Source organism: Streptomyces uncialis (assembly GCF_036250755.1).
Lineage (GTDB): Bacteria > Actinomycetota > Actinomycetes > Streptomycetales > Streptomycetaceae > Streptomyces > Streptomyces uncialis.
Genome location: NZ_CP109583.1, coordinates 920,298 through 1,381,670 on the forward strand (window position 1 = coordinate 920,298; position 461,373 = coordinate 1,381,670).

The 461,373-nt window shown below is 72.5% G+C and carries 378 protein-coding genes, 8 pseudogenes and 1 riboswitch (1 of these 387 cut by a window edge); of the genes and pseudogenes, 160 read left to right on the top strand and 226 right to left on the bottom strand.

Translation table 11 applies throughout. From position 1 onward, the window contains the following. Together OG711_RS03470 and OG711_RS03475 are read left to right on the top strand one after the other, a co-directional pair. Positions 1–886: the 3' portion of a hypothetical protein gene (locus tag OG711_RS03470; RefSeq protein WP_329558346.1), read on the top strand. 308 nt of this gene lie to the left of the window's left edge; 886 of the gene's 1,194 nt are visible here — the last part of the coding sequence; its start codon lies beyond the left edge, outside the window; the stop codon is at positions 884–886. A gap of 34 nt (positions 887–920) precedes the next feature. After that, entirely contained in the window at positions 921–2,105 is a 1,185-nt protein-coding gene (locus tag OG711_RS03475; RefSeq protein WP_329558347.1) for a hypothetical protein, read from the top strand. 84 nt (positions 2,106–2,189) lie between these two features. On the opposite strand, the gene OG711_RS03480 is transcribed toward OG711_RS03475, so the two are convergent. Continuing rightward, positions 2,190–2,639 (bottom strand): VOC family protein, encoded by a 450-nt coding sequence (locus OG711_RS03480; RefSeq protein ID WP_329558348.1) that lies wholly within the window; start codon positions 2,637–2,639, stop codon positions 2,190–2,192. Further along, the gene (locus OG711_RS03485; RefSeq protein WP_329558349.1) at positions 2,636–3,265 is read right to left on the bottom strand and encodes an AraC family transcriptional regulator; all 630 of its coding nucleotides are present in this window, start codon (positions 3,263–3,265) and stop codon (positions 2,636–2,638) included. The genes OG711_RS03480 and OG711_RS03485 overlap by 4 nt, the downstream gene beginning before the upstream one ends. Before the next feature lie 531 nt (positions 3,266–3,796). Here OG711_RS03485 and OG711_RS03490 point away from each other — a divergent pair. Both OG711_RS03490 and OG711_RS03495 read left to right on the top strand, forming a co-directional pair. Then, positions 3,797–4,240, top strand: a complete 444-nt coding sequence (locus OG711_RS03490; protein WP_073786297.1) for an SPW repeat protein — start codon at positions 3,797–3,799, stop codon at positions 4,238–4,240. 293 nt (positions 4,241–4,533) lie between these two features. After that, positions 4,534–4,989, top strand: coding sequence for a peroxiredoxin (locus OG711_RS03495; RefSeq protein ID WP_329558350.1), 456 nt, complete (start codon positions 4,534–4,536; stop codon positions 4,987–4,989). 70 nt (positions 4,990–5,059) lie between these two features. Here the strand turns inward: OG711_RS03495 and OG711_RS03500 are convergent, their stop codons facing one another. The 3 genes from OG711_RS03500 to OG711_RS03510 all read right to left on the bottom strand — a co-directional run bounded on the left by OG711_RS03500 (position 5,060) and on the right by OG711_RS03510 (position 7,787). Next, positions 5,060–5,800: a VanZ family protein gene (locus OG711_RS03500; protein ID WP_399503972.1), complete on the bottom strand. Its 741-nt coding sequence runs from the start codon at positions 5,798–5,800 to the stop codon at positions 5,060–5,062. A gap of 164 nt (positions 5,801–5,964) precedes the next feature. Beyond that, on the bottom strand, positions 5,965–6,804 hold the full coding sequence (locus OG711_RS03505) for a response regulator transcription factor (protein WP_329558351.1): 840 nt from the start codon (positions 6,802–6,804) through the stop codon (positions 5,965–5,967). Next, the gene (locus OG711_RS03510) at positions 6,801–7,787 is read right to left on the bottom strand and encodes a sensor histidine kinase (protein WP_329558352.1); all 987 of its coding nucleotides are present in this window, start codon (positions 7,785–7,787) and stop codon (positions 6,801–6,803) included. The genes OG711_RS03505 and OG711_RS03510 overlap by 4 nt, the downstream gene beginning before the upstream one ends. Positions 7,788–8,116: 329 nt before the next feature. Here OG711_RS03510 and OG711_RS03515 point away from each other — a divergent pair, with 329 nt between their 5' ends. Together OG711_RS03515 and OG711_RS03520 are read left to right on the top strand one after the other, a co-directional pair. Next, positions 8,117–8,602: a cation:proton antiporter regulatory subunit gene (locus OG711_RS03515; RefSeq protein WP_073786306.1), complete on the top strand. Its 486-nt coding sequence runs from the start codon at positions 8,117–8,119 to the stop codon at positions 8,600–8,602. Between the two features lie 4 nt (positions 8,603–8,606). After that, positions 8,607–9,896 carry a cation:proton antiporter gene (locus OG711_RS03520; RefSeq protein WP_073786308.1) on the top strand — a complete coding sequence of 430 codons (1,290 nt, stop codon included), beginning with the start codon at positions 8,607–8,609 and terminating at the stop codon, positions 9,894–9,896. A 64-nt stretch (positions 9,897–9,960) separates the two neighbouring features. On the opposite strand, the gene sph is transcribed toward OG711_RS03520, so the two are convergent. Together sph and OG711_RS03530 are read right to left on the bottom strand one after the other, a co-directional pair. Next, positions 9,961–10,950 carry a sphingomyelin phosphodiesterase gene (sph, locus tag OG711_RS03525; protein ID WP_329558353.1) on the bottom strand — a complete coding sequence of 330 codons (990 nt, stop codon included), beginning with the start codon at positions 10,948–10,950 and terminating at the stop codon, positions 9,961–9,963. A gap of 244 nt (positions 10,951–11,194) precedes the next feature. Then, complete coding sequence (locus OG711_RS03530) at positions 11,195–11,590, bottom strand: hypothetical protein (RefSeq protein WP_245876709.1); 396 nt, start codon at positions 11,588–11,590, stop codon at positions 11,195–11,197. A gap of 58 nt (positions 11,591–11,648) precedes the next feature. Here OG711_RS03530 and OG711_RS03535 point away from each other — a divergent pair, with 58 nt between their 5' ends. After that, positions 11,649–12,884, top strand: a complete 1,236-nt coding sequence (locus OG711_RS03535) for a DUF4032 domain-containing protein (RefSeq protein WP_329558354.1) — start codon at positions 11,649–11,651, stop codon at positions 12,882–12,884. 118 nt (positions 12,885–13,002) lie between these two features. On the opposite strand, the gene OG711_RS03540 is transcribed toward OG711_RS03535, so the two are convergent. The 3 genes from OG711_RS03540 to OG711_RS03550 all read right to left on the bottom strand — a co-directional run bounded on the left by OG711_RS03540 (position 13,003) and on the right by OG711_RS03550 (position 15,442). After that, positions 13,003–13,524 carry a DinB family protein gene (locus OG711_RS03540; protein ID WP_266505231.1) on the bottom strand — a complete coding sequence of 174 codons (522 nt, stop codon included), beginning with the start codon at positions 13,522–13,524 and terminating at the stop codon, positions 13,003–13,005. Positions 13,525–13,639: 115 nt separating this feature from the next. Further along, positions 13,640–14,116 carry a DUF5709 domain-containing protein gene (locus tag OG711_RS03545; RefSeq protein ID WP_073786320.1) on the bottom strand — a complete coding sequence of 159 codons (477 nt, stop codon included), beginning with the start codon at positions 14,114–14,116 and terminating at the stop codon, positions 13,640–13,642. 96 nt (positions 14,117–14,212) lie between these two features. Continuing rightward, positions 14,213–15,442: an MFS transporter gene (locus OG711_RS03550; protein WP_266505235.1), complete on the bottom strand. Its 1,230-nt coding sequence runs from the start codon at positions 15,440–15,442 to the stop codon at positions 14,213–14,215. Between the two features lie 84 nt (positions 15,443–15,526). Here OG711_RS03550 and OG711_RS03555 point away from each other — a divergent pair, with 84 nt between their 5' ends. After that, the gene (locus tag OG711_RS03555) at positions 15,527–15,946 is read left to right on the top strand and encodes a MerR family transcriptional regulator (RefSeq protein ID WP_329558355.1); all 420 of its coding nucleotides are present in this window, start codon (positions 15,527–15,529) and stop codon (positions 15,944–15,946) included. Positions 15,947–16,053: 107 nt separating this feature from the next. After that, entirely contained in the window at positions 16,054–17,082 is a 1,029-nt protein-coding gene (locus tag OG711_RS03560; protein WP_329558356.1) for a slipin family protein, read from the top strand. 5 nt (positions 17,083–17,087) lie between these two features. On the opposite strand, the gene OG711_RS03565 is transcribed toward OG711_RS03560, so the two are convergent. Continuing rightward, on the bottom strand, positions 17,088–18,344 hold the full coding sequence (locus OG711_RS03565) for a cytochrome P450 (RefSeq protein ID WP_329558357.1): 1,257 nt from the start codon (positions 18,342–18,344) through the stop codon (positions 17,088–17,090). Between the two features lie 880 nt (positions 18,345–19,224). Further along, the gene (locus OG711_RS03570; protein WP_073786328.1) at positions 19,225–19,638 is read right to left on the bottom strand and encodes an SsgA family sporulation/cell division regulator; all 414 of its coding nucleotides are present in this window, start codon (positions 19,636–19,638) and stop codon (positions 19,225–19,227) included. A 397-nt stretch (positions 19,639–20,035) separates the two neighbouring features. Between OG711_RS03570 and OG711_RS03575 the strand changes: the two genes are divergently transcribed. Then, a complete protein-coding gene (locus OG711_RS03575) occupies positions 20,036–21,484 on the top strand; it encodes a PP2C family protein-serine/threonine phosphatase (protein WP_266505247.1) in 1,449 nt (482 codons plus the stop codon). Between the two features lie 28 nt (positions 21,485–21,512). Here the strand turns inward: OG711_RS03575 and OG711_RS03580 are convergent, their stop codons facing one another. Then, on the bottom strand, positions 21,513–23,012 hold the full coding sequence (locus tag OG711_RS03580; protein ID WP_073786332.1) for a DNA-binding protein NsdB: 1,500 nt from the start codon (positions 23,010–23,012) through the stop codon (positions 21,513–21,515). Positions 23,013–23,255: 243 nt separating this feature from the next. On the opposite strand from OG711_RS03580, the gene OG711_RS03585 reads away from it, so the two are divergent. Together OG711_RS03585 and OG711_RS03590 are read left to right on the top strand one after the other, a co-directional pair. After that, a complete protein-coding gene (locus tag OG711_RS03585) occupies positions 23,256–24,443 on the top strand; it encodes an aminoglycoside phosphotransferase family protein (protein WP_073786334.1) in 1,188 nt (395 codons plus the stop codon). A gap of 254 nt (positions 24,444–24,697) precedes the next feature. After that, positions 24,698–26,623, top strand: a complete 1,926-nt coding sequence (locus OG711_RS03590; protein ID WP_329563594.1) for an N-acetylmuramoyl-L-alanine amidase — start codon at positions 24,698–24,700, stop codon at positions 26,621–26,623. A gap of 73 nt (positions 26,624–26,696) precedes the next feature. On the opposite strand, the gene OG711_RS03595 is transcribed toward OG711_RS03590, so the two are convergent. Further along, positions 26,697–27,197, bottom strand: coding sequence for a hypothetical protein (locus tag OG711_RS03595; protein ID WP_073786336.1), 501 nt, complete (start codon positions 27,195–27,197; stop codon positions 26,697–26,699). A 64-nt stretch (positions 27,198–27,261) separates the two neighbouring features. After that, positions 27,262–27,888, bottom strand: a complete 627-nt coding sequence (locus OG711_RS03600) for a CGNR zinc finger domain-containing protein (RefSeq protein WP_329558358.1) — start codon at positions 27,886–27,888, stop codon at positions 27,262–27,264. Positions 27,889–27,967: 79 nt separating this feature from the next. Between OG711_RS03600 and OG711_RS03605 the strand changes: the two genes are divergently transcribed. After that, a complete protein-coding gene (locus tag OG711_RS03605; RefSeq protein WP_329558359.1) occupies positions 27,968–28,699 on the top strand; it encodes a pyridoxine/pyridoxamine 5'-phosphate oxidase in 732 nt (243 codons plus the stop codon). 38 nt (positions 28,700–28,737) lie between these two features. Next, positions 28,738–29,418: a leucine-rich repeat domain-containing protein gene (locus OG711_RS03610; RefSeq protein WP_329563596.1), complete on the top strand. Its 681-nt coding sequence runs from the start codon at positions 28,738–28,740 to the stop codon at positions 29,416–29,418. Positions 29,419–29,711: 293 nt separating this feature from the next. On the opposite strand, the gene OG711_RS03615 is transcribed toward OG711_RS03610, so the two are convergent. The 5 genes from OG711_RS03615 to OG711_RS03635 form a co-directional block, all read right to left on the bottom strand. Then, positions 29,712–30,617, bottom strand: a complete 906-nt coding sequence (locus tag OG711_RS03615; protein ID WP_329558360.1) for a universal stress protein — start codon at positions 30,615–30,617, stop codon at positions 29,712–29,714. Positions 30,618–31,011: 394 nt separating this feature from the next. Beyond that, the gene (locus tag OG711_RS03620) at positions 31,012–31,254 is read right to left on the bottom strand and encodes a DUF397 domain-containing protein (RefSeq protein WP_073786342.1); all 243 of its coding nucleotides are present in this window, start codon (positions 31,252–31,254) and stop codon (positions 31,012–31,014) included. A gap of 169 nt (positions 31,255–31,423) precedes the next feature. Then, positions 31,424–32,146 carry an alpha/beta fold hydrolase gene (locus OG711_RS03625; protein ID WP_329558361.1) on the bottom strand — a complete coding sequence of 241 codons (723 nt, stop codon included), beginning with the start codon at positions 32,144–32,146 and terminating at the stop codon, positions 31,424–31,426. Between the two features lie 119 nt (positions 32,147–32,265). Then, positions 32,266–33,558, bottom strand: a complete 1,293-nt coding sequence (locus tag OG711_RS03630; RefSeq protein ID WP_399503975.1) for an MFS transporter — start codon at positions 33,556–33,558, stop codon at positions 32,266–32,268. A gap of 343 nt (positions 33,559–33,901) precedes the next feature. Then, positions 33,902–35,503, bottom strand: a complete 1,602-nt coding sequence (locus tag OG711_RS03635) for a fatty acyl-CoA synthetase (RefSeq protein WP_329558362.1) — start codon at positions 35,501–35,503, stop codon at positions 33,902–33,904. Positions 35,504–35,695: 192 nt separating this feature from the next. Between OG711_RS03635 and OG711_RS03640 the strand changes: the two genes are divergently transcribed. Together OG711_RS03640 and OG711_RS03645 are read left to right on the top strand one after the other, a co-directional pair. Beyond that, positions 35,696–36,289, top strand: coding sequence for a MarR family winged helix-turn-helix transcriptional regulator (locus OG711_RS03640; RefSeq protein WP_266505267.1), 594 nt, complete (start codon positions 35,696–35,698; stop codon positions 36,287–36,289). 362 nt (positions 36,290–36,651) lie between these two features. Next, positions 36,652–38,427: a serine hydrolase gene (locus OG711_RS03645; RefSeq protein ID WP_329558363.1), complete on the top strand. Its 1,776-nt coding sequence runs from the start codon at positions 36,652–36,654 to the stop codon at positions 38,425–38,427. A 204-nt stretch (positions 38,428–38,631) separates the two neighbouring features. Here the strand turns inward: OG711_RS03645 and OG711_RS03650 are convergent, their stop codons facing one another. Continuing rightward, positions 38,632–40,194, bottom strand: a complete 1,563-nt coding sequence (locus tag OG711_RS03650; protein WP_329558364.1) for a phytoene desaturase family protein — start codon at positions 40,192–40,194, stop codon at positions 38,632–38,634. Between the two features lie 149 nt (positions 40,195–40,343). Further along, complete coding sequence (locus tag OG711_RS03655) at positions 40,344–42,560, bottom strand: serine/threonine-protein kinase (protein WP_329558365.1); 2,217 nt, start codon at positions 42,558–42,560, stop codon at positions 40,344–40,346. Between the two features lie 315 nt (positions 42,561–42,875). On the opposite strand from OG711_RS03655, the gene OG711_RS03660 reads away from it, so the two are divergent. After that, a complete protein-coding gene (locus OG711_RS03660; RefSeq protein ID WP_329558366.1) occupies positions 42,876–45,620 on the top strand; it encodes a family 78 glycoside hydrolase catalytic domain in 2,745 nt (914 codons plus the stop codon). Between the two features lie 132 nt (positions 45,621–45,752). On the opposite strand, the gene OG711_RS03665 is transcribed toward OG711_RS03660, so the two are convergent. Further along, positions 45,753–46,415, bottom strand: coding sequence for a TetR/AcrR family transcriptional regulator C-terminal domain-containing protein (locus OG711_RS03665; RefSeq protein ID WP_329558367.1), 663 nt, complete (start codon positions 46,413–46,415; stop codon positions 45,753–45,755). 175 nt (positions 46,416–46,590) lie between these two features. On the opposite strand from OG711_RS03665, the gene OG711_RS03670 reads away from it, so the two are divergent. The 5 genes from OG711_RS03670 to entS all read left to right on the top strand — a co-directional run bounded on the left by OG711_RS03670 (position 46,591) and on the right by entS (position 53,400). Further along, positions 46,591–48,432, top strand: coding sequence for an ABC transporter ATP-binding protein (locus tag OG711_RS03670; protein ID WP_329558368.1), 1,842 nt, complete (start codon positions 46,591–46,593; stop codon positions 48,430–48,432). Further along, on the top strand, positions 48,429–50,210 hold the full coding sequence (locus OG711_RS03675; protein ID WP_329558369.1) for an ABC transporter ATP-binding protein: 1,782 nt from the start codon (positions 48,429–48,431) through the stop codon (positions 50,208–50,210). The genes OG711_RS03670 and OG711_RS03675 overlap by 4 nt, the downstream gene beginning before the upstream one ends. Continuing rightward, entirely contained in the window at positions 50,207–51,079 is an 873-nt protein-coding gene (locus OG711_RS03680) for a siderophore-interacting protein (RefSeq protein WP_073786363.1), read from the top strand. Before OG711_RS03675 ends, OG711_RS03680 begins: the two co-directional genes overlap by 4 nt. Positions 51,080–51,172: 93 nt before the next feature. Beyond that, positions 51,173–52,177: an ABC transporter substrate-binding protein gene (locus OG711_RS03685; RefSeq protein ID WP_329558370.1), complete on the top strand. Its 1,005-nt coding sequence runs from the start codon at positions 51,173–51,175 to the stop codon at positions 52,175–52,177. Beyond that, complete coding sequence (gene entS, locus OG711_RS03690; RefSeq protein WP_266505297.1) at positions 52,177–53,400, top strand: enterobactin transporter EntS; 1,224 nt, start codon at positions 52,177–52,179, stop codon at positions 53,398–53,400. Before OG711_RS03685 ends, entS begins: the two co-directional genes overlap by 1 nt. Here the strand turns inward: entS and OG711_RS03695 are convergent. Next, positions 53,374–54,138, bottom strand: coding sequence for a hypothetical protein (locus OG711_RS03695; protein ID WP_073786369.1), 765 nt, complete (start codon positions 54,136–54,138; stop codon positions 53,374–53,376). The two genes, entS and OG711_RS03695, sit on opposite strands and share 27 nt — an antisense overlap. Before the next feature lie 293 nt (positions 54,139–54,431). Next, the gene (locus OG711_RS03700) at positions 54,432–55,727 is read right to left on the bottom strand and encodes an ABC transporter substrate-binding protein (protein ID WP_329558371.1); all 1,296 of its coding nucleotides are present in this window, start codon (positions 55,725–55,727) and stop codon (positions 54,432–54,434) included. A 205-nt stretch (positions 55,728–55,932) separates the two neighbouring features. Here OG711_RS03700 and OG711_RS03705 point away from each other — a divergent pair, with 205 nt between their 5' ends. Genes OG711_RS03705 through OG711_RS03715 form a run of 3 tightly spaced genes read left to right on the top strand, consistent with a single transcriptional unit; the run spans position 55,933 to position 59,541 of the window. Continuing rightward, complete coding sequence (locus tag OG711_RS03705) at positions 55,933–56,442, top strand: PadR family transcriptional regulator (protein ID WP_329558372.1); 510 nt, start codon at positions 55,933–55,935, stop codon at positions 56,440–56,442. After that, a complete protein-coding gene (locus OG711_RS03710) occupies positions 56,439–57,245 on the top strand; it encodes an ABC transporter ATP-binding protein (protein ID WP_329558373.1) in 807 nt (268 codons plus the stop codon). Before OG711_RS03705 ends, OG711_RS03710 begins: the two co-directional genes overlap by 4 nt. Positions 57,246–57,249: 4 nt before the next feature. Then, positions 57,250–59,541, top strand: a complete 2,292-nt coding sequence (locus tag OG711_RS03715) for an FtsX-like permease family protein (RefSeq protein ID WP_329558374.1) — start codon at positions 57,250–57,252, stop codon at positions 59,539–59,541. Between the two features lie 306 nt (positions 59,542–59,847). On the opposite strand, the gene OG711_RS03720 is transcribed toward OG711_RS03715, so the two are convergent. Then, entirely contained in the window at positions 59,848–60,774 is a 927-nt protein-coding gene (locus OG711_RS03720; protein ID WP_329558375.1) for an SDR family NAD(P)-dependent oxidoreductase, read from the bottom strand. 79 nt (positions 60,775–60,853) lie between these two features. On the opposite strand from OG711_RS03720, the gene OG711_RS03725 reads away from it, so the two are divergent. Beyond that, positions 60,854–61,741, top strand: coding sequence for a helix-turn-helix domain-containing protein (locus tag OG711_RS03725; protein WP_329558376.1), 888 nt, complete (start codon positions 60,854–60,856; stop codon positions 61,739–61,741). 226 nt (positions 61,742–61,967) lie between these two features. Here the strand turns inward: OG711_RS03725 and OG711_RS03730 are convergent, their stop codons facing one another. Both OG711_RS03730 and OG711_RS03735 read right to left on the bottom strand, forming a co-directional pair. Then, positions 61,968–63,059 (bottom strand): Gfo/Idh/MocA family protein, encoded by a 1,092-nt coding sequence (locus tag OG711_RS03730; protein WP_329558377.1) that lies wholly within the window; start codon positions 63,057–63,059, stop codon positions 61,968–61,970. A gap of 140 nt (positions 63,060–63,199) precedes the next feature. Continuing rightward, entirely contained in the window at positions 63,200–64,171 is a 972-nt protein-coding gene (locus tag OG711_RS03735) for an aldo/keto reductase (RefSeq protein WP_329558378.1), read from the bottom strand. Between the two features lie 189 nt (positions 64,172–64,360). On the opposite strand from OG711_RS03735, the gene OG711_RS03740 reads away from it, so the two are divergent. After that, positions 64,361–65,005 (top strand): MarR family winged helix-turn-helix transcriptional regulator, encoded by a 645-nt coding sequence (locus tag OG711_RS03740; RefSeq protein ID WP_266505325.1) that lies wholly within the window; start codon positions 64,361–64,363, stop codon positions 65,003–65,005. A gap of 402 nt (positions 65,006–65,407) precedes the next feature. On the opposite strand, the gene OG711_RS03745 is transcribed toward OG711_RS03740, so the two are convergent. Beyond that, the gene (locus OG711_RS03745; RefSeq protein WP_266505328.1) at positions 65,408–65,992 is read right to left on the bottom strand and encodes a rhodanese-like domain-containing protein; all 585 of its coding nucleotides are present in this window, start codon (positions 65,990–65,992) and stop codon (positions 65,408–65,410) included. A 73-nt stretch (positions 65,993–66,065) separates the two neighbouring features. On the opposite strand from OG711_RS03745, the gene OG711_RS03750 reads away from it, so the two are divergent. Then, positions 66,066–66,347, top strand: coding sequence for a metal-sensitive transcriptional regulator (locus tag OG711_RS03750; RefSeq protein WP_073786386.1), 282 nt, complete (start codon positions 66,066–66,068; stop codon positions 66,345–66,347). A gap of 93 nt (positions 66,348–66,440) precedes the next feature. On the opposite strand, the gene OG711_RS03755 is transcribed toward OG711_RS03750, so the two are convergent. From OG711_RS03755 to OG711_RS03765, 3 genes are all read right to left on the bottom strand, one after another. After that, complete coding sequence (locus OG711_RS03755) at positions 66,441–67,181, bottom strand: sulfite exporter TauE/SafE family protein (protein WP_266505332.1); 741 nt, start codon at positions 67,179–67,181, stop codon at positions 66,441–66,443. Positions 67,182–67,371: 190 nt separating this feature from the next. Next, positions 67,372–68,778, bottom strand: a complete 1,407-nt coding sequence (locus OG711_RS03760) for an MBL fold metallo-hydrolase (protein WP_329558379.1) — start codon at positions 68,776–68,778, stop codon at positions 67,372–67,374. A 246-nt stretch (positions 68,779–69,024) separates the two neighbouring features. Next, entirely contained in the window at positions 69,025–70,035 is a 1,011-nt protein-coding gene (locus tag OG711_RS03765; RefSeq protein ID WP_073786391.1) for an alcohol dehydrogenase catalytic domain-containing protein, read from the bottom strand. A 440-nt stretch (positions 70,036–70,475) separates the two neighbouring features. Between OG711_RS03765 and OG711_RS03770 the strand changes: the two genes are divergently transcribed. Next, positions 70,476–70,985 (top strand): DUF4430 domain-containing protein, encoded by a 510-nt coding sequence (locus tag OG711_RS03770; protein WP_073786393.1) that lies wholly within the window; start codon positions 70,476–70,478, stop codon positions 70,983–70,985. Positions 70,986–71,316: 331 nt separating this feature from the next. Here OG711_RS03770 and OG711_RS03775 read toward each other — a convergent pair whose 3' ends face one another. Continuing rightward, complete coding sequence (locus OG711_RS03775; RefSeq protein ID WP_073786395.1) at positions 71,317–71,877, bottom strand: hypothetical protein; 561 nt, start codon at positions 71,875–71,877, stop codon at positions 71,317–71,319. A 120-nt stretch (positions 71,878–71,997) separates the two neighbouring features. Further along, on the bottom strand, positions 71,998–72,483 hold the full coding sequence (locus tag OG711_RS03780) for a hypothetical protein (RefSeq protein WP_329558380.1): 486 nt from the start codon (positions 72,481–72,483) through the stop codon (positions 71,998–72,000). Here OG711_RS03780 and OG711_RS03785 point away from each other — a divergent pair. Beyond that, positions 72,476–73,060: a cupin domain-containing protein gene (locus tag OG711_RS03785; protein WP_329558381.1), complete on the top strand. Its 585-nt coding sequence runs from the start codon at positions 72,476–72,478 to the stop codon at positions 73,058–73,060. The genes OG711_RS03780 and OG711_RS03785 overlap by 8 nt on opposite strands. A 120-nt stretch (positions 73,061–73,180) precedes the next feature. Here OG711_RS03785 and OG711_RS03790 read toward each other — a convergent pair whose 3' ends face one another. Beyond that, the gene (locus tag OG711_RS03790) at positions 73,181–74,614 is read right to left on the bottom strand and encodes a prenyltransferase/squalene oxidase repeat-containing protein (RefSeq protein ID WP_329558382.1); all 1,434 of its coding nucleotides are present in this window, start codon (positions 74,612–74,614) and stop codon (positions 73,181–73,183) included. Positions 74,615–75,267: 653 nt separating this feature from the next. Here OG711_RS03790 and OG711_RS03795 point away from each other — a divergent pair. Then, entirely contained in the window at positions 75,268–78,282 is a 3,015-nt protein-coding gene (locus OG711_RS03795; RefSeq protein WP_405672680.1) for a prenyltransferase/squalene oxidase repeat-containing protein, read from the top strand. Positions 78,283–78,332: 50 nt separating this feature from the next. Further along, positions 78,333–79,478, top strand: a complete 1,146-nt coding sequence (locus OG711_RS03800; protein ID WP_405672683.1) for a hypothetical protein — start codon at positions 78,333–78,335, stop codon at positions 79,476–79,478. 142 nt (positions 79,479–79,620) lie between these two features. Here the strand turns inward: OG711_RS03800 and OG711_RS03805 are convergent, their stop codons facing one another. Then, positions 79,621–80,700: a ferric reductase-like transmembrane domain-containing protein gene (locus tag OG711_RS03805; RefSeq protein WP_329558383.1), complete on the bottom strand. Its 1,080-nt coding sequence runs from the start codon at positions 80,698–80,700 to the stop codon at positions 79,621–79,623. A 280-nt stretch (positions 80,701–80,980) separates the two neighbouring features. On the opposite strand from OG711_RS03805, the gene OG711_RS03810 reads away from it, so the two are divergent. After that, the gene (locus tag OG711_RS03810) at positions 80,981–82,213 is read left to right on the top strand and encodes an SGNH/GDSL hydrolase family protein (protein WP_329558384.1); all 1,233 of its coding nucleotides are present in this window, start codon (positions 80,981–80,983) and stop codon (positions 82,211–82,213) included. A gap of 64 nt (positions 82,214–82,277) precedes the next feature. Here OG711_RS03810 and OG711_RS03815 read toward each other — a convergent pair whose 3' ends face one another. From OG711_RS03815 to OG711_RS03830, 4 genes are all read right to left on the bottom strand, one after another. Further along, a complete protein-coding gene (locus OG711_RS03815; protein WP_073786403.1) occupies positions 82,278–82,898 on the bottom strand; it encodes a response regulator in 621 nt (206 codons plus the stop codon). Then, on the bottom strand, positions 82,895–84,148 hold the full coding sequence (locus OG711_RS03820; protein ID WP_329558385.1) for a sensor histidine kinase: 1,254 nt from the start codon (positions 84,146–84,148) through the stop codon (positions 82,895–82,897). The genes OG711_RS03815 and OG711_RS03820 overlap by 4 nt, the downstream gene beginning before the upstream one ends. A gap of 99 nt (positions 84,149–84,247) precedes the next feature. Further along, positions 84,248–85,012 (bottom strand): ABC transporter permease, encoded by a 765-nt coding sequence (locus tag OG711_RS03825; protein WP_073786405.1) that lies wholly within the window; start codon positions 85,010–85,012, stop codon positions 84,248–84,250. After that, positions 85,012–85,947, bottom strand: coding sequence for an ABC transporter ATP-binding protein (locus OG711_RS03830; RefSeq protein ID WP_073786407.1), 936 nt, complete (start codon positions 85,945–85,947; stop codon positions 85,012–85,014). The genes OG711_RS03825 and OG711_RS03830 overlap by 1 nt, the downstream gene beginning before the upstream one ends. A 639-nt stretch (positions 85,948–86,586) precedes the next feature. Here OG711_RS03830 and OG711_RS03835 point away from each other — a divergent pair. Both OG711_RS03835 and OG711_RS03840 read left to right on the top strand, forming a co-directional pair. Continuing rightward, positions 86,587–87,876: a S28 family serine protease gene (locus tag OG711_RS03835; RefSeq protein WP_329558386.1), complete on the top strand. Its 1,290-nt coding sequence runs from the start codon at positions 86,587–86,589 to the stop codon at positions 87,874–87,876. A gap of 562 nt (positions 87,877–88,438) precedes the next feature. Beyond that, on the top strand, positions 88,439–89,995 hold the full coding sequence (locus tag OG711_RS03840) for an endonuclease/exonuclease/phosphatase family protein (RefSeq protein WP_329558387.1): 1,557 nt from the start codon (positions 88,439–88,441) through the stop codon (positions 89,993–89,995). A 108-nt stretch (positions 89,996–90,103) separates the two neighbouring features. On the opposite strand, the gene OG711_RS03845 is transcribed toward OG711_RS03840, so the two are convergent. After that, positions 90,104–90,829: a ribonuclease H family protein gene (locus OG711_RS03845; protein WP_073786413.1), complete on the bottom strand. Its 726-nt coding sequence runs from the start codon at positions 90,827–90,829 to the stop codon at positions 90,104–90,106. Positions 90,830–91,277: 448 nt separating this feature from the next. Here OG711_RS03845 and OG711_RS03850 point away from each other — a divergent pair, with 448 nt between their 5' ends. The 5 genes from OG711_RS03850 to OG711_RS03870 all read left to right on the top strand — a co-directional run bounded on the left by OG711_RS03850 (position 91,278) and on the right by OG711_RS03870 (position 96,388). Further along, a complete protein-coding gene (locus OG711_RS03850; RefSeq protein WP_329558388.1) occupies positions 91,278–92,084 on the top strand; it encodes an alpha/beta hydrolase in 807 nt (268 codons plus the stop codon). Between the two features lie 452 nt (positions 92,085–92,536). Beyond that, positions 92,537–92,692 (top strand): hypothetical protein, encoded by a 156-nt coding sequence (locus OG711_RS03855; RefSeq protein ID WP_329558389.1) that lies wholly within the window; start codon positions 92,537–92,539, stop codon positions 92,690–92,692. Then, positions 92,689–93,903, top strand: a complete 1,215-nt coding sequence (locus OG711_RS03860) for an energy-coupling factor transporter transmembrane component T (RefSeq protein WP_329558390.1) — start codon at positions 92,689–92,691, stop codon at positions 93,901–93,903. The genes OG711_RS03855 and OG711_RS03860 overlap by 4 nt, the downstream gene beginning before the upstream one ends. Beyond that, positions 93,900–95,549, top strand: coding sequence for an ABC transporter ATP-binding protein (locus OG711_RS03865; protein ID WP_329558391.1), 1,650 nt, complete (start codon positions 93,900–93,902; stop codon positions 95,547–95,549). Before OG711_RS03860 ends, OG711_RS03865 begins: the two co-directional genes overlap by 4 nt. Next, entirely contained in the window at positions 95,546–96,388 is an 843-nt protein-coding gene (locus OG711_RS03870) for an ECF transporter S component (protein ID WP_073786420.1), read from the top strand. Before OG711_RS03865 ends, OG711_RS03870 begins: the two co-directional genes overlap by 4 nt. A 47-nt stretch (positions 96,389–96,435) precedes the next feature. Here OG711_RS03870 and metE read toward each other — a convergent pair whose 3' ends face one another. After that, on the bottom strand, positions 96,436–98,760 hold the full coding sequence (gene metE / locus OG711_RS03875; protein ID WP_073786423.1) for a 5-methyltetrahydropteroyltriglutamate--homocysteine S-methyltransferase: 2,325 nt from the start codon (positions 98,758–98,760) through the stop codon (positions 96,436–96,438). Positions 98,761–98,950: 190 nt separating this feature from the next. Then, a riboswitch (cobalamin riboswitch) is annotated at positions 98,951–99,172 on the bottom strand. 281 nt (positions 99,173–99,453) lie between these two features. Here metE and OG711_RS03880 point away from each other — a divergent pair. Then, positions 99,454–100,578 (top strand): enoyl-CoA hydratase/isomerase family protein, encoded by a 1,125-nt coding sequence (locus OG711_RS03880; protein ID WP_329563604.1) that lies wholly within the window; start codon positions 99,454–99,456, stop codon positions 100,576–100,578. A 118-nt stretch (positions 100,579–100,696) separates the two neighbouring features. On the opposite strand, the gene OG711_RS03885 is transcribed toward OG711_RS03880, so the two are convergent. After that, positions 100,697–101,563: a methyltransferase domain-containing protein gene (locus tag OG711_RS03885; RefSeq protein ID WP_329558392.1), complete on the bottom strand. Its 867-nt coding sequence runs from the start codon at positions 101,561–101,563 to the stop codon at positions 100,697–100,699. A 28-nt stretch (positions 101,564–101,591) separates the two neighbouring features. On the opposite strand from OG711_RS03885, the gene pdxR reads away from it, so the two are divergent. Further along, on the top strand, positions 101,592–103,082 hold the full coding sequence (gene pdxR, locus OG711_RS03890; RefSeq protein WP_266505395.1) for a MocR-like pyridoxine biosynthesis transcription factor PdxR: 1,491 nt from the start codon (positions 101,592–101,594) through the stop codon (positions 103,080–103,082). Positions 103,083–103,440: 358 nt separating this feature from the next. After that, positions 103,441–104,070 carry an isochorismatase family protein gene (locus tag OG711_RS03895; RefSeq protein ID WP_266505396.1) on the top strand — a complete coding sequence of 210 codons (630 nt, stop codon included), beginning with the start codon at positions 103,441–103,443 and terminating at the stop codon, positions 104,068–104,070. 266 nt (positions 104,071–104,336) lie between these two features. On the opposite strand, the gene OG711_RS03900 is transcribed toward OG711_RS03895, so the two are convergent. Genes OG711_RS03900 through OG711_RS03910 form a run of 3 tightly spaced genes read right to left on the bottom strand, consistent with a single transcriptional unit; the run spans position 104,337 to position 108,625 of the window. After that, complete coding sequence (locus tag OG711_RS03900) at positions 104,337–106,073, bottom strand: ABC transporter ATP-binding protein (protein WP_073786428.1); 1,737 nt, start codon at positions 106,071–106,073, stop codon at positions 104,337–104,339. Beyond that, positions 106,066–107,874, bottom strand: coding sequence for an ABC transporter ATP-binding protein (locus OG711_RS03905; protein ID WP_329558393.1), 1,809 nt, complete (start codon positions 107,872–107,874; stop codon positions 106,066–106,068). The genes OG711_RS03900 and OG711_RS03905 overlap by 8 nt, the downstream gene beginning before the upstream one ends. Positions 107,875–107,881: 7 nt before the next feature. Continuing rightward, complete coding sequence (locus OG711_RS03910) at positions 107,882–108,625, bottom strand: siderophore-interacting protein (RefSeq protein ID WP_329558394.1); 744 nt, start codon at positions 108,623–108,625, stop codon at positions 107,882–107,884. Positions 108,626–108,832: 207 nt separating this feature from the next. Here OG711_RS03910 and OG711_RS03915 point away from each other — a divergent pair, with 207 nt between their 5' ends. Continuing rightward, positions 108,833–109,819, top strand: coding sequence for an ABC transporter substrate-binding protein (locus OG711_RS03915; RefSeq protein WP_329558395.1), 987 nt, complete (start codon positions 108,833–108,835; stop codon positions 109,817–109,819). A gap of 183 nt (positions 109,820–110,002) precedes the next feature. On the opposite strand, the gene OG711_RS03920 is transcribed toward OG711_RS03915, so the two are convergent. After that, positions 110,003–111,169, bottom strand: coding sequence for a FecCD family ABC transporter permease (locus OG711_RS03920; protein ID WP_245876715.1), 1,167 nt, complete (start codon positions 111,167–111,169; stop codon positions 110,003–110,005). Beyond that, positions 111,166–112,209, bottom strand: a complete 1,044-nt coding sequence (locus OG711_RS03925; protein ID WP_202536049.1) for a FecCD family ABC transporter permease — start codon at positions 112,207–112,209, stop codon at positions 111,166–111,168. Before OG711_RS03925 ends, OG711_RS03920 begins: the two co-directional genes overlap by 4 nt. 236 nt (positions 112,210–112,445) lie before the next feature. On the opposite strand from OG711_RS03925, the gene OG711_RS03930 reads away from it, so the two are divergent. The 3 genes from OG711_RS03930 (at position 112,446) to OG711_RS03940 (ending at position 115,242) form a co-directional block, all read left to right on the top strand. Further along, on the top strand, positions 112,446–113,858 hold the full coding sequence (locus OG711_RS03930; protein ID WP_329558396.1) for a lysine N(6)-hydroxylase/L-ornithine N(5)-oxygenase family protein: 1,413 nt from the start codon (positions 112,446–112,448) through the stop codon (positions 113,856–113,858). A gap of 187 nt (positions 113,859–114,045) precedes the next feature. Further along, complete coding sequence (locus OG711_RS03935; RefSeq protein ID WP_329558397.1) at positions 114,046–114,864, top strand: DJ-1/PfpI family protein; 819 nt, start codon at positions 114,046–114,048, stop codon at positions 114,862–114,864. 225 nt (positions 114,865–115,089) lie between these two features. Beyond that, a complete protein-coding gene (locus OG711_RS03940; protein ID WP_178390984.1) occupies positions 115,090–115,242 on the top strand; it encodes a hypothetical protein in 153 nt (50 codons plus the stop codon). Positions 115,243–115,363: 121 nt separating this feature from the next. On the opposite strand, the gene OG711_RS03945 is transcribed toward OG711_RS03940, so the two are convergent. From OG711_RS03945 to OG711_RS03960, 4 genes are all read right to left on the bottom strand, one after another. Beyond that, positions 115,364–116,437 (bottom strand): FecCD family ABC transporter permease, encoded by a 1,074-nt coding sequence (locus tag OG711_RS03945; protein ID WP_329558398.1) that lies wholly within the window; start codon positions 116,435–116,437, stop codon positions 115,364–115,366. Next, the gene (locus tag OG711_RS03950; RefSeq protein ID WP_329558399.1) at positions 116,434–117,546 is read right to left on the bottom strand and encodes an iron chelate uptake ABC transporter family permease subunit; all 1,113 of its coding nucleotides are present in this window, start codon (positions 117,544–117,546) and stop codon (positions 116,434–116,436) included. Before OG711_RS03950 ends, OG711_RS03945 begins: the two co-directional genes overlap by 4 nt. Before the next feature lie 52 nt (positions 117,547–117,598). Continuing rightward, positions 117,599–118,618, bottom strand: coding sequence for an ABC transporter substrate-binding protein (locus OG711_RS03955; RefSeq protein ID WP_073786440.1), 1,020 nt, complete (start codon positions 118,616–118,618; stop codon positions 117,599–117,601). Between the two features lie 118 nt (positions 118,619–118,736). Further along, entirely contained in the window at positions 118,737–119,627 is an 891-nt protein-coding gene (locus OG711_RS03960) for an AraC family transcriptional regulator (protein ID WP_329558400.1), read from the bottom strand. Between the two features lie 176 nt (positions 119,628–119,803). Here OG711_RS03960 and OG711_RS03965 point away from each other — a divergent pair, with 176 nt between their 5' ends. Further along, positions 119,804–122,209, top strand: a complete 2,406-nt coding sequence (locus tag OG711_RS03965; RefSeq protein ID WP_329558401.1) for an excinuclease ABC subunit UvrA — start codon at positions 119,804–119,806, stop codon at positions 122,207–122,209. Between the two features lie 160 nt (positions 122,210–122,369). Here the strand turns inward: OG711_RS03965 and OG711_RS03970 are convergent, their stop codons facing one another. Next, on the bottom strand, positions 122,370–122,741 hold the full coding sequence (locus tag OG711_RS03970; protein WP_143201210.1) for a hypothetical protein: 372 nt from the start codon (positions 122,739–122,741) through the stop codon (positions 122,370–122,372). Between the two features lie 493 nt (positions 122,742–123,234). Here OG711_RS03970 and OG711_RS03975 point away from each other — a divergent pair, with 493 nt between their 5' ends. Continuing rightward, positions 123,235–124,218: an alpha/beta fold hydrolase gene (locus tag OG711_RS03975; protein ID WP_405672693.1), complete on the top strand. Its 984-nt coding sequence runs from the start codon at positions 123,235–123,237 to the stop codon at positions 124,216–124,218. Positions 124,219–124,321: 103 nt separating this feature from the next. Beyond that, positions 124,322–125,284 (top strand): D-2-hydroxyacid dehydrogenase family protein, encoded by a 963-nt coding sequence (locus OG711_RS03980; RefSeq protein WP_073786448.1) that lies wholly within the window; start codon positions 124,322–124,324, stop codon positions 125,282–125,284. Between the two features lie 125 nt (positions 125,285–125,409). Here OG711_RS03980 and OG711_RS03985 read toward each other — a convergent pair whose 3' ends face one another. The 16 genes from OG711_RS03985 to OG711_RS04060 all read right to left on the bottom strand — a co-directional run bounded on the left by OG711_RS03985 (position 125,410) and on the right by OG711_RS04060 (position 145,783). Beyond that, positions 125,410–125,826: a hypothetical protein gene (locus OG711_RS03985; RefSeq protein ID WP_329558402.1), complete on the bottom strand. Its 417-nt coding sequence runs from the start codon at positions 125,824–125,826 to the stop codon at positions 125,410–125,412. Positions 125,827–126,035: 209 nt separating this feature from the next. Then, positions 126,036–128,876, bottom strand: a complete 2,841-nt coding sequence (locus tag OG711_RS03990; protein ID WP_329558403.1) for a hypothetical protein — start codon at positions 128,874–128,876, stop codon at positions 126,036–126,038. Continuing rightward, positions 128,873–129,985: an ATP-binding protein gene (locus OG711_RS03995; RefSeq protein ID WP_266505426.1), complete on the bottom strand. Its 1,113-nt coding sequence runs from the start codon at positions 129,983–129,985 to the stop codon at positions 128,873–128,875. Before OG711_RS03995 ends, OG711_RS03990 begins: the two co-directional genes overlap by 4 nt. 15 nt (positions 129,986–130,000) lie before the next feature. Further along, complete coding sequence (locus tag OG711_RS04000; protein WP_329558404.1) at positions 130,001–131,548, bottom strand: VWA domain-containing protein; 1,548 nt, start codon at positions 131,546–131,548, stop codon at positions 130,001–130,003. Then, positions 131,545–132,933, bottom strand: a complete 1,389-nt coding sequence (locus OG711_RS04005) for a hypothetical protein (RefSeq protein WP_266510148.1) — start codon at positions 132,931–132,933, stop codon at positions 131,545–131,547. The genes OG711_RS04000 and OG711_RS04005 overlap by 4 nt, the downstream gene beginning before the upstream one ends. After that, positions 132,933–133,433 carry a hypothetical protein gene (locus tag OG711_RS04010; RefSeq protein ID WP_266505430.1) on the bottom strand — a complete coding sequence of 167 codons (501 nt, stop codon included), beginning with the start codon at positions 133,431–133,433 and terminating at the stop codon, positions 132,933–132,935. The genes OG711_RS04005 and OG711_RS04010 overlap by 1 nt, the downstream gene beginning before the upstream one ends. Before the next feature lie 420 nt (positions 133,434–133,853). Continuing rightward, on the bottom strand, positions 133,854–134,282 hold the full coding sequence (locus OG711_RS04015; protein ID WP_329558405.1) for a hypothetical protein: 429 nt from the start codon (positions 134,280–134,282) through the stop codon (positions 133,854–133,856). 164 nt (positions 134,283–134,446) lie between these two features. Beyond that, a complete protein-coding gene (locus tag OG711_RS04020; protein ID WP_329563612.1) occupies positions 134,447–140,659 on the bottom strand; it encodes a DNRLRE domain-containing protein in 6,213 nt (2,070 codons plus the stop codon). A 421-nt stretch (positions 140,660–141,080) separates the two neighbouring features. Next, entirely contained in the window at positions 141,081–141,452 is a 372-nt protein-coding gene (locus tag OG711_RS04025; protein ID WP_073786469.1) for a cupin domain-containing protein, read from the bottom strand. A gap of 224 nt (positions 141,453–141,676) precedes the next feature. Continuing rightward, positions 141,677–141,850: a CsbD family protein gene (locus OG711_RS04030; RefSeq protein WP_073786472.1), complete on the bottom strand. Its 174-nt coding sequence runs from the start codon at positions 141,848–141,850 to the stop codon at positions 141,677–141,679. A 168-nt stretch (positions 141,851–142,018) separates the two neighbouring features. After that, complete coding sequence (locus OG711_RS04035) at positions 142,019–142,231, bottom strand: DUF5133 domain-containing protein (protein ID WP_073786475.1); 213 nt, start codon at positions 142,229–142,231, stop codon at positions 142,019–142,021. Between the two features lie 239 nt (positions 142,232–142,470). Continuing rightward, positions 142,471–143,493, bottom strand: coding sequence for an iron-containing redox enzyme family protein (locus tag OG711_RS04040; protein ID WP_329558406.1), 1,023 nt, complete (start codon positions 143,491–143,493; stop codon positions 142,471–142,473). Continuing rightward, positions 143,490–143,702, bottom strand: coding sequence for a CDGSH iron-sulfur domain-containing protein (locus OG711_RS04045; RefSeq protein WP_405674755.1), 213 nt, complete (start codon positions 143,700–143,702; stop codon positions 143,490–143,492). Before OG711_RS04045 ends, OG711_RS04040 begins: the two co-directional genes overlap by 4 nt. 142 nt (positions 143,703–143,844) lie before the next feature. Beyond that, a complete protein-coding gene (locus tag OG711_RS04050; RefSeq protein ID WP_266505445.1) occupies positions 143,845–144,519 on the bottom strand; it encodes a HemK2/MTQ2 family protein methyltransferase in 675 nt (224 codons plus the stop codon). A gap of 80 nt (positions 144,520–144,599) precedes the next feature. Next, positions 144,600–144,755: a DUF6131 family protein gene (locus OG711_RS04055; RefSeq protein ID WP_099280811.1), complete on the bottom strand. Its 156-nt coding sequence runs from the start codon at positions 144,753–144,755 to the stop codon at positions 144,600–144,602. Positions 144,756–144,886: 131 nt separating this feature from the next. Further along, positions 144,887–145,783, bottom strand: coding sequence for an RNA polymerase sigma factor SigF (locus OG711_RS04060; protein ID WP_073786481.1), 897 nt, complete (start codon positions 145,781–145,783; stop codon positions 144,887–144,889). A 267-nt stretch (positions 145,784–146,050) separates the two neighbouring features. Between OG711_RS04060 and OG711_RS04065 the strand changes: the two genes are divergently transcribed. Next, on the top strand, positions 146,051–146,272 hold the full coding sequence (locus OG711_RS04065; RefSeq protein ID WP_266505452.1) for a DUF6479 family protein: 222 nt from the start codon (positions 146,051–146,053) through the stop codon (positions 146,270–146,272). A gap of 173 nt (positions 146,273–146,445) precedes the next feature. Here OG711_RS04065 and OG711_RS04070 read toward each other — a convergent pair whose 3' ends face one another. Then, positions 146,446–146,673 (bottom strand): ferredoxin, encoded by a 228-nt coding sequence (locus tag OG711_RS04070; RefSeq protein ID WP_206606907.1) that lies wholly within the window; start codon positions 146,671–146,673, stop codon positions 146,446–146,448. Next, on the bottom strand, positions 146,670–147,860 hold the full coding sequence (locus OG711_RS04075) for a cytochrome P450 (RefSeq protein WP_266505457.1): 1,191 nt from the start codon (positions 147,858–147,860) through the stop codon (positions 146,670–146,672). The genes OG711_RS04070 and OG711_RS04075 overlap by 4 nt, the downstream gene beginning before the upstream one ends. 111 nt (positions 147,861–147,971) lie before the next feature. Here OG711_RS04075 and OG711_RS04080 point away from each other — a divergent pair, with 111 nt between their 5' ends. Beyond that, positions 147,972–148,661: a TetR/AcrR family transcriptional regulator gene (locus OG711_RS04080; RefSeq protein ID WP_329558407.1), complete on the top strand. Its 690-nt coding sequence runs from the start codon at positions 147,972–147,974 to the stop codon at positions 148,659–148,661. Positions 148,662–148,868: 207 nt separating this feature from the next. Here the strand turns inward: OG711_RS04080 and OG711_RS04085 are convergent. The 17 genes and pseudogenes from OG711_RS04085 to OG711_RS04165 all read right to left on the bottom strand — a co-directional run. Further along, a pseudogene (locus OG711_RS04085) lies at positions 148,869–150,101 on the bottom strand (S8 family peptidase); the annotation flags it as partial. Between the two features lie 167 nt (positions 150,102–150,268). After that, on the bottom strand, positions 150,269–150,952 hold the full coding sequence (locus OG711_RS04090) for a response regulator transcription factor (RefSeq protein WP_329558408.1): 684 nt from the start codon (positions 150,950–150,952) through the stop codon (positions 150,269–150,271). Next, positions 150,949–152,187, bottom strand: coding sequence for a sensor histidine kinase (locus OG711_RS04095; RefSeq protein ID WP_329558409.1), 1,239 nt, complete (start codon positions 152,185–152,187; stop codon positions 150,949–150,951). Before OG711_RS04095 ends, OG711_RS04090 begins: the two co-directional genes overlap by 4 nt. Positions 152,188–152,210: 23 nt before the next feature. Next, positions 152,211–152,945 (bottom strand): hypothetical protein, encoded by a 735-nt coding sequence (locus OG711_RS04100; protein WP_329558410.1) that lies wholly within the window; start codon positions 152,943–152,945, stop codon positions 152,211–152,213. 157 nt (positions 152,946–153,102) lie between these two features. Next, complete coding sequence (locus tag OG711_RS04105) at positions 153,103–153,567, bottom strand: hypothetical protein (RefSeq protein WP_073786498.1); 465 nt, start codon at positions 153,565–153,567, stop codon at positions 153,103–153,105. Between the two features lie 35 nt (positions 153,568–153,602). Beyond that, positions 153,603–153,923, bottom strand: a complete 321-nt coding sequence (locus OG711_RS04110; RefSeq protein WP_073787708.1) for a toxin Doc — start codon at positions 153,921–153,923, stop codon at positions 153,603–153,605. Between the two features lie 53 nt (positions 153,924–153,976). Further along, positions 153,977–154,237, bottom strand: a complete 261-nt coding sequence (locus tag OG711_RS04115) for a ribbon-helix-helix protein, CopG family (RefSeq protein ID WP_073787710.1) — start codon at positions 154,235–154,237, stop codon at positions 153,977–153,979. A 113-nt stretch (positions 154,238–154,350) separates the two neighbouring features. After that, positions 154,351–155,259, bottom strand: a complete 909-nt coding sequence (locus OG711_RS04120; RefSeq protein WP_073786500.1) for a class I SAM-dependent methyltransferase — start codon at positions 155,257–155,259, stop codon at positions 154,351–154,353. A 152-nt stretch (positions 155,260–155,411) separates the two neighbouring features. Next, complete coding sequence (locus OG711_RS04125) at positions 155,412–156,506, bottom strand: NAD(P)-dependent alcohol dehydrogenase (protein ID WP_329558411.1); 1,095 nt, start codon at positions 156,504–156,506, stop codon at positions 155,412–155,414. Further along, positions 156,503–157,906, bottom strand: coding sequence for an aldehyde dehydrogenase family protein (locus OG711_RS04130; protein ID WP_329558412.1), 1,404 nt, complete (start codon positions 157,904–157,906; stop codon positions 156,503–156,505). The genes OG711_RS04125 and OG711_RS04130 overlap by 4 nt, the downstream gene beginning before the upstream one ends. Before the next feature lie 8 nt (positions 157,907–157,914). Further along, positions 157,915–158,670: a (5-formylfuran-3-yl)methyl phosphate synthase gene (locus OG711_RS04135; protein WP_266505481.1), complete on the bottom strand. Its 756-nt coding sequence runs from the start codon at positions 158,668–158,670 to the stop codon at positions 157,915–157,917. 338 nt (positions 158,671–159,008) lie between these two features. Beyond that, positions 159,009–159,668, bottom strand: a complete 660-nt coding sequence (locus OG711_RS04140) for an HAD-IA family hydrolase (RefSeq protein ID WP_073787712.1) — start codon at positions 159,666–159,668, stop codon at positions 159,009–159,011. Between the two features lie 301 nt (positions 159,669–159,969). Further along, positions 159,970–160,341, bottom strand: a complete 372-nt coding sequence (locus tag OG711_RS04145; protein WP_143201211.1) for a hypothetical protein — start codon at positions 160,339–160,341, stop codon at positions 159,970–159,972. 265 nt (positions 160,342–160,606) lie between these two features. After that, positions 160,607–161,803, bottom strand: a complete 1,197-nt coding sequence (locus OG711_RS04150) for a hypothetical protein (protein WP_329558413.1) — start codon at positions 161,801–161,803, stop codon at positions 160,607–160,609. Beyond that, complete coding sequence (locus OG711_RS04155; RefSeq protein ID WP_329558414.1) at positions 161,767–162,978, bottom strand: Dabb family protein; 1,212 nt, start codon at positions 162,976–162,978, stop codon at positions 161,767–161,769. The genes OG711_RS04150 and OG711_RS04155 overlap by 37 nt, the downstream gene beginning before the upstream one ends. A 21-nt stretch (positions 162,979–162,999) precedes the next feature. Then, positions 163,000–163,524, bottom strand: a complete 525-nt coding sequence (locus tag OG711_RS04160) for an aromatic-ring-hydroxylating dioxygenase subunit beta (RefSeq protein WP_329558415.1) — start codon at positions 163,522–163,524, stop codon at positions 163,000–163,002. Beyond that, positions 163,521–164,873 carry an aromatic ring-hydroxylating oxygenase subunit alpha gene (locus tag OG711_RS04165; protein WP_178390985.1) on the bottom strand — a complete coding sequence of 451 codons (1,353 nt, stop codon included), beginning with the start codon at positions 164,871–164,873 and terminating at the stop codon, positions 163,521–163,523. The genes OG711_RS04160 and OG711_RS04165 overlap by 4 nt, the downstream gene beginning before the upstream one ends. Before the next feature lie 310 nt (positions 164,874–165,183). Here OG711_RS04165 and fdxA point away from each other — a divergent pair, with 310 nt between their 5' ends. The 3 genes from fdxA to OG711_RS04180 all read left to right on the top strand — a co-directional run bounded on the left by fdxA (position 165,184) and on the right by OG711_RS04180 (position 167,490). Further along, the gene (gene fdxA, locus OG711_RS04170; RefSeq protein WP_073787716.1) at positions 165,184–165,498 is read left to right on the top strand and encodes a ferredoxin; all 315 of its coding nucleotides are present in this window, start codon (positions 165,184–165,186) and stop codon (positions 165,496–165,498) included. Next, a complete protein-coding gene (locus tag OG711_RS04175; RefSeq protein ID WP_329558416.1) occupies positions 165,495–166,493 on the top strand; it encodes an NAD(P)/FAD-dependent oxidoreductase in 999 nt (332 codons plus the stop codon). Before fdxA ends, OG711_RS04175 begins: the two co-directional genes overlap by 4 nt. A gap of 199 nt (positions 166,494–166,692) precedes the next feature. Next, complete coding sequence (locus OG711_RS04180; RefSeq protein WP_073786518.1) at positions 166,693–167,490, top strand: IclR family transcriptional regulator; 798 nt, start codon at positions 166,693–166,695, stop codon at positions 167,488–167,490. 164 nt (positions 167,491–167,654) lie between these two features. On the opposite strand, the gene OG711_RS04185 is transcribed toward OG711_RS04180, so the two are convergent. The 4 genes from OG711_RS04185 to OG711_RS04200 form a co-directional block, all read right to left on the bottom strand. Then, on the bottom strand, positions 167,655–168,011 hold the full coding sequence (locus OG711_RS04185) for a cupin domain-containing protein (RefSeq protein WP_266505500.1): 357 nt from the start codon (positions 168,009–168,011) through the stop codon (positions 167,655–167,657). After that, positions 168,008–168,781 (bottom strand): HpcH/HpaI aldolase family protein, encoded by a 774-nt coding sequence (locus OG711_RS04190; RefSeq protein WP_329558417.1) that lies wholly within the window; start codon positions 168,779–168,781, stop codon positions 168,008–168,010. Before OG711_RS04190 ends, OG711_RS04185 begins: the two co-directional genes overlap by 4 nt. Positions 168,782–168,921: 140 nt before the next feature. Continuing rightward, positions 168,922–170,085, bottom strand: coding sequence for an amidohydrolase family protein (locus OG711_RS04195; RefSeq protein ID WP_329558418.1), 1,164 nt, complete (start codon positions 170,083–170,085; stop codon positions 168,922–168,924). A 27-nt stretch (positions 170,086–170,112) separates the two neighbouring features. Then, a complete protein-coding gene (locus OG711_RS04200) occupies positions 170,113–170,973 on the bottom strand; it encodes a fumarylacetoacetate hydrolase family protein (protein WP_329558419.1) in 861 nt (286 codons plus the stop codon). Positions 170,974–171,531: 558 nt separating this feature from the next. Here OG711_RS04200 and OG711_RS04205 point away from each other — a divergent pair. The 4 genes from OG711_RS04205 (at position 171,532) to OG711_RS04220 (ending at position 175,694) form a co-directional block, all read left to right on the top strand. Continuing rightward, positions 171,532–172,566 (top strand): zinc-binding dehydrogenase, encoded by a 1,035-nt coding sequence (locus tag OG711_RS04205; protein ID WP_329563615.1) that lies wholly within the window; start codon positions 171,532–171,534, stop codon positions 172,564–172,566. Continuing rightward, positions 172,563–173,651, top strand: coding sequence for a class I SAM-dependent methyltransferase (locus OG711_RS04210; RefSeq protein ID WP_329558420.1), 1,089 nt, complete (start codon positions 172,563–172,565; stop codon positions 173,649–173,651). The genes OG711_RS04205 and OG711_RS04210 overlap by 4 nt, the downstream gene beginning before the upstream one ends. Continuing rightward, positions 173,648–175,051, top strand: a complete 1,404-nt coding sequence (locus OG711_RS04215) for an amidohydrolase family protein (protein WP_329558421.1) — start codon at positions 173,648–173,650, stop codon at positions 175,049–175,051. Before OG711_RS04210 ends, OG711_RS04215 begins: the two co-directional genes overlap by 4 nt. A gap of 175 nt (positions 175,052–175,226) precedes the next feature. After that, positions 175,227–175,694: a VOC family protein gene (locus tag OG711_RS04220; RefSeq protein ID WP_079184591.1), complete on the top strand. Its 468-nt coding sequence runs from the start codon at positions 175,227–175,229 to the stop codon at positions 175,692–175,694. A 71-nt stretch (positions 175,695–175,765) separates the two neighbouring features. On the opposite strand, the gene OG711_RS04225 is transcribed toward OG711_RS04220, so the two are convergent. The 5 genes from OG711_RS04225 to OG711_RS04245 form a co-directional block, all read right to left on the bottom strand. Beyond that, positions 175,766–176,680, bottom strand: coding sequence for an ABC transporter permease (locus OG711_RS04225; protein WP_329558422.1), 915 nt, complete (start codon positions 176,678–176,680; stop codon positions 175,766–175,768). Next, positions 176,677–177,855 (bottom strand): ABC transporter permease, encoded by a 1,179-nt coding sequence (locus OG711_RS04230; protein ID WP_329558423.1) that lies wholly within the window; start codon positions 177,853–177,855, stop codon positions 176,677–176,679. Before OG711_RS04230 ends, OG711_RS04225 begins: the two co-directional genes overlap by 4 nt. Next, positions 177,852–179,411 carry an ABC transporter ATP-binding protein gene (locus OG711_RS04235; RefSeq protein ID WP_329558424.1) on the bottom strand — a complete coding sequence of 520 codons (1,560 nt, stop codon included), beginning with the start codon at positions 179,409–179,411 and terminating at the stop codon, positions 177,852–177,854. Before OG711_RS04235 ends, OG711_RS04230 begins: the two co-directional genes overlap by 4 nt. A 29-nt stretch (positions 179,412–179,440) precedes the next feature. After that, entirely contained in the window at positions 179,441–180,529 is a 1,089-nt protein-coding gene (locus tag OG711_RS04240) for a BMP family ABC transporter substrate-binding protein (protein WP_073786538.1), read from the bottom strand. A gap of 1,148 nt (positions 180,530–181,677) precedes the next feature. After that, positions 181,678–183,126, bottom strand: coding sequence for an aldehyde dehydrogenase family protein (locus tag OG711_RS04245; protein ID WP_329558425.1), 1,449 nt, complete (start codon positions 183,124–183,126; stop codon positions 181,678–181,680). 73 nt (positions 183,127–183,199) lie between these two features. Between OG711_RS04245 and OG711_RS04250 the strand changes: the two genes are divergently transcribed. Beyond that, complete coding sequence (locus tag OG711_RS04250; RefSeq protein ID WP_329558426.1) at positions 183,200–184,282, top strand: NAD(P)-dependent alcohol dehydrogenase; 1,083 nt, start codon at positions 183,200–183,202, stop codon at positions 184,280–184,282. A gap of 117 nt (positions 184,283–184,399) precedes the next feature. Next, positions 184,400–186,622, top strand: a complete 2,223-nt coding sequence (locus tag OG711_RS04255; RefSeq protein WP_329558427.1) for a cytochrome P450/oxidoreductase — start codon at positions 184,400–184,402, stop codon at positions 186,620–186,622. 53 nt (positions 186,623–186,675) lie between these two features. Here OG711_RS04255 and OG711_RS04260 read toward each other — a convergent pair whose 3' ends face one another. The 8 genes from OG711_RS04260 to OG711_RS04295 form a co-directional block, all read right to left on the bottom strand. Continuing rightward, a complete protein-coding gene (locus tag OG711_RS04260; protein ID WP_329558428.1) occupies positions 186,676–187,749 on the bottom strand; it encodes a PP2C family protein-serine/threonine phosphatase in 1,074 nt (357 codons plus the stop codon). A 51-nt stretch (positions 187,750–187,800) separates the two neighbouring features. Continuing rightward, entirely contained in the window at positions 187,801–187,977 is a 177-nt protein-coding gene (locus tag OG711_RS04265; RefSeq protein ID WP_329558429.1) for a hypothetical protein, read from the bottom strand. Positions 187,978–188,502: 525 nt separating this feature from the next. Beyond that, the gene (locus OG711_RS04270; protein WP_329558430.1) at positions 188,503–189,264 is read right to left on the bottom strand and encodes an SDR family NAD(P)-dependent oxidoreductase; all 762 of its coding nucleotides are present in this window, start codon (positions 189,262–189,264) and stop codon (positions 188,503–188,505) included. Positions 189,265–189,769: 505 nt separating this feature from the next. Continuing rightward, positions 189,770–190,291 (bottom strand): MarR family winged helix-turn-helix transcriptional regulator, encoded by a 522-nt coding sequence (locus tag OG711_RS04275; RefSeq protein WP_073786563.1) that lies wholly within the window; start codon positions 190,289–190,291, stop codon positions 189,770–189,772. A 251-nt stretch (positions 190,292–190,542) separates the two neighbouring features. Next, positions 190,543–194,841 carry an nSTAND1 domain-containing NTPase gene (locus tag OG711_RS04280; protein ID WP_329558431.1) on the bottom strand — a complete coding sequence of 1,433 codons (4,299 nt, stop codon included), beginning with the start codon at positions 194,839–194,841 and terminating at the stop codon, positions 190,543–190,545. Next, a complete protein-coding gene (locus OG711_RS04285; RefSeq protein WP_329558432.1) occupies positions 194,838–195,164 on the bottom strand; it encodes a CU044_2847 family protein in 327 nt (108 codons plus the stop codon). The genes OG711_RS04280 and OG711_RS04285 overlap by 4 nt, the downstream gene beginning before the upstream one ends. Before the next feature lie 241 nt (positions 195,165–195,405). Continuing rightward, positions 195,406–197,313: a serine/threonine protein kinase gene (locus tag OG711_RS04290; RefSeq protein ID WP_329558433.1), complete on the bottom strand. Its 1,908-nt coding sequence runs from the start codon at positions 197,311–197,313 to the stop codon at positions 195,406–195,408. 316 nt (positions 197,314–197,629) lie between these two features. After that, positions 197,630–197,821, bottom strand: coding sequence for a hypothetical protein (locus tag OG711_RS04295; RefSeq protein ID WP_073786584.1), 192 nt, complete (start codon positions 197,819–197,821; stop codon positions 197,630–197,632). 339 nt (positions 197,822–198,160) lie between these two features. Between OG711_RS04295 and OG711_RS04300 the strand changes: the two genes are divergently transcribed. Then, complete coding sequence (locus OG711_RS04300) at positions 198,161–199,126, top strand: pirin family protein (RefSeq protein ID WP_266505538.1); 966 nt, start codon at positions 198,161–198,163, stop codon at positions 199,124–199,126. A 29-nt stretch (positions 199,127–199,155) separates the two neighbouring features. Here OG711_RS04300 and OG711_RS04305 read toward each other — a convergent pair whose 3' ends face one another. Then, positions 199,156–199,632 carry a hypothetical protein gene (locus OG711_RS04305; RefSeq protein ID WP_329558434.1) on the bottom strand — a complete coding sequence of 159 codons (477 nt, stop codon included), beginning with the start codon at positions 199,630–199,632 and terminating at the stop codon, positions 199,156–199,158. 273 nt (positions 199,633–199,905) lie between these two features. Here OG711_RS04305 and OG711_RS04310 point away from each other — a divergent pair, with 273 nt between their 5' ends. After that, positions 199,906–200,649: an RNA polymerase sigma factor gene (locus tag OG711_RS04310; RefSeq protein ID WP_405672711.1), complete on the top strand. Its 744-nt coding sequence runs from the start codon at positions 199,906–199,908 to the stop codon at positions 200,647–200,649. Between the two features lie 155 nt (positions 200,650–200,804). On the opposite strand, the gene OG711_RS04315 is transcribed toward OG711_RS04310, so the two are convergent. Next, entirely contained in the window at positions 200,805–201,353 is a 549-nt protein-coding gene (locus OG711_RS04315) for an SMI1/KNR4 family protein (protein WP_329558435.1), read from the bottom strand. Further along, positions 201,350–209,992 (bottom strand): DNRLRE domain-containing protein, encoded by an 8,643-nt coding sequence (locus OG711_RS04320; RefSeq protein ID WP_405674759.1) that lies wholly within the window; start codon positions 209,990–209,992, stop codon positions 201,350–201,352. Before OG711_RS04320 ends, OG711_RS04315 begins: the two co-directional genes overlap by 4 nt. A 462-nt stretch (positions 209,993–210,454) precedes the next feature. Between OG711_RS04320 and OG711_RS04325 the strand changes: the two genes are divergently transcribed. From OG711_RS04325 to OG711_RS04345, 5 genes are all read left to right on the top strand, one after another. Then, the gene (locus tag OG711_RS04325; RefSeq protein WP_329558437.1) at positions 210,455–210,946 is read left to right on the top strand and encodes a hypothetical protein; all 492 of its coding nucleotides are present in this window, start codon (positions 210,455–210,457) and stop codon (positions 210,944–210,946) included. A gap of 372 nt (positions 210,947–211,318) precedes the next feature. Continuing rightward, the gene (locus tag OG711_RS04330; RefSeq protein WP_073787725.1) at positions 211,319–211,618 is read left to right on the top strand and encodes a tetratricopeptide repeat protein; all 300 of its coding nucleotides are present in this window, start codon (positions 211,319–211,321) and stop codon (positions 211,616–211,618) included. A 263-nt stretch (positions 211,619–211,881) separates the two neighbouring features. Further along, positions 211,882–213,123 carry an NAD(P)/FAD-dependent oxidoreductase gene (locus tag OG711_RS04335; protein WP_329558438.1) on the top strand — a complete coding sequence of 414 codons (1,242 nt, stop codon included), beginning with the start codon at positions 211,882–211,884 and terminating at the stop codon, positions 213,121–213,123. Positions 213,124–213,221: 98 nt separating this feature from the next. Then, the gene (locus tag OG711_RS04340) at positions 213,222–213,887 is read left to right on the top strand and encodes a mycothiol-dependent nitroreductase Rv2466c family protein (protein WP_329558439.1); all 666 of its coding nucleotides are present in this window, start codon (positions 213,222–213,224) and stop codon (positions 213,885–213,887) included. Positions 213,888–214,230: 343 nt separating this feature from the next. Further along, positions 214,231–214,716, top strand: coding sequence for a hypothetical protein (locus tag OG711_RS04345; protein WP_329558440.1), 486 nt, complete (start codon positions 214,231–214,233; stop codon positions 214,714–214,716). Here the strand turns inward: OG711_RS04345 and OG711_RS04350 are convergent. Together OG711_RS04350 and OG711_RS04355 are read right to left on the bottom strand one after the other, a co-directional pair. Beyond that, positions 214,688–215,206 carry a DUF6630 family protein gene (locus OG711_RS04350; RefSeq protein WP_329558441.1) on the bottom strand — a complete coding sequence of 173 codons (519 nt, stop codon included), beginning with the start codon at positions 215,204–215,206 and terminating at the stop codon, positions 214,688–214,690. The two genes, OG711_RS04345 and OG711_RS04350, sit on opposite strands and share 29 nt — an antisense overlap. Before the next feature lie 324 nt (positions 215,207–215,530). Next, entirely contained in the window at positions 215,531–216,943 is a 1,413-nt protein-coding gene (locus OG711_RS04355) for an aminopeptidase P family protein (RefSeq protein ID WP_329558442.1), read from the bottom strand. 220 nt (positions 216,944–217,163) lie between these two features. Between OG711_RS04355 and OG711_RS04360 the strand changes: the two genes are divergently transcribed. Then, positions 217,164–218,147 (top strand): helix-turn-helix domain-containing protein, encoded by a 984-nt coding sequence (locus tag OG711_RS04360; RefSeq protein WP_178390987.1) that lies wholly within the window; start codon positions 217,164–217,166, stop codon positions 218,145–218,147. A 157-nt stretch (positions 218,148–218,304) separates the two neighbouring features. Here OG711_RS04360 and OG711_RS04365 read toward each other — a convergent pair whose 3' ends face one another. Further along, positions 218,305–218,886, bottom strand: coding sequence for a TetR/AcrR family transcriptional regulator (locus tag OG711_RS04365; protein WP_266505561.1), 582 nt, complete (start codon positions 218,884–218,886; stop codon positions 218,305–218,307). Between the two features lie 405 nt (positions 218,887–219,291). Here OG711_RS04365 and OG711_RS04370 point away from each other — a divergent pair, with 405 nt between their 5' ends. Next, a complete protein-coding gene (locus tag OG711_RS04370; protein WP_329558443.1) occupies positions 219,292–220,455 on the top strand; it encodes an agmatine deiminase family protein in 1,164 nt (387 codons plus the stop codon). Between the two features lie 130 nt (positions 220,456–220,585). On the opposite strand, the gene OG711_RS04375 is transcribed toward OG711_RS04370, so the two are convergent. Both OG711_RS04375 and OG711_RS04380 read right to left on the bottom strand, forming a co-directional pair. Beyond that, positions 220,586–229,453 (bottom strand): type I polyketide synthase, encoded by an 8,868-nt coding sequence (locus OG711_RS04375; protein ID WP_329558444.1) that lies wholly within the window; start codon positions 229,451–229,453, stop codon positions 220,586–220,588. A gap of 266 nt (positions 229,454–229,719) precedes the next feature. After that, positions 229,720–230,265, bottom strand: coding sequence for a MarR family winged helix-turn-helix transcriptional regulator (locus OG711_RS04380; protein WP_329558445.1), 546 nt, complete (start codon positions 230,263–230,265; stop codon positions 229,720–229,722). Positions 230,266–230,384: 119 nt separating this feature from the next. Between OG711_RS04380 and OG711_RS04385 the strand changes: the two genes are divergently transcribed. The 3 genes from OG711_RS04385 to OG711_RS04395 all read left to right on the top strand — a co-directional run bounded on the left by OG711_RS04385 (position 230,385) and on the right by OG711_RS04395 (position 232,712). Further along, the gene (locus tag OG711_RS04385; protein WP_329558446.1) at positions 230,385–231,296 is read left to right on the top strand and encodes an LLM class flavin-dependent oxidoreductase; all 912 of its coding nucleotides are present in this window, start codon (positions 230,385–230,387) and stop codon (positions 231,294–231,296) included. Then, a complete protein-coding gene (locus OG711_RS04390) occupies positions 231,293–231,919 on the top strand; it encodes a YceI family protein (RefSeq protein WP_073786615.1) in 627 nt (208 codons plus the stop codon). Before OG711_RS04385 ends, OG711_RS04390 begins: the two co-directional genes overlap by 4 nt. Positions 231,920–232,010: 91 nt before the next feature. Beyond that, positions 232,011–232,712 carry a hemerythrin domain-containing protein gene (locus OG711_RS04395; protein WP_073786617.1) on the top strand — a complete coding sequence of 234 codons (702 nt, stop codon included), beginning with the start codon at positions 232,011–232,013 and terminating at the stop codon, positions 232,710–232,712. Positions 232,713–232,814: 102 nt separating this feature from the next. Here the strand turns inward: OG711_RS04395 and OG711_RS04400 are convergent, their stop codons facing one another. The 7 genes from OG711_RS04400 to OG711_RS04430 form a co-directional block, all read right to left on the bottom strand. Next, the gene (locus OG711_RS04400) at positions 232,815–233,135 is read right to left on the bottom strand and encodes a hypothetical protein (RefSeq protein WP_329558447.1); all 321 of its coding nucleotides are present in this window, start codon (positions 233,133–233,135) and stop codon (positions 232,815–232,817) included. After that, positions 233,132–233,752 carry an FMN reductase gene (locus tag OG711_RS04405; protein WP_073786621.1) on the bottom strand — a complete coding sequence of 207 codons (621 nt, stop codon included), beginning with the start codon at positions 233,750–233,752 and terminating at the stop codon, positions 233,132–233,134. The genes OG711_RS04400 and OG711_RS04405 overlap by 4 nt, the downstream gene beginning before the upstream one ends. A gap of 15 nt (positions 233,753–233,767) precedes the next feature. Beyond that, the gene (locus OG711_RS04410; protein ID WP_329558448.1) at positions 233,768–234,898 is read right to left on the bottom strand and encodes an LLM class flavin-dependent oxidoreductase; all 1,131 of its coding nucleotides are present in this window, start codon (positions 234,896–234,898) and stop codon (positions 233,768–233,770) included. Between the two features lie 351 nt (positions 234,899–235,249). Next, positions 235,250–236,317 carry a pyrimidine utilization protein A gene (gene rutA / locus OG711_RS04415; RefSeq protein ID WP_266505586.1) on the bottom strand — a complete coding sequence of 356 codons (1,068 nt, stop codon included), beginning with the start codon at positions 236,315–236,317 and terminating at the stop codon, positions 235,250–235,252. A 240-nt stretch (positions 236,318–236,557) separates the two neighbouring features. Next, complete coding sequence (locus tag OG711_RS04420) at positions 236,558–242,929, bottom strand: non-ribosomal peptide synthetase/MFS transporter (RefSeq protein WP_329558449.1); 6,372 nt, start codon at positions 242,927–242,929, stop codon at positions 236,558–236,560. Next, a complete protein-coding gene (locus OG711_RS04425; RefSeq protein ID WP_329558450.1) occupies positions 242,929–246,036 on the bottom strand; it encodes a non-ribosomal peptide synthetase in 3,108 nt (1,035 codons plus the stop codon). Before OG711_RS04425 ends, OG711_RS04420 begins: the two co-directional genes overlap by 1 nt. A gap of 646 nt (positions 246,037–246,682) precedes the next feature. Continuing rightward, positions 246,683–249,976, bottom strand: a complete 3,294-nt coding sequence (locus OG711_RS04430; protein WP_405672718.1) for an AMP-binding protein — start codon at positions 249,974–249,976, stop codon at positions 246,683–246,685. A gap of 558 nt (positions 249,977–250,534) precedes the next feature. Here OG711_RS04430 and OG711_RS04435 point away from each other — a divergent pair. Next, positions 250,535–251,602: a polysaccharide deacetylase family protein gene (locus OG711_RS04435; RefSeq protein ID WP_329558452.1), complete on the top strand. Its 1,068-nt coding sequence runs from the start codon at positions 250,535–250,537 to the stop codon at positions 251,600–251,602. A 63-nt stretch (positions 251,603–251,665) separates the two neighbouring features. Here the strand turns inward: OG711_RS04435 and OG711_RS04440 are convergent, their stop codons facing one another. After that, positions 251,666–252,232, bottom strand: coding sequence for a hypothetical protein (locus OG711_RS04440; RefSeq protein ID WP_329558453.1), 567 nt, complete (start codon positions 252,230–252,232; stop codon positions 251,666–251,668). A 276-nt stretch (positions 252,233–252,508) separates the two neighbouring features. Between OG711_RS04440 and OG711_RS04445 the strand changes: the two genes are divergently transcribed. The 3 genes from OG711_RS04445 to OG711_RS04455 all read left to right on the top strand — a co-directional run bounded on the left by OG711_RS04445 (position 252,509) and on the right by OG711_RS04455 (position 255,967). After that, complete coding sequence (locus tag OG711_RS04445; RefSeq protein ID WP_329558454.1) at positions 252,509–253,282, top strand: hypothetical protein; 774 nt, start codon at positions 252,509–252,511, stop codon at positions 253,280–253,282. Between the two features lie 166 nt (positions 253,283–253,448). Further along, complete coding sequence (locus OG711_RS04450) at positions 253,449–254,069, top strand: TOPRIM nucleotidyl transferase/hydrolase domain-containing protein (protein WP_329558455.1); 621 nt, start codon at positions 253,449–253,451, stop codon at positions 254,067–254,069. A 506-nt stretch (positions 254,070–254,575) separates the two neighbouring features. Next, positions 254,576–255,967 carry a YVTN family beta-propeller repeat protein gene (locus tag OG711_RS04455; RefSeq protein ID WP_329558456.1) on the top strand — a complete coding sequence of 464 codons (1,392 nt, stop codon included), beginning with the start codon at positions 254,576–254,578 and terminating at the stop codon, positions 255,965–255,967. A 137-nt stretch (positions 255,968–256,104) separates the two neighbouring features. Here OG711_RS04455 and OG711_RS04460 read toward each other — a convergent pair whose 3' ends face one another. After that, a complete protein-coding gene (locus tag OG711_RS04460; RefSeq protein WP_329558457.1) occupies positions 256,105–256,644 on the bottom strand; it encodes a TetR family transcriptional regulator in 540 nt (179 codons plus the stop codon). 146 nt (positions 256,645–256,790) lie between these two features. On the opposite strand from OG711_RS04460, the gene OG711_RS04465 reads away from it, so the two are divergent. The 3 genes from OG711_RS04465 (at position 256,791) to OG711_RS04475 (ending at position 259,692) form a co-directional block, all read left to right on the top strand. Beyond that, complete coding sequence (locus OG711_RS04465) at positions 256,791–257,204, top strand: PPOX class F420-dependent oxidoreductase (RefSeq protein WP_266505608.1); 414 nt, start codon at positions 256,791–256,793, stop codon at positions 257,202–257,204. A gap of 28 nt (positions 257,205–257,232) precedes the next feature. Next, positions 257,233–258,078: an SDR family NAD(P)-dependent oxidoreductase gene (locus tag OG711_RS04470; protein ID WP_329558458.1), complete on the top strand. Its 846-nt coding sequence runs from the start codon at positions 257,233–257,235 to the stop codon at positions 258,076–258,078. 291 nt (positions 258,079–258,369) lie between these two features. Beyond that, positions 258,370–259,692 carry a glycoside hydrolase family 18 protein gene (locus OG711_RS04475; RefSeq protein ID WP_329558459.1) on the top strand — a complete coding sequence of 441 codons (1,323 nt, stop codon included), beginning with the start codon at positions 258,370–258,372 and terminating at the stop codon, positions 259,690–259,692. A 330-nt stretch (positions 259,693–260,022) separates the two neighbouring features. Here OG711_RS04475 and OG711_RS04480 read toward each other — a convergent pair whose 3' ends face one another. Further along, positions 260,023–261,447, bottom strand: coding sequence for a dihydrolipoyl dehydrogenase family protein (locus OG711_RS04480; protein WP_329558460.1), 1,425 nt, complete (start codon positions 261,445–261,447; stop codon positions 260,023–260,025). Positions 261,448–261,666: 219 nt separating this feature from the next. On the opposite strand from OG711_RS04480, the gene trxA reads away from it, so the two are divergent. Continuing rightward, on the top strand, positions 261,667–262,062 hold the full coding sequence (gene trxA / locus OG711_RS04485) for a thioredoxin (RefSeq protein WP_073787729.1): 396 nt from the start codon (positions 261,667–261,669) through the stop codon (positions 262,060–262,062). Between the two features lie 231 nt (positions 262,063–262,293). Here trxA and OG711_RS04490 read toward each other — a convergent pair whose 3' ends face one another. Both OG711_RS04490 and OG711_RS04495 read right to left on the bottom strand, forming a co-directional pair. Then, on the bottom strand, positions 262,294–263,730 hold the full coding sequence (locus tag OG711_RS04490; protein ID WP_266505619.1) for an aldehyde dehydrogenase family protein: 1,437 nt from the start codon (positions 263,728–263,730) through the stop codon (positions 262,294–262,296). Positions 263,731–263,883: 153 nt separating this feature from the next. Further along, complete coding sequence (locus OG711_RS04495) at positions 263,884–264,870, bottom strand: LacI family DNA-binding transcriptional regulator (protein ID WP_405672726.1); 987 nt, start codon at positions 264,868–264,870, stop codon at positions 263,884–263,886. A 533-nt stretch (positions 264,871–265,403) separates the two neighbouring features. Between OG711_RS04495 and OG711_RS04500 the strand changes: the two genes are divergently transcribed. The 5 genes from OG711_RS04500 (at position 265,404) to egtD (ending at position 270,521) form a co-directional block, all read left to right on the top strand. Beyond that, positions 265,404–265,853 (top strand): type II toxin-antitoxin system PemK/MazF family toxin, encoded by a 450-nt coding sequence (locus tag OG711_RS04500; RefSeq protein WP_073786651.1) that lies wholly within the window; start codon positions 265,404–265,406, stop codon positions 265,851–265,853. Between the two features lie 324 nt (positions 265,854–266,177). Next, on the top strand, positions 266,178–267,458 hold the full coding sequence (gene egtA / locus OG711_RS04505) for an ergothioneine biosynthesis glutamate--cysteine ligase EgtA (protein ID WP_329558461.1): 1,281 nt from the start codon (positions 266,178–266,180) through the stop codon (positions 267,456–267,458). Further along, positions 267,455–268,807, top strand: a complete 1,353-nt coding sequence (egtB, locus tag OG711_RS04510; protein WP_329558462.1) for an ergothioneine biosynthesis protein EgtB — start codon at positions 267,455–267,457, stop codon at positions 268,805–268,807. Before egtA ends, egtB begins: the two co-directional genes overlap by 4 nt. Further along, entirely contained in the window at positions 268,807–269,562 is a 756-nt protein-coding gene (gene egtC / locus OG711_RS04515) for an ergothioneine biosynthesis protein EgtC (RefSeq protein ID WP_329558463.1), read from the top strand. The genes egtB and egtC overlap by 1 nt, the downstream gene beginning before the upstream one ends. Next, complete coding sequence (egtD, locus tag OG711_RS04520) at positions 269,559–270,521, top strand: L-histidine N(alpha)-methyltransferase (RefSeq protein WP_073786660.1); 963 nt, start codon at positions 269,559–269,561, stop codon at positions 270,519–270,521. The genes egtC and egtD overlap by 4 nt, the downstream gene beginning before the upstream one ends. A 186-nt stretch (positions 270,522–270,707) precedes the next feature. On the opposite strand, the gene OG711_RS04525 is transcribed toward egtD, so the two are convergent. Further along, a complete protein-coding gene (locus OG711_RS04525; protein ID WP_073786662.1) occupies positions 270,708–271,967 on the bottom strand; it encodes an extracellular solute-binding protein in 1,260 nt (419 codons plus the stop codon). Between the two features lie 182 nt (positions 271,968–272,149). On the opposite strand from OG711_RS04525, the gene OG711_RS04530 reads away from it, so the two are divergent. Beyond that, on the top strand, positions 272,150–272,359 hold the full coding sequence (locus tag OG711_RS04530) for a dodecin (protein WP_073786664.1): 210 nt from the start codon (positions 272,150–272,152) through the stop codon (positions 272,357–272,359). A gap of 156 nt (positions 272,360–272,515) precedes the next feature. On the opposite strand, the gene OG711_RS04535 is transcribed toward OG711_RS04530, so the two are convergent. Beyond that, positions 272,516–273,004 (bottom strand): phosphatase domain-containing protein, encoded by a 489-nt coding sequence (locus OG711_RS04535; protein WP_329558464.1) that lies wholly within the window; start codon positions 273,002–273,004, stop codon positions 272,516–272,518. A gap of 120 nt (positions 273,005–273,124) precedes the next feature. Here OG711_RS04535 and OG711_RS04540 point away from each other — a divergent pair, with 120 nt between their 5' ends. Together OG711_RS04540 and OG711_RS04545 are read left to right on the top strand one after the other, a co-directional pair. Next, complete coding sequence (locus OG711_RS04540; protein WP_073786667.1) at positions 273,125–274,138, top strand: LLM class flavin-dependent oxidoreductase; 1,014 nt, start codon at positions 273,125–273,127, stop codon at positions 274,136–274,138. A gap of 55 nt (positions 274,139–274,193) precedes the next feature. Next, on the top strand, positions 274,194–276,554 hold the full coding sequence (locus OG711_RS04545) for an excinuclease ABC subunit UvrA (RefSeq protein WP_329558465.1): 2,361 nt from the start codon (positions 274,194–274,196) through the stop codon (positions 276,552–276,554). A gap of 145 nt (positions 276,555–276,699) precedes the next feature. On the opposite strand, the gene OG711_RS04550 is transcribed toward OG711_RS04545, so the two are convergent. From OG711_RS04550 to OG711_RS04560, 3 genes are read right to left on the bottom strand one after another with little or no spacing between them, the layout of a single operon-like run. Then, the gene (locus tag OG711_RS04550; protein ID WP_073786671.1) at positions 276,700–277,449 is read right to left on the bottom strand and encodes a succinate dehydrogenase/fumarate reductase iron-sulfur subunit; all 750 of its coding nucleotides are present in this window, start codon (positions 277,447–277,449) and stop codon (positions 276,700–276,702) included. Continuing rightward, positions 277,446–279,434: a fumarate reductase/succinate dehydrogenase flavoprotein subunit gene (locus tag OG711_RS04555; RefSeq protein ID WP_329558466.1), complete on the bottom strand. Its 1,989-nt coding sequence runs from the start codon at positions 279,432–279,434 to the stop codon at positions 277,446–277,448. The genes OG711_RS04550 and OG711_RS04555 overlap by 4 nt, the downstream gene beginning before the upstream one ends. Positions 279,435–279,437: 3 nt before the next feature. Further along, the gene (locus OG711_RS04560; RefSeq protein WP_329558467.1) at positions 279,438–280,145 is read right to left on the bottom strand and encodes a succinate dehydrogenase; all 708 of its coding nucleotides are present in this window, start codon (positions 280,143–280,145) and stop codon (positions 279,438–279,440) included. 95 nt (positions 280,146–280,240) lie between these two features. Here OG711_RS04560 and OG711_RS04565 point away from each other — a divergent pair, with 95 nt between their 5' ends. Further along, positions 280,241–281,125 carry a LysR family transcriptional regulator gene (locus OG711_RS04565; protein WP_329558468.1) on the top strand — a complete coding sequence of 295 codons (885 nt, stop codon included), beginning with the start codon at positions 280,241–280,243 and terminating at the stop codon, positions 281,123–281,125. Between the two features lie 209 nt (positions 281,126–281,334). On the opposite strand, the gene OG711_RS04570 is transcribed toward OG711_RS04565, so the two are convergent. The 3 genes from OG711_RS04570 to OG711_RS04580 all read right to left on the bottom strand — a co-directional run bounded on the left by OG711_RS04570 (position 281,335) and on the right by OG711_RS04580 (position 285,628). Continuing rightward, positions 281,335–283,476, bottom strand: a complete 2,142-nt coding sequence (locus OG711_RS04570) for a putative bifunctional diguanylate cyclase/phosphodiesterase (protein ID WP_073786679.1) — start codon at positions 283,474–283,476, stop codon at positions 281,335–281,337. Continuing rightward, complete coding sequence (locus OG711_RS04575) at positions 283,473–284,285, bottom strand: SAM-dependent methyltransferase (protein WP_329558469.1); 813 nt, start codon at positions 284,283–284,285, stop codon at positions 283,473–283,475. Before OG711_RS04575 ends, OG711_RS04570 begins: the two co-directional genes overlap by 4 nt. Positions 284,286–284,662: 377 nt before the next feature. After that, on the bottom strand, positions 284,663–285,628 hold the full coding sequence (locus OG711_RS04580; protein WP_329558470.1) for an SCO0930 family lipoprotein: 966 nt from the start codon (positions 285,626–285,628) through the stop codon (positions 284,663–284,665). Between the two features lie 934 nt (positions 285,629–286,562). Here OG711_RS04580 and OG711_RS04585 point away from each other — a divergent pair. From OG711_RS04585 to OG711_RS04595, 3 genes are all read left to right on the top strand, one after another. Continuing rightward, a complete protein-coding gene (locus tag OG711_RS04585; RefSeq protein WP_266505658.1) occupies positions 286,563–286,712 on the top strand; it encodes a hypothetical protein in 150 nt (49 codons plus the stop codon). Positions 286,713–286,731: 19 nt separating this feature from the next. Continuing rightward, entirely contained in the window at positions 286,732–287,496 is a 765-nt protein-coding gene (locus OG711_RS04590; protein WP_266505661.1) for a bestrophin-like domain, read from the top strand. Positions 287,497–287,719: 223 nt separating this feature from the next. Beyond that, entirely contained in the window at positions 287,720–288,292 is a 573-nt protein-coding gene (locus OG711_RS04595; RefSeq protein WP_329558471.1) for a hypothetical protein, read from the top strand. Positions 288,293–288,409: 117 nt separating this feature from the next. Here OG711_RS04595 and OG711_RS04600 read toward each other — a convergent pair whose 3' ends face one another. Continuing rightward, the gene (locus OG711_RS04600) at positions 288,410–289,006 is read right to left on the bottom strand and encodes a hypothetical protein (RefSeq protein ID WP_073786689.1); all 597 of its coding nucleotides are present in this window, start codon (positions 289,004–289,006) and stop codon (positions 288,410–288,412) included. A 337-nt stretch (positions 289,007–289,343) separates the two neighbouring features. Here OG711_RS04600 and OG711_RS04605 point away from each other — a divergent pair, with 337 nt between their 5' ends. Continuing rightward, positions 289,344–290,009 carry a class F sortase gene (locus OG711_RS04605; protein ID WP_073786692.1) on the top strand — a complete coding sequence of 222 codons (666 nt, stop codon included), beginning with the start codon at positions 289,344–289,346 and terminating at the stop codon, positions 290,007–290,009. A 911-nt stretch (positions 290,010–290,920) separates the two neighbouring features. Here the strand turns inward: OG711_RS04605 and OG711_RS04610 are convergent. Further along, positions 290,921–291,814, bottom strand: a complete 894-nt coding sequence (locus tag OG711_RS04610; RefSeq protein ID WP_329558472.1) for a polysaccharide deacetylase family protein — start codon at positions 291,812–291,814, stop codon at positions 290,921–290,923. Between the two features lie 398 nt (positions 291,815–292,212). Then, on the bottom strand, positions 292,213–293,547 hold the full coding sequence (locus OG711_RS04615) for a CapA family protein (RefSeq protein ID WP_405672735.1): 1,335 nt from the start codon (positions 293,545–293,547) through the stop codon (positions 292,213–292,215). An 873-nt stretch (positions 293,548–294,420) separates the two neighbouring features. Between OG711_RS04615 and OG711_RS04620 the strand changes: the two genes are divergently transcribed. Next, positions 294,421–294,879, top strand: a complete 459-nt coding sequence (locus OG711_RS04620) for a hypothetical protein (RefSeq protein ID WP_073787734.1) — start codon at positions 294,421–294,423, stop codon at positions 294,877–294,879. Between the two features lie 140 nt (positions 294,880–295,019). Then, entirely contained in the window at positions 295,020–295,733 is a 714-nt protein-coding gene (locus tag OG711_RS04625; protein WP_329558474.1) for an anti-sigma factor family protein, read from the top strand. A gap of 44 nt (positions 295,734–295,777) precedes the next feature. On the opposite strand, the gene OG711_RS04630 is transcribed toward OG711_RS04625, so the two are convergent. Both OG711_RS04630 and OG711_RS04635 read right to left on the bottom strand, forming a co-directional pair. Continuing rightward, on the bottom strand, positions 295,778–296,467 hold the full coding sequence (locus OG711_RS04630) for a response regulator (protein WP_099279857.1): 690 nt from the start codon (positions 296,465–296,467) through the stop codon (positions 295,778–295,780). Next, positions 296,464–297,663: a sensor histidine kinase gene (locus OG711_RS04635; protein WP_329558475.1), complete on the bottom strand. Its 1,200-nt coding sequence runs from the start codon at positions 297,661–297,663 to the stop codon at positions 296,464–296,466. The genes OG711_RS04630 and OG711_RS04635 overlap by 4 nt, the downstream gene beginning before the upstream one ends. A 131-nt stretch (positions 297,664–297,794) precedes the next feature. Between OG711_RS04635 and OG711_RS04640 the strand changes: the two genes are divergently transcribed. Both OG711_RS04640 and OG711_RS04645 read left to right on the top strand, forming a co-directional pair. Further along, entirely contained in the window at positions 297,795–298,706 is a 912-nt protein-coding gene (locus tag OG711_RS04640; protein ID WP_329558476.1) for an ABC transporter ATP-binding protein, read from the top strand. Next, a complete protein-coding gene (locus tag OG711_RS04645) occupies positions 298,703–299,581 on the top strand; it encodes an ABC transporter permease (protein ID WP_329558477.1) in 879 nt (292 codons plus the stop codon). Before OG711_RS04640 ends, OG711_RS04645 begins: the two co-directional genes overlap by 4 nt. A 14-nt stretch (positions 299,582–299,595) precedes the next feature. On the opposite strand, the gene OG711_RS04650 is transcribed toward OG711_RS04645, so the two are convergent. After that, the gene (locus OG711_RS04650) at positions 299,596–300,459 is read right to left on the bottom strand and encodes an Fpg/Nei family DNA glycosylase (protein ID WP_266505684.1); all 864 of its coding nucleotides are present in this window, start codon (positions 300,457–300,459) and stop codon (positions 299,596–299,598) included. A 167-nt stretch (positions 300,460–300,626) separates the two neighbouring features. Next, positions 300,627–302,699, bottom strand: coding sequence for a SpoIIE family protein phosphatase (locus OG711_RS04655; protein ID WP_329558478.1), 2,073 nt, complete (start codon positions 302,697–302,699; stop codon positions 300,627–300,629). A gap of 161 nt (positions 302,700–302,860) precedes the next feature. On the opposite strand from OG711_RS04655, the gene OG711_RS04660 reads away from it, so the two are divergent. Then, positions 302,861–304,285: a lipase maturation factor family protein gene (locus tag OG711_RS04660; RefSeq protein ID WP_329558479.1), complete on the top strand. Its 1,425-nt coding sequence runs from the start codon at positions 302,861–302,863 to the stop codon at positions 304,283–304,285. Between the two features lie 99 nt (positions 304,286–304,384). On the opposite strand, the gene OG711_RS04665 is transcribed toward OG711_RS04660, so the two are convergent. The 5 genes from OG711_RS04665 to OG711_RS04685 form a co-directional block, all read right to left on the bottom strand. Further along, positions 304,385–305,638, bottom strand: a complete 1,254-nt coding sequence (locus tag OG711_RS04665) for a glycoside hydrolase 5 family protein (protein ID WP_266505691.1) — start codon at positions 305,636–305,638, stop codon at positions 304,385–304,387. A gap of 205 nt (positions 305,639–305,843) precedes the next feature. Then, on the bottom strand, positions 305,844–306,017 hold the full coding sequence (locus OG711_RS04670; protein WP_178390988.1) for a hypothetical protein: 174 nt from the start codon (positions 306,015–306,017) through the stop codon (positions 305,844–305,846). A gap of 729 nt (positions 306,018–306,746) precedes the next feature. Then, positions 306,747–308,210 (bottom strand): SDR family NAD(P)-dependent oxidoreductase, encoded by a 1,464-nt coding sequence (locus OG711_RS04675; RefSeq protein ID WP_073786712.1) that lies wholly within the window; start codon positions 308,208–308,210, stop codon positions 306,747–306,749. A gap of 192 nt (positions 308,211–308,402) precedes the next feature. Beyond that, a complete protein-coding gene (locus OG711_RS04680; RefSeq protein WP_329558480.1) occupies positions 308,403–309,737 on the bottom strand; it encodes a wax ester/triacylglycerol synthase family O-acyltransferase in 1,335 nt (444 codons plus the stop codon). 283 nt (positions 309,738–310,020) lie between these two features. Continuing rightward, entirely contained in the window at positions 310,021–312,411 is a 2,391-nt protein-coding gene (locus OG711_RS04685; RefSeq protein WP_329558481.1) for a GH92 family glycosyl hydrolase, read from the bottom strand. 698 nt (positions 312,412–313,109) lie between these two features. Here OG711_RS04685 and OG711_RS04690 point away from each other — a divergent pair. Next, a complete protein-coding gene (locus OG711_RS04690) occupies positions 313,110–314,237 on the top strand; it encodes a DMT family transporter (RefSeq protein ID WP_329558482.1) in 1,128 nt (375 codons plus the stop codon). A gap of 73 nt (positions 314,238–314,310) precedes the next feature. Here OG711_RS04690 and OG711_RS04695 read toward each other — a convergent pair whose 3' ends face one another. Together OG711_RS04695 and OG711_RS04700 are read right to left on the bottom strand one after the other, a co-directional pair. Beyond that, positions 314,311–315,702 carry a transglycosylase family protein gene (locus OG711_RS04695; RefSeq protein WP_329558483.1) on the bottom strand — a complete coding sequence of 464 codons (1,392 nt, stop codon included), beginning with the start codon at positions 315,700–315,702 and terminating at the stop codon, positions 314,311–314,313. 154 nt (positions 315,703–315,856) lie between these two features. Further along, a complete protein-coding gene (locus OG711_RS04700; protein ID WP_073786720.1) occupies positions 315,857–316,831 on the bottom strand; it encodes an acetylxylan esterase in 975 nt (324 codons plus the stop codon). A gap of 99 nt (positions 316,832–316,930) precedes the next feature. Here OG711_RS04700 and gndA point away from each other — a divergent pair, with 99 nt between their 5' ends. The 4 genes from gndA to OG711_RS04720 all read left to right on the top strand — a co-directional run bounded on the left by gndA (position 316,931) and on the right by OG711_RS04720 (position 322,619). After that, on the top strand, positions 316,931–318,370 hold the full coding sequence (gene gndA / locus OG711_RS04705; protein ID WP_073786722.1) for an NADP-dependent phosphogluconate dehydrogenase: 1,440 nt from the start codon (positions 316,931–316,933) through the stop codon (positions 318,368–318,370). Positions 318,371–320,076: 1,706 nt separating this feature from the next. After that, positions 320,077–321,222 (top strand): helix-turn-helix domain-containing protein, encoded by a 1,146-nt coding sequence (locus tag OG711_RS04710; protein WP_266505699.1) that lies wholly within the window; start codon positions 320,077–320,079, stop codon positions 321,220–321,222. After that, positions 321,206–321,700, top strand: coding sequence for a hypothetical protein (locus OG711_RS04715; RefSeq protein ID WP_073786726.1), 495 nt, complete (start codon positions 321,206–321,208; stop codon positions 321,698–321,700). Before OG711_RS04710 ends, OG711_RS04715 begins: the two co-directional genes overlap by 17 nt. A 106-nt stretch (positions 321,701–321,806) precedes the next feature. Further along, complete coding sequence (locus OG711_RS04720) at positions 321,807–322,619, top strand: SAM-dependent methyltransferase (RefSeq protein ID WP_073786728.1); 813 nt, start codon at positions 321,807–321,809, stop codon at positions 322,617–322,619. A 68-nt stretch (positions 322,620–322,687) separates the two neighbouring features. Here OG711_RS04720 and OG711_RS04725 read toward each other — a convergent pair whose 3' ends face one another. Next, positions 322,688–323,608 (bottom strand): helix-turn-helix domain-containing protein, encoded by a 921-nt coding sequence (locus OG711_RS04725; RefSeq protein ID WP_073786730.1) that lies wholly within the window; start codon positions 323,606–323,608, stop codon positions 322,688–322,690. Positions 323,609–323,702: 94 nt separating this feature from the next. Beyond that, the gene (locus OG711_RS04730) at positions 323,703–323,933 is read right to left on the bottom strand and encodes a DUF397 domain-containing protein (protein ID WP_073786732.1); all 231 of its coding nucleotides are present in this window, start codon (positions 323,931–323,933) and stop codon (positions 323,703–323,705) included. Between the two features lie 272 nt (positions 323,934–324,205). Here OG711_RS04730 and OG711_RS04735 point away from each other — a divergent pair, with 272 nt between their 5' ends. Then, the gene (locus tag OG711_RS04735) at positions 324,206–324,745 is read left to right on the top strand and encodes an ATP-binding protein (RefSeq protein WP_266505702.1); all 540 of its coding nucleotides are present in this window, start codon (positions 324,206–324,208) and stop codon (positions 324,743–324,745) included. A gap of 233 nt (positions 324,746–324,978) precedes the next feature. Here OG711_RS04735 and OG711_RS04740 read toward each other — a convergent pair whose 3' ends face one another. Then, entirely contained in the window at positions 324,979–325,860 is an 882-nt protein-coding gene (locus OG711_RS04740; RefSeq protein WP_073787738.1) for an RNA polymerase sigma factor SigF, read from the bottom strand. A 258-nt stretch (positions 325,861–326,118) separates the two neighbouring features. Here OG711_RS04740 and OG711_RS04745 point away from each other — a divergent pair, with 258 nt between their 5' ends. From OG711_RS04745 to OG711_RS04760, 4 genes are all read left to right on the top strand, one after another. Continuing rightward, positions 326,119–326,352, top strand: coding sequence for a DUF5133 domain-containing protein (locus OG711_RS04745; RefSeq protein ID WP_245876721.1), 234 nt, complete (start codon positions 326,119–326,121; stop codon positions 326,350–326,352). 66 nt (positions 326,353–326,418) lie between these two features. Next, positions 326,419–326,784, top strand: coding sequence for a hypothetical protein (locus OG711_RS04750; protein WP_073786738.1), 366 nt, complete (start codon positions 326,419–326,421; stop codon positions 326,782–326,784). A 252-nt stretch (positions 326,785–327,036) separates the two neighbouring features. After that, positions 327,037–327,540: an ATP-binding protein gene (locus OG711_RS04755; RefSeq protein ID WP_329558484.1), complete on the top strand. Its 504-nt coding sequence runs from the start codon at positions 327,037–327,039 to the stop codon at positions 327,538–327,540. 286 nt (positions 327,541–327,826) lie between these two features. Next, positions 327,827–328,618: a DUF1206 domain-containing protein gene (locus OG711_RS04760; RefSeq protein WP_245876723.1), complete on the top strand. Its 792-nt coding sequence runs from the start codon at positions 327,827–327,829 to the stop codon at positions 328,616–328,618. Between the two features lie 162 nt (positions 328,619–328,780). Here OG711_RS04760 and OG711_RS04765 read toward each other — a convergent pair whose 3' ends face one another. The 3 genes from OG711_RS04765 to panD form a co-directional block, all read right to left on the bottom strand. Further along, complete coding sequence (locus tag OG711_RS04765) at positions 328,781–329,533, bottom strand: hypothetical protein (RefSeq protein WP_073786753.1); 753 nt, start codon at positions 329,531–329,533, stop codon at positions 328,781–328,783. 366 nt (positions 329,534–329,899) lie between these two features. Continuing rightward, on the bottom strand, positions 329,900–330,244 hold the full coding sequence (locus OG711_RS04770) for a GNAT family N-acetyltransferase (protein WP_073786755.1): 345 nt from the start codon (positions 330,242–330,244) through the stop codon (positions 329,900–329,902). A 124-nt stretch (positions 330,245–330,368) separates the two neighbouring features. Beyond that, positions 330,369–330,797: an aspartate 1-decarboxylase gene (panD, locus tag OG711_RS04775; protein WP_073786757.1), complete on the bottom strand. Its 429-nt coding sequence runs from the start codon at positions 330,795–330,797 to the stop codon at positions 330,369–330,371. Positions 330,798–331,447: 650 nt separating this feature from the next. Here panD and OG711_RS04780 point away from each other — a divergent pair. Beyond that, positions 331,448–331,837: a hypothetical protein gene (locus OG711_RS04780; protein WP_073786759.1), complete on the top strand. Its 390-nt coding sequence runs from the start codon at positions 331,448–331,450 to the stop codon at positions 331,835–331,837. Positions 331,838–332,483: 646 nt separating this feature from the next. Here the strand turns inward: OG711_RS04780 and OG711_RS04790 are convergent. Then, positions 332,484–332,819, bottom strand: a complete 336-nt coding sequence (locus tag OG711_RS04790; RefSeq protein WP_329558485.1) for a helix-turn-helix domain-containing protein — start codon at positions 332,817–332,819, stop codon at positions 332,484–332,486. Between the two features lie 856 nt (positions 332,820–333,675). Between OG711_RS04790 and OG711_RS04795 the strand changes: the two genes are divergently transcribed. Then, the gene (locus OG711_RS04795; protein ID WP_329558486.1) at positions 333,676–333,837 is read left to right on the top strand and encodes a hypothetical protein; all 162 of its coding nucleotides are present in this window, start codon (positions 333,676–333,678) and stop codon (positions 333,835–333,837) included. Here the strand turns inward: OG711_RS04795 and OG711_RS04800 are convergent. The 5 genes and pseudogenes from OG711_RS04800 to OG711_RS04815 all read right to left on the bottom strand — a co-directional run bounded on the left by OG711_RS04800 (position 333,834) and on the right by OG711_RS04815 (position 337,585). Next, a complete protein-coding gene (locus OG711_RS04800) occupies positions 333,834–334,043 on the bottom strand; it encodes a hypothetical protein (protein ID WP_329558487.1) in 210 nt (69 codons plus the stop codon). The two genes, OG711_RS04795 and OG711_RS04800, sit on opposite strands and share 4 nt — an antisense overlap. A gap of 386 nt (positions 334,044–334,429) precedes the next feature. Further along, on the bottom strand, positions 334,430–334,999 hold the full coding sequence (locus OG711_RS04805) for a TIGR03086 family metal-binding protein (protein ID WP_329558488.1): 570 nt from the start codon (positions 334,997–334,999) through the stop codon (positions 334,430–334,432). Between the two features lie 17 nt (positions 335,000–335,016). Next, positions 335,017–335,442 (bottom strand): annotated as a pseudogene (locus tag OG711_RS39015) (DUF5958 family protein); the annotation flags it as partial. 264 nt (positions 335,443–335,706) lie between these two features. After that, the gene (locus tag OG711_RS04810; RefSeq protein WP_329558489.1) at positions 335,707–336,573 is read right to left on the bottom strand and encodes a class I SAM-dependent methyltransferase; all 867 of its coding nucleotides are present in this window, start codon (positions 336,571–336,573) and stop codon (positions 335,707–335,709) included. Between the two features lie 295 nt (positions 336,574–336,868). Beyond that, positions 336,869–337,585 (bottom strand): hypothetical protein, encoded by a 717-nt coding sequence (locus OG711_RS04815; RefSeq protein WP_329558490.1) that lies wholly within the window; start codon positions 337,583–337,585, stop codon positions 336,869–336,871. A 390-nt stretch (positions 337,586–337,975) separates the two neighbouring features. On the opposite strand from OG711_RS04815, the gene OG711_RS04820 reads away from it, so the two are divergent. Continuing rightward, positions 337,976–338,281, top strand: coding sequence for a bifunctional ornithine acetyltransferase/N-acetylglutamate synthase (locus OG711_RS04820; protein ID WP_329558491.1), 306 nt, complete (start codon positions 337,976–337,978; stop codon positions 338,279–338,281). A gap of 122 nt (positions 338,282–338,403) precedes the next feature. Here OG711_RS04820 and OG711_RS04825 read toward each other — a convergent pair whose 3' ends face one another. Continuing rightward, positions 338,404–338,577, bottom strand: a complete 174-nt coding sequence (locus tag OG711_RS04825) for a hypothetical protein (protein WP_245876724.1) — start codon at positions 338,575–338,577, stop codon at positions 338,404–338,406. On the opposite strand from OG711_RS04825, the pseudogene OG711_RS04830 reads away from it, so the two are divergent. After that, positions 338,558–338,797, top strand: a pseudogene (locus OG711_RS04830) (arginase family protein); the annotation flags it as partial. The gene OG711_RS04825 and the pseudogene OG711_RS04830 sit on opposite strands and share 20 nt — an antisense overlap. Here the strand turns inward: OG711_RS04830 and OG711_RS04835 are convergent. From OG711_RS04835 to OG711_RS04860, 6 genes are all read right to left on the bottom strand, one after another. After that, complete coding sequence (locus OG711_RS04835; protein ID WP_329558492.1) at positions 338,732–339,595, bottom strand: peptidase inhibitor family I36 protein; 864 nt, start codon at positions 339,593–339,595, stop codon at positions 338,732–338,734. The pseudogene OG711_RS04830 and the gene OG711_RS04835 sit on opposite strands and share 66 nt — an antisense overlap. A gap of 137 nt (positions 339,596–339,732) precedes the next feature. Next, positions 339,733–340,740 carry a CU044_5270 family protein gene (locus OG711_RS04840; protein ID WP_329558493.1) on the bottom strand — a complete coding sequence of 336 codons (1,008 nt, stop codon included), beginning with the start codon at positions 340,738–340,740 and terminating at the stop codon, positions 339,733–339,735. Next, positions 340,737–341,381 (bottom strand): RNA polymerase sigma factor, encoded by a 645-nt coding sequence (locus tag OG711_RS04845; protein WP_329563621.1) that lies wholly within the window; start codon positions 341,379–341,381, stop codon positions 340,737–340,739. Before OG711_RS04845 ends, OG711_RS04840 begins: the two co-directional genes overlap by 4 nt. A 416-nt stretch (positions 341,382–341,797) precedes the next feature. After that, positions 341,798–342,019: a hypothetical protein gene (locus tag OG711_RS04850; RefSeq protein WP_073786777.1), complete on the bottom strand. Its 222-nt coding sequence runs from the start codon at positions 342,017–342,019 to the stop codon at positions 341,798–341,800. Positions 342,020–342,325: 306 nt separating this feature from the next. Continuing rightward, a complete protein-coding gene (locus OG711_RS04855; protein WP_073786779.1) occupies positions 342,326–342,604 on the bottom strand; it encodes a hypothetical protein in 279 nt (92 codons plus the stop codon). A 397-nt stretch (positions 342,605–343,001) separates the two neighbouring features. Continuing rightward, complete coding sequence (locus OG711_RS04860) at positions 343,002–343,157, bottom strand: hypothetical protein (protein WP_329558494.1); 156 nt, start codon at positions 343,155–343,157, stop codon at positions 343,002–343,004. Between OG711_RS04860 and OG711_RS04865 the strand changes: the two genes are divergently transcribed. Further along, a complete protein-coding gene (locus OG711_RS04865; RefSeq protein WP_329558495.1) occupies positions 343,138–344,139 on the top strand; it encodes a hypothetical protein in 1,002 nt (333 codons plus the stop codon). The genes OG711_RS04860 and OG711_RS04865 overlap by 20 nt on opposite strands. 63 nt (positions 344,140–344,202) lie before the next feature. Here the strand turns inward: OG711_RS04865 and OG711_RS04870 are convergent, their stop codons facing one another. Next, positions 344,203–344,370, bottom strand: coding sequence for a hypothetical protein (locus tag OG711_RS04870; protein ID WP_329558496.1), 168 nt, complete (start codon positions 344,368–344,370; stop codon positions 344,203–344,205). Then, entirely contained in the window at positions 344,367–344,762 is a 396-nt protein-coding gene (locus tag OG711_RS04875) for a hypothetical protein (protein WP_329558497.1), read from the bottom strand. The genes OG711_RS04870 and OG711_RS04875 overlap by 4 nt, the downstream gene beginning before the upstream one ends. A 185-nt stretch (positions 344,763–344,947) precedes the next feature. Between OG711_RS04875 and OG711_RS04880 the strand changes: the two genes are divergently transcribed. Then, a complete protein-coding gene (locus OG711_RS04880; protein ID WP_329558498.1) occupies positions 344,948–345,715 on the top strand; it encodes an SDR family NAD(P)-dependent oxidoreductase in 768 nt (255 codons plus the stop codon). A gap of 26 nt (positions 345,716–345,741) precedes the next feature. Continuing rightward, the gene (locus OG711_RS04885; protein WP_329558499.1) at positions 345,742–346,113 is read left to right on the top strand and encodes a MerR family transcriptional regulator; all 372 of its coding nucleotides are present in this window, start codon (positions 345,742–345,744) and stop codon (positions 346,111–346,113) included. 144 nt (positions 346,114–346,257) lie between these two features. Here OG711_RS04885 and tpg read toward each other — a convergent pair. Further along, positions 346,258–346,603: pseudogene (gene tpg / locus OG711_RS04890) on the bottom strand (telomere-protecting terminal protein Tpg); the annotation flags it as partial. 51 nt (positions 346,604–346,654) lie between these two features. On the opposite strand from tpg, the gene OG711_RS04895 reads away from it, so the two are divergent. From OG711_RS04895 to OG711_RS04905, 3 genes are all read left to right on the top strand, one after another. Next, complete coding sequence (locus tag OG711_RS04895; RefSeq protein WP_329564258.1) at positions 346,655–346,912, top strand: hypothetical protein; 258 nt, start codon at positions 346,655–346,657, stop codon at positions 346,910–346,912. Positions 346,913–346,915: 3 nt separating this feature from the next. Continuing rightward, a complete protein-coding gene (locus tag OG711_RS04900) occupies positions 346,916–347,113 on the top strand; it encodes a hypothetical protein (protein WP_329558500.1) in 198 nt (65 codons plus the stop codon). A gap of 106 nt (positions 347,114–347,219) precedes the next feature. Continuing rightward, positions 347,220–347,360 (top strand): hypothetical protein, encoded by a 141-nt coding sequence (locus OG711_RS04905; RefSeq protein ID WP_329558501.1) that lies wholly within the window; start codon positions 347,220–347,222, stop codon positions 347,358–347,360. A 908-nt stretch (positions 347,361–348,268) separates the two neighbouring features. On the opposite strand, the gene OG711_RS04910 is transcribed toward OG711_RS04905, so the two are convergent. Together OG711_RS04910 and OG711_RS04915 are read right to left on the bottom strand one after the other, a co-directional pair. Next, a complete protein-coding gene (locus OG711_RS04910; protein ID WP_329558502.1) occupies positions 348,269–348,526 on the bottom strand; it encodes a hypothetical protein in 258 nt (85 codons plus the stop codon). Further along, a complete protein-coding gene (locus tag OG711_RS04915; protein ID WP_329558503.1) occupies positions 348,523–348,825 on the bottom strand; it encodes a hypothetical protein in 303 nt (100 codons plus the stop codon). The genes OG711_RS04910 and OG711_RS04915 overlap by 4 nt, the downstream gene beginning before the upstream one ends. Positions 348,826–349,353: 528 nt before the next feature. On the opposite strand from OG711_RS04915, the gene OG711_RS04920 reads away from it, so the two are divergent. Both OG711_RS04920 and OG711_RS04925 read left to right on the top strand, forming a co-directional pair. Next, on the top strand, positions 349,354–353,649 hold the full coding sequence (locus OG711_RS04920) for a hypothetical protein (protein WP_329558504.1): 4,296 nt from the start codon (positions 349,354–349,356) through the stop codon (positions 353,647–353,649). Further along, complete coding sequence (locus tag OG711_RS04925; protein ID WP_329558505.1) at positions 353,586–354,950, top strand: CHAT domain-containing protein; 1,365 nt, start codon at positions 353,586–353,588, stop codon at positions 354,948–354,950. The genes OG711_RS04920 and OG711_RS04925 overlap by 64 nt, the downstream gene beginning before the upstream one ends. A 10-nt stretch (positions 354,951–354,960) precedes the next feature. On the opposite strand, the gene OG711_RS04930 is transcribed toward OG711_RS04925, so the two are convergent. Next, entirely contained in the window at positions 354,961–355,509 is a 549-nt protein-coding gene (locus OG711_RS04930; protein ID WP_329558506.1) for a restriction endonuclease, read from the bottom strand. Positions 355,510–355,799: 290 nt separating this feature from the next. On the opposite strand from OG711_RS04930, the gene OG711_RS04935 reads away from it, so the two are divergent. Next, positions 355,800–356,417 carry an HD domain-containing protein gene (locus OG711_RS04935; RefSeq protein ID WP_329558507.1) on the top strand — a complete coding sequence of 206 codons (618 nt, stop codon included), beginning with the start codon at positions 355,800–355,802 and terminating at the stop codon, positions 356,415–356,417. 143 nt (positions 356,418–356,560) lie between these two features. Here OG711_RS04935 and OG711_RS04940 read toward each other — a convergent pair. Then, positions 356,561–356,653 (bottom strand): annotated as a pseudogene (locus OG711_RS04940) (telomere-protecting terminal protein Tpg); the annotation flags it as partial. Positions 356,654–356,767: 114 nt separating this feature from the next. Between OG711_RS04940 and OG711_RS04945 the strand changes: the two are divergent. Both OG711_RS04945 and OG711_RS04950 read left to right on the top strand, forming a co-directional pair. Beyond that, a complete protein-coding gene (locus OG711_RS04945) occupies positions 356,768–356,896 on the top strand; it encodes a DUF6420 family protein (protein ID WP_329558508.1) in 129 nt (42 codons plus the stop codon). A gap of 375 nt (positions 356,897–357,271) precedes the next feature. Continuing rightward, on the top strand, positions 357,272–357,670 hold the full coding sequence (locus OG711_RS04950) for a hypothetical protein (RefSeq protein ID WP_329558509.1): 399 nt from the start codon (positions 357,272–357,274) through the stop codon (positions 357,668–357,670). Between the two features lie 253 nt (positions 357,671–357,923). Here the strand turns inward: OG711_RS04950 and OG711_RS04955 are convergent, their stop codons facing one another. From OG711_RS04955 to OG711_RS04965, 3 genes are all read right to left on the bottom strand, one after another. After that, positions 357,924–358,181, bottom strand: a complete 258-nt coding sequence (locus tag OG711_RS04955; protein WP_329558510.1) for a DUF5133 domain-containing protein — start codon at positions 358,179–358,181, stop codon at positions 357,924–357,926. A gap of 321 nt (positions 358,182–358,502) precedes the next feature. Beyond that, entirely contained in the window at positions 358,503–359,240 is a 738-nt protein-coding gene (locus OG711_RS04960) for a VOC family protein (RefSeq protein WP_329558511.1), read from the bottom strand. Between the two features lie 260 nt (positions 359,241–359,500). Continuing rightward, positions 359,501–359,887 (bottom strand): nuclear transport factor 2 family protein, encoded by a 387-nt coding sequence (locus tag OG711_RS04965; RefSeq protein WP_329558512.1) that lies wholly within the window; start codon positions 359,885–359,887, stop codon positions 359,501–359,503. A gap of 495 nt (positions 359,888–360,382) precedes the next feature. On the opposite strand from OG711_RS04965, the gene OG711_RS04970 reads away from it, so the two are divergent. Beyond that, on the top strand, positions 360,383–360,619 hold the full coding sequence (locus OG711_RS04970) for a hypothetical protein (protein ID WP_329558513.1): 237 nt from the start codon (positions 360,383–360,385) through the stop codon (positions 360,617–360,619). A 5-nt stretch (positions 360,620–360,624) separates the two neighbouring features. Here the strand turns inward: OG711_RS04970 and OG711_RS04975 are convergent, their stop codons facing one another. After that, positions 360,625–361,503: an alpha/beta fold hydrolase gene (locus OG711_RS04975; protein WP_073786795.1), complete on the bottom strand. Its 879-nt coding sequence runs from the start codon at positions 361,501–361,503 to the stop codon at positions 360,625–360,627. Between the two features lie 137 nt (positions 361,504–361,640). On the opposite strand from OG711_RS04975, the gene OG711_RS04980 reads away from it, so the two are divergent. The 3 genes and pseudogenes from OG711_RS04980 to OG711_RS39025 form a co-directional block, all read left to right on the top strand. Beyond that, on the top strand, positions 361,641–363,578 hold the full coding sequence (locus tag OG711_RS04980; RefSeq protein ID WP_329558514.1) for a BTAD domain-containing putative transcriptional regulator: 1,938 nt from the start codon (positions 361,641–361,643) through the stop codon (positions 363,576–363,578). 42 nt (positions 363,579–363,620) lie between these two features. Beyond that, positions 363,621–363,829: pseudogene (locus OG711_RS39020) on the top strand (GNAT family N-acetyltransferase); the annotation flags it as partial. Positions 363,830–363,896: 67 nt separating this feature from the next. Then, positions 363,897–364,239, top strand: a pseudogene (locus OG711_RS39025) (Tn3 family transposase); the annotation flags it as partial. Between the two features lie 67 nt (positions 364,240–364,306). Here OG711_RS39025 and OG711_RS04990 read toward each other — a convergent pair. Then, a complete protein-coding gene (locus OG711_RS04990; protein WP_329558516.1) occupies positions 364,307–365,065 on the bottom strand; it encodes an SDR family NAD(P)-dependent oxidoreductase in 759 nt (252 codons plus the stop codon). A gap of 147 nt (positions 365,066–365,212) precedes the next feature. Here OG711_RS04990 and OG711_RS04995 point away from each other — a divergent pair, with 147 nt between their 5' ends. Continuing rightward, positions 365,213–365,848 carry a TetR/AcrR family transcriptional regulator gene (locus OG711_RS04995; protein ID WP_329558517.1) on the top strand — a complete coding sequence of 212 codons (636 nt, stop codon included), beginning with the start codon at positions 365,213–365,215 and terminating at the stop codon, positions 365,846–365,848. Here the strand turns inward: OG711_RS04995 and OG711_RS05000 are convergent. Both OG711_RS05000 and OG711_RS39030 read right to left on the bottom strand, forming a co-directional pair. Further along, positions 365,840–366,010, bottom strand: a complete 171-nt coding sequence (locus tag OG711_RS05000) for a hypothetical protein (RefSeq protein WP_329558518.1) — start codon at positions 366,008–366,010, stop codon at positions 365,840–365,842. The two genes, OG711_RS04995 and OG711_RS05000, sit on opposite strands and share 9 nt — an antisense overlap. Before the next feature lie 29 nt (positions 366,011–366,039). Then, a pseudogene (locus OG711_RS39030) lies at positions 366,040–366,231 on the bottom strand (transposase); the annotation flags it as partial. Positions 366,232–366,516: 285 nt separating this feature from the next. On the opposite strand from OG711_RS39030, the gene OG711_RS05005 reads away from it, so the two are divergent. Then, the gene (locus OG711_RS05005; protein WP_329558519.1) at positions 366,517–366,948 is read left to right on the top strand and encodes a GNAT family N-acetyltransferase; all 432 of its coding nucleotides are present in this window, start codon (positions 366,517–366,519) and stop codon (positions 366,946–366,948) included. A 273-nt stretch (positions 366,949–367,221) separates the two neighbouring features. Here the strand turns inward: OG711_RS05005 and OG711_RS05010 are convergent, their stop codons facing one another. From OG711_RS05010 to OG711_RS05020, 3 genes are all read right to left on the bottom strand, one after another. Then, entirely contained in the window at positions 367,222–368,214 is a 993-nt protein-coding gene (locus OG711_RS05010) for an NADP-dependent oxidoreductase (protein WP_329558520.1), read from the bottom strand. 128 nt (positions 368,215–368,342) lie between these two features. Continuing rightward, positions 368,343–368,948 carry an MmyB family transcriptional regulator gene (locus tag OG711_RS05015; RefSeq protein WP_329558521.1) on the bottom strand — a complete coding sequence of 202 codons (606 nt, stop codon included), beginning with the start codon at positions 368,946–368,948 and terminating at the stop codon, positions 368,343–368,345. Beyond that, positions 368,837–369,199, bottom strand: a complete 363-nt coding sequence (locus OG711_RS05020) for a helix-turn-helix domain-containing protein (RefSeq protein WP_329558522.1) — start codon at positions 369,197–369,199, stop codon at positions 368,837–368,839. The genes OG711_RS05015 and OG711_RS05020 overlap by 112 nt, the downstream gene beginning before the upstream one ends. A gap of 191 nt (positions 369,200–369,390) precedes the next feature. Between OG711_RS05020 and OG711_RS05025 the strand changes: the two genes are divergently transcribed. The 3 genes from OG711_RS05025 to OG711_RS05035 all read left to right on the top strand — a co-directional run bounded on the left by OG711_RS05025 (position 369,391) and on the right by OG711_RS05035 (position 371,097). After that, on the top strand, positions 369,391–369,738 hold the full coding sequence (locus tag OG711_RS05025; protein WP_266510160.1) for a VOC family protein: 348 nt from the start codon (positions 369,391–369,393) through the stop codon (positions 369,736–369,738). 59 nt (positions 369,739–369,797) lie between these two features. Beyond that, positions 369,798–370,538 (top strand): class I SAM-dependent DNA methyltransferase, encoded by a 741-nt coding sequence (locus OG711_RS05030; RefSeq protein WP_329558523.1) that lies wholly within the window; start codon positions 369,798–369,800, stop codon positions 370,536–370,538. Between the two features lie 283 nt (positions 370,539–370,821). Further along, positions 370,822–371,097, top strand: a complete 276-nt coding sequence (locus tag OG711_RS05035) for a hypothetical protein (protein ID WP_073786801.1) — start codon at positions 370,822–370,824, stop codon at positions 371,095–371,097. A 211-nt stretch (positions 371,098–371,308) separates the two neighbouring features. Here OG711_RS05035 and OG711_RS05040 read toward each other — a convergent pair whose 3' ends face one another. The 4 genes from OG711_RS05040 to OG711_RS05055 all read right to left on the bottom strand — a co-directional run bounded on the left by OG711_RS05040 (position 371,309) and on the right by OG711_RS05055 (position 374,829). Continuing rightward, on the bottom strand, positions 371,309–372,052 hold the full coding sequence (locus OG711_RS05040) for a class I SAM-dependent methyltransferase (protein WP_329558524.1): 744 nt from the start codon (positions 372,050–372,052) through the stop codon (positions 371,309–371,311). A gap of 242 nt (positions 372,053–372,294) precedes the next feature. Then, positions 372,295–373,098: an ABC transporter permease gene (locus OG711_RS05045; RefSeq protein ID WP_073786805.1), complete on the bottom strand. Its 804-nt coding sequence runs from the start codon at positions 373,096–373,098 to the stop codon at positions 372,295–372,297. A gap of 10 nt (positions 373,099–373,108) precedes the next feature. Beyond that, positions 373,109–373,867, bottom strand: coding sequence for an ABC transporter permease (locus OG711_RS05050; RefSeq protein WP_266505735.1), 759 nt, complete (start codon positions 373,865–373,867; stop codon positions 373,109–373,111). Between the two features lie 2 nt (positions 373,868–373,869). After that, positions 373,870–374,829, bottom strand: a complete 960-nt coding sequence (locus OG711_RS05055; protein WP_237543311.1) for an ABC transporter ATP-binding protein — start codon at positions 374,827–374,829, stop codon at positions 373,870–373,872. A gap of 225 nt (positions 374,830–375,054) precedes the next feature. Between OG711_RS05055 and OG711_RS05060 the strand changes: the two genes are divergently transcribed. After that, the gene (locus OG711_RS05060; RefSeq protein ID WP_073786811.1) at positions 375,055–375,975 is read left to right on the top strand and encodes an isopenicillin N synthase family dioxygenase; all 921 of its coding nucleotides are present in this window, start codon (positions 375,055–375,057) and stop codon (positions 375,973–375,975) included. 252 nt (positions 375,976–376,227) lie between these two features. Here OG711_RS05060 and OG711_RS05065 read toward each other — a convergent pair whose 3' ends face one another. The 3 genes from OG711_RS05065 to OG711_RS05075 all read right to left on the bottom strand — a co-directional run bounded on the left by OG711_RS05065 (position 376,228) and on the right by OG711_RS05075 (position 381,160). Beyond that, positions 376,228–377,220, bottom strand: coding sequence for a fatty acid desaturase family protein (locus OG711_RS05065; protein WP_329558525.1), 993 nt, complete (start codon positions 377,218–377,220; stop codon positions 376,228–376,230). Positions 377,221–378,545: 1,325 nt separating this feature from the next. Next, positions 378,546–380,060, bottom strand: a complete 1,515-nt coding sequence (locus OG711_RS05070) for a class I adenylate-forming enzyme family protein (protein ID WP_329558526.1) — start codon at positions 380,058–380,060, stop codon at positions 378,546–378,548. Continuing rightward, positions 380,057–381,160 carry a sugar phosphate nucleotidyltransferase gene (locus OG711_RS05075; protein ID WP_329558527.1) on the bottom strand — a complete coding sequence of 368 codons (1,104 nt, stop codon included), beginning with the start codon at positions 381,158–381,160 and terminating at the stop codon, positions 380,057–380,059. Before OG711_RS05075 ends, OG711_RS05070 begins: the two co-directional genes overlap by 4 nt. A 207-nt stretch (positions 381,161–381,367) precedes the next feature. Between OG711_RS05075 and OG711_RS05080 the strand changes: the two genes are divergently transcribed. From OG711_RS05080 to OG711_RS05100, 5 genes are all read left to right on the top strand, one after another. Beyond that, positions 381,368–381,739 (top strand): ectoine synthase, encoded by a 372-nt coding sequence (locus OG711_RS05080; protein WP_245876756.1) that lies wholly within the window; start codon positions 381,368–381,370, stop codon positions 381,737–381,739. Between the two features lie 9 nt (positions 381,740–381,748). Beyond that, entirely contained in the window at positions 381,749–383,188 is a 1,440-nt protein-coding gene (locus OG711_RS05085) for a condensation domain-containing protein (RefSeq protein ID WP_329558528.1), read from the top strand. A gap of 103 nt (positions 383,189–383,291) precedes the next feature. Then, positions 383,292–384,770 (top strand): amidase family protein, encoded by a 1,479-nt coding sequence (locus OG711_RS05090; RefSeq protein WP_245876757.1) that lies wholly within the window; start codon positions 383,292–383,294, stop codon positions 384,768–384,770. Further along, complete coding sequence (locus OG711_RS05095; RefSeq protein ID WP_329558529.1) at positions 384,754–386,100, top strand: hypothetical protein; 1,347 nt, start codon at positions 384,754–384,756, stop codon at positions 386,098–386,100. Before OG711_RS05090 ends, OG711_RS05095 begins: the two co-directional genes overlap by 17 nt. Positions 386,101–386,328: 228 nt before the next feature. Beyond that, positions 386,329–386,778 carry an SRPBCC family protein gene (locus OG711_RS05100; protein ID WP_073787753.1) on the top strand — a complete coding sequence of 150 codons (450 nt, stop codon included), beginning with the start codon at positions 386,329–386,331 and terminating at the stop codon, positions 386,776–386,778. Positions 386,779–386,958: 180 nt separating this feature from the next. On the opposite strand, the gene OG711_RS05105 is transcribed toward OG711_RS05100, so the two are convergent. After that, on the bottom strand, positions 386,959–387,462 hold the full coding sequence (locus OG711_RS05105; protein WP_266505755.1) for an STAS domain-containing protein: 504 nt from the start codon (positions 387,460–387,462) through the stop codon (positions 386,959–386,961). 415 nt (positions 387,463–387,877) lie between these two features. On the opposite strand from OG711_RS05105, the gene OG711_RS05110 reads away from it, so the two are divergent. Then, positions 387,878–388,912 carry a GAF and ANTAR domain-containing protein gene (locus OG711_RS05110; RefSeq protein ID WP_329558530.1) on the top strand — a complete coding sequence of 345 codons (1,035 nt, stop codon included), beginning with the start codon at positions 387,878–387,880 and terminating at the stop codon, positions 388,910–388,912. A gap of 47 nt (positions 388,913–388,959) precedes the next feature. Here the strand turns inward: OG711_RS05110 and OG711_RS05115 are convergent, their stop codons facing one another. Beyond that, complete coding sequence (locus tag OG711_RS05115) at positions 388,960–389,229, bottom strand: hypothetical protein (protein WP_266505760.1); 270 nt, start codon at positions 389,227–389,229, stop codon at positions 388,960–388,962. A gap of 474 nt (positions 389,230–389,703) precedes the next feature. On the opposite strand from OG711_RS05115, the gene OG711_RS05120 reads away from it, so the two are divergent. The 6 genes from OG711_RS05120 (at position 389,704) to OG711_RS05145 (ending at position 395,589) form a co-directional block, all read left to right on the top strand. Beyond that, positions 389,704–390,426, top strand: coding sequence for a helix-turn-helix domain-containing protein (locus OG711_RS05120; protein ID WP_329563624.1), 723 nt, complete (start codon positions 389,704–389,706; stop codon positions 390,424–390,426). Positions 390,427–390,670: 244 nt separating this feature from the next. Then, on the top strand, positions 390,671–391,744 hold the full coding sequence (locus tag OG711_RS05125; RefSeq protein ID WP_329558531.1) for an iron-siderophore ABC transporter substrate-binding protein: 1,074 nt from the start codon (positions 390,671–390,673) through the stop codon (positions 391,742–391,744). Beyond that, a complete protein-coding gene (locus tag OG711_RS05130) occupies positions 391,741–392,784 on the top strand; it encodes a FecCD family ABC transporter permease (protein WP_073786833.1) in 1,044 nt (347 codons plus the stop codon). The genes OG711_RS05125 and OG711_RS05130 overlap by 4 nt, the downstream gene beginning before the upstream one ends. Beyond that, entirely contained in the window at positions 392,781–393,836 is a 1,056-nt protein-coding gene (locus OG711_RS05135) for a FecCD family ABC transporter permease (RefSeq protein ID WP_329558532.1), read from the top strand. The genes OG711_RS05130 and OG711_RS05135 overlap by 4 nt, the downstream gene beginning before the upstream one ends. Next, positions 393,833–394,795, top strand: a complete 963-nt coding sequence (locus OG711_RS05140) for an ABC transporter ATP-binding protein (protein WP_079184531.1) — start codon at positions 393,833–393,835, stop codon at positions 394,793–394,795. Before OG711_RS05135 ends, OG711_RS05140 begins: the two co-directional genes overlap by 4 nt. Before the next feature lie 146 nt (positions 394,796–394,941). After that, a complete protein-coding gene (locus OG711_RS05145; RefSeq protein WP_329558533.1) occupies positions 394,942–395,589 on the top strand; it encodes an MSMEG_1061 family FMN-dependent PPOX-type flavoprotein in 648 nt (215 codons plus the stop codon). A gap of 63 nt (positions 395,590–395,652) precedes the next feature. Here the strand turns inward: OG711_RS05145 and OG711_RS05150 are convergent, their stop codons facing one another. From OG711_RS05150 to OG711_RS05165, 4 genes are all read right to left on the bottom strand, one after another. Further along, the gene (locus OG711_RS05150; protein ID WP_329558534.1) at positions 395,653–396,063 is read right to left on the bottom strand and encodes a VOC family protein; all 411 of its coding nucleotides are present in this window, start codon (positions 396,061–396,063) and stop codon (positions 395,653–395,655) included. A gap of 10 nt (positions 396,064–396,073) precedes the next feature. Beyond that, a complete protein-coding gene (locus OG711_RS05155) occupies positions 396,074–396,514 on the bottom strand; it encodes a helix-turn-helix transcriptional regulator (RefSeq protein WP_329558535.1) in 441 nt (146 codons plus the stop codon). Positions 396,515–396,916: 402 nt separating this feature from the next. Further along, positions 396,917–397,765, bottom strand: a complete 849-nt coding sequence (locus tag OG711_RS05160; RefSeq protein ID WP_329558536.1) for an ABC transporter permease — start codon at positions 397,763–397,765, stop codon at positions 396,917–396,919. Continuing rightward, positions 397,762–398,697 (bottom strand): ATP-binding cassette domain-containing protein, encoded by a 936-nt coding sequence (locus tag OG711_RS05165; RefSeq protein ID WP_329558537.1) that lies wholly within the window; start codon positions 398,695–398,697, stop codon positions 397,762–397,764. Before OG711_RS05165 ends, OG711_RS05160 begins: the two co-directional genes overlap by 4 nt. A gap of 402 nt (positions 398,698–399,099) precedes the next feature. On the opposite strand from OG711_RS05165, the gene OG711_RS05170 reads away from it, so the two are divergent. The 4 genes from OG711_RS05170 (at position 399,100) to aac(3) (ending at position 403,148) form a co-directional block, all read left to right on the top strand. Further along, positions 399,100–400,236, top strand: a complete 1,137-nt coding sequence (locus tag OG711_RS05170) for a sensor histidine kinase (protein ID WP_073786844.1) — start codon at positions 399,100–399,102, stop codon at positions 400,234–400,236. Continuing rightward, positions 400,233–400,880 (top strand): response regulator transcription factor, encoded by a 648-nt coding sequence (locus tag OG711_RS05175; protein ID WP_329558538.1) that lies wholly within the window; start codon positions 400,233–400,235, stop codon positions 400,878–400,880. Before OG711_RS05170 ends, OG711_RS05175 begins: the two co-directional genes overlap by 4 nt. Before the next feature lie 316 nt (positions 400,881–401,196). Further along, on the top strand, positions 401,197–402,177 hold the full coding sequence (locus OG711_RS05180; RefSeq protein WP_329558539.1) for an alpha/beta fold hydrolase: 981 nt from the start codon (positions 401,197–401,199) through the stop codon (positions 402,175–402,177). 122 nt (positions 402,178–402,299) lie between these two features. Beyond that, positions 402,300–403,148 carry an aminoglycoside 3-N-acetyltransferase gene (gene aac(3), locus OG711_RS05185; RefSeq protein WP_329558540.1) on the top strand — a complete coding sequence of 283 codons (849 nt, stop codon included), beginning with the start codon at positions 402,300–402,302 and terminating at the stop codon, positions 403,146–403,148. A 126-nt stretch (positions 403,149–403,274) separates the two neighbouring features. Here aac(3) and OG711_RS05190 read toward each other — a convergent pair whose 3' ends face one another. After that, a complete protein-coding gene (locus OG711_RS05190) occupies positions 403,275–403,982 on the bottom strand; it encodes a TetR/AcrR family transcriptional regulator (RefSeq protein WP_329558541.1) in 708 nt (235 codons plus the stop codon). 299 nt (positions 403,983–404,281) lie between these two features. Between OG711_RS05190 and OG711_RS05195 the strand changes: the two genes are divergently transcribed. After that, positions 404,282–405,250 carry a saccharopine dehydrogenase family protein gene (locus tag OG711_RS05195; protein WP_329558542.1) on the top strand — a complete coding sequence of 323 codons (969 nt, stop codon included), beginning with the start codon at positions 404,282–404,284 and terminating at the stop codon, positions 405,248–405,250. Further along, entirely contained in the window at positions 405,247–406,359 is a 1,113-nt protein-coding gene (locus OG711_RS05200; RefSeq protein WP_329558543.1) for a class I SAM-dependent methyltransferase, read from the top strand. Before OG711_RS05195 ends, OG711_RS05200 begins: the two co-directional genes overlap by 4 nt. A 143-nt stretch (positions 406,360–406,502) precedes the next feature. Here OG711_RS05200 and OG711_RS05205 read toward each other — a convergent pair whose 3' ends face one another. The 7 genes from OG711_RS05205 to OG711_RS05235 form a co-directional block, all read right to left on the bottom strand. Beyond that, the gene (locus OG711_RS05205; protein ID WP_329558544.1) at positions 406,503–407,501 is read right to left on the bottom strand and encodes a cytochrome c biogenesis protein CcdA; all 999 of its coding nucleotides are present in this window, start codon (positions 407,499–407,501) and stop codon (positions 406,503–406,505) included. Further along, on the bottom strand, positions 407,498–408,259 hold the full coding sequence (locus tag OG711_RS05210) for a DsbA family protein (protein WP_329563626.1): 762 nt from the start codon (positions 408,257–408,259) through the stop codon (positions 407,498–407,500). The genes OG711_RS05205 and OG711_RS05210 overlap by 4 nt, the downstream gene beginning before the upstream one ends. A gap of 628 nt (positions 408,260–408,887) precedes the next feature. After that, positions 408,888–409,340, bottom strand: a complete 453-nt coding sequence (locus tag OG711_RS05215; RefSeq protein WP_073786856.1) for a hypothetical protein — start codon at positions 409,338–409,340, stop codon at positions 408,888–408,890. A 463-nt stretch (positions 409,341–409,803) separates the two neighbouring features. Further along, positions 409,804–411,732, bottom strand: a complete 1,929-nt coding sequence (locus OG711_RS05220; RefSeq protein ID WP_178391010.1) for an ABC transporter ATP-binding protein — start codon at positions 411,730–411,732, stop codon at positions 409,804–409,806. A 96-nt stretch (positions 411,733–411,828) separates the two neighbouring features. After that, on the bottom strand, positions 411,829–413,202 hold the full coding sequence (locus OG711_RS05225; protein ID WP_329558545.1) for an NAD(P)/FAD-dependent oxidoreductase: 1,374 nt from the start codon (positions 413,200–413,202) through the stop codon (positions 411,829–411,831). Further along, positions 413,199–414,584: an FAD-dependent oxidoreductase gene (locus OG711_RS05230; protein ID WP_329563628.1), complete on the bottom strand. Its 1,386-nt coding sequence runs from the start codon at positions 414,582–414,584 to the stop codon at positions 413,199–413,201. Before OG711_RS05230 ends, OG711_RS05225 begins: the two co-directional genes overlap by 4 nt. A 194-nt stretch (positions 414,585–414,778) precedes the next feature. Beyond that, entirely contained in the window at positions 414,779–416,416 is a 1,638-nt protein-coding gene (locus OG711_RS05235) for an FGGY family carbohydrate kinase (RefSeq protein WP_329558546.1), read from the bottom strand. 259 nt (positions 416,417–416,675) lie between these two features. On the opposite strand from OG711_RS05235, the gene OG711_RS05240 reads away from it, so the two are divergent. Together OG711_RS05240 and OG711_RS05245 are read left to right on the top strand one after the other, a co-directional pair. Continuing rightward, positions 416,676–418,235: an amino acid permease gene (locus OG711_RS05240; RefSeq protein ID WP_405672770.1), complete on the top strand. Its 1,560-nt coding sequence runs from the start codon at positions 416,676–416,678 to the stop codon at positions 418,233–418,235. Positions 418,236–418,574: 339 nt separating this feature from the next. Further along, positions 418,575–419,741 (top strand): Gfo/Idh/MocA family protein, encoded by a 1,167-nt coding sequence (locus tag OG711_RS05245; RefSeq protein ID WP_329558547.1) that lies wholly within the window; start codon positions 418,575–418,577, stop codon positions 419,739–419,741. A gap of 161 nt (positions 419,742–419,902) precedes the next feature. On the opposite strand, the gene OG711_RS05250 is transcribed toward OG711_RS05245, so the two are convergent. The 4 genes from OG711_RS05250 to OG711_RS05265 form a co-directional block, all read right to left on the bottom strand. Then, the gene (locus OG711_RS05250; protein WP_329558548.1) at positions 419,903–420,673 is read right to left on the bottom strand and encodes an SMI1/KNR4 family protein; all 771 of its coding nucleotides are present in this window, start codon (positions 420,671–420,673) and stop codon (positions 419,903–419,905) included. Between the two features lie 54 nt (positions 420,674–420,727). Continuing rightward, complete coding sequence (locus OG711_RS05255) at positions 420,728–421,969, bottom strand: alpha/beta fold hydrolase (protein WP_329558549.1); 1,242 nt, start codon at positions 421,967–421,969, stop codon at positions 420,728–420,730. Positions 421,970–422,338: 369 nt separating this feature from the next. After that, the gene (locus tag OG711_RS05260) at positions 422,339–423,016 is read right to left on the bottom strand and encodes a response regulator transcription factor (RefSeq protein WP_329558550.1); all 678 of its coding nucleotides are present in this window, start codon (positions 423,014–423,016) and stop codon (positions 422,339–422,341) included. Then, positions 422,980–425,865 carry a histidine kinase gene (locus tag OG711_RS05265; RefSeq protein WP_329558551.1) on the bottom strand — a complete coding sequence of 962 codons (2,886 nt, stop codon included), beginning with the start codon at positions 425,863–425,865 and terminating at the stop codon, positions 422,980–422,982. Before OG711_RS05265 ends, OG711_RS05260 begins: the two co-directional genes overlap by 37 nt. Positions 425,866–426,123: 258 nt before the next feature. Here OG711_RS05265 and OG711_RS05270 point away from each other — a divergent pair, with 258 nt between their 5' ends. Continuing rightward, on the top strand, positions 426,124–429,657 hold the full coding sequence (locus OG711_RS05270; RefSeq protein WP_329558552.1) for a protein kinase domain-containing protein: 3,534 nt from the start codon (positions 426,124–426,126) through the stop codon (positions 429,655–429,657). Continuing rightward, positions 429,654–430,904 carry an FHA domain-containing serine/threonine-protein kinase gene (locus tag OG711_RS05275; protein ID WP_329558553.1) on the top strand — a complete coding sequence of 417 codons (1,251 nt, stop codon included), beginning with the start codon at positions 429,654–429,656 and terminating at the stop codon, positions 430,902–430,904. The genes OG711_RS05270 and OG711_RS05275 overlap by 4 nt, the downstream gene beginning before the upstream one ends. Positions 430,905–431,031: 127 nt before the next feature. On the opposite strand, the gene OG711_RS05280 is transcribed toward OG711_RS05275, so the two are convergent. Continuing rightward, positions 431,032–431,730, bottom strand: a complete 699-nt coding sequence (locus OG711_RS05280) for a DUF7019 family protein (protein WP_329558554.1) — start codon at positions 431,728–431,730, stop codon at positions 431,032–431,034. Positions 431,731–431,897: 167 nt separating this feature from the next. Next, entirely contained in the window at positions 431,898–432,377 is a 480-nt protein-coding gene (locus OG711_RS05285; RefSeq protein ID WP_079184537.1) for a MerR family transcriptional regulator, read from the bottom strand. 65 nt (positions 432,378–432,442) lie between these two features. Here OG711_RS05285 and OG711_RS05290 point away from each other — a divergent pair, with 65 nt between their 5' ends. Then, positions 432,443–433,663 (top strand): MFS transporter, encoded by a 1,221-nt coding sequence (locus OG711_RS05290; protein ID WP_329558555.1) that lies wholly within the window; start codon positions 432,443–432,445, stop codon positions 433,661–433,663. A 225-nt stretch (positions 433,664–433,888) separates the two neighbouring features. Here the strand turns inward: OG711_RS05290 and OG711_RS05295 are convergent, their stop codons facing one another. From OG711_RS05295 to OG711_RS05340, 10 genes are all read right to left on the bottom strand, one after another. Beyond that, entirely contained in the window at positions 433,889–434,785 is an 897-nt protein-coding gene (locus OG711_RS05295; protein ID WP_073786888.1) for a fumarylacetoacetate (FAA) hydrolase, read from the bottom strand. Positions 434,786–435,009: 224 nt separating this feature from the next. Further along, the gene (locus tag OG711_RS05300; protein ID WP_329558556.1) at positions 435,010–436,287 is read right to left on the bottom strand and encodes a pyridoxal phosphate-dependent aminotransferase; all 1,278 of its coding nucleotides are present in this window, start codon (positions 436,285–436,287) and stop codon (positions 435,010–435,012) included. A 196-nt stretch (positions 436,288–436,483) separates the two neighbouring features. Next, on the bottom strand, positions 436,484–438,136 hold the full coding sequence (locus OG711_RS05305) for an AMP-binding protein (protein ID WP_329558557.1): 1,653 nt from the start codon (positions 438,134–438,136) through the stop codon (positions 436,484–436,486). After that, entirely contained in the window at positions 438,133–439,269 is a 1,137-nt protein-coding gene (locus OG711_RS05310) for a Glu/Leu/Phe/Val dehydrogenase dimerization domain-containing protein (protein ID WP_266505843.1), read from the bottom strand. The genes OG711_RS05305 and OG711_RS05310 overlap by 4 nt, the downstream gene beginning before the upstream one ends. 143 nt (positions 439,270–439,412) lie before the next feature. Beyond that, positions 439,413–439,976 (bottom strand): type 1 glutamine amidotransferase, encoded by a 564-nt coding sequence (locus tag OG711_RS05315; protein WP_073786892.1) that lies wholly within the window; start codon positions 439,974–439,976, stop codon positions 439,413–439,415. 171 nt (positions 439,977–440,147) lie between these two features. Continuing rightward, positions 440,148–440,936 carry an amino acid kinase family protein gene (locus tag OG711_RS05320; RefSeq protein WP_329558558.1) on the bottom strand — a complete coding sequence of 263 codons (789 nt, stop codon included), beginning with the start codon at positions 440,934–440,936 and terminating at the stop codon, positions 440,148–440,150. Continuing rightward, entirely contained in the window at positions 440,933–442,018 is a 1,086-nt protein-coding gene (gene argC, locus OG711_RS05325) for an N-acetyl-gamma-glutamyl-phosphate reductase (RefSeq protein ID WP_266505850.1), read from the bottom strand. Before argC ends, OG711_RS05320 begins: the two co-directional genes overlap by 4 nt. Then, a complete protein-coding gene (locus OG711_RS05330) occupies positions 442,015–442,863 on the bottom strand; it encodes an ATP-grasp domain-containing protein (RefSeq protein ID WP_073786898.1) in 849 nt (282 codons plus the stop codon). Before OG711_RS05330 ends, argC begins: the two co-directional genes overlap by 4 nt. A gap of 29 nt (positions 442,864–442,892) precedes the next feature. Next, positions 442,893–443,072 (bottom strand): lysine biosynthesis protein LysW, encoded by a 180-nt coding sequence (locus tag OG711_RS05335; protein ID WP_099282498.1) that lies wholly within the window; start codon positions 443,070–443,072, stop codon positions 442,893–442,895. 159 nt (positions 443,073–443,231) lie between these two features. After that, complete coding sequence (locus OG711_RS05340) at positions 443,232–444,395, bottom strand: LeuA family protein (protein ID WP_329558559.1); 1,164 nt, start codon at positions 444,393–444,395, stop codon at positions 443,232–443,234. A gap of 350 nt (positions 444,396–444,745) precedes the next feature. Here OG711_RS05340 and OG711_RS05345 point away from each other — a divergent pair, with 350 nt between their 5' ends. After that, positions 444,746–445,492 (top strand): maleate cis-trans isomerase family protein, encoded by a 747-nt coding sequence (locus OG711_RS05345; RefSeq protein ID WP_073787789.1) that lies wholly within the window; start codon positions 444,746–444,748, stop codon positions 445,490–445,492. 93 nt (positions 445,493–445,585) lie between these two features. Here the strand turns inward: OG711_RS05345 and OG711_RS05350 are convergent, their stop codons facing one another. The 5 genes from OG711_RS05350 to OG711_RS05370 all read right to left on the bottom strand — a co-directional run bounded on the left by OG711_RS05350 (position 445,586) and on the right by OG711_RS05370 (position 451,191). Then, a complete protein-coding gene (locus tag OG711_RS05350; RefSeq protein ID WP_073786901.1) occupies positions 445,586–446,248 on the bottom strand; it encodes a response regulator transcription factor in 663 nt (220 codons plus the stop codon). 73 nt (positions 446,249–446,321) lie between these two features. Then, complete coding sequence (locus OG711_RS05355; protein WP_329558560.1) at positions 446,322–447,521, bottom strand: LLM class flavin-dependent oxidoreductase; 1,200 nt, start codon at positions 447,519–447,521, stop codon at positions 446,322–446,324. Further along, a complete protein-coding gene (locus tag OG711_RS05360; protein ID WP_329558561.1) occupies positions 447,518–448,867 on the bottom strand; it encodes an NtaA/DmoA family FMN-dependent monooxygenase in 1,350 nt (449 codons plus the stop codon). Before OG711_RS05360 ends, OG711_RS05355 begins: the two co-directional genes overlap by 4 nt. 502 nt (positions 448,868–449,369) lie before the next feature. After that, positions 449,370–450,605 (bottom strand): epoxide hydrolase family protein, encoded by a 1,236-nt coding sequence (locus OG711_RS05365; protein ID WP_329558562.1) that lies wholly within the window; start codon positions 450,603–450,605, stop codon positions 449,370–449,372. 262 nt (positions 450,606–450,867) lie between these two features. Then, complete coding sequence (locus tag OG711_RS05370; protein ID WP_329558563.1) at positions 450,868–451,191, bottom strand: DUF3040 domain-containing protein; 324 nt, start codon at positions 451,189–451,191, stop codon at positions 450,868–450,870. 955 nt (positions 451,192–452,146) lie between these two features. On the opposite strand from OG711_RS05370, the gene OG711_RS05375 reads away from it, so the two are divergent. Both OG711_RS05375 and OG711_RS05380 read left to right on the top strand, forming a co-directional pair. Continuing rightward, entirely contained in the window at positions 452,147–455,722 is a 3,576-nt protein-coding gene (locus OG711_RS05375; protein ID WP_329558564.1) for a S8 family serine peptidase, read from the top strand. A 148-nt stretch (positions 455,723–455,870) separates the two neighbouring features. After that, complete coding sequence (locus OG711_RS05380; protein ID WP_329558565.1) at positions 455,871–459,593, top strand: carboxypeptidase regulatory-like domain-containing protein; 3,723 nt, start codon at positions 455,871–455,873, stop codon at positions 459,591–459,593. 110 nt (positions 459,594–459,703) lie between these two features. On the opposite strand, the gene OG711_RS05385 is transcribed toward OG711_RS05380, so the two are convergent. Continuing rightward, the gene (locus tag OG711_RS05385) at positions 459,704–461,233 is read right to left on the bottom strand and encodes a serine/threonine-protein kinase (protein ID WP_329558566.1); all 1,530 of its coding nucleotides are present in this window, start codon (positions 461,231–461,233) and stop codon (positions 459,704–459,706) included. Positions 461,234–461,373: the final 140 nt, after the last annotated feature.

The window sequence follows — 461,373 nt, forward strand, 5'->3', positions numbered from 1 at the left end:
GCTCGGCGAGGCGGGCCACCGTACGGGCACCTCGGAGGGGCCCGAGCGGGGCGAAGGGGAGTGCACGGTCTCGATCGCGTCGAGCGACCGCGACGACCTGCGTTCCGAGATCGAGGTGGTCTACGGTCCTGCCCCCGAGGGCGCCGACGAGCGGTTCGACTGGCTGCTGGAACACCTCGGCGGTACGGCGGTCCCTGTCCCGGACGGGCTGCCCGGTGCGGTCACGGCCGAATCGGGGCTGCTGGTGCTGCCGGAGCGCTGCGACAACGCCGACGGCCGTCCGACGACCGTGTCGCTGACGGCGAAGTCGACGCGGAGCTGGAACAACGGGCGCCGTGCCACCTCCTCCGGGCTCGGCGGGGTGGACCGGGTGGCGCGGCTGCTGGTGGCGGCGGCCGACGCGGCGATGGACCGCGCGGGCTGCGGCGGGCCGCGCCAGGAAGTCCGGTCGCCGGTGCTGAACCTGCCGGAGGACGCGGAGAAGGTGTTCTGGTCGTCCGCCTCGTCGCTGTGCCGGATTCCCGGACTCGCGGTCGACAAGGTGACGGCTGATTCCCTGGGCGACCAGCGGGTCGGTGTGGTCGGCCCGGAGCTCCAGACCTGTGTGGTGACCCGTCGGCACAGCGCGGAGCCGTATCTCTCGGCCGTCATGGTGGCGCGGCCCGGGCTGATGCGGCTGTTCGAGGGGCTGGCGGGCGACGGCGTGCCCGCGCCGGGGTGGCGGGGCACCGGTTCGCTCACGGGGAACCGTCAGGTCGTCCGTACCGAGTGCGGGGACCGGCGGATGGGGTTCCTGATGGCGGGGACGAGCGAGGAACAGGCCGCCGCCTTCGCCAACTCCGCCGCCGACCGGCTGGGTTGTGCCGCGGTGGCGCCGCGCCCCTGACCCCCGTACCGACCCGCCCGACGAGATCCGTCCCGTGTTCCGACTTCCCCTGGGGGACCGCACCATCATGGCCGACGTACCGCGCACCGGGGGTTCCCCGCTCACCCCCGTGACACCGTCCGACGGGCCCCGCCGCCGGTGGCATCCGCGTGGGCTGCTGCGCGGCGCTCCGGGTGCCGCCCTGATCGCGGCGGTCACCGGTGCGCTGCTCGGTGCGGGACTGACCGCGTGGGGCTCGGGATCGGGGCCGTTCGCGCGTTCGGCGGCCGACTGGTGCGGGGGCACCTTCGCGGACGGTGATGTCGAGCGGCTGTTCCGGGGGGTGGGGGATGTCCGGCAGGCCGAACTGCCGCTGTGGGAGGGGCGGCGCAGCCTCGCGGGACCGGCCGGGACCTGTCGGCTCACCACGGAGAACTGGCAGGTCACCGTGCGGGTGCACCGGTTGGACACGGAGTGGACCGGTGAGGGGCGCTGGGCGAACGAGTTCCTGGCCGCGCGGCTGAGCCCGCTGGGCGGCGGCCTGCTGGGGATGGCCTCGGACACCCGGGCCTGGCTGGCCGTGCCGGACGGCTGCGAGGGCAGGCCCGGCGAGGGTGAGGGGCCGACCGTGGTCGACATATCCAGCGGTTCGGCCGGTCCCCGCGACGATGTCGACGTGACGGACCGGGCCGCGCTGGCCCGGTCGGTGGTCCGCGCGGTGAACGGTCTCCTCGCCGGGGAGGACTGCGCGGGCAGGCTCGCGGACCCGGTGAAGGGCCTGCCCGAGCCTCCGGAGCACCAGGCCGAGGCGCCGGACGCGCTGTGCGGTGTGAAGGGGCTGCGGCTGCCCGGGAAGCGGGAGTTCGACGAGAGGCGTCCGCTGATCACCCGGGGCGCGGGCCCGGTCCGCACCTGCGACCGGGGCGAGAGCCCGCGGCGGCCCGGTCTGCGGCTGATGACGGTCACGGACCCACGGCTCGCGCGGGTCTTCGACCGGCTCGTCCGGTCGTCCGGCGCCCCGGTCCGCCATGAGCGCGGGCGTGGGGTGCTGCGTGCCGACCTCGGGGCGTTCCAGGCCGACTGCCCCACCGGTCCTGTGGTGTTCCTGGTGGCGGCGGACGACGGGGACCGGGCCGCGGACATCCGGGCGGTGTTCCCGGGGTACGTGCGCGCCGAGGCGGAGCGGGTCGGGTGCGGGACGGTCAGGGTGACACTGCCGGGTCCGGCGGCGTCGGGGTGACGCCGCCGGGTCCGGCGGTCCGGCCCTTGGTTCCGGTCGAGGGCTCCCGGCCCCGGGCTGGGCCGGGGGCGGGAGCGGGGCGCTTCAGGCGGGTTCCCCGCGGTAGGTACCGAAGGCCCAGGCGTTGCCCTCCGGGTCCTCGACGGTGAACCCCCGGCTGCCGTAGGGGCGGTCCTGGATCTCGCGGGTGATCCTGACGCCCGCGTCCGCGAGCCGCCTGTACAGGGCGTCGACATGGTCGGTGACGACGTACGCGCCGGCCGTGCCGGGCCTGAGGGTCACGGGGCTGTCCGGGCGGTACGACCCGAGCATGACTCCCCCGCCCTCGGGCCAGTCCAGCTGGGCGTGTTCGACGATCTCTCCGTCCTGGTACACGGCCGTGCGGCGGAAGCCGACGGTGCCGACGAGGAAGTCGATCAGCGCGGGCGCGTCGTGGGCCTGGAGGGTGAGCCAGACGCCCGCGTCCTGCCGGGTCCCGGTGGCGGCGCGGACGGCCTCGCTCTTGGTCTCGTGGATGCTCCGGTTGCTGTTCATGCCTCCCACTGTGCTTCGTACCGATGGGCACCGGCTTGGATATTCCGGCACTCCTCGGCGAGCCACGCGGTGGGGCTGACCCCGGTGTACTGATGGAAGTCCCGGACCAAGTGGGAGTGGTCGAAGTAGCCGCATCCGGCGGCCACCCCGGACAGGTCCAGCGGGCCGCCGCCGGCCGCGCGGACCACCGCGGACCGGGCGTGCTGGAAGCGCATCATGCGGGCCGCCTGTTTGGGGCTCAGCCCGGTCTCGGCGCGGAACAGCGTGCCCAGTCGGCGCGGTCCGAGCGCCACATGACGGGACAGGCCCTCCAGGGTGCCGGCGCCCCGGTGCCGGGCGAGCCATGTCCACGCCTCGGCGACCTCGGGCCGCACCGCGCGGTCCGGGTGTGCGTCCGCCGCGCGGCGCCGGAGGTACGCGGCGAGCAGGGCGAACCGCCGTGCCCAGTCGTCGGTCCCGCGCAGCCGGTCGCGTATCTCGGCGGCGCGGGCGCCGAGCACTTCCGCACCGGGGATCACGGACGGGGTGGCCAGGGCCCCGGCGGGCAGGCCCAGCAGGGCGCGGGCGGCGAGCGGATGCAGATCGAGCTGGATGCCCTCCTCGTGCGGGGGCTGCTCCAGATACACGGGTCGCTGGTGCAGTCCGCCGACGACGATGTCGGTGCGGATGGCGTCCGCGGACCGTGCCTGACCGGCGCACCGCCCACGACGGGTCCGTCGAGGGAGAAGAGCAGCGTCAGGGACGGTGACGGCAGCCCCCGGTGCAGCACGGGCGGCAGTCCTCCGGAGCGGTAGCCGACGGCGGACACGACCAGTCCGCCGAGACCGGCGGCGGCGCCGAGGAGAGGTCCGGCCCAGACGTACTCCCGGAACTCGCCCTCCGGCCCGCACTCGGGACGGGGCACGGCGTCCATGCCTCCAGTATGCCGTCCGGGTGCCCGCCCCGGCCCGGCCACGGAGCCGCTCCGGGGCGGTCGTGAGCGGCCGGGCCGGGGTGGCCGGGTCCGGCCGCGGAGGCCGATGGGGGGTGAACGGATTTCCCGGAACTCCCACCTCAGCGCCCTACACATAAAGAAAAAATGAGAGCACTATGGACATAAGCACTGAAAAGCCGCACACCATGCGGTCGGACGAGCGGAACGAAGGAGAGCGAGTCCCATGGCCGACGTCTCACACCACAGGGCGGACATCACGAGCCACCCTGATGCCTCCGAAATGCGGGCCCGGCACGATCGTGTGCTCGGTGGTCGCGATGTGACGCTTGTGGACGGACCACTGTTCCTCGTGGGTCTGTACTGCGCCATCTCCCCCTGGACGGTCCACTTCGCGAGCAGCCAGTCCACCCTCGCGACCCACAACCTGATCATGGGCGTCGCCATAGCGGCGCTGGCCATCGGGTTCGCCGTCATGCCCGCCAGGATGTACGGGCTGAGCTGGGCCATCTGCGCCATGGGTGTCTGGCTGATCGTCGCGCCCTGGATCGTGGGCAGCAGCCCCGACACCGGCGTCGTCATCAACAACATCGTCATCGGCGCGCTGACGCTCCTGCTGGGACTGGTGTGCACGGGAGCGGCGATGAGAACCGGACGAGGCAAGTCGTAACCCCGCCCCCGGCGTCCCGCGCGCCGCGGTGGTGAGAGCAGAGGCGGTACCGGGCGGGAGCGGTACCGCAGCCACGCGGGAGAACGACCGCCGGCCGGTCCAGCGCAGACGCGGACCGGCCGGCGGCATGTGCGGGCCCCGCACATCGGCCCCCCGCACATCCGCCACACGTACTCGGCTACCGTCCTGAGCATCCGCCGGGACATCATCCGGCGGACCGGGCCCCGTGCCCACCGCCCGCCCTGGACCGCTCCAGCCGTCCGGGCCGGTCCGACGAAGGGACTTGGCCGCGCATGAACGTCGGTGACACCGTCGAGGACTTCACCCTCCCCGACGAGACCGGAACCCCCCGCGCCCTCTCCGAACTGCTCGGGGACGGGCCCGTGGTGCTGTTCTTCTACCCGGCCGCGATGACGAGCGGCTGCACGGCCGAGGCATGTCACTTCCGGGACCTGGCCGCCGAGTTCCGGGCGGCGGGCGCCCGGCCGGTGGGGATCAGCGGGGACCCGGTGGAACGCCAGCGGGAGTTCGCGGAACGTCACACCCTCGGCTACCCGCTGCTCGCCGATCCGGACGGCACGGTCCGGACACTGTTCGGTGTGAAGCGGGGGTTCTCGCTGGCGCCCACCAAGCGCGTCACCTTCGTGATCGGCACGGACCGTACCGTGCGGGAGGTGGTCCGCAGCGAGCTGCGGATGAGCGCGCACGCGGACCGGGCGCTGGCGGCGGTACGCGCGTCACGGGCCTGACACCGGGACCTGCCCGGGTCCGGCCCAGCGGCACGCGTCAGCTGCGGTCTCCGGGCGCGGGCGGGCCGTCTCAACGGTCCCGTCGCCGCAGCCGTGCGGCGGCCCGGGCGACGGCGCCGTCCTTCGTCCGCTCCGGCTTGGACAGCCGTGGCCCCGGATGCACGGGACCGTCGGGCACCGGGCGGGTGTCGGTAGCCGAACGGGCGGCTGGCGCCTTACCGATGTCCGGTGCCGAACGGGTGTCGGGTGAGGTGTGGTCGGCAGGGGCCGCGGGGGCCACCGGTACGGTGTCGGGTCCCGTCGCGGGGCGCGTCCCGTCATCGGTGGCGGCGGGTGCCGTGCGGCGGGCCAGCGCGTGATGGTAGCGGCGGGAGACCCGTCGGCCGAGCAGCAGATACGCGAGGAACGCGCCGCTCGTGTTGAGGATGACGTCGTCCACGTCGAAGGCGCGGCCCGGGACGATGGCGCCCTGGACGAGTTCCACCAGGCTCATCACGGCCGCGGTGAGCAGCACCATCCGCAGCATCCGCAGCCGCCGGGGCACCAGCAGCGGAAGCAGCAGGCCGAACGGCGCGCCGAGCAGCAGATTGCCGCCGAGCTGCTTGCAGGCGGCGAGGAAGGTGTAGTCCTCGGCGTACTGCCGCAGCGAGTGGCCGGGCCGCAGATTGGCTCCGGCGATGGATTCCGACGCGGGGGACGGGGTCAGGGTCAGCCGTGCCAGGACGGCGGCGAAGGCGACCAGCCCGAGGAACGCCGCCGTCGCGACCAGTACCCGCAGCAGGACCCGTCCACGGGGGACGGGCGCGGGCACGTCGAGGGAGGGGGGCGGGCTCTTGCGGGGTTCACTGATTGCCGTCACGGGGTCCGTGTGCCCCTGGATGTGGCGAGTACACGGGCGGACACGGAGCACGGGGGCGTGCGAGGGGCGCGTCGGCCCGGTGCGCGCCACGCGCCCCCGGTGTCCGGGAGGCGGGTTCAGGGGTCGATGAGTCCCGCGCGGATCGCGTACCGGGTCAGCTCCAGGCGGTCCTTGAGCCCGAGCTTCTGGAGCAGGTTCGCCCGGTGGCGTTCCACCGTCTTGACGCTGATGACCAGCAGATCCGCGATCTCCTTGGAGGTGTGCCCCTCCGCGACCAGTTTGAGGATCTCCTCCTCGCGGTCGGTGATCGCGCGGACGGGCAGCCGCTCGCCCTGGCGGACGCGGTCCAGATAGCCCCGGACCAGCGCGGGGACCGCGCCGGGATGCACGAACGGCTCGTCGCGCATCGCGGCCCGGCACGCCTCGACCAGATCGCGGTCGACCACCGACTTCATCACATAGCCGCTGGCGCCGACCTTCAGGGCCTCGAAGAAGTACTGCTCGTTGTCGTACATCGTCAGGAAGAGGATGCGCAGCGCGGGGAAGCGCCGGGTGAGTTCCCTGGCGGCCTGGAGGCCGGTCATCCGGGGCATGCCGATGTCGAGGATCGCGAGGTCGACGCCGGTGGCGCGGGCGCGGGCCACGGCCTCGGCGCCGTCACCGGCCTCCGCGACGACCGTGAGGTCGGGTTCGCTGTCGAGGATGAGCCGCACCCCGCGCCGGACCAGGGCGTGGTCGTCGGCGAGGAGGATACGGGTCGGGGCGCGGCCGTGCGCGGCCGGGTGGGGGCCGCCCGGCGCGGGGCGCGCCGGGGGCGGGGACCCGGGGCCCGGTGGCCGCCGGTCGCGGCCCGGTGGACCGGGCGGGGTGTGCGGTGGGCCGCTGCGGGCGGCGGGCGCGGGGTGGGCGGGCCGGGTGCGCGCGTTCGGCGCGGACCGTGTCACCTGGAGGTTCATGAGGTGATGCCCTCCGCCTCGTCGTGGACCCTGAGCAGCACTTCGGTGCCCGTCGCGCCCTGGCGGGGGCCGACGACCAGTTCGGCGCCGATGAGCAGTGCCCGCTCCCGCATGCCCCGGACGCCGGCACCCTCGGCGGCGGAGCCGATGCCCCGGCCGTCGTCGATGACCCGCAGTTCGACGCGGTCGGAGACCCGTCGCAGTTCCAGCGTGACGTGGGAGGCGTGAGCGTGCCGGGCGACATTGGTGAGGGCTTCCTGGGCCACCCGGTACACGACGAGTTCGGTCTCGTGGCCGAGGGAGGGCGGCGCCCCGGGGTCGTCGTCGCCGGGGGCGGGGAAGCCGGTGACGCGGGTGCGTACCCGGACGTCATGGGCGGGGAACTCCGCGGCGAGCGCCCGCAGCGCGCTGACCAGTCCCAGTTCGTCGAGGACACCGGGGCGCAGCCGGCGGGCGATCCGGCGGATCTCGTCCAGGCTGCCCCGGGTGGCATCCTGGGCGAGTGTCACCTCCTCGCGCAGTTCGCCGGGGGTCCGGTCGGCGACCCTCTTGAGCTGGAGGAGGACGGCGGTGAGGGTCTGGCCGACCTCGTCGTGGAGTTCCTGCGCGATGCGCTGCCGTTCGTCCTCCTGCGCGGACAGGACCCGGGCGGTGCTGCTGGCGCGGTCGTGTTCGAGGCGGTCCAGCATGGTGTGGTAGGTGCCGATGAGTTCGGCCATCTCGGCAGGTCCGGTGGCGGCGGGACGGCCGCCGGGGCGCAGCAGGTCGGCGGTGGCCATGGCGCGGCTGAGCCGGCCGAGCGGGGCGAGGCCGATGCGCAGGATGAAGGCGCTGACGGCCAGCATGAGGCCGAGTCCGGCTACTACGGCGAGCGCCTCACCTGGGCGGACGGGGGTGGAGACGGTCACGGGTCCCAGCAGCAGTACGGCGGCCACGACCAGCATGGCGGCGTTCAGCAGGAAGATCCGCCAGAACAGCGACACGCTCCCGATACCCTCTCTCGTACATGGCGGGGCGGTGGTGCCACCGCCGCGGACCCGCGGCGCGGACCTCTCCCCCACCAGTGTCACCCGGCGGACGGGAGACCGTCCATCCGTGCTGACACCCATGTCGGGCGACCGGTGCTGATGGCAGCATGGGGCGGCTCCGCGGAGCACTCACGGTGACCGGGCCGTGTCCGGACGGGCCGTGCGGCGGCGTCCGGACGGCCCGGTCGGTGCGGCCCGGTGACCGGCATGATCGACTTGGTCGGCCCGGTCGGTGACCGGTGTGACACGAGACAGCGACACGACGACACGAGGGGGGACAGGCCATGCCTGCTCCACGGATGCGTACGACGCCCCTGCCCGGGATCGGCGTTCAGTACGACCTGACCACACGGGAACACCGACATCTGTCGGTGGTAGCCCATCGAGACGGCACCCGCACGGTGAACATGTACCACGCGGACGACCCGGACGCCTGCGCGCATTCCATGCATCTGACGGCTCCCGAGACGGCGTCCCTGATCGACGCCCTGACCCCGGAGCACCACAGCCCGAGCGTGCTGCACACCACCGATCTGGGCCTGGTGGCCGAGCGTCTGGAGGTGACGGCGGTCTCGCTGTGGAACGGCCGGGTGCTCGGCGACACGCGCATCCGCACCGACACGGGCGCGTCCGTCGTGGCCGTGCTGCGGCGCTCGGGGGCGGTTCCGTCCCCCACCCCCGACTTCCGGCTGGCCGGCGGGGACACCCTCATCGTCATCGGCACCCGTGAGGGTGTCGAAGCGGCGGCGACCATTCTCGGGCAGGAGTGAGAGCGTGCATTCTGCGGTCCTGTTGATCGAATTCGGTGCGATCATCCTCGCTCTGGGGCTGCTCGGTCGGATAGCCGGCAGACTCCGGTTCTCCCCGATACCCCTCTATCTGCTGGCCGGGCTCGCCTTCGGGCAGGGCGGGCTGCTGCCGCTCGGGGCGAGCGAGGAGTTCGTGGCGACCGGGGCCGAGATCGGTGTGATTCTGCTCCTGCTGATGCTGGGGCTGGAGTACACGGCCAGTGACCTGGTGTCGAATCTGAAGACGCAGTATCCGGCGGGCGCCGTGGACTTCGCGCTGAACGCGCTGCCCGGCGCCGCCGCCGCGCTGCTGCTCGGCTGGGGTCCGGTGGCCGCGGTGGTCCTCGGCGGGGTGACCTGGATCTCCTCGTCCGGGGTGATCGCCAAGGTGCTCGGTGATCTGGGCCGGGTCGGCAACCGTGAGACGCCGGTCGTCCTCAGCATCCTGGTGCTGGAGGACCTGGCGATGGCGGTGTACCTGCCGATCGTCACCGCGCTGGTGGCCGGGGTGTCGCTCGCGGCGGGCAGTGTCACGCTGGCGATCGCGCTCGGGGTCGCCGGTCTGGTGCTGTTCGTGGCCGTCCGGTACGGGCGCATCATCTCCCGGTTCGTCTCCAGCGACGATCCGGAGAAGCTGCTCCTGGTGGTGCTGGGTCTGACGATCCTGGTGGCCGGTATCGCGCAGGAGCTCCAGGTGTCGGCGGCGGTCGGCGCGTTCCTGGTGGGTATCGCCCTGTCCGGGGAGGTCGCGGAGGGCGCGCACACGCTGCTGAGCCCGCTGCGGGACCTGTTCGCGGCGGTGTTCTTCGTCTTCTTCGGTCTGCACACGGACCCGGCGAGCATTCCGCCGGTGCTGCTGCCCGCGCTCGCGCTGGCCGTGGTCACCGCCGGGACGAAGATCGCCACCGGTTACTGGGCGGCGAAACGCGCCGGGATCGGGGTCAAGGGCCGCTGGCGGGCCGGTGGCACGCTCGTGGCGCGCGGCGAGTTCTCCATCGTCATCGCGGGTCTGGCGGTCACCGCCGGGGTCGAGCCGCAGCTCGGCCCGCTGGCCACGGCGTACGTCCTGATCCTTGTGATCGTCGGTCCGCTGACCGCCCGCTGGACCGAGCCGGTCGCGGCCCGGGTCACTGCGTGGCGGCGGGCCCGCCGGGACGGTGACGGCCCCGCCGGCCCCGCTCCCCAGGACGCCGTCGGCGCACGTCCGGAGACGGTGGAGAAGGTTCCCCTGTCGAAGCGGCAGGGGCCGGTGGAACCCTCACCGGTCGTGGACTGACCGCTCCCCCTGGCGCCCGCCCCGGTATCGCACCGGGGCGGGCGTCGTGCTGTGCGGGCTCCGGTCAGCGGGCGTGTCCGAGGACCGGGTAGTGGTCCGACAGATCGGTGTACGTGTACGTGGTGCCCCAGCTGGTGACGGTCCAGGGGGCGGAGCGTTCCGCGACGACCTCGTTGGTCCAGCCCTCGGGGCGGGCGTTGTCCGCGCGGAACAGGACATGGTCGAGGTTCTCGCGGGGGTCGTCGGGGTAGCGCTCCCGGGCGATGGAGTTGTCCCGGGTGTCGAAGGAGTACGGGTGCCCGGTGTGTTCGGCGGGGGCGAGACCGGCGTCGGTGAGCATCGAGGCGTACTCGGCGGAGTGCGAGTCGACGTTGAGGTCCCCGGCGACGACGACCTGTTCGGAGGCGGGGATGTCCTTGGCGTCCAGGAACCTGTCGAGTTCCCTGAACTGGCGGGCGCGGACCTGGGCGGCCTGTCCGGGGGTGCAGCCCGGGTCGGTGGACTGGGCGTGGGTGCCGACCACATGGACGGTGCTGCCGCGGACGTCGAGCGCGGTGTAGACGAAGCCCTTGTTGGAGAACCAGTCGCCGCCGCAGGCGTCCTTGTAGACGTACTGCTCCTTGCGGACGACGGGCCACTTGCTGAGGACGGTCACCCCGCCGTCCTCGGGTGTGGTCGCGGAGTAGGCGCCGCCGGTGGCGTCCCAGCCGCCCTTGCCCCGGCCGAGGACGGGGGTCCGGTGCGGGTACTCGGCGGACGCGGCCCGCTGGAGGGCGCCGGAGGCGGTGTTGTCGAACGCCTCCTGCACCACGACGACGTCGTTGCCCCGGAAGGAGGCGGCCCGGGGCAGGGCGGCGGCCCGGTGGTCCTGGCCCCAGTTGGGGTACAGCCCCCGGCTGAACAGGAACGCGTTGTACGTGGCGATCCGCAGCTCGGGGGCGGTGTCCGGCGCGGGCGCGGCCGTGGCGAGGGGCGCGGCGGCGCCGAGGGTCGCGCCGACGAGGGCGGTGGCGAGAAGGGCGCGGGAGCTGCGGCGGGATGCGGTGCGCGGCACGTGGCTCACCTTTCGGGAGGGGAGGCCCGACCGGCCGGGGCGGCGGTCGGCACCGGGGGGGGTGAAAGGGGGATCGCCGCGCAGTCAAACAGCCGGAGGTTACTTCCGGGTAGCCCTCCGGGCAAGAAAGAGTGGGGAGGTGTTGTGCAGCCGTTCCCCTGTGCTGCTGTTTCCAGGTGCGGCCCGTTCCCGTGTGCTGCTGTTCCCCTGTGTGCGGCCGGGGCGGGGCGGGGGCGGAAGCCGGTCAGTGCGGGGATATCCGGCGGTAGGCCGTGCGGGCGCTGGCCACCCGGGCGACGGCCGTACCGGCGAGCGCGGCGCCGAGGAGCAGGGACATCCGCAGCAGATCCACCGAGCTGTCCCAGGTGAGCACCCCGGCCGGGGGTATCCCGAACGCGTTGAAGAACAGCCAGCACAGCCCCGCGGTACCCGGCGCGGCCGTCACCCGGGCCCGGGCCCCGAGCAGGGCGGCGAGCGCGGACAGCGCGACGAAGTGCCACAGGGGTTCACCGGGGTCACCGAACTGGTTGAGCGCTCCGACCAGCAGGCCCGACCCGAGGAGGGCGCCGGACCACACCAGTGGGGTCGCCGCCGGTTCGGGTACCGCCCTCGCCCCGGCGCTCACCAACCGCCACTCCACGTGTCCGCCCCTCCTCAACGGTTCCCCTCGCGCGAGTATCGGCAAGTAGCTTACGGTCATGGTTCTCCAGATCAGCGCGACCAATCCCGAGCATCCGACGCTCCTGTTCGACCTTCCCTGGGACACCCCCCTCGAACACTGGCCCGAGGAACATCTGGTGTCCCTGCCCCGGGGAATCTCCCGGCATGTGGTGCGTTACGCCCGCGCCGGGGACGAGGTGGTGGCGGTCAAGGAGCTGGCGGCCCGTCCGGCGCTGCGCGAGTACGAGCTGCTGCGGGTGCTGGACCGGGTGGGCATACCCGGCGTCGACCCGCTGGCGGTGGTCACCGGGCGGGCGGACGCGGCGGGTGAGCCGCTGGAGCCGGTGCTCATCACCCGCCATCTGAAGGGTTCGCTCCCGTACCGCTCGATGTTCGAGACGACGATGCGGCCGTCCACGATGGGACGGCTGATGGACGCCCTGGCGGTGCTGCTGGTGCGGCTGCATCTCGCGGGGTTCGCCTGGGGCGACTGCTCGCTGTCGAACACCTTGTTCCGCCGGGACGCGGGGGCCTTCGCGGCATATCTGGTGGACGCCGAGACCGGCGAGATGCACGAGCGGCTGAGCGACGGCCAGCGGACGTACGACATCGATCTGGCCCGGGTGAACATCGCGGGCGAGCTGATGGACCTGGAGGCGTCGGGGGCGCTGCACCCCTCGGTCGATCCGATCGAGTTCGGTACGACGATCTGCGCGCGGTACGGCGAGCTGTGGACCGAGCTGACCCGGCAGTCGGTGTACCCGGTGGACAAGCGGCATTACATCGACCGGCGGATACGGCGGCTCAACGACCTCGGGTTCGATGTCGCCGAGATGCAGATCAGCCAGGGGAACGAGGGCGACACGGTCACCTTCGTGCCGAAGGTCGTCGACGCGGGCCATCATCAGCGCCAGTTGCTGCGGCTGACCGGGCTGGACGCGGAGGAGAACCAGGCGCGGCGGCTGCTGAGCGACCTGGAGAGCTGGATGGCGACCCAGGACGACTACGCGCCGGGCGACCCGCTGGGCGCGCGCCCCGAGGTGCTGGCCCACCGCTGGGTGCGGGAGGTGTTCCGGCCGACGGTCCGGGCGGTGCCGCTGGAGATCCGCAAGCAGCTGGACGCGGCGCAGATCTTCCATGAGCTGCTGGAGCACCGCTGGTTCCTGTGCGATCAGGCCCAGCACGATGTGGGGCTGGAGACGGCGACGGACGACTACGTGGCCAACTGGCGTCCCCCGGCGGCCGAACAGAGCACCGCCGCCCCTGCCGGGTAGGGGCCCGGTCGGGTACGGGTCCCGGTCAGGTACAGGTCCCGGTTGGGCACGGGTCCCGGTTGGGTACGGGTCCCCTGGCCAGGGCCTTCCCCGACCACCCGGCCGGGCGGACAGGTGGTCAGGAGGCGGCGCGCAGCAGGCGGAGCTGACCGATCTCGGTGACGTTCTTCATCAGCTCCGCGTTCACCCAGGCCAGCAGATGGGCGACCTTGTGGTCGGGGCCTGCGTGCCAGAGGGAGGGGGCGGCGGCGTCCAGGTCGCCGTCGGTGAGGGTGTCGAGGTGTGCCGTCCACTCGTCGCGCAGGGAACGCAGCCGGGCGACGGCGGCGGCTCCGTCGCCGGGCCAGGTGACCGTCGTCCGGTCGCGGGGCGCCCGGCCCTGGACGTGGTCGAGCGCGGTGGACCACCACCAGTCGATGTGCCAGGTCAGCCAGCCGATCGTGGGCACGGGGACGGGGTCGGGTTCGGTGTCCGCCCAGTCGGGCACCCAGGTGCCGTCGGCGGTGGGCCGGACGGTCCAGACAAGGGCTGCGGGCTCGGCCAGGAAGTCGGCGGGCTCCAGCCGCTCCAGGTGGTACTCGAAGAGGGACCAGGTCAGGTCGAACTGCCAGCGCAGCAAAGCGTTTCGGGTCACGTTCACCGGCCGACTCAAGCAGACGGGGCGGGTGGCGGGGAAATGGTTTTCGGGAGCGGCCGCATCGCGGTCGCCGCTGCCCGGCCCGCGTACACGGCCCCGCCCCGCGCGGCGGGGTTCGTCACGCGAATCCGCTGCCGCTGTCCGGTTCGACGAGATGGACGGCGGCCTCCTCGGCGGACGCCGCCGCGCCGTCGATGCCGACGTCCTCGGCGACGAGGTCTCCTACCGGGTTCTCGTGCGCCCCTTCGCCGGGGGCGACCAGACGGCCCGCGCGGGTGTCGCCGACCTCGGCGTCCCGTGGTTCGCCGTCGGTGTCCAGCGCGTCCCCGATGCCGTCGCCCTCGGGCTCGGAGACATCGGGGAGTTCCTCCGCGAGGCGTTCGTCGAGGGTCTCGCCGCGCAGTTGCTCGGCGAAGGTGAGTCCCTCGCGGTCCACGGCACGTGGCCGGTCGGGCGGTGAGTACCCCCGGTCGAGGGGGTCGTCCACGTCCTCGGCGACCAGGGTGTCGGACGCGTCCAGCAGCCCCTCGTCGTCCTGCACCTCGGAGCCGTCGGGCTGGTACACGTCGTCGCCCCGGGCGTTGTCGCGGTCCATGTCTTCCATCGTCCTCCCGCGCCCCCGTTCCGCAAACCCGCGCGGGGAAGCCCTTCCGGTTGCCCGGTTCCGGCTCCCCGGCCGCCGCGGGCGGTTCTACCGTCCGGTGAGGCGCCGTCCCACGACCGGCGCCACCAGCAGCGCCACCGCCGCCAGACCGGCCGCCTGCCACGGCAGCGCGCCCGGCCCGGCGCGCTCCAGCAGCAGGGCGCCCGCCGAGGAGCCACCGGCGATGCCCACGTTGTAGACGGTCGCCTGGAGGGCGGTGGCCACCTCGGCGTCCCGGGGGCCGGAGACGGCGACCAGCGCGGTCTGGATCAGGGTCGGAGCCGCGCCGAACGCCGCGCCCCACACCGCGACGCCCGCCACCAGGGCCGCCGGGACCTGCCCGGTGGCCCCCAGGAGCGCGAGGCTTCCGGCGACCGCGCCGAGCGCCCCGACCAGCCCCGGCCGCAGGAACCGGTCGGCGATCAGTCCCGCCGTCCAGACCCCGGCCAGCGTGCCGCACCCGAAGACGAACAGGAGCGGTCCGGCCGCGCCGAACCCGTGGTGCGCGGCGAAGGGGACGAGATACGTGTAGAGGGTCTGATGGCCGAGCAGCAGGAACAGCGTCACGCACAGCACCGCGGGAACACCCGCCGTGGTCGCGACCCGGGACAGCGGCATCCGCTCCGCCTTGCGGGTCCCGGGCAGATCGGGCACCCCGAGCCGGACCCACAGCAGCAGGACGGCGGCGACGGCGGTGAGCCCCGCGAACGCGGCACGCCACCCGACCAGCGAGCCCAGCGCCGTGGCGGCGGGCACTCCGGCGCACAGGGCGACGGTGATCCCGGCGAGGACGACGGCGATGGCACGTCCCCGCAGTCGCGGCGGCGCGAGCCGGGCGCCGTATCCGGCGAGCATCGCCCACATCGTGCCCCCGGCCGCGCCCGCGAGGAGCCGCGCGGCGAAGGTGAGGGGGTAGCTCGCCGAGAGCGCGGTCACGGCGTTGGCCAGCGCGAGGACGGCGAGCGCGGCGAGCAGCACCGTACGGCGGGGCAGCGCCCGCAGGGCGGCGGTGAGCGGGATCGCGGCGAGGAACGAGGCGACGGCGTACCCGGTGACGAGCAGCCCGATACGGCCCTCGGGGACGTCCAGGGACCGGCTCATCGCGGGCAGCAGCCCGGCCGGGAGGAGTTCGGTCAGCACGGCGGTGAAGGCGGCGGTGAAGAGCGCCAGCAGGGGCGGCCAGGGCAGCCGGGGGGTGGCGGGGCCCGCGAGCGGGACGCCGCCGGGGCCGTCCGCCGGTGCGCCGCCGCCGGCCATGGCACGGGGGGAGGTGGTCATGCGACGATGCTCGGACCTTCACATCGATGTGAACGCAAGTGTGACCTGGGTCACATTTCAGGGTCGAGGGTGCCGAGGGGGACGATGCGGATCGGGGAGCTGTCCCGGCGTACGGGCGTCCCGGCGAGGATGCTGCGCTACTACGAGGAGCAGGGGCTGCTGCGGCCCGCACGGGCGGCGAACGGCTACCGGGTCTACGGCCCGGCGGCGGAGCACACCGTGCGCCAGATCCGGGGGCTGCTGGACTCGGGGCTGACGACCGGGATCATCGCGCGGGTCCTGCCCTTCCTCGACCGCCCCGACGGCATCCTGATGCATCCGGACTGCCTCACCCGCGAGACGGCGGACCTGCTGCGCGGCGAGGCCGACCGGCTCCAGCAGCGGATCGACTGCCTGTCGGGCAACCGGGACGCGATCCTGGCCTATCTGACGGCGGTACGCGCCCGCCAGGAACGCGAGCGGCGTCCGGCCGGCCGGCGGTCCCCGCCCGCCGGGGACGGCTGAGGCCGACGACGGGCGCCGGGGGCCGATCCGAGGCGGACGGACCCGCCGCCGGGCCGGTCGCGGGCATACCCTGGAACGCGGGGACGCTCGGACGTCAGGGGGTCCTGATGATCGCGGAACTGGTGGGAGCGGCCGTCGCGTGCGCCGGTGTGGCGGGTGTGTACACGGCCGCCGCCGCGCGGGTCGTCAAGCAGTACGAACGCGGTGTGGTCTTCCGCCTCGGCCGTCTGTACGGCGGGGTCAGGGGCCCCGGGTTCACCATGGTGCTCCCGTTGGTGGACCGGCTGCGCAAGGTGAACATGCAGATCGTGACGATGCCGGTCCCCGGCCAGGAAGGCATCACGCGGGACAATGTGACGGTCCGGGTGGACGCGGTCGTCTACTTCAAGGTGATCGACGCCGCCAACGCGATCATCCAGGTCGAGGACTACCGCTTCGCGGTGTCGCAGATGGCACAGACCTCGTTGCGCTCGATCATCGGCAAGAGCGATCTCGACGATCTGCTGTCCAACCGCGAGAAGCTCAACGAGGGCCTGGAACTGATGATCGACAGCCCCGCGGTCGGCTGGGGCGTGCAGATCGACCGGGTGGAGATCAAGGACGTCTCCCTGCCCGAGACGATGAAACGCTCCATGGCACGCCAGGCCGAGGCCGACCGGGAGCGCCGGGCCCGCGTCATCAACGCGGACGCGGAGCTCCAGGCGTCGAAGAAGCTCTCCGAGGCGGCCAAGGAGATGTCCAAACAGCCGGCCGCCCTGCAACTGCGGCTGCTCCAGACGGTGGTGGCCGTCGCCGCGGAGAAGAACTCCACCCTGGTCCTGCCGTTCCCGGTGGAGCTGCTGCGCTTCCTCGAACGCGCCCAGCGCGACCCCGCCCCGCCACCCGCGGCGCCCTCGCCGCCGACGGCCGCGGTGCCCGTGACCGACGGCGGTCCTGAGGACACGCCCGCGCTGGCGGAGACCCCGCAGCCGCCGGGCATCCCCGGGCCCGAGGCTCCGGACCCCGGGGCGGCGGAGGACCCCGGGCCGACCGGGCTCACCGCCCCCGGCGGGCCGGAGCCGTCCGCGCTGCCCGATCCCGCCACGCCCTCCGACGACGAACCCCCGTCAACCGCCCCGGACGACCCGGGCCGGTGACAGGGTCACCAGGTGACGACGAGGGTCTTCGGGCCCCGGATGAAGCCCTTGCTCTGGAACGGCGTGTCCTGCGGGTCACCGGCCAGCCGCAGCTTCGGATAGCGGGCGAGCAGTGTGGAGATCATGACCTCGGACTCCATCCGGGACAGCATCGCGCCCATGCAGTGGTGCGGTCCGTGCCCGAAGGACAGATGGGCGGTGCCCTGCCGGTCGAAGTCGACCGTGTCGGGGTCCTCGAAGATCTCGGGGTCGCGGTTGGCCGCGAGGTACGAGGCGTAGACGGCCTCACCCGCGCGGATCTGCACCCCGCCGACCTCGACGTCCTCCGTGGCGATCCGGGGCAGGCCCACGCCGTTGCGGTGCGGGATGTGCCGGATCAGCTCGTCCACGGCCTGCGGCAGGATCTCCGGCTCCCGGCGCAGCCGTGCCGTCAGCTCCGGCTGGGTGAGAAGCATGAAGACCATGTTGGCGGTGTTGTAGCGGACCGCGTGGGCGCCGCTGACGAGGATCGCCGTCGCGAGGGAGACCGCCTCGTCCTCGGTGATGTCCCCGGCGTCCAGCGCCTCCGCGAGCGCCCCGGCGAGGTCGTCCGACGGCTGCCCCCGGCGGGAGCGCAGCAGGGAGACGATGAACTCCCGGACATGGGCCTTGGCCTCGTTGCCCGCCTTCGGGGTGGTCATCGACAGGATGATGTCGCCCCAGCCGAGCAGCCCGTCCCGTTCGGCGCGGGGCACCCCGAGCAGATCGCAGACCACGGCCAGCGGCATCGGCGCGTGCAGATGCTCGACCAGGTCGGCGGGGGAACCCTGGGCCTCCATCCGGTCGAGGAAGGTGTCGCACGTCTCCTGGGCGAGGGGCCGCAGCCGTTTCATGGCGTGCCCGGTGAACGCCTTCTGCACGCTCTTGCGCAGTCTGCTGTGGTACGGCGGGTCGGCGTAGTTGAGTCCGGCGGTCGACGCCACCCGGTGACCGGACATCCCCGTGACGGTGGTCTCCGCGAGGGCCGCCCGGCTGAAGCGGGGGTCGGAGGTGACGGTCTTGACGTCCTGGTAGCGGGTGACCAGCCAGGCCTCGTGCCGGTCCCCCGCGAAGGGCAGCGTGATCCGGGCGACCCGTTCGCCGTGCAGGACGTCGTACAGCAGCGGGTCGAAGGTGAGGGCGGGCAGGTCGTCCACGGGCCAGTCCCGTACCGGGTGGTCGGTGGCGGGGCCGTCCGACCCGGCGGGGGCGGCGGTCTGGGGGGTGCTGGGCCGGTACGTCATCGCGGTCGTTCTCCCGGTGCTGGTGCCCGTGCGGGCCCGGCGGGCGGTTCGTCCGCGGCGCGCCTTCGTCCGGGCGGCGCCGTGGCCGCCGGGCCCCTGGTCCTCGCCATGTCTTCCCGGTCCGGCCCCGGTCCGACGCGGGTTGCGGCTGGGGCCGCCTGAACGGAGCAGGGCGCCTTTGCTTGCGCCTTTGGGGTCTGCCCGGGTGGGCGCGCTTGTTCCTGTGCCGTCGCTCGTCGTTTTCGCGCAGTTCCCCGCGGGTCGCCTTCGCTTGCGCTTCTGGGTCTGTCCGACTGGGCGCACTGCGTTCCTGTGCTGTCGTTCGTGGGTTTTGCGCAGTTCCCCGCGGGTCGCCCTTCGCTTGCGCTTTCGAGGTCTGTCCAGGTGGGCGCGGTTGTTCCTGTACCGTCGCTCGTCGTTTTTGCGCAGTTCCCCGCGCCCCTTTGGGGCGCATCCGGTCGGTTGTTCGGGTCGGTGCCGGTCGGGATTCTCCGTCCTCGCTCCAACGCGCTCGGTACGGACGTCCACTGGCCGTACTGATGGCGTCGGAGTCTGCGGGCAGAGATTCCCGCCCACCCCCTCCCGCAGCAGCGCGGGTCCGCGAGGAAGGTGGTTCCGCACACGAAGGACAACGGGAACGAGGCGCCCCCAAAGGGGCGCGGGGAACTGCGCAAAACGAGGACCGGCCCGCACCCGAAGAACGGCCGCAAGGGGGCAGCATCCAGGGGCGCGGGGAACTGCGCGAGCAACCAAGGGCCACCCGCACCCGAACAGGAACCGTAAGAGGCGCGACCTCAGGGGCGCGGGGAACTGCGCATCCAAGAACGACCCGCACGGGGACCAGTGCGCCCGGCACAGGGAACCCGGAGGCGTGACCGGGTCAGGTGGGGCCGAAGAGGGTGGACAGGTCTCGGTCCACCGCTTCGGTGAGGGGTTCCTGGCCCGCCGGGACCAGGGAGTACGTACGCAGGAGGAACCGGCGCAGTACGGGCTCGTCGAACTGGACGAGCGCCATGCCGCCGGCGGAATGCACCTCCAGGACGGTCCGGGCCCGACCGCAGGGCCAGACATGGACGTCACCGCACCCCGCGGGCACCCGCAGCCCGCGTTCCAGCAGCTCGCGACCGAAGACCCAGACGACCTCGGAGCCGTCGGCACCGACCTCCGCCGGGAACACCACCTGGACGGCCAGCGGGTCGTCCACCACGTAGCGCAGGGCGACGGTGATGCCGTGTTCCTGCCGTTCGGGGGTGATGAGCCGGGCCCTGGTCTGCTGTCGGAGGGTCACGGACATGGTCGGACTCCCGTTCTGGTCGTGTGCTCGTCCGTTCGACCCGCTGGGGGTCCTGGTGTTCCGCGCCGCCTCCGCCTGGTCGGGTGATGTACGTCACATCAAGCTTAGGGCTCCGGCATTCCTCGTATAACGCCATGGATATGCCGCAATGCGGACGGAGTGGATTCGCGCAGATGCGCGACGACCCCCCGTCACCAGGCGGGTACGCGGAGTGGGACACTGGCGGGACCCTCACGGCCGGACCTGGAACGGGGTCGTCCGGATCGCCTGAGGCATATGCCGTCCGCAACTCCCGTCCGGTTGTTGCCGAATGCCTTACGGCACCTGCCCCGCTGTGCGACAGTCGTCACGGTCCTTCCGCCAGTCCTGGCCGTACCGTTCCCTCTCGGAGTACGACATGCCGCCCCACGTCTCCGCGGACCGCGCAGCGGACCCGCCGCCACCGCCGCGTGGCCCGGTCGAGTCGCTGATCACGCAGACCCGCCGACTACGGGGGGAGGTCGACGCGGTACGCCGCGAGACCCCCCCGGACGACACCGACGCCCAGGGCCGCTGGCAGCGTGCCCTGTGCGAACTGGCCCTGCACCAGCTGGACGACCTGGACGAGCATCTCGCCCAGCTCCGCGAAGGCCCCCCGGGCAGCGTCCCGCCGCCGCACGTCCCGCGCGGCCCCGTGATCCCGCCGCCCCTGGCCCGCCGCCAGGAACCCCGGCCGGGTTCGCTGCTCAGCCGGGTCGGCAGCGCCGAATGGGACCTCCTCACCGACCAGGCCGTCTGGTCCGGCGAGCTGTACGCGATTCTCGGCCGGGACCCCGCGGGCGGCCCGCTCACCCTGGACGAACTGCCCTCGGTGGTGCATGTCGAGGACCAGCCGCTGCTCACCACGATGGTCACGGGCTGCCTCATCGACGGCAGGCCCATCGACGGCGAGTTCCGGGTGGCCCGCGCGGACGGCAGTCTGCGCACCGTCCATATGATGGGCGAACCCGTCCTCGACGCGGACGGCAGCACCGCCGCGATGTGGGCCGTGCTGCGGGACGTCAGCGAACTGCGCCGCAGTGAACGGGCCGTACGCGACAACCATGAGGCCCTGCACCGCGAACGCCACCGCGAACAGGCCGAGCACCGGGTCGCCGTCGCCCTCCAGGAAGCCGTACTCCCCCCATGGGGCGGGTCGTTGCGCTTCCCGCGGCGCGGTACGGGCGCCCTCGACCTCGCCGCGCGCTATCTGCCCTCCTCGACCAGCGCCCTCATCGGCGGCGACTGGTACGACGCGATGGAACTGCCCGGACCCGAGGTGCTGCTCAGCGTCGGCGACCTCACCGGGCACGGGGTGCCCGTCACCTCCGGGATGGCGCTGCTGCTCGGCGCCCTGCGCGGGATGGCCGTCTCCGGCACCGAACCGGCGCCGATCCTCGGCTGGCTCAACCAGCTCCTCGACGACTCCGTCCAGCCCTCCCTCGGCAGCGCGGTGGCCTGCCGCTACCGGCCCGCCACCCGCACCCTGGTGTGGGCGCAGGCCGGGCACCCCGCCCCGCTGCTGTTCCGCGACGGGACGGGGCACGCGCTGACCCCGCCGGGCGGCGTCCTCCTCGGCGCCACCACCGGAGCCGTCTACGAGCAGGCCGAGGAACGGCTCAGGCCCGGTGACCTGCTGCTGATGTACACCGACGGACTGGTGCCGCGGCGCGCCGGGACCGCCGCCCAGCAGCGTCTCCTGGCGCTGGCACCCCGGTTCGCCGGGGCACGCACCGCCCAGGACTGCGTACGGACGGTCGTCGAGGAACTCGGCGGCAGGGAACGCGAGGACGACGCCTGTGTGCTGGTCGCGAGGGTCGTCGACTGAGCACAAGCGGGCAGCGCCCGCCGGGGGGTCACACCACGGCCGGACCGGCCCCCGGCTGCTTCTCGCGCGGCGGCGGCATCACCATCTTGATGTCCTCGCGCAGCTCCTCGATCCGGGGATAGCCCGTGAACTGGCCGGTGAGCCGGTACATCTCCCGCAGCCGGTCCCAGGTGCGGTGGGAGGAGTTCGCCCCGATCGAGGACAGGGCGAGCCGCGCGTAGACGTCCGCCTGCTCCGGGTCGTCGGCGATGAAGCACGCCGAGGCCAGGGAGATGTGGTCGAAGATCTGCGACCGGTCGTGCCCGTCGCTGCGCAGCTTCAGGGCCTTCTTGGCATGGCGCTGCGCGGTGCGCGCGGCGGCCGGCTCGTGCTCCGCGAGGGTGCGGTAGGCGAGGGCCTGCATACCGTGCAGATCCGCCTCGTCGAACATCTGCATCCAGCTCGGCGGCGGCACATCGCCCTTGTCGGAGACGAACAGGTCCTCCGCGTGCCCGAGGGTGCGGCGCATGGCCTGGCCGCGTCCCATGGACGCCTGCGCCCAGGCCTCGATGGTGTAGAGCATGGCCCGGGTCCGGGGCAGCGTCTCGTCACCGGAGCCGGACTGGGCGAGTGTCATCAGGTCCAGGGCGTCGTCGGGCCGCCCCAGATGGACCATCTGACGGGCCGCCCTGGACAGCGCCTCGCTCGCGCGCGGCCGGTCACCGCCCTCGCGGGCCGCGTGCGCGGCGATGACGAAGTACTTCTGGGCGGTGGGTTCGAGGCCGACGTCGTGGGACATCCAGCCCGCGAGCACGGCGAGGTTGGCGGCGACGCCCCACAGCCGCCGCTGGAGGGGTTCGGGGTGCCGGTAGGTGAGCATCCCGCCCACCTCGTTGAGCTGGCCCACCACGGCCTTGCGCTGGAGTCCGCCGCCGCGCTGCGCGTCCCATTTGCGGAAGACCTCGACCGATGCCTCCAGGCCCTCGATCTCCTGCACCCCGATGGGGGCGGCCTCGTAGCGGTCGTATCCGGCGGGGTCGGCGTGGAGGGGGTCGAGGAGGCGGGGGGCGTCGGCCGCGAGGACCGGATCGGCGTGCAGCCAGTCGTGCATCGCACTGCTGAGTGCGGAGCCGGCGGCGAGCACGGCACCCGCGCCCACCAAGCCGCGTCGGTTGAGCATGAGATCCATTCCCGTGAATTCGGTGAGGACCGCCGCCGTCCGGTCGGGTGCCCAGGACACTCCGTCGGGATGCTCCACGCTCCCGGCGTCGCGCCGCTTGCGCGGGCGCCCGTGCCGGACCAGAGCGAGATCCTCGATGGTCACGACACGGCCGAGCCGCTCGGTGAACAGCGCCGCCAGCACCCTCGGCACCGGATCGCGCGGAATCTCCCCCGCGTCGATCCAACGCCGCACCCGCGAGGTGTCGGTGGCCAGCTGCGGATGGCCCATGGCCGCCGCCTGCCGGTTCACCAGTCTCGCGAGTTCGCCCTTCGACCAGCCGGTCAGGCCGAACAGGTCGCAAAGGCGGGTGTTGGGTGGTCCGCTCACGTCAAGCCCCCAGGTTCTCGGCTGGCCTGACAGTATCTCCGGCCACCCCCGTGGCAGATGCTGAGCGACTATTCGCCAGGGTTCGCCAGGGTGCGCCACATGGTGTGCCACCACGTCGTGGGTGTCAGGTAGGAAAGCGCCACCCCGGCCCGGCGGCCGAAGGAGCACTCCCCAGGGTGCCCGTCGGCCGCCGGCCGGGAGGCGCAGGCAATCCGTCGGCACACGAAGGGATCTGTTTCGCCCATGTACGCAGCGTCGTCCTCCGTGTCCGCTCCCCCCCGGCCCCAGCACAACCCCCTCACCCGCGCAGTCCCGCCGCCCGGCAGGACCCGTGAGGTACCCCCGCAGCCCGGCGCCGGTCCCTATCTGGACCCCACGCGCTCGGCGCTCGGGGGCCGGCCCCGGCGGGTGGCAGGACTCGGCACAGGACCGCTCAGCGGACGACTCGACCTCTCCGGGCCCCAGGGCGCGCAGCTGCGCACGGCCATCGGCTCCGTGCACCGGATCTGCCCGGAGTTCAGCCCGGTGCAGGTGCTGCGGCGCAGCGGCCGTTCCGTGCTGCTCGTCGGTACGACGGGACGCGGCACGGCGGTCGCCAAGTGCCTGCTGGACCAGTCGCCGGCGTGGGCGGAGCGGAGCAGGCACGAAATAGCGGTGTACCGCACGTTCGTCCGGCACCGGCCGCCTGTGCGGGTGCCGAGACTGATCGCGGCGGACCCGGACAACTGCACCCTGGTCATCGAGCGGATGCCCGGCCGCCCGGCGGCCCTGCAACGGCATCCGGTCCAGGCACCGCCCCGGGCGGACATCCGCGCCGCGCTCGGGGCGGTGTGCAGGCTCAACCAGTGGCAGCCGCCGGAGGGTGCCTTCGGCAGGCCGCTGGACTACGGCACCAGGATCAACCGGTACCACGAGCTGGGCCTGCTGACAGATCGTGACCTGGGCGATCTCCAGAAGCTGCTGCACGGGATCGCGCAGGTGGCCCAGAACACCGGGCGGCAGAGCATGCTCCAGTTCTGCCACGGCGACGCGCTCCTGTCGAACATGCTGCTGTCCCCGGCGGGGCCGGTACTGGTGGACTGGGAGCACGCGGGCTGGTACCTGCCGGGCTACGACCTGGCGACGCTGTGGGCGGTCCTCGGTGACGCGCCGATGGCCCGTCGTCAGATCATCGCCCTCGCCCACGCGGCGGGCACGGCGTCCCGGGACGCGTTCCTGGTCAATCTGATGCTGGTGCTGACCCGGGAGATCAGGATGTACGAGACGGCCGTGCAGCGTTCGATGCACGAGGGGCCGCCGCCGATGGCCCAGGGGCACGGCCAACCGGGTGCCCTCCCGTCGGGTGAGGAACAGCGGCTGCTGCTGAGGCGGCTGCACGACGACTGCCAGATGGTCCGCCGGGCCGTCCGCGCGGCCGTCGGCACCCGCTGACCGGCGGGCGCGCCGCCCGCCGGGGCGGTGACCGGCACGAAGGTCCGCGGAGCACCCTCGTCATGGGGGCGTTCCGCGGGCCTTCGGGCGTTCCCGGGCCCGGCGCCGGGAAGTGTGACGGTCCGTCGGCGAGCGGGTACGGGTGATGCGGTCCGCCCCGGCGCCCCCGCGCCCGACCCCGGAGGTACGTCTTGCCAGGTCCGTCCGTCCGCCGCTCCCCCGGCGCCCCGCCCGACCCGTCCCGGGCGGGTGCGCTGCCCCGTGCCGTACGGTCCGCCGTCCCGGCGCTGCTGCTCCTGCCGCTGCTGGGGGCGGCGCCGCCCGGTGCGCGGGCCGCGGACCCGGCAGGGCGGCTCCAGGACGTGTTCACCTCGGCGGCGGCCGAGTACGGGGTGCCGCCGAGCGTGCTGCTCGGGGTGGCGTACCTCCAGTCGCGCTGGGACGGGCACGGCGGGGCGCCGAGCGTGACCGGCGGGTACGGGCCGATGCATCTGACGGACGCCCGGACCGCGCTGGAGCGCTCCGCGCGCCCGCACCACGACGACCCGGCCGGGGACCCGAGGGGCGATCAGGCCCGGCCCGCCGCCGTACGCCCCGGCCCGGCCGACCTCGCGCCCGATCCCCGGCGGCTTCCGGACCGGCTGACGACCCTGCCCCGGGCCGCCGCCCTGACCGGAATGGCCGCCGGAACGCTGCGCGGCGATCCGGCCGCGAACGTCCGGGGCGGGGCCGCGCTGCTCGCGGACGCCCAGCGGCGGCTCGGCCGGCCCGCCGGTGGTGACCCGGCCGACTGGTACGGGGCGGTGGCGCGGTTCTCGGGTGCCACGGACCGGGCGGGGGCCTTCGCCTACGCCGACGAGGTGTTCACGGTGATCCGGCAGGGCGCGGCGCGGACCACCGACAGCGGCCAGCGGGTGACGCTCGCGGCCCGTGCCGTGCCGCGCCCCGAGGCCGGCGCGCGGACGCCGGACCCCTCGCGCGCCGAGTGCCCGCCGGACCTGTCCTGCACCTGGCTCCCCGCCCCGTACCAGGAACTGGGCGACGGCGACTACGGCAACCATGATCTCGCCGACCGGCCGCGCGACCAGCGCGTGGACTTCATCGTCGTCCATGACACGGAGACGACCTGGGACCGGACCCTGAAACTGGTGGCCGACCCCGCGTATGTGTCGTGGCACTACACGATCCGCTCCACGGACGGACAGATCGCCCAGCATGTGCGGACCAAGGACGTGGGCTGGCACGCGGGCAACTGGCACGTGAACGCGCGGTCGGTGGGGATCGAGCACGAGGGATTCCTCGCCGAGCCGGACGCCTGGTACACGGAGGCGATGTACCGGTCGTCCGCGCGGCTGGTGGCGTATCTGGCGCGCGAGTTCCAGGTCCCGCTGGACCGCGCGCACATCATCGGCCACGACAACGTGCCGGGTGCCACGGCCAAGAGCGTGCCCGGGATGCACACCGATCCTGGCCCGTTCTGGGACTGGCGTCACTACTTCGAGCTGCTGGGCGCGCCGTTCGAAGCGGCGCCGGACGCGAGCGGCGCGCTGGTGACGGTACTCCCCGGCTACGACGCCAACCGGCCCGAGTTCCTGGGATGTTCGGAGCCGGGGGTGCCCTGTCCGGCGCACGGTTCGGGCGCGCTGCGGGTGCGCACGGAGCCCCGCGACGACGCGCCGCTCGTCCCGGACGCCGGGCTCCGGCCGGACGGCGGCGCCACGACGGCCGGGGTCAACGACACCGGGGCGCGGCTGTCCACCGGGCAGCGGTACGCGGTGGCGGAGCGGAGCGGGGAGTGGACGGCGGTCTGGTACCTGGGCCGCAAGGGGTGGTTCAGGGATCCGGCGGAGCGAGGGGTGACGGTGCCTTCGCGGGGGGTCGTGGTGACACCGAAGCCGGGGCTCGTGGACGTCCCGGTGTACGGGCGGGCGTATCCGGAGGCCGCGGCGTATCCGTCGGAGGTGCCGGTCCAGCCGTTGTCGCCGCTTCCGTACCGGCTCGGGGCGGGCCAGCGGTATGTGTCGGGCGGCGAGGTGCGGGGCGAGTTCTTCCACGCGCCGTCGTTCGACACCGGGAAGCACCGGGTGGTGCGCGGTACGGAGGGCTACCACCTGATCCAGTTCGGGCACCGGGTGGCGTATGTGCGGACGGCGGACGTGGTGGTGCGGGAGGCCGGCTGACCGGCGGACACCCCCGGGACGACGGGACCCCGCGGGGCCGGCTGCCGCGCGGGGTAGGGGGACGGTCGGTGGATCAGCCCTGCTGGAAGAGTTCCGCGGGCAGGGGCTTCAGAAGGGCGTAGAGGTCGTCGGTGATGGGACGGTCCCAGGCGGCGATGGTGACGAGGACGCCGTCGCTGCGGTCGAACTGGACACAGGAGATCCGGCTCTCGGAGAGCTTGATCCGGCGCACGATGAGGAGGTTGTCGCCCTGCATCACCGGTACGTCCTCGGAGCCCGTGACGGTGACCTCCTCGTCGTTCTCCAGGGCGAGCAGGAGCTGGGCGACCTCGAAGGGGATCTGGCCGTCGGCGACCTCGCGGGCGGGGGAGCCCGTGGGGAGGTTGCCGATGATCATCGCGGGGCCACGCCCGCCGAACAGGTCGTAGCGCAGGAACACACCCTGACAACTGCCGTCGGGGGCCGGCAGGAGTCCGGCGCCGAGGTTGCCGGGCCAGTCGCCCGGGTCCATGGCCAGAACGTCGAAGTCAGGGCCCGCAGGGGTCGCGGCGCCGCGTCGGCGGAGGAAGGACATGCGGCCATGGTACGTCGTGGAGCGGGCCGGAATCCGCCGTGCGGGCGGATGTCCGCGAAGGCGCTCAGCCCGCCGCCCGGTGGCGTTCGTGATGGCGGGCGACCCGGGCCCGGTTGCCGCAGGAGGGCTTGCACCATTCCTGGCGCGGATGGTCCTTGAGGAAGTAGCGGACGCAGCGGGGGGCGTGGCAGGCCCGCAGCCGCGCCAGATCAGGGCCGGTGAGGAAGTCCGCGGCGGCGCTCGCGAGGGTGGCGAGGAGCAGGTCACCGGGTTCGGCGGGGGCGGCGGGTAGGTGCCGCGCGGTGGGCCGGTCGCCCTCGGGCCAGCGCAGCACGGGGACGGTGGGGACCCGGCGCGCGGCGGTGTTCAGCACGGCGAGGGCGTCGGGTACGGGCATGAGGCGATCCGCGTCGGCGGGGCTGGGGGCCGCCGGGCGCACGGCCCGGGCGAGCAGCGCCCGCAGTGCGGCGCGCAGCTCGCGGACCTGTCCGAGAGTGGCCGGATCCGCTGTGCCGCGGTCCGCGCCCGGGACGGGGCCGAAGGCCTCGGCCCGCCGCTGGACCCAGGCGGTGAGGCCCGCGATGTCGCCGAGGTCGTCGGCGACCCCGCCACGGCCGTCGTGACGGATGGTGAGCGCGAGGTCCAGGGCGAGGGGCGGGGCCGCCGGGACGGCGGAGGGCGGGGCTTCCATGTCCGCCATTGTACCGGTGCTAATGATAACTTCCACTGTAACCATTAGCCGGATGGGGCCGATCACGGGAGGGCACCGGATGCGCGGATCACCGGGCACACACACGAGCGGGCACGCGGACACCCGCACGGGCACCGGGCAGGCGTCGCGGGAGGAGAGCGGCGATCTCCGTGAACTGCTGCGCGGGCTGGAGGTGTTCGGCGGGGAGCTGCCCGGGTTCGATCCCGCGGCGGCGCCGGACACCCCGGTGGAGCTGTTCACCGAGTGGCTGCGGCACGCGCTGCGCTCCGGGGTCCGCGAACCGCACGCGATGACCCTGTCGACGGCGGACCACCAGGGCGATCCGGTGGCGCGGACCCTGATCCTCAAGGGCGTGGACCGGGACGGCTGGCGCTTCGCGGCGGACCGCACCAGCCCCAAGGGCCGCCAGCTCGCGGCCCGCCCGTACGCGGCACTCACGTTCTACTGGCCGCCGCTGGCCCGGCAGGTCCGGGTGCGGGGGCCCGTCGTGGCGGAGGACGCCGACCGGAGCGCGGCGGACTTCCTGGCCCGGGGCGCGGGCGCCCGTGCCGAGGCCCTGCTGGGGCGGCAGTCGGAGCCCCTCACGGACCTCGGTGAACGCGACCGCGCGGTGGCCGCGTCCCTGGCCCGGCTGGACCGGGAGCCGGGTCTGGTCCCTTCGGGCTGGACCCTGCACACCGTACGGCCGGAGTCGGTCGAGTTCTGGCAGGGCGACAAGGAGCGGCGGCACACCCGGCTGCGCTACACCCCCGGGGCGGCGGGCTGGCACCGGGAGTTGCTGTGGCCGTGAGGGGCGACGCCCTCGACTACTGGCGGGCCGGGACGGGCATGGTGCCCGACGAGGTGTGGGAACATCCCGGACCGCGTGTGCTGGTACTCGCGGAGAACGGCCTGACCGTCCTACCAGACCGGATCGGCACCCTGCGTGAGCTGCACACCCTCGATCTCGGGCACAACCGCCTCACGACGCTGCCGGACAGCATCGGCGACCTCACCGGTCTCGACCGGTGCCTCTACGTCCACGACAACCGGCTCACCGAGCTGCCCGACTCCCTGGGGCGGCTGCGGCGGCTGACGTATCTGAACGTCGGCGAGAACCGGCTCACCGCACTGCCGGGCAGCCTCGGGGGTCTGCGCGCGCTGGTGGAGCTGCGCGCACAGCACAACGAACTCGCCTCACTCCCGGAGGAGTTGGGCTCGCTCGTCGCACTGCGGGAACTCTGGCTGCGCGGCAACCGCCTCACGGACCTGCCCCGTTCGGCGGGGCTGCTGCGGGAGTTGCGGGAACTGGAGCTGCGGGAGAACGCCTTCACCGCCGTACCCGAGGCGCTGCGCGGACTGCCGTCGCTGCGGCGCCTGGACCTGCGGGGCAACGCGGTGCGGGAACTGCCGGACTGGGTCGCGCAACTGCCCGCGCTGGAGAAGCTCGATCTGCGATGGAACGGTACGGAGGTGGCCCCCGCGCTGTTGCGGCGGCTGACCGGGCGGGGCTGTGTGGTGCTGCGCTGAGCGTTCCGGGACGGGGTGCGATCCGGTCCGGCGCCTGAGCGGGTCCGGCTTCTGATCCTGCCCGGCGCCTCACCCGGTACGGCTTCTGAACCGGTCCGGCGTCTTGCGGGCGCCCGTCGTGCGAGGCGGGTCGCCCGTCCGTGTACGGGGGCCCGGGGTGTCACGTACAGGGGGCCGGGGCGTCACGTGCGGCGGGTCGGCGCGTCACGTGCGGCGGGGCCGGGGCGCGGGGAGCGTGTCCGCCGCGTCCCGGCCCCGCCGGGGGTGCCGGGCCGGGAAGCTCCTATAGATCGTCAGTCGTCCTCGCCGTCCTCCGGGGGGACGACGGCGACGGGGCTCGCCGCGTGCAGCAGCACGGCCTGGGTGACCGAGCCGAGCAGACGCGCGGGCTTCAGCAGCCGTCGGCGGTGCCGCCCCACGACGATCAGTTCGGCGTCCTTCGACGCGCCGACGATGTGTCCGGCCGCGTCCCCCGGGGCCGCGACGACCGCGACCCGTACATCGGGGTGCTCCGCGCGGTAGGGGGCGACGATGTCGCCGATCAGCGCGACGATCTCGTCCTGGGCGGCCTGCTGGTCCGACTCCGAGGGGACGAACCCGCCCACGGCCGTCCAGACGTACTCCGGCCAGGGGAAGGCCGACACCACATCGACGCGGGCGCCCATCCGGTCGGCGGCGTCGAACGCGAAGGCGAGGGTGTGGGCGTCCGGGGCCTCGACGGACGCGCCGACGACCACGCGGGGTCCGGGCTCCACCTCGGACTCGTTGTGGATCTCCCGGCCCTCCTGCGGGACGATCACCACGGGGCAGGCGGCGTCCCGGGCGGCGGCCATGCCGTTGGAGCCGAGCAGCAGGCTGGCGAAACCGCCGCGGCCGCGCGAGCCGAGCACGATGAGCTGCGCCGAGTCACCGAGACCGGGGATCACGGAGCCGGGTGAGCCCTCGTAGTCGAGGTACTCGACGAGCGGCAGTCCGGCGCGGTCGGCCAGCCGGTCGCGCACCTGGCTGAGTACGGGATCGACGGCGGGCGGCTCCTCACCGGACACCAGGACGTCGGTCTGGTTCGACGGGGCGTACTGACGGACATGGACCACCCGCAGGGTGGTGCCGCGACGTTCCGTCTCCGCCAGCGCCCAGTCCAGGGCGCGCAGGCTGCTGTCCGATCCGTCCACGGCGGCGATGACGGGCAGGGTGCTCATGGGTTCCTCGTCTTCCGGCGACTGAGTCATGACGGTTCGGCGGCCCGCGCCGCACGGCCGTCATGATCGACTGTTGCTGCTGTCAGCCTGTCGCACGGGGGGACCCCGGGACAGGGCCGAAGGTCACGTGTCCCGAAGAATCACCGGAACCGTCCCGCATCACCACCCTGGCCGGAGCCGCTGGAGCCGTCGGAGCGGTTGGGCCCGCCCGGCCGTCCCGGCCGTGCCCCGGGCTGACGGCTCCTCAGCCCGGGGCGCGACGGCGACCGGGGACGGGACGGGCGCAGCGCCCCGCGCTCGGGCACGTACACGCGGGCCCGAGCGTTCCCGCTGGCCCGAGCGTCCTCGTGGGCCTGGAGGTGTCCGTACGGGAATCGGAGTGGTCCGTGCGGGATCAGGTCAGGTCGAACTCGCCCTCGCGGGCGTTCAGCACGAAGGCCCCCCACTCGGCCGGGGTGAAGATCAGCGAGGGGCTGCCGGGGCGACGGCTGTTGCGCATCGCGATGAATCCCTCGACGAAGGCGATCTGGACGTCCCCGCGTCCACGGCTGCTCGACCGCCAGTCGGCTTCGCTCAGATCCAGTTCCGGTGTCTCCCCGCCCCTGAGCGGATAGTGCTGGGTGGTGCTGTCGGCCACGTCCGTGCTCCTCCCGGTTCGTCGGGCGGTCAGCCTAGCGAGCGGTCCGGGGCCGGGAACAGATCGCGGGCACGGCGGCGGGGACTGTTTCCGTCCGCGGGCCGTTCGCCTTCCGTTCGCGGGCCGATTCCCGTGCGCGTCGGGCGCGAGGGGGGCGTGCCCTGCGTGGTCAGGACGCGAGGAACGGCTCCACCACGGCGAGGAAGTCACCAGTGCGTTCCCGGTGCACGAGATGCCCCGCGTCGATGGTCACCACCCGGGCGTCCGGGACGAGTCCGGCGAGGACGAGGATCTGGTCCTGCGGGATGAAGCTGGCCGGGCCACCGCCTATGAGCAGGGTGGGCGCGGTGATCCGCGCCATCCCGTCCCACCAGTCCGCGCCCGGCGTGTTGCGCTGCCGGTCGGTGGCCAGGATCATCTCCCAGTCGTACGGCAGCTCCCCCTCGGGCCGTTCGGCGGGTGGGCGCGGCGGGTCCAGCGGGATCGGCGCGGGGACGTCCTCCAGCACCAGGCGGCTTACCCGGCCGGGCTCGCGCTGGGCCAGCAGATACGCCACCGCGCCGCCCAGACTGTGGCCGATCACGACGGTCCGGCCGATCCCGAGCGCGTCGAGGAAGGCGCCCACGTCATCACGCATCGCCTCGTACGTGTACCCGCCGGACCATTCGCTGCGGCCGTGCCCGGGCAGATCGGGGGCGAGGACCCGGTGCCGGACCGCGAGGGCGGTGGCCACCTCGGCCCAGTCGCCGCCGTCGGCGCCCCGGCAGTGCAGCAGCAGGACCGGAGGCGCGGCCGGATCGCCCCAGGCCCGGTAGGCGAACGCAACGCCGCCCGCCCGTACGGTGATCGGTGTGCCGGGCGGCACCGTGTCGTGGATGGTCGCGTCGTGCATGATCCGCAACGTAACCGGGTTGCGCCTGGTCCGGTACCCCTCTCCGCGCTCGGCGCAGCCGTACGGCCGTCCGCGAACAGGGGTTGACGCGTGGGGCCCCCGGGGACCGCGGGCTCCGTTCAGGTCGCGCGGGTGCGGACGGCGAGCAGCGCGGCCACGGCGCAGGGGACGAGCAGCAGCACGAACGCGGCGCGGTAGCCCCCGTGGCCGCTGGAGCCGGCCCCGAGGAAAGCGTTGAACACACCGGAGCCGAGTGCCAGTACCGTCACCTGTCCGAGGTTCTGGCTGGTCTGCATCGAGCTGCTGGCGTAGCCCTGACGGCCGCGTGGGCTGTGGGACAGCGCCAGCACGGTCAGGGACGGGGCGTACATGCCCATGCCGACGGCGGCGACGACCATCGCCGACGCGGCGACCGGATCGGGCGCCCCGGGCAGCGTTCCGACGGCCGCGACGGCTACCGCCACGCCCTGCACCAGGGCCCCGGCGACGACGAGCCGGTGGCGCGGGGCGCGTTCCAGCAGCCGTCCCTGTACCGCCGACGAGGCGGCCCAGGCGAGGGCGGCGCCGGTGAAGGCGAGGCCGATCACCAGGGGCGGCACCTCGCGTTCGGTGACGAGGAACAGCGGGACGAGGGCCTCCAGGGTGAAGAACACCCCCGAGCCCAGACCGCACAGCAGCACCGTGGCGGGGAGACCGCGGACGGCCCGCCAGGTGCCCCGGGGCAGCAGCCGGGGCGCGAACGCCACCAGCAGGGCGAGGCCGCCGACGGTGAACAGCAGATGCCGCGCGTCCCAGCCGGAGACGCCGTACTGACCCAGTGCGGCGCCGATGCTCACGGCGGCGGCGACCAGCAGCGCGGGGCGGGGCGTGCCGTCGGGCGGCGGGGCGGACTTCGCCCGCCAGGACGGGCCGCGCAGCAAAGCCACCACGGCGAGGGCGGGGACGAGGGTGAGCGCGGCGAGTCCGAGGAACACCGCGCGCCAGGACCAGGTCTCCGCCACGAGTCCCGCGAGCGGCGGTCCGACCAGGGAAGGGACGATCCAGCAGGTGCTCATCAGCGCGAGCGCGCGCGGCCGCAGCCGGTCCGGATAGGCCTGGCCGATGGCGGTGTTGGTGGCCACCGCGACCATCCCGGCGGCGAGTCCGTCGAGGAAGCGGCCGGCCGCCAGCTGCCAGATCGAGGTGCTGGCCCCGGACACCAGCAGGGTGACCACCGCCAGTGCCATGCCGAGGGCCAGCGGGCGGTGTGCCCCGGCCCTGTCCGCCCAGTGTCCGCCGAGGACCCCGCCGAGCAGGCTCGCGGCGACGAAACAGCCCGCGACCAGCGGGAAGAGGGACACCCCGTCGAGGTCCCGCGCGGCCGTCGGCAGTGTGGGCACCACCGCGAGGGCGGCGAGTCCGGTCAGGAACATCACCGCCGCGAACAGGGAGGTCGCGGCGGCGTACTCCCGCGAGAACAGCCCTTCGGCGGGGGCGGGCCGGTCCGGCACGGTCCCCCCGGCGGGGGCCTTGCCGGAGGGTTCGGGGGACGCCGTGGAGGAGCCGCCCGTCGAGCGTTTCGGATCATCGGTCACGAGCGGACAAGCTATGCGCGGCACTTGGCGTGTGCCACTGGTTTTCCACCCGGCCGACCTGACCAGCTCTGACCAGCCCCGGCGCGGGTCGGTCGGGTCGGTACGGACGACTCATGACAGCCTCCGGTCGGACCTGTGACGGCCCCGCACCCGCACCCGCACCCGCACCCGCACCCGACGGCTACGCCCCGTAACGGTCGCGCAGTTCCCGCTTGAGGACCTTGCCGCTCGCGTTGCGGGGGAGGGTGTCCGTGAAGACGACGCGCTTGGGGGCCTTGAAGGCGGGCAGGGCGTCCTTGGCGTGGGCGAGCAGTTCGTCCTCGGTGACCTCGGAGCCCGGGTGGCGGACCACGACGGCGGTGACGGCCTCGATCCAGCGCGCGTCGGGGAGCCCGATCACGGCCGCGTCCGCGACGGCCGGGTGCAGATACAGGGCGTCCTCCACCTGGCGGGAGGCGATCAGTACGCCACCGGAGTTGATGACGTCCTTCACCCGGTCCACGACGGTGAGCCGGCCCTCGTCGTCCCGGACGGCGAGGTCGCCCGAGCGGAACCAGCCGTCGCGGAACGCCTCGGCGGTCTCCTCGGGTTTGCCCCAGTACCCCTCGCACAGTTGCGGTGAGCGGTAGACCACCTCGCCGGGGGTGCCGTCGGGGACGTCCCGGCCGTCCTCGTCGACGACCCGGGCCTCGACGAACAGCACGGGCCGTCCGCAGGAGTCCATCCGTCCTTCGTGCTCGTCCGGTCCGAGGACGGTCGCGAGGGGGCCGATCTCGCTCTGGCCGAAGCAGTTGTAGAAGGCAAGGCCGGGGAGCCGGGCCCGGAGCCGTTCCAGCACGGGCACCGGCATGACGGACGCGCCGTAGTACGCCTTGCGCAGTCCGCCGAGGTCGCGGGTGGCGAAGTCTGGGCGGGCGGACAGCGCGACCCAGACCGTGGGCGGGGCGAACAGGCTGTCCGCGTGTCCGCTCTCGACGAGGTCGAGGATCGTGTCGGCGTCCGGCCGGTCGATGAGCCGGTTCTCGGCGCCGACGGCGAGGTAGGGCAGCAGGAACACATGGGTCTGCGCCGAGTGGTAGAGCGGCAGGGCGTGCACCGGCCGGTCGGCGGCGCGCAGGTCCAGGGCGTGGATCGCGCTCATATAGGCGTGGAGCAGGGCCCGGTGGGTCATCATCGCGCCCTTGGGCAGGGCCGTGGTGCCGGAGGTGTAGAGGAGCTGGACGAGATCCTCCGCGGCGGGCCCGGGTCCGGTGAAGGGCTCCGTGGTGGCGAGGGCGGCGAGCAGGGAGTCGTCGCTGTCCCGCAGCGCCAGGGTCCGGGTGCCGTCGGGCAGCCGGTCGGCCAGCGCGGGGTCGGTGAGTACCAGGCCGCTGCCCGACTGTTCGAGGAGGTAGGTGAGGTCGGCGCCGGTCAGCTGGTGGTTGACGGGTACGTGGACGAGTCCGGCGCGGGCCGCGGCGAGGAATCCGATGAGGTAGGCGTCCGAGTTGTGCCCGTAGGCGGCGACCCGGTCCCCCGGCCGCAGTCCGGTGGCGCGCAGGACGGCCGCCGCGCGGGACACGGCGTCGTCCAGCGCCGCGTAGGACCAGGTGCGGTCGCGGTAGTGCAGCGCCGGGCGGTCGGGGGTGCGTCGCGCACTGCGTCGCAGCACTCCGTCGACGGTGCTGTCGCGTCCGCTGTCCGGCGCCGGTGTGTGTACCTGCCCGTGTGCCTGCGCCTGTGCCTGCCCCTGTGCCTGTGCCGTCCGGTCGGCCGTCGGTGTCGCGCGGGTCGCCTCGTCCATGTCCGTGCCCTTTCCGAAGTCCTCTGCGGCGCGCTTCGCCTCCGCTGCCGAGACATACCGTCCGGCCGCGCGGGGAGCGGAGCCCCCGATACGTGTACCTCCCCGCGATACCCGGGCACCAGCCCCGGCGGTCGATCGGTCCATGACTGCCCTGGTGGAATCACCACTCAGCAAGTAACGTACTGCTTCATCATGAATGACGTACATAACTCAGCGCAGTTGGCCACCGACGACGCAGGATTCCTCTACAACCCAGGAGTACGCACCGCGATGACCGCGTTCACCCTCTCCGACGACACCGCGGCGCTGGAGGCCACGGCGGCGGTCCGCACCGCCGCACACGCCATCGAGCGGCTGCGGTCGCAAGGCGCGGGCGGGCGTGGTCTCAGCACCGGGGCGCTCGATGTCCTGGTCCGGCTCTCGAACGCACCCGAGGAGGGCCTGACCGTGGGCGATCTCGCCCAGGCTCTCCAGGTGACCTCCCGCAACATCACCGGGCTGGTCGACACCCTCGAACGCGACACCCTGGCGCGGCGTGTGCCGGACCCCCACGACCGCCGCTCGGTCCGCGTCACCATCACCTCCGGGGGCCGGGACTGGCTGGACGCCTTCCGGCAGCCCACCCGGCGCGCGATGGCCACCGTCTTCCGCGGCTTCAGCCCGGACGACCTCGTACAGCTGCGGCATCTGTGCCTGCGGCTGGCCGACAACCAGCAGCAGGTCGAGCGGTACATGAACGGCACCGCCGGGAGTGCCGGCACGGGCCCTCAGCCGCCGACGGCCTGAGACACCGGGCGGTCCTGGGCAGCCGGGGCCGGGGACCCGCGGTGAACCGCTCCGCCGCGCCCGGCGACGGGAGGCGGCGGGCGGCGGGCGGGGCGCGGCGCGCCGTGAGGCAGGGTTGACACACCTCCGGAGCGGCAACAGCCTTGCCTCGTTGATCGAGATCCCGAAAGGTTCTTTCAGGAGGGTTGATCATGGCCGCCGATCCGGGAAGGCACCCGGCAAGCGATCCCCGCACCACCCGACAGCCGTTGGCCGGTCCCCCACCGGGACCGCCGCACGACCCACCGCACCACCGACCGCACGACCCACCGGGCGGCCCGCCCGGCGACAGCCGCGGGGACCCCCGCGCGGAGGGGAGCGACGTGAGCAGACGCGGCCTCGGGGTCCGGGCCCTCGCCCTGGGCGGGGCACTGGCGCTCGTGCCCTTCGCGGCGGGACCCGCGAGCGCCACCCGCGCCGCCACCGGCCCCGGCCGGGACTCCCGACCCCCGACGCTGCGCCGGGGCACCCCCGAGCGGGCCGGACTCCTCGCCGGTCATCTGCGGCAACTCGTCGCCGACGCCGAACGGTTCCTCGCCCCGTCGCCCCGGCACCCCTGGTACGCGGGGGCCGTCCTGCTCGCCGGGCGCGGCGGCACGGTGGCCCTGCACCAGCCGATCGGGATGGCGGTGCGCTACTCGGCGTACGACGAGAGCACCGACACAGGGGTCGAGTTCCCGCCGGAGGAGCAGATCCCGATGACTCGGGACACCGTCTTCGATCTGGCGTCGGTCTCCAAGCTGTTCACCGCGATCCTCGCCGTGCAGCAGATCGAACGGGGCGCACTGGAACTGGCGTCGCCCGCCGCCGCGTATCTGCCGGAGTTCGCGGCGGCCGGGAAACAGGACATCACGGTACGTCAGCTCCTCACCCATACCTCGGGGCTGCGTTCCTGGCTGCCGCTGCACGCCGAAGCCACCCACGAGGCGCGGCTGCGCCGGCTGTGGAACGAGGCGCCCCTGCACCCGCCGGGCAGCACGTACCTCTACTCGGACCTCAATCTGATCACGCTCCAGCTCATCCTGGAACGGCTCACCGGCCGCACTCTGGACGTCCTGCTGCACGACGAGATCACCGGGCCGCTCGGGCTGCGCCGCACCCGGTTCAACCCGCCCGCGGCGTGGAAGCCCCGGATCGCCGCGACCGAGGACGCCCGCAAGCCGTGGTCCGGTCTTGAGCGGGGACTGGTGTGGGGCGAGGTCCACGACGAGAACGCCTACGCGTTCGGCGGGGTCGCCGGGCACGCGGGGGTCTTCTCCTGCGCGTGGGACCTCGCCGTGCTGGGCCGCACCCTGCTGAACGGCGGGTCGTACGGACGGACCCGGGTGCTGCGGCCGGAGTCGGTGGAACTGATGTTCACCGACTTCAACACCGCGCACCCCGGTGACGAGCACGGGCTCGGCTTCGAGCTCTACCAGCACTGGTACATGGGCGCGATGGCGACGCCCCGGACGGCCGGTCACACCGGGTTCACCGGCACCTCGCTGGTCCTCGACCCGACGACGGACTCGTTCCTGGTGGTCCTCGGCAACTCGGTGCACCCGGTGCGCGGCTGGCGGTCCGGTTCGGCGCCCCGGGCCACCGCCGCGAACCATCTCGCCCGCGCGGTACCGGTACGTCCGCCCCGGGCCGCCGCCGCCTGGTACGGCGGTATGGCGCACGGCACCGACGCCACCCTGACCCTGCCCGCGCTGACGCCCACCGGTGAACGGGCCCTGCTCCGCGGCGACCTGTGGTGGGACACCGAGCCGCGTGCGGACGCCGTCCTCCTGGAGGCGTCCACCGACGACGGTGCCACCTGGAGCCCGGTGCCGTTCCGTACGGAGCGCCCCGGGGCGCCCGCGCGGGAGCATCCGGAGGGCTCCGCGTCCGGCTTCTCCCACCGGGCCTGGCACCGGGTGAGCGCGCCGCTCGGCCCATGGCGCGGAGCGTCGGTGCTGCTGCGCTGGCGCTGTACGACCGACTCGGCCTCGGTGGGGCGGGGGGTGTACGTGACGGGGCTGCGGGTGGACGACGGTCGGCGCCGCCTGTTCGACGAACAACGGCCGCGCGACGCCGCCCGGTTGCTCGTACGGGGCTGGACCCGGTCGGACGACTGAGCGGGGGCGGCCCGTGTCGGCCCGCGCCCACGACCGACCCGCGATGGTCGACCGAAGGGCGCGACGGACGGCCGGATCGGCGCACCGCCGGATCGGCGGCGTGCCGGATCGGCGGCGTGCCGGGGACCGAGGCGGCGGTGGACGCGGGGCGGAAGAGGGGCCGGTCGGACGGGGTGCGGTCGGACGAGGGCCGGCAGGGTGCGGTCAGGCGGGGCGTTCCAGGACCGCCATGGCCGCGTTGTGGCCGGGCACCCCGCTGACCCCTCCCCCACGGACGGCGCCCGCGCCGCACAGCAGGACGGGTTCATGGGCGGTCTCCACCCCCCAGCGGCCGATGCCCTCCCGCGCGTAGGGGAAGGCGAGGTCGCGGTGGAAGATGTTGCCGCCGGGCAGCCGCAGATCGGCCTCCAGGTCGAGCGGGGTCCTCGCCTCGACGCAGGGACGTCCGTCCGCGTCGGTGGCGAGACAGTCCGCGAGCGGTTCCGCGAGATGGGCGTCGAGTTGGGCGAGGGTCGCGGCGAGCACCTCGGCGCGGGTCGCGGTGTTGTCCGCGCGGAACAGCCGCGCGGGGGTGTGCAGTCCGAAGAGGGTGAGGGTCTGGTAGCCGCGGCGGACCAGGTCGGGCGCGAGGATCGTGGGGTCGGTCAGGGAGTGGCAGTAGATCTCCGACGGCGGTGCGGAAGGCACCGAGCCCGCCGCGGCCTCGGCGTACGCGGTCGCCAGCGCGTCGTACCCCTCGGCGACGTGGAACGTCCCGGCGAACGCCTCGCGGGGGTCCACGGTGGTGTCCCGCAGCCGGGGCAGCCGGGTCAGCAGCATGTTCACCTTGAACTGGGCGCCTTCGGCGGGCTCGGGGGGTTCCTCGTCGAGGAGCGCGGCGAGTGCTTCGGGCGACGCGTTGACGAGGACGTGCCGCGCGCCCACCCGTACTGTGTCGTCGCCCGTGCCCGTGCGGAACTCCACCTCGGCGGCGCGGGTGCCGGGGGTGATCCGGGTGACCTCGTGTCCGGTGCGGATCTCCGCCCCGGCGGCGCGGGCCGCGTCCGCGAGGGCGTCGGTCAGGGCGCCCATCCCGCCGACGGGCACGTTCCAGTCGCCGGTGCCGCCGCCGATCACGTGGTAGAGGAAGCACGCGTTCTGCCGCAGTGACGGGTCATGGGCGTCCGCGAACGTCCCGATCAGCGCGTCCGTCAGCACCACCCCGCGCACCAGGTCGTCGTGGAAGCGCTCCTCGACGGCGGCCCCGATCGGTTCCTCGAACAGGGCGCGCCAGGCGGTGTCGTCGTCGATCCGGCGGCGCAGTTGCGCGCGGGTGGGCAGCGGTTCGGTGAGGGTCGGGAAGACGCGCCGCGCGACCCGCCCGGTCAGCGCCTGGAACTCCTCCCACGCCGCGTACTCGCGTCCGCCCCCGGTGAGCCGCTCGAACGAGGCGCGGGTGCGGGCCCGTCCGCCGCCGACGAGCAGCCCGGTGGCCCGGCCGCCGCGTTCGGCGGGGGTGTACGAGGAAACGGACCGCTCCCGGACCGCGAACCGCAGCCCCAGATCGTCGACGATCTTCCGCGGCAGCAGGCTCACCAGGTACGAGTAGCGCGACAGCCGGGCGTCTACCCCCGGGAACGGGCGGGCGGACACGGCCGCGCCGCCGGTGACGGCCAGTCGTTCCAGGACGAGGACGCGGCGCCCCGCGCGGGCGAGATAGGCGGCGGCGGTGAGGCCGTTGTGTCCACCGCCGACGATCACGGCGTCGTACGAGGCAGGAGCGGGCATGGTCCTTCGTAACACGCGTGCGGCCGGGCGGCCAGTGTCCGTGGCCGCCCGGTCGCTGTCGGTCCGGGGGCGGCCGGGTGGTGCGGTGGGCGCCGTCCGGGCCGTGGGGCGGCCGGGTGGTGCGGTGAGGAGCGCCGTGCGGGCCGGGGTCAGGCGGTGGTGCCGTGGCGCAGTGCGGCGACCCGGCGGTAGAGCTCGACGGCCTCCGCGCCCCGTCCGAGCTGTTCGAGGCAGTGGGCCTCGTCGTTGCGGCTGGCGAGGGTGTCGGGGTGGCCGGGTCCGAGGACCTCGTCCCGGGCGGCGGCCACCGCGCGGTACTCGACGAGGGCGTCCTCCCAGCGGCCGAGCCAGCCGAGCCCCACGGCGACCTCCCGGCGGCTGACCAGGGTGTCCGGATGGTGTGCGCCGAGGACGTGTTCCCGGGCCGCGCACACCTCGCGTGCCTCGGTGAGTGCCTCGTCCCAGCGGCCGAGGCGGCCGAGGTTGACGCCGAGGCCGTGCCGGGCCCGCAGGGTCTCGGGGTCGGCGGCGCCCTGGACCCGGGCCCGGTCGGCGGCCAGGGCCCGGTACAGCTCCAGGGCCAGGGCGCTGTGCCCGAGGCGGCCGAGGCTGATCCCCACCTCGTAGCGGGCGGCGAGGGTGTCGGGGTGGTCGGCGCCCAGGGAGCGGGCGCGGGCCTGCGCGACCTCGCGATAGGTGTCCAGCGCCTCCTGCCAGCGGCCGAGCTGGCCGAGCGCGTAGGCGACCTCGTAGCGGGTGACCAGGGTGTCCGGGTGGTCGGCGCCGAGGACCCGGGCGCGTGCGGCGGCGACCTCGCGGGCGATCCGGTGGGAGTCCTCCAGCCGCCCGAGGCGGCTGAGGTTGAAGGCGAGGTTGTGGCGGCAGCGCAGGGTGTCGGGGTGGTCGGCGCCCATGGTGCGTTCCCGGTCGGCGAGGACGGCCGTGTACACCTGATGGGCCTCGAAGTGGCGGCCGAGCTGCCCGAGGACGTACGCGGTCTCCCGCCGGGCGGCGAGCGTGTCGGGATGCCCGGGGCCGAGAACGCGTTCGCGGCCCTCGGCGACCTCGCCGTAGGCACGCAGCGCGTCGGTGGCGCGGCCGGTGCGGCTGAGGGTGAACGCGACCTCGTAGCGGCTGGCGAGGGTGTCGGGGTGGTCGGGACCGAGCGCGTGCTCGCGTTCGGCGGCGACCGCCCGGTGCACCTCACCGGCCTCGGTCCAGCGTCCGAGCCGGCCGAGGCTCAGTCCGGCGTTGTGCCGGGAGACCAGGACGGCGACGGTCTCCGGGGCGGGGGCCGGCCGTTCGGGCGCGAGGACGGGTCCGGTGCGGCGGCTGTCCGCGCGGGGTGTCCACTCCCCCGTCAGTCCGGCGGCCGGATCGGGCACGGTGGCCCGTACGGGGCCGACGGTGGCCTTGCGGCCGGTGGTCATGCCCCGGGTCCAGGACGGCAGCCTGGTCCCGCGCGGGGTGTCCGGACCGCCGTGGGACGCGGCCGGTACGGGCGGGCGGTGGGCCAGGGCGCGGCCCGCGGTGAGTCTGCGGCCCAGTTCGCGGGCGTCGCGGGGGCGTCCGGCGGGTTCCTTCGCGAGGAGGTCCAGGACGATCGTCTCGAAGTAGCCGGGCAGTTCGGCGCGGTGCCGGCGCGGTGGCCGGGGCGGGGTGTCCCGGTGGCCGACGAGGACGGCCCAGGCGTCGTCGAGGTCGAACGGCGGTGCGCCGGTGGCGATCTCGTAGAGGACGCAGCCGAACGAGTACAGGTCGCTGCGCTGGTCGACCTCGGAGCCGCCGATCTGCTCGGGGGACATGTAGTGCGGGGTGCCCATGGCGACGCCGGTACCGGTGAGCCGTGAGGTGAAGCCGACGTCGTGGCCGAAGCGGGCGATGCCGAAGTCGCAGATCTTCACGGTGCCGTCAGCCAGCCGCATGATGTTGGCGGGCTTGAGGTCCCGGTGCACGATGCCCTGTTCATGGGTGTACGCGAGGGCCGACGACACCTGTTCCGCGATGTCGACGACGTCGTCGACGGGCAGCGGACGCTGTTTGTTGTCCTCCAGGAGCTGGCTGAGGTTGCGTCCCTCCAGGAGTTCCATCACGAGGAACAGCACCCCGTCGGACTCACCGAAGTCATGGACGACGGTGACGCCGCGGTGCTGGAGCCCGGCGGCGACCCGCGCCTCACGCCGGAACCGCTCCCTGAGCACCCGTACCAGTGACTCGTCGTGCTGCGGTCCGAGCGGTTTGAGGCACTTCACGGCCACTCCCCGGCCCAGCGACTCGTCCTTGGCCCGCCACACCTCGCCCATGCCGCCCCGCCCGATCACATCGAGCAGCCGGTAGCGGCCCTGGATCAGTCTGGTGTCGGTCATCTCCCGTCGTCGCCCCCGTCGTCACCGCTCAGTGCCCTCCCCGGGCCCGTCCAGTATGGCTACCCCCGCCCCCGGTGTGTACGGGGCGGGACGGCTCCCGGGGCCGAGCCGTGACATGGCGCGGGGGATCCGCCTGGGCGGGGGCCGCGCGGGAGCGGGGACTACCCCGCCCTCGCCCACCCGCAGCCCCCACCCCGGCCGCCCTTGAACGGCCTCGTACCGGTGCGTAGGATCGCTGGGCACCCGGCCGATGAAACGTTTCATCCGACCGTCGGCCGTCTTCCGCCCGCGTTCACCGCACCCCGAGGATCTCCGATGGCCCATGACCGGAACCCCGACGGCGTCCCTCCCGCGCGGGACCCGGACGCACCGGGGCACAGCGCGTCGGACGGGCCGCTGCGGATCGTCCGCACCACCGTCGAGCACACGGAGAACCTGCTCGGTACGGATGTGCGGCGGCCCCGGCTCGGCTGGGAGCTGTCGGCCGAAGGGCAGCGGGGGGCGCGGCAGTCCGCGTACCAGGTGCGGGTGGCCCGTTCCGCCGCCGCGCTCGGGGACGGGCTCCGGACCGTCTGGGACTCCGGGCGGGTCGCGTCGGAACGTACCTTCGGGGTGCCGTACGACGGTCCCGGGCTGGAGGCCCGGACGCGCTACCACTGGCAGGTCAGGGTGTGGGACGGGGCCGGGCGGGTCTCGCGGTGGAGCGCGGTGCGCTGGTGGGAGACCGCGCTGCCGTCCGACGGGTGGCACGGGCACTGGATCGGGGCCGGACCGGCGGGCGGTAGCGGCGACGGGGAGGTGACGGCCCGTCCGGCGCCGCTGCTGCGGCGGGAGTTCACGGTCGGGGCGCCGGTGGCCCGCGCCCGGCTGTACATCAGCGGGCTGGCCTACTACGAGGCGGAGATCAACGGGCGGCGGGTGGGCGAACAGGTCCTCGACCCGGGGTTCACCGACTACGACGCGACGGTCCTCTACGCGGTCCACGACATCACCGGGCTGATCCGTCCGGGCGGCAACGCCATCGGGGTCACCCTCGGGCGGGGCTTCTTCGGGATGACGACACCGAACGTCTGGAACTGGCACCGGCCCCCGTGGCACGGCGAACCCCGACTGCTCGCCCAGCTGGAGATCGACCACCCCGACGGCACCCGGACCCTGGTCGCCACGGACGGGTCCTGGCGGATCACCGAGGGCCCCACGCGTACGGACTGCCTCTACGCGGGCGAGACGTACGACGCGCGGCTCGCGCCCGGCGGATGGTCGCTGCCCGGCTTCGACGACAGCGCGTGGTCGCCCGCCGGGCGGCGCCGCGCCCCCCTGGGGACCGTACGGGCGCAGCCGCACGAGCCGATCGAGGTGACCGGGACCGTGGAGCCCGTGGCCGTACGGGAGACACCCGGAGGGAGTCACGTCGTCGATCTGGGCCGCACCCTCGCGGGCTGGTCCCGGCTCACGGTCCGGGCCCCGGCCGGGACCGTGGTGCGGCTGACGTACGGCGAGAAACTCCACGACGACGGCACGGTGTTCGCGCGGACCGAGCATGTGCCGGGGCGGTTCCAGCGGGACGAGTACGTGTGCGCGGGAACGGGCGGCGACGAGGTGTGGGAGCCGCGCTTCTCGTACAAGGGCTTCCGGTACGTCGAGGTGAGCGGGGTGCCCCCGCTGCGGGGCCGGTGGTCGGTCGTGGGGCGCGAGGTGCGCACCCCGGTCGCGGAGGTGAGCGGGTTCCGCTGCTCGGAGGAGTTCTACGAACAGCTGGACCGGGCGATGCGGCGGACGGTCCGCAGCAATCTGCACGGCATCCCGACCGACACCCCGATGTACGAGAAGAACGGCTGGACCGGCGACGCGCAGCTCGGCGTACCGGTGATGACGTACGCGTTCGGCACGCACCGGCTGCTGGCGAAGTGGCTCGGGGACCTGCGGGACAGTCAGCGTCCCGACGGGCAGCTCCCGGTGATCGTGCCGAGCGGGGGCTGGGGGTACGAGGATCTGGCGCCGTCGCCGGAGTGGACGACGGTGTACCCCTTCCTGGTGCGGGAGATGTACCGGGTGTACGGCGACGAGCGGGCGGTGCGGGAGCACTGGAGGCCGGTGACGCGCTACCTCGACTGGGAGATCGCCCGGCTGCGCGACGGGCTCGCCGTCACCGAACTGGGCGACTATCTCGCGCCCGGGTACGGGGGCAATCCGCCGGAGGACACCCGGCTGACGGCGACGGCCTATCTGTACCGGGCGCTGCTCGCCACCGCCGAACTCGCCGGTCTGGTGGACGATCTGGACGCCCCGGACCAGGACGCGACAGCGGCCCGCTACCGGCGCACCGCCCATGAGCTGCGGGAGGCGTTCAACGCGGCCTTCCTCGGCCCGGCCGGCCACTACCGCACGGACCGTGACCCGGGCTACCGGCAGACCAGCAACTGCGTCCCGCTGGCGTTCGGTCTGGTGCCCCCGCACGCCCGGGAGTCGGTGACCGCGTCGCTGGTCGCGGACATCGCGGCCCGGGGCGGCCATCTCGACACGGGCGCGCTCGGCACCAGCGTCCTGCTGCCGCAGCTCAGCGAGCGGGGGCATCCGGAGGTCGCGCACACCCTCGCGACCCGGCGGACGTACCCGAGTTGGGGGTACTGGTTCGAGCGGGGCGCGGACACCATGTGGGAGATGTGGCAGGCCGATTCACGCTCCCGCGCCCACTACTTCCAGGGGACGGTGGCGCAGTGGCTGTACGAGAACGTGGCCGGGCTGCGCCCCGGGGACGCGGGGTACGGCTCCTTCGTGGTGCGGCCGGACGGGCGCGCGGGGGTGGAGTGGGCCCGGACCTCGATCCGGACGGTACGGGGTGAGGCGGGTGTGGAGTGGTCGGGCGGGTCCGGTGCGGAGCCGTTCCGGATGAGTGTGCGGGTGCCGGTGGGGGCGACGGCGGAGGTGCATGTGCCGATGGGTCCGGGTCCGGGGACGGTGGCCGTGTCGGCGCACCCCGACGCGCGGTGGGTACGGGTGGAACGGGGGTTCCAGGTGTTCCGGGTGCCGCAGGGGCGATGGGCGTTCACGGCGGGGTGATCCCGCCCGCTGAGGGTTCCCCCGGACACCCGCCGCCCGGCACCCGGCACCCGGCCACCGGCCACCGGCCACCAGCCACCAGCCACCGGCCACCGGCCACCGGCACCCGCTTACCCGGTCCCGCCCCCGGCGTCAGGGCCCCGCGTCGGCGCCGGTCCCCAGACGTACCGCCAGCCCGTCGAGCACGACATCCAGCTTGCGCCACAGATGCTCCCGGGGCGCGCTCGCGATGCGTTCGACGGCGCCGCGTACCTCGGGGGTGTACAGGGCGAGGGAGTCGGTGATGGCGGTGGAGCGGCGTTCAGGGGCGGCGGGGTCGCGGAGCCGGAGGGTCTGGGTGGCGCCGTCGTGGATGAGGTCGACGACCGCGTCCACGGCGAGCACCGCCTCGTCGAGGGTGAATCCGAGACCGGTCAGATCGCGGACCAGGCGTTCGAAGCGGAGGGTGGCGGCGCCGACGAGTCCGGTGTGGTGCTCGGGGACGAGCCCGGCGTAGCGGATCAGCAGCTCGAAGCGGGTGGCCGCCTCCGTCTCCAGATAGCGGCGCCAGCCGAGTGCGGGCGAGGGCAGCGGCGCGGCCCGGAAGACGGTCTCCAGCGCGGCGCCGATCAGGTCGTCCAGACTGTCGACATAGCGATAGAGGCTCGCCGGAGCGGCGTTCAGGGCGGTGGCGACAGCCTGCACGGAGACCTGTTCGATGCCGAGTTCGACGGCGGCTCCGATGATCTTCTCCCGGCTGAGGCGGGGTTTGGGGCCGGGTCGGCGGCCGGGGCGCGGGGAGGTCTCGGACGGCACCACGCGAGGGTATCGCCCGCCGGGCGCCCGCGCCGAACCGGCCGTCGCACGTCAGCGCCGTGATCGTCATGTCCCGGGCGGGCGCGGCCCGATGACGGCCGGTACCGGCCGGACACAATTGCGAATTGGCTTCACCATTAAGTAAGGTGCCCCTAACTTCACGAGAGGGGGCGCCGTGCTGCACGCGGTGAGCGGTGCGCTGCGCCGGGCCGGAGCGGTCCGCGGCGGGGCCGGCAAGGAGGCGTTCGCCGAACTGACCGCGCCGGTGGCGGGACGGCTGCGGGCGGCGGTGGCGCTCCAGGGGGTGGCGACCGCCGTCGGGCTGGTGCCGTTCCTCGGGATCTGGGCGATCGCGGAGGCGGCCCTCGACGGCCGGGCGACCCGGCAGCGGATCTGGGCCTGGGTCGCGGTCGTCGTGGCGAGCGCCGTGGTCGCCTGCGCGGTACGGCTGGCGGCGTACGCGATCAGCCACCGGGCGGATCTCGTGGTCGCCGACTCGGTACGGCGGCGGATCGCGGACCATCTGTCGCGGGTGCCGCTCGGCTGGTTCACCTCCGGGGCGGCGAGCCGGGGCCTGGACGCGCTCCACAACGACGTGGGGGATCTGCATCCGGCCATCGCGCACGGCAGGCTCGACGTCGCCGCGTCGGTGGTCGCGCCGGTCGCGGCGTACGGCTGGCTGCTGTGCGCGGACTGGCGGCTCGCGCTGGTGGTGGCCGTCCCCGTCGGCGCGTCGTTCGTCCTGTACGTCCGGGCGCTGTCCGGGGCCGAGGAGCGGATGCGGCTGGTGCCGCTGGGGATGCTCGCGGTGAGCGGCGCGGTCACCGCGCTGGTACGGGATCTGCCCACGCTGCGGGTGCTCGGCGGCCCGGGTGCTCGGCGCCCCGAGGCGGCGGCGCTTCGCGCGGCCGACCGGTTGCGCGACGGGCTGCGGACCGCGGTCGCCGAACAGGAATCGCGCGGGGCGCGGGCGAACGCCCTGATCTCGCCGGTCGTCACCCTGACGCTGGTGCTGGCCGTCGGCACCTGGTTCGTGTCCGCCGGGTGGGCCGCCGCCGTGGATCTGCTGCCGTTCCTGCTGCTCGCCGTGACCGTGTCCGGGGTGCACCGGATCGCGGAGACGGGCAGTTCGCTGCGGCTCGCGTACGCGGCGGCCGGGCGGCTGCGCGCGATCCTCGATCTGCCGACGCTGCCGGAGAGCGGCGCGCCCCGCGAACCGGACGGACACCGGGTGGAACTGACGGGGGTGGGGTTCGCGCACGAGCCGGGCACGCCGGTGCTGGAGGGGGTGGACCTGACGCTGGCGCCGGGGACGATGACCGCCCTGGTCGGTCCGTCCGGCGCGGGCAAGTCGACCCTGGCGGCCCTCGTCGCCCGGTTCCACGACCCGGACACCGGGTCGGTGCGGCTCGGCGGGGTCGATCTGCGGGACCTCGCGGGCCACACCCTGTACCGGCGGGTGGGGTTCGTGCTCCAGGACTCGGTCCTGCTGCGGACCTCGCTGCGGGACAACATCCGGCTCGCCGTGCCGGACGCCGGCGACGCGGCGGTGGCCGCGGCGGCCCGCGCGGCGGGTGTCCATGAGCGGATTCTCGCGCTGCCCCGGGGCTATGACTCGGTGGCCGGTGAGGACGCGCGGCTGTCCGGCGGGGAGCGGCAGCGGGTCGCGATCGCGCGGGCGCTGCTCGCCGACCCGCCGGTGCTGGTGCTCGACGAGCCGACCGCGCATGTGGACCCCGAGTCGGAGGCGGCGATCCAGACGGCGCTGTCCCGGCTGGCGGCCGGGCGTACGGTCCTGGTGGTCGCCCACCGGCTGTCGACGGTGACCCGCGCCGATCAGATCGTCGTCCTGGACCGGGGCCGGATCGTCCAGCGGGGCCGCCACGCGGAGCTCCTCGCGCGCGGTGGGGTGTACCGGGAACTGTGGCGGGCTCTTGAGGGCGATCCGCCGGCCGGGCCGGTCCCCGCGGCCGGCCGTCCCGCGTCCGTCACGGCCACGGGCGGGGTGACCCGGTGATCCGCGACCTGTTCGCCGTCCTCGACGCGCGGTCCGCCCGGGCCAACCGCCGCCAGCTGGCGCGGATCACCGTCCTCGCACTGCTGGAGGGCCTGTCGTACGGGCTCGCGCTGCCGGTCCTCGCGGCGCTGCTGCGCGGCGACACGGCCGGGGCCGGCCGCTGGCTGGCCGTGCTCGCGGGAGTGACCGTCCTGACGATGCTGGCACGCCGGCGTCAGATCACCCGGGGCGCGGCGACCGCGATCGGGACGATTCACGCGCTCCAGCGGCGGCTCGTCTCGCATCTGGCCGTACTGCCCGTCGATTGGTTCACGGCGCGCCGGTCGGCGGCGCTGCCGCAGATCGTCACGGCCGGGGCCATCGGCGCCGGGCGCGGGGTGCCGTACCAGTTCATCTCGCTGGTGGGCGGGGTGGTGACCCCGGCCGTGGTGCTGGGGGTGGCGGCGCTGGTGGACTGGCGGCCCGCCCTGGTGATGCTGCTGACCGCGCCGCTGCTGTACGCGGTGCACCGGCGGACGACGGCGGTGGTGGACCGGGTCGAGGAGCGGACCCACGCGGCGGACGCGGAGGCGTCGGCGCGGGTGGTGGAGTTCGCCGAGGCGCAGGCCACCTTGCGGGCGTCGGGCAGCGAGGGGCTGGGCCGGGCGCTGCTGACCGACGCGCTGGACGCGGCGGGGGCGGCGCGGCGGGCCGATGTGCGGCGGGAGATCACGGCCCGGGTCGGTTTCGGGGTGGCCGTGCATCTCGCGGTCGGCGCGGTGGTCGCGGCGGTGGCGTGGCTGCTGCTGCGTGAGCCGTCGGACAGCGCGCTGCTGGTGGCGCTGCTGGTGCTGGCGGTGCGGTTCGCGGAGCCGGTCTCGGCCCTCGGGGACGTGGCGCGGGACATGCGCTCGGGCCGTAAGCAGGTGGCGCGGATCGGTGAGTTGCTGGCGGCCGGGCCGCTGCCCGTGCCGGACGAGCCGCTCGGGCTGCCGGACGGCGGACTCGATCTGGAGTTCCGGGCCGTCGGTCTCGCCCACGGGGAGCGGAGCGTCCTGGACGGGTTCACCCTGCGGGTCCCGGCGGGGACGACGACGGCGCTGGTGGGGCCGTCGGGCGCGGGCAAGACGACCGCGCTGCGGCTGGCGGCCCGGTTCGCCGACCCGGACACCGGACAGGTCCTCGTCGGCGGCACCGATGTACGCGACCTGGCGCCGGACACGCTGTACGGGGCGCTGTCGGTGGTGCTCCAGGACGTGGCGCTCACCGAGGGCACCGTGCGGGAGAACGTGCTCGCGGGGCGGCCGGACGCCGACGCGGAGCAGTTGGCGCGGGCCGCCGCGCTGGCCGGGGTGGACGAGATGGTGGCGCGGCTGCCGCGCGGCTGGGACACCCCGGTCGGGGACCGGGGCGCGGCGCTGTCGGGCGGTGAGCGGCAGCGGGTGGCGCTGGCGCGGGCCGCGCTGCGTCAGGGGCGGGTGGTGCTCCTCGACGAGGCGACGTCCGCGCTGGACCCGGTCAGCGAACGGATCGTCGCGCGCTGGGTCGCGGGGCTCGCGGGCCGGGCGACGCTGCTGGTGGTCGCCCATCAGCTGCACACCATCGCGTCCGCCGACCAGATCGTCGTCCTCGGTGACGACCCCGCGGGCCGGGTGGTGGAACGCGGTACGCACGACGAACTGCTGGCTCTCGACGGACGGTACGCCCGGATGTGGCGGACCCGGTCCGCGGCCGAGGGCTGGCGGCTGGGCCCTGTGGAACAGCCCGATCCCCTGGAAGAGGAAGGTGCACTGTCATGATCTACGCCGAGCTGCGGGTGACCGCCGTGGCCGATGTCACCCCGGCCATGCGGAGGATCACGCTCAGCGGGGAGGGGCTGGCGGACTTCGTGCCGCTCGCCCCCGACCAGCAGATCAAGCTGTTCTTCGCCCGGGACGGCGGGGTGCCCCGGGTGCCGCCGCCGCCCGCCGACGGGGACGTCGCCACCTGGTACCAGCGGTATCTGGCGATCCCCGAGCCCGAACGGCCATGGATGCGGACCTACTCGGTGCGCCACCACCGGCCGGGGCGGCGGGAGATCGATGTGGACTTCGCGCTGCACGGGCCGGGCGGCGGCGAAGGCCCCGCGTCCCGCTGGGCGTTCACGGCGCGGCCCGGCGCGGTGGTGGGGCTGGTCGGCCCGGCGGCCAGCACCCTGCGCAGAGCGGATGCCCCGGACTGGCGGCTGTTCGCCGGTGACGAGACGGCGCTGCCGGCCATCGGGGCCCTCGTCGAGTCGCTGGAACCGGGCGCGCGGGCGCTGGTGTTCGCGGAGGTCGCGGGGCCCGGTGAGGAGCAGGGCTGGACGAGCGCGGGTCTGGTGGAGACGCACTGGCTGCACCGGGGTCCGGTCGCGCCGGGCCGGTCCACGGCACTGGTGGACGCGTTGCGCGCGGCCCCGTTCCCGTCCGGTGAGGTCTTCGCCTGGGTGGCCGGGGAGGCGTCGGCGGTTCGCGCGGTCCGCCGTCATCTGGTGAACGAGCGGGGCATCGACAAACGTCAGGTCGCCTTCACCGGCTACTGGCGGCTGCGGCTCGCCCAGGACGACGCGCCGACCGCCGAGGACGCGGCCGACCGGACGGAGGCCCTGGCGGATCTCGCCGAGGCCCAGGCCCGGCAGGGCGCCTGACCCGCGTTCCAGGGGCCGGTCCCGGCCCGGCCCGACCCTGTCAGCTCAGTACACGCACCCGCACACGCACACGCAAGAGATCGAGGAACCGCCATGCCCAGACTCCCCCGTACCCTCGTCGCCGCCGCGCTGGCCGCTGTGACGGGGCTGGCCCTGTCCGGCTGCGGGGGTGACGGGGCGCCCACGGTGACGAAGCCGTCGGGGCAGCAGGCCGAGGGCTCCGGCGCGTTCCCGGTGACGGTGACCCACGCGCAGGGGACGGTGACCGTGCCCAGCAAGCCCGAGCGGGTCGTCGTCCTCGGCTTCGCGGACGCCCAGATAGCCGCCGCGCTGGACGCCCCGGTGGTCGGCGCCGCCCGCAACACCTCCTCGCCGGACGGCAACTGGCCGGGGGTGAAGCCCGCGTTCGCGTCGGACATCGTCACGCTGGACTCGCTGAACCCGAATCTGGAGAAGATCGCCGCGCTGGACCCCGATCTGATCCTGATGACGACGGCGCAGCCCGCGTTCGGCAACGCGTACGACAAGCTGTCGGAGTTCGCGCCGGTGATCTCGTACAAGGAGAAGCTCCTGCACGACTCCGGCGACGAGTTGACGACACTGATCGGGGCGGCGCTCGGGAAGAAGGAGAAGGCGGCGGAGCTGATCGCCTCCTCCCGGGCGGCTCTCGCCGGTTTCACGAAGGAGCATCCGGGGCTGAAGGGCAAGGAGTACGCGTTCGGTCAGCAGTACGACGGCACGGTGTACGCGGTGGTGGCGCCCGGCGGGCCCACGGTGGCGTTCTTCGGGGCGCTGGGGATGCGGCTGCCGAAGGAACTCGCGGCGCTGCCCGTCACCCTGGGCGGTTCCACGGCGATCGCGCCGGAGCGGCTGGATCTGCTGGACAGCGCGGATGTCGCCTTCTTCGGGGTGTACGGCGCGAAGGAGCGCGGTGCCTTCGTGAAGCGGCCCCTGGTGTCCGGGCTCGATCTGACGAAGAGCGGGAACCTGAACTTCCTGGAGATCAACGAGGCGGCCATGCTGCTGGGTCCGAACCCCGCGGTCACCGGTGAACTGCTGGCGCGGCTCGGTCCGGCGCTGAAGAAGATCGCGTCCTGATGGGCCGTCTCACCCTGGATCTGACACCGCTGCGCGGACGCGGCTTCCGCGCGGTGTTCGTGGGCCGGACGGTCGCGGTGTTCGGGATCGGTTTCGCGCTGGTGGCGGTGCCGCTCCAGGTGTACGCGCTGACCGGCTCGACCGCGCGGGTCGCGACGGTCACCGTGGCGGTGGGCGCGGCGGCGTTCACGGGCACCCTGCTCGGTGGGGTGCTCGCGGACCGCTTCGACCGGGGCCGGGTCATCGTGGTGGCGCGGGCGTCCGTGGGGGTGGTGTTCGCCGTCCTCGCCGTGAACGCGGCGGCACCGGAGCCGCGGTTATGGGTCATCCATGTGTGCGGGATGGCCGAGGGCATCGCGGACGGGGTGTCGGGGACGGCGCTGATGGCGGCGACACCGAGCCTGGTGCCGAAGGACCGGCTGGCGGCGGCGGGTGCGCTGATGGCGGTGACCGTCGATCTCGGGTCGGTCGCGGCCCCCGCCCTGGGCGGGCTGTTGGTGACGACCACCGGGTTCTGGGGCAACTACGCGGTGTGCGCGGCCCTCGCGGTCGTCACCACGGCCGCCCTCAGCAGGCTGCCGCCGCTGCCGCCACCCGGGGCGGTGCCCGGTGAGACGGCCGCGAGGGCGGTCGTGGCGGGCACCCGGTTCGCCGTCCGGGACCGGATCGTGGGGCCCACGCTGCTGGTCGGGCTCGCCGCGATGGTGCTGTCCGGCTGGCATGTCCTGCTGCCGGAGTACGGGAGTCGGGTGCTCGGTGTCGGCCCCGGCGCCCTGGGTGTGCTGTACGCGGCCCCGGCGGCGGGGGCCTTGCTGACCTCGCTGACCAGCGGCTGGACCGGGCGGGTCCGGCGGCCCGGGGCGGTGGCGATCGGCGCGCTGCTGGTGTCCGGGGCGGGGCTCGCCGTCACGGGGCTCGCGGGCGGGGTGGTCCTCGCGGTCGCCGGTCTGGCGCTGTTCGGGGCGGGCCGGGTCGCCGGTGACGTGCTGCGGTACGCGCTGGTGCAGCGGCACACCCCGGACCGGTTCCGGGGGCGGGTCGCGGCGCTGTGGACGGCGCAGATCACGACGGGGGTCGCGGTCGGCGGGGCGGTGGCGGGCGGGGTGGCCCTGCTGATGTCCCCGGCGGGCGCGTTCCTGGTGTACGGCGCGGTGGGTGTGGTCTGCGCGGTGGCTCTCGCGCTGGGCGCGCCGACGCTACGCGGCGTCGGTCCGGACGCCTGAGCCGAGCGGTGCGGCCGGGTCCTCGAAGCGGGGTCCGCCCAGCCGGTGCAGGGTGAAGGTGTCGGCGCCCCAGCGGACGTTGCGGCGGCACTCCAGGCCCTGGCGGGCGAGGTGCGGGGCGAGCCGCTCGACCCGGGCGCGCAGCGCGCGCAGACTCATCGGGCGGGACGGGTCCCCGAGCAGCCAGCGCAGATCGTGGCAGCAGAGCGGGGAGCGGGCGCCGAGCAGGATCTCCAGCAGCAGCGACTGGCTGCGGTAGGGCCGCAGCGGTTCGCCCCCTCGGCCCCGCGCGGGTCCGGGGGCGCGCCGCAGCCAGCGCAGGTCCGCCTCGATCCGGGCGGCGATCGCGCTCTCCGCGGTGTTCCTGCACAGGACGTTGACCGCTCCGGCGGCGAGCAGCGCGGCGCAGTCGACCCGGCCCGGGGTGGACACGGCGACCGGGGCGAGCAGCCGTAACGCGCGTACGCGGCGGACGAGTTCGGCGGTGGGCTCGGGGCGCGGGGTGTCGAGCAGGGCGAGCACTCCGGGGGCGCGGCGCAGATACTCGTAGCCGCGCTGGTCGCCCCAGCGGCGGACGACGAAGCGCGGCGGGCCCGCGCGGTGCAGTCGCTTGGCCCAGGCGACGCTGGCCTCGATGTCCGGCGAGACGATCACCACGAGCGGGCCCGCGCCGCCGCGCGGGGCCCGGGGCCTGCCGCGGGGCGCTGCCGTGGTGCGGGGCTGCTCGATGGTCAGCATCCGGTCGTCCTCCGTTCGGGCCTCGGGCCCGGCTCCCCACGGTCCGCGGTGAGGAACCGCCTCGGAGCGGCCTACCTACATGTTAGGTACCCGTCGCGGAGCACCGTCAAGCCCGGACGGCTCGACTCCCTTGCGGACGAGCCCGCTTGAAACCCTTCACGCGAGGAAGATCGACGGGCGTCATCGCAGGTCGGCGGCGTACGGCCGCCGGAAGGCGTTCCGAAGGAAGGCTACTTAACATGTAACTAAGTGATCGTCACGAAGGGGACGGCGGGACGCGAGGGGCGGACGGGTCAGCGGCCGAGGATGTCGCCGAGTTCCCGGTCGAGCCGGAGCAGGGCTTCCTCGGGCGGGACCCGCTGGGTCAACGCGCCGTGCGTCACGGCGGCCACGGCCAGACTGACCTGCTCGTAGTGGACGCTGGTGAGCCGCACCCGGGCCGACCGTACGCCGCGCGCCAGTTCCGGCAGATACGGGAAGCGTCGTACCAGCGCGGGGTCGCTGTACAGCGAGGCGCGTACCGGTGGCAGCGCGCCTTCCGTGAGCACCTGCCGCTGCGCCTTCTCACCGAGGAGGTGGGCGAGCAGGTCGGCGGCGGAACGCGGGTGCGGGGAGCGGGCGTTGACGGCGAGGTTGGAGCCGCCGAGGACGCCCGCGCCGGGGCCGTCCCGGCCGGGCAGCGGCACCGCCCCGACCTTGCCGGCGACCGGGGAGCCGGGCGCGGAGGCCAGTGCGTACACATAGGGCCAGTTCCGCAGGAACAACAGCTCACCGGACTGGAACGCCAGCCGTGAGGTCTCCTCCTTGTAGGTCAGGGCCTGTTCGGGTATCCAGCCCTCGCGCAGCCCGTCGGTGAGGAACCGGAGTCCTTCGAGGGCCGCGGGCGAGGCCACCGTGATCTCACCGTCGGGTCCGGTGAGCGAGCCGCCCGCCGACTGGATCGCCTCGGTGACGTTCACCGTCAGCCCCTCGTACGGCAGGAGCTGGCCCGCGTAGCCCTGCATGCCGTACTCGGCGGACAGGGTGGCGGCCTGGTCGGCGAGTTCGTCCCAGGTGCGCGGCGGGCCGAGCCCTTCCCGGGCGAGGATGTCCTTGCGGTAGTAGAGCAGGCCCGCGTTGGTGACATACGGCGCCGCGTACAGGCGGCCCCGGTAGGTGCCGGTGTCCAGGACGGGCGGCAGCAGGGAGTCGAGGGGCAGTGCGGAGCGGTCGAGGGGGGCGATCCAGCCGTGCCCGGCGAACTCCGCGGTCCACGCCACGTCGATGTTCAGGACGTCGAAACGGGTGCTGCCCGCGCGCAGGCTGTCCCGCATCTGGGCGTGGACCTCGTCGGCGGCCTCGGGCAGTTCGACGAGTTCGACCCGCTCGGCGGGGCGTGCCCGGTTCCAGTCGTCGAGGACGCGGTGGAGGTAGCGGGTCAGGTCGCGGCCGGTGACCATGGTCAGCGGGCCCCGCCCGTCGGACGCGGCGCCGACCGGGTCCCGTTCGGCGCCGGACGCGGTCAGCGCGGTCAGCAGCAGCGCCGTGGCCAGGACCGCCCGCCCGGTCAGGCGGAGCCGCCGAACCAGGTCGTCACCGACGCCGCGCATCGCTTCCCGCCCTCCCCCGGCCGCCCGGGAGCGGTCCTCCCCTGACGGTCACGTCCTTCCGAGTGCCGCACCAGGCATCATGTATACCTGCGGAACGGTGCGACACCCATCGGCACGGATCGTTGTCCGACCGTACGTGTCGAGATACGAACCGGCGGTTCGCGGCGGAGCGTCCGCCCTGTTGTCCTAGGAGGGACCCGGCACCGTGCGTCTTCACCTGCTGGCGCTGCTCGCCGGTGGTCCCGCCCACGGTTACGAGCTGAAACAGGCTCTGGAGAAACTCCTGGGCGGGGCGTACCCTCAGCCGAACATCGGGCAGATCTACGTCACACTCGGCAGGCTGGAGCAGGCGGGGCTCATCGAGGGGAAGCATGTGAGCCAGTCGGACCGGCCCGACAAGAAGATCTACGAGATCACGGCGGCCGGCCGGGAAGCGGTCGACGCCTGGTACGAGACGCCCTCGGAGACCCCGCGGGTGCGCGACGACTTCTTCATGAAGCTCGCCCTCGCCCATCTCACCGGTGCGGCCGACCAGATCAACCTCATCAACAAGCAGCGGCGCCACTACCTCACCCTGATGCGGGCCCTGTCCCGGCTGGAGCGCGGGGACGGCGAGCCCACCGGCCGGATCGCCCGGCTCCTGGTCGAGGGGGCGTCACTGCATCTCCAGGCCGATCTCGACTGGCTGGAGCGCTGCCAGGAGGAACTCGAATGAGTGCCGACCCCACCGCCGCGGACGGCCCGGACACCCCGACGGCCCACGAGGGCGGCGGCCCCGACAACGGTCCGCTGCTCTCCGTACGCGGTCTGACGAAGAGCCATCCCGGGGACGGGGGTCCCGTGCACGCCGTGCGGGGCATCGATCTCGACGTGGCGCGCGGGCAGTTCGTGGCGATCACCGGTACCTCGGGGGCGGGCAAGTCGACGCTGCTGCATCTGCTGGGCGGTCTGGAGCGGCCCGACAGCGGCACGATCCGGCTGGCGGGACGGCGCGTCGACGGGCTGAGCGAGGCCCGCTGGGCCGTGCTGCGCCGCCGCAGGCTGGGTATCGTCTTCCAGTTCTTCAACCTGGTGTCCACCCTGACCGTCGCCGACAACGTCGAGATGCCCGCGCTGCTCGCGGGGCGCGGCGCCCGCTCCGGCCGGTCCGATGTACGCGAACTGCTCGTCAGGCTCGGGCTGGACGGCAAACGGGACACCCTGCCGGGCGATCTGTCCGGCGGTGAGCAGCAGCGGGTGGCGCTGGCGCGGGCGCTGGTGAACCGGCCCGACCTGCTGCTGGCCGACGAACCGACGGGCAGCCTCGACAACCGGGGCACACGTGAGGTGGTCAACCTGCTGAGCGAGTTCCACGCGCGGGGCCAGACGATCGTCCTGGTCACCCATGACGCCCGGGTGGCGAGCGCGGCCGAGCGGGTCCTGACGGTCAGCGACGGCCGGATCGTCGACGACATCGACCTGACCGACGGGAACGGGAGCGCGGCGGGCGCCGCCGGACTCGTCGAACTGGCGGAGTGAGCCGGTGCGGGCCATCCTGCGCTGGGCGCTCGCCGATCTGCGGACCCATCGCGGCCAGGCCGCGTCGCTGGCACTGGCGACGGCGGGGGTGACGGCGGCGCTGCTGTTGTCGGCGGCGCTGTTCCAGTTCGCGGCCAGCCCCTGGCAGCGGGTGTTCACGGAGACCCGGGGCAGTCATGTGTGGCTGCGGGTCACCGCAACCGCCGAGACCGGGGGCCTGCGGGAACTGCCGGGCGTGGCAGGTGTGTCGGGCCCGTACGGCACGGCCCCGCTCACCGCGACGAGCGCCACGTCGACTGCGGCCGTGGACCTGCGGGCGGTGCGCCCCGACGGGCCGACGGCCCGGGAGCGGCGGTTCCTCACCGGCCGCTGGCTGTCCGGCGCGGGCGACGAGGTGGTCCTCGACCGCGCGACCGCGCAGGCCCTGTGGGTGGGCCCCGGTGACGAACTTCCCGTCCGCGCCGCCCCTTCCCGGCGGGGCACCCTGAAGGTGGTCGGGGTGCTGGCGACCGCCGAGGCGGGCTACGCGCCCGGTGAGCGTCCGGGCACGGGCTGGGCCGGTGCGGGCACGGTCACCCGGTACGTCACCGGGGACGCCCCGGGCCGGACGGTGGGGCTGCGGCTCGCGAACGCGTCGGACACCGACTTCGTGGTCCAGCAGGCGATCGCGGCCGTGGGTCCCGAGCATGTGGTGCGCGTGTCGACCTGGCGTCAGGCACGGTCGGCGGTCGGCGAGGACGACCGGCTGCTGGGGCGGTTGCTGCGGGTGTTCGGGCTGGGCGCGCTGCTCGCGGCGGCGCTCGCGGTCACCGGCGGGGTGGGCGGCCGGGTCCGGGGCCAGGTACGGGACATCGCGGTGCTCAAGGCGATCGGGATGACCCCGCGCCAGATCGCGGTGATGTTCTTCGCCCAGCACGCGGCCCTCGCGCTCGCCGGGGCGGCGCTCGGAACGCTGGTGGTGCGGACGGCGGGCTCGTACGTGCCCGGGTCGATCGGTGAGGCGGTGCCGCACGGTCTCGCCCTGCCGGAGGCGGTCCCGGTCGCCGCGGCGGTCGCGGGGGCGACGGTGGTGGTCATCGCCGCGGCGACCGCGCTGGCCGCGTGGCGGGCGGCGCGGGTCCCGCCGAGCCCGATGGCCCGGGTGGCCCGGCCCCGGGTGCGGCGGATGTCACGGACGGCCCGGTGCGCGCTGCGCTGGGGGGTGCCCCCGCCGCTGGTGCTGGGCTGGCGGGAGGCGACGCACCGGCGCTCACGGTTCGCCGGGGCGGTGGCCAGGCTCGCGGTGCCGGTGCTGATGGCGACGGTGGCGCTGGCCGCGCTCACCACCCTGGGCGTACTGCGCGGCGGCGACGGCGAGGTGAACCCGGCGGCGCCGCTCACCCTGCGCCAGGACGGCGCGGGACTGGACGCCACGGATCTGGCGCGGGTCGGGGCGGACCCCCGGGTCCGGGCGGTGTACCCGGCGGCGGAGGTCACCGCGCTGATCCCGGGCCAGACCCGGTCGGTCACCCTGCGGGGGCTGGGCTCCCAGGGGCACCCGTACCCGTTCGTGGTGGTGGCGGGCCGCACCCCGGCCGCGCCGAACGAGGCGGTGGCCGGGCAGGGGCTGCTCGACGCGACGGGGGTACGCGTCGGCGAGTGGGTGCGGCTCACCGTGGGCGGCACCCCGCACATCCTGCATGTCGTGGGCCGTTCCATCGAGCCAGAGCACGGCGGGCAGGTCGTCACGACGACGCTGGACACGCTGCGCGCGGGCGGCACGGTGAACGGCCCCCCGGCGTACGCGGTGATGCTGCGCCCCGGCGCCGACCAGGGCGTGACGGCGCGGGCCCTGGCGGAGGCGCTGCCGGACGCCGATGTACGCGGCGCGCCGCCGACGGTCGCCTCGGCGGTGCTGGTGAGCCGGGTGCTGACGGGACTGATCGGGGTCCTCGCGCTGATCGCGGTCGTGGAGCTGGCCGGGTCGGTGAGTTCCGCCGTACGCCAGCACACCCGTGAGCTGCCGGCGCTGCGGGCCATGGGGCTCACCCCCCGGCAGTGGATCGGGGTGGTGGTGACGCACTGCGCGGTGACGGCCGCGGGGGCGGCGGCCGTGGGGATCGCCGCGGGGCTGCTGGTCGCGCGACCGCTGATCGATCTGGAGGCGCACGGGAGCGGGGTGGGGGCCGGGATAGCGCGGTTGCCTCCGGCGTCGTCGTTGGTGGTGACGGCGGTCGGGCTGGTGCTGGTCGCTGTGGCGCTGGCGGTGGTGCCGTCCGCACGCGCGAAACGTGACCTGACGGTCGTCCGGGGGTGAGGCGGCGGCGGGTCGGTCACCGCCGCCTCGGCTCCCCGCCCGCGCCTGAGCCCCGGCTGTCCCGTACGGGGCGTTCCGGCGGCCCTGCGTGCTCGCCGGTGGGCCTACGGGTGCCCGTGCGGGTCGCTCGCGGGGGTGCGGTTCCCCGCACCCCTGGGTCTCCGCCGTTGGACGTACTTGATCCTGTGCGGGTCGCTCGTGGGTGCGCGGTTCCCCGCGCCCCTGGGTTCGTACCGGTGAGCGAACTTGTTCCTGCGCCCGTATCCCGGGGGCGCGCGGTTCCCCACGCCCCTGGGTCCGTACCCCTCAAGTGGTTGTCCGCAGGACCTGTTCCAACCAATCCCAGAGCACGCCTTCGCGGTCGGTGTCATAGGACTCGGCGGATGACGGCGTGACCTTCGTCCGGTGGATGTAGGCACCGGACGCGGCAGGTGTGACTCCGAGGATGGTGTCGGCGAATTTCCTTCCCGCGGGGACCGGGGTGTCCACGAGAGGTGTGACCGCGAGCAGCGGGATGATTTTGCTCATCAGGAAGGGGAAAGCTCCCCCCGCTTCGCGCGCGAGCCCGGTGCCGACCACAAGGCTGGGGTTGTACGAGACGATGTCGACACCTTCGGGCAGTCGTCGGGCCCATTCGTGGACCAGGTGGACGCCGCCGAGTTTGCTCGTCACGTAAGCACGACGGCCGGCCCGGACATTCCCGGAACGGTCGAATGCTCCGGGTCGGGAGATCTCCGGGATCGCCCAACGGGGTGCGGGCATGGTCCCCCCGGTATGCCGCAGATCACCGAAGTGCGCGTCGCTGACCGTGACGACGATGCGTGCCGGCGCCAGGATGTGGGGGTGCAGTCGCCTGAGAAGCTGGTGGGTGGACATCACGTTCACCGCGAAGGTTCTCTCGTATCCGTCGACCGTGGTCTGCAACGCGTCGGAGAGGTGGACACCCGCGTTGAAGACGAGCCCCCGCAACGGAGGCAACTCGCCGGAATCAAGAAGGTCTTCCAACTGCAAACCGGCGGCGTCGACACTCGCCTTGCTCGACAGGTCGATGTCGACGGTCGAGACGTGCGGAGAGATTTTCCGCAGGCCCGGCAGTATCTCGGCGGCAGAGGAGCCCCGGCCGAGAACCACAAGGTGGGTATCGGGGCTGCGTCCGAGGATGTCTCGCGCGGCTTCCAGGCCGATCCCCCGAGTGGCCCCGGTCATGATCAGGGTTCGGTTCGCTGCGTTCACGTGTGGACCTCCTGGTGGGATCGTGCGAGTGCTGGTGTGCGTCGACGTATCGCTCTTCGCCGCCGTCGACGCTGCCGGAGTGCTCGACGACCAGGAAGACTTCGTCGAGCCTGGTATCCGCAGGGCCACGCTCCCGGCCTGGCGCCTGCCACCGGTGAGGGACAATGAAGTCATGGCGGGAGACGAGCGGTCTGGTCTGGGCGAGTACCTGCGCCACCATCGCTCGGAAATGACACCCCGGAACCGACCCGGGGCGTCCCCTCTGTCCCATAGACGTGTGCCGGGCCTGCGCCGCCAGGAGCTCGCCGACATCGCGGGTATCTCGGTCGAGTACTACACCCGTCTCGAACAAGGGCGCGCGTCCCGCCCTTCGCGGGAGATCCTCACCGCGCTGGCGCGGGCCTTTCAGCTCTCGAACGCCGAGCGGGACCATTTGTTCCGACTCGCCGACGAGCGGACTCCGCGGCCGCCCGCACCGGCCGCGGATATCCGACCGGGGCTCCAGCACCTGCTCGACAGCCTGGACGACACGATGCCGGTCACCATTCACGACGGCCGGCTCGACATGCTGGCATTCAATGTCGCCGCGGCGGAACTGTTCGGACCCGTCTTCGACGACGGACCGTACGGCCACAACATCGTCCACCAGGCCTTCACATCGGCGGGACTCCGCGAGGTGCTCGGGAACGAGGGAGCGGAGCAACTGTCCCGGGTGGCCGCCGCCGAACTTCGCAAAGCGCTCGGTCTCTACCCGGAGGACGAGCGTCTTCGTTCTCTGTTCCGCGAACTGTCGGCGAGCGGTACCGAGTTCGGCCGACAGTGGGAGCGGGGAGAGATCGGGACATGGAGGTCCGCGATGAAGCGCGTCAACCATCCGACGAAAGGTCTGCTCGCGTTCGACAGCGAGATGCTGCACGACCCCGAGAACGACCACTGGGTCATGCTCTTCACCCCCCGTCGCGCATGATCTCCCGATCGGGCCGCGGACGCGTCCGCGCCGGTGGCGACAGGGAGACCTGCGGCAAGGTGTCCGACGGTACCCACCAGCGTCGGTCCGACCGGGGAACGGTGATCGTCGCCGCGGGCCCTCCCGAGGACCGGGAGCAGTGATCTTCTCGGTGGCGGTCACGACAGCATGCGGCTGGTGGTCGGCAACGAACCTCAGGGCGCCGCCAAGGCGGGGTGTGACGGCGTCACTGCCGCAGACCTGTGCTGGATGCCTTTTCGATCCGGGCGATCAGACGGCTGTTGTGCACCGCGTGGGCGAATCCCGGGGTGTGGTGGGTTCCCTGTGCGATGTCGCGTGCCAGGCCGGCGTACACCTCGCCCACGTTGATGGACGCACCGGCCCAGACATCGGCGGCGGTCGGTCCGGCACCGCCCGAGACGGGGCGGTCAGGTGCCGCGAAGTCCACGCTTGAGGTGAGGACGAGATCTCCGACCTGAACGCCCGCGGGGTGATCGCCGGTCAGCCTCAGCCAGCCGTCCGAACCGCGGATCTCCAGAACGAAGCGGGCGTCGGGCGCGGGCACTCCTGCCAGGATCTGCACGCCGACCGGTGCGCCCGACGCGGTCCTGGCGATGGCGTCGAGGTGATCCGGTACCTCCCGGACCGACAGCTCCCCGGTGTCCACCAGGTTCACCCGTGGCCAGAGGAGTTCCGTGCGCGCATCGATCTCGGTGATGTCGCCGAGGACCGCCTCGACCACATCCAGCACATGGCCCGCGGCGATGGGCAGGAAACCGGCTCCCGCGGCCGCCTTGTCGAAGTATGCGTACGCGCTCACCGATTCCGGGCCGTTCCCGAACGTCGTCGCGATGACTCGCGCCGACAGCAGCCGCCCGAGCCGTCCCTGTGCGACGATCTGCGCCGCGCGGCGCACAGAGGGGTTGTGCCGGCCCTGGAGGCCGATCGCCGTGTGCAGTGACCCCGCCGCGGCGGCCATCTCCTCCGCCTGCGCGACACTCACACCCAGCGGAGACTCGGCGTACACGGCCTTGTTCGCCGCGAGGGCCGCCAGCACGAGGTCGCGGTGAGCCGGGACCTTGACGGCCACGGTGACGAGATCGACCGACGGGTCGCGGATCAGCTCGAAGGGATCGGCGAACCAGCGCTCGGCGCCGAAGGTCTCGGCCGCGCTTCGAGCGCTTTCCTCGTGCCGTGTGGCCACCGCCGACAACTGGAACGCCGGCTGCGCGGCCAGCGCGGGGATGTGTGACGCCCCCGCCCAACTCGCCCTCGTGTCCGCGCCGATGATGCCCACACGGATGACGTCGCTTCTCATGAGGTGTACTGCTCCATTCGTTGTGCTTCGATCGCGGTACGCCGCTGCGCACCGGCCGTGCCGACTCCCCGTTCGGAGAGCGGGTCGCCTGCGCCCGGCTCCTCCGGGCACTGACGCCCGGTGCCTGGCGTTGGCCCTTCTCAGTGGTCGATGGACGCCATGTCGGGTTCGGCGTGGCGTTCGCCGGACGCGAGCGGCACCTTGTTCAGCCGGGTGATCTGGTCGGCGCTCAGCCCGATTCCGTCGGCGGCGCAGTTCTCCTCCACCCGGTCGGCCCGCGTGGTCCCGGGAATGGGCGCGACGCCCTCGCCCTGTGCGAGCAGCCAGGCGAGGGCGACCTGCGCGGGCGTCGCCCCGGCCTCGTCGGCCACGCCGCGCACCTCGTCGAGGATGCGCAGGTTGCGCGCGAGGTTTCCGCCGGTGAACCGCGGGTTGGTGCGACGCCAGTCGGTGGCGTCCAGGCCGTCCAGGGTGCGGACGCCACCGGCAAGGAATCCGTGCCCCAGCGGCGCGTAGGGAACCAGCCCGATCCCGAGCTCCCGCAAGGTGGGCAGCACCTCGGCCTCCAGGTCGCGCGTCCACAGTGAGTACTCGGACTGCACGGCGGACACGGGATGCACCGCGTGTGCCCGGCGGATCGTCCGCGCGGCGGCCTCCGACAGCCCGATGTGGCGCACCTTGCCCGCGGTCACGAGTTCGCTCAGCGCCCCCACCGTCTCCTCGATGGGTACGTCGGGGTCGACCCGGTGCTGGTAGTACAGGTCGACGCGGTCGGTTCCGAGCCGCCGCAAGGACCCTTCGACGGCGGCGCGGACGCCCGCAGGGGTACTGTCCGGCCCCGGTCGGCCGGTAGGGGAGACGAGGCCGAACTTGGTGGCGATGACGACTTCGTCCCGGCGGCCCTTGACCGCGCGGCCCACCAGTTCCTCGTTGACGTAGGGGCCGTACACCTCGGCGGTGTCCAGGTGCGTGACACCGAGGTCCAGGGCACGCCGAACGGTGCGGATCGACTCGGCGTCGTCCCTGCCGGCTCCCGTGTAGAACGCCGACATCCCCATGGCTCCGAGCCCGATGCGTGAGACCTGAAGTGTTCCCAGTGACGTGATGTGCACGAGGTGATCCCTTCCTGGACCGACGGACGAACCTGCTCCGCGCGTCGGGGTGCTCGCCCGGTCCCGTTGTCGGAACAGGGTCGACCAGCACTCCGGCGGTACGGCCGGACGGCGACGGAGCGAACTTGACGCATCAAGAACTACACGGGAGAACTTGACGTGTCAATAAGTGGGTCTAGGGTGGTCCCCATGACTGGGACTGCGACGGGCAGGGACGATCAGCGTCCTCGGCATCCGTCGGACGGAGCGAAGGGCAACGCCTCCGCGCGAGGCGAAGCGGACACCGGTGAGGGGAAACCCTCCGGCCCGGACCGCGGGACGCCGTGGCTGAACGGCGAGGAGCGGGAGGCATGGCTGGCCAACTCGGCGATCATGATCAGCCTGCCGGCCGCCCTGGACGCGCGGATGCAGCGCGAGTCCGGCATGACCTTCTTCGAGTACATGGTGCTCTCGGTCCTGTCCGAACAGCCCGCTCGCACTTTGCAGATGAGCGATCTGGCCGCACGGACATCGGCGTCGCTGTCGCGGCTGTCGCATGTCGCCGGGCGGCTGGAGAAGCGGGGACTGCTGTCGCGGTCCCGCATCCCCGGCTCAGGCAGACGCACCAGCGCGACGCTGTCCGAGGCCGGATACGCAGAAGTCGTGGAAGCGGCGCCGGGACACGTCGCGGCGGTCCGGGAATACCTGATCGACGGACTCGAACCTCACGAGCTGGCAACACTGCGCCGCATCGGCTCCGCGGTCGACGCCGCCATCAAGCGCCAGATGCCCGATACGGGCCCCACGGCATCGGATCCGGCCGGCACGCCGACGGACCCCGGCCTCCGGTCCTGACGACACCCTGCGCGGCCACGGCGGCGTCTGCGTCTGCCATCAGATGAGAATCACGCTCCTGACGCACAGGTCGGCATAGGGCTCCATCGACAAGGACCTCTGGCCATTCCCGTGCGGGCCACTCGTGGGTGCGCAGCTGCGGTCCGGCGAACGCGGGCACAGGAAGCGGTTCCCCGCCCCAAAGGGCGCGGGGAACCGCGCGACACCACCGAGTACCTGTGCGGGGACAAGCGCGCCCACCCTTGGAACCCCGGGGGCACGGGGAACCGCGCTCCCGGACAACCCGCACGGGACGAGTACACCCACCAGGGCACGAGGAACCGCGCACCCCCGGACGCCCCGCACGGGACGACTGCGCCCACCGACACGGACCAGGAGCGCGAGGAACCCCGCGACGAACCGCTAAGCGGCGTTCTCCGTGCGCGCCCGCAGGGCGGCGAGCGTTGCCTCCAGCGCACCCGCGTCCGAGCGATTGTGCGGCAGCCGGGACAGCACCTGGGCCATCCCGCAGGTGTTCGTGACGGCGGAGAAGACGAGACCGCCCGCGATCCCGGCGGAGATCCACCGGGCCGCGTTCCACCGCTGCCCCGCGACCAGCCCGGTCAGCACCACGGACCCCGCGGTGAACCGCACCTGCCGCTCCATCGCCCAGACCGCACGGCCTCGCGCGGGCGTGTCCAGCGGGTGGCCGAGCCGCGCCCACTCGGTCGTACCCCCGGTCAGGGTGGTGGCCGTCACCCCCTGCTCGGCGAGGGTCCCGCACGCCTGCGCGGAGCGGGTCCCCGAGGCGCACACGACCAGCAGGTCCGTGCGCTCGGCGGCGTCCCGCAGCGCGGGCAGCGCGGTGCGGAGCTCGTCCAGCGGGATGTTCAGCGCGTCCGGGAGGTGCCCGGAGGCGAACTCGCCCGGCGTACGGACGTCGATCACGGTCATCGTGGCGAGCCGCTGGGCGGCCTGCTGGGGGGCGAGGGCGGGAGATGTGGTCACAGGATCGTCCTTACTCTTCAGTGGTCCACGCCTCCGGTAGGATACCCGTAGGGGTATACCGAAGGAGTGTGCTGTGGAACTGGCTTTGGCTGCTGAGGAATTGAAGACCGTGGTCAACCGGCTGCGCCGGGCGCAGGGCCAGATCACGGGCGTGATCAAGATGATCGAGGAGGGCCGGGACTGTGGCGACGTGGTCACCCAGCTCGCCGCCGCGTCACGCGCCCTCGACCGGGCGGGTTTCGCGATCATCGCGACGGGCCTGGAGCACTGTCTGACCAGCGAGGACATGGCCGATCCGGAGGACCGGGACCAGATGCGGGCCCGGCTGGAGAAGCTGTTCCTCTCCCTGGCGTAGCCCTTCCCGGGCGGCACCGCCCGGGGCCGGCCCGGACCCCGACAGGTACCGGCGGGGCACAGGCAGCGCCGGGCGCCGACCGCGGGCGCGTGCTCATCGGACGGCGTCCACGAGCATCAGCACCGCGACGGCGAGCAGCACGCCCGCGAACACCCGCCGGAGCATGGCGTCCGGCATCTTCGCCGCGAGGCGCTTGCCGTCCCAGGCGGCCAGGACCGCGGCGGCCGTGAACGGGGCGACGACCGCCCAGTCGACGCCCGTGCCCGAGCCGCCCCGGACGGCCAGGGACACGACCGAGTTCACCGACACGACGAGCAGTCCCGTGGCGACGGCGGCCCGCAGTTCGAACGCCAGCACACCCACCAGCGCCGGTACGGCGAGGAATCCGCCGCCGACACCGAGCAGCCCGGTCAGCGCACCGAGCCCGGCCCCCGTACCGGCGGCCTTCAGCGGCCGTACGGTGGCGGGCTCCGGGGTGTCCGGACGCAGCATCCGCAGGGCCGCGAGGCCCGCGACCCCGGCGAACGCCGCGGTGAGCAGCGCGCCGGGCAGCCGGTCCGCCAGGCTCGCCGTCGCCGCGGCGGGGAGCACCCCCGCCGCGGCGAAGAGCGCACCGCTCCGCCAGCGGACGGCCCCGGCGCGCGCGTGGGCGTACAGCGCGGTCAGCGAGGTCACGGTGACGATCAGCAGGCTCGCGGTGGTCGCCTCGACGGGTGTGAAGCCGAGCAGGTAGATCAGCGCGGGCACCGCGAGGACTCCCCCGCCACCGCCCAGTGCCCCGAGCGCGAGGCCCACGACGCCTCCGGCGGCGAGGGCGAGTATCAGTTCGCTCATGTCAGGCCACCCGGGGGCGACATCGCTCCCGGCGGTGACCGGGGGCGCGGCAAGGGCAACACATGGTGCACTCCGTACGGGGACTGGGACCGGCCGGGCCCGGTCGCGGGCACAGCAGGAAAAGGGAACCGACTGACGGCAGGGGGGCGTGAGCGGACCGGGGCGGTCGCTCGGCGCCGTGTTCGTACGGCTAGACCCGGGCCCCGGCCGGTCCGGCGACGGTGAGCCCGGCGCGTTCCGCCGCGTCGAAGCCGTCGTCGACGGCGACGACCCGCCGCCCCGCCGCGTCCAGCAGCGACGCGGCGATCGCCGCGCGCATCCCGCCCGCGCAGTGCACCCACACCACCCCGGGCGGCACCTGCGCGATCCGGTCGCGCAGCTCATGGACCGGGATGTGCACCGATCCGGCGACATACCCGGCGGCGCGCTCGGAGTCGCGGCGTACGTCGAGGACGACGATGTCCTCGTCCGTGTTCCCGGAGTCCTCCCCGTCCGCCGCGCGTGCGGCGGCGAGGTCGGCGAAGGTCGCGCGGGGGAAGGCGGCCAGGGTCTCGCCCTCGCGGACCCAGGTCCGGGGGTCGCCGGTGGCCGCCGCGGCGGGCCGGTCGATACCGACCCGGGCCAGCTCCCGCTGCGCCCGGGTGATCTGCTCGGGGGTGCTGCCGAGCAGGGTGACGGGCTTGCCCCAGGGGATCAGCCAGGCGAGGTAGGTGGCGAGCTTGCCCTCCTCCTCGAAGTTCAGCGATCCCGCCAGATGCCCCCGCGCGAAGGCGACCCGGTCCCGCAGATCGACCACCCACTCCCCCGCGGCGAGCCGGGCGGCGAGCTCCCCGGCGTCGGCCGGACGCGGCGGGGTGAGGTCCAAGGGTGCGGGACCGGCCGCGTTCGCGGGTCCCATGTGCGCGTAGTACGCGGGTACGTCGTCGAGTCCGGCGAGCAGTTCGGTGACGAAGCTGTCGACGTCCCGGGTCAGCGCGGCGTTCATCAGACGTTCGGCGCCTATCGTGCTCGCCCCGCCGCCCGCACCGGAACCGGACGAGCAGAAGCTTCCGAAGCCGTGCGTCGGGAGGACCGGCACCTCGTCCGCGAGGGTGTCAGCGAGCCGGTGCGCCGAGGCGTGCTGGGCGCGGGCGAGCTGTTCCGTGAGCCGGGGTTCGACCAGGTCGGGGCGGCCGACCCCGCCTATGAGAAGTGATCCGCCGGTGAACGCGGCGACGCCCCGCCCGTCCTCCTCAAGGATGTACGAGGTGTGATGGGGAGTGTGCCCGGGGGTGGCCAGGGCACGCAGGGCCAGACCCTCGTCCACCTGAACGGTGTCACCGTCGGTGACCGGGGTACGCGCGAAGGAGACGGCCGCGGCGGCCGGGACGAGGTAGTGGGCACCGGTGAGGCGCGCCAGCTCCAGTCCGCCGGTGACGTAGTCGTTGTGGAGGTGGGTCTCGGCGACATGGGTGATCCGGACGCCCCGGCGGGCCGCCGCGGCGATGACCTGGTCGATGTCCCGAGGGGGGTCCACGGCTACCGCCGTGGCGTCGCCCCCGGCCAGGTAGCTGCGGTTTCCCAGACCCTCGAACTCCAGGGTGTCGACGAAGAACACGGCTCCACACTCCTCACACGCATGTACCCCCCGGGGTATTTTCAGCCACCCTAACATCTATACCCTGGGGGGTATGGAGAGGAGTCATCCGTACACCCTGGGTCACCACACCCGGGCACTCCGGAGCGGCCTGGGCGACGCAAGAGGTACGCAGGAGGTCACCGCGGGCCGGAGGGGTCGCCGCAGGCCAGAGGGATCGGCGCATGCCAGTGGGTCGGCGCACGCCGGAGGTGGCCGCGGGGGCCGCTACAGCTCGAAGACCACACGCGCGGCCACCCGCCCCGCCATCACGTCCTCGATGGACTCGTTGACGGACCCCAGCGGACGGGCCTCGTGGATCACCCGTGTCCGTCCCGCCGCGTGCAGGCGGAACACCTCGTCCAGGTCCAGCCGCGTACCCACGATCGAGCCGATGACGGACGTCCCGTCGAGCACCGTCCTGAAGATGGGCACCGCGATCGTGCCGCCCGCGGGCATCGCGACCATCACGAGCTTCCCGCCCCGCCGCAGCCCCGCGTACACCGAGGTGAACGCCGCCTCGTTCACGGCGAGGGCGAGTGCCGCGTGCGCGCCGCCGTGCTCCCGCAGCACGGCCGCCGGATCGTCCTTCGCCGCGTTGACGAGGATGTCCGCGCCGAGCGACGCGGCGAGCGCCAGTTTCTCCTCCGTCACGTCGATCGCCGCGACCGTGGCCCCCGCGATCTTCGCGTACTGCACCGCGAGATGACCGAGCCCGCCGACACCGGACACGGCCACGAGCTGCGCGGGCCGCACCCCCGCGACCTTGAGCGCCTTGTACGTGGTGACCCCCGCGCACGTCAGCGGGGCGGCGTCCAGCGGGGTGACCCCGTCCGGCACCGGCCGGGCGAAGTCGGCCCAGGCCAGCATCCTCTCCGCGTACCCGCCGTCCGTGCCGTAGCCGGTGTTGATCTGCCGCTCGCAGAGGGTCTCCCAGCCTGACAGACAGTGCTCGCACCGCCCGCAGGCCCAGCCGAGCCAGGGCACCGCGACCCGCTCCCCCACCGCGAGGTGGGTCACCCCGTCACCCAGCGCCTCCACCAGACCCACGCCCTCATGGCCCGGGACGAACGGCGGCCGGGGCTTCACCGGCCAGTCGCCGCGCGCCGCGTGGATGTCGGTGTGGCACAGCCCGCACGCCTCGACCCGGATACTGACCTGTCCGGCGCCCGGCTCGGGATCGGGCCGCTCCTCGATCACCAGCGGCTCACGGAACGCGCGGACGACGGCTGCTCTCATGACGGCCTCCCGCCTCCCATGGTGCGCGGCGGACCCCGATCGGGCATCCGGGCCCCTGCCGGGCGGGCCCGCCGAGCGCCCGCCCCACGACCGGGGCGGCCAAGCGCGCGGAACGCCTGACCGGCGGCCCTCCACCCCCGTACGATGCGGTGACCCGGTCCTGACCGGGCGTCACAACTGAATGCGGGGACGACTGGGGGAAGCCGGTGGGATTCCGGCGCTGACCTGCAACCGTGTGCGGCGCGAGGCCGCGAGTCGGAGCACCCGGCGTCCCACGCGCGCCGCTTCTCCCTGTCATGGTCCGCAGTGCGAAGCCCCGGGTGCCGGTCCTCACCGCCCCGCCGCAGTCCCTCCGCACACCCGGACGGGAAACGGCGGGCGGGCGATGCCCGGTGCGGGGCCCGTGCCGCGGGCCCCGTAACCGCCAGGAGGCACCCGCCATGAACCGCACCCTGACCAGGGCCGTCGTCACCACGGCCGCCCTCGGACTCGCGCTCACCAGCGCGCCCGCCGTCGCCGGACCGGGCACGCACCCGAGCACGGCCGTGGCCACGGCCACGAACACCAACGCGCCGATCAAGGTCAAGCTCACGGTGCAGGGCCCGGACGGGCTCCTGTTCAAGGGCAAGGTCAGAACGAAGGGCCACCACGTCACCCCGGCGACCGGTGGCTCCTACAAGTGCGACGGCACCAACGGCGGCGCCCACCCCAGCGCGGTGCCCACCCCGACCGCCGCCCTGGACGACGCGGCCCGCAAGCGGGGCTTCAGCTGGGACGGCACGTGGTACCCGTCGTTCGAGGACTACTTCGTGGAGAGCGTCAAGAACGTCAGCGGCGGCGGTGTCGCGTACTGGAACATCTCCGTCAACGGCGTGCCGACCCCGGTCGGCGGCTGCCAGTTCAAGCTGAACGCGGGCGACCAGGTCGCGTTCACCTGGACCGCCTTCTAGGAATGCCCTGCCGACCCCGTCGGATCGTGCGCGGTGACGTGCCCGTTCGGCGGGTCGGTGGGCCCGTTCGGGGATCGTGGCCTTGATCCCCCGTCGGCGGAGGTGGGCCGAGCATGCGCGGTCCAAGCAGCCCTCGCCGACGCCCACATGGCGGCCGGCCGGGTCCGGGTCTTCCCGGACCCGGCCGTCGGCCGCCGAAGCCGTCCAGCGGTGGGAGGACCGGCCGTGGGCGACGCGGCCGTGCGGGTACCGGTCCCGGGCCCGGCAGACCGCACCCGTGGAGGCCCACGCCGAACTCGGCTCGGTCGGCGGCCCTGTTGAGGCACGGGTCTCACGCGGCGGCGGAGACTCGACGGCGGTAGTAGGCGATCGCGAGGGCGATGGTGATGGGTCCCCATGCGGCGATGGGGGTGACGCACACCGTCGCGAGCGTCTGCCAGGCGGTGTTGGTGTACTCGACGGATTCCGCGATGCCGTACAGGGTGAGATTTCGACCGCCGCCGATCGGGACGGCGGTGAACAGAAGAGTGAGGATCAGCCCGCCGAGGACCGCGGGGGCGACCGCCGCCATCGGCCGGACGCGTCTGCCGCCGATGACCGGTATCCAGGCGGGCGCCACTTCTCCCCAGCCCCGGACCAGCCCGATGGTCAGGATCGCGATCACTTCCGACAACACGCTGAGCCCGAGGACGTACGGGACGCTCACCCAGTAACCCGGCATCCCGGCCTCCTGCATCTGCCCCATGTCGAAGTGCAGGGCGAAGGGCAGCCGCCACAAGCAGCTCGGCAGCAGGAGCAGCGGGAGCGCGTAGGCGAGGCGCGTCGCCCAGCGGGGAACGGGCCGCTCGGTGTCACCGACGGTCGGGGGCCTGTGCAGGATGTTCAGCGTCATGGCTCCACCCTGAAGGAGCGGGGACGACGGGGAATCATCCATGGGAACCGAACCGCTAGCCCTCGCGGGGGAGTAGTACCGAGCAGCCTCCCTCCCGAGAGGTAGCGTTCCGATGCGCGGTCAGCTCCGCTCACCGTTCCCGCGTCCGGGCCGGCCCCGGGCGGAGGAGGGCGCGGTGCCCGTCGGTGCGGCCGGGGGCCCGTAGCGCTCGTAGTAGTCCTGGAGCAGTCCCGATCCCTCCAGCACGGTGTCCGCCCAGGACGGGTCGAGGCCGGCCGGGGCGGGATCGGTCGCGACGGCGCACGCTCCGGTGAGCATCCCGGCGTAGACGAAGTCGGAGTGGAGATTGCTGATGCTGTCCGTCTCATGGAAGTTGACGGGACGGCCGTCGGCCAGCACGGTGACCTCGACGCCTCCGCGGAGGGTGTGCGTACGGGAGCAGGCCGGGAGCGCCGGGCGCGTGGCCGCGTCCTGGAAGGCGAGCGCTTCGAGGGCGGGAAGGTCGAACTCGCAGACGCAGACGCAGCAGAGACGTTCGGGGGATCGTATTCCCTGCTCCCACCGTCGATGATCAGGCCCACGACCGCAGGAGGACACCGTGCTCACGGCACGCTACTGGATCGACGCCCTCGGCCTGGAGGCCCATGTGGAGGGCGGTTACTACCGTCGGACCTTCCAGGCGGACCACCGCCCCACCACCCGTACACCCGACGGTGACCGCTACACCCTGACCTCCATCCACTATCTCCTCACCCATTGGACAGCGATCGGGCACTGGCACCTGAACCGTTCCGACGTCCTCCACTTCCACCAGCACGGCGAACCCGTCACCTACCACCTGCTCCACCCCGACGGCCGTCACAGCACCGTCGTCCTCGGCCAGGACCCCCGGCAAGGACACACCCTCACCCTCGCCGTGCCCGGAGGTGTCTGGAAGGCCGCCCATCTCACCGCCGGGGACCACGCCCTCATCGGCGAAGCCGTCGCACCCGGATTCGACTGGGCCGACATGACCCTCGGCCGGTACGAGGAACTCACGGCCCGCTTTCCCGGCCACAGCGAACTCGTCCACCGCTACTGCCGCCCCGACGGCCACCCGTCCCGTCCCACGAGTTCACCGGGCGCCCCGGCCGCCGGAACCCATGCTCATGAGCAACCCTTGACACCTCCGGCTCCGCCCTGACCGGACGGCGTCGCCGCGGGAGCGCCGGACGCGCGCGTACCGGCGCGGGCCGGGGTCGGCCGTCCGCGCGGTGCCCGGTGTCCCGGACCGCGAGGGCCGGGACACCGGTACAGGTGCGGGTCAGACGCCCCAGCGCAGCGCGATCGTGTCGCCGACCTGGACGACCCGGTCACGGGTCGCGGCGGCGGGCGCTGAACCGTCGACGCTCACCTTCCATGTCGAAGTGCCGCTGTTGGCCTTGCCGTTGACGGCCGTGATGGTGCCCGTCGCCCCGCTCGCCGGGGTGACGGACGTGACACAGCCCGCCGGGGTCGCCGCGCCCGTGGCGGCGGTCAGCACCTCGCCGAGGGTGGTCGTGGTGCCGGTCGGGGTGAACGCCACCGAGCACACCGACAGACCGCCCGCGCCGTCATCGACGGACAGGGCGAGTTCGGTGGCCGTCCCCGGGGTGAACGCGCTCTGCGCGACCCACTGCGGAGCACCCGCGGTCACCGGCACCGGAGGCGCGGCGGTGAAACCGCCGCCTGCGACGGCGCGGAGCGCGTCGATCGACGCGTACGCCGACGGAGTGGTGTTGGCGGGCTGGTACTTGAAGCCGCCGCCGGGGTTGAACTGCTGGGCGATCAGGAAGTCGATCGGGGTGCGGCCGGCCGGGGTGAGGAAGTCACCGGTCTGCGGGTTGATCCCGCAGGCGTTCAGCCCGGAGACGGCCCAGCCGTTGGAGTTGGTGTTGACGCCGTACATCGCGTTGAACGCGCCCGACGTGCTGACCAGTTTGCTCTTCAGGAACGCCTTGGCCTGGACGATGTCCGGGTCGGTCGCGGGCACCCCCGCCGAGCAGAGTGCCGCCATGGAGGCTCCCGTCATATCGATGTCGGACGCCGCGCCGAGCTGCGCGGGGTTGCCCTCGGCCTTGCTGTAGTTCCAGCCGCCGTCGTTGTGCTGGTTGGCGCGGACCCGGGTGACGATCCGGTCCAGCAGCGCCTGCGGCACGCGCTGCGCGCCGGACTGGGTGCGCGCGCCCGCGAGGGAGAGCCCCGCGAAGACGGTGCCGTTGTAGTTGGCGGACGGACCGAAGTACCCGGCCTCGGCGGTCTGCCAGTAGCCGTAGATGTCGGCGATGAGGTTGCGGGACGCGGATATCCGGGCGGGGTCGATGCCCGCGGCGTACGCGTTGAGCGTGCCGCGTTCGTAGTCGGTGACCACGGGGGTCGCGGACGGCCAGCCGGAGGTGGCGAGCAGATCGCGGTACACCTTGCGGGCGTTCTTGGTGGCATCGCCGCCGGGCGTCACATCGACCGCGGCGGTCCCCGCCGCGGCGAACGCGCTGAACGCCCACTCGTTGGACAGCCCGGAACCGGCGTACGAACCGTCCGCGGCCTGAAGGGACTTGAGGTAGGTGACGCCGTTGGTCTTCGAGGTGGCGATCTGCGCGGGGGTCGAGGTCGCCGAGGCGGGCGGCGCGGTGAGCGCGGCGACCGCGCCGAAGGTGGCGAGAGCGGCGGGCACCGTGACGGCGAAACGGGCACGGCGGGAGGTACGGGGTCTGGACATGACCGGCTCCTGGGGGTGGGGGACGCCGGCCCCGCCGCGTCCGGCCGGGTGCGGGCACGCCGGTGGGACGGGTGGCCGCCGTCCCATCGCGTGATACGGCTTCCTGATCGGTGCACCACCGTGCGGGCATTCGGGCTCGGGACGGCCCCCTGCCGTCCCACACCGCTGCGCGTCAGCCCCGGACTCCCACCGGGTTCCCCCACACGGCGGTCCCGGACGCTACCCGAGGCGGCGGGGGCGCGCCAGCGGTCCCGCCATGGAGGCCGCCGCGGGGAAGGGCCGCGGTCCGGGTCACCTTGACGCTCCGTTCGCAGCCGTGTTCCAATCCGGCTGATACACACTCAAGTTCAGGGGAAGCCGGTCGAACTCCGGCGCTGACCCGCAACCGTAGGCCCGTCGCACCGCGCACGGGCGAGCCGGACTGCCTGGACTTGGCTCTACGCAGCGAGAGGCGCCGTCGCGGACTACGGCGTGGTTCGGAACGGCCTCCCCGGCGCACGCCGCCCAGGAGGGGAGCCGCCTGCCACGCACTGCTCCACACGCACGGCACGACCGACGACATGACCGGACGGACACGTCCGGCGACGTGAGGGGCCGTGGTGGGGACCGGAGACAGATCCGAACGGCGGGCGCGGCCGGGGAAGTTGCCCGCGTTGCTGACCGCGCTGCTGCTGGCGGTGGGTACGGGCGTGGCGTTCGTCACGGTGGCGCCCGCCGCCGCCGATCCGGTGGAGGACTGCACGCCGACGCGAGGCGCGGTCGTCGCCGTCGACTTCGCCCCGTTCGGCGGCGGGGTGGTCCGTGGCTGCGACCTGACCCCGACCACGGGCTACGAACTGCTGCGCGAGGGCGGGTTCACCACCACCGGCACCCAGCACGACGGCCCCGGGTTCCTGTGCCGGATCGGGCACAGGTCGTACGCGTCGGGCACCGAGTACCCGACACCGGACCGTGAGGACTGCGTGCTCACCCCGCAGGCCACCGCCTACTGGTCGTACTGGATCGCCTCACCCGGGCAGAGCCGTTGGCGGTACAGCCCGTTGGGTGCCATGAGCCGTACCCCGAAGGACGGTGACGTGGACGCCTGGGTGTTCGGCGGCACCGATGTCGGCGGTTCCACCGGACGGCCCTCGTTCACCCCGGACGAGGTCCGCGCGGGCGGCGGTGTCACCCCCGGCCCCTCGGTGACACCGTCAGCGACACCATCGGCGTCCCCCTCCCCGACCGGGCCGTCCGGGTCGGTCGATCTGGACGCCGCCGCCGAGTGGGTGCGCGGCAGGCTCACCGACGGTGACCACATCGCCGTCGACGGGAGCGACGCGCCGGACCATATGCTCACCACGGAGGCCGCGTTCGCGCTGGCCGCCGCCGACGGCCCGGGCACCGCGCTCGACAAGGTCACCGCGTTCATGGCGGGCCGTACCGACGCCTACGCCTATCCGGGCGGCGCCGGCGAGGCACCGGACACCAACGCGGCGGCACGGCTCGCGCTCCTGGCGTCGGCGACCGGCGGCGACCCCCGTGACATGGGCGGGCACGACCTGGTGGGCGATCTCGCGAAGCACGTCTGCGACAAGGGACCCGACGACGGCGCGGGACCCGAATGCACCGCCGTGGGCGACTTCCGCTCCGCCGGGTACGCCGACGGGCAGGCCCTCGCGGTCCTCGCCCTGCTGCGCGCCGGGCTCGAACCGCCCGCCGCGAGCGTGTCCCGGCTGGCCGCGCTCCAGTGCGAGGACGGCGGCGTGACCAGCGTCCTGATCCGGCCCGGTGAGAACTGCGACGGCGATCCCGGGACGACGGGCCTGGTCGCGCTGGTCCTGGACCGGGCGGGCGGCCACACCGGCACCGTCGACCGGGCGAAGCGGTACCTGCTCGGCGCACAACTGGCGTCCGGCGCGTTCCCCGGGTACACGGGGTCGACGACCGGCACGGCGTGGACCACCGGCTACGCGGCGCAGGCGCTGCGCGCGCTGGGCGAGACCGGTCCGGCCGACGCGGCCGTGGGCTGGCTCGGCACCCAGCAGTTGCCGGACGGCGGCTTCGCCTTCGAGGAGGGCGGTACGGACGCCGCCGTGTACGCCACGTCCCCCGCGGTTCTCGCGGGCGCCGGAACGAGTCTGCTGACCCTCACCCGTGAGGCACCGCAGCCGACCGGCACGCCGACGGGCCCCACACCCCCCACAAGTCCCCCGCCGTCGCCCACCGGACCGTCGTCCCCCACCCCGACCGGCCCCTCACCCACACCTCCGACGAGCCCGCCCCCGTCGCCCACGGGTCCGTCACCCACGGGTCCGACGACGACACCGCCGCCCAGGCCGCCCGGTACGACCCCCGATCTGCGCAAGGGCGTCGCGTATCTCACCGGCCGGGCGAACCTCGTGGGCGGCCGCTACTACGAGTCGGCCGGCGGCGGTGGCCGGGCGGACTTCGGGCTCACCATCGACGGTGCGTACGCCCTGGCCGCGACCGGTCTCGACAACGACGCGCTGCGCGGGGTCGTGGACTTCCTCGACACCGGCGAGGACGTCACCGGGCGCGCGGTGCACGACTGGACCGGGGTCGGCCGCGGCGCTGTGGTGGGCGGCGCGCTCGGCAAGACCGCGCTGCTGGCCGTGGCCGTGGGACGGGACCCGAGGGACTTCGGCGGCCAGGACCTGGTCGCGGCGCTGAAGGACGCGGTGTGCAAGGCACCGAGCACGGCACCGGACCGTTCGTGCGCGGCCAAGGGCGCCTACACCTACGCCCAGTCGGTGTTCTCGCAGTCCCTCGGTGTGATCGCGCAGATCAGGGCCGGGGACGAGGAAGCGGCCCGGGAGCCGCTCGGGTATCTGCGGGGCCTCCAGCGGGACTCGGGCGCCTGGCCGAGCCTGATCCCCGCGACCGGCGACGCGGACGTGGACTCCACCGCGATGGCCGCGATGGCGGTGGACACCGCGGACGGCGGCGACCCGGATCGCGTCGTCTCCAGGGCGCTGGCCTGGATCGCGGACCAGCAGCTCCCGGACGGGGGTTTCCCCGGGGCGGCCGGGAACTCGGTCAACTCGGCGGCGCTCGCCGTACAGGGGCTGTCACTGGCTCCCGCGACCTACGAGGCCGAGATCACCAAGGCTCTCAAGTTCCTGGCGTCGCAGCAGAACCGGGACGGCGGATTCAACGTCGCCAAGGGCGGTCAGCCCGGTTCCGATCTGCGGGCCTCGACGCAGGCGGTCGGCGGGGCGACCGGGACGCCCTTCGGGGAGCTGACCCGGGATCTCACCGACACGTCCCCGCAGCCCACCCGGCCCGGTCCCGGACCCACGTCGTCACCCGGACCGGACCCCTCGCCCTCCACCCCGGGGATCGTCACCCCGGGCGACCCGGGCGGAGCCACCGGCTCCGGCGGAGCGAACGGCGCGAACGGGAACGGCGGTTCAGGCGGTTCGGGGAACGCGGCCGGGTCCACCGGCGCGACGGGCTCCGGCGGCTCCGGCTCCGGTACGGGCGGTGGTTCGGGAACCGACGGCGGCACGGGCGCCCATGGGGCGGCCGGGGACGGCGGGGCGCTCGCGAGCACCGGCGCCCAGGTGGGGCTGTTCGCCCTGCTCGCCACCGGACTCGTCCTCGCGGGATGGCGGACCGTCGTCGTGGCCAGGCGCCGCACGGCGGCGGACGGAGGAACACGATGAACGGCTGGACGACACGGCGTACCGGGCCGGCGGGACCGAGGGCGGCGGGGGTGCCCGCTCCGACCGGGGCCCGCCGGACGGTACGGGCACTGGCCCGGCTGGGGGGCGCGCTGGCCCTGACGGTCACCGCCCATACGGTCGGCGCCGGTCAGGCGACGGCCGCGCCGAAGCCGATCGGCCACTGCACGACCTCCCAAGGGGTCGTCCTCGCCGTCGACTTCAGCGACTGGGGCGGTCCGGTGTACCGCTCGTGCGGGACCACCCCGACCACGGGGTACGAGCTGCTGAACCAGGGCGGCTGGCGGACCACCGGTACGGGTCATGACGGTCCCGCGTTCATCTGCCGGATCGGGTACAGCGGTCACCAGAGCGGCAAGCAGTTCCCGCCGCCCCGGCAGGAGGACTGCGTCCTCACCCCGCCCGCCTCCGCGTACTGGTCGTACTGGCACGCGGACCCCGGGGAGAACACCTGGGAGTACAGCCAGCTCGGCGCGATGAGCTACCGGCCGAAGCCGGGCAGTGTCGATCTGTGGATCTTCGGCGGCACCGACATCGAGGGCACGCGGGGCCGCCCGACGATCTCCCCCGACCAGCTACGCGCCCACAACGTCCGTCCCACGGGCAGCAGTTCGGGCGGCGGCTCGGGAAGCTCCTCCGGCGGCGGTTCGGGAGGCGGTTCCGGTGGCTCGGGCGGCTCCCGTGGCGGTTCCGGCTCCAGCGGCGGTTCGGTGGGGAGTCCGGGCGGCGGCTCCGGTGGGGGCGCGCCCGCGCCGGAGCGGACCGGCGGCGGAACGTCCGGCGCCCGGAACGGCGGACAGCCGACCGCGCGGGACGACGGGCCAGGGCAGCCGCGGCGTACGGACGGTACGGAGCGCGGGCGGGAGGCGCAGCCGCGGCCGTCGCGGACCACGAAGCCGCCGAAGTCCCCCCGGTCGGGGTCCCCGTCGGCCGGCCGTCCGGCGAAGCCGAGCCCTACGGCGAGCCCGACCGTGGGCGGCTCACCATCCGCGACCGGTTCGAGCGGTTCGGCCGGCGCTGTGGCCGCCCCGGCGACCAGCAACGAGGTCGTCGACGCGCCGATCGCCAAGGCCGCCCGGCACGACAACGGATCGGTGCTTCCGGTGGTCGTGACCGTGGTCCTGGTCGTACTGATCGGCGCGGCGGCGATCATCGCGAAACGGCGCCGCGCCGGATAGCGGCGGATGGTGGGCAGCGATACGGTTCGCCGCCCACCGCCATCCCTGAGCACCCGTCCCGGACGGGCTGTCCGTCCGGGTCGGGTGGTCAGCCGTGGTCGGGCGGTCAGCCGTGGTCGGGTGGTCAGTCGTGGTCGGGTGGTCAGTCGTGGTCGGTGTGGCTGGACGTGGTGTCGGCGGGGGGTTCTGCACGGCCTCCGTCGCGGCCGGTGATCAGTACGGCCAGCAGTACGCCGAGGACGGCGACCGCGGCGATCCGTACGGTCAGCCGCAGTGTCCAGACGGTACGGGACCCGGCGGCGCGGGCCGCGGCGAGGCGCTCCGAGCGCCGGGCGGGGCTCAGCATCCGGATCAGGAACAGCGCGGCGATGGGGAGTTGGAGCAGCCAGACGGTGGTGCGGAACCAGCCGTCGTACCAGACGTTGGTGCCGTACAGCAGGGTGTGCCAGACGCTCAGCACATAGATGACGAGGATGCACCGGTGCAGGACGCGCCAGGTCTTCGGGCCGACGCGGTGGCGGACGTAGAAGAGCAGCCCGAGCGGGATCGCGAGATAGAGGGCGGCCTGGCCGACGGGGATGGCCACGGCGCCGGTACCGGAGTCGTAGCCGCCGGGGACGAAGGTCTCCACGAAGGCCGTCCAGGTGCGGCCGTACCAGCTGTCGGTGTCGTGCCGGATCAGCTCGGCGGCGAAGAACAGCGCGTGGGCGGCGATCAGGGCGATCGTGTTGAGGCTGGTGGTGCGGTGCAGCCGTTCGAGACGGGGACCGGTGAGCGGCAGCCATCGGGGCCGGGGTCCGGACATGAGGAGTCCGAGCACGACGGTGCCCCAGGCCCACAGCAGCGCGGACCAGCCGAACGCCTGGCTGACGAAGTACAGCCAGAAGGCGCCCGCGTCGGCCATGAACGGCATGACGGTGAGGGTGGACGAGGTCTTCGCCCTGATCCGGAGGTAGATGACGACGAAGACCACGGCGGTGATGGCGAGGGCGACCAGCCCGTCGTAGAGGCTCGCGCGCAGGTCGGAGCGGAGGGTGATCCGGGGCGGCCCGGTACGGCGCGGGGCGGTTCCCGGACCGCCGGGTCCGCCCGGGGCGGACACGGCGCCCGGGGCGGAGGAGGGCTGGGCGGGCGACGGGACCGTGGGGGGCGGTCCTGTCCGGGTGCCGGGGCCTGGGGTGGGTTCCTGGCCTGGCACGGCGGGGTCGGTGGGGGGCTGCATGGCGGGCGGCTCCGCTGCGTTCGGGTGGGACCCCCGCCGGGGGGCGGGGCATGACCTGAAGGTCGTCGGACGGGGGGCCCGGACGGTTCCCGGCACCCCGAGTGACACGAGTCACACCACTTTGCGTAGCGATGTGTCACCGGTACCGGGAGCCTCTTCCCGGCGGCCCCCTGGGGGCGGAACGGACCATCCGTGGCGGGACGACCCCCTCGCGGGCAGGACAGCCCTCGCGGAGGATCATGGCACCCGGACCATCGACACCCTCGGCAGGGAAGTGACCATGAGCGACCAGCCCGAAGGCATCCCCCACGACCGCGGCGCTGCCGACGGCGTGGCCCGGATCACCGTTCCCCTGGCATCGGAACTCATCCGCGGCGCGCTCGAACTGGAGCGGACCGCCCAAGGAGTGCTGCCGCACCGGCTCCCCGCGCGGGCCCGCGCCCAGTGCTCCGACGGACAGCTGGCGATGGCGGAGGCCCAGCCGTCAGGGGTCCGGCTCGTGTTCCGTACCCGGGCCACCACGGTCGAACTGGACACGCTGCCCACGAAGACGCGCTACGTGGGTGCCCCGCCGCGACCCGACGGTGTGTACGACCTGCTCGTCGACGGGCAGCTGACCGATCAGGGCAGTGCGACCGGGGGCAACGCCTTCATCGTGGACATGCTCAAGGGCACCACCGAGTCCAGGTCCGGACCGGTCGGCACGCTCCGGTTCACGGGCCTGCCCGACCGGGTCAAGGAGGTCGAGATCTGGCTCCCGCACAACGAGGTCACCCAGCTGGTCGCCCTGCGCGCCGACGCTCCCGTCGAGGCGGTGCCGTGGGAGGGCCGCCGGGTCTGGCTGCACCACGGCAGTTCGATCAGCCAGGGGTCCGACGCAGCGAGTCCGTCCACGACCTGGCCGGCGCTGGCCGCGTCGCTCGGTGGCGCGGAGCTGGTCAACCTCGGTCTGGGCGGCGGCGCCCTGCTCGATCCGTTCACCGCCCGCGCCCTGCGGGACACCCCCGCGGATCTGATCAGCGTCAAGATCGGCATCAACCTCGTCAACACCGATCTGATGCGTCTGCGTGCCTTCGTCCCGGCGGTGCACGGTTTCCTCGACACCGTCCGCGAAGGGCATCCGACCGCGCCCCTGCTGGTCGTCTCGCCCCTGCTCTGCCCCATCCACGAGGACACTCCCGGCCCCAGCGTCCCGGACTTCGGCGATCTCGGCGCGGGCAGGCTGCGGTTCCGTGCCGAGGGCGACCCGGCGGAGCGCGCCGAAGGGAAGCTGACGCTCGCCGTCGTCCGGGAGCAGCTCGCCGGTCTGGTGGAGCGGCGGGCCGTCGACGACCCGCATCTGCACTACCTCGACGGCCGCGAGCTCTACGGCACGGCGGACTTCGACGAACTCCCGCTGCCCGACCAGCTCCACCCGGACGCCGCCACGCACCGCCGCGTCGGGGAACGCTTCGCCGCGCTCGCCTTCGGCCCCGGCAAACCCTTCGCCGCCGGACGTACCCGGGCGTCCTGACCCGGGGTGGCCGGTCGCGTCCCCTCCGGATGGCCGCGTGGATCCGGTCCCCCGGCGAAGGGCGTCATGTGAGCAGGCGACGGCGGTAGCCCTCGGCCACCGCCGCGGCTCGATCACGAACGCCGAGTTTGCCGTAGATATGTTGCAGATGGGTCTTGATGCTCGCTTCGCCGATGAACAACGCGGTAGCGGCCTCCCGGTTCGAGTTGCCGTTCGCGACCAGTTGCAGCACCTGCTTCTCCCGATCGGTCAGTGTGCCGGCGCCGGGCCTGCGCACCTGCCCCATGAGGTGCTGCGTCACCGACGGCGCGAGCACCGACTCCCCGCGCGCGGCAGCGCGGACAGCGCGCATCAGTTCGTCCGGCAGGGCATCCTTCAGGAGATATCCGATCGCGCCCGCCTCGATCGCGGGCAGTACGTCGCTCTCGCTGTCGAAGGTGGTCAGGATCAGCACCCGGACGCTCGGGAGCAGGTCGCGCAGGGCCGCGGTCGCGGCGACGCCGTCCATCCTGGGCATCCGCAGGTCCATGAGCACGACATCCGCCGCCAGCAGCTTCGCACGTTCGACGCCCTCGGCGCCGTCCCCGGCCTCACCGACCACCACGATGTCCTCGGCGTCCGCGAAGGTGTCGCGAAGACCGCCCCGCACGATCGGATGGTCGTCGACAACCACGAGTCGGATCATCGGTCGTCCTCCCCCTTCGCTCTCGTGCCCCCGGGGGCGATCGCCGGAACGCGTGCGCTGACGGATGTCCCTTCACCCGGTGCGCTCTGCACCTCGATGTGACCGCCGACCCCTCTGACGCGCTGGCGCATGCTCGTCAGGCCGAAGCCGGTGCCGACCCCTTCCGTGAACCCGCGTCCATCATCCCGCACGTCCAACAGCACCTCGGTGCCCGTGTACGACAGCGTGACACCGACGCGCGAGGCCCCCGCGTGCTTCGCCACGTTGGTCAGCGACTCCTGCGCGACCCGGAAGAGCGACACCTCGATCGCCGGGCTCAGGGGCTCCCGGGTCCCGGTGACCTCCATCCGCGCGCTGATCCCCTGCTCCCGCGACCAGCGCCCGGTCAAGGTGCGCAGCGCGTCGGGGAGGTGCGCCCGCCCGAGTTCCTGGGGAGCGAGCGCCCGCACGGACCGTCTGGCCTCGGTCAGACTGCCGCGCGCGAGCCGAAGGGCACGCGCGACGTGCTCGTCCGTCTCGCCCCGCGTGCTCGCGGAACGCTCCGCCGCCTGGAGCTGGGTGATGATGCCGGCGAGTCCCTGGGCCAGCGTGTCGTGGATCTCGCCGGCCAGTCGCTGCCGTTCGTCCTGCGCACCGGATTCACGGGCCTGGGCGACCAGTTGCGCATGGAGCCCTGCGTTCTCGTGCAGTGCCGCCTCAAGCCGCTCGACGAGTTCCTCCCGCTTGCGCTCCTCGGGTTCGCTGCGCGCCGTCAGCAGGATGCCCACCCCGATCGCCGCGGTCTGCACGGCGACGATCAGGAGGAATTCCGCGAGCGTGTCCGGAGTCGGGTCGGCCCACACGCGCATAGCCGAGCCGTTGAGGGCCACGGAGGTGGCCAGGACTCCGAGCACCCCCAGCGGCCACGGCCTGAGCAGGTACGCGTGGAAGAAGCCCGCGATGGTGAAGACGAGAAAGATGTCGGAGTACGTCATGAGGGTGACGCACAGCGCCAGCAGCCCGAGGAAGAAGATGCCCGCCGGCACGGGCCGGAGCGCCTTTTTCCTGAGGGGCAGCGTATGACCGAACAGCACCCACAGCACCGAGACCGCGACCAGCCCGAGGACGGACGCGCCCCCGGGCCGGAAGCGTTCACCGGAGGCCGGAAGCACCCATGAGAAGTAGACCGCCGTCGAGATCGTCAGCAGCAGCCACGGTGTGATCAGTTGCAGAAGGTCCCAGACCCGTAGCTGCTCCTTCTTCCAGGCCAACCGGGAGCGGTTCGCGCTCCGCGCCTCTTCCGCGACGGCGGATTCGTGCGTCCCGGAACTCGGGCGCTCAGCGGCCCCGGCATCCCGCGTCATCGGCATCTACTCCCAGCGGAAGAACTTGGCGGCGATCGCGCTCGCGGTCACCGCGATACCCGCCATGACGGCGATCTGCAACCAGAAGGGCTGCCCACCGGCGGTGGCGGTGACCTCGCCCGCCTCGGCGGACCACGCCGCGGTGAGGGCCTGGAGGCCGGGCGGTATGAATTCGCCGATCTCGCGCAGCACGTCGGGCATGAGGACACGGGGCAGAAAGGCTCCGCCGAAGAACATCAGCGCGACGAACAGGAGGGTACCGATCTGGTTCGCGGCACTGCTCGTGCGGGCCACGGCAGCGGAGATCATGCCGATCCCGAGAAGTGTCGCATAGCCGACGACGAAGGCGACGGCGAACTCCAGGGGCCGCTCGGGCGGCGCGATGTCCAGCACCGCCCACGCGAAGAAGATCATGAGTGCCGCGGAGACGACCACGGAGGCGAACGCGACGATCATCTGCGCGAGCAGGACACTCCGCGGATGCGCGGGAGTGGTCGACAGCCTGCGCAGGATGCCGCGCTCCCGATACGTCGCGATCACCGCCGGAATGTGCTGCACGGCGATCATCACCATCCCGAACACCAGCGCGGTCGGCGCCCAGATGTCGATGGACCGGAGCCCGCCGGTTTCCGGCGACGGCTCCCTGAGCGCCGGGACGGCACCCAGCCCGAGCAGGAGTCCCGTCGGGAACAGCACACCGAACATGACGGTGGCGGAGTCCCGGAGGAGAAGTTTCGTCTCGATCTTGACCATCTTCGGAAGGGCACGCATCAGTCGACCGTCCTGTCGGAGGGTTCCGGGGTCTGCGGGGCGCGTCCCGTGAAGGCCACGAACGCGTCGTCGAGGTTGCGCTGGTCGACGCGGAGTTCCTCCGCCACGACCTGCGCCCTGGCGAGAGCCCCCGCGACGCTGCTCAGCAGCTGTCCCCTGCCGGTGACCAGCCAGCGGTCGTCGGTGATCTCGACACCGGTCACGTCGGGAAGCCCGGTCAGGACACTCCTGTCCAGCGGTTGACTCACCCGGAACCGGACCTGCTGCTCCGCGCTCGACCGCGCGATCAGCCCCGCGGGCGTATCCACCGCGGCGACCCGGCCACCGTCGATGACGGCGATCCGGTCGCTGAGGCGCTCCGCCTCGTCCATGAAGTGCGTGACGAGGAGGATCGTGACGCCCGTGTCACGGACCTGCTCGACAAGGGTCCAGGTGTCGCGCCTCGCCTGCGGGTCCAGTCCCGTCGTGAGCTCGTCGAGAATCGCGACCTTCGGATTGCCGACCAGGGCGAGCGCGATCGAAAGCCGCTGCTTCTGCCCGCCGGAGAGAGCCTTGTACCGCGTGTCGCGCTTCTCGGTGAGACCAAGGAGCTCCAGGAGCTCACGCCGGTCGGCGGGGTCCCGGTAGAAGGAGCTGTAGAGCTCAAGGGCTTCGGCGACCTTGATCGCGTCCGGGAAGCCGCTCTCCTGCGGTTGCACGCCGAGCCGCTCACGCACCTCCGCCCGGTCCTTGACCGGGTCGAGTCCCAGCACGGAGACCGAGCCCGAGTCGGGCGTCCGCAGCCCGGCGACACACTCGACGGTTGTCGTCTTGCCGGCGCCGTTGGGCCCGATGATGCCGAAGATCTCCCCCTCCTCGACGGTGAAGGAGACATCATCGACGGCGATGTGCCGTCCGTAACGCTTGTGCAGATTTCGCACTTCCAATGCGGTCATACCGCGAAGTTACGGGCGCACCGCGCCCCGCCACATCGACCGTGGCGTCTCAGCTCCGGTTGATTCGCGACTCCACCGTTCGGTGGATGCACAGCACCTGCGGAGCGCCCGAAGCCCTGTCGGGTGGCGCGCTGACTGTTTCCGCGGCACGCGGTCGGCCCAGGAAGACGGAGGGCGCCTCGCCCCTCCCCCGCCTCGCCCCTCCCCCACCGAGCGACCCGTAGGCAACCGCCGCACCCCGTCCGCGAAGAACTCCATTACCGGCGCCGTCCGCTGTTTCTCCCGGGAATCGCCCCTCGGCCCGGCGCCGAACCGGATACCCGCACACACCAGGGACGGGACACCGGTTTGCGGCAAGGCGCGGATACCGGTACGCGGCGGGGCGCGGTCCGCCTTCACCCCTTTCCGGGGAACGTAGCCACATATACGCGCACACTCAACAGCAAGGCACCCGAGTCGGATTCCGTACACCATGGGCGGCGATTCATCGGTGGCCGGATCGGAACCACTCACGGAATTCCATGGGGATTGCCCGACATGGTGATCATGGGCATGTGCAACTACGTTCTCCGGTGAAGACTGCATTCCTCACAAGGAGAGTAAATGCGCCACACAGTCAGATGGTTACTGTCATTGGCGATGCTTTTCGGCATCGTGGGTGTTTCCGGCTCCCCGGCCACCGCACTTCCCGACAATCCCATCCCGGACATCAACGCCCGCCTCGCCGCGCTTCCCGGGGTGGTCTCCTCCCGGGAGATCACCAACAGCGAGCACCCCGACCAACGCGCCTACGAGGTCCGGTTCGAACAGCTCAAGGACCACCAGAACCCCGCGGCCGGCACCTTCCAGCAGCTGGTCGTCATCCACCACAGGGACGACCGGCTGCCGACGCTGCTCACTCCCACGCAGCACGGCCTGTCGACACCCACGGGCATCAACTTCCCCAAGAACGACGTATGGGTGGAGCAGCGTTTCTTCGGCACCTCGCAGCCGAGCCCGAAGGACCTGACGAAGCTGGACGCCCGGCAGGCGGCGACCGATCTGCACCGGGTGACGGTCGCGCTGAAGGGGATCTACGGCCAGAAGTGGCTGTCCTCCGGTATGGGGGTGACCGGCCAGATCGCGACCTATCACCGCCGTTTCTTCCCGGCGGACGTGCAAGGGACGTATGTCCTGGGCGCGCGCAACGACGTACGGAACGACGACGATTCGGCGTACGACGCGTTCTTCGCCCAGGTGGGCACTCCCGAGTGCCGGGCCCGTATCGCGGCCTTCCAGCGCGAGGCCCTGCTCCGCCGGGACGAACTGGTGGAGCTCTACCGTCAGCAGGCCCAGCTGGACGGGCTGACCTTCGAGCTGATCGGCTCGGTGGACCGCGCCTTCGAGCTCTCGATCACGGACTACATGTGGAAGTTCTGGGAGCTCAAGTCCGAGCGGCTGTGCCGGACCGTGCCGCTTCCCTCGGCCACCACGGCCGCTATCTGGTCCGAACTCCGCTGGACCACCACGAGCTATATCCGGAGCGACCAGCATCTGCGCTGGGACGAGCAGAATCTCTATCTGGCCGGAACCCAGACCGGCTGGCCCACGGTCAGCACTCCGCATTTGGACGACCTGCTGCGTTATCCGGGCATCAACAATCCGCGCACCTTCGTCGACCGCGGCATTCCGCTGCCGTTCGACAACGGGGCGATGGCCGACATCGACAGGTGGGTGCGTGAGGAATCCTCCGAGATGATCTACATCTACGGGAAGACCGACCCGGTGAGCGCCGAGGGCTTCCGGGTCGACGGTGGCAGCCGCGACTCGAAGGTCTATGTCGGGACCAAGGGCGGGCTCGCCTTCCTGACCCCGGCGGAGCAGCAGGAGATCACCGCAAAGCTGAAGCGGTGGGCCGGGGTGGCGGACCAGCCGCCCGCGACCGGCTGAGACAGCACCGGACCCCCGCGAGCCCCGCCCCGCGTTTCGGGACCGGAGCCGCGTGAGCCCCGCCCCGCGTTCAGGACCGGTGACCCGCGTGAGCCTGCCCTGCGTCAAGGACCGGACCTCGTGAACCCTGCCCGTACCCGGTCCTGAACGCGTGACCCGCGCCCGCCGCGCGCTTCCAGCCCGGCGGGCGCGGCGCCTTTCCCGCGGCGGCGTCCTGCGGGTTCCCCGCGGCGGCATTCCCGCGGACTCCCCCGGCCCCTTCCCGCACGGTCGGATCAGCGGCCCGGGCCGTGGCGGCATTCCGCCAGCCTCGTCCCGGCATTTCGGACCTGCCGGGCGCCGCACGGGTGAGGGGCGGTACCGATCCGGCCACCCGAGATCACCGTGTCCGCGCTCCGGCCCGAACGACCCTCTTCCCCTGGCGGCGGATCACCCCACGGCCACGCGCTTCACGCCGCCGGGCAGGCCGGCGGTGACGCCTGAAGGGAAGATCAACAACGGTGCCGAGCTGCCATAGAGTGCCCCTGCTCAATGATCACATGTCCATACAGGGAGGGATTGAATGCACCGTTTCCTCAGATCACTCGCGGCTCTTTGCGCCGCGATGGTCGGGTTCCAGATGTTCCTGGCTCCACCGGCGAGCGCCACGGAGGTGTCGGAGGACGCCGCGGCCATCGCGAAGTCGGCCGGGCAGAAGTGGGCCCTGAAGTCGCTGGCGAACGGCATGTATGTGTCGGTGGGCCTCAACGACGCCGGCGCCCAGGAGTGGCGGATGCGGGCCATGACCGGCACAGCGCCCGGCTCATGGGAGCGCTTCACCCTGCACACGAACCACGCGGCCAAGACGGTCGGTTTCCGGTCCGAGATCACCGGATTCTTCGCCACGGCCGAGTTCTCGGACCCCGGCGACCAGAAGGGGAAGCTCCGGGCCAGGGGTGTCCGGCTCGGGCACTGGCAGCAGTTCACCCCCGGTTACACCGCCGAGGCGCCGCCCGCGGGATCGCCCGCCGGGTCGGTCGTCCTGACCCTGCGGGCCAGCGAGAAGGCCGCGGACGACCCGACCGCCACTCCGGAGCAGCGTGCGCTGAAGTACGTCTCCGCCAATGCGGACCCCGGCGGCGACGGTCTGCTGCGGGCCCGCGCCGACTCGGCCGGTTCCTGGGAGAAGTTCGTGCTGGAGCCGGTGGTCGGCGCGATCAGCGCCGATCCGCCGACGGCGGGTGCCGCTCCGGCCTCCGGTCTCGACGTGATGTCCTGGAACATGTGCGCGAACAACAAGAACTGCACGAAGTGGAGCGGCGGCCTCGCCGGTTACGAGGAGCTGAACACCGAGCTGAAGGGCCGGCTGGCGAACTCGGCGAGCGGCCATCTGCCCGACGTCGTCTTTCTCCAGGAGTTCTGCGAGAAGCACGCCAAGCGGGTCGAGCTGATGCTGGAGCAGCCGGTGACCCAGGGCGGGACCGGAGTCCAGTGGGACGTCCGGTTCGCTCCCCTCCATCACCGGACGAACGGCCCGCTGATCCAGAAGCAGTGCCAGATCACCGACACCGGCGGCAATACGGTGGCCGACCGCGGCTCCTACGGGGTCGCGATCGCCGTCCCCGAGGAGAACGTCTGGTACGAGCGGCACGATCTGCCCTCCCCCGACGGGAAGGAACAGCGTACGGCGATCTGCGCGGCCGTCCCGTCCCGCGCCGTCATGGCGTGCAACGCGCACTTCAGTTCCGGTGGGGGCGACAACTCCGACGACCAGTCGGGGGCGGCGCGCACGAAGCAGGCCGCTGCGCTGCTGGGCATCGTCGGGCAGTACGAGCAGAAGGGGTACCGGGTGGTCTTCGGCGGTGACCTCAACTCCGTACCGACGGACTCCATGTCCTCGGACACCCCCAAGGACATCCTCACCCAGACCTATACCCGGTACCGCGAGTGCGACGAGGGGTACTGGGCGGCGCGGCCGTTCGACGGGCGGGCGACGAAGCCGTTCGACACCCGGTCCATCAAGATCGACTACATCTTCGCCCCGGACAGCGCGCCGATCGACGCGTGCATGGTCACTCCGGACGCCGGGAAGTCGGACCACTACCCGATCCACGGCCGGGTGAATCTGCCCGCCACCTGACGGGCCGGGGTTCCCGTACGGCGTGGGCCGCGCGGTACGGGAACCCGGGAACCCCGGTCCTTGGGGCGGGCCACGGCTGAGCCGGGCGCCGCCTTCGAGTCGCCCGGTTCAGCGGTCCCCGGCGCCCTGTTCCGTCGCCGGACAGCCCGGGTGGCCCCAGCCCTTGCCGAGCTTCGTGATCTTGCTTCCGGCCGGGTATCCGGTCCCGCAGGGGCATCGCCCTGCGAACTTGGCCGTGATGGTCGGGGCGCCGCCCGTGGAACCGCTGCCGCGCTTGCGCTGGGCGGGGGCCTTGCGCTTGGCGCGGGGCGGCGCACCGGCCCGTTCCGGTGCGGGGACCGGCAGCTCGTGGTGGCCGAGCGCGGTCCCGGCGGGTTCCTGGGTTCCGGCCGCGTCGCTCGCGGCCTGGTCGGCGATGGCGTTCAGAGGATCGCCGTCCTGCTGGTGCGCGGGGACGTACACGAGTTCCACGTCCCGGCCGCTCAGCAGGGTGTCGATCCGCTCCACGAGCTCACGGTTGGCGACCGGGCCGCCGCCCGAGGTCCGCCAGCCGTTGCGCTTCCAGCCGGGCAGCCACTGGGTGACCGCCTTCATGGCGTACTGGGAGTCCATCCGGACCTCCAGCGGGGTGCCGGGAGGGGTGGCCTCCAGAAGGCGTTCCAGGGCGGTGAGCTCGGCGACGTTGTTCGTGGCGGTACCGAGCGGCCCGGACTCCCAGCGCTGCGGGCGCCCTTGCTCATCGGCGGCCACCCAGGCCCATCCGGCTCTGCCCGGGTTCCCCTTCGACGATCCGTCTGCGGCGGCGATGATGCGGTCGTTCATGGCCCCGATCATGCCAGGTACGGAACGTACGGCGTCCCGGGCGCCGGCCGGGTACGCAGGGTCGCCGCCCGCCCACGCCCGCGCCGGCCTGCGTACCCGCGCGACCCGCCCTGCTGGTACCCACGCCACCCGCCCTCCCGGTGCCCGCACCCGACTCACCGCCGTACCCACGCGAGCCGCTCCGCCGATACCCGTGCCGCACCGCCCGCCCGGCGCCCGCGTGGCAGTGGCGGGGGCCGGGGGCAGCCGGGCGGCACCCGGTGCGGCCGGTCCGGCTCGCCGGGGCGGGCATCATGGACGTCGGACCGGACCCGCCGCTGATCAGCGGCAGCGGGCTACGTGTGCTGGAGGAGCAGATGGCCGACCACCCCGGGTATGCCGGGCCCACCGCCCGTAGCGGCGGTTCCGTACCCCGGTCACCGCGCGGACCCGCCGCTCCGGGACACCGGGGGACGGTCCGATGAGCGCGGCGGCGGAGCCGGACCGTGTGAACCCCGGGGGCGACGGCCCGGCGGACGGCGACGAGGCGAGCGGCGACGTGGATGCCCGTGGCGGGGCGGGTGCGTTGGTGATCCGACGGGCACCGACGGAACCCCGGGCCGCCGTCCTCCTTCTGCACGGCGGCCGGGAGGACGCGCTGGAGCCACCACCCCTGATGAACCTTCCCGCCGTGCGCATGCGGCCGTTCGCTTCGGATCTCGTCCGCGCGACCTCCCAGGAGCGGGTCCTGATCGGCCGGGTGCGCTATCGGCACCGCGGCTGGAACGGCCCCCGCGAGGACGCCGTCCACGACGCGCGGCGCGCGCTGCGGGCGCTGCTGGACGCGGCGGGACCGGTTCCCGTGGTGCTGATGGGTCACTCCATGGGAGCCCGCGCCGCCCTGCGGGTGGCGGGCGACGATCCGCAGGTGCGCGGGGTGGTGGCGCTGGCCCCTTGGTGCCCGCCGGGCGAGGCCGTCGGGCAGCTCCGCGACCGGATGGTGGCCGCCCTGCACGACCCGGCGGACCGGGTGACCCAGGCCGGGCGGACCTGGGAACATCTGACGCGCGCGAGCGCGGCGGGCGCCCGGACCCTGGGTATCCGGATGCCCGGAGGGGGTCACGCGATGCTGCGTGACGCCCGCACCTGGCAGCGGATCGCCACCTCGCTCACCCTGGGAATGCTCGGCCTGGCCCCGCTACCGGACCCCCTGGCACGCCAGGACCACTCGGGCGCAACCTATATGACAGCCAGTCAGGTTCTTGCGGAGACCGACGGCAGGCCCTGACCCTCCCGGCCGGAGACGCGCGGAGGGCCGCTCCGAGGCGGGCCGATGCCTACCGCGTCGCGCCGGGCGGAGCGTGACGTGAGCGGTACCGACCGTCCTCGGCGACCGCCGCACGGCAGCGAGCCGGGTCACCTTGACGCTGTCTTCGTCCGCGTGTTCCAATCCGGCTGATAAGCAGTCAACTTCAGGGAAAGCCGGTCGAAGTCCGGCGCTGACCCGCAACCGTAGGCCCGGCGGCAGCCGGGTGAGCCGGAATGCCTGAGGTGGCAGATTCCAGCGAGAAGCGCCGTCGCGGACTACGGCGTGGTCGACCGGCGTTCCCCTGCGGCACACCCAGGGAGCCGCCCTCCGCCACGTCCTGCCGCTCGGGGAAGCGACGAGGGGCCGGGGTGGAGACGGACAGACGGACACGACGGAAACGGCGGACGGGTCCCGCCGTACGAAGCGCGGCGGTGTCCCCTGCCGACGGTACGACCGCCAGCCCGGTCCGCACCGCCCCCGCCCGTACCACCCGGGTCCGGGACGCCCGGGTCCGTACCGCCCATGTCGGCACCGCCCGTACGGCGCTCGCCACGGCCGGACCCCGCCGCGGCGAGCGGGACCGATGACCTCACCCTCCGGCCCCGCACCCGACGCACGTACCCCCGGTGCCCGAAAGCCCGCCGCTCGTAGGCTCGTTGGGGAACCGGACCCGGGCGGGCGCCGGTTGCCCCGTACCCTGCACCCGGTGGCCTGGTGGATCTGGGCCCTCGCGCTCGCCACCGCCGTCAGCCGCACCAACAATCCGCTGCTGCTGTTCCTCGTACTCGCGGTGCTCGGGTACGTGATCACCGCGCGGCGCACCGAGGCGCCGTGGGCCCGCGGCTTCAAGTACTACCTCTACCTCGCGCTGATCGTCGTCGCGATCAGGGTGGTGTTCCGCGCGGTGTTCGCGACCGGCATCACGCCCGACGACCACTTCCTGTTCTCCCTGCCCCGCATCCCGACCCCCGACTGGTACGCCGGGATCGAGATCGGCGGCCCCGTCTCCCTGGAAGCGCTGCTGTCCGCCGCCACCGACGGACTGCGCATCGCCTGCATGCTGTGCTGCATCGGCGCGGCCAACACCCTCGCCAACCCCAAACGCGCGCTGCGCGTGCTGCCCGGGGCCCTGTACGAACTCGGGGTCGCCGTCACCGTGTCGCTCAGTGTCGCCCCGCAGCTCGTGCAGAGCGTGCAGCGTGTGCACCGGGCCAAACGGTTGCGCGCGGGCCGCGCCAAGGGCCTGGGCGCGCTGCGCGGCATCGTCGTCCCGGTGCTGGAGGACGCGCTGGAACGCTCGCTGCGGCTGGCCGCGGCGATGGATTCCCGCGGCTACGGCCGGGCCGGTACGGCCACCCGGGCGTCCCGGCGGATCACCGGAGGGCTGATGCTGGCGGGTATGTGCGGTCTGTGCGCCGGTGCGTACGGGCTGCTCGACGCGACCGCGCCCCGGGTGCTCGGGCTGCCCGCGATGGCGGCGGGGGCGCTGCTGTGCGTCGCCGGTCTGCGGACGGGCGGGCGGCGGGTCACCCGGACGACCTACCGTCCGGACCCGTGGCGGTTCGCGGAGTGGGCGGTGGCCGGGTGCGGTGTGCTGTCGGCCGTCGTCCTGTTCGGCGGCGCCGGGTTCGACGCCGCCGCGCTGAACCCGTCGATCTATCCGCTGAGCTGGCCCACGCTGCCGCTCGTCCCGGCGGCCGCGATCCTGCTCGCGGGGGCCGCCGGATTCCTGTCGCCGCCGCCGAGGGCACCCGTTCCGCCGTCCGTCCCGTCCCCGCGCAGCGAGGCAGTCACGTGATCACCTTCGACGAGGTCAGTGTCCATTACGAGGACATGGCGGAGCCCGTGCTGCGCGATGTCGGTCTGACGGTGGACGAGGGTGAGCTGTGTCTGGTCGTCGGGCACACCGGGGTCGGCAAGTCGACGCTGCTCGGCGCCGTCAACGGCCTGGTGCCGCACTTCACCGGCGGCACCCTGTACGGGCGGGTCACGGTCGACGGCCGTGACACCGCGGACCATCCGCCGCGTGAACTCGCCGATGTGGTGGGCGTGGTGGGCCAGGACCCGCTGGACGGTTTCGTGACCGACACCGTCGAGGAGGAACTGGCCTACGCGATGGAGCAGTTGGCCGTACCGCCCGCCACCATGCGCAAGCGCGTGGAGGAGACCCTGGATCTGCTGGGGCTGGCCGATCTGCGGCATCGCGCCCTGTACGAGCTCTCGGGCGGCCAGCAGCAGCGCGTCGCCATCGGTTCCGTCCTCACCGCGCATCCCCGTGTCCTCGTCCTGGACGAACCCACCTCGGCGCTGGACCCGTCGGCGGCGGAGGAGGTGCTTTCGGCGGTCACCCGGCTCGTGCATGACCTCGGGGTGACCGTGCTGATCGCGGAGCACCGTCTCGAACGCGTCATCCAGTACGCGGACCGGGTCATCCATCTCCCGGGCGGGGGCCGGGTGGTGGCCGGGCGGCCCGACGAGGTGTTCCGTACGTCGTCCATCGCGCCGCCGATCGTGGAGCTGGGGCGGACCGCCGGGTGGGATCCGCTGCCGCTGTCCATCCGGGACGCCCGCCGCAAGGCCGCTCCGCTGCGGACCCGGCTCGCCGACGCTCCCCCGCCGCCCGCCCGGCCGGGCGTCCCGGCCGTGGGCCCGCCGCTGCTGACGGCGCGCGGTATCACCGTGAGCTACGACCGGGTACCCGCCGTCCGGGAGGTCGGCCTCGAACTCCACGGCGGCCGGGTCACCGCCCTGATGGGCCGCAACGGTTCCGGGAAGTCCTCCCTGCTGTGGGCGCTCCAGGGTTCCGGGCCACGGTCGGGCGGGACGGTACGGGTCACGGCGGCCGACGGCGGGAAGGGGGGCGATCCCCGCGATCTGTCCCCGGCCGACGCGCGCCGGCTGGTGGGGCTGGTTCCGCAGACGCCGACCGATCTGCTGTATCTGGAGAGCGTCGAGCAGGAACTCGCCCAGGCCGACCGGGAGTCCTTCACCCTGGGGAAGGATGTCCACGCGCGGGCCGTCCTCGACCGGCTCGCCCCGGGGATCGACGGCGCCACCCATCCGAGGGATCTGTCCGAGGGGCAGAAGCTGGCCCTGGTCCTGGCGATCCAGCTCACCGCGGCCCCCCGGGTGGTGCTGCTGGACGAGCCGACGCGCGGACTCGACTACCGGGCCAAGACCGAGCTGATCCGTGTCGTCGACGCTCTCGCGGCCGAGGGGCGGGCAGTGGTGATCTCCACGCACGACGTGGAGTTCGTCGCCCGCGCCGCCGACCGGGTCGTGGTGATGGCCGAGGGCGACATCGTGGCGGACGGTCCGACCGCCGATGTCATCGTGGCCTCGCCCGTCTTCGCCCCGCAGGTCGCGAAGATCCTCGCGCCGCTCCCCTATCTCACGGTCGCGCAGGTGGCCGCGGCCCTCCCCGACGACGAGGCGGACTCATGACGCTGCCCGCCCGCACGACGGCGATCCGTATCGGCCCGCGCGCCGCGGTCGTCGTCGCCATGGCGGCCTTCCTCGGGGTGGTCGCCTTCTTCTGGCCGTTCCTCGTCGCCCCCGGCAGGTTCGCCTCGCACTACGCGCCGCCGCTGATCTTCGGGGTGCTGCTCGTCCTCGTGCTGTGCGTGGTGATCTCGGAGATCGCCGAGGGCGGGATCAGTTCCAAGGCCCTCGCCATGCTCGGGGTGCTCTCCGCGGTCAACGCGGCGCTGCGTCCGCTCGGCGCGGGGACCGCGGGCGTCGAGACCGTGTTCTTCGTGCTCGTCCTGGCGGGGCGCGTGTTCGGTCCCGGGTTCGGCTTCACCCTGGGCTGCACCTCGCTGTTCGCGTCGGCCCTGATCACCGGGGGTGTCGGTCCGTGGATGCCATACCAGATGTTCGGCTGCGCGTTCGTGGGGATGCTCGCCGGGTTCCTTCCCCGGGCCACCGGCCGCCGGGAGGTGCTGCTGCTCGCCGGGTACGGTTCGCTGTCCGGCTATCTCTTCGGGTTCCTGCTGAATCTGTCGTTCTGGCCGTTCTCCCTGGACCCGGGCAGCTCGATCGCCTATCTTCCCGGGCTGCCCTTCACCGAGCAGTGGCAGCGTTACATCGCCTTCGACATCGCCACGTCCCTGGGCTGGGACACCGGCCGCGCGGTCACCAACTTCGTGTGCGTCGTCCTCGCGGGACCCGCCGTGCTGACCGTCTTCCGGCGGGCCGCGCGCAAGGCCCGTTTCCAGGCCCCGGTCCGCTTCGCCGCCCGCCACGGCGACGGGGACGCCGGGCCACCGTCCCTGACGAAGTAGCCCCGGAGCGCGGGGGCCGGGTGCCCGGCCCCCCCGCTCCGGTGCGGTCAGGCGTCCCCGGCCGTCAGACCTGAGCGGACCTCACGGGCGGCGGTGACCAGGTTCTCCAGCGAGGCGCGGGTCTCGGGCCAGCCGCGGGTCTTCAGCCCGCAGTCGGGGTTGACCCAGAGCCGTTCGGCCGGGATGGCCTCAAGTCCCTTGCGCAGCAGACCGGCCGCCTCCTCGGCGCTGGGCACGCGCGGGGAGTGGATGTCGTAGACGCCGGGTCCCGCCTCGCGCGGGTAGCCGTGCTCGGCGAGTTCGGTGGCGACCTGCATATGGGAGCGGGCGGCCTCCAGACTGATGACGTCGGCGTCGAGATCGTCGATGGCCTGGACGATGTCGCCGAACTCGGCGTAGCACATATGGGTGTGGATCTGGGTGTCCGGACGTACGCCGCTGGTGGTGAGACGGAACGACTCGGTGGCCCATTCGAGGTAGCCGGCGTGGTCGGCGGCGCGCAGCGGGAGGGTCTCGCGCAGCGCGGGTTCGTCCACCTGGATGACGGAGGTCCCGGCGGCTTCCAGGTCGTCGACCTCGTCGCGCAGGGCGAGGGCGACCTGGCGGGCGGTGTCACCGAGGGGCTGGTCGTCGCGGACGAAGGACCAGGCGAGCATGGTGACCGGCCCGGTGAGCATGCCCTTGACGGGCCGTTCGGTGAGCGACTGGGCGTACGAGGTCCAGCGGACGGTCATCGGCTCGGGGCGGGAGATGTCCCCGGCGAGGACGGGCGGCCGGACGTAGCGGGTGCCGTACGACTGGACCCAGCCGTGCTGGGTGGCCAGGTAGCCGGTGAGCTGTTCGGCGAAGTACTGCACCATGTCGTTGCGTTCGGGTTCGCCGTGGACGAGGACGTCGATGCCCGCCTTCTCCTGGAAGGCGAGGACGTCGCGGATCTCGTCCTTGATGCGCTCCTCGTACCCGGCGGTGTCGATACGCCCGGCGCGCAGATCGGCGCGGGCGGCGCGCAGTTCGTCCGTCTGGGGGAACGATCCGATGGTGGTGGTCGGCAGCAGGGGCAGCCGCAGGTGCGCGCGCTGGGCGACGGTCCGTTCGGCGTAGGGCTGGGAGCGGCGTCCGTCGGCGTCGGTGACGGCGGCGGTACGGGCGCGTACGGCGGGGTCGTGGGTGAGCGCGGACCCGGCGCGGGACGCCAGGTCGGCGCGGTTGGAGGCGAGTTCGGCGGTGATCGCCTCGGTGCCCTGGGCCAGTCCCTTGGCGAGGGTGACGATCTCGGTGGTCTTCTGCTGGGCGAAGGCGAGCCAGCGGGCGATCTGCGGGTCGATGTCGCGTTCGGCGTCGGCGTCGAGCGGGACGTGCAGCAGCGAGCAGGAGGCGGCCACGTCGACCCGGTCGGCGAGGCCGAGCAGGGTGCCGAGGGTGGCGAGCGACTTCTCGTAGTCGTTGATCCAGATGTTGCGGCCGTTGACCACGCCCGCGACCAGTCGCTTGCCGCGCAGTCCGCCGACGGCGGCGAGGTCCTCCAGATTGCCCGCGGCGCGCTCGGTGAAGTCGAGGGCGAGGCCGTCGACGGGTGCCTTCGCCAGGACGGGCAGGGCCTCGCCCAGCCGGTCGAAGTAGGAGGCGACGAGCAGCTTGGGCCGGTCGGTGAGCGCGCCGAGGTCACGGTAGGCGCGGGCGGCGGAGTTCAGTTCGGCGGGGGTGCGGTCCTGGGCGAGGGCGGGTTCGTCGAGCTGTACCCATCCGGCTCCGGCGGCCCGCAGATCGCCGAGGATCTCGGCGTAGACGGGGAGCAGCCGGTCCAGCAGGGTCAGCGGCTCGAAGTCGGCGGGCACCCCGGGGGCGGGCTTGGCCAGCAGGAGGTAGGTGACCGGGCCGACGAGGACCGGCCGGGGGTCGAGACCGAGTGCGAGGGCTTCCTTCAGCTCGGCGACCTGCTTGGCGGGGTCGGCGCCGAAGACGGTGTCGGGGCCGAGTTCGGGGACCAGGTAGTGGTAGTTGGTGTCGAACCACTTGGTCATCTCCAGCGGCGCGACGTCCTGGGTGCCGCGTGCCATGGCGAAGTAGCCGTCGAGCGTGTCGGCGGCGACGGCCGCGCGGTGCCGGGCGGGGACGGCGCCGACCATGACACTGGTGTCCAGCATGTGGTCGTAGTACGAGAAGTCGCCGGTGGGCACCTCGTGGATGCCGGCGTCGGCCAGTCGGCGCCAGTTGGTCCGGCGCAGACCGGCGGCGGTCTCCCGGAGGGCGTCGGCGGTGACGCGGCCCTTCCAGTAGCCCTCGACGGCCTTCTTCAGTTCCCGGTTCGGTCCCTGGCGGGGGTAGCCGTACACGGTGGCCTGTGCTGCCGCGGCTGCGGACTTCGGTGTCACGGAACTCTCCTTCGCGAGATGTCTCCTGAACATCCCGGCGACGGGGCGGGAGCGCGAAGGGGGTGACAGACCGGACGGAACCCGTGCCCGCGCGCGAGGCGCGGCCGTCCGCCGGTATGTGCCGCCCGGACGATTGTCCGGGGTTCCTCCGACCCGCCCACGAGGTCACCGGGATCGCCGCGCACGAGGGGTCGTGCGCGGACAGCGGGCAGGTCTTCGGACTCGCGGGCACGTACGCCGGTCTCCCGGCGGACTCCTACTGGCCGTCGCTTCCCAGACCCGGCCGGGCCCAGTGCGTATGACGGCGGTCGTTCCCGCTCACCGCTGCGGGGCAGTCCCGGATTCCCACCGGGTTCCCTCTTGCGACGCCTCTGTCTGGCGGACAGGGCGAACCAGCTGCACCGGCCAGCCTAGAGGGGTCGCCCCGCTTCGGACAGTGGTGTTCACATACCGGACCGTGACATGAGACACGGAGGGAGCAGGGTTGACGCCGTCCGGCACCGACGGGGCACGCCTTCCCGTGGACGTCCGAGCGGGTACGGGGACCTGGGCGGATACGACGTGTCCGGGCGGGTAGGGCATCGTGGGACCGGTCCGCGCGTCTGCGGGCCCCCGTCAGATCCTGGAAGGAACGGAAGAGATCATGCGCCTCATGTGCCTCGTCGTGGCCGGGTCCCGGACCGGGGCCGTCCGGTGACCGGGGGCGAGGACACCGTCCTGACCCGGGTCGAGGGCCGTTGCGGCATCATCACCCTGAACCGCCCCCGGGCCCTCAACTCCCTCACCCACGCGATGGTCCGCCGGATCGCCGCCGCGCTCGACTCCTGGGAGCACGACCTGGCGGTCCGCACGGTGGTGATCACCGGGGCCGGTGAGCGCGGACTCTGCGCCGGTGGCGACATCCGCGCCATCCACGAGGACGCCCGCGCGGGCGGCACCGCGTCGGCGGCCTTCTGGCGCGACGAGTACCGGCTCAACGCCCGGATCGCCCGCTACCCCAAGCCGTATGTGGCGCTCATGGACGGCATCGTGATGGGCGGCGGGGTCGGTGTCTCGGCGCACGGCGATGTCCGGATCGTCACCGAGCGGTCCCGGGTCGCGATGCCGGAAACGGCGATCGGCTTCGTACCGGATGTCGGAGGGACGTATCTGCTGGCCCGGGCGCCCGACCGGCTCGGTGTCCAACTGGCCCTGACGGGGCAGGCGGTGGGGGCGGCGGACGCCCTACTGTGCGGGCTCGCGGACCACTTCGTCCCGTCCGGCCGGCTGCCGGACCTCCTCGCGGCGCTGACCGGGGCCGAGGTGTCCGAGGTGCTTCCCGGGTTCGCCGGTGAGGCGCCCTCCGGGGAACTGGACGCCTGCCGGGAGTGGTCCGGGCACTGCTACGCGGCGGACACGGTGGAGGAGATCGTGCGGCGGCTGCTCGGCAGCGGCGCACCGGCCGCGAAGGAGGCCGCGGAGGTGATCCTCACCAGGTCGCCCACGGCGCTGAAGGTCACGCTGGCGGCCCTGCGCCGCGTACCGGGGCTCGGGCCGCTGGAGGCGGTGCTGGCACAGGAGTACCGGGTGTCCTGCGCCGCCCTGTCCGCACCCGACCTGCTGGAGGGCATCCGTGCCCAGGTGATCGACAAGGACCGCTCCCCCCGGTGGACCCCGCCCTCTCTCGACCAGGTGACGGACGCCGATGTGGCCCGGCACTTCGCCCCGCTCGGCGACCAGGAACTCGTCCTGGCCCCCGGTCCCGGTCCGGGCCCCACCTCCGTTCCCGGTTCCGGCGCGGGCTCCGGCTCCGGCTCCGGTCGGGAGGCGCACAGCTGAGCGTGACGGCGGCCTACGGCCCGGCCGACGGGTGCTGGACGGGCCGGGCCGGGGTGCCGAGCGGGCGTCAGACCGGCGTGGGTGTCGTGACGGACGGGGATGTCGTGCCGGGCGGACTTCAGATCCGCGAGGGCTTCGGGGGCGACGGGGGCGACGGGTTGACGGCGGTGGCCTTGAAGAACGTGTAGTGGAAGGTCCCTTCGCGGGCGGTCCGGTGCAGATCGGCGATCCCCCGGTCCCAGTCGGCCGACGTGATGAGGGCGGCGGCCAGCGCGTCGCCCCGGACGGCCTCAACCATGGCGGTGAACGTGTCGCGGGTGAAGCCCTCGGCCAGCGCGGGCCGGGTGCGGTCGGCGTAGACGGTGCGCGGGCGGACCTCGACGTCCTCGTACCCGGCGCCGGTCAGCAGGGGGTGCAGTTCCCGGCCGAGCAGCGGGTTCCCACCGGCCGCCGTCTGAAGGCTGATCTGGCACTCGATCGCCGCGCGGGCGTACAGGCTGTCCGGGTGGAAGAAGGCCGATCCGTGGTCACCCTCGATGACGGTCAGGGTGCCTCCGGGTCGCAGCACACTCCGCAGTACGGCCAGCGCCTGCCGGGGAGCGGGCAGATGCTCCAGGACGAAGCAGACGAAGACATGGTCGAACTCCCCGTCGGCGAACGGCAGATCGTACACATCGGCGCGATGCCACTCCATCCGCGCGTCCGGCACGGCGGCCGCGACATGGGCGCGGGCCCGCGCCAGGGACTCCTCGGACCGGTCGGCCGCGACGATGTGCGCGCCGGGACTGGACCTGAGCAGATGGACCGTCTGGGCGCCGACCCCGCAGCCGATCTCCAGTACCCGGCTGCCGGCCGGGTAGGACGTGCCGTCGTGCAGCAACCGCGCCAGGGTGTCCGCCTGGTCGCCCAGTCGGCGGCCCTCGCGCCGGGAGTATCCGTGAACGTAGTCGACTGTCGGGACGGGGCCGGGACGCGCTGTTTCCATGGGTTCACCCTGCTGCCAGCATGGCCCGGTGAACAGATCCAATGACCATGCTTCCGACAGGTCCATAACGGCGGGGTCCGACTTCCTGCATCTGAGCATCGACGAGGCTCCGACGGGCGGGAAGGCGGACTGGCTGACCTCGCAGATCCGGCGCGCGCTGACGGACGGCCGTCTGCCGGTGGGCAGTCGGCTGCCGGCCACCCGGGTCCTGGCCGCCGAACTGGGGGTGTCACGCGGTGTGGTCACCGAGGCGTACCAGCGCCTGATAGAGGACGGACATCTCGCCGGACGGGGGCGGGGCGGCACGATCGCGGTCGGCGCCCCCGCGGCGATCCCGGCGGGTGGACCGGCCACGCCCGCCGGTCCGCCCTCGCCGCGGGACCTGTTCACCGCGGCGCCCGGCCCGGACGTCTTCGATCTGATACGCACCGTCCGCGCGCGGATCGACCTGTCGCCGGGGCTGCCGGACCTCGCGGCGTTCCCACGGGCCGAGTGGCTGCGCGCCGAACGCCGCGTCCTCAACTCCCTCGTGGCGGCCGACCTCGGGTACGGCGACCCGCGCGGAACACCGGCGCTGCGGCTGGCCGTGGCGAACTGGATCGCCCGCAACCGCGGTATCAGGGCCGATCCGGAGGAGATCCTCATCGTCTCCGGCACGGCCCAGACGCTCACCCTGCTCGGGCAGGTGCTGCGTGACGACGGCGTCCCCGCGGTCGCCGTCGAGGACCCCGGTTCACTCGGAGCCCGCCAGCATCTGCGCAACTGCCGGCTGGACACCCCGCCCGTCGCCGTCGACTCCGAGGGCGTCCGCGTCGACGAGCTGCGCGCCATGGGCGCGGCAGCCGTGCTGCTGACACCCGCGCACCAGTTCCCGACCGGTGTGGTCCTGCGCGGCACCCGGCGCGGCGAACTGACGCGCTGGGCCCGGGAGAGCGGCGCGCTGATCATCGAGGACGACTACGACGCCGAGCACCGCTACGACCGGACCCCGGTACCCGCGCTGCGGTCCGTGCTGGCCGAGAACGTCTGCTACGCCGGGAGCGTGTCCAAGCTCCTCGCCCCCGCGCTGCGTATCGGATGGGTCCTCGCCCCGCCGAGGTACCGGGCGGCCCTTGTCGACGCCAAGCGGTTCGCCGACCTCGGCAGCGCCGTCCTCCCCCAGCTGGTGCTGGCCCGGTTCATGGAATCGGGCGAGATGGAGCGCCAGTTGCGCCTGCGCCGCAGACACCATCGCCGCCGCCGGGACGCCATGGTCAAGGCGATCGGCACCCGTCTTCCGGGCGCGACCGTGCACGGCACCGCCGCCGGTCTGTATGTGACGGTCACCTTCGACGCGGGCTTCGCCGACACCGATCTCGCCGCCGCCGCGCTCGCCCGAGGGGTGAAGGCGCAGCCCCTGTCCTGGCACAGTCAGCGTCCGCACCGGCCGGGGCTGGTCCTCGGCTACGCCGCGAGCACGGTCACGGAGATCGAGGAGGGCGTGACGACCTTGGGCGAGGCCCTGCGAAAGCTGCTGTGACCGTGGGCCGAGCACAGGAAGGGGGACGGGGGTACGCAGACGGGTACGCAGCCACGGACGCGCACCCGTACCCGTACCCGTACGCCGACACGGACCGGCCTGACGCGGACACCGGCGGACCCTGCCCGGCGGCCGGCGGCACGCTCCGGAGGGCCGGCCCCTCGACCGCCCATGGCGGGAAGCCGCCTGCTTTGCGGGTCTGCGGGGAAGAGCCGCTGGTCACGCGGCTTCGATCGGCGGGGAATCTCATTCCCCGAGATCGTTGTTTAGGCTAGCCTAAGCTTAGTTCGGACTGGTCGGAGTCGCCGTTCCCGGTCGCTACCGGTCGTCCTGTCGTGCCGTCAGCGAGGAGATTCCCGTGGGTCCGCCTGCCGTCGCGTCCTACCCCATGCCCGCCAGGGCCGAAGTACCTTCCTCGGCGGCGTCGTGGACGATCGATCCCGCGCGTGCCGCGCTGCTCGTCCTCGACATGCAGCGGCATCACCTGGGCCGTTTCCCGACGGACGACGCGCCGACGGAACAACTCGTCGGCAATGTGAGCGCGCTGCGGGAACTGGCCGGGGTGCTCGCGATACCGATCGTGTTCGGCGTGGAGCAGGCCGTCCGGCAGCCCGATCAGCGGGGCGTCCTCGGTGACCTCTGGGGTCCTGGGATCACCGATGCCGCCGACGCGGCACTCATCGACACGCTCACGCCGCGCGCGGGAGAGCATGTCGTCGTCCACACCCGGCCGAACGCCTTTCTCGGCAGCCAACTGGAACGGACCCTGCGGGGTTACGGGCGCGACCAGTTGATCGTGTGCGGGCTCTTCGCCGGGCTCGGTGTGCTGCTCACCTCGGCCGATGCCGTGATGCAGGGCATCCAGCCGTTCGTCGTCGCCGACGCCGTGGCGGATCTGTCCGCCGAGGAGCACACCGGCGCGCTGCGCTGGATGGCCGTGCACAGCGCGGTGGTCACCCGGACCGAGCAACTGCTGCACGCGGGCTGACCTTCACCCGCGAACGGGCTTGAGGCACTGCCTCCCCACAGCCCGGCGTCCTCACAGCCCGGCGTCCCCACAATCCGGCGCTCCGGCGCTCCGCCGCTCCCGGGGAGCTCACGATCTGCCGCTCCGCCGATCAGGCGCACCCACCGCGCGGTGTTTCCCCCCTGACCCGCGTGTCCCACGACTCCCGATGCCGGTGAGAGCCGACGGACCGGGCCCTGCCCGTCAGGCGGGGGCCGATGGACCGGCCCCCGCCCACCGGGCCGCTCTCAGCCCTCCGCCAGGACCATCCCGTCGTCGAGACGGACCACCCGGGGAAGCCGTTCGATCGTCGACTCGCGGTGGGCGATGACGATCAGGGTGCGGTCCGCGCGCAGCGTGTCGACGGCGATCTCCAGCCGCCGGGCGGTGTCCGGGTCGAGATCGGCGGTCGCCTCGTCCAGGACCAGGACGGCCGGGTCGACCAGCGCCGCCCGTACCAGACCGATGAGCTGGAGTTCACCCGCGGACAGCGCCTCGGCGCCGCGGCCGACCCTGGTGCGCAGACCGTCCGGGAGACCCCGTGTCCAGTCCTCCAGGTCCAGCCGGGCCACGGCGGCGGCGATCCGCTTCTCGTCCGGGGTGCCGGGCACCAGACCCAGGTTGTCCAGGAGGGAACCGTCGATCAGGTGCACCCGTTGCGGCACGAGGACGACGCGGCGGCGCAGTTCGGCGGCGGAGAGCTCGCGCAGATCCCTGCCGTCGTAGTGGACGCTGCCCGAGTCGGGGGTGTAGAGCCCGGTGACCAGTTTGGCGAGGGTGGTCTTCCCGGCGCCCGTGGGTCCCGCGAGCCCGAGCCGTTCACCGGGCTCGACCCGCAGCGAGAGGCCGTGCAGCACCTCCCGGCCACTCAGGTACGAATAGCGCACCGCGCGGATGTCCAGCACTCCACGGGCGGCGGTCAGCGGCCCACTCCTCCCGGTGTACGGCCCGCGGGGCGGCACCACCACGGACGGACCCGGTCCGGGGTCTTCGCGGGACGCGGTGGTGGCGAGCAGGTCGAGGAGCCGGGCGAGGCCGACCAGGGTGAGCTTGACCTGGCCGACCAGGTTGGACGCCTGGGCCGCCGAGTCGAAGAGCTGGCGCGTGGCCAGGACGAACACGACGACGGTGCCCACACTCACGCGCCCCTCGGCCACCAGCCGGCCGCCGAGCAGCAGCAGTACCGCGGTCGTCGCCCCCTGCACCACACGGGCGAGGCTGATGAGGGACAACGACCGCTGGCTCCGGCGGGCCGCTCGGTAGCGCCGCTCGCCGTCGCGCAGGAAACGCGTACGCCAGAAGTCGGTGCCGCCGCCGGTCCGGAGCATCTCGTGGGACTGCACCAGCTCGCGGTAGGTGGTGGCGACCCGGCCCGCCGCGGCCGCCTCGGCGGCGAACGCGGGATCGGCGGCCTTCTTGAACAGCCGCAGCACAACGATGATGGCGGGCACGAACACCACCAGCAGGGCCGATGCCAGCAGGGGCGAGTAGCCGAACAGCACGATCGTGGTGAGGAGCAGTTGTCCGGCGACGGTCAGGACATCGGGCAGCTGGGCCCGGACGAAGTTGGCCAGATCGGCGATCTCGGTCGTGGCGCGCCGCAGCAGATCACCCGAGGGCTGGGCCTCCAGGAACCGCAGCGGGGCCCGGGAGAGCCGTTCGACGACGAGGTCCCGCAGTTCGCGGACCACCCGTTCGCCGACGGTGGTGAGCCGGATCTCCGACTGCCGGAAGAGCAGCAGCCGCAGCAGGGCGAGCGCGGTCAGGACCGCCACCGCGGTCATCAGCCCGGCCCGGTCGCCGTCCAGCAGGCGGTCGACGCCCGCGCCGATGACCGCGGGTACGGCCACGGTGGTCGCGGTGGCAGCCACGCTCAGGGCCAGTGCGGCGAGGACGCCGCGGCGCTGGGTACGCAGATGGGGCCAGGCGCGCCGGAGCACGGCGCGCTGGTCGGGGCTCGCGGACAGCCGTGCCTGTTCAGCCACCGGTGGTCACCCGGGCCTCCGTGCCGGTGATCCCGGCCGGGGTGGCGGGCTCCAGCGTGACGACCTGGTCGGCGGCGGCCAGCGGGGCCGGCCGGTGGGTGGCCCACACCACCGCCGTGCCCTCGGCCCAGGCCCGTAGCCGTGCCACGATGATGCGTTCGGTGGCGGTGTCGACGGCCGAGGTGATGTCGTCGAGGAGCAGGACGGCCGGTCGGCGCAGTACCGCGCGGGCGAGGGCGAGGCGTTGGAGCTGTCCCCCGGAAAGGGTGCTGCCGCGCTCCGCGACCTCGGTCCCCAGTCCGTCGGGCAGCGAGTCGAGGTAGCCGTCCAGGGCGGCGACACGGCAGGCGTCGCGCAGTTCGTCGTCGCTGAAGGTGCCGCCCAGCCGCAGATTGTCGGCGAGTGTGCCGCTGATGGTGCCCGAGCGCTGGGGCACGAATCCGATGCGGGTGTGGACATGGAGCGGGTCGGCATCCCTCAGCGGGACACCGCCGAACCGGACCTCCCCGTCGCCGGGGTCGACGAGCCGGGCGAGGACACGCAGCAGAACGGTCTTGCCCGAGGCCATGGGTCCGGTCACGGCTGTCAGGGTGCCGGGTGCGGCCGTCAGGGTGACCGGGGCGAGCGCGGTGCGCCCGCCGACGGTGACGGACACGGACTCCGCTTCCAGCAGACCTTCCACCGGCAGGTCACGGGCGGGCCGCTCAGCCGGCCGCTCGCCGGGCCCGGGCAGGAGCACCTCCTGGAGTCTGCGGGCCGCGGTGACGGCCTGGCTGAGCTGGCTCAGCCGCATGGTCAGCACACCCACCCACAGCACCAGCATGCTCATCCAGCTGGTGAACGCGACGATCCCCCCTACCGACATGTCGCCCCGCAGCACGGCGAGTCCGCCGAGGCCGAGCCCGGCGCCGATCGCCAGGGCGGGCACGAACGGGGAGAGCGCGGCCCAGTCCGCCGAGATCCTGGCGGCGGCGAGCGTGTGCTCGGTGACGTCCCCGCTACGGGCCGCATGGCGCCGTACGAGGGCCGGTTCGCCTCCGATGCCGCGTACGGCGGCGCTCGCGGACAGCAGGTCCTCGACGGCGTCGGCGCGGTCGGCGTGCGCCGTGGAGAGCGCGGTGTTCGCCCGGCCGAAGCGCCGGGGGAACCAGTACGTGTTGATCCACACCAGCGGCGGCACACAGGCGAGACCGACGACGGCGAGCAGCGGGTCGAGGCGGACGATCGCGGCGATCATCACGGCGAATCCCACCGCACCGGTGACGAAGGACGGGACTCCCATCAGCCAGGTGCGGACGAGGTCGACGTCGCGGGTGCCGCGCATCCCCAGATCTCCCTCGCCGAACCGTCCCAGCGAGCGGCTGTCGAGCCGGGCGACCCGGTCGGCGAGGGCGAGTTGGAGGCGGTTGCCCTGGAGGGTGCCGACGAGGGTGGAGAACCAGCCGACCGCCATCTCGGCACCGGCGGCGACGAGTCCGGCGGCCAGGATCAGCAGCGCCCAGTTCCACAGGGCGTCCTCGTCGCCGCCGACGACGCCCCGGTCCACGGCGCGTTCGATGAACCACGGGAGCGCGATGAGCGCCAACTGGTAGAGCAGGCCGCTGAGTACGGCCGAGGTGAGGAGTCCGGCGCCGCTCCGCAGACAGGCGCCGAGCAGTCTCCGTCCGTCCTTGGCCGTGGGGCCGGAGGCGGGGTCGGGGCCAGGACCCGGGTCGGGACCTGAGTCGGGAAGGCCGGACCGGTCGCCGTCGGTCGGGGTGGTGTCGTCCGGGGCGGTGTCGTCCGGGGATGGGGCGGTCATCTGCGGGTCAGACCTCGCTGTCCTGTGTCTCACCCCTGGTCCAGTAGGCGGTCAGATGGGTGTCGGAGCGTTCCATGCCGAGTCCGCGCACGAAGTGGTGGCGCAGGCCGCGGACGACCTCCCGTTCGGCTGCCCCCCATATCCGCCCCCGGCCGACGGGCAGCTTCAGCGCCGAGGCCCGTTCGTGCAGCAGCAGTCCGGGGGTGCGGCCGTCGCGGTGCAGCCACTGGACGCGGGCGTCGGCGCGGGTCGTGAGTTGCTGTTCCTCGGCGGCGTCGGCCACTTCGATGAGCGCCGACACCCGGTGATCCGGCGGGAGTTGTTCCAGCAGGGCGCCGATCGCCGGGAGCGCGGTCTCGTCGCCGAGCAGGACGGTCCAGTCCGCTTCGGGGTCGAGCGTGTAGGCGGGGGTGGGCCCGAACCAGATGGACTCGTCGCCGGGTGCGGCGTGCTCCGCCCAGCCGGAGGCGAGTTGGTCGGCGCCGTGCAGGACGAAGTCCATGTCGACCTCGCCGAGTTCGGGACGGTGGTGGCGGATCGTGTAGCGGCGCAGCCGTGGCCGGGCGGCGGGGAGCAGGCTTCGCGCGGCGTCGATGGTGAACGGCCTCGGGAGGACGACGTCCGGCGCGTAGAAGTAGAGGGCGACGTGCTGGTCGGTGCCGTTGTCCGGGAGGTGCGCCAACTCCTCGCCGGTGAAGGTGATACGGGCCATCCGGGGGGTGACGCGGCGCACCCGACGCACCCGCGTCACATGAAGTCCTCCTGGTCGGCTGTGCGCACCTGGACGGTGCTGGGTCGACGCCCCGCTCATCTCCTGGAGCTCCTCGCTCTTGATCCTCAGGCCAACACGTCAGATCTTGCTCGGAACGAGTACGTTAGGCAAGCCTTACCTATTGCCCTCTCGTTCATGGCGAGGGGGCGGCTTCACGCTGCGCAACCGACGGAGGAGCAAGACATCATGACCCGTTCGCACACCATGACCGTTTCCCTGGGCCGCAGGCGGTTCGTCGGAGGACTCACGGGTGCCGCCACGGCCCTGGCCCTGACCGGTTGCGGTGTGAGCGAATCGTCCGGTGACGACAACTCCGGTGCGGACAAGGGCGCCGAAGGCGGTCTGCGCAGCGTCAAGACCGACAACGGCACGGTGAGACTGCCGCGGAACCCCGAGCGGGTCGTCGTCACCGACAACTACGCGGCCCTGATGCTGCTGGAGCTGGGGCTCGTGCCCGTCGGGGTGCCCGACGGAACCGCCAACCCGACCCTGATGCCGAAGCGGGACCACGAGCGGCTGAAGGATGTGAAGACGATAGGCGCGGTCGGCTCGCCCAACTCGCAGGCCGTCGCGGCGCTGAAGCCCGACATGATCCTCGACCAGTTCTACAAGGACAAGTCCGCGCCGTTGAAGTCCGTCGCCCCCGTGGCCCACTTCGACTGGGCCACCAGCGGGGCGCTGTGGCACGACCAGATCGCCAAGGCCGCGCTGGCGGTCAACCGGGAGGACAAGCTCACGGAGATCAAGAAGCGCTACCAGGACCGGATCGGCGAGGTGAAGGCCGCGTACAGCAAGCAGATCGCGACCTCCACCTGGGCCCCGCTGAGCGGTGGCCAGAGCGGCCAGTTCTTCCTCGGTACGCCGCTCGTCACCGTGATGCGTGATGTGGGGCTCAAGATCGGCGCGGGCATCCCGGCCGACAAGGCCGGTTTCCTGGCCAAGAGTTACGAGGAGATCGATGTGCTCGACGACTGCACGGCGCTGATCTACCCGGTGCAGTTCGACGGCAAGCCCACCCCCACCACCCAGCAGCTGCTGGACAACAAGCTGTGGAAGAAGGTGCCCGCGGTGAAGGCGGGCCGGGCCTTCTCCTCCCAGCACTTCCTCATGGCCAACTACACCTTCGCCATCGGCGCGGTGGACGAGATCGAGGAGATGCTGAGGAAGCTCTGACCGTCACGGTGTGCGGCGCGGCGCCGGTGTCGTTCCCCCGGCCTCGCGCCGCACACCACCCGGCCTCGCGCCGCGCACCCCGCCCCACGCCGCACACCACTCCCCGCACCGCCTCGCCGCACTTCCCCCGCGACGTGCCCCCCGTCACCGACCGGCGACGGGGGGCCTGCGGCGGCCCGTACGTCAAGCACGCCCCGTTCCACGCCGCTTGAAGAGCACCCAGGCGAGGTACACGCCGCCGAGGACCGCCGTGGTGACCCCCACCGGCAGCTGGTTGTTGCGCTGGGACTCGTCCACCAGCCGCAGCGGTCCCAGCAGGTCGCCCACCCACGCCAGCGTGGTGAACAGCTGGGCGGACGCGAGGTGCGCCGCCGAGAGCAGCGCGGCCCCCACGGTCCCGGCGGACAGCACGCTGACCCCGGGGCCGCGGGTGAGCATCGCGGCGATCTGCGGCGCGGCCAGTGCCACGAAGGGGATCGGTCCCGCGCTGGCCACCGCGACCCCGCACAGCCCGATGCCCAGTACGGTCAGCGCGAGCCGCACCCGGTCGACGCGGACGCCCAGACCGCTCGCGAGGTCGTCGCCCAGCTCCAGCATCCGCAGCTGTCTGCCGAGCAGCACGGTGGCCGGGAACAGGACGGCGAGGGCGACGGCCATCATCTGCACCGAGCTCCAGCCGCGGCCGTTCAGGGTGCCGACCAGCCAGATGTGCGCGTTCTGGGCGTTGTCGAGGCTGGAGCGGGTGAGCAGATAGGAGTTGACCGAGCCGAGCATCGCGGTCACCCCCAGCCCGACCAGGACCAGCCGTACCCCGTGCAGTCCGCCCCGGCTGGCCAGCACGAAGACCAGGAACGCGGTCATCAGGCCACCGGCGACCGCGCCCGTGGCGACCGTGGCGGCGCCGCCCCCGAAGGTGACGATCGCGAGGATCGCGCCGGTCGACGCGCCGCTGTTGAAGCCGATCACGTCCGGGCTGGCCAGCGGGTTCCTGGAGATGCTCTGGAAGATCGCGCCGCTGACCCCGAGCGCGGCGCCCACCAAGGCGGCGAGCAGTGCCTGCGGCAGTCTCTCGTGGTTCACGAAGTGCACGGCGAGCCGGTCGCCGGTGCCGTGGAAGAGCGCCTGGGCGACGTCCGGGAGCGGGACCGTGTAGGCGCCCACGCAGAGGCTGACGACCAGCGACAGCAGCGCCAGTACCAGTGCGGCGAGGGACACCACGGCCGTACGCGGGTGCACCCGGAAGGTGACGCGGCCCGACCACAGCCGTACCGGTCGGGTCGTGGAGGTGCGGCGGGGCGTAGCGGTGCTGTCGGAGCTGTCGGTGCCCGGACGGGTTCTGGTCACGGTCACAGTGAGATCTCCTTGCGCCTGCGCACCATCGCGATGAAGACCGGCGCGCCCACCAGCGCGGTGACCGCTCCGACCTCCAGCTCCCCCTCGGGCAGCACGACGCGGCCCAGGATGTCGGAGGTCAGCAGCAGGATCGGGGCGAGCACCATGGAGTAGGGCAGCACCCAGCGCAGATCAGGTCCGGTCAGCCAGCGCGCGACCAGCGGGACGACGAGCCCGACGAAGCCGATGGGACCGGCGGCGGCGGTTGCCGCGCCGCACAGCAGGGTCACCGCGAGCACGGCCGCCATCCTGGTGCGGGCGATCCGCGCGCCCAGGGCCTTGCCCAGGTCCTCCCCCAGCGCGAGGGCGTTGAGCGGGCGGGCCAGCAGCAGCGCGACCACCAGACCTGCCACCACGAACGGCACCAGGTCCCTCATCAGCTCCGGGTCCCGGCCGGCCAGCGAACCGACCATCCAGAACCTCATATGGTCGAAGGTCGCGGCGTTGAACACGGTGAGTCCGCCGATGATCCCGCCCAGGCTCGCGCTCACCGCCGCCCCGGCCAGCGCGAGCCGTACGGGCGTGGGCCCGGCACGGCCGGACGCCCCCAGGAGGTAGACGACGACGGTGGCCAGCGCCGCGCCGAGGAAGGCGAACCACACCAGCGAGGTGAAGGTGGTCAGCCCGACGACGCCGATACCGAAGACCACGGCGGCCGAGGCACCGGCGTTCACCCCGAGCAGTCCGGGGTCGGCGAGCGGGTTGCGGGTCATGGCCTGCATCACCGCACCGGCGACCCCGAGCCCCGCGCCGACCATCAGGCCCACCAGGGTGCGCGGCAGCCTGAGTTCACGTATCACTCCGGTGGTGTACGAGTCGTCGCTGCCCAGGAGCGCGGCCCAGACCTGGGCCGGGGAGGTGTCCTTGGCGCCGATCCAGGTGCTGAGCACGACGAGGAGGACCAGTACGCCGGTGAGCGCGAGCAGCGCGGACCCGCGCAGCACCCAGCGGGCGCCGTCCCGCTTCCCGTTCTGCCGGGGGTCGGGCGGGGCGGCCAGGGGGGAACGTCGGGTCACCGCGGCGGCGCTCCCCGTGTACGGCGTCCCCGGGCCCGGTGGCCGGACATCGCAACCCGCATGATGGCGCTTCCCCGTTCTCACGATCGTGTGGCGGCGGCGACCGGAGTCCGACAGCTGTTTCTTTACAGGCAGTTGGCACGCCGGAGCGCCCCGCCCCATTGCAAAGTAAGGCTAACCTTACCTACGATCGCGTCGGTTAGGGAGGCGATGCTGCGGTGAACCGAATCCGCCGCGAACAGGATTCCGACTGCGACGTGCTGGGGATCGGCTTCGGCCCGTCCAATCTGGCACTGGCCATCGCGATCGAGGAGCACAACGGACTCACCACCGGGAACGACGAGTTAAGGACCGGCTTCCTGGAGAAGCAGCCGGGGTTCGGCTGGCACCGGGGGATGCTCATCGACGACGCGACGATGCAGGTGTCGTTCCTCAAGGACCTGGTCACGATGCGTGACCCCACCAGCCGGTACAGCTTCCTGTGTTTTCTGAAGGAGCGCGACCGGCTGGTCGACTTCCTCAACCAGAAGACGCTGTTCCCGCTGCGGATCGAGTTCCACGACTACTTCGCGTGGATCGCGGAGCGACTGTCGCACCTGGTGGACTACGCGCACGAGGTCGTCGGCGTGGAGCCCGTGTTCGACGGTGACGACGTCCGCTGGTTCGATGTGCTGAGCCGGGTCGGCGGTCCGCGGGGGAAGCTGGTGACCCGCCGGACCCGCAATCTGTGTGTGGCCACCGGTATGACACCCCGGATACCCGCGGGTGCCGAGATCAACGACCGGATATGGCACAACCGGGACCTGCTGCCCGGGGTGGCGGGCTGGAGCGGCCGTCCGCCCGCGCGGGTGGTGGTGCTCGGCGCCGGACAGAGCGCCGCCGAGACGGTCGCCTATCTGCACCGGGAGTTCCCCACCGCGGAGGTCGTCTCGGTGTTCGCCAAGTACGGCTACACACCGGCGGACGACAGTCCGTTCGCCAACCGGGTCTTCGATCCCGAGGCGGTGGACCTCTACTACCGGTCTCCCCCGGAGGTGAAGAACTCGCTGATGGGCTATCACCGGAGCACCAACTACTCGGCGGTGGACATGGACCTGATCGAGTCGCTGTACCGCACGCAGTACCGGGAACGCGTGCAGGGACGGCAGCGGCTGCGGTTCCTCAATGTCTCCAGGCTCCGGGAGGTCACCTCGTACGACGACGGGCTCCGGGTCACCGTCGAGCATCTGCCCACGGGTGAGCGCACGACGCTGGAGGCGGATCTGCTCGTCTACGCCACCGGATACCAGCAGGCGGACCCCGCGGCACTCCTCGGCAAGGTCGGCAAGCTCTGCCTGCGCGACGAGGACAACGAGCTGCGGGTGCGCCGGGACCACCGGGTCGAGACCGTGGACCATGTGTCGGCGGGCATCTATGTGCAGGGCAGCACCGAGCACACGCACGGGATCACCTCGACCCTGCTGTCGCACACGGCCGTCCGGGTGGGCGAGATCCTCGACTCGCTGCTCGCCCACCGGAAGGAAGCCCAGCGGGGGAACGCCCCGCACGAACCCGCCCAGCGGGAGGACGCACACCGGAGGGGCGTTCCCCGCGACGAGGAGGGATCACTGACCGGCACCGCGCCGCACTGACCCGCCGCCCTCGGCAACCGGCCCCCGACGGGAACACCCGCTCGTCGGGGGCCGGTTCCACGCCCCGAACCTTCGTGGGGGAGGACGGCACGGTCGGGAAGGGAACTCGTGGCGGCTGCGGGCCGACTACTGCTGCGTCCGGCGAACGGTGTCCACCGTTCGCCCACACGACGGAGGTGCGGCGGAGTTGACGACGGAACACGAACGGAGCCGGCGCGGGGTGCTGCGCGGCGCGGCGGCAGTCACCCTGGGCACGGGGTTCGCGGCGGGCGCGACGGCGGGAACGGCGGCGGCCGTCGGGGGAACGTCACGGGCCGACGAGCCGGTGAGCGGTGCATCCGCCCGGGAGCGGGGCGGGCGGCGGCTGGATGTGGCGGTGCTGCTGTACGACGGGTTCACCGCCCTGGACGCGGTCGGCCCGTACGAGACGCTGTGCCGGGTGCCCGGTGTGCGGGTGACCATGGTCGCCCGGAGGGCGGGGCCGGTGCGCACCGACACCGGTGAACTCTCGGTCACCGCCGAGAGGTCGCTGCGCGAGATGCCCCGCGCCGATGTGCTGCTGGTACCGGGCGGCGGGGAGCGGGGCACGACCACGACCATGGCCGACGCGGGCACCCTCGACTGGATACGCCGGGTGCACCGGCGCAGCACCTGGACCACCTCGGTCTGCACCGGTGCGCTGATCCTGGGGGCGGCCGGGCTGCTGCGGGGTCTGCCCGCCACCACGCACTGGGCCTCGGGCCCCTATCTGGGGGAGTTCGGGGCCACGTACACCCCGGGACGGTTCGTCGAGGCCGGGAAGATCATCACGGCGGCCGGTGTCTCCGCCGGTGTCGACATGGCGCTGCATCTCGCCGCGCGGCTGTCCGACGAGAAGGTGGCGCAGGCGATGCAACTGGCGCTGGAGTACGACCCGGACCCGCCGTACGACACCGGAAGCCCGGAGAAGGCCGACGCGGAACTCCGGGCGCTGGCGCTGCGGCTGATCGCCGACGCGGCCGTCTGAGTCCGGCGGGCGCGATCCGCCGTCCCCCGGTGCCCGTCCCCGGAGCCGTCTCCCGTGCCCGTCCCTCCTCGCCGCCGGACCGGGGTCGCCCGAACCACCCGGATGTGTGGCTTGCGTCGGGCTGGTGGGAGCGGGCCGTCCGTCCTACTGTCGAGTGCCGCCGGTGGGGCGGTGTCCGACGCCGCCGGCCGTCCGCGCCGGAGCGGCACAGTCCAGGAGGTCCCCATGACCGTCCGTCGTCTCTCGCTCGCCCTCGTCGGCCTGGTGGCCTCCGCCGCTCTCGTCGGGGCCGCGTCGCAGCTCGCGAAGATGGTCGTCCCCGACGACCGTCCGGCCTCCTCCGTGAGCGCCATGAACAAGGCGGAACTCGTCGGCTGAGCCGGACGCTGCCGGGGGCGCGGTCGCCCGGAGGCCCTGGCGGCGCCGGGTCGGACCGCGCACCCGGGGGCACGCGCGGGCACACCGCCCATTCCAGGGCTCCTGGGCCGGACAGCGCGGGTCAGGCGGACCTGCGGGCCTCGCGCACCAGCAGCCAGACGAAGTACAGCCCGCCGATCGAGACGGTGACGATACCGACCGGGAGCTGGACCGGGGCGAAGAGCCGCTGGCCGATCAGATCGGCGAGGACGAGCAGGAACGCCCCGAGCACCGCGGACGGCAGCAGGGCGACCGAGGCGGAGCGGGTGACCCGGCGGGCGATCTGGGGTGCCACGAGGGAGATGAAGGCGATGGGCCCCGCCGACGCCGTCACCAGTGCGGTGAGCGCCACCCCGAGGACGACCGCGGTGAGCCGTACGGCGTTGACGCGAATACCGAGCGCCGACGCCGCGTCGTCGCCGAGTTCGAGCTGCCGCAGGGCCGGACCGGTCGCGAGGGTCAGGGGGACGAGCACGGCGAGGATGCCGAGGACGGGCCAGAGCTGGTCGTAGCCGAGGCTGTTGAGGGAGCCACCGCCCCAGACCGCGGCCAGCATCGCCTCCTCGATGTCCGCCCGCAGCACCAGCCAGGTGTTGAACGCGCCGAGCATGGCGGAGATCGCGATACCGACGATGATCAGCTGGAACGCCCGTGTCCCCTGGCGGTAGGCCAGGACGAAGACCAGGAACGCGGTCGCGATCCCGCCGATCAGCGAACCCGCGGCGACCTGGTAGTAGCCGCCGCCGCTGATCAGCATGACGACGAGCGCGCCGGTGTAGGAGCCGGAGGAGAAGCCGATGATGTCCGGTGAGCCGAGGGGGTTCCTGCTGACCGACTGGAAGATCGCCCCGGCGACGGCGAGGGCCGCGCCGAAGAGCACGGCGAGCAGCACCCTGGGGAGCCGCCACTCGACGACGATCTTCCTGGTGCCGCCCTCACCGCCGCCCGTGAGGGTCCGGAGCACCTCGCCCAGCGGGATGTCATAGGTGCCGTACGCGAGGGAGACCAGTACGGCCACCGCGGTGAGCAGCCCGAAGACCGTACAGCTGACGGCGGTACGGACGTCGAGGCGCAGTGACCAGCGGGGGCCCCGGGAGACCAGGATCGTTCTGCCGAAGTCGACGCGGGTGCGCGGACCCGCGGGTGCGCCGCTCACAGTCCGCTCACCTTCCTGCGGCGTACGAGGAGGATGAGCACGGGGGCTCCGATGAACGCGGTCACGATGCCGACCTGGAGTTCCTGGGGGGTGAGGACGATCCTGCCGACGGTGTCGGAGACGATCAGCAGGATCGGCGCGCAGACGATGGTGTACGGGATGATCCAGCGCTGGTCGGGTCCGACGAACCAGCGGGCGACATGGGGGACCATCAGGCCGACGAAGCCGATGGGTCCGGCCGCGGCGGTGGCGGCCCCGGCCAGCAGGGTCACGGCGACGACGACGGTGACGCGGGTGCGGACGATGCCCGCGCCCAGCGACCGGGCGAGGTCGTCGCCGAGGGCGATGGCGTTCAGGGGGCGCGCGGCGAGGAGTGCCAGCACCAGACCCGCCGCGATGAAGGGCAGCACGGTGTGGAAGACGTCCCAGCCGCGGGCGGCGAGCGATCCGGCCGCCCAGCCGCGCATGGCGTCGTACACCTCCGGGTTCAGCAGGGTGACGGCCGCGGAGATCCCGGCCAGTACCGCGCTGAGCGCCACGCCGACGAGGGTCAGTTGCACCGGTGTCGCACCGGCCCGTCCGGCGGACCCGAGGACGTACACCAGGGTCGTGGTGACGACGGCGCCCGCGAAGGACATGGCGAGGTACTGGCCGGTCGAGGAGAGCCCGAGGAAGGCGACGCCGATGATGACGGCGAATCCGGCGCCCGCGTTGACGCCGAGGATGCCGGGGTCGGCCAGCGGGTTGCGGGTGAGGGCCTGGATGAGGGCGCCGGACACCCCGAGTGCCGCGCCGACGGCCAGCGCGAGGAAGGCGCGCGGGACCCGCAGGTCACGCACGATGAAGGCGTCCTCGGACCCGTCGTAGGTGGTCAGCGCGTGCCAGACGTCCGTGACGGGGATGGACTTGGCGCCGAAGGCGAGGCTCAGTACCAGGCAGCCGCCGAGTACGAGAAGGCAGACGAGCAGTCCGAGGGCGCGGCCCGCGTGGGTGCTCACCAGTCCGGGGCGGTGCCGCCCCCTGTCCCCGCCGCCGCGGCCGGTCGGTCCGGACGGCGGGGCCTTGTCCGGTCCGGGCCGCCCGGCCGCGGCGGCCACTGTGGTGCTCATGTTCCGGGACGCTCCCGCTGCGCTTCGCGGGGTCCGTGTCCGGGTGCGCCGCTCATGACCCGGCCTTCGCGTCGAGCTTCGCGAGGATGCCGTCGAGGTGGCCGAGGCTCTCGGTGCCCCATGCGAAGGAGGAGACCACGGCGGCCGGGGTGTTCTCGACGACGAGACCGTTCTTGACGGCCGGGAGGTTGTTCCACACCTTGTTCCCGGAGAGCTTGGTGACGAAGCCGTCGAGGCCGTAGCCGTGGACGAGGATGTCCGCGTTGGACAGCTTCCCGATCTGTTCGAGCGACAGCCACTGGCTCACGGTGCCGGGCTCGCCCTTGTGCTCGCCCTCGGTGAAGGGGCGGAACTTGGCGCCGACGGCGTCCCAGACGGGGACGTAGAAGTGTCCGGCGGGGTAGGTGCCCCAGGTGGACTGGTCCTGGCCGTGGGCGAAGACGGCGATGGTGTTCTTCTTCAGGACGTCCGCGTACTTGGTCTTGAGCTCGTCGGCGCGCTTCTTGAACACCGCCTGCTGCCGCTTGCCCTCCTCGGCCTTGCCGACGGCCGCGGCGATCATCAGTGTCCGGTCCTCCCAGGCGCCGATGCCCGAGGCGTCGAGCTGGACGACGGGGGCGATGCTCTGGAGCCGTTCCAGTTCGCCCTTCCGGAGGAAGCGGGTCTCGGCGAAGATCATGTCGGGGTCCTGCTTGGCGACGGCCTCGACGTTGAGCTCGTAGTAGGTGCCGACGGTCGCGGTCTTCTTGAGTGCTTCGTGGTAGCGCAGGGGCCGCAGGTTCGGGTCGTCGTCCGCGAACCCCTCGACGACCCCGATCGGCTTGACGCCGAGGTCCACCAGGGCGGCGGGCGAGTAGAAGTCGACGGAGACGATGCGCTCGGGCTTCGCCGGGACCTCGACCTCGCCCGCGATGTCGGTGACCGTGCGGGTCTGGGCGCCCGACGACTTCCCGGATTCCGTTCCGCCCGCCGAGCAGGCGCTCATGATCAGCACGGCGGCGGCGCTCGCCGCGGCCGTGGCGAGAAGCCTGGGTCCCCGCGGTCGGGACGCAGGGGTGGTGCGGCGTGTCATCGGACTCCTTCAGGGGCCCCGTACGGCGGTGGAGAACCGCGCCGTCGGGCTTAGGGCAGGCTTACCTAAGTAAGGTAACCCAGTTCCCATGAGGGTATGGGGACACTCTGTTCCGGTTTCACGACACGGTGGGGCGGGGCACCGCGGATAACGGCGCGGCGTCGTCCAGCCCGCTCACCGACCGGAAGTACGCGGCGGGCGTATGCCCGGTGACCTGGCGGAAGAGGTCGATGAAGGTGCTCGGATTGGCGTATCCCAGCCTGCGGGAGACGGCCACGACCGGGGTGCCCGCCGCGATGTCGATGAGGGCGCGGCGGACCCGGACGAGGATGCGCCACTGGGTGAGGCTGACACCGGTGTCCCGCTGGAACCAGCGCATCAGGGTGCGGCCGCTCAGCCCCAGCTCCCTCGCCCATTCCTCCGTGGTCCGGTCGTCCGCCGGATCGGCGATGATGCGGTCGGCGACCGAGCGCAGCTCCGGGGTCTTCGGCAGCGGGATGTCCAGGGAGGCCGCCTGGACCGGCCGGACGAGGTCCACCCCGACCTGCTGGAGCCGCAGCCGCGCCTCGTCGGGCATCTCCTCCCGCTGGTTGTGGAGCAGGATCTCCCGCAGGAGCCGGCTCATCGGGATACCCGTCACGGTGGGTGAGACCGACGTGGTCAGCCCGGGATTGAGGAAGGTCGCGTACGTGACCGTGCCCGCGCTGGCCTTGACCCGGTGCGGCATCCCGGCGGGCAGCCAGATCCCCAGCGCGGGCGGCACGAGCCAGACGTGTCCGGCGGCCTCGACCGTCACATTGCCCGTACCGGACCACAGGAGCTCGGGCTCGGGGTGGGACACCGTCTCCCACTCCATCGGCTCGGGCGCGCGGAAGGTGCCCGTGGTGAGCAGCCAGGGGTCCTCGACCTGGCGTTCACCGCTCGGGACGTACGCGGTCCACTCGTCGGGCTCCAGGGTGGGCGCGCCCCACAGCCGCACCGCGGACGCCCTTTGTCGCTTTACCGTCATGGCGCGAAACCATACCTGGTTGTGTCGCTCTCCCCCGGTGCCGCCGGACGGACGACGGCAGCCGCCGCGGCCGGGCCCGACAATGGAGCCGGACGTACTGTTCGAGCCGGTCGGACCGAGCCGGGCGACGACGCCGGGGACCGCGCGGACGGTCCCGCCCCACAGAGGGAGACACGATGAGCAAGGCCGGCAGAACGGGTACGGGGCCGACCGCGCCGCACACCGCCGACAGTCATGAGCTGATCCGGGTGCACGGCGCGCGCGAGAACAATCTCAAGGACGTCAGCGTCGAGATCCCCAAGCGCAGGCTGACGGTGTTCACCGGGGTCTCCGGCTCGGGCAAGAGCTCACTGGTGTTCGACACGATCGCGGCGGAGTCGCAGCGGCTGATCAACGAGACCTACAGCGCTTTCGTACAGGGTTTCATGCCGACCCTGGCCCGGCCCGAGGTCGATGTGCTCGAAGGACTGACGACCGCGATCATCGTCGACCAGCAGCGGCTGGGGGCCGACCCCCGCTCCACCGTCGGCACCGCGACCGACGCCAACGCGATGCTGCGCATCCTCTTCAGCCGGCTCGGCCGGCCGCACATCGGCCCGCCCGGCGCGTTCGCCTTCAACGTCCCCTCGGTGCGGGCGAGCGGTGCGATCACGATCGAACGCGGTGCCCGCAGAACCGTGAAGCAGACGTTCACCCGCACCGGCGGTATGTGTCCGCGCTGCGAGGGCCGCGGCACGGTGTCCGACATCGACCTCACCCAGCTCTACGACGACTCCAAGTCGATCGCCGAGGGCGCGTTCACCATCCCCGGCTGGAAGTCGGACAGCTGGTGGACGGTGCGGACCTACGCCGAGTCGGGCTTCCTCGACCCGGACAAGCCGATCCGCGACTACACCGCCAAGGAGATGCGGGACTTCCTCCACCGGGAGCCGACCAAGGTCAAGGTCGAGGGGGTGAACATCACCTTCGAGGGGCTGATCCCCAAGATCCAGAAGTCGTTCCTCGCCAAGGACCGGGAGGCGATGCAGCCGCACATCCGGGAGTTCGTCGACCGGGCGGTCACCTTCACCACCTGCCCCGAGTGCGGCGGCAGCCGGCTCAGCGAGGCGGCCCGGTCGTCGATGGTCAAGGGGATCAGCATCGCCGACGCCTGCGCCATGCAGATCAGCGATCTCGCCGCATGGGTACGCGACCTCGACGAGCCGTCGGTGGCGCCGCTGCTCGACGCCCTGGGACACACCCTCGACTCGTTCGTGGAGATCGGCCTGGGCTATCTCTCGCTGGACCGGTCGTCGGGCACGCTGTCGGGCGGCGAGGCACAGCGCGTCAAGATGATCCGCCACCTCGGCTCCTCCCTCACCGACACCACGTATGTGTTCGACGAGCCGACCATCGGGCTGCATCCCCATGACATCCGGCGGATGAACGAACTGCTGCTGCGGCTGCGGGACAAGGGCAACACGGTCCTCGTCGTGGAGCACAAGCCGGAGACGATCGCGATCGCCGACCATGTCATCGACCTGGGCCCCGGCGCCGGTGCGGGCGGCGGCACCGTCTGCTTCGAGGGCACCGTCGAAGGACTGCGTGCCGCGGGCACCCTCACCGGCCGCCATTTCGACGACCGGGCCGCCCTCAAGGAGACGGTCCGGAAGCCCACCGGGGCACTGGAGATCCGCGGTGCGGCGACGCACAACCTGCGCGATGTCGATGTCGATGTCCCGCTCGGTGTGCTCTGTGTGGTCACCGGGGTCGCCGGTTCCGGGAAGAGTTCGCTCGTGGACGGGTCGCTCGTCAGGAGCGCGGGGGCCGGGCGCGAGGGCGTGGTGTCGATCGACCAGGGCGCGATCCGCGGCTCCAGACGGAGCAACCCGGCCACGTACACGGGGCTGCTGGAGCCGGTCCGCAAGGCGTTCGCGAAGGCCAACGGCGTCAAGCCGGGGCTGTTCAGCTCCAACTCCGAGGGTGCCTGCCCCACCTGCAACGGCGCCGGTGTCGTCTACACGGATCTGGCGATGATGGCCGGGGTGGCCAGCACCTGCGAGGACTGCGAGGGGAAGCGGTTCCAGGCTGCCGTACTGGAGTACCACCTCGGTGGCCTGGACATCAGCGAGGTCCTGGCGATGCCGGTGACACAGGCGGCGGAGTTCTTCGGCACGGGTGAGGCGCGCATCCCGGCCACACAGGCGATCCTGGGGCGGCTGGCGGACGTCGGCCTCGGCTATCTCGGTCTCGGCCAGCCGCTCACCACACTGTCCGGCGGCGAGCGGCAGCGGCTCAAGCTCGCCACCCGGATGGCGGAGAAGGGCGGTGTCTACGTGCTCGACGAGCCGACCACCGGTCTGCATCTCGCCGATGTCGAGCAACTGCTGGGACTGCTCGACCGGCTGGTCGACTCCGGCAAGTCGGTCGTCGTCGTCGAGCACCACCAGGCGGTCATGGCGCACGCCGACTGGATCATCGACCTGGGCCCCGGCGCCGGCCACGACGGCGGCACCGTCGTCTTCGAGGGCACCCCCGCCGACCTCGTCGCCGCCCGCTCCACCGTGACCGGCGAGCACCTCGCGGCCTACGTCGGCATCTGACCGGACCCGCCCGGTCGCGCTCCGCCCGGCACGAACGCGGCGGCGGGGATCCGCGATACGCGAATCCCCGCAGCCAGGGCCGTGCGGCCCGCGCGTGCTACGCGCCGACGGGCTTCAGGGGCCCGTCCGCGCGTCCCGCTCGCCCCGAGGGGCGGGTGGGTCAGGCCTTCTTGGTGTACTTGGTGGTGCAGTGACCGACCTCGGTGCCCTTCACCATGCATCCCCACCACGTCACGGAGGTGCCCTCTTCGAGGTTGCCGGTGGCCCAGCCGGTGCAGTACGGCGAGTTGTGACCCTGGGTGCTGACAGTACGGTTGACGCTGCCGTTGCTGCCGATGTCCATGTAGGTCTTGATGCCCCAGCCGTCGGCCGCGTCGTCGCACGCCCTGATCGCGTCCCCGGGCTTGTTCCCGCTCGGGTCGGCGTTGAAGATGGCCTTGCCCGCGCCGTTGCTGAACCAGACCACCCCTGACGTCACGTCAGCGCTGGCCGGGCTGACGGCGACAGCGGTGAACAACGCCGCTGCGGACACGGCAAGGATGCTTTTGACGGCAATGCGCACTCGGTAACCCTTTCACTGCGTCACTCCGTGTGAGTGAACGTCTGTTCCCAGAGTGTGTACGACACTTGATCGATGCACAACCCAATTATTCCCTTGATCGCGCGACGGCGGTGGGGGGAACGCGCGGCAACACCGCAGGTACGGGGCGTGGGCCGCACCGGTACGACGGAGCGGGGCGGGGGGCGGCGACCCCGGTTCGGCGACCCGGGTCCGTGACTCCAACGGTTCGGGCGCGGGGCCGGGCGACCGGTGGCCGCGGCGAGCGCGCCCCGGACGGCGACCGTCCGTGTCCGCCCGGCGGAAGGACCCGGTCCGTCCGGCCTCCGGGACGGCGCCGCGACCTCATGCCGGTCGCGGGAGTCCCGCTCCCGGAGACCAGCGGGGACAGAAACTCCCCCGGAGCACATCAGGTTAGGCTACCCTCACCAGTCCTTGAGTGGCGTCGGCGGTGAGGGCGGTCGGGATGCGGAAGCGGCTGGGGCGGGGCGGGGAACGCGCGGCGAGGGGAGCGGCACCGGCCGGGCGGGGCCCGGGCGGTCCGGCCGCGACGGCGGGCGGCGGCCCGCACAGCCAGGGGAACGCGGCTGTCGCGACGACCCGCGACGGCAGGAAGCTGTTCCATATGCGCCGCGCGGGCCCGGACGCGGCGGCGACGGCGCCCACGGTGGTGTTCGAGGGGGGCCTTGCCGCGAGCCGTTCGTACTGGGCGCTGGTCCAGTCGGCCGTGGCCGCGCGGGCGACGACGGTGGTCTACGACCGGAGCGGCCTCGGCCGCAGCCCCCGGGACCCGGGCGCCCGGACCCTGGGCAGGATGGCCGGGGACCTGGGCGACCTCCTCGGCCATCTCGGGCCGGGCCCGTTCCTCCTCGTCGGCCACAGCTGGGGCGGGCCGCTGGTGCGCCTCACCGCCGCCGCCGCTCCCGAACGGATCGCGGGCGTCGTCCTGGCGGACCCGACCGACGAATCCTGCGATCTGCTCCTCGAACCCTCCATGCGCCGCCAGGAGAGGATCGGCCAGCTGGTCAGCAGTGGCCTCGCCCACGTCGGACTGCTCGCCCACGCCTATCGCGAGGTCCTCGCCGCGCTGCCGTCCGACGCCGCCGCCGATATGCGCGAGGAGGGCTTCACCGTGCGGGCGATGCGCACGCGCGCGGCGGAACTGGTCTCCGTCGTCGCGGACCTGACCGCCCTGCGCGAGAGCCCTCCGCACCTCGCGGACGTCCCCGTGACGGTCATCTCCGCGGGCAGGACATCGGTGGGCATGAACACCCGGGTCCGTGAACTCGCCACCGCCTCCCATGCCCACCGCGCCGCGCGGTACCCGCGAGGGCGGCACGTCATCGGCCCTCATGCGGACCACATGATGCCGGTGACCGGGCCGGACGTCATCGCCGCCGAGATCCTGCGACTGATCGACGGCGCCGCCGGGGCCGAGGAGTCCGGCTGAACGGGCGGTCACCGCCACCGGGAGGAAGCACGCCGGAGGCGGCGGGTACTGTCTGCGCACATCGGCCCCGCTCGAAGGGCCGGGCTTGTCTGGAGGGCTTGCCATGACGAAGCTGCGCTGTGCGGTGCTGGACGACTACCAGGGCGTCGCCCGCTCCCTGGGAGACTGGCGGAGGATCGCTCCCCAGGTGGACACGGAGTTCCTGGACACCCATCTCGTCTCCCAGGACGACCTGGTGCACGCCCTTGAGGACCGCGAGATCGTCGTCGTCATGCGTGAGCGGACCCCGTTCCCCGCCGGTCTCCTCGCACGGCTGCCCCGGCTCCGGCTGCTGATCACCTCGGGGATGCGCAATGCCGCCATCGATCTGGAGGCGGCCGGACGCCAAGGGGTCACCGTGTGCGGCACGGTCAGCAACTCCGAGCCGCCGGCCGAACTGACCTGGGCGCTGATCCTCGGTCTGGCCCGCCAGGTGGTGCCCGAGAGCACCGCGCTCCGTTCGGGCGGGCCGTGGCAGCACTCCCTGGGAGCCGATCTCCACGGGCGCCGCCTCGGACTGCTGGGGCTGGGCAAGATCGGCCGCAAGGTGGCACGCGTCGGCGCCGCGTTCGGGATGGACGTGATGGCGTGGAGCCCGCACCTCACCCCCGAACGCGCCGCCGAGGGCGGGGCCGTCGCCGCCGCCTCCAAGGAGGAGCTGCTGGAGAGCAGCGACTTCGTGTCGGTTCATCTGGTGCTCGGGGACCGCACCCGGGGACTGATCGGTGAGAAGGAACTGCGCCGGATGCGCGACAGCGCCTATCTGGTCAACACCTCACGTGCGGCGATCGTCGACCAGGCCGCGCTGCTGCGGGCCTTGGAGGAAGGCTGGATCGCGGGGGCGGGCACCGATGTCTTCGAGACGGAACCCCTGCCGCTCGACGACCCGCTGCGCACCGCTCCCCGCCTCCTCGCGCTGCCGCACCTGGGCTATGTGACCCGGAGGAACTACGAGGGGTACTTCGGTCAGGCCGTCGAGGACATCGAGGCGTTCCTGGCGGGCAGCCCGGTACGGGTGCTGGGCTGAACGCACCGGAGCCGGTGCGGGTGTTGGGCGGAACACCGCGCGACCGGTACGGATACCGCGGTGAGCGCGGCAGGTCCGTACGGATACCTGGGTGAGCGCGGCAGTTCGGGGCCGCGCCCGTGCGCTCAGGCCGTGAACTCCTCGGCGGGCAGGTCCACCCCGTCGAACGTGACGAGCAGGGAGGTGTATCCGTGGTGCACCTCCGGGTTGGGGAAACTGGTGAGCTCCCAGGGCGCGTCGACCACGGCGGGGCCGCAGGGCAGGGTGCCCGAGCCGGACGGCAGGGCGAGGGGAATGATCTGGAAGCCGGTGAAGTGGACCGGCACGGTGGTACCGGCCGGCGCGGTACAGGTGTACGTCCCGCCGATGGTGAGCGTGCCGTAACCGAACGGGCTGGTGGCGGGCTGGGCGTTCGCCCACCGCACGTCCAGCGACTTGACGGACTGGGGCAGCGCGGCGGCGCCGGGTGCGCCGATGCCCAGCACGGCCAGAGCGGTGACGGCGAAGGCGGCGACAGCACGGGGTCCGGTGGCCAGTCTCAAGCGAGGCTCCTCGGGTGGGGGCCGCCCGTGACGCGGGCGGCCCGGTGGTCGGGGCTGTCCCTGTGGACCAGGGAATCCAGGTCTATCGGTGCCCGGGGCGGACGGACAGTCGCACGGCACGGCGCGCGGGGGCAGGGCCGTCACACAGCCGGAAGGGGCCCTGGTCAGCGCCCGCCCCGCTGATCACCCGGCCGCCGGCGGCACGCTGATCACCCGCCCGTCAGCAGCATTTCGAGCGCCACGGCCGTGTCCGGGTACCGGCCGACCAGTGCCGCGCCCGGCGGACCGGGGTCAGCCTTCTCCCATGTCCCCTCCCAGCCCAGCAGGTCCGCGAGCGCGTCGCAGGTGTCCGGGTGGGCGGTGAGCAGGACGCAGCCGCGGGCGCCCTCGGCGCGGGGGCCCGGGTCGATGCTGTCCGGCTCCGGTGGCGCCTGCCACGGCGGCACCCAGGCGTCGAGCTCGGTGAGGCGGCCGGGGAAGATCCGTCCGGCCTCACGGATCAGCAGCGGGGCCAGATCGGCGCCGTCCGACCGCAGGGTGGTGATCAGGGTCGGGAGCCAGGGCAGCAGGACCGGGTCCGGCAGGCGGGCGAACGCGTTCGACACCGCTTCGACGACGAAGTCGGCGAGGCCCGGGACGGGCTCCAAGGCGTGCACGAAGCCGCTGAGGTAGCGCGGATAGGCGCTCACCAGCATCGGATTGGCCAGCAGCTCGTCGCACCTCGCCCGGAGATCCGCCCGGTCGAGCTGCCCCAGGTGCGTCCGGGCCGCCCACAGCAGTGCCGTCCTGGCCGGCTCGGCCGGGTGCGACTGGGCCACCGCCAGCTCCAGCTGGGTCCGGTCGCACCCCAGGGACAGCGCCAGGCTCTCCATGCCGAACAGGAAGCCCAGCATCGCCGCCACCTGGCGGACCGTGGCGTCCTCGTCGGTGAACGCCGTCGGCAGCAGGGTGCAGTAGTGCGCGTAACCGGTCTTGGCGAAGGACTCGATCCAGGGCGGCAGCACCGGCTCGGTGGTGCGGTAGTACGCCAGCAGTCCGCGCACCCGGCGCAGCACCTCGGGTGCGCCGTCGACGCTGCGCTCGGCCGACAGGACCTCCAGCGCGCGGGTGCCCAGCTCGTCGGCGAGGCGGCGGCTGCGCAGATACAGCAGGGCGTCCTCGACGGCGCCGAGGACGGTCGCGGTGGTGGCCTGCGGGTCGTACGCGCGTCGGCGCAGCCGCTGTTCCAGGACCTGCTCGATGCTGACGCCCTCGTAGCCGAGTTCGATGAGCGCGCGCTGATGGGTGCCCAGTGCCAGGTCCCAGGACTCCTGGATCGACCGCTCCCCCAGCTTGCGCTCACCCATGATCGGCCGGGCGGCGCCATGGGGCATCAGCGCGCGCAGCATCCACAGGACGTCGGAGCAGCGGGCGAGTTCCGGGCGGCCGGCGATGTCGAGCAGTGCCCGGCGCACCCCGCGCTGCTGGAGCTTCAGGTCCAGCGGTGCGAGCCGGTCGTGGACATCACGGGCCAGGGGCGGCAGCGCGTCGTAGCCGACCTGGCCGGTCCGGTCGCCGCCCATCATGATCTCGACGAGGCGGCGCACATCGCGCCGGCCTGGGACGGTGTCCTTCTCGATGCAGGTGACGGCCGCGTCCTGGAAGTCGTACGGCGTGGGCCTGGCCCGGTCGCGCATCCCGGCCAGCAGGATCGACGTCTCGAACACCGCGATGGCGTCGGCGGTCGAGGCGAGGTAGCCGTTACGGCGGGCGGCCCGCACGATCTCCACCGACCAGCCGAGCAGTTCGGCCTCGTCCAGCGGGTCCAGGACGGGTGAGCGCTGGAGGAAACCCGTCAGCCGGTCGGAGGACTCCGCCGCGGGCCCGGGGGTCCCGGTGGCGGCGGTTTTCCCGGCCTTCGGCTTCCGCGTGCCCGTCTGCCCGGCCAGCCGGTACGGCTCCACCCGGGTGCGCCGGAGGTTCTGCGCCCAGACCGTCGCGGCGATCGACACGGAGCCCGCGGCGAGTCCGAACTGTGCCTCGATCGCCGTGTGGCTGGACGGGATCAGACCGTGCTGCCAGGTGGTGGCGGTGCGGGGGGTGATCTCGAAGGTGTCGGCGCCGTCCACACCGAACTCCGCCACCCGGCTGGCCGCGTGGAAGGCGCCGCAGATGTAGAGGCAGTCCGCGGGGTCCGTGCCGGTGGCGGCCAGGTGCTCGCGCATCCGTGTCCACATATAGCGCTCGCGGTACTCGTCCAGCCGGACCCGGTGCGGGTCGCCGGGTGCGAGGCGCCTGAAGAGGCTGCCGATCAGGAGCATCACCTGGCGGTAGGTGTCGTGGTCGCTGTCCCCGAGGGGCAGTTCGACGTACTGGTGCCACCACTCCGACCAGTGCCGCACCCGGCCGTGGCGCAGCAGATGTTCCTCCAGTTCCGCGAAGCGGGGCCGCAGATCGCCGATCTCCACGCCGACGGCGTCCCCGTGCAGGGCCGCCTCCGGCTCGGCGGGCGGTGCGTCCGGCCCTGCCGGGCTCTCCTCGGGCCCGGTGGACCGGGTCGCTCGCGCGTCCCACTGGAAGACATGGTCGGAGGAACGGTCGACCAGGACCAGCTCGACCCCCGGTGTGTCCAGCGCGTAGGCGATCGCCTGGTATTCGGCGGACGCCTCGGTGATCGGCGCCACCACCGACAGCGGGGACCACTCGGCCGGGAAGCCGTCGGTCTCGGTCGCGAACGCCTGTACCGCCACCGGGAGTCGGCAGTTGCGGAGTTCGGTGAGCAGCGGCGCCATGTCCTCGCACAGCTCCAGGTACACGACCTTCGGCTGTTTCTGGCGCAGTCGGCGTGCCATGGCGGTGGCCGACGCGGGCGAGTGGTGGCAGACGGGGAAGATCTCCAGTGGTTCACGCACCGCGCGGTCGACGTCGTCGACGATGCCCAGCAGGATGCCTTCCAGGGCGTCGGTCCCACCGGCGAACTCTGCGGCGGCTTCCTGGAGCTGGGCGCGCAGCGCGGTGAACGTCTCGTCGTGCGTACCGGTCACGGCCGGGCTGCTCTGCGCGGTGCTCATGACAGGGTGGCGATCGCTTCGCGTCCGCCCGCCAGGAACTCCGGCCATGATCCGCCTTCCTCCTTGCTGCGTGGTTCGACGACGCCGTGCAGGTACTTGTTGAGGATGGCGAGGTCCTCGGGCTCGCGCCGGGCCAGCGACCCGACGAGCGAGGAGGCCAGGGTGTGGGCGGTGAGGGCGCGTTCACCGAAGAAGTTGCTGTGCAGGATCGCGTCCTCAAGGACGCCGATCTGCTCGGCGGTGGACAGCGCGGACTCCAGCTTCTCGTCGTCGCTGCCCGCCGCCGCGGCCGAGGCACGCAGATCGGCGAAGCTCTGGAGCAGTACGTCGAGCAGCGTCGGCGGTACGTCGAGCTCGATCTGGTGGCGGCGCAGCAGTTCCTCGGTGCGGAAGCGGACGATCTCCGTCTCGCTCTTCTTGTTCGTCATGACCGGGATACGGACGAAGTTGAAGCGGCGCTTGAGCGCGGAGGACAGGTCGTTGACCCCGCGGTCACGGCTGTTGGCGGTGGCGATGACCGAGAAGCCGGGCTTGGCGAAGACGATCCCGTCGCTGTTCAGTTCGGGGACCGAGATGTACTTCTCGGAGAGGATCGAGATCAGCGCGTCCTGCACATCGCTCGTGGAGCGGGTGAGCTCCTCGAACCGGCCTATCGCGCCGGTCTCCATCGCGGTCATGATCGGTGAGGGGATCATCGACTCGCGCGACTGGCCCTTGGCGATGACCATGGACACGTTCCAGGAGTACTTGATGTGGTCCTCGGTGGTGCCGGCCGTGCCCTGGACGACCAGGGTGGAGTTGCGGCTGATCGCGGCGGACAGCAGCTCGGCCAGCCAGCTCTTGCCGGTGCCGGGGTCGCCGATGAGCAGCAGACCGCGGTCGGAGGCCAGGGTGACGATGGAGCGCTCGACGAAGCTGCGGTCGCCGAACCACTTCTGCGGGATCTTCCGGTCGAGGCCGTCCGCGCGTTCGGAGCCCAGGACGAACAGCCGGACCATCTTGGGTGACAGGCGCCAGGAGAAGGGCTTGGGCCCGTCGTCGACGGACTCCAGCCAGTCCAGTTCCTCGGCGTACTTGAGTTCGGCGGGGGCGCGCAACAGGTCGGACATGGCGGTGGGGCCTTTCTAGGTGAGGAACGTCTTGAGTTCGTGCACGAGCTTGCCGATATGACCGGAGATCACCGGTGTGCCGAGGTCCTTGAACCGCTCCCGGAACCAGGGGTTGACGCTGCCGCGTCCGGAGCTGGTCACGGAGCCCACGGGGATGAATCTGGCTCCCGAGCGGTGAACGGCGGTCATGCTCTCGAAGAGCGGCTCGGCCTGCCATTCGTAGAAGTCGGATATCCACACGACGGCGGTGTTGCGGGGTTCGGCGATCTTCGGCTGGGCCAGTGCCATGGCGACCGTGCCGTCGGTGCCGCCGCCGAGGTTGGTGCGCAGCAGGGTCTCGAAGGGGTCGTGCGCCCACGGGGTGAGGTCGAGTGCCCGGGTGTCGTACGCGATGAGGTGGACGTCCACCTTCGGGAGCCCGGCGAAGATCGACGCCAGGATGGTGCAGTTCACCATGGAGTCGACCATCGAGCCCGACTGGTCCACGACGACGATCAGCCGCTGGGGAGTCGTCTTGCGCGCGGTGTGCCGGTAGTAGAGGCGGTCGACGTACAGCCGCTCCTCCTCCGGGCTCCAGTTGGTGAGGTTCTTCCAGATCGTGCGGTCGAGATCGAGGTTGCGGTAGACGCGTTTGGGCGGGACGGAGCGGTCCAGGGGGCCCACGGTCGCCTTCTCCACCTGGGTGCGCAGCACGGCGGAGACCTCGTCGACGAATCGGCGGATCAGTGCCTTGGCGTTGGCCAGCGCCACACCGGAGAGGTTGTTCTTGTCCCGGAGCAGCTGTTCGATCAGGGACATGCTGGGGGTGAGGCGTGCGGCGAGTTCCGGGTCGGCGAGCACCTCACGCAGTCGCATGCGCTTGACCAGGTCGCCCTCGATGGCGTCGAGTTCCGGTCCGATCGTGGGAATGAGGCGGCTGAGATCGGGCGTCGCACGCGGGCCACCGGTGCCGGTCGCGGCCACGCCCGCCCCCGCGGCACCCGTACCTGACCCACCCGCCGCGGCACCCGATGCGGCGCGGCCACCGCGCAGTTCGCCGGGGCGGCAGCCGAGCGCGCGTTCCAGCCAGCCCGCGTCGGACTGCCAGCGGGTCAGCTGTCCGGCGGTGACCGCGCCGGAGCCGGAGGCGAAGACATTGAGCAGGACCTTCGACACGAGTGCCGCGCGCCGTACCTCGGCTGCCCGGTCGCGGGTGCCGTCGTCGTCGGGGGCGGGTGCCATCAGGCCGTCGAACTCGGAGCCGAGCTCCGGGTGGCGCTGCACGATCGAGTCCACGGAGACCTGCGGGTCCAGCAGCGCCGACGGCAGACCGATGTCCTCGACGACAGCGAGACCGGCGGATTCCAGCGCGGGCTGTTCCTCGGCGTCGAAGAGGCGGGCGAGCAGCCGCCAGTACAGGACCTGGCGGCGGTTGTCATGGGCGTCGGCGGGGGCGGTTCCGTGGCCCCGCCCGGCCGGTGGTTCGCCCGCCGCGCCATCGGTCGGCCGCTCGGTCGCCTGATCCGTGGTGGAGGTGTCCTCGGTCGTATGGCCGGTCGTGCGGCCGGTCGTGCGCTCGGTCATTTCCGCAGCAGCCTTCCCGCGCGCTCGCGCAGCACGGTCACGGCGTCGGTGGCGGCCTTCTCGGCCCGGGCACCGGCCTTGTCGGTCGTGCCCGCGGCCCAGCCACCGGCGTGGATGACGACGGGCTTCTTCCGTACGATCGTCTCCACGGCCAGAGGCTGGACGCGGAACGCTCCGGCGTCCCAGCGCAGCAGCCCGACGCACGCGCGGGACGCCGCGACGGCCTCGGGGGTGAGGGGTCCGGCGGTCGGCACCCGGTCGATGTCGACCGTGAGCGGCTGCCCGGCGACGGTGAACGTCATCGCGTCCCCGTCGTCCTGGACGGCACATCCCTCCAGGAACACAGGCACGGCGATGCGTGCCGGATGGCGGTCCAGCGGGGCGGTCGCCGCGTCGGTGGCGGCGGGCAGGGCGACGCGGGCCGTGGTCAAGGCGTCGGCGGGTTCCCCCGTACGCGCGTGCTCGTCGCTCCAGATCAGATCGCCCTCGGCGGTGACCGGCATGGCGTCGAGGACCATCGAACGGCCGTCCCGGACGGCCGCGAGCAGCGGCATGTGCGGGCGGAGCAGTTGCCAGAGCCCGGCTCCCACCACGGTGTCGGGCTTCGGCACCGACACACTGGCACGCACCAGCCGGGGCGCGCCGCCGTCCGCGGGTTCGAACACGGCGTGGATCTGTGCCTGCGCGGCGGTCGGGTGTTCCTGGAGGTCGACGCCGAGAGGGAGCAGACGGCCGGTGGCCGTGCCCGTCACAGGCATGTCGGCGGCTCCGGGGAGCGTCAGCAGCATCGCGCGCGACCACAGGTCGGCCCAGCGGCGTGCCGGGACGCGTTCCAGGGCGGCGCCCGGACAGGACGCGGCGAGCTCGGCGGCGAAGCCGTCGAGGAGGGTCGCCAGACGGCGCAGGTCCGGGTCGGGGAGCATCGCGGAGATGATCCGCGCCGACCCGGAGACCAGCTCGTGGTCGATGCCCTGCCAGCCGCGGCCCGCCAGATCGGACAGCCAGGAGCGGGCGGCGGTCTGGAGATTCGCCGCCTGCCGTCCGCCCGCCGCCGGGGTGAACTCCTTGTCGCGCGGCCGTCCGGTCGCCTCCGCGATCCGGGTGATCAGCGCGTCGTGGACGGAACCGAGGAGGGCGGTGCGGGCGGCGGCCAGCGCGACGAGGTGGTCCTCGCCCGCGGCTCCGGCCGAGGCCTTCTGTGCCGCCTCGCCGACCCCGGCGGCGAGCGGGGTCCCCGCGACGGCGCGGGCGAGTCCGGTCAGGCCCTTGGCCTGGGCGGGCCCGGGACGGAGCAGTCCTCCGGCGAGTGCGAGGTCGAAGGCGTCGACGGCCGTCAGCGCTTCGTCGAGCCCGTCGACGGACGCGGTGAGCAGATCGGCGCGCATCACGCCGCCCTGGTCGGCGGGAACCACTGCATCTCCGGCAAGGGCGCCGTGACCGGGGTGAGCTCCAGATAGGCCAGGTGGTGCAGGAAGCGGCTGAAGACGGACGCGGCGGCGGTGCTGTCCCCCTGCGGCGGACGGACCGCGCCCATGGCGGCGGTGATGGCCTGGGCGTCCGGCTCGCCGTCCGCGACATCGGCCTTCAGATAGCGGGCGACCCGCCCGGCACCGTACTGGAGCACCGACTCAGCGATCAGGGACCGGATGTGGTTGCAGAACGATCCCCGCGCGCCGCCGCAGGGCCGGTTGTTGTTGGTGCTGCATGTGAAGGCGTGGGTACCGGCCGCGACCGACGAGACATAGACCCGTCCGGCGTCGGACCCGCTGGACACCACACCCTGCAACCGCCCGTCGGCCAGCTCCACGAACGGGACCTTCGCGAGTTTGCGCGGCCTCGCGGATGCCGTCACCCGGGCCGTGCTGGACCTCTCCCAATAGGACAACGCGCCATCTCCTCTGCGCCAGGGGGGTGCCCACGCCGGACCGGCGGGACACGACTGAACCTAGCGGCGACCACTGACAACGCCGTCCCGCTGCACCCGAAGCCCGCCGTGGGCCGGGTGCCTTGTGACCAGGGCACCGGTGTTGTTCGTCGGGCTGAAGACCCTGTCGTGGTCGAGGAGGGGCGCCGCCGCTGTGGGGACGGTGTCGGGGTCGTTGATTCAGCTCCAGTGCGCGTACACGCCGACCGGCGCGGGGATTCCCGGGCAGGGCCGGTACGGCGGTTGTGGCCACCGTACGAGGGGCCGGCCCGTTCGGGTCCGGCTGTTCGGCCGGGATCACCGCGCGCCGGCCGTCGTCCCACGGCCCCTCCGTGGCCCCCGCGGACGGCCTTCTCGGACGGCGGTCCCGGACGAACGGGCTCAGCCGTCGATCCTCCAGTGCCAGTTGCCGCCCCGGGCCGAGAGCGCGATGCCGTTCTCGCGTACGTGGAGGATGTCGTCCCGCTGCTCCCACTCCATGCGCAGGGTCTCGTCCCGTGGGTCGCCGCCCAGTACCCGCTTCCACAGCGGGCCCTCGGGAGCGCCGGGTGTGCCGAGCGCGAGGGAGGTCACGTCCTCCAGTACCAGGGTGACGGGGCCGAGTTCGCGGTACGGCTCGGTCCCGGACTCCGTGTACGCGCGGGCGAAGGACAGTTCCGCCCGCAGGGTGGCGCCGGTGGGCGACACGGTGAGTCCGAAGCCCTCGGACTCGATGTCCAGCTCACCGGTGCCCGGGACGCGCCAGCCGGTGATCTCCCGCCCGGAGTGTCCGGGCTCGTCGTCGAGGACCGGGGTACAGCCTTGCCACATCGGGGTGTCGACCTTTCGTCGGAACGGAGGAAACGGTGGAGCGGTGGAACGCGGAACGGGGCGTGCGGGCTTGCGGGGCGGTGGGGTTCGGGGCCATGGCGAAGGGTGCGGGTGAGGAAGGGGTGTGCCTTCCTCACCCGCACCCGGGCTCACGTCAGCTCACCTCACAGGGAGCGCCACGCACGGTAGATGTGGCGCAGGCCGGGCCGGTAGGCCCACTTCCCGTACCGCTTGCCGCCCCGGTAGTACTGCACATGGGGGAAGCCCATGTACTTCTTCCGGTACCGGATGCGGCGCCAGCTCGCGCCGGCACCCTTGCCCTTGGGTCGCGCGCCCCACTTATTGTAGTGAGGCTTCTTGCCGCGGACGTCGACCCGGTAGCCCCGCTTGGTCTGGATGCTGTTCTTGACCGAGCGCTTGGCCAGGTACCGCGAGCCGCCCCGGATCGCGAGGCTGCGCAGGATTCCGCCGCCGGAGACCATCGAGACCGCGCCCGCGATCCTGCGGGTCCGCTTGCCCGGGCACCACCTGGAGCAGGCGTAGGCCGCCGCGCCGACCGCGAACCAGGCCCACCGGCCATCGAGGTCGTAGCAGTTGAGGGGCTGCCCGTAGCAGTAGTCGTAGGCGTTGGCGTTGCCCCCGAAGTCCGGGTCGGGGGACATGAAGCGGCCGGTGGCCGGGTTGTACAGCCGCGCGCCCATGAGGGTGAGACCGGTGAGGGTCTCGCTGGAGCGCTGCTTGCCGCCGAGCCAGCCGTAGCGGATCTCGGACTGTCCGCCACGCGGGTTGCCGTACTCGTCGGACTCCACCGCGACGGGTGCCTGGCCCGCGGTCAGCGGGAGTTGCAGGGACACGTCGCCGTGCAGGTTGGTGACCTGGAGGACGACGTCGCCGGTCTTCCCGGTGGTGGCGGCCAGATCGCCGCCCGCCGCGTCCACGTTGCGGGTCAGCGCGCCGGAGCCGTTCTCGGTGATCCAGCGCGGGTTGTCGCCGTCGCCGTCGTAGTGGTTGACCTTGGTGGCCTGGAGCGTCCAGGTGCTGCCGCTGCCGCTCTCCACCTGCCACGAACGGAACCGCAGCGCGGAGTCGAGGCTCCAGGTCTGGCGCTTGCCGTCGGCGGTCTGCCGGTGGACGAGGTCGTTGGCGTAGTAGCCGATCGTGCCGTTGCCCGGCGCCGTGGTGGTCCGGCCGAAGGCGTCGTACGCGTAGCCGGTGTCGACGACGCGGTCGGCGCTGTCGTAGGTGTGGGTGGTGGTGGTGCCTCCCGTGGTCGGGCAGTCGGCGCCCTCGGTGCCGGTGGCCGCCGTCAGCGTGGTGCGGTTGCTGCGGCTGTCGAAGCCGTAGGCGCGCCGGGTGCACACCGTGCTGGCGGTGTCCTCGACGGTGGTGAGACGGCCGGTCGCGTCGTACCGGTACGTCTGGTCGGACCAGCCGCTGTGGCTGGTGTTCTGGGCGTGGATGGACCGGGTGATGGTGTCGGAGTAGACGAGTGTGCTGTCGCTGTCGCGGGTGTAGGTCCGTTCGAGCGCCGCGCCGGAGGTGTCCTCCCGGGTCTTCACGGTGTATCCGCCGGGCAGCTTCTCGCTGGTCACGGAGCCGTCCGCGTCGTACGCGGCCTCGAAGGCGCCGGCCACCGAGTCGGTGATCCGGGTCGGCAGTCCGCGCGGCTCCGCCGTGTGGTCGTAGGTGTAGGTGACCGTGGAGGGCACGCTGTCGGTGATCTTCACCGGCCGGTCGAGCAGGTCGTACTCGGTGGCCGTGGTGCCTCCGTCGGCGTCGGTGTACGCCATCTGGCGGCCGAGCTTGTCGAAGGACTTGGTGATCGTGCCGCCCTCGGGGGAGGACGTGGTGACGATGTCACCGCCCGCCGGGTCGTACGCGGTGGTCACCGCGGGCAGGGCCTGGCCCGAGCCCCCGGTGACAGTGACCGCGGTCTGCCGGCCTGCCGCGTCGAAGGTCATCTGGGTGGTCCGGGTGGTGCTGCCGGACACCTCGGTGACCTTGGACTCCGCGCCCCACCAGCTGTACTCGTTGGTGGTGGTGGGCAGGGTGGCCGGGTTCGAGCCGCCTCCGGTGACCGGACCGGCGGGGCCGGTGGTGCACACCGCGTCGGCCCATTCGGGGCGCCCGGCGCAGGCGCCGGTACCGGTGCCTGACCAGTAGGTGGTGACCCGGGCCGCCGCGGACGTACCGGTGGCTCCGGCCGGGATCTGCTTGGTGACCCGGCCCTGGGCGTCGTACTCGGTCTCGGTGGTGAGTGCCAGTCCGCCCGGGTCCTGGACGGACTTGACGGGCAGGCCGCGCGCCCAGTCCATGACGGTCTGGGTGGCGCGGGTCTCACCCTGCACGGTGGGGTGCTCGCGGACCTGGGCGCCCACCGTCGCCTTGGTGACCTGGTCGCGGACCTTGGCGGTGCCGTCGGTCGGACGGCCCGCGTCGTACTCGTTGACCGTCCAGGTGCGGGCGATCACCGACGAACCGGCCGGGACCAGGGTGCTGGCGCCGGACTTGAGGTCGGCGGTCAGGTCGACCCGCCGCAGCGAGCCGAACTCCTGGAGTTCGCGGATGCCGCTGTCGTCGTAGACGGAGCGGGTGGCGAGCAGGTCGGCCCGTTCGGCGGGGGCCAGCCGGTCGATGCCGAGGTCCGTCTGCACGGCCCGGTCGGCGGCGCCGGTGCCGATGGCGACGGCCCGGTTCGCGGCGGACAGTTCGCGCACGGTGTTGCCGAACGCGTCGTACTCGGTGGTGGTGATGTGGCCGCCGGGCGAGGCGGTGTTGACCTCGCGCCCGGAGACACCCAGGTAGTGCACCTCGCCGCGCCGGTAGTCGGCGGCGCCGAGCGCGGAACCGGAGTGCGAGGCGGGGACGGAGTCCGCGGGGAAGACCGCGGTCGCGTCGGTCGGGGCGTCGGTCTGGCCCCAGTCCCGCACCTGCGCGGCGCTCATCTGGTGCGGGGCGGCGGCGCCGCTGAGCGGCACGTCGTAGACCACGCTGGTGGTGGCGGTGCCCTGCTCCGTGGCGGCCGTGCCGGGCTGGAGCCCGGAGCGGGACGCCTTCAGCAGCATGCCGTCGGCGGCGGTGGCACTGCCCCCGGCCTGCCCGTAGGTGAAGCTCCAGGGGAGCTCACCCGGTTCGGTGTACGAGGTGACCCGGCCCGCGGTGTCGTAGCCGTACTGGGTCTTCAGCAGCGGGGTGATCAGCGGGTTCCATGCCTCCCGGAGCCTGCCCTGGGAGTCGTAGCGGTAGGTCTGGACCACCTTCGACGTGGCGTTCGCCGCGCCGGGCTCGGTGGACCACAGCCGGATCTCCTTCACCTGGCCGTCGATGTCGCCGAGAGCGGTGGCCGTCGCGGTGGTGGCGCTCGCGTATCCGAACTCCAGCGCCCGGCAGCCCTTGGTCGCCGGAGCGGAGGTGCAGGTGGCGGCGGTCACGGCGGAGGTCGGCGCGATCACCCGCGCGGGGCGCGCCAGTTGCTTGCCGCCGACGGTGACCGTCTCGGACACCACGGTCGTCGCCGACTGGGCGAGCCCGTTCAGCAGGGTGCTGGAGACCTGCCAGGTGGTCGCGCCCGTACCGGGCTTGGTGAACTGGGTGACCGTGCCCTCGGTGTCCGCCAGGGTGAACGAGCCGGTGACGCCGCCGGTGAGGGTCAGGTCCTCCGAACCGGGTTCGGCGATCCAGCCGTTACGGGCCGCGTTGGCGGTGAAGTGGACGGCTTCGCCCTCGGCCATGACCACGTCGACCGCGTTGGCGGACACCTCACGGACATGGCTGTACTCGGACTCGGTGAGCTCCGCCGCGGTCCCCGCGACCCACTCCTTGCCGAAGATCGCCGCCTGGCCCTCCTGCTTCACGCCCTGGTCGGGCGTGCGGGAGGACGCGGAACGGGAGATCGACAGGTCGAACGCGGAGGTGTCGGTGGCCGACAGGGTGAAGTCACCGGTCAGCAGGTTCACCGTACCGGGGCCCACCTCCTCGGCGGCGGCACCGGAGGCCGTCCGGTCGACGACGACGGAGAGCGGCTCGCTGCTGCCCGAGGCGCCGCCGGGACCGGTGAAGTCGGCCTTCAGCTGGACCGCGCCGTCGGGGTTGACGGTGTCGGTCGCGTTCCAGACGAGGTTCGCGCTCCTGCCGTTCGTCAGAGCGGCCGGCCAGCCGGTGAGCGCGGTGCCCCCGGCGGTCACGTCACCCGGAGGCAGGGTGCTCCACGGGTCCGCCTCCGAACGGCGCCATGAGAACGACACCTTGTCGTACTTCGAGCCGTCGGCCTCGGCCGCCAGCGGCAGCCGGCGCGCGGTGCGCTCGCCCGGCGCGGGCCGGAGGAAGCCGCCGGGTCCCGCGTGGAAGGTGTGCTCGACGGCCTCGGACTTGTTGTCCGCCTTGTCCGCGGCGCGCACCCGCAGGGTGTGGGTACCGTCCTTCGGCGGGGTGACCTGGAGGGCCTTCGGCGCGCTCGCGCCGCCGGTCGGCACCTTGGTCCACGCCACACCGTCGAGCGACCACTCCAGCCAGTTGTGGTCGGTCCCGGCGGGCGGGGTCACGGTGAACGTCCCCGGCTGACCGCCGCCCTTGACCCACTGCCCGGTCGGGTAGTCGGTGGAGGCGATCGAGCCCGGGGCGGACGGCGCGCCGGTGTCGACGGTGAACGTCTTCCACGGGGACCAGCCCGTGTTGTAGTGCGCGCTGTCGTACGGGTTGGTGCGGAACTTGTACGTCTTGCCGTTCGTGAGGACACCGGCCGGCACGGTCACCGAGGCGACCTGGCCCGAGGGCACGTACGGGGAGACGATGACGTTGCCGACCTGGGTGTCGGTGGCACTGTCGAATATCTGGAAGGTGCCGTTGACCTTGTCACCGTCGGAGTCGACGAAGGTGTCCCGCAGGGTCGGCGTGGTGGTGTTCACCGCGTAGGAGCCGCCGTAGGAGAAGTACGGGGGTCCGGCCTCCTGCTTGGTGCCGGTGCGCGGCCGGTAGTTGTAGGTGACGCGCAGCTTCGGCGGGTTCGCGGCGGCGTTGGCGGAGTTGACCCGCTTCCACTGGGCGGTGGCGGTCTCACTGGTGGCGCGCAGCCCCATGTGACCGCGGGTGGCCTTGGCGGAGGACCACTCCTGGACCAGGGTGCTGACGTCGGCCTTGACCCAGCCGTCCGGCTGGGTGGTGCAGGCCGGGTTGCCGCGGGTCTCGGTGGAGGTGGCGCGCTTGGCCGTCCACGCCGGCTGGGCGGTCCAGCGGGACGATGTCGAGGCCGCGCCGGTGGACCACACCTCCCACGGATGCGCGTTGCAGTCCGTGTTCGCCGAGTGGAAGTTCCACAGGCTCAGTTCGGCGTCGATGATCAGGGCGTCCCGGACCGGGGTGGTGTTCCAGGTGAGGAACGAACGCGCGGTGCGGGGAGTACCGCCCGGGTTGGTGGTGCCGGGGTTGCCGAGATCCAGTTCGGTGTCGGCGGACCAGTCGACGGTCTCGCCCTGCTGGACGTAGGTGTCGAAGACGTTCGACAGGGAGGACGTCGAGGGGTCCACCGTGACCGGGTACTTCGTGTCCGGGTCGGCGAGGAACTCCGCGTCCGGGGTGACCACGAGGTCGACTCCCCCGCGGGTCTTGACGACCTTCATGTCGACCTTGGCCCGGTTGGTGTGCTCCCCGGAACGCTTGTCGACGGTCGCGTCCCACATCAGGGGCGCGGGCATCACGGCCCGCTTCTTGCGGCCCGACGCGGCGTCGGTGAACAGCAGGCTGCCGTCCTTGAGCTGACGGACCTTCAGCCCCTTGGTCCGCAGCGGCAGTGTGTACGAGTACGTGTCGGCCGTGGGGCGTTCACGCAGTTCGACGAACTGCTCGAAGCCCGTACGGGTCGCCTCCACCACCAGGTCGGCCCCCGGCAGCGCGCCGGGGTACGTCGCGCGGGTGCCGTCCAGCGCCGGGGCGGGCAGTCCGCCCTTCCACTGGAGCGCGATCCGCTCGTCGCCCTCACCGATGGTGACGAGGTCGCGGGCCCGGGTGTCGTTGGCCGCGGCCAGCGACCTCGGGACGGCGCCGGTCTTCCCGGCGAGCGCCAGATCGGCCGGGTGCGCCGCGGACCGCACCGATCCGTCGGCCTGCCGTTCCAGTTCGACGTCGACATCGACCCATCGGCCGTCCCGCACGAACCGCACCGGTCCGGACGACATGTCGGTCGTCAGACTGCCGTCCTTGTTGACCCAGGTCGTGGAGGTACCGCTGCGCTCCGACAGCGCCTCGACCCGCTTGCCCGACAACCGGGCCGCCGCCTTCGCGGACGGGATGTCCGCGGCCTGCGTGACCACGGGCACCGGCTCCTTGACGGGCCCTTCGGACCCGTCGGCCGCGAACGCGCCTTCCGTGAGCGCGACGGACATCAGCAGCGCGATGCCGCAGGCCGTCCAACGTGTCCCTCTGCTGTCGACTCTCCATACATGCCCTCGCTCCTCGGGGGAGGGCATGTGATCCACGACTGTCAAAGCACTTCCTGTCTTTCAGGATGCGGATACTGACAGTCGTTGAACATATCCGGACGGTAAACAGACCAAATGCCGAGTTTTCCGATCTTGGTGAGCGTGCAGCCTACATATATGTCAGTGACATATGTCACGTACATGCAAAGATTGGAGCCGAAGTCTCCCATGCCGGGCGACTGGGGCCAGGAAGGGCGCCACCGCCCCCTTGCTCCCTTTTCGCCTATGCCGGCGGGAACGCTCCCCGGCCGCGGCAGCCGGACACGCCGACGCCCCCGGCCCTTCGCCACAGGCCGGGGGCGCGACAGAGCTTCCGGGTGGGTCCCTACGCGGACGGCGGCTTCGCGTAGTCGCCGTATCCGGTCCAGTCCACCGCGACGCAGGGTTCGTCCCCGACCACCCAGGCGTCATGTCCGGGCGCGACCCGGATGAAGTCACCGGGCCCCGCCTCCGCGCTCTCGCCGTCGTCCATGACGATCTTTATACGCCCGCTCACCACGTACCCGGTATGGGCTTCCTGGCAGCTGGCGGTGCCCGCCAGTGGCTTGATGTGCTCCGACCAGCGCCAGCCCGGTTCGAAGACCGCCCGGCCGACCGGTCCGCCGGCCGTTTCGAGGAGGTCCAGCCTGCCCTTGCCGTCCCCGAACGGTCTCGTCTCGTCGGCGGAGTCGAAACTCCGGATCACCAGTCCAGTCATGATCAACCGCCTCCCGGCGGGATTCGGCCCCGAGTCCTCCTCCAGCCTAGTCCGATGCCGGGAGGCAGGCGGCGGAGCCGGGTCGCGGGGGCCGCCGGACATGGAGAAGCCCCCGCGGAACGGGGGCTGTCGGGCTCTCTCCGGCTGTGTCCGGGGCCGCGTCCGGCTGACGGCTACATGCGGTTACGGCCTCGTCCGGCTTCCGGTCTTCCGGCTACGTGCGGCTACGGCTTGAAGACGTCCTTGGCCTTCTCCTTGGCCTCGCGGGCCTGCCCTTCCGTCTCCTTGGCCCCGCCCTTCGCCGCCAGGCGGTCATTGCCCACCGCACGCCCGGCTTCCTTCTGGATCTTGCCCTTGACCTGCTGGCCCTTGGCGCGGGCCTTCTCGTCCTTCGCCATGACTCACCCTTCCACCGCTCGGCCTGCTTCGTCGCTCACCATCCATTAGATGCCCGATGGCGGGGATTGTCCTGCTGAAGACGGGCACGCGAATGTCCGGCGGGGTGTGCGCGTCACGTCCGGCGGGGCGCCGTCGGGACCGATCCCCTCGCGGGCGCGCTCATCGGCTCAGATGAGAGCCGGTTCCTCCTCCAGCTGGCTGCGGGCAGCGGCCATCGCGTCCTCGATGGTGTAGCAGCCGGTCGACATGCACAGCGTGTACTCGGTGTCCAGGAGCTGGCGCCGCACCTGGAGCGGAACGACGTCCCCGGACGCCTTCTCCCGCAGGGAGGCGTGAATGGCCAGCAGGTTCCTCAGTACGGCCGGGTGCGCCTTCAGCATGAAAAGCCTCCACCTCCGGGGGAGCACCGGGGACGGTCCGCTCCCGGTGCGGGCCGCGCCGGGCGGCCACTTGGGCACCGTGTACCCCCGAACAGCCGTTCCACCCCACCTTTCTCGGGTACCGGTCGGATTCTCGACCCGTACCCGAGCGGGAGCGGGGCGGAAGCCACCCCGGCGGCCCGCGCCGGGCGGATCGGCGGGGGCGGGTGGCCGTCCGGCGCCGGTGGGAGGCGGGCGGGTCACAGGGGTGTGCGCAGGGAGGTGCGGCCGTCGCGCCAGGCGGCGAGGAGATGGCCGCCCAGCCGGTTCTCCGTCCATTCGGTGGCGTCGGCGCCGAAGGCGATGTCCTCGTCGAGGAAGGGTTCGGCTTCGAGGAGTCCGCCGACGACCTCCCGCCGGACGATCTGCTCATGGACCGCGTCGGCCTCCACGTGCTCGGCGTAGAAGTGGACGGCCGCGGGGCCCGCGCCGACGCGCTCAAGACCGTGGGCGAGGCGTCGCGAACCGGGCGACGAGGTGGTCTCCACGGCCGCGAAGTGGCCCACCAGCGCTCCGCGCAGCGCACGGTGGAGTCCGAACAGGGACATCAGGTTGACGTTGGTCAGCATGGGGGCGGCGGCGCTGTCGACGTACCGTCCGTACGCGGTGTCCAGTCCGAGGTCCGTCATCAGATCGGCGAACAGCCGGGCGTGGACACGCTCGGCCCGTCCGGCGCCGAACTCGTCGTACTCGACGGCGACCATCGCGGCCTTCGCCCGGCCCGTCAGCCTCGGGATGACCCAGGCATGCGGATCGGCCTCCTTGAGGTGATAGAGGGAGCGCTGGGCCGCGTACTCGCGGAACTGCCACAACTCCCCCCGCTCCTTGAGGAAATGGGACGCCCCTTCGCCGTCGGCCGGTTCGGCGACAAGCTCCGCGAGAGCTTCCTCGGCCTTTCTCGGGGGACCGCAGTCGGCCCGGAGCGCGGACAGGAAGCGGCGTTCCATTCCCGCCCTCAGCCCCAGCAGTCCGGGCTCCCACTCCCACTCCGGATCGACACCGGCGAAGCCCCGGTAGTGCAGTTCGTAGCAGAGGTAGAGGGCCAGTTGCAGATCGTCCCCGTACGGGTCCGCGACCGCGACCGCCTCCGCTGTCCGCCCCGGCAGGGCCGTTCCGACAGGCCGGGTCAACACCTCCAGGACGGCGCGTGAGAGTTCCCCCCGGTTCCGCGGCAGCGCGGGTCCCGCGGCGCGGTCGTGGCCGTCGGACGCGGGGGCGGTCATACGGACCGCCGTTTCGTCCGGCCACGGTGGCTGGTGTCGCACCAGGGGAAGCTCCTGCTGCGGTGGCAGACGCAGAGCGCGACGGTGAAGCGGTCCGACACCACGCTGCTCCCGTCGTCCAGGACCACCTCGACCGGCCCTTCGACGAGCATCGGTCCGTCCTTCGTGAGCGTGACGCGGCGCGGTTGCCGGACGGGGCGGTCCGGCAGCGGTTGTCCGGCGGAGCGGTCCGGAACGGGTTCTTCGGCGGGTCGGGCCGGCAGCGGCTGTTCAGCGGTTCCGTTCGAAACCGGCCGCTCCGCGGCTGCGTTCGAAACCGGCTGTTCGACAGGCCGCTCCGGCACCGGCCGTTCAGCGGGTCCGTTCGGCACGGATGATCACCAGCTCTTCCTTCTCCTCGTCGGCGCCGACGAGCCCCCGGTGCCGCAGCCACGCCAGCCGGGAGCGCAGCACCGGGCCGAACGGCACATGCCAGCGGTCGGTGACGCGCGCTTCGAGCCCCGACCGCTCCAGCCCCGCCAGGGTCGGCGCGACGCCGCACAGCGCGGAGTGCACGAGCAGCAGCACACCGCCGGGGCGCAGTGACGTACCCGCGCCGTGGCAGATCCGGTTGAGCAGCGCGCGTCCGTCGGTGCCCGCGTCCCAGGCCACCGCGGCGCGGTGGCGGCGGACGGCCCCGGGCGCCGGGACGTAGGGCGGATTGCTCACGATGAGGTCGAAGCGGCGGCCGACGACCGGGGCGAACAGGTCGCCGTGGAGGACTTCGAGGGGCAACCGGGCGAGCCGCGCGTTGAGCCGGGCGGTGAGGACGGCCCGGTAGGTGGTGTCCACGGCGGTGACGCGGGCGCCCCGCCGGGCGGCGGCCAGGGCGAGCGCTCCGCCACCGGTTCCGACATCGAGGACGGCGGTGTCCTCCGCGATGTGCTCCCGGTCCAGGGCCCGGGCCAGCAGTTGGGTGTCCTCCTGCGGGGAGTACACCGTCCACGGAGCCAGCACCGGGCCGTCTCCACTGTCGTTCCGCGTCATCGCACCGACCACGTACACCTCACAGAGTCCGCCCCGAGTCCGTCACCCGGACGGAGCTGTCCGGTGGCAGTGCCGTTCGCTCACCAGTAGTGCCGTCGGCCTCCCACCGCGTGCCCCAGGGCTCCCAGGGCCCACAGCACGACGCCGATCCCGACCAGGACGATCCCGATGGTCCACAGAATGCCGATGCCGGCCACCAGGCCGACGATCAGGAGCACGAGCCCTAGAATGATCATGATTTCTCCGGTCGTGGGGCAGCCCCCCTCACTCCAGGGTTGCTCCGTTCACCCGGCCGCACAACACGGCGGGCTCCTCCGAAGCCGGTACCGACGGGCTCCACCCGAACGTGATACGGGCGGGACCCGCCTCAACGCTCGGTGAGCATCCCCTCGCGGAGCCGGCCGAGGGTGCGGGACAGGAGACGGGAGACATGCATCTGGGACAGGTCCAGCTCGTCCCCGATGGCCGCCTGGGTCATCTCCTGGCCGAAACGCATCTCCAGGATGCGCCGGTCGCGGTCCCCCAGCTCCTCCAGCAGCGGACCGAGGGCGTGGAAGTCCTCCACCAGCTCCATCGCCGGGTCGACGTCACCGAGGACATCACCGTACGAACGGCCACCCGCGCCGTGGGCCGGACCGTCCTCCTGGTCGGTGACCGGGAGGTCCAGGGAACCCGCCGTGTAGCCGTTGGAGGCCACCATGCCCTCGACGACCTCTGCCTCGCTCAGCTCCAGCAGCCCGGCCAGCTCACCCACGGTCGGAGCGCGGTCCAGTACCGCGGAGAGTTCGTCACGGGCCTTGGCCAGCTCGGTGCGCAGCTCCTGGAGACGGCGCGGGACATGGACCGCCCAGGAGGAGTCGCGGAAGTACCGCTTGATCTCCCCCACGATGTACGGGACGGCGAACGACGCGAACTCCACCTCGCGGCTCAGGTCGAACCGGTCGATCGCCTTGATCAGACCGACCGTGCCGACCTGGACGATGTCCTCCATCTCCCCGGCGCCGCGGTTGCGGAACCGGCCGGCGGCGAATCGCACCAGGGAGACGTTCATCTCGATCAGCGTGTTGCGGGCGTACTGGTACTCCGGCGTTCCCTCCTCCAGGGTACGGAGGCGGTCGAAGAAGACCTTCGACAGGCCCTTCGCGTCCTTGGGGGCCACCTGGCCCGGGCAGCTGACGTGCGGAAGGCCGCTGTCCGGTGAACGGCCGGTCGTGCGCTGGTGCGTGGTGCTGTCCCGGTACGGGGCGGTTCTGACGGTCGTCATCGCGGCCGAGCTCCCTTCGGGCGGAGATGCGGAGGTGTGATGCTGCGCCTTCCCGGGCCGCGGTCATGCACACCTGACGGAGCCGCTTCCTCCGCCTTTGGCCCGAACACACCGCCCCGGTGGCGCGTAATCCCGGGGCTGCCGTTGCCGGATCGGCACCGCCGCTCTCGTGGGGACCGCCGCTCCCGTGCCGGGTGGGGCGGGAGCTGTCCCGATTTGTTGGAGTGCCGTGGACATGGTTCGCCCCTGCCGAGGTACACGCTCCACATGAGCGAACATGTCCCGTCCTTCTTTGTCCTGGCCGCCGGGGGTTCCGGTTCGCCGCTGCTGATCGTCATCGGCGTCATCATCGTCGGCGCGCTGCTCGCGGCGTTCTGGATCGGCAGTCGGCGCACCGCCCGCAAGCCGAAGCCGCCGCGTGGCCCGCAGCCCCGCTCCGGCTCCTGGGACACCCCTGACTCCCCCACGGAGCCCCCGCACCGCCATTGACCCCCCGGGCCGCCCCCGGCCCCTGCCCCCCTGACTCCTGACCCCGATGGTCGGCCGCGCAGCGCCGGGACCGGCGTCAGGTGGGTGGCGGTCGGCACGGTCACGTGGTCGGCGGCGTCACGGGGGTCGGCGGCACCCGGCAGTCGGTATCGGCGTCGGGGTCGCCGTCGGCGTCAGTCGCGGCTCGGACCGATCACCGTGTTCCGGTCGAGGACCGTGATGGCCCGGGCCGGGCAGACTTCGGCGGCTGCCAGGACCCGGTCGTCCGGCTCGATCCGGTCCTCCCGCACCCGGGCGTGCTCGCCGTCCAGGGTGAACACCTCGGGGGCGATCCCGGCGCACATGCCCGACGCCAGACAGAGCCGCGGATCGACACGGGTGTCCCACTCCCGGCCGGTCACCAGCCGACCGGCATGACGCGCGGGCCGCGCACCAGCATCTCGGACTTCCAGGTCACGTCACCGGCCAGGCGCAGCCCGGGGAAGCGGGCGAGGAGCGCGCCCACGGCCTCCTGGAGCTCCATCCGTGCCAGGGAGGCGCCCAGGCAGTGGTGGACCCCGTGGCCGAATCCGAGGTGCTGGTTGCCCGCGCGGGCGATGTCGAGGACACCGGGGGCCGTGAACCGGAGCGCGTCGCGGTTGGCGGCGCCCGCGGCGACCAGGACCGGGGTGCCGGCCCTGACCAGGGTGCCGCCGACCTCGATGTCCTCGGTGGCGTACCGGGGCGCGGCGGCGCCGCTGCCCAGGGGTACGAAGCGCAGCAGTTCCTCCACGGCGTCCGGGACGAGTTCGGGACGGGCCCGCAGCCGGGCGAGCTGGTCCGGGTGGTCCAGCAGGGTGAGGACGAAGTTGGGGATCTGGGACGCGGTGGTCTCGTGCCCCGCGACCAGAACGGCCACGCACAGATCGATCAGTTCCACCTCGGAGAGCCGGTCGCCGCCGTCCCGCGCCTCGATGAGCGTGGTCATCAGGTCGTCCCGCGGCTCCTGGCGGTGCAGATCGATCAACCCGGCCATGTACGCGCGCAGTTCCTCGCGGTTGGCCTTGAACTCGGCGGCGGTGAGGGAGCTGGTGGAGAGCGCGGCGTCGCTCCAGACCCGGAAGCGCGGACGGTCCTGCGTGGGCACGCCGAGCAGTCGGCAGATCACCGCGACCGGCAGCGGCAACGCGAAGCGGTCCACCAGGTCGGCGGGCGGTCCGGCCGCCTCCAGATCGTCGAGGAGGCTCGCGGTGAGCTCCCGGACCTGGGGCCGGAGCCTCTCGGCCCGGCGGGCGGTGAACGCCCCGGCCACCAGGGAGCGCAGCCGGGTGTGGTCGGGCGGGTCCATGCTGAGGATGCCGCCGTCCGCCCGGCCCTCCGACTGCCGCGGCTCGTCGCGCGCGGCGGCCGCGGCCCGGCTGAAGCGCTGGTCGCCCAGGACGAGCCGGGCGTCGGCGTAGCGGGTGACGAGCCAGGCGGGTTCGCCGTACGGCAGCCGGACGCGTAACAGTCCCGGCTGGTCGCGGACGCGCTCGTACTCCTCGGCGAGCTGGAGTCCGCCGGAGGTGTTGAAGGGGTAGACGAGGGGGGTGAGGTCAGCTGTCGCCACGAGGGGCCTCCCAGTTGTAAGCAGCCGCTTACAACGGTAGGACCGGCCTCCGGAGCGGTCAACGACGCGTTACAGCCGTTATCCTGACGGGCCGTCCGAGAGGAGCCCCGCGTGGAGAAGGCCCCCGGCCCGCCGTCCGGCGAGCGCCGACGGGATGCCGCGGCCACCCGTCTCCGGCTGCTCGAAGCGGCCCGGGACCTGTTCGCCGAGCGGGGGTACGAGGGGGCGACGGTCCGCGACATCGCCGAGCGGGCCGGGGCCAACCAGGCCCTGCTGTTCCGGTACTTCGGGTCGAAACAGGGCCTGCTCACGGAGGTCGTCGCCCGGGGCGGCCTGGAACAACTGCGGGAGACACCGGCCGAGGAGCTCTTCGAGACCTCGCTGCGCTCGCTGCTCACCCGCAGCGCCGACGGAACGGCCGACCGTTCGCTGGAGGTCTATCTCCGCTCCATCGGGCGGGGCGACGAGGCGGCCGGGACACTTCGGGAGCTGGGTGAGGAGTACCAGAAGGCCCTGGCCACGCTCTCCGGTGCCGAGGACGGCGTACTGCGCGCGGATCTGGCCATGGCCTGGCTCCTCGGCATCGGCCTGATGCGGACCGTCGCCGCCCGAGAGCCCCTGGCCGCCGCCGACCCGGACACCGTCTGCCGTCTGGTGCTCACCACGATCGAACACCTCTGGACCGTGCCCACGGACGGGACGGAGCGGGCCGCCGTGCCGGGACAGGGGGCGACCGGTACGGAGCGGGCCGCCGGTACGGATCAGCGAACCGGTACGGATCAGGGGGCACGTACGGATTAGGAGGCACGTACGGATTAGGAGGCACGTACGGGTCAGGGGACGCGTACCTGTTCGGGGGCACGTACGGATTGGGGGCGCGGGAGAACCGGCCGGGGCGTCACCGGCGGCGGGGGCCACGGACGGACGGCCGACCGCCTCGCGGCCACCGTCCGTGACCCCCGCCGGGTCAGGTCGGGTCGGTACGGGTCGGGTCGGTACGGGTCAGGGGCCGATGTACAGCAGCCGGTTCGGGGAGCCGGGGCCCGGGTTGCCCACCCCGCCGGGGGTGGCGGTGGCGATCAGGGTGGCGGCCACCTGTGCCGGTGATGCGCCGGGGCTGTCCGCGAGATGCAGCGCCGCGACGCCCGCGGCGTGGGGAGCCGCCATCGATGTGCCGGAGAGGGTCGCCGTGGCCTGGTCGCCGGTGTTCCAGAGCGAGGTGATCGACACACCCGGGGCGAAGAGGTCCACGGCGCGGCCGTAGTTGGAGGAACCGGCGCGCGCGTCGGTGATGGTCGCCGCGCCGACGGTGATGGCCTCGGCCACCCGGGCGGGGGAGAATCCCGACGCGTCGGCCGCCGAGCCGCCCGCCGCGACGGTGTAGGTGATGCCGGACGCGATGGAGTTGCGCACGGCCGTGTCGAGGGCGCTGTTGGCCCCGCCACCGAGGCTGAGGTTGGCGACGGCGGGCCTGACGGCGTTCGCCGTCACCCAGTCGATACCGGCGATGACCTGAGCGATGGTGCCCGATCCCGCGTCGTTCAGCACCCGTACCCCGACGACCCGCGCCTTCTTGGCGACGCCGTACCGCGTACCGGCGACGATCCCCGCGACATGGGTACCGTGGCCGTTGCCGTCCTGGGCGACGCTGTCGTTGTCGATCGCGTCGTAGCCGTGGGCGGCCCGGCCGCCGAAGTCGCCGTGGGTGGTCCGGACACCGGTGTCGATGACGTACGCGGTCACCCCCTGGCCGGCGCTGTCGGGGTAGGTGTAGCGCTGGTCGAGCGGCAGGGTGCGCTGGTCGATCCGGTCCAGCCCCCAGGACGGCGGGTCGAACTGGGTGGCGGACGCCGTGACCAGGTGGTTCTGCGCGACGGACGCGACGGCCGGGTCGGCGGCGAACTTCTTCGCCCGCGATTCCGGGAGTCGGACAGCGTAGCCGTTCAGCGCGGCACCGTACGTCCTGTCGATCGTCGCGCCGTACGCGGCGGCCAGCCGTCGGCCGGCCTTCGAACCGGCGTCCGCCGCGGACGGATGGAGCGTGACGACATAGCTGCCCTCGATGGCGCCCGGCGCACCGGCGTTCTGGATGACGCCCTGCGCGGAGGTGGCGTTGACGGCGGTACCGGTAGCGGTCGCCGTATCGGCGGTGGCGGGTAACGCGCCGAGCGCGAGTGCCGCGACCACGGCCGTGCAGAGCGACACGGTGATTCCGCGGCGGGGGATGTGGGTCGGTGACATGGGGGTCCTCCTCTACGGGAGTGCACAAACAATCAGGTGCATGCCAAGCGAGCGCTCTGGCGGAAGGCTGTCGGATCAGCCGGAATACCGCAAGTGCCCCCCGCGCCTCCCGGGTGGATCGGGCCGGGCCCGCGGGCCACCCGTCACCGTGACGGTCCGGGTCCTGTTCAGGCACCGGTCCGATGAGCGGCGCTCACGAGCCCTGACTCATAAGCGCTGATCACCAACTGCGCGCGGTCCCGGGCCCGCAGCTTGCTCAGCAGTCGGCCGATGTACGTCTTGACGGTGCCGTTGCTCAGGTGGAGGTACTCGCAGATGTCGGCGTTGGAGAGGCCGCGTGCCACGAGCACCAGGACCTCGCGCTCACGTCCCGTCAGCCCGTCCAGCGAGGTGTCCGGCGCCCGGTGCGTATGCGGGAGCCGGGCGAACTCGGCGATCAGACGTCGGGTCACCGAGGGGGCGAGCAGGGATTCACCGGCGGCGACCGTGCGGATGCCCGCCAGCAGGACCCCGGGCGAGGTGTCCTTGAGGAGGAACCCGGCCGCCCCCGCCCGCAACGCGCCGTACACGTACTCGTCGAGGTCGAAGGTGGTGAGGATGAGGACGCGTGTCCCGGCCGTCCCGGGCGAGTCCACTATCGCCCGTGTCGCCTCGATGCCGTCCGTACCGGGCATCCGGATGTCCATCAGCACCACGTCCGGGCGCAGCAGCCGTGTGTGCTCGACGGCCTCGGCGCCGTCGCTCGCCTCACCCACCGCGGTCAGTCCGGGGGCGGTGTCGACGAGTACCCGGAAGCTGCCGCGGAGCAGTGGCTCGTCGTCGGCGACGAGGACCCGGACCGATTCGCTCATACGGCCTTCTCCTTCCGGCCGGCGACCAGCCCGTGCGCGGGTCCGGGCGGGAGACGGGCCGACACCGCGAATCCGCCGCCGGGCCTCGGTCCGGCGGCCAGCGTGCCCCCGTACATCGTCACGCGTTCACGCATCCCCACGAGTCCGTGACCGCCGCCCGGCTCCGCTCTCCCGGACACCGTCGCCTTCCCCGCTCCGTCGTCCACCACCTCGACACACACATCCCCTCGCGAGCCGACCGTGACCGTCACCCGGCAGCTTGCTCCGTCGCCCGCGTGCTTGACCACATTGGTCAGCGCCTCCTGCACGATCCGGTACACGGCCAGCGCCGTCCCGGCGGGAAGGCCCAGGGCGGTCCGGGTGCGGAGGTCGGTACGGACTCCCGCCTGCTCCGTACGCCGGACGAGGGCGGGCAGGTCGTCCAGCCCGGGAGGGGGAGCCGTCTGCGCCGGGCCGGGCTCCCCGGAGCGCCGGCCGACGGATTCACCGCGCAGCATCCCCAGCGCACGCCGCATCTCGGTGAGCGCCTCCCGGCCGGTCCGCTCGATCGCCCGAATGGCGTCGCGCGTCTCCTCGGGGCGTTCCCCGGCCACATGATCGGCGACCGACGCCTTCACGACGATCACGCTGAGGCTGTGCGAGACGATGTCGTGCAACTCTCTCGCGATACGCAGGCGTTCCCCGGCCAGCGCCTCGTCCGCCAGCCGCCGGACCGTACGGGCCGCCCGGGCTCTGCGTTCCCGCACGACGCGTCCCGCCGACCACGCCGCCCCGACGAGCAGCCAGACGAACAGCGCGGTCGCGACGGCTTCCGGCCAGGGACCGGACGGTGTCACGGCCGCCTCGCCCGTGATCACCACGGCCGCCGCGACCACCAGGGTCACGGCCAGCGCCACCGACGCCCGGCGGACCGGCTCACCGAGCGCCACGGCATAGACGGCCAACGCCGTGGAGACGTACGGGTCGCGGGTGATGTCGAGGAGTGTCGCCGCCGACGACGCGCTCAGGACCACGGCCAGGACGGGCAGGGGCCACAGCCGCCGGACGGCCAGCGGCGCTCCCACCCAGACGGCCACCAGCAGGCCCAGCCACCAGGGGCCGGAGAACCCGGGCAGGCCGTCGGAGCCGTCCTGGTCGGCCAGTGCCGTGTACACAGCTGTGACGACGGCCGCCGCGCACACGTCGAGTGCCAGCAGATGCGGGCCCGTTGTCAGGCGCCGGCGGGCCTTGTCCATCGCATGACGATACCGGTGGCCGCTCATCCGGCACGTCCGAAAAGGAACATCGCGGTACCCGCGGCGCCCACCAGGAGAAGCCGTCCGACGACCGTGGCCGTTCGCGGGACCGGTCCGGCACGCAACACGGCGGCACCCAGCGGGAGCAGCGCGACACACAGTCCCGCCGCGGCGGCGACCGACCAAGAGGTCGTCCCCTTCAGTACTCCCAGCGGCATCACCGACGCCAGGCCCAGAGCCGTCGCGCGCCATGGCCCGAACACCCGGGCGCGGTAAGCGCCGACGGCCAGCAGGACCCAGCCGCCCATGATGGCGGCGTTCAGCGCGCTGAAGACATGGAACGCGCCATAGGTCTCGCTCACCGCCAGCGTGGCCGACGCCGCGCCCCGTACGGCCACCAGTTGGAAGCCGAGGTGTTCCACACCGGTGTGGAACACCCGGGCGAACAGGCCGAGAACCGTCAAGGTGCCGCCCCATACGGCCAGTTCCCGATGTGTGTCACCGATCCTGGCGGCGAGGAGCACCACCCCCGGCCAGAGCAGCACCCACCCCGCGGCGGCAAGCCCGTACGAGGCCGTCATGAGGTCCGGATGGCGTTCGTACGCGCTCAGTTGCGCGGGGAAGAAGAAGTCGAAGCGCAACCGGAGCAGTACCCCGGCGAGCAGCAGCGGGGGGCCGACGACAAGGGAGGCACCACCCACCCAGCGGCCCGGCAGGGCGGGTTGCGAAACGGCGGTGGACGCGGTCGTTGCGGTCATGGGGGAACGATGCCGCCGCCGCGCGTACGGCGTCGTCGGAGCACGGTCCACACTTCCGGGTCGGACGGTGGTCGTACCGGCCCGCTCCGCGACGCCGGGGGCGGAGGTGACCGGGGCCGCCACCACGACAGGGCGGCCGGTTGGGCCCCGGACAGGGTCAGCCGTCGGACATGCCGCTCGCGCGGGCGATGCCCTCCACCGTCTCCTCGTCCTGCTTCCGCTGATGCTGCTGGGTGTCGAGCTTGTCCCGCATCGCGCGCAGTTTCTCCGGGTCGTCGGCGACCTCCGGGGGCACCAGCGACATCGCGTCCTTGACGTGCTCGCCGTCACCGAGACGCGCGACGACACGGTCGGCACGGTCCTCGTGGCCGGGCTCCATCGCGCCGATCAGGCCGAGGAGGTTCAGCAGTTCGTGCTGGACCTCCTCGGTGAACAACTCCTTCTCCTCCGGTTCCAGATCGAGCTGGAACCGGCCGCCACCGGCCTTCACGTACTCACGGATGACCTCCATCAGCAGTCCGAACTGCGCCGGGGGCATCCGGGCCCGGAGCGTCTCCACATAGAGCGCGTACCGTGCCCGGACGAGCGCTGCCGGGTCCTCGGGCACCTCTGCGTCGGCCATGACGGACTCCCTCTCCAGTGGTTCGCGGCAGGCGGTCAGATCCGCCAGGAACGGATACGGTCGGCGGCGCCGTACGCGTCGCTGCGCCCGGCGTCGATGTCGCGGGCGAGGTCGATCAGCGCGCCGTACGGCGCGTCGATGCCCTCACCCGCGGCGTTCATGTACGCGACGACGACGCCCGCGCCGAACAGGGCGTTGCGGGCCGGGAGCGGACGCAGCCGGATGACGCAGTGCATCAGGGCGGCGGCGCGCCACGCGTTGTCGACGACGGCACCGACCTTCGGGGTGTTGACGCGGTGGCGGCCGACCGCCGCCACCAGACAGCTGAAGTCGTGGATGACCGGCGCCTTGGGCATCACTTCCGCCTGGCGCTCCAGCAGCCAGCGGATGTCGACGGAGAACTCCACGGTCAGGCGGCCGGACGCGAGGCGTCCAGCCCGTCGGGATCGTCCGGGTCGTCGTCGGGGAAGGCCGCGTCGAACGCGTCGGCGTTGTCCGCGACGAACGCGCGGAACACCTCGGCGGCACCTTCGAGACGGGGATCGCGCACCGCGTTGGCCGCTGCCTCGGTGATGAGCGCGGTCACCGTGGTGCCCTCGGCCTCTGCGCGCTGCTGGAGCCGCGCGTGGAGTTCCTCGGGCACCCGGATCGTCACTGGTTTCGACGCCATGTCCCGACCGTACAGCAGGGCGTACAGCACGGGTAGGGGCGGCCGGATTCCGCTGGTCACCGCGACGTGCCACCGGTGCCGACAGGAGTCGTGCGGGGCGCGGGGCGGCGGCGTCAGCGGCGGGGCTTGTCCGCGAACACCCAGCGGTTGCCCGCCAGCGCGTCGTTCTCCTCGGGCAGCGGGCCGCGTCCGTGGCGGTGGGTGAACTCGAAGGGGGTGTGGACCGAGGTGGACCAGCCCTTGGCCACCAGGTCACCGGCGGAGTCGGGGCGCGGTTCCCGGGCGAACAGGCTGAGCAGGTCGATGCCGATCTGCTGGGCCGTCGAGGTGTAGAGCGGGCTGTCGCGGTACACGAGCAGGTCCTTTTCGAGCTTGACCTCGAACGCCAGGGCGCTGCCTTGCGCGCTCAACCGGTGCACCGTGTCGATGAGATACGTCTCGGCGGCGGGAGGCAGATAGAAGAGCAGTCCTTCCGCCAGCCAGACGCTCGGTGCGGCGGGGTCGAAGCCCGCGGCGGCCAGTGCCGTGACCCAGTCGGCGCGCAGATCGACGGCGACGGGTACGCGCGTCGCCTTCGGGGTGGCCGACAGTCCGTCGAGCACCTTGTGCTTGAACGCCAGCACCCCTTCCCTGTCGATCTCGTGGACCACACAGCCGGGAGGCCAGTCGAGCCGGAACGCCCGTGCGTCCAACCCGGCGCCGAGCAGGACCACTTGGCGGACGCCTCCGGTGTGCGCCGACCGGAGGAGGAAGTCGTCCAGGACCCTGGTCCGCAGCCCGAAATAGCGTGCGAAGCGCCCCCACAGCGGATTGGCGTCACCGCCCTCGACCGTCCCCGGGTGGACGGGCCACTCGGCGCAGGCGGGTGCGGCGCGCACGAAGTGCTCGGCGAAGACGTCGCGCGCCAGGGCGTCATGGCGGTGGGTCTCGATCGCCCGTGCCGCGGCGACCAGGAGGGCGGTCAGTCCGACGCCGCCTTCCACGCCTTCCACTTCGGTGTTCCGGGACGTTGTGCCGACCACGTGTTCTCCCTTGGGCGAGTTGGGTCATGAACAGCGAGGAGCGCGTAGGGCGCGCACGGCGCGCATCAGGGGTGGATCGGTGGAACGCGGGTGCGGGGTCGTCCGGGAACGCGTGGTGCCTGTGTCGCGGGCGTCTCCCATCGGCTTCTCCCCTACGGCAGCAGGACGGGTTTGACCACGCGGCCCGACTCGCAGTCGCGTTCGGCCTCGTTGATGTCGGCGAGCGGGTAGGTACGGATCAGCTCGTCGAAGGGGAAGCACCCGGCCTGCCACAGCCCGATCAGCCGTGGGATCAGCAGTCCCGGTACCGCGTCCCCCTCGCAGATATGGGAGATCCGCCTGCCCCGGTCCAGCGTGCCCGGTTCGAGCGGCAGCGCGGTGTGCAGCCGTGCCACCAGACCGAGATGACCGGTCGGGCGCAGGGCCCGCAGGGCGTCGTTGATCAGCTGGGCACTGGCCGTGGTGTCCAGCGCGTACCGCGCGCCGCCGTCGGTGAGTCTCCGGATACTGCCGGGCAGGTCGGCCGACGAGGCGTGCAGCGGGATCGCGCCGAACCGCTCGGCGAGGGCGAGCCGTTCGGGGTGCCGGTCGACGGCCACGGTCACCGCTCCGGAGGCGGCGGCAGCCATCACCGCGGCCAGGCCCACGGCTCCCGCGCCGAGGACCGCGACGGTGTCCCCGGGCCCGGCCCCGAAGGAATGGAGGACCGCTCCGGCGCCGGTGAGGAAGCCGCAGCCGAGCGGTCCGAGCAGTTCGACGGGCAGCGCGGGGTCGACCCGGACGGCGTTGCGCGCCGGGACCACCGCGTACTCGGCGAACGACGACTGGCCGAACCACCGGGGCGCCAGTTCGCCTCCGGCCGCGTCGGTGAACCGGGCGGCGTTCTCCGCGCGCCCTCCGAAGAGGTTGAGCGAGGCGAAGGAGTCGCAGTAGGCGGGGGCGGCGTTCAGGCAACTGCGGCAGTGTCCGCAGGAGTCGAAGCTCAGCACGACGTGGTCGCCCACGCCGAGTCCGGTGCGCGGACCGCCCGTCTCCACCACCACCCCGGCCCCTTCATGGCCGAGCACCGCCGGCAGCGGTGAGCGGCCCGCCGAACGCCGGACCGCGAGGTCGGTCCGGCACATCCCGCTGCCCGCGATCCTGACCAGGATCTCGTCGTCGGCGGGGCCCGCGCCGAGAATCACCTCCTCGACGGTGAACGGGCTGTCGGGCGAGCGCAGCACCGCCGCGCCGAACCTCGTCGTCACGCTTCCTCCGGACGGTGCACGACGAACGGTCTGAGGTTGCCGTAGAGCCCCCAGGGCCCGCCCGCGACACCGACACCGCTCTCCTTGACGCCCGCGAAGGGCTGGGCGAGGGACAGTTCGGCGTGGTGGTTGATCCATGCCGTCCCGCACTCCAGCCGGCCGGCCACCGCTTCGGCCAGATCGGTGTCGGTCCCCCATACCGAGCCGCCCAGCCCGAAGCCGGTGCCGTTGGCCGCTTCGACGGCTTCGTCGAGGTTCCCGTACGGCAGTACCGGCAGGACCGGGCCGAACTGCTCCTCCGTCACCACCGGGCTGTCGGGCGGGACATCGGCCAGGATGGTCGGGGCGTGGAAGTAGCCGGGCCGGTCCAGCCGGTGGCCCCCGGCGACGGCGCGGGCTCCGGCCGCCAGGGCCTGGGCGGTACGGCGTTCGACCCGGGCCAGTTGGGGCGCGTTGCTGACCGGGCCCAGCTGGGTGCCGGGGTCGAGCCCGGGTCCGACGACGGTGTCCTTCGCGCGCTGCGCGAGTGCTTCGACGACATCGGAGTAGAGCCGGGCCGGGGCGTAGACGCGCTTGACCGCCATGCAGACCTGCCCGCAGTTGCGGAACGCCGCCCAGAACAGCCGGTCCGCGATCCGCTCCACCTCCACGTCCTCCAGCAGGACGGCCGCGTCATTGCCGCCCAGCTCCAGGGTGACCCGGGCGAGCGAGGCCGCCGCGCCCGCCGCGACGGCCCGCCCGGTGGGAGCGGAGCCGGTGAAGGTCACATGGCGGATGCCCGGATGGGAGGCCAGCCGGGCGCCGAGGGGTTCATGACCGGTGACGACCGTCAGCACGTCCTCGGGGAGGGCGGCGGAGATGACGGAGGCCAGCAGCCGGGTGGCGAGGGGGGTGAAGGGGGAGGGCTTGAGCACCATCGTGTTGCCCGCGGCGAGCGCGGGCGCGAACTTCGCCGACGCGAGCTGGAGCGGGAAGTTCCACGGGACGATCGCGGCGACGGGGCCGAGCGACCGCCAGCGGATCTCGCTGCGTACCGGCCGTCCGTCCGTGAGGGGCTGGGGCCTGGGGTGGAGTCCGGCGAAGTAGCGCAGCCGGGCCGCGGTCCGGTCGATCTCCGCGTTCGACTCGGCCAGGGGTTTGCCCTGTTCGCGGGTGAGCAGCGGAGCGATGTCGGGCCCGGCCGCCTCCACCGCGTCGGCTGCCGCGAGCAGCGCGGTGGAGCGGGCTACGGGGTCGGTCCGCCAGCCGCGCCAGGCCTCCTGCGCCCTGGCGACGACGGCGTCCAGCTCCTCCGGGCGCTGGTCGGGAGCCTCGTCGAAGGGCTCGCCCGTCGCCGGGTCGAGGACGGCGAAACGCCGGCCGGAGGCCTGGGGAGTGCGACGGGGCCGGTGTGCCGCCATACCGGCGGTCAGCCCGCGGCGGTGACGGCGGCCGCGTGCTCCTGGGCGTGCCGGTCCATCTCCGCCCGGAAGGCGGCCACCAGGTGCGGCTGAATCCTTCCGGTGGTGCGGTCGCCGCCCTCGCAGACCGCCCCGCGCACCCCCACGATGTCCGTGCCGATACGGGTCAGCTCGCCGAGGTCCCGCGCCTGCACGCTGCCCGCGAGGGCGGCGAGCAGATCGGCCTCATGGGCCCGCCGGACGAACTCCTCGCAGATGTCCGGCGGAAGGTGGTCGAACAGCCGGGTGCCGTCCTTGACCGCCGTGTCGAGCATGGCCGCGTCGGAGCCGGAGCGCAGCGCGATGTCGGGCAGGGCGAGCGGATTGACGCAGCCGATCCGGTGGGCGTCGGCGTAGCCCGAGGCGACGACGAACGCGTCGGGCCGGTAGTCCTTCACCGCCCGGACGACCCCTCGCATGACCTCGACGCCCTGGTCGGGTGTCGTGCATCCGTAGAGGCCGACCTTGATGTACGTGGCTCCGGAGACCGCCGCGCCGAGCGCCGCCTGTGCCACCGTGCCGGGCTTGAACGGCACGTCCCCCACGGTGGCGGACAGCGGCTTGTCCGCGGGGACCGCGTCACGGATCGCTCGGATGACCCACGGGAAGTTCGCGCCGAGCGAGCCCTCGTCGGGCCTTTTGACATCGACGATGTCGAGGTGCTCCGCCGCCTTCGCGCAGTCGAGGGCCTCTTCGACGCTGTCCGGCGAGATGAGAAGCAACAAGGGGGAATCCTTCCACCGCGTGTCCACCTGGCCGAGGGCAGGTGTGCGGAGTCGCTGGATCACTTGCGGACAGCTCATCATCACCGGGGCCCGTGGCCGTCGGTAGGGCGCGCGGAGCACGAACGGGTAGTGCGATGGCGCTCCGAGTGCGCCGTGCACGCCGGTACGAATCAGCGCCCGCTGGGCACAGGTGAAGGGCCCACGGGTTCCCCTGGAACCTCATGGAACAGCGCCTGCGGCAGTCGATGCACGGTCATGGGCAGCCGCCCCGGACTCACCGTCGCGGTCGGAAGAGCGCGATGCGCGGACAAGCCCCGAGGGCGGCGCGGGATGAGGGCTCACCCCGTCGGGAGGGCCGTGACGCCGAGGAGTGTTTCCAGTTCGGCCACGGCGGCGGACTCGTGCGTCATATGAACGGTGGTGATTCCCAGTTCGGCCGCTGGGGGGAGGTTCACCGCGTGATCGTCCACGAAGACGCATCGCTCGGCGGGCAACCCGAGCCGTTCCAGGGTGAGTTGGTAGATCGCCGGATCAGGCTTGGCCATGCCCACCAGTTCGGACACGACGTGCACGTCGAACAGATCCCAGACGCCGACATGCTCGTACGGATTGAACGGGTCGAGACCGAAGCTGTTGGACAGGAGGGCGAGGCGGTGTCCCGCGGCCCGCGCGGCGTGCGCGAGTGCGATCATCCGGCGGGCCGGTGGCACTTCGGCCCATGCTCGGCCCATCAGGTTCACCGGATCGATGTGTCCACCGAGCAGCGGCGCTGTGCGCTCGTTCCACTCGGCCTGCCCGATCTCCCCGATCTCCAGGGCCGCGTAGAGCCGCCGTCCCATCGGGTGGGCGCCGAGTGCATCGCCCCACGCGCCCGACGCCAGCCCTTCGGACACGCACCACGCGCGCAGAACGGTGCGGGGTCTGGCGGTCAGCACACCGGCGAAGTCGAGAATCAGGCCGCGGGGCTCGCGCCCGCCGACGGTGTTGCTGTGCGACATCAGGTACACGTCCCCTCCGCGGCCGTTCCCAGGTCCGGGGGGACGTTACCGTGCCACGCCATCCGCGTACCGCGCATCGGGGAATCGTCCGAGTTGGGCACCGGAGCCGGGCCGTCGCCCCGTACCGGCGAGAGAATCGGACCGGACGACCCGGCGGCCGAGCATCTGGCCTGGTGCGAGCCAAGTCCGGGGCATGTGCGGGCCGGGTGACGGCCGACCACCTGGCCGGGTCCGGGGAGAGTGCGCGCCGGACGGGTCACCGTGCGGAGCGCCGGTGCTTCGTCGGTGTCTCCGGGAAAGGTCAGGGACAGTTGGGGATTCCGGGGGTCAGCTTTTCGAGCTTGTAGTCGACGATCCATCTGTTCGGCTGACCCGCGAGCTGGTACCAAGTGGTTCCAGCGCCGACGCCCTTGCACGCCAGGCGGACCGTCTCCGTGTTGTAGACCAGGCCCCAGAGCTGGTTGTTCTGGCTCTCGTCCTTCACCTTGCGGACATTCGCGTTGTTCGGGCCCTTGATGACGCCGGTGTAATCCACCCGGGGCTCGGCTTCCTGCTGTGTACCGGTACCGCTGACCTGGCTCTCCGGCTGGATGGCCACGGCGACTCCCGTACCGCCGACCACGATCACCGCGAGGACCGCGAACCCGCCTGCCCTGCTACGAATTCCACGCATGATTCCACCGCTCCCTGTTGTGGGGGATTTCCGCTGGCTCTCCATGACACCGGGATGGACATCCGCCCGACAGAGGGGAACGGCTCCTTTCATTCGTACGGGTCCGTGACAGCGGTGAAAGGGAAGTCCGCTCGGTGGGAAAGCTCCGGCGCACGCCGGGAATCAATAGGAAATTCGGTGAGGGCCGACCGGTCGTGCGTCCGTACGGTGCCCGCGAGGGGCAGGCGGCCCGAACGTCTTCCTCGTGACCACCGGGTGCTCCCGGCTACGTCGGCAGGTCCCTCAACAGCCTTCGGTAGACGCGCGCGTAGGCGGTCAACCGGGTCAGGGACAGTTCATCGCGACGCGGGTCGTCGGCGGCCGGTTGCGCCCGCGGGCCGAGGCGCACGGTCTCGACGCCGAGGGCGCGCAGTACCACTCCGTCGGTCGATCCGGTCCAGCCGGTGACCGGTGGCGGCTGCGCGCCGAACTCGTCGTGCCAGGCCGCGCGGGCGGCCGTCACCACCGGGGCGTCGACCGGTGTGGCCGCGGCCGTCGCCAGCGGCTCGGCCTCGACGTCGACCGCGCAGTTGCGCAGCGCCGACCTCGCGCAGCGCGCCCGCAACCGGTCGGCCAGTTCGGCCGCCAGCGCCTTCGACTCCACCGGATCACCGGCGACGACGTACAGGTCGACGCGGAGTTGCGCAGGCAGCAGGTCCGGCTTGTCCGGCCAGCCGCCGCTGATCGCGCCGACGCCGCAGGCCCGACCGGTCTGTCCGGCCCGCGGGTCGGCGGCCAGGTACGCCGTGCGCCAGCGGGACAGCTCGTCCAGTACGACGCCGGCGGAGGCGACCACTCCGCCGGGCGGCGCGGCCGACTCCGCCGCCATCGCCGCCCCGGAGCGGCCGGTCACCCGGACGGTCAGGTAGAACGCGCCCGGCTCGTGCCACAGCAGCGTGGGCGGGCCGCACTTGGCCACGATCGCGGAGCGCGGCAGCGGGTAGGTTCCGGCGTAGGACTCCAGGCCGGTGATCCCGCCGGCGCGGCGGTGTGTCCCGGAGCCGGCGAGCAGCAGCCGCCCGGCACCCGCCTCGGCGAAGGCGACCAGCGCGGCGGCGGCCGGTGCCCGGGCGACCCCGAGACCGAAGCCGGTGAGCAGGTCGCCGGTGACACGGAGCGGGCCGACCGGCGCGGTGTCGCCGGTGACGAGCCGGATGCCCGCGCCGTCCTCGTCCAGCGAGGTGTCGAGGTGGGAGTAGAGCAGGGGCCCGGCCCCGTGAGTGGCGGCCAGGCTGCCGCCCGCGGGGCCGTGCTCCAGTACCCGCCATTCGATGTGCGGCCACCGGTCCGCGCACCAGCCGCGCAACCGGTGGGCGGCCGTCCGCTCCTCGCCCCGGGGGGCGGGGGTCGTGTCGAGCAGCCGCAGGACGTCGAGCAGCGGTTGTCTCAAAAGCGTCCCCAGTCGTCGGAGGCCGGACGCCATACGTCGATGTTGCGCGGGTCGGCCGGCATCCTGCGGGGGCGGTGCGTCTCGTGCTCCTCGGGGGTGAACACGCGGTGGTCGTCGCAGAGTTCGTAGCGGGGGCCGAAGCGCGTGTCGTGCATGTAGAACGCGATCGACGTCGACGCCGAGTGGTTGACGATGTCGGAGGCGATCGGTGCGCCCTTGTACAGTGCGCGGGCGCGCATCCGCATGACGTGGTCGAGGCTCTTCATCGCGAAGCACAGGTGCGCGACGTAGTGCTCCGTGTTCTTCTGCACGGCGAGGCTGTGGTGGTAGCGGTCCTCGCAGCGCAGGAACGTGGTCGAGCCGACGACATGGTCCGAGGGCAGGAACCTCAGGACGTGCTGGTAGAAGTCCAGGGTCTCCTCGAACTTCGCGGTGGCGATGAAGGGGTGCACCAGGTCGAGCGGCCGTATCTCGATGTGCGGGGGCTCGGCGTACTCCTGGAACTCGGTGAAGAGCTCGACGACGAGGCCGTTGGGGTCCTTCACCGCGAAGCCGTTGTCGCAGAGCGCCCGCTGCCGTTCCTGGAGTTCGAGGACTTCGAGGCCGGCGTCGAGGACGTTCTTGTGCAGCTGCCCAAGGATCTCCTCGCTCGCCACGCTGTAGCCGACGGCGGTCGTCCATCCGTCGGTGCGGGCGGGCGCGTGGATCAGCTCGATCGCGTGGTGCTCGATGTCGGCGCGCAGATAGGCGTACTCGTCGGTGCGCTGCTCCAGTTGGAGTCCGACGTGGTACTGGAGGAAGTCGATGGTCTCCTGCATGTCCGGGACCTCGATCCGGGCGTACTCCATGCCGTACGGGCCGTGCGGGCGGGTGCTCACCGGCGGGTTCCTTCCTTCCAGGAGCGGCGCACGCTCGGTGAACTCGAACGAGGTGATGGCCTGCTGGGCGATGACCGGGCGCCAGCGTGTCCGCACGAAGTGCTCATGGGACTCGCTGCCGAGATAGGCGAGCAGGTCGTCCTGGCCGTCGAAGTCGACGGCCATCGTGTGGGTGAAGGTCCGGTCGCGGGTGCTGATGTTCTCGCCGAGGACGAAGCCGCGCATGGCCGGGTAGCGGTCCGGGAAGGTGCGCAGTTCGTCCAGTACGGACTCGCGGGCCGCCCGGTCGGCGTCGTCGGCGAAGCGGAAGGACAGGGTGTGCCTGATCATCGGGTCACCATCCGTCGTCGGCTAGAGGATGAAGCTGAGCCGGGCGCCCGCCGCCAGCGACTCATGGCCGAGGACGGAGCGGCGCAGACGGAACCGGAGTCCGTCGTCGGTCGGCATCAGCAGATGGTCGTACCACCCGACGTAGGCGTCGAAGTGCCCGTCGCGGGCGCGGTGCACCACGAAGGCGGCCGCCACCCGGAAGGAGTCCGCCGTGTCCTCGGACAGCCGCACGTTGGACACCAGCCGGTGGGTGCGTGAGTGCGGGTTCTCGGCGTGCGCCTTGCGGGACTTGAGTCGCTTGACCCGGGCGCGGAGCAGGTCCCAGTCGTCGTCGACGAACGATCCGGTCTCGTGCGGCGACCAGCCGGGCCGGTGGTCGGTGGTCGGGATCTCGTAGCGGGCGCCGGGCTCGAAGAGCGTCAGCCAGCCGTCGTAGTCCCAGTGGTCGAGGATGTCGGCCTCGGCGTAGAGGAAGTCCTCCACCTCGGGCCGGGTGATGGTGCGGCCCGCGCACCGCACCGTGCCGCTGTTGCTGATCGCGGTCATCGCAGATCCCTCCCCACCAGGAAGGACGCGGGACGTTCGCCGTTGATCTCGGCGCCGCCGTCGAGCCCCACGGCTTCCACCCAGTGGCGCCAGAAGCCCCGCATCGCGCCTTCGTCGATCGACCGGCCCTGGACGCCCTTGACCTCGTCGGCCATACCGCGCGACATATCGCTGAAGTCCAGTTCGGGTCTGCCGTTGCCCGCGGTGGCCTGGATGCCGCGCTGGACCGCTTCGTATGCCTCGATGTCGTCCGGGGTGGCGAGTCCGCCCGGGCCGACGAAGCTGACGACCGTCTTCATCCGCAGGGCGCGGGTCTCCGGGTCCTCGGTGCGCGGGACCAGCTGCCAGGCGCGTACATCGGTCTGGTCGGCCGCCACCGGTTCCAGTTGCCGGATGGACAGGCCCTCTATGTCGAACAGCAGCAGGTTCGGGAAGACGAACAGGATGTGGCTCTCGTCGGCCACATGGTGTGCGCGTTCTTCCCCCAGCCTCTGTGTCATCTCGGCCCGGTGGGCGTCGGTGCGGACGCGTTCGTCCTCGCCGAAGCGCGGTTCCCAGATCATGCTGATCCGTCCGCCGTGCCCGGTCAGGACCAGCAGGCCGTGGCCGTTGCCGAGGTTGTAGGCGTACTGGTCGTCGTCGGTGACGGCGTAGCCGCTCTCCCGCAGATAGCCGACGAACGTGTTGTGCGTGGGTGCGAAGTGGTAGCCGTCCATCGCGTTCTCGACGGCGAGTTTCCAGTTGCCGCGCACGCTGTAGAGCTGGGTTCCGGGCAGTGTGGTCATGCCGCCGGTGTGCTGCTGCTCGATCATCGTCATGTAGTCGGCGGCGTCGCCGAGGTGGTCGAGGAGCGGTGGGACGTCGGGGTCGAAGGAGACGAAGACGAAGCCCTCGTGGATCTCCAGCCGGGCCACACCGCGCAGCCCCATCGAGGCCCGGAACTCGTCGCTCGACTCGTAGGCGCCCGCGTCGGGGATCGCGGCGACCTCACCGTTGTTGCGGAAGGTCCAGGCGTGGTAGAAGCACTGGAAGAGCCGGGTGGAGCCCTCGGTCTCGCGGCACAGCACGGTGCCCCGGTGCGGACACGAGTTGAGGAACGCGTGCACCTCGCCGGCGCTGTCCCGGCAGAAGATGAGCGGCCGGCCGCCGAGGGTGCGGACCTTGAAGTCGTTGGGGTTGGGGATCTCGGTCTCGTGCCCGAGATAGAGCCAGGTGTGCATCCACACCCAGCCGCGTTCCCGGGCGAAGACCTCCGCGCTGCGGTAGGCCTCGCGGTTGACCCGGAAGGTGAGCTGGTCCCAGTCCTCGACGATCATCGGCGCTGGGGCGGTCCGGGGATTGCTTCCCATGGCGAGTTTGCCTCTCACAAGTCCCGACCCGAGTGACGCTACGTGAGACGCCATCTCGTATGTCGAATCAGCGTCTCCCAGCCGATCGGCGGTGTCAAGCATCCGTCCCGAGCGGTTGGCGTCAGCCGTCGGACATCCGCCCCGACCGGCCGGCGCCAGGCGTCGGGCATCCGCCCCCGACCGGCATCCGTCAGGTGTCGGACATCCGTCCCGACCCGTTGACATCAGGGGTGGGCGGAGCCATCATCCTGTATCGCATTGAAATACACCGTCTCGCATTCTGTGCGACCGTGTGAAGGGCAACAAACTCGTGCCGTATGTCATCACTCAGGCCTGCGTTGACGTCATGGACAAGTCGTGCATGGAGGAGTGCCCGGTCGACTGCATCTACGAGGGCGACCGGATGCTCTACATCCAGCCGGACGAATGCGTCGAATGCGGACGCTGCGAACCCGTCTGCCCGCAGATATCGATCTTCCATCACGAGGACCTGCCGGAGGGGAGCCAAGGGGCCGAGCGCGTGAACGCGGAGTTCTTCGCCCTCGGGACCCCGCCGCTCGGATCGCCCGGCGGGGCCCGCAAGGTCGGCCGGGTCGGCCATGACCACCCCGAGGTGGGGACGTGACAGGCCCCGCGACCACGGGCGCCGACGCCGAGGTGTCCGTCGATCTGCTGATCATCGGCGCCGGGCCCACGGGGCTGTACGGCGCGTACTACGCGGGCTTTCGCGGGATGAGCGTCGCGATCGCCGACGCCCTGCCCGAGGTGGGCGGCCAGATCGCCGCGCTGTACCCCGAGAAGCCGATCTTCGACGTGGCCGGATTCCCCGCCGTCCGCGGCCAGGAGCTGGTGGACCGGCTCGCCGAGCAGGCGGGCCGGTGGGACCCCGTCCTCCTGCTCGGCCACGGGGTCACGGAGCTCGACGACACCGGCGGGGGCATCCTCGCCACCACCGACGCCGGTACCCGGATCACCGCGGGCGCGGTGCTCGTCTGCGGCGGGATCGGCAACTTCGTCCCGCGCGAACTCCCGGTGGGCTCCGAGTATCTGGGCCGGGGGCTGCGGTACTTCGTGCCGCGGCTGGGCGAACTCGCGGGGCAGGACGTCGTGGTGGTCGGCGGCGGGGACTCGGCGCTGGACTGGGCGCTGTCGCTGGAGCCGATCGCCTCCTCCGTGACCCTGGTGCACCGGCGCACCCGGTTCCGGGCCCATGAACGCACCGTCGAGCAGGTGCGCGCGTCCTCGGTACGGGTGCTCACGCCCTACGAGGTCCGCAAGGTGTCCGGCGACGGGCCGCTGTCGGAGGTCGTGGTCTCCGGCCCCGACGACGAGCTGATCACCCTGCCCGCCCAGGCCGTGGTGGCCGCGCTCGGCTTCATCGCCGACCTCGGCCCGGTCGAACGGTGGGGGCTCGATCTGCGCCGCCGCCGTATCCTCGTCGACCCCACGATGCGCACCAGCCGGGAGCGGGTGTTCGCGGCCGGCGACATCGCCGACTACGACGGCAGGGTCGGCCTCATCTCGATCGGCTTCGGCGAAGCCGCCCTCGCCGTCAACCACATCGCCAGCATGCTCGACCCGGCACGCTCGATCACCCCGGGACACTCCACCGACGCGTGATCCCCGCACCGGCGACGCGGTGAACGGGGGGGCGCACGATCGACTTCCGGGCGCCCGGCCCCCGTTCACCGCCGTCGTGCGCCGTGGATGAGCCTCCCGACCCTCTCCGCGCACCCCCTTGCCGTCGCGCTATATAAGATAGCGTTTCATTTGACGTCCTTACTGATGTGACTGAGCACGGACAGGAGCGTGGATATCCATGGCCACGAAGGTGCAGCCCGGCACCGGCGAGCAGGACGGTCCCGACAGGACCGCCCCGACCATCCAGACGGTGCAGCGCGCGGCACTGATCCTCGGCTCGTTCACGGTCGGCAAACCGCATATGAGCCTCAACGAGATCACCGCGCGGCTCGGGGCGAGCAAGGCGACCGCGCACCGCTACACGAAGGCACTGCGGGCGGCGAACCTGCTGCGTTACGACGAGCGCACCTCGCTGTACTCCCTCGGCCCCCAGGTGCTCACGCTCGCCGCGGCGGCGCGGGCCGGTCTGCCGATCGTCGCCGCCGCCGAGCCGTACATGGAGGAACTGGTCCGGCGTATCGACGAGACGATCGTGCTGTCGGTCTGGGACGGCGAGTCCGCGACCGTGGTGCGCTCGGTGGACAACACCGACCACATGGTGCGGATCAGCGTCCGGGTCGGCTCCCGTCTGAACCTCACGTCCTCGGCGCAGGGACGCGTCTTCCTCGCGCTGCTGCCCCCGGAGCAGGTCCCGTCGCTGCCGCGCGCGGTCCGCAGGTCGGCCGAGCTGACCGAGGAGCTCGACGCCATCCGGGAGCACGGGCTGTCGGTCAACTCCCCCACGGTCAACGGGGTCCGCACCATCGCGGCGCCGATCTTCGAGGGCGACGAGATCAGCGGGACGCTCGCGATCGTCGGTACGACGGCGACCGTGCCCGACGACGTCAAGTCGCCCATGGCGCAAGCCCTGTTGGAGACCGCGCGCGCGTTGTCGCAGCGGCTGGGCAACTCCGACGGCTCACCGGGCGGTCGCTGACCCGCTCGCGACGGCAACGGCGGTGGGCCCATCGCGGCGGCGGTGGGCCCACCGCCGCGTCCCGGCACCTCGGGGCTGTGCCGGGACGCGGCGATATCGCGTGCACTGGTGGGCCTGGTGGGCCTGGTGGGCCGCCGTGGTGGGCCTGGTGGGCCGTTCGTCGGTCAGGGAAGCAGGTCGGCGCGCGGCGGGACGAAGAAGTCGATGTTCACACAGGGCGCCTCGGTCGGCTCCACGTAGTGCTCGCTGCCGCGCGGTACGAGGAGGAACGATCCCGCGCGCATATCGTGCGCGACACCGTCCACGTAGTAGTTCGCGCGCCCCTCGGCGATATGGACCAGCTGGTCGAAGTCCTCGTGCCGGTGCGGGTTGAGCGTCATACCGACCTCCAGCTCGTGGTGGCAGATCATCACCTCGTCCGTCGTATAGATACGACGGCGGACCCCCGGCCGCACCTGGGTCACCGGCAACTCGTCCCAGTTGACCACGGTGTTGAACGGTGCCGCGCTGTGTGTGCTCACTGACATTCCTCTCCGGCGGCGGCCCGCAGACCGGCCGCCAACAACTGAAGGTCCGAACCGACCATGAGGTAGCCGGCGTCACCGAGACCCAGGCCCGCCGCGGCGCCCCGGCTCGGCGCCCAGCCGCCGAACGCCACCGACGCGGTACGGGCGGCCTCTCCCACCCGGTCCACCGCGGCCCGGAGCACCGCCGGGTCCGCCGGCAGCCCCAGGTCGACCGCGAGGTCGGTGCTGCCGACGAAGCACACGTCGAGCGCGGCGACCAGCTCCGGCAGCGGGTCGGTCCGCGCCGTCTCGATCTGGCCCACGAGCACCGGCGGGTCGTCCCGCTCGCTACGCAGGAACCCGGCGAGTGGCGCCGCGCCGAACCGGGCGGCCCTGTTGGCCAGGCTCACCGACCGGCGGCCGGCCGGAGCGAACCGGGTGGCCGCCACCAGTGCCTCGGTCTGGGCGACACGGGTGAGCATGGAGAGCTGGACGCCGGCCGCCCCGGCCTCCAGGAGCCGGTTGACGGCGGCGGCGTCCACCTCGGGCACGCGGACCAGTGCGGGCAGGCCGCAGAGGTCCGCGTGGCGTACCAGGCCGACGGCGTCCCGCTCGGTGAGGGTGGAGTGTTCGAGGTCGACGACCACGAACGCGAACCCGGCCGCGGCGGCCAGTTCCACCACGTCGGGTGACGCCAGCTTGAGAAACGTACCGACGGCGGGTTTCCCCGCGGTGAGGGCCGCGCGCAGTCGGCGGCGCGACAGATGGACGTCACCGGTGGTCATCCGATCCTCTTCCGGGAGTGCGGGTGTCTGGTCCCGGCCAGGAGTACGGGTGTCAGGTCCCGGCCGGGAGTACGGGTGTCAGGTCCGCCCCCCGGCAGCGCACAGCGTGGGTGTCAGGTCCCCGTCCGGGTGCGTGGGGGTCAGGCCGATCGCAGGCCGCGCCACGGCACGATGTCGATCTCGGCGCCGCCGTGCAGCACCACGGTCGGCTCCAGGCGCGGCGCGCGGATCGCGTTGCCCGCGGCGTCGGGCAGGGTGACCTCCTCGGTCTCGGTGACGACCGTGACATCCGCCCGTCCGCCGACCTCCAGCCGCCCGTATCCCTCGGTGTCGAGCCCGAGCAGCCGCGCCGGGGCGACGGTGGCGCGCCGGACGCACTCCTCCAGCGGAGCGCCGAGCGCGACCAGTTTGGAGATGCTGGTGAGCAGGTCGAACACCGGGCCGTGCCAGTTGCGGGCGCTGGTGTCGGAGCTGAGGACATCGGGCAGGAAGCCGTCGGCGATCGCCCGGCGCGCCACCTCGAAGCTGAGGTTGCTCCGGCCGTGGGCGGAGTCGAAGAGCACACCGCGTTCACGGGCGGCGGTCACGGCGGGCTGCACCCGGTCGCCGTCGAGTATCCCGTGCGGCTTGCCGGTGTAGCAGTGCGCGACGATGTCGCCGGGGCGCAGATAGTCCAGGACGACGGGCAGCGGCTCCGCGGTCTCGCCGATGTGCAGCATCAGCGGGAGACCGGCCTGTTCGGCCAGGGACACGGACTTCTTCAGCAGCGGTTCCCAGTTCTCGCCGACGACGTCCTCGGAGAGACGGATCTTGAAGCCGCGCACGATGTCGGGGTGGGCCTCGGCGGTCGCGAGCGCGTCCTCGGGGACCAGGGTGTCGGGGTTCAGCAGTTCACCGAACCTGAAGTCGATCAGACCGAGTACCGAGACATTGAGGAAGTTGACGATACGCAGCGGGTTCGCCTCGACCACGAGCTTGCGGAAGGCCGGGAACGTCGAGGCGCCGGCCGTTCCGGCGTCCGCCGCGGCGACCACGCCCCGGCGCAGATGGGCTTCCTCGGCGGGGGCGCCGACGGCGGAGACGTACTGGAAGATATGGGTGTGGCCCTCGACGAGGCCCGGCAGCACGGTGGAGCCGGTGACGTCGATCGTGCGGGCCGCGTTCGCCGCCAGACCCTCGCCGATCGCGGTGATGCGGTCACCGGTGACCGCCACGTCGAGCCGGGCGTTCGTGGCCGATGCCGGGTCGATGACGGTGCCGCCGGCCAGGACGAGGTCGTAGGACGGCACGGAGGAGATGGACATCGGTGTGGTCTCCAGGGTGTGGGGCGGTCAGCTGACCGGTTCGGTCAGCCGGTGGTCGTGCGCCAGGGCGTCCGAGGGACGCACGACGCGGGTGACGAGGGGCAGCACACCGTCCACCTCGACCCGTACCTCGTCGCCGTCGGCGAGGAAGCACGCGCGGTCCTGGCCGGTGCCGGCCGGGGTTCCGGTAAGGACGACGTCGCCGGGTTCGAGCGCGGCGAACCATGACAGCCTGCTGAGCAGATCGGGGATCGGGAAGATCATCCCGGCGCTCGTGTCGTCCTGGAGGAGCGTGCCGTTGACCCGGGTCCGTACGCGGATCGCGTCGCGGTCGGGCAGGTCGTCGGGGGTGCGCAGCGACGGGCCGATCGGGGTGAATCCCGGGTAGCTCTTGGCCAGGGCGGGGATTCCCGTGGTGCGCATGACATCGCGGGCCGTCATGTCGTTGGCGGCGGTGACGGCGGCGATCGCGGGCCAGATGTCCGCCTCGGCCGCCTGGTAGAGCCGGCGCCCGACGACGACCGCGATCTCCCCCTCGTAGTCGGGTTCGGTCGCGGCCCCCGGGATCACCACCCGCGCGCCGGGTGCCGGCACGCCTGAGGACGCGGCCAGGTACAGGATCGGCTCCCCGGGCAGCGCCCGGCCGGTCCGGGCCGCCTTGGACGTGTAGTTGAGCCCGACGCCCCATACCGCGCGGGGTCGGCCGAGCGGCGCCATGAGCGTGGCGGTGTCGAGCGGGATACGCCGGCGCACCGTGCGGGACGCCAGGCTCCGTAGCGAGCCCTCCTCTGCGAGGACCGCGCCGACGTGCGGATATGCAGTGTCCAGCAGGGCGACGGCCCCGTCCTCGATCCGGCCCAGGCCGGATTGTGTCGTCACTACATGCATGGCAAGCATCTTTTAATGCGAGACGGCATCATGTCAAGCGATACGCAAAGCCAGGCCGGGGACGCGCGGAACCCCGTCCGCGCAGCAGGCGGACGGGGATTCCGGAGAGTCAACGCGCGTCGTCACGGGCGCAGTCGGCGCGGGAGGGGACAGGGCGGGGCGGTCGGCGGTGGTGGCCCGGCGGTGCACCGGACCCGGTACGGCGTGATCGCCTTCAGCGCCTGTACGGCACCCCCGCCACCGTCGTCCCAGGTGTCACGGTGTGCGCGTCGACGGCCGCGTTCTTCCCGCCGCCCCGGCCCAGTTCGAGGGGATTTGTATTGGCCATTGACAACCGTCGGCGGGCGCCCATAACGTTCGGCCGACCTGATCGGGGGGCAACAAACCGGTCAGGGGGAGCGCCTGCGGCGCTTCGCGGAGACCGTTGCATGCCGACCAGGTGTGCGACGCGCTGGCCGGCGACCGAAGTCCCACAGCCAGCGGAGGGTCTCTCCCATGAAGGTTGTACTCCATCGAACGCACGGCGGCCCGGATGTGCTCCAGGTGGCCGACGTACCCATGCCCGATCCAGGGGCGGACGAGGTGCTCGTCCGCGTCGAAGCCTGTGGGCTCAACCACCTCGACGTCCTGCAAAGACGCGGGCCCTCATTGATCCCCGGATTCACCCTACCGCACGTCAGTGGCATGGACATCGCAGGCACCATCGCGGCGGTCGGCCCGGCGGGCGACGGGCGGCCGGACACCGATCCCGCGAGCAACGGCCACGCGGGCAAGGGCCGGACGGGCGGCGCGAGCCCGCTCGCCGAGGGCGCGCGCGTCGTCGTGAACCCGGCCGTGCCGTGCGGGAACTGCGCGGACTGTGTCGCCGGAGCCGACGGCAGATGCGCGACCGCGGGGGTCATCGGCGCCAACCTGGCCGGTGGCTACGCCGAGTACGTACTCGTCCCGACGGCCAATGTGCACCAGGTGCCGGACGAGGTCGACCTGGTCGACGCGGCCGTCGTGCCGACGATCTGGATGACGGCCTGGCACGCGCTCGTCGAGATCGGCAAGGTCCGCCTCGGTGAGACGGTGCTGATCCACGCGGCCGGCAGCGGTGTCAGCACCGCGCTGATCCAGCTGGCCAAGGCCGCCGGTGCCCGTGTGGTCACCACGGTCGGTTCGGACGCGAAGACCGAGTACGCACGCGGGCTGGGCGCCGATGTGGTGGTCAACTCCACGACCGAGGACGTCGTGGCGGCCGTCCGCGAGGTCACCGGCGGGCGCGGCGCCGACCTGGTGCTCGACCATGTCGGCCCGGCCACCTGGAACACCGGCGTGTACAGCCTCGCGCCGCGCGGGCGGCTGGTGTTCTTCGGCAACACGACCGGCAACCGGGCCGAGTTCGACCTGGTGTACGCCTACCACTTCGGGCTCCAGCTGCTCGGCTCGGACCCGTACGACCGCCGTGAGTTCGCCGCGATGCTCGACGCCTACTGGGCCTCGACGTTCCGCACGCCGATCGACAGCGAGTTCCCGCTGGTCGACGCCGCGGCGGCGCAGGAGCGGATGGAGTCGCGCCGCGCCACCGGCAAGATCGTGCTGCGCCCATGAACACGGCGCCCGCCGCCCCGGTCGGCCCGGCGCCGGTGTGGGACGTGATCAACGGCTTCACCTCCTACTGGGCGTTGTCGGCCGCGCTCGACCTCGGTCTGTTCGACGCCCTGGCGGAGGAGGACACCCGTACCGGACTGGACTCCGCAAGGCTGGCGGACGCGATCGGGGCGGCCGGGCCCGGCCCGGTGACCGTGCTGGCGGAGACCCTGGTCGCGCTCGGACTGCTCGACGCCGACGCGGACCGCTTCCGGCTCACACCCGTGGCCGAGCGCTATCTGGTGTCGGCGTCCCCGGCCTCGATGGCCGCACTCGTGCGGTACTCGCCCGGACCGCCCGCGGCCTGGCCCGGCCTGGCCGGCACCGTGCGCACCGGCGCACCCGATCCGGCTGTGACAGCCGGTCTCACCGAGCTGTACCCGGCGCTCGTCCGCGCGACCGGCCCGACCCAGGCCGGGGTGGCGACAGCCGTCGCCGCCGAGCTGGAGCGCCGCGGATGGTGGCCGGAGCGGCCGACGGTCGTGGACCTCGGCTGCGGCTCGGGAGCATGGCTGACCGCGCTGCTGCGCACCCGGCCGAACGGCACGGTCGTCGCGGTCGACCGGCCGGACGTGCTGCCGATCGCCGAGCGGGCGGCCACCGACGCCGGACTGCGGGAGCGGGTGATCCCCGTCGCGGGTGACTACCTCGACGTCCCGCTTCCGGTCGCCGCGGCCGATGTCGTCGTCCTGGCGCATGTCCTGCGCGCCGAACCGGCCGACCGGGCACGGCGGTTGCTCGCCCGGGCGGTCCGACTGGCCGGTGCGGACGGGGTCGTCGTGGTTGTCGACTACCCCCGTCCCGACCCGGCCGACGCCCGGCGCGACGGCGAGGACCGCGGTGCCGTCTGCGCCGCCGCCCGTCATGAACTGCTGCTGTCACTGACGATGCTGGCCTCGACCGCGGGGCTCGGGGTCACGGACGCGGACCTGCGCGCGTGGGCCGGAGCGGCCGGAGCCGAACTGGTCGACTCGTTCGAGCCGGTGCCGCGCCAGCACGTCAGCCTCATCCGCTCCCGCTCCCGCACTCCGGAGGCCACCTCGTGAATTCCCCGAACGTCACGGCACCCGCCGACACCCTGATCGTCAACACCCTCGTCGTGACGATGGACGACTCGCGCCGTGTGATCAGCGACGGCGCGGTCGCCATCCGGGACGACCTGATCGTGGCCGTCGGCAAGACCGCCGACGTGACCGCCCAGTGGCACAGCGACACCGTCATCGCGGGCGAACGGTTCGTCGTCACCCCGGGACTGATCAATACGCATGTCCACATCACCGGCGAACCGCTCACCCGCGGCTTCGTCCCGGACGACACCCCGTTCCTGGAGAACGTCTTCGAGTGGCTCACCCCGATCCACACCCACTACACCGAGGAGGACGAACACATATCGGCCCAGCTCGCGTCGCTGGAGATGCTCAAGAGCGGGACGACCTCGTTCCTGGAAGCCGGGACGATCCGGTTCATCGACCCGGTGGTCGAGGCCCTCACCGAGATCGGCATCCGCGCCCGTGTCGGACCGTGGGCGTGGGATCTCGTACCCGAGCCAGAGGTGCTGCGGCTGTCGACCAAGCAGGCGATCGCGCGTCTGAACGACACGATGGACCGGTACGCCTCGGTGGCCGACGGCCGTATCCAGGCCTGGCCGATCATCATCGGCCACACCTGTTGCAGCGACGAGCTGTGGCGGGCCGCGAAGGGGCTGTCGGTCGAGTGCGGCACCGGGTTCAGCGCCCATATGTCCCCGGCGGCGATGGACCCCGAAGGGTTCCTCGCGGCGTTCGGGCAACGGCCGATGGTGCACCTGGACGAGATCGGCGTGCTGGGCCCGAACGTGACCCTGACCCACGCCGTCCATGTGGACGACGACGAGGTGGCGGTGCTCGCCAGGACCCGGACGAATGTGTCGCACTGCCCGACCACGGCGCTCAAGGTGTCCTACGGCGTGACACAGATCGGCAAGTTCCCCGAGATGGTGGCCGCCGGAGTGAACGTGGCGATCGGCACCGACGGCAACAACGCCTCGAACTACCACGACCTGATGCGCGCGACGTATCTGGTCGCCGGGCTGTTCAAGGACGCGCGGCGTGACGCCAGGATCTTCCCGGCCGAGGACGCGTTCGCGATGGCGACCCGGGCCGGCGCGCGTGCCTTGCAGGCCGACCACGAGATCGGCTCGGTCGAGACGGGCAAGAAGGCCGACCTGGTCCTGCACGACACCCACCGGCCCGAGTGGCGGCCACTGCACAACGTCGCCAACCAGCTTGTGTGGTCGGCCGACGGACGCGGTGTGCACACCGTGTTCGTCGACGGGCGGCGCGTCGTGGACGACTACCGCTGCACGACGGTCGACGAGGACGACCTGCTGCGCCGCGCCCAGAAGGCCGGTGAGGGAATCGTGGCCCGCTCCGGTCTGCCCGACCGGGCCAAATGGCCCACCGTCTGACCGCACGACCACACGACCACACAGCCGGACGGCCGGTCGGCGCGACAGCCACGCGCCGCGGTCGGGCCGCACGAAGCGCACCACGCACATTCCGCACATTCCGCACATGAAGAAGCGCACCACGCGCGTCACTCACATGAATCCGACGCATGAGATGAACGAGGAGAGCCGAACCATGGCAGAACTGACCGAACCCCGCTGGACCCATGTCGCCCTGCCGGTCAGCGACCTGGACCGATCGATCGAGTTCTACGAGCGCATCACCCCGTTGGTGCTGGTCACCAAGAACGACGACGACAACGGGCGCGGCGCCTGGCTGTCGAACAAGGGCCAGGTCGACTCACCGCTGGTCCTGGTCCTGGCCGAGTTCATTCCCGAGGTCGGGGCGCGCTTCGGTATCGAGCCGGGCAAGAAGGTGACGACGCTGGCGCCGTTCGCGCACATCGGTATCGAGCTGCCCAACCGTGAGGACGTCGACGCGGTCGCGGCCAAGGCGCGTGAGACGGGCAATCTGCGGTGGGAGCCGGTGGAGATGGCCGCCCACATCGGGTACATCTGCGCCGTGAACGACCCCGACGGCAACACCATCGAGTTCTCGCACAACCAGAAGGTGTTCTCGACCATCCAGGAGCTGTGGGGCTGAGCTTCGGGCACAAGGACGCCGGTTCCGCGTGATCGCGGGACCGGCGTCCTCCGTCGTGTGCCCCCGTGCCGTCAGGTCGAACCGCGCAGGAAGGGGCGGCCGAGGGCGGCGGGTTCCCGGTGCTGACCGGCGAACAGCAGCATGGCGAGGAGCGCGAGCAGATACGGGGCCGCGACGAGCAGTTGCGGATTGAGGGTGACGCCGAGCGCGGGGAGCGCCAGGCGCATCGCGTCGGCGAGGCCGAAGACCAGACAGCCGAGCAGGGTACGGCCGAGCCGCCACGCTCCGAAGATCACCGCGGCGATGACGAGGTACCCGCGTCCGGCGGTCATGTTCTGGTTGAACGATCCGACCTCGCCGACCGCGAGATAGGCGCCGCCGAGTCCGGCCAGCGCGCCGCACCAGAGCAGGGCCTGCCGGCGCCGTGCGTTGACCTTGATGCCCGCGACATCGGCGGCCTGCGGGTTCTCCCCCACCGCCCGCAGTTCCAGGCCCCAGCGGCTGCGCTGCACCAGCCACCAGGTGAGCGGCACCAGCAGGATCAGCAGATAGGCGGGCCAGCGTACGGAGAACAGCGGTGCGCCGATGAGCGGGATGTCCCGCAGCAGCGGGATCGACAGCGTCCCGACCTGGTGCGAGGCGAACTGCTTCGTCGTGATCAGGTAGCTCGTCAGTCCGAGCGCCAGCGCGCTGAGCACCAGGCCGACGACGAAGGTGTTGATCTGGGCCCGGTGGGAGAGATTGCCGTGCACGAAGCCGACGACCAGGCCGGTCAGGACGCCGACGGCGAGGCCGGTCGTGGCGCTGCCCGTGGCGCTCGCGGTGGCGACCGAGGTGAACGCGGCGCCGAGCATCATCGCCTCGACGGAGATGTTCATCGCTCCGGCGCGCTGGGCCAGGTACTCGCCACAGGCGGCGAACGCCAGCGGCACGGTCAGCCGGACCCCGCTCGCCAGAATGGTGCTGGTGCTGTCCAGGACACTCACGCGGCCGCCTTCGTCTTGATCGGGACAACGGACAGGGGGGACGGCGTCGGCGGTGCGGCGCCGCGACGCCCGCGGAAGAGACCGACGAGGACGGGCGGCGCGACGAACGCGAGGACGAGCAGCGCCTTGACGATGTCCACGAGGTAGTAGGGCACCCCGGTGGCGGAGAGGAAGTCGCCGCCCGCGCGCAGCACGGCGAACCCGAACGCCACCGGGATCGCGATCAGGGGCCGGTTGCGCGCGACGAGCGCGACGAGCAGGCCGTCCCAGCCGACGTTGTCCGAGAGTCCGGGCTGGAGCCGGTTGGGGCTGACCGGGCTGGCGAGCAGCAGTCCTCCGGCCAGGCCCGCGAAGGCGCCCGACAGTGCCAGGGTGAAGCCGCCGAGCGCGGCCACCCGGACACCGGTGTGCTTGGCCGTCAGCGGGTTGAGTCCGACCATCCGGACCCGGAAGCCCCACCGGCTGCGGGTCAGGACCAGCGCGACACCGACCGCGGCGAGGAGTGCGAGGAACAGTCCCGCGTTGAGCTGGAGCGACGGGTACTGCCCGAAGCCGGAGAGCAGGGCGCCCGCGGGCAGGGGGTTGGACTGCGCGTCGGCGATGCCCGAGGAGCCCTGCGCGCTCTCCTGGAGCCATGGGGTGCTGACGGCGAACGTGACGAGCTGGATGGCGAGGAACGTCATCAGCAGGGTGCTCACCACGACGTTGACGCCGCGGAAGCGGTACATCAGGGCGCTGAGCGCGGCCCAGGCGCCACCGCCGACCGCTGCGGCGGCCATCACCACGACGACGAGCGCCGGTCCGGGCACGGCCAGCCGCAGCCCGACCCAGGCGCCGACCAGGCCGCCGATGAGTACCTGGCCCTCCTGTCCGATGCTGAACGTTCCGGCGGACGCGCAGATGCACGCGCCGACCGCCACCAGCAGCAGCGGGGCGGCGTTGAGCAGCGTCGTCGTCCATCCGGCGGTGTTGGCCAGGCTCCCGGTCCAGATGGCGGACAGCGAGGCGCTCGGGGAGGCGCCGTTCATCGTGAGCAGCAGCGCGGACACCCCGAGGGCGACGGCGACAAGGGCGAGGGTGACGCCCGCCGTCAGCCGGTCGTCGGGCCCCGGGCGGAGCCGGGCGAGGAGGCGCCGGGCGAGGTCGTCCGGTGCCGTCGGTGAGGCGGCCTTCACGCGGCCTCACCGCCCACGAGCATGCCGAGGCGTTCGGGGGTCGCCTCGGAGGCGGGGAGCGCTCCGGTGATCCGCCCCGCGGAGATCACCACGATCCAGCCGGCAAGGGCCATGACTTCCTCCAGTTCGGTGGAGACCAGCAGCACCCCGACGCCTTCCTCGGCGGCCCCGCGCAGTCGGGAGTACATGTCCTCGATGGCACCGACGTCGAGCCCGTGGGTGGGCTGCGCGGCGACCAGGACGCGGGTGCCGCCGGACAGTTCCCGGGCGAGCACGACCCGTTGCTGGTTGCCGCCGGAGAGGCTGCGCACCGGCGCGTCCAGCGAGGGCGTGACGATATGGAACTCGCCCGCGAGGCGCCGGGCGCGGGCGAGCATCGCGCGCCGCCGCAGCAGGAACCGGCCGCTGACCTTGTCCAGCGACTTCATCGTCAGGTTCTCGGCGACGCTCATGTCGAGGACGACGCCGCTGTGGTGCCGGTCCTCCGGCACGATGCCGAGTCCGGCCTTCGACAGCGCGCCGGGCCGGGACAGGTCGACCCGGCTCCCGGCGACCTCGACGGTGCCGCCGGTCGGTACGACCAGCCCGGCGAGGACTTCGCCGAGCGCCGCCTGGCCGTTGCCCTCGACTCCGTAGAGGGCGACGATCTCGCCCGCGCCCACGGTCAGCTCGACCTCGTCGAGAACCCTGACCCCGCCCTGGACGACGGTGAGTCCGGCGAGGCGCAGTACGGGCCGAAGTTCCTCCCGCGGTCCTCCCCCGCCTGTTTCGGCGGCCCGCGGCACCGGCAGCAGGCCGAGGGCCGCGCCTTCCTCGCCCAGCGACACCTCACGGCCCACCATCCGCCGGGCGAGCAGCTGCGGAGTGGTCTCGGCGGTGACCGCCCGGAAGGCGACAGCGCCCTTGCGCAGGACGGTCACCCGGTCCGTCGCCTGGGCGATCTCGGCGAGTTTGTGGCTGATGAGGATGACGGCGCGGCCCTCCTCCCGCACCACGCGGCCGAGCACGTCGAACAGCTCCCGCGACTCGGCCTGGGTCAGTACCGAGGTGGGTTCGTCCAGGATCAGGATCTGGGGGTCGCGCCGCAGACACTTGACCAGCTCGACCCGCTGCCGCTCGCCGGCCGAGAGTCCGTCGACGCGTGCCTCCGGGTCGATCGGCAGTCCGTACCGCGCGGAGACCTCGGCGATACCGGCGCAGACTGCCTGTTTGTTGACCTTGCCGGTGTCGCCGAGCGCCACGTTCTCCCATACGGTCAGCCCGTTGATGAGGCTGAAGTGCTGGTGGACCATGCCGATGCCGCGTTCGGCCGCTTCCTGCGGGCTGTCCAGCGCGATCTCCTCACCGCGCACCAGGACGGTGCCGGTGTCGCGCCGGACGAGCCCGAGCAGGACCTTCATGAGGCTGGACTTGCCGGCCCCGTTCTCGCCCAGGAGTCCATGGATCTCGCCGGCGTCGACCCTGAGGTCCACGGCGTCGCAGGCCGTGACCGGCCCGTAGGACTTGGTGATGCCACGCAGTTCGAGAAGCGGAACCGCTGAGGTCGTCGGTGTCATCGCTGATCTTCCTCGTGGGTGTCGGCACGTCAGCCGAGTCGCTCGACCTCGGCCGCCGCGTCGATCTCCTTGCTGCCGATCTTCTTGATGAACTGGGCCAGCCGCTGGTCCTCGTCGCCCTGGGCGTCGCATATCTTGACGGTGGGATAGGGGTCGACGCCCAGCTGCCATACGCGGGTCGTGCCCATCTTCAGGTTGTTCGCGGCGAACTCCTCCAGCCCGGCGCGGAAGTAGTCGCCGGGGCTGAACAGCACCGAGATGTCGAACTTCGGGCTCGCCGAGGCGCACCGGTCGGTGCCCGGGGTGAGGGTCAGCGCACCGCCGGAGTTCGCCAGCTTCGCCGAGGCGTCGGTCGCGCCGCCGAGGTAGGGGTAGATGACCTTGACGCCCTGGTTGAGCTGCGCCTGGGTGGCTTCCTTGGCCTTCGCGGAGTCGTTGAAGTCGCCGGTGTAGGTGGTCGTCAGGGTGGCCTTCGGGACGATCTCCCGGACTCCGGCGAGGAAGGCGGTGGCGGCGGCGACGCTGTAGTCGGCCTTGATGCCGGTGATGAAGCCCGCCTTGGTGTGTCCGGCCGCCTTCATCCGCAGGCCCGCGGCGTAACCGGCGACGAGCATGGACTGCTCGGGGTCGTCGGTGGACAGCAGGATCTTCGGGGTCTGATCGATGTTGGCCTGCATCGGGACGTACCAGGCGCTCTTCCCGCAAACCGGCTCCTCCGAGGCGGGGATGGCGGTCTTGAGCTCGCTCGCGCCGATGGCGACCAGGTCGACCTTCTGCTGGCACAGCGCGCGTGCCGCGGTGAGCGCGTCGCTCGGCGGTACGCTGCCGCGTTTGACGACCGTCCAGCCCTGCTCCTTGGCGAAGGCGTCCGCCGAGTCGACGAAACTCTGGTAGTAGCCGCGGTCGTTGATGTCGCCGGGGCTGAGGACACCGATGACGACCTTGCCGTCGCCGTTGACATCGGGCTGCTTGAGGCCGGGGGCGCTGCCGCCCTTCGCCGCGGGGGTCGCGCCGGGCGCGGTCGCCGCGTTGTCGGCGCAGCCGGACAGCGCGAGGGCCGTCGTCAGGGCGAGGCCGGCCGCGGCCCCGCGACGCAGGAGCGTGCTGTGTCGGGTCATGTGCGTGGTTCCTTCGCTGGGTGGCACCGCCCTGTCGAGGCGGTCGTGGCGGCGGGGACGGGACGGTGGTCGGTCGACGGGTTCGGTGCTTCGTCGGGCTCGGCGCGGTGGACGCGCTTCCGGCGAAGGCGACGGTGTCGCGCGGTCCGCTCATCGGTTCCGGGACATCCAGCGGGAACACGGCCTCGGGCCGCCGGAATCGGGCTGCGCCATGGCTCGCACCGCGCAGCCTCCCACCCTTGGGTGTCTCGCATTGTGAGGCGATGGAACGTATTGCGAGGTACTCTGACCGTCGCCGCCCAGTGCTGTCAACGCTCCTGCGCCACATCTTCGATTCGCCGGCGCTTCGTCCGTCCGCAGGCGGACGGGCCGGGTGACGGCGGTCGGGGACGGTCGCGGCGGGCCGTGTCCGCCGGGCCGCGCGGCGGCCACCACGACGGGCGGGCGGGACGGTGGTCCGCGTCCGGTTGGCGGGTGCGGAGCGGCGAGCGGATGCCGGTTCGTCGTCCGGCCCGCCCGCGCGAGGGTGGCCGGGGGTTGAGCGCGCGGCCGGGGAGGGGGGTGGGGAGCGGGTACCGGGTCAGTGGTCGGTCGGCGTCGGCTCGTCATCGCCGTACGGGGCCCGTCCGTCATCCCCGCGCGGGTGCCGACTGCCGGTCGTTCAGCGGCGAGCGGGTGCCGGGTCGGTCGGCGTCGGCTCGTCATCGCCGCGCGGCGGGCGGCCGTTCGGCGGCGAGCGGGTGACGGCCGACGGCCCGCGAGCAGGTCGCGGGGCCGGGAACGCCGGATTCGGTTCCGTCGGGTGGGCGGGAGGCCCAGCGACCGCGCCCAGGAGGCATTCGACGGTGGCGTCGGCCGTACGCGCGAATCACCGTACGCGCGAATCACCGGGGCCGCTGGTCAGCGGCACACCGGGCGCTGTCGTCACCGAGCGCTGTCGTCACCGGGAGGTGTGATCGCCATGCGCTGTCGTCACCGGCCGCCGTGGTCACCCCGCGCAAGGGCAACGCCGAGGCGCCGAGGCGCACCAGGGGCGCGCCTCGGCGGACAGGGGGCACCTACCCGTCGGCCCGTGAGGTGTGCGGAGCGCGGCCGGGCGCGCGGCGCCGCAGCGCAACGACTCCGGCCGATGCCGACGGTGTCCGGTCTCAACGGTCCAGCAGTCGGATGGCCACGCCCTTCTCCTGGGTGTACTCGCGCAGTGCCGCGTACCCGCCGCCCCTGCTGAAGCCGCTGTCCTTCTGCATGTTGAAGGGGAAGCCGATCACTCCCGCGTCGTGGAACTGGTTGACCGTCACCTGCCCGGAGCGGACGTCCTTCGCGAGCCGCAGCGCCCGGGAGATGTCGTTGGTCCAGATGCAGGCCAGCAGACCGAAGTCCGTCGCGTTCATCAGCGCGGTCGCCTCGGCGGTGTCGCGGAACGACTGCACGGCGAGGACCGGCCCGAAGACCTCCTCGCGGGCGACGCGCATGTTCGCGTCGACACGGTCGTACACGGTCGGCCGGACGAACCACCCCTCCCCGGTGGGCGCGCCACCGGTGACGAGGCGGGCGCCCTCGCGGGGCGCTTCTTCGAGGAAGCCGCTGACGCGGGCGAACTGCGCGGCGCTGACCAGCGGCCCCATGTCCGGATCGGCGTCCCAGGGCCCGGATTCGATGGCGGCCATGGCGGCGGCGACCCGCTCCACGACCTCGTCGTGCACCGAGGCGTCCACGAGCAGCCGGGCACCGGCGTAGCAGTTCTGGCCCGCGTTCTCCGTGATGGAGGTGACGATCGCGGGGATCGCCGTGTCGAGGTCGGCGTCGGCGAGGAGCACGTTCGGTGACTTGCCGCCGAGTTCCAGTTTCACCGGGACGAGGTTCCGCGCCGCGGCCGTCATGATCGCCCGCCCGGTGGTGGTGGAGCCGACGAAACTGATGTGGTCGACGCCCGGGTGCGAGGTGAGCGCGACGCCCGCCTCGGGGCCGAGGCCCGTCACGACGTTGACCACCCCCGGCGGGAAGCCCGCGCGGTGGGCGAGCGCGGCGAGCGCGAACGGGGCCAGCGGCGCGATCTCGGACGGCTTGAGGACGACCGTGTTGCCCGCGGCGAGCGCGGGCGCGACGTTCGCGGCGGTGAGCACTGCGGGGACGTTCCAGGGGATGATCACCACGCACACGCCGTACGGCTCGGGGACCGTGTAACCCAGGTAGTCGGGACCGCGGGTGGGCAGGGTGACGCCGGTGAGCTTGTCGGCCGCGCCCGCGAAGTAGTCGACGATGCCGTGGGCGATGTACATGTTCGTCCGGCCCCCGGACAGTGGTTTGCCCACGTCCCGTGCCTCGACGGCCGCGAGGGCCTCGACCTCGGTGATGATCAGGTCGGCCCAGCGCCGGATCAGCGCCCCGCGTTCGCTCGGGTTGGTCGCCGCCCAGCCGGGGAAGGCGCGGCGCGCCGCGGCGACCGCGTCGTCGACATCGTCGCCGCCCGCCCGGGCCACCTCGGTGATCACCTGCCGGGTGGCCGGATCGAGGACGTCCAGGGTCCCGCCGTCGCGGGCCGCGACCCACTCGCCGTCGATGAAGTGCTGGGAAGGAGGGAAGTCAACAGCCGCCATGGAGGGAACATTGACCGACCCCGTCACGCATGTCAATATGCAGTCTCGCTTTGTGAGGTACTGAGGAGGCACTGTGCGCGCCACCGCCGCTCTACTGGAGCAGCCCGGAGAGCCGTTCGTCCTGACCGATGTGGACCTGGACGAGCCCCGCCCGGACGAGGTGCTCGTCCGGGTCGCCGCCGTCGGCGTCTGCGGTACCGACCTGGAGTTCGCGGGCTTCTTCCCCACGCCCGCGCTGCTCGGGCACGAAGGGGCGGGCGTCGTCGAGAAGGTCGGCGCGCACGTCACCTCCGTACGGCCGGGCGACCATGTCGCGATGTCCTTCGCGTCCTGCGGCAGCTGCGCGCTGTGCCGCACGGGTGCGCCCGCCTACTGCCGCGGGTTCGACGCGCTGAACTTCTCCGGCCGCCGGCCCGACGGCTCCACCGCGGTGACCCACGGGGGACGGGAGGTCAACGCCCACTTCCTCGGGCAGTCGTCGTTCGCCGACCACGTCGTCGCGCCGGAGCGGGCGGTCGTCAGGATCGACCCGTCGTACGACCTGCTGCGCGCCGGGCCCTTCGGCTGCGGCTTCCAGACCGGGGCCGGCGGTGTGTTCAACGTGCTGCGGCCACGTCCCGGTGCGTCGATCGCGGTCTTCGGGGCGGGGGCCGTCGGTGTGTCCGCCGTCATCGCCGCCTCGCTGAGCGGCTGCACGGTCGTCGCCGCCGTCGATGTGAACCCGGCCAAGCTGGAGGCGGCCCGCGGCTTCGGCGCCACGCACGGCGTCGACTCCTCGGCCGGGGGGACCGCCGAGCAACTGGCCGCCCTGGTCCCGGAGGGGTTCGACTTCGTGATCGACACGACCGGGCGCGAGGACGTCCTGCGCACCGCGGTGGAGGCGCTGGGGCCGCTCGGCCGTGCCGGTGTCATCGGCGTCGGCCCGAGCGAGTCGATGAGCTTCGACTGGCGCAGCATCCTCAACGGGCGCACGGTCACCGGCATCGTCGCCGGGTCCAGTGTGCCGCAGCTGTTCCTGCCGGAGCTGCTGGAGCTCAACGCCGAGGGCCGCTTCCCGGTCGAGAAGATGATCACCTACTTCCCGTTCGAGCAGATCAACGAGGCCGTCGCGGCGGTCCGGTCCGGCTCGGTCGGCAAGGCCGTACTGACCTTCTGAACCGTCTTCCACGAACCGTTGTCAAGCTCGGCGGCCGCGCCTTAGGGTGACCGACACCGCTGAGGCAGCTGACATCCGGTGGCGCGGCCGGACAACACCGCGCACAGTCACGAGCACGTGGAGCGTGCCACCATGTCCGCCGACTTCGACACCGCTTTCGACCATCACTCCGACGAGGCCAACGCCGATCCGGTCGCCTACTACGCGGGCTTCCGCGAGAGCTGCCCGGTGGGCCGCTCGGCCGCCCACGGCGGCTTCCACTACACGACGCGCTACGCCGATGTGGCCCGGATCGCCCGTGACGACGCGACGTTCTCGTCGGCCCGCGGCGACCACGGCGGGCAGGGCGTCGGCATCGTCATCCCCAAGGGACCGGGGCTCGAACAGTTCCCGATCGAGCTCGACCCGCCGCGTTCGACCGAGTACCGGCAACTGATCAACCCGCTGCTGACCCCGGAGGCGGTCGGGCAACTGGTGCCCATGATCGAGCGCCACGCCGCCCGTGTCGTGGACGACTTCATCGAGCTCGGCTCCTGCGACCTCGTCCGTGACCTCACCAATCCGCTGCCGGCCGCGGTCACCCTGGACTGGCTCGGCTTCCCCGAGGAGGACTGGGCGAGGCTCGCCGGACCGGTTCACGACATCTTCGCCGCACCGGCGGGCAGCGAACGCGCCGCGCGCGGGGCCGCGGGGCTGGCCTATATGGACCGGCGCATCCGCGAGCTGATCACCGAACGGCGAGCCGCGCCAAGGGCCGACGCGGTCAGCGCCCTGCTGGCCGGCCGCCGTGCCGACGGCGCCGGGTTCGACGACGACGAACTCGTGTCGGTGATCGGCCTGCTCATCGCGGGCGGCGTCGACACCACCACCTCCCTGACCGGCTCGACGCTCGTCCACCTCGCCCGCCACCCCGAACAGCGCAGGCGGCTGATCGACTCCCCCGATCTGCTGGACGGCGCGACCGAGGAGTTCCTGCGCGCGTTCGCCCCGTCGCAGTCGATGGCGCGCACGGTCACCGGGGATGTCGAGGTCGGCGGCTGCCCGATGCGCGCGGGCGACCGGATGCTGATCCCCTGGGTCGCCGCCAACCATGACCCCGCCGTGTTCCCCGAGCCGGAGCAGATACGGCTCGACCGCGACGCCAGCCGGCACCTCAGCTTCGGGATCGGCTCGCACCGGTGCGCCGGAGCCCACCTCGCACGGGCCATGTTCCGCGCGATGATGACGCAGGTCCTGACCCGGCTGCCCGACTACCGGGTGATCGAGGAAGGGCTGGTCCCCTACCCGACACGCGGCAACCAGTCCGGCTGGGACGCGGTCCCGGCGCTCTTCACACCCGGCCCCCCGGCGACCACGGCGGCGGGCGCGGTCCGTGCGCTGAGCACGGCCACCCCGCTGCGGGTGACCGCGGTGCGCACCGCGGCCGAGGGTGTCGTCGCCGTCGGCCTCGGTCTGCCGGACGGCGGTGAACTCCCCGCGTGGCGGCCCGGCGCGCACATCGAGCTGCGGCTGCCCTCGGGACGGCTGCGCCAGTACTCGCTGTGCGGAGACCCCGCCGACGCCACGACATGGCGTATCGGGGTGCTGCGGGAACCCCTGGGCCGGGGCGGTTCGGCCGAGCTCCACGAACTCGCGCGCCCCGGAGCCGTGTTCGCGGTGCGCGGGCCGCGCAATCACTTCCCGCTCGCGGACGCGCCGTCCTATCTGTTCCTCGCGGGCGGCATCGGCGTCACACCGATCCTCAGCATGGTCCGCGAGGCCGCCCGGCGCGGCACGCCGTTCACCGTCGTGTACGGCGGACGCACCCGCGCGACGATGGCGTTCGCCGACGAGCTCGCCGCCGTCGCGGGCGACGCGCTCACCCTGCTCCCCCAGGACGAGGCCGGGTTGCCGGACCTCCCCCGGCTGCTGGGCGCGCTGGACGCGGACACCGCCGTCCACGCGTGCGGGCCGACGCCGATGCTGGCGGCCGTCGAGCGCGAGTGCGCCCGGCTGGACCGTACCGACCGGCTGCATCTGGAGCGCTTCAGCGCCGGGGACGACCTCGAAGCGGCGTTCGACGCCACGGCGAACCGGACCTTCGAAGTCCGGCTCGCCCGCACCGGGGGCACCCTCACCGTGCCGCCCGACCGACGGCTCATCGAGGTCCTGCGCGATGCCGTGAGCGGCCTGTCCTACGACTGCGAGAAGGGATACTGCGGCGCCTGCGAGACCCGGGTCCTCGCCGGGACACCGGAGCACCGGGATTCCGTGCTCAGCGAGGAGGAACGTCTCGCCGGGCGCACGATGATGATCTGCGTCGGGCGCTGCCGGAGCGACCGGCTCGTCCTTGACCTCTGAGAACGGCCGACGGACGGACCTCCTGACACCGGTCGGCTCCCCCGCGTTCCGGGTCAGGTGAGGGTGATGGCGAGGGTGGCCATGTCGTCGTCGCGGGGGCCGCCGGTCCAGTGGTGGATGTCGTCGGCGAGGGCGTCGAGCGTGGCCGCGGGGGTGTCGGTACCGCTGGCGGGGACGGTGAGCCCGACGGGGTCGTAGAAGGCCCCACCGGGATCGCGGGCCTCGGTCACGCCGTCGGTGACGAAGAGCAGGGTGTCGCCGGACGCGAGGGTGAAGGAGTCCGGGGTGGTGGGCTGGTCGGTGAGGCCGCCCATGCCCAGCGGGAGGCCGGGCGCGGTGGCGGTGAGTTCGGTGGTGCGGCCGTCCCGGATGAGATAGGGGGCGGGGTGACCCCGGTTGAGGATACGGAGGGTATGTCCCCGCTGGTCGATCTCGGCGATGAGGGCGGTGGTGAACTCCTCGTCGCGGTCGCTGTGCGGGTTCTGGGCACGGTCGCGTTCGAGGGACTGCTCCAGCCGGTCCGCGAGGTCCCCGATACCGGGCACATGATGGGCGGCCTCGCGGAACGCGCCGATCAGGGTGGCTGTGGTGGAGACGGCCCCGACCCCTTTGCCGCGGACATCGCCCATGAGGACACGGATGCCGTGCGGGGTGTCCTGAATGGCATAGGCGTCCCCGCCGATCCTGGCCTCGGCGTCGGCCGCCTCGTAACGGGCCGCCACGAGGAGCGACCCGATCCGGGCGGGCGGGGAGGGCAGTACCGCGCCCTGCATGACACCGGCCACGGACCGGGCGGTGGCCAGACGTCTGCCGTGCCGGTCGAGCATACGGTTGACGTCGAGGGCGATGGCCGTGGCGAGTACGACGTTGAGCGCCTCCCCCCAACCGGTCGCGGAGCTCAGCAGTCCCAGATGCCAGTTCGCCAGCAACGTGACGACCAGGGCGAACACCCCGGTCCACGCCGTACCCCGGAAGGTCAGCGTCGCACCGGCCAGCACACACGCGGAGGCGACCAGCGGGACCGACGTGTACTCGGGGGGTGTCGCGGAGTCCGCGGCGGTGGCCGCGACGATCAGGCCCACGGGAAGCCAGCGCACATACGGCCACCGAGCGGTCAGGCGGTCCATGCCACGCCTCCTGGAGGTCCGGGAACCCTGGCCCGGGTCCGTCGAACCCGGTCAGACCGGAGCCGCAAGGGAGACCTCGACGTTTCTGCGGGTGCCCCAGCCGTTGTCCCTGAGCGTGGCGAGGGAGTACAGCCGCACCCGGAGCAGCGCGACCGGCCACCCGGGCGGGACCACGGAGCCGATGACGAGCGCCCCGGAGCCCGTGGCGGTGGGATGGCTGTCGTACACGGGATCCTCCGCGGGCCCTCGGGAAGCAGGACGGTTCGGCTCGGCCGAGCGGGCCACATCTTTACATGATCATCAGCTGTTCAGCTCGTGGTGCCGCCGCTCCCCCGCCGAACTACGCCACCCGGGTGCGGCCATCGGGTCCACCACGCCCATCCGGGGGTCCCCGCGCCGCTGACTGACGCGCCTTCCGATCCGACGGCACTTCAGCCAGGCGGTCGGCTTCCCAGTTGACCGGGGCTCCGCAAGCCGGTCGGGCATCGAGTGCCGTTCCGCTGCGGAACTCGGTGATCATGGCGACCGCCCACAGCGGGAAGCGAAGCACCTTCGATGTGCGCCGGGGCACCTTTGCGGTCTGCGGCCACGACGCCAGGACCAGCACGGTCCACACCTTCGACGCGGGCAAGCCCGCCGACATCTGGTGCACCGTCGCCGTGCCGTGGTCCGCCCGGCCCTCCAGGTGCCGCCGGGGTGACCGGCGGCACCTGACGGGCCGGACCCCACGCGTGTGCGGCCCTGGCCGTGGGGTCACACGGCCAGGTAACCCCCGTCGACGGGGATGGCCGCGCCGGTGACGAACTCGGAGTTGTCGGACAGCAGCCAGGCGACGGCTTCACCGATCTCGTTCGCCTTGGCGAAGCGTCCCAGGGGATGCCGCTGGCGCATGGCGTCGAACTTGCCGGAGAACGTGGGGTCCTCGGAGAGCCGTGCTATCAGCGGGGTCTCCACGATGCCGGGCAGTACGGCGTTGACACGGATGCCGTGCTGACCGTAGTCGGCGGCGGCGGCGCGGGTGAGGCCGATGACACCGTGCTTGGCGGCCACGTACTCGGCGGCGTCGGTCACGGCGATCTGGCCGAGGGACGAGGCCGTGTTGACGATCGAGCCGCGGGTGCCTGACTCCAGCATGGCCGCGATCTCGTACTTGAGGGAGTAGAAGACCCCGGTCAGATCGACGCGGATCGCCCGATCCCACTGCGCGGCGGTGAGCTGGTGGAGCGGGACACCGGCCTGCTCGACACCGGCGTTGTTGAAGGCCCCGTCGAGTCTGCCGTAGCGCTCCAGGGTCTTGGCCACCAGTGCTTCGGCCTCTTCCTCGACGCTGATGTCCGCCCTGATGAACGTGGCTTCCCCACCGGCCTGGCGGATGCCCTTGGCGATCTCCTCGCCCGTCTCGCTGATGTCCGTGACGACGATCTTCGCGCCCCGCCCGGCCAGCAGCCGCGAGGTCTCCGCGCCGATCCCGCTGCCGCCGCCGGTCACGATGACCACTCGGTCGTTGATGTCCATGGTTCTGTGCTCCTGTGCTCGGTGACAGATCGATGAAGAAACGTTTCAGCACTGACGGGCGGACCGCTTCGGACGCTTGCGGACCTGACGGGGATCCGGACGAGGCGGGCGGTCGTCCGAGGGCTGTTGTGCGGCCATGGGCGCTCTGCCGTGACCGCTCCGCCGCTGAGTCCCCATCCCGCCTCCCGCCTCCTTCCCGTTCCCGTTCCCGTACACGCGACAATTCCTGTCCGGGCCGGAAAATTCCCTCCACAGCCATCGCACACACGGTTACCGCAGGTAGCGTGGATCTCGGCCGAGGGACGGCGGTGCGCAGCCGGGCCCGTTCGCCCCGTTCCGCACCCTTTCGGGGCGCGTGACAGGCACGGAGGTCCTTGAGTGGCCGCCGCACATCGGGCGGCGGCGCAGATGCCCGATGTCCGCCCGGTGTCACCACGAAAGCGGCCAGGCCACCGAAATACTTGTCCGATCAATTTGTGCGGGGCACGCTTCCCCGCCGGGCCCGTCAGCGTTCGGCCGCCGCCCACCGGGTGAGCTGCTGCTCCAGTCGTTCCATCACGCACAGGGCCGCGGCCCGCTCCTCAGCGGTGGCATCACCGGCGGTGATCCCTTCGAGCTCGACCCAGACCTGCTCGACCTCCCGCCGCAGGGCGAGGCTGGCGGCGGTCGGCTCCACGATGACCGCGCGCTTGTCGGTGTCCGAGGGGCGGCGGCGGACGAAACCCGCCTGTTCCAGACGCCGGACACTGCGGGTCATGGTGGCGGCGTCGGAATCCAGCAGACGGATCAGGTCGATCTGACGCTGCGGCCCCCGCTCCCAGAGGTGCATCATCACCAGCTCCTGGCCCGGATGCAGTCCGACCCGGCGCAGGAGCTGCCCGGCGATCATGCGGTGCAGCCGCGCCACCCGGAAGATCCCGTGACTGATCGGCGCCGCGTGCGCGAACGCGGGCACCGGCACCATCCCGGCGTCGTCCGTGGTCGGCGCGGGCCCCGGACCCTCGGCAGGAGATGTCGACCGCGTCATGATCGGTGCGCCTTTCTGTACATATTGCTCGAACAGTTAAATACCCCTGTCTCTCCATCCTAGCCCGCCGCCACAGAAGGGAAGAGCTCCCGCCAAGGACACCACTTTCCCTGGCCGGGGTGGGCAGCGAGCATTCAGAGGCTCCCCGGGGACACACGAGAGGGAATCACCTGTCCGGACATGAATTGCGGAATCCTCTCGCCAGCACCTGCGACGACATCACCGGCCCTCACCCCGGCCTCGGCCACGGTTCAGGGGCAGATCCGGCGGTACGCGACTCCGTCGGGGAGGTAGCGGCGCCATTCCCGTTCGGTCAGGGAGCGGCCCGCGATCGCGCAGGCCTCGCCGGTGAGGGTGGCGAGGTCGCCGAAGGCGGCGGTGTCCCACTCCCGCGCGGTCCTGTCGGCGCCGCTGGTGGTGGTGAGGGTCTTCCCGTCCGGGGCGAAGACAGCCGAGCGCGTGGCACCGGTGTGGCCGGTGAGCAGGGCCAGTTGTCTGTGGGTCCGGAGGTCCCACAGGCGTACCGTCCGGTCGTCGCCGGTGGTGGCCAGGGTCCTGCCGTCCGGGCTGACGACGGCCGACCGGACGGCGCCGACGTGCCCGTTGAGGGTGGCGAGGCGGCGCAGTGTACGTACGTCCCACAGTCTCACCGCGGCGTCCCGGCCGATGCTGGCGAGGGTCTTCCCGTCCGGGGTGAAGGCCACCGACTCCGCGGCGTCGGCGTGCCCCTTGACCGTCGCGGTGAGACGGCGGTGCCGGACGTCCCACAGCCACAGCCTGCCGCCCCAGCCGGCCGCTGCCAGGGTCCTGCCGTCCGGGCTGAACACCACGAAGCCGACCATGCCGGTCGGCCCGTCGAGGTCACCGAGGTGCTGGTGGGTCCGCGCGTCCCACAGCCGCACGGACGAGGACTCACGGCCGCCGGTCACGAAGGTCCCGCTGTCCGGGCTGAAGGCCGACCAAGTGACCGCGCTGGGGAAGGACGCCAGTTGCTGATAGGTCCGCAGGCTCCACAGGCGGGTTGTCCTGTCGATGTAGCTGCTGGTGGCGAGGGTGTGGCCGTCCGGGCTGAAGAGGACGCGCTGCACGGGGCTGCGATGGCCGTCGAGGGAGGCGAGACGGCGGCGGGTGCGTACGTCCCACAGCAGGACCGCCGTACCGTCGTCGCCGCTCGCGGCGACGTAGCGGCCGTCCGGGCTGAACCGCACCCAGTTCACCTCGCCGGTGTGCCCGGTCAGACGGCCCAGGGTGCGGCGTGTCCGGGCGTCGCGCAGGTGCACGGTCCCGTCGCCGTCGCCGGTCGCGAGCACCTTCCCGTCCGGGCTGTAGGCCGCCGGGCTTCCCGAACCGCCCGGCCCGGCGAAGGCGGCGCGCGGCCGGCCGGCCCGCATGTCCCAGAGCCGGACGGTGGCGTCCTCCGACCCGCTGGCCAGCACGGTGCCGTCCGGACTGAACGCGAGCGCGTTCACGGGGCCGGTATGGCTGGTCAGCATGACCATGGCCGTGCGTGCCCGCACGTCCCAGAGCCGTACGGAGCGGTCCTGGCCCCCGCTCGCCAGGGTCCGGCCGTCCGGGCTGAAGGCCAGGGCGGACCCGGTGCCGTTGTAGTCGCTGAGCCTCACCGGGGAACGCTGCCCGCGCGGGTCCCACAGAAGCGTCACGCCGTCGCTCGCCCTCGTGGCCAGCGTCTCACCGTCCGGGCTGAACGCCAGCGAGCGGATCTGACCCGTATGGCCCTTCAGCGTGGTGGTGCGACGCTTCTGCCCCACGTCCCAGAGCTGCACCGCGGCCTTGTCGTCGGCGCTGGTGCCAAGTCCGTTGACGATGACGGCGAGCGTCCTGCCGTCGGGGCTGAACGCGAGCGGGGCGGCCCACGAGCCGTCGTCGCCGTGGGCCTGGAGTTCACCGGTCCTACGGTGGGTACGGGCGTCCCAGAGCAGCACCTTGCCCTGCCGGGCGCCGGTGGCGATCGTGTCCCCGTCCGGGCTGAAGACCGCCGGTCTCCCGGCGCCGGTCAGGACAGCGGTCCGCTTGCGTGTGCGGGTGTCCCACAGCTGCGCCTTCCAGCCGTCATGGCTGGTGACGAGTGTCCTGCCGTCCGGGCTGAACGCCGCCGTGTGCACCTGGCTGGTGCGGCCGTCGAGCGAGGCCGACTGCCGCCGTCCCGCGACGTCCCACAGCCGTGCCGTGCCGTCGTTCCCGCTGGACGCGAGGGTCCTGCCGTCCGGGCTGAAGGCGACCGACCGCACCTCTCCCGTGTGGCCCGGGAGCGTGGCCCGCAGAGGTGAGGAGACCGTGGACAGGAGCTGGGCGCGGGTCTCCGGGGTCGGGGAGACGCGCTGGGCGGCCAGGGCCAGCCGGGCCGCCAGGGCAGGATCGGAGCCGGCGTACCGGCGGCTCTGCTCCGTCAGGCTCCGGGTGGCGGCCAGGGCCCGCTGCTCGCTGCCGCTGCGGGCGTTGAACATGGCGAGCCCGGCCGCGACGAGACCGAGGACGGTGAGCACGGCGAAGCCCGCCAGGACCGTACGGCGGCGGCGGACCAGACGCTGCTGGATCTGGTCGCTGGCCTCGACGAACCCGGTCTCCTCGGCGGGGATCTCGGCGCCGCGTACGCCGATCCACCGCCGCGCCCGCGCGATCTGCTCCCCGCCCAGGGCCAGTTCGGGCGGGTGGCCCAGCTCCTGCCAGGCCCGCAGGGACCGGCGCAGACCCTCCTGCCAGCCGCGGAACTCGCGGTTCTCCTCGACCCAGCCCCGCAGCCGCGGCCACTTCTCCACGAGTGCCTGGTGGGCGAGCTCGGCGGTGTCGCGCCCGGTCGGGCGGCGCGTCACCACGACCAGCCGGGTGCTGGCCAGCCGGTGGATCAGCGCCCAGTCGCCCGCGGAGAACTGGGTGCGGGCGGCGACCCGGCGGGTGTCCGGGCCGCGCTCCCCGGCGTCCAGCTCCTCGCCGGGACGTACGAGCTGGATGAAGATCCGTTCCAGCGCCTGCCGCTCGGCGCCGTCCGCCCAGTCCCACAGCCGGTGTTCCGCGTTTCTCGTCAGCGCTCCCTCCACACCGCCGAGCTCCTGGTACGCGGTGGTGGTCAGCAGTCCGCGTTCCTGTCGCTCCCAGAGCAGGCTCAGGGCGTACTCCAGCATCGGCAGCGCGGCCGGACCGGGCGGGGTGTCGCGCAGCAGCAGCTCGACCAGGCCGTCGGCGAACCGGACCCCCGCGTGCCCGTCCAGCGGACGGACGATCGCCTCGCGCAGCTGCGTCCGCATCATCGGCTGCACCACCACGGAGGTGGTGTCCCACGCGGTACGGAGGTGGGGCAGCTGCTCGATCTGCCGCAGGAAGTCGATCCGGGTGACGACCACGGCCTGGGCGGGACGGCTGCCGTCCGTGCGGCGGGCCGTCAGCACTCCGAGCATGGCGTCCAGCCGGCGGGCCGTGCCGGGCGCGTCCGCGAGCAGCGTCTCGAACTGGTCGGCCACCAGCACCAGCCGGGACCGTCCGCCGTGGCGGGCCAGTGTCCGCTCCACGGCGGTTCGGATGCCCTGCTCGTCGGTGAGCTGCCGGGCCAGTGCCGACCAGCGGTCGTGCCAGCCCGCCCGCATGGTGTCCGTGTCCCCCGCCGAGGCCAGGGCCCAGGCCAGCAGTTCCTCGGCGGTGAGGCGCAGCCCGTGGGGCAGTCGGGCGATCACGTACCGCTCGCTGTCGAGGTGTGCGAGCAGACCGGCGCCGACCAGCGAGGACTTGCCGACGCCGGAGGGGCCGAACACCGGCAGGACGGGTACCCGCTGGTGTTCGAGGAGTTCGGTGAGCCGTTGGGTCTCCAGCGTACGGCCGTGGAAGACGGCGCGGTCCTGCTCGGTGAACGGCAGCAGTTCGCGGTAGGGGCTGTCCGCCAGCAGCCTTCCGCGCAGTTGCGGCCACTCACGGGTGAGGGACTCGACGGTGAGCGCGTAGCCGGTCCGGCGTCGCTGGTCCCCCTCCACGGCGACGACGACGCCGATGACTCCGCCGTACTCGTCGTCCCACACCGGCGCCCCGCTGAAGCCGCCCGCCAGCGGGAACGGGGCGTCCTCGTCGCAGGTCAGCTGCCACCAGCCGGTGCCCTCGCGGCCCTCCACGGTGCCGCGGGTCCAGATCCCGGCGTCCTTGCCGCCGCCCCGGCCCGGGAACTTCGGGAAGCCGAACGCCCGCCAGCGGTGCCCGGCCAGGTTCTCCGCCGCCACGATCCGCAGGGGCAGCGCACCCGGCGGGGGCTCGGCGTCCAGCCGCAGGACGGCGACATCACCACTGCTGTCGGCGGCCACGGGAACGCTGAAGTGCACGGAGGCCGTGGCCTCGGGGCGACCGGGCAGCAGCGGGAAGTCGAGGGTGACCGGAAGGGATTCCGGCAGCGGTGCGTCGTCCCGGAGGCCCGCGGTGGAAGCCACGACATGGGCGCAGGTGAGCAGCAGCCGGTCGGGGATCAGGAACGCCACCCCGACCGGGCGGCCGTCGTGCAGCACCCGGGCCGTCCCGCGCTCCCACGCGGATTCCGGCTCGCCCGGGGGCGTCACGCGCCGCTCTCGGGGCGGTCCCACTCCAGCTCCAGCTTGATGTGCGCCTCCCCGGACCCCTTCGCCACGACCAGGCCAGCCTCCGCCGTGAGCCGCAGTCCGAACTCCGCACGGATGTGATCAGGACTGCGCGGCAGGTCCGCCAGCCGTGTCAGCATCGTCGCGGCCACCCGCTGCACCCGGGCCATGCCCGACTCGAACGTCTCGGCGGACGCCCCGAAGAGTTCGTCACCGCGGCTCGCCCGGATCACTCCGGCGCCCTGCTCGGCGGGCAACTCGACGACGAAGACCTCACCGTCTTCGAAAGGGACACTCAGATACACGTGACGACCTCACCATTGCTTCATCAACTCTCCTCGCACATAGGGGAGTTGCGTTTGTACGCCTTCGGAGCCAGTCATGGTAGCCGCGATCCCCGGCCGCGAACCCTTTTCCGGCATTCCCGAGCTATGTGTGACGAATCCATGCGGATCCCGTGAAGGGTGAAGGCGCTTGCCGCAGGAGTGGCGTGAGCGGTCGGAAGCGTCCAGGACCGCGTTCGGCGCGGCCTCACCGGTGGGGTCCTCAGCCCCAGGGGTCGATCTCCTGGAGGCACAGATTGATCGCCTCCTGCTTGTCGTCGCTCGTCCAGCCCAGCGCCACACCGCCGACACAGCCCGGCGCGTCGACCGACAGCACCTTGTACGTCTTGTCCCACGGAACGGGGAAGTCGCAGGGCTCGACGTAGGCGGTGCCCTTGCCGCCGTCCTCGATACGGACGCAGTCGCCCGCCTCGGCCGTGAAAATGTCCTGCGAGTGGACCGTCGAGTAGAGGACGAACCCGGCGATCAGGACGAGGGCGATCCAGCCGAGACACCCCGCCCCGTCGCCGCCGCTCTGCGGGGCCGTGGTCGCGGACGGGGGCGTCGGCTTCGGGGGCGCCGTCGGGCCGGGTTTCGGGGTCGGCTTCGCGTGCGGCCCCGGGGTCGGCTTCGGGCCCTTCGCCGCTCCGGACTTCGCCGGTGCCTTGGTCGCCGCCTTGGCCTGCGGCTTCGGCTTGGCCTTCGCCCTGAGGTCCTTGGGGCCCTTGGAGTTCTTGGGGTCCTTGGCGGCGGACGCGGCGGCCTTCGGCCGTCTCAGCACCGCCACCGGGTCGCCGACCCGTACGGTCCCCCCGGCCACCGGGCCGGTCTCCCGCAGTTCACCCGCCGCCGGGGAGACGACCCGCGCGCGCTGCCGCCCGTCGGTCACGGACAGAAGCGTCTCGCCCGCCGCTACCGTGTCCCCCGGCCGCCTGTGCCAGCGGACCACCGTCACCCGGTCCGCCCGCGCCAGTTCCCCCGGTAACGCGGGCAGCGCCACCGGTACGATCCGGTCCGCGCTCGCCCTCCTCGCGTACAGCGCGCCCATCGCGTCGGCGGCCTCGGCCAGCAGCGCCCCTCGCAACCGCTCGTCCACCGGGTCCGGGTCCACCACGGGTTCGCCCACCGGGACCGGGTCGCGTCCCGGGTCGTCCACCGGAGCCCGGCCCGCACCCGGTCCGTCGACCTCGGCCCGGCCCGCACCCGGCTCGTCCGCCCTGGCCCGGCCCACGACCGGCTCGTCCATGATCCAGGTCGCGGCCAGCGCACCCCGTTCCACGATCATCGTGGCGATCCGATCGGGGTTGCGGCGCGCGGCGGGGGTGTACGACTCCGTCGCCGCCGCGAACCGCTCCAGCAGTTGGGCCGCCGTGGGCCGTTGCGCCGGGTCCTTGAGCAGGCACGGCACCAGCAGGTCTGCGAGCGTGGGCGGGACATCGGTCAGGTCGGGTTCTTCGTGGATGAGGCGGTGCAGGACGGCGAACGTCGTACCGCCGCCGAACGGGGCGCGTCCGGTCACGGCGTGGACCAGCAGGCTCGCCAGGCTGAACACATCGGACTCCGTGCCCGCTTCACCGTCCGTGACCTGTTCCGGCGACATGAACGCGGGGGTGCCGATCACGCCTTGCGCGGTGAGGCGGGTGGCCGCGTCGAGGGCCCGGGCGATCCCGAAGTCGATGATGCGGGGGCCGTCCTCGGCGAAGATGACGTTCCCGGGCTTGAGGTCGCGGTGGACCAGGCCGTGGGAGTGGATCGCGGTGAGCCCCTCGGCGAGTCCGGCGCCGAGCGCGGCCACCGTCCCGACCGGCAACGGCCCATGGGCGTCCACCGCCTCCTGCAACGACGGTCCGGGTACGTACGCCGTCGCCAGCCACGGCGCGTCGGCCGTCGTGTCGGCGTCGACCACCATCGCCGTGTAGAAGCCGCCGACCTGCCGCGCCGCCGCCACCTCGACGGCGAACCGGCGCCGGAACTCCGGGTCCTTCGCGAGATGCGGCCGTACGACCTTGACGGCGACCAGCCGCCCGCCCCGCGAGCGACCCAGATACACATCCCCCATGCCCCCGCCGCCCAGTTGTCCCAGCAGGACGTACGGGCCTATCCGGGAGTCCGACCACAGCGCTTCGGGCATGAGGGCAGTCTGATCGGTAGGGGCGGCCTCGGCACGCCCTTCCGGAAAACGGACCGGGTTCCTGGAACACGGTTTCGGCTTGCCGAACACAGGTCGAGGGACACCCGGACGCGCGTCCGCCGGGGACCATCGCCATCCGTGGGCGGAGCCCGCCGGGCCCGCCGAGCCCGGCAGGTCCACGACCGCCGCTGTCCGCCGGTGGTCCGGGAGCCTCCGCCCCCGGGTCGGCCGGTCACCCGTCCCGTACCAGGGCCCCCGCCCCGGGCCCTGGATCGGTACGGCGCTTACGTCCGCGGCACCGCCCGGCCGCGTTCCGTCAGCCGAACGGGGAGAACGCGCGCTCCTCCCGCGCGGACTGCGAGCGTTGCAGTCCGCTCCAGTCCAGGGCGTCGCGTGCTACGCGCTGGGTGAGCTCAGCCGCCTTGCGGGACTCGGACACGACGTCGCCGCGTTCCTGGATCAATCGCTCGTAGATCGGTGAGTGGCCTGATGTTTCCACGGTGTTCATAGGGATGATCCTCCCCCGTCCACCGGTGGCCTGTGAAGGCGGGCTGGTACGAGGTGCTCCGCCCGTCGTCCCCGGCCGCCCCGGTGGGGCGTGCCGACCCCGTGACCGCACGGCCGCCGGGCAGGCGTTTCCCGCCCGCCGCCTCCCGGTCCGGACGGGCACCCCGGTCGCCGCTCGCATCGCGGGTCGCGGGTCGCGGGTCGCGGGTCGCGGGTCACGGGTCACGGGTCACGGGTCACGGGTCACGGGTCACGGGTCACGGGTCACGGGTCACGGGTCACGGTAAGCCCGGGCCGGGGCAGCGGTCGCGGTTCGACCGGCTCCGCTAGGTTGTCCGACATGAGCAATCTTGACCGCGCACCGGTGCCCGCGCTCTGCGGCGGGCGGGGCTTCGTCGTCGCCGAGCCCGTCCGCGAGCTGCTGAGCCCCCGCCGTGTGAAGCTCGGTGAGTCCACCGAGGTCCGCCGTCTGCTGCCGAACCTGGGCAGGCGCATGGTCGGCGCGTGGGCATTCGTCGATCATTACGGCCCCGACGACATCGCGGACGAGCCGGGTATGCAGGTTCCCCCGCACCCCCACATCGGTCTCCAGACCGTGAGCTGGCTGCACGAGGGCGAGGTGCTGCACCGGGACAGCACCGGCAGCCTCCAGACGATCCGGCCGCGTGAGCTGGGCCTGATGACCTCCGGCCGGGCGATCGCCCACTCGGAGGAGTCCCCGAAGTCGCACGCCCGGTTCCTGCACGGCGCGCAGCTGTGGGTCGCGCTGCCGGACGGCGACCGCCATGTCGAGCCGCACTTCGAGCATCATGCGGTCCTCCCGACCGTCACGGCCCCGGGCCTGACCGCGACCGTGATCCTGGGCGACCTCGACGGCTCCCGCTCCCCGGGCACGGTGTACACCCCGATCGTGGGCGCGGATCTCGCCCTGACCCGGGGCGCCGATGTCCGGCTCCCGCTGGAGCCGGACTTCGAGTACGCCGTCCTGTCGATGTCCGGTGAGGCGAGCGTGGACGGGGTTCCGGTGCTGCCGGGCTCGATGCTGTACCTGGGCTGCGGCCGCACGGAGCTCCCCCTGCGCGCCGGGTCCGACGCGGGCCTGATGCTCCTCGGCGGCGAGCCGTTCGCCGAGGAGCTGGTCATGTGGTGGAACTTCGTCGCACGGACCAACGAGGAGATCGTCCAGGCGCGCTCGGACTGGATGAACGGCGACAGCTTCGGTGAGGTGAAGGGGTACGACGGGGGGCCGCTGGCCGCTCCGGAGCTGCCGCCGGGGCCGCTGAAGAAGCGTGGGCGCGTGCGCTGAACCGGGGTCATGGCCCCGCTCCGGCGCCGTTACGACGCCCGGCGCGGGCTCCCTTCGCCGCCGCCCAGGTACGCGGGGTCGCTCCGGCGGCGGCGCCCGTGGATCTGGAGGTACAGCAGGGCCACGGATTCCTCCGCTCCGTGGTCGAAGCGCTTCAGGATCTTGCCGAGCGGGTTCCAGAGCCGGCCGTCGGGCATCCGGACGCCCAGCGGCTGGCCGAACACCTCGCGCTGGTCGCGGTCCAGTTCGACCCAGACCGCGCCTGCCTTCCGGACCAGGACTTCCCCCGCGTACGCGCCGAACCCGAAGAGCGCCTCCAGCGGGCGGGCTCCCGCCCCTCCCGCACCACCTCTCCGGAGGCCGTCCACCACGAGATCCACGACGCGCAGACTGCCGACCGAGTAGTCGAGGGGTAATCGCGCCCGTGCGTTGACGCGCTCGACGAACTCCGCCACGTAGTGCCGCATCTGGGACGCGGCGGGTACCGGATCGACAGCCGGACGCATCACGACTCACCTTCTCCATCGGGACCGGGCCGGGGAACCGACCCGTAGAACCAAGCGGAAGGAGGCTGCCTGGCGTCACGGCGTGATTGCGCCGCGATTGCGTGATGACCCCGGTGGGGAGGAAGCATCCGGCACATGCGGCACCCCACGTCCCGCCCGTGATGCGGGCCACCGACCCGGCCGGCCTTCAGCCCACGGCACCCGTCGCTCCGCGTGCGACCGGTACGCGGAGCGGCGGCGGGACGGAGGCGCCGCTCGGAGGAGGGGAACCGGATGAGCGCACGGAGCCGCGGGCAGGGCGCCGCCGCGGGCGAGAAGGAACTCGGAAGAGCGATCGTCAGGGCGCAACAGGGGGACGAGCGGGCGTTCGCCGCGGCGTACGCACTCGTACAGCCGTCCCTGCTGAGCTATCTGTACGGACTGGTCGGGTCGGACGCGGAGGACGTGGCCTCCGACGCCTGGCTGGAGATCGCGCGCGATCTGGACCGGTTCAGCGGCCACGGGGCGGGCTTCCGCGCCTGGGCCACCAGCATCGCGCGGAACAGGGCGGTCGACCATCTGCGCCGCCAGCGGAGCAGACCCCGCGCCACGCTGCTGAACGAGGACATGCACGAACGGCCGAACGGTCAGGACACCGCCCGGGAGGCTCTGGAGAGCATCTCCACGCAGCGCGTCCTCTCCTTGATAGCGCTGTTGCCCGGCCGTCAGGCGCAGGCCGTACTGCTCCGTACGGTCATGGGCCTGGACGGGGTGACGGCGGCCCGGATGCTGGGTCGCCGCCCCGGCGCGGTGCGATCGGCCGCGCACCGGGGTCTGACCCGGCTGGGCCGCCGGCTCGACCCGGGCGGCCAGGGGCCGGCCGGGCGCCGCGGCCCGGACCGGGAGCGCCGCGTGGGCGCCGGGCCCTGGGGAGGGGGCTCCACGGCGTGGGCCGCGCGAGGGACGTCCGGTACGGCGGGGCCCGCGGCCTCCGGTGGCGCGGGCCCGGGCGTTCCGGGCGGGGCCAGGAGACCCTGAGCGGGCCCCCGCGCGAGATACGGGGGTGCGTGGCGTTCGAGCGGTGGCATCACCTGGTGCTCCCCGGTGCGCCGCGCACTTCGACAGGAACGGAAGCGGGTGCCCCGGCGCACAAGCGCCGGGGCACCCGCCCTCCTTGGCGTTTCAGCGGACCGTCAGAAGTCCTCGTCCGCGGCACTCACGAACTCGGCCTCGCTCAGTCCCCACAGCGAAGTGTCCCGCAGGGGGCATTCGTCGAAGTCCGCCCGAAGGGTCCGGTGGAGGAACTCCACCATTCCGACGTCATATCGGGACCACTTTCCGGTACCGCGGTCCCAGACCACGACGGGCCACTCGTCCGGATTGTCGGCCGATGCGTCCCAGCACAGGATATCGGCGGCGGAGTCGACTCCCCAGGCGATCAGAAGGGGCTCGGGAGGAACATCGAAGTTCCTGTCGGGCTCCATCCGCCAGGTGAGGCGCGCGGTCTTCGTCTCCGCCGAGAAACCGTCGCCGACCTGCTGCTCGTCCCAGGGCTGCGGTTCCAGGATCTCCAGGAAGTCCTCGACGGCACCGGGGCCGTAAACCTCCATGAACTGCCGGAAATCCGAAGGGAAGGAGGAACTCAGGCCCCATGAAGCGGAGATCAGGTCCCAATTGATTCCCTCGGGGGATTCCCCCTCGGGTGCGGGGAGCAACGAGCGGAGACTCTCCAGATGTGTCACTTCATCCCTCCGACTGGCACGGCATCACCGGTTTCGGGATCATTGTATGTGCCCAGGTTTCTCCCGTTGATGAGTTCATTGGTGACGGTGGCCTGGAACATCAGCCCCGTGACTCCATTGGCGTTCGTTCCTATGGCCTGCATATGGAACGACTCCGCCACGGTCCGACTCCCCTTGTACTGGGGTGTGACCTTGTAGTACACCGTCATGCCCGCCTCCAGGGCCTGCTGCACCTCCCTCTCGTACTGGCGCATGTTCTGGGAGCCCTGGGTCGAGCCGTCCTGCCAGGTGTTGGCGCCGCGTGAGCAGGTGGCGATGTTCTTCAGGTCGGTGCCCGAACCGCTGAGCTTGTCCCCCAGCAGATGGCAGGCGTTGATGTTCGTCCTCATGCTCAGATTGTGGAACGCGGCTGTCCGCCTCGCCCAGTCGTACCCGGGCGGCTTGACCTCCTTGACCTTGGGTGCACTCCCTCGGGACTTGTTGTCCTCCACATATTTCTGGGTCAGGCAGGCTTCCATCCCGGTGGCCCGTCCGCCGTTCGCCTTGTCCGTCTCGCCGAGATTGAGCCAGCCGCCCGAGCCGGCGTCGCAGCCGCCGGGACCACGGGGCGAGAAGGGTTTCGGTGTCACCGCGTCGAAGAGCCGGTCGATCGCGGTGTCCACCGGGTTCTCGTAGCCGAAGACCCAGCTTCCGGCCTCGATCCCCAGACCCACGGGGGTGCGCTTGGTTCCGAACTTGGCTGCCTTGCGGCCCCAGTCCCTCGCGGTGTCCAGGAATTGGTCGAAACCGAAGTCATGGCCGTCGAGTTCGACGAAGGTCGTCGGATTGCCGCCGGTGAAGGCGTAGCGGCTGCCTGTGTAGGGGTCGGACCCCAGGTTCATGTCCGCCAGGGCCCCGTTGTACATGTCCCGGCTGGTGAACCTGTTCAGACCCGGGTTGTAGTCACGGAAGCCCATGTCGTACGTCCCCGTCGAGGCGTCCCAGCGCTTCGCGTTGTACCGGTAGGGGTTGTACGCCTCCTGTGCCGGGTTGGCGGCGTCCGGCCGGTCTATTCCGGTGAAGTCCTGGACGTCGTCGGAACCGTAGGCGGTGTATCCGTAGGTGGCCTTGGAGTTGCCGTTCCCGTCGGTGAGGATCTCCACGTCCGTGTGGCTGTTGTAGCCGTAGTAGCCGTCCTCGGTGGTGCCGTCGGTGTTGTGCTTCACCTGCGACAGCCGTTCACCCCAGGGGCTGTACTGGTAGGACTTGCGGAGCGCTCCCGCGACCTCCTCGTTGAGCACCTCGTCGGCCAGACCGAGGTAGGTGAAGTCGGTGGTCCTGGAGCCTTCCGTCTTCGAGGCCGTGCGGTCGAGCGGGTCGAAGGAGTACGCGGTGGTCTCCATCGTTCCGGCCTGGTTCCGCTTCTGCGACTGGACGACATGGTCGAAGCCGTCGTAGACGCTGCGTTCGACGACCTGGCCGCCCCGGGTGACGGTGCCCTGCCGGCCGAAGGGGTCGTAGGCGTAGACCGAGGTGCTGCCCGCGGAGGTGGCGGAGACGAGCCGGTTGCGGTCGTAGGCGAAGGTCGTGGACGCGCCCTTGACCGTCTGGCTGACGACGTTCGCGTTGTCGTCGTGCACATAGACGTCGGTGCTCGCCGCGTGGCCGGTCCGCGTCGAACGGGTCAGCCGGTCGGCCGGGTCGTAGGTGTAGTCCGTGGTGGATTCCAGGTAGGACGTGTGGGCCTCGGCGTTCATCTTCTTCGCCACGTCCCGCGCCTTGTTGCCGTTGGCGTCGTAGCCGTAGGTGTGCGAGGCGACGAGGGTGCCGTTGGCCTTCTTCTCGGTCTGGCCGCTGACGGAACCGTTGAGGTGGTAGGTGCGGTCGACCGTGTTCTGGTTGGCCTTGGTCTCCTTGAGCTTGAGCCCTCGGGCCGTGTAGGTGTACGAGGACAGCTTCGGCGCGGTGTCCGCGGCGGAGCGGCCCACCGAGACGGTCGACACCAGATCCCGCAGATCGTAGGTGTAGGCGGAGTGCTGGTCGGGATGGCTGACGGTGACGGGGCGGCCGTTGGCGTCGTACGTGTACGCCGTCGACTTCCGCTCCTGGCCCGCGAGCGCCTCGGTCACCTTCGACACCCTGTTCAGGGAGTTGTAGACCACGGTGTAGGCGTCGACCTTGGTGCCGGTCGAGGTGTCGTCGATCGACGTCATGTTGCCGTTGACGTCGTAGGCGTACGCGAAGGAGCGCCTCTCGTCGTCCGTCTCACCCGCGGTGTCGCGGACCAGCTTCACGCCGTCGGCGACGACCGTGCCCGCGCTGTCGCGGAACAGCTGGAGCTTGGCCTGGTTGCCATGGGTCAGCGGGAACGAGCCGAGCGAGACCCAGGTCCCGGCACCCGTGGCCTGGTTCCGGGTGATGTCGGCCGTCGTACCGTCGGTCTTGGTGAAGGTGTACTTCGCGGTCGTGGCCGCCCCGCTGACCGGCGGGTACTTCACATAGGCGGTGTACGTGCCGCTCTTGGGGACGTCGAGGTTCCAGGTGAACGCCTCGGTGCCCGTCCCCGCCGCCTGCGTCTGGTGGTCGTAGCCGTGCTGGCCGGTGGCGGTGGCCTTCGGCCAGGTGCCTGTCGCGGAGGTGCTCTGCGTGTCGGAGTTGTCCACGACGACGACCGCGCTGCCGACCGGCACTCCGTCGTCCGTCTTGGTCCTCAGCTTCCCGTCCGGGAAGAACGACCAGCCCATGGTCCGCGTCGCGGTGCCGTTGGCCGAGGTGATCGTCCGGGCGGTCTGCTGTCCCAGTTCGTTGTAGTCGTACGAGGTGGAGATGGACCAGGGATCGGTGGACTTCTTCGCCCAGCCGTTGTCGTAGTACTCGTGGTCGGTGTCGTTGCGGACCGTCTGCCCCTCCGACGGCGGCAGCGAGGTCCGCTTCACCCGGCCCACGGCGTCGTAGACGGTCTCCGTGTAGATCCGCTGGTTGTGCCGGGGGTCGGCCGGGTCGTACGGCTGGTACTGGCGCACCGGCCGGTTCAGCGCGTCGTAGACGGTTTCCGAGGCGAAGTCGTCCGGCGCGGCGGTGTTCACCCCGCGCGGGCTGATCTTCCTGGTGTTGTTGCCCACCCGGTCGTACTCGAACCTGGTCGTCCGGTAGGTGGTGCCCTCGTAGGGAACGCGGACCTCCGTCCGGGCACCGCGCTCGTCATGGACGGTGTGGGTGGTGTTGTTCTCCTTGTCGGTGGCGGACGTGACCAGGGAGTCCTTGTCGTAGGTCTGCGAGGTGGTGTGCCCCGCGGCGTCCGTCGTCCCGACGACCCGGTGGTTGAGGTCGTAGGCCGTCTTCGTGGTGAAGTCGTCGGGGTCAGGTGTGGCGGTCTTCTTCGGGTCGCGCATCGTGACGAGGTTGCCGACGTTGTCGTAGACGTACGAGACCGTGTCACCGGCGTGGTTGGCGACGCTCGTCAACTGGTCGATGCCGTCGTAGGTGTTGACGGTCCGGTAGTCACCCGGGTCCGTCGTGGTCAGGGCGCCCTTGGGCTCGGTGGTGACGAGCAGATTGCCGACCTTGTCGTAGGTGTACAGGGACCGGCGGATCGGGGCGGTCGGGGTGTCCTGGGGAGCCGCGGCCTCGGTGATCTGGTCGGCGGCGTCGTAGACCGCGGTGGAGACCGCGCCCGTGGGTGAGGTCGAGGTGGTGACGTTGTCGTTCGCGTCGTAGACCGGTGCGGGGGTGGTGATCACCACTCCGCCCTGCTGGTCCTTCGGCGCCCTGTGCACCAGCGGGCGGCCGTAGACGTCATAGGTCTGGGTGGTCCTGATGCCCAGCGCGTCGGTGACCTCCCGGGTGCGGCCCCGCTCGTCGTAGACGAAGTTCCTGGCCTTGTCGAGCGCGTCGGTGACGGTGGCCGGGAGCCCGTGCGGACCGAAGCCGCTGTTGGAGGAGACGTTGCCGTTGGCGTCGGTCACCTTGGTCATCAGACCGTGGGCGTTGTACTCGTACTTCGTGGTGTAGTCGTCCGGTATGGACGGGGTGGCGACGCCCTTGGGGTCGGTGACCGTGGTCAGATTGCCGAAGGAGTCGTAGTCGAACTGCCAGCCGCGGCCCTCCGGTGACGTCTTACGGAAGAGGTCGGCCGAGAAGCCGTCGACCCGCGTCTGGTACTCGTACTTCGACGCGTTCGCCGGATAGGCGCCCGGGGCGCACTCGGCGGCGGAGGGGACACCGGTCCGGTTCTGCTCCGGATCCCGCTTCCACCGCGGATAGCCGGTCTTCTGGTCGTAGCAGTAGGCCGTCCTCGCTCCGTTGGCCTCTTCCAGGAGGACGACGTTGTTGTCGGCGTCCCATGTCGACTTCGTGAGCTGGGACTTGGCGTTGGTGTGCCGGACGCCGCGACCATGACCGTCCGTCAGATAGCTGGAGACGCGCTGCTCGGAGTCGGTGACGGTGGTGTCGGTGCGGGTGGCGTCGGTGGTGTCGACCGCGTAGGTGAAGCCGGTCGTGCCCTGGAGCCGGTCCGTGAGCGTCTTCGTACGCCAGTTGTCCTTGACAGCGGTGCCCGCGCCCGGCACGTGGTAGGCGAGTGCGGTGCCGTTGCCGCGCGGGTCCTCGGCCCTGACCAGTTTGACGTTCCGGTCGCTCTGGGCCGTGTCGTAGGAGAAGGAGAACACCTTGGGCTGGCCGGACCCGTCACCGTCGGTGATCCGGCCGAGCAGCCCCTTGGTGGTGTAGTGGAAGGAGACCTTACGGTCGGCGATGTCCGTCATGGACTTCACATGGTCGTGGATCCGGGGATTGTCGAGATCGGTGCCCGGGACCTTCGCACCCGCGTCGTTGATGTACTCGTAGGCCGCGTCGCCCTTCTCCCAGTAGTCGACGGTGAGTGACTGCCGGTTGGCCGGGTCGGTGACATAGGTGAGGAACTTGATGGTCCGGTTGTTGGAGACCCGCTCCTCGTAGGTGAACTCCTGGGTGTTGCCGTTGTTGTCGACGGTCTCGGTGAGATAGCCGTCGCAGCCGAACCGGAAGCGGGTGCCGTCGGGCCGGGTGAACGTCCACGCGTCGGAGACGGTGTCCTGGTCGGGTGTGCAGGTCACACCGGCCTTCCTGGCCAGCCGGTAGTGAACGCCCGGCGGTGCCTTCCAGGTGCCGTCGGACTGCTTCGTGAAGAGAAGCGTGGTGCCGTCGCCGTCCGTCAGCCGTATCTCGGTGGGGTTGTCGCGCGGATGGAAGTCGAGCGGTGTGCCCAGCCGGACGGGTCCGGCGAGCTGCGCGGACCAGCCGTGCCCCAGGACGGTGTCCGAGGTGTCCTGGGAGTTGTAGGAGAAACGGGCGAAGGTGGTCAGACCCCGGCCCGGGTTCGTGAAGGCGTTGTAGGACCAGACGCTGTTGCCCGCGCCGATATTGTTCATGACCGTCGAGCCGGCGCCGGTGTTCTTCCCGGTGTACGAGTAGAACTTCTCCATACCCAGGTGGTGCGCCTTCAGGTCCTCGACCGCCACGTCCTGCTTGAGCGGCGGGATACCACCCGCGCCCGCCGAGAGCCAGGTACCGTCCGAGACCTTGCGGATGTCCCAGTTGATGTAGTGCTCGGCGCGTTCGTTGCCGGTGGTGGTGATGTCGGGCGAGCGGATGGCCGCGTTGACCGTGGCCGACTTGCCCGGCAGCAGCGCCGGTATCGCGGTTCTCTTCTGGTTGGCGGGCGTGGTGACGTCGCTGCCGTCGGGCAGCTTCCAGGTGTACGAGAGTTCCCGCTCACCGGCGGCCCACGCCGTCGACGTGGTGTTGGTGATGGTGACCGCGCCCGTGTAGTCGGTGTTCGTCGTCATCCGGTGCGGGGTGCCGGGCGCGTAGTAGGTGTTCTCCGCGGTGGCGTCCACATAGATCACCCGCAGCAGCGGGCGCAGTTGGGCGTCGGGCGCGCCCGCGGAGAGGAACATCGAGCGCTCCTGTGCCCCGGCGGCCGTCTCGTTGTTCAGTTTGACCAAGGCGCCCTTGTTGCTGCCCGGGGTCTTCACCCAGTTCTGGGTGAGGCCGGTGGCGTCCCACCAGTGGCGGCCCAGATCGGTTCCGAAGGACGGCACGTGGTCGGCGACGGCGGCCGAGTGGTCACCGCCGGGCGAGGTCCACGCGGTGGTGGCGTTGGCGTTGTTCCAGGTGGCGGTGGTGTCGGTGAACTCCCGGGTGAGACCGTGCAGGTCGTACCGGGCTTTCGCGGTGCCGCCGCGTTCGGTCAGTGTCGACCAGAGGAACATCCGGCTTTCGAGGACGGTCGCCGTGCTCGGGATGGCGGTGGTGGGGAAGTCGACCACGGCGCGGGTCCTGCCGTACGTCCCCGAGTTGTTGCCCACGCTCAGCCACTGCTGGCCGACCGTGCCCTGCTCGATGGTGTTGAGGTTGGTGGTCGGCTTCAGGGACGACAGGGTGGTGTCGGTCTGTCCCGCCTGGATGAGCCGCATGGTGCGGCCCGCCTTGGGGATGGCGACCAGCCGGGTCGGTGAGCCGAGGACCTGGTTGTCCCTGGTTCTGACCGCGATCTGGTAGTAGTACACCTTCCCGATCTCCTCCGGACTGCTGTCCGGGGTGGGTACCGCGGTGGTGTCGGTGTACCTGGTGACCGTCCTTGCGATCGGCGCGATCCGCGTCGCGGAGGACGGGGTGAACACCTGCTGGGTGGAGCGGTGGAGCTGGTACTCGACGATGTCGAGGGACGCGTCACCGCTGGTGTTCGTGTAGGCGGGCCAGGACAGCTCGGGGCCGGTGGAATGGATGACCGTCGGCGAGCGCAGCGAGGTGCCGACCTTGCCGAAGGTGACGGTCAGCCGCGGGATGGTGGAGGTCTCACCACCGTAGTCGTAGTCCGCGGCCTCGTAGGCGGGCCCGCCGAGCGGCGCGGTGGCGCTCTCGTTGACGGCCTTGACGACGAAGCCGTGGTTCGGCGAAGTGCCGTTGACCCACTTCTGCACGGTGTCGGCGACGGCGAAGTTGTGCCAGGAGTTGTACTCTCCGATGTCCTTGCGGATCTGCCCCGGGTTGACGAGCCGTACGGCGTCGGCCATGGTCCGCCGGGAGGCGTCGCCGGTGTCCCCGAGTACGATGGAGCCGGTGCTGCCCTTGGCGAAGCTGATCTGACCGGTGCCGAGCATCCGCCAGCCCGCGGTGCCGGTCGACTGGTCGACCGTGTCGTTCTGCGCGGGTACGGCCGAGTTGATCGTGTAGGGGGCGGCGGTGGCGCCGTCCGCGAGCGGAGTGGTGTACGCCTCGACGCGGTAGTCCGTCGGGTCGTGGACCTGCGGCCGGTAGGTGTAGCTCTCGCCCGTGGCCGCGTTCTTGTTGTACGAGTAGTCGCCGCCGGAGCCGGTACCGGCGACCCTCGGCCACTCACCGACGGCGGCCGTCCCGGGGTCACCGTCGTCCAGCTGCACGGTGGTGGAGGACTGCTCCCCGGCCAGTGCGCTGGTGTTGTTCCAGTTGGCCGTCGCCTCGTCCCAGGCTCCGGTGGCCCGGCGGATCTCGACGTCCACATTGGTGGTGCCGGTGGTGTGGACCTGGTCGTAGTACAGGCCCAGCCGGGCCGCGTCGATCTTGGCGCCGGCCGGTATCGCGGTCAGCGGGAACTTGATGAGGGACCGGGCGATACCGGTGGCGCTGGTCTTGCCCGCCGCCATCTCCCAGGTGCCGTTGAAGTTGGTCGTGGGCTGGTCCGAGCGGACCATCACGTCCTGGGAGACCGACGCGGAGGGCGCGATGGTGATCGTCGGGTCGACGACCACCGGGTACTTCCGCCCGGGCGCGGCGAGCCAGTCCGCGTCCGGGGTGAGGGTGAGCCGCCAGCCCTTGCCGTGGCGGGTGAGCTTCTGCGTGACCTTCGGGCTGAAGGACTTCCCGTACGGGGAGGTGCGGTCCTTCCTGCTGTCGGTCATGAACGCGGGCGGGATCACCAGCACGGGGGTGGCCGGGTTCTCGCCGAACAGCGCGATCGAGCCGTCCGGCCGCTCCTTGGGCCGCAGGGCGCCCGCGTCGAGGGTGAAGACGTACGTCACCGGGTTCACGGGCCGCCGGGCGAGGGTGATGTTCTCCTTCACCCGGCCCGCGCCGACCTGGTACGACACATCGGCGCCGTCGGCCAGGCCCTTGTAGGTGACCGTGTCCCCCTTGGCGGTGGGCTTGACGCCCTTGGCCGCGCCCAGGAGACCGAGGCTGACGGCCTGGCCCTCCGGGGTCTCGAAGCGCAGCAGCCTTCGGGAGTCCGTACCGAACCAGCTACGGCTGGTGTTCGCGGTGTTGGCGAAGGCGAAGTCCTGGCCCTTGACGGCCTTTACCGTGGTGTCGACTGGCTTCCATGCCTTGCCCGACCGATAAGAGACTGGGCTGGCCGATAATTCAGCCTCGACCCGTCCGTCGGAGAGCTGCCAGAACCGGGCCTGAGGCGTACGCCTTTCGGCCAGTTCCCTGATCCGCTTGGCCGGGGGAGCCTTCTTCCCCTTGGCCAGTTTCTCCCGGCTGGGTATCTCCAGCTTTGCGCCTGCCGGAGGTTTGGCGAGCCCGGGGCCTTTCTTGTCCTCATCGCCCGAGAGCCAGCCCTTGACGGTCTCGACGACTCCCTTGTCGTCACCCTTGCCCGTCGGCGACTTCGGTTCGGCGTAGGCGATCTGCGGCAGCATCGTGCCCGCGATCGCTGCCGCGACCAGGCATGACACGTACTTCGCGTACGGAGATCTCACCTCGGTGTCCTTCCGTTCCGGCGCCCCCGAACCCTTCACAGAAAGGCGGAAAGGGCACGCCGAATGTGCTGGAACGGAGTTTTCCGTCCAGCCGGAACCATGTGCCTGCCGGGCTTGAGAGTTCGGGGATGTTTCCCCTCCTGGGCACGGCAGCGAAAGTATCGACCGTACGACTGACACCATGTCAACCCTGCGGACATATAGGGCGGCAGAGAGCCCATGGTGGCGCCAATTGGTCCGCTTTTTCCGGCTGCTTTCACAGCCGCCACGGAATGGTGTATAACCCTGCCGGTCAGCTGTCCGTCCACTCGGAGGAAGGCGGTGCGGGTCATTTCAGCCAGCAAAGAGGGGGAATCGACGGAGCCCGGAGCGGGCTCGGCCGCAGGTGCCGGGCCGAGTACGGTGACCGAGGCGGAGGCCGGTGCGGAGGCCGGGCAGGGCGCGGACCCGGGGCAGGACAAGGCGGCGGGCCGGGGTGCCAGGAGCCGACGGTGGATGTGGGTGACCGCCGGGGCGCTGGCGCTGGTCTGTGCGGGCATCGCGGGACTCGCGGTCCACGAGCCGTCCGGCGGGGGCGGTTCCGGGGAGCGGCGTCCCGCGCGGGCCGTGCCCACGGCGGAAGTGACGTACGTGGTCACCGGGCGGGGCACGGCGGAGATCACCTACCGCCCGGAGGGCGGAACGGACGCGACGACGGTTGTCCGGGAGGCCGCCCTGCCCTGGAGGAAGTCGATCCGGCTCCCCGTCGGCAAGTCACCGACCGTCGCCGTCGTCCTCGGCGGGAGCGGCGGCCGGGCCGCCTGCACGGTCGCGGTACGCGGCGAGCATGTCCAGCGGGCCACCGCGACGGGCAGCTACGGGCGGGCGACGTGCGGCGGGGAGCGTCTGGAGTGAGACGCGGGCAGGACGATCGGGCCTTGGCGCCCGAGGGTGCGGTGAAGCGGCCGGGTGGCGGCCCCCGTGCGGCCGGGGCACCGCCCTTGACCGGATCACTTCGCACCCGGTGTGACCGAGGACCGGATCTCTACGTACCCGGTGTGACCGAGGGGGGTGATCGCGTCATTGTGCCGATCCGGCCGCTCGCGTACCACCGCGCGATCAAGGTCGCGCGAACCCGCCGTCCCGAACGCGGCGCCCTCCTCCCATGAGCCCCGTCACCCACACGGAATATTCACGTGTACCCCCCCGTTGCCGCGATCGAAGGAGGTTCGAGTGAACACGTACTACGAGTTCGGGACGGCCGCGGAGCGCTGGGAGCGCGCGCAGATGTTCTTCGACGCCAAGGAGTACCTGACGGCGGCGCGCATCCTCGACGGTCTGGTGGCCGAGGCGCCGGAGCAGGTCGCCCCGCGGCTGCTGCTGGCCCGTGCGTACTACCACTCGGCCCGGCTCGGCCGCGCCGAGGAGCAGCTGAAGGCCGTGCTGGAGCGGGACCCCGTCGAGAGCTACGCCCGGCTGATGCTCGGCCGCACCCTGGAGCGCCAGGGGCGGGACGCCGAGGCCGCCGGACATCTGCGGATGGCCGCGGCCTTCGCCGGGGACTTCGGCCCGACGGACAACGGATGATCCGTTGACCGGATGATCCGACCGGCTCTGCGGCTGTAGGGCCGTGGGCTCACGGCCGGCGCCGGTCCGTGCCCGGGTGGGTGCGGACCGGCGCCGGCGTGCGGCAGGCGTGCCTCTGCCTGACCCCAGGTGATCACCCAGCGTGGCCACGGATGCGACGCGCCCCGGGTAGCGCGGCCCGGTCCGGCGCTGTACGAGTGGTGGGTACCGTCCCGGCACCCGGTACGGGGGTACCGGGCCGCTCCGGGAGAAAGGCGGCACCCTTGCGTGCGACGCATCGGTCACCCGACGTCCTGGTCGTGGGCGCGGGGCTCGCCGGGCTCGTCTGCGCCCATGACCTGCTCCGGTCCGGTCTCGACGTGTGGGTGGTCGAGGGGTCGGACGGGGTCGGGGGCCGGATGCGTTCCGACCGTCACGAGGGCTTCGTCATCGACCGGGGCTTCCAGGTCCTGAACACCTCGTACCCCCAGATGCGCGCCCGGCTGGCCCTGCGTGACCTGCGCCTTCGGCCCTTCACCCCCGGTGTGCTGGTGCACACGGAACGCGGTCGGCTGCGCTTCGGCGACCCGACCAGGGAACCCCGCCGACTGGCCGGGATGCTGCCGGGGCGGCTCGCACCGGTCCGTGACGTGCTGGCCCTCGGGCTGATGTCGGCCCGTGACATGTTCGGGCCCGTCCGGGCGCTGAAGCACGCCGAGGACCGTACGACCAGGACCGCGCTCGCGGCGGCGGGCTTCTCGGAGCGATTCGTCGAGGAGTTCTTCCGCCCCTTCCTCTCGGGTGTCTTCCTGGAGGACGAGTTGGAGACGTCCAGCCGGTTCTTCCATCTCGTCTGGCGCAGCATGCTGCGCGGCACCCTCTGTCTGCCCGCGCGTGGGATCGGCGCGGTGCCCGCCCGGCTCGACGACGCGCTGCCGACCGGCACCGTCCTGCTGGAGACACCCGTGGAGCGGCTCACCGACAGCGGTGTCCTGCTCGTCTCGGGCCGTGAGATCGCCGCCCGTGCCGTGGTCGTCGCGACGGGCCCGGCGGCGGCCGGCACGCTGCTGCCCGGTCTCGGGGTGCCGCCGTACCGCGTCGTCACCACGTACTTCCATGTGTGCGGTTCCTCGCCGCTCACCGAGCCGACCCTGCTGACGGACTCCCGGCGGCGGTTCCTCAACACCTGCGTGCTCAGCGAGGTCGTTCCCGGGTACGCGCCCGAGGGCCACTGCCTGGTCGAGACGTCGGTGCTCGGCCCCGACATCCCCGGCCGGGAGGCGCTGGTACGCAAGGCTCTCGCGGAGGTGTACGCGACGGACACCGGCGGCTGGGACCTGCTGACCGTGCGGACCGTTCCGCAGGCGCTGCCCGCCATGCCTCCTCCGCAGCCCCTCAGCCGTACGACCCGGCTGGGCGCGGGCCGCTATGTGTGCGGCGACCACCGGGCCACGGGCTCGGTCCAGGGCGCGATGGCCTCCGGGGCGCGAGCGGCCCAGGAGCTGCTGTCCGACCTCGGACGATAGCGGTGCCGTACCGACCAGCCTGACGCACTTCGGTGTGGGGGACCCGGCATCGATACGGCTGCGGGTACGCGTCCCGGACCCCGGCGTACCGTGGGTCCGTGGACACGACCGTACGAGGAGCCGAGCGGACGACCGGGCCGCCGCGGACCGCCGACTTCTGGTTCGACCCCGTCTGCCCCTACACCTGGATCGCCTCGCGGTGGCTGGTGGAGGTGACCCGGGTACGGCCAGTGACCGTGCGCTGGCGGGTGATGAGTCTGTCGGTGCTCAACGAGCACCGGGACGACGACCCCGAGGGCGAGTGGGGGGAGTACATGTGGGCGCCGGTGCGGGTGTGCGCCGCGGTGGAGCGGCGGCTGGGTCCGCGGGCGCTCGGTGAGCTCTTCACCGCGATGGGCACCCGCTTCCACCTCCGGGGCGACTGGGGGGATCTCGTGGGGGCGCTCGACGACGCCGGGTTGCCGAGGGAGTTCGCCGACGCCGCCGGTTCCACGGCGTACGACGGGGTGATCCGCGCGTCGCACGCGCGGGCCGTCGCCCTGTCGGGCCCTGATGTCGGCACCCCGGTGCTCTCGGTCACCGGGGCGGACGGGGAGCGGGTCGGCTTCTTCGGCCCGGTCGTCTCCCCCGCGCCCACCGGGGAGGCGGCGGGACGGCTGTGGGACGGCTTCCTGCTGCTGGCGGACACCCCCGGGTTCCATGAACTCACCCGCGCCGCCACCGCGGAACCCGATGTCGGCCGGGCGGACCCGACCGCGCGCTGAGCGAGGCAAGACGACCGACCGGGGCTGGGGCACCCGGTAGGGCACCCCGTCCGGGCCCGACATCCCGTCCGACGGTGACCCCCGTCCGGCGCTGACGCACCGGCGCATTCCGGAGACCGGAGCGCCCGCCCATGCCGGGTACGCCAGCCAATCGTTTTATATGAGCCATTGGTCCTCTGTTCGATATGCAGGGACTCGTCCGGCATGCTCGACTGTTCCCCGCACATCCTCCGCTTCCCTTTCCACCGGCTTCGTGCTGCTGCGCTGCGGCGGCCGGTTGGTTCTGTCCGCATGCCCAGCCGCGCCCCTGAGCGGGCGCGTCCGAACAGAGACGGGATGACCGATGACGACCACCGACCAAAGCGTGCTGAAGATCTACAGCGACCGGGCCTACGAACACACGACGATGGTGCGCCACCAGGGCACCACCCTGGCCTTCGCCATGGACGACAAGCGCCGCCTCGTCTGCACCGTGCTGGACCTCTCCGCGTACGACGCCGAGCGCGGCGAGCTGGACGCCGCGTACTGGTCCGAGAACCCGGTGGAATTACCGTTCCCGAACGAGATCGTGAAGGTCGGCTACGCCCTGGTGGGGGCGACCGCCATGCCCGTCGTCAAGAAGGGCGGGCGGACCGAGGCGCGGCCCCAGGACGAGCTGGAGCCGGAGGAGACCGACCGCTTCCTCTCCACCACCGCGCGGCTGACCGTCAGTCCCGGACGACCGGAACGAGTGACGCCACCGGGTGTGCGGGGTGCGGCCCTGGCGCCGCACACCCGGTGCGGTGCGGTTCCGGCTCGTCTCACCGGGCGCCGAGGACCTTCGCGGTGAAGCCCGCGCGGGTCGCGAGCGACACCAGCTCCTTGGCCCGCGCCCCGCGCAGGCACACCACCGGATAGCAGTCCGAGTCGATGTCGAGGACGACGAGGGCGGCACCGATCTCGCGGTAGTGCCGACCGCAGGCACGCAGGAACCGGGCCGTCGGCAGAAGCATCTCATCGGCATCGAACAGCACCCAGGGATCGATGGACGGACGGGAGGCGAGCCCTCGCAGCCCGCTCCGGATCTCCTCCGGCGCCTCCTTCCAGTCGAACTCCGCGAGCAGCCGGTGCTCTTCGAGCGCGTCGACGAGCGCTATCCAGGGCAGGGCCGGGAAGGGTGCGTCGATGCCCCGGTCCGCCAACCGCGCCGCGTGCCGGCGGACATACCCCTCGGGGTCGTCGTACGCGTGCAGCACCTGCTCGGCGACGGCCGCAAGGGCGGGCGCCAGAAGCGCCGCGACGGCTGCCAGGGAAGTACGCTCGGCGTCGGTTTCGGGCATGCTGCGGCACTCCTTCGACAGCCGTACGGCTGCGGATCGGCACGGAGGACGGGCGCGCTGTTCGACACCCACGAACACCATGACACGGGGGTCTGACACCGGCCGTCGGGCCGCCCCGCGTCCGCGTCGCCCCGGACTCGGCTTCCAGAGCGCCGACTTCAGCGTCGCCGCCCTCGGTGAGCACACGCGGCGCGAACGCGGGCTCACCGTCCCGGCGGACAGCGGGGGCCGGACCCGTACAGGTCCGGCCCCCGCCATGTGCACCCCGCCATGTGCACCCCGTCAGGCCCTCACCGGCGAGGACCTGGCCGAAGTGCGCAACAGTCAGCCCGCGAAGCGGGCCATCCACGCCTCGACATCGGCCGACGAACGCGGCAGGCCCGCCGACAAGTTCTCGTGGCCGTCCTCGGTGACGACCAGGTCGTCCTCGATCCGGACGCCGATGCCGCGCCACTCCTGCGGCACGGTGAGATCGTCCGGCTGGAAGTACAGGCCGGGCTCGACGGTGAGCACCATGCCCGGCTCCAGGACACCGTCGACGTACTCCTCGTTGCGGGCCTGCGCGCAGTCGTGGACGTCCAGTCCGAGCATATGACCGGTGCCGGCCATGGTGAAGCGGCGCTGGAGGCCCAGTTCGAACGCGCGCTCCGCCGGGCCCTCGATGAAGCCCCACTCGACCAGCCTGGCCGCGAGACTGCGCTGGGACGCCTCGTGGAAGTCGCGGTACGGGGCGCCCGGCTTGACGGCGGCCATGCCGGCCTCCTGGGCCTCGTACACCGCGTCGTAGACCTCGCGCTGGAGGGGGGTGAAGGTCCCGCTGATGGGGAGGGTGCGGGTGACGTCGGCGGTGTAGAGGGTGTGCGTCTCCACGCCCGCGTCCAGCAGGAGCAGGTCCCCTTGGCGCACCGGACCGTCGTTGTCCGTCCAGTGCATGATCGTGGCATGGTCGCCCGCGGCGCAGATCGAGCCGTAGCCGACGGAGTTGCCCTCCAGACGGGCGCGGCGGAAGAAGGTGCCCTCGATCCAGCGCTCGGACGACGCGACCGCCCGGGAGAGCTCACCGATCACATCGGTGAATCCGCGCACGGTGGAGTCCACGGCCTTGCGGAGCTCGCCTATCTCCCAGTCGTCCTTGACGAGACGCAGATCGCTGAGCACCCCTTCCAGCTCTTCGTCGCGGTCCTCGTCGGAGGTGACGGCGGCTTCCAGGGCCGGGGCGAGGCCACGGACGATCCGGGTCGGCGCCCCGGAGGCGGCGGCCAGGTCGGCGGCCGCCGTACGGACATCACGGCAGGGCAGACCGAGGACGGTCCGCGACTCGGCGAGGGAGCGGCGGCGGCCCATCCACAGCTCCGCCGCGGGGCCGGTCCAGAACTCGTCGTCCTCCCGGCTGTCCCGGGGCAGCTGGTAGCAGTAGGCGTCATGGCCGCCGTCCGCACGGGGTTCGAGGACGAGGGCGCCGTCCCGGGCCTGGTCCCCGGTCATGTGCACATAGCCCGAGTACGGGCGGAACGGGTAGGTGTCGTCGTTGGAGCGGACCTTGAGACTCCCCGAGGGAATCACGAGGCGTTCGCCCGGGAAGCGCGCGGAGAGCGCGGCGCGGCGGCGGGCCGCGTGGGGGGCCTGTTCGCCGGGCCGCAGATCGTGCCGCTCGGTGTCCGCCCATCCCGTCCGCATCAGTGCGGACAGTTCCTCGGAGATCTCCGAGTAGAGACCGTTCTTGCGGCCTTTCGCCATGTCGTACGCCTTCCCCTGGGTGGTCCGTCACCGGCGAGGGACATGGGGAGCCGCCCGCACCGGCTGCCTCCCCGTCGCGGCCGCGGCTCGCGCGCCCTCGCTGCCGCCGGTCGTCGGCGGCCCTCGGACGGTATCCCGCGCCGCGCCCGCCCGGTGCCGAACCGCGCCACTGGCACAGATCGGCCACGGGGCGGGCCGGGGGCTGTCGATAATGGGGCCCATGACGAACGCGAAACTCGGCGAGGCCCTTCGGCTGCTGGGGCTGGACCGCACGGCGGCCCGGGTCTATCTGACGCTCCTCGAACTGGCCCCCGCCCCGCTGGACGCGGTCGCGGCGGCGGCCGGGGTGGGCGGTGCGGAGCTCGCCACGGCGTACGGCACGCTGGTCGACGCGGGGCTCGCCAGTGCCGCCGGGAAGGGCGGGGACGTGGTCGCCCCGGTGCCGCCCACCGCCGGTCTGGAGATCCTCGCCCGGCACCGGGCGGCCGAGGTCGAGGAGTCGCGTATCGCCGTCGGGGGCGCGTTCGACTCGTTCCGGCGGCAGCGGCTCGCCGCGTACAACGAGGATCTCGTCGAGGTCGTCACCGGTGACGCCATCGGCCCCAGGATCCGGCAGGCCTGGGCGAGCGCCCGCGAGCAGATCCGGCAGTTCGAGTCGCCGCCGTACTTCCCGCTGTCCGGTTCCACGGACGACGCGCTGGCCACGCTCGCCCGCGGGGTGACACAGCGTGTCGTGTACTCACGGGAGTCGCTGGAGCATCCGGGTCATCTGAGGGAGGTGATCGAGCCGTGTGTGCGGGCCGGCGAGCAGGCCCGGGTGCTGTCGTCGGTGCCGGTCAAACTGGTGATCATCGACGACGCGTACGCACTCGTCTCGTTGTCGATCAAGGAAGCCGACGTGCACAACACCATGCTGGTCGTGCAGCCGTGCGGCCTGCTCTCGGCGCTCATGGCACTGTTCGAGCAGTCCTGGCACAACGCCCTGCCCTTCCAGGGCCGCACCACCCGTCCGGGCGGCCTGCCACCCGCGGACCGACGGCTGCTGTGGCTTCTCGCGGGCGGCGCGGGCGACGACGTCATCGCCCGCGAGATGGGGATCAGCCGCCGCACGCTGTACCGGCGCCTCCAGGTGCTGATGGCCCAGCTGGGCGCCGCGAACCGCTTCCAGATGGCCTTGCAGGCGCAGCGCAGCGGGTGGTTGTGACCGGCGTGTCCGTGGCCCGGACGCGTCTCTCACCGGGCTGTGTCCGTCGGCTGGGCAGACCCTTTCGCCAGGTGTGTTCCTCGCCCGTCCGGGGGCGGTACAGCCACTGCGGCGGCCGGGCGGCCTGACGATCCGCTCTGCCGGGCGCCCGCGCCGGTCAGCCCTGGCCGAGCCCGGCGAGTTCGGCGCCGATGGCGCCGCGCAGCAGTTCCCGCGCGTGCGGGATCGTGATGCCACCGCTGAGCCATCGCATGCTGAGCCCTTCCAGCAGGGCGGTGAGCCGTTCGGCGGCGGCGGCGAGCGACGAGGCCGACGCCGTGGGCCGGGCGTCACCCAGCAGCGCGGCGACCTCCCGCACCCAGACCAGGGTGGCCCTGGCGAGATCGTCGCGCAGCACCTCGTCGAAGACGGCGCTCGCCCGCAGCTCGCCCCAGGCCGAGCTGTTCTCCCGTACCTCCGCGGTGTCCTGGAGTTCGCGCAGGAGAGCGTTCTCCAGCTCCTGGTGGGGGGTGAGCGGCGGATCGTCCGGATCGCGGTCGGTGGTGTAGCGCGCGGCGCGGTCGCTGATGAATTCGAGGGTCTGGCGCAGGACCCCCGTACGGTCCTTGAAGTGGTAGTAGATCAGGGCGGTGGAGACTCCGGCCTCGGCCGCGAGTTCGTCCACACGCAGCCCTCGGACCCCGCGCCGGGCGATCACCCGGGCGGCCGCTTCGAGGATCTGAGTGCTGCGAGCCGCCATGATCCGCAGTTTACCGGGGCGTTCCGGGGCGGATGCGTGCGGCCTGTCGCCGGGTGTGCGGACCGATGGCGGGGCGGATGTGCACCATCCGCCGCCGGGTGTACGGACCGGTGACGGGGCGGATACGCACCGTCCGCCGCCGGATGTACGGACACGGCGACGGGCGACCGGCCGGGCTCGGGAGGGGCTGAACCGGCGCCGGGCTCGCGCGGTCCGCCGCCCGGGCAGGGTTTGACTGAATTTTCAGTCAGTGTCACAGTGGCGACACGTGGCCGTACCACTCATCCGTGGTCCGGCCGTTCACCGGGTCGAGCGCGCACCCTTGTCCCAGGGCCGATGCCGCGCCTCCCGCGCTCGCCAGGGCCGGAACGCGCGCGTTCCGGCCGGTCCCACGATCGGAGTCCCATGCCGAACCCTTCCACCACCCGCCGGACCACCCTCCGCGCGCTCGCCGGGCTCGGCACCTTCGTCTTCGGCGCCGCGGCCTGCGGCCCTGCCGGGGCGCCCGTCCGGTCCAGCGCTCCCGCCGACTCCCCGCGGCAGGCTTCGCCGGGCCGGGAACGCCGCCTCGGCGCCGAGTGGGAGAGCCACACCCGCACGTTCATGTCGTGGCCGGCCCTCTCCTCGGTCTGGGAGGAGGACCTGCCTTATGTGCGCGAGGACATCGCCCGGATCGCCCGGGCTGTCGGCGAGTACGAGGCGGTCGTCATGATGGCCCGGCCCGCCCAGGTGAAGGCCGCGCAGCGGGCCTGCGGCGCACAGGTCGAGGTCGTCCCGCTGGCCGTCGACGACCTCTGGGCGCGCGACACCGTGCCCGTCTTCGTCGAGGAGGACGGCGAGATCGTCGGCGTCGACCTCAACTTCAACGGCTGGGGCGACAAGCAGGAACACCCGAACGACGCGCTGGTCGGCCGCGCCCTGCTGCGGAAGTACCGGATTCCGCGGGTCCAGGCGCCGTTCGTCTCGGAGGGCGGCTCCTTCGAGACCGACGGGGAGGGCACCTTGTTGATCACCGAGAGCTCGATCGTCAACGACAACCGGAACAGAGGCAAGAGCCGGGAGACGATCGAGGCGGAGCTCAAGGAGGTCCTGGGCGTCACGAAGGTGGTCTGGCTGGCGGGCGTGCGCGGGCAGGACATCACCGACGCGCATGTGGACAGCCTCGTGCGCTTCACCGCACCCGGTGTGGTCCTGCTGGACCGGGCGCATCCGAGCACTCCGCGGGACTCCTGGTCGCGCTCCGCCGACCAGGCGAAGTCCGTCCTGTCGAAGGCGGCCGACGCCCGTGGCCAGCGCTTCGAGGTCATCGACCTGCCCCAGCCCGACCTGAACAGGATCACCGGCGAGGGCGACGACTTCCTCGCGACGTACGCCAACTTCTACCTCGCCAACGACGCCGTCCTCATGCCGAGGTTCGGTGACCGCAAGGCCGACGACCGCGCCCGCGGCATCCTCCAGGAGCACTTCCCCGAGCGGGACATCGTGCCGGTCGGGATCGACACGGTCGCCTCGGGCGGCGGCGGAATCCACTGCGCGACCCACGACCAGCCCGGCAAGCCCGCCGCGTGAGCGGGACAACGCGCACCGTGGGGGTGACCGGGTGAACCGGGTGGGCGGGGAGGGCGGGTGACCCGGTGGTCGGTTGGTCGGGGGCGCGGGGCCGGGTTGTCGGGGAGTCGGGTTTGCCAGGGGTCGTGGTTCAGCCGGTGGGGGCTGAGGGGGCGGTGGGGGCTGTCAGGCCGTCGGTCCAGGTGCGGACCGCCTGGGCCGTGGTGGCGGCGTGTTCCTCCACGATCGTGAAGTGGTCGCCCGGGACCTCCGAGGTGTCGCACGGGCCGGGCCAGGCCGCCTGGCCCGCACGGTCGGCGGAGGTGCCGCCGGGGGTGTCCGCCTCGGGTGGCCGGTCGGCGGCGCGGACCAGTAGGACGGGCACGCCCGGCGGTTCGGGACGCCATCCCCGGAGCATCCGCGTGTAGGCGCCGAACGCGACCAGTGCCATGTCGTCCACCGCTGTCTCGAACTCCGGTCCCATGGCCAGGGCCGCGCGGGCGGGCATGGCGAGCAGCCAGGGCTCGGCCTCGCGTTCGGGGGTCACGTGGTAGGTGTCCAGGAGAACCAGTCCGGCGGGCGGTGTGCCGGTGGCCGCGAGCCGCGCGGCTACCGCGTGGGCCGGGCAGCCGCCCATCGACCACCCCACCAGGACGGGGCGGCGCCCGCCCAGCCGTTCGCGCAGGGTGGCCGCGTGCAGGTCCACCAGCGTCGCCCAGTCGCGCGCCGGCGCGTCGCCCGAGGCGACCGCCGGGTGCCGCATCTCCAGTACGTCCCGCTCGTCCTCGAAGTGGCGGGCCAGGGTGGCGTACCAGGGCCTGCCGAGGGCCGGCGAGAAGCCGGGGAAGCACACCAGCGGCGGCCGGTCGGCCTGCCCCTCGGCCAATTGGATCGGGTCCAGGGCATGCGCGGCGGATTCCTCGAGGCCGAAGCCGGGGACCGCCAGCGACGCCGTCACGAGCAGATGCATCGCCGAGACGACGTCACCCGTCGCGCACACCCGGCGGTAGAGGGAGGCGAGGGTCTGGCGGGACCGGGACTTCGCGGTACCCGTCGGCCCGGCGGTACCCCCCGGCCCGGCGGCGGCCTTCTCCCGGTGCGGCGCACGCGTAGGCGCTGCTTCGGGCCCTGCCGTACGCGCTGCCCCGGGTGCTGCCGTAGGCGCTGCCCCGGGTGCTGCCTCGGGTGCTGCCTCGGGTGCTGCCTCGGACAGCCGGGTCAGTAGATGCTCCGTCAGCTGCTCGCAGGTGGGGACCTCGAAGAGGAGGGTGACCGGTAGCTCCAGACCGGTGAACAGGCCCATCCGGTTGCGCAGTTGGACGGCGGCCAGCGAGTCGAGGCCGAGTTCGGTGAGGTCGCGGTCGGCTGGTACGGCGGCCGCGCCGGTGTGCCCGAGCACGTCGGCGACCGTCTCACGGACCAGGTCGAGCAGAGCGGGGGCGCGGTCGGCGACGGGCAACCGTGTCAGCCGTTCTTGCCACGTGCCCGGCGTTTCATGCCATGCGCCCGGTGTCCCGTCCGGCATCCGGTCGGCGCCGGACGGGACCGGCCCTCCCCCGCCCTCACCGGATGCTCGGCCTTCACCAGGCTCCACGGCGGTGGTCGGCGGAAGGCCGGACGGACCGGGCAGCAGGTCCCGCAACAGCAGCGGGAGGGGCCGTCGGGCCCGGGGGACCAGCGGGAGCGGCGCGAGAACGGGCCCGCCAACTGCCAGGGCGGCGTCGAACAGCGCCAGGCCCTCGGCCGCGGTGACGGCCCGGAGCACGCCGTCATCCGTCCGGCCGGTGCGGGCGGCCATCCCCTCGCCGCCCGCCCATGGTCCCCACACCAGCGAGAGCGCGGGCAGCCCCCGGGCCGTCCGGTGCAGCGCGAGGGCGTCGAGGAAGGCGTTCGCGGCGGCGTACCCCGCCTGGCCGGGGTTCCCGAGCAGGCCCGCCGCCGAGGAGAAGAGCACGAACCGTGACAGGGGCAGATCCTCCGTCAGCTCGTGCAGATGCCAGGCCGCGTCCACCTTCGGCCGCAGCACGGCGGCGATCCGCTCGGGTGTCTGGCCCTCCAGCACCCCGTCGTCGAGTGTCCCCGCCGCGTGCACCACGGCGGTCAGGTCGGCGGAGCATCCGGCGATCACCCCGGCCAGCGCGGAGCGGTCGGCGGCGTCGCAGGCGACGATGTCGACCCGGCAGCCGGTCCGCTCGATCCGCTCCCGCAGCAGCCGCGCGCCGGGCGCGTCCGGGCCGCCGCGGCTGGTGAGCACCAGTCGGCGTACCCCGTGACGCTCCGCCAGATGACCGGCCAGCAGGGCGCCGAGCGCCCCCGTCCCACCGGTGACCAGCACCGTACCGTCCGCGTCGAAACCGGCCGCCCGAGCGGGCTCGACGGCCGCCGGGCGGATCAGCCGCGGCACATGCACCCGGCCCGCGCGCACGGCGAGCTGGGGTTCGCCGGTCGCCAGGGCGGCCGGCAGCCGGTGCACCGAATCCGGGTGGCCGTCGAGGTCGACGAGGGTGAGACGGCCGGGGTACTCGGACTGGGCGCTGCGCGCCAGCCCCCAGACCGCGGCGGCGGCCAGGTCGGGGTCCGCGCCGGTGGCACCCCGGGTCACCAGGACCAGGCGTGTTCCCGGGGCCGACGCGGACAGCCGGTCCCGCAGCAGCTCCAGGGCCCGCGCCACCAGCCCGTGCGTGGCGGCGACCGGTCCCCGGGGCGGGCCTAACGGATCGGCCGGACCAGCCTGACCGGGCGAGTCTGCCGGATCTGCCGGACCGGACGGACCGGACGGAGCAGACGGACTGGACGGAGCAGACGGAGCAGACGGACCGGGCGGAGCTGACGGACCGGGCAGTCCCGGCGGGCCTGACGGGCCGTTCAGCGCTGGGCTGGACGGGGTTGACGGACCGGACTGGCCGAGTCGACGGGGCAGGTCGGGCGCGTCTGCCCGGTCCGACTGACCGGGCACGCCTGACGAGACTGCCGGGCCGAGCGGGGCCAGGGAGACGACGACGAGGGCAGGGGCGGACGGTGCCGTCCAAGAACCGGCGGCGGGCGACCAAGGCTCCGGCTCGCCCGGAACGGACACACCGTCGTACGGGGTCCTGCCCCCGACCGACGCGGGACGCCCAGCGCCGGACAGCGTCGCGGCCAGCCCGAGGTCGTCCGGCGCGCCCACCTCCCAGACGGGCGGGGCCGAGCGGGCCGGTTCGGCGGGCGTCCAGTGCGGCCGGTACAGCGGTTCGGGGCGGGGGGTGCCGCCGTCGGGGGCGGGTACCGGGCGGGGGGTGCCGCCGTCGGGGGGTACCGGGCGGGTGGTCAGTTCCGTCACCCGCAGCACCGGCCGCCCCGCCGGGTCGGTGAGGTCCGCCGCGACGGTGTGGTCACCGGTGGGGCGCAGCCGGACCCGCAGGGCGGTGGCCCCGGTGGCGTGACCGCTGACACCCCGCCAGGCGAACGGCAGCCGACCGGTCCCGGCGGGCCGTCCCGGGCTCACGGGGAGCAGCAGCGACGCGTGGAGGGCCGCGTCGAACAGCGCGGGATGAAGGCCGTACCTCTGCGCCTCGGCCACGGCCTCGTCCGGAAGCCGTACGTCGGCCAGCAGGTCGTCGCCCTGGCGCCACATCGCCCGTACGCAGCGGAACGCGGGACCGTACGCGTGACCCTCCGCCGCCAGACGCTCGTAGGCTCCGGTGAGGTCGACGGGCACCGCGTCCGGGGGTGGCCAGGACGCCTCGTCGGCTTGCGCCGGGGCGGGCGGGTCGGCCCGCGGCCCGAGACGGCCGGTGGCGTGGTGGGTCCATGCCCCGAGGGGGTCGCCGTCCGCGGGGCGCGCGTGCAGGTCGACGGTCCGGCGGCCGGACGGGTCCGGTGCGCCGAGCGTCACCCGCGTCTCGACGCGCCCGCCGGAAGCGGGCAGGTACAGCGGGAGCAGCAGCGTCAGCTCCTCAAGTTCCGCCAGATCACAGGCGGCGCCGGTGTGGAGCGCCAGGTCGGCGAGAACGGTGGCGGGGACCAGTACCCGGCCGTGCACGACGTGGTCCCGCAGCCAGGGCTGTCCGGCCTCCGAGAGGTGTCCGGTGCTCAGCAGGCGATCCGTGTCCGGCAGGCTCGTCGTCGCGGAGAGCACCGGGTGGCCCGTGGTGTGCGGGGGCGCGGCCGTGTCGACGGTTCCCGTAGCGGTGGGGGCGGGCTCGGCCAGCCAGTGGCGTTCGCGCTGGAAGGGGTAGGTGGGCAGGGCGATCCGCCGGGCGGGCGGGCCCGGGGACGCCTGCCGGACGGCCTCCCAGTCGACCGGGAGGCCGTGCACATGCAGCCGGGCGAGCGCCGCCAGAAGCGTGCCGGGCTCCGGGGGGCCGGTCCTGGTCGTGGCGGTGAACACCCGGTCCCCCGGTTCCCCGACGGTGCTCAGCGCGGCCGAGGTGAGCTGGGTGCCGGGGCCGACCTCGGCGAAGGCGGTCACCCCCGCCTCGTCCGCGAGGTGGCGTACGGCTTCGGCGAAGCGCACGGTGCCACGGGCGTGGCGGACCCAGTAGTCCGGTGACCGCAGGTCGTCGCCGGTGGCCGGGCGTCCGGTGAGGGTCGGGACGACCGGGATCCGGGGCTCATGGAAGGTGGCACGCGACACGGCCCGGGCGAATTCCGCCAGCACCGGTTCGACCAGCGGGGAGTGGAACGCGTGACTGGTCCGCAGCCGGTCGGTACGGCGTCCGCGGGCCTCGAAGCGCGCCGCCACCGCTGCCACCGCCCGCTCCTGCCCGGAGACGACCACCGACCGGGGGCTGTTCACCGCGGCGATCGCCACCGGCCCGGCGGCGGCCGGGGTCCTCGCGAGTTCCGCCGTCGCCTCCTCCTCCGTGGCCTCCAGGACGACCATGGCGCCACCCGCCGGAAGGCTGCGCATCAACCGGGCTCGCGCGGCGACCAGTTCGACGGCGTCGTCCTCGGTGAGGATTCCGGCGGCGTGCGCCGCGGCCAGCTCACCGACGGAGTGTCCGGCCAGCAGGTCGGGCCGCACGCCCCAGGAGGTGAGCAGCCTGAACAGCGCGACCTCGAACGTGAACAGCCCGGCTTGGGCGACATCGGTCCGGTCGAGGGCGTCGGTGGCGTCGCCGGGTCCGGGCCACAGGCTCTCGCGCAGCGGCCGGTCCCCCGTCATGACGGCGTCGAAGCGGTCGCACAGCGCGTCGAAGGAGTCGGCGAAGACCGGGTAGGCGGTGTGGAGTTCCCGGCCGAGGCCCGGCCGTGCGGCGCCCTGCCCGGTGAAGAGCAGGGCCAGCCGTGGGCGGGAGCGGACCGGTACCGGGTCCGTCGTCCGGGCGGCGAGCCGGTCCAGTCCGTCGAGCAGGCCGGCGCGGTCGTCCGCGGCCACCGCGGCCCGACAGCGGAGCGCGGCGCGTGAGGTCGCGGCGGAGAACACCACGTCCCGCAGGGGCTGTTCGGGCCGCTCCCGGAGGAACGCGGCCGTACGCCGCGCCTGGGCCCGCAGCGCGCCCGCGTCGGCGCCGGACAGCAGGAGCGACGGGTACGGCGGCTGCCACGGGGGTGACGGGTGCGGCGAGTCCGGGGTGCCGTCGGGTTCTCCCGCGTCCCGCTCGGCGGCGAACTCCTCAAGGATCACATGGGCGTTGGTGCCGCCGATGCCGAAGGCCGACACGGCGCCGCGGCGGGGCCGACCGGGGACGGGCCGCCACGGCTGTTCCCGGGTGAGGGGCTTCACCGCGCCCGAGGACCAGTCGACGCCGTGGGAGGGCTCGTCGAGGTGCAGCGTGCGCGGCAGCACTCCGTGCCGCATCGCCAGCACGGTCTTGATGACCCCGGCGACACCGGCCGCGGCCTGGGTGTGCCCGAGGTTCGACTTGAGCGATCCGAGCCACAGGGGCCGGTCGGCCGGGCGGTCGCGTCCGTAGGCGGCGAGGAGCGCGCGGGCCTCCACGGGATCGCCGAGCGGGGTTCCGGTGCCGTGCGCCTCGACGGCGTCGATGTCCGCCGGGGTGAGTCCGGCGGCGGCGAGGGCCTGGCCGATCAGCCGCTCCTGGGCGGGTCCGCTGGGCGCGGTCAGGCCGTTGGACGCGCCGTCCGAGTTGACGGCGGAGCCGCGGAGCACGGCGAGCACCGGATGGTTGTTGCGCCGTGCGTCGGCGAGCCGTTCCAGCAGGACCAGTCCGACACCCTCGCCCCAGGCGGTTCCGTCGGCCGCGGCGGAGAACGGCTTGCAGCGGCCGTCCGGGGAGAGCGCGCGCAGCCTGCTGAACGCGGTGAACGGCACCGGACCGGCCATGACGGTGGCGCCGCCGGCCACGGCGAGGGAGCAGTCCCCCGAGCGCAGCGCCCGCGCCGCCCAGTCCATGGCCACCAGCGACGAGGAGCAGGCCGTGTCGACGGTGACCGCGGGCCCCTCCAGACCGAGGGTGTAGGCGATGCGCCCGGAGGCCACGCTGCCGGCGGAGCCGAGCGCGAGATGGGCCTCCTGCGGGTGGCCCCCTCGGTGCAGCAGACGGCCGCCGTAGTCGCCGTGCATCACCCCGACGAAGACGCCGGTGTCGCTGCCGCGCAGGGTGGTGGGGGCGAGGCCCGCGCGCTCCACGACCTCCCAGGCGGTCTCCAGCAGCAGCCGCTGCTGGGGGTCGGTGGCCAGCGCCTCCCTGGGGGACATACCGAAGAAGGCGGCGTCGAAGTCGGCGGCCCGGCGCAGGAACCCGCCGCGCCGGGTGACGGAGGTGCCCGGCTTGTCGGGGTCGGGGTCGTGGAGGGCGGCCAGGTCCCAGCCCCGGTCGGCGGGGAACGCGGAGGTGGCGTCCGCTCCGTCGGCGAGCAGCCGCCACAGCTCCTCCGGGGTGCGGACGTCGTCCACGGGGCCCGGGAAGCGGCAGGCCATCGCGACGACGGCCACCGGCTCGTCGGCCGCCTGGGTGTCACCGCGGGTGCCGGACCGGGCCGGACGTGCCGCCCGGGGCGGGGCACCGAACAGCGCGTCGTACAGGAAGCCCGCCACCGCGTCGGGTGTCGGACGGTCGAAGACCAGGGTCGCGGGCAGGTCGAGGCCGGTGGCCGACCTCAGCCGGTCGCGCAGCAACACGCCCTGGAGGGAGCCGAGTCCCAGGTCGGCGAAGGTCTGGCCGGGGTCGGGGGCGGTGCCGGTGCCCTCGGCCGACCCGGCCGTGGCGTCGAGGACGAGTCGCAGCAACGCGCGGCGCCGCTCCGGGGCGGGGGACGCGAGCAGCCTGGCGCGCAGTCCGGCCCGGGTCCTCGCACCGTCCCGCGCGAGAGTCCCGGTCAGCCGGGCGGCGAGCACGGTCCGCCGGATCTTGCCGGAGGAGGTGCGGGGCAGGGTGTCGCTCGGCCGGATCTCGTCCGGCACCTTGAACGCGGACAGCCGTTCGCGGCACGCGGCCAGCAGCCCGGCGAGGACGGTGTCCCGCGCGACGGGATCGGGGTCCTGCCCGGCGAGGCTGGTCTCCTGCCCGGCGAAGCTGCTGTCCTGCCCGGGGCGGTCGACGCCCTGCTGGGCGAGGTCGGCGTCCTGCCCGGCGAAGCCGGGGTCCCGCCCAGCGGGGTCGGCGTCGTGCCCGCCGAGGTCGGGGTCCTGTGCCGCGAGGACGACGAACGCCACCGGGACCTCCCCCAGTACGTCGTGGGGGCGGCCGACGACCGCCGCGTCCGCGACTCCGGGGCAGGACAGCAGTACCTGCTCCACCTCCACCGGGTTGATGTTCTGGCCGCCGCGAATGATCAGGTCACCCACCCGGCCGGTGACCCGCAGGCCGCCCTCCGGTGTGCGGTGGCCGAGGTCACCCGTGCGGTACCAGCCGTCCCGCAGGACCCGGGCCGTGTCGTCGGGGCGGTTGTGGTAGCCGGTCATCAGGCCGGGACCACGCACCCAGAGCTCACCCTCGCCGCCGTCCGCGAGGATGTCCGTGGAGACCGGGTGGGCGATCCGGACGTCGATGCCGGGCAGCGGCCGGGGCACGCGGTCCGGGCCGGGTGCACCGGGCCGGGCGAGCGCGATCTTGCCGCTGGTCTCGGTGGCGCCGTAGCCGTCCAGCAGGGGCGCGCCCAGCAACTCCGCCACCGAGGCGCGCAGTTCCGTGGGGCAGGGCGCTCCGGCGGTGACGCACACCCGGAGGCCGCCGGGTACGGGCCCGGTGCGTCGTATCGCGCTCACGAGCAGGTGGTAGGTGGCCGGGACCCCGGCCAGCATCGTGAAGGGCTCGCCGGACGGACAGCTCCGCAGGGTCTCGGCGATGTCAACGCCCCGGTCCAGCAGGCGGGCGCTCGCGCCGGTGGCGACCACCGCGACGACGCACAGCGAATGCGCGTAGGCGTGGTGCGTCGGCAGCGGCCACAGCAGCCGGTCCCGGTCGGACATGCCGAGGAGCGGCGCGTAGCCCGCGGCGGTCGACCACAGCGCCGCCCGCTGACTCGTCACCGCGCCCTTGCGCGCGCCGGTGGTGCCGGAGGTGTAGAGGATCCACGCCGGTTCGTCCAGACCGAGGTCGTCGCGCGGCGGGTCCTGCGCGTCGGTCCCGTCGCTCCCGGCGAGTTCCTCGTACGGCACGGCGCTGTCGGGTCCCCCGGCGGCACCACTGTCGGATGCCCCGGACGGCGGTGCCACCGGGCCGACGACGACGCGCGTCCGCAGCGGGTGCCGCCCGGCCGCCATCCGCGTCAGCCGTTCGAGCAGCGGGGCCTCGGCGACGACCGCCACCGCGCCGCTGTCGGCGAGGACATGGGCCAGTTCGTCGTCGGACGCTCCCGGGTCCAGCGGTACTCCGACGGCGGCGGCCCGCAGGGCCGCCAGCGAGCTCTCCACCATTTCCACCCGGCTGGGCAGACAGAGCAGCACCCGGTCCCCGCGGTGTACGCCCAGCCGGGCCAGATGCCCCGCGAGGCGTGCCGTCCGGAGCTCCAACTGCGCCCAGGTCAGCGAACGTCGTCCGTCACGGAAGGCGGTCCTCCCACCCGTGCGCGCGGCGTGCTCCCGCAGCGCCTCGGCCAAGGGGCGTACCAGTTCCGCGCGAACTTCCGTCATGCGTACCCCTCTTGTGCACCCGGGTCCTCGGACGTCCGACGACTATAGATCAACTACGTGCCGGGGCCATCCGGTTGCCCCGCGCATGGCGTGCCGAGCGGCTTCGGACGGGAGCGCGGCCCGCGCCGGGCTCGGGGTACCGGCCGGGCCGGCCGGGCCTGGACCTCGCGCGTCGCCTGGATGCGGGCCCCGCGCCCGCCGGCGGACCAGGGACCCGGCGGCTCACCAGGGAGCGGCCCGTCGCCGGTGCGGCAGGGCACCCGACCCTACGCACCCTCCGCCCGCCGCCTCCGGCCACCCGCGGTCCACCCACCGCCTCCACCCGCGAGCGGACCGCGACCCCGCGCGCGCCCTACCGTCTCGCGCCCGGCGCCGTCCTCGTCCGCCGCCTCATGGAGCCGTTGCAGGAAGTCCGCCACGGGCCCGGACTCCGCCGGGAGGAGGTGCCGGGCGAAATGGTGCTCGATCCCGGCCAGGTGGACGCGGGACGCCTCCGCGAGGCGTTCCCGGCCCCGCTCGGTGAGGACCGCGTGCACCACCCGCCGGTCGTCGGGGGAAGGCACCCGTTCGACGAGTCCGGCCCGGTCCATCCGCGCCAGCAGGCGGGTCAGCCCCCCGGTGCTGTAGACGACGGACGTGGCGAGATCACTCATCCTCATCCGGCCGCCGGGGGCCTCGGCCAGCCGCAGCAGTACGTCGTACTGGGAGAGCGTGAGGCCGGTGCTCCGGTTCATCTCCCGCTCCATGGCCTGAGTGATCCGCCCATAGGCGAGAACGAGATCGGTCCAGGCATCCAGCGCCTTCTGCTCCATCGGGCCTCCACCGGTCCCTCGTCCCAGGAAATATATCTGCACCGACAATAGTTGCAGCGGAAGACACTTTACGACGCCGGGTCCATGGGACCGGTGCCATTTCCCAGAGGAGAGCGATCATGGGCATCCCCGCCGGTTCCGTCGGTATCAACATCGATCCGTCCGCCGCGGGCTCGGCGGCGGCGCTGCGTCTGGCCCGGCTCGCGGACGACTCCGGGCTGGACTTCGCCGGTGTGCAGGACCACCTCTACCATCCGGAGTTCCTGGACGCCTGGACGCTGGTCACCACCCTCGCCGGGGCGACCAGCCGGCTGACCCTGCTGCCGAACGTCGCCAACACCGTCCTCCGGCTCCCGGCACCGCTGATGAAGGCCGCCAACACGCTCGGCCACCTCAGCGGCGGCCGGGTCGTCCTCGGCGTCGGCGCGGGAGCCTCCGCCCCCGCCATCGCCGCCTACGGCGGTCCCCAGCACACCCCCGGCCAGGCCGTCAGCGCCTTCGAGGAGGCCCTGACCGTCATGCGGGCCATGAGCGACCCCGCCCAGCGGTCCGTCCGCTTCGACGGCGAGCACCACCGCGTCCAGGGCGCCCGCCCCGGGCCGTTCCCTGAGCGGCCCGTGCCGCTGATGGTCGGCGCGTACGGGCCGAGGATGCTGCGGATCACCGGCCGTCTCGGCGACGGCTGGCTCCCCAGCAACGGCTACGCGCCACCGGAGCGCGTCCCCGGCATGCAGCGGATGATCGACGAGGCCGCCGTCGCCGCCGGGCGTGACCCCGGGGCCGTCCAGCGGATCTACAACGTCATGGGCACCATCACCGCCGAGGGCGCACCCGTGTCCGACAGCAAGGGCGTCGTCGGCCCGCCCGGCTTCTGGGTGGACACCCTCCTCCGCTACCGCGAGGAGCTGGGCTTCGACTCCTTCCTCTTCTGGCCCGTCGACGGCGACAGCGAGACACAGGCCGCGCTCTTCGCCGAGCACGTCGCCCCCCGTATCCGTACGGCCACTCCGCGAGGACCTCAGCAGTCATGAACGCCACCCCCGCCGCCACCGCTCCGGCGGAGCGGACCCTCAGCACCCCGCCCCCGGGCACCTGGCACCTCGACCCCCTGCACTCCAGCATCGGCTTCGTCGCCCGCCATCTCGGCTTCGTCCGCGTCCACGGCCGCTTCACCGACGCCGAAGGCACCCTCACCATCACCGACCCCGTCGAGGCGACGACCGCCGAGGTAAGGGTCGCCACCGCCACCATCGACACCGGCGTGCCCGTCCGGGACAACCATCTGCGCTCGCCGGAGTTCCTCGACGCCGACCGGCACCCCCTGATCGGGTTCCGCGGCCACCGGGTCCACCGCACCGGCGACGGCTGGGCCATGGACGGCGACCTCACCGTCGCGGGCGTCACCCGCCCCCTGACCCTCACCGGACAGTTCCTCGGCCAGGACGTCTACCCTTTCACCGGGGGCCGCCGCCTCGGCTTCACCGGCCGCGCCACCGTCGACCGCCGCGACTTCGGCGTCTCGGGACTGCCCCCGCTCCCCGGAGCCCGGATCTTCGTCGGCGCGGGTGTCGACATCGAACTGGACATCAGCATGATCGACCACGACATCCAGCCCTTCAACCAGCAGCTCCTCGGACGCCCCCAGGCTCTCTGAGCAGTGCGGGACGGGCCCGTCACCGTGGGGCGCCGGACACCCCCGCGGCCACGAGGACGCGCCCCCGTCCCATCCCCAGCGGAGGAATCAGATGAGCAGAAGGAAGACCGGCGGCCGCGGGCGCGACCCGTACGCCGGAAGCGGCCGGGCGCGGGGGCAGGCGCCGACGCGCGGCGGCCGGCCGCAGGGACCGGCGCCGACCCCCGCGCCGAAGCAGCGCCACAGCACGAAACGCGCACTCCAGGAGTCCACCCGCCCCACCGCCCCGAAGCCCGCCCGGGACACCGGGACCACCCGCCAGGGCCACGACGAGGCCCGCCGTCTGATCGACGTACACAATCACTACCGGCGGGAGCTCGCACAGGTACGGGACCTGCTGCGCCAGGTCAGGAAGGGCGGCGCCACCATCGACCGGGCCCGCGGCCGGGTCAACGCCCTGGCCCTCGCCACCGCCGACGGCGGCTTCAGCGAGATATGCCGCGCCGCCTGCCGTTCCCTGACCGAGCACCACCGGCTGGAGGACCGCGGCGTCTTCCCCCATCTGCGGCGCAGCCGGCGCGACCTCCAGCCGGTCCTCGACCGGCTGGACGAGGAGCACCGCACCATCCACTCCCTGCTCACGGACGTGGACCGGGCCCTGGTCCACCTCGCCCGCAACCCCGGCGACCACGGCCCCGTCACCAAGGCGATCGACCTGCTCACCGATACCGTCCTGTCCCACTTCGCCTACGAGGAACGTGAGCTCCTCGGCCCTCTCGCCCGCTACGGCTTCGCCCCCGGACGCCGTCGCTGAGCCGTCGGGCAGGGCGAGGGCGCGCCCGCCACGGCTTCGGCCGTCCTGCAAGGCACGGCAAGGCAAGGCGCGGGCACGGGCACAGGCACGGGGGCAGCAGCTTCAGTGCCAGCCGCGGTCGACTCCCGTCGGGTTGTCGCCCTGGACGGGGCCGATGAAGTCCTCCATGATCCCGCGCAGACGTTCCACCCGGGCGCGGTCGAGCATGAAGTCCCGAAAGCCCCTCGGGTCGGTGTTGGGGTACTGGTCGATGGGCTTCCAGCCCGGTACCCGCACATCGCGGCGCGCGGGCCACTGCGCCGACGCCTCCTGGGCCTGCCGCGAGAGGCGGTAGCTCATATAGAGCTTCGCGGCGTCGGGGTGCGGGGCGTCCTTGAGGATCGCCCCGGTCAGGAGGCACCCACCCGGCCGGTTCGGCGTCATGGTGGATCGTGCTGGAGAAGGCGCTCCATGGTGGCCAGGTCCTCGGTGAGGGGGTCTTGCCTCCGGCGGGGCCCGCAGCCCTGGACGAGGCGGGCGTAGTCGGCCGCCGCCCGGTCGACCCGTTCGCCCAGGGCGGCGCCGCTCTCGTGGGAGCCGAAGTCGTCGGTGGCGGCGTAGACGCCCCGGGGCGAGACGATGGCGTGCAGATAGGAGAACATCGGCCGCAGCGCGTGTTCCAGGACCAGGGAGTGCCGCTCCGTGCCGCCGGACGCCCCGATGAGCACGGGCATGTCCGCGAACGTGTCCTCCGGCAGCACGTCGAAGAACGACTTGAACAGCCCGCTGAAGGACGCGTTGAACGCGGGGGTGACCGCGATGACGCCGTCGGCGTCCGCGACCGTGCCGAACGCCTCCTCCAAGGGCGCGGTGGGGAAGCCGCTCAGCATCGCGTCGATGATCGCGCGGCCCAGTGGGCGCAGTTCGACGAACGAGGACTCCACCGTGTCGCCCGCGCGGGTGAGTTCCGCGCGCACGGACGCCTCCAGCCGGTCGGCCAGCAGACGCGTCGAGGAAGGATCCCGCAGCCCGGCGGTGATGATCGCGATCTTGGTGGTCATCCCCTCACGCTCCTCTCAACTCCCCGTGGTCTGCGATGACTGCGGTGACTGCGACGCTGCTTCCGCGTCCCGCGCCCGCAGCAGCGACTGATGCGTGGGGGCGTCCGGGGCGTCGGGGGACCTGCCGACGGCGAACTCCTTGCGCAGTACCGGCACGACCTCGCCGCCCAGGAGATCGAGCTGTTCCAGCACCGTCTTCAGCGGCAGTCCGGCGTGGTCGACGAGAAAGAGCTGGCGCTGGTAGTCCCCCGCGTACTCACGGAAGCCGAGGGTCTTCTCGATCACCTGCTGGGGAGAGCCGACCGTCAGAGGTGTGAGCGAGCTGAACTCCTCCAGCGACGGCCCGTGCCCGTACACCGGCGCGTTGTCGAAGTAGGGACGGAACTCCCGTACCGCGTCCTGGCTGTTGGGCCGGATGAAGACATGTCCGCCCAGTCCGACGATGGCCGCCTCCGGGGTGCCGTGCCCGTGGTGCTCGAAGCGCTGCCGGTAGAGCTCGATCATCGTGCGGGTGTGGGAGGCGGGCCAGAAGATGTGGTTGGCGAAGTACCCGTCCCCGTAGTAGGCGGCCAGTTCGGCGATCTCGGGGCTGCGGATGGAGCCGTGCCACACGAAGGGCGGAATGCCGTCCAGCGGACGGGGGGCCAGGGTGAAGCTCTGCAACGGGGTGCGCAGCTTGCCGTCCCAGTCGACCACCTCCTCACGCCACAGACGGCGCAGCAGCCCGTAGTGCTCGACGGTCAGCGGGAGCGCCTGGCGGATGTCCTGGCCGAACCAGGGGTACACCGGCCCGGTGTTCCCCCTCCCCAGCATCACATCGGTCCGTCCCTCGGCCAGGTGCTGGAGCACGCTGAAGTCCTCGGCTATCTTCACCGGGTCGTTCGTGGTGATCAGCGTGGTGGACGTCGACAGGATGATCCGCTCGGTCACCGCCGCGATATAGCCGAGCAGGGTGGTCGGTGAGGACGGTACGAAGGGCGGGTTGTGGTGCTCGCCGGTGGCGAAGACGTCCAGCCCGACCTCCTCCACCTTCCTCGCGATGGCCACGGTGTCCCGGATGCGCTCCGCCTCGGTCGGCGTACGGCCCGTGGTCGGGTCGGGGGTCACGTCACCCACGGTGAAGATGCCGAACTGCGTACCGGTCATAGCGCTGTCACTCTCCCTGCCTGTGTGACGCACACCCCTGTTCGCGGTTGCCGTCCTTCCCGCTGAACGGGCGGGTGGCGAGATCCTTGACGACCTCCTGGCGGCCTCCGCGGGGCGTCCTCGCTCCCGTACGGTGCGGAGCCGGTGCGGGCCCACCGCGTCCGGCCGGCCACGGCGAGCTACCGCCGCATCCGCCCCACCGGCCTCACCGCACCCCTAGCTATTCCCCCACGGCCGGAAGCCGAACCACTCTCCCGCGAACCAGGTCAAAGATGCACCAATGGGAAAAGGTGGTAGAGGTCTGCCGGAATCCGGTCCAGGGAGCACGGTCCCGGGAGCACGGCCCGGTGCTCAGGAGGTACGGGATCTCATGAGCGGCTGGATACGGGTGCCGAAGTTCTCCATGCCTTCGAGGAAGTCGTCGAAGACCAGGATGACGCCTGTGACGCCGTCGATCCCGCTGATCCGGTCGAGCATCCCCGCGACGGTCGCGAAGGACCCGACGAGCGTTCCCATGTTGAGGTTCACCGCGCCCTCGGGGAGCGCCACGGTCTTCGCGGTCGAGGACGCGTCGGCGTCCTTGTCCGTCGCGGTCTGTTCCGTCAGATAACCGAGCGCGGCGAGGTCGGCGTTGTCGTGGTAGTCCTTCCATTTCGCCCGCGCGGCGTGGTCCGTCTCGTCCGCGATGACCATGAACAGCGCGAGTGCGCCGACGTCACGGCCGGTCGTACGTACTTGTTCGGTGAGTGCGGCGGTGGCGTCGGAGAGTGCGAGCGGAGTGTTGACCCCACTGCCCAGGATGAAGTTCCCGTCGGCGTGCTCGGCGGCGAACCTCATACCCGTACCGCTCTGTCCGGCGGCGAGGATGTCGATGTGTCCGTTCACCGGGCGCGGCGACAGCACACAGTCGTCCATCCGGTAGAACTCGCCCTGGAAGTCACTCGTACCCTCGCCCCACAACTGCCGTAGCACGGTGACGTATTCGGCGGCGCGCCGGTATCGATCGGCGAAGTGCCCGTCCCCGGGCCAGAGATCCATCTGCGCGTACTCGGCGGGCGACCAGCCGGTGACGATGTTGACCCCGGCCCGGCCGGGGGCGATCGCGTCGATGGTCACCGCCATCCGGGCGGCGATCGCCGGGGGCAGGGCGAGGACCGGCGCGGACGCGTACAGCCTGATCCGTTCCGTGACGGCGGCCAGGGCCGCCGTCAGGGTGAACGACTCAAGACAGTGGTCCCAGAACTCCGTCTCGCCACCGAAACCCCTGAGCTTGATCATCGACAGCGCGAAGTCCAGTCCGTACTCCTCGGCACTCCGCACGACGGCCTTGTTCAGTTCGAACGTCGGCATGTACTGCGGAGAGCTTTTCGAGATGAGCCAGCCGTTGTTGCCGATGGGGAGAAAGACCCCGATCTCCATACCGCTCCTCAGTCGCCGGGGCAGGCGATCCCCGCACCGCTTCCCGCCCCCACCGCCGCCCCGCCGGGGCGGCCCTGCCCGGGTACGCCGATCCTGCCCATGGCACGGCGCGGTACACAACGGCACGCGGTCGCGGTCCATCCGCCCGTCCGCCGACGGGTGGCGGCCGGGGTACGGGTACGGGTACGGGGTCGCCCACCGCGCGGCGGACGACCCCGTACCCGTTTCCGCTCCGTCCGGTCAGCCGGTCCGCATGGGGCGGGTCCCGGCGGTGGTGGGAGTACCGGGGGCGGGGCGGTCCGAGGTGAGGGCGGCGAGGCCCACCAGGTCGTCCGCCTGCGCGTCCGGGACCTCTCTGTCGAACCGGGCCAGCACCCGCACCCGCAGCGAGACCGCTCCCAGCAGCAGGATCGCGACCCCGAGGAGGATGTACAGCAGCCCGATCCCCCGCCCGTCGCCCGCACCCAGAACAGCGCCCACGGTATCGGCGAGCGCGCCGTCCGAGGCCATCAGCGGCTCCAGGTACCGGCTGCCGAACGGCGCGATCAGCAGGAAGCCCACCGGCAGGGTGGACCACGCGACAAGCTGGTTGAGCGCCATCACCCGGCCGTGGAACCGCTGCGGCACCTTTACCTGAATGATCGTCAGATAGATGCCGTTGAGTATCGACAGCGACGCCGACATCCCGAACACCCCGGCGCAGACCATCAGCAGCTCGGGCCGCAGCCCGGTCAGGACGGAGAAGAACGCCAGCACCGGCAGCACGAGCAGCATCCCGCGCATCCGGCGGTGGCGCGGCCCGCCCCAGACACCCATCGCCAGGCCGCCGACGATCGCGCCGATCCCGCCCGCGAGGGAGACCGTGGCCACCGTGCCGAGCCCGGAGAAGCCGAGCACCAGCGGCGGGACGAGCTGGAAGAGGACCGGCAGGAAGAGGTTGAGGACGGCGAAGAAGAGCAGCATCGCCCGGAACCCGGGCCTGCGCCAGACCAGCCGGAACCCGGCCGTGATCTCCTGCTTCAGGGTCTCGCGCCGCCGCGCGGCCAGCGTGCGCGGGAACCGGACCGCCAGCAGGATCAGCGCCGCCACCACATAGCTGACCACGTCGATCAGCAGCACACCGCCCAGACCGATACCGGCGAGCAGACCGACCGCCGCGAGCGGGGCGACCACCTGGGCCATACCGCCGGATATCTGTACGACGCCGTTGGCGTGGCCGAGATAGCGCTTCGGCACGAGCTGCGGGATCGCCGACTGGAAGGCGAGCCGCTGGCCGGTGAGGGAGACCGAGAGGATCGCCATCAGCACCCCGACATGCCAGGGCCGCAGGGTCCCGAGCACATGGAGCAGCGCGAGGACCGCCTCGGACGTACCGCAGACCAGGGTCGACACCAGCATCACCCGGCGGCGGTCGACACGGTCGACCAGGCCGCCGAGGAGCGGGGCGGCCAGCAGCCCCGGCACGATACCGAGGACGGCGAAGAGGCCGAACCAGGCGACCGAGTCCGTCGAGAGGTAGATCCACAGCGGCAGGGCGAACTCGGTCAGCGCCGAGCCGGTCTGCGAGATCATCTGGGAGGCGGCGACGGCCACGAACCGACGGGTGTCCCGGCGGGTCGCCGGGGTGGCGGACCGCTCACCGGCGGCCGACGCGTGGTGAACACCGTCCAGCCACCAGGTGGCACGCCCGGGGCGGTGGGCACGGGTGAGGGCGACGACATCGGCGTGTTCCAGGCCGTCGGACTCCGTGTCGCCCGGTCCCGTGCTGTCGTTCTCCGGACTGACGGGTTCCGTGCGGTCGCGCTCTGCGTTGTCGGGTTCCGTGGTCCGTGTGGTGTCCGTGGCTCCGGCGACCCCGGTGGCCTTGGTGGCTACTGGGGCTTTGGTGAACGCGGAGTGCTCCGGTTCGGTGCCGGGCGCGCTCCCCGGGCCGGGCCCCGTGCGCGACGCCGCGACCGCCGGGTGGACCGTGGTGACGATCTCGGCGAGTTCCGTGGCGCGGTGCTTGAGGAAGTAGTGGCCGCCCTCGTCGAGCACGGCGACGGCGGTGGTGGGGCCGACGAAGCCCCACTCCCGGAACCGCTCGCGGTGGAAGTCGGTCCCCGGGTCGGCGGAGCCGATCACCGAGACCACCGGGGACGCCAGCGCGGGCGCGGGCCGGGCGAGTTGCTCGGTGAAGTACGCCTCGGCCGCGCGGGAGTCCTCCCGTACGTTCCGTACGATCGTGGCCAACTGCTCCGGTTCCAGGCCCTCCAGGTCGGCGCCCATGGAGCGGAGCCAGTTCAGGTGGAGCCGTCCGCTGCGTCGCCGGTCCAGCACGGAGAAGCGGGCGAGCAGCCCGAGCAGGCCCTCGGTGGGCCGGGCGAAGGGGAAGATCCCGCCCAGATAGACGGCGGCGGGCTCCCGTCCGGCGGCGGACAGCTGGTGGGCCAGTTCGACGGCGAGTGCGGCGCCCACCCCGCAGTGCCCGTACACGGCGACCGGTCCGGTCACCCCGCTCAGCACCTCCTCGGCGCAGCGGCGGGCCACCTCCTCCAGCGGCAGCGACTCCTCGGACATGCCGAGGTCGTGGCCGGGGACGGCGACAGCGTGCAGGGCGACACCGGGCGGCAGGGCGTCCGCGAGCGGCTGGTAGACGACGGCACTGCCACCGCCGTACGGCAGACAGACCAGGGAGAGCGTGACCCGGTCGACTGATTGACGGGGCGTCAGTTCGTGCAGGAAGCGGCTCGGTCCGCGCTCGGAGTCGGAGCGGTCGGCGAGGGCCGCGAGCGCGGCGACGGTCCGCTCCCGGAAGACGTCCATGAGGGTGATCCGGGCCTCGGGGCCCAGCAGCCCGCGCAGGGCGGCCACCATCCGCATGGCCAGCAGGGAGTGTCCGCCGAGGTCGAAGAAGTCGTCGTGCGCGCCGACGCGTTCCAGTCCGAGCAGAGCGGCCCAGCAACCGGCGACCGCCTCCTCGGTGGGGGTGGCGGGGGCCGTCCAGACGGCGGCCTCGCCGGGGCCGGGCGTGCCGGGCTCGGGCAGCGCCCGGCGGTCGACCTTGCCGTGGGCCTGCCGGGGCAGGTCGGGCAGGACGACGAAGCGGGAGGGGACGAGGTAGTCGGGCAGCTTCTCGGCCAGCAGTCGGCGCAGTTCGGCGACCGGCGGCGGGGCCTCGTCGGCGGTGGGGACGAGGTAGCCGACGAGGACGAGTTCACCGGCGGGGCCCCGGGCGGCGGCGACGGCCTGGGCGACCCCGGGGAGCCGGGCGAGATGAGCCTCCACCTCACCGAGTTCGACCCGGTAGCCACGGATCTTGACCTGGTGGTCGTCGCGGCCGAGGAATTCGATCGTGCCGTCGGAACGGTGGCGGGCGAGGTCCCCGGTGCGGTACATGCGCGGTGCGGCGGCAGCCTGCACGATCTCGGCGTCATCGGCATCCCCGGAGCCTTCGGGTCTGTCCGGTCTCCCAGGTCTCTCCGGTCTCTCCGCTCTCGCGGATCTGTCAGGTCTCCTGGCTTCCTCGGTGACCGGGGCGGTGACCGAAGCCGTGTCCGAAGCCGTGACCGGGGAGGTGGCCGTGCGTGGGGCTTCGGCGAAGGGGTCGGCGCGGAAGCGTTCGGCGGTCAGGTCCGGCAGGCCGAGATAGCCGCGCGCCAGCCGGTCGCCGCCGATCCACAGCTCCCCCGGTACCCCGGCGGGCACCGGCTGCCGACGGGCGTCGAGCAGATAGACCCGTGCGCCCGGCAGCGGGTGCCCGATGGGGGTGGTGGGTCCCGCCGCGGGCAGGTCCGGGTCCACCAGGTGGGTGGTGGCGCCCACGGTGGCCTCGGTCGGTCCGTAGTGGTTGATCACCCGGCAGCCGGTACGGGCTCCCGCCACCGCGAGCCGGCGCGCCCACTCCCAGCCGGACGCCTCGCCGCCGAGGACGAGCAGCCGTCGGGGCAGCAGCTCCGCCGGGTCGTCCACCTCGGCGCACAGCGCGGCCAGATGGGAGGGAGTGAGCTTGACGCAGTCGATGCGCCACTCGGCGAGATGGGCGGCCAGCTCCGGGCCGGGGGTGCGCGGGGGCAGCAGATGCAGGGTGCCGCCGGTGGTGAGCGCGAGATACAGGGTGGTGAGGCCGAAGTCGAAGGCGAGCGACTGGAGCAGGACGTAACGGGCGCCGTCCGCGAGCCCGGCCTCGCCGAAGCGCTGTCTCACTCCGGCGAGGTAGGTGAGCACCTGGCGGTGCTGCACGGCGACGCCCTTGGGGGTGCCGGTGGAGCCCGAGGTGTAGATGACGTACGCGAGGTGGTCGGGTCCCGCGCCGTCGCCGTCGCCGGGCGGGGTGTCGGGGACGGCGGCGAGCCGGTCCGCGAGTCCGTCGAGCAGCAGGACCGGGGCGTCGGACGCGGTCAGCAGGGACCGCCGGAGGGAGGTGGTGACGAGGGCGACCGGCGCGGAGTCGGTCAGCATATGGGCGAGACGTTCGCGGGGCTGCTCGGGGTCGAGCGGTACGTACGCGGCGCCGGACTTCAGCACGGCGAGCAGGCAGACGGCCTGGTCGAGGCCCTGGTCGAGACAGACGCCGACGAGCCGGTCGGGTCCGGCGCCGGTGCCGCGCAGCAGCCGGGCCAGCCGGTTGGCCCGGCGGTCGAGTTCGGCGTAGGTGAGGGTGCGGCCCTCATGGACGAGGGCGATCGCGTCGGGGGTGCGGGCGGCCTGCGCGGTGACGGCGGCGGCGAGGGTCGCGGCGGCCGGGCGGGCGGCGCCGGAGTCGTTCCACTCGTACAGCACCCGGTCGCGTTCGCCGGGGGTGAGGAGGTCGAGGGCGCCGACGGGGGTGTGCGGGTCGGCGGCGGCCCCGGCGAGGACGCGTTGCCAGTGCCCGGCGAGGCGGGCGACGGTGGCGGCGTCCCAGAGGTCGGTGCGGTAGGTGACGAAGGCGTCGAGGCCGTCCTCGGTCTCGGTGCAGTACAGCCCGAGGTCGAGATGGACGCCGGTGCCCTCGAAGGGGAAGGTCCGCCACTGGAGGTCGCGCGGCTGGACGGTCTGGGCACGGTGGTTCTGGAGGGCGAAGGAGACCTGGAAGAGGGGCGGCCGGCCGAGGTCGCGCGGCAGGTTCAGCGCCTCGACCAGCCGCTCGAACGGCGCCTCGCGGTGCTGCTGGGCGCCGAGGGCGGCGGTGCGGACGCGGTCGAGGACGACCGCGAAACCGGGCCCGGCGTCGTCACCGTCGACCGCGTCGTCCCCCGGCCCCGGCTCGGACGTGCCGAGGTCGGCGCGGATCGGCAGCATCGTACTGAACAGACCGATCAGGCCCTCGGTGGCCTCGTCGGGACGGCCCGCGAACGGTGTGCCGACGGCGAAGTCCCGCTGCCCCGACCAGCGGCCGAGCACCACCTGGAAGGCGGCGAGCAGAGTCATGTAGAGGGTGGCGCCCCGGGCCCGGGAGAGCGCGCGGACGGCCTGGTACGTGTCGGCGTCGAGCCGGAAGGCGTGGGTCGCTCCGCCGGGGCCGGGTACGGCGGGGCGCGGCCGGTCGGTGGGCAGGTCCAGCGGCGGGACCCCGGTCATGGCCTCGCACCAGTACCGCAGGTCGGCGGCGGCCCCCGGCAGGCTCTGGCGCTCGCGCTGCCAGTGGGCGAAGTCGCCGTAGCGGATGGGCAGCGGCGGCGGGGAGGGGGTGGCGCCCCGGACCAGTTCCTCGTAGCCGGTGAGGAGTTCGTCCAGGAGCACACCGGCGGACCAGCCGTCACCGACGAGATGGTGCTGGCAGATCACGAGCACGTGGTCGTCGTCGGCGAGGCGCAGCAGCAGGGCCCGCAGCAGGGGCCCGTCCACGAGGTCGAAGGGCAGTGCGACCTCGTCCTCGACGGCGGCGCGGGCGGCGGTCTCGCGTTCCCCGGCCGGGAGTCCGGTGAGGTCGCGGGTACCCCAGGGCACGGTGAAGCCGTCGGCGGGCGTGACACGTACCCGGGGCATGCCGTCCTCGTCGGCGGGGAAGGTGCTGCGCAGCGTGTCGTGGCGGACTGCGATCAGACGCAGCGCCTCGGCGAGGGCTTCGTCCCGGAGCGGGCCGCGCAGCCGTCCGGCGGTGGGCAGGACGTAGGCGGCGGTGCCGGGGGTCAGTTGCTCGACGAACCAGAGACGTTCCTGCGCGAGCGACAGCGGCTGGGGTTCGTCGTCCGGGCGGGCCGGAATGCCGGTGGGCCGGGCGGCCGCGGCGGCGGCGCGTTCGCGCAGTCGCCGGGCGAGCAGGGCACGCTGATCACCGCTGAGCGCCCGCCGGGGCGGACGGTCGGTGGGCGTGGGTGGCGCCACGACGGGGTCGGGCGGCGCGGCGGCGGTGGGGGCGGGGTCCGTGGGGACGGTACGCGCCGGAGCGGTGGCCACCGACGCGGCGGCGCTGGGCATGGCGTCCACCGATGCGGAACGTGTCACCGTGACACCCGTCGGCGCGGGCACGGCCGGCGCCGGGGCGGCCTGCGCGGAGACGGACGGTGCAGGCGCCGCCGGTACGGAGACGGACGGTGCAGGCGCCGCCGGTACGGAGACCGTGAGCGCGGCGGCCGTGGGCGTGAGGGCTTCCGGGGAGCCCAGGGAGTGGGGCGAGCCCGGGGAGTGGGGCGGGTTCAAGGGGTCCATCACGCCTCCTCCGCCAGCAGTTCGAGCACGACAGCGTCGGTCACCGTGGCCACCGTGGTGGACTCCTCGTAGAAGACATGCAGGGGTACGTCGACCCCCAGGCGGTCCCGGATACGGGCCGCGACCTGGGTGATGGTCAGGGAGTGCGCGCCGAGGTCGACGACATCGTCGTGGTGGCCGATGACGGGCAGGTCCAGCACCTCGCACCAGATGGCGGCTATCCCGGCGGCCAGCTCGTCCCATCCGTCGTCCGGGCCCGGGTCGCCGTCCGGGGACACGGTGTCCGGCGCGGACTCCGTTGTGCCCCGGGCCGGTTCGGGCAGGGCCGCGCGGTCCGTCTTGCCGTTGGGGGTGAGCGGGAGGGCCGGGAGCGGGTGGACGACACCGGGGACCATCGCGTCCGGCAGTACCAGGGTGAGGAAGGAGCGCAGTTCGGCGCTGGTCGGTACAGGGGCCTCCGGGCGCCAGACCGGGTACGCGACGAGTATCCGGCCGACCGGGTCGCCGTCGTCGCCCCGGACCGCGACGGCCGCCGCCGCGACGGCGGGATGGTCCTGGAGACGGGCCTCGATCTCGCCGAGTTCGATCCGGTGGCCGCGCAGCTTGATCTGGTCGTCGCGGCGGCCGAGGCAGTCGAGCGCGCCGTCGGGCCGGACCCTCGCGAGGTCGCCGGTGCGGTAGTGGCGGGCGCCGGTGACCGGGTCGGTGACGAAGCGTTCGGCGGTCTGCTCGGGCCGGCCCCGGTAGCCCCGGGCCAGTCCGGCGCCGCCCAGGGCCAGTTCGCCGGTGACCCCGTGCGGTACGGGGTGCCCGGCCGGGCCGACGACGAGGGCGGTGGTACCGGCGATGGGGCGGCCGATGGTGATCCCGTCGGGTACGGGCGGCACCTCGGCGGCGGTGGACCAGATGGTGGTCTCGGTCGGCCCGTACACGTTCCACAGCCGTGCGACACGTGTCCGCAGCCGGCGGGCGAGCGCGAGGGGCAGGGCCTCGCCGCCGCTGAGGGCGATGAGGGCGGGGGCGTCGAGCCCGCCGTCCAGCAGGAGCCGCCAGCCCGACGGGGTGGCCTGCGCGTGGGTGACGCCGTGCCGCCCGACCAGGGCGGCGAGGGCGCGGCCGTCGCGGGTGTCCGTCTCGCGCGCGATCACCACCCGGCCGCCGGTGATCAGCGGCAGCAGCAGTTCGAGGGCGGAGATGTCGAAGGAGAGCGAGGTGACGGCGAGCCAGACGTCGTCGGGACCGGCTGCCAGGGTGTCGCGGAAGGCCAGCAGGAGATGGGCGAGGGCGCCATGGGGAACCTCGACGCCCTTGGGGCGTCCGGTGGAGCCGGAGGTGTAGATGAGGTAGGCGAGGTCGTCGGGGGTGGGGGACGGCAGCGGTGGGCCGTCGGCCCCGCCGGTCACGTCCCCGGTGAAGAGGTCGTCGAGCAGGAGGGTGCTGCCGTGTCCTTCGACCAGGTGGGCGGTGCTCCGCTGGGCGAGTGCGAGGGGAGTACCGGCGTCGGCGAGTACGAGGGCGACGCGCTCCGCCGGGTAGGACGGGTCGACGGGCAGGTACGCGCCCCCGGCGAGGGTGACGGCGAGCACGGCGGCCACCATCTCGGCGGAACGCTCCGCGCAGACGGCGACCACGGTGCCGGGGGTGACCCCGGCGGCGGTGAGCCGCCGGGCGAGGCCGGTAGCGGCGGTGGCCAGTTCCGCGTAGGTCAGGGTCTGTTCGCCGACCGACACGGCGGGGCGTGCGGCGTGCGCGGCGAAGGAGCGGGTGAGCAGCGCGGGCAACGTTGCGCCGGGTGCGTCGGGGGCGGGTTCGGGTCCGCGCAAGGGGGCGCGTTCCGTCTCGTCCAGGATCGGCAGGTCGGCCAGCGGGGTGCCGGGGGCGGCGGCGATCGAGGCGAGCAGTCGGCGCAGATGTGCGCCGACCCGGTCGGCCCGGACGGGGGACGGCAGGTCCGTACGGTGCATGAGCAGGACGCGGAGCCGGTCCGGGCCGTCGAGGAGGTGGAACCGCAGGGCGCCGCGCGCGGTGCCGGGGAAGAGCGTCCAGTCGATGGTGGCGCGTACCCCGGCGAAGGTGACGGGGGCGATCCGGCGGCGGTAGGTGAGGATGACGGGCGCGAGGGCGGAACCGGGCTGTACTCCCCGGACGGCGCGGGGCAGGGGGACGCGGCGGTGCGGGTAGCAGCCGCGCAGCTCGGCGCGGACCGTGTGGGCGAACTCGCTGAAGGGGGTGCCTGGTTCGGGGGTGGTGACCACGGGCAGCTCGTTGGCGTGCATGCCGATCCGGTCGGCGGCGTCGGGGGTGCGGGTGCCGAGGCCGACGGTGACGGCGGGGCGCTCGTTCCCGTACCGCAGCAGGAGGGTGTGCACGGCGGCGAGGAGCAGTTCGAAGAAGGTGACGCCGAGCTTCTCGGCGGTGTCGGCGAGGCCGGTACGGAGCGCCGGGTCGATGTCGAAGTCGACGGCCGCGCCCGGACCGACGCCGACGGCGTCGCCCGCGCCGGTGTCGAGGCCCGGCAGCAGCACCGTGGGACCGGGCAAGGGGCGGTCGGCCCAATAGGCGGACGCCTCGGCGATCGTCCGGGCGTCGGGCTCGGGGAGGTCGGCGGCGTGGGCGAGCGAGCCGTCGGTGGCGGCCGGGGCCGGTGCGCCGCCCGTGCGGTGGGCGTAGCAGGCCGCCAGGTCGGTCAGGAACACATCGGTGGAGGTGCCGTCGAAGGCGATGTGGTGCGCGACGACCAGCAGGGTGGCGTGGGTCGGGCCGGTGCGCAGCAGGGTGAACCGTACGGGGGGTCCGGCCGCGAGGTCGAACGGCTCCGCGCTCGCGGCGGCCAGCTCGCCGGGCAGCCGTTCCGGTGTGGTGTCACGAACGGTCAGCGCGGGCGGCGGACCGGAGGTGAGCAGGGGGACCCCGTCCCGCTCACGGACGGTCAGGGCCAGGGCGGGGTGACGGTCGGCCACATCGGCGCAGGCGGCGGCGAGTGCGGCGGAGTCCAAGGGGCCGTCGAAGCGGACGGCGAAGGGCATGTGGTGGACGGAGCCGAGCGGCGCGATCCGCTCGTTGATCCAGATGCCCTGCTGGGCAGCGCTGGCCGGGGTGCTGGTCACAGGTCTTCCTCGGTCTGTTCGGCGTCGGGACGCGTGGCAGGAGTGGGGCGGGGGGCAAACGGACGGGGCGGGCGTAGCGAGGGGACAGGGGGAATGCGGGTGCGGTGGGGTGGTTCGGGGTGGAGGTGGGTGCGCGCGGAAGCGTGGTCGAACTCCCGCTGCTGCCCGGCACGGGTCGACGCGGAGGCGCGACCGGGCAGAGCGGTGCGGGGACGGGGCGGAGCGGAGGCGCGGGGACGTGTGCCCGGCGTCGGCGCTGACGGCGGGGCGGGGTGCGACAGGGGCGGGCGGCGGCCGTCGGCGAGCGACGGTGCTCGGTGGGCCGGCGCCGGGGCGGGTGACGCGGTCGGGGCGGGGGACGTCGGAGCCGGGGTCGTGGCGGTGGGGGCGGGTGCCGTCGGAGGCAGGTGGTGGTGCCGGAGCAGGTCGGCCGTCGGAGGAGCGACGGTCGGGACGGGTGCCCGCGAGGACGTGTCGACGATCAGGGCGGGCGACGCCCGGAGGGGGACGCCGGTCGAAGCGGGACAGGGGTCAGGACAGGCGATGCCCGGGACAGGACGCCGGTCGAAGCGGGGGACAAGGGTCTGAACAGGCCGATGGTCAGGACAGGGTGGCGGTCAGGACGGGCCGGTGGTCACGGCGGTTGTCAGGAGCCGGCGGCCGTGGTCAGGGCCGCGTGGAAGTCGTCGGCGAGCGCGGTGATGACCGGCTCGTCGAAGGCGAGCGCGTTGTACTGGATCCAGCAGTTCAGCGACCCGTCCGGCTTTTCCACCACGGTCAGTTCGGGGACCCCGAGGTCCCCGCCGGGCAGCGGCCAGGGCACGGTGGTGCCCCGCGGCAGCTCCCACGGTTCGCAGCGCAGGCCGGGCAGATGGGCGTCGGCGGCCCAGCTCTCGTACCGCAGCCAGGCAGGGAACGCCACCACATGCGGTTTGAACTCGGCGTAGGGGTACATCTGGTGGTCGAGCGCGCCGGTGGCGGCCCGTCGGACCCGCTCGGCGAGTTCGGCGAAGCCGGGGCCGCCGGAGCAGTCCACCCGCACCAGCAGGGACTGCACCAGACAGCCGACGGCCTGCTGCGCCTCGGCCCTGGTCCGGCCGGGGACCGGGGTCATGAGCACCAGGTCGGGGCTGTCGGCGCGGGCCGTGAGCAGTCCGCTCCACAGGGCGGCGACGGCCATGAACGGGGTCACACCGAGTGCGCCCGCCCGTTCCCGCAGCCGTCCGGCGGGGCCGGACCCGACGGTGAAGGGGTGCGCGACGGTGTGCACACGGTCGACGGCACGCCGCCCGGGGAAGGGATCGAGCGCGGACGGGGCGCCCGCGAGCGCCGTCGCGAAGTGCCTCCGGCCGCTCCCCCAGCGGTCGTTGGCCCAGCGCACCAGCTCCGGATAGGACAGTCCGGGGTCGGGCAGCCGGGGGGTGCGGCCCCTGCGCAGGGCGTCGTAGGCGAGGCCGAGTTCGCGCAGCAGGACGCCGATCGACCAGCCGTCGGCGACCATATGGTGCACGGCGAGCAGGACGATGTGGTCCTCGGGGCCCCGGGAGACGACGAGCAGCCGGGCCGTCGGGTCGGCCGCCAGGTCGGTGAGGCGGTCCCGTTCGGCGATGAGCAGGGCGTTCACCTCGTCGTCGGTGGCGCCGGGGGCGTCCTTCAGCGTGACGCGGGGGTGGGCCTTCTCGTCCAGCACGGTCCGGACCAGCCCGTGCACGCCGCCGGGCACGGGGACGAACCGTGTCCGCAGGGCGGGGTGGCGTTCCACGAGCGCGGACAGGGCGCGGCCGAGCGCGGGGCGGTCGAGCGGGCCGGTGACACGGAAGAGGGCGGTGACGGCGCCGACATCGCGGCCGTCCTCCTCGGCCATCCAGTCGAGGAAGTTCTCCTGCTGGCTGGTGAGCGGGATCTCGTGGTGCTGGGCCCGCAGGGCGCGCAGATAGGGCGGGAGCTGCGGGTCGGGTGCGCGGTCCACGGGGATGTCCCCGGAAGCGTGGGCGTCCGGGGTGGGTTCCCGGGCCGCCTCCCCGTCCAGCCAGGCGGCCTGGGCCCGCAGGGACGGCCGGCCGAAGACGAGGTCGGCGCCGGTGTCGACGCCGAACCGGTCGGCGACGGCGGTGGCGAGGTGCACGGCGCGGAAGGAGTCGCCGCCGAGGGCGAAGAACTCGTCGGCCGCGTCCCGTACCGGGCGACCCAGCACCTCCTGCCAGATCGCGGCGAGGCGCAGTTCGGTGGTGGTGCCGGGTGGTCGGGCGGCGGCCGGGGCGATGGCGGCGACGGCGCCCACGCCCGCAGGGGCCGCCGCGCCGGTGTCCGTGGCGCCTGCCGCGCTCGTCACACGGTCCCCGTCCGCCGAGTGTTCCCCGTCCGTCGCGAAGAGCGGGCGCAGTCGCCGCTTGACCACCTTGCCGGAGGCGTTGCGCGGCAGGTCGTCGGCGAGCAGAACGCGTACGGGCAGTTCGGCACGGGCGAGCCGGGTGCTGAGGAAGAGCCGGAGTGCGTCGAGGTCCAGACCACTGGCGGCGGGTACCACGACGGCGACCGGTACGGACCCCATGACCGGGTGCGGTACGCCCAGTGCCGCCGCGTCCGCGACGTCCGGGTGCTCGTGCAGCGCGTCCTCGATCCGGAGGGTGGAGACCTTGAGCGCCCCGGACTTGATGACGTCGCTCTCGCGGTCCACCAGGTACAGATAGCCGTCCTCGTCCAGCCGCCCGAGGTCGCCCATCCGTACCCAGCCGTCGCGGAAGACCGTGGCACCGGCGGCCGGGTCACCGGCGTACGAGCGCGGAGGGCCGGGCTGGCGCAGCCAGATCTCGCCCGTCCGGCCGGGCGGTACGGGGGTGCCGTCCGGAGCGAGGACGCGCAGGTCCCCGGGGTCGGTGGGGCGGCCCACCGCACCGGGCGGGGCCTGGCCGACGACGGCGGAGAGCTGCGCGGGAGCCGCTTCGGACGAGGTGTAGACGTTGACGACGGTGGCTTTCGGCAGGGCCTCGGCGAGGGCCCGGGCGACGGGAGCGGGGAGAGCGGCGGCGGAGGAGCTGAGCAGCAGGACGCTGGAGAGGTCGTGCCGGTCGGCCGCACCGGAATTGAGCAGTTCGATCGCCATCGACGGCACGAGGAAGACGGTGCCGACGCGGCGTTCCTCGATGGTCCGGCCGAACTCCTCGGCGTCGAAGCGCGGGAGGACCACGGTGGTGGGTGCGCCGGTGAGGGCGCTGATGAGCATCACCTGACCGGCGTTGGTGCCGATGGGGAAGGAGTGCAGGGCATGGCGCGAGTGGGCGTAGGGCCGGGGGCGGGGGTGGAGCCGCAGGCCCGCCGTGAGGTTGGCGTGGGAGGCGCGTACGCCTTTGGAGTCGCCGGTGGTTCCCGAGGTGCCGACGACCTGCGCGAGGTCGCCGGGGTCGGGACCCGTACGCCTGCGGCCGTGCGGTGAGCCGGAGCCGGTGAGGGCGTCGGGGGCGGGGCCCGTGTCCTCCCGGCGGAGCGGTGAGTCGGCTCCGGCCAGGGTGGCTCCGGCCGCCTCGATCTCGGACAGCGACAGGTCGGCGCCGCCCAGGGCGGCTCCCAGCGGCGGCAGTTCGGCCCCGCGCAGGACCGTCGTGGCACCGCAGATCCCGGCGAGCCGTACGGCCTCCGGTTCGGTGAGGTCGGCGCGGAGCGGCAGCGCCGCCGCCCCGGCGTGGTGGACGGCGAGGTTCGCGACCGCGTAGCCGTCCCATTCCCGGTCGGTGAAGCGCAGGGCGACGAGTTCGCCGGGCCGGACACCCGCGTCCGCCAGCCCCCGGGCGGCCCGGACGGCCCGTTCACGCCAGTTCCCGTAGGTCAGCGAGCCGCCGCCGCGTACCTCGATCGCGACCCGGTCGGGCTGTTTCGCGGCCCGGGCGTCGAGAAGGTCGGGAACGGTCAACGGTGCGGGCTTGGCGTTGATGACGTCCTCCAAGAGCGAACTCCCCGGGAGAATTTGTTCCGGGGATGCGAGGGCACAGGAGATGTTCACGGGCATGGCGCGCGGTTGTTGCCCTTGGATATGGTCTGGACCTTCGGCAGGGCATGCGAACAATAGCGTGCCTGTGTCGTAGTTGTGTCGCAATGATGGAGAGTTCATGGACATCGGTGGGCATCGGGTGCGTTGGCCGAACCTCGCCAGCACCTGAGCACAGCAACAAATCCCCTCGTCAGAGGGGGTGTATCAGCCAACTCCGCAGCAAGCCGGAGCCAGGGATCCTGGATCGCTCCGTCCCACGTCCACCCGCGTCACAGGTCCCCGTCCCACCGGAAAACGGGCTCCCCAACCGGGTTCACCCGCAACGACGTTCCGCGTCCGTCCGCACGTACCGGCAGCTCCGACCCCGCCCGCCGCCGTACCCGCGCCCGTCCATCGGAACGTCCCCCGCCAACCCGCACCACCCGTCGGAACGGACGGGAGCCGAGGCGGACGCGTCCCTCGGTCCCCAGCCCCGTCCTCACCCCACGCCCCCATCCCAAGGAGGAAGAACGCATGCTGTACGCGGGAATCGCCTGGTCAGCCGACGGTTACGACGTGGAGGTCATCGATTCCGACGGGAACCGGGCAACTGCCCCCACCCACTGGGGCGCCGAGCGCACAGCGGAGCTGACCGCCTGGCTCGGAGCGCCCGGCTCGTCGTCCGAACCTCCCCGCGCCGTGGTCGTCGAGAGCACCAACGGCCTCGTGGACGGGCTCTTCACGGCGGCCGGTCTGACGGTCTACCGCGCCGACCCCTGGGTACTTCCCGATCGGCCCGACTTCGGCTCCGTCCCGGCCCTGGCCCTCGCCGAACGGGCCAGGACCGACCTCGCGTCCCTCTCCCCGCTGACGGCGGAGGGCGGCGGCCAGACCGGCCGGGACGACGACTACCACGGCGGCATCCGGCGCAGCGCGGCGATCGAGGAAGAACTCACCAGGGCGGGCCGCTGGTTCCGCCACGGAGCACGCGACCGCCACGAGATCGCCCTGACCTTCGACGACGGCCCCGACCCGGTCCACACCGGTCAGGTGCTCGACATCCTCGCCCGCTACGGCGTGCACGCCACCTTCTTCTGCGTGGGCCTCCATGTGAACGCGCTCCCCGACGAGGTGCGGCGGATCGTGGCCGCGGGGCACAGCCTCGGCAACCACACCTGGTCGCACCCGTTCATGCCGGACCTGAGTCCCCGCCAGTTCCGGCTCCAACTGGAGCGGACCGACGACGCGTTCGACCGCGCGGTGGGCCGGGTGCCGACGGTCTTCCGCCCCCCGTACGGCTCGCGCACCCCGGAGACCCTGGGCGAACTCCTGCCCGGTGGGCCCGCCCTGGCCCTGTGGGACGTCGACTCCTGGGACTGGGCCCGTCCCGGCCCGGAGAAGATCGCCAGTACGGTGCTGGACCACGCCGGTCCGGGCTCCCTGATCCTGATGCACGACGGCGGCGGTGACCGCCGCCAGAGCGTGGCGGCCCTGCCGGCCGTGATCGAGGGGCTGCTGGAGCGGGATCTGCGCTTCGTGGCGGCGGACGCGCTGCTGGCCGGGGCGCGGGCGCGGAGCGCGGTGGCACACCTCGGGGAGTGACACCCGCGGCGACGAAGCCCGCCCGCCGGTCCCCGCCGACCGGCGGCGTGGGGACACCGCCGATCAGGACAGCGAGGCGAGGAGCCCGAGCCCCGGAGCCAGCACACCGGGCTGCCCGAGAGCGCGGAAGTCCGCCTCGACGGCCGCCAGGTCGAGGACTCCGGCGCGCACGGCGTGGTACCGGACGACCGACCAGAGGAAGACGTCGAGGTTGTCGAACTGCGTGCCGGCCTCGATGACTTCCTCCTCGTGGAACCACACCGCGACCCGGCCGCTGGTGAGCACGACGTAGTAGTTGCCTCCCCCGTCGGCGCCGATGGACCACACGTCGCCGTCGGAAAGCTCCGTCCGGTAGTCGGAGCCGAGTATCCGGCAGTCGTTGGCCTCGAAGTCGAAGGCGTACGACCAGCCGTGTATGTCGAGGCGCTGCGGCAGGGTCCCCGCGCGGACCCTGCGGTCGAAGCCGGACAACGCGGTCGCGGCGTCGGGCGGAAGCTTCGCGAGGAACGGTTCGACGGGGCGGGTCGACGCCGGGATACCGACCCGCGCGTCGCCGGGGAACCAGCGCGCCAGCTCGCTGTCCAGATCCCGATCCACGTATCCGGCCAGCCGGTCAACGGTGAGAGGCATGCGGTGAGGCTAGACCGAGGGGTCCTGCGGTGCCAAAAGGGGTCGGGGCGGGGGGCCTTGGCCCTGCGGCAGACCTGCCGCGGATCCCGGCTGGCGCCCGGGGTACGGGAAGCGGTGCCGTGGGACCAGGAGGTCCGAAGCCCGGCACGGATGTCCGCAACGGTGCCCGTGTGAGACGCCTGCGGGCAGTGTCCGTACCGGTCTTGCGCCGATCCGTCCGAGCGGATCCTCGCCGGAACCGACTCGCCTCATGCCCAAGTACACGAAGGAGCAGAGGTGGCGTTCACCATGAGACTCACCCTCGACAACGACTGGACGGTGACGGTGACGGTGACGGGCGATCCTCTGCGGATCAGCCCACGTTTCGACTTCCGGGACTTCCGTGTGCGCGTCGCGCCGTACGCGAACGTCGAGGAACGCGGACAGTTCCTTCTGGACACCTTCGGCAGTCAGCCGTGGTTGTGGGACACGCCGGACGAGCTCCGGTTCGATCAGGCGGGCCGGGAACTGATCGGCGCCGAGTTCCAGATCGCCGGTGAGGCCGCCGATGCCGAGGACTCCGCCCGCGTCCCCCTCACGCCCCTCGTCCGCCCGGGCGGGCTCCGCGCGGACGAGGCCCGGGACTTCCGCCTGGACGTGACCACAGAACTCTGCCGTTCCCCCGGGGATGCCGTGCTCACCGGCCTGCGCGACCTCGATGTTCTCGACGAGCCGCTGGAGGCCCGGATCGGCATCGCACCCGGCTTGGCGCTCCTGGTCCAGCACAACACCGTGGTCGGATGGAGCCTCACCGACCCCGTGCGGTACCTGACCACCGGCTTCGCCGCCCCGGACCCGGCTCCGCCGCTCCCGGTGACCCGAGTCCTGTTCACCACGTGCATGGACCTCGTCACCTCACCGCTGCTCGACCACGTGCGGGACCGCGAACCGGCCGCCCTGACCCGGCTCCGGGCACTCGACCGCGCCCTGCGCGACCAGCGCGAGGACCGGCACCGCGCCGACGCCCTGCTCGGCCTGATCGCCACCTACGTCGAGGACTACGCAACGTGAAGGTGAACCGGCCGGGACGACGGACACACCGGCCTGGCCCGGCTCCGGGGTGTTCATGGGCTTCGCCTGTCGCCCGATGAATCGTCGGAGGCCGGAGTTAACCACCGCTCGGCGTGCCCGAGGAAATTCGCTGTCGCGGTGGCCGGAAAGGGCAGAGGATCGCACCATGACAGACATGGGGGCGTTCCGGGACGCGGTCACCGCGTGGGCGGCCGACGGCGGGGGCGGCGACCGTGCGAGCGAGCTCGGCGCGCGGCTGCCCGTGCGGACGGTCGTCCTGCTGGAGGGCTTGAGCGACGCGGCGGCCGTCAACGCGCTGGCCGCGCGCCGCGGGCGGGATCTGGCGGCCGAAGGAGTCTGCGTCCTGTCGATGGGCGGTGCGACGAACGTCGGGCGCTTCGCCGGTCTCCTCGGGCCGTCCGGCCTCGGCCTTGACCTCACGGGGCTGTGCGACGAGGCGGAACGCCCGTACTACGACCGCGGTCTGGAGCGGGCCGGAGCGGCACAGCGGGAGTTCTTCGTCTGTGCGGCGGATCTGGAGGACGAACTGATCCGCGCGCTGGGTGTGCCACGGGTGGAGGAACTGGTCCGTGAGGAGGGCGACCTGCGCGCTTGGCGGACCTTCCTGCGGCAGCCGGCACAACGGGGTCGCGCCCCGCAGCAGCAGTTGCGGCGCTTCCTCGGCACGAAGAAGGGACGCAAGATCCGCTACGGCCACGTCCTCGTCGAGGGCCTCGGCCCCGACCGCACCCCCGCCCCGCTCGACCGCCTGCTCACCAGCCTCTGACCAGCGGTCGGGCAGCCTCTGACCACAATCGGTCGGCAGTATCCGACCACAACCGGTCGGCGGCCTCTGAACACCGGTCGACGCCGATCGTCCTCCCGGCCTCGCCAAGAGCACCGTCCACCCCGCCGCACGGGCCGGGCGGACCCGACCACCGCGGCTCGCCCACACACATCAGACGGCTGATGGCGCACGGCACCAAGGTCGGTACGGATGTTGACGATTTGGCCCCGGCGCGCGGCATGGCGGTGCCATGCTGAGCGCGCTGACGCGGGGCCTTGCGCCGCATCGGCTGTCGGGCATCATCAGACCGTCGCGGACCCGTCCCAGGGCGCTGATCAGGTCGCGGCCGTGTGGCCCGCGTCCTGGCCGTCGGCCCCACGGTCCGGTCCGTGGCTGTCGGCCGCCCCGCCACGGTTTCCCGAGGGGCCGGCCGGTCCCCGCCGTCGCGGCGCGGACCAGGGAAGGGGAACACCATCCTCATGTCTTCACGCTCCGCGTTACGCCCGGTGCCACGTGTCGGGTCGCGCCGCCGGTCGACCGCGTTGTTGGCCACCGGTGCGCTGCTCTGCTCCGGGTTCGTCGCGGTGGCAGTTCCGGCCGCGACCGCCGCCCCGGCGGTCGCGGGCGCACCGGCGGCGTACATCGCCAACAGCGAGTCGGACAACGTGTCGGTCGTGGACACGGCCACCGATACGGTGACCTCGACCGTAGCCGTCGGTGACAGACCGTCCGGAGTGGCGGTGACCCCCGACGGCGGCAGGGCCTACGTCGCCAACCGCGGCTCCGGTTCGGTGTCGGTGATCGACACCGCCACCGGCGCGGTCACCGCGACCGTCGCCGTCGGCGACGGACCGTTCGGCGTGGCCGCCGCTCCCGACGGCGACAGTGTCTACGTCACCAACTTCCAGTCCGACTCGGTCTCGGTGATCGGCACCGCGACGAACACCGTCACCGCGACCGTGCCCGTCGGAGCGCAGCCGAACAGCGTCGCGGTCGCTCCGGGCGGAGACCGCTTCTACGTCAGCAGCGCCTCCGCGGTCTCGGTGATCGACACCGCCACCCAGACCCTCATCGGCACGGTCCCCGTCTCCAGGCCCAACGGCCTGACGGTGACCCCCGACGGCGCCCGGCTCCACGTCAGCTCGCAGAACGCGGGCGTGGTCACCGTGATCGACACCGCCACCCGCACCGTCACCGGAACCGTCCCCGTCGGGAACAGCCCCTTCGGCGCCGCGGGGTCCCCGGACGGGTCCCGCGTCTATGTGACCAACATCGGTGGCAACAGCACGTCGGTCATCGACACCGTCACCGGCACGGTCGTGGACACCGTCGGTGTCGGCTCCACCCCGATCGGCGTCGCGGTGACCCCTGACGGCGGCGAGGTCTACGTCGCCGACAGCAACAGCGGCACCGCCTCGGTGATCGACACGGCCACCAACACCGTCACCGCCACCGTGCCCGTCGGCAGCGGTCCGTACGCCGTGGCGTTCGCCCCGGCACCCACGTCCTCCTCGGACATCGACGTCGATGTCACCGCGCGGCCGAACCTGGGCATCCTGGTCCCCTATCTCACCTACACCGTGACCGCCCGCGCGCTGGGCCCGGACGCGGTCACCACGGGTACCGTCACCGCCACCCTGCCGCCCGGTGCCACCGCCACCAGCCTGTCCCCCGGCTGCACCACCGCGACCGGCACCGTCACCTGCTCGTACGGCACCATCGCGACGGGAGCCGCGGCGAGCAAGACGTTCCGCGTCCCCCTGCACCTGCTGTCCCTCGGCACCGTGAAGGTCACCGGCACCCGGACCGCCTCCTCACCCACCGACCCCAACCCGGCCAACGACCGCGCCACCGCGACCTGCACCGTCGTCTCCATCCTCCTGGCCACCTGCGCCTGACCGTCCCGGCCCCGGCGGGCAGCCGAAACCCGCTGGGGCACCATCCGGGGAGCATGGCCGGCCGCCATCCCCCGCCCGGGCAGGCAGCGGGACTGCCGACTGCCCGGTCAAGGGGCGACGGTACGGCGCCCGTCCGCTCAGGCGGGGCGGAGGCCCTTGGTCAGTGACTCGACCACCATGTCGGCTCCCTGGGCGTTCGTCAGCTCCGGCATCTCGTGCGCGGCCATGGCGGTGAGCTGGACGAGCAGCGAGCGGGCCCAGCGGTCGGGAAGTCCGGGGCGGATGACACCTTCGCGCACCGCGCGGTCGATGAAGCCGTCGAGCCGCTCCATCAGCCGGCGGAGACGATCGGCCCCCGCCTCGTCCCGCACCTGCCGCACGTCCACCGGCAACCGTCTGCTGACGGCGATGATGCCTTCCGCATAGCGGTGCAGGGCGACCAGCACGGGCGCCTCGGTCAGCCGCGCCTCGGTGACGACCTGCTCGCAGGCATCGAGCTTGGCGGTATGGACCGCGGCCAGGAGCTCCTCGCGCGTGGTGAAGCGGCGGTAGACGGTACGCCGGTCGACCCCCGCCGCCACCGCGATCGCCGCGATGCTCGCGCCGGGGTCGGCCGCCAGCAGGCGCGCGCCGGTCCGGAGGACCGCGTCCAGGTTGCGTTCCGCGTCAGCTCTCATCGTGACCCGGAGTCTACGCGGAACAGCAGATGAGCCATCAACGATCCCAAAACTGTTGCGCATCCTCGATCAAATGTCCCATAGTTGTGGCACTTGATTCATTCGACGTGTCGTTCGCAGCGTCCGCACTCAGTCAGGAGTCACGCGTGAGCCCGGTCCGCCTGTCCGTGAAACTCAAGGAGGCCCTCGATGCCCGGATCTTCGTCACTGTGGCGACCCTGCGGCCCGACGGGAGTCCGCACCAGTCGGTGGTCTGGATCGGGAGGGAGGACGACGAGCTCTTCTTCGTGACCGGTGTCGACAAGCTCAAAGTCCGCCATCTGCGGCACGATCCACGGCTGGGCGTCATGGTGAACCCGCCGGACGAGCCGTACGGATACGCGTCGATCAGCGGCACAGCCCGGCTCGAAGGCCCGGGCAGCGGCGAGCGCATGGACCGACTGGCCGTCAAGTACACGGGCGTGACCTGGGCCGAGCACAACGCGGAATCCCACGCGGCCCTCCCGGAACTGGTGACCGTCCTCATCACTCCCGAGAAGATCGCGGCACGGTTCCTGTGAGCCGGGGGCACGAGCGAGGAGTACCGCGGTGAAGACCTACGTCATCACCGGCGGCACGGACGGCATCGGCGGGGCCATCGCCCGCACCTACCTGGACAGGGGACAGGAGGTGGTGGTGGTCGGACGCGACACGGCGAAGGGCGAGGCATGGCTGGAGACCGCGCGACGACGCGACGCGGCCTCCCGGGCGCACTTCCTCCGCGCCGACCTGAGCCTGCTGTCCGAGACCGGAGCCCTGCTCGACACGCTCCGTGCGTCCTTCACGAAGGTCGATGCCCTGGTGCTGTGCGCCCGGCACTTCCGTACCACCCGCCTGGTCACCGCCGAGGGATTCGAGAACACCTTCGCCCACTTCTATCTGAGCCGATTCGTCCTGAGCCACGGGCTGACCGGCCTCCTCGACTCCGCCGACGCCCCGGTCATCGTCAATGTCGCGGGACCCGGCGGCGAAGGGAAGATCCACTGGAACGACCTCCAGCTCACCCGGGACTACGACGGGCACACAGCCCTCACACAGGGCGGGCGGCTCAACGACCTGCTCGGCGTCTCCTACGCGGACCGCCGGCCAGGGACGAAAGTGCGGTACGTCCTGTTCCACCCGGGAACGGTCAGCACCGGATTCTCCGGGGAGTACACCCCGGACACCCAGGCCCGGATCGCCGACATCCGCCGAACCGCCCAACCGGTGGAGGAAGCCGTGCTCCCGATCATCCGCGTGCTCGACAGCCCACCCGACACCGCACTCAGCGCCTTCGTCCGGGACACCCCCCTCCTCCCCCAAGGCCCCGCATTCTCGGTCGAGCAGGCCCGCCGACTGCGTCTGCGTACCGAGGGGATACTGGCGGACCACGCCACAGCCATGAAGAGCGACTGACACGGCCCACCGTGCGGGCGGCTTGAGCGGCGGTCAGCCCTGCCGGTACGCCTCCAGCAGCAGCCGTGAATGGTCAGCCGGACCTGGTGGGACAGGCACCTCCGTGTGGTGAGGCCGGCGGCATTCCGCAGTACGCGCTGTGCGGCCTGAGTCGCTGACGCTTCATCAATTCCCAAGAGAGCCGGGCCACTTCGCGTGGTCCGGCCTCTTGTGTGCACCCCCTGGCATGGGCTAGATCTCTTCTCGCGATTGGTACAGACCATCTGACCCCACTCAGACAAGGCCACCAGTATGTTCAGACGCATCTCCGCGTTCCTGGCGACGGCTCTGCTCGCCTCGCTCGTCGCGGTCCCCTCGACCGCTCACGCCGATGACGACGACAGCCGCCGGCTGCCCGGCCACCGCGTGGCCTACTTCACCGGGTGGAGCGTCTACAGCGGCTTCTCCGCCAAGAAGGTCCAGGACTCGGGCCAGGCGGCGAAGCTGACCGTGATCAACTACGCCTTCGGCAACATCTCCCCCGAGGGCACCTGCTTCGCGGACAACCTGGCCGACCAGGCCGACGCCTGGGCCGACTACCAGCGCCCGATCGGCGCGGCCGACTCGGTGGACGGCGTCGCCGACACCTGGGACCAGCCGCTGAAAGGCAGCTTCAACCAGCTGCGGAAGCTGAAGGCGAAGAATCCCCACCTGAAGGCCGTCATCTCGATCGGCGGCTGGGGCTGGTCCAAGTACTTCTCGGACGTGGCCGCAACCGACGCCGCGCGCAAGAAGTTCGTGGCCTCCTGCGTCGACCTCTACATCAAGGGCAACCTGCCGCAGCTGGGCTCGCTGGAGGGCGGCCCGGGCAGCGGCGCGGGCGTCTTCGACGGCATCGACCTCGACTGGGAGCACCCGGGCGGCGACGGTCTGCCGGACAACTCGGTGCGTCCCGAGGACGGCCGCAACTTCACTCTGCTGCTGGCCGAGTTCCGGCGGCAGCTGGACGCGCTGGGCGGCGGCGGGCGGGGGCGCCACCTGCTGACGGCGGCCGTCGCCGCCAACACCGACGTGGCGGACCGGCTGGAGCTGCGGAAGGTCGCCCGCCAGGTGGACTACCTGAACCTGATGACCTACACGATGCACGGCTCCTGGGAGCCGCAGGGCCCGACCAACCACCAGGCGAACCTCTACACCGACCCGGCCGACCCCTCCGGCGTCGACCACAGCTACAGCGCGGACCGGGTGGTGCGGCACTACCTGGCCGGCGGCCTGCCGGCCCGCAAGGCGGTGCTCGGGGTGCCGTCCTGGGGCTACGGCTGGACGGGAGTACCCGCCGGGGCGAAGAACGGCCTCTACCAGCCCGCCACCGGCATGTCCCCGCGCGGCGGCGGCCAGCTGCCCTACAAAGCCGTCAAGGACCTGCCGGGCACCGTGCACACCGACCGCGAGCACGGCGCGGCCTGGAAGTACGACGGCACCGAGTTCTGGACGTACGACACCCCGGCCACCGCCGCCCAGAAGGCCCGCTACACCCAGCGGAACGGTCTCGGCGGCGTGATGGTCTGGTCCCTGGACGGGGATGACGCCCAGGGTTCGCTGATCACCGCGCTGGACCGCGGTCTGCGGCACTGACCCGCGGTCGCGACCCGGTGGCGGGCGGGGCGACCCGGCCGCCACCGGACGCGGCGGCCGAATACACAGACTCCCCACGGTCGCGGCGCTGGACGGCGCGCAGCTCCATCTGCGCGCCCCATGCCTCCATGGTGAGGCGGTTCTCGTCACACCAGAACCGCCTCGGAGCACACAAGCAGGGTCCGGTGACATTCCGGTACTCCGCCGCCGACTGCCGGCGATGACGCATTTCACGCAGCGACGCGGTGCGACCGTCACGGACGCCTCGGTCGATCGGTCGCACCCCTGCCGCACCACTCTCACCATCAGGTGTGGCTTCGACGGCGGTTCCTAACCCCGATACGCCTCCAGCAGCCGCAGCCACACCTCGCTGATCGTCGGATACGACGGGACCGCGTGCCAGAGGCGGTCGACCGGGACCTCCGCCGCGACGGCGATCGTGGCCGAGTGGATCAGTTCGCCGACGCCGGGGCCGACGAAGGTGACGCCCAGGACGATCTCGCGGTCGAGGTCGACCACCATGCGGGCGCGGCCGCGGTAGCCGTCGACGTAGAGGGACGCTCCCGCCACCGCCGCGATGTCGTGGTCGACGGCGCGTACGCGGTGGCCGGCGGCCTCCGCTTCGGCGAGGCTCAGGCCGACGGCCGCGGCCTCCGGGTCGGTGAAGACGACCTGGGGCACCGCCGCGTGGTCGGCGGTCGCCGCGTGGGCGCCCCAGCGGTCCGTCTCCAGGAGCGGTACGCCCTGGGCGCGGGCGGTGATCGCCGCCGCCGCGATCCGGGCCTGGTACTTGCCCTGGTGGGTGAGGAGCGCGCGGTGGTTGACGTCCCCGACGGCGTACAGCCAGGGGTGGCCCTCGACCCGCAGACTGTCGTCCACGGACAGCCAGCCACCGGGTTCCAGCCCGACCGTGCCGAGCCCGATGTCCTCGGTGCGCGGTGCCCGTCCGGTGGCGACGAGGATCTCGTCCGCCTCGATCCGTTCGCCGTTGTCGAGTTCGACCGTCACGGTCGGACCGTCGCGGCGCACCGAGGCGACCGAGGTGCCCGTACGGACATCGGCGCCCGCCGCACGCAGCGAGTCCGCGACCAGTTCGCCGACGAAGGGCTCCATCCGGGGCAGCAGCCCGTCGCCGCGGACCAGCAGGGTGACCTGGGAGCCGAGGCCCTGCCAGGCGGTCGCCATCTCGACGCCGACGACACCCCCGCCGACGACCACGAGCCGTCCGGGGGCGTGATCGGCGCTGGTCGCCTCGCGGCTCGTCCAGGGCCGGGCGTCGGCGAGCCCGGGCAGCGGAGGGACGATCGCGCGGCTGCCGGTGCACACCGCGACCGCGTGCCGCGCGGTGAGCGTACGGGTGACCCCGTCGGGGTCCGTCACCGTGACCCGGCGGGGTCCGTCGAGGCGGCCCTGGCCGCGGTAGAGGTCGGCGCCCGTCGAATCCACCCAGGCGACCTGGCCGTCGTCCTTCCAGTGGGACGTCATGTCGTCGCGGTGCGCCAGGACCGCGGCGGTGTCCAGCGGCCCGCCCACGGCGCCGTTCAGGCCCGGGGTGCGGCGGGCGTCCGCACGGGCGATCACCGGCCGCAGCAGTGCCTTGCTGGGCATGCACGCCCAGTACGAGCACTCGCCGCCGACCAGTTCGCTCTCCACCACCGCCGTGCTCAGCCCCGCCGCACGGGTCCGGTCGGCGACGTTCTCCCCCACCGGGCCCGCGCCCAGCACCACCACGTCGTACTCGGTCGTTTCCGTCATGGGGCCAGTCTGGCCTCAGGTGTGGTCCGAAGCCACACGGGTACGCGGCCGATGGGCCGCCCCGGGGACACCGGCCGCCCGGTCACCGCGAGGGACCGGGTGACCGCCCGGAGCGACCATGACATCGGAATACGCCGGGGGCCGTCACCGTTGTGCCGAGCGGTGCCTACGGCCCCGTACCGTCACCCCGGCCCCCGTACCAGGAAGAAGGCAGTGGACATGACCAGCACCATGGAATTGACCAAGGAGAACTTCGACCAGACCGTCTCCGAGAACTCGTTCGTGGTGATCGATTTCTGGGCGGAGTGGTGCGGGCCCTGCCGTCAGTTCGCACCGGTCTACGAGAAGACCGCCGAGGCCAACCCGGACCTGGTGTTCGCCAAGGTCGACACGGAGGCGCAGCCGGAGCTGGCGCAGGCCTTCGAGATCCAGTCGATCCCCACGCTGATGATCGTGCGTGACCAGGTCGCGGTGTTCGCACAGCCCGGCGCGCTGCCGGAGGCGGTGTTCACGGACGTGCTCCGTCAGGCGCGGGAGCTGGACATGGACGAGGTCCGCAAGTCCATCGCGGAGGAGAAGCAGGGCGAGAAGCAGGGCGGGGAGCAGTCGGTCTGATCCACGCGCGTCCACGGCCGGTGTCCGACGGACACCGGCCGTACGCATGCCCTGTCCGGGACCGGGGAGGCGGAGCGGTGCCCGGGCGGCGGATCAGGGGCGGCACCCGGTTCCGCCCGGACGGGTGACACCTGGCCGTGCCCCGCTCCGGAGCGGGCGGCGCCCGTCCGGGGCGCGCCCTCGATCGCACATGATCACCAACCGGTCAGATCACACATGCTCACCCCCCGGTCAGAACGGGTACCCCGGTACCGCACCGCGGACCGTCGTCCAGCGCAGCTCGGTGAAGGCGTCCGCGTTGGCGTCGCCGCCGAACCTGGCCCCGTTCCCCGACGCGCCGGTCCCGCCGAAGGGCGCCACCGCCTCGTCGCCGATCGTCTGGTCGTTGATGTGGGCGACCCCGCTCGGGACCCGTTCGGCGAACGCGAGACCCCGTGCGGTGTCCCGGGTGACCACGCCGAGGGACAGCCCGTACTCGCTCGCGGACGCGAGCGCCGCGGCCTCCTCCCAGCTGCCGAAGGCCCGGACCGGCGCCACCGGACCGAAGACCTCGGCGGCGTACGCGGGGGTGCCGTCGTCCACGCCCGCGAGCACCGTGGGGCGGTAGAACAGGTCCTCGTACGTGCCGCCCGCCACGAGTTTCGCCCCGGCCGCGGTACTGGCCGTGACGAGTTCGTGGACCTTGTCGCGCTGACGCCGGTCGATGAGCGGGCCGAGATGGACCGGCGCGCGGAAGGGGTCCCCCACCGTCAGCGACTCGGCCTTGGCCGCGAGCCGTTCCACATACTCCCCGTACAGGGAGGTGTGCACGAGGTGACGGCCGGTCGTCATGCATATCTGGCCCTGGTGGAAGAACGAGCCCCAGGCCGCCGCGGAGATCACGGCGTCCAGGTCGGCGTCCTCCAGGACCACCAGCGCGGAGTTCCCGCCCAGTTCGAGGTGGGCCCGCTTGAGCAGCCGTCCGGCGCTCTCCCCGACCTCGCGGCCGGCGGCGGTGGACCCGGTGAACGAGATGACGGGGGTGCGGGGATCGGCGACCAGCGCGCGGCCGGTGTCCGGGCCGCCGGGCAGGACGTGCAGCAGGTCGTCGGGGAGTCCGGCGGCGGCGAGGACTGCGGCGAGCGCGAGTCCGCCGCAGACGGCAGTGCGCGCGTCGGGCTTGAGGACGACGGCGTTGCCCAGGGCGAGGGCGGGCGCGACGGAGCGGATGGACAGGATCAGCGGCGCGTTGAACGGCGCGACGACCCCGACCACGCCGACGGGCACCCGGCGGCTGTACGAGAGCCGGTCGCTCCCGGTGGCGAGGACCTGGCCGGTGGGTCGGGAGGCCAGGGCGGCGGCCTCGTAGCACTCCTGCGCGGCGACGCGCAGCTCGAAGTCGGCCATGCCCGGTACGGCGCCGGCCTCCCGGACGAGCCAGTCCCGCAGCTCGTCGGTGTGGGCGGCGAACAGATCGCCCGCGCGGCGCAGGACGGCGGCCCGCCGGGTGTGGGGCGCCGCGGCCCAGCCGGGCTGTGCGGCGAGGGCCCGTGCCGTGGCGCCGGGCACGTCCCCGGGTGCGGCGAGCCGGAGTGTGGCCAGTGGGGCGCCGGTGGCCGGTTCGACGACCTGGTGGTCCGGACCGGTCAGGCGCGGGGACCGGGAGGCGAGCGGGTCGAGCGGGGTCATGTGTGTGTCGCTTCCGTCTCTTCGGTTCGGGGTGGACGCCCCGTCCCGGGTGGCGGGGCGGGGCGCGGGGGCGGCCGGACGGCGTTCGGCCGTCCGGCCGCCTCCGGTCACCGCGTCAGGACGGGGTGGCCACCGGGTGGAACGGGGGCGGGGTCATCCGCTCTCGCGCTCCACCAGTTCCGCGCCGAGCAACTGCCGCGCGGGCGGTTCGGCGCTGGGGTCGCTGACCATCCGGTCGACCAGCTCGGCCAGTTCCTGGCCCGAGGGCAGTTCGACGCGCACCGTGCTGAGCCGGGGCCGCAGCAGCCGTCCCAGCATCAGATCGTCGGCACCCACCATCCCGGTGCCGTCGGGGACGGCGATGCCCTCGTCCTGGAGGGCCCGCATCAGCAGCATCGCGTACTCGTCGTTGTACGCGAAGACGCCGTCCAGTCCGAGGGAGCGCCAGCGTGCGGCGAGCCGCGCCGCCGCGCCCTCGTCGTAGGGGAGCGCCACCTCCACCACCTGGGCAGCGGTTCCCTCCGCACTCTCACGGACACCGTCGGCACGTGGCCGTGAGAAGGCTTCGAGGCCGGGCTCCTGGGGGATGATCACACCGATCCGGCGGCGGCCCCGGGCCAGCAGATGGGCGCCCGCGGCGCGGCCCACCGAGCGCTGGTCCATCAGCAGCGCGTGCGCGCCGTCGACCTGGTAGGGGCCGAAGGTGATGACGGCTCGCGCGCCGGAGCGTTTGAGCAGGGCGACGCCCTGCGGGCCCAGATCGTGGGCGCCGGGGGCGAGGACGGCGACGGGCCGCAGTTCGGCCCAGGCGCGGGCCGCCTCCTCACCGGTCAGTCCGACCCGGCCGTACTGGACGACCGTGTAGTCCAACCGGCTGAGGGACCACTGGAGTTCACTGAGGAAGCGGTTGTAGAGCGGTCCGACGGAGACCGCCGGGGTGGGCATGAGGACCATCCGGCTGTGCCCGGCGCGCAGACTGCGGGCCGCGGCGTGCGGGACGTAGCCGAGTTCCTTGGCGGCTTCATGGACGCGCCGCCGGGTGGGTTCGCTGATCCGCACGGCGTTGGTGTTGTTGAGGACATAGGAGACGGTGGCCCGGGAGACGCCCGCGAGGCGTGCCACATCGGCGCTGGTGGGCACTGCGCGGGTCAGGGGCCGTGGAGACGAACGGGACTGCGGGACGACCTGGTCGGATGAGGACCTGGTGACATTGACGGACCTCGTCGGAGGGGAGTCCTGGCGGGAGGCAAGCGCACGCCGTGGAACGGGCTCCCGTGCGGCGGACTGTTCGGGTACACGCACTAAGGGCTGCTCGGGTATCTGCACCATGACGCTCCGCATCCTTCCATGGGTCCGAGCGATGATTTCGGCCTACCCGGAACCAGCCAACTGCCCCTGCCCCCAAGGCATTCGGTGCATGACACACGCTCCGGTCCGCTCGCCGGGCGAGGGACACCGTCCCGCGCACGAGGACCCCAGCTCACATGCGCGAGGACGCCCGTCGTGCGCACGAGGGCACCGTTCCCGTGTGCGAGGACCCGGCCCGCGCGAGGAGCGCCGTACGCCGCACACCACCGCACCGCCACCCGGCCGGTGCCCCCGAAGCGGCACGCCCGCCCATGAGCCCGGCGCCCGGCGGACCCCGGGCGCCGCCAAGCCCTACCGTGGCCCTCATGACCGCTCATCACGAGGACCCCGCGGCCCCGGGCCGCTCCGGCCCGCACGCCACCGCCGACGCCGCGCCCGACTCCGTGCGCCGGGTCCGTACCGAGTACGCGCCCGACCACGACGGCGACCCGGACCCCGGGGAGATTGTGTGGACCTGGGTGCCGTACGAGGAGAACGACGGACGGGGCAAGGACCGTCCGGTGCTGGTCGTCGCCCGGGAGGCGGGCGGCACCCTGCTGGCCGTACCGCTGTCGAGCAGACGTCATGACCGGGACCGGGAGTGGGTGCCGATCGGCAGCGGGCCGTGGGACCGGGAGGGCCGGGACTCCTGGGCGGGTCTCGACCGGGTGCTGAGGGTCCACGAGGACGGGATGCGCCGTGAGGCGTGCGCGCTGGACCCGACACTTTTCGGCCAGGTGGCCGCACGGCTGCGGGAGCGCTACGGCTGGTCCTGAGCGGCCCGCGGCGCCCGCCGGTGCCCTGACCGGGGCCCGATGGCGTCGGCGCGGGAGTTCCTCCCCGCGGCGGCGCCCGCGGTCGCGCGCTCCCGCGCGCTCACCCATGCTGGTGCTCGGTTCCCGCACCGGGGTCGCGCCCCGGCCGCAGGTTCATGGTGGACGGTCCGTGCACATATGTCCCGGGCACCATTGCCGCGGCCGAGGTGCGCTCTTGTGCGGGCGGCCTTGAGCGTCTTGGGTGGGACGAGTACCGCCGAACCGGGCCATCCCCGGCCCGGTCGGCCCATGGTTCTCCACCCGAGGATCTGGAGGGTCCCCAGCATGACCGAGGGAGACTGTACGCCGTCCGCCGTGCTGGTCGCGGACGCGGATGTCGAGGCGCTGGTGCGCGGCATCTGCTTCAAGACCGGCCCACCCCGCGCGATCGGGGTCGAACTGGAATGGCTGGTCCAACCGGCCGGACGACCGCACGAACCGGTAGCACCCGACCGTCTGGACGCCGCCTACGCGGCACTGCGCGACCTGTCCCTGAGTTCGGCGCTGACCGTCGAACCGGGCGGACAGCTGGAGCTGAGTTCCGCGCCCGCCCGTTCGCTCATGGAATGCGTGACGGCCGTCTCGGCCGACCTGGCCGCCGTCCGCGCGGCACTGGGCCCCCTGGGCCTGGCTCTCGCCGGTATCGGCACGGACCCCTGGCGCAAGCCGACCCGCTGGCTGCGCCATCCCCGCTACGACGCGATGGAGACGTATCTCGACCGGACCGGGCCCGCCGGCCGGGCGATGATGTGCTCGTCCGCCTCGGTGCAGGTGTGTCTGGACGCCGGGTACGAGGAGCCGGGTCCGCTGGGGCTCGGCCGGCGCTGGCGGCTGGCCCATCTGCTGGGTCCGGTGCTGGTGGCCGTCTTCGCGAACTCGCCGCTGGCCGAGGGGCACCCGACGGGCTGGCGTTCCACCCGGCAGGCGATGTGGGCGGGCATCGAACCGGGACGTTCCGCCGCTCCCCCGCTGGACGCGGAGCCCCGTTCCGGCTGGGCGCGGCGGGTGCTGGACGCGCCGGTGATGTGTGTGCGCACCGACGACGGCCCCTGGCTGGTCCCCGACGCGCTGTCGTTCCGGGAGTGGATACGCGGCGGACTGCCGCGCCCGCCGACCCGCGCCGATCTCGACTACCACGTGAGCACACTGTTCCCGCCGGTCCGGCCGCGCGGTCATCTGGAGCTGCGGATGATCGACGCCCAGCCGGGTGACGACGGGTGGATCGTGCCGCTCGCGGTGACGGCCGCCCTGTTCGACGACCCGCAGGCCGCGGAGACGGCGTACCGCTGTGTGAAGTCCCTCGCCGAGCGGACGCGGGGGCTGCCCGCCCCGGGCAACGAGCTGTGGCTGACGGCAGCCCGGCGGGGTCTGGGTGATCCGGAGCTGCACGACGCCGCCCTGGTGTGTTTCGCCGCCGCGTGCGAGGCGCTGCCCCGGCTCGGCGCGTCCCCGGAGGTGATGCGGGCCGCGGCGGAGTACCGCGACCGGCACACGGCCCGGCGGCGCAGTCCGGCCGACGACCTGATCGACGGTTTCACCCAGCACGGGAAGGACCTGCTCGTATGACCGAGTCCGCCGGCCCCGTCGAGGACACCGGGGCGCTGAGGGAACGCGCGCGGGACGCCCTGCTGGCCGCCCGGGACCGCACCGCGCGGCTCACGGACTGCGTCGAGGACGGGGAGCTGACCACGCAGGTGTCACCGCTGATGTCGCCCCTGGTGTGGGATCTCGCGCACATCGGCAACCAGGAGGAGCAGTGGCTGCTGCGGGCGGTGGCCGGTCGGGAGGCGATGCGCCCGGAGATCGACCCGCTGTACGACGCGTTCGAGCATCCCCGCGCGTCCCGGCCGGCGCTGCCGCTGCTGCCCCCGGCCGAGGCCCGTTCGTACGCGGCCGAAGTACGCGGCCGGGCGATGGACGTGCTGGACAGCGCGCCGCTGGCCGGTTCGCCGCTGACGGACGCGGGGTTCGCGTTCGGGATGATCGCGCAGCACGAACAGCAGCATGACGAGACGATGCTGATCACCCATCAGCTGCGCACCGGCCGACCGGTGCTGAGCGCGCCCGGCCCGGAGCCGGTGTCCGGCTTCACCGGTCCGGCCGAGGTGCTGGTGCCGGGCGGGCCGTTCACCATGGGGACGTCGACCGAGCCATGGGCTCTGGACAACGAACGGCCCGCGCATCACCGGCTGGTGCCGTCGTTCTTCCTGGACACGACCCCGGTCACCAACGCGGCGTACCAGGTGTTCCTCGCGGACGGTGGTTACGACGACCCGCGCTGGTGGGACCCGCGCGGCTGGGAGCACATCCGCTCGCGGGCGATCGCGGCTCCGCTGTTCTGGCGCCGGGAGAGCGGTGGCTGGCTGCGCCGCCGGTTCGCGGTGACCGAGCCCGTCCCGCCGGACGAGCCGGTGCTGCACGTCAGCTGGTTCGAGGCCGACGCGTACGCGCGCTGGGCGGGACGGCGGCTGCCGACGGAGACGGAGTGGGAGAAGGCCGCCCGGCTCGACCCGGCGACCGGCCGCTCCCGCCGCTATCCGTGGGGCGACGACGATCCGGCGCCCGGGCACGCCAACCTCGGGCAGCGCCATCTGCGGCCCGCCCCCGCCGGTTCCTATCCGGCCGGACAGTCCCCGCTGGGTGTACGGCAGTTGATCGGGGACGTATGGGAGTGGACGTCGAGCGGGTTCCTGCCGTACCCGGGGTTCACCGCGTTCCCGTACCGGGAGTACTCGGAGGTGTTCTTCGGCGGTGACCACAAGGTGCTGCGCGGCGGCTCGTTCGCGGTGGGTCCGGTGGCGTGCCGGGGCACCTTCCGCAACTGGGACCATCCGATACGGCGGCAGATCTTCTCCGGATTCCGCACCGCCCGCGATGTGACGCCCGCCGACGGTGTGCCCATGGGGGTCGGCTGATGTGCCGTCATGTGGCTTATCTGGGTGAACCGGTGGCGATGGGCGAGATCCTGCTGACCCCGCCGTACGCGCTGTACCGCCAGTCGTGGGCACCGCGCGAGCAGCGGCACGGCACGGTCAACGCGGACGGTTTCGGCGTCGGCTGGTACGCGGACGGCGATCCGGTGCCCGCGCGGTACCGGCGGGCCGGGCCGCTGTGGGGCGATCTGTCGTTCGCGGACCTCGCGCGGGTGGTGCGTTCCGCCGCGCTGCTCGGGGCGGTGCGTGACGCGACGGAGCCGGGCGCCGACGGGGAGGCCGCGGCGGCGCCGTTCGCGTCGGGGCCATGGCTGTTCAGCCACAACGGCGCGGTGAAGGGGTGGCCGCACTCCCTGGCGGGGCTCGCCGCCGGGCTGCCGCCCGCCGAGCTGCTGTCGCTGGAATCGCGCTGCGACTCGGCCCTGGTGTGGGCGCTGCTGCTGCGGCGCCTCACCTTCGGCGACCCGCCCGGCCAGGCCCTCGCCGACACGGTCGCGGAGGTCGCCGCGGCGGCCCCCGGGTCCCGGCTGAACCTGCTCCTCACCAGCGGCGACACGATCGCCGCGACCGCCTGGGGCGACACCCTGTACGTCCGGGCGGTCGCCGGGGGCGGTACGGTCGTCGCCTCCGAGCCGTACGACGACGACCCCCGCTGGCACCAGGTGCCCGATCGCACCCTGCTGACCGTCACCCGCACCGAAGTCCGGTCGACCCCGCTCAAGGAGCCCGTCGCGTGAGCCCGTTCCGCGTCACCCGTACGCTGCCCGAGGACGCCGCAGGCGCCGCGCTGCGCGCCGATGTGCTGGCCGGTCTGACCGGCACCCCGAAGACGCTGCCGCCGAAGTGGTTCTACGACGCGCGGGGCAGTGAGCTGTTCGACGAGATCACCACCCTGCCGGAGTACTACCCGACGCGCGCCGAGCGGGAGATCCTGCTGGAGCGATCGGCGGAGATCGCCGCGGCGACCGGCGCCCGGACCCTGGTCGAACTGGGTTCCGGCTCGTCGGACAAGACCCGTCATCTGCTGGACGAGCTCACGGACCTCGCGGTGTACGTCCCGGTGGACGTCAGCGCGAGCGCCCTGGAACAGGCGGGGGCGGCGCTGCTCGCGGAGCGTCCCGGACTGGACGTGCACGCCCTGATCGCGGACTTCACCCGCCCGGTGGCCCTGCCGCGGACCCCGGGTCCCCGGCTGGTCGCGTTCCTCGGCGGCACCATCGGCAATCTGCTCCCCGGGGAGCGGGCCGCCTTCCTGGCGTCGGTACGGTCCCTGATGTCCCCGGGGGACGCGCTGCTGCTCGGCACCGATCTGGTGAAGGACGAGCGGACGCTGGTGGCGGCCTACGACGACGCGGCGGGGGTGACGGCGGCGTTCGACAAGAACGTGCTGTCCGTCGTCAACCGTGAGCTGGGCGCCGACTTCGACCTGGACCGCTTCGACCATGTGGCGCACTGGGACCGCGAGCGGGAGTGGATCGAGATGCGGCTGCGGGCGCGGACCGCGATGACGGTGAAGGTCCCCGCGCTGGACCTCGCCGTCCACTTCGCGGCCGGTGAGGAGCTGCGGACCGAGGTGTCGGCGAAGTTCCGTGCGGCGGGTGTGCGCGAGGAACTGGCGGCGGCGGGACTGGAACGCACCCACTGGTGGACGGACGGGGGTGACCGGTTCGCGCTGTCGTTGAGCGTGGCGCGCTGAGCCCGGCGCGCAGATACGTGACGCGCGCTGAGCCTGACGCGCGCTGAGCTCTCGGCGGCGTCCGCCCGGGTGGGTGGGCGCCGCCCGCGGACCGCGCCCCCGCCCCGGGACCCCCGGGCGTACCTCGGCGGCCCCCGGAGCCGATGGCCGGGCGCCCTCCGGGGTACCGCGAGGGATCAGGCGGGATCAGGTGAGCGCGCGGGTGATCCGCTCGGACGCCTTGCGTGCCTCGGTCTCCATGTCGCGGCCGTTGAGCACCGCCGACATGTACTCCTTGATCGGGTTGTCGGCCTCGACGTTCGCCCAGTCGGGCGAGTTCGGGGTGGCCCGGCCGCGCGCGGCGCCCTCGGCCATCGCGGCGACACCCGGCTCCCCCGCGACGACCCGGGCGAGGGTGGTCTTGTTGGGCACGTAGTCCATGGTCCGGGCGAGCTCGGTCTGCCATTCCTCGCCCGCGAGGGCCTTGATGACGGCGAGGGCGGAGCGGCGGTCCGGGGTGCTGTCGGGGACGACGAGGACGGAGCCGCCGGTGAAGACGGCGGCGCGGCGGCTCGCCAGCTTGCCCGGTATGGCGAAGTAGCCGAGCTTGTCCACGATCGCGGGGTTGGCCTTCTCGATGGCGCGGGCGGCGCCGGGGACCGCGACGATCTGCGCGATGTTCCCCTTGGCGAACTCGTCCGCCTGCGGCGGGTGCTCCTCGTCGGCGTTCTTCGGACCCTTGCCGAGGGCCTGGAGCTCCGCGTAGAACTCCATCGCGCGCATGGCCTCGGCGGAGTGCAGGGTGCCTTCCCAGCCACCGGAGCGGTCGCTCGCGAGCTCGCCGCCCTCGTCCCAGACGAATCCGGAGAAGGTGTACCAGTCCTGACCGGCGAGGTAGATGCCCTGCTTGTTGTCGCTGTTGAGCGTCTGGGTCATCGACAGCCACTCCGCGCGGGTCCGCGGTGTCTTCTTGAGACCGGCGTCGGCCCAGATCTCCTTGTTGTAGATCACGACACGGTTGGCGGCGTACCAGGGGATGCCGTACTGACGGTTGTTGAACCGCCCCGGCTCGGCGAGACCGGGAACCCAGTCGTCCATCCCGAGGTCGCGGGCCGACTCCAGGGTGAGCTCCATCAGCCCGCCCTGGTCGACGTACTGGGCGACCTGGGTGTTGCCGACCTCGATGACATCGGGGCTGTTGCCGTCGTTCGCGCCGAGGACGTTCATGACCTTCTCGCCGATCCCGACCCATTCCTGGATCTGGATGTCGAGCTCGATGTCGTCGTGCTCCTTGCCGAAGGCGTCGGAGAACTTCTTGATGAACGCGTCGGACGCGCTGTCCTTCATCAGCCACACGGTGACCTTGCGGCGATCCGCGGTCCGGCCCGGCAGCACGCTGCAACCCGCGGCGAGGGCCGCGGTGGATGAGGCCAGGGCCAAGGACAGGACGGTACGTCGGCGGGGCATCGCGTGTGTCGCTTTCTTCCAACATCAGGGGGAACGTGAACCCGATGTGGGGGAAGAGCTTAAAGCTCATACGGGTGCGACCGAAGTTTGGTATGCGTCAAGACGCAGGTCAAGAGGCTGAGCCAGGTCTCTGAGTTTACCGTGAGGAAGGACATCAAAATGAGGCGAAGAGGAGAACTCCCATGTCGGACCACACCTACCGCGTCACCGAGATCGTCGGCACCTCGCACGAGGGCATCGACCAAGCGATCCGCAACGGCGTAGGGCGGGCCTCACAGACCTTGCGCAACCTGGACTGGTTCGAGGTCACACAGGTACGTGGCCAGATCGAGGACGGTCAGGTGGCGCATTACCAGGTGGGACTGAAGGTGGGCTTCCGTATCGAGGAATGACCGGCTCCTCTTCGGTGTGCGCGGCCACCGGGCACTCCCCAGGCCGGAACTCGATGAGGGAAGTCTCACGGAACGCAACCCCCGTGCGGCGGCGGCCCCCGGCGGGCGGGAAGCGCGGCATGCTCCCGGTGGCCGGTGGCCGGTGGCCGGACCCGGTCAGGTGCGTCCCGTCCGCCCCTGCGCGTCACGCAGTGCCGCCGGGGTCACCGCCCAGCCCGCCCGCACCACCCGGATGCCCGCGCGCCGCGCGGCGTCGCACACGAGTTCGTCGTCGTCCACGAACACCCGGATGTCCCGGGTGCGCCTCAGCCGCTCCAGTGCCTCCAGCTTGGTGCGCCGCGCCGGGCGGCGGTCGTCGTTGCGGCGCATCAGCAACCGGCCGTCGGGGAGTCCCTGCGCGGCGAGCCAGTCCACGGTGTCCCGTCTGCACCGCTCGGGACGGCCCGTGAGATACAGCACCTCGCACTCGTCGGCGCTCTCACGGGCCAGTGCCACGCCCTCCGCGAGCGGCGGATCGTCGGGGGCCGCGGCGAAGAAGGCGGACCAGTCCCGGGGACGGCTCTCCAGGAAGTGTGCCCGGTGGGCGGTGTCCGCGAGGGTTCCATCGAGGTCGAAGACGGCCAGAGGCCTGCTGTGTTCCCGCATCCCCCCACCGTAGGGCCCGGCGTCCGGTGGCGCGGCGAGCGCGGGGCGGGGGCCGCGGGACGCGCGGGGACCGGCCGGGCCCGGTGGGAATCATGAGGCCGCCGGTGCGTTGAACAGGGTGTGAGTTCCGTACTGGCGTCCACCCGATTCTCCGTCCTCGACCGCTCGCGCATCCGCGAGGGGGAGGACGCTCCGCAGGCGTTGCGCGACACGGTCGCGTTCGCGCGGGAGGCCGAGCGGCTCGGCTACCACCGCTTCTGGGTGTCCGAGCACCACGGGGTGCCCGGGGTCGCGGGGTCCGCGCCGACCGTGCTCGCCGCGGCCGTCGCCGCCGCGACGGCGACCATCCGGGTGGGGACCGGTGGGGTGATGCTCCCCAACCATCAGCCGCTGGTCGTCGCGGAGCAGTTCGGGGTGCTGGAGTCCCTCTTCCCCGGCCGGATCGACATGGGCCTCGGCCGTTCGGTCGGCTTCACCGACGGGGTGCGCAAGGCACTCGGCCGGGACAAGGACGCGGCCGGGTCGGACGATTTCGCCGGACAGCTCGCCGAGCTCCTCGGCTGGTTCGCGGGCACCTCCCCCACCGGGGTACGGGCCCGGCCGGCCGAGGGGCTGCGGGTGCCGCCGTTCGTCCTCGCCATGGGTGAGGGCGCCGATATCGCCGCCGCCGCGGGACTGCCCCTGGTGATCGGTGATCTGCGGGACGCCGAGCGGATGCTCCGGGGCGTGGAGCGGTACCGGGCCGCGTTCCGTCCGTCGGTGTGGTCGCCCGAGCCGTACGTCGTCATCTCGGGTGCGGTGGCCGTCGCCGCCACGGAGCGCGAGGCGCGGCGGCTGCTGGTCCCGGAGGCGTGGGCGATGGCGTACTCGCGCACCCATGGGAGCTTTCCGCCGCTGGCGCCCGTGGAGCGGATCGAAGCCCGGACGATGACCGCGCGGGAGCGCGGATTCCATGACGCGGCTCTCGCGGGCCGGCTCCACGGGACCCCGGAGCGGGTCGCGGCGGAGCTGGAGTCGCTGGTCGTGCGCAGTGGCGCGCAGGAGGTGCTGGTGACGACGAGCGGCTACGACCGTGTGGCGATGCTGGACTCCTACCGGGAGCTGGCCCGGCTGGCGGGACTGGGCACCGCCTAGCATCGTGGGGCCGACCCCTGTCCTGCCTTGTCCCACCTCGTACGGAGATACCGCGATGTCCCACCCCCACGATCCGTATGTCCGTGTCCGGGGCGCCGGTGAGCACAATCTGCGCGGGGTGGACGTGGACATCCCGCGCGAGGTGCTGGTGGTGTTCACCGGGGTGTCGGGGTCGGGCAAGTCGTCGCTGGCGTTCGGGACGGTCTACGCGGAGGCCCAGCGCCGGTACTTCGAATCGGTCGCGCCGTACGCGCGGCGGCTGATCCATCAGGTCGGGGCGCCGCGGGTCACGGAGATCACGGGGCTGCCGCCGGCCGTCTCGCTCCAGCAGCGGCGTTCCACCCCGACCGCCCGGTCGTCGGTGGGCACGGTGACGACCCTGTCGAACTCGCTGCGGATGCTGCTGTCCCGCGCGGGGACCTATCCGCCGGGTGCCGCCCGGCTCGACTCGGACGCCTTCTCCCCGAACACGGCCGCCGGGGCCTGCCCCGAGTGCCATGGGCTGGGCCGGGTCCACCGCACCACCGAGGAACTGCTCGTCCCGGACGGCTCGCTGTCGATCCGGGAGGGCGCGATCGCCGGCTGGCCGGGCGCCTGGCAGGGCAAGAACCTGCGGGACGTCCTGGACGCGCTCGGCCATGACGTCGACCGTCCGTGGCGGGAGCTGCCCGCGCGGGAGCGGGACTGGATCCTGTTCACGGACGAGCAGCCCGTGGTGACGGTGCATCCGGTACGGGACGCGGACCGTATCCAACGTCCGTACCAGGGGACGTACATGAGTGCCCGGCGCTATGTGCTGAAGACGTTCGCGGACTCCAGGAGCGCCACCCTGCGGGCGAAGGCGGAACGCTTCCTGGAGAGCGCGCCCTGTCCGGTGTGCCGGGGCGGGCGGCTGCGGGCCGAGTCGCTGGCGGTGACGTTCGCGGGGCGTACCGTCGCGGAGCTGGCGGCGCTCGCCCTCACCGAGCTGGCGCCGGTCCTGGCCGCGCACCGCGACGACTCACCGACCGCGCGGGTCCTGACCGATGATCTGCTGGCTCGCATCGCGCCCGTCGTGGAGCTGGGTCTGGGCTATCTGAGCACCGACCGGGCCGCGCCGTCCCTGTCCCCGGGGGAGCTCCAGCGGCTGCGGCTGGCGACGCAGTTGCGGTCGGGTCTGTTCGGGGTGGTGTACGTGCTGGACGAGCCGTCGGCCGGGCTGCATCCCGCGGACACGGAGGCGCTGCTCGGGGTGCTCGACCGGCTGAAGGCGGCGGGGAACTCGGTGTTCGTGGTGGAGCACCATCTGGATGTGGTCCGGCACGCGGACTGGCTGGTGGAGGTGGGTCCGGGCGCGGGCGAGCACGGGGGCCGGGTGCTGCACAGCGGGCCGGTCGCGGAGCTGGCGTCGGTCCCGGACTCGGCGACCGGCCGTTTCCTGTTCGGTGCGGGCGGTTCCGGGACGCGGGAGCGGGGGTCCGTCCTGGTGCCCGGGGCACGGGGGTGGGTCGAGGTCGGTCCGGTCACCCGGCACAATCTGCGCGGGGCGGTGGCGCGGGTGCCGGTGGGGGCGTTCACGGCGGTCACCGGGGTGTCGGGGTCGGGGAAGTCGACGTTCATCGGCGCGATCACCGACGAACTCGGCGGTGTGGGACGGCTCGTGAGTGTCGATCAGAAACCGATCGGCCGTACTCCGCGCTCCAACCTGGCGACGTACACCGGCCTGTTCGACACGGTACGCAAGGTGTTCGCGGGGACGGAGGAGGCGGGCAGGCTCGGTTACGGGGTCGGGCGGTTCTCCTTCAACGTGCCGGGCGGGAGGTGCGAGACCTGCCAGGGCGAGGGGTTCGTCTCGGTGGAGCTGCTGTTCCTGCCGAGTACGTACGCGCCCTGCCCCGACTGCGGCGGCGCCCGCTACAACCCGGGCACCCTCGGGGTGCGGTACCGGGGGCGGAACATCGCCGAGGTGCTGGACCTCACGGTGGAGTCGGCCGCCGCGTTCTTCGCGGACACCCCGCCCGTGCTGCGCAGTCTCACGACGCTGCTCGACGTGGGCCTCGGCTATCTGCGGCTCGGGCAGCCCGCGACGGAGCTGTCGGGGGGCGAGGCGCAGCGCATCAAGCTCGCCTCGGAGCTCCAGCGGGTGCGGCGCGGGCACACCCTGTATCTGCTGGACGAGCCGACGACCGGGTTGCACCCCGCAGATGTGGAGGTGCTGATGCGGCAGTTGCGGTCGCTCGTCGGCGCGGGGCATTCGGTGGTGGTCGTCGAGCACGACATGACGGTGGTGGCGGACGCCGACTGGGTGATCGATCTGGGTCCGGGCGGCGGAGCCGAGGGCGGGCGGATCGTCGCGGCGGGAGCGCCGGGCGAGGTGGCGCGGGCGGCGGGCAGCCGTACCGGCCCGTATCTCGCGCGGGCCCTCGGGGAGCGCTGACGCGCGGCGGGCTCGGCGCGGCGGCGGGTCGACATCCTGCGGCTCGGCGGGTGTTCGGGGTCGAGGCTGACGGGGCCGGGGATGAGCACCACTCCCGGCCCCGTCCGTTCGCGTAGGGGGCGAACGGTCCTCGGGGGGCGAACGCTCAGCGCTTGCCGGACTTGCGGGTGGCGCGCAGCCACTCGCGGTTCATGCTGGTGATCGACACCAGGGGGATGCCCTTGGGGCACGCGGTCGCGCACTCACCGGCCAGGGTGCAGCCGCCGAAGCCCTCCGAGTCCATCTGGGCGACCATGTCGAGGACCCGGGTCTCCCGTTCGGGCGCGCCCTGCGGGAGCACACCGAGATGGTTGACCTTGGCCGAGGTGAACAGCATCGCCGCGCCGTTGGGGCAGGCGGCGACGCACGCGCCGCAGCCGATGCACTCGGCGTGCTCGAAGGCGAAGTCGGCGTCGGGCTTCGGGACGGGGGTCGCGTGGGCCTCGGGCGCGGCGCCGGTGGGGACGCTGATGTAGCCGCCGGCCTGGATGATCCGGTCGAACGCGGAGCGGTCCACGACCAGGTCCTTGACCACGGGGAACGCGGCTGCCCGCCAGGGTTCGATGTCGATGGTGTCGCCGTCCTGGAAGGACCGCATATGGAGCTGGCAGGTGGTGGTCCGCTCGGGTCCGTGGGCGTCGCCGTTGATGACGAGGCTGCACGCGCCGCAGATGCCCTCGCGGCAGTCGTGGTCGAAGGCGACGGGGTCGTCGCCCGCGAGGATGAGTTCCTCGTTGAGGGTGTCGAGCATCTCCAGGAACGACATGTCGGCGGAGATCCCGTCCACCTCGTAGGTGGACATGGCGCCTTCGGCCCCGGTGTTCTTCTGGCGCCAGACGCGCAGGGTGAGCCTCATGCGTAGCTCCGCTGGGTGGGGTGGACGTAGGCGAAGACGAGGTCTTCCTTGTGCAGGGTGGGCGCGGCGCCGGTGGTGGTGAACTCCCAGGCCGCGGCGTACGAGAAGCGTTCGTCGTCGCGTTCGGCCTCGCCGTCGGGGGTCTGGGACTCCTCCCGGAAGTGGCCGCCGCAGGACTCCTCGCGGTGCAGGGCGTCGAGGCACATCAGCTCGGCGAGTTCGAGGTAGTCGACGACGCGGTTGGCCTTCTCCAGCGACTGGTTGAACTCCTCGCCGGTGCCGGGGACCTTGATCCGGCGCCAGAACTCCTCGCGGATCTGCGGGATGCGTTCGAGGGCCTTGCGCAGTCCGGTGGCGTCGCGGGCCATGCCGCAGAACTCCCACATGAGTTCGCCGAGTTCGCGGTGGAAGGAGTCGGGGGTGCGGTCGCCGTCGACGGCGAGGAGCAGGTTCAGCCGGTCCTCGGTCTCCGCGAGCGCCTCCTGGACGGCCGGGTGGTCGGGGGTGAGGCTGTCGGCCGCGCTGTGGGGGTGGCGGGCGAGGTAGTCGTTGATGGTGGACGGCAGGACGAAGTAGCCGTCGGCGAGTCCCTGCATCAGCGCGGAGGCGCCGAGCCGGTTGGCGCCGTGGTCGGAGAAGTTGGCCTCGCCGATCGCGAAGAGTCCGGGGACGGTGGTCTGGAGGTCGTAGTCGACCCAGAGTCCGCCCATCGTGTAGTGGACGGCCGGGTAGATCCGCATGGGTGTCTCGTACGGGTTCTCCGCGGTGATCCGCGCGTACATGTCGAAGAGGTTGCCGTACTTCTCCTCGACCTTGTCGCGGCCCATCCGCTGGATGGCGTCGGCGAAGTCGAGGTAGACGCCCTGGCCGCCGGGGCCGACCCCGCGGCCCTCGTCGCAGACGTTCTTGGCGGCGCGGGAGGCGATGTCGCGGGGGACGAGGTTGCCGAAGGACGGGTAGACGCGCTCCAGGTAGTAGTCGCGCTCGTCCTCGGGGATCTCGGCGGCGGGGCGGGTGTCGCCCTTGGCCTTGGGGACCCAGATACGGCCGTCGTTGCGCAGCGACTCGCTCATCAGGGTGAGCTTGGACTGGTGGTCGCCGGTGCGGGGGATGCAGGTGGGGTGGATCTGGGTGAAGCACGGGTTCGCGAAGTACGCGCCCCGGCGGTGGGCCCGCCAGACGGCCGTGGCGTTGGAGTTCATCGCGTTGGTGGAGAGATAGAAGACATTGCCGTAGCCGCCGGAGGCGAGGACGACGGCGTCGGCGAAGTAGGTGTCGATCCGCCCGGTGACCAGATCGCGGGCGACGATGCCGCGGGCGCGGCCGTCGACGACGATCAGGTCGAGCATCTCGGTGCGGGCGTGCAGTTCGATGTTCCCGGCGGCGATCTGCCGGGACATCGCCTGGTAGGCGCCGATGAGGAGCTGCTGTCCTGTCTGGCCGCGGGCGTAGAAGGTGCGGGAGACCTGGACGCCGCCGAAGGAGCGGGTGTCGAGGAGGCCGCCGTACTCACGGGCGAAGGGCACGCCCTGGGCGACGCACTGGTCGATGATCTCGACGGAGACCTGGGCGAGCCGGTGCACGTTCGACTCGCGGGCGCGGAAGTCGCCGCCCTTGACGGTGTCGTAGAAGAGGCGGTGGATCGAGTCACCGTCGTTGCGGTAGTTCTTGGCGGCGTTGATGCCGCCCTGCGCGGCGATGGAGTGGGCGCGGCGCGGGGAGTCCTGGTAGCAGAACTGGACGACGTGGTAGCCCTGTTCGGCGAGGGTGGCGCCCGCCGAGCCGCCCGCGAGTCCGGTGCCGACGACGATCACGGTGTGTTTGCGCCGGTTGGCGGGGTTGACCAGTTTCGCCTCGAACCTGCGGGTGTCCCAGCGTTCGGCTATGGGGCCCCCGGGCGCCTTGCCGTCGGTGACGGGTTCGCCGGTCGTGTAGGCGGTGTAGTCGGTGGGCGCGGTGGGGTGGGTGTGGTCGTGCGTGGCCATGGTTCAGCTCACCAATCCGGTCATGACACCGACGGGTACGGCGGCGAAGCCCGCGGTCAGCAGCAGCGCGAGGGCGTTCGCGGTGGTCTTCAGGAAGCGGTCCCGGGCCCTGCTGCCCGCGCCGAGGGTCTGCGCGGCGCTCCAGAACCCGTGCCGGACATGCATCCCGAGGGCGAGCACGGCCGCGAGATAGATGACGTTGCCGTACCAGGTGGAGAAGGTGTCCACGACGTTCTGGTACGGGCGGCCCTGCTCGAATCCGCCGGGGTGGGCGTGGCCGGTGGTCAGGTCGAGGATGTGCCAGACGATGAAGAGGAGCAGGATGACCCCGCCCCAGCGCATGGTCCGGGTGGCGTAGCTGGCGCGCGGCTTCTTGTGGACGTACTTGCTGGGCCGGGCCCTGAGGTCGAGGCGGCTGAGCTGGTAGGCGCAGACCGCGTGCGCGACGACGGCGGCGAGCAGCACGATCCGTACGATCCACAGCGCCCACTCGTAGTGCAGGATCGGCTCGCCGAGGGTCCGCAGCCAGTGCGCGTACTCGTTGAAGGAAGTCGTACCGAAGAAGATCTTCAGATTGCCGACCATATGGGCCACCAGATAGCCCAGCATGATCAGACCGCTCACGGCCATCACGGTCTTCTTGCCGACGGTCGAGTCCCAGATCGTGCGCGTCATGGACGGCCGTCGGCCCGTCCGTGTTGCCAGAGCCATGTCACGGAACGTTAAACCCGGGACCCCTGATCGGTCCAAGACATGGAGCAGCTCATTTCGATAGTCATCACCTATCGTCGCTCTACACTGGGCCCATGCAGTTGCAGCAGCTCCACTACTTCGTCACCGTCGCCGAGACCCGGCACTTCACCCGGGCCGCCGAGCTGGCGCATGTCGCCCAGCCCTCGCTGTCCCAGCAGATCCGCGCCCTGGAGCGGGAGCTGGGCGCCGATCTGTTCCAGCGGGCCCGGGGCAACATCACCCTCACCGACGCCGGTGAGGCGCTGCTCCCGCTGGCCCGCCGCATCCTCGCCGACGCCGACACCGCACGTCAGGAGGTGCAGGAGCTGGCGCAGCTGCGGCGGGGCCGGGTCCGGCTGGGCGCCACCCCGAGCCTGTGCACCGGACTGCTGCCCGATGTGCTGCGCGCCTTCCACGACCACTATCCGGGCATCCGGCTCCATATCGAGGAGAGCGGGTCCCATGACCTGGTGCGCGAGCTGGCGCGCGGCGCGCTCGACCTCGCCCTCGTGGTGCTCCCGCTGCCGTCGCCGTCCCCGGCGCTGACCACGGTCGAGGTGCTGCGGGAGGATCTGGTCGTGGTCTCGTCGCCGGACGGCCCGGCCCCCGGGCGGGACGGCACGGTCAGTGTCGCCGAGCTGGCGGGCGAGCCCCTGGTGATGTTCCGGCACGGCTACGACCTGCGGGAACTCACGGTCGCCGCGTGCCGTGCGGAGGGGTTCGAGCCGGACTTCGCGGTCGAGGGCGGTGAGCTGGACGCCGTGCTCGGTTTCGTCCGCGCGGGGCTCGGTATCGCCGTGGTGCCCCGGATGGTCGCGACCCGCGCGGGCCTGGACCTGCGGGTCACCCCGCTGGCCCGGCCGGGGCTGCACCGGGTGATCGCGCTCGCCCACCGCAGCGATGTCGCCCCGCCCCGGGCGGCCCGTGAGCTCCAGCGGATGCTGCTGGGCCGCGTCTGACGAATCCCGCCCGTCCGACGGCTCCCCTGAAGCCCACTGCTCCCGTGAGGCCGAATGCTCCCACCGGTCCGGCGATTCCCGCCGGTCGGCGCGCGGCATCGGACATGGCGCGAAGCGTCGGACACGGCCCGGAGCGTGCGGCGAGCGCGAGCGTGAAGCGGCCCGGCGGGGTGCCGGGCGCGGCCGTCAGCTCGTGGCGTCCTCGGCCGTCAGCTCGTGGCGTCCGCGAGCGCCAGATCGTGGAGCCGGTCCGGCGGTCCCGGCCGGGCATAGTACCAGCCCTGGGCCGTGTCGCAGCCGAGTTCCCGCAGCTGCTCGGCCTGGACGCCCGTCTCGACGCCTTCGACGGTGACCGCCAGATCGAGGCTGTGGGCCAGGGAGACGATGCCCTCGACGATCTTCAGGTCGACGGGGTCCGCCGGGAACTGCTGCATGCCCTGGGTGAAGGAACGGTCGAGCTTGAGGACGCTGACGGGCAGCCGCCGGAGGTTGGCGAGGTTGGAGTAGCCGGTGCCGAAGTCGTCCAGGGCGATGTCGACGCCCATCTCGGCGAGCCGCCGCAGCGGCTTGAGCAGATCGTCGTCGGCGCCGATCAGCGCGGACTCCGTGACCTCCAGGCAGAGGGCGGCCGGCGCGAGCCCGGCGCGCTCCAGGATCTCCACGGTGTCGGACACCAGACCGGGGTGGGTCAGCTGGCACGGGGAGAGATTGACGTTGATCCGCAGCGGGACCGTCGTGTCACCGGCGTTGCGCTCCTGCCACCGGCACGCCTGGCGCACGGACTCCTCCAGCACCCAGCGGCCGAGCGGCACGATGAGCCCGGTGCGTTCGGCGAGCTGGATGAAGCGGTCGGGTCCCAGTACGCCGTGCTGCGGGTGGGACCAGCGGACCAGCGCCTCCGCGCCGCTGACGCTGCCGTCGCCGAGGTGCACCAGCGGCTGGTACTCGATGAAGAACTCGCCGCGCTCCAGGGCGGCGGGCAGTGCGGTGGTCAGCCCGTGGCGGGTGATGGCACGGGCGTCGGCCTCCTCGTCGGCCATCTCGTAACGGTTGCCGCCCGCCGACTTGGCCCGGTACATGGTGATGTCGGCGCTGCGCAGCACCTCGGCGGGGCCGCGTTCCCCGGCGGGCCCCTCCACGATGCCGATGCTGCCGCGTACGGACAGCTCCCGGCCGTCGACGAGGATCGGCGTGGACAGGGCGCCGAGGATACGGCCCGCGAGTTCGTCGACCTCGGCCTGGGTGTCGGGGCCGGTGGTGAGGGCCACGAACTCGTCGCCGCCGAGCCGGGCCACCATCTCGCCGGGCGCGGTGGCGCATGCCTGGAGCCGGTCGGCGACCTCCACCAGCAGCCGGTCACCGGCCGCGTGCCCGAGGCTGTCGTTGATGATCTTGAAGCCGTCGAGGTCGAGATAGCAGAGCCCGAAGCGCTGGCCCTCGCCCGCCGACAGGGCCTTCTCCAGCCGTTCGAAGAAGAGGGTGCGGTTGGGCAGTCCGGTGAGGGCGTCGTGCGTGGCCTCGTAGCGCAACCGGAGGTTGAGCAGCCGGCGCTCGGTGGTGTCCTCCATCAGCGCGAGCTGGTACTGCGGCTGGCCGTCGGCGTCCCGCAGCAGGGAGACGGTGAGATTGGTCCACAGGGCCGTGCCGTCGGGGCGGTGGAACGCCTTCTCCACCCGGTAGTGCTCACGGTCGCCGCGGATCAGCTCGGTGTAGAGCTGCCAGACCTGCGGCGGGTCGTCGGGGTGCGTCCACTCCGTCAGGGGGCGTCCGCGCAGCTGCCGTTCACCGCTGCCGAACATCCGCACCAGCGCGTCGTTGACCTCCAGGACCATGCCGTCCAGGTCCGCGATGCAGATACCTATCGCGGCACCTTCGAACACCGCCCGGAACCGGGCCTCGCTGTCGTGCAGGGCCTCGGCGACCGCGGCGCGGGCGGCGAGCGCGGCCCGCGAGATGGCTTCCTGCTCACTCAGGGTGCGCTCGCGCAGCGCCAGGGCGAAACCGGCCGCCGCCGCGTGCTGGAGCCGCGCGGACCGCGCCTGGAGCTCCTCCTGCGGGCCGTCGCCGCCGCAGTACAGCACCAGGTACGCCTCGACCACGTCCAGGGTGCGGCTGAGCACCTCGGGGTCGGTGCAGTGGGCGTCGACCAGGGCCGCGCCGACCGCCTTGCCCTCGCCCGCGTCGAAGGTGCGGGCCAGCAGCCCGTCCCGCAAACGCCGGGCGAGGGGCAGCAGTTCCCCCTCGAACTCGACGCGGGTGCGCGAGGTGGCCGTCACCGGGTAGATGGTGCGGCTCCAGATGGTGGCGAACCTGCGCGCTCTGTCCTCCGGCCCGTCCGGCTCCGCGCTCACGCCTTGCGTCCCACCCCGACGAACCCACCGAACAATGACGGGTCCGCCTCCTTCGGATCGGTTTCGGGCCGCCACGACGGCAATGGCACGAGCCCCGGTTCCACCATGTCGTATCCCTCGAAGAACCGCGCGATCTCGTCGCGAGAGCGCATGATCAGTGGGTTGCGTGTGTTCTTGTAGACACCGACGGTGCCTTCCGCGCGTTCCGCGGGGATCTGCATCCCTTCGTACGATCCATGAGTGAGGGTCAGCAGGCTGCCGGGAGCGAGTGCGTCCCGCAGCTCCGCGACGGCGGTGTGCGGGGCGTCGGCGTCCTGCACGAAGTGGAGCACGGAGACGAGGAGCAGCGCCACCGGCCGGTCGAGATCGAGCAATCTCCCCACGGCTTCGGAGGCGAGGATCTCACGGGGGCGGCGAAGATCCGCACCGACGACATCCGCCTGCGCGTTATCGGCCAGTACCGCCTGACTGTGCGCGACGGCCACCGGGTCGTGATCCACGTAGACGACCCGGGCCGCGGGATCGGCCCTCTGGGCGATCTCGTGGACATTGCCGAAGGTGGGGATGCCGGAGCCGATGTCGAGGAACTGGGTGACGCCCTCGGCGACGGCCAGTTCGATCGCCCGGCGCATGAAGGCACGATTCGCCTGGGCCACTTTGGGGATGGCGGGAATGAACTGCATGGCCTGCCGGGCCGCTTCCCGGTCGACCTCGAAGTTGTGTGATCCTCCGAGGTAGTAGTCGTAGATGCGGGACACGCTCGGCACCGAGATGTCGATTCCCTGGGGTGCCCAGGAGGGTCGTTCCATCGCAGTCTCCTACGCGTAGTCGGCGGGCCGGTGTTCGAGCTGAGGCTACTGATCAGCCGCCAAAGGAGCGAGTCAAAACGGAAATTGGCGGTCCGTTCTCGGTCACTGCCAGAGGCACGTGCCGATTGATCGTTGTACGAATACAACCGGACACCACCCGAAGGCAAGCGCACGGAAGTGAAGGGATGCGAAACGAACCGGTCCGCTTCCCCCGCGGCGGTGCGGGAGGAAGCGGACCGGCTCGGTCCGTGCGCCCTGTGTCGATGTGGTTCGCCCCTCCCGTACCGGCCGGTACGCCCCGGCCGGCCGGACCTGCCGGCGGCGCCCGGAACGGGCTCCGCCCGTCCTCCGCTTCTGCGCCGCCGGGCCCCGGGCCGTTACAGCTTGACGGGCTTTCCGTCGGGCTTGACCGCGAACCAGGTGCCGCCGACGCCCTGGCCCTTGGTGTCACCGGGGACCTGGTCGGCCGCGAAGGTGTAGAGCGGCCAGCAGTCGATGGTCTGCTGGTCGATGCCGTCGGGGCGGCCGAAGGTGACGTACCCCTTGAGCTTGATCCCCTTGGTCTGCGCCTTGTCCACCGGGGCGACGACCGGCCACTTCTCCAGGCATTCACCGATACAGGCCGTCCGCATCGGCCAGGCCGAGTCCTTGGTGAAGCGGTAGACCGTCATCCCGTCCTTGTCGACGACGATCTCCCCGAGCTTCGGGTCGACCCGGGTCGACAGACCGGGGCGCCCGGCGGCATCCGAACCGCCCCCGGCGGGCGCCGCCTTCTTCCCGTCGGGCGCCGCGGCGAACCATACGCCGCCGACCCCCTGGCCCTTGGCGTCCCCGGCCCGCCCGTCCTTCACGTAGCGGTACATGGGCCAGCCGTCGAGCGTCAGCTGCCTGACGCCGTCGGCGCGGACGACCTCGCCGAGCAGGCCCGCGTCGACACCGGTCGGGGCCGTCGCACCGTCGGCGGGGACGGGCGGCCAGGCGACGGCGCACTCACCGGCGCAGTCGGACCTGGGCGGCTTCGCGGTGTCCTTGTCGAAGCGGTACAGGGTGAGCCCGGCGCTGTCCGTGACGACCCTGCCGAGTTCCTTGCTGTCCCAGACCGCGAGCCTGCCCGCGGCCCTGGCCCGGCCGCTCGCGGCGGCCGCGTCACCGGAGCCGTACCCGTCACCGCCCGCCGCCGTTCCCGCGCCGGGGCTCGCTCCCGCCCCGCCGCCCGCGGGGGCCACCGCGCCGACGTTCTGACCGGTCGCCGCCTGCTCCGGGCTGTCCTGACCGCACGCCGTCGTCAGCGCCAGCAGGACCGCAGCGCACGCTACGAATGAGGCGCTCCGCCAGGTCTTCATTGTCAACTCCCGTGATGTGCTTGGCAGTTGATCGGCACCAGGCGATGCCGCTCATGGCTCTAGTTACGGGCGCGGACCGGCGATGCGTTCAACGGCACGGGAAATCTCCGCGCGCCGGACCGGCGGCCGGACCGGCGCCACCCGCGCCGAGCGCACGCCCGCGCCCCTCCACCGCGCACCCCCACCTCGCACCCCCACCTCGCACTTCCCGTTCCGAACATCCGTCCACATCGGTACTGTTCGAATTTTCGTAAACCTGTCGGCCCCGAAAACCGCCCGTTCGGAGCATTCAGGCCCCGAGTGCGCTTGACGGCGCCACCGCCCGCCCATGATCAGGGGCGTGTACGGATACCGGCGGACCTGGTCCGCCCTGCTGATACGGGTGCTGGCCCCGGTCACCCTGGCGGGCCTGACCGCCGCGCCCGCCGTGGCCCTCGCCCCGTCGGGCGCGCCGACGAGCAGTTGCGCGTACGCGTCGACCGGTGACGGCGGTGGCGCGGTGGCCGTCGCGGGCGGCGACTCCTTCTGCACCCCGAAGCCCACGCCGAAACCGCCCAAGCCGACCCCCACACCCAAGCCGACGCCCACCCCCACGCCCAAGCCGACTCCCACGCCGACCCCCACCCCGAAACCGACGCCGACCCCCACACCCAGTCCCACACCCACGCCGACACCGACACCGACACCGACACCGAGCCCCACTCCTAGCCCCACACCCACGCCGACACCCAGTGCCACGCCGACCCCGACCCCGACCGTGACCCCGGCTCCCCCGCCGCCACCGGCCCCGGAGCCGACACCTCCGGCCCCACGGCCCCCCGTGGCCGCGGCACCGGTGATTCCTCCCCCGGCGCCCGAGCCACCGCCACCACCGGCACCGGCACCGGTTTCCCAGGCACCGAAGCCGAAGCCCCCGCCGAAGCCGAGCCCGTCGGTGCGGCCGTCGCCGAAGAAGGTCACGTACCCCCGGTACCGGCCCACGGTCCGGCGCGCCCAGCCCCGGCAGGGTCCGTCGCTGGTCTCCCTGACCCTGCTCATCACGGCGCCCGCGGTGCTCGCCGCCGCCGCGCTGCGCCCGCGCTGATCACCCGGAGGAACACCCGATGCCGGAATGGCTTGTTCTCACCCTCGCGATGGGTGCCGCGTGCGCCGTCGTACTCGCCGTAACGCTTCTTCAGCACCGCAGGATCGGTGTCGACGACGATCCGAGCGAGACCCCGGACGTGATCGAGTACATCACCATGATGATCGGCGTGGTCTACGCGATCGTCCTGGGACTGGCCATCGCGGGCGTCTGGGAGGCCCGCAACGCGGCTCAGGACCACGTACAGGCCGAAGCGCAGGCGCTGCACGAGATCAGTGAGCGGGTACGCGTCTACCCGCCCGAAGTACGCGACCGCATCCGGGCGGACGTCAACGCGTATGTCGGCCACGTGGTCGACGTCGAGTGGAAGCGGATGGCGGAGTCCGGCGAGCTGACCGACCGGGGCACCGAACTGCTGGCGCGCCTGCGGCACGACGTGGCCGACCACCGTCCGAAGTCGGACTTCGAGGCGCAGGCGTACCAGCCGCTCCAGGACCATGTGACCGCGGCGGACCTGGCCCGCACCGAGCGCGGGAGCTCCGCGGAGCCGACGATGCCCGGCGTGGTGTGGTTCGGGCTGATCATCGGGGCGCTGGTCACGATCGGCATGGTGTTCGCGCTCCAGATCAGAAGGACCCCCCGCGAACTGCTGCTCGCGGGACTGTTCTCGGCGCTGATCGCCTTCCTGCTGTTCCTGGTGTGGGACTTCGACATGCCGTACAGCCGGGGTATCGCGGCGGGCGCCGATCCGTTCCTCAAGCTGTTCCCGGGCGCAGGGGACTGACCGCGTCCGTGCGGCGGCGCGCCGGTCGGGTCCCCCGGACGCGGTACCCGGGTTCCGCCGGCCGCCGCGGCGGGGTCCCCCGTGCGGCCCACACACGTGCCCCATTCGCCCGGCACCGATCGCGGGCCGTCGCGGGCGTACCTAGCGTGGCGCTCATCGAGGCGCATGACCGATGTGTGCGGAAGAGGTCCGCGGCTGCTCCTCGGGACCGGAGGAACTGCCCATGCGCGCGATACGCCTCGCTTCGGCGACCGTGCTGACGCTGACCGCCCTCGCCGCGACGGCCCTCGTGGCGTCCGCCGAGGACCGCGGCTCCGAGGAGGAGCGGGGGTCGGGGCACGGCAGGTTCGAGGTCGACGCCACCCCGTCGACGATCGCGGCGGGCGGACGGATCACGCTCCACGCGGACGGCTGCGACGGCGAGACCAGGGTCTCCTCGGGCGTCTTCGACACCGTGCACATCCGCAAGGGCGACCGGTCGCGGTCGGCCACCGTCGACTGGGACGCCCGGCACGGCGCGGTGTACACGGTGACGTTCACCTGTGAGCGGGAGTCCAGCCGGACCGTGGAGCTGACCATCGCGGGCGGCGGCTCCGGGGGAGACCACGAGCGTGAGCCGGGGCACGACCGCGAGCCCGGCGACGAGCAGGCGCGGCGCGGGGTGCGGGCGGGGCTCGGCGGAACACTGGCCGGCTTCGACATGGAGAAGGTCGGGCTGGGCGCCGCGCTGGTCGCGGGCGCGATCGGTACGGCGTACTACCGGACCCGGCGGCGGACGGGGGACGACGGGGCCTGAGGACCGGTGATCGGCGATGCCGGACCCGCGCACAGCCCTCCGCCCCGGACCGATGGGTCCGGGGTCGGAGGGCTGTTCCGTGCGGTCCGGGGGACGGGACGCGGAGGAGGGGGCGGTTCAGGCGCGGTTCTCGGCGCGGCGGCGCATCCAGAAGAGTCCGCCGCCGATGGCCGCGGCCGCGACGAGTCCGCCGCCGATCGCCATGTCGGTGGTGGTCGCGCCGGTCTCGCTGCTGCCGCCGAGTCCGCCGCGCACCCCGCCGATGATGGTGAAGGCGTGCGGACGGGTGATCCGTCGGCCGTCGCACTCGGCGGTGATCTCGTGCGATCCGGCGGAGGCGAAGCGGTGGACGGTGACGGTCGCCGTCGCGGAGCCCCGCCCACCGCCCCGGTCGTCGCGGCCGAGGCCGCTGAGCCGGGTGCGTTCGAAGGCGGGTGACTCCACGAAGCCGTTCTCGCAGGAGCGGCCGTCGACGGTGATGGTGAGCCTGCCGCCCGAGGCGATCACGCTCGGCATCGCGACGATGTTGCCCGGCTGGTCGCCGTTGCCACCGCCGAAGTTGTTGTTTCCGTTGTTGTTGCCGTTGTTGTTGCCACCACTGTTGTTGCCGTTGTTGTTGTGGTTGTTGTCGTTCCCGGCCGTCGCGGTGGGGGCGACGACCCCTACCGCGGCCACCACGACGGCCGAGACCGCCAGGGCACGAATTCTGCGCATGGGAATCCTCCGCTGGCAGGCGCCCCGGGGTACGGTCCCCGGTCGGTCGGCGAGAGCGCCTGTCGCAACCGACCCTCAGTTGGCGGGCCCGGGGGCGCATGTCGGGGCTCGTCCGTCCTGGTGAGCGACACGCCGGGGGAACGCCCGGCGCGCCGCAATCGCCGCAGGTCACGGACCGTCAGAAATTTCCTGCCCGGGGCGACTCGGATGGCGCACGGCGGTGCGGCCCCGCCACCCGTTCGCGCCCGCTCTGTCGCAGGCCGGGCGCGCGCGGCTTAGTTTGCTCGTAGGCACCGAGGACGTGATCCGCCGGGTCGTGTCGAGAGGGGATGGGCTGATGTCTTCGTCCCAGCCGTTCGAGGCGGAACGGCCCAGGAAGCGCGCGCCGTGGGGCGTGATAGCGCTGGTCCTGCTGACCGGTCTCGCGCTGATACGGAATGGATCGGGTGAGTTCGACACGGGTCCGCCGCAGCCCGCGTCGGCCGCGGCGGCGGACGGCCGGACGCCACGGACCGCCCCGGTGCCGGACAAGGAACTGGCGGCGCTGCCGTTCGCGCGCGCCGAGCGGGTCGCCATCCCGGCGATCCGGGTGGACGCGCCGATGATGCCGGTGCAGCTGGACGCGGAGGGGTGGGTGGACGCGCCACCGGCGGAGGACCCGAACCTGGCGGGCTGGTTCTCCGGCGCGGTCTCGCCCGGTGAGAAGGGCACCGCGGTCGTGGTCGGTCATGTGGACAACCAGCAGGGGCCGGCGGTCTTCTACGGTCTGGGGGCGCTGGAGAAGGGGAACAAGGTCGAGATCCAGCGGGCCGACGGGAAGACCGCGGTGTTCGAGATCTACGGGATCGAGGTCTACCGGAAGCAGGACTTCCCCGGGGAGCAGGTGTACGGCGGTACGGGGTATCCGGAGGTCCGGGTGATCACCTGCGGTGGGGGCTTCTCCAAGCAGAGCGGGTACGACGGGAACGTGGTGGTGTTCGCGCGGATGACCGACATCCGCTGAGGCCTCACGGGGTGCGGGTCGCCTTCGCTTGCGCCCCTGGGTGTCCTGTGCCGGGCGTACTTGTCCCCGCACAGGTCACCCCGCGCCCCTGGGTCAGCCCGGGTGAACGTCACCCCGTCCCGGCACGCACTCGGTGGGTGCGCGGTTCCCCGTCCGGCTGCGGACGGCCCTCGGTTGCTCGCGCAGTTCCCCGCGCCCCTGGATGCTGCCCCTTCGAGCCGTCCGTCCGGTGCGGGCCGGCCCTCGCCTTTTGCGCAGTTCCCCGCGCCCCTGAAGTCGCGCCCCTTGCGCCACCCGTTCGACTGCGGACGGCCCTCGGCTGCTCGCGCAGTTCCCCGCGCCCCTGAGATCGCGCCCCTTGCGCCACCCGTTCGACTGCGGACGGCCCTCGGCTGCTCGCGCAGTTCCCCGCGCCCCTGGATGCTGCCCCTTCAGGCCGTCCGTCCAGTGCGGGTCGGCCCTCGTCTTTTGCGCAGTTCCCCGCGCCCCTTTGGGGTCCTTGGCTGCTACGGGTGCTTCACTGCGGGCGGGGGCGCCCCGATAGGGGCGCGGGGAACTGCGCGAGCAACCACGAGCCACCCGCACACACACGAACACAGCAAGGGCGCCCGAAGGGGCGCGGGGAACTGCGCATCCCACGAACGACCCGCACCCGACGAAGTACGGACAGCGGTACGGACCCAGGGGCGCGAGGAACCGCGCACCCACGGGACACCCGCACGGACGTAAGTACGCCCACCCGGGCAGACCCAAGGGGCGCGAGGAACTGCGCACCCACGGGATACCCGCAGGGACGCAGGTACGCCCAGCCGGGCGGACCCAAGGGGCGCGGGGAACTGCGCACCCGCGAACGACCCGCACCCGACGGAGTACCGCCAGGGCACGGGCACCGGAACGCGAGAACCGCTGGGTCACACCCTTTCGCGTTCCGGGAGTGTCATCGTGTAGCCCTCCGCGAGGAGACCCGGGAGCCACGTCCGCAGCGCCCGGACCGTCTGCGAACGATCGCCCCCCGCGTCATGGGAGAGCACCACCACCCCGGGCCCCGCCCCCTCCCGCACGGCCCGGTTGATCGCGGTCGTACCGGGCGTCTCCCAGTCGACGGTGTCCACCGTCCACGCGAGCGGCTCCATCCCCAACTCCGCGCCGATCTCGAAGACCGCCCGGTTCCACGCCCCGTACGGCGCGCGGAACCACAGCGGCGGCTCGCCGACGGTGCGTTCGATCATGTCGCTCGTGCGCTTCATCTCGGAGCGGATCGCGGCCCGCGACAGCGAGGGCAGCAGGGGATGGCTCCAGGTGTGGTTGCCGATCACATGTCCCTCGTCGGCCATCCTGCGCAGCAGGTGCTTGTTCCAGGGGATCTGCTCCCCGCAGACGAAGAACACCGCGGGCGTGTCGTGCGCGCGCAGCACCCGCAGGATGTCGGGCGTGTACGCGGGGTCGGGTCCGTCGTCGAAGGTGAGGACCATGGTGCGGCGGCCGCAGCTGTCCACCCGCAGGATGGGGGCGCGGCGCACGGCGGGCCGGACGAGGGCACGGGTACGGGGGCGGGCCGGGGTGCCGTGCCCGGTGAGCGGCTGGAGCCGGTACGTGGAGGGCTTCATGGGCGCGATGGCCTGTGGTCCCGGCGCGGGACCACCGGTCGCTCCGGCCGCCGTACCCGTCGCGGCCGTACCGCTCGCGGCCCCGGCGGGCGGCCGGGCCCGGTCGGTTCCGAAGCAGCCCGCGGTGGCGGCGATTCCGAGGACCGCGGCGCCGCGCAACAGCGCCCTGCGGGCGGGGGTCGTCCGATCGTCTTTCATGACTAATCCGTCGCACGGCGGAACCGTTCACCGGTTCACCAACACCGGAGCGGCGCGCGAATGCACCCGATGGGAGCAAGGGGCCCGCGTGGAGGGTGTGCCGACAGGGCGCGTGGCCGTCGCCCGCGCGCCGCCGCGACCGTCCGTGCGGGGGTGCGCAGTCTTTCACGCGTCCGCCGGGCGGCGGAGGGGACGCGCCGGTGCCCACGCGTCGCCCGCCGGTGCGCCGGTGCGCGCCGACGCACCGATCGCGCGCCCTCCGACCACCCCGGACCGTGGGCTTCCGGCCGCGCCCGACCGTGAACTGCCCGCCCCCGGGAATGGGGAGCTCCCGGCGACCCGGGCCGAGGAGTCCCCGCTACCCCCGCCGGGGATCTCCGGTCGCCCGGAAACCGGGGTCAGCGGCCCAGGGTCAGGCCGTCGGCGGCGGCGCCGCGGCTGAGGACGATCTCCTTGATGCGGTCGCGGACATCGGCGGGCCCCGTACCGTCGGCGACCGCGTCGGCGTTCAGGTTCACGACCCGGCCGCTCCCGGTGTCGATCCACTGCGGCAGGAACTCGGCCTTGCTCACCCGCCAGCGCTCACCGGGGCGGGCCGGGGGCGCGAAGGTGAAGCGTCCGATGCTGCTCTCGTTGCCGCGGGCGTCCCAGTCGCCCTCGTGGTTGACCATCCGACCGGCGATCTGGTCGCCCATGCCGTAGACGATCCAGGTGCCGTTGACCTTCTCGTAGGCCTGCGGGACATGGGCGTGCGTACCGATGATCAGATCGATGGCGGGCAGGTCGCCGCTGCGGGCCGCGGTCAGCTGCTCGCCGACGGCCAGTTGGTCCTCGTCCGGCTCGTCCTGCCATTCGGTGCCCCAGTGCAGGGAGGTGACGACCACGTCGGCGCCCGCCTCCCGGGCGGCGCGGGCGTCCTCCAGGATCAGTTCCGGTTCCATCGGGCTGACGGCCCACGGTCTGTCCTCGGGCAGCGGCTTGTTGGTGCCGTAGGTGTAGGAGAGGTGGGCGACCTTGGCACCACCGGCGCGCAGCCAGGCCGGGGTACGGGCCTCGGTCGCGGTGCGGGCGGTGCCGGAGTGCCGTACGCCCGCCTTGTCCAGGGCGTCGAGGGTGCGGTCGATGCCCTCGGGCCCGTCGTCCAGGGAGTGGTTGGTGGCGGTCGAGCAGGAGTCGTAGCCCGTGGCGGCGAGCGCGGCGGCGATCTCGGGCGGTGACCGGAAGTCCGGGTAGCCGGTGTAGTCGCCGTCGGCGCCGTACACCGTCTCCGCGTGGCAGATCGCCAGGTCCGCGCCGGAGATCACCGGGCGGACCCCGGCGAGCATCGGGCGGAAGTCGTAGCCGTCGCCGCCGGAGTCGGACTGCGCGCGGCGGATGATCGAGTCGTGCGGGAGGACGTCCCCGGTGGCGGCGAGGGTGAAGCCGCGGGCGCCGCCGCCCGGCGTGCCCGAGGCGCCCGCGCTGCCCGAGGCGCCCGCACCGGCCGACGTACCCGCGCTGCCGGGGGCGCCCGACTTCCCGGCGGCACCCGACTTCCCGGGGCGGGCGGACCCGTCGGCGGTGGTGTCCGGTCGCCGGTCCCGGTCCGGGCCCTGGCCGGGCGCGGTGTCCCCGCCCGCGCAGGCCGTGGCGGTGGCGCCGAGCAGCAGCACGGCGAGGACAGTGAGCGTCCGTCCGGAGGGGACGGGACGTGGACGCCCGGGACACGGGCATGGAGGTTGGTGCGAGGTCATGGAACCGGCTCCCCGTCGCTGCGCATGTCGCCGAGAGGTCGGGGGAGGCGCGGTACGCGGGTGCGGTGCGCGCCTCCGCACACTCGGCGTTCGTCATATGGTCGGACGGGACGACTCCATAGCGGAACGGTGAGGGCCACAAGCGGCCACGCCGTGGCGGTCACCCGTTAGGCGCGTCCCAGCACCCCCATCCGTCACCGAGCGTTACGGGTGCCACCTCTCCCCCACCCCCGCCCAGGGCCACTCCAGCCACCCCGCAACCGGCGCGCGCGGCCCCTCTCCAGGTGCTCTCCCGGCCTTCCCGGGTCGATTCCGAGCCACTTGTGACACATCTCACGTTTCACGCATCACTCTTTCGGTGCGTGACGATCACCGCACCCACGACCCCCGCATGTGCCCAAGGCGCGACGCAGAGTAGCGGAATTGACCATTCCGTTGCGCCTGATGCGACAGGAGAGCCCAACTGCGGCCCCCGGGACGGCCCTGGGAGCAAGAAAGCGCGTGCACTCCCCCGCATCCGCGGTACCCCACCCCCGCGCACACCCGGTGCGCGGCGGAGCTCTTCCCGATTCACCGTCACATTCCGCCACCGGCGGCCGTAATGTGAGGGCTCGGCCGATCGGACGCCGGGACTCCCCCGCCCCGCGCGTCACCCCTGTGCCCTGCCGTCCCAGGGATGCGCATCCCTGGCAGGTCATATGCGAAAGCACGGAGTCGACTTGAGTGGAGTCGGGCCCGGCAACGTGTCTCACCATGAAGGCCCTTCGCCACGACCGGCGCGGGGTTGCGCGGGGGCGCGTAGGTCCGAGAGAAGGTGGAACGGTGCTGCCCGACAAGACGAACGGCACGAGTGGCGACGAACTCGTGATCCCCATGGCCTGGCTGTACGCGGAGTACATCGCGGACGAGGTGCTCCGCACAGGTGACCTCGTCCCGTCCAGCACGCTCGAATTCCGGGCCGGGCGGCAGACGCTCGCCCTCACCGCCTATCTGTCCGACCTCAACGACGAACTGTCCGGTATCCGGGTCGTCTCGCAGTTCGACGAGTGGCTCTCCCTCACCGCGTACGGCAACCCCTGGCAGGAGTGGGTGCGTGACCGACTCGCGTGCCTCGGCGCCCAGGAGCGCGCCCGGGGCCGCGCCAACCCCGATCTGCGGCTGGCCGAGGCCGCCTGGCGATGGCTGGAGCGGACCGAACTCCTCGCCCCTGACCTGGACACGGGCCTGAACTGGCCCCGCGGCGGATTCCCGGTCGACGAGAACGAACAGGTGTGGACGCCCGCGTGGCAGCTCGGGGTGCCGCTCGGACATCTCGCCATCCATCTGTTCTGATCCGCGTCCGGCGGGCCACCGGCGGACGGCCGGGGCGCCGCCGGTCCCCCTTCTTGTCGTTTTTCCCATGGGTTTGAGCAAAAGCGGAAGAAGTTCCGTACTTCAGGGCGGCACACCGACCCCGTACCCGAGGACCGCCCATGAGCCCGCAAGCGCGGCACCAGGACGTCGCCGCCTACGCTCTCGGCGTCCTGGAACCGGCCGACGCCATCCGCTTCGAGGAACACCTCGACGAGTGCGTGGCGTGCATGGTCCGGCTCGGTGACCTGTCCCGGGTGGTCACGCTCCTGGCGCCGTTCGAAGGGCCCCGGGCCGAGGAACGGCCGCCCCTGGAACGGCCTTCCGGGGAACTCCTCGACCGGCTGCTGACCGAGGTGGGCGCCCGGCAGACCCGACGCCGGACCCTGCGGATGCGGCTGATCGGAGCCGCCGCCGCGCTGGTCCTCGGCGCGCCCCTCGCCGCGTACACGCTCGGCGGCCACGGGCCGGACGCACCGCACCCGCCGGTGGCCGGCGCCCCGGCCGTCCAGAGTCTGCGCGGGACCGATCCGCTCAGCGGGGCCAGGGCCTCCGTACGGCTGACGGACCGCCGCTGGGGCACCGAGGTGGCGCTCAGCCTGGCCCGGGTCCAGGGCCCGCTGGTCTGCGCGCTGATCGCGGTGGGCCGCGACGGCACCCGGCAGACCGTGGCCACCTGGGCGGTACCGGCACCCGGCGGACGTGATGTCCTGGGGGCCGTGGACCGGCGCGAAGCCCCGGTGATCTCGGGCGGCACCGCGCTCCCCCGCGCGGACATCGCCCGGTTCGAGATCCGGACCAGGGACGGACGGCTGCTGATGACGGTGAATCCCTGAGCCCGGTACGGTCAGCTGCTCACCGGCCGCCCGCCGTCCGGGCCTCAGCGGGGCGGTGACACCAGCCCCAGCTCGTACGCCGTGATGACGAGCTGGACCCGGTCGCGGGCCGCGAGCTTGGTGAACAGCCGCCCCACATGCGCCTTGGCGGTGGCCGGGCTGATGACGAGCCGTTCGGCGATCTCCGCGTTGGACAGCCCGCCGCCGACCAGGGTGAGCACCTCCCGCTCCCGGTGGGTGATACCTCCGATCACCGGCCGGGGCGGCACGGGCTCGGGCCGTGCCGCGAACTCCGCGATCAGACGGCCCGTCACCCGGGGCGCGAGCAGGGCGTCGCCCCGGGCCACCACCCGCACGGCGGCCAGGATCTCGTCCAGGTCCATGTCCTTGACCAGGAAGCCGCCGGCGCCCGCGCGCAGCGCCCCGTACACATACGCGTCGTCGTCGAACGTGGTGAGGACGAGGACGCGCGCCCGGCCGGGGCCCGTGGTGATCAGCCGGGTGGCCTCGATCCCGTCCATACCGGGCATCCGGATGTCCATCACGACCACGTCCGGGGCGAGTTCCCGGGTCAGCCGGACCGCTTCCGCGCCGTCGCCCGCCTCCCCGACGACCCGCAGCCCGGGGCTGCCGGACATCAGGACCCGCAGCCCGGCGCGGACCAGCGGCTGGTCGTCGACGAGCAGTACCCCGACCGTGGGATCGCGGTCCCCGGGAGCGGTGGGGCCGGTCATCGCGCGGCCACCGGGACCGGCAGCCGGGCGGCCACCTCGAAGCCGCCGCCGGGGCGGGGCCCCGCGGTGCAGCGGCCACGCAGCAGCGCCGCGCGTTCGCGCATCCCGGTGATGCCGTAGCCATGGCCCGGGGTCCGGCGGCCCCGGCCGTCGTCGGTGACGGTGAGGGACAGCGCGCCGTCCCCGTAGTCGACGACCACCCGGCAGCGGGGCGTCGCGGCATGGCGTATCACGTTGGTGATCGACTCCTGGACGATACGGAACCCGGCCGCCTCCAGATCGGCGGGGAGCGGGCGCCGTTGACCGCGGAACTCGATGTCGACGTGGACGCCCGCGTCCCGCGCGGTGGCGACCAGCCGGCCGAGGTCCGCGAGGGTGGGCGCGGGGTCCAGCGGCGGCGCCTGGGGGTCGGTGTGCCGAAGCGCCCCGAGCATGTGCCGCAGTCCGGCGAGGGTGTCCCTGCTGGTGGTCTCGATGGCGGCGAGCGCGGCCTTCGCCTCGTCCGGATGGCCGGCGATGACCCGGCGGCCCACCCCGGCCTGGATGGCGATGGCGCCGATGCTGTGGGCGACCATGTCGTGCAGTTCGCGGGCGATACGCAGCCGTTCGGCGGTGACGGCGTGGGCCGCCGCCTCGGCCCGTACCGTCTCGGCGTGCTCGCGGCGCTCATGGATCAGATGGGCGGTGGTCCAGGTGGCGGCGAGCCCGAGGACCAGGAACATCACGGAGGAGAGGTGGTTGTCCGCACCGGTGCGGTAGTGGCCGACGAGGGCGACATGGGTGCCGAGCGCGAGCACGGCGGCCGTCGCGGTGCGCGCCGTGCCCCCCTGCCCGGCGGCGATCCGGCCGACGACCGCGTAGGACAGCAGGGCCTGGAGGGTGGCGAGCTGCCAGCCAGGGCCCTCGAACCCGGGCATGAACGGCTGGCGCGCGGCGGCCGAGGCGAAGGTGACGACGGCGGGGAACGAGCCCGCGAGGATCAGCAGCAGGGCGGGCAGCGGCCGTCGGCGCACCAGGGGCAGCGTCAGGACGGCGAGCGCGGCGAACGGCAGGAGCCGTACCCCGGTCGGCTCGCGTTCGTCCATCGCCGTGACGCACAGCAGCACGGGATAGGCGAGGGCCCCGGTCCAGGCCAGGAACTCCGTCGCGGCCGGGGGCAGTCGCCTCGGACCGCGCTCACGCGGCGCGATGTTCATGGGCCGATGATAGGGACGGCGTCCCACCGGGGCATCGGCCCGTGGGCGTACGCCCGGGGGCCACCCCCGGGTCCCGGAGTGCGGCCGGTCGCCCGATGACCGGGCGGGCCGGTGCGCGGGACCGTGGCGGCATGATCGAAGTCGACGATGTCACCAAGCGGTACGGCCGCACGACCGCCGTGCACGGCCTGTCCTTCACCGTGGCCCCCGGCCAGGTCACCGGATTCCTCGGGCCCAACGGCGCCGGGAAGTCCACCACGTTGCGGATGGTCCTCGGGCTGACCTCGCCCACCAGCGGTACCGTCACCGTCGGCGGGCGGCGCTTTCGCGGGCTGCCACGCGGGCTGCGCGAGGTGGGGGCGCTGCTCGACGCGGGCGACGCGCACGGCGGACGGACGGCCCGCGCCCATCTGGCGGCGCTGGCGCGCGGCAACGGACTGCCCCGGCGCCGGGTGGACGAGGTCCTCGCGCGGACGGGTCTCACGTCGGTGGCCGGGCGCCGGGTCGGCGGGTTCTCGCTGGGGATGCGGCAGCGGCTGGGGATCGCCGGGGCGCTGCTCGGTGATCCGCCGGTGCTGCTGTTCGACGAGCCCCTGAACGGCCTCGACCCGGAGGGCATCCGCTGGGTGCGGGGGCTCTTCCGGCGGCTGGCGGACGAGGGCCGTACCGTCCTGGTGTCCAGTCATCTGATGCGGGAGATGGAGCACACCGCGCAGCGGCTGATCGTCATCGGCCGGGGCGAGCTCATCGCCACCGGGACCCTCGCGGAGTTCGCGGCGGCGGACACCACGACGGATGTGTCGGTACGGACCCCGGACCCGGCGGCGCTCGCCACGGCGCTGGGCGGCCCGGGGGTGGAGGTCCGGGTGGAGGACGACGGCTCGTGCGCGGTGACCGGGCTGACGGCCCGGCGGATCGGTGATCTGGCGCTGCTCCACCGGATACCCCTGCACGGGCTGACACCCCGGCGGGCCTCGTTGGAGGAGACGTTCATGGGACTGACCTCCGACAGTGTCGAGTACGGATCGGGGAACGCGCGATGACGTCCCCGAGCGGATCGGCCTCCCCGGCGTACCGGAGCCGGTCGGCGCCCCGGGTCCGGTTCACGGATCTGACGGCCGCCGAGTGGCTGAAGCTGTGGTCGCTGCGTTCGACGTGCTGGGTGCTCGGGGTGTGCGCGGTCGTGGTGACCGGTATCAACGCGAACTCCGCGCGGTCCAACGCGGACCGGCTGGCCGGTCAGGCCGTGTCGCCGCCGTATCCGCCGCCCGGCGGCGTCGACCGGCCGTTCCTGTTCGATCCGCTGGCGACCGCGTTCACGGAACCGGCCTGGCAGATCCTGATGGCGGTCGCGGGGGCGGTCGGGGCCGCGGTGCTCTCCGGTGAGTACGCGACGGGACTTGTCCGGACGACCTTCGCGGCGGTGCCCGACCGGCGGTCCCTGCTGGCCGCGAAGACCCTGGTGGTGACGGTCGCCCTGCTGGGTTTCGGGGCCGTCGTGTCGGGGGCCTCCTTCGGGCTGACGCAAGCGCTGCTGCGGGACCACGGAGGGCTGTCCCTCACCGGTCCCGGGGCGCTGCGGGCGGTGGTGGGTTCGGCGCTGCTCGCCCCGCTGTGCGGGCTGGTCGGGATGGCGACGGCCGCCGTGGTGCGGCACGCGGCGGGCAGCGCGGTGGGGACCGCCGGGCTGCTCCTGCTGGTGCCCGCGCTGTTCCGGGGCGACACCTACCGCTGGGTGGCGGAGATCGGCAACAGCATGCCGTTCAGCGCGTGGGAAGCGCTGGTCCAGAACCCGGAGCGCGACCACGGCGTCGCGAAGTACCCGGTCGGGGTCGCCGAGGCCTGGCTGGTGTACGGGACCTGGTCGGTCGCGGCGGTCGTCGTCGCCGTGGTGGTGACCGACCGCCGGGACGTGTGAGGCAGGGGCCCGGGTCACTTGAGGAAGCGGGACATCCGGCGGTCGGCGAGGGGACGGCCGCCGGTCTGGCAGGTGGGGCAGTACTGGAGCGAGGAGTCGCTGAAGGACACCTCGCGGATGGTGTCACCGCAGACGGGGCACGCCTCGCCGGTACGGCCGTGCACCCGCAGCCCGCTCTTCTTCTCCGCCTTCAGCCGCCCGGCGGCGAGCCCCCGGGAGCGCTCGACGGCTTCGGTGAGCGTCGAGCGGGTCGCCTCGTGGAGGATGTGGATGTCCTCGGCGGTCAGATCGGCGGCCAGCTTGTACGGGGACATCTTCGCGGCGTGCAGGATCTCGTCGCTGTAGGCGTTGCCGATCCCGGCGATCAGACCCTGGTCGCGCAGCGCGCCCTTGATCCGGCGGCGTTCCCCGTCGAGCAGCCGGGTCAGGGCCGCCTCGTCGAAGGAGTCCGCGAGCGGGTCGGGGCCGAGCCGGGCGATACCGGGGACCGTCAAGGGGTCGCCGACGACATGGACGGCGAGCCGTTTCTGGGTGCCCGCCTCGGTGAGGTCGAAGCCCTGGCCGTTCGCCAGCGCGACCCGCAGCGCGAGCGGGCCCTTGCCGGGACGCGGGAGTCCGTCCGGGAGCGGATCCCGCCAGCGGAGCCAGCCGGCACGCGCCAGATGCGTCACCAGCCAGGGGCCGTCGCGGGTGGCCAGGGCGAGGAACTTGCCGTACCGGCCGACGGAGACGACCTCGCGGCCTTCGAGCGCGGTCAGGGGCGGGTCGTACGTCTTCAGGACACTGATCGCCACCGGCAGCACCCGGACGATCTCGTGCCCCACCAGATGCTCGCCGAGGAAGTCCCTCAGCGCCTCCACCTCGGGCAGTTCGGGCATGGCTCCAGCGTCACACGAGGCCGGAGCCGACGCCTCGCGGAGGCCCGGGGACACCGCGTGGGACGGCCGGGGCGCGCGGGACGGGCCAGGAGTCGGACGGGGTGGGCCCGGTGCGGGCGGGTCGGATGCGGGGTGGGCCGGGTGCGGGGCAGGTCGTGCGAGGTGCGTCAGGTACGGGGTGGGACGACGAACTCGCTCCATACGCATTTGCCGCTGCCGCGCGCCTCCACGCCCCACACGTCCGCCAGCTGGTCGACCAGCAGCAGTCCGCGCCCCGAGACCCCGGAGTCCCCCGCGTCGCGGCGGCGGGGCAGCGCGCTGGAGGGGTCCTCGACATCGACCCGCAGACGGCGTTCCGTACCGGCGAGGACGCGCAGGGTGACGACGGCGGGGCCGTCGGTGTGGACGAGCGCGTTGGTGATCATCTCGTCGGCGACGAGTTCGATGTCGTCCGCGCGGTCCCGGGCGCCCCAGGCCGCGACGGCGGAGCGGATCATCCGGCGCGCGTCGCGCAGCGCCCGGGGGTCCCCGGCGGTCACCCGGTGCTGGAGACGGCCGCCGGACTGCGGGGCGCCCACCCCGAGGCGGCGCAGCAGCAGCAGGGCGACGTCGTCGTCGCCGCCGCGTTCGTCGGCCGCCGCGCAGAGCCGGTCCGCGAGGCGCTGGAGGTCGCGGGGGCCGTCCTCGACCAGGGCGGTCAGCGCCAGCAGCCCGTCGTCGAGGTCGGCGCCGGGCTGCTCGACCAGGCCGTCGGTGCACAGCAGCAGGGTCTGGCCGGGGTCGAGCTCGATGGTCGTGACGGGGTAGTCGAGCCGGCCGAACTCGGCGGAGAGCCCGAGCGGCATCCCTCCTTCGACGGGCTGGCGGCGGCAGGTGCCGTCGGTGTGCCGGACCAGCGGGTCGAGGTGTCCGGCGCGGACGAGCTGGACGACACCGGTGGACAGGTCGGCCTCGGCGTAGAGGCAGGTCGCGAAGCGCGCCGTGTCGAGTTCATGGAGGAAGACGGAGGCACGCGCCATCACGGTGGCGGGGGTGTGGCCCTCGGCCGCGTAGGCGCGCAGCACGATCCGGAGCTGACCCATGACGGCGGCGGCGTGGGTGTCATGGCCCTGGACGTCGCCGATCATGGCGCCGACCCGGCCGCCGGGCAGCGGAATCACGTCGTACCAGTCGCCGCCGACGTCCCGGCCGAGGGACGCCGAGCGGTAGCGGACGGCGAGGTCGGCGCCGGGGACGGCCGGGATGGTGCGGGGCAGCATGGCTTTCTGGAGGCCGGTGGCGAGGTCCTTCTCCTGTTCGTAGAACATCGCGCGGCGCAGCCCCTGGGCGATGCTGCTGCCGAGGGCGACGAGGACGTCGCGTTCCTCCTCGGAGAAGCCGTACCGGTCGTGGTAGAGCAGTCCGAGGGCGCCGATCGGCCGGGCCTGCGCGATCAGCGGGAGGTAGGCGGCCGAGGTGATCCGCAGATCGGTGAGGTGCGGCCACAGCACCGGGTACGACTCGGCGAACTCCTCCGGCGACTCGATGAAGCGGGGTGCCAGCGTCCGTACGACCTCGCTCATCGGGTAGGGCTCGTCGATCCGGGTGACCCGGGTGCCCGGTACGAAGCTCCCGGCCGGGCCCTCGGCGACCAGCCGGATACGCCCGGCCTCGACCAGCCCGAGGACGAGGCTCTTCGCCCCGAGATGGGTCAGGCCCCGGGAGTCCTTGAGCACGTCGATGATGTCCTGGACGGTCCGGGCGTGGGCGAGCGACTCGGTGGCGACCTGCACGACGCTGGTCCGGCGGCCGACCGCCTCCGGTCCGGTGGGCCGGGCCCGTACGGCGCGGTCGTTCAGCTCGAAGGTGGCGTCCCGCACGATGCCGACGATGCGCCGGGGCCGCCCGGACGCGTCCCGCCGGACATGGGCCTGGGTGTGCGTCCAGCGCGGGGTGCCGTCCCGGCGGCGTACCCGGAAGTAGCTGCCGTAGTCGGTGCTGCCGCTCTTCATGGCCTCGGCGACCCGCGCGTCCAGCCGCTGGGCGTCGATCCGGGGGACGCGTGAGGCGAGGCTCGCGGGCAGCCCGTCGAACTCGCCGGGTGTGAGGTCGAACAGCTCGTGGGCCGTCCGGTCCAGATGCAGGCGTCCGGTGTCGAGGTCCCAGTCGAAACTGCCCATGCGGTTGAACGACAGGATCGCTTCCGGGTCGGCGGGCCAGTCGTCCGGGAGTGACAGGTCCCCCGCGCCCCGTTCAACCATGGGGCCACCTTGCCACTACTTGTCCGATTGTTCGACTCGTCGGCGGCGGATTTCCGTCCGCCGCTGCCACCAGCGCTGCCGCCGGGACGGGAACGGGGAGCGGACCGGCGTGTCCTGCCACGGGGAGCCCGCCCCGGGTCACCGAACGTCACAATGGGCGGGTGCGGTGGTTCACGGAGCCCGACTACTGGCTCGCCCGGCTGATCTTCCAGCGCACCCTGGCCGCCGTCTATCTGACCGCGTTCCTCGGGGCCGCGCTCCAGTTCCGAGCGCTGCTGGGCGAACACGGCATGCTCCCGGTGCGCCGGTACGTGGCGCGGACCCCGTTCCGTCGGGCGCCGAGCGTCTTCCACCTCCGCTCCGACGACCGGTTCCTCGCCTGCTGGGCCTGGACGGGCTGCGCGGTGTCGGCCGCGCTGCTGGCCGGGGCCGACGCGCTGCTCCCGCTGTGGGCCGGGATGCTGCTGTGGGCGGTGCCCTGGGTGATGTACCTGTCGGTCGTGAACGTCGGGCAGACCTGGTACGGCTTCGGCTGGGAGTCCCTGCTGCTGGAGACCGGGTTCCTCGCGGTGTTCCTCGGCAACGACGAGGTGGCGCCGCCGGTGCTGGTCCTGTTGCTGCTGCGCTGGGTGCTGTTCCGGGTGGAGTTCGGCGCCGGACTGATCAAGATCCGGGGTGACGAGTGCTGGCGGAAGCTGACCTGTCTCGACCATCACCATGAGACCCAGCCGATGCCGGGCCCGCTGAGCCGGTTCTTCCATCACCTCCCGAAGCCGGTGCACCGGGTGGAGGTGGCGGCGAACCACGTCACGCAGCTCGCGCTGCCGCCGCTGCTGTTCACCCCGCAGCCGGTCGCGGGCTGGGCGGCGGCGCTGATGATCGTCACCCAGCTGTGGCTGGTCCTCTCGGGCAACTTCGCCTGGCTGAACTGGCTGACGATCGCGCTCGCCGCCTCCGCCCTGGACCTCTCCGGGCCGGCGGGTCCCCGGGAGTTCCCCCCGGCCCCGGTCTGGTACGAGGCGGTGGTGATCGCCGTGACGGTACTGGTCGCCGTCCTCAGCTACCGCCCGGCCCGCAATCTGCTGTCCCGGCGGCAGGTCATGAACCGTTCCTTCGACCCGCTGCACCTGGTCAACACCTACGGCGCCTTCGGCAGCGTCAGCCGGGTCCGGTACGAGATCGTCGTCGAGGGCACCGCCGAGCGCACCCCCCGGACGGACACGGGATGGCGGGTGTACGAGTTCCCGGGCAAGCCGACGGACGTCCGGCGGCGGCCGGGGCAGTTCGCGCCGTACCATCTGCGGCTCGACTGGATGATGTGGTTCGCGGCCCTCTCCCCCGCGTACGCCCGCCCCTGGTTCGGCGCGTTCGTGGAACGTCTGCTGTCGGGTGACCGCGACACCCTGCGGCTGCTGCGCCACTCCCCCTTCCCACCGGACGCGCCACCCCGGTACGTACGGGCACGGCTGTTCCGCTACCGGTTCACGTCCCGGGCGCACCGGCGCGAGACCGGGGCGTACTGGGAGCGGACCTATGTACGGGACTTCCTGCCGCCGACCCGGCTGGACCCGGACGACGACCGGTGACCCACGACCGGCCGGGCGCACGGCATGCGGCATACGGCCCGGCGCACGGACCAGTGCCCGCGCCCGCGCCCGCTCCGATCCCGGCGTCCCGGTGTCCGCTCAGGTCCCCACGTCCGCCGGGGTGACGACCTCGCGGATGCCGCGTGCCGCGAGATGCGCGGTGTCCCCGGCGCGACCGGCCAGCACCAGGGCGGGCCGCACCCCTTCGGCGCTGAGCCGGGCGAACGCCTCGGACACCGGGCCGCCCGGCGCGCAGACGGAACGCCGGGGCGCGTCCTCCTCGTCGCCCGCGTCGACGGCGAGAGCGATCCCGCGCGGGGCGGGCCGGTGCGGCGCCTCCCGCTGTTCGCGGGCGATCCGGGCGACCTCCTCGCCCGCGGGCTTGACCCGGCGGTCCTCCGTCAGCAGTCCCAGGCTGTACTCCAGCTCGGGGAAGTCGGCGAGCGAACGGGACACGTCGTGCGAGCACCACCAGGTGATCCCCCAGAGGTCCTCGCAGTCCAGCGCGGCGTCGACCGTGGCGCGGGTGAACGCGGCGGCGTGCTCGGCCGGGATCAGCGGCGCGGGCGCGCCGACCTCCTGGAGCCAGACCGGGCGGTGCGGGTCGTCGGCCCAGGCCTTGGACAGCTCCACCAGGTACGCCGCGTGCTGTTCGGTGGCCGTCCCGGTGCGTCCGTGGCGCTGCGCGGTCCCGTTGAACACCCAGGAGTGCACGGCGGTGACCGCGCCGAGCCGGGCGGCCTGGGCCGGGGTGAAGGGCTGGTCGTCCTGGTACCAGGTGGCGTCGTACTCGGCGTGCAGATGGGTCCTGCCGGGCGCGCCCTCCTCGCAGGCGGCGAGCAGCCGCCGCAGCCAGCGTCCGGCCTCGTCGGTGGTGGCCGGGTCGGGGTCGGGGTGGGGCCCGGCGGCGAACTGGTTGATCTCGTTGCCGATGGTCATACCGATGAAGTTGGGCCGGTCGGCGAGCGCGGCGGCGAGGGTCCGCAGATAGTCGGCCTGGCCGGACACGACGTCCGGGTCGGTGAAGAGGTTGCGGCGGTGCCAGGTCCGGGTCCAGGAGGGCACGAAGTCGAAGCTCGACAGATGCCCTTGGAGACCGTCGACATTGACGTCCAGACCGCGCTCGGCCGCCGCGTCCGCGAGCTGGACGAGCTGCTCCACGGCGCGCGGACGGATCAGGGAACGATTCGGCTGGAAATAGGGCCAGATCGGGAAGACCCTGATGTGGTCGAGACCGAGGGCGGCGATGGAGTCGAGATCGGCGCGGACGGCGTCGATCTCGAAGTCCAGCCAGTGGTGGAACCATCCCTGGCTGGGGGTGTAGTTGACGCCGAAACGGACTGCGGAGGGCATAGGGGTCCCGGTGCTCGGATCTCCAGGGGAACGAACTCCTGGACGATCTTTCCCGCGGAGTCCTCCGATGTCCAGGTTCTTCCCGCCCCCGGAGCGGGACCCCGGAAGCCGGGTCCGGAGGGGGGTGCCCCCCCGGACCCACGGCCTCCGCTCCGGCCAGGAACATGGAGCGGACCCCGCCGCACGGGGCGGCGGCGGACCGGTGTCAGTCCACGCTGGGCAGGATGTGCGGCTCGGCGAGGTCGTCCTCGTAACCAGCGAGCCGGATGGGGGCGGACCGCGACCACACCTCCAGGCTGCCGAGGGCTTCGGCCTTGCGACGGGTGGTCCGGTCGCCGGTGTCGACGGGTTGTTCGCTGGTGGTCTTCTCTGGTGTCACCGCGCACTCCTTCTGTGTCGGGTCACCCTCCGGGCGTCCTGGCCCACCGTGTCAGCGGGCGCCTGACGCCCGATCGGGCGTGGATAGAGGCAGTTCGGACGCGGTGGCGCCGGCAACTCGCTGGGAGCGGACCGTGTGAGCGGTTCGCCCCGGGACGGACCATGGGGACGGGTAGGCCCCCTTGGTGCTGTCCGTCCGGTACAGACTAACCATCTGAGCGGGCCAGCGCTCTATAGGGCTGACAAGAAGTGCGACCCTTCACGGTCGCATGGTGTTCATTCGGCCATGATCCGCCGGACGGCGCACCCGCTCGGACCGGCCGGACGGCCCGGACGGGCAACGCCGCACGTCAGCCCGCTCCGTGCGGGGCCCCGGAAGGGCGGGGGGACAGGTGGAGGGACGGCCCGGACGCGGGCCCCCCGCACGGCTGCTCCGTCCGGGTGAGGACGGTCACGGCGGTCACGGCGGCCATGGCGGCGGCCGGGCGGGCGGGGCGGACGGCCAGGGCAAGGGCAAGGGCAAGGGACGGGGGCAGAGGAGGGCGCCCGAGGAGTGAGCTCGGGAAAGGCGGGAAGGGCGGCGCGGCTCAGGGCAGCGAGGCTCCCGCCCGTTCGCCGCTCGCCGGGACCCGTTCACCATTGGCCGGGGTCGTTCACCGCTCGCCGGGGTCCGTTCACCGTTGGCCCGGGACCTGCTCGCCAGGTCCCCTTCACCCCTCGCCGGAGCCGTTCACCACTTGCCGGGCGCGTAGTCCTTCATGAAGACGCCGTACAGGTCCTCGCCCGCCTCACCGCGCACGATCGGGTCGTACACCCGGGCCGCGCCGTCGATGAGGTCCAGCGGGGCGTGGAATCCGGCGTCGGCGAGCCGCATCTTGTCGGGGTGCGGGCGCTCGTCGGTGATCCAGCCCGTGTCGACGGCGGTCATCAGGATGCGGTCCTGGTCGTACATCTCCTGCGCGCTGGTGCGGGTGAGCATGTTGAGCGCGGCCTTGGCCATGTTGGTGTGCGGGTGGCCGGCGCCCTTGTAGCCGCGGTTGAAGACGCCCTCCATCGCGGACACGTTGACGATGTAGGCGCGGCGGGCCCCGGCGGCGACGGCGGCGGTCATGGCCGGGCGCAGTCGGCTGATGAGGATGAACGGGGCGGTCGAGTTGCAGAGCTGCACCTCAAGGAGCTCGACGGGGTCGACCTCGTCGACGGTCTGCACCCAGCTGTTGCTGGCGTGCAGATCGGGTACGAGGCCGCCCGCGTCGATCGCGGTACCGGCGGCGATGCGCTCCAGGGAGGCCGAGCCGGAGACCAGGGCCAGCTCGGTGATGTCCTGGGCGGAGAGTCCTCCGGTGCGGGCGGCGGGCAGCGCGGCGACCGCGCCGGAGCCGAAGGTGCCGATGACCTCGGCGGCGGGCAGTTCACCGGCGGGTACCGGCGCGGACTCGGCGGCGAGCAGTTCGCTGTACGCCTGCGGGGAGCGGCGTACGGTCTGGGCGGCGTTGTTGATGAGGATGTCGAGGGGTCCGGCCGCGCTCACGGAGTCCGCGAGGGCGACGACCTGCGCCGGGTCACGCAGATCGATGCCGACGACCTTCAGCCGGTGCATCCAGTCGGGGCTGTCGGGCATCGCCTTGAAGCGGCGGACGGCGTCGTTGGGGAACCGGGTGGTGATCGTGGTGTGCGCGCCGTCGCGGAGCAGCCGCAGCGCGATGTACATGCCGATCTTGGCGCGTCCGCCGGTGAGCAGGGCCCGCTTGCCGGTGAGGTCGGCCCCGGCGTCGCGCCTGGTCCGGTTGGTGGCGGCGCAGTCCCGGCAGAGCTGGTGGTAGAACGCGTCGACCTCGACGTAGCGCGCCTTGCAGGTGTAGCAGGACCGGGGCCGCTGGAGTATCCCGGCGAGTTCCCCGGCTGCGGTGCCGGAGGGCAGGAGGCCCTGGGTCTCGTCGTCGATGCGCTCGGCGGAGCCGGTGGCGGTCGCCTCGGTGACGGCCTTGTCGTGGGCGGTCTTCGAGGCCCGGCGCTCCTGGCGGCGGCGCTGCTTCACCGTCCGGTAGATCCCGGCGGTGGCGCGCCGCACGGCGATCGCGTCGGGGTGGTCCACCTCCAGCTTGTCGAGCTCTTCGAGCACGCCCAGACAGACGGCGAGACGTTCCGGGTCGATGCCCGGACCGTACGTGGGGATGTCCTCGATCGCCGTCATGCCGTTCCTCGTGCCGCTCGTACCGCCGCTGTCCCCGGGCACGGCCGGTGGGCCGGGTGCCGTGGGTCCTCTGAAAGCGGAACTTTACGGGAGGTACGAGTCCCGGCGCCAAACAGCGCGCTGTCCGGTCGGACACACCCCCGCCGCGGGGTGCGGGAGGCCCCTGCCGGACAGGGTTGCCCGGGTCGCGGGTCAGCCGTCGGTGGCCGCGGCGAGGGCCGCCAGTTCGGTGGTCAGGGCCCGGGCCAGCGCGTCGAGGTCGGGGACGGCGACGGCGTCGGCGACCAGCCCGAAGTGCACCCGCCCCCGGTAGGTGGAGACGGCGACCGCGAGGGACTGGCCGTGGGCGAGGGGGGCGAGCGGGTAGACCTCGGTGAGCGGGCAGCCGCCGAGGCGCAGGCCCAGGCTGGGCAGCGGGACGCTGGTGACGAGGATGTCGAAGAGGAGCCGTGCCGCCTGCGCGACCACGGGTCCGCTGACCCGGTGGCCGAGCGCGGGCACATGGTCCGCGAGCAGGGCGATCGCTCCGGCGCCCCGGTGCGGGCCCGCGTCCTTGTTGCGGTCCATGGCGGCGCGGACGGAGCGCAGCCTGGCCAGCGGGTCGGGTTCGCCGACCGGGAGCCGGACGAGATAGCCGGAGAGCCGGTTGCCCTGGGGGTGGGCGGTGCGGGGGCGGCGCCGGGAGACGGGGATCAGGGCCCTCGGCGCGACCCCTTCGCTGGACTCGCCGCGGCCCTCCAGCCAGCGCCGCAGCGCTCCGGCGACCAGGGCGATCAGGACGTCGTTGACGGTGCCGCCCGCGGACTTGCGGACCCGGTGCACATCGTCCAGATCGAGGACGACGCCCGCGGTGCGGCGGGTGCCGGTGGGGCGGGAGGTGAGGGCGGGGGTGGAGCGCACGTCCCAGGTGGCGCGGGCCACGGCTGCGCCGATGTCGAGGGCCCGGGTGAGGTCGGCGACGGTCCCGAGCAGCCGTCCGGACAGCGGCCGGGGAGCGGCCCGGTCGGGGGCACGCCGCCCGGGCGGCGAGGCGGAGGCCGGGACGGACGGGGGACGGCCCGGGAGTCCGCCGGGGTCCATGATCGCGGCGCCGAGGGTCAGGGCGCGCAGACCGTCCGCGAGGGCGTGATGGAACTTGAACAGCACGGCGAACGAGGTGCCGTCGCCCTCGGCGGGCAGGACGACTGCCTCCCACGGGGGTTTCGCGCGGTCCAGGGGGTGCCCCATGGCGGTGGCGGCCGCCGCGTGGAAGTCGGCCACGGGTTCGGCGAGCCGGACGTGTTCCAGGGGGTCGAAGTCGGCTGCCGGTACCCGGGCGGCGCCGCCGACGGGCACCGTGACGTCCCTGATCCGCATCCGCAGTCCGGGTACGGCGGCGGCCCGGGTGGCGAGCAGTTCGGCGGCGTGCCGGGCGGCTCCGGGCGCGTCGGCGGTGAAGACGCCGAGTGCCGCGAGGTGCATGGGGTGCCCGGCCGACTCCATGTTCCAGAAGGCCAGGTCGAGGGGGGCCAGCGGCTGGGTGCCCATGCTCTGCTCTCGCGTCGGGTGCTTCGGATGCTGCGGGACGGGGTGGGCGGCGGAATCGGCGGCACGGGTCGGTGCCGCGGAAGGGGCGGGTGCGACGGGACGGTGCGGGGGTGCGATGGGTACGCAGTCAATCCCCGGGGGCGGCCATGGTCAAGCACCCCGGTGCTACGCACAGTTAACAACGCGTGAAGTCCCCGTCCCGGCCGCCCCGTCCCGCCCGGCAAGGCATCCGTACCCGGCCGGGCACACCGTCGCGCCGGGTACGGATGCCCTGCCGGCCCGCTCAGGGGCGGTCGGCGGCGGTGTGCAGGGCGGGCATCGCCGCGGCCGGCCGGGTGCCCCAGGCAGAGGGTGCCTCACCGACGGTGAACGCCAGTTCCCGCAGTCCTCGCAGCTCGCCGGAGGTCAGATACGTACGGGGATGGTCGGTGCCGTCGGTGCGCACCCGCTGGATGTAGCGCCGGTCGGACGTGGTGCCGGGTGCCCGGAGGGTGAGGCCGCCGCGTGGGTGGTGGCGGCGGTCGAGGGTGAGGTCGACCCGGTCGAACACCGGTGTGGACAGGCCCCATACGGCGCTGCCCGGCCGGATCGGATACAGCCCCAGCGCGGACAGCACATGCCAGGCCGACATGGTGCCGAGGTCGTCGTTGCCGGTCATCCCCGTGGGCGTGTCGGTGTAGAGGGTGAGGGCGGCGTGCACCACGTCGGTGGTGGCCCAGGGCTTGCCGGTCGACAGATAGGTGTAGGGGGCGATGAGGTCGGGTTCGTTCTGCGGGTTGTACTTGTCCGCGTTGTAGTACTCGTACGGTCCGTCGACCCAGACCTCCCGGGCCGTGCGGGCGGGGTCGGCGAGCAGCCGGTCGTAGGCGAAGAAGGTGTCGAGACGCGCGTTGGTGGCGTCCGGCCCGCCGAGCAGCCCGATCAGGCCCGGCAGGTCCTGGGGGACGAGCCACTGGTACTGCCAGGCGGTGCCCTCGTGGAAGCCCGAACCGCGGGCCGGGTCGGCGGGGCCTGTGAACGCCCCGTCGCCGTCCCGGGGTCGGAAGAAGCCGGTGTCCGGGTCGAACACCGAGCGGTAGTTGCGGGCGCGGGCCGCGTAGCGGCGGGCGTCGGCGTGGTGGCCGAGGTCGCGGGCCATCTCGCCCAGGGCCGCGTCGGCGAGCGCGTACTCCAGGGTGGCGGAGCCCCCGTGGTCGTGGTCGGAGTCGCCGGGCTTGGTGTGCGGGCGGCCTTCCAGATGGGGTACGTACCCGCGTTCCAGATAGGCGGCGTTGGCCTCGCGGCCGACGGCCGGTGAGCCGGGCGGCGGTACCCCGTCGGCGTTGCGGCGCAGCGCGCGGTACGCCCGCTGTTCATGGCCGCGCAGCAGGCCCTGCTGATAGGCGTTGGTGAGGAAGGGGGTGACCGGGTCGCCGGTCATGATGTTCGTCTCGACCGTGCCGTAGCCCCATTTGGGCAGCCAGCCGCCCTCCTCGCCCACGCGCAGCACCGACAGCGCCATGTCCCGTGACTCGCGGGGGGCCAGCAGGGCGAGGAGCTGCGCCTGGGTGCGGTAGGTGTCCCACAGGGACCAGTTCTGGTAGTAGGTGAAGCCCCGGGCGCGGTGCACCCGTCCGTCCCAGCCCCGGTAGCGGCCGTCGGTGTCGCTGCCGGTGTTGGGGGCGAGGAAGGACCGGTACAGCGAGGAGTAGAAGGTCCGGCGCAGGGTCCGGTCGCCGCCGTGGGCGCGGACGTCGTGGAGCCGGTCCTCCCACGCGGCGCGCGCGGCCTGCCGCACCCGGCTGAAGGAACGGCCGCCCTCGGCGCGCAGATTGCGGGCGGCGCCCCGGGCGTCGACGTAGGACAGGGCGGTAGTGGCCTCGACGGTCCGGTCGCCCCGGGTGTCGAAGCGGACCCAGGCGCCGCTCCGGCCGGTGGTCGCGGCGGCGCGGGTGCTCCCGTCGGTGACGGTCGCGCCCTGCCAGGTGCCGTACGCGGTGAAGGGCCGGTCGAAGCGGGTGAGGGTGTGGACGGTGTAGGGCTCGGTGGCCTGGCAGAAGCCGCTGCCGGTGATGCTGGTGCGGATGGTGCGGTCGTCGAGGATCTCGACGGCGCTGGCACGGTTGCGGTGCAGCGCCTGGCCCGCGTTGAGCAGGACGTTGGCACGGTCGGTGGCGGGGAAGGTGTAGCGCTGGACGCCGGTGCGGCGGGACGCGGTGAGTTCGGCGCGTACGCCGTTGCCGAGGCCCACCCGGTAGTAGCCGGGCCCGGCGGCCTCGTCGGTGTGCCGGAAGGGGACGGCGTAGCGGGCGTTGTCGGTGGCCGTGATGTCACCGGTGGTCGGCAGCACGGGCAGGTCACCGCCGATCCGGCAGCCGACACCGGAGAGATGGACGGCGGAGAAGCCGCGGATACGGGTGTCGGCGTGGTCGTAGCCGGTGTTGTGCCCGGTGTCCGGCGAGAGCTGGACCATGCCGAACGGCACGGCGGCGCCGGGGTAGGTGTTGCCTTCGTTGGCGGTGCCGATGAACGGGTTCACCAGATCGGTGAGCCGCTCGGTCCGGGCGGTGGCGTCGTACGGCGCGACCGCGTCGGCGGCGGGGGCGGCGAGCGCGCCGCCGAGCAGGGCCAGTGCCGTGACCGCGCCGGCCGAGCGCGGGTGCGGGCGCCGGGTCCATCGCCGGGTCCATCGCATGGGGAAGTCCTCCGGGAGGGGGGTGACATCGTCGCCGGGCCGCGCCGGACGCGGGTGTGACCGGGCGCGGCGGGGGTGGGCGCGCGCCGGGCCGAGGGGGCGTCGGAAGAGGTGCCCGGCGGGGGCGGAGGCGGGGGGCGGAAGGGGACCGGGCGGGGACGGCATGGTCGGTGCGGCGTGCCGCCCGTGGTGCCCGAGTCGGCCGCGATGTCGGGGAGGCTCATTCTTGGAGCCCCCGGCGGGAGCGTCAAGGAGCCGGGCGGGGCGCCCGCGCCACTCCCCCGTACGGCCGTCATCACCGGTGTCCGGTGATGGAACGGACTCCCTTGTCCGGCGGAGGGGTTGGGCGACCGCCGTACGAGGCAACATCCAGGTACCCGGTACGGGTGCCGCTCCCGGTACGTGGACGGCGGGACGGGCGCCGGGCGGCGCCGGGACGCGTCCGGCGGTGACCGGCCCACCGGTCGGCGGACCGCCGCAGGGCCGACTTCCGGGGTAGCACGCGCGTCCACCCAGGGGACGACTCCCGTAGGTGATCCCTAGGGGGTCTACTCCATCGGTAGTAGGACGGAATGCGTGCTCAGGTACGACGACGTGGCGGCTCAGGAGAGGGATCGTAGGAACATGACATCCGACCCCCCGCGGCGCCTGACGCGCCGCACCCCGCGCACGGCCGGCCGCACCCCCGGGAGATCCGCATGAGCGGCTTCGTGTTCGCGGTGGCGCTCTGCCTCGTCTCCGCGGTGGCGTACGCGGGCGGGGCGATCGTCCAGGAGCGGGTCGCGGTGTCCACCCCGGGACGTACCGCTGTGCCGGTTCGCCGTCCCCTGTGGTGGGGAGCGGTCGGGCTGAACGGCCTGGGCGCGGTCCTGCATGTGCTGGCGCTGGCGTACGGACCGCTGAGTCTGGTGCAGCCGCTCGGCGCGCTGACCATAGTGTTCGCGCTGCCGATGGCCGCGTTCCTGGTGCGCCGGCGGGCGGGTGCCACGGCGTGGCGCGGTGCGTTGATGGCGACGATCGGTCTGGCCGGTCTGCTGTCGCTGACGAGCAGCGCGGGCGAGCAGTCGATGAACGGCGCGGAGCGGCTGGTGCTGGCGCTGGTGACCGCGGGCGCGCTGGTGACGCTGACGGTGGCCGCGCAGGCGGCGCACCGGCATCCGGCGGTGCGCAGTGTGCTGCTGGCGAGCGCGGCGGGTGTCGCGTTCGGCATCGGGTCGGTGTTCACGAAGGCCGTGGCCCTGGACTGGACCGAGCAGTCGGCGACGCTCGACATCCCGAGCCTCGCGGTGATCGCCGCGCTGGCCACGGCGGGCATGTTCCTGTCCCAGTCGGCGTACCGGGGCGCCGGTCTGGCGGCCCCGCTGTCGACGGTGACCGTGGTGAATCCGGTGGTCGCCGCGGCCGTCGGGCTCACGCTGCTCGGGGAGAGCTTCCGGTACGGCTCGGCGGGCACGGTGCTCGCGCTGGGCTGCGGCGTGGTCGCGGCGGGCGGGCTGATCCTGCTGACGACCGAGCGGATCGGGCGTGAGCAGCAGGAGAGCGCGGCGCTCCTCGGCGAGGCCGTGGAGCTGACGGGCGGCACGGCGGCGGCCGGTGAGGACTCCGCTACGGGGACGGACCGTCCGGTGGCCGCCGAGATCGCCGACGGGGCCGGTGGGCCGTCCCTGGCGTTCCCGGTGGACGAGCGGGCCACGATGCCGCATCAGCGCGGCATCCTGGAGCTGCGCCGGGAGCCCGGACGCCGGGGCGCGCACCCGGGGCTGCCGTCCGTGCAGGATCTGGCGCACCCGTGTGCGTTCCGGCCGCGCACCCGGGTCAAGTCGTAGGGCGGGGTACGGGTGAGGGCCGTTGCCCGCCGTGTCGACGGCGGGCAACGGCCCTCACCCGTGTGCCGGTGGGTCAGATGCGGACGCCGCCGCCGCGGAGGTAGGCCAGCGGGTCGATGTCGGAGCCGAAGCCGGGGCCGGTGCGGATCTCGAAGTGGAGGTGCGGTCCCGTGCTGTTGCCGGTGGAGCCTGAGCGGCCGATGCGCTGACCGCTCACCACGCTCTGGCCGGACCGCACGGAGATCGCCGAGAGATGGGCGTACTGGCTGTAACGGCCGTCGCTGTGCCGGATGATCACCTGGTAGCCGTAGGAACCGGCCCAGCCCGCGGAGACGATCTCGCCCCGGGAGACGGACTTCACCGAGGTCCCGGTGGGCACGGGGAAGTCGACGCCGGTGTGGTAGCCCTTCGACCAGTGGGGGCCGGACACCCGGTACGAGGTGCCGGTGGCCCCGGTGACCGGCGCGGAGAACTCCGCCGAGGTACGGGCCTCTCCGCGCGACGCGGCTTCCTGACGCCGTTCGGGTGCCGCCTTCGCCTGACGGCGTTCGGGTGCCGCCTTGGGCTTGGCCTTCGGGGCGACGGCCTTCGGGGCAGCCTTGGGAGCCGCCTTCGGGGCTGTCTTCGCGGGGGCCGATTCCCGACGGGTATCGGGGGCGGCGGAAGGCTTCCTGGTGACCGGTTTGCTGACGGCCGGCCCCCGGTCCGGGGCCGCGCGCTCGGTGGATCTGCGCTCGGGCTTCTCGGCCTGCTTGCGTTCCCGGTCGGCCGCCCGGTCCCGTTCCCGGGGGACGGCCGTACGGGCGGAGGCGTCCAGGGAGAGGCTCTGGCCGGGGATGATGAGGTCGGGGTCGTCCCCTATGGCGGAGCGGTTGCTCTGATAGAGGCGCTGCCAGCCGCCGTCGACCCGGCGTTGGTCGGCGATGCCGGAGAGCGTGTCGCCCCGTACGACGGTGTACATCTCGGACTTGCCCGCGCGGGACTGCGGGGTGGCCTCCGGCTTGACGTCCCGGACGTCGGTGCGCGCGGAACGGTCCGGCGCGGACGGGGCCCGGGCGGCCGTGGGGTTGATCTCGGGGGCGTCGCCGCCCCGGGTGAGGCCCGCTTCCACCGAGCAGGAGGGCCATGCGCCGGGGCCCTGTCCCTTGAGCACCTTCTCGGCGACGGCGATCTGCTGGTCCCTGCTGGCCAGATCGGCGCGCGGGGCGAACGCCCGGCCGCCGTAGGCCTCCCAGGTGGACTGGGTGAACTGGAGCCCGCCGAAGTAGCCGTTGCCGGTGTTGATGGTCCAGTTGTTGCTGGACTCGCAGTCGGCGACCTTGTTCCAGGTGCCCGCGTCCGCGGCTTGCGCGAGGTTCGCGCCGATGAGCGGCATGGCGATTCCGGCGCCGCCGGCTGTCAGGGTCAGTGATGTCCGGTTGATCCGCTTCGGCTGGACCCTGCGGTGTCGGCCACGCACGGCCATGTGTCGCCCCCTTGTTGTCCTTTGGGGAGGGCCCCCAAGGCATCAGGATTGGCAAAACTATGTGCTGCGAACCGGCCAGACAAGAGGGTAACCGGTCGCTTACTCAGCGCGCCGGACGTCGATTTGTACCAGGACGTCCGGCACGCCGCGCCGGTCAGCCGTTCAAGTACTGAGGAAGCCAGCGGAGTTGGACGCCCTTCTGATAAAAGCCCCCGCCCTCATGACCGTTGAAGCGGTAGACCTCCATGGCACGCTCACGGCCGGAGTAGGCGTTGAACGCCGCGAACACCGTGGACGGCGGACACGTCTGGTCCTCCAGGGCCGTCGAGAACAGCGCGGGCGCGCGTCCCCGGGCCGCGAAGTGGACCCCGTCGAAGTAGGACAGCGTCCGGAAGGTCCGGTCCTCATGGCCGCGCCGCGCCTTCAGATAGAAGGCGATCTCACGGTACGGAAGCTTGTCGGTGAGGGTGGCCCCGCGCGGGAAGTCGCACAGGAACGGCACGTCGGAGACGATGGCGACCAGGTCCGGCACCAGTCCGCCCACGGCGAGGGTGATGCCGCCGCCCTGGCTCTCCCCGATCGCGGCGACCCGGCCCGCGTCGATCAGCGGATGGGAGCGGGCGGCCTCGACGGCCCGCACCGCGTCGGTGAAGACCCGCCGGTAGTAGTAGTCGTGCGGGTCCTCGACGCCCCGGGTCATGAAGCCGGGGGCCGAGGGTCCGGAACCGACCGGATCGGCGGTGTCGCCCTGGGCGTCCGCGTTGCTGCCCTGGCCGCGGGTGTCCATCACGAAGTGCGCGTAGCCCGCGGTCGCCCACAGCAGATGCATGTGCGGCAGCCCGCGGCCGTGTCCGTAGCCGATGTATTCGACAACGGCCGGAATCGGCTCGGTCGTTCCCGCCGGGAGGACGAGCCAGCCCTTGACGGGGTGCCCGCCGAAGCCCGCGAACGTCACATCGAAGACGTCCACACCGGCGAGCGGTACGTCCACCGGGACGAATCGGGCGGCTATGTCGTGCCGGCGGGCCTCCGTGAGGGTCTTCGCCCAGAACTCGTCGAAGTCGTCCGGCTCCGGCAGATCGGGACGGTAGGTGCGCAGTTCGTCGAGAGGCAGATCGAAATGAGGCACAGATGATTCCCTTTTCGTACAAGTGTCGGCACTCCACACTACGTGGGAGCGTGATACTGACGATCACTACCTGCACGTCCGATTCCAGGAGCCACAGGCATGACCACCACAGCTCAGATCGGTGTCACGGGCCTCGCCGTGATGGGGCGCAATCTGGCCCGCAACTTCGCCCGCAACGGCTACGCCGTCGCCCTGCACAACCGCACCGCCGCGCGTACCCACGACCTGGTCGCCGAGTTCGGCGAGGAGGGCGTGTTCGTCCCCACCGAGACCGCCAAGGAGTTCGTCGCCGCGCTGGAACGGCCCCGCCGGCTGGTCGTCATGGTGAAGGCCGGGGATCCGACGGACGCGGTGATCCAGGAGTTCGCACCGCTGCTCGAACCCGGGGACATGATCATCGACGGCGGCAACGCGCATTTCGCCGACACCCGGCGCCGTGAGCGGGAACTGCGCGAGCAGGGCATCCACTTCGTCGGCGCCGGGGTGTCGGGCGGCGAGGAGGGCGCGCTGCGCGGGCCGAGCATCATGCCCGGCGGCTCCGAGGAGTCCTACGCGGCGCTCGGCCCGATGCTGGAGAAGATCTCCGCGAAGGCCGAGGACGGGGCGCCCTGTGTCACCCATGTCGGTCCGGACGGCGCCGGACACTTCGTGAAGATGGTGCACAACGGCATCGAGTACGCCGACATGCAGCTCATCGCGGAGGCGTACCACCTGCTGCGGGACGTCGCCGGGTACTCCCCCGCGCAGATCGCCGACATCTTCCGCACCTGGAACACCGGGCGGCTCGACTCGTATCTCATCGAGATCACCGCCGAGGTGCTGTCGCACGTCGACGCCGCGACCGGGAAGCCGTTCGTGGACGTCGTCCAGGACCGCGCCGAGCAGAAGGGCACGGGACGCTGGACCGTGCAGATCGCCCTCGACCTCGGTGTGCCGGTCTCCGGCATCGCGGAGGCGGTGTTCGCCCGCGCCGTCTCGGGCCACGCCGAGCTGCGGGAGGCGTCCCGTGAACTGGCCGGGCCGTCGGCCCGGCCGCTCGACGATGCCGCGGCCGCGGCCTTCGCCGACCAGGTCGAGCAGGCGCTGTACGCGTCGAAGATCGTGTCGTACACCCAGGGCTTCCAGCAGATCGCCGCCGGGAGCGAGGAGTACGGGTGGGACATCGATCTGGGCGCGGTCGCCTCGATCTGGCGCGGCGGGTGCATCATCCGGGCCGCGTTCCTGGACCGTATCCGGGCGGCGTACGACACCCGGCCCGATCTGCCGGGGCTGCTGTCCGACGGGGACTTCGCCCGGGAGATCGGTGAGGCTCAGGACGACTGGCGGGCGGTGCTGGTCCAGGCGACGCGGCAGGGTGTTCCGGCGCCGGGGTTCTCGGCGGCTCTCGCGTACTACGACGCGTTGCGCTCCGCGCGGCTTCCGGCGGCGTTGACGCAGGGGCAGCGGGACTTCTTCGGGGCGCACACGTATCGGCGGGTCGACCGTGAGGGGTCGTTCCACACGCTGTGGGGCGGGGATCGGTCGGAGGTCGAGGCGTAGCCCTTGCCGGGCGGGGGGCGGGCACCCTCCGGGGTGGCGGTGGGGTGCTGGCCCACCACCACCCCTGGTTTCGGGGCGACGTGGGTGTGGTTGCGGTGGGTTTCCGGCTCACCGTCGCCAGGGCTTCGCGCCCCTTTCGGGGCGGGCCCGCCGGGTTGCGATGAGTAATCGGGTCACCGTCGGTCGGATTCGCGCCTCTTTCGGGGCGGCCCGGTTGTGGTTGCGGTGGGTTCCCGGGTCACCGTTGCCGGTCTTTCGCGCAGTTCCCCGCGCCCCTTTGGGGCACCCCTGTGGGGTTGCGGTGCCATTTCGGGTCACCGTTGCCGGTTTTTTGCGCAGTTCCCCGCGCCCCTGTCGGGGCACCCGATTGTGGTCGGGGTGCGTTCTCGGGTCACCGTTGTTGGGCTTTCGCGCAGTTCCCCGCGCCCCTTTGGGGCACCCCCGTGAGGTTGCGGTGGGTTCCCGGGTCACCGTTGCCGGTCTTTCGCGCAGTTCCCCGCGCCCCTTTGGGGCACCCCCGTGGGGTTGCGGTGCCATTTCGGGTCACCGTTGCCGGTTCTTTGCACAGTTCCCCGCGCCCCTGTCGGGGCACCCCCGTGGGGTGCGGTGGATGGTTGGCTCACCGTTGCCGGGCTATTGCTCAGTTTCCCGTGGCGCTGTCGGGGCGCTTCGGTGGGGCGGGGGTGCTTGGGGGTCAGGGGACGGGGTTCGGTTGGGGGATGGGGTCCGGGGGCGGAGGGTTCGGGGTGGGGGGCGCAGGGGGGACCGGGTCGGGGGGCGGGGGGTGTACCGGGTCCAGGGGCGGGGGCTTGGGGTGGTCGGGGAGCGGGAGCGGGCCGGGGGTCGGGCCGGGAGGTACGGGGTCGGGGTACGGGTGGGTCATGGCGGTCTCCGATCGGTGTGAGGGACTGCTTCTCTTGTGGACTTGTCCCCCGCGTACCCGGTGCTCTCGCCCTCACTCACCCCCACGGGTGACACCCGCGCCCCGGCGCTGACCGGCCGGGCGGCACGTCGGGCGTCGTCCCCGTGCGGTGCGCGGGGTGGCGGACCCGGAATTTCATCGGAGGAACTGGGCCCGTTCCGGGCCGCTTCGGTCACACATGATCACGAAGTCGCCGGTTCACGGCGCGAAACAGTCGGGGAACCGTCGGATTCGGGCAGCCCGGAAGCGAACACAGGAATTACGTTCCACTGTGTGCCCGCTTTCCTGGTTCCGGCTCACTCCGATAGCGGAGGCTTCTGAGGCCACGCTAGGGTCACGCCGAAGAATCGGATGATGAATCGGCCCCCGGTCCAGGCTGCCACCTGTACGGACCGGGGGTCCTGCTACTCCGGCGAAAATCCGCGCTATCCGAAAGGACCGCGATGGCTCCCCCGTCGTACCTCCGGAACGCCTCGGCGCCCCGGCCCGGTCGGGACCGTAGCAACGGGCTCCGGCACCGCGCACCGTCACGTGCCTGGCTTGTCACGCGGGACGGGGACCCGACGAGCACCATAGGCCGGGGCTCTCCCGTACCGTCCGGCCGGCGGCTGTGACGGGTCAGCCGGTCCAGCGGCGGCCCCGGGACACCTCCCGGACGCTGCCCGCCGGGACCAGACCCGTGGGTCGGGAGGTGCGCCGGGTGCCGGGGCCGTCGGCGGGGTCCCGCCCGTCCTCCGCCGGATTTCCCGACAGCAAGGGTGATGACGCTGTGCTGAGCCGATCCTTGGACACCGAAGCGTGCCCGGTGTGCGGGGCGCCCTTGCTGCGCGGCACCGGCGCGGGGCGCCGCAGGAGGTATTGCGGGACCGCGTGCCGGAGCAAGGCGCAGCGGCTGCGGCAGGCGGGCGGCCGGGCCCAGGAGCCGGTCGCCCAGGGTCCGCTCGGACGTCAGCTCGCCGGTGAGGTGCAGCGGCTCGGGCAGCAGCTGCTGGACGGTGAGCTGGCCGGGGAGGACCTGGCGACGCTGCTGGACCGGGCGTCGGCCGTGCGCAAGGAGGTGGACCTGTATGTCGCGGCGGCAGTGCAGGACGCCCGGCATCGCGGTGAGAAATGGGAGGAGATCGCGAAGGCCGCGCACATCGCGCCGGACACCGCCCGGACCCGCTGGCGGGAGGACCGGGTCTGCCGGATGCTGGAGCTGCACGCCAACGACAAGGGTGCCGCTCCCGTGCGGCTGCGGCCCGCGGGGCTCGCCGGTGAGCCCGAGGGGGACCCGGCGGGCACCGAGGACGGCGGCGACGGCGGCGACACGGCCGCCCAGGCGCGCCAGTCGCGGTCCACCGCCTCCCTGGGGCGGCTCGCGTCGGCCCTGTCCGCGCTGCACACGGCGAGCGGGCTGAGCATCCGGGAGGTCGCGGACTCGACGCGGCTGTCCCCGTCGTACATCTCGCGCATCCTGTCCGGGGACCGCTATCCGACCTGGGACCTGGTGTGCGCGCTCGCCCTGCTCTTCCATGGGGACCCCGCCGAGCTGCGGGTGCTTTTCGAGGCGGCGCACGGTCTGACCGCTCCGCCGCGGCAGTCGGCCCGGCAGGGGATCGCCCGGCTGCACGCGGCACTCAGGGGGCTGCATCTGGCGGCCCGCTCCCCCGGTCCCCGGGAGATCGCCCGCAGAAGCGGCAACACCGTCAGCGCCTCGATGGCGCAGCACACCCTCGACGGGCTGGACATCCCCGAATGGGAGGTGCTGGCGGCGCTCGTACGGGCCCTCGGCGGTCGTCCGGCGGACATCAAACCGCTGTGGGAGTCGGTGCATTACGTGTTCCTGATGTGCGACGACCCCCGCGAGGGCACGCCGGACGCGCCGACCGCCCGGCTGCCCGCCCAGCGCGGCGCGACGGATGGACCGTCGTATGGCCGAAGCGTCTGACGCCCCCCGGTCGGGACCGGCGCGTCCCGCGTCCGGCGGGGTGAACCGTGAACAGCGCGCGCACGCCACGTCGGTGGCCGCGTACCAGGCGTTCCGGGCGCGGAACCACCGGCCGTACGTGGTGTACGCGTCGATCCGGCTGGGTGCGGACGGGATGGCGGAGTCGGTGGTGGCGGAGGTCTTCACCGATCTGGCGATCTCCTGGCGCGCGGCGCTGGCGAGCGCGGAACCGGCGGCGGTCGCCTGGCAGATCCTCGGCCGTCATGTGGACGACCAGCTCGGTCGCCCCCGGCGGCCGGTGCGGGGGCGGGTCCGGGGTATCGCGGCGGCGCGTGAGGACGCGCTGCTGCTGCGCAACCGGATGCGGCTCAGCTCCGAACGCGCCGCCGAGGTCATGGGGTTGTCGACGGCGGACTTCCAGGTGCTGGTGTCCCGGGAGAGGAGGGCGGGTCCCGTCACGGCGTCGGCTCCGGGGTGAGACCAGTTGGTGAAGGCGGCCACCCGCTGTGACCTCCAGCACTACGATGAGTGGTCCTGGTGCGCGCCGGTCGGGCGCGCGCCCGGTCGTCTCCTGGGGGCGCCTCGTGGAACCGGACCGGCTTCCGTACGGTATCGATGTCAACACACCGAGTGTCGCGCGTATGTACGACAGTCTCCTCGGCGGACGGGACAACTACCCGGCCGACCGGGCCGCTTGTTCGGCGCTGCTGGAGAAGGTGCCCAGCATGCGTGAACTGGCGCTGAACAACCGCCAGTTCCTGCGCCGGGTGGTGCACACGCTCGCGAAGGACTTCGGTGTCCGGCAGTTCATCGACCATGGTTCCGGGCTGCCCACCCAGGACAACGTGCATGAGATCGCCCAGCGCGTCGACGACCGCAGCAGGGTCGTCTACATCGACAACGACCCGATCGTGCGGAACATCGGCGGCGCCATACTGGAGCGCAACGACCGCACCGCCGTCATCCAGGCCGATATGCGGCACACGGAGAACATCTTCACGCATCCCTCGGTGACGGCTCTGATCGACATGAAGGAGCCGGTGGCGGCGCTCTTCGTCTCGGTGCTGCACTGTCTGCCCGACAGCGCCGACCCCGGCGCGCTCATCGCGGATGTGGCGTCCCGGCTCCCGGACGGGAGCTTCATGGTGGTGTGCCAGCTGGTCAGCGACTCACCGGCGATCCGTGACTTCGTCACCGGCTTCATGGACGAACAGACCCAGGGCAACTGGGGCCGGGTCCGGGAGAAGAGCGACGTCGCCGCGTACTGCGCGCCCCTGGACCTGGTCGAGCCCGGACTGGTCGAGGTGTCGCGGTGGCGCCCCGGCGCGGACGACGTACCCCCCCAGCTGACGTTCGAGTGGGAGGAGTACGGCGGCGTGGGGCAGGTCCGCCGCTGATCCGGCACGGGTGAGGCCCGGCCCCGGGGCCGGGTCCCACCGCACGCGGGTCTCACCACACGCGGGTCTCACCACACGTGGGTCGCGGCCTCGTCGAGCAGCGCGCGGGTGTGCTCGTAGGGGCTGGCGAGGCCGCAGAGGTTGTTCATGACGGCCTGGTACCGCTCGGTGTCCGCGGGCTTCTCGTAGTAGGTCGCGCCTTCGAACTGTTCGAGGTAGACCATGTCCGGCAGATGGTCGGCGGCATGGAAGCGCAAGTGCACGACCGGATGTCCCACGACGACCCCGGCCGCCCCGACGGACTGGGAGGCGATCTGGAGTCTGAGCTGGTACGGGAGTTCCTCCAGCAGATTCAGCAGATGCCGGACCTGTCTGCGCATGGTCCCGGGTGAGCCGACCTGACGGGTGAAGACCCCCTCGTCCATCACCGCGAGGAGCACCGGCGGGTCCAGTCGGCGGCGGAACATCTCCAGCCGTTCGACACGGACCTGTACGCGGGTGTCGATCTCCTGCCGGGAGGCGGTGGGATGGACCGAGCGGATCACGATCTCGGCGTACTCCGGCGTCTGGAGCCATCCCGGGACGAGCTGCGGCTCGTACGACAGGATGCGCTGGGCCGCGAGTTCCATCCCGAGCAGCGGCCGTACCCATCGGGGGACGACCTGGCCGTGCTGCTGCCAGGGTTCGGCCCGCCCCGCCTCGTCGGTGAGGCGGGCCGCGCGCTCGTACTCGGCCTGGTCGGTGACCCCGCACGCCCGCATCAACCGCTCGACGTCCAGCGGCCGCAGGACGGACTGACCCGTTTCCATACGGCTCACGGTGGATTCCGAGACGCCTATGCAGTCCGCGACATGTCGCGGGGAGATGCGGGCGTGCTCACGGCAGTTGCGCAGATATCCCGCGACCGCCCGCCGGTGGGCCACCGGGCCCCATTCCGGACGGTGCGGAAAGCCGAGGATCGACGGTGTCCGGCGCGGCTCGAATCCCATACCGGGCTCCCTGGACGGAGATAAGAAGAACGAGAACCCAGTATGACAGCGCCCGTACCGGCGTGTCAGGGAATGGCCATCCCCCTACGTCCCGTTACCGCACGAAATCGAAGTCCCCGTCCTTGACCCCCTGGATGAACGCCGTCATCTCCTCGGCGGTGTAGATCAGCGCCGGCCCCCTCGGGTCACGGGAGTTGCGGACCGCGGCGCCACCGTCCGCGAGGCGCGCCACCTCCACACAGTTCCCGCTGCCCCCGCTGCGACGGCTCTTGCGCCACTCCACACCGCCGAGCTCCCCCGCACCGACTCCGTTCTCGATCCGCATCTATGTCACCGCTTTCGGCTCGTCCGACTCTTCCACGCGTGTCCACCGCGTCCAGCGCCACGGCCGTTCACCCCGTCGATTTCCATTCGACAAGCTGTACGAATTCCGCCGCTCTGCAATTGCACGGCCACGCACTTGCAGGAACGAAAACCGCACGCGATAGTGACGGCCCAATGGGCACAATGGCGCCGAAGCACCGGTTCCACGGCCCGTTCTCGTCGGTGGAACGCGGTGCGCCCGAACGGCGCGGCGCAGGTTGTGGGGAGATGGACATGGCGGTCGGCCATGGCACGGACGCAGGACGGACCCCGGGGGGCGAGTTCACCGCCGGGGGCCGGTTCCGCGGGCGCCCCCCGGGCGCACCGGCCAATCTGGCCGTGCGGTACGGGCTGGGCAGCACACCGTTCGCCGCCCACCTCATCCCGCCCACCACACGCTGCTGTTACGAGGCACGCCGGTTCACCGACCGGACACTCGCCCGCTGGGGGATGCAGCAGGTCCGGGACGACGCGGTGCAGGTGGTGTCCGAGCTGGTCGCCAACGCCGCGCGCCACGGGCAGCGCCGCCGCAGCGACCCCGACGGTACGAAACCGGCCGTGTGGCTGGCGCTCGCCCCCCGCCCCCGGACCCTGCTGTGCGTGGTGAGCGACCCGGGCCCGCGCCGCCCGCGCCTCTTCCCGCCGTCCCCGCTGGCCGAGCGGCACCGGGGCCTGCCCATCGTGGAGGCGCTCAGCGAGGACTGGGGCTGGAGCGTGGACTGCGGTTCGCGGGGCAAGTCGGTGTGGGCACGACTCCCGCTGCCGCGCGACTGAGCGACTCCCGATGGCGCGCGGCCGAGTTACGGGGCATACGGCTTCCGCTGCCCCGCGTAACGAGCACGACCGGCCGCTGCCGCTGCCGCGCGACTGAGCACGACCCCCCGCTGCCGCTGTTCCGCGAAGGGGCGCGGGACGTCCGGCTCCCGCCGGTCCGCGACCGAACACACCGAACCCCACGTGCCGGATGTGCACGTGGGGTTCGGCGATTCGGGTACGCCTCGGGCGGGTCAGGCCACGGACGGATCGAGCAGACCGGCCCGGAACCGCTTGAGCAGTCGGCTGATCAGCCGGGAGACATGCATCTGGGAGATCCCCAGGTGCGCGCCGATCTCGGCCTGGGTGCGCTCCTCGACGAAGCGCATGTGCAGGATCAGCCGGTCGCGGTCGCCGAGTTCGGCGACGAGAGGTGCCAGGGAATGGAAGTCCTCGACGAGTTCCATGCCCGGGTCCTCCTCGCCGATGAAGTCGGCCAGCACGGACTCGCCGTCGCTGCCGCCGTCGGCCGTGAGCGCGGCGTCCAGCGAGGAGGAGTTGTAGCAGTTCGACGCCTTGCGGGCCTCGATGACCTCTTCCTCGGACAGCGACATCAGCTCCGCCAGTTCGGCGGTCGTCGGGGTGCGCTCCAGACGGCTGCGCAGCTCCTCGGTGGCCTTGGCCAGCTCGACCCGCGCCTCCTGGAGCCGCCGGGGGACGTGCACGGCCCAGCTGGTGTCACGGAAGAACCGCTTGATCTCGCCCACGATGTACGGGACGGCGAAGGTGGTGAACTCCGTCTGCCGGGTCAGCTCGAACCGGTCGATGGCCTTGATCAGACCGATCGTGCCGACCTGGACGATGTCCTCCATCGAGTCGCCCCGGCCACGGAAGCGGGATGCCGCGTAACGCACCAGGGAGAGGTTCATCTCGATCAGGGTGGAGCGTACGTACTGGTGCTCGGGGGTGCCTTCCTCCAGGACGGCGAGCCGTTCGAACAGGCCCCGGGACAGTGCCCGTGCCTCACTCGGCCGTACCTTGTGCGGCTGGTCGATCCGGGGCGGGGCGTCCACGAGCTGTGCCGCTCCGGTCCGCTGTGACGTGCCCGTGGTCCGCGCTTCCGTCACGGCTGCCATGCCGTCCACCCCAATCGTCGTCGCTTCACATCGGGTTCGATGATGTTCGGCGCCTTCCCCGGGTCTGACGTCTCACACCTGCCGATCACCAACCAATTTTTTCCGGGGTCGCGGCGGCGGATTTGTCCGGTGGCCCCCGTCCCGGTCGGGGCGGCCCCGGGCAGGTGGCGGGACGAGGTGCGGCAGATGGGGGATCAAGAGGTGTGAGCGCGGTGCGACGGGACAGAAGGAGGATGACCACGAGGAGCCCATACCGTGATGAAGACCACGCCTGAAGTACTGCGCGACCTGCTGGCCCGCTACGCCGCCCTGCGGTTCGCCGTCGCCGAACGGGAACGCCCGGAGCTGCGGCGGGCCCTGGCAGAGGTCACCCGCACCCTGTGCGACGCGACCCGGACGGACGACGCGCGGGCGGCGCTCGCCGCGGCGGACGCGGAGCTCGCCGAGAACTGCTGCGGCGCGGCGGTCACCGCCGCGCGCGGCGCGGCCTGAGCACGTGTTCCGGTCCACCCCACGCGGTATGTCAAGGCCGTACGTCAAGAACGAAGGGAAGTCAGCGTGAGCATCCAGAACATCTGGTCGTACACGCCGCTCAGCGGCCACACCGACGCACTCGACCTGACAGGTTTCACCGTCGAGGCCACCGACGGGACGATCGGTCATGTCGACCGGCAGGCCGACGGCCGGGGCACCCCGCATCTGGTCGTGGACACCGGCGTCTGGAAGTTCGGCAAGAGCGTCCTGGTGCCCGCGGGCATCGTGACCGGGGTCGACGCGGCGGAGCAGCGGGTGACGCTGAGCTGCACCAGGGACGAGGTGAAGTCGGCTCCGCTGTTCCGGACGGACAGCGAGACCCTGGACCCCGCGTACCTCACCGAGGTCGGGGGTTACTATCACGCTCTGCCGACACGGCGTCCCGACTGAACCGAGCTGGACGCCGCCGGCGGTGTGGCGTCCGTCTCGCGCCCCGGCAAGCCGGTCCGCGGCGCACTCCATATGTCACCGGCCCGCACGGCAGGGAGGCGCGACGATGTCCGATCTGGGGGAGGCAACCGTGACCCACAACACGGCTCACGACCCGTTCGCGGTCCGGGGCAAGGGTGATCCCGGTCACAGGAGCGCGCCCAGACTGCGGCAGTCCCCGGCGACCGCGCGACGCGGCGGCGGGACGGACCGATGAGGGCGGCCGACGAGCGCCACCCCGGTACCGGCGGCACCGACGGCGCGAGCGCCCGGGGGACGGACTTCAGGGACACGCTGACGGACGGGACCCCGACCGCTCCCGCTTCCGGCCTCGTCCCGGGGATCACCACCGCGGGCGCCGCCCGCGACCATGTGCTGGCACTGGTCCATGACCAGGGTGGCCCTCCGTCCGGGGCGGACGGGGAACGGATGGTCATCGATCTGCTGCTGGTGACCTCGGAACTGGTCACCAACGCCATTCAGCACGGTGGCGGCATCGCGGGCTTCGAGGCGACCCGTACCCGGGCCGGGATGCTGCTGACCGTCCACGACCGCGACGACAGTGTCCCCGCCGACGGGTACGGCGGCGCCCTCCCCTCGTCGCATCTGGGCGGCGGCTACGGCTGGCCCCTGATAATCCGGCTGGCCCGCGACATCACCATCAGTCGGCGGGCCGGTGGCGGGAAGACGATCACCGCACTGGTCCCGCTGGCCTGAGGGACGGTCCGCCGGGCGCTCGTCCCGCGCCACGAGGTCTTCGAGGTCGTGGCGCGGCCGGGCGCGGCAGGACATGGCGGATAGCAGGGCAGCGCCCTGCGCGGGCGGTGTCCGGCCGGTACACGGCGGCGGCCGAGGGCGCACGCGCGCGTCGCGCGGCCACGAGTCGGCAGATGTCCCCCCGGAGCCCGCAGGTGTCACCCCCCGGAACCGGGGCACCCGGTCGTGGGAGGTCGACATGAACGCAGGCGCGCTCACGCACAAGAGTCGTACCAAGGGACGCCGGATGGCACGGGGACCCGCCATGGAGGGCGCCGCACGGGCCGGGCTCACCGCCCGGGGCGTGATCTATGTGCTGGTCGGGGCGCTGGCGGTGCGGATCGGGCTCGGCGACGGAGGCCCACAGGCGGACCGGGGCGGTGCGCTGGCCGAGGTGGCCGGGGAGCCCTTCGGCGCGGTGGTGCTGTGGGCCCTCGGCGTGGGGCTCGTGGGGATGGCCCTGTGGCGGCTGTCGGAGGCCGTGTTCGGTGCCGCGGGCAAGGACGGGGGCAAGCCGAAGAAGCGGCTCCTCTCCGCGGGCAGATGCCTTTTCTACAGCGTCGTCGCCTGGTCGGTGCTCGCCTTCGCGGCGGGTGCGGGCGGCTCGGGCAGCGGTTCCAGCGACCGGCAGTCGCGGGACCTCACCGCCCGCGCGCTGGAGCTGCCCGCCGGTCAGTGGCTGGTGGGGCTGGCGGGCGCGGGGGTGGTGGGCGCCGGCCTGTGGATAGGCGGCCGGGCCGCGCTGCGCAAGTACCACGAGCATCTGCGGCTCGGTGCGATGTCCCGCCGAGTGCGGCAGGGAGTCGATGTCACGGGGGTCGGCGGCGGTGTCGCGCGCGGTCTGGTGTTCGCGACGGCGGGAGTCTTCGCGGTACGTGCGGCGGTCGCCTACGAACCGGACCGGGCCAAGGGCATGGACGACACCCTGCGCGCCTTCAAGGACACCCCGCTGGGGCCGTCCCTGCTGGTGGCCGTCGCCGTGGGCCTGGTGCTGTTCGGCGTGTTCTCCTTCGCGATGGCCCGCTGGCGGAAGTTCTGAGGGACACGGGTGCGGGCCGGTGTCCGGGGCGGGTCCCCGGACACCGGGTCCCGCCGAGGGGTGCGGGCCGGGGGCCGGGGATCCTCCCCCGGCCCCCGGCCCGCACCCGCTCCGGCCCGCTCCCGGGCACGGATCTCCCGCACCCGTCCCGGTCCGGACGGATCACCGGCCGCTGGGCTTCCCCAGGGCCTTGGGGTCGACCACCTGGTCGGCCGGCGGCTCTTGTGCGTCGACCTTCTCGTTGAAGGCGGAGAAGGTCATCTCGCTCGGCGCCTTTCCGCCTTCCGTGACCGTCTTCAGCAGATAGGGATCGCCCTCCGCGGCGACATGCAAGGTGAACTTCTCCCCGTTCTCCTTCTTCTTCTCCAGCGTCACGGCCTTTTTGCCTTCGACGGTCGTGGTACCCGTCTTCTTCATTCCGGACCGCTCGGATTTATCGCTGTCCATGGCAGCGAGGAAAGCCTGCTTGTCGCACATTCCCTCGGTGCCCTGTTCGTTCGGCGCCGTCTTCACCCAGCGGCCCTTGAGCTTGTCGAGTGCCTGCTCGGCGCCCGGCTGACCCTTCAGCGTATTGCTCCAGAAGGCCCGGTCGCCCTGCACGAACAACTGCTGACCGGTCCGCACGACCTCGGCGTTGGCCCCCTTGCCGGACATCTTGCCCTTGCACCTGTCCCGCTCGTCCACCTGGAAGTCCACCGTGATGGTGGCGCCGTTCTGCTTGGCGGTACCGGCCATCCGCACCGATGAGGCGCCCTGGGTCGCCTTGACCGCCTGGTCGGCGATCTGGTCGGCGCTGTCCCCCGCGAACGGGTCGTCCGACCCCCCGCCCCCGCCTCCGTTCCCGCCACAACCGGCGAGAGCCGTGGCTCCGACACAGACCATCGCGACGAGAACCGCGTTCTTCCTCAGCTTCATGGAATTCCCTCCCTGCGGGCCCGAACAGGTCCGCTTTCCGATTGCTCTCCGGCCGTTCCCGGTACTCCGACTCCCTTACCGGGACGCTCGTGAGAATCCGGGTACCCCCGATCACCCGAAAGGAACTCCCCCTTCACACGTGAACTCCGCCGAGTTGCACGGCCCGTTCGTTCCGCTTACCGCCGTTCACCCATGACTTCCAGCGGTACGCAACATTCCGTTTGCTCCCGGATCTCGTCATGGAAATATCCGGAACGGTGGCCGGGGTGAGCCTTGGAAAAGCGGTACGACCCCCGTTCCCCTGTCACGGAATCCAGGGGAGCGGGGGCCGTACGGCGCGTCCGTCACGGGTGACGCGTCATCCGGTCACCACTGGTCGGGGTGCTCCGCCACATATCGCTTGGCGGCCTGGAGCAGCTCAGGGTCGGCCACCGGGGCCTGTTCCGGGTGCCGGGCGGCCCACTTCACGACGTACGGGCACAGCGGTGCGACCGGGGTGTCCTCACGGGCGGCGACGGCGTAGAACTCGGCGGCGAGCGTGCCCGCGATGCCCTGACCCGCGAACTCGGGCCGCACCACGGTGTGCACGGGGACGAGTGCCCGGCCCGGCTCCGTCAGCACGAAGTACGCGATGTGTCCGGCGACCTCGTCGCCCACACGCGCTTCGAGCCGCCCCGCCGCTCGGTCGTCCCGGATCTCCGTGTCGGCCATCGGTCCTCCATGATCGGTTCGGTGCTCCGGCCACTGTGGTCCGGACCGGAGCGGTCACGTCCGCTGCAACACCGCACCGCCGTCCCGGCTTCCCCGGACGGCGCAGCGGCAACGCGCGGACGGCTCAGCCCTGGGCGCGCGCCACGCTCAGCGGGCTGCGCCGGGTGTCGCTCCCGGGCACGGGCTCGGCGGGGTCGGAACCGAGGGCGACCGCGCGGTTGGCCCCGTCGACATGGACGACCCGCGGCTTCAGGGTCCGGGCCTCGGCGTCGTCGACCTGGGCGTAGCTGATGATGATCACCAGATCCCCTGGGTGCACGAGATGAGCCGCGGCGCCGTTGACCCCGATCACACCGGAGCCGCGCTCCCCCTCGATGACATAGGTCTCCAGCCGTGCGCCATTGGTGATGTCGACGATGTGCACGAGTTCACCGGGCAGCAGATCGGCGGCGTCGAGCAGGTCCGCGTCGATGGTGACGGACCCGACGTAGTGCAGATCGGCCTGGGTGACGGTGGCGCGATGGATCTTCGACTTGAACATGGTACGCAGCACGGGGCACTCCTGGACTAGGCTCCCTGCCTGCGTTTTTGCAGGTCAAGGGCTATTTTCACAGCCTACAGCGAGTCGTATGCCCGAGCAGCTTTCCCCAGGTCTTACAGGACTCATGCTGACTACTTGCTGACCGAGGTCAGGTGACAGTCAGGCACGAAGGCAGTCGACCGGGAGTCGAGCCACGCACCGCCATGGATCAGCCGACCCAAGCCGCTTCCGCCCACCCCAGTAGCCCGCTGCCACGGCCGGAACAAGCATCTGACCACATCTCCCGATATGGCGTATCGAGGCCGTCGGCCTCCCCCGTGCGGACAGGAGTCTGCTGTGGGCGACGCGGTGGAGCAGGTCCCAGCCGCGGTGGCTGACCACGTCGGGTTGCCCGGGTGAGAGGCGGTGCTCCTCGCTGAAGAGGGCGACGGCCTGACTGGTGGCAGGGCCGTAGCGGACGCTGTCCACCCCCCAGCCGGGCAGGTAGCCGGCACGGGTTGCGCCACGTCCAGGACCAGCTCACCGCCCAGCCCCACCGCCCGGTGTGCCGGCGCCCCCACCTGGCCAGTCGTCGTAGCCGGCCCGGCTCCCGCCTCGGATATCGTGTTCCCCTACGGGGTGCCATAACGGATGTGACGCCCCCCACCGGAGGTAGTCAGCGTATGAGTTCAAAGCGCAGCAAGAATCCAGCCCTGCCCGTACTTGCCGACGCGTTCCGACTCGCGTCGGTCAAGGAGGCCGAAGAGTCCACCCGTGACTTGGCCGCGCGGCTGGCCACCACCGAGCTGCGCCGCGTTTCCCACCCGGGCCGGATCACCTGGGAGCCCACCGATCAGGCCGAGCCCGTACCGGTCCCGCCGACTGTGGTCGACGGTGACGGGGACCTGTGGCTGCGGGACCGGGGCACTGGCACCTGGACCATGCCCGAGTTCGACCCGAAGGAGTTCCCGGCCCGCTGTGGCGAGGTTCTGACGTGGAACGAACTTGCCCGCGAGTTCGGCCCGCTTACCGCACTGGCCGACGACCGCCGCATGGGCGGCGGCCGGCGCTGACCGCGCGGCCTCCTGGGATGACCGCGCCCTTGAAGCGCCCGTTACGGGTAGCTGGGACCTCTGGCTCACCGCCGAGCTCGACGATGGCGGCGAGCAGGTGAGCGTGGTGGTCGGTCACGATGTCTCCATGTTGCAGCCGGATACGTCGTCGCTGTCCGTGGGGTCAGGGTGGAAGGAGCGGACGTAGCGGGAGTCCGGTCTCCGGAGTGATGTTGAACACCGTGTACAGGTGCTGCGGGTCAGCGCCGGTGACGGCGGCCTCTTCGGGGATTCGGTCTTCGCGAAGTTTGCCGGGCGTTGACCGGGAGGCCGCGCGGCAGAGGCTAACGCGGCGGCCTTCTTCGCGAACGTGCGGGCAACGATCCAGTTCTCGAACCGCGGGGACATGACGGCAGCGGTCAGGGCCCGGAGGGCCGCCGGGCCTGAGACCTTCTCCCCGGCCGCGACCTGGTCTCGGAGCTTCGCGGCGGTGTCGGCGGGGGCGGTCTCGACGTCGAGGACGGAGTGAATACCCGTCCGGCTGCGGGAGCCGTAGCCGCTGGATGCCGCTCCACCCGTCATGCCCGCGTCGGCGCACGGCCGAAAAGGCAGGCTATCGGTCCCGCGCCGCAGAACTCCCTGGTGAAGCCAGTGGTTCCCATGCGTCTCAGCTCACGGCCGTGGGCGTTCCGGCGGCGCGGCGCTGGTGTTCGGCGTTGATGCGCTGGGCTTCTTCGAGCTGGTCTTCGAGGATGACGATCCGGCAGGCGGCTTCGACGGGGGTGCCGTGGTCGACGAGTTCGCGGGCGCGGGCGGCGATGCGGAGCTGGTAGCGCGAGTAGCGACGGTGTCCGCCGGTGGAGCGGAGGGGGGTGATGAGGCGGGCCTCGCCGACGGCGCGGAGGAAGCCCTGTGTCGTGCCGAGCATTTCGGCGGCCCGGCCCATGGTGTAGGCGGGGTAGTCGTCGTCGTTGAGCCGGTCGAACGAGTCGCCTGCTGTCATGGTGCCTCTCTGTGGAACACGCGTGGAGGGGCCCGGGTGCCATGTGGCACCCGGGCCCCGAAGGAACTGCTACACCATCTGCCGGCCCTGGTACTGCGCCGGCCTTCTGTATCCGCACAACCACCCGGGAGAGGGCGGGCAATGCGGGGATCGCGGTTGCTCGACCGGAGACCACCTCACTATCGATGTCCTGCGGTACCCGGGCTCGTGTTCCGCCCGGGCGATCCTGATGGCGCTCGGCCCCTCCGTTCTTTCCCTCAATGAACAACTGCCTGATACTGCGTACTGCTCTGTACTGCTGGTGATGCGTACTGCGTGTGACCTGATCAAGCGTCACGCTCCGGCAGCCAGCCCCGCTCGCCCGTCCTGCGTCTGCTCTGGCTTGGAACCCCACTGCCGGACCTCCCAGTGCGCGCGCCCGCAGCCGACGCCTTCACCGAGGTACCGCTCACTGACTTCACTGCTGGATACCGCGTACTTCATGCCACTGAACTGCGGTTCTGCTCATTGGCGGCCCCTGATCACCGCGGGCCACCCGGTCCGGCCGTCAGTCCCGTCACCGTCCTGCGTCTGCTCTGGCTCCGGAACTCCACCGCCGCACCGCCCTGCCGTACTGCAACTGCGGGTACTACCTGCACTGCTGACCGGCAGTTCGTCTCTGCCAGGCCCTGTCGATCTCGGCTACAAGAGAAACCATAACCACACCACCACCCAATGTCTACCCCGGCCAACATAGATTTTCGTGAGTTCGAAAGTGAGGCAACCGGACCCCGTCGGGTTGAGCGATGCGGGCCGGGGAACAGGGAGACCGGTAGGCAGGACCGGGCACCCACGAGCCGAAGCCAGGGTGAACCTGATGGAACCCATGTGCGCCGCCGTCACTACCATCCGCTCCACGACCGCCGTCGCCACCGCCCGCCAGAACACCCGCGCCTTCCTCAAGGGACTCGTGGACTGCGGCAGACGCGGCCGAGCGCCGCCCCAGCAGCCCGGGCCGGCGCGGGCGGGCGGATTCTAGAAGGAGATTCCGGCGACGCCGTGGACGAGGCGGCCGAGGACGTCGAGCATCCACTGCCCGAACGGTGTGGGAGCGATCAGGACCCCGAGGACCAGGACGATGAGGACAGTCATCTTCTCGTCGTTGCGGCTTCTCGACTCCGTGCGGCGGCGCGGCCGCAGCACCACGATGACGCCCAGCAGCAGCGCGACATCGACCGACAGCACGCGACCGGTCCCTCCCAAGGCAGACGACAGTGGGCACCGGAGAGCACAGGCGCTCCCCGCTCCCCTTGTGTATCCACCGCGGGAGGACAGAGCGGCCAGGTTGGGAGGGGCCGCAAAACGTCTGCCCTGGCCGGAATGGCGGAGCGCGCGCCCTGTCAGGAGGCGCATGCCTGGTCTGCGCGCGCCCTGCCGGTGCCGGCCGGGGGAGGCATACCGAGGTGCGGGCGGCACGGCGGTGCTGGAAGAAGGGTGTAGCGAGGAGTGACAGCACACCGGTCGGTTCATGGACGACGCTCGCGCGGGGCGGGTGGCTGCCCCTGCCCGGCACGGCCGTCGGCATCCGCGCCGTCCTTGCCTTCAGCGCTGCGGTGAGCTCGACGCGGCGCTCACAGCTGCGGTGGGACGGGCCGGCCGAGGAACGCGGCAAGGCGGTCGATGGCCGGAGCGGTCTCCTCGACGGGTTGCGGCTCGGCGAATCGTCCCGATCGGGACTGGGTGGAAAGCTGGGACCGAGCGAAAGCCAGGGCTCGCTCGGCAACGTCCTCGGGCAGCCGGACAGGGATTCGGGTGGCCTGGGCGAGGTCCCATCCGTGAGCGAGCAGATCGTACAGACGGATCTGCAAGCGCTCGGTGCCCGTGGCGCTCCCCAAGGGCCCACGGTAACTCCGCTCCAGCACCCCAGGGACGGAGAAGGCTGCCAGCAGCGAAGCACTGGAGGACCGGTAGGCGCCGACCGGGTCGTCACCGAGGCAGTCTGCTCCCCGGTCGGGCACCGGGCCGCCCCCGACCATGGCCGCGAACACCAGGTCCATGCGGACCAGGTGGGCCACCACCTCGCGCACGTTCCATTCCGTGCACGGCGTCGGCTCCTTCCACTGCTCGGGGCGGACCCCGGCGAGCAGGTCACCGACAGATGCGCATGCACGGGCGAGATCTTCGACGTAAACGGTGGACATCCGGCGAGACTACGGCGTCAACTGGTGAGCTGCCCAAGGGATTTGCACCGGTGCGAATCAGCTCCGCCGAGACGGGCGACCGCCCGATCACTGAACGGTGCATGAGAGGCCGTTGGCCCGGTGCGGCCGACCGCGCATGTGTTTCGGACGGTCACGACTACTGCTGTCCGTCGGGACGAACGATGCTCCCACTGGGCCGAAGCTGTCGGGGCGGGTGGGATTTCGCGGTTGCGTCGGCAGCGGGACACCAGGGCGTTTTGCCACTGCTGGTCCACCGGTTCGTGCGTGACCAGGAGCGACGGAGTGTGAGTCGGTCGGAGACCAGCGCGTCGGATGCCCTCCAGCGCGTCATCGCCCGCGGCGCGGGCCTGCACGCAGAACTGCCTGAGATCCCGTAGTACCACCGCCTGGTCCTCATCAGCGAGGCTTCCGAACCACTCGAAGCCCCTCCGGCAGGGTCCGAATGCCCTGCGCGAGCTCGTTGAGCGTCACGGAGCGCTCATTCAGCCTGTGCACTCGGACAGTCCTGGAGGGAGAACCGGCCTTCACCATGCGAGTCTTCCAGCCCCGCGCCCTCGACAACGTCGGGCACGGGCCGGCTTGCCCTGGCGCACCGAGTGCCTGGCCTTCCTCGACACCGACCGCGCCGACGGCACAGCGCCCGCTGGGCGGAGGCCCCCGCGCGGGCGGGGACGAGCACGGAAGGGTCAGGTGGCCGGCGCGGGTGCCGGTCCGGCGGGGTCGTGCCACCAGACGAAGACCTCGGTGCCCGGCTGGCGTTCGGAGAACCGGTCCGCCGGGGATGCCTCCTCCAGCAGCCGGCGCAGGTCTGCCTCGAAGTCGTCACAGCACGGGCCGAACAGGTGCGGAGCCGAGAACGACATCGAGAACACCTCCGCGACGACATCGTCACCCGTGCGTTCCAGCGCCTGTCCGCCGGGAACGACGCGGCGCTGCGGGCCGGTGAATCCGGCCCGGGCGAGCACCGCAGCCTCGCCGCCGGGTGTTCCCTGCGGCAGCAGGCCCCGGCCGGCTCGTCGGACCGGTCCGAGGTAGTGCCTGACCAGCTCCTCGATCGCCGCGTAGGGCACCGCCGGATGGGGAAACCCGTCGATGGTTCGGGACTCCGTCTTCACGTCGGAGATGTGCACCAGCGCCCCACCGGGCCGGAGCATGTCCCTGGTGGCTGCCACCACCAGGTCGCGGTCCATCCAGTGGAAGGACTGGGCGAAGGCCGCGACGGTGAAGGTTCCCAGTCCTGCCGGGAGATCCTCGGCCCGGGCCCGGACCCACCGCGCCTTCCCGGTCACGCCGCACTCGGCTGCTGCGCGGGTGGCTTCGGCGATCATCCCGCTGTCCGGGTCCACGCCGACGATCTCGCTGAACAGGTGCGCCAGGCTCAGGGCGAGGGTGCCCGGTCCACACCCCACATCGATGAGGCGTCCCCGCCCGTCGAGTCCCAGAACCTCGGCGAGCACGTCCGTCAGCCCGGGGGCGTAAGGGAGCCTCCCGCGCCGGTAGTAGGTGGCCGTACCCGAGAACAATGTGTCGTCCCATTCCCAGTCGGCAGCCATGCCCACCCACCACCCCTCCACAGAGATCACGTGCCTGTTCGGCAGCCGGACAATTCCACAGCTTGACAGGAGTCGAGAGACCTGCTTCACGGAAGCGGTCTCGCGGCCCGCAGAACCACCTGCAGAGACGATCCTGGGCTCCAAGGGCGAGCGGGGACCATCCGCCACCGAAAACCAGCACGGTGACGGGCAGAGAACCACCCTCACGCGGGCGGGGACGGCTTCTCCCCAGACCCAGGACGCCGTCAGATGCCTCTGAGCTGGGGGGAGCTACCCCCGCGTGGGCGGGGCGACCTCAGTCCGCCAACAGTTGCTGCTTGACTTCGGCGATCTGAGGGCCAGCGTCCGTAGCCGGGATCTTCCACCGGTAGGCCGCGCCGTCACCGTCCACGTACTGGAGCGTGCCGCCCTTCGCCTGTGCCGCGGTCAGGTCGAACACGGTGCTCTGCCACTGGAATGAGCCGGGCTGGATGTCGCCCCCGCCATCGAACCTCTCTGTTTGAACGGTGATCGAGTCTCCGCTGTTCCAGCCGATGGCCTCTCCGTCGGGGGCGACCCATTCCCAGCCCTTGCCAGTGATGGGAGCGGGGACCGCAGCGGCGGCACCCGTGGTCGGCCTGGCCTTGACGGTGATGAATACGAAAGTGCCGTGCTCGGAGGTACCACCACCTCCCTCCTTCATGTAGACGACGCTGGTGGGAGTGATCTCCAGGACACCACCCTCGCCGCCTATGGTCTCCGCCGATCTGCCGAGCGCGAGCGGCTCTCCAAGTGCTGCGCCTGCGCTGGCTGAGCCGTCAGTGGCGACCTCGTCCGAGCAGTGTGTGTTCCATGTCAGCTGGTCGATGTTCTCGGCCGTGCAGTCGACTTCGGTGCCCTTCTTGTCGGCGGCGGGCGGCGAGCTGCTCTGCGGCTTCTCCCCAGCGTTACCGTCCCCGCTGTCCCCGCCGCAGGCGGTGAGTGGCGCGGCGAACAGGAGTGCGGCAGTTGAGACGATGATGCGAGTACGCACGGGATTCCCCCAGATGTGACGATCCCGCCACGGTAGGGCGGGCGTGCAGGAGGTGTGTTCATCGTGATCGACCTGTGACAGGTGCGGCGCGAAGGCTGGAGACCAGGGACGACCTCCAGCTCTTCCTGTCGGAACGGGCCGGCTCGTCGGCCGCGCGGTCGTCACCGAGCGCGGGACAGTCCAGTGGCTGTCGCCCGGCAGCAGTGGACGACGAGTCACATGGGCCGATCTACCCAACAGAGCTACTCCCGCGTAGCGGGGCCGACTCGTTTCCTGACCGCACGGCGAGGTGGAGTGCCTTTGGGGTGGCACTCGACGGACAGCCCACACTCAAGTGCAACTACATGCCTCATAACGCATGATCATGCATTAGCTCAAGACTCTGACCTCTTGGCGTGGCCGACAGGCTTCCGGGCCTGCACAGGGCACGGCGGACTGCGCGAGCACGGCGACGACATCTCAATCGTCACCGTCGACACCGACATCGCGCCGGGCAGCGTCACCGTGAGATTCGGCGACGCCGAGGTGTACCCCGGAGAGCCCGAGGCCGACACCCTCGACAAACTCGTCGGCATCATGCGCCAGGACGAGGTCGACATCGTCATCACACTCGGCGTCGGGGAGGCCGAAGCCACGGTCTACGGCTGCGACCTGTCCGCCGGCTACATCCGCATCAACGCGGACTACACGACATGACCGGGCTCGACCGCAGCAACGGATCCCATACCGTTGTCTTGATTCCTCAGTGGCAAGGGTCGGCTGTACGCAATCCTCAACTGCTGGCTGAGGGTGCGCAACGGCTGAGCGCGCTGCTCTCCTCAGCGCGACGCACCGTCGTCGACATCGACCCCCGCCCCGGACAGGACCAGGACGGCGTACGCCACCTCGATGTGCTGACCCGATGTGCTGACCCGCTCGCTGGAAGCAACCAGGGCCGCACTGGGCCGGAGCGACGACGACACACTGCTCGCTGTGGGCGGCGACTGCGGCATCGAGCTCGCGCCTGTCGCCCGCGCCGTCGCTCGCCACGGCGACAGCCTGGCAGTCGTCTGGTTCGACGCCCACGCGGACCTCAACACCCCCGACACCTCTCCCTCGGGGGGCTTCCACGGAACGGTGCTGCGCACCCTGCTCGGCCAGGGGCCGTCACCACTGTTGCCCAGACCTGAGGAGCGCCTTTCCACCCGGCGGACAGTGCTCGCGGGCGCTCGTGCCCTCGATCCCGCCGAGCTGGACTTCATCGAGTCCGAAGGAATCCGCACCCTGTCCGTTCAGGCTCGTCTGAACGTAGTCGGCCTTGTCGTTCCAGTTGCCGCCGGTGGGATAACCGGCGCTGGAGAACTTGCAGCAGTAGCCGTTGCCGAGAGCCATGTGCAGGTCGGGCAGTGCGGTGCGGCTGTCGTAGACGAGGGCGCCGCCGATCCTGCGATTCACGCATCCGGAGCTGGCTTCATCCCGGAAGTTCCAGTCACCGAGTTTCTTCGTTCCTCCGGCGGACCACTTGAGCATCCGGCCCGAGTAGTTCGAAGGTGCGAACAGGCAGACCTGTCCGTAGACGCAGTCGGCGATCGCGTTGGGTCCAGCCTCGTTCGGCACCGGCGGCTTGGACGCAGCTTTCGAGGCCGGGGAGATCCTGACGACGTGCTGGTTCGCCTCTGCGGCCGTCGTGTAGCAGTAGACCTTCGCGTTTGGGTCCTCGATACATGCCTGGGCTCCCTGCCACCCGTCGGCGAGGTTGATCTCTCTGCCCTCGTAGGTAGCGATAACAGGCTGGCTCTGATCGAGGATTTCTTGGAGCCGAACCTCATCCTCCGGCGTGAGAACCCCGGTCCCGGGGCCGGGCCCTCGGTCGGAGTGCTGGCGGTTGCCGAACCGGCCAGCGCGAAGAGCGCTGTGGCCACAGCCGCGGCGGTCACCGTTGATCGTGAGAAGCGTATGCCCATTGCCATGTGATCCCTGTGCTCGATTAAGGGGGACTCGTGAATCACACAGGATCAACCAGCCTCTCACTATGGGCTATTGGTCAATGAGCCGCAGAATGTCGCACCGGGTACGGTTGCGCGGTGCCGGTACCCCTGCGCGCCGATCTGTCCAGCGCGGGCACGGGCACCAGGACCAGGTGACAACCGGCGTCGCGGACGAGCCGTCTACTGGAGGGTGTGGCCGGCCTTGTCCACGACGCCGGTCTTCATCACGGCGATGGAGGTCACCGTGTCGCCCGCTTCGCCCCAGGCATTGTCCTCCAACAGGACAGTGCGTTCACCGAGCAGGCGCAGCGTGCTCCGGTCGAAGATCCACTCGGTGCGTTCGCCGTCGTGGTTCCTGGCGACGGCGACCCCGGTCCGGCCCGCCGCGTCGACTGCCTCGGGGACGGTGAAGACACCGGGGATGAGGGCGGCGGCGCGGTAGAGCGCGGCGACGGTGTCCGGGGGTGCCGTCGAGCCACGGAGCAGATCGCCGATCGTGACGAACGCCTGCTGGTCGGGGCCGGTGGTGGAACCCGAGCCCGATCCGTGGTTGCGCTCGGCGTCCTCATGGATCATGTCGAGCAGAGCCCGTGAGTCGGTGGGCAGACCGGCCAGGAATTCGAAGGTCGGAGCGTTGAGACTGCCCTCGCCGGGCGATTCGGGGATCAGCGTTTCCTCGCCGCCCCCCTTGCGTTCCAGGGTGCGCCCACTGCCGTCCACCGATGTCCACTGCTCCAGGTCCTGGCTCGTGCGCTCACGGTCCATCCCCCCGTCCTGGTTCTCCGACAGGGCCGTGCTGTGGCCGATGGTCCTGACGTACGTGTACCCCTGGGGCGGCGCCTTCGGAAGTGGCCGTGCGTCGGCCGCGAGTGCGGCCTTCTCCAAGAGCCGCACCGATGCCGCGGACGCCGGCGGCACATCCGGTCGGGACTGCGCACCACTGAGCCCGAACGTCAGAGCGGCCGCCGTCGCACCAGCGGCCGTGAACGTCGCCCACGCGACGGCCATGGGCCGGCCCGGCCGCAGTACCGCGGTGATACCCCTCCGCCCGGAGGGACGGCCGATCTCGTTCAGAAGGTGATGCCGACGCACACGTACCCGCTCCGGATCCAGCTCAGGAAAGGACACCGCGGGCAGTACCTCCGAGGCCTCTTCGATCTCCACCCGCTCCTGCCGCTCCCGATTCATGATGCGTTCCTTCCCCGGAACGGACGTCCTTGCGGTGTCCGGTCGGCTGATGTGCGTTCCTGGCCGGCCCGTGATTCTGGTCGCTGTGGGTTGTCCAGTTCCTCCGTGGTCAGCCGACGCAGTTTCTCCCGTGTCCGGGAGAGCCGGGACCGTACCGTTCCCGTGGGAATGCCCAGTGCCTCCGCGGCGTCGGCATAACCCAGACCGGACCACACGACCAGCGCGAAGACCTCGCGCTCACCGCGCTTCAACCGGTTCAGCGCCCGGGTTGCCGCGGCCAGCCGCTGACTGTCGACCATCTGGCCGACCACCGCTTCCGAGAAGTCGGGCATCGGCTCCGCAGGCGGCAGACGGGCCATCGCAGCCCGGTGCCGCCGAGCGGACCGCGCGGTGTTCCGAAGGACGTTCGTGGCGATACCCAGTAGCCAGGCCCGTATGTTCCGCACGTCCTTGCGCAGCTTGTCGCGCTGCCGCCACGCTTCGAGAAACGTGAGCGACATGACGTCCTCGGCCAGAGCCCGGTCGCCCGTGGTGCGGGCCGCGTGCGCATAGATCACCCGGGAGTGCTCGTCGAAGACCGCAGCGAACGCTGCCTGATCACCGGACCGGATCCGATCCCTCAATTGCGAGTCCACGCCCAGAAGTGTCCGCACACTCAGACCAGTTCCACCATTCGCCGAAGAAATCTGCCCCCGGGCTCCGCGTCCCAGGCAGGGCCGGATGCCTTCCCATGCCGTACCGACGGCATCCGCTGCGGCGCCGATCGCGGTGTCCCTGCTTCCTCCAGCCACCCTCGCAGCAGGGCCGGCCGCCTCATACGCGCGCGCACGACCGGCCCCGCAGCGCGGAAACAACCTCACGAGTTCGACTTCGACGCAGTCGGTGTACACCCGGTACGCGAGGGAGGCGGCGGCCTGCGCCAAGGCGAGCCAGCGGAGCGCTCCGGGGTCGCTGCCCTCGAACTCCTTGCCGACCTGGAGCGGCCGTTGGGCGAGGGGGCCCGCTCGGCCTGGAGGACGGCCTGCCGGCATTGGGCGGTGAGGCCGGCCATGTCGCGCTAGGCCTTAACGCTGTAGACGACGCGGTAGGTCATGCCTCCCGCCCCCGGCGACACCGGGCCGGTGAGAGGTTCGAAGGTGATGGGGTCGTAGTCGGCCCAGACGGTCCCGGGCGGGATGGGGTGGGCGGTGCCGCCCTCGGACTCGGCGGTCGCGGCCTGGATCTCCGGGTGGACGAGGGCCATCCACACCACCCGGTACTCGGTGACCACGTTCAGCACCTCGGCGAACGGCGCGGCCTCCAGCTCCGCTGTGAACGCCGTCAGATGCTGCGGCCACGGGACGAGAGCGGCCTTGAGCGCGGCGATACTCTGCGGCCCTCGTCCTCACCGAGTTGGTGCGGCGAGCGGGTCGGTGTCGGCTCTTCGCCGGTATGCGGACGTGGCTCAGTCATCGAAGGGTTCTTCCCAGCTTGGCGGCGGCAACCCCTCAGTCTCGCTCCTGCGCGGGCCCGCGCTCGGGGTCGTCACCCGGTCGGATGACAAACATGGCGCGCTTCAAGATCTACGGGACCGGGCCGCTCGGCTCTACGGCTCAGGGATGACGGTCAGCCGAAGGTGATCGACGCCGTCGAAGTCCTCTGCCTGGACCTCGACGGCTGAGGTGTCGAAACGAAGGGTGAAGCAGGGGTCCGCGTCGATGAGCTGCTCCACGTGCTCGCGAAGGCCGTGGTCGAGAGGGGGCGAGAACACTGCGTCCCACTCGCCCATGTTTGCGGTGGCCGTCGCTCTGACCGGGATCCGAGCCAGGCAGGTGAACGGGCTGGCCCACCACTCCAGATGCGCCGCCCTCTCGTAACGCTCCATACCCCGAGCGTAGACGCCACTACTCCCCCTCGGGGCTGCTCGTCGTTCCGGGCATGGGGCCGGGTGATCTGCGTGATGCCGAGTGCCCGCGCCCGGCTCGCAGCGGGCGGGGCCTGTAGTAGGGGCGCACACCAGGCGCAGGGTGGTGCCCGGGTGACGGTGCACCGGCCCAAGGTCGGCGAAGGAGGACGACTCCCGCCGCGCGGCGGGAGTGGAGCTGCCGACGGGCTCGATCGCGCCCATATCCGACTGCACGAGCTGGGCCTGGTGAAGATCGTGCACCCGGCCAACGGTGAGCGGGCGGACCTTGTTGTCATCACAGAGGCCAACCGCGCCGCACTCCCGTAGAGAGCGCTCCCCGAGCGGCGTCCGGCTCGCCGTACGGCCGGAACGGCCGTCAACCGGCGGCGCGCAGCATGCCCTCCTGGAGGCGGTTGTCGTGCGCCGAACCGGTGACATTGGCACAACCGGAGCGCAGGTCAGCGCCATGGTGACGGGAGGAGACAGGTTCCGGACGGCGGGACTCCAGCAGAATGACGTTCGAAGCGGTCACGCTCGACATGGCCACCCTCGACTTCCCCACGGCCGCCGACATCGGCACCCTGAGCGGCGCGCCCCTGCGCTCCTGGGTGGACACAGGGATCGACACGGTCGCCGCGAGCGTGGGCAAACCCGCCGAGCGGGTCCGGTCCCGGCTCACCGAGACCACCGGCGCCAAGGACCTCACGGCCGCCGACGAAGAGGATCTCCGCGAATGCCTGCGTGTTCTGCGGGCCTGGGCCAACAACCCCGCCTCCTACATCCCACCGGCCCGGAAGCCGAAGGTCGAGCGGCCCGAGGGTATCGGGCAGCTCCCCGTTCCCCGCGTCATCAAGCAGGCCCACACGGACACGGTCTGCGGGCTGTGCGCCGACCCGGTCAAGACCGGCGACCTCACCGGCCGGATGCGTGACCCCAAGCACAAGCTGTTCACCCCGATGGGCTGGCTGTGCGCCCGCTGCCTGTACGAACGGCGCGAGAACCCGCGCCGCCGCGACGTCGTCCTGCGGATCTTCCACCACCTCTTCGCCAGCAGTGCCGTCGGCCTCAACGCTTATGAGTGCGGCATCCTGCACGCCTGGCTCACCGAAACCGAGGCACCCTCCGCCTCCACCGCCTGGCGGGACGACCCGCTCGACACCACCCTGGTCCGGCTGGAGACCGCTGTCACGGAAGGCAAGGGGGCCACCTGGATCGCGTTCCCCACCGCCCACACGGTCATCGCCGCCCTCACGGCCGCGCCCGGAGGTTCCGCGGCGGAACGCGAACTCCTGCACGCTGTCGCCCAGCACCTGGACGAATGGCATACCAACCCCCGCGGCGTCGACGTCCGCAGGTACGGGACCGGCCCCCGCTGCCGCGCCCAGGTCCTCAAGGCGACGGACCGCCCGACCGTGCTCTCCGAACGCGGAGGACCCTTCGACCTCCACCACACCCCGCCCCCCACCACCGAACAGGAGAGCGGGACGGACGCCAGCGTCGCCGACGATGCCTGACTACAGCACCCCGCCTCCGGCGTCGCCGCTGCTGCGGCCGAACATGGCGAACACCCGATTCAGCTAGTGAAGGTTGTGCGTGAACGCCGCAGTGAGGAAGGCCGCCAGTGCGAACACCGCGAGGGGGATGAACAGCAGCCCCGCCCCTTGCGCGCCGACCGCGGGAGCGAGGACGAGGGACGCCAGCGCGGCGACACCGGCGATCGTGAACACCCGGCGCAGCCCGTTCACGTCCCCTGCCTCCGGGCCGCTGACACGGCCGCGGTCTGCGTCTCCTTCCCCGTCGTCTCCAGTCCGACCTCAATGGTCAGCAAGGCCAGGATGAGGAAGCCCACCACGAGCGAACCCTCGACCGCTGCCATGCGGGCTTGGCCCGCGAGCTTCTGGAATGCCTTCCCTGTGGTGCGGGACGGCCGGGTGCAGGCGGCGCGGATGTCGTCCCACGGCACCGGATCGGTGTGGCCGAGCTCAAGAGCGGCGGCCCGCGCCCTGCCGATGCGCTCCTCCGCCGCCCTCGCATAGTGGGCCAGCAGCCGGTCACGGTATCCGGGGCGCGGCACGGGGGCCGGTGGAACGGGGACGGTCGGCGGGTCCGAGGTGGTGGGCGGCGTGGTCAAGGCCATTGCCCTCTCTCCTGGTTACCGGTGTCACACCCCGGGTGAGGGGATCGGTTGCGCGCCCAGGCGCACAACCTCCAACTGCACGGTGATGCCGGACACCGACCGGACACCAGAACGAGCTGAGGCAGGAGTACAGCAATCGCCCGTCAGGCGCTGCTTGACCTTGCCGCTGGCGGCAGGGTTGAACGATGACCGGCATGAACAGCACCGAACCGCAGACAAGCAGGATCGTCGTCGTCACCGGAGCCGGCACCGGGATCGGCCGGGCCACCGCCCGCGCCTTCGCCGCCGAGGGCGCCCACGTGGTCGCGATCGGGCGGCGAGTCGAGCCGCTCAAGGAGACCGCTGCCGAGAACGACAAGATCACACCGCTGACCGCCGATATCACCGCCGAGGGCGAGCCCTGCCGGATTCTTCAGGACGTACTGGAGACACACGGCCGGCTGGACGTGCTGGTCAACAACGCCGGCATCGTGCGCAGCGGCGCCCTCGGCACGCTGACGCCAGAGATGATCGAAACTCAGCTCGCCACCAATCTCGTCGCCCCCACACTGCTGGCTCAGGCCGCGCTACCGCTCCTGGAGGCGTCACGCGGGGTGATCGTCAATGTCAGTACATCGGTGGGGCAGCGAGCCTGGCCGGGCAGCTCGGTCTATGCGGCGACCAAGACCGCTCTGGAGCTGCTGACCCGCAGTTGGGCGGTCGAGCTGGCACCCCGCGGGATCCGAGTGGTGGCCGTCGCTCCCGGCGCGATCGACACCCCCATCGGCGAGCACCAGGGCCTGACGCCGGAGCGGATGGCCGCGGTGCGGGAGTGGCAGCTGGCGCACACCCCGCTGGCCCGGATCGGCCGCCCCGAGGAGGTGGCCTGGGCGATCACCCAGCTTGCCGCCCCGAATGCGTCGTTCGTCACCGGAGTGGTACTCCCGGTCGACGGCGGAGCGGTCGTGGCGTGATAGGAGTGTCCCGGGAGGTGGGGCGGGTGCGGATCGGTGAGCTGGCCAGGACAACCGGGACGACCGCTCGTGCGCTGCGGCACTACGAGCAGGCCGGGATGATCTCTTCCGAACGGGCCTCCAACGGCTACCGTGTCTACGACGAGCGGGCCGTAGTGCGAGTACGCAACATCCGCCATCTGCTGGCCGCCGGGCTCACCCTGGACGACGTGCGGGTTTTCCTGCCGTGTCTGGATGGCGATGTGGTTGCGGCACCGCCCTCGGACAGGGGCCTGCGGGTCGCGCTGGAACGGCTGGCGATCCTCAACCAACGGATCGCCGCCCAGACCGAGGCCCGCGACCGGCTGGAAACCGCATTGCGACGGGCAACCGGTGGCCGAATCCGCCCAGTAGCCTGACCACCCGCCTCGTCGCACAAGCCGGAGGAACCCGGCTTCGTTACGCGCTCAACGGCCACTCAAAGGGACAACAAGCCTGACGTGGTGGCAACTGCCGTGCCTCGACTCATCCGGCCGGTTCGGTCCTCGCTGTACCTGACCAGGTCAGAGGTCGAATTTCATGTGGTCCATGTCCTTGAGCTCCACCAGGAGTCCGGCCGCGCGGCGCCCGCCGTCCTTGAAATAGCGCTCCTGGAGCGCCTCGGCGGCGATCTGCTGGGAGCGTGCCCTCGCTCGCGCCCTGCTCCTGGGCGGCGAAGAGCCGGCCCGCGTACTCGGGCGGCAGGGCCTGGGTGATGTGCCGGATGCGGGATTCCTCGGTGGTGCCGGGGGCTGCGGTGTAGCCGATGCGGGCCCGGGTCTCGATGATGATGCCGCCGGTGGCGGCGTTCTTCGTCGCCTTCGCCCGCACCTGCGGCTGCCATCGCTTGTTGAGCTCCCCCTTGAGGCGTCCGCAAGTGGAACATGAGCCGGTTACATCGCGTCGGCGAGGAGCCCGCCCGTGTCTGTCCCGTTCCGCATCCGGTGCTGCCTGTGCGCCAGGAACATCCCGCTCGCCGGGGACGCCCATCTGCTGGACGCCGCATGGCAGCGCCGGTACCCGGCGATGATCGGGACGATCGCCTGCGGCCCGTGCGCCACCGGGACACACTGGACCTGCACCCGGCACGGCAGGTTCGTCGACGGTCACATCCCCTCGCCCAACGAGGGCCCGGACACCGACGCGAGCCACATCCTGCGCTCGGGCACCCACCGGTGACTGGTGCTGACCAACCCCTGCTCGGGACTTCTCCAGGGAGGCGAGCCCTACCTGCGGGACGTGGCCGCTCGCCGGGGAACCTCACCCGCGAAAGCGGCGCGGCTGCGCACGCTGCTGGAGGAAGGGGACACGGCCGCCGGCTCCCGCCCGGCCGCCGACGTTCCGTTCCGCGACTGCGGCACCATGGCGGGCGCGGTATGAGCGTGACGGTGTTCCCGAGGACGACGTACACCGTGCGGACCGAGGTGAAGCCGGTGCACGGCTCCCAGCCGTGGTGCCGCTACGACGAGGCGAAGTAGGACACGGAGTGCCCCACGGCGAGGTCGTCCTCAAGGACTGCCGCGACACCCCCGCCGCGCTCGCCCACAGCTGGCTGCTCGCCCACAGCTGGCTGCACGAGGCCCTGCCGGACATCATCCGAGAGCAAGACAAGTGCCCCTGTCATTGACGTCGTTGCGGCCGGTAGAAACGATGTGGGGGTGCTTCCCGCCGCACTCAATGGAGACACCTCGTGACAACCTCAGAGGACCGACACGAGAACATCTATGCCCTGTACTTGGAGCGCTGCGTCTTAGGCAGGCGTATCGCGGAGTTGTCGCAACGCGACGGAGTCGATCTCGGTCCTCTGCAGCAGCGAAGCGCTGAGGTCAACGAGCTGTTGGCGGCCGCCGGTGTTGGACGTACTCAGCTGAGGCGTCTGGGGAGCCGCCGCAGGGCACGCCGAGCAGACGGCCACGAGGACCCACCGCCTGCTGGCGTCAACGTGGACGCAATCCGGTTCTGGGCAAAGAGGGAAGCCAGTCGGCGCCGCACCGCGATCGCGAGCCGCCTTGTTCAGGGCCGAGACGTCATGTACGTCCTCAAGCCCAATCATCACGATGCAGGCTGGGGTCCCGCACCCACGATGGGGTCACCTGGACTCGGGAAACGTCGCTGACCCTTGTAGAGCCTCTCCTCTACGCTGGCTGCGTCGCTGGAGATGTTGCTGCCTGCCATCATCGAGCGCTGCGGACCGTCCGAGCAAGCTGACCCGCTTGTCTCCTGCTACCTGGGAGAACAGCCTGTGACGACGGGCAGACCTATTTGGTCGGGGAGAGTATTGCCGGCTACCAGCATTCTCGCGGGAGCACAGCAGGGCGACTTCCACCGGCCGGCAGGCAGGGCAGGCAAGAGCCATCGGACCTTCCTCACCGGGTACCCCAGCGCCCGGAACCCCGCACCGAGGAAACCGGCCTTCGCGACACTGTCGCCGCGGCCGACCGCCATCAACTCAGCGCCGGTGTGAGCGCCGTCGGTCACGTACGGGATGGCCCGGACCCGCTCGAACAACCGGGGCCCGCTCCCTCACTGCGGTGTTCAGTGGATGATGTCGACGGCCGTGATGACCAGGACGTCGGCGTGGACCCGGTGCAGGACGATGGCGTCGGGGAACGAGACCACTCGTCGGTCCTTGGTCTGGGGGCGTCCCGGGGCCTGCTCCGAGCCGAGCCCGTACGGGGAAGCGGCGAGGCGGCGCATTCCCGCGTCCAAGGCGTCCCGAGAGCCGGGCTTCATCGCCGCTCGCTGCGCGTGGGCGCGGTCCGAGAGCTGGATCCGGAATCCGGCCGGGCTCACGCGGCGTCTTCTCCGGCCGGGTCGTACCCGGGCAGGTCCTCCAGCGGGGTGCAGCCGGAGAAGTCGCCGGCGGCGAGCCGTTCCATCGTTGCGTCGATCTCGGTCCAAGCCCCGGCGGCGAGCGCCCACATGGCGAGGGTCTGGGCGAGCCGGGCGGCGGGGGTGCGTCCGATCTCCGCCTCGAACTCCGCCAGGCGCGCGGGGTCGTCGGCGAGCGCCTGGCGGACGCCGTCGATCGTCGCGGGGATCCGCACCTCCTGGCCGTCGATGAGCGTGGTCCAGGTCGTCTTCTCGTCCACCGTGCTGCACCCCTCCCTCTCCGGCCGCCGACCGTACGCCGCCCGACCCCACGGCGGAACGGGCCCCGGACCGGATTCACCTCTGCGGACGACGCCCGGGGCCGCCCGGCGAGCCCGGGGAATCGTCTCCGCGGACTCCCAGGTTCGGCTACTTTCGGTTCAAGGCGGGTGACCGTACGGCAACGCATGGTCAGAGGACCGAAAGCACCGTGGATGGAGCAACCCCCTTGAGCATCCTGGGGAAGCTGCGGGGCACCGACGCCCCAGCCACCATCCCCGCACCGGCGAAGCCGGTACGGGCGGCCACCTGGCCCCAGCACGGCGTCAGCCGGAGCGACGAGGTGGCGAAGGTAGGCGGGGTCGGGCTGGCACACGAGCATTCCGGTATCACCATGACGCGCTGCACCGGCAAGGACACATCCGCCACGATCTGGTCCCCTTCCGTCAGGTCGGTCTCGTGGTCCGGTGTGATGACGAACTTGAACCAGGCTCGTAGACTGCCGCCGGTCGGGACGGGGGGAGGCGTTCGTGCGGGAGAAGTTGCTCGCGGCCGTGCGGGTGCGGACCGCGCACGCCATCGAGACCGGTCATTCGCGGTGGGTGCTGGCGCCGGAAGCGTTGGAGGAGGCGGGTGCCCTGCTGGCCCGGGTGCTCGGGTCCGACGAGGATCCCGACTTGGAGGTGCTGCGGGCCGTCGGCGAGCTGTACTGGTTGCGGGTTCATGCGCTGCCGGTCGATGAAGGGGACGAGGATCTCCGCATGGCTGCGATCCTCTACCAGCCGGTGTACCAGGCCGACCCGGATGCGGTGCCGGAACAATTACGCAGCCTGTACGCCGAACAGGCCCGTCGTCCCAAGGAGCGCAAGCACACGGGTGGGCGGGTGGATCCGGCCGCCTGTACCGACCAGGGCGCGGAATTGTTCGGCTGGTTCCTACGCAACGGTGACCTGGAGGCGTTGGAGAAGGCTGTTCACCTGTTCCGGACGGCGTTGTCCGCCGTTCCGGAGGACCATCCGATGCACGGGCCGTGCCTGTCGAACATGCATGCCGCGGCGTCCGCGCTGGCCGACGAGACCGGCGACGCGGACGTGCTGCAGGAGGCGGTGAGCGCGGGTCTGGCCCTGCTCCAGGTCATGGACGAACACGATCCCGAGTACCCCGAACACGCCAGCGAGGTCGGGCTTTCGCTACGGTCCCTGTTCGAGCGCACTGGGGTCGTCAGCGTGCTGCGAAAGTCGGTGGGGCTGGCCCGGTCCGCGGTGGCCGCGACCACAGAGGACGGGGCCATCCGAGCCGGTCGCCTGTCCGATCTAGGCGTCGTGCTCCAGATGCTGCACGAGCACGCCGGGGATGCGCGGGCCATCGACGGGGCGATCACCGCCGGGCGGGATGCGGTCGCCACGATGCCGGTCGGCGATCCCGACCGGGCCACCTGCCTGTCCAACCTGGGAAACGGCCTGCGCGTCGCGTTCGAAGCGAGCGGCGACACCGCCATGTTGCGGGAGGCGGTCGCGGTTGGCCGGGCCGCGTTGGAGAGCACGCCGGAGGACGACCCAGGTCGGGCGGGGAGCATGTCGAGCCTTGGCGGCTCGTTGCAGTTGCTGTACGAGCACACCGGGGACTGCGCTGCGCTGGCGGAGGCGGTCGCTGTCGGGCGCGCCGCGTCGGCCTCCCTGCCCGCTGACCACACTGCCCGGCAGGCTGTCCTGGCCAACCTCGGCGTGAGCCTGCGGGAGTTGTTCGAAGCCGCTGGGGACGTGAACCTGCTCCACGAAGCGGTCGTCGCCCACCGCCAGGTCGACGCCGCCACCCCCGACGGGCATCCCAGCCAGGCCGGCCGCCTGACCAACCTCGGGAACACGCTGCGCGCGCTGTACGACCATTCCGGAGATCGGCAGGCATTGGACGATGCCGTTACGGCCGGTCGTCGTGCCGTCGCGGCGATCCCCGAAGGCCATCCCATGCGGGCCGCGAGCCTGTCCAACCTCGGGAGTTCGCTGCTGGCCCGGTTCGACGAGACCGATGATCTGGGAACGCTGGGCGAGGCCGTTGCGGCCAGCCGAAAGGCTCTCGCGGCGATTCCGGTCGATCATCCGTGGCATGCCCGATTCCAGTCCAACCTCGGGATCAGCCTGCACATGCTGTTCAGTCGGACCGGTGATCTCGACAGTTTGCGCGAGGCCATTGCGGCCGGCCGGGCCGCAGTCACCGAGGTGCCTGACGGCCACCCGGAACTGGTCGGCTACGTGACCGATCTGAGTGCCACCCTGCGCACCGCGTTCACCAAATCCGAAGACCAGCAAGCACTTTCGGAGGCGAGGGATGCTTTGGCGGACATCGCGGCCACCGGCGTTGGCGCACGAGATAGTTTACCGGAAGACGATCCGGTCCGTTCGATGATCCGGTCCGATCCCGAGCCGGCCGCGCAGGATCCTGCCGAGGAGACCGGCTCGAAACAGAATCCGGATCCGGAGGTGGAACTCGACGAGCGGCCTGGACAGGGTTCGACGCGGGATTGTCGGATCCGGCAGGTCCGCGGTCGGGTCGACCGGTTCACCACCACTCGTGCGCCGGAAGCCGTGCTCGGCTCCGACGCGATCGGCGAGGTGGTGGACCTGCTCTGCTCGGTGCCCGATCCGGTCGAGGACATCGAGGTCGCGCAGACTGCGGGCTGGCTGTTCTGGTTGCGGTTCGCCGCCCTCGGCACGGTGGACGGCGAACCGGAGCTGATGATCGCGCTGGATCTGCTCGCCCCGCTGTACCCGTCGGGCGCCGGCGCCGTTCCCGAGCTGATCGGCGAACTGTGGGACGACAAACCGCCGGCCGAGCCGGACGGGGCTGCGGTGCTGGCCAAGCTCGGTCGGGCGCAGTTCCGGGAGGCGCAGGAGAACGACGACGGCGCGGTCGCGCTGAACCGGTCCGTCGACCTGCTGCGGCGGGCCGTCGCCGTGGCCGGATCCGACCACCCCGACTACGCCCGATGCCTGACCAACCTGGGCAGCGCGCTGCTGGCCCGGTTCGAACGCGCCGGGGATCCGGCCGACCTATCCGAGTCGATCGAGTTCTGCCGGGCGGCGGTCGGGGCTAGCCGACCCGACGAGTCCGCCCGCGCCACCCACCTGTCCAACCTGGGCAACGCCCTGCTGACGCGGTTCGAGCACCTGGTGAGCGAGGCCGACCTGGAAGCCGCCATCGAGGCCGGCCAGGCCGCGGTCACCGGCTGGCCCGATCACCCCGACCACGCCGCGATGGTGTCCAATCTCGACCTCGCGCTGCGGACCAGGGCCGCGTTTCGCGACCAGGCGGCCGGACTGGATCGGAGGATCGAGGAGGCGCGCACCGGCTTGAGCGCATCCGATGGACCGGACGCGGCCGAACTGAGCGAGCTGCTGCTGGCCCGGTTCGAACGCGCCGGGGATCCGGCGGATCTGGATGAGGCGATCCAGGTGCTCCGGAATACGGTCGCCACGGCGGCCGACGATTCCGGACGGGTCTCGCATCTATCCAGCCTGTGCAACCTGCTGCGAGTCCGGTTCGTCCATTTCGGACATAAATCGGACCTCTCTGACGCGATAGCGCACGGTCGCGCCGCGGCGGCGGCGACCCCGGCCGGGGACCCCGAGTTCGGCGGCCGGCAGGCCAACCTCGCCAACGCGCTCAGCCGGCGCTACAAGAACACCGGCGATCTCGGCGACCTGGAGGAGGCGGCCACGCTCGGCCGAAGCGCGGTGGCCGCCACGCCCGTCGGCGACTTCAACCGCCTCAGTTACCTCACGAGCCTTTGCGACACCCTCCGCACCCTGTCCGAGCGCAGCGACCGGCTCAGGGATCTCGACGAAGCGGTCGAGGCCGGACGGGCCGCGGCCGAAGCCGCACCGCAGCATTCCCCGCACCTCCCTGCGTTCCTCGGCAACCTCGGGGCCGCGCTGCTGGCCCGGTTCCGGCGTACCGGCAGCCAGACCGACCTGGACGAGTCGGTCGATCTGCTGCGGCGGGCGGCGCTCGCCGCACAGGCCGCCAGCCCGGACCGGGCGTTGCTGCTGGCGAACCTAGGCGCCGCCCTGCAGATCCGCTTCGATTCGGTGGGCGGCCCCGAGGACCTGGACGAGGCGATCGACGTCTGCCGGGAGGCCGTGCGCGCCACCCCGCTCGAGAACCCCGGCCGGGCGGCACGCCTGTCCAACCTCGCCGGGGCGTCGCAGGCGCGGTTCGGGATCAGCGGCGAGGCGACGGATCTGGACGAGGCAGTGGAGGCCAGCCTGTCTGCGGTCGAGACGCATCCACCCGGTCACCCGGCCCGGGCACCGGCGTGGTCGAACCACGCCCTCGTGCTGCGCGGGCGGTACAAGCACAGCGGCCGACCGGCGGACCTCGACGCGGCGGTGGCAGCCGCGCGCGCCGCGGTGGCCGAGACACCCGCCGACCACCCGGACCGCCCCGCGTACCTGGCCAACCTCAGTGGAGCGCTGCGCGACCGGCACGCCCAGACCGGTGCCGATGCGGACCTCGACGGTGCGCTCGCGGCGGTGCGGGAAGCGGCGTCGGCCGACGTGGGTCCCCCCCCCGGGTCCGCGCGGCGGCGGCGGCGCTGTGGGGAAGCCTGGCCGCGGAGGCTGGCCGGTGGGCGGAAGCCGTGGCCGGATACCAGGCGACGACAGATCTCCTGGCCCGCACCGTTCCGCGCCAACTCACGCGCCGCGACCAGGAGTTCCTGCTCGAAGGCGCACACGGGATCGGAGCGGAGGCCGCCGCGTGCTGCGTGCGGGCCGGATCGGTCACCCAGGCCGTTGAGCTGTTCGAGCAGGGCCGCGGCCTGCTGCTGAGCCAGGCGCTGGACAGTCGCACCGACCTCACCGCGCTGGCCGAGCGCCACCCGGACCTGGCCGACCGGTTCACCGCGCTGTGCGCGGAGCTCGACTCCCCCGGTCCTGCGGACGATGTCGTGGCGCGACGTGCGACGGCCACCGCGTTCGACCGGCTCGTCGCGGACATCCAGAAGCTGCCCGGGTTCGACCGCTTCCTGCGCCCACCGGCCGTAGCCGACCTCGCGCCGGACGAAGGCCAGGTGGTGATCGTCAGTGTGTCCCGGTACGGCTCCTACGCACTGGTCCTGCCCGCCGACGGCAAGGTCACGGCCGTGCCGCTGCCCACGCTCACGCCCGACGCCGTGCTGGCCGAGGTCGGCGACTTCCTCCAGGCGATCAGGGACACCACCGCCAACTCGGCGCGGACCCGAGCCGCCGCCCAGGATCGGATGACGCGCACGCTCGGCTGGCTGTGGGACACGGTCGCCGGTCCAGTCCTCGACGCCGTGGGTATCACCAGGACGCCGCGCGGCGGCGAGTCCTGGCCCCGACTGTGGTGGTGCCCGTCGGGCCTGCTGTCGTTCCTCCCACTGCACGCAGCGGGCCACCACGACACGGCGTCCGGCGCTGTGCCGCGCACGGTGCTGGACCGGGTGGTGTGCTCCGTCACCCCGACGCTCCGGGCGTTCGCCCATTTCCGGCGCGCAGCGGATTCACCCCCGCCTCGTGCCGGTCGGGCGGTCGTGGTGGCGATGCCGAAGACGCCGGGTGGATACGCAGATCTGTCGGGTGCCGAAGCCGAAACGGCGGTGCTGCGCCAGCACTTCCCCGGCGAGGTCGTCGTGCGCACCGGCACGGCCGCCACCCACGACGCCGTGCTCGACGCGCTGGCCAGGGCCCGGTGGGCACACTTCGCCTGCCACGGGCGAAGCGATCTGGCCGATCCGTCGGCCGGGCGGCTGGTGCTGGCCGACCACCACAACCGGCCGCTCACCGTGATGGACCTGGCCAGGCTCCGGATGGACAACGCCGAACTGGCGTTTCTGTCCGCGTGCTCCACCGCGCGTCCCAGCGGTCGGCTGGCCGACGAAGCGATCCACCTGGCCTCTGCCTTCCAACTCGCGGGCTACCGGCACGTGATCGGCACCCTGTGGCGAATTGGCGACTGGCAGGCGGTGGACATCGCCGACCTGATCTACTCGGCGCTGGCCGACGGCGCGGACGTTGCCGAGGCGGTCCACAGCGCGACCCGCCGAATGCGTGACCGATGGCCGGATGACCCATCGGCGTGGGCGTCGCACATCCACGTCGGCCCGTAGCAGGAGGATGTCAGGCAGGCCGTCCCAACAGGAACGTCGCGACACAACTCGCGTGATCATCGTCGTCGGCGGACAGCACCAGCCCCCGCGAACCCGCCCCACCGCGGTAATGCGCCACGAACGTGGGGCGCGCGGTCGCGGTGTCCCTGGTCGTGAACACGAAGCGGCTCTCCGTGACCGTCACCAACGCAATACCATGCGCCGCCGCGAACTCGACCGCACCACTCTGGTAAGGCGAAGTGGCGACCATTACACCCTTATGCGCGCCGACGCTGTGGATCTTCTGGTGCAGCACCTGAACGAGTTCACGCTTAATCGGATTCCGGTGCCGCTTGGCCTCGACCACCACCAGGAAGGCCATCCCCGCGAACCGGTACCGGACGGTCGCGTCGAATTCGTACGCACCATCGGCGCCAACGATCTTCTCGTGCACGGTGACCACGAGGTCGTCCACCTCCGACTCCGCCGCGCCCAGCAGCTCCCCCGCGACGAATTCCTCGAACTCCCCAGGAGTGATCGCCGAATGCGGGTAACGCAGGGTGCTGTTGTCCTCGGTCACGCGCCGACATTACCAGGCCGTCACATGTCGACTGCCCCAGCGCCGGAGCCCGGGCCTCGAAGCTGCCGACATCGCCAATTCCCCGGCCCTTAGAAGGAGTTGACCGTTAGGGTGCCCGGACTCGGTCCCGGACCGCCCACCGGCCGTGGAGCGGCACCGGGACCGAGCACGTATGGTGCCACCGCCGTTCGGTGGTGGTTGGAGAGGACAGCTGAATAGATCGAGACCGGGAACCGCACTACGACGAGTGAACGATCAGGCGAGCGTTGGGGCGCTGAGGAGTGAACGCCATGCATGACGAATTTCGGACAGTTTTCGACTTCATCTCCTTCTCTGCCCGCCTCAGAGAAGTTGAACGCAACAATAATGCAACGCCCGAACGAAAGGAGAGCGTCGCGGAGCACTCCTGGCACCTGGCACTGATCACCTGGGTTCTGCATCGTGAATTCGAACGGGAACTCGGGCACACGCTCGACCTGGAGAAAATGCTCAAGATGTGCCTGATGCACGATCTTGTAGAGATCGAGGCCGGCGATCCATCGGCATGGAGCACTCAGCACAGCCCGCAGCTCCGGCAGACCAAGGCACTCATCGAGGAAGAGGTCGCCCAGCGCCGGTTCTCACCGCTCCCCGGCGAACTCGGCTCCGAGTTCCTCGGCCTGTGGCACGAACACGAAGCAGGGACGACACCCGAGGCCCGGATCGTACGGGCAGTGGATCGGCTCAACCCCGCTCTCATGCGCTACCTGACCGGCCAGGGATGGCGTGACGTGAATGCAGACGCAGAGGCCCTGGACAACCTCCAACTGCCCCGACTCGAGGTGAGCGGGACTCTCACCGCCATGTACCGGATGGTCAGGGACGACGCGGTGGCACAGGGGCTGCTCACCACCACGAGCGCGGAGTGACAGGCGGCCGGCGCCGCCACTGAGCACGGCATCACGCGGATGAGATCCGACCCCCGGCCACACGAGCCAGCCCCGGACTGTTGACGGTCCGGGGCTCGCGAACTGTTCGGCAAGCGGCGGCTGAGGCAGACCGCTTACTGGAGCGGCACGCCGACCGGCAGCTGCCGGATGCGGCCCTGGTCCGTCGATCCGATCGGCGCGGTCCAGCCCGAGCGGGCGCGGGCGTCGATGACGATGTGCTGATGTCCGGGCGCTCCCGGCACGTTCGATGTCCGGCCCGCCGACGACCACCACGATGACGACCTAGGAGCGCGAACTCACGTAGGCCGAGGACAGGAGTCGAGGACCTGATGACGAGAGAGCGCCGCAGCGCTGCAGGCCCGTATTCCGGGTACGACGGGCTGCCCGCCCTGCACGCGACGGAGGTGGAGCTGCCGCTGATCCACCCGTACGCCCCGGTATCCGCCAGCCAGCCGTAGCGCTACCCCCGCGCAGGCGGGAACGACACTTCTTGACCTGTGGGTTTGTTGCGTGATCATGGATTTTGCTTTACATGCTTCGAGGTGGCACCCCAGCCTGTTGGCATGCGGGCTGGGGTTCACCGCAGCGTATTGCCCTCGCACTTGCACCTGGAGGGCCCCGGCAGCATTTACCCACGTATAGGCCACAGACCGTCCGCCGCTGCTCCAGGGCCTCCGACTCAGCCGTTGGACAACCCCCGCGTGGGCGGGGACGACACTACGTCAGACGAAGTCCGGCCAAGGTCCGGGAGGCTGGTCATCGCGGCTGACATGCAGCTCGTTTGGACCCTCAGCGGGCGGGGATGGGCCGACTGCACCATCTCCGATCATCAGGTGGAAGCCGAGGTCACGGCCTCATACATCTCCACAGCCCCCGAGGACCTACTGACGGCGGTGGCCCGCCTCGTCACCGGTGAAGCAGAGGCACGCGTGCAGTTCGAGGCGGAACCAACCGCGTTCCGCTGGATCCTCTACCGCGAGGGCACCGACGTGTGGATTCGTGTCCTGGAGCTGGCCGACGGCAGCAAGCACGACAACGCTGGCACGGAAATCTGGTCAAGCCAACAAAGCGTCGGCACCGTGGCTCGCGCTGTCGTCCGCTGCTTCGACGAGCTCGCGCGAAAATGCGGCGAGAGCGGATATCGCGGCAAGTGGGGCGAGCACTTTCCCCGCTCCGAACTCGAAGCCCTCAGAGAGGCCTGGCACAAGAGCCGCCGACTGGAGAACACCTGAGCCTCGCCGAACCTGGATGGTTTCGGCGCCGCCTGGCACAGGTTCACCGGAACATGTGCGCTTTACCGAAGGACACGTTGGAGGCGATTGCGACGATCCCGAAGCCAGCAACCGGAATGGGTTGGCAAAGGCACGGACCCCTTGGACTGCTACTGACTCCACTCACGGCATAGGGGACGTTCGGGTGCATGTTGCCGCATGCGCCCACCAGGGCCGTGACCGATTCGACGGTCCCGGCCTGTGCAATTTCCCCTCAGCCGACGCGCGTGGAACCGCCCCCGGGGTGGGCGTCGCGGAGTTGGTGACGGGCGGCCAGGAGCGCGTCGTCGGCATCGCGGGTGCCGGTGGACACACACAGGGTGTAGGCGACGTCGTCCAGCCGCCGCATCACGTCCGGAGTGCGGCATGCCACGGCGGTGCGGGACAGTTCCTCGTACTCGCGGACCAGTCCGGTGAGCGTCTCGCGGTGAGCCATCAGCATGACGTCCTCCTCCGTACGCGACGACAGCATCCCGGCCATGCTGCCGCAGACACCCCCGACAGCACCTCCAGCCACGCCGCACCGCCCCCGCAGGCGAGCGCAAGGGCGGGAGCCGAGGCCTGTGTCCGCCGCACCGCCCGGCGGCGGAGACCCAGCGGCGGCGGCGAGCCGAGCGGCCAGGGACTGCCAGGAGAGTGCTGAGAATCCCCGCACAGCGGGGCCGACGAGGCGAGCACCGGGTAGTTGGCGGCCGTCAGCGGACCATCTCCGCGTAGCGGGGCCGACCGCCTCCAGGCCCTCCACGATGCGGAGGCAGGGGGGACCATCTCCGCGTAGCGGGGCCGACCAACGTCAGCGAGGCGTGAGGAGGCAGAACTCGTTGCCTTCCGGGTCGGCCAGCACCGTCCAGGAGATTGCGGACTGATCGAGATCAGGGTTGGTGGCGCCCAGGGCGCGCAGTCGGGCCGCTTCCGCGGCCAGGTCGTCTCCCGGGTAGGGGCGGACGTCGAGGTGGACGCGGTTCCACACGCTCTTGGTGTCGGGGGTACGGAGGAACTCCAGGTAGGGTCCGACGCCTTCGGCGGAGCGCATGGTCGCCTGGTCGTCGGTGACCTTGTGCAGTCTCCAGTCCATCGCCTCGCCCCAGAAGCGGGCCATCCGTCGTGGGTCGGTGCAGTCGACCACCACCGCGGCGATTGGCCCGGTGTCCTGGTAGATCGGACGGGGCTCCAGGACGCAGAACTCGTTGCCCTCCGGGTCGGCCATGACCGCCCAGGGGACGTCGCCCTGTCCAACGTCGGCGAGTGTCGCGCCGAGATCCTGCAAGCGCGCGACCAGCTGCGCTTGATGGGCGGTCGAGGTGCTGGCCAGATCAAGGTGCACCCGGTTCTTCACTGTTTTGAGTTCCGGGCGGGCGATGATGTCGATGCAGACGGCCGCGGGGTCGGGGTAGGTGAAGCCCACGGGTTCGAGGTTGGTCACGCCGGGTCCCTCGCTGTCGGCACCCCAACCGAGTGCCTCCGCCCAGAACCGGCCGAGCGCGGAGTCGCCCTGGGCCTTCATGTTGACCTGCACGAGTCGAGTTGCCATGCCGCAGATCCTGGAGACCCCGCCAGCCCGGACCGCCGCGAGCAGACATGTGCTCGACCAGGTGCTGACTGTGGTCGCGCTTGCCGAGACTTGCAAGCGGGACGAGTCCTCGTGAACGCAGCCAAGCCCCCACGCCGACGCCACTGACCCGTCGAATGCTGCTCAAGCCTGCGCCGACCGACGCGGATTGATCCTGCACACCATGTGGAGCGGGGCCGGGTGCCCCGGCTCGTTGCGGTCGGCACCCGGGCCCGGTCGGCTCAGCCGAAGACGAGGCGGAAGATCTGGTTGTAGATGAAGAAGCCGCCGGGCTGCCCGGGGATCGGGGCCAGGTTGAACGTCTCGGTGAAGAGCATGGGTTTGTCGAAGGCGTTGTCGATGGCGAGGCTGCCGGTCACGGCGACCAGGACACCGTTGCCCGGTGCCGGCTGCGAGTCCTGCGAGGCGATCTGGTGCTTGACGACCTTCAGTTCAGGCTTCTTGAGCTGCTCGACGATGCTGCTCGCCCCCTGAAGCTGGCTGCCTTCCCAGGTGAGCATCGACTCCGGCCGGTAGAGACTCGCGAGGCCGTCCCTCGCTTCGTAGTTGTCGAAGGTTGTGTAGTAGTGACCAGCGAACGCGCTGGCGATGCTGTTGAAGTCTGACATGATCGGAAAGTATCAGGGTGATCACTCTACGTGCCCTCGTTTCACGCAATCTCGGCCAGTCCCGCCCTCCCCAGCCCGCGTCGCCGTAGGCCATCGCGGCAACAGCCGCGGGCCTCCCCCACCACCCGGTCAAGATCAAGTGACAGAAACCCCGATGGTCGTCAAGATCACTTGTCGACCGGTCGACCGGTCGAGCTCAGAGGACAACTCTGCGTCAGCGCGACAACCGGAGAGGCACCCCGGCCCCGGTCGCTCCCAACTGCCAGGTTCCGGGAAGCGCTTTGAGCAGGCAAAACAGGGGGGACCTCTCAGCTCACCCTGGGAGGAACGGATTACCGCGTCCGGGTCTGCCCCCGCCAGGAGCCCGGCGAACGGCACCTCGTCGTCGCGGACCGGGGCGCCGGTCGCGGCGAGCGCGGCCAGGAGCTCGGCGCGCGCCGTGACGGTCTCCGGCAGGCGGGCGACCGCGGCCTCGCGGGCGGTCGGGTCGGCGTTGTGGCCGGAGCGGTCGGCGAGGGCTTGGGCCAGCCAGCCGTCGACCGCCGTGGCGTGGTGGTCGCCGCGCTGGAGCAGGACGTCGCGGGCGGCCTCCGCCCCGGTGAGCGGCGCCGGGTGCTGCCGGGCAGCGCCCAGGGCCGCAGGCAGGCGGGCGGTTCACCGGCCACCGGGTCGCTGGGCCGTCCGGTGGCCGGGAACGTGGGGCTCGCCCGCCGCCTCCCGTGGCCCGGATGAAGGGCTCAGCGGAGCAGCAGGTCGCGGATCGCTTCGGTGATCTCGTCGGGCGCTTCCTCGGCCATGAAGTGTCCCGCGCCGGTCAGTCGGTGGTCGAGGTCCGGCGCCCACGCGCGCCAGACCGTGGCGGCGTCGTAGCCCAGTCGCGCGCCCCAGTCCTGCTGGACGACCGTCACCGGCATGGCCAGCTGGGAACCTGCGTCCTGGTCCGCCTGGTCGTGTGTGACGTCGATGCCCGCCGAGGCCCGGTAGTCCGCGACGATCGACGGCACGGCCTCGGCGCTCGCCCGCAGGTACGTGGACCTGACCGGTTCCGGCATGGCGGCCGGGTCCCTGGCCCAGGCGTCGAGGAAGGAGCCGAAGAAGGCGTCGGCACTGTTGGCGATCATCGTCTCCGGCAGGCCCGGTGGCTGCGCCATGAGGAACAGGTGGTACCCGACCGCCGCCGGGACACCGTGCAGGACGTTCCACATGTCCAGGGTCGGCACGACGTCGAGGATGCCCAGGTGCGAGAGGACCTCGGGATGGTCCAGTCCCGCCCGGAAGGCGACCAGAGCGCCTCGGTCGTGGCCGACCAGGGCGAAGCGCTCATGGCCGAGCGCCGCCGCCAGGGCGACGACATCGGCGGCCATGGTGCGCTTGGAGTACACCTCAGGGCCGGTGCTCACCGGCTTGTCGCTGGCGCCGTAGCCGCGCAGGTCGGGACAGATCACCGTGTGCTCGCCGGCGAGCCGCTCGGCGACGTGCCGCCACATCAGGTGGGTCTGGGGGAAGCCGTGCAGCAGCACGACCGGGCTGCCATGGCCGCCGACGGCTGCGGCCAGCTCCACTCCGTCGGCGCCAGGCAGACGGACGTGGTCGAAACCGGGGATGGTGAGAGTCATGAAAGGCCCCTTCCTGGGGTCGGTGGACCGGCGAACGCGTTGGTCCGGGGGGTGACGGAATCAGCGTGGGTGACGGCGATCAGCAGCCGATCAGTACGCTGCGACGCCGCCGACCCGCGGCCCGCAAGATGGAGAGCATGCGAATCGACGTACTCGGTGCCGTGCGTGCCCTCCACGACGACGGCACCCCGGTCGACCTGGGCGGACCCCGCCACCGCGAGGTACTCGCCCGGCTTGTCGCCGCCGGGGGACGGATGGTCGCCACCGACACCCTCGTGAACGACCTGTGGACCGAGCCCCCGGTGCGGGCCGTGGGTGCGCTGCGTACGTTCGTCGCCGCGCTGCGCCGTGCCATCGAACCCGGCCGGCCGCCCCGCACCCCGCCGCGCGTGCTCGTCACGGAAGGCTCCGGCTACGCGCTGCGCCTGCCGCGCGACAGCGTGGACGTCCACCGGTTCGAGGACGCCCTGGTCCGCGCCCGGCGTACCCCCGCCGGGCTGACCGGCCTGGACGCGGCCCTCGCGGCCTGGCGCGGCCTTGCCTACGCCGACGTGACCGGTTCCGTGTGGGCTCAGCGCGAGCGAACCCGGCTGGAGGAGCTGAGGCTGGAGGGGGTGGAACTGCGGGCCCGCCTCCTCCTCGACTCCGGTTCAGGAGCCGAATTGGTCGCCGAACTGGGGGCCCACGTCACCGAGCACCCCTGGCGTGAGCCGGCCTGGGGGCTGCTGGCCCGCGCACTGCACCGGGCAGGCCGTCAGGCAGACGCACTGGCCACCCTGCGCCGCGCCCGCGAAATGCTCGCGGACCAACTCGGGCTCGATCCCGGTGCCGACCTCCAGCGTTTGGAGACCGACATTCTCCGCGGAGCTGCGACCCTCCAGCCTTCACACACTGTGTGGACCGCAGGCGTACGACTCGGCCCGCGTACCACCGTCGAACTGGCCCGGACCCTGGCCCTGGCGGGTGGTGACGCCCTCGTCCACTCGCGGCGCGACCGCCTGGCCGCCGTCCAGGCGGCGGAGCGCACCGGAGACACCGCTCTGACCGCCCGCGTCATCGGCGCCTACGACGTGCCCGCCCTCTGGAGCCGGGCCGACGACCCCGAGCAGTCCCGCGCCGTCGTCACGGCGGCCGAGCGTACGCTCACCGCGCTCGGCACCGACGGCCCCGCCGGACTCCGCGCCCGCCTGCTGGCCACCGTCGCGGTCGAGAGCCGCAGCGCCGATCTGCCCGCCACCGAACGCGGACGTGCCGGGCAGGCGGCGCGCGAGGCCGAGGCGCTGGCCCGGGAACTGGGCGATCCCGCCCTGCTGGTGTTCGCCCTCAACGGCGTGTTCCTCCAGTCCTTCACCCGGCCCGGCCTCGCGACGGCACGGGACCTGATCGGCACCGAGATCCTCGACCTGGCCACCCGGCACGAGCTGCCGGCCTTCGTCGTGCTCGGCCGCCTCATCCGCATGCAGTCCGCCTCCGCTCTCGGCGACCTCGACACCGCTTCCGCACACGCCGAGGCCGCCGAGCACCTCGCCGTCAGCACCGAGGCCTCTCTCGTCCCCGTACTCACCAGCTGGTTCCGGGCCCGGGTCACGGCCGCCCGCAGCACCGAACCGGGCGGGCCGACCGCCGCCACAGCCGCGGCGCGGTACCGCGCCGCCGAACACGCCCTCGCCGAGACAGCGGGCATGCCGGGGCTGCACCGCGGCCTGTTCGCCCTCGCCCTCCTGGGCCTACGCCTCCTGCACGACCGTCCCGCGCCCACCGATCCCGCCCTCGACTGGGGCCCGTACCACCCCTGGACGCTCCCCTTGGTGCTGCTCGCCCGCAACCAGGACGAGGAGGCCCGTGCCGCCCTGGCCATGACGCCAGAGCCACCCCTTGATCACATGCAGGAGGCACTCTGGTGCCTGACCGCCCTCGCCGCGGCCCGCCTCGGCGAGCGGCCGGTCGCCGACCGCGCGGCAACAGCCCTGCGCGCCACCCGCACCGAAGACGCGGGCGGCGCGAGCGGCATGCTGACTCTGGGGCCGGTGGCACGGTACCTGGCAGAGGCGGAGGCTTGCACCGACAAGAAATGACCCACGCCGTCCGCGGAACCCGCCCCCAATGCCCGCCCCATGCGGACCGCGACGGTGATCGCTCGGGTGCTCGGCACTCACCGGGCAGCGATTCGGCGCGGCGCTCTACGCGCGGGCTCAACCGGGCACGGGAGCTGGGCGCCGAGATCATCGAGACCGTCGTCCTGTCCTCCCACGAGGACGGCCTGCGGTTCGCATGCGAGCACGGACTCCTCAAGACGGAGCGGTACCTCCTCCCCGGCGACACCGTCGCGTCCGTCATCCCGGCCGCCACCAGGAACACCGCGACCTCAGAAGCCAGGTACGCGGTGTCGAGGGCAGCTCACCGTGCAGGAATCCCGCCCCAAGCTCGCCCGCGACGTGTGCCACGGCAAACGCGGCACCATCCACCAGGCGTACCGCGACGGGATGGCGGACCAGCTCGGCGCGCTCGGCCTGGTCCTCAACGCCATCGTGCTCTGGACCACCCGCTACGTCGACGCCGCCGTCGTCCAGCTCCGCGCCGAGGGCCACGAGCTGCGGGACGAGGACATCGCCCCGGCTCTCCCCGCTCAAGCACCGCAACCTGAACCTGCTCGGCCGCTACAGCTTCACCGTCGGTGTCCCGGCCGTCGGTGTCCTCCGCCCGCTGCGCGACCCGGACGCGACCGAGCTGGATGAAGGACGAGACCGGCGCGAAATGAATCCGGCGCGCCGTTGCCTGTGGCGGGACAGGCTCGCCCGGTCGGTCAGAGGAGGGCGCCGCCGGAGACCTCGATGCGCTGGGCGGTCATCCAGCGCAGGCCCTCGGACGCCAGCATGGCGACGGCGTCGCCGATCTCCCCGGGTTCGCCGACGCGGCCGAGCGCGGTCTGCCCGGCCAGACCCTGGCGCACACCGGCGTCATCCCGCATGGCACCGCCGTTGAAGTCGGTGGCGGTCGGCCCCGGGGCAATGGAGTTGACCCGGATACCTCGGGGGCCGAGTTCTGCGGCCAGAGTGCGGCTCAGAGCCTCGACGGCGGCCTTCGAGGCGGAGTAGACCGAGGTCGCGGGACTGGTGTGGCGAGTCAATGACGAGGAAACGTTGATGACCCGGGCGCCCGGCGCCAGCATCGGCACAAGCGACTGGATGAGGAAGAACGTGCCCCGCACGTTCGTTCCGAACACCGTGTCGAAGTCGTCGGCCGTGACAGCTTCCAGCGGACCGAAGACACCAACCCCCGCGTTGTTGACCACGATATCGAGCCGCGAAGCCCCCCAGCGCCCCAGCAGTGCGCTCACCTCGGAAGTGAAGGCCTCGAAGGAGGAGATGTCGCTGATATCGAGACGCACGACAGCGGCCGTCCCACCCGCAGCGTGCACGTGCTGCGCCGTCTCCTCGGCCCCGGCCACATCACCGCGATGAGTGACCACGACCCGCACCCCGCGCGCCGCCAGCGCGATAGCCGTACTCCGGCCCAGACCACGGTTCGCACCGGTCACCAAAGCGATCCTGTCGGCTGTCATCAGCTGCTCCCTCATCACACGGCACCAGAGAGACATCGGGCACCGCCATCAGATGCGAGTCACTCGACTCGCCTTTTCATTGCAGCGTAGGCACGCCAAAAGAGGCGAGTCAAGTGACTCGCCTCGGATCTGGGGCATACTGCACGCATGGCAGCAGAGCTCTCCGCACATCACCGCCGTCTCGCCCAGCAGAAGCGTGAGGCGATCATCTCCGCGGCCACGGACCTCTTCCTGAACCACGGTTATGACGGCACGTCCCTCGCCCGCATCGCCGAAGGGGCGGCAGTCTCGAAGTCCACCCTGTTCAAGCAGTTCCCCACCAAGGCAGCCCTCTTCGAGGCCATCGTCACCGAGTCCTGGCAGCGTGATGCCACAGACACCGTCGCGCGACCTCAGGCCGGGGACCTGCGTTCCGGCCTGACCTCCATCGGTCACCGCTACGCCGACCTGATCGGCCGGCCCGGTATGACAGCCCTGTTCCGCATCGTCATCGCCGAACTGCCCCGCTTCCCCGAACTGGGGCGGATGCAGTTCCAGTTCGGCAAACTGCCCTACTTCACCTCGGTCCAGTACTACCTGGAGTCGGAGCACGAGGCCGGTAACGCCGACGTTCCCGACGCCGAGAGCGCTGCCAACCAGTTCCTCGGGATGATCGCCAACTACGTCCTGTGGCCCCGCATGCTACTGACCGACTGGAACCCCGCCGCCTCTGACATCCGCTACGCCGTCGAGCAGGCGGTCGAGACCACGCTCGCCCGCTACGCCTCCGGTCGATCAGCCTGATCCAAGGCCGGAATGCGTACGCCGCCGCCCCAGCACCGTCCGGGGCCCTTTTTGGCGGGCCCCGGCGGCATGCTGATGGGCACGGACGATGGTGGAGTCGACCGCGACGACCCAGTCAGGACCACCGTCGGTGTCGGCCTGGGCGAGCAGGGCGGTGAACACGCGCTCCCAAGTGCGTCGGCGGCCCGCTTCCGCAGCCGGATGTGGGCGCCCTTCCACGAGCCGAAGTGCTCGGGCAGGTCCATCCACGGGGTCCCGGTGCGGTACTTGAACGCGATCGCGTCGATCACCTGCCGGATCACGCCAACGGCCGCCCCGCTTCGGAGTCCGGTCCGGCAGCAGCGGCCCGATCCTCGCCCACTGGGCGTCGGCCAACGACACACATCAACCGACGATCAGATGACCTGAAGGCCGCTGCTCAACCGACTTGGCGCTGCCGACGCTCTCGAAGCCGTCGCACACGCCTGGCGTACTGCCCGGCCTGCGACCTCTCGTGGGCAGCGGGCTGGGCGGTGTCCCGGCGGACGCCCTCGGCGCTCACGACGCCCTGGGGAATCTACATCGAGGTTGCCGCCGGCCCCGATGAGGTGGGACGCCATGTCCTGCCGCAGGCCGCGGAGGCGTTGGTGCGTGGGGCCACCGCCTCGGTAACAGCGCCGCAGACGTGGATGAAGACGCCCGCGGGCCCCGAAGAGCTCGATTCCTGGCTTCCCCCGGGGTGGACGCGGGAGGAGGACGGGCATCTGATGGCCGTCGACCTGATGGCCACGCTTCCGGTCGTGCCCCAAGGCTGCACGGCGGCCGTGGAGACCATCGGAGCCGTTACCCATGTGCGGGTCCTGGACCCGGCGGGCGAGCGGATGGCGGCGGGGCAGATGGCGGCCCTCGGGGAAGCCGTGGTCATGGACCGCGTCGTGACGGCGGAGGCCTATCGGCGGCGCGGGCTGGGCGACTTCGTGATGCGCGAACTCGCCGACCGCGCCTTGAGGCAGGGCGCGGTACTCGGAGTGCTCGGCGCGACCGACAACGGGCGTGCGCTGTACGAGACTCTGGGCTGGAAGAAGCACGCGACGCTGGCGGAGTACGTCTACCGGCCTTGAGCTTGTCCTTCGCGGTCCGGGTCGGTTCCGTTCGGTCATGCTCCCGGGGCGCGAATTCATAGGGCGTCGCCGGTCGGGCACCGGTGGGGGCCGTCGACCACAACCCGACACGGAAAAGGGTCACTTGACTTCCAAAGGCGTCAGCGGGGAGCGCGGCGGCGGCCGTTCCCCAGGGGCCCGTTCCGAACATCGCGGCACGACTGCGTCGGGTGCCCCCTGTCGCGCCGTGCGCGTCCGCAGCCCACGCGACAGTTCTGCCACAGGCGGCCACGGTCACCTCACGACGAGTACCAGCTTTCCGGCTGTGCGGCCGGTTTCACCGAGCTCGTGCGCCTTGGCGGCCTCCGCGAGCGGGAACGTCTGAGCGATCGCCGCGCGTAGCCGGCCGGTGCGGACAAGGTCGGCGATCGCGTTCATCCCGGCGTGATCGGCCTCGACGATCATCACCTCCGCCCGCACCCCGAGCCGCCGTGCTTCCTCGGCGAGTTCCGTCTTGGCGTGGAGCTGGAGGGAGACAAGGACCCCGCCTCGTCGGAGGGTCCGCAGGGAGCGGGTGCGGTAGTCGCCGCCGATGGTGTCCAGCACGACATCGACGTCACTGACGGCTTCGGCGAAGTCGGACTCCTGGTAGTCGATCACCTCGTCGGCGCCCAGGTCGCGGAGGAAGTCGTGCTTGCCCGCGCTGGCCGTGCCGATCACAAAGGCTCCCCGCGCCTTGGCGATCTGCACCGCGAGATGGCCCACTCCGCCGGCCGCCGCGTGGATCAGGACACGCTGCCCCGCCCGTATACGGGCGGTGTCGACCAGGGCCTGCCAGGCGGTCAGCGAGGCGAGAGGGAGAGCCGCCGCCTGTACGTGGTCGATCGCGGGAGGCTTGTGGGCAAAGGCCCGCGCGGGCCCCGTCACATACTCGGCGTGGGCGCCCGCACCGTGCGGATGGGGAAGCATCCCGAAGACATCGTCACCGGCCCTGAACAGGGTGACCCCGGTGCCGACCGTCTCGACCACTCCCGAGACATCCCACCCGAGGACGAAGGGTGGGGTGCCGAGGAACGCCCCGCTTGCCCGGTGCTTCCAATCGGTCGGGTTGAGCCCCGCCGCGTGCACCCTGACAAGCAACTCGTTCGGCCCCGGCTCCGGGACGTCCAGCCGTACTTCCTTCAGCACTTCGGGACCGCCGAGGACATCCTGACTGATCGCACACATCGCGCCGCTGATGCCTGTGCCTGTGCCTGTGCCTGTGCCTGTGCCTGTGCCTGTGGTCATGGTCGTCCGGCCCTTCGCCGTGAGGGGGACGGGGCCGTTCCAGGCCGCCGTCGAACACACCGGCGATCCTCGGTCGGGTCCCGCGGGCCCGGGAGTGTCGGGCGAACCTGGGTCTGACACCACCTGTCTCAGTCGGCGGCCGACTGCGACCCGCTCAGCAGCGACGCCAGCCGGGACTCCGTTCCGGTGCCCGGTGCGGGGACGTACAGGAGCAGTCGGTGACCGGGGAGGTCCGGCAGTGGCAAGGTGGTGTACTCGAAGGCCAGTTGACCGGCTCCGGGGTGTTCGATGACCTTGACGCCCTGGGCGGCGCTGCCGATGTCGTGTCCGGCCCAGACGTCCGCGAACTCGGGGCTGACGGAACACAGTTCAGCCGCCATCCGCTCGAACTCCGCATCGTCGGGGTAGCGGGCGGCGTCCGCCCGGAACTGGCCGGCCATCGCCCGCGCCGCGTCCTCCCAACAGGCTTGCGTGGAACGGTGGCGGACGTTGACGAAGAAGCTGACCAGGCAATTGTGGTCGCCGTCGCCGTACCCGAAGACCAGACGGGCGGCACGGTTGACCGCGATCAGGTTCCAGTGCCGGTCGATGACATAGGCGGGGCGCGGCAGCCAGCTGTCGATCACCCGCCGCAGCGCGGGAGGCACCGGCCCGGCCCCCACGGGTGCCTGCGGCGGGTTCTGCCCGGCGAGCAGGTAGAGATGTTCCCGCTCGGCGGGAGTGAGCCGCAGCACGCGTGCGACAGCTCCAGGACCCCTGCCGACACATTGATGGCCCGTCCCTGCTCCAGCCAGGTGTACCAGGACACGCCCACCCCGGCGAGCACGGCGACTTCCTCGCGGCGCAAGCCGGGGCTGCGACGCCCGCCGCCCGAGGGCATGCCGACTTCCTCGGGAGTCAGCCGGGACCGCCGCGAGCGCAGGAACGCGCGAATCTCCGAACTGCGCCGCCGCCGAGCCTCTGCCGGGAGCCGGGAGATTTCCATCCGCACATGGTAGGTGCACCCACCGGGGCCGTTCCGTCGCCACCGCGCGCCTTACGGGCGAGCACGGTCCGGACACCGGCCTTCCCGCATCGAACGAGCTGTGCGTACGGCGAAGTCACGTGCGGCGGCGGACGCGCCGTAGTACTTCTGGGGGAAACAGAGCCGTGTTCGTTCTTGGTCTGGAGTCGTCGATGGCCGTTCGTCGTGTCGTGCCCAACATCCGGTCGGAGGCCGCGCGGGAGAGCAAGGAGTTCTACGGCCTGCTGGGCTTCGAGGAGGTCATGAACCACGGCTGGATCATGACGCTCGCGTCCCCGTCCGCCCCAGCGGCGCAGATCAGCGTCATGACGGACGACAAGACCGCGCCCGTCACGCCGGACATGAGCGTCGAGGTGGACGACGTCGACGCGGCGTACGCGGTCATGCGGGCGAGCGGCGCGGAGATCGTGCATCCCTTGCAGGACGAGGAGTGGGGAGTACGGCGGTTCTTCGTCCGCGACCCCAGCGGACGGGTGGTCAACGTACTGGGCCACCGATGACGGCCGACGCGGATAAATGCTTCGACAGCGCCACTCGGCACACGGCAAAGTAGCCGCCCGTGACCAGCAGCGAACTGTGGAACCGCGCGACCGCCGACCGCTACGACACGGACGAGGCCGAAACCTCCTCGCCTGCCGCTCTTCAACCCGCCCTCGCGTTCCTGGCGGAGCTCGCCGGGGACGGCCGAGCGCTGGAATTCGCGATCGGGACGGGACGCGTGGGCGTTCCCCTCCGGGAACGCGGCGTACCGGTGGTGGGCATCGAACTCTCCGAGCACATGACGGCGGTGCTACGGCGCAAGGTGGACGAGGACACCCTCCCCGTGTTCGTCGGGGACATGGCCACCACCGTCGTCCCGGGTGGGTTCACCCTGGTCTATCTCGTCTACAACACCATCACGAACCTGCTGACACAGGACGAGCAGGTCGAGTGCTTCCGCAACGCCGCGCGCCATCTGGAACCCGGCGGCCGGTTCGTCATCGAGCTGGGTGTACCGCCCCTACGGTCTCTGCCGCCCGGCCAGGTAGCGGTGCCGTTCGACGTGTCCGAGCGGCATCTCGGCTTCGACACCTTCGACCTCGTCGAGCAGATCCTGGTCTCGCACCACTTCACCCGTGAAGGCGAGGACGGCCACTACCGCCGCGACAACTCCCGCCACCGGTACGCCTGGCCGGCGGAGCTGGACCTGATGGCACGTATCGCCGGGCTCGAACCGGAACGCCGTGTCGCGGACTGGGACGGAGCGCCGTTCACCCAGGATTCGGCCAAGCACATCTCCGTATGGCGCAAGCCGGCCTGATCACGGGCCAAGCGCCGCCCGAATTGGTCCGGACCTATCCGGAACCGAACGCACCCGACCTGCCGTCATGACGGCTGTGATGACTAGGGCAAGGCCGGACACCCGAGAAGCACCCCACCCCTTCACCTCACACGCACATTATCGGCCGGATCATCCGCATATCAGCCAATCAAGCATGGAACATGCGCTTCCTGTTGATTCGTTCGGTGCACGGGGACAGTGTTCTTCTCGCCACCAGGGCAGGGACCCCGGCGGCGAGGACGACAACGGAGGGCTCAACCTCATGTCTGTTCGCAAGGTGTTCGCCAGTGTGGCCATCGTGGCGGCCGTGGCCGGTGCCGGACTCATGACCGCTTCGACGGCCCAGGCCGCCCCTCAAACCGCCGCGGCGCAGTCGGCGGTCGGCCCGACGAGCTGGGTGCCCCGAGGCGACTACGCCTCCCGGGGCGAGTGCAACATCGCGGGCGACTGGTTCGTCCGGTGGGGCGGCGCGTCCCACTACACCTGCTCCTTGAACGCGGCCACCCAGCGGTACGACCTGGCCATCTGGCGCCCCTGACATCCCGGAAGCACCGGTCGCGGCCCCTCCGGCACACAGCACCCACGGCCGGACGACGTCAGCCGCCGGGTCGTGCCGCTGCCCGGTGTGCCCTGCCGTGAGGATGGACTGCTGCCGCCATGACGAGGCGACAGCAGTCCGACCGGGTATGCCGTCTCTCGGACGAACTCCCCGCATCGCGCCCACTGTTACGGCGCGGACGCCTTCGGGGTCAGTTGTCGGCGATGATCAGGCGATAGCCGACATCGATGGTGTCGAGCGTGAGCAGCTCGCCGTGCTGTGTGTGCCAGGTGCCTGTCTCCAGGTCGTTCGCGAGGCGGGCCAGACCGGGTGCGACGGTGTCCTCGTCGGCTTGGGTGAGCAGCGAGATTCCCGCGCGTACCCCCGGGTCGAGGTAGGCGTGGGGGCGGCGCCAGTAGGCGGCGGCGAATCCGTCCACGCAGTCGTGCGGGATGAGGACGGGTTCCTGACGCGCTCCGCCGAGCAGGTCGGCCAGTCGGTCGGTCGGGGCGGCGCGGGTGTCCTCGAACGCGGCGGCCTCGGGCAGATAGTCGGAGAGCAGCCAGAACCGCTCCCGGAAGACGCGCTGGTCCCACGTCAGGATGACGACACGGCTACGGGCGACCCGGCGCAGTTCGCTGATCCCGGCGGCCAGGTCGCTCCAGTGGTGGACGGTGAGCAGGGCCATCACGGCGTCGGCGGCGTCGTCCCGCAGCGGCAGGCGTTCCGCTACGGCCTGGACGGCGGGCGCGAGTCCGGGCGGGCGTTGGGCGATCATCACCTGGCTCGGTTCGACCGCGAGCGTGGTGCGTGATGGTTCGTAGGACCCGGCGCCGGCGCCGACGTTGATCACGTCGGTGACGTCCCCGAGCGCGGCGTGGATCTGTGCGGCGATTCGTGGATCGGGCCGACGTGTATGGGCGTACGTCGCACCGAATGAGTCGTAGGTGGCCATGCTCTCAGTATGCGAACCGGACCAGGTCCCGGCACCGCCCGTAGGTGGGGTGACGGGGTTGCGCCAGCGTCCTCCGGGCGGCGAGCCTCACGTACGGAAGCCACCGCGGTGCCGGAGACAAGTGGCCGACGAGCAGGCCGACTTCGTGAGGGCGCGGCACACAGCACGTGCGTCCGCCGGTGGGCGGACGCACGTCCCGTGTCGGTGACCGGTCGGCGTACCCGTGGTGCGCCGCGGCCGGCTCAGTCGTACACGATGGTGTGGATACGACGGGCGGCGAACACCAGACACAGGCCGGTGGCGGCCACCAAGTAGCCCGCGTTCCAGAGCAACTGTGGTGCCAGGTCACCGATGCAGATACGGCGGATCAGTTCGACCGCGTGGTACAGCGGCGTGAGTTCCACCAGGATCTGCGCCGGGACCGGATAGTCCTCGGCGGGCGAGAAGGTGCCGGAGAACAGGAACAGCGCCATCTGGGCCGTGGTGAGGGCGTCGAAGTCGTGCCATCCGCGCATCAGCGTGCTGGCCGCCAGGCCGATCGCCGCGAACGCGACGACTGCCAGGACGGACGCGGGGAAGGCGAGCAGCGCCCAGCCGACCGAGACGGTGTCCAGCAGCACCATCGCGATCAGGAAGAGACCGCAGTACACCGTCCCGCGAATGGCGCTCCACACCACTTCGGCGACGGCGACCTCACGGGGGCGGACGGGCGTGACAAGGACCGCCTCGTAGACCTTGGACTGCCGCAGTTTGGCGAAGAAGGCGAAGGTCGTGGTCGAGAACGCCGCCGTCATCGCCGAGGTGGCGAGCATCGCGGGAGCGACGAAGTCGGGGTAGGAGACCTCGTGGCCCCGGTAGACGATGTCCTTCGAGATCAGACTGCCGACCCCCAGACCGATGGACAGCAGATAGAACAATGGCTCGACCAGGCCGGCCAGGACGAGAAGCCAGGCCGAGGGCCCGGTCTGCATGGCCCGCGCGTTGCGTTTCACCACCGCGGCGGACCGGGTTGCGGAGAAGCGACCGGCGATCGCGTTCGTGAGCATCGCGACTCCCTCAGCTTGCGAGCCGACGGCGGAATGCCACCTCGGCACAGATCCAGCCCGCCACAGCCCAGAGCAGCAGGTATCCGATGTGCCAGGCCACCGGCCAGGCGGGTGATGTCCCCAGCATGGCGCCGCGGGACAGCTCGACGCCGTGCCACAGCGGTGACGCGTAGGCGAGCTGACGGAAGCCCTCGGGGAGTTCACTGACGGGGAAGAAGACGCCGGCGAACAGTGTGGTGGGGATGACGACGAAGCGGGTCAGCAGTTCGAAGTATCCGTCGTTGCGGATGCACGCGGCGAACGCCATGGTCGGTCCCGCGGCGCCCAGCGCGAGCAAGGCGCAGATCAGGGGCACGGTCCACACCCATGGTGAATGCAGCGTGCCGAACATCCACGCGATGGCCAGGAAGGCGACGACGGCCATCGTCACCATGACCAGCACGTACATGAGCCAACCTGCGATCATGTCCCGGATCGACACCCGTGTGCCGCGCATGGTGTGGAAGCCGCCGACCCACTCGAAGTCGGTGTAGACACCGTACGTCGATTCGTTGGCCGCGATCTGGTAGACCGTCGCGGCCAGGATGCCCGGCGCGATCCAGTCCAGGTAGGCGAACCCGTCGACCTCGCCGACGTATCCGCCCACCCCCGCGCCGATGCTCACCAGGAACAGATAGGGCAGGGCGAAGAAGGAGAACACCGACGCTTTCCAGAGCCGGCGGTACAGAAGCATGTGCCGTTCGAGTACGGCGACCGAAGGCTGAACCATCACTACTCCACCAGAGCTCGGCCGGTGAGCCGGAGAAAGACGTCTTCGAGCGTGGACCGGCGCACGAGCACACTCGCCGGCTGGAGACCGCGGCGGTGGACCTCGTTGACCACCGCGTCGCCGTCACGCGCGTAGACCAGGACACGGTCCGCCAGCGGGTCGACGCGGTCGCCGATGCCGTCGAGCTTTCCCGCGTAGGTGTCGGCCGCGTCGTAGCCGAAGCGCAACTCGACCACCTCGGGGCTCGAATGGGTCTCGATCAACGCGCGCGGTGACCCTTCGGCGGCGATCCGGCCGCCGTCCATGATCACGAGGCGGTCGCACAGCTGCTCCGCCTCTTCCATGTAGTGCGTGCTGATCACCAGTGTCGTGCCGCGTTGCTTGAGCCGGAACAGCCGTTCCCACAGCAGGTGCCGGGCCTGGGGGTCCAGCCCGGTCGTGGGCTCGTCCAGCAGGACGATGTCGGGTTCGTTCGCCAGCGACCGTGCGATGGTGAGCCGCCGCTTCATCCCTCCGGAGAGGGACTGCACCCGGTCCCCGGCCCGGTCCTCCAGCCGAGCGAACTCCAGCAGCTCCGCCGCCCTGGCGCGGGCCCGTCCCCGGGACATGCCGAAATACCGCGCGTATGTCGTGATGTTCTCGACGACTGTCAGATCGAGATCGAGATTGTCCGCCTGGGGGCAGATTCCCAGCCGTTCGCGGATACGGGTCTGCTCCCGCGCCGGATCGCGGTCGAGGATTCGCAGTTCGCCGCCGGAGGGCGCGCTGACACAGCTCAGCATCCGCATGGTCGTGGTTTTCCCGGCACCGTTGGGCCCCAGCAGGCCAAAGGTCTCCCCTCCGTGTAAGTCGAATTCAATGCCGTCGACCGCGGTGAAATCGCCGAAGCGTTTCACCAGGTTCCGGGCCCGCACCAGGGTGCGACCAGCCCGGTCATCACCGCCCATGGGTCCGCTATTCATCACGCTGTCCTCCGAAAAATCCCGCACCTGTGCGGCGGGCCTCACCGGCAACCTACAGATTTCAGACCCGAAACAACAGTCCACACCGGCGCAGGGGTTCAGCGGCCCCGGAGCGGGCAGGCCGACAGGCGTTCACCCGGGATTTCAGCGCTGCGTCACGGCGGCGAATTCAACATCGTGACGGCCTACTTGTTCGGCCGGTGAACGGGGTCATACAGTGTGTCCATGCGAATTCCCACCATTGACCTCGAATTATGGGCCGACGGCGGTGCTGAATCCCGCCGCGCGATCGGCGAGACGGTTGACGAGGCCCTGCGTACAGCGGGATTCCTCCTGGTGACGGGCCACGGTATCGGAGCCGGGCCACGAGCGGAGATCCGCGCGGCGGCACGGAAGTTCTTCCACCTCCCGCGGGCGGCCAAGCAGGCGTACGCGGTGCAGGTGGGCGGACGCGGGTGGCTGGGGCCCGAGGCCGAGGCCAACGCGTACGCGGAGGGCGGGGACGGCCCGCCGGACCTCAAGGAGTCGTACTCGTTCGCCTCGAACGATCCGACAGGTGACCCCGCGATCGACGACGAGTGGTTCGGGCCGAACGTGTGGCCCGACGAGGCACCCGGGTTGCAGCCTCTGGTGGAGAAGTACCTCGACCAGATGCGCGAGGTGTCCAACAGGGTGCTGGAAGTGCTCGGGGTGGCGCTGGGCGAAGGGGTGGACCACTTCACGGCCCATACCCAGCGGGCGACCTGGGGCTTCAACATCAACTGGTACCCGGGCGTGGACCGGGTCGGACCCGCGGCGCCGGGGCAGTTCCGGATCGGCCCGCACACGGACTTCGGGACCGTGACCCTGCTGGACCGCCAGCTGGGAGTCGGCGGTCTACAGGTCCACACCGACGAGGGCGGCTGGGAGGACGCGCCCTACGACCCCGACGCGTTGACCATGAACATCGGGGATCTGATGGCCCGCTGGGTGGACAACCGCTGGCGGGCCGGCAGACACCGGGTGCTGCCGCCGCCGGTGGATCTGCCCAGCGAGGAGCTGATGTCGCTGGCCTACTTCTACGACTGCGACATGGGGACGGACGTGCGGGGTGTCGACGCGCACGAATTCCTGCGCGAGCGGCTGAACGCCATCACCGCCGACTAAGGGCTGTCCCCGTAATCCCCGGTGGATCAGCGTGCGGCGTCAGATGCGGTGCATCGCAAGGCGGAGGATCGTCCTCGTACTGGGTGTATTCGGGTGGTCCGACAACGCAGCGAGGTGCCGTAGCTGTCCTCGCGCGCCCGCCGGGGATTACGGGACAGCCCTAAGCGCCCCCGGCAGGCGGATGGAGGTCCGGCCGACCCGTCGGGTCGGCCGGACCTCCGTCCGGACCTGGGCCGGTCCGTACCGCCGGAATCACTTGGCGGCCTTCTCCAGCGGGTAGTAGAAGCTCGTCGCCCGGCCCTCGGTCAGCTCGGGGGCGTCCGCTTTCGCCCGGCCGCTGAGCACATCGGACAGCACGCGGATGTGGAAGCGGATGTAGGAGGTCTCGGTGCAGGCGAGGTGTTCACGCACCCGCTTCGAGATCTCGTGCAGATTCCAGGCGGGAATCCCGGGATAGAGGTGGTGCTCGGCGTGGTAGTTCGTGTTCCAGTTGAGGAAGCCGAACCACTTGCTCCGCGTGTAGACCGAATTGGTGTTGCGCCAGGGGTTGTCGGACCGCTCCGCGTAGTAGTGCTCGGGCATGATGGCGAAATTGTTCACGATCCAGGCGACGGCTGTCGGCATGATGTACAGGGTGAGCATCACCATGGGCCACAAGACCGTCAGGACGGTCATCGAGAGAATCCACACCAGGAGAATCCAGGTGTCACGCTGGATGGCGGAGCGGGCCCGGTCGCTGGTGACGAAGTAGGGATACCGGTGCCACAGCGAGGCCGCCGACATCCGGAGAAACCCCAGGAAGTACTCCAGGTTCAGCATGGCCATGACGTACTGGCCCAGAGTGGTGATGGTGCCGTCGGGTTCCGGGTCCTCGACGGTGTGGGTATTGCGGTGGTGATGCATATGGAACACCCGGTACAAGGCGCTGTTCATACCGAGGAACGTGCCGGCGACCCGTCCGGCGAGCTGATTCCCGCGGAATGTGTTCATGAACGTGCCGTGCGAGGCGCAGTGCAGCACATTGTGCAGCGACGCGACCACGAAGCCGGCCAGCACCCAGCTGAGCCCGGTGGCCCACCAGGTGTCGATGACGAAAGCACCTGTCACGGCGATCGCGTACAGCAGGACGTGCACCGACGCGCGGCGCAGGGCCAGCGCGCTGGAGCGGCGGGTCAGTTCGCGCAGTTCGGCGGAGGAGAAGACATCGTTCCGGTCGGGGTGGACGTTCTCCTGCGAGATCGTCATTCCTGAACCTCCAAGAGGGTCGAGGCAGCGCATGGCGGAGGCCATGGTTCAGGCCGTGTCCTCAGCCAGGAGGACACGAGCGTGGTGACCCGGACGGCGATACCGGCCGGGGCGGGCCCGGTGCGTCATCGGGGCGCCCGGGAGAGGGATCTGGCGCGACTGTCGTCCACGAAGCCCCTTGCCCGGCGGGAGATCGACGGCAAAGGCTTCGTCCATAACGGGTCACCCGTCACTCGTTCCAGTCACGACCAAAAGGGGCCTTGCGGCTGAGACGTCTCAGCATCCGCGTATGCGTCGCTTTCCCGTCCCGGGCCGACCGGACAGATCCGGTTCGCCCGCACTGGAATCGACGCCGCGTATCGCGACACGATCGCGGAATCCGCTCGACGGTCCGCGGGCCTCCCTCACGAAACGCCCATCGGCGCTCCGTTGCGCCGTACCCACCGTCAAATCGTCCTCCGAACACCGCGTCCGCGTTTCGGCCTCACTCGCAAACTACAGATTTCGAAACTGAAACAACACCCCCCATCCGCCTTCGGCCCGCCCGCCGGGCCCCCGGCGCTCGGACCAGCGCCTCTTCCCGGTGAATTCCTGGCGTCGCGCTCCACCAGGGTCCGCTTCCCGGGTCGCACGATCCGGGACGCACGGGCGGCGCGAAGACGGGGCGACCACCGGGCGGCTCGTGGTGAGGGCCGCCGGGCTGGACTGCCTTGGCAAGGCATCGACCAGCGGAAACAAGACAGCCCCCGCAAGGGGGCGACTCCTCCTGGGCCCGACGCCCGGCGCTTCGGTGGTCCTGAGGTCGCGGACTTCGCGCCCGGGGCACGCTCGCACGCGGCGTCGTCGGATGTCGCTCGCGGGCGTTGACACACCTCGCCGTCATGGCGCAGCGGATTCGGCACGCGGAAATTCGTCAACGAATCACTCTCGCGTCACCCGTGAAAAAGACGTCGGGTCGGTGCCGACGCCCAAGCGTGCTACACGAGCCCGGGATTGCGATTCCTCGGTGATCCATCGGGAACGCGTAGATCTCGCCCGAACTCTTTACGTGAGCTCCCGCGCACGCGGCAAGGGTATTGCCCATGGCAGAGATCGGCGACAGGCGGCCGGATGAATGCGGTTCCGCCGGTCATCCGCATGTGGGCGGCCACCGATGATTCCAGACGCTCGATATCCGCTCTCCCCGGCGCGCGCGGTTTCGTATATGGCCCGCGTCGTGAACAACGCCCGTGAGCAACGCCCGTGGGCGGGCGGCCCCGGCCGTTGTCCCGGGTGTCCTCCGGCGGGTCGTCGGCCGGAGGACTGCCGGCCGACGACCGTCGTGGTCAGCCGGTGGCCGTCCCCTTGCCGGCTGTCACGGTCTCCCGGAGCCGGTGCCGGTCGATCTTGCCCATGCCGGTGCGTGGCAGCGCGGTGAGGACGTGCACCCGGTGCGGCACCTCGTAGGGCATCAAGCGGGCCCGGCAGAAGGTGAGGACATCCGCGGCGTCGTTGTCCGGACGGAGCACCAGGGCCGCGTGGACCTCCTCCTCCCCGGTCCGGCTGGGTGCTCCGAACACCAGCACCTCGCTGACGCCGGGATGTTCGGCGACCACGTTCTCGACCCGCCGTGGGCTGACCTTGCGTCCGCCGACGTTCACGAACGCGTCCTTGCGTCCGACGACGAAGACATGACCGTCCTCGTCCACCTCGGTGAGGTCTCCGCAGGCCAGGTAGCCGTCCTCCATCGACGGTGGGCCGCCGCCGTCCTCGTAGCCCTCGAACATCGTCGAGGTGCGCACCAGCAGATGGCCGCGTCCGTGGGCGGCCGTGCGGGAGCAGCCGGTCCGCACCCGCCAGTCGACGCCCGGGGCCATGACCCCCGCGCTGTCCTCCGGCCACGGTTCGTCGCGGTCGTGCCGACAGGCGATCAGGCCGGTCTCCGTGCTGCCGTACACCTGGTGCACGGGGACTCCGAGCCGGGCGGCGGCGGCCTTCGCCGAGTCGCTCGTCAAGGGGCCGCCGGAGGACAGGGCGACCCGTACCTTCCCGCGCGGTCCGGTCCGTGGCAGCACGGGGGTCATCAGCTGATACACCAGCGGTGTGCCCAGGAGTACCGTGCTGCCCGCGTCGAGGGCCTCCAGCACCACACCGGGCCGGAACCGGGTCATGGTCCGCAGTCCGGCGCCGGAGACCAGCGCCGTCGCCAACGCGCCCACCAGGCCGAAGGAATGCGCCAGCGGCACCATGGCCAGCACCGTGTCGGCGGCGGTGATCCGGTGGATGTCCCGGTACAGGGCACCGCCGGTGAGCGTGTTGCCGAGTGTCTGCCGGGTGATGCGGGGTTCTCCCGTGCTGCCGGAGGTGAGCTGGAGAACCGCCGTCGCGGGGTCCTCCCGTCGCACCACGGTGCCCGACGGGGCGGGGACGCTCACCAGCTCGTCGAACGTGCGGTGCGCGATACCGGGAACGGGCGAGATGTCGGACGGGCCGACGAGACCCGCCGGCGGCAGCCGGTGGATGACCGAGCGGGCCTCCATCAGGTGCGAGTTCTCGCGTTCCACGAGCAGGGTGTCGGCCCCGGCGAGGAACAGCCCCAGCATGGTCGCGACGCAGGTCGGCGTGTTGTCCACCAGGACGACCACCGGTCCCGCCGGGCGTTCCCAGGCGGTCGCGTTCGTCGCCGCGGTCAGGGCGGCATCGTGGAGTTCCGCGAAGGTCATGTCCTGCCAGGCGGCGCTGCCCCGGGTGCTGATGGCCACCGCGTCCGGGGCGCGTTCGGCCCCGGCGCGCAGACAGCCGGTCAGGGTGGGGGCCGCGGAGGAACCCCCGGCCGGTCGGGGTGACTCGCCGTCGGTCATCGGCCCGACCGGCTTGCCGCGTGGTGCGACCGGACGACATCGGCCAGGGCGTCCGGGCTGGCGTCGTCGAAGACCGCGAGCAGCAGTTCGGCGTGGAGCCGGTCGGCCGCCACGGCGTCGTCGGGTTCGAAGCGCTCGGTGAGCCGCGCGATCAGCTCGACGGCACGCAGCGAGTCACCGCCGAGGAGGAAGAAGTCGTCCGCGGGGCCCAGGGGCCGGCACTCCAGGACCGTTCCCATGTCCTGGGCGATCTGCGAAGGCAGGTCGTTCGTCGCGGGATCGTCGTTCGTCACAGACCCGTTCGCCTCTCTCGATGTGTCGCTGGGGTACAGGCGGAGCTCCGGTGGCCTCGCCCCTTCGGGACGGTCCTCGGGTGTGCTCCGGTCCGGGGTCCTGGTGTTGCGCAGATACAGGTCCGGGTTCTCCGCGAAGCAGCGTTGCGCCTCTTCGTACCTTTCGGGCGTTCCGATGTCATGCCATCGGTCACTGAAGGAATAGGCGTGGACCCGGCGGCCGCTTTCCATCATCGATCCCACCAGGTCGGGCATGTCGACGACTTTCCCCGGGGTAATCGCTTCGAGTACGGCCGGATCCGCCACATAGATTCCCGCGGAGATATCGAGATGCAGCGTCGGCTTCTCCCATATCCCGGCCACCTGGTCGCCCCGGATGTCGAGAACGCCGAAACCTATCGGCATGGGGCGGCGGAACGACGCGACGGTCAGCACTCCCCCGCTGTCCTTGTGCACCCGGTAGAGCTCGGCGAAGTCGAGCGCGGTCAGGACGTCGCCGTTCATGACCAGCGCCGGCTCGTTGAAGTCCGCGACCTGGGCCAGTGGCGCCGCGGTCCCCAGGGGCCGCGGGTCGGTGCTGTAGTCGATGCGGACGCCGAGCGTCGCCCCGTCGCCGAACTCGGCCCTGATCTGGTCCGCCAAGTGGGAGACACACAAGGTGATATGGCTGAATCCGGCGCCTCGGAGCCTGCGGATGATGACTTCGAGGATGGAGTACCGACTCAGCTGGAGCAGACCTTTGGGCCGGTTTTCGGTGTATGGCCGGAGGCGTGTCCCCTTCCCTCCGGTCAGGATGATCGCTCGCACGAGAGCCTCCCTGTGCCGCCATCGGCATCGCGGCGGGATCAAGCCTCAGAGGCGGGACCCGGTTGGGGGAAGGCTCAAACGGCCGCCCCGGCAGGCCTAGCCAGGTGGCCATGCCCGTAGAGTCCGTGGATTTACTCGTACCGCATTCCATAGACTCGACGCCGACCCTCGCAGAAAATCCAAATCCTGGGCAGGTGAACCTTGCTGGTGCGCTCGGTTGAAGAAGTCGTGGGAAGCGAATGCGACGTGGACTGGGGTAACGGGACGAGCAGACGACTTCTCGTTCAGGCGGATAATTTGGGGTTCAGCCTGACCGAGACATATGTACAGCCCGGCAGCGAGTCGTATCTGCGGTACGACAACCACCAAGAGGTCTGCTATTGCGTGAGCGGCTCCGGTTCCGTGGAGACGGAGGACGGCGTTTTCGAGATAAAGCCCGGAACGCTGTACGCCCCCGGTGTCGGTGAACCGCATGTGCTGCGCTCGCAGCACGGTATGACGCTGATGTGCGTCTTCTCGCCGGCCTTGCACGGATCGGAGACACACCTGCTCACGCCCGGTGTGCATTCGAGTTACTAGGGGACGGCCGTGGCTGAAACGATCCAGTGTGAAGTGGCCTTCACCGGCGGGCGGTTCGCCGCCGGTCCGTCGACATGCGCGCAACGGCATATGTGGAATCTGATCCAGCAGCGGATGCCGGACTCCGCGTTCTACAACCAGATCCACTGGGCCGCTCTGCCGCCCGGCGGCACGCTGTCCGATGTGCGCGAGGTGCTGGGCGAACTGGTCGGCCGCCATGAGTCGTTGCGTACGGTCTACCAGGTCGGCGGGGACGGCGGGCTGCGCCAGCGGGTGATCCGGTCGGGGTCCTTCACGGTCGGGACCGTGAAGGCCGCCGACGAGGCGGATGTGTGGCGTGTCATCGACGCGTGGGGCGAGGACACCCGTCGCGTCGCGTTCGACCACGCCGTGGATCTGCCGTTCCGGGCCGCGATCGTGTGCCGGGACGGCGAACCGGTCCAGGTCGCCCTCTGTGTCTCCCATATGGCGGCGGACCTGATGGGGCTGCGGGTCCTCGAAGCGGAGATCGCACGGCTGTCGGCCGCCCGCGCGGAGGGCCGCGCCGCCGATCCGCCGCCCGAGTTCCGGCAGCCCCTGGAACAGGCGGCGTTCGAGGGCTCCGAGCGGGGCCTGCGTCTGCTGGCACGTGCCGGTCGCTACTGGGACGAACAGCTGGCGGGGATGCCCGCGACGATGTTCCCCGGTGCGGCCGCGGTGCCGGAATCCGCTCTGCCGCCCTTCCACAGCGCTGTCCTGGAGTCACGGGCGGTCGCGCTGGCGCTGCCGGTGCTCGCCGAGCGCTACCGGGCCGGCAGCTCGGCGGTGCTGCTCGCCGTGGTGTCGGTGCTCCTGGGGCGGCACGGCGGTCTTCGGCGGTGCGGGCTGCGGCTCCTCGCGGCCAACCGCACCGAGGGAGTACTGCGCGGCACGGTGGCCAATCTGCATCAGGAGGTGCCCGTGACCGTCGACCTGAGCGGGGAGACCGTCGCCGACGTGGTGCGCTCGGCGCGTGTCGCGGCGATGCGGGCGTACGCCAACGGTCTGTACGACCCCGACCAGGCCGAGCGTGTCGTCCAAGGGCACGAACGCGCACGCGGCGAGCACATCGATCTGTCGTGCTGCTTCAACGACGCACGGGCCGTCCGGGAGGACCGGCCGGGGGCGAGTCCCGCGACACCGGCGGAGATCCGTGCGGCCATGGCCTTGAGCACGATCGAGGACGACGACCTCCACGAGGCGGAGCGCTTCTTCCTGGTGGTCCACGACGACGTGCCCGACCGCGTCCGGCTCGTCCTCGGCGCGCAGCCCCAGGTGCTGTCCCCGGACGACGTACGGGCCTTCCTCCTGGCCGTCGAACGGCTGCTCGTGTCCCTCGTCGCGGACGAGATGTCGCTCGCGGACTGCGCCGCGGTCGCCGGGGCGGCCGTGGCGGACGACACCTGGCGCTCACCTCGTCTCCATGCGTAGCGGGAGCCGGCCGGCTCCCCCTCGGGAGCCGTCGGGGGCGGACCGGCCGGTCCCAGGGCCCGGGGGCGGGGCCCCGACGACAAGAGGTGGTGGCGCGTTGGGCGTGGACGAGGAGCTGTGCTGGTGGCCGGCGGTCAGAGCCGCCAAGGCGATCGCCGCGCGGGAGGTCTCGGCGCGGGAGTACCTTGCGGCGCTCCTCGCCGCGGTCGAACGGCACAACCCCGGGCTGGGGCTGGTCGTGACCCTGAGCGAGCAGGCGATGTCCGACGCGAAGGAGGCGGACGCGGCGACCGCGCGCGGTGATCTGCTGCCGCCCCTGCACGGTGTCCCCATGACGGTCAAGGACTGCTTCGCGACCGCCGGTCTGCGTACCACCGGCGGCGCCGCCGCGTTGTCCGGCCATGTGCCCGTCCGTGACGCCGACGCGGTGGCGGCGCTGCGCCGGGCGGGATGTGTCGTCTTCGGCAAGACGAATCTGCCAGAGTTCTCCGGCGATGTGCAGGCGTACAACGAGCTGTTCGGCACGGCGCGCAACCCATGGGGGACCGGCTTCTCCACGGGAGGTTCCTCAGGGGGGTCGGCGGGGGCGGTCGCCGCCGGGTTCACCCCGGTCGAGCTGGGCTCCGACGTCGCCGGTTCGATCCGTGTTCCCGCGTCGCACTGCGGTGTCTTCGGGCACAAACCGAGTTTCCGTACGGTGCCGACGTACGGGCATGTCCCGCCGCTGCCGTTCGCCCATACGGTCCCCGATCTGACCGTCGTGGGTCCGCTCGCCCGTACCGCGGACGATCTGAGCGCCGTGTTCGACGCCGTCGCGGGGCCCGACTCCCATGACGCGCCCGCCTGGCGGCTCGAACTGCCGCCGGCCCGCCCGGTCAGGAGGGTGGCGGTCTGGTTCGACGACCCGTACTGCCCGGTGGACGCGGAGGTCCGCCGGGTGCTCGAAGACGTGGCGGACCGGTTGGCCGACACGGGTGCCGTGGTGGAGCGGGCCACCCCGAAGGGCATCCGGCTGGACGCGAGCGACCGGGTCTTCCGCGCGCTGCTCGCGCCGGTCGCGTTCGGCCGTTACTCGGTGCGCGACGCCGAGGGGATCGTCCGCGGCGAAGGGGTCCCGGGCGCGGATCTCGGTGCCGAGCACGTCGGGCAGACCCATCGGGCCTGGGCGGACGCCGATGCCGCCCGGGCCAGGATGCAGCTCCGCTGGGGGCGGTTCTTCGAGGAGTACGACGCGATCCTGCTTCCGGTGGCCCCGACCGCGGCGCAGCCGCACGACCACCGTCCCTTCGCCGAACGGGACATCCTGGTGAACGGCGGTCGCCGTCCCTACTGGGACCAGATCGTCTGGGCCGGGCTGACCGGTGTGTGCCATCTGCCCTCGACGGTGGTCCCCGCCGGGCGGACCGGCCGCGGACTGCCGGTCGGTGTGGCGGTCGCCGGGCCGTATCTCGGTGACCGCACCACGCTCGCGCTCGCCAGGACCCTGGAACAGGCGCTGCCGCCCCTCGGCCGGCCCCCGGTCCTCGTACCCCTCTCGCGCAGTACGTCTGGGAAGGCGGAAGAGCATGCCCGAGACCATTGACCTGGTCATCCCGAACATCGTCGAGTTCAATCTGAAACGCCCGCTCCTGGATCTCGACCCGGGGGTGGAACGCGACCTCCTGGAGCACGGTACGAACCTCGCCGACCAGTGCGTCTTCTGGAGCGACGAGAACCGTGTGCTCGTGCTCCCGGCCGGCTACTCGCCGGAGTGGCTCGCCGATGTCCACGCCGGTCTCGGCGGCTCCGTTCCCCCGGTCGTCTCACCGGCGCCGACCACCGGACGGCTGGTCCACGACCTCCTGGAGGACGACCGGGCACTCGCCGCGCTGTACGAGGCGACCAGCGGAGCGCGCGTGGTGCGGTTCGTGTCGTGGGGGGCGGCACCCGAGCTGTACGCGCTGGCCTCGGTGCTCCGCAGCCAGGGGCGGGAAGTCCTGCTGGACATCGCAGAATCCCGGCACTACTGGTCGTGCGAGTACCTGGAATCCAAGCTGAGCTGCACCGATCTCGCCACGCACATCCCGGGGTTCCGGGTGCCGCGGGGTATCTCGGTCGCCAGTTGGGACCAGCTCAAGGGCGCGGTCACGGCGATCGCGGGCGGCGGCGGGCGGGCCGTGGTGAAGAGCATGTACGGCGTCGGCGGCTACGGTTCCGCCCTCGCGCGGAGCGAGGGCGACGGGATGGCCCGCTTCTGGGAGACGATGAGACGCGAACCCTTCTTCGGCACCTTCCCGCTGACCGTGCAGGACTACGTCGAGCACGCGGCCGACTGTCCGGCGGTGGACATCCTCGTCGATGACGACGAGGAGCCGCGGCTGGAGTACAGCATGCTCGGCGTCGACGGACTGCGGTACCGCAGTCTGACCCTCGGCCCCGGTGTCCTCGAACCCGCTCTGGAGAAACGGCTCGCCGAGCTGAGCACCACCGTCCACGCGTTCGTCCGGTCCCTCGGGTACCGGGGCTGGTTCTCGCTCGACTGCCTGCTCGGTGCCGACGGAGAGCTCTACGTCACCGAGATCAACGCCCGCCGTACGGGTGCCATGCACGGGATCGCGCTCGCGGAGCGCTGGGCCGACGACAGCCCGGCCGTCTACAGCCATGACGCCCTGCCCCTGCGGCTCACCGGTATCGCCTCGTACACGGAACACATCCGCCCGGTGTTCGAGGAACTGTGGGCGAAGGGCGTCCGCGCCTATCCGACGACCGTCCGCGCGCTGGCCCGGCACCGGCCTTCGCTGGGCATCATCGTGTGCGCCGAGAGCGCGGCGGAGGCGGAGCGCGTCGGCAGCGAGGCGCACCGGGCCGTCAACGCCGCCATGGCCGAGGCCGGAGCCCCCTTCAGCAGGCCGACCGCGGGCAGCCGCTCGTAGCGGCGGCGACCGGGGCGGCGCGGCTCGTGGTCGTCGCGGCTCGTGGGCTACGGGTCTCGTGGGCTACGGGTCTCGCGTGGTCGAGGGGTCCCGGCCTGACGGCGGTGCCCCAGATCGTCGCGGGACGGGTTCCCTGACCCGGCGGCGTCGGCCGGGGTGTGGGAGGCGATCGGCCGGGTACCCGATCGTCTGTCACACGTTCGGAACGACGACGCAAAGGGAGCGATGATGTCGAAGATCGAGGAATCCGTCGAGGTCGCCGTCCCGGTGAGCACGGCCTACAACCAGTGGACGCAGTTCGAGGAGTTCCCGCGATTCATGGACGCGGTGGAACGGATCGAGCAGCTCACGTCCACGCTGACGCACTGGGTCACCAAGGTGGACGGGGTGAGCCGGGAGTTCGACGCGGAGATCACCGAGCAGCGGCCCGACGAGCGGGTCGCCTGGACCACGGTGGCGGGTGAGATCCGTCAGGCCGGGGTGGTCACCTTCCACCGGCTCGACGACACCCGGACCAAGGTCATGCTCCAGCTCGACCACGATCCGCAGGGCATCACCGACACCGTCGGCGACAAGCTCGGCTTCGTCCGCCGCCAGGCCAAGGGCGATCTGAAGAACTTCAAGGAGTTCATCGAGGCGCGCGGCACCGAGACCGGCGCCTGGCGCGGCACCGCCTGACCGCCTGACCCCGGCGGGGACACCGGTGAACGCCGCGTCCCCGCCCGGTCCTGAGGGCTCGGCCCGCCCCTTCCCCCGGGGGCGCGGCCGGGCCCTCAGGTGTGTGCCGTACGGGCGCGCGCCTCCCGGGGGCCGCCGTCCTGCGCCGTCCTCCGGTCGGCCTGCTCCGGCGGCCGTCCTTCAGTCGGCCTGGACCAGGGCGGCCACGAGGAGCGAACTGAGGATGGTGCCACCGGCGACCGTGAGCATGGACATCCTCAGGACGCGTTCCCAGTAGCCGTGCAGCACCTCGCTCAGCCGGGCCCCGGCCGGGGCCGGGCCCCCGCGGATGCCGCAGTCGCCTCCTCCGGTGGCGGACAGCAGAGGGGAGCCCGTCAGCCGCATGAGCCGGTCGATGAGGGGCTGTCGGGTACCGCAGAGGGAGAAGGGCACGCCGGCCCGGGCCGCCGCTTCGGCCGCGCTCTCCAGGTGCCGCAGCCCGGCGCAGTCCATGAACCGCAGGGCGGTCAGGTCGACCCGGATACCCGCCGGACGGCAGGCCAGGTTGAGCTCGACCACGGTGTCGAACTCCGCACCCGATTCGAGGTCCAGTTCTCCCGACAGACGGATGGTGGCCCATTGCGCGTCCGCCGTCCGCCCCGGGGCGAATGTCGTCCGGTGCGCGAAGACCGGGCGCCGGATCACGCGTCCGCCCGGGTGCGGCGGGGACGGGTGCACAGCGCGGCGCGGGGAGTTCTCATGGGGCCGGCTCCAGGCAGAACAGGGTCACGTTACGGGGGCAGGGTGAAGGGGAGCGCCTGTCGCGGTACGAGGGCTCGTCCGTTCACCGGGCGGACCGTCCGGTCCGGCCCCGCAGGTGTGCCTGCTTTCCGAAGCACGTGTTCCGAATCTGCCCGGGTCCCACCCCGGCAAACCCATCCTCCCGTGGGTGCCCGGCGACCCCGCGGACGCCCTCGCACGCATCTCGGCCCGCTCCGCGCGCGTTTGGGTCGGGACGTTCCGGCCCATGCTTGGGAAACGGGGGATTACCGTGGCAGGCTGCGCACTGGCCTCCGGCCGCGATGAAGAGTTGTCTTGCGTCCCGTGGAGCGACCGAGCTATGCATATGGAAATGCGGGAGAGCCCGCACAATCACCCCGCTGTTCCCGGTGTACCCGGTGTACCCGCAGTTGCCGCTGTTCCCGGTGTTGCCGCTGTTCCCGCGGATGAACAGCGGGATCAGCGGGACGGGACCGTTCAGCCCGCAGAGTCGGACGCCGGGTCACGGAACCGTCTGCTGGCCCGCGACGCGATATCGGCGGCGCAGGACGTCCTGCTGGAGCGTTACCGTCTCGCCTCCGCGCAGACGGCGTTCGACCTGCTGCGGGAGACCTCGCAGCGCCTCAACATCAAGATGCATACCCTCGCCGACGCGGTGGTGCGCGTGCCCGGCCCCGGTCCCGGGGCGGATCTGTGGTTCCCCGGCCGGGGCCGGAGCGCCCCGCCGCCTCTGCCGCTGCTGGGGATCGACCAGGATCGTCCCGTGCGGCTGCCCGAGGTGCTGAAGGCCGCGATGCGGCGGGTCCTGGACGTCACGGAGACGGACATGGGCAATGTCCAGCTGGCGGCCGGGAACGGCGTCCTCAGACTGGAGAGGCACACCGGTCTGGACCGGCAGTTCACCGACTTCTTCGCCTTCGTCGGCAGTCCGAACTCGGCGACGTCCTGCGGGTACGCGGCGGAGCAGCGGCGGCAGGTCACCGTCCGCGATGTGAGCACCGCGGACCTGTTCGACGAGGAATCGCGGCGGGTCATCCTGCGGGCCGGGAGCCGCGCCTGTCACAGCGTCCCGCTGGTCGACCCCCATGGGGTCCCGCTGGGCATGATCTCCTCCCATCACGAGCGTCCGCTGAACGATTTCAGCGCGGCGCGCATCGGTGCCTTGCGGGAGACGGGTACGGCGGTGGGCCGGTGGCTGTCCTGGTACCGGCGCACCACCGTTCTGGACGCGCTGGAGGACCTGCACAGGAGAGCGAGCGGTGCGGCCTCCGCCGGGCCGCCGTCATCGGCGTCCTCCGGGGCCGCCCCGGGACCGGCGGCGGAGGACTCCGCCCGGCGCCGGACGGACGGCCGGACGGACGGCGTGCGGCCGTAGCGTCCGGCGCTGTGCCGCCCGCCGGGCGCGGGCGGCGGTCCGGCGGGTCAGCCCGTCGGTTCGTCGGGAACGGGGTGCTCGGGGTGGACGCGGCCGTCCCGGGGGTCGTCCTCGGGTTCCGGGCCGGTTGCGTCGGTGCCGGGGGGGTCCTCGTCCTGCTCCGGTCCGTCGGGGGCGATGATCGCCAGCGGGTCGTCGTCGTGGTCGCCGTCCGCCTGCTGGTCCTCGGGGTCGCGGGGCAGCGGCACCTTCGGCTTGTCGCCCTCCGCCCGGTCGCTCGGCTCTTCCCGGTCGCTCGTCCGTTCCTGGTCGCTCATGCGTGGGTCACCTTCCTGTGGCCCGGCCGACGGGCACCGCCGTGCCGATATGTACGGCGTCCCGGCCCCTGCGGGCGGGACCGGTCCCGAACGGCCGTTCTCCGTTCCGCCCCGCCTGCCCCGCTCCCCCTCGGCCATGCCTTCCGGTCCGGGTCGTTCCGGGGTGGCGGGTCACGTGACCGGGCCGCGGGCCGCCGTCCGGGCCGCGGGCCGCCGTCCGGGCCGCGGGCCGCCGTCCGGCCGGGGCGGGAGCCGTCCTAGGGTGTGGGGATGCCGCTCCCCCGTCCTGAGGCCACGCCCTGTCCGGCCGCCGACGCGGTCCGCTCGCCGGACCCGGGGGCTCCCGAGCCGCCCGTGGCTCCCGGGCCGCGTGCGGGTGGCGGGCCGCGTGCGGGTGGCGGAGCCGGCGGGGCCGTCCCGGTGGCGGGCCCGGAGACGCGGTCGCTGCCGGTGGTCGCCGCGGGGGCGGTGGTGATGCCGTTCGCCGTCCAGTCGTACGACGAGGTCGTCGCGCACGACACCACCTGGGGCGAGCACTCCCATCCGTTCCACGAGCTGCTGTGGAACGGGCGCGGCGCGTCGACCGCGGTGGTCGGGGCGCGGGTCTGGACGATCACTCCCGCGCTCGGTCTGTGGATGCCGGCGGGCACCCTGCACTCGGGTTCGGCGGTGGCGGGGACCTGGTTCCGGGCGAGCTTCTTCGGGTTCCACACCACACCGTCCATCTCCCCGGCGCCGGTGGCCGTGGAGATCACCCCGCTGCTGCGGCTGCTGCTGGAGCGGCTCGGCGCTCCCGGGCTCTCCGCCGCCTCACGGGCGACCACCGAGGCGATGGTGCTCGACGTGCTCGAACCGTCGCCGCGCGAACTGCTGGTCCAGGCGCCCGCGTCGGCGCTGCTGCGGCCGATCGCCGCGGCGCTGCGGGCAGATCCGGGCGACCGGCGCACCCTCGCGGACTGGGCAACACAGCTGGGGGTGAGCGGCCGGACCATCAGCCGTGCGTTCAACGCGGAGACGGGGACCAGCTTCGCGCGCTGGATCGCCTCGGTCCGGGCTCAGCACGCCGTCGCCCTGCTGAGCCGGGGCTGGGACGTGGAGGCGGTGGCCGAAGAGGTCGGGTACCGGTCGGCGAGCGCCTTCGGGGCGGCGTTCCGGCGGACGACGGGGCTCACCCCTGGCACGTTCCGGGTGCTCTGAGGAGCGTTCCCCGACCACGGGCGGGTGCCTTGCCCCCGTACGCGCGGGCGGGCGTCCCGATCGCTACATCGGCTGTCCAAAAGGGCTGGTTGCGACACCGCGCGGCGTTCTCCTACAGTTCAAAGGCAAGCCTTACCTAAGTGCTTGCGTTCAGTTCGGTGCACACACTCCACGACGGCATCCCGGGACCCAGTACGTGCGAGGACCGGCACCTGGCATCCGGACAGTGGGGGTTCTCACCATCATGCGTTCATACCGTCTGCGGCTGTTCAGCACGGCCGCCGCACTTCTGACCCTCGCGGCCTGCGGCGGTCCCACCGACGCCGGGGGCGACGGCGAGGACGGCGCGGAGAAGGACTCCACTTCGTCCGCCGAGTCGTCCGGGAAGTCCTCCGGCACGTTCCCGCTCACGGTCGAGCACGCGCTGGGCAAGGCCACCCTCAAGGAGAAGCCGAAGCGCGTCGCCACGGTGAACTGGGCCAACCACGAGGTGCCGCTGGCCCTCGGCGTCGTCCCGGTCGGCATGGCCTCGGCGGACTTCGGTGACGACGACGGCGACGGGGTGCTGCCCTGGGTGGAGAAGAAGCTGGACGAGCTGGGCGCCAAGACCCCCGTCCTGTTCGACGAGAACGACGGCATCGACTTCGAAGCCGTCGCGGACACCGACCCGGACGTCATCCTCGCCTCCTATTCCGGTCTGACGAAGCAGGACTACGCCACCCTCAGCGAGATAGCCCCCGTGGTGGCGTACCCGGACGCCCCGTGGGCGACCCCGTGGCGGGAGATCGTGCGGAGCAACAGCAAGGCCATCGGGCTCGCCGACGAGGGCGAGAAGCTGATCGGGGAGCTGGAGGGCGACATCAGCCGGACCGTCGCCAAGTACCCGCAGCTCAAGGGCAAGTCGGCGATGTTCATGACCCATGTCGACCCCGGTGACGTCAGCAAGATCGGCTACTACACCGCGCACGACACCCGGACGCTGTTCTTCGAGGACCTCGGGCTGAGGATCCCCGGCAGCGTCGCCAAGGCGTCGAAGGGCACGGACAAGTTCGCGCTGACGCGCAGCGCCGAGCAGGTCGACGTGTTCGACGACGTCGACATCATCACCGGCTACGGCGACGGCAAGGGCGCGCTGACGAAGACGCTGCGCGAGGACCCGCTGCTGTCGAAGATCCCCGCGGTCGAGCGCGGCTCGATGTATCTGCTGCCCGGCAGCTCGCCGCTGGCGACGGCGGCCAACCCGACGCCGCTGTCGATCTCGTGGGTGCTGGAGGACTACGTGGCCGCGCTCGCCAAGGCCGCGGACAAGGTCAAGTGACGACCGTCCCCGCCCGTCGGACACCGGACGCCGCCGTGGTGCGGCGTCCGGTGCGTGCCCGGCCGCTGTGGCTCCTCGCGGCGGTCGTCGTGCTGGCCGCGCTGATGGTGGCCTCCGTCGCGTTCGGTTCCAGGGCCGTCGGCTGGTCCGACGTCTGGGCCGCGCTCGGCGGTTCGGACACGACCCTGGAGCAGGCCGCCGCCGTCAAGCGGATACCCCGCACGGTGCTCGCCGTGCTGATCGGGGCGGCGCTGGGTCTCGCGGGCGCCGTGATGCAGGGGGTGACACGCAATCCGCTGGCCGATCCGGGCATCCTGGGCGTCAACATGGGCGCGTCGCTCGCCGTGGTCACGGCGGTCGCGTTCTTCGGGCTCTCCTCCCCCGTCGGGTACATCTGGGTCGCGATGGCGGGGGCCGCGCTGTCGGCCGCGTTCGTGTACGGCGTCGGTTCGCTGGGCAGGGGCGGCGCCACCCCCCTGAAACTGGCGCTCTCCGGGGCGGCGACCTCGGCCGCGTTCGCCTCGCTGGTGACCGCCGTGGTGCTGCCGCGCAACGACATCGCCGGGAGCTTCCGGCTCTGGCAGATCGGCGGGGTGGGCGGCGCCTCCTTCGACCGTATCGGGCAGGTGCTGCCGTTCCTCGTGGTGGGGTTCGTGATCTGTCTGGTGTCGGCCAAGGCGCTGAACTCGCTGGCGCTCGGTGAGGAACTCGCGGCGGGCCTCGGCGAGCGGGTCGCCCTGGCCCGGGGCACGGCCGCGCTCGGCGCCGTCGTGCTGTGCGGCGCGGCGACCGCGGTCGCCGGGCCGATCGCCTTCGTCGGTCTCGTCGTCCCGCACGCCTGCCGGCTGCTCGCCGGGGTGGACCACCGGTGGCTGCTGCCCTTCTCCGCGCTGCTGGGCGCGGCACTGCTCACGGCGGCCGATGTGGCCGGGCGGGTGGTCGCCCGGCCCGCCGAGGTCGATGTGGGCATCGTGACGGCGCTGATCGGCGCCCCGTTCTTCATCTGGATCGTCCGCCGGCAGAAAGTGCGTGCTCTGTGAGCGCCGTCGTCCTCCCCCCACCGCAGTCCTCCACCGCGGCCGTGGCACGCGGCCGGGCCCGCCGGGCGGTTCGCCGTCGCACGGTCACCCTGGTGCTGGCCGGGTCCGTGGCGGCCGTGTTCACGGTGACCCTGATGGTCGGGCGGACGTACTACCCGCTCGACGACGTGATCCGGGTGGTGCTCGGTGAGCGGGTGCCGGGGGCGTCGTTCACGGTCGGCCGGCTGCGGCTGCCGCGGGCGGTGCTCGCCGTGGTGGCGGGCCTGAGCTTCGGGCTGGCCGGTGTCACCTTCCAGACCATGCTCCGCAATCCGCTCGCCAGCCCCGATGTCATCGGCATCAGTTCGGGCGCGAGCGCGGCGGCGGCCGTCGCGATCGTCACGCTGTCCCTCGGGGGTTCGCAGGTGTCGGGCCTGGCGATCGCCGCCGCCCTCGCCGTGGCGCTGCTCGTCTACACCCTGGCCTTCAAGGACGGGGTGGTGGGCACCCGGCTGATCCTCATCGGGATCGGTATCGCCGCGATGCTCGACAGCCTGATCGCGTATGTGCTCTCCCAGGCCGCCGAGTGGGATCTCCAGGAGGCGATGCGCTGGCTGACAGGCAGCCTCAACGGCACCACGTGGAACGAGACCGTGCCCGCCGCCGCGGCGCTGGCGGTGCTGGCCCCCGTGCTGCTGTCGCGGGCGCGCGATCTGTCGTCGATGCAGCTCGGGGACGACACCGCCGCCGCCCTCGGGGTCCGCGTCGAACGCACCCGGATCACGGTGATCGTCGCCGCGGTCGGGCTGATCGCGTTCGCCACGGCGGCGGCCGGGCCGATCGCCTTCGTCGCGTTCCTGTCCGGGCCCATCGCGGCGCGGATCACCGGGCCCGGCGGTTCGCCGCTGGTGCCCGCCGCGCTGGTCGGCGCGCTGCTGGTGCTGGTCGCCGATCTCACCGGTCAGTTCGCCTTCGACACCCGCTTCCCGGTCGGCGTCGTCACCGGTGTGCTCGGCGCTCCCTATCTCGTGTACCTGATCATCCGCACCAACCGCGCGGGAGGCTCCCTGTGACCACGACCCACTCCCTGGCGGCCGAGGGGCTCACCCTCGGCTACGGCGACCGCGTCGTCGTGGAGTCCCTGGACCTGCCGGTGCCGCCGGGCGGGATCACGGCGATCGTCGGTGCGAACGCCTGCGGCAAATCGACGCTCCTGCGGTCCATGTCCCGGCTGCTGGCGCCCCGCGCGGGCCGTGTCGTCCTGGACGGGAAGGAGGTGCACCGGCTGCCCGCGAAGGCACTCGCCCGCACGCTCGGGCTGCTGCCCCAGTCGCCGGTCGCGCCGGAGGGGATCACCGTCGGTGACCTCGTCGGCCGGGGACGCCATCCGCATCAGCGGGTGTTCTCGCGCTGGAACGCCGAGGACGACGCGGCCGTGGCGGCGGCGCTGGAGGCGACGGACACCACGGCCCTCGCCGACCGCTCCGTGGACGAACTGTCCGGCGGGCAGCGCCAGCGGGTGTGGATCGCGATGGCGCTCGCCCAGCAGACGGACATCCTGATGCTGGACGAGCCCACCACCTTCCTCGACGCGAGCCACCAGGTCGAGGTGCTGGACCTGCTGACGGATCTGAACCGCGTCCGGGGCACGACCGTCGTGATGGTCCTGCACGACCTCAACCTCGCCGCCCGGTACGCGGACCACATCGTCGCCCTCGCCGGGGGACGGCTGCACGCCGCCGGGACACCGGACGAGGTGCTGACGGAGGAGAACGTCCGCGCGGTGTTCGGTCTGCGCAGCCGCATCATCGAGGACCCGGTCTCCGGCCGGCCCCTGATGCTGCCCATCGGACGGCACGGCGTCAGGCCGGAGGGGCGGGAGGGACCGGTGCCCGCTCGCGCGGAGCGGGAGCGGGCGGTACCCGGTCCTGCCGAGGGCAAGCAGCCGGTACCCGGTCCGGCCGAGGGCGATCAGCCGGTACCCGCACCCGCGCAGGGCCATCGGCCGGTGCCCGCGGACAACTCCGGCTGACGGCTTGACGGCCTGATGGCCTGACGGCTTGACGCGGCGCCGGGGTCCGAGCGCCGCACACCACGGCGCCCCGGTCACGGACACCGGGGCCACCCAGCTCACCCGCGCGGCCCGCGCACCCCTCACACCCACCACCGGGAGTCGACTTGCCCAGCAGGACCGCCGCCATGACCGACGAGCACGACGCGGCCCCGTCCGCCGGGACGGCCGGTGTCCCGGCCGGAGCGGGCGGGACCGCGTGTCCCGTCGGCGCCCCTTCACCGGACGGGAGCGACTGCCGGTCCGGGTTCACCGAGGTGGGCTCGGCCGCGGAGCTGCGGGAGATCCTGGGCGAACCGCATCCGATCGTCATCGACAAGGTGCACACCCGGCTCGACGCGGACGACCTGGATGTCCTGGCCCGCTCCGCGTTCTGCCTGATAGCCACCTCCGACGCACACGGCTCCTGCGATGTCTCCCCGCGCGGCGACGTGCCCGGCTTCACCCATGTCGTGGCCCCCGGGACCCTGGCGCTGCCGGAGCGCCGGGGCAACCGGCGGGGCGACAGCCTCCACAACATCCTCGGCAATCCGCACGCCGGTCTGCTCTACCTCGTGCCCGGGAGCCAGGACGTCCTGCGGATCAACGGCAGGGCCCGGGTCCTGACCGACGCCCCGTTCTTCGACGCGATGGCCTCGCGCGGCCGGCGTCCCGACCTCGCCGTCCTGATCGAGATCGACGAGGTCTACCGGCACTGCGCGGCGTCCCTGAACCGTTCGGGACTGTGGGACACCACGACCTGGGAGAGCGTCTGACGCGGGACGCGCCGCCCGGGCCCGCCGCACCGGGGTCCGGTGCGGCCCGTCGGACCGGGCCCGTTACGCCTTGGCCGCCTGCTGGATGCGCACCATGTTGCCCGAGGGGTCGCGGAACGCGCAGTCGCGCGGGCCCCAGGGCTGGTCGATGGGCTCCTGGAGCACCTCGGCGCCCGATGACCGGACCCGCTCGAAGGCCCCGTCGACATCGTCGGTGCTGAAGACGATGTTCGGCAGGACACCCTTGGTGAGCAGGGCCTGCATGGCGTCGCCGTCGGCCTGGGAACGGCCCGCGTGGGGTTCCGAGAGCACGATCTCCAGATCCGGCTGGGTCGGGCTGCCGAGGGTGACCCAGCGGAATCCGCCGGAGGCGACGTCGTTGCGCGCTTCGAGGCCGAGCGCGTCCCGGTAGAAGGCGAGCGACTCGTCGGGGTCGTTCACGGTGATGTGGCAGTACTGGAGTGCGATGTTCATGCCGACCACGTTAGGCAGCGGTGGCGTCGCCCGCTTCTCGAATCCTGCTCGGCGGATTCTTCGTCGGGCGGGTGCGCAGTTTCGCGACGCAGGCGGGCATCGCCGCCACCGCGCTGTGCTCCTGCCCCCGGTACGCGCTCGGCGGCTGCCCCACCAGCTCGGTGAACCGCGAGCTGAACGAGCCGAGCGAGGTACAGCCGACGGCCATGCACGCGTCGGTCACGCTCATACCGCCGCGCAGCAGCGCCATCGCCCGCTCGATCCGGCGGGTCATCAGATAGCTGTACGGGGTCTCGCCGTACGCCGCCCGGAACCGCCGCGAGAAGTGCGACGGCGACATCAGCGCGTGGCGGGCCATCGTCGGCACGTCGAGCGGCCGCGCGTACTCGCGGTCCATGAGATCCCGGGCACGGCGCAGATAAGCGAGGTCGGCGAGCTCTTCCGGGGTCATGCGAACGACGCTATCACCGGGTCCCCGGGGGCGGCGGTACGACGGGTGAGCGGTGGCCGGGGCCGCGGACGTCGGCGGCTCGCGGGTCGTACGGGGAGGGGGCGCCGGTCGTAGGTGGCGGGGTGCCGGGTCGTACGTGGCGGGGCTACAGGTCGTACGTGGCGGGGCTCGGCGGGGTGTCGTTCCGTGCGGGGCGGACGACGTTTCCGGGCCGCCGCGGGGAGGTGGCGGGCCCTGGAGGGAAAACGCTTGTGCCGACGCCCGCCGAGGGGAGACGAACAGCGGGGGCGAAGGCTACCCTTACCCACGGTCGTCGGTGGTCAGGGGGTATGCCCGACCGGCGGCGGGGGAGGTCCCGGGCCCCGCGGGGGATGCGGGACCCGGGACGGCCCGTACGGCGGATCAGGCGTCGCGGGTGCGCAGTACCCCGTAACCGACCGCGTTGGCGGCCAGGGCCCAGAAGCAGAGCAGCGCGACCGCGCCGGTGGTGCCGTACGCGTCGGACTCGGCGATGCCCATCAGGGTCATACCGGCCGGGCCGGGCAGATAGTCGGCCGTCCGCGCGAGGAACTCCACCGACAGGGTCTGGAGGGTCATGGGCAGGACCAGCAGCACGAGGAAGCCCACGGTGACCGTGCCCGCGACACTGCGCAGTGCCGTGCCGATGCCGATGACGATCACCCCGACCGCGCCGAGGTAACCGCCGACCGCCAGGGTCCGGCCCACGACCGCCCCGGCGGTGACTGGGTCCGCGGCGGCGCCGAGCGAGGCGACGGCCGCGGCCAGCGCGAGCGGGGTGAGGAGCAGACCGGTCACGAACAGCACCGGGAAGAGCACCAGGCTCTTGGACAGCAGCATGCGGTGACGGATCGGCACCCACTGGAGGGTGGTGCGGATGCCGCCGGTCGCGTACTCGGTCGCGATGACCATGGCCGCGAGGGCCAGCACCGCGAACTGCCCCATGAAGACCGCCCCGGTGGCGACATTGTCCAGCGGCGCGGTCGGCAGCGCGGTGCCGCTGTCCGGCGCGGACCGGGCCGAGACACCCGCGATCACCGTGTAGGTGATCAGCAGGGCGGCCGTGGCGGCCAGGCACACCCAGGTGGAGCGCACTCCCCAAAGTTTGGTCCACTCGGCGGCGACGGCTCCCGTCAGCCCGCCGCGGCTCCCGGTCCCGCCGGTACGCCGGCCCGCCTCGCGGGCCTTGCGGGCGTTCGTGGTGGTGGTCGTCGTGTCGTGCTCGGGTGTCATCGGTCAGTCCCGTCCGCGTTCCGGGGGGTGCCGTACTCGACACTGCCGGAGGTCAGTTCCATGTAGGCCTCTTCGAGCGAGGGCTCCTGGAGGCGCAGTTCGTGCAGCCGGGTCCCGCTCCGATGGGCGAGGTCACCTATCTGCCCGGCCGTGGCGCCGTGCACCACGAGCGTGTCGCCGTCGGCGCTCTCCACGGCGAAACCCGCCGTGGTGATCATCGGCACCAGATCCGCCCGGCCCCGCGCGTCGGGGACCCGGACCCGGACGGTGCCCAGCGCGCTGCGTCCGATCAGCTCCGGGACCGGGGTGTCGGCGATCAGCCGTCCCCGGCCGATGACAACGACCTGGTCGGCGGTCTGCTGGAGTTCGCTCATCAGATGGCTGGAGAGGAAAACGGTGCGGCCCTCGTCGGCGAGGGACCGGGAGGTGCGGCGTATCCAGCGCACCCCGTCGGGGTCGAGGCCGTTCACGGGTTCGTCGAAGATCAGCACTCCGGAGTCGCCGAGCAGGGCCCCGGCGACCCCCAGCCGCTGGCCCATCCCGAGGGAGAACAGCCCGACCCGCCGTCCCGCGACGGCCGTCAGTCCGACCGCGTCGAGCACCTCGTCCACCCGTCGCCGGGGGATGCCGTTGCTGCGGGCCATGGCCAGCAGATGGTTGGCGGCGGTCCGTCCCGGGTGCATTGCCTTGGCGTCCAGGAGGGCGCCGACCTCCCGCAGGGGGCGGCGCAGATCCTCGTAGCGGCGTCCCGCGACCAGGGCGCGGCCCGCGGTCGGGCGGTCGAGGCCGAGGATCATCCGCATGGTGGTCGACTTCCCGGCGCCGTTGGGGCCGAGGAAGCCGGTCACCCGGCCGGGGTGGACGTCGAGGGTCAGTTCGTGCACGGCGTGGACCGTGCCGTAGGTCTTGGTGAGTCCGTGCAGGGTGATCATGTCGCCGTCCCGTCGTGGCGCCGGTCCGCCGGGAGCGGGCCGCTCAAAGGCGTTGCCAGGGGCGGGTGTCGATGGCTACGCACCGGTGGTCACCGCCGTCCGTGGGTCGTGCGCGATGGCTGTCGTCCGTGTCATGGCAGCGAGTGTGGAAGGGCGGACCGGGCCGCCGCATCGGCGGGAAGTCCATGGCGGGACCGCACTTGGGCGCGGGCCGGTCTCCTCCTTGCGTGGGGGGTGGGGAGCGACTTCCGGCGGACGACCTGTGCCGCGCGACGCCCTTAGGCTCGGCGGGTGACCAGTCGATCCAGCACCGCCGCCGGCCCCCGACCGGGCACCCCGCTCCGGGGGCGCTCACGGGGGCGGTTCGGCCGCTGCGGCCCTTGGCCGTCGGCGGTGCTACTCATGGGCGGGGCGTTCGTCCCGGCCCAGGGCGGTCCGGTCCTCGGGGCGGGGCCGGGGATGTCCACCCCGTGGGGGCTTGTGCTGGCCGGAGCGGTCGGGGCGGGTTCGGCGCTCTCGGTCCTGGCGCTGCCCAGGCTTCGCTCGGCGCCGGTGACGCCGCTGGTGGTCGTGGGGTGCGCGGGGTGGGTAGTGGCGTCGGTCTGGACGACGCTGTGCGCGGCCTCGTACCTCGTGGCCGCCACGGTGCGGGAGCCTGCGCGCCGGATCGCGTACGTGGCGGGGGCGGTCGTCCTCGTCCTGCTGCCGACGGCGGCCGGGCTCGCGTTCGCGAGGGCGGAGGTCAGCTGGGAGGATCTGCTGCCCGCGCTGGGTGGGGCCGCCCTGTTCGTGGGGCTGCCCTTCGCACTCGGGCTGTGGAACCTGGCCCGCCGGGACGTGGTCGAGGGGCTGCGGGAACGCGCCGCGCAGCTGGAGCGCGAGCAGGCGGCCCGCGCCGCGCGGGCCCGGGTGCGCGAACGCACGCGGATCGCCCGGGACATGCACGACGTGGTCGCCCACCGGGTCTCGCTGATGGTGCTGCACGCCGGGGCGCTGGAGGTCAACGCGAAGGACCGGGCGACGGCGGACGGCGCGGAACTCATCCGGACCACGGGCCGTGAGGCACTGGCCCAGCTCCGGGACGTGCTCGGGGTGCTGCGGAGCTCGGACGGCGAGGAGCCCGCGGTCGGGCCGCCGCCGACGCTGGTGGACCTCGCACGACTCCTCGACGAGTCGAGGGCCGCCGGGATCATGGTCACCCGGCGCGACGAGGGCACCCCGCGGCAGTTGCCCCCGCTGGTCGGGCACGCGGCCTACCGGGTGGTGCGCGAAGCGCTCACCAATGTGCACAAGCACGCCCCAGGGGCCCGTACCGAGGTGCTGGTCCGCTATCACGGGACCGGGCTGGAGATCGCGGTCCGCAACGGCGCCGACAGCGCTGCCGAGCCGCTGCCGGGCAGTGGCATGGGACTCGTCGCGCTGCGCGAGCGTGTCGAGCTGCTGGACGGCGAGTTCACCGCGGGCGCCCGCGCGGACGGCGGATTCGTCGTCCGCGCGCGGATGCCGCTCCCTCCGCCCCGGTCGGAGACACACGGATGATCCGGGTCCTGATAGTCGACGACGAGGCGCTGGTACGCGCCGGGCTGCGCATGATCCTCGGACCGGCCGAGGGGATCGAGGTGGTCGGGGAGGCCGCCGACGGGAGCGGGGCGGTGGCCGCGGTGGCCGGGCACCGCCCGGACGTGGTGCTGATGGACGTACGGATGCCCGGGATGGACGGGCTGACCGCGCTCAAGGAGGTGCGTCGCGCGGCACATCCGCCGCATGTCGTCATGCTGACGACCTTCGACCTCGACGACCATGTGCACACGGCGCTGCGCCACGGCGCCGCCGGGTTCCTCCTCAAGGACACCTCACCGCGTGATCTGGCCGCCGCGATCCGCACCGTCGCCGAGGGCAGCGCGATGCTCGCACCCAGGGTCACCAAACGGCTGATCGACGTGTTCGCCGGGCTGGAGTCCGCCGACGCGGTCCACGCCCGGGAACGGCTGTCGGTGCTGACAGGCCGTGAGGAGGAGGTGGTACGGGCCCTCGCCCGGGGTCTGCCCAACGCCGGGATCGGGCGGGAACTCGCCATGGGGGAGAGCACGGTGAAGGCCCATGTGAGCAGCGCCCTGGCCAAGTTGGGCCTGTCGAACCGGGTACAGGTCGCGCTGCTCGCCCGGGACGCGGGGTGGGGCTGAGCGGACGGCTGCACGGCTGCCACCTGGGGGTGAGGGTTCCGGGAGTGCCCAGTTCCCGCGGTGGGCCCGGAACCGCGCAGGGTTTCTCCCAGCTGGGTCCGGGTGCGGTGGCCGGGGTGTGGGCGGCTGCCGTCGGACGGTCCGGACGGGACGGGCAGGCCTGGCGCGGTCGGGATGCGTCCTTGCGGGTGAGGCGTCGGCTACCGGGGTTGCCGGTTCGGCAACAACTGTCGCGTGGGGGGCGGGGTTCCGCCGATGATCGGGAGAGCGGGCGTCCGGCACGGGCGTCCGGAGGAGCGAGGGTCCTGGAGGATTCATGTCGCGGCAGGCCATGGACGTCACCCACCGGCTGGTCCCGTCGGGGGCGGGGCGGACGCATCTGGTGGAGCAGGGCAGCGGGCCGATGGTGCTGCTGGTGCACGGGTTCCCGGAGTCCTGGTACTCCTGGCGGCATCAGCTGCCGGCGCTGGCGGCGGCAGGTTACCGTGCCGTCGCCATGGACGTCCGGGGCTACGGGCGGTCCTCCCGGCCGGCCGCCACCGACGCGTACCGGATGCGGGAGCTGGTCGCGGACAGCGCGGCGGTGGTGCGCGCGCTGGGCGAGGAGTCCGCGGTGATCGTCGGGCACGACTGGGGGTCGGCCGTCGCGGCGAACTCCGCCCTGCTCAGGCCGGACGTGTTCCGCGCGGTGGGGCTGCTCGGCGTCCCGTACACACCGCGTGGCGGTCCGCGGCCCAGTGAGGTCTTCGCGGGGATGGGCGGGGCGGACGAGTTCTACGTCTCCTACTTCCAGGAGCCAGGCCGCGCCGAGGCCGAGATCGAGCCCGATGTGCGCGGCTGGCTCGCCGGTCTCTACGCGGCGCTGTCCGGCGGCACGATGCCGGGGCCCGGCGCCCCCGACCCGCACTTCGTGCGGCGTGGCGGGACGATGCGCGAGCGGTTCCCCGCCGGGCCGCTGCCCGGCTGGCTCAGCGACGCCGAACTCGACGTCTACGCGGCGGAGTTCGAGCGGACCGGGATGCGCGGGGCCCTCACGCGGTACCGGAACATGGACCGGGACTGGGAGGATCTCGCGGACCTCGACGGCGCCCCGGTCACCCAGCCGTCCCTCTTCATCGGCGGTGGCCTCGACGCCTCCCTGGTGTGGTCGGCCGAGGCGGTCGCGGCGTTCCCCACGACGCTGCCCGGTCTGCTCTCGTCCACCGTCCTCGACGGCTGCGGCCACTGGGTCCAGCAGGAGCGGCCCGCCGAGGTCAACCGGCTGCTCACCGACTGGCTGGCCGCGCTGCCCGGGTGAGCGGGGCCCGGAGGCCGGGTGAGCCACGGGCCGGGGCGCGGGCGGGTTCCGGCCAGGGAGTGCCGCCACCGGGACGAAAACCGCTTGCCGCCGCGGCCGGGACCGGCGATAGGTTCACGATCATGGATGAGACCACCCTGCTCGAAAGGTCCGGCGGTCCGGTCACCCGGCGGCGGATCGCCCAGGACCTGACCGCGCTCGGACTCGGTGCCGGGGACACCGTGATGTTCCATACCAGGATGTCGGCGATCGGCTACGTGGCCGGTGGACCGCCCACCGTGATCAGTGCCCTGCTGGACGTGGTGGGCGCCCGGGGCACCCTGATGGTGACCTGCGGCTGGAACGACGCGCCGCCCTACGACTTCGTGACCTGGCCGCAGGAGTGGCAGGACGCCCTGCGCGCCGGACAGCCCGCCTACGACCCCGTGCTGAGCGAGGCCGACCACAACAACGGCCGGCTGCCGGAGGCGTTGCGCCGCTGGCCGGGGGCCGTCCGCAGCAGGCATCCCGACGCGAGCTTCGCCGCGCTGGGCGCGCGGGCGTCGGAGCTGACGGCCGACCACCCGTGGGACGGCCCGCACGGCCCGGGCAGTCCGCTGGCCCGGCTCGCCGCGCACGGCGGACGGGTGCTCCTGCTGGGCGCGCCCCTGGACACCATGACACTGCTGCACCACTCCGAGGCGCTGGCGAAGGCCCCGGGCAAGCGGTTCGTGGAGTACGAACAGCCGGTGCTGGCCGGCGGCGAGCGTGTGTGGCGCCGCTTCCACGACATCGACTCGGAGGAGGGCGCGTTCGACTACTCCCCCGCGGTTCCCGAGGACGCGGAGCCGTTCGAGGTCATCGCGCGGGACATGCTGGCCGCGGGGATCGGCCGCGAGGGGCGGGTGGGCGCGGCGCGGAGCTTCTTGTTCGAGGCCGCCGAGGTGGTGGACTTCGGGGTCTCGTGGATCGAGGAGAAGCTGAACGGGTAGCCGGGCGCGGGGCGTTCCGCCGGAGGCCACCGCTCCGGGGCCCGGCGTAGGCACCCGGCCCCGTCCCCCGGGTCCGGCTCCAGCTCCGACTCCGGGTCCGTCCTCGGGTCAGGGTCCGTCCTCGGGTCAGGGCAGGAGCTGGCGGGTGAGGAGGTCTGCGGCCCAGTGCTCCCAGCGGTCGGGGGACCAGCCCTGGGTGGTGACCAGCAGCCCGTAGGTCTCCGGGCCGAGGACCGTGAACATGATGTCGGCGGCGGACCGGGCGTCATGGCCGTCGCGCAGCGGGCCGCCGGGCTCGTCGGGCGTACCGGCCTCGGTGGGCTTGCCGGTCTCGGCCGTCTTGGCCGTCTCTGCGGTCAGGGCCGTCTCGGCCGCCTTGGCGGTCAGGGCGTGCGCGAAGTGGAGCTGTACGGTGTGCCGTTGCTCCAGATTGATCCGCCACAGCGCGGCGAGTTCCGGCTCGGCCGTGGCCGCCGTGCGGACCACCTCCAGGACGGGCGCGGCCCGTTCCAGCACCCGGCGGGCCCCGGCGGCCTGCCGGGCGAGCTGAGCGGCCGGGTCGGGTTCGGCGACGACCTCGCGGGCCCAGGGGCGGTCGAGGGTGGCGGCCGGGTCGGCGTCCCCGGCGATCGCGGTGTCGAGCACCTCCCCCAGCAGAGCGCGTTTGGTGCCGAAGGTGAAGTACACGGTCTGCACGCCCACTTCGGCGGCGCGGGCGATGTCCTCGACGGTGGCGCCCGTCCAGCCGCGCTCGACGAAGAGCCGGGCGGCGGCGTCGAGCATGCGCCGCCGGGTGCGGCGGGTCTTCTCCGCGCGGGTGAGCGGTGCGGTCATCGGTGTCTCCCTCGGGCCTGCGGTCACGTCGGCGTGCGCCCGGGGCCGGGCGGGTGGCGCGGGACGGGGCGGGGCCCGGTCGCGGTGCGGTGACCTGGGGTGGGTGGCCCCGGAGCCAGGAGTGGGTGGCCCTGCGGGGCCGGGGTGGGTGGCCCTGGGGGCCGGGATGGATGCCCGGACCCCGCCTTTCGCTGTAGTGACACTACAGTGTGTTTCACTGGAGTATGACTACAGCGAATCCCGGTGGTCCGGCCGGGCGAATTCTGGTTCCCGGCGGCTACGGAGCGGTCGGGGCGACGGTGACCAGCACGCTCCGCGACTGGTTCCCCGGCCGGGTGGTGCCCGGCGGACGGGATGCGGCAAAGGCGGAGCGGCACGGCGGGGTCCGGGTCGACGTGGGCGACCCGGCGGGGTTCGGCGCCGTCCTGGACGAACTCGGCGATGTGACGCTGGTGGTGCTGTGCGTCGAGCCCCCGGACCAGGGCATCGCGCGGGTGTGTCTGGAACGCGGTGCGGGGCTGGTCGACATCGGTGCCACCCGGCGGCTCCTCGACGGTGTCACCGCGCTGCGGGACATCGCGGTCGGCTCGGGCGCGGCGGCCGTCCTCAGTGTGGGGGTCGCGCCGGGGCTGACGAACCTCCTCGCGCGCCGCGCCCACGAGGAGGTCGGCGGGGCGGACCGGATCGACCTCACGGTGCTGCTCGGGTCGGGCGAACGGCACGGCGCCGACGCCGTGCGCTGGACCGTGGACGGGCTCGCCGCGCCGACCGCCGCCCGCCCCCTGCGGATCTACCTGCCCGGCCACGGGACCAGGACCGCGTACCCGTTCCCGTTCTCCGACCAGCACACGCTGGCGCGGACCCTCGGGGTGGCGGAGGTGACCACCCGGCTGTCCCTCGATTCCCGGGCGCTCACCGCGCTGCTGTTCGCCCTGCGCCGCACCGGGGCGCTGCGCGCCGTCCGCCGGGCGGGACCGCGACGGCTGCTCACGGAGGCATTCCGCCGGGTGCGCCTGGGGGGTGACCGGTTCGTGGTGCGCGCCGACGCCCACCGGGGCGGCAGACATGCCGCGTGGGCCGCCACCGGCCGGGAACAGAGCCGGTTCACCGCGCTGATGGCCGCCCACGCGGCCCGGGAGGTGCTCAGCGGCGCCGTTCCCCCGGGCGTCCACCACATCGAGGAACTGCCGGTGTTCGCGAAGCTGCCCGAAGCGCTGACCGGTGCCGGGCTCACCGTCCGGCGGCTGCTGCCCGGGGACATCCGTTGACCGCCGACCCGCGCGGCACGGCCGCGCACCACCGGGACGGCACCGGCCCTCGGACCGGGACCGGGCAAGGTACCGGACCCACGCATCCGCACTGGCGGGACGGCGGCCCGCGCGCGTACACCGACGCGGGCGACGCCTGGGCACACGCGGCGGACGACGTCATGGCGGTGGCCCTCGCGGAGTCGGTCGTACCGGGGGCCGTGGGAACGGGGGCGGCCGGCAGGAGGACCGCTGGTACGGGTACCGCCGGTGCGAGGGCGGCGCGAACAGAGGCCGCCGGTACGGGGACAGCGGATGCCTGCGCAACGGGTACGGGTCGCGGGACAGCCGACGCCGGACCGCCGGGCGCGGGCACCGGGTCGGCGGCCGACGCCTGGGCGCACCGAGCGGGAGCCGGGGTGACGGGGTCGCGGGTCCTCGACGTGGGCACCGGCTCCGGCCCCGCCGCGCTGGCCGCCGCGCGCGCGGGCGCCACCGCTGTCGGGCTGGACCGCGAACCGGGGCTGCTGCGGCTCGCCGGGGACCGGGCCCGGGACACCGGGCTCGGCGGCCGGACCCGCTTCGTGGCGGGGGACGCGACGGCGTTGCCGTTCGCGACGGACAGCTTCGACGTGGTGGTGTCCACCTTCGGGGTGATGTTCGCACCGGACCCGGTCGGCTGCGCCGCCGAACTGGTCCGGGTCTGCCGTCCCGGCGGGCTGGTGGCGGTCGCGTCCTGGACCCCTGACGGTGTGATGGGCCGTATCGCGCCCACCGTCACCCGCCGGCTCCCGGCGCCCCCGTCCGGTCCGGTCCCCACCCGCTGGGGCGACCCCGAGCACGTCCGCCCCTGGTTCGCCCCGCTGTCGGTGACCGTTCGTACCCGGGTGTGCGGTGTCCGGGTCGCCTACCCCTCCGTCGCGGCGGCCGTCCGTGTCTTCGAGAACAAGCCCGGCCCGCTGCGCGCGCACCGGGCCGCCCTGGAGGCGGCGGGCCGGTGGACGGCGGCACGGGCCGCGCTGTCGTCCCTGTTCGCCGAGCACAACACGGCCACCGACGGCCGCCTGGTGTGGGACGTCCCCTACCTGTTGGTTCTCGCGCGGGTGGGCGGTACGGCTCCCCGTGCGTGAACCGTCATGGGGGTCCTGGCCGTCCGGGTCGTCCCGGTCCTGAAGCAGACGGCCAGGACGACCCGGGTCAGGTCCCCTCACGACCCGTCCGGACCCCGGGCCGAGTGGGTCGCCGGACGCCGACCGAGCGCCGACCGGACGCCCTACGGCACCGCCCGTCCGACAGGCTCCGACGACGTGCCGGTCCCCGGCGTACCGGCCGGGCCGGACGCCCCCGCCGGGTCCGGGGCATCCGTCGGAACCGGCACACCCGCGAGGTCCGGGACGCCCGCCGACCCCGGGGCATCCGCCGCGCCCGGGTCGCCGGAACGGGTACGGGAGCCGCCCGCCCCCGGCCGGAGGAACAGCATCAGCGCCGTCACCACGGCCACCGCCGACACCCCGAACAGCAGGGTCCGGTCCGACACCGCGCCACCGATCCGGGAGACCTGGCCCTCCAGCGCGACCTCGGTCCCCGTCCCCAGCAGCGACGGCAGGGCCGACGTCCCGTCGAACAGCAGGAAGAGGGTGCCCAGCGCGATGAAGAACACCCCGCCGGCCAGGGACGTCGAGTGCACGGTGAACGGACCGGCCACCAGGGGCCGACCGCGCAGCCAGCGCTTGCGGCCGAGGTCGAAGCGGTCCCACAGCAGCGCCAGGACGAACAGCGGCAGCGCCATGCCCAGGGCGTACACGGCCAGCAGCAGACCGCCGTGCAGCGGGCTGCCGCCGATCGCCGCGACGGTCAGGATGCCGCCGAGGATCGGGCCCGCGCAGAACCCGGCCAGCCCGTACACCGCGCCCAGGACCACCACCGACAGCGCCGAGCCCGAACGCTGCTCCCCCGCCACCCGCTGGAGCCTGCGGGCGCCGAAGCCGAGCCCGAGGATCTGCGCGGCGCCGAGGGCGATGACCGTCCAGCCGCCGACGGCGACGAGCGTGTCGCGGTGTCCGTAGAACAGTCTGCTCGCGAAGGACCCGGCGACGCCCAGCGGGACGAGCGTCGCGCAGAGCCCCGCGTAGAACAGCGCGGTGCGGACGACGAGCCGGGTGCGGGTGGTGAAGGAGTACGCGAAGAAGGCGGGGAGCAGCAGCGCGCTGCACGGGCTCAGCAGGGCGAGAAGACCGCCGAGGAAGGCGGCCGTGTGCGTGATCCCGTTCATCGCCCGGTCGACTCCCGCTCCGTGGTGGCGCCGGAGGGCGTCGGCCCCGCGGCGGCGCGTGCCGCGTCGAGCGCCTTCTCGACGGCCTGCTCGAAGGACTCGGCGGGCTGGGCGCCCAGTACCGGGATGTCGTTGACCAGGAACGCGGGTGTGCTGGAGACACCGAGGGCGTATCCCTCCTCCTTGTCGCGCTCCACGGCCCGCTTCGCCCCGGGCGAGTCGAGGTCCCTGGCGAAGCGGGCCGCGTCGGGGACGCCCGCCTCCTTCGCCATGGCGATCACCTTGCCCCGGGCGTAGGCGCCCTGGTTGCGGGGGCGTTCCTCGCCGAAGGCCGTGTCGTGGAACTCCCAGAACTTCCCTTGCTGTCCGGCGGCCCAGGTGGCCCGGGCCGCGCGCTCGGACTCCTCGCCGAAGAGCGGGAAGTTGCGCCATTCGATGCGCAGCAGCCCCTTGTCCACGTACCGGCTGATGAGTCCGGGTTCGGTGCCGCGTGCGAACTCGCGGCAGAAGGGGCACTGGAAGTCCGAGTACTCGATCATGACGACCGGCGCGTCGACCCGGCCGATCGCCAGCCGGTCGTCCGCGTCCCGCCGTGCGAGACCGAGGAGTTCGGTGTTCCGCGGGTCCGGTTCCACCGGTTCGACGGACCCGGCGGCGGCCGGGGCGGAGGGCGCGGACCGGGCGCCGCTACGGTCCCGGTCGGACTCCTCACCGCCGAGGCTGAGCGCGAAGGCGGCGGTGCCGAGACCCAGCGCCAGGACGAGGAAGGCCGCGGCCTTGCGCCGCCGGGTCGCGTCCGGGGGTACGGGGAGAGAGGAGCGCGGGGCGGTGCCGGAGGCCGTGTCGGGGGTGGTCTGAGCGGGGGTGGCCTGACCGGGGGTTACCGGGTCGAGGCTTGTCGGCTCGGGGGTGGCCTTGCCGGAGGCCGCCTTGTCGGTGGGCGCGGGGCCGGCCGGGGTGAGCGGGGCGGGCGGAGCCGGGGGGCCGTCGGGGGTGTCGGCCGGGGTGTCGGCGGGGGCGGCCTTGTCCGTGGAATCAGTCTTGTCCTGGGCGGCCGGGGCTGTGGGATCGGTCGGCGTGCCCGTCGGTTCGGGGGACGGGCCGGTCGGGTCAGGGGTCTGGGACGGCATGGGTACCTCTTGGATCGGTGCGTACGGCGTGAGGGGCGCACAGGGTGCGCGAAGGGAACGCGGGCGAGCGGCGCGCCGGACCGTGCGCCGTCGCTCGGGGCGTCCGGGAACGGCGTGCGCCGGGTTCCGCACCGCGCGTGCGGGCGTCAGGACCCTGGGGTACGGCGTGCGGCGACGGGAGCTGACACGGGGTCGGCGGCGGGCGCGCACCGGGGCGGTACTCGGCGGACGGCCGCCGGGCCCGGTCGGTCGCGGCCTACACCCTCAGCACGGAGAGCACCGACAGCGGTATCGGTGGCGCGAGTCCGGAGAAACGGTCGCCGCCGCCCGTACCGAGGTGCGGTACCCGTACCAGGTCCGCCGGAAGGGCCAGGGAGGACGGGAGCGCCGGGGGCGGCAGCGGGACACGGGTCGACGAGGGCGGTTCGGGTACGGACTGCTTGCCGCAGGGGCGGGTGAGGTCGGAGACCGTGCCGGACGCCGTGGCGGGAGCGCCGACGGCGACGGGGCCGGACGGAAGGGCGGTACGGGCCGGGGCCGGTCCGGGGACGAGGCCCGCGGCGCGGGTCGGGGACGCGGTGTCATGGGCCGGGACCGGCATGGTGACCGTGCCGTCGGCGCGGGCGAGGGAGCACAGCCAGGTGGTCAGCAGGAGGAGCAGCGCGAGCACGGCGCCGACCGTGGCCCGCGGAGTCCTCACCCGCTCCATACCGATTCCTCCGCCGCCGTTCGTCCGCGCTTGTCCGCGCCTGTACGTGTACCTGTCCGTGCCGTACGTGTACCTGTTCGTGCCTGTTCATACCGGTCAGGGGGCCTGTCCGTGGGTCGCGCCCGTCCGACGGCCCGTGGCGCGCGTCCTGCCCGCTGTGTTCGCCGCTCGCCCTGCCCCGCGCGTTCACCGGGTCCGACCGGTTCGCGGGCAGCCGTCACGTCGGTTCCTTCGCCCGGTCGCCGTCCGGGTGGACAGCGGGCCGGCCGGGAGGCCACGCCCACGATAGATCATGCTGGTCGGCCCCGTCCGAGGCCGGTACGGGTCGCCGCGAGGTCCCGTACGCGGGGCGGTGCGGGTGGCGCGGCCGGTACCGCCGGGTGAAGTGGCGCACAACGGCGGACGGACCGCCGTCCGGAGGAATCCGGAGGGCGGTCCGTCGGACCGGTGCGGCGGGCAGCCGTCACGTCAGCTCCTTCGTCCGGTCGCCGCCCAGGGTCCGTACGGCGGGCAGCACCCGGTCGTAGGCGCGCTCCTCGCGGCTGTCGGCGAACTGGGTGCGGTAGAGCTGCGCGTAGCGGCCGTCGAGGGCGAGCAGGGTCTCGTGGGTGCCGCGTTCGACGATCCGGCCGTCCTCCACCACGAGGATCTGGTCGGCGCCGCGGACCGTGGACAGCCGGTGGGCGATGACCACGGCGGTGCGGTCGGCGAGGGCCTCGTCGAGGGCCGCCTGGACGGCCGCCTCGGAGGTGTTGTCGAGGTGGGCGGTCGCCTCGTCGAGGATCACCACGCGCTGGCGGGCCAGCAGCAACCGGGCGATGGTCATCCGCTGGCGCTCGCCGCCGGACAGCCGGTAGCCGCGCTCGCCGACGACGGTGTCGAGCTCCTCGGGCAGCGACCGGACCAGCTCGTCGAGACGGGCCCGGCGCAGGGCGTCCCACAGCTCGTCCTCGGTGGCGCCGGGCCGGGCGAGCAGGAGGTTGGCGCGGACAGACTCGTGGAAGAGATGGCCGTCCTGGGTGACCATGCCGACGGTGGCGCGCAGCGACTCGGTGGAGAGGTCCCGTACGTCGGTGCCGCCGACGCGGACCGTTCCGGAGTCGGCGTCGTAGAGGCGGGGCAGCAGGGACGCGACGGTCGACTTGCCGGCGCCGGACGAGCCGACGAGGGCGACGGTCTGGCCGGGTTCGGCGCGGAAGGACATCCCGCGCAGCACCTCTCCGCTGTCGCGGCTGTCCAGGGTGGCGACCTCCTCCAGGGAGGCGAGGGACACCTTGTCGGCGGCGGGGTAGCCGAAGCGCACATCGGTGAACTCGACGGCGACCGGCCCCTCGGGGACCTCATCGGCGTCGGGGCGTTCCTCGATCAGCGGCTTCAGGTCGAGGACCTCGAAGACCCGCTCGAAGCTGACGAGTGCGCTCATCACCTCGACCCGGGCGCCGGCCAGGGCGGTGAGCGGGGCGTACAGCCGGGTGAGCAGCAGGGCGAGGGCGACGACGGCGCCGGGCTCCAGGGTGCCGTTCAGCGCGAACCAGCCGCCGAGTCCGTAGACCAGGGCGAGTGCGAGGGCGGAGACCAGGGTCAGCGCGGTCATGAAGGTGTACTGGGACATCGCGGTCCGCACCCCGATGTCGCGGACCCGCTGGGCGCGGGCGGAGAACTCGGCCGACTCCTGCTCGGGCCGTCCGAAGAGCTTGACGAGGGTGGCGCCGGGGGCCGAGAAGCGCTCGGTCATCCGGGTGGCCATGGCGGCGTTGAGCTGGGTCGCCTCGCGCTGGAGTCCGGCCATCCGGGCGCCCATGCGGCGGGCGGGGAGGACGAACACGGGGAGCAGCAGCAGCGCGAGGAGGGTGATCTGCCACGACAGGGTGATCATCACGGCGAGGGTGAGCACCAGGGTGACGACATGGCCGACGACCCCGGCCAGCGTGCTGCTGAAGGCGCGCTGGGCGCCGATGACGTCGTTGTTGAGGCGGCTGACGAGGGCGCCGGTGCGGGTGCGGGTGAAGAAGGCGACGGGCATCCGCTGGACATGGTCGAAGACGGCCCGCCGCAGATCGAGGATCAGGTTCTCGCCGAGGGTCGAGGACAGCCGCCGCTCCATCAGTCCGAGTCCCGCCTCGGCGACGGCGATCAGGGCGATCAGCAGGGCGAGCCGGACCACGGTGCCCGGCGGCCCGTTCGACACGATCGCGTCGACGACGCGTCCGGCGAGCAGCGGGGTGGCCACGGCGAGGAACGCGGTGACGACGCTGAGCAGGAGGAAGCGGATGATCCGGGTGCGGTGGGGGCGGGCGAAGGTGGCGATACGGCCGAGGGTGGCGCGGTTGAAGGGGCGGCGGTCCTGCGCGTGGAGCAGTCCGTTGAGCTGGCTCCACGCTGTCGTCTCCATGTCCATGCCCTGACGGTAGAACCTCAAGCAATGCTGAGGTCAAGCCCTGGCCCGGAATTCGACGCCAAGTTCCCTCCGTAGGAGAGGGGTCGGCGGTCAGGGAGTGTCCGTTCCCCCGTCCGCGGCGGGGGGTTCGGTCGGGGTCGGGGTCCCGCCGGTCGTGCCGAGCACCGTGATCCGGACCGGTCCGCCGTCCGGGTCGACGTCCCGTACCCAGGCGGCGGACATCCCGACGGTGCGGTTGGGCACCGCGGTCCCCCGCAGCCGCTCGTGGTGCAGTACGCGGCCGTCCTGGGCCACTTGGAGCACCGGCCGGTCGAGGAACCGCGCCGTGCGCAGCACGAACGGCTGCCGTGCCGTGGCGGTGGCGAGGAGGTTCGGGGCGATCCAGCGCAGCGGGGCGTCGACCCGGACGGGCACCGGGGCAGCCCGGTGCGTGCCGGGGACGGCCGCGAGATGGGCGAGGACCGGTACGGCGGCGAGCACGCCCTCCCGGGCCGCGGTCCCGGCGGGTTCGGCGGCGTGCAGCAGGCTTCCCACGGCGAAGACCCCGTCGCGGGTGGTCCGGAAGGACATGTCGACGGCGGGTCCAAGGGTGCCCGGGTCCAGTACGAGGCCGCCGTCGCGGGCGAGTTCGTGTTCGGGGACGAAGTCACCGGTGAAGACGGCGGTGTCGCAGGCGAGGGTGGTGGTGCGGCCGTCGGAGTGCCGCAGCCGGACGCCGGCGAGCCGTCCGTGGCCGACGAGGGCGGTGACGGTGGTACGGGTCAGCAGCGGGACCCCGTACCGCAGCCGGGCGGCCGTGGCGTGCGCCGGGGACGCCTGGTGGCGCTCGTACTCCGTGACCATGGCGACGGGTGCGACGCCGGCGCGGCGCAGGGTGTCCACGGCGTGGTACGAGACCTGTTCGGCGCCCACGACGACGGCCCGCCGTCCCACGTCCTGCCGGTACAGGTACACGGACTGCTGCAACTCGCCGGTGGTGAACACCCCGGCGGGCCGTGTCCCGGGCACGAGCCGGGCGGCGCGCGGCCGTTCACGCGCGCCGGTGGCGAGGACGACGGCCCGCGCGCTCACCTCGGCGGGCCCGTCGGGTCCGGTGGTGGCGAGGGTCAGCGGGCCCGTCCAGCCGAGGGCGGTGACCCCGGTGCGCAGCCGGACTCCGGCGCGTTCGGCGGCGGCGGTCCAGCGCCCGACGTAGGCGGGTCCGTCGACGCTCTCGGCGCCGGTGCCGAAGCCCCGGTGGAAGCAGTGGCGCGGTACACCGCCCGGTTCGCGTTCGCGTTCCAGGATCTCGACCCGGCCCGCGCCGAGCGCGGCGAGACGCGCGGCTGCGGCGAGCCCGGCGGGCCCGGCTCCGACGACGAGGACATCGACGTCACGGTGGGTGCCGCCGGTTCCGCCGGATCTGCCGCTGGGGCTGTCACTGGTGCTGTCGTTCGTGTCGGTGCTGGTGCTGGATGTGTTCATGTGGGGGTTCCTCCCGCCCGCCGGAGCAGGTCGCGGACGGCGGCTCCGCAGTGGGAGCCCTGACATCGGCCGCCGCGGGCCCGGGTGCGGCGGCGCAGACCGTCCGGGGTGACGGGCGGGACGGTGGAGTCGAGCGCGTCCCGGATCTCGCCCAGGGACACCCGTTCGCAGTGGCAGACGAGCGTGCCGTACGCGGGGTCGCGCGCGATCAGGTCGGCCCGGACGCAGGGGCGTTCGGCCGTGCGGCCGAGGTCCGGCACCCGGATCGGCGGCAGCGCGGCGGACGGGCCGGGATCGAGTCCCGCGCCGGTGAGCAGGTCCAGGGTGTGGGCGGCGAGGGCCAGGGAGGCGCTGAGCCCGGTGGAGCGGACACCGCCGAGGGTGACGTACCGCTGGGCGGGGTGGGCGCGGACCCGGTAGTCCTCGTGTCCGGTGGCGGCGCGCAGCCCCGCGTACGCGGCGGTGACCTCCGCGCCGAGGAGCGCGGGCACGATCCGGGCGCCCTGGGCCCGCAGCCCCTCCAGCCCTTCGGCGGTCGTCGCCGTGTCGTCCTTGGCGTCCGGCCCGTCGAGATCCTCGGCGGTGGGGCCGACCAGGACGTTGCCGTGCACGGTCGGGGTGACGAGGACACCCTTGCCGAGGGCGGTGGGCACCGGCAGCAGGATGTGGCGGACGAGATCGCGGGCCGGGGTGTCGAGAACGAGGAGCTGGCCCCGGCGCGGGCGGACCGTGAAGTCCCGGTGACCGAGCAGCAGATCGAACTCGTCGGCGCGCAGCCCGGCGGCGTTCACCAGCCAGCGGGTACGCAGGGTGCCCCGGTCCGTGGTCAGGACATGGTGCCCGGCGGCCCCGGTCACCTGGTCCACCCGGGCCACCCGGCAGTTCAGATGGAGGTCGGTTCCGGCGCGCACGGCCTGGGTGGCGTAGGCGAGGGTGGTGCTCCAGGGGCAGACGACGCTTTCGCCGGGGACGGCGAGGGCTCCCAGCGCGCCGGGCCCCAGACGGGGTTCGCGGGCGCGTACTTCGGCGGCGTCGAGGAGGACGGTGTCGTCGTATCCGTTGCGCCGGGCCTTCGCGGCGAGTGCCGGGAGGGCCGCGAGTTGCTCCTCGTCCCAGGCGACGAGGAGCGCGCCCACCCGTTCGAGGGGGATGCCGCAGTCGGCGGCGTACGCGGCGAGCAGCCGTGATCCGTCCCGTACGAGGCGGGACTCCAGCGAGCCCGGGACGGCGTCGAAACCGGTGTGCAGGATCGCGGTGTTGGCCTTGGAGGTGCCGTCCCCCACGTCGTCGCGGGCGTCGACCAGCGCGGTCCGCAGGGCCGGGTACCGGGCCAGCTCACGGGCGACGGCACTGCCGACGACCCCGGCGCCGACGACCGTGATGTCGTAGACGGCCGCCGGTAGGTCACCGCCGCGGGTGACGGCGCCGTACGTGGCCGACGGTACGGCGGGCGCCGGTACGCCATGTGCTGGGACGGCGTGCCGGTCGGGGGGCGGGACGTGGGCGGACCGGGCGGGCCGGTTCCGCGAGTCCTGTACCGCCGGGACCTGGGCGGAGGTGTGCGCGTGCGGGGCGTTCACCGGTCGGTCCCCGCCGCCCGTTCCGCACCGCCGGTCGGACGTGCCCCGGCCGCGCGCTCTGTATCCGCTGCCGCGTGTGTATCCGCTTCGGCTTCCGTGTCCGCTTCCGTGTCCGCTGCCGTCCGCGCCGGACGGGGCGCCGGGAGCGGGGCGCTTTCCCGTGCGGTGTGTTCCGTCCGGTCCGTACGTTCGAGTTCCGCGGTGACCGCCGCGTGGAAGACGGCGAGCCGTTCGGCCGCCTCGTCCGCGTCGATCCGGGGTTCGTAGACGGTGCGCGGGCGCCAGTGGGGCACGGCCTCGTCGATGGTCAGGCCCGGTTCCTGGCCCAGCCTCGCCACCGCGCCGATGCCGAGCGCGGTGGCATCGGGCAGCGCGGACACCTCGACGGGCAGCTGGAGCAGATCCGCCTGGGTCTGCATCAGCAGCGCGGAGCGGGTGAGGCCGCCGTCGACGCGCAGTACGGTCAACGGCCGTCCGAGGTCCCGGGCGGTGGCGTCGGCGAGGGCGGTGACCTGCGCGGCGAGGCCCTCGCACAGGGCGCGCACCAGATGTCCGGGCCGGGTGCCGAGACCGAGACCGGTGAGGGAACCGCGCGCCTCGCCCCGCCACCAGGGCGCGGCGAGACCGGCGAGGGCGGGGACGAACGTCACCCCGCCGCTGTCTGGGACGGACCCGCCGACCGGATCGAGGTCCGCCGCGCCGGAGACGACCCCGAGGCCGGTGAGCCAGCGGACCGCCGACGCGGCCGTGTACACCTGCCCGTCGAGGCAGTAGCTCGTCTCCCCGGACAGCCGCCAGGCCACACAGCTCACCAGCCCGGAGTCCCCCCGGCGGGGCTGCGGGCCGGTCTGGGCGAGGAGGAACGCGCCGGTGCCGTAGGTGCATTTGGCGGTGCCCGGTTCGGTGACCCGCTGGGCGAGCAGCGCCGCCTGCTGGTCCACCAGGAGTCCGGTGAGCGGGAGTTCGGGGCCGAACGCGGTGGTCGTGCCGACCGGGGTGTCGCAGTCCACGATCTCCGGCAGGTCCTCGCCGTCGAGCCCGAAGATCCCGAGGGCGGTCCCGGACCACGCGACCCGATCCAGATCGAGGAGCTGGGTGCGTCCGGCGGTGGCCGCGTCGGTGACATAGGCGCCGGTGAGCCGGTGCACCAGCCAGACGTCGCTGGTGGTGACGGTGCCCTCGCGGGTGAGGTGGCGGCGCAGCCAGGTCATCTTGGGGGCGGCGAAGTACGGGTCGAGCGGAAGTCCGGTGAGTTGGCGTAACGCTTCCGCGTGCGGGGCGAGTTCGGCGCAGACGGACGCGGCGCGCCGGTCCTGCCACACCAGCGCCGGGGTCAGGGGGCGTCCCGTCGCCCGGTCCCAGGCGAGTACGGTCTCCCCCTGGTTGGCGAGGCCGACGGCGGCCACCGGTTCCCCCGCTTCGGCGAGGGCCTGCCGCCCGGCGCGGACCACGGACCCGTACAACTCGGCGGGGTCCACCTCGACCAGGCCGCCGGGGCCCTCGCGGGGGTGCACGGGGGCGCTGCCGCTGCCGATGACCCCGCGCCGCGGGCACAGGACGAGGGCCTTGGTGCCGGAGGTGCCCTGGTCGACGGCGAGCACGGGCCGGGCGGCGGAACGGGTACCGGCCGTCATGTGTCCTCCTCCGGTGCGCCGTGCGGCGTGTCCGCCGGTGTCCGGCGCCGGGCACTCCGGCGGCGGGTGATCACCGCGCCAGCGTCCAGCACATACCGGCGCCGGTCAAGCCCGCCTCATCGCAGCTCAACGCACCTACGCTGGAGGCGACTTGTCCGAATCACCGGCTCCCCCACGGCCGCCGCACCGCACCGCCCGTCACCGAAGGCGCGGACGCCGCCCGGACGGCGTCCGCCCCCGTACCCCACGGAGGTCCCGCGTGTCCCATGACCGTCGCCCGGTCCCCGCACCCCGGGCGGACCGGAAGGAAGCGCCGCCGCTCGACGAGGAACAACGGCTGCGGGAGCTGGGCTACCGCCCCGAACTCGCCCGCCGGATGGGCGGCTTCGGCAACTTCGCGATCAGCTTCTCCGTGATCTCCGTGCTGTCCGGCTGTATGACCCTGTACGGATTCGGGATGGGCACGGGCGGTCCCGCCGTGATGATCTGGGGGTGGGTGGGCGTCGGGTTCTTCGTGCTGTGCGTGGGGATGGCGCTCGCGGAGGTCACCAGCGCGTATCCCACCTCGGGCGCGCTGTACTTCATGGCCGACAAGCTGGGCGGCAGACGCTGGGGCTGGTACACGGGCTGGCTGAACCTGCTGGGGCTGCTCGGGGCGATCGCGGGCATCGACTACGGCGCCGCCCTGTTCACCGGCGCGTTCCTGAACCTCCGCTTCGGCTTCGAGCCGACCCCCGGTTCCACCATGCTGATCTTCGTCGCGATCCTGCTGCTGCACGCCACCCTGAACCTGTTCGGCGTCCGGCTGGTGAGCGTCCTCAACACGATCAGCGTGTGGTGGCACCTCGCGGGCGTCGCGCTGATCGTCGGCGCGCTGTGGATCGTGCCGGACCAGCACCGGTCGCCGTCGTTCGTGTTCACCGAGTTCGTCAACGACACCGGCTGGGCCAATCCGTTCTATGTGGCGGCGGTCGGGCTGCTGCTCGCCCAGTACACGTTCTCCGGGTACGACGCCTCCGCGCATCTGTCGGAGGAGACCTCCCGCGCCTCGGTCGCGGCGGCGAAGGGGATCGTGCGGGCGATCTGGGTGTCGTGGATCGCCGGGTTCGCGCTGCTCACCGGACTCACCTTCGCCATCCAGGACTACAGCGGCACCCAGGACAGCGCGACGGGTGTGCCGCCCGCGCAGATCTTCCTCGACGCGCTCGGGACCGGCGGGGCGAGCGCGCTGCTCCTGGTGGTGATCGGGGCGCAGTTGTTCTGCGGCAACGCCGAGGTGGCCGCCGCCAGCCGGATGGTGTTCGCGTTCAGCAGGGACAACGCCCTGCCGGGTTCCGCGCTCTGGCGCCGGGTCAGTACCCGTACGCGCACCCCGGTCCCGGCGGTATGGCTGTCGGTGGGGGTCGCGGGTCTCCTCGCGCTGCCGTCGCTGTACTCGGCGACGGCGTACGGCGCGGTGACGGCGATCAACGTCATCGGGATCACCCCGGCGTACGCGATCCCGGTGTATCTGCGACTGCGCGCGGGCGACCGGTTCCGGCGCGGCCCGTGGCACCTGGGGCACTGGAGCCGTCCGGTCGGATGGGTCGCGGTGGGGTGGGTCGCGGTGGTGACGGTGCTGTTCCTGCTGCCGCAGTCGTCACCGGTCACCGTCGGGACGATGAACTACGCGTCGGTGGCGCTGCTGACGGTCCTGCTGCTGGCGACCGTCTGGTGGTACGTGGCACGCGACTCGTACGGGACACCGGAGCCGCCCCCGGCCGACGAGGTGCGGGCGGTACCGCCCGAGGACGCGGTACCCGGTACGGCGGACCGGTAACCGGCTTTCGACCGACAGCTGACCGGTCGGCTGCCACCGGCAGCCGACCGGGCCGCGCGGCGACCTGACCGGCGGGTTCTCAGCGGCGGCCGGATGTGCGAGAGTCCTGGTCGGTCGGGTGCGACGGGTACGAAGGGTGGGACGGCTCCACGGGACCTGCCGGGGGCCGGGGCCGCCCGGACTGCCGGGGGCGCACCACACGAACCGGAACGCGCCACGCAGGCCGCACAGGCCGCACAGGCCGCACAGGCCGCACAGGCCGCACAGGCCGCACAGGCCGCACAGGCCGCACAGGCCGCACAGGCCGCCGAATGATGCCGAACGAAGGGGCGCAGCGCAGTGACAGAGCCGGTGAGCGGGACAGCGGGGCCCACCGGGCCGCGCGACCTCGTCGTGGGGCTGCTCGGCGCGGGCGCCATGGCGCGCGCGCATCTGCCCGCCTGGCTCGCGCTGGGCGCGCGGGTCACCGTACTGTCCGCGAGCGGCCGGGCGGCGGAGCTGGCGCGCCCGTACCGGGACCGGGGTGTCACCGTGGCCCGGGACCTCGGCGAACTGCTCGGCGGCTGCGACGTCGTCGACATCTGCACCCCGACACCGAGCCACCGGGAACTGGCGCTCGCCGCGATCGCGGCGGGCCGTCCGGTGGTGTGCGAGAAGCCACTGGCGCTGACCACCGAGGACGCCGCTCTGGTCGCGCGGACCGCCGAGGCGGCGGGGGTGCCGCTGTTCCCGGCGCATGTCGTGCGGTACTTCCCGGCGTACGCGGCGGCGGCCCGGGCGGTCGCCGCGGGACGGATCGGGACTCCGTCGGCGCTGCGGTTCACCCGGGCCGGGGCGTACCCGGTGTGGGCGCCGTGGTTCGCGGACCCGGCGCTGTCCGGGGGCATCCTGGTCGACCAGATGATCCATGACATGGACTTCGCCCGGCTGCTGGCGGGCGAGGTGGTCCGCGTCCACGCGCGGGTCCGCGTCGGCCGATTCACCGACGGGGACGGCCCGGACCGCCTCGGGCACCCGACGGCGTCCGGCACGGCCCTGCTCACCCACGCCTCGGGAGCGGTGAGCCGTCTGCTGGGGGTATGGGGTCGGCCCGCTCTGCCCTTCCGTACGACGTTCCGGGTGAGCGGTCCGGACGGGGTGCTGGAGCACGATTCGACGGCGGGTGCCGCAGGGGCAGCGAACGCCGTGGGGCGTCCGGGCGGCGCGCGCGCCGGGCGTACGGGCTCCGCGCCCGGGGACGTGACGGCGGCAGGCGCCGCAGGGGCACCGGCGGGCGATCGGGACGTGGAGGCACCGGCGGGCGGTTCCGACGTGGAGGCTCCCGGGGGCGCGTTGCCGGAGAGTCCGTATCTGACGCAGTTGCGGGAGTTCGCGGCGGCCGTCGCGGGTGGTCCGCCGCCCGGGGTGAGCGCGTGGGACGGAGTGGCCGCGGTGCGGATCGCGACGGCCGCGGCGGAGTCGGCGCGGACCGGGAAGCCGGTGGAGCTGTCCGGACCGCTCGGGTAGACGGACCGTCGCGGGTGCCCGGCCGATCCGCCGACCGGGCGCGCGGCCCGGCGAGGGTGTCCCAGGCTCCGGCGTGCGGTGGACGGCGGTCCCGTCGGCTACGCCGGTTCCGACGGCCCCACCAGGTCCGAGAGCTGCGCCAGGCCCGTCCGGCCCCACAGCTACGCCGGGTCCGACAACTCCGACAGCCCCGAAAGCCACGCCACCAGGTCCCCGGTGACCCGTTCACCGGTGGCCGCGACATCGCCGTCGAGCGCTCCGAGGTCCGCGCGGTACACGGATGTCCGGTCCCGTCCGTGGTGCCGGGTGAGATAGCCGTGACCGGCGCCGTCGTCCCCGACGAGGGTCCAGTGCGGGGAGCGGTCCCGGACGCGGTGGGCCGTGTTGCGCGCGGTCAGGAGGTGCGGGCCGTACACGGTGGTGCCGTTGTCGAGGCGGACGCCCGGTACGCTCCGCCAGAGCCGGGCGAGGTCGGGGACGGGACCGTCGCGGAACCCCGACTCCCGTGCGGCGGAGACCGTGAGGAATCCCGCGAAGGTGTCCGCGAACGGCTCCTCGTCGCCCGTCCACGGATCACGCCGCACGATCTGGTACTCCGCGCCGCGCGGCCGGTCCAGCGCGAAGCCGTACCGGTCCCCGCCGCCGTCGGACTCCGCGCAGAACCACAACCGGTCCTGGTCCGCGCGCCGCCACCCGGCGGTGATGTCCTCCACGGTGTCGTCGTGGTGCGGGGGCGGCGCGACATCCGCGAGGACGCCCACCCCGACCCGGCCCGCCCGGTACGTGCCCAGCCACCACCGGTACGAGGCGGGCAGCGGGCCCAGGGTTGCCTCCGCCGCCGCGATCCACTCCCCCGGAACGCCGCCCGGGAGGCCGTCGATCAGCGGCGACGCGTCGATCAGCGCTCGCAGCAGCAGGGGGTCGGGTGTCATCGGGGAAGTGTGGCACGCCCCCGGCGAAGGCCTTCGGCCACGGGTGCGGAGGTCTCAGCCTCGGGTGACGAAGTCCAGGAGCAGCGACCGGTACCGTGCGGGCCGGTCCCTCGGGAGGGCGTGTCCCGCGCCCTCGACGGCCACGAACCGGGTGTCCGGCAGGGTCGTCACGTACTCACGGGCCACCTCCGGCGCCAGATAGTCGCAGTCGCCGCGCAGCACCAGGGCCGGTACGTGCGCGGTGCGGAGCGCGGGCCGGGGGTCGGGGATCTCCTCGAAGTCGGTGGAGGTCAGCTGGTTGGCGTAGAAGCCGAGCGGGTTGTGGTGCGCGGGTGCGGGGGCGGCGCCGGGGCAGGAACCGCCGTCCTTGCCGGTCAGGGCCGTCTCCCGCATCCAGTGGTCGGCCTCGCGGTCACCGACGAGGGCGTGCGCGGCCCGGGGGTTGACGCGCAGCAGCAGGCTCGCCGCCAGGATGCGCGGTTCACCGGCCAGTTCCTCGCGGCGTTCGCGCTGCGCGGGGGTGAGCCGCTTCCAGGGGTCACCCGCCTCGCTGCCGGGCCGGGTGCGGCCCCACAGCGCGCCCGGGGAGGTGAACACGGCACGGGCCACCCGGTTCCCGTGCGCGGCGAGGTACTGGGCGGCCAGCGAGGCGCCCCAGGACTGGCCCACGAGGATCACCCGTTCCGCGCCGATCGCCCGGCGCACCGTTTCGAGGTCGGCGACGTGCCGGGCGACCGTGTAGTCGCGTACGTCGCGGAGCCGGGTGGAGCGTCCGGAGCCGGTCTGGTCGTAGGCGTACACGTCGAACCCGGCCGCCGCGAGGGCCTGTCCGGCGCGGGGAACGCCCTCACCGGGGGTGCCCGGCCCGCCGTGCAGGAAGATCACCGGCGTGGGGCGGGGGGTGCCCGCGGCGCGCTGGTGGACGTACGCGAGCCGGTCCCCGGCCGGGGTCCGCCAGTACTGGACACCCTGCGGGACGGGTCCCGCGTCGGGCGCGGGCATGGGCCGGAACACCGTGACGGACCCGAGGACCGCGACGCACGTGGTGAGCCCGGCCGCGAACAGCGCGGTGGCGCGACGGCGCCGCGTGGTCACCCCGAACAGCGTGAACGCCGCCCGGCCGAGCAGCGATCCGACGGCGAGCGCGGTGGTGAGGGCCGCGCCCGCGAGCAGCGGTATCCACGCGCTGACCAGGGCGAGCGCGAGGAACGCGGCGACAGCGGCGGCGGGGGCCAGCGCGAGGGCGGCGGCCAGCAGGAAGGCGCCGAAGAGCCTGCGGGGAAGGGTGGTTGCCATACGTTCGAGGCTAGGAACGGAACGGCGCGCGACCGTCGGACGAGGGAACGATTCCCCGGGCCCCGGATGTCCGCCCCCGGGGCGGCGGGCCCCCGCCGCGCGGCGGGGGTGGACCTCGCCCATGCGGCACGGGGAAACCGACAGCCACGTGCGACGGCCGAGCGGCACGGGAACCCGATGGCCGCGTGCGACGGCCCAGCGGCACGGGAACCCGACAGCCACGTGCGACGGCCGAGCGGCACCTGGACCCACGCACCCGCGCGCGACCCGCACGCGGACGAGTACGTCCAGGGGTGCCCCAGGGTCGCGAGCAGCGTCAGCCCCCGTACCGGAACCGGTGGGTGGGCCCGCAGGGCAGGGAGCCGCAGGTCAGCGCACTCCCGGGCGGATCAGCCCCGTCTCGTACGCCGCGATCGTCGCCTGGACCCGGTTGGCGACGGACAACTTGCCTAGGATCACGCCGACATGGTCCTTGACGGTGGCGGGGCTGATGCCGAGCTGCCCGGCGATGTCCGCGTTGGACAGTCCACGCGCGAGCTGCCGCAGGACATCCGTCTCACGCGGGGTGAGCCGGCCGAGGAGCGTGGGGTCGGCGGGTTCCGTGGTGGCGGCGAACCGGTCGATGAGGCGGCGGGTGACAGCCGGGTCGAGCAGGGCGGCTCCGCCCGCGATGACCCGGATCGCGTCGGCGACCCGTTCCGGTTCCGCGTCCTTGAGGAGGAACCCGGCGGCGCCCGCGCGCAGCGCCGCGTACACGTATTCGTCCAGGTCGAAGGTGGTGAGGACGAGGACCCGGCTGGCGGGCGCCCGCCGGGTGAGCCGGGCGGTCGCGGCGAGTCCGTCCAGGCCGGGCATCCGGACGTCCATCAGGACGACATCGGGGCGCAGCCGCAGCGTGAGGTCCACCGCGCCGTCACCGTCCGCCGCCTCACCGACGACGGTGAGCCCCGGTTCCGCGTCGAGGACCGCGGCGATCCCGGCGCGCACGACGGCCTGGTCGTCGGCGACGATCACTCGGATCGGGATGGGAACACCTCCGGCAGCCATACCCGGACCGACCCGTCGCCGGCCGCCCAGAGCGTACCGCCCGCGCGGTCGGCGGCCGTTCGCAGTCCGCGCACCGTGCGACGCGGCGGGGCGGGGGCGTGCAGTTCGAGACCGTTGTCGAGACAGCGGAGGGTGAGGGTCGTCCCGCCGGTCATCAGCATCGCGGCACACCGGTAGGCGGCGACCTCGACGGCGACGGGCAGGGGTCGGCGGGGTCCGTGGTGGCGGAGGGTGACCCCGTACCGGACGGCGAGGGCGGCCATCCCGGCGAGCGTGGGCGGCGGGGTGTCGTCGCTCACGGGACGGTCCGCGGCCCCGGGGCCGTACGTGCTCGCGGGACGTTCCGTGCCGCCGGGACGGTTCACGTGGTCGAGGCCGTGCGTGCTGCCGGGGCGGTCCGTGGTCCCTGAACCGCCCGCACACCCGGGGCCGTCCGCGACCCCGGGGCCGTCCGCGACCCTGGGGCGGTCCGTGCTGCCGGGACCTTCCGCGGCCCCGGGGTCGTACCTGTTGCCGGGACGGTCCGCGATCCCGGGGCCGTACGCGCTGCCGAGGCCGTGCACGCATCCGGGGCCGTGCACGCATCCGGGGCCGTCGGGCACTCGGTTCGGTGGCACCGGCGCGGGCCGGGGGACGGGCGACGAGGGGGCGGTGAACGGGGGTGCGAGATGCGGGGACTCGGGGTGCGAGCGCTCGGAGTGCGGGCGTTCGGAGTGCGTGGGCGCAGGACGTGGTGGTGCGGGGCACGAGGGCACCCGCGTCGGCACAGCCGCTGACCCGGACGGACTCGCGGATGACGGCCCGTCCGGCGGCGCGGCAGGCGGCTCGACCGGCTCCCCGAGCGGTGCCGGAAGCCACCCCGTGAACGCCGCTCCCGGTGACCCCCCGGACCTCGGCCCGGACACCGGCTCAGGCAGTCCCCCGGGCGCCGGGCCAGACACCGGCCCGGCCATCCATCCGGCCGCCGCCCCCGACCCCGACCCCGCCCGGAGTTCCACGAGCAGGTCCCGCAGGGCCGTCAGCGCGGCGCGGGCCTCGCTGCGGGCGGCTGCGAGGTCCCCGGCGTCCGCCGCCTCCGCGACCGCGTGGGCGTGCCGCCGGGCGGTGTCCCGCAGCCCGGCGGCGAACCGTTCGCGCTGTGCGCGGACGGCCGCGCCGGTCTCCCGTGCCCGCAGCTCCCGTCGCCGGTCGGCGTCGGCGCGGCGGACCGCGCGGCGCCGGGCCGCCCGGCGGCCTGCGGCCCAGACGAGCAGCGCGGGGACGGCGAGCAGCGCGGACAGCACGGCCCAGGCCGCCACACGGTCACCGCTGACCCCCGTACCGCGGGCGAGGGCGAGGCCGCCGACGGCGGCGACCGCGGTGACGGCCGCGAGGCCGCGTCCCCGGTCCAGCCGCTCCCCCGCCGAGCGGACGAAGGCGAGTTCGACCCACCAGTGGACGAGCAGGACGTCACCGGCGGGCGGTCCGCCCCAGTCGGCGAGGTCGCAGCCGAGCCACAGGAGCAGGGCCAGCAGGACGGCGGCCAGGCCCCGTTCCGGTGCCCTGCGCCGCACGGCGAGCGGTGCGGCGTGCAGCGCCGACAGGGCGACGAAAGCCGACGCGGACGCGGGACCGTCGAAGGAGTCCGGCGCACCGGTGGCGAGGAGGGCGACCCCGAGGGACAGGGCGGTCGCGAGGCCGACGAGGGCCCAGTCGCGGGCGGCGGGGCCGGGCCAGGCGGGCCAGCGGCGGGTGGGCAGCGGGGCGGTGAGCGGGAGTTCGGCGCGTACGGTCCAGCCGGGGCCGGAGGGTCCGGCGGTGAGGGTGCCTCCGGCGGCGCCGACGGCGGACCGCAGGCCCGGGATGCCGAGTCCGCCGCCGAGGCCGGGGGCGGACCGCTCACCGCCGCCGTCCGTGACGGTCACGACGAGGAGGCGGCCGGTGTCCCGTGCCGTGACCGCCACCCGTACCGGGGCGCCGGACGCGTACCGCTGGGCGTTGGTGAGGGCTTCGCGGACCACGCGGTGGGCGGTGTGCGCGGTCGCGGGCGGGGCGGTGTCCAGGGTGCGGGTGTGGTCGGCGCCGTGGCGGGCGGCGAGGGTGTCGATGTCGGCGAGGTTGATCCCGCCGGGGCGGGTGTCGGGCGCGGTGAGCCGGTCGATTTCGGCGACCGTGCCGCGGCCCGCGGCGGCGGCGTGGCGCAGGGCGTCCCGGGTGAGGTCGGGGCGGTCGAGCCGCAGGGCCGCCGCGCAGGACACCACGACGCCGGTCAGCCGGTGGGCGGCGGCGTCGTGCAGTTCGGCGGCGAACCGCTCCCGTTCGGCGAGGACTTCGTACCGTACGGCCGCCCCGGACGCGGCCCGGTGCGCCCGGACGGCTTCCCGGTCGGCGGCGCGGCGGCGCCGGGACCGGCCCGCCGCCCAGAGCACCGCCCCGCATCCGGCGACGACGACCGCCGTCCCGGCGGTGTGCCGCGGCGGGCTTCCCGTCAGCGCGGCGGCGAGGGCGGCTGCCAGTGCCGTGGCGGCCACCCCGGACACGGCGGTCCCGGCGGTGCCGTGGACGGCGAGGGCGTACAGGGCGAGGGCCACGGCGACCGGCGGGCCTACGGTGTCGGCGGGTGCTCCGGCCAAGGCGGCGGCGAGGGCCGCGGCGAGGACGGCCGCGAGCGTCCCGGCGAGGGCGGCGAGCGGCCGGGTGCGGCGGCCGAGGAGGGCCGCGCAGCCGAGCGCGGTGGCCGCCAGGGCGGGCGGGCCCGCCGGGGGGCCGCCGCTGACCGTCACGCACATCTGTACGACGGCGGGCGTCAGCGCGGGAAAGGCCGCCGCTCCGGCCCGCGTCAACCTCTCGCCCACGCACCGCCGCGTCATAGGGCCCTCTCCTCCGGGCTCATACGGCCCCCCTCCCCCGCGTCCGGACGCAGGACCGCCCCGACCTGGTGTTCCGTCGTCCGGCACGGTACCGGTCGGGGCGTACGGGCGCCGTCCGGCCGGGCGCCCCGGTTAACGGGCGCGCGGAACCAGCGCGTGAAGTCCCATGCCACTTACGGCGATCGTGCCGCGTCCGCCCTGGCGACCGTCCCGCGTCCGCTTTGTCAATCGTGCCGCCCGCGTCCAGGATGTGTCGCCATGGCGGTAGGGAACTGGCGGCGCGGTGAGATCGTGCTGGGGCGGTACGAGGTGCTGGACGTCCTCGACAACGGGGGCATGGGGCTGGTGTTCCGGGTCCGGCACCGTGACTGGCAGACGGATCTGGCGCTGAAGGTGCCCCGTCCCGAGCTGCTGAGGGTTCCGGCGGACGGGGACGCGTTCGCCGCCGAGGCCGGCACCTGGGCGGGGCTGGACCCGCATCCGCATGTCGTGAACTGTGTGTACGTGCGGCGGATCGACGGCTCGCCGTGCGTGTTCGCGGAGTGGGTGGACGGCGGGAACCTCGCGGAGCGGGTGCGGGGGCGCCGTCCGCAAGGCGGCGGGGAGACGGCCCGGTTGCTGGATCTGGCGGTGCAGATCGCCTGGGGGATCGCGCACGCGCACCGGGGCGGGGTGGTGCATCAGGACATCAAACCGGCCAATGTGATGGTGACCGGGGACGGGATCGCGAAGGTCTCCGACTTCGGGCTGGCGAACGCGCGGGCGGCGGCGGGCGAGAGCGCTGTCGCGCCGCCCGGGGTGAGCCTGTTCGCCGGGTACGGCGGGATGACGCCCGCGTACTGCTCGCCGGAGCAGGCGGAGGCCCGGGCCGGGGCGCGGCTGGCGATGACGCGGGCGACGGACGTGTGGTCGTGGGCGCTGTGCGTGCTGGAGATGTTCACGGGCGGTCCGCCGTGCCGGCTGGGGCAGAGCGCGCCGGAGGTGTTCGAGGTGCTGGTGGAGGCCGCGTCGCGGGGGTCGGGCGTGGCCGCGATGCCCCGGGCGCTGGTGGACCTGCTGCGCCGGTGTTTCACGCTCGACCCGGCGGCCCGCCCGCACGACCTGGACGGACTCGCGGCCGAGGTCGCCGCGATCCACGCGGACACGGTCGGTGAACCGTACCCGCGGGCCCGTCCGGCCGGGACGCGGCTGCTCGCGGACGGGCTGTCCAACCGGGCGCTGTCGCTGCTGGATCTGGGCCGCGAGGAGGAGGCGGAGCTGATGTGGCGGGAGGCGGCCGGTGTCGACCCGCACCATCCGTCGGCCGTCCACAACTGGGCTCTGTACCGCTGGCGGCGGGGGCGGATCGGCGACACGGAGGTGGTGTCGGCGCTGCGGGCGGCCCGGACGGTGCGGGGCGGCCGGTGGGACGGGGACCCGCTGCTGGGCCTGGCGCAGCTGGAGCGCGGCGCGGACGACGAGGCCCGCGCGCTGCTGGCGGACGCTCCCGGGACGCCCGAGTTCGAGGCCGGGCGGCGGGAGTTGGCGCGTCGGCCGGCGGCCGTGGCGCCGCTGCGGGTGAGCGGCCACCGGGGCGGGGTGTCGGCGCTCGCGGTGGACGGCGCGGGGACGGTGGCGCTGAGCGGTGGTGCCGAGGGCTGCGTCCGGGTGTGGGACCTGCCGGGCGGGCGGTGCCGTCATGAGCTGTCGGGGGCGCGTGGCGGCCGGATCGTGTCGGTCGCGGTGAGCGCGGACGGCCGGTACGGGGTGGTGGCACGCCGGGACGGGCCGGTCGAGTGGTGGGATCTCGCGACGGGGACGCCGCGGTACCGGCTGACGGACCGTCCGGCCCGGTTCACCGCGGTGGCGGTGACCTCCCGGGGGGTGTGCTTCCTCGGTGACGAGCAGGGGCTGGTGGGCCGGTGGGAGCCGGGGGCGGGCCCGGCGGTGCGGGAGCTGGGGCGGCACGGCGGGACCCGTACGGTGGCGGCCGGGACGGCGCCGGACCCGTGCGCGGTCACCCATGTCGCGGCCGGACAGGACGGCGCGGTCGTGGTGTCCGTGGCGGAGCGGGGCGGGCTGACGTCGGTGTACGTGTGGGACACCGCGCTCGGGCGGGTGCGGCACCGGCTGGAGCGGTCGGCGGATTTGCGTTTGACGGGCCTGGACCGGGTGGCGCTGAGCCCGGACGGCGGGTACGCGCTGCTGACCGGGCGTTTCGGGAGCGAGGCCCGGATCTGGGCGGCCCATGACGACCGGGTGCGCGACACGGTGCCGGACTCCATCGACCCGCATGTCGCCGTCGCGTTGAGCGCGGACGGCACGATCGCGGTGTCCGGCGGGACGGGCGGTCACACGGCACGGGTCTGGGAGACCGGGAGCGGGCGCTGTCTTCGGACGTTCGCCCTTCCGTCCGGCGGGAGCACTCCCGGGGGCATGGTGTCGCGCGGCCGGGTGGCCGTCAGCGGCGACGCCTCCACGGCGGTGGTGGCCGATCAGGACGGCGGTCTGTGGGTGCACCGGCTGCCACCGACCGGGTTCCGTGCGGCGTGGAGCTACGCCCGCCCCCGGTCGGCCGCCGATCTCGGTGACACCGCGTCCCAGTTCCGTGAGCTGCTGGACGGTGCCGAGCGGCGGGTGGCGGACGGCCGGACGGCGGACGCGGCACGTCTGCTCCGGACGGCGCGGTCCCTACCGGGCTTCGAACGGCACCCGGAACTGCGCGCCGCGTGGGCCGCGTTGGGCCGGGGCCGGGAGCGGACCGGGGTGCTCGCTGTGCTGCGGCGGTACGACATGCGGGGCGGCACCTGGACGTTCACCCCGCGGGTGACGCTCGCGGTCGAGTCGGACGGCGATGTGATGATCACCGGGGGCGGCGACGGAGCGCTGCGGGTGTGGGAACTCCAGTCCGGCCGGGGCATGTTCGTGTTCCCCGACCGCGCCGGGAAACCGCACACCGTGCTGATCGCCGACGACGAGCCCACCGCCGTCACCGCCGACTGGTCCGGTACGGCGTTCGTCTGGGACCTGGAGGGCGGGGTCCGGCGGGACGCGCTGCTCGGCAAGCACGGCCGGGTGAAGTGCGTCGCGATGTCCGCCGACGGCCGGTACGCACTGGTCGGGGACGAGGGCGGGGCACTGGTCCTGTGGCGGCTGCGGCCGGCCGCGGCGGTGCGGGTGACTGCGGCCCATACGGGGCCGGTGTCCCGGGTCGCCCTGAGCCGGGACGGCCGGTACGCGGTGTCGACCGGCCATCAGGACCGGATCGCGCGGGTGTGGCGGACGGCGACCGGCGAGGAGCTGTTCTCGTTCCCGCTCGGGACGATGCCGGTGGGGCCGCGCGGGATGCGCTTCAGCCCCGACGGCGAACGGCTGTACGTCAACGCCCAGCCCGTGATGACCTGCTGGGAGGTGCCCACCGGCCGCGGGCTGTTCTCGGTCGAGGTGTCGTACCGGGACACCCTGGCGATGAGCGCGGACTGCCGGGTCGGGGTGACGTCCGGGGTCGGCTGTCTGGTGGTGTGGGACGCGGTGCGGGGCCGGACGATCCGTGAACTGCCGGACCCGGCGGTCGCGTTCGACATCAGCCCGGACGGCGGGTACGTGCTGAGCGCCGGGTACGACCACACACCGCGGCTGTGGGACGTGCGTACGGGGCGCTGCGCGCATGTGCTGGACGGCCATCCGAGGCGCATCATGGACGTGCTGTTCACCGCCGACGGACGCAACGCGCTGTCCACCGACGCCCGGCCCGCCATCCGGCTCTGGGAGTTCGACTGGGACCACGACTTCGGTCCGGCGGCCGCCCCATGAGCGTGACGGTCGTCCTCACGGTGCCGGGCCCGCCGCCCGCGGAGTACGTGTACGGGGAGCCGTTCAGCGTGGTGGTGGGCCGCGCCGCGGAGTGCGGCATCCGGATCGGGGCGGGGCACCGCGGTGTGTCGCGGCGGCACTGCCGGATCGAGAACGCGCCCCCGCCGCTGCGGATCTCGGACCTGGGGAGCAGCTTCGGTACGGAGGTGAACGGCGTACGGCTGGACCGGCTCACCGAGCGGCCCCTGGTGGACGGCGACGAGATCCGGGTGGGCGATGTCGTGCTGCGGGTGGGGGTGCGCGCGGCCCCGGCCGCCGCGCCGCCCGCCGCGCCGGAGCACGGCGACGCGCTGCCCGCGGCGCCGCCGGGGTATGAGCTGCTGCGGGAGCTGGGGCGCGGGGCGCAGGGGGTGGTGTATCTGGCCCGGGACCGGTCGAGCGGGGCGCTGGTGGCCCTGAAGCGGGTGCTGGCGTCGGGGGAGGTCGACGGTGCGGCGCGGTTCGCGTTCCGCCGTGAGTTCGGGAGTCTGCGGGCGCTGCGGCATCCGAACATCGTGGCGTTCCGGGGTGGTCACGACCGGGGCAGCGCGTTCTGGTTCGCGTGCGAGTACTGTCCCGGCGGCAGTCTGGTGGATCTGCTCGGCGGACGGGGCGGGCGGCCCCTGTCGGCGGCGCGGGCCGTGCCGCTGACCCTGGGCATGCTCGCCGGACTGCACCACGCGCACCGGGCGGAGGTCCCGGCGCCCCGGCAGGCCGACGGTGCGGTGGTGACGGCCCGGGGGCTGGTGCACCGGGACGTGAAACCGGCCAATGTGCTGCTCGTGGGTGAAGCGGGCGGCCCCGGACCGGTGGTGAAGCTCGCGGACTTCGGGCTGGCGAAGGCGTTCGAGCACGCCGGGCTGTCCGGTCACACCCGGTCGGGGGCGCTCGGCGGCACGCTGCCGTTCACGGCCCGCGCGCAGCTCGTCGACTACAAGTACGCGGGCCCCGAGGTCGATGTGTGGGCGACGGCCGCGTGTCTGTACTGGCTGCTGACCGGGACGACGCCCCGCGACTATCCGCCGGACCGTGATCCGGTGGCGGTGAGCCTGCGGGCTCCGGTGGTGCCGGTACGGGAGCGGGACCGGTCGGTGCCGCCGGGGCTCGCGGAGGTCCTGGACGAGGCGCTGGTGGACACGCCCGCGATCCGGGTCACCACGGCGGCGGGCCTGGCGCGGGCGCTGGTTGCGGCCACGCCGGGGCGGTGACCGGCTCCGGAACTGCGGCTGCCGGTGCGGCCGTTGGGCGCCGGTCCGGGCCGCGTCCGCCGCCCCGCGCCGACCCGGTCCGCGTGTGCCGTTCCGGTCTGCCGAGTGCGGGTCCGGTCTGCCGCTGTCAGTCCGCGAGGGCGACGTACAGCGGGGTGCCGAGCAGGACCGTCCGGTCGCCGTGCAGTTCGGGGTAGGGGCTGGGGCCGCTGAGGAGGCGCTTGGCGAGAAACTCGACGTGCTGGGCGGGGCCGCGCAGCGTGGAGTTGGCCTGGGCGACGGTGGCCAGCGCGTCGGTGTCGGCGGCGGCGAGGGCGTCCTGGGGGCCGGGGGCGGCGGGGCGCAGGACGAAGTCGTCGTCGGCCGGGGTCGCGATGCGGTGCAGGAGCACCGGGAGCAGGGAGGCGCTGAGCCGGTCCGGGGCGGGTGGCGGCGGGGCGCCCGCGTCGGCGGCGGCCCGGGTGGCGGCGCCGAGGACATGGGCGCTGGCGCCGCCGAGGCCGAGGATCGTGCGGCGGGTGCGGCCGCCGAAGTACACCGTGTCGTCGTCGCCGACAAGTCCCCACTGCATCGGCAGCAGGCCCCCGAAGTACTGGCCGGGTTCGTCCACATCGCCGATGTCGCCGTGGTCCTGGAGGAAGCGGACCACCCGTTCGAGGCGGGCGACGCGGTCGGCGGAGGCGGACTCGACGCTGCGTCTGGCGGTGACGACCTTGAGGTCCAGGCCCACCTCGGAGGTCCGCTTGCGGGCCCAGCCCGGGTCGGTCTGCGAGAGCAGCATGTCGACCTTGGCGTCGCTGATGTAGAGGTAGTAGCGGAACGACACGTGGACCTCCCGTGCTGCGGCCCCGGTCGCGGTGCCGTCGGTGCCCCGGCCCCCGTCGCGGTGCCGTCGGCGCGCGGTGATCCTACCGGGCGGTCGGACCCGCCCCCGACGCCGTCGGGACGGGGCGGCGGGAGCGGCGGGCTCCGGCCGTGGAGCAGCCGGCGTGGTCAGCGGGCGGGTGCTCCGTGGGCGAGGGGTTCGCGGACGGGGGTTCCGTGGGCGAGGGGTTCGCGGGCGAGTGCTCCGTCGGCGACGGGTTCGCGGGCGGGCTCGGGCGGGCCGGAACCGTCGTATCCGCGGACCGCGTCGAGGTACTCGGCGATGGCGTCCCGGTTGCGGATCAGACAGGTGACGCGCTCCGTCATCCGGTCCCGCTCGTGCTCCAGGGTGGCGATCATCTCCGCGGTGGCGTCGGGGAAATAGATAGTGCGGGGCTTGTCGAGGCAGGGCAGGATCTGTTTGATGATCCGGGTGGGCAGTCCCGCGTCGAGCAGACCGCGGATCTGGAGGATCCGGTCCACGAAACGTTCGTCGTACTTGCGGTAGCCGTTCGGGGTGCGCTGGGACACGATGAGCCCCTGCTCCTCGTAGTAGCGCAGCAGACGGCGGGGGGTGCCGGTGCGCTCCGACAGCTCTCCGATACGCATGTGATGCACCTCACATCGAGCCGGATTGACCTTCACATATGTGTGAGGGTTTGAGCATACCCATCATGTCGATCCGCGATACAGAGATCCCAGTTGACACCCCGTCACCTGCCAAGGACAAGAAACTCCCCCTGGCGGCGCTGCTCGCGCTGGCCACCGCCGTCTTCATCACCAGCCTCACCGAGACCCTGCCCGCCGGCGTACTGCCCTCCATGAGCGGCGACCTGGGCGTCAGCGAGTCCGCGATGGGCCAGTCGGTGACGATCTACGCGATCGGCACCGCGCTCACCGCCATCCCGCTCACCGCCGCCACCGCCGCCTGGCACCGCAAGCGGCTGCTGCTCACCGCGATGGCCGGGTTCGCCGTCGCCAACACCGTGACGGCCGTGTCGTCCGACTACCCGGTCACCATGGTCGCCCGCTTCCTCGCGGGGGTCGCCGCGGGCCTCGCCTGGGCCCTGCTCGCCGGATACGCCCGCCGGATGGCGCCCGTCCACCTCCAGGGCAAGGCCATCGCCATCGCCATGGCCGGTATCCCCGTCGCCCTGTCGCTGGGCGTGCCCGCCGGGACCTTCATCGGCGGCGCCCTCGGCTGGCGGGTCGCCTTCCTCATCATGACCGGGCTCACCGTCGTCCTCCTCGGCTGGATCGTCGCCGTGGTCCCCGAGTACCCCGGCCAGCGCGCCGGGAGCCGGACGCCCATGCTGCGCGCGCTGCGGGTGCCGGGGGTCGCCCCGGTGCTGTTCGTGACCCTGGTCTTCGTCCTCGCGCACACGATCCTCTACACGTACATCGCCACATTCCTCGACCGGCTCGGGATGGAGGACTCCACCGATGTGGTGCTGCTCGTCTTCGGCGGCGCGTCGCTGCTCAGTATCTGGATCGTCGCGACGCAGATCCACCGGCGGCTGCGCGGACTCACCGTCGCCAGCACCCTGCTCGTCGCCGTCGCCGCGACCCTGCTCGCGCTGCTCTCGGACAGCACCGCGCTGGTGTACGTCGCGGTGACGCTGTGGGGGCTGGGCTGGGGCGGTATCCCCACCCTGCTCCAGACCGCGGTGGGCGACGCGGGCGGCGAACAGGCGGACTCGGCGCAGGCCATGCTCGTCACGCTGTGGAACGTGGCGATGGCCGCGGGCGGCGTCGCGGGCGGTGTCCTGCTCGACCGGGTCGGTTCCGAATCCTTCCCCTGGAGCGTGCTGCTCCTGATGCTGCCGGTGCTCGCGGTGGTGGTGGCCGCGCGGGTGCACGGCTTCCCGGCGAAGCGCCCCGGCGCGACCGTCTGAGCGTGACCGGCCGGGGCCCGGCCCGTTCCCCGTCCCGCAGAGGACAGGGGAACGGCCGGGCCCCGGTCGGCGGTGCGCGGACCCCGGGCGGGACCTCGGTGGCGGCGAGGGACCAGTGCCTGCGGAGTGCGTCCACCGGGACCCGCACGGACACGCCTGGGCAGGGCCCCGGTGTTCGTGACCGGGGCCCTGCCCAGGGGCGGTGCTCGGGTGGGACGGGCCGGGTCAGGGGGTCGCGGGCGGGGTCCCGTACGCGATGGGGTTGCTGAGGACCACGCCGTGGCTCTTGACGTCGATGGTCACCCGGTCGCCGTCCGCGATACGGAATCCGTCGTGGAAGCTGGCCTGGTCGGCGCCGAGCAGGACGTAGTTGACCAGTCCGGGTCGCCGTACCGCGGGGAAGGTGAACAGATGGTCCACCATGTCGCGCACCGGGTGGTACAGGGCGTCCGCGCCGCAGTCGAAGTTCCCCTCCCACGCGACCGCGCCGTCGCGTTCGATGGTGACCCGGCCGGTCACCGTCGCGGGCGGCTCCCCGAGGAACAGCCACGGGGACACCGCGGTGTCGCAGAGCTTGCAGTACGGGTTGTAGCCGGGGTCCTGACGGTGCAGCCCGATGTCGCAGAGGTCGTTGCCGAAGGTGTACCCGGCGTAACGCGGCTCGCCCCGGGCGTCGTTGACGTACACCAGGAGCACCTCGGGCTCCTCGATCAGCGCGACCGGCTCGGCCGGGACGGTGAGCGTCTCGTCCGGCAGCCGCAGCCAGGAACCGAAGCCCTTGAAGAACCACTTGGGCGGCACGAACGGCGCCCCCGCCGGGGCGCTCTCCCCGCCGAACTTGGACTTGTGGGTGCCCATGAACCCGCTGAGCAGGGCGTCGCCGGACACCGTGGGCAGCAGCGGCGGCAGCGGGCGCAGTTGCGGGTCCCCGGGTTCGACGGTGACGGCCCCGCCGGCCGCGCGGATGTCCGCGACGGCCCGCGCGAGGTCACCGCCACCGGCGACGGCCTCCCGCAACTGCCCCTCCCCCACCGGGTACAGGGTCAGCGGCTCACCGGGGCCGGGACGTTCGAAAGCCGCGTGGCGGCGGCCCTGGTACTCGCTCTCGAAGACGACGGACATGGTGCGGGCTCCTCGGAGGGTCGGACGTACGGGCCGGGCGGGACGCCCGACCCGGTGGCGCGCGGGCGGTGAGCGGGGTGGAGGCGGGTGAGCGGGGTGGGGGCCGGGGCACCGGCGGGACAGGGCAGAGCGCTTCAACGGGGCGGAGCGGTTCAGCCGGGCGGGGCGCTTCAACGGGGCGGAGCGGTTCAGCCGGGCGGAGCGCTTCAGCCGGGCGGAGCGGTTCAGCCGGGCGGGGCGGTCACCTGGGTGAGGACCTCCTCGATCCGGTCCAGCGAGGCGCGTACCCAGGGCAGTCGGAGCGGATCGGACACCGTGAGCGCGCGCTCCCGCCGTTCGGCCGTGTCACCGTAGAGACGGCTGGTCGCGACCCTGATCCGCAGGCTCCCGGCGGGTTCCCCGAAGGCGCTGCCCGGCAGGACCCCCACCCCGTACCGGTCGAGCAGCAGCCGGGTCAGGGCGTCACCGTCGCCCACCCCGTGGCGGCGCTCCAGCCGCTCCCGCAGCGGGGCGAAGTCCGGGTACAGGTAGCAGGTCGCCCGGATCGGGGTGAGTTCGGCGCCGGTGGCGGCGAACCGGGCGGCGACCGCGCGGACGACCACCTCGTGCAGGGCCCGGGAGCCGGCGATCCGGGCGGTCACCTGGGGCGGCTCGTCGAAGGCGTACGCTGCCGCCGCCTGGACAGGGGCCGGGGGGCTGGACCAGATCTGGCTGGCGACGGAGACCAGCCGGGTGGTCAGCTCCCGTCCGGCCGGGCTGTCGGGGAGCCGGGCGACCCCCGTGCGCCAGCCGCCGAGCGCGAGGCTCTTGGTGAGGCCGGTGGTGACCACGGTGCGCTCGGGGGCGAGGACCGCCGGGGACACGGCGGGGCGCGCCGCGTCGTACACCAGGTCGCCGTAGATCTCGTCGGAGACGACGATCAGGTCGAGGTCCCGGACCGCCGCGGCGAACCGGCGCAGGGTGTCCGGTCCGGCGACGGTCCCGGTCGGGTTGTCGGGGACCGTGACGACCACGGCCCTCGGGTCGTGTCCGGCGGCGCGGGCCAGGGTGACGGCCTCCCGCAGCCGGTCGGGGTCGGGCACACCGCCCTCGCCCGGCGCGGTCGGCACGGTGATCGGGCGCACCCCGGCGAGCCGCGCGTGGGCCGCGTAGCTGACCCAGCCGGGTACGGGGATGACGACGTCCCCGCCGATGGCCAGGAGCAGCGCGTAGAGCAGGGACTTGCTGCCGGGACCGGCGACCACCAGGTCAGGATCGGTGGCCCGGCCCCGGCGGCCCCAGTACCCGGCCGCGGCGTTGCGCAGGGCGGTGGAACCGGCGACGGGTCCGTAGGCGCCGAGGTCCGCGGCGGCGGCGAGCCGCTCGCGCAGCGCGGGCAGGACGGGCAGGCCGATCTCCCCGCTGGTGAGGGGGAGGACCTGTTCCCCGGCCTGTTGTCGGCGGGCCAGCAGCGCGTCGGCCGCGAGGGTCGCCGACATGGTCACCGGTGGGGGCTCGGGCATCAGGGACTCCAGCGGTCACGGGAAGCGGGGACGGGAAGCGGGGGCGGTGGTGGTGGGTGGGTGCGCGTCGGTCGGCCGGGGCGGCGGGACGCGGCGGACCGGGACCGGCGGGCCAGGGCCGGTGTGGCAGGGCCGGTGTGGCAGGGCCGGTGGCCCGGGATCGGTGGTGGGCCGCGTCCGGGGCGGGGGGCGGCGGTCATGCCCCGGTCCAGCGGGCGCGCAGTTCGGCCTTGCGGACCTTGCCGGTGAGGGTCTTGGGCAGGGCGGTCACCACCTCCAGCCGCTCGGGGAGGAACCGCCGGTCCAGTCCGGCGCGTTCGACGTGGGCGCGCAGTTCGTCCAGTGCGGGGTGGCCGGTGCCGCTGGGGACGACCACGGCGCACAGGGTGTCCCCGCCGGGGCCGGGCAGACCGACCAGCGCGGCCTCGGTGACGGTGGGGTGGCCGCCGATGACGGCTTCCAGTTCGGTCATGGGGGCGACGGTGCCGTCGCGGACGACGGCGTCCCGGGCGCGGCCGACGATCCGGATGCCGCCGTCCCCGTCGGCGCGGGCCAGGTCCCCGGTGTCGAACCAGCCGTCGGCGCCGAACTCGGCCGCGTAGACGTCGTCGCGTTTGTGGTAGCCGAGGGCGAGCGAGGCGCCCCGCACCCGCAGCCGGCCCACCCCGTCCAGGGTGCCGTCCGGCCCGGCGGGGTCGATGCGGACCTCCATCGCGTCGATGGGGCCGCCGTTGCTGTGGGCGGCCCAGTCCTCGGGCTGGCCGGGCCGGGTGATGGTGACGGGGCCGTTCTCGGACATGCCCCACAGCGAGTGGGCGCGGGCTCCGAGGGTGTCGCGGATGTCGGCCGCGAGGTCCGCGAGGACGGGCGCCGATCCGATGACGGCGTGCCGCAGGGTGCTGGTGTCGCGGGGATCGGCGCGCTGCGAGGCGGTGACATCGGCGAGGGTGGCGGGCGGGCCGTACAGAAGGGTGGCCCCGTACCGTTCGACGAGGTCGAGGAGGGCTTCGTTGCGCCGGACGTCCTGGAAGGCGACGGTGCCGCCCAGCAGGACGCCCGCGAGGATGCCCTGGGCGAAGCCGGAGTAGTGGCACAGGGGGGTGGAGACGGCGGCCACCAGTCCGGGTCCGAGTCCGAAGGTGTCGACGTAGCCGCGGATGGCGGAGTGGACGGTGTTCTGGCTGTGCAGCACGCCCTTGGACTCACCGGTGGTGCCCGAGGTGAAGAGCACCACGAACGGGTCGTCGGGGCCGAGTTCCCGGCCTTCGGGGACCGCCCCGGTGCGGCCCACCCGGTCGGGGTCGGGGTCGACGAAGTGGTCGTGGAAGTCGCGGGCGCCGTCCGGTACGGGGCCCCCGACCACGAACACCTTCTCCAGGGTGGCGAGTTCCCCGCTCAGCGCGGTGACGGTCGACGCGAGCGGTGATCCCGCCCAGCCGGGGATCGTGACACAGACGCGGGCCTCGGTGAGGGCGAGGCGGTGGCGCAGTTCGTCCTCGGGGCAGACCGGCGAGATGGGGCAGATCACCGCGCCGACGCGGGCACAGGCGAAGATCAGCGGCACCATCTCCCAGCGGTTGGGGAGCTGGACGGCGACGAAGTCGCCGCGCCGGACACCGAGTCCGGCGAGGGCGCGTGCGAAGCGTTCGGTGAGCTGGAGGAGTTCGGCGTAGTCGAGGGTGTCGGTGCGGGCCTCGGCGACCCGGCGGCCCGCGATGGCGAGATGGTGCGGCCGGTGGCGGGCCTGGCGGCGGAGGTCGTCCAGGAAGGTCTCGTCCCGCCACCAGCCCCGGCGCCGGTACTCGTCGGCGCGTACCCGCCGTGGATCGACGGGCGCGGGGGCGCTCACCGGCGCTCCGCGCGGCGCGCGGCGAGCAGTTCGGGCAGCGGGTCGCCGACGCTGGCGGCGGCGATCTCCAGCAGGGCGCGGGTGTTGTCGCGGACCCGGGTGGCCACCCAGTCGAAGACCCAGTCCTTGCGGGGTCCGGCGGCGAGCTCGAAGGGCACGGTCCGGGTGAGGGCGAGTCCGGCGGCGGCGGCTCCGCCGACATTGGCGACGACATCGGGGACCAGGGTGGCACCGGAGGCGATGATCTTCTGCTTGGCCTCGGCGCTGGAGGTGAGGTTGCCGCCCTCCACGATCAGCGGGGGGCGCAGCCGGTGGACGTTGGCGGCGTTGACGGCGTCCTTCTGCGCGGCGAGGACGAGCAGGTCGGCGTCGACCCCCAGCCAGGCCTCGCGCTCCGGGTCGACGGTGACGCCCTGCGGCAGCCGGGTGCGGTCGATCCGGCCGAGGTCGTCGGTGATGGCGACGAGGTCGTCCACGGGCAGCCGGTCGGCGGTGATGGTGCCGTCGATGTCGGCGACGGCGACGACGCGGTGGCCGCGTTCCTCCAGGAAGCGGGCGACGGCGCGGCCGACCGCGCCGAAGCCCTGGACGACGACCCGGGCGGCCTTGTCGCGGTGGGCGGCTTCCAGGGCGGTGACGGCGGCGACCCCGACGCCGTGTCCGGTGCAGTCGATCAGTGGTTCGTAGTAGGTGCGCCAGTCGTACGGCATGTCCACGGCGCGGGCCTTGCGGCGCGGGTCGTAGCCCGCCTCGGCGAAGAAGGTGGCGCGGTCGGCGGGGGTGACCCCGAGGTCGATGCCGAGATGGATGCCGCCGTGCAGCAGCGGGGCGACGGTACGGCCGAAGGTGCGAAAGGTCTCCTCGCGGTCGCGGCCGTCGGAGACGATGCCCGCTTTGGCGCCGCCGACGCGCAGACCCACGAGGGTGAGCTTCTCGGTCATCCCCCGGGCGAGACCGGCGACCTCGTCCTCGGTGACGGCGGCGGTCATCCGGGTGCCGCCCATGGCGAGCGAGTCGACCAGGGAGTCGACGACGACCCAGCCCTTCAGGGGGCCGCCGCTGCCGTTGAGCTTCACCGAGAAGGCGGGTTCCTGGGTGTCGGTGGTACGGAGGCGGGCGTGCGGAGCGGTCATGTCCGGGACCTCACTTCGGTGTCGTTGCGATGGGGTGCGGTGTGTCGCGTGGGGTGCGGTGGAGTGCCGCCGGACCGGCGCGGGCGGGAGCGCGGCCGGTGGGACGGGAGCGGGGCCGAGGCGGACCCGGCGGTCGGACCGGTTCACTTCCACAGGTCGGTGAACCCGCGGAGGATCTCCTTGCCGTCCCGGCGGAATTCGAGGTGGGCCTGCGAGCCGTGGATACGGCCGTCGTCGGAGCGCAGGAACTCGACGGGGGCGTGCTCGGAGCGTCCGATGGAGCGGAAGCCCGGGGGCGCCTGCCGCAGATAGAGGGTGTGGCGGTGGAACACCGTGACGGTCGGTCCGACATGGGCGAACAGGGCTTCGCCCGGGTCGACACGGGCCTGGTGGCCGCCGACCCGCTGGGGTCCCTCCGCGAGACCGCCGCCCGCGGCGACACCGATGATCTGCATACCGCCGCAGATCCCGAACACGGGGACGTCGGTGGTCATCACCAGATCGATCAGCGGCCGGTAGTGGTCGCTGTCGTAGGCGCGGACCTTGGTGCCGCTCAGCACGATCGCCTGGTAGCGGTCGCCGGCCTTCGCGGGGACGTGGGCGGCCTCGACGGTGTCGGTGGCCGAGCCGAGTTCCGCGAAGCGGTCACGGAGCTGTTTCAGGGACAGGGTCCCGTTGTTCACGACCAGGACCCGGGAGGTCGCCATGGGCCGTGGACTCCTTTCAGGGGCGCGGTGGCCGGTCCCGGGGCGGGGACCGGCCGGAGGGGTGACCGGCCGTGGGGGTGACCGGCCGTGGGGGTGACCGGCCGTGGCGGTCCGGCCGGGAGGGGCCGGCCGTGGGTGACCGGCCGTGGGGGTCCGGCCGTGGGGGTCCGATCAGCCGGGGGTGATCACCGTTCCGGTGCGTTCGGCGAGGAGTTCCGACACGGGGGCGCTGCCGATGACGACCCGGCCGACGCCCCGGTCGAGGGCCTCACCCGCGGCCCGCAGCTTCTTGCGCATCCCGCCGGTGGCGCCGTTGTCGCGGAACGCGGCGGCGGCCTCCGCGGTGATCCGGTGCACCGGCCGGCCGTCGACGAGGAGATGGGTGACGTCGGTGACCAGGGTGAGATCGGGTGCGCCGGTGGCGCCCGCGAGGGCGGCGGCGGCCCGGTCGGCGTCGGTGTTGACCTCCCGCCCGTCGGGCCCGAGGGCCAGCGGGGTGACGAGCAGACAGTGGCCGGGGGCGAGGTTCTTCAGCCGTGACGGGTCGATCCGGGCGACGGGTCCGACCAGGTTGTCGATCTCCACGAGCTGTTTGCGGTGCCACCACCAGCGTTCACCCTGGGCCGCCTCGATCAGACCGTCGCTGCCGATGACCCGTTCGGTGGTGACGCCGCGTTCGGCGAGCCGGGCGACGACGTCCCGTCCGAGAGCCGCGCTGACGGTCTTGATGTCCTCGATCACCTGCGGGGTGGTCCAGCGGCTCTGGTTGCCGAACCGGTCGCGCAGCACCGCGGACGGCTCGCTGTAGCGGGGGCTGAGGCGTTTGAGCGGCTTGGACCAGCCGTGCACCAGGATCAGCGGGTGCGCGCGGCCGTGCCGGGCGAGGTCGTCCCACCAGTGGGCGGACACCTCGTCCAGGACGCTGCCGCCGAGTTTGACGACGGTGGGGACCGCGCTCACGCGGGCATCACGGGCTGCATGGTCAGTCCTTCCTCCTCCGGCAGGCCGAAGCGGATGTTGAGGGCCTGGACGGCCTGTCCCGCGGCGCCCTTGACGAGGTTGTCCAGGGCGGCGAGGACGACGATCCGGTCGCCGTCGGGGTCGTGCTCCACCGCGATGTCGCAGTAGTTGGAGCCGAGGACCGCCTGGGGGTCAGGGACGGGGATCAGGGTCTCGGTGTGCCGGCGCACCCGGACGAAGCGGTGGCCCTTGTAGAAGCGCAGATAGGCGCGGTGCAGGGTGCGGGCGTCCGGTGTGTCGCCGTCGGTGAAGACGTAGGAGCTGGTGAGCAGTCCGCGGACATGGGAGACGCCGTACGCGGACATGGACAGGGAGGCGATCCGGCCGGGTTCGGCGCGTTCCAGGAAGTCCCCGACCTCGGCGGCGTGCCGGTGCCCGGTGGGGGCGTACGGGGCGATGGCCCCGCTGCGGAAGGGGTGCAGATCGGGGGTGCGCAGCTGGAGGCCGCCGCCGCTGGAGCCGCTCTTGCCGTCCACGACGACGGTCCGCAGTTCGAGGCCGAGTCCGAGGACGAGCGGGGCGAGGCCCAGGGTGATGGCGGTGGCGTAGCAGCCGGGCAGCGAGATCAGGGGCGCGCCGGCGAGCCGTTCGCCGATCAGCTCCGGGACGCCGTACACGAACCGTTCGGCGAGTTCGGGGCTGCGGGACACCTTGGGGTACCAGCGGTCGTGGAGCGCGGGGGTGCGGATACGGAAGGCGCCGCTGAGGTCGATGACACAGGGGACGCGGTCGGCGAGGCGGGCCGCGAGTTCGGCGGAGGCCGGTGCCGGGGTGGACAGGAACACCACGTCGCAGCGTTCGGCGAGCGCGTCCGGGTCGTCGGGGACCGCTTCGACGCTGACGCCGAGGTCCTGGCGCAGTCCGGGGTGGAGTTCGCTGGGGCGGCGGCCGACGCTGGAGGAGCCGCCGAGGAAGGTGAGCCGGAGCCGGGGGTGCTGGACGACGAGCCGGATCAGATCGCCGCCGGCGAGCCCGGAGGCGCCGATGATCCCCACCCGGACGGGCGGTGCGCCGCCCGTCATCCGAGGATCTCCCGGACATGGCGGCCGATCGCGGCGGGGATGTCGGCCCCGGTGGCGGAGGCGACCGCGCGGAAGCCGGGGGCGTGGTTGACCTCGTTGACGAGGTGGCCGTCGGGCGTCTCGAAGAGGTCGACACCGTAGATCCCGGCGCCCAGCAGGTCGACCACCCGGCCGACGATGTCCCGGACCTCGTGGTCGAGGGCCACCGCCTCGTTGCGGTTGCCGAGTGCGGCGTTGTTGCGCCAGTCGGTCCCGCCGCTCTCGAAGCGGGCCGCGGCGACGAGTTCCTCGCCCACCACCAGGCAGCGCACCGAGCTCCCGCCGAGGTAGGGCTCCACGAGGCACGCCTGCTCGAAGGCGTGGCCGAGGTCCTCGACGTAGTCGTAGACGGAGTGGGCGGTGTCCCGGGTGCGCAGCAGGGTGACGCGTTTGCCCATCCCGCCGAAGACGGGCTTGAGGACGACGGGCAGGGGGAGTTCGTCGAGTGCCTTCTCGAAGTCCTTGCGGGAGACGACGAGCCGGAAGTCGGGCACCGGTATCCCGGCGGTGCGCAGCAGGGCGCGCAGCACGAGTTTGTTCTCGCAGCTCTGGATCGCGTGGGTGGTGTTGAGGGTGGGGATGCCGGACGCCTGTGCGGCGGCGGCGAGCAGTCCGCCGCGGGTGTAGCTGCGGCTGCGGATGAGGAGGGTGTCGTACGCGGTGATCGACGGTGCGTCCGGGTGCCCGAGGCACAGGGACTCGTCGTTCACCCAGTCGATGTGCAGGCCGAGGTCCGGCGCGGTCCGGATGAGCTGGCGTTCCTCCCAGCCGATCCGGTCCGCGACGATGGCCACTTTGCCGCCCATGGATGGACTCCTTCGTGTGAGCGCGTCGGCTACTGGCCCCAGTCGCGGAGCTGGACCTCGATCATCTGGAGCGAGAGGGTGCCGTCCTGGATGCCGTCGACCCGCAGGGTGAGCAGGCATTCGGGGCACGACAGGGTTTCGCCCTCGATCAGCGGAGGTGTCGTCAGATCGGTCTCGCACTCGGGGCAGGCACCGGTGAGCGTGGGCATGGGTGTCTCCTGGCAGGGGTGGCGACTCCGGCCCCGGGCGGGGGTCGGAGCGGGGGTACGTAGGGGTACGAAGGGCGCTGAGGGTTCGGCGGGTACGTGGGGGTACGGGGGGCGCGGCGGGTACGTGGGGGTACCGGGGCCGGGGCCGGGTGGTGGGGGTCAGGTGCCGGGGAACTCGACGGCGGCCTTGCGGATGGCGTCGCGGTCCAGCAGCGGGGCGCCGCGCTCGGTCTGCCGGCGCACCAGCCACTCGGTGAAGCCGGGGACGTCGATGTCGGTGCCGGAGTCGGCGAGCGCCCAGGTCACCAGCGGCGGGGTGAGGCGGGAACGGACCCGCAGTTCACGGGAGTTGCCGACGGTCTCGGCGGGCAGGGTCTCGTACGCCTCGGGGTGGGTGAGCTGGCCGGGCAGTTCGTAGGCGAAGGCGTGCGAGGTGGTGGGTCCGGGCTGGAAGGCGGTGCCGAGCCCGGAGCCCTTCAGGGCGAGGGCGGACAGCTCGGTGAGATGCGACAGGTCGAAGCGGGTGTCGCCGTGGATCACCCGCAGGGAGGTGAGCAGTTCGGCGAGGGGCGCGTTGCCGCCGCGTTCCCCGATGCCGCCGACGGTCGCGGAGATCCAGCGGGCACCCGCGCGGTAGGCGGCCAGCGAGTTGGCGACGGCCATACCGAGCATGTTGTGGGAGTGGATCTCGATCTCGGCGCCGTCGATCGCGGTGAGGTCGCCGATCACCCGTTCCATCTGCCAGGGCGACAGACAGGCCACGGTCTCCGCGAGCCGGAACCGGTCGGCCCCGGCGGCGAACCCGGCGGTGACGTAGGGGACGAGCCGTTCCCGTGGGGTGCGGGCGCCGTCCTCGCCGCTGAAGGTGACATGGAAGCCGCGTTCCTTGGCCTGCTCGATGGCGGCGCGGGCGACGGCGATGAGGTACTTGGTGCTGCTGGAGCCGAGTTTCAGCGCGGCGTGCTGCTCCGAGGTGGGGATGGAGAACATCACCGACCGCACCCCGAGGCGCAGGGCCTCGTCCAGGGCGCGCGCGCTCTGGCGCCGGTCGCGGACCACAACCAGGCTGAGGCTGCGTTCGGGGCCGACCGCGTCATGGGTGGCGTCGATGAGGGGGGCGTCCTTGGACGCCGGTCCGGAGATCATGCCGACCTCGACCAGTTCGACCCCGGACCGCACCAGGAGCCCGGCGATCCGGCCGGCGTCCGCCGGGCCGAATTCCACCCCCGCCATATGGGCGGAGTCACGCAGGGTGGCGTCGGAGATACGAGGGAGTGGGCGTGCTCCGTTCGGAGGGCCGGCGTCCTTTTCTGTCACTGCCATGGCGTTCGACTCCTTCATCGCGCCGCTTGTGGGGGCGGCGTCCTCGAAACAGCGCCAGGAATATGCCGCGGACCCGGAAGGGTCCGGTCGGAATGGGGAGGGCGATCGCGGCCGGAGGGGGGAGCCGCGATCACCGGTGTCCAGCCTCCGGGGGGCGGGTACGCGCCGTCAAGATTTCGCGCCTCAGACGATTGTCAGGGATTGTCACGGGAGTTCAGGTCAGGAAAGGAAAGGACGGGCCGGGGCAGAAGTCGGGTAATTGACTTCGCCGGACGGCGGTGGCCGGAGAATTCCCGGCTATGGTGGCCGCGTTCCGTTCGGCGTGGGTACGGCAGAAGGGTGGTCATCGCATGGATCTGTTCTCCCTCCCTCGGCTCGGGGTGGTCGTCCCACCCGAGAACCCCACGGCCGAGCCGGAGTTCCACCGGCTCGTGGGCGGGGCGCTGAACGTCTACACCTCCCGCTTCCCGGTGCTGCCGGGGCTGGGCCTGCGGGACATGCTGGAGCGGTACAACGCCGTGCTGGCGGACACCCTCGCGGGCTTCGGCGGGATGCGGCTGGACGCGGCGGTGGTCGCGTGCAGCGCGTCGCACTATCTGCTCGCGCCCGCGGGCGACCGCGCGTTCTGCGAGCGGCTGAGCGAGCGGGCCGGGTTCCCGGTGCGTTCCTCGACGCAGGCGATCCTCGCGGCGTGCGAGGCGTTCGGGGCGGACGGGCTGACGCTGGTGTCGCCGTACGAGCCGTGGCTGACGGACACCTCGCGGGACTTCTGGCGGCGGGCGGGACTGCGGGTCGACGAGGTGGTGCTCGTCCCGGCGGGCGACCGCTTCGACCCGTACGCGGTGACCCGCGCCGAGATACTGGACCGGCTGTACGGCCGGCCGCTGCCGGGGGACGGCGCGCTGCTGTTCACCGGTACGGGGATGGCCACGCTGGCGGCGCTGGAGACCCTGGCGCGGGACACGGACCGGCTGCTGCTCACGTCCAATCTGGCGTCGGCGTGGTGGGCGCTGCGTGAGGTGGGCGCCTGGGGTCCGGGGACCGCCGCGGCCCATCCGCTGCTGGCGCGGCTGGCCCAGGTACCGGAGGCCGCCTGAACCGCCCGCGCCGCCGGTGGGGTGGGCGGCGGGCGGGACGGTACTGCCGGGCGGACAGGGCGGGGGTGCGCCCCGGCCGACGCGGGGTGGGGGTCAGCCCCGGCCGATGCGGTAGCCGACCCCTCGTACGGTGATGATCCAGCCGCCCGCGCCGAGTTTGCCGCGCAGGCTGCTGACGTGGGTGTCGAGGGTGCGGCTGGACTGGGCCCAGTTGATGCCCCACACCCGGGACATGAGGTCCTTGCGGGAGACGGCCGCCGTGGGGCTGGCGGCCAGGGTGAACAGCAGGTCGAACTCCTTGCCGGTGACCTCGACCGTCCGGTCGTGCAGCCGGACCTCGCGGGTCCGTTCGTCCAGGTGCAGCGGTCCCAGCGAGATGGTCTGGGCGACGGTCTGCCCGGGGTAGGCGCGGCGCAGCACGGCCTCGATCCGGGCGATCAGCTCGCGCGGGCCGCAGGACTTGATCACGCAGTCGTCGGCACCGGCCTGGAGGGCGAGCACCCGGTCGAGTTCGGTGTCGCGGTCGGTGAAGGCGATGACGGGGGTGGGTCCGGCGTCCCGGACGGCGCGGCAGATCTCCAGGCCGTCGATGTCGGACAGTTCGAGGTCCAGCAGCACCAGGTCGGCGCTGCGGTAGGAGCTCAGGGCCGCCGCCCCGGTGCCCACGCTGACGGCGGCGTACCCGCGCCGCCGCAGTTCACGCAGGAGGGCGTCGGCGAGAGCGCGGTCCTCCTGCACGACGAGTACGCGTTCCATGGTGTGTGGTCGGCTTCCTTCGGTCGGTTCCCGGCCGGTCCGGGGCGTGAGCCGCCCGAACCGGCCGGGCGGCTCAGCGTGGGACCGCGTAGCGGCTTGCGGGACGGGACAGACCGAGGTGGCCGCGCAGGGTGGTGGCCGTGTAGGCGGTGCGGAACGCGCCGCGCCGCTGGAGTTCGGGCACCAGTCGGCGGGTGATGCCGCGCAGGTCGTGGGGCAGTGCCCCGGGCCGCAGCCGGAAGCCGTCCAGCCCGGCATCCCGCCAGTCGAGCAGCAGATCGGCGAGCCCGGCGGCACTGCCGGTGTAGATCCGCGCGTCGGAGGTGAGCGGGGTCCCGGCCAGCTCGTCGAGCCGCGCGGTGCGGCCGGCGGCGGCGCCGGGCTCGTCGTCGAGCAGGACGACGAGGTCGGCGAAGACCTTGAGCGGCGCCCCCGTCCGCCCGACGGTCCGCTGGGCTTCCTGGACCTGGGCGGTGACGGTGACGACCTCGTCGTGGGTGTGGGGGGTGATGTAGACGACGTCCACGGACCGGGCGGCGAACTCGTAGGGCGTCACGGCGTGGGCGAGCGAGGTGACGACGGGCTGGCCCTGCGGTGAGCGGGGGGTGATCGAGGGGCCGCGTACGCGGAAGCGGTCCCCTTCGAAGTCGATGTGGTGCAGCTTGTCCCGGTCGATGAAGCGGCCGGTGGCGGCGTCCCGGATCTCGGCGTCGTCCTCCCAGCTGTCCCACAGCCGCCGGACCGTCTCGACCACGTCCGACGCCTCACCGAAGAGTTCGAGCAGCCGGGCCGCGATCAGAGTGGAGTCCTGGACGTCCTCGGAGGTGAGCTGGGGGGTGGCGCGGCGGCCGAAGTGGGCGGCGTCGGCGGCCCGGGAGGCGATCTGCGGGCGCCAGCCGGCGCGGCCGTGGCTGGCGTGGTCGAGGGTGGCGATACCGGTGGAGATGTGGAACGGCTCGGTGTGGGTGACGTTGGCGGTGGGGACGAGTCCGATCCGCGAGGTGAGCGGCGCGAGCCGGGCGGCGAGGAGCACGGCGTCCAGACGGCCCCGGACCTGGTCGGTGCGCTGGTCGGGGAGGTGCAGCGACGCGGTCTGGAGGGCCAGTTCGTCCTCGATGGTGACGAAGTCGAGCAGTCCGCGTTCGGCCTCGGTGACCAGGTCGGCCCAGTATCCGGCGGTGAACAGTTCGGCGGGGCGGGCGTCCGGGGCGCGCCAGGCCGCCGGGTGCCACCCGGCGCCGTCGAGGGCGACGGCGAGATGGAGCGAGGTCACGATGCCTCCTTCTCGGTGCGGGGGGCACCGGTGCGCGGGGCGAGTCCGAGGTGGTCGCGGAGGGTGGTGCCGGTGTAGTCGGCGCGGAAGACGCCCTTCTCCTGGAGCAGCGGGACGACGCTGTCGACGAAGTCGTCGAGGCCGGGGGTCAGGTGGGGGACGAGGACGAAGCCGTCGGCGCCGTCGGTCCGCACGAAGGTGTCGATCGCGTCGGCGACGGTGCGCGGGGTCCCCACGAAGGTCTGCCGTCCGGTGACCTCGATGACCAGCTCGCGGATGCTCAGCTTCCGCTCGTCGGCGATCCCCCGCCAGCGGCGGGCGGTGGCCGCGCGGTCCTTGCGGAAGGTCGAATGGCCCTTGAGGACGAGGTTGTCGGGGGCCGGTTCGATGTCGGGCAGCGGACCGTCGGGGTCGTAGCCGGACAGGTCGTGGCCCCAGACGGCCTCGACGAAGGTGAGCGCGGTCCGCGGGCCCACCTGGGCCCGGGTGATCGCGGCGGCGCGTTCGGCGGCCTCCTCCTCGGTGTCCCCGAGGACGTAGGTCGCGGACGGGATGATCAGCAGATCGCCGGGGGCGCGCCCGTACGCGGCGAGGCGGCGTTTCACGTCCCGGTAGAAGGCGCGGGCCTGGTCGAGGTCGTCGTACTTGCTGAAGATGACGTCGGCCTCGGCGGCGGCGAACTCCCGGCCTTCCTCCGACTCCCCCGCCTGGATGACCACCGGGTGGCCCTGCGGGCCGCGGGGGGTGCTGAACCGTCCGGAGATGTCGAAGTGCTGTCCCTGGTGGGTGAACTCCCCCGCGGCCGGGCGGATGAACTCGCCCGCCGCCCGGTCCGCGAGGACGTCCCCGGCACCCCAGCTGTCCCACAGTTCCCGTGCGGTGGCGAGGAACTCGGCGGCGCGGGTGTAGCGGTCGGCCTCGGCGAGGAAGCCGCCGCGCCGGAAGTTCTCGCCGGTGAACGCGTCGAAGCTGGTGACGACGTTCCAGGCGGCCCGGCCCTCGCTGAGATGGTCCAGGGTGGCCAGCCTGCGGGCCACCTCGTAGGGCTCGTTGAAGGTGGCGTTGACGGTCGCCGCGAGGCCGAGGCGGGTGGTGACCCCGGCCAGTGCGCTGAGCACGGTCAGTCCCTCGGGCCTGCCGACCACGTCCAGGTCGTGGACACGGCCCTTGTGCTCCCGCAGCCGGAGCCCTTCCGCGAGGAAGAAGAAGTCGAACTTCCCGCGTTCCGCGGTCCGCGCCAGCTTGATGAAGGATTCCACGTCGATCTGGCTCTCGGAGCGCGGGTCCGACCAGACCGTGGTGTTGTGTATCCCGGGGAGTTGCGCTGCGAGATGTATCTGTTTCACGGGCACGACGATTTCTCCTCCAACGCCACCGTACGCAAAGTGTTCCGCACCATTGACCGGCCGGCGCGGACCCTCCCGGAATTCCGCCGCCGACCGGGTGTGCGGTAATGACGCGCACTTGTGAAGCCGGGGAAAGAACCGCCCATTCTTTCCCCGGCCGTGCGCATTTCCCCCCGGCCGGGATTCCGTTCGGTGTCCGCAGCCGTTTCCGTCATTCAAGCTGCGATGATCCTGCATTGCTTCCAAGGGCTACGCAACCCACCGCAATAGACTGTTCACAATCCGCGACGGCAAGGGATTGACCGAAAGCCGGACTTGTGCGCAGGGGGCCGCCGGAGTATCCACCGGGGCCGACGGCGTCCGGTCAGGGCTTCGACGCCCGAACTGATGGCCGAAAACCGTGCTCGTCAGGCCGCGTCCGCCGCATTCGACACATTCCCGTCACACTCCCGACCGATGGCGCGATCCCGTCGTCCGCGACAGGTCCGCCCCGCCGGGTCGTTCAGGGCCTGCGGCCGTGGAAGGTGCGGCGCAGATCGCTCACCCAGGCGTCCGGGTTCTCCCAGGGGATGAAGTGGCCGCCATGGTCATGGGCGTTGACGTTGACGTGGTTGAACCAGCCCGCCTGCGGGCCGGACCCGAAGGCCCGGACGCGCTCGTCGGCGGTGCGGACACCGGGCGGGTTCTCGTAGGTGACGAAGGTGAGGCCGACCGGGGCCTGCACGACCGGGGTCCGGTCATGGGCGGGGGTCCAGGAGTAGCGGTTGGCGTTGGCGTAATAACGCATCGATGTGGCGATGGAATTATTCACCCAGTAGATCGTGGCGTGGGTGAGCAGATCGTCCTTGGTGAAGACGGACTCCACGTCACCGCCGTTGTCACTCCAGGCGTCCCAGCGCTCCAGCAGCCAGGCGAGCAGTCCGGCGGGCGAGTCGCTGAGGCCGTGGGCCAGGGTGGCACCGTCGAGCATGTGCACGGCCAGGTGGGGCGCCCAGCGGTGGTCCAGTTCGACGATACGGGCGCGGACATCGGCGCTCTGTTCGTCGGTGAGGGGCCGGTTCCGGGCGAAGTCCCACGCGCGGGGGCCGTTGAAGAAGTCGAGCGGCAGCCCGGAGCCGATGTGGATGCCGTACAGCTCGTCGGGGTACTTGTGGCCCAGCTGGCTGGAGACGATCCCGCCGATGTCGCAGCCCCCGGCGGCGTACTTCCCGTATCCCAGGGTCTCGGTCATCAGGGTGTGCCAGAGGTCGGAGACCTTCCAGAAGTTGATGTCCGGGAAGCCGGTGAGCGGGCCGGGGAAACCGAAGCCGGGCAGGGACGGCACGATGACGTCGAACGCGTCGGCGGGGTCACCGCCGAACGCGGCCGGGTCGGCGAGCGGGCCGATCACCTTCGACCAGTGCCAGAACGTCCACGGCCAGCCGTGGGTGAGGATCAGCGGGATCGGACGGGGTCCGCGCCCGGGTTCGCGCATGAAGTGCACCGGGACACCGGCGACGCCCACCTGGTAGTGCTCATGGACGTTGATGGCGGCTTCGGCCTCGCGCCAGTCGTATCCGTCCCGCCAGTAGGCGACCAGCTCACGCACACGGCTGCCGGGGACGCCGTAGGACCCGTCCTCGTTCCCCTCGTCCAGTGGCGGACGGGTCAGCGCGAGCCGGGTGCGCAGATCGTCGAGGACCGCGTCGGCCACATGGATCGGGGTGGGCTCCAGGGGGAAGGCGCGCGGGGTGGTCATGGTGTGGTTCCTCACCGGGTGAAGGAGGCGGATTCCTCGGCCTGTTGGGCTCCGACGGCCCGACGATTCCACATCCGCCCCGGGGGCACCGATTCCCTATCCCGCGTGGGGGCGCTGCTCCCAGGTGTTCCCAGATGTCCGCTCGTGACGTCGTCACCGAGAGGCGCGGAGCAGGACCGGTACGCCTCGTCCACCACCGTCATACGGAGGCCACGTGGGCACGACCGCGTACGACGAGCGCGCCGCCATCGAGGCGGCGGGTTCAGACGAAGGGCCGGGGTGGGCGGGAGCTTCCCGCGCCCATGTGGCGCCGCAGCGCCAGGAAGCCGATACCGACCGTCAGCGGCCAGCACACGGCGAAGGCCCAGATCGCGGCCGGGCTGGCGGTGACGACGCCGAGGATCAGCAGCCCGAGCGAGGCGAGCCCGCACAGCGCGAGGATGCGCCCGCCCGCCGGCCGCTGCGGCAGTCTGAACCGCATGCCGAGCAGACCGAGCCTGCGGTGCAGCGCGCGGTCGCGGTCGAGCACGGACTCGATACCCCTGAGGGCTTGCTGTTCCCGGTCGGTGAGCCGGTCGGCGGCCATGGTGATCACCCCGGTGCGCTTGTCCTGCGGCAGGGCCTTCCCTCTCCGGCGGGGCTTGCGCGGACGCGCTCCGCGCCCTGGGCGGGAGCGTCACCACGCACGGCACCCGGCACCGCCGACGGCACCGCGGGCGGCACGTGTCGCGCCGCAGGGGACACACCACCACGCCGAAGCGCTGGCACTCCCTTGTCCACGTGCCATTTTGCCCGTGCAGACCGCTTTCAAACGCTTTGCCGGGAATGCCGGGAACGGCGGGGCGGGGGAGTTCCTGGCGGCCCGCCGGTCCCGCCCCCATGAACGTCGCAGAGCCGGGAACGGTTTCCGTGCGTGCCCGGAGCGCCGCTCTGCGTGTCCGTCGGGCATGGGCGCGTTCCGCCCGACGGACCGCCGCCATAGCGTCCCGGGACCCGGCGTCCCAGCCGCAGACCGGCCGAACTCCGCTCACCGGCCGGGGGTGGCCGAAGCCGCCCGTCCCGGGCCCGGCCCCGCGCAGGGCCCGTCGGCGGCGATGCGGGCCGGGCCCGACGGCCTGTCCAGCGGCGAGCCCGTCCGGGCGCATCCGCGCGGACGGTGACCCGGTGCGCGGCCGGCGCGGCCGGAACCGCCGTCCGCCGGGCCGAACATGACCGAGAACACCCGGGCGACCGCCGCTCCCCCGGGCGCTCTGGTTCTTTTCGGCGTCCGGTGCCCGTCGGAGCGTCCGGACGCCGGGCCGGGCGGCCGTCGGGGAGCGGTGGAGGGCAGGCGTCCCCTTTGCCCGGCGGTCCCGGCCGCGCCGCCGCGTCCGGCCGCGCCTCCCGGGGTCCGGGCGGTCCGCCTGACGGGCCCCCGGGACCCGTGTGGTCCGTGGGATGAGATCGACTTGAAGCCACCCATGGGACGTTCTTTACATGGCCATGACCACTGCATCACCATTCCGTTGCCGGTACGGACACACCCAGAGCAAGGAGAGTTCGTGGCCAGACGCACACCGGGGCGGCGCGGCAGGTTCGCCGCCCTGACGGCCGGGTTCATGGCACTCCCCCTTCTCCTCGGCGCAGCGCCGGCGGCGGTGCCGCCGGACCCCGGCGGGACGGAGGCGGCGCCCCCGGCGTTCCGGGACAAGACGGAACCGGGGCTCCGGGCGCAGCTCGGCTCCCGTGAACGGGCGACCTTCTGGGTCACCCTGGCCGAGGAGGCCGACTCCTCGGCCGCCCGCCGCGCCCGGGACAAGACGGCCAAGGGCCGTACGCTGCTGGCGGCCAAGCAGAGCCACGCCCGTGCGACCCAGGCCCCGTTGAAGGCGCTGCTGGACGGTGCCGGGGTCCGCCACGAGTCGTTCTGGGTCACCAACACCCTCAAGGTCACCGCCGACGAGGCCCTCGCCCGGAAGATCGCCGCCCGCCCCGAGGTCGCGTCCCTGGCCGCCGACGATCCGGTGGTCCTGCCCGATCCGCTGCCGGGCGACGGCAAGCCGCGGGTGAACGCCGTCGAGTGGAACATCGACCGGATCAACGCCCCCCGCGTCTGGTCCGAGTTCGGGGCGCGCGGGGAGAACGTCGTCGTCGCCACCATCGACAGCGGGGTCCAGCTCGGTCATCCCGCCCTGCACGACCGGTACCGCGGACTGAAGGCGGACGGCGGCTACGACCACGCGTACAACTGGTACGACCCGGGCTGGGTGTGCGGCCCGACCAAGCCGTGCGACAACACCGGTCACGGCACCCATGTGATGGGCACGATGGTCGGGGACGGCGGGCCTGACCACACCATCGGGGTCGCGCCCGGCGCCACCTGGATCGCCGCCAAGGGCTGTGAGGACACCCGGTGCACCCGTGAGTCGCTGCTGCGGTCCGGCGAGTGGATGATCGCGCCGACCGACACCAACGGTCTGAACCCCCGGCCGGATCTCGCCCCGCACATCGTGAACAGCTCGTGGGGCAACAGCTCGTCCGACCCGTGGTTCAAGCCCGTCGTCCAGGCGTGGCGGGACGCGGGCATCTTCCCCGCGATGTCCAGCGGCAACAGCGGCTCGCAGTGCCAGGCCACCGGGTCGCCCGGCGGCTACGCCACCACGTACTCCAGCGGCGCGTTCGACGCGAACAACGCCATCGCCTCGTTCTCGGCGCGCGGCAGCGGCGAGGAAGGCGCCGTCAAGCCGAACCTCGCCGCCCCCGGTGTCGATGTGCGTTCCTCGTGGTCGGACGGCACGTACCGCCCGCTGTCCGGGACGTCGATGGCCACACCGCACACCGCCGCGACCGTGGCGCTGATGTGGTCGGCGGCGCCGAGTCTGCGCGGTGATGTCGCGGAGACCGAGCGGCTCCTGAACCGGACGGCGATCGACACGGAGGATCTGAGCTGCGGCGGCACCCCCGAGCGCAACAACGTCTGGGGCGAGGGCAGGCTGGACGCCCACGCGGCCGTGTCCGCCGCGCCCCGGGGTCCGGTCGGCGCGGTCAGCGGCGGTGTCACCTCCGGTGGCGCTCCCGTCGCGGACGCGGTGCTGGACTTCGTGGGTCCGGTGAAAGCCCGGGCGCACGGTGACGCCCAGGGCCGTTACCACGCCAAGCGGCTGGCGGCGGGCGAGTACACGGTGACGGTGAGCGGATTCGGGTTCACCCCGGTCACCGGCACGGCGACGGTCACCGCGAACGGCACCGTCACCCGGGACTTCTCCCTGGAGCGGGCCCCGGCGGCCCGCCTCACCGGACGGGTCACCGGTGCTTCCGGGGCCGAGCGCCGGGCTGTCGTGGGTGTGGTGGACGCGCCCGCGTCGGCCACGACCGCCACCACGGGCGCCGACGGCACGTTCTCGCTGGATCTGCCGCAGGGCACGTACGACATCTCCGCGTCACCGGACCACCGGTGCGCCGCGGTCGCCACCGTACGGATCGAGGTCCGCGGGAACACCGTCCACGACTTCAGGACGCCGCCGCGCACCGACGGGTTCGGTACCAGCTGCACGGTCGCCACCGACGTGCCGTTCCCGCGCGGGACGAAGCCGATCACCTTCCCGCACACGGACCGGGCCGTCAGCACCATCGATCTGCCGTTCCCGGTGCCCTTCTACGGCCGGACCCATCGCGGCGCCGCCGTGTCCATCGACGGGGTGCTCGGCTTCTCGGATCTGCTCCACTCGGGCAACAACACCCTGCTGCCCCGGGCGGGCGCCCCCGACAACGCGCTCTTCCCGTACTGGGACGACCTCGTCCTGGGTGCGGGCTCGGGCGTCCACTGGGCTGCCTCGGGCACCGCGCCGCACCGCGAGGTCACCGTCGAGTGGCGGGACGTGGCGCTGGCGTCCTCGCGCGAGGTGCGGTTCTCCTTCGCCGCGGTGATCGGGGAGGACGGCACCGCGTCGTTCCACTACGAGAACGGGCCGGGCGCCGGCCTCACGAACGGGGAGAGCGCGACGATCGGCGTCGAGAACCCCACGGGCACCGACGCGCTGATGTACTCGTTCAACAGCTCCGTGGTCCGGGGCGGGACGAGCGTCCACTTCCGGACCGGGGACACGGCCGTGCTCTCGGGGACGGTCACCGACGCCAACGACGGCAAGCCGGTCGCCGGGGCCACCGTGACGGCCGGGGGCCGGACCGACACCACCAGGGCCGACGGGGGCTATCTCTTCCAGCTGCCGCCGTCCGCCGCCCAGGATCTCGCGGTGGCCGCCCCGCACTACACCGCGGCGACCCGGCAGGTCCGCGGGGAGGCCGGCGGGGTCACCGTCACCGATGTGGCGCTCGGCACCGCACGGATCACCTCCGAAGCCGCTTCGGCGCACCTGGTCGTCCCGCCCGGGGAGCGGCGCGCCCGTGACCTCACGCTCACCAACACCGGCTCCGCCGGCGCGTACACCCTGACGGAGGCGACGGACGAGCCCTGGCTCACCGTCTCCCCCGCCGGCGGGGAACTGGCCGCCGGGGGACGGACGGCCGTCACCGTCACGGCCGACGCGTCGGGGGTCGCCCCGGGGACCGTCCTCACCGCGACGCTGAAGCTGGCCTCGGACAGCGGGCGCAAGCCGGTGACCGACATCCCGGTCACCGTGGTCGTGCCCGCCTACCGGACGGCCGTGGACGCGGGAGCCGCCCGCGCCCTCACCGACGCGCACGGCGACACCTGGACCCCCGACCGCGCGTACACCGCCGGAAGCCACGGCCACCTCGGCGCCGGCACCCGGCTGACCACCAACCGGGCGCTGACCGGGAGCCCGCTCCACGACCCCGCCCTCTACCGCACCGCGCGCCAGGACATGCGGGAGTACCGCTTCGACGGGCTGCCGACCGGTACCTACCGGGTGGAACTGGGCTTCGCGGAGCTCGCGGGCAAGCGGCCGTCGCAGCGGGTCTTCGATGTGACGGCCGAGGGCAAGCTGGTCGTCCCCAACCTCGATCTGGCACTGGAGGCGGGCGTACGGACCGCGCACGACCGGGCGTTCACCGTGCGGGTCACCGACGGACAGCTCGACCTGCGGTTCGACCGCACGGTGGGCAGGGCCCTGGTGAACGCGATCCGGGTGACCCACCGGCCCGATCTGACCGGCTGACGCCCCACCGGCACCTCATCGCCCGCACGGCACCGCCCACGGCACCGGGGCCCGACACCCCGGTGCCCCGGTGACGGCTGCCGGGCGGTATCCCGCCCCGCCGCACGGGGGCCCGCGGGGACGGACACACTCACAGCTAGGAGAGTTCGTGGCCAGACGCACAAAACCGGGACGCGGCACGAAAGCCGTCCTGACCGCCGTGGTGACGGCGGGTTCCCTCGTCCTGGGCCTCGCCCCGGCGCACGCGGCGCAGCCCGGCCCGTCGCCGTCGGCCGCCGCCTACCGGGCCAAGGCCGACAGCGGGGTCCGCGCGGACCTCGACCGCACCGGCAGGGCGACCTTCTGGGTGACCCTGGACGACGAGGCCACCCTGCCGTCCGGCGTCGCGGCACGGACCAAGGCGGAACGCGGGCGGACCGTGTTCACGGCGAAGCGGGCCCACGCCCGCGAGGCCCAGGCTCCGCTGAAGGCCCTGCTGGACGGCGCGGGGGCGACGTACGAGTCGTTCTGGATCACCAACACCCTCAAGGTCACCGCCGACCGGGACCTCGCCCGGCGGATCGCGGCCCGGCCGGAGGTCACCGCGCTGAACCCGGACGAGGCGGTCTCCGTCGCCGACACGGGCAAGGCGACCGCCCCTGTGAGGACGGCCACGCCTGCGAAGGCGTCCGAGGTCCGCAAGGCACCCAGGACGCCTGAGGCAGGCACGGCATCCGAGAACCGCGAGGCAAGCAAGGCATCCGGGGCGTCCGGGGCGGGGAAGGCGTCCGAGTCCCGTGACGCCGCCGCGGGCAAGGCCGCCGCCGCGCCCGCCGACGAAGCGGTGTGGAACATCGAGCGGATCAACGCCCCCCGGGTCTGGTCCGAGTTCGGGGTCCGGGGCGAGGGCATCGTCGTCGCGGACATCGGCACCGGGGTCGGGCTGGAGCATCCGGCGCTGCGCGACCGGTACCGGGGGCTGACGGCCGACGGCAGCTACGAGCACGCGTACAGCTGGTACGACCCGATGAACTACTGTCCCGGGAACGCGCCCTGCGACACCTCCTTCGTGGGCACCTCGGCCGTGGGCGTCATGGTCGGTGACAACGGTCCGGGGCATCGGATCGGTGTCGCTCCCGACGCGGACTGGATCGCCGCCAAGGCGTGCCAGGCGATGGGCTGCGCCGTGGACTCGATCCTGCGGGCCGGGCAGTGGATGATCGCGCCGACCGACGCGAGGGGCGCCAACCCCCGCCCGGACCTCGCGCCGCACGTGGTGAACAACTCCTGGTGGGTGAACAACACCAACGCCTGGTTCAAGCCGGTCCTCCAGGCGTGGCGGGACGCGGGCATCTTCGCCTCGTTCCCCAACGACGGGGGCGGCCCCCGCTGCGAGTCGGCGATCGGTGTCAGCGGATACGCGGACGCCTATGTCACCACGACCTTCGGCGCCGACGGCGCCCTGCACGCCGAGTCGGCGCGCGGCTCGGGCGAGAACGGCGCGGTGAAGCCCAACATCGCGGCGCCCGGGGTCAACATCCGCAGCGCCGGACGGGACGGCGGCTACGCCCTTGTCACCGGGCCGGGGATGGCCGCGTCGCACACGGCCGGGACGGTGGCGCTGCTCTGGTCGCTGGCGCCCGGCCTGCGGGGCAAGGTGGCGGAGACCGAGCGGGTGCTCGACGGCTCGGCGATCGATGTGGACGACACGAGCTGCGGCGGCACGCCGGCCGACAACAACGTCTGGGGTGAGGGCAAGCTCGACGCCCGTGCCGCCGCCGCGGCGATCCCCGCCGCGCTGCACGGCTCCGCCGGTGGCACGGTGACCTCGGGCGGCGGACCGCTGGCCGAGGCGGCCGTGGCCTTCTCCGGTCCGACGAAGGCGCGGGTGCGCAGCGACGCCTCCGGCGTCTACCGCGCGCCGGTCCTGGCGCCGGGCGACTACACGGTCACCACCACGCTGTTCGGCTATCTGAGCCGTACGGCGCCGATCACCGTCGGCGCGGGCGGGCACGTCACCCACGATGTGGCGCTGGACGAGGCGCCGATGGCGCGGCTCACCGGACGGGTCACCACCGCGTCCGAGCCCGAGGGGAACGCGCTGGTCGCCGTCGCGGGGACATCCGCGTCCGTGCGCACCGCGCGGGACGGCACCTGGGCGCTGCGGGTGCCGCACGGTACGCACGGCCTGACGGTGACCGCCGACCACCGCTGTGCCGAGACCTCGACCGTCCAGGTCGGGGTCACCGGTGACACCGTCCGGGATGTCGGTCTCACCCGGCGGACCGATGTGTTCGGCACCACCTGCACCGTGGAGAGCGGCAGGGCGTTCCCGACCGGGGACACGAAACTGCCGTTCCATATGCCCAGTTTCTCCATGTCCACCTTCGATCTGCCGTTCCCGGTCCCGTTCTACGGCCGTACGTACCGCAAGGCCACCGCGTCGCTCGCCGGGGTGCTCGGCTTCGGGCGGATGAGCACCCGGGCCAGGAGCGCGCCGCTGCCGGACATCAGCGTGCCCGACGGGGCGGTCTACGCCTTCTGGGACGATCTGGCCGCGGAGGCCGATTCGGGGGTGTACTGGTCGGCGGGCGGCACCGCGCCGCACCGCACCGTCACCGTCGAGTGGCGGAACATGCGGCTCATCATGAGCAATCCGCAGGAGCGGGTCTCGTTCTCCGTGGTGGTCTCGGAGGACGGCACCGCGTCGTCCCACTACAAGAATGTGACCGGGGCGAAGGCCAACGGTTCCAGCGCCGGGATCGGCGTGGAGAACGCGACCGGCACGGACGCGCTGCACTACTCCAACGACGAGGGTCTTCTGCGCGACGGGATGAGCATCCACTACCGCACGAACAGCGCGGTGGTCGCGGGCAAGGTCACCGACGGCAACGACGGCGAGCCGGTCGCCGGGGCCACCGTGACGGCCGGGGGACGCAGCGACACCACGGGACCCGACGGCCGCTACGCGTTCCAGGTCCCGGCGCCGGAGGCGCATCAGGTGACGGTGAGCGCCCCGGACCACACCTCCACCGAACGGCGGCTGACCGTCGAGCCCGGCGGGACGACCGTGACCGATTTCGCCCTCGACACCGGGCGGGTCACCGCCGACACGGCGTCGCTGCATCTCGTCGTCCCGCCCGGGGAGCGGCGGGTGCGGACCGTGGAACTGGCGAACTCCGGCTCCGCAACCCCGTACAAGATCGCGGAACGCGGGGACCAGCGCTGGGTGTCGGTCGATCCGCCGTCGGGTGAACTGGCGGCGGGGGCGCGCAAGTCGCTCGGCGTACGGTTCGACACCACGGGGGTGGCCCCGGGTACGACGCTCACCGGGACCTTGCGGCTGAGCACCTGGAGCGGACGGAAGCCGGTGATCGACATCCCGGTCACGGTGGTCGTGCCCGCCTACCGGGCGGCTGTCGACGCGGGAGCCACCGGCGCCCTCACCGACGCGCACGGCGACACCTGGACCCCGGACCGCGCGTACACCGCCGGAAGCCACGGCTACCTCGGTACGAGCACCCGGCAGACCACGACCCGGACGCTCACCGGGAGCCCGCTCCACGACCCCGCCCTGTACCGCACGGCACGCCAGGGGATGTACGAGTACCGCTTCGACACCGTCCCGAACGGCACCTACCGGGTGGAGCTCGGGTTCGCCGAACTCGCCGACCAGCGGCCTTCGCAGCGCGTCTTCGACGTGATGGCCGAGGGCGAGCTGTTCGTCACGGATCTCGATCCGGCGCGGGAGGCGGGCGTACGGGCCACGCATGACCGGGCGTTCACGGTACGGGTCACCGACGGGCAGCTGAATCTGCGGTTCGTCACCAACTCCGGCAAGACACTGGTGAATTCGGTACGCGTCACCGAACGGTCCGATCTGACCGGCTGAGCGAGGAGGACACCTCACGATCGTGCGGACCGGGCGCCTGGGCGGCTGGTCCGCACGGTCGTTCCCGTCGGGTCCCGCCGTGGCCGCCCTGTCGTGTCCCAGGGGCGCGGTCAGTCCCGGCGCAGCACGGCCCGGCCGACCGCCGGGATCTCGAAGAAATAGCGCAGGGTGCCTGCCGGGGTGAGTGTCAGCTCGATCGGGATGTTGTGGTCGCAGCGGTTGGCGCGGTTGCTGTCGAGCTGCTCCCGGACGACGAGTTCGCCGCCGTCGCGTGATTCGAGGACCCATTCGCCCCCGCATTCCAGGGTGGGGTAGTCGACGGTGGCGACCGGCTCGCCCAGTTCCAGCTCCGTGCCGGGGAAGACGGCCTTGACGGGGTACGACAGGCCGTTGTCCTGTTCCACCGTGCCGCGCCAGGTGCCGCCGAGTGTGGTGTCCCCGGGCGGGGCGGAGCTGCCCGCGGTGGGCGCGGGACGCGGCGGTGAGCCGCCGTCCAGGCCGGTGCCGGGGTCCGTCTGACGCATCAGCAGGACACCGGTGAGCGCGCCCGCGAGCAGCAGCACCACGGTGGTCAGTCCGAGGACCACCACCCGCTGGCGGTCGGCGGTCCGTCCGGGCGCCGCTGTCGGCCCGTACCCGGCCGCCGGGGCGGGCGGCAGCGGCGGGAGGGGCGGCGGGGGCCGCCCGGGAGGCCCCGGCGGCTGCGGGACGCCGGCGGGGAAGGCGGGGGCGGTCGGGCTGTAGGGCACGACCGTCGGCGCGGTGTCCAGGGTGTACGACAGGAGGTCCGGGTCGTGCAGCCGGGAGGCGAGACGGTCCACGTGCCCGGCGATGTCCGGGGGCAGATAGGACCGGGAGCCGCGGGTGGCGGTGTCCCGGGTGCGGTGCATGATGTCCGCCGAGGTGGGCCGCTGGGACGGTTCGGGGTCCAGACAGGACCGGACGAGGTCCCGCAGCCCGCCGGTGATCCCGTACAGGTCGGGGGCCTGGGACAGCACGGCGAGCAGTCCGGCGACCCCGGAGTCGTCGGCGGTGGTAAACGGGGTGCGGCCCGTCGCGGCGAACGCGAGGACCAGGCCGAGGCAGAACACGTCGCTGGCCCCGGTGATCGAGGCACCGGTCAGCTGCTCGGGGGACATGAAGCCCGGGGAGCCGACGACGATGCCGGTGCCCGTCATCCGTCCGCCCTCGACGGCACGCGCTATCCCGAAGTCGATCAGCGCGGGACCGTCCAGGCCCAGCAGCACGTTCGACGGTTTGACGTCCCGGTGGATCAGTGACCGCCGGTGCAGGGTGTCGAGGGCCTGCGCCAGACCGAACGCCAGGGCCCGTACCGAACCGCCGGGCAGCGGACCGAACCGCTCGGTGGCGTCCTGGAGCGAGATCGAGGGGAAGTACACGGTCGCCACCCAGGGAACGGCGGCCTGGGTGTCGGCGCCGAGCACCCGTACCGTCCAGGGGCTGGACGCCGTCCGGGCGGCCTCCACCTCGCGGGCGAACCGGCGGCGGAACTCGCCGTCGACCGCCAGTTCGGGGCGGATCATCTTCACCGCCGCCCACTGCCCGCGCGCGTCCCGGCCCAGGTAGACCCGCCCCATACCGCCCGCGCCGAGGCGGCCGACCAGGGCGTAGGACCCCACGGTTCGCGGATCCTCGCCGCTCAGCCGTTCCATCCGCCGTCCCCTCAAGAACCGCCGCCCCCGCCGCGCCGTCCCGGAGATCCTGACAGACCATCCGGGACGGTGTCAGTCGCTCCGCGCGCTTCCTGACGCGGTGTGTG

What these genes read in the sequence shown, in the direction of transcription:
- OG711_RS03480 (WP_329558348.1), bottom strand. Translation starts at nt 2,639, where the DNA reads ATGAACAGCAACCGGAGCATCCACGAGACCAAGAGCGAGGCCGTCCGC.
- OG711_RS03490 (WP_073786297.1), top strand. Translation starts at nt 3,797, where the DNA reads ATGGCCGACGTCTCACACCACAGGGCGGACATCACGAGCCACCCTGAT.
- OG711_RS03495 (WP_329558350.1), top strand. Translation starts at nt 4,534, where the DNA reads ATGAACGTCGGTGACACCGTCGAGGACTTCACCCTCCCCGACGAGACC.
- OG711_RS03505 (WP_329558351.1), bottom strand. Translation starts at nt 6,804, where the DNA reads ATGAACCTCCAGGTGACACGGTCCGCGCCGAACGCGCGCACCCGGCCC.
- OG711_RS03515 (WP_073786306.1), top strand. Translation starts at nt 8,117, where the DNA reads ATGCCTGCTCCACGGATGCGTACGACGCCCCTGCCCGGGATCGGCGTT.
- OG711_RS03535 (WP_329558354.1), top strand. Translation starts at nt 11,649, where the DNA reads ATGGTTCTCCAGATCAGCGCGACCAATCCCGAGCATCCGACGCTCCTG.
- OG711_RS03545 (WP_073786320.1), bottom strand. Translation starts at nt 14,116, where the DNA reads ATGGACCGCGACAACGCCCGGGGCGACGACGTGTACCAGCCCGACGGC.
- OG711_RS03550 (WP_266505235.1), bottom strand. Translation starts at nt 15,442, where the DNA reads ATGACCACCTCCCCCCGTGCCATGGCCGGCGGCGGCGCACCGGCGGAC.
- OG711_RS03555 (WP_329558355.1), top strand. Translation starts at nt 15,527, where the DNA reads ATGCGGATCGGGGAGCTGTCCCGGCGTACGGGCGTCCCGGCGAGGATG.
- OG711_RS03560 (WP_329558356.1), top strand. Translation starts at nt 16,054, where the DNA reads ATGATCGCGGAACTGGTGGGAGCGGCCGTCGCGTGCGCCGGTGTGGCG.
- OG711_RS03565 (WP_329558357.1), bottom strand. Translation starts at nt 18,344, where the DNA reads ATGACGTACCGGCCCAGCACCCCCCAGACCGCCGCCCCCGCCGGGTCG.
- OG711_RS03570 (WP_073786328.1), bottom strand. Translation starts at nt 19,638, where the DNA reads ATGTCCGTGACCCTCCGACAGCAGACCAGGGCCCGGCTCATCACCCCC.
- OG711_RS03575 (WP_266505247.1), top strand. Translation starts at nt 20,036, where the DNA reads ATGCCGCCCCACGTCTCCGCGGACCGCGCAGCGGACCCGCCGCCACCG.
- OG711_RS03585 (WP_073786334.1), top strand. Translation starts at nt 23,256, where the DNA reads ATGTACGCAGCGTCGTCCTCCGTGTCCGCTCCCCCCCGGCCCCAGCAC.
- OG711_RS03595 (WP_073786336.1), bottom strand. Translation starts at nt 27,197, where the DNA reads ATGTCCTTCCTCCGCCGACGCGGCGCCGCGACCCCTGCGGGCCCTGAC.
- OG711_RS03600 (WP_329558358.1), bottom strand. Translation starts at nt 27,888, where the DNA reads ATGGAAGCCCCGCCCTCCGCCGTCCCGGCGGCCCCGCCCCTCGCCCTG.
- OG711_RS03605 (WP_329558359.1), top strand. Translation starts at nt 27,968, where the DNA reads ATGCGCGGATCACCGGGCACACACACGAGCGGGCACGCGGACACCCGC.
- OG711_RS03610 (WP_329563596.1), top strand. Translation starts at nt 28,738, where the DNA reads ATGGTGCCCGACGAGGTGTGGGAACATCCCGGACCGCGTGTGCTGGTA.
- OG711_RS03615 (WP_329558360.1), bottom strand. Translation starts at nt 30,617, where the DNA reads ATGAGCACCCTGCCCGTCATCGCCGCCGTGGACGGATCGGACAGCAGC.
- OG711_RS03625 (WP_329558361.1), bottom strand. Translation starts at nt 32,146, where the DNA reads ATGCACGACGCGACCATCCACGACACGGTGCCGCCCGGCACACCGATC.
- OG711_RS03630 (WP_399503975.1), bottom strand. Translation starts at nt 33,558, where the DNA reads ATGTTCCTGACCGGACTCGCCGCCCTCGCGGTGGTGCCCACACTGCCG.
- OG711_RS03635 (WP_329558362.1), bottom strand. Translation starts at nt 35,503, where the DNA reads ATGGACGAGGCGACCCGCGCGACACCGACGGCCGACCGGACGGCACAG.
- OG711_RS03640 (WP_266505267.1), top strand. Translation starts at nt 35,696, where the DNA reads ATGAATGACGTACATAACTCAGCGCAGTTGGCCACCGACGACGCAGGA.
- OG711_RS03650 (WP_329558364.1), bottom strand. Translation starts at nt 40,194, where the DNA reads ATGCCCGCTCCTGCCTCGTACGACGCCGTGATCGTCGGCGGTGGACAC.
- OG711_RS03655 (WP_329558365.1), bottom strand. Translation starts at nt 42,560, where the DNA reads ATGACCGACACCAGACTGATCCAGGGCCGCTACCGGCTGCTCGATGTG.
- OG711_RS03660 (WP_329558366.1), top strand. Translation starts at nt 42,876, where the DNA reads ATGGCCCATGACCGGAACCCCGACGGCGTCCCTCCCGCGCGGGACCCG.
- OG711_RS03680 (WP_073786363.1), top strand. Translation starts at nt 50,207, where the DNA reads ATGATCTACGCCGAGCTGCGGGTGACCGCCGTGGCCGATGTCACCCCG.
- OG711_RS03685 (WP_329558370.1), top strand. Translation starts at nt 51,173, where the DNA reads ATGCCCAGACTCCCCCGTACCCTCGTCGCCGCCGCGCTGGCCGCTGTG.
- entS (WP_266505297.1), top strand. Translation starts at nt 52,177, where the DNA reads ATGGGCCGTCTCACCCTGGATCTGACACCGCTGCGCGGACGCGGCTTC.
- OG711_RS03695 (WP_073786369.1), bottom strand. Translation starts at nt 54,138, where the DNA reads ATGCTGACCATCGAGCAGCCCCGCACCACGGCAGCGCCCCGCGGCAGG.
- OG711_RS03700 (WP_329558371.1), bottom strand. Translation starts at nt 55,727, where the DNA reads ATGCGCGGCGTCGGTGACGACCTGGTTCGGCGGCTCCGCCTGACCGGG.
- OG711_RS03710 (WP_329558373.1), top strand. Translation starts at nt 56,439, where the DNA reads ATGAGTGCCGACCCCACCGCCGCGGACGGCCCGGACACCCCGACGGCC.
- OG711_RS03730 (WP_329558377.1), bottom strand. Translation starts at nt 63,059, where the DNA reads ATGAGAAGCGACGTCATCCGTGTGGGCATCATCGGCGCGGACACGAGG.
- OG711_RS03740 (WP_266505325.1), top strand. Translation starts at nt 64,361, where the DNA reads ATGACTGGGACTGCGACGGGCAGGGACGATCAGCGTCCTCGGCATCCG.
- OG711_RS03755 (WP_266505332.1), bottom strand. Translation starts at nt 67,181, where the DNA reads ATGAGCGAACTGATACTCGCCCTCGCCGCCGGAGGCGTCGTGGGCCTC.
- OG711_RS03765 (WP_073786391.1), bottom strand. Translation starts at nt 70,035, where the DNA reads ATGAGAGCAGCCGTCGTCCGCGCGTTCCGTGAGCCGCTGGTGATCGAG.
- OG711_RS03770 (WP_073786393.1), top strand. Translation starts at nt 70,476, where the DNA reads ATGAACCGCACCCTGACCAGGGCCGTCGTCACCACGGCCGCCCTCGGA.
- OG711_RS03775 (WP_073786395.1), bottom strand. Translation starts at nt 71,877, where the DNA reads ATGACGCTGAACATCCTGCACAGGCCCCCGACCGTCGGTGACACCGAG.
- OG711_RS03790 (WP_329558382.1), bottom strand. Translation starts at nt 74,614, where the DNA reads ATGTCCAGACCCCGTACCTCCCGCCGTGCCCGTTTCGCCGTCACGGTG.
- OG711_RS03805 (WP_329558383.1), bottom strand. Translation starts at nt 80,700, where the DNA reads ATGCAGCCCCCCACCGACCCCGCCGTGCCAGGCCAGGAACCCACCCCA.
- OG711_RS03810 (WP_329558384.1), top strand. Translation starts at nt 80,981, where the DNA reads ATGAGCGACCAGCCCGAAGGCATCCCCCACGACCGCGGCGCTGCCGAC.
- OG711_RS03815 (WP_073786403.1), bottom strand. Translation starts at nt 82,898, where the DNA reads ATGATCCGACTCGTGGTTGTCGACGACCATCCGATCGTGCGGGGCGGT.
- OG711_RS03825 (WP_073786405.1), bottom strand. Translation starts at nt 85,012, where the DNA reads ATGCGTGCCCTTCCGAAGATGGTCAAGATCGAGACGAAACTTCTCCTC.
- OG711_RS03830 (WP_073786407.1), bottom strand. Translation starts at nt 85,947, where the DNA reads ATGACCGCATTGGAAGTGCGAAATCTGCACAAGCGTTACGGACGGCAC.
- OG711_RS03835 (WP_329558386.1), top strand. Translation starts at nt 86,587, where the DNA reads ATGCTTTTCGGCATCGTGGGTGTTTCCGGCTCCCCGGCCACCGCACTT.
- OG711_RS03840 (WP_329558387.1), top strand. Translation starts at nt 88,439, where the DNA reads ATGCACCGTTTCCTCAGATCACTCGCGGCTCTTTGCGCCGCGATGGTC.
- OG711_RS03845 (WP_073786413.1), bottom strand. Translation starts at nt 90,829, where the DNA reads ATGATCGGGGCCATGAACGACCGCATCATCGCCGCCGCAGACGGATCG.
- OG711_RS03850 (WP_329558388.1), top strand. Translation starts at nt 91,278, where the DNA reads ATGAGCGCGGCGGCGGAGCCGGACCGTGTGAACCCCGGGGGCGACGGC.
- OG711_RS03860 (WP_329558390.1), top strand. Translation starts at nt 92,689, where the DNA reads ATGACCTCACCCTCCGGCCCCGCACCCGACGCACGTACCCCCGGTGCC.
- OG711_RS03870 (WP_073786420.1), top strand. Translation starts at nt 95,546, where the DNA reads ATGACGCTGCCCGCCCGCACGACGGCGATCCGTATCGGCCCGCGCGCC.
- OG711_RS03885 (WP_329558392.1), bottom strand. Translation starts at nt 101,563, where the DNA reads ATGGAAACAGCGCGTCCCGGCCCCGTCCCGACAGTCGACTACGTTCAC.
- OG711_RS03905 (WP_329558393.1), bottom strand. Translation starts at nt 107,874, where the DNA reads ATGACCGCCCCATCCCCGGACGACACCGCCCCGGACGACACCACCCCG.
- OG711_RS03915 (WP_329558395.1), top strand. Translation starts at nt 108,833, where the DNA reads ATGACCCGTTCGCACACCATGACCGTTTCCCTGGGCCGCAGGCGGTTC.
- OG711_RS03940 (WP_178390984.1), top strand. Translation starts at nt 115,090, where the DNA reads ATGACCGTCCGTCGTCTCTCGCTCGCCCTCGTCGGCCTGGTGGCCTCC.
- OG711_RS03950 (WP_329558399.1), bottom strand. Translation starts at nt 117,546, where the DNA reads ATGAGCACCACAGTGGCCGCCGCGGCCGGGCGGCCCGGACCGGACAAG.
- OG711_RS03955 (WP_073786440.1), bottom strand. Translation starts at nt 118,618, where the DNA reads ATGACACGCCGCACCACCCCTGCGTCCCGACCGCGGGGACCCAGGCTT.
- OG711_RS03960 (WP_329558400.1), bottom strand. Translation starts at nt 119,627, where the DNA reads ATGACGGTAAAGCGACAAAGGGCGTCCGCGGTGCGGCTGTGGGGCGCG.
- OG711_RS03965 (WP_329558401.1), top strand. Translation starts at nt 119,804, where the DNA reads ATGAGCAAGGCCGGCAGAACGGGTACGGGGCCGACCGCGCCGCACACC.
- OG711_RS03975 (WP_405672693.1), top strand. Translation starts at nt 123,235, where the DNA reads ATGCGGAAGCGGCTGGGGCGGGGCGGGGAACGCGCGGCGAGGGGAGCG.
- OG711_RS03980 (WP_073786448.1), top strand. Translation starts at nt 124,322, where the DNA reads ATGACGAAGCTGCGCTGTGCGGTGCTGGACGACTACCAGGGCGTCGCC.
- OG711_RS03990 (WP_329558403.1), bottom strand. Translation starts at nt 128,876, where the DNA reads ATGAGCACCGCGCAGAGCAGCCCGGCCGTGACCGGTACGCACGACGAG.
- OG711_RS03995 (WP_266505426.1), bottom strand. Translation starts at nt 129,985, where the DNA reads ATGTCCGACCTGTTGCGCGCCCCCGCCGAACTCAAGTACGCCGAGGAA.
- OG711_RS04000 (WP_329558404.1), bottom strand. Translation starts at nt 131,548, where the DNA reads ATGACCGAGCGCACGACCGGCCGCACGACCGGCCATACGACCGAGGAC.
- OG711_RS04005 (WP_266510148.1), bottom strand. Translation starts at nt 132,933, where the DNA reads ATGCGCGCCGATCTGCTCACCGCGTCCGTCGACGGGCTCGACGAAGCG.
- OG711_RS04015 (WP_329558405.1), bottom strand. Translation starts at nt 134,282, where the DNA reads ATGTGGCAAGGCTGTACCCCGGTCCTCGACGACGAGCCCGGACACTCC.
- OG711_RS04020 (WP_329563612.1), bottom strand. Translation starts at nt 140,659, where the DNA reads ATGTCCGTCGCGCTCACGGAAGGCGCGTTCGCGGCCGACGGGTCCGAA.
- OG711_RS04025 (WP_073786469.1), bottom strand. Translation starts at nt 141,452, where the DNA reads ATGACTGGACTGGTGATCCGGAGTTTCGACTCCGCCGACGAGACGAGA.
- OG711_RS04030 (WP_073786472.1), bottom strand. Translation starts at nt 141,850, where the DNA reads ATGGCGAAGGACGAGAAGGCCCGCGCCAAGGGCCAGCAGGTCAAGGGC.
- OG711_RS04035 (WP_073786475.1), bottom strand. Translation starts at nt 142,231, where the DNA reads ATGCTGAAGGCGCACCCGGCCGTACTGAGGAACCTGCTGGCCATTCAC.
- OG711_RS04040 (WP_329558406.1), bottom strand. Translation starts at nt 143,493, where the DNA reads ATGACCGCCCCCGCGTCCGACGGCCACGACCGCGCCGCGGGACCCGCG.
- OG711_RS04050 (WP_266505445.1), bottom strand. Translation starts at nt 144,519, where the DNA reads ATGACGCGGAACGACAGTGGAGACGGCCCGGTGCTGGCTCCGTGGACG.
- OG711_RS04055 (WP_099280811.1), bottom strand. Translation starts at nt 144,755, where the DNA reads ATGATCATTCTAGGGCTCGTGCTCCTGATCGTCGGCCTGGTGGCCGGC.
- OG711_RS04060 (WP_073786481.1), bottom strand. Translation starts at nt 145,783, where the DNA reads ATGACGACCGTCAGAACCGCCCCGTACCGGGACAGCACCACGCACCAG.
- OG711_RS04065 (WP_266505452.1), top strand. Translation starts at nt 146,051, where the DNA reads ATGAGCGAACATGTCCCGTCCTTCTTTGTCCTGGCCGCCGGGGGTTCC.
- OG711_RS04090 (WP_329558408.1), bottom strand. Translation starts at nt 150,952, where the DNA reads ATGAGCGAATCGGTCCGGGTCCTCGTCGCCGACGACGAGCCACTGCTC.
- OG711_RS04095 (WP_329558409.1), bottom strand. Translation starts at nt 152,187, where the DNA reads ATGGACAAGGCCCGCCGGCGCCTGACAACGGGCCCGCATCTGCTGGCA.
- OG711_RS04100 (WP_329558410.1), bottom strand. Translation starts at nt 152,945, where the DNA reads ATGACCGCAACGACCGCGTCCACCGCCGTTTCGCAACCCGCCCTGCCG.
- OG711_RS04105 (WP_073786498.1), bottom strand. Translation starts at nt 153,567, where the DNA reads ATGGCCGACGCAGAGGTGCCCGAGGACCCGGCAGCGCTCGTCCGGGCA.
- OG711_RS04110 (WP_073787708.1), bottom strand. Translation starts at nt 153,923, where the DNA reads ATGCCCAAGGCGCCGGTCATCCACGACTTCAGCTGTCTGGTGGCGGCG.
- OG711_RS04115 (WP_073787710.1), bottom strand. Translation starts at nt 154,237, where the DNA reads ATGGCGTCGAAACCAGTGACGATCCGGGTGCCCGAGGAACTCCACGCG.
- OG711_RS04130 (WP_329558412.1), bottom strand. Translation starts at nt 157,906, where the DNA reads ATGGCGGCACACCGGCCCCGTCGCACTCCCCAGGCCTCCGGCCGGCGT.
- OG711_RS04140 (WP_073787712.1), bottom strand. Translation starts at nt 159,668, where the DNA reads ATGTCGCACAGCAACACCGTCGGCGGGCGCGAGCCCCGCGGCCTGATT.
- OG711_RS04145 (WP_143201211.1), bottom strand. Translation starts at nt 160,341, where the DNA reads ATGCGTGGAATTCGTAGCAGGGCAGGCGGGTTCGCGGTCCTCGCGGTG.
- OG711_RS04150 (WP_329558413.1), bottom strand. Translation starts at nt 161,803, where the DNA reads ATGGCGTCCGGCCTCCGACGACTGGGGACGCTTTTGAGACAACCGCTG.
- OG711_RS04155 (WP_329558414.1), bottom strand. Translation starts at nt 162,978, where the DNA reads ATGATCAGGCACACCCTGTCCTTCCGCTTCGCCGACGACGCCGACCGG.
- OG711_RS04160 (WP_329558415.1), bottom strand. Translation starts at nt 163,524, where the DNA reads ATGACCGCGATCAGCAACAGCGGCACGGTGCGGTGCGCGGGCCGCACC.
- OG711_RS04165 (WP_178390985.1), bottom strand. Translation starts at nt 164,873, where the DNA reads ATGGGAAGCAATCCCCGGACCGCCCCAGCGCCGATGATCGTCGAGGAC.
- OG711_RS04180 (WP_073786518.1), top strand. Translation starts at nt 166,693, where the DNA reads ATGGCCACGAAGGTGCAGCCCGGCACCGGCGAGCAGGACGGTCCCGAC.
- OG711_RS04190 (WP_329558417.1), bottom strand. Translation starts at nt 168,781, where the DNA reads ATGACCACCGGTGACGTCCATCTGTCGCGCCGCCGACTGCGCGCGGCC.
- OG711_RS04195 (WP_329558418.1), bottom strand. Translation starts at nt 170,085, where the DNA reads ATGTCCATCTCCTCCGTGCCGTCCTACGACCTCGTCCTGGCCGGCGGC.
- OG711_RS04200 (WP_329558419.1), bottom strand. Translation starts at nt 170,973, where the DNA reads ATGCATGTAGTGACGACACAATCCGGCCTGGGCCGGATCGAGGACGGG.
- OG711_RS04205 (WP_329563615.1), top strand. Translation starts at nt 171,532, where the DNA reads ATGCCCGATCCAGGGGCGGACGAGGTGCTCGTCCGCGTCGAAGCCTGT.
- OG711_RS04210 (WP_329558420.1), top strand. Translation starts at nt 172,563, where the DNA reads ATGAACACGGCGCCCGCCGCCCCGGTCGGCCCGGCGCCGGTGTGGGAC.
- OG711_RS04220 (WP_079184591.1), top strand. Translation starts at nt 175,227, where the DNA reads ATGGCAGAACTGACCGAACCCCGCTGGACCCATGTCGCCCTGCCGGTC.
- OG711_RS04235 (WP_329558424.1), bottom strand. Translation starts at nt 179,411, where the DNA reads ATGACACCGACGACCTCAGCGGTTCCGCTTCTCGAACTGCGTGGCATC.
- OG711_RS04240 (WP_073786538.1), bottom strand. Translation starts at nt 180,529, where the DNA reads ATGACCCGACACAGCACGCTCCTGCGTCGCGGGGCCGCGGCCGGCCTC.
- OG711_RS04245 (WP_329558425.1), bottom strand. Translation starts at nt 183,126, where the DNA reads ATGGCGGCTGTTGACTTCCCTCCTTCCCAGCACTTCATCGACGGCGAG.
- OG711_RS04260 (WP_329558428.1), bottom strand. Translation starts at nt 187,749, where the DNA reads ATGGACCGCCTGACCGCTCGGTGGCCGTATGTGCGCTGGCTTCCCGTG.
- OG711_RS04270 (WP_329558430.1), bottom strand. Translation starts at nt 189,264, where the DNA reads ATGGACATCAACGACCGAGTGGTCATCGTGACCGGCGGCGGCAGCGGG.
- OG711_RS04275 (WP_073786563.1), bottom strand. Translation starts at nt 190,291, where the DNA reads ATGACGCGGTCGACATCTCCTGCCGAGGGTCCGGGGCCCGCGCCGACC.
- OG711_RS04290 (WP_329558433.1), bottom strand. Translation starts at nt 197,313, where the DNA reads ATGCCCGAAGCGCTGTGGTCGGACTCCCGGATAGGCCCGTACGTCCTG.
- OG711_RS04295 (WP_073786584.1), bottom strand. Translation starts at nt 197,821, where the DNA reads ATGAACACCGTGGAAACATCAGGCCACTCACCGATCTACGAGCGATTG.
- OG711_RS04300 (WP_266505538.1), top strand. Translation starts at nt 198,161, where the DNA reads ATGAGCAATCTTGACCGCGCACCGGTGCCCGCGCTCTGCGGCGGGCGG.
- OG711_RS04305 (WP_329558434.1), bottom strand. Translation starts at nt 199,632, where the DNA reads ATGCGTCCGGCTGTCGATCCGGTACCCGCCGCGTCCCAGATGCGGCAC.
- OG711_RS04310 (WP_405672711.1), top strand. Translation starts at nt 199,906, where the DNA reads ATGAGCGCACGGAGCCGCGGGCAGGGCGCCGCCGCGGGCGAGAAGGAA.
- OG711_RS04320 (WP_405674759.1), bottom strand. Translation starts at nt 209,992, where the DNA reads ATGCTGCCGCAGATCGCCTACGCCGAACCGAAGTCGCCGACGGGCAAG.
- OG711_RS04330 (WP_073787725.1), top strand. Translation starts at nt 211,319, where the DNA reads ATGTTCTTCGACGCCAAGGAGTACCTGACGGCGGCGCGCATCCTCGAC.
- OG711_RS04345 (WP_329558440.1), top strand. Translation starts at nt 214,231, where the DNA reads ATGACGACCACCGACCAAAGCGTGCTGAAGATCTACAGCGACCGGGCC.
- OG711_RS04350 (WP_329558441.1), bottom strand. Translation starts at nt 215,206, where the DNA reads ATGCCCGAAACCGACGCCGAGCGTACTTCCCTGGCAGCCGTCGCGGCG.
- OG711_RS04355 (WP_329558442.1), bottom strand. Translation starts at nt 216,943, where the DNA reads ATGGCGAAAGGCCGCAAGAACGGTCTCTACTCGGAGATCTCCGAGGAA.
- OG711_RS04360 (WP_178390987.1), top strand. Translation starts at nt 217,164, where the DNA reads ATGACGAACGCGAAACTCGGCGAGGCCCTTCGGCTGCTGGGGCTGGAC.
- OG711_RS04365 (WP_266505561.1), bottom strand. Translation starts at nt 218,886, where the DNA reads ATGGCGGCTCGCAGCACTCAGATCCTCGAAGCGGCCGCCCGGGTGATC.
- OG711_RS04370 (WP_329558443.1), top strand. Translation starts at nt 219,292, where the DNA reads ATGCCGAACCCTTCCACCACCCGCCGGACCACCCTCCGCGCGCTCGCC.
- OG711_RS04375 (WP_329558444.1), bottom strand. Translation starts at nt 229,453, where the DNA reads ATGACGGAAGTTCGCGCGGAACTGGTACGCCCCTTGGCCGAGGCGCTG.
- OG711_RS04380 (WP_329558445.1), bottom strand. Translation starts at nt 230,265, where the DNA reads ATGGAGCAGAAGGCGCTGGATGCCTGGACCGATCTCGTTCTCGCCTAT.
- OG711_RS04385 (WP_329558446.1), top strand. Translation starts at nt 230,385, where the DNA reads ATGGGCATCCCCGCCGGTTCCGTCGGTATCAACATCGATCCGTCCGCC.
- OG711_RS04390 (WP_073786615.1), top strand. Translation starts at nt 231,293, where the DNA reads ATGAACGCCACCCCCGCCGCCACCGCTCCGGCGGAGCGGACCCTCAGC.
- OG711_RS04395 (WP_073786617.1), top strand. Translation starts at nt 232,011, where the DNA reads ATGAGCAGAAGGAAGACCGGCGGCCGCGGGCGCGACCCGTACGCCGGA.
- OG711_RS04400 (WP_329558447.1), bottom strand. Translation starts at nt 233,135, where the DNA reads ATGACGCCGAACCGGCCGGGTGGGTGCCTCCTGACCGGGGCGATCCTC.
- OG711_RS04405 (WP_073786621.1), bottom strand. Translation starts at nt 233,752, where the DNA reads ATGACCACCAAGATCGCGATCATCACCGCCGGGCTGCGGGATCCTTCC.
- OG711_RS04410 (WP_329558448.1), bottom strand. Translation starts at nt 234,898, where the DNA reads ATGACCGGTACGCAGTTCGGCATCTTCACCGTGGGTGACGTGACCCCC.
- rutA (WP_266505586.1), bottom strand. Translation starts at nt 236,317, where the DNA reads ATGGAGATCGGGGTCTTTCTCCCCATCGGCAACAACGGCTGGCTCATC.
- OG711_RS04420 (WP_329558449.1), bottom strand. Translation starts at nt 242,929, where the DNA reads ATGGACCCCTTGAACCCGCCCCACTCCCCGGGCTCGCCCCACTCCCTG.
- OG711_RS04435 (WP_329558452.1), top strand. Translation starts at nt 250,535, where the DNA reads ATGCTGTACGCGGGAATCGCCTGGTCAGCCGACGGTTACGACGTGGAG.
- OG711_RS04440 (WP_329558453.1), bottom strand. Translation starts at nt 252,232, where the DNA reads ATGCCTCTCACCGTTGACCGGCTGGCCGGATACGTGGATCGGGATCTG.
- OG711_RS04450 (WP_329558455.1), top strand. Translation starts at nt 253,449, where the DNA reads ATGACAGACATGGGGGCGTTCCGGGACGCGGTCACCGCGTGGGCGGCC.
- OG711_RS04460 (WP_329558457.1), bottom strand. Translation starts at nt 256,644, where the DNA reads ATGAGAGCTGACGCGGAACGCAACCTGGACGCGGTCCTCCGGACCGGC.
- OG711_RS04475 (WP_329558459.1), top strand. Translation starts at nt 258,370, where the DNA reads ATGTTCAGACGCATCTCCGCGTTCCTGGCGACGGCTCTGCTCGCCTCG.
- OG711_RS04480 (WP_329558460.1), bottom strand. Translation starts at nt 261,447, where the DNA reads ATGACGGAAACGACCGAGTACGACGTGGTGGTGCTGGGCGCGGGCCCG.
- trxA (WP_073787729.1), top strand. Translation starts at nt 261,667, where the DNA reads ATGACCAGCACCATGGAATTGACCAAGGAGAACTTCGACCAGACCGTC.
- OG711_RS04490 (WP_266505619.1), bottom strand. Translation starts at nt 263,730, where the DNA reads ATGACCCCGCTCGACCCGCTCGCCTCCCGGTCCCCGCGCCTGACCGGT.
- OG711_RS04500 (WP_073786651.1), top strand. Translation starts at nt 265,404, where the DNA reads ATGACCGCTCATCACGAGGACCCCGCGGCCCCGGGCCGCTCCGGCCCG.
- egtA (WP_329558461.1), top strand. Translation starts at nt 266,178, where the DNA reads ATGACCGAGGGAGACTGTACGCCGTCCGCCGTGCTGGTCGCGGACGCG.
- egtB (WP_329558462.1), top strand. Translation starts at nt 267,455, where the DNA reads ATGACCGAGTCCGCCGGCCCCGTCGAGGACACCGGGGCGCTGAGGGAA.
- egtC (WP_329558463.1), top strand. Translation starts at nt 268,807, where the DNA reads ATGTGCCGTCATGTGGCTTATCTGGGTGAACCGGTGGCGATGGGCGAG.
- OG711_RS04525 (WP_073786662.1), bottom strand. Translation starts at nt 271,967, where the DNA reads ATGCCCCGCCGACGTACCGTCCTGTCCTTGGCCCTGGCCTCATCCACC.
- OG711_RS04530 (WP_073786664.1), top strand. Translation starts at nt 272,150, where the DNA reads ATGTCGGACCACACCTACCGCGTCACCGAGATCGTCGGCACCTCGCAC.
- OG711_RS04535 (WP_329558464.1), bottom strand. Translation starts at nt 273,004, where the DNA reads ATGCGGGAACACAGCAGGCCTCTGGCCGTCTTCGACCTCGATGGAACC.
- OG711_RS04545 (WP_329558465.1), top strand. Translation starts at nt 274,194, where the DNA reads ATGTCCCACCCCCACGATCCGTATGTCCGTGTCCGGGGCGCCGGTGAG.
- OG711_RS04550 (WP_073786671.1), bottom strand. Translation starts at nt 277,449, where the DNA reads ATGAGGCTCACCCTGCGCGTCTGGCGCCAGAAGAACACCGGGGCCGAA.
- OG711_RS04555 (WP_329558466.1), bottom strand. Translation starts at nt 279,434, where the DNA reads ATGGCCACGCACGACCACACCCACCCCACCGCGCCCACCGACTACACC.
- OG711_RS04560 (WP_329558467.1), bottom strand. Translation starts at nt 280,145, where the DNA reads ATGGCTCTGGCAACACGGACGGGCCGACGGCCGTCCATGACGCGCACG.
- OG711_RS04565 (WP_329558468.1), top strand. Translation starts at nt 280,241, where the DNA reads ATGCAGTTGCAGCAGCTCCACTACTTCGTCACCGTCGCCGAGACCCGG.
- OG711_RS04575 (WP_329558469.1), bottom strand. Translation starts at nt 284,285, where the DNA reads ATGGAACGACCCTCCTGGGCACCCCAGGGAATCGACATCTCGGTGCCG.
- OG711_RS04580 (WP_329558470.1), bottom strand. Translation starts at nt 285,628, where the DNA reads ATGAAGACCTGGCGGAGCGCCTCATTCGTAGCGTGCGCTGCGGTCCTG.
- OG711_RS04590 (WP_266505661.1), top strand. Translation starts at nt 286,732, where the DNA reads ATGCCGGAATGGCTTGTTCTCACCCTCGCGATGGGTGCCGCGTGCGCC.
- OG711_RS04595 (WP_329558471.1), top strand. Translation starts at nt 287,720, where the DNA reads ATGCGCGCGATACGCCTCGCTTCGGCGACCGTGCTGACGCTGACCGCC.
- OG711_RS04600 (WP_073786689.1), bottom strand. Translation starts at nt 289,006, where the DNA reads ATGCGCAGAATTCGTGCCCTGGCGGTCTCGGCCGTCGTGGTGGCCGCG.
- OG711_RS04605 (WP_073786692.1), top strand. Translation starts at nt 289,344, where the DNA reads ATGTCTTCGTCCCAGCCGTTCGAGGCGGAACGGCCCAGGAAGCGCGCG.
- OG711_RS04610 (WP_329558472.1), bottom strand. Translation starts at nt 291,814, where the DNA reads ATGAAAGACGATCGGACGACCCCCGCCCGCAGGGCGCTGTTGCGCGGC.
- OG711_RS04615 (WP_405672735.1), bottom strand. Translation starts at nt 293,547, where the DNA reads ATGACCTCGCACCAACCTCCATGCCCGTGTCCCGGGCGTCCACGTCCC.
- OG711_RS04620 (WP_073787734.1), top strand. Translation starts at nt 294,421, where the DNA reads ATGGCCTGGCTGTACGCGGAGTACATCGCGGACGAGGTGCTCCGCACA.
- OG711_RS04625 (WP_329558474.1), top strand. Translation starts at nt 295,020, where the DNA reads ATGAGCCCGCAAGCGCGGCACCAGGACGTCGCCGCCTACGCTCTCGGC.
- OG711_RS04630 (WP_099279857.1), bottom strand. Translation starts at nt 296,467, where the DNA reads ATGACCGGCCCCACCGCTCCCGGGGACCGCGATCCCACGGTCGGGGTA.
- OG711_RS04635 (WP_329558475.1), bottom strand. Translation starts at nt 297,663, where the DNA reads ATGAACATCGCGCCGCGTGAGCGCGGTCCGAGGCGACTGCCCCCGGCC.
- OG711_RS04640 (WP_329558476.1), top strand. Translation starts at nt 297,795, where the DNA reads ATGATCGAAGTCGACGATGTCACCAAGCGGTACGGCCGCACGACCGCC.
- OG711_RS04645 (WP_329558477.1), top strand. Translation starts at nt 298,703, where the DNA reads ATGACGTCCCCGAGCGGATCGGCCTCCCCGGCGTACCGGAGCCGGTCG.
- OG711_RS04650 (WP_266505684.1), bottom strand. Translation starts at nt 300,459, where the DNA reads ATGCCCGAACTGCCCGAGGTGGAGGCGCTGAGGGACTTCCTCGGCGAG.
- OG711_RS04655 (WP_329558478.1), bottom strand. Translation starts at nt 302,699, where the DNA reads ATGGTTGAACGGGGCGCGGGGGACCTGTCACTCCCGGACGACTGGCCC.
- OG711_RS04665 (WP_266505691.1), bottom strand. Translation starts at nt 305,638, where the DNA reads ATGCCCTCCGCAGTCCGTTTCGGCGTCAACTACACCCCCAGCCAGGGA.
- OG711_RS04675 (WP_073786712.1), bottom strand. Translation starts at nt 308,210, where the DNA reads ATGACGGCGATCGAGGACATCCCCACGTACGGTCCGGGCATCGACCCG.
- OG711_RS04680 (WP_329558480.1), bottom strand. Translation starts at nt 309,737, where the DNA reads ATGGGCACCCAGCCGCTGGCCCCCCTCGACCTGGCCTTCTGGAACATG.
- OG711_RS04685 (WP_329558481.1), bottom strand. Translation starts at nt 312,411, where the DNA reads ATGCGATGGACCCGGCGATGGACCCGGCGCCCGCACCCGCGCTCGGCC.
- OG711_RS04690 (WP_329558482.1), top strand. Translation starts at nt 313,110, where the DNA reads ATGAGCGGCTTCGTGTTCGCGGTGGCGCTCTGCCTCGTCTCCGCGGTG.
- OG711_RS04695 (WP_329558483.1), bottom strand. Translation starts at nt 315,702, where the DNA reads ATGGCCGTGCGTGGCCGACACCGCAGGGTCCAGCCGAAGCGGATCAAC.
- gndA (WP_073786722.1), top strand. Translation starts at nt 316,931, where the DNA reads ATGACCACCACAGCTCAGATCGGTGTCACGGGCCTCGCCGTGATGGGG.
- OG711_RS04715 (WP_073786726.1), top strand. Translation starts at nt 321,206, where the DNA reads ATGGCCGAAGCGTCTGACGCCCCCCGGTCGGGACCGGCGCGTCCCGCG.
- OG711_RS04725 (WP_073786730.1), bottom strand. Translation starts at nt 323,608, where the DNA reads ATGGGATTCGAGCCGCGCCGGACACCGTCGATCCTCGGCTTTCCGCAC.
- OG711_RS04730 (WP_073786732.1), bottom strand. Translation starts at nt 323,933, where the DNA reads ATGCGGATCGAGAACGGAGTCGGTGCGGGGGAGCTCGGCGGTGTGGAG.
- OG711_RS04735 (WP_266505702.1), top strand. Translation starts at nt 324,206, where the DNA reads ATGGCGGTCGGCCATGGCACGGACGCAGGACGGACCCCGGGGGGCGAG.
- OG711_RS04740 (WP_073787738.1), bottom strand. Translation starts at nt 325,860, where the DNA reads ATGGCAGCCGTGACGGAAGCGCGGACCACGGGCACGTCACAGCGGACC.
- OG711_RS04745 (WP_245876721.1), top strand. Translation starts at nt 326,119, where the DNA reads ATGAAGACCACGCCTGAAGTACTGCGCGACCTGCTGGCCCGCTACGCC.
- OG711_RS04755 (WP_329558484.1), top strand. Translation starts at nt 327,037, where the DNA reads ATGAGGGCGGCCGACGAGCGCCACCCCGGTACCGGCGGCACCGACGGC.
- OG711_RS04760 (WP_245876723.1), top strand. Translation starts at nt 327,827, where the DNA reads ATGGCACGGGGACCCGCCATGGAGGGCGCCGCACGGGCCGGGCTCACC.
- OG711_RS04765 (WP_073786753.1), bottom strand. Translation starts at nt 329,533, where the DNA reads ATGAAGCTGAGGAAGAACGCGGTTCTCGTCGCGATGGTCTGTGTCGGA.
- OG711_RS04770 (WP_073786755.1), bottom strand. Translation starts at nt 330,244, where the DNA reads ATGGCCGACACGGAGATCCGGGACGACCGAGCGGCGGGGCGGCTCGAA.
- OG711_RS04780 (WP_073786759.1), top strand. Translation starts at nt 331,448, where the DNA reads ATGAGTTCAAAGCGCAGCAAGAATCCAGCCCTGCCCGTACTTGCCGAC.
- OG711_RS04790 (WP_329558485.1), bottom strand. Translation starts at nt 332,819, where the DNA reads ATGACAGCAGGCGACTCGTTCGACCGGCTCAACGACGACGACTACCCC.
- OG711_RS04795 (WP_329558486.1), top strand. Translation starts at nt 333,676, where the DNA reads ATGGAACCCATGTGCGCCGCCGTCACTACCATCCGCTCCACGACCGCC.
- OG711_RS04805 (WP_329558488.1), bottom strand. Translation starts at nt 334,999, where the DNA reads ATGTCCACCGTTTACGTCGAAGATCTCGCCCGTGCATGCGCATCTGTC.
- OG711_RS04810 (WP_329558489.1), bottom strand. Translation starts at nt 336,573, where the DNA reads ATGGCTGCCGACTGGGAATGGGACGACACATTGTTCTCGGGTACGGCC.
- OG711_RS04825 (WP_245876724.1), bottom strand. Translation starts at nt 338,577, where the DNA reads ATGCCGCAGTCGCCGCCCACAGCGAGCAGTGTGTCGTCGTCGCTCCGG.
- OG711_RS04840 (WP_329558493.1), bottom strand. Translation starts at nt 340,740, where the DNA reads ATGAATCGGGAGCGGCAGGAGCGGGTGGAGATCGAAGAGGCCTCGGAG.
- OG711_RS04855 (WP_073786779.1), bottom strand. Translation starts at nt 342,604, where the DNA reads ATGGAGCGTTACGAGAGGGCGGCGCATCTGGAGTGGTGGGCCAGCCCG.
- OG711_RS04865 (WP_329558495.1), top strand. Translation starts at nt 343,138, where the DNA reads ATGACGTTCGAAGCGGTCACGCTCGACATGGCCACCCTCGACTTCCCC.
- OG711_RS04875 (WP_329558497.1), bottom strand. Translation starts at nt 344,762, where the DNA reads ATGGCCTTGACCACGCCGCCCACCACCTCGGACCCGCCGACCGTCCCC.
- OG711_RS04880 (WP_329558498.1), top strand. Translation starts at nt 344,948, where the DNA reads ATGACCGGCATGAACAGCACCGAACCGCAGACAAGCAGGATCGTCGTC.
- OG711_RS04935 (WP_329558507.1), top strand. Translation starts at nt 355,800, where the DNA reads ATGCATGACGAATTTCGGACAGTTTTCGACTTCATCTCCTTCTCTGCC.
- OG711_RS04945 (WP_329558508.1), top strand. Translation starts at nt 356,768, where the DNA reads ATGACGAGAGAGCGCCGCAGCGCTGCAGGCCCGTATTCCGGGTACGAC.
- OG711_RS04955 (WP_329558510.1), bottom strand. Translation starts at nt 358,181, where the DNA reads ATGCTGTCGTCGCGTACGGAGGAGGACGTCATGCTGATGGCTCACCGC.
- OG711_RS04960 (WP_329558511.1), bottom strand. Translation starts at nt 359,240, where the DNA reads ATGGCAACTCGACTCGTGCAGGTCAACATGAAGGCCCAGGGCGACTCC.
- OG711_RS04965 (WP_329558512.1), bottom strand. Translation starts at nt 359,887, where the DNA reads ATGTCAGACTTCAACAGCATCGCCAGCGCGTTCGCTGGTCACTACTAC.
- OG711_RS04975 (WP_073786795.1), bottom strand. Translation starts at nt 361,503, where the DNA reads ATGACTCTCACCATCCCCGGTTTCGACCACGTCCGTCTGCCTGGCGCC.
- OG711_RS04980 (WP_329558514.1), top strand. Translation starts at nt 361,641, where the DNA reads ATGCGAATCGACGTACTCGGTGCCGTGCGTGCCCTCCACGACGACGGC.
- OG711_RS04990 (WP_329558516.1), bottom strand. Translation starts at nt 365,065, where the DNA reads ATGACAGCCGACAGGATCGCTTTGGTGACCGGTGCGAACCGTGGTCTG.
- OG711_RS04995 (WP_329558517.1), top strand. Translation starts at nt 365,213, where the DNA reads ATGGCAGCAGAGCTCTCCGCACATCACCGCCGTCTCGCCCAGCAGAAG.
- OG711_RS05005 (WP_329558519.1), top strand. Translation starts at nt 366,517, where the DNA reads ATGAAGACGCCCGCGGGCCCCGAAGAGCTCGATTCCTGGCTTCCCCCG.
- OG711_RS05010 (WP_329558520.1), bottom strand. Translation starts at nt 368,214, where the DNA reads ATGACCACAGGCACAGGCACAGGCACAGGCACAGGCACAGGCACAGGC.
- OG711_RS05020 (WP_329558522.1), bottom strand. Translation starts at nt 369,199, where the DNA reads ATGGAAATCTCCCGGCTCCCGGCAGAGGCTCGGCGGCGGCGCAGTTCG.
- OG711_RS05025 (WP_266510160.1), top strand. Translation starts at nt 369,391, where the DNA reads ATGGCCGTTCGTCGTGTCGTGCCCAACATCCGGTCGGAGGCCGCGCGG.
- OG711_RS05035 (WP_073786801.1), top strand. Translation starts at nt 370,822, where the DNA reads ATGTCTGTTCGCAAGGTGTTCGCCAGTGTGGCCATCGTGGCGGCCGTG.
- OG711_RS05040 (WP_329558524.1), bottom strand. Translation starts at nt 372,052, where the DNA reads ATGGCCACCTACGACTCATTCGGTGCGACGTACGCCCATACACGTCGG.
- OG711_RS05045 (WP_073786805.1), bottom strand. Translation starts at nt 373,098, where the DNA reads ATGCTCACGAACGCGATCGCCGGTCGCTTCTCCGCAACCCGGTCCGCC.
- OG711_RS05050 (WP_266505735.1), bottom strand. Translation starts at nt 373,867, where the DNA reads ATGGTTCAGCCTTCGGTCGCCGTACTCGAACGGCACATGCTTCTGTAC.
- OG711_RS05055 (WP_237543311.1), bottom strand. Translation starts at nt 374,829, where the DNA reads ATGAATAGCGGACCCATGGGCGGTGATGACCGGGCTGGTCGCACCCTG.
- OG711_RS05060 (WP_073786811.1), top strand. Translation starts at nt 375,055, where the DNA reads ATGCGAATTCCCACCATTGACCTCGAATTATGGGCCGACGGCGGTGCT.
- OG711_RS05065 (WP_329558525.1), bottom strand. Translation starts at nt 377,220, where the DNA reads ATGACGATCTCGCAGGAGAACGTCCACCCCGACCGGAACGATGTCTTC.
- OG711_RS05070 (WP_329558526.1), bottom strand. Translation starts at nt 380,060, where the DNA reads ATGACCGACGGCGAGTCACCCCGACCGGCCGGGGGTTCCTCCGCGGCC.
- OG711_RS05095 (WP_329558529.1), top strand. Translation starts at nt 384,754, where the DNA reads ATGCCCGAGACCATTGACCTGGTCATCCCGAACATCGTCGAGTTCAAT.
- OG711_RS05100 (WP_073787753.1), top strand. Translation starts at nt 386,329, where the DNA reads ATGTCGAAGATCGAGGAATCCGTCGAGGTCGCCGTCCCGGTGAGCACG.
- OG711_RS05110 (WP_329558530.1), top strand. Translation starts at nt 387,878, where the DNA reads ATGCATATGGAAATGCGGGAGAGCCCGCACAATCACCCCGCTGTTCCC.
- OG711_RS05115 (WP_266505760.1), bottom strand. Translation starts at nt 389,229, where the DNA reads ATGAGCGACCAGGAACGGACGAGCGACCGGGAAGAGCCGAGCGACCGG.
- OG711_RS05120 (WP_329563624.1), top strand. Translation starts at nt 389,704, where the DNA reads ATGCCGTTCGCCGTCCAGTCGTACGACGAGGTCGTCGCGCACGACACC.
- OG711_RS05125 (WP_329558531.1), top strand. Translation starts at nt 390,671, where the DNA reads ATGCGTTCATACCGTCTGCGGCTGTTCAGCACGGCCGCCGCACTTCTG.
- OG711_RS05150 (WP_329558534.1), bottom strand. Translation starts at nt 396,063, where the DNA reads ATGAACATCGCACTCCAGTACTGCCACATCACCGTGAACGACCCCGAC.
- OG711_RS05155 (WP_329558535.1), bottom strand. Translation starts at nt 396,514, where the DNA reads ATGACCCCGGAAGAGCTCGCCGACCTCGCTTATCTGCGCCGTGCCCGG.
- OG711_RS05160 (WP_329558536.1), bottom strand. Translation starts at nt 397,765, where the DNA reads ATGACACCCGAGCACGACACGACGACCACCACCACGAACGCCCGCAAG.
- OG711_RS05165 (WP_329558537.1), bottom strand. Translation starts at nt 398,697, where the DNA reads ATGATCACCCTGCACGGACTCACCAAGACCTACGGCACGGTCCACGCC.
- OG711_RS05170 (WP_073786844.1), top strand. Translation starts at nt 399,100, where the DNA reads ATGGGCGGGGCGTTCGTCCCGGCCCAGGGCGGTCCGGTCCTCGGGGCG.
- OG711_RS05175 (WP_329558538.1), top strand. Translation starts at nt 400,233, where the DNA reads ATGATCCGGGTCCTGATAGTCGACGACGAGGCGCTGGTACGCGCCGGG.
- OG711_RS05180 (WP_329558539.1), top strand. Translation starts at nt 401,197, where the DNA reads ATGTCGCGGCAGGCCATGGACGTCACCCACCGGCTGGTCCCGTCGGGG.
- OG711_RS05190 (WP_329558541.1), bottom strand. Translation starts at nt 403,982, where the DNA reads ATGACCGCACCGCTCACCCGCGCGGAGAAGACCCGCCGCACCCGGCGG.
- OG711_RS05205 (WP_329558544.1), bottom strand. Translation starts at nt 407,501, where the DNA reads ATGAACGGGATCACGCACACGGCCGCCTTCCTCGGCGGTCTTCTCGCC.
- OG711_RS05215 (WP_073786856.1), bottom strand. Translation starts at nt 409,340, where the DNA reads ATGGAGCGGGTGAGGACTCCGCGGGCCACGGTCGGCGCCGTGCTCGCG.
- OG711_RS05220 (WP_178391010.1), bottom strand. Translation starts at nt 411,732, where the DNA reads ATGGAGACGACAGCGTGGAGCCAGCTCAACGGACTGCTCCACGCGCAG.
- OG711_RS05225 (WP_329558545.1), bottom strand. Translation starts at nt 413,202, where the DNA reads ATGAACACATCCAGCACCAGCACCGACACGAACGACAGCACCAGTGAC.
- OG711_RS05235 (WP_329558546.1), bottom strand. Translation starts at nt 416,416, where the DNA reads ATGACGGCCGGTACCCGTTCCGCCGCCCGGCCCGTGCTCGCCGTCGAC.
- OG711_RS05250 (WP_329558548.1), bottom strand. Translation starts at nt 420,673, where the DNA reads ATGACACCCGACCCCCTGCTGCTGCGAGCGCTGATCGACGCGTCGCCG.
- OG711_RS05255 (WP_329558549.1), bottom strand. Translation starts at nt 421,969, where the DNA reads ATGGCAACCACCCTTCCCCGCAGGCTCTTCGGCGCCTTCCTGCTGGCC.
- OG711_RS05260 (WP_329558550.1), bottom strand. Translation starts at nt 423,016, where the DNA reads ATGGCTGCCGGAGGTGTTCCCATCCCGATCCGAGTGATCGTCGCCGAC.
- OG711_RS05265 (WP_329558551.1), bottom strand. Translation starts at nt 425,865, where the DNA reads ATGACGCGGCGGTGCGTGGGCGAGAGGTTGACGCGGGCCGGAGCGGCG.
- OG711_RS05270 (WP_329558552.1), top strand. Translation starts at nt 426,124, where the DNA reads ATGGCGGTAGGGAACTGGCGGCGCGGTGAGATCGTGCTGGGGCGGTAC.
- OG711_RS05275 (WP_329558553.1), top strand. Translation starts at nt 429,654, where the DNA reads ATGAGCGTGACGGTCGTCCTCACGGTGCCGGGCCCGCCGCCCGCGGAG.
- OG711_RS05285 (WP_079184537.1), bottom strand. Translation starts at nt 432,377, where the DNA reads ATGCGTATCGGAGAGCTGTCGGAGCGCACCGGCACCCCCCGCCGTCTG.
- OG711_RS05290 (WP_329558555.1), top strand. Translation starts at nt 432,443, where the DNA reads ATGTCGATCCGCGATACAGAGATCCCAGTTGACACCCCGTCACCTGCC.
- OG711_RS05295 (WP_073786888.1), bottom strand. Translation starts at nt 434,785, where the DNA reads ATGTCCGTCGTCTTCGAGAGCGAGTACCAGGGCCGCCGCCACGCGGCT.
- OG711_RS05300 (WP_329558556.1), bottom strand. Translation starts at nt 436,287, where the DNA reads ATGCCCGAGCCCCCACCGGTGACCATGTCGGCGACCCTCGCGGCCGAC.
- OG711_RS05310 (WP_266505843.1), bottom strand. Translation starts at nt 439,269, where the DNA reads ATGACCGCTCCGCACGCCCGCCTCCGTACCACCGACACCCAGGAACCC.
- OG711_RS05315 (WP_073786892.1), bottom strand. Translation starts at nt 439,976, where the DNA reads ATGGCGACCTCCCGGGTCCTGGTCGTGAACAACGGGACCCTGTCCCTG.
- argC (WP_266505850.1), bottom strand. Translation starts at nt 442,018, where the DNA reads ATGACGGGCGGCGCACCGCCCGTCCGGGTGGGGATCATCGGCGCCTCC.
- OG711_RS05330 (WP_073786898.1), bottom strand. Translation starts at nt 442,863, where the DNA reads ATGGGCGGCAAAGTGGCCATCGTCGCGGACCGGATCGGCTGGGAGGAA.
- OG711_RS05335 (WP_099282498.1), bottom strand. Translation starts at nt 443,072, where the DNA reads ATGCCCACGCTCACCGGTGCCTGCCCCGAGTGCGAGACCGATCTGACG.
- OG711_RS05340 (WP_329558559.1), bottom strand. Translation starts at nt 444,395, where the DNA reads ATGGCAGTGACAGAAAAGGACGCCGGCCCTCCGAACGGAGCACGCCCA.
- OG711_RS05345 (WP_073787789.1), top strand. Translation starts at nt 444,746, where the DNA reads ATGGATCTGTTCTCCCTCCCTCGGCTCGGGGTGGTCGTCCCACCCGAG.
- OG711_RS05350 (WP_073786901.1), bottom strand. Translation starts at nt 446,248, where the DNA reads ATGGAACGCGTACTCGTCGTGCAGGAGGACCGCGCTCTCGCCGACGCC.
- OG711_RS05365 (WP_329558562.1), bottom strand. Translation starts at nt 450,605, where the DNA reads ATGACCACCCCGCGCGCCTTCCCCCTGGAGCCCACCCCGATCCATGTG.
- OG711_RS05370 (WP_329558563.1), bottom strand. Translation starts at nt 451,191, where the DNA reads ATGGCCGCCGACCGGCTCACCGACCGGGAACAGCAAGCCCTCAGGGGT.